This is a genomic window from Bacillus arachidis, from assembly GCF_030285945.1.
GTDB classification, from domain to species: domain Bacteria; phylum Bacillota; class Bacilli; order Bacillales; family Bacillaceae_G; genus Bacillus_A; species Bacillus_A arachidis.
Map to the genome: position 1 here is coordinate 1616441 of NZ_CP127376.1, position 461373 is coordinate 2077813.

Consider the following 461373-nt stretch of genomic DNA (forward strand, 5'->3'; position numbering starts at 1 on the left):
TGGTTGTTGGTTTAGTTTCAGCTATTGCATTAGTGGCACTGAGCCCAAATGTTTGGAGTCCTGAGGCTGGAAAAGCAATCTTTGTTGGAGAAGCGTTATTCCCTTACACAACACCTGGGATTATTTCTATTCCACTTGGATTTTTAGCAGCGTACTTAGGAACAATTTTCTCAAGCAAGAAAGAAGATGCAGCGAAGTTTGATGAAATCCTTGTCAAATCTAACACAGGTCATGGGGTTAGTGATGTGTCTATGCATTAAGAAGAAAGAGAGCTTTCCAGTTTCTTGGAGAGCTCTATTATTTTGGGGTTTTGCTTAAAAATATTACGCTGCAGTTGGTAGGATTTGTTTCGTTCATGTGGAATGAAAATAAATAGAGAAAACTTTATCTCATCATGGCACCAATACAGCTTGAAGAAATATAAGTTGTTTTGGAAGGTGGAATGTATGGTGAAAACAAAACAAACAGATATGTTATTAGCAAAGGATGAAAAGTATGTTTGGCATGGCATGCGCCCTTTTAGCCCAAATAGCACTATGGTTGGGGCAAAAGCCGAAGGATGTTGGGTGGAAGATATAGAGGGGAAACGATACTTAGATGGTATGAGTGGGCTTTGGTGTGTGAATAGTGGGTATGGAAGAAAAGAACTTGCTGATGCAGCGTATGAGCAATTGCAAACACTATCATATTTTCCAATGTCTCAATCACATGAACCCGCAATTCAGCTTGCTGAAAAGTTAAATGAGTGGCTTGGAGGAGAATATGTTATTTTTTTCTCTAATAGTGGATCAGAAGCTAATGAAACGGCCTTTAAAATTGCAAGGCAATATTGTGCACATAATGGGCAACCACATCGTTATAAATTTATGTCACGTTATCGCGGTTATCATGGCAATACAATGGCGACGATGGCAGCGACAGGACAAGCGCAGCGTAGATATCAATATGAGCCGTTTGCGTCAGGATTTTTACATGTGACGCCGCCAGATTGTTACCGAATGCCAGGGGTGGAATCGCAAAACATTTATGATATAGAGTGTGTGAAGGAAATTGACCGTGTTATGACGTGGGAGCTAAGTGAAACGATAGCTGGATTTATTATGGAACCAATTATTACAGGTGGTGGTATTTTGATGCCACCTCAGGATTATATGAAAGCTGTTCATACAATTTGTCAAAAACATGGAGCTCTACTTATTAGTGATGAAGTAATTTGTGGTTTTGGACGTACTGGAAAAGCGTTTGGTTTTATGAATTATGATGTAAAGCCTGACATTATTACAATGGCAAAAGGGATTACAAGTGCATACTTACCATTATCAGCAACAGCAGTGAAGAAAGAAATTTATGAAGCGTTTAAGGGGACTGGAGAATATGAATTTTTCCGGCATATTAATACGTTTGGCGGGAATCCAGCTGCTTGTGCATTAGCACTTAAAAACTTGGAAATTATGGAAAATGAAAATTTAATCGAGCGTTCTGCACAAATGGGATCGCTTTTATTAAAACAGTTAAAGGAAGAGATTGGAGATCATCCGTTTGTTGGAGACATTAGGGGAAAAGGGTTATTAGTTGGTATGGAGTTAGTAAATGATAAAGAGACAAAAGAACCAATTGATAATGATAAAATTGCAAGTGTAGTGAATGCTTGTAAAGAAAAAGGGTTAATCATTGGACGTAACGGAATGACAACAGCAGGTTATAATAACGTGTTAACATTAGCACCACCGCTTATTATTTCAAGTGAAGAAATTGCTTTTGTTGTCGGGACATTGAAGACAGCAATGGAACGTATTTCATAGTAAAAAGCAAGCCGTATAATGGCTTGCTTTTTCATTTTGCTACAACTGTCTTATGCACTTTGTTTTAATTGTCTATCTTTTACGCCAAATGAATATTTTAACATTGGCGGTGTAATCATTGTAGTTAAAATAACGACGATAACGATTGCTGTAAAGTAATCTTGTGCTAGTAGTCCAGAAGTAAGCCCCTGTCCTGCAATAATAAGAGCGACTTCACCACGTGAAACCATACCAGATCCGATAATTGTAGAAGATTGGAAATCAAATCCTGTTATACGTGCTCCGAATCCGCAACCAATTAGCTTTGTTAACACAGCAATGATTGTTAATACTAAGATAAACCACACTTTATCTCCAATCCCTACAAACGTAATGTTCATACCGATACTTACAAAGAAGATTGGGACGAACATTGCATAGGCAATTGGTTCTACTTTCTTTTCTACTTCATGTTTATAATCCGTTTGAGAAATTGCAATACCTGCTGCAAATGCTCCGATAATACCAGCGATTCCTAATAGTTCGCCAAAATATGCAAAAGCGAAACAAATGATAAGGGCTGCACTAATAATAGATTCTGATACGCGTAGTGGCGATAACCAGCGCATAATCATTGGAACACCTTTCCAACCAATTAAGATAATAGATGCGAAGAAGACCACTTTTTTCAAGATGATTATAGTTAAGCTTACATCAGCTGATCCTAGGAAACTCATAGCAAATGCTAGTAAAATAACAACAAGAATATCATCAAAAACAGCCGCACCTAGCATCGTTGTACTTTCACGCGTCTTCATTTTTCCTAAATCACGAAGTGTTTGTACAGAAATACTAACACTTGTTGCACATAGAAGTAATCCTAAAAAGACCGCATTTGCTTGTTCCATTCCCATCACAAGACCTGCAACGTAACCACCTACAAATGGGAGAACGATACCACCAACAGCAACAGCTAACGAAGAATTACGATTTTCATTTAGTTCTTTTAAATCTGTTTCTAGACCTGCCATAAACATAAGAAGAATAACTCCTACTTGACTTAACTGTGTGAGTAAGTCGGAGTTGTTAATTAAACCGAATACTGCTGGACCTATTACAATACCAACGATTAATTTTCCGAGTACGGAAGGTTGACCTAATCTGACACTAATGTCACCAGCAATTTTTGTACTTAATAAAATTAACGCAATTTGAAAGAAAAATTCCATCTCATCTCCCCTTTTCCTTTTAGTTTTTTTATTATACGATTTCTCGGGATTTGCTTAATGTAAAACAATATGTAACACACATTAAACAAGAGGTCTTTATACGAGTTCTTTTGAACTTGTAATTTGAACTCGTGATAAATATATAATAATTTTCAAGAAAAATCAATGCTAAATTGGCATATTTTAATTTGGATGATTTATTTTGAATAAGGAATATATGTCTATATAATGAAGGAGACGAAAAAGAAAAATAAATTTGTTTTTAAGAAATTAATTTATTTGATAGAAATGGAGTAAGAAATATGTTATTTAATCAGCGGTTTACAATTGGCGAAATGGCGAAAATGCATAATGTTGCAGAATCAACATTGCGATATTATGACGAAAAAGGGATTTTCCATCCATCGGTTGTTGATCCACAAACAAATTACAGATATTACACAATTGATCAATTTTCGCTCTTAGATACAATTAAATTTTTACGTCAGTTAAATATTTCTTTAAAGGAAATAAAGAAGTATATTGATGAAAGAAATCCATCTTATGCTTTAAATTTGCTGGAAAAACAACAAGAAATGATGTTGAAGAAACAAAGGGAAATTGAATATTCGTTAGCAAAAATAAATCATAAAATCGAAATGATGCAAGAAGCTACCGCATCAAAAGTGAATCATGTAACATTTAAGAAATTATCAAAAAGAAAAATTACTGCATTGTCAATTGCACCAAATGTAACGGACGATATGCTCGAGTATTATATACATTCGCTTCAAAAAAATATGAAGCAAATTGATGATAGTTTATTTTCAGGGGATATTGGCGTAACAGTGTCAAAAGAGGGCCTTTTTCAAAATAAATTTCAAGAATATAACAGCATTTTTATTTTGCTGGATTATATGCCATTTCAAGTGGATACTGCAGCTGCTATTCAAGAAGGAATGTTTGCCTGCTCCTACCATCATGGTCCATATGAAGAAACAGATGGGACTTATAGGGAGTTGTTAAAAACAATTGAAAGAAAAGGATATAAAGTATCAGGAGATGCAATTGAGCTTGCATTGATTGACTGGTCTGTGACGGAGAATCCAGAAGAGCAGGTTACAGAGATACAAATTCCAGTAATAAAGAGGAAGTAGCGGTTGTATAACAAAAATGTATTTTTATTCTCGCTTGACTTTCAAGTAACTTGAAGGTTTAAAATGTGAACAGAGAATTGTAAAGGAGCATTTTGTTATGGAAACAACTGAGAAATTAAGAGATAAACCAATAAAAAGTTTATTTCTATCATATTTAATACCAGCGGTTCTTGGAATGGTATTAATGTCCGTGAATATTGTAATCGATGCCGTTATGATTAGCAGGGGCGTCGGAGCGAATGCTTTAGCGGGAGTAAACGTTGCTATCCCGGCCTTTTCCATTTTCTTTTCTATATCATTGTGGATTGGAATGGGCGGAGCTACACTATACTCCATAGCGTTAGGTGAAAATAAAATTGAGCGAGCGAGATCAATTTTTACACAGTCTATGACAGTAGCTGTGGTAATTGTTGGTGCTTTAATGGTCATCTGTTTATGGAGAATAGAAGATTTAGCTTATTTATTTGGAGCTAATGAAGTAATTCTGCCGTACGCATTAGATTATCTAACTGTATTATTAACATTTGGAATGATATATGTACTAGAAAATATTTTAAGTACGTTTATACGAAACGATGGCAATCCAAATTTAGCGATGGCAGGACTTGTTGTAACAGCGTTATTAAATATTGTTTTTGACTATATTTTTATTTTCATATTTGGCTGGGGGGTAACTGGTGCAGCTGCAGCTACAATTTTATCTGCAGCAATTGGTTTTCTTGTTTTATTAAGCCATTTCTTTAGAAAAAACAGTATTTTAAAATGGACGAAATTTCATTTTGAATGGGATACAGTTAAGCAAATCATGGTGATTGGTTTTCCGAGTTTTACAACAGAGATAACAGTAGCAATTGTAACGATTGGCTTTAACATAGCTTTTATTCAATATGCTGGAGAACTAGGGGTCGCTTCTTATGCGATGGTAAATAGTATTCACTCAATGACTTTGTTATTGTTCTTTGGTGTTGGAGCGGCTTTGCAACCAATTGCAAGCTTTCATTATGGTGCAAATTTACCTGAGCGGTTAAAAGAAGGACTAAAATTTGCAGTGAAAACAGCTGTTGCACTTGGATGTGTAGCAATTGTGATAGGGTTATTCTTTGGGAAATATATCATCGGATTGTTTGATGTTCAGTCGACAGAATTACTTACGTTAACGGTAAACGGGATTAGTCTTTTCTTTATTCAATATGTATTTTTAGGCTATAACATCGTGTACGGAGAATATTTTCAGTCAGTAAGACAAACGACAAAATCAGTCTTAATTATTTTAAGTCGCGGATTATTATTTATTATTCCATTGCTTTGGATTATGCCAAAACTGTTTGGAGTGAACGGAATTTGGCTTGTAATGCCGGCTGCGGAATTATTAACAGCGATTATTGTATTTGGAATGAATCGTATTTATAATCCGGTATCAGTACGAAATATAGAAAGAAAACATGTGGCATGATAGAAATCCCCTTAGCGTATTTAAGGGGATTTCTTATTTTTTAGGCTAATTGCAAAAGAGCCTTCAGTTTCTTGTACAGAAGCAAATGCAATGTTTTTTATATCTTCAAATCCTTTTTCTAGTAACTCTTTCCGAAGCCATTTTTCATTTTTATGAATTAATTTTAAATTATCGTATTGAATTTGTGCATCAACGATAAGGGCAATTGGTAATCCTGCATATTTTACATCTATATGCATATCTTTTGGAGTGAGAGGGACAAGCTCTCTTTTTGGTAAAATACTAATGGCGCCATTGGCTTCTAAAATGGCATATTCGATTTCATGTACGCTAGGATATCCTGCTACGCGAAGATTGGAAAGTAATTCGGCAATGGGATATCTACTTTTTTTTAGATTTTCAAAAACAATATCGCCATGTTTAATTAAAATAATGGGGTGACCGAGAATAAAACGATTTAGTTTATTTAGCAAGCTTAATTTTGTAATAAAAAGATGGAGACATGTAATCACAATCATACCTACAATAGCTTGCAAAGCATTATCAACGGGAACAGCTCGAAAAGCTAAATAGGATAAAAAGATAATTGCCCCGAAATCGTGTGGTGTAAGCTGTGCGAGTGCTGATTTTCCTAGTAGTTTAAGCGAGATAAGAAATAATAAAAAGAATAATGTTACATTACATAAAAAAACAATCAATGTTTGCACCCCTTAATGCAAATTCACATTATAAATTGTGTATACCTTATCCAATATTCCCTTATTCATTATAAATATTACTTTTTGATACTGAATTAGGATATCTTTGGAAATTGAAACTATACAAATAATTGCGAGGATATTATGATGAAAACATAGAAAAAGTAGGGGTAAATATGAATGTACAAGAAGAAAAAGTTAATAAGGTATAGTTTAATTTTGATGATGATTATAGTAGGTTATATGGGTGTTTTACAATACAACATTTATAAACATGGCCATATGAAAGCGCCAGATGATGTAGACTACATGATTCTTTTAGGTGCGAAGGTGAAAGGAACGGAGCCTTCCTATTCTTTACAATACCGCATCGATAAAGCCGCGGAATATTTAAAGACACATGAACAGACGATTGTAATTGTATCTGGTGGGAAAGGAAAAGGAGAGGCTATTTCGGAAGCGCTAGCTATGAAACAAGGATTAATGAAGCAGAATATTGCAGAACAAAGAATTATTATGGAAGATCGTTCAACAAATACAGACGAGAATATTGAATTTTCAAAGGTACTTATTCCAGCAAATAAGAAAAAAGGGATGATTGTTACAAATGACTTTCATATGTTTCGAGCTAAAAAAATTGCTATAAAACAAGGGTTGAAGGTAGATGGACTTGCCGCTAAAACGCCAAAACCTATTATCATTCAGTCGAATGTTCGGGAATATTTTGCGATTACACAGTATTGGCTACTGAATCGCATATAGCGATAAATCTTACAAAAATGTAATCTGAGTGAAAGGTAAAGCGATAGTTCCTAAAGTAGTTGCATGACATAATAAAGGTAACAAAAACAACGAAACTTTAGGGGTGAATCGTATGAAAGGCAATAATATTTTATCTTCTCTTTGTTACTTTAGTCTTTTCTTTGCACCATTTCTATTTCCAATCATCGTCTACTTTATTGCAGAGGAAGATGTGAAATATCATGCGAAAAAAGCATTGTGGACACATATTTTCCCATATGCAATTTTGTTTGGCGGAATAGCACTTTCGGGTGTATTCGGTTTAAGTTTTGGAGAATCAGCAAGTGTTGGAATTGGCATGATTGTAACATATGTAACGTTTGCAATTGTAGGAATTTATTATTTCGTTTGGAATATTGTAAAGGGTGTTAGAGTATTGAAAGCAGCTTAAATAACTGATTATGTCAGGAACGAAAGAGGACGAATGGTTAACAATTCGTCCTCTTTGTGTATAGAATTGAAAGGTTACAATTTGGTTAATGCGAAAAAAGAACATAGTATATAGAAATTTTTAGCTGGGCATAAATGTTGAGAAAAATGAAACAAATATGTTAATTTTTCAGTAATAGGAAATAAGGAGGTTTTATGATGAGTGAAATTATAAATAAAATAGAACAGCATACATCAGTTCGTAAATATAAACAAGAACCGATTTCAAAGACTACAGTTGAGAGAATGGTAAAAGCAGCTCAGCATGCAGCATCATCACATTTTGTGCAAGCATATTCTGTTATATATGTAACAGATGAATCATTAAAAACACAATTAGCAGAGCTATCTGGAAATCGTCATGTAAAAGATTGTGCAGCATTTTTTGTTTGTTGTGCTGATTTAAAACGCTTAGAAAAAGCATGCGAGAAACATGGGACAGAGATTAAATATGATGGTGTAGAGGACTTTATTGTAGCTACAGTAGATGCATCATTGTTTGCGCAAAACCTAGCACTTGCTGCAGAGTCACTAGGATATGGTATTTGTTATATTGGTGGAATTCGTAATAATCCAGAAGAAATTAGTGATATACTTCATTTACCAGATAAAGTATATCCAGTGTTTGGAATGACAGTTGGAGTACCAGATGAAAAACATGTAGTGAAACCGCGCCTACCAGTTGAAGCAATTTTACATGAAAATGCATATGTCGAAAATAAATATGATGAATTACTAGAAGAATATGACCGAACAACGAATGAATATTATAAGGGAAGGTCTACCAATCAAAAGGATGTAACATGGACAGGGTCAATGAGTGCTTTTATGTCAAAAGAGAAGCGCATGCATATGAAGGGATTTTTGAATGGAAAAGGGTTTAATAAAAGATAAAGCTTGGAAAGCAAATCCGAAGAGTGAGGATTTGCTTTTTTATTTAAGCAGGGGAAGCCTTTTGGGTTTCGAATATGTATCAGTGTGTTGAAAGTAAAGGATTTGAAATTATTACAGCAGTTAGTTCGGCTTATGTCGAAATTGTAGCTGAAATCATCAAGCAACTTAATTTTGTTTGATGGGGGAGAGGAGAAAGAAACACTTCTATATTTTAAAAACATGAAAGAATTTAATGAGAAGAACTTTGCGTAAGCTTAGGTCTTTTTTTGTGAAAAATCACTAAATTTCCATTGACGTTTACATTACAAGTTGTTAATATACTGAATAATTTTGCAAAATTATAAAATTGATTCGATGGAAAACGAATCAAAGAGAGGGGGATTTATGTTGCAAGATACATCATGGTTTCAGCGACATGTCAAAGTTGTATATTCACCATTTCGCGAAATGCTAGTAAGTTTACATGTTTTATGTAATCCTGCTCATCATATGAAACGATTAGAGTGGGCGGAAGATGTGTTAAATCAAATGAAAGAAGAAGAAAGAGAAATTATGCACGCAATTAATAATGCGAGTGATGATTGGTTTCGTTTTATAGATTGGTGCTCTGAGTTTCAGCAAGAAGCTTATGTAGAAGAAGGAATTGAAAAATTACGAGTATCAGATAGAAAAAAGTTTCAGGAAATGTTCCCAAATATAGAAAAAGAGATCGTATGTGATTTTTTACTTCAGTATCATCAACGTTACTTTGCACGGGAGTTGTTTCGGATTGAACCATGGTTAGAACAATCTGTATACGATGTGAAAGAAATAATGAAACAAAATCCGATGTCTCTTTCTAGAAAATTGCATCCGAGATGTTTAATTGATGAAAAGGAGATAACTTTTTTAAAAGCTCGTACGTGGCAATATTGTTATGAGGATTTATCAGCAATTACGTTATATCCATCAACTTTTGTCGCGCCTCATTTATTAATAGATAACCTTATTTCAACACATATAAAAGTATATTATGAGGTGCAAATTACATCGTCATTTGCAGATGAGGTACCGAAGGATCTTTTAGGAATTTTACAAGCGATTTCAGATGAAACGAGATTAAAAATGTTAAGAGATTTATCCTTTCAATCTTTTTGTACACAGCAATTAACAGAGCGATATAGTCTTACAAAATCAACGGTTTCCGGTCATTTGAAAATGTTAGAGTCTACAGGGCTTATACAAAAGGAACGAAAAGGTTATTACGTATTTTATAAAACAAATCGAGAACGATTAGAACAAATTCGTGTTGATTTAGACCAATTTATGGATTTCCCAATTTTTCAAAAATCGGAGGAGGGAAGAACATGTGGCTAACGTTTAAGGCTACATTTCGTCGTGATTTCTATACGATGCGTAGAGCATATCCATGGTCATTTTTTCTAGGGCATATTTTAACTGGTGTATATATCGTATTGTTTGCTTATTTAACGTATCATTTTATGTTTCAAGGAAAACTAGATGTTAACTTTGCAAAGCTAGGGAAAACGGATGATTATCTTTCTTATGTTATATTAGGAGCTGTTTTTTATTCATTTTCTGTTTCTCTATTAATGATTGTGAGCAGGACACTAATAACCGAACTGCGTGAAGGGACACTTGATGTTTTATTATTAACGCCATCATCTCGGCAAGGATATTTTCTAGGAGCAGCTATACAAGGAATATTGCGTGTGGGGCTTGAATTCATCGCAATTTTTATTTTTGGTTTGTTTTTTGGATTACAGTTTCGAGAAATAAATATGATACCTGTGGTACTTTTGTTAGTTATTTTCTTCTTTGCAATATTCGCCCAAGCGTTAGTATTGGGTGCGTTTATGCTTTATTTTCGTGATACATATTTAACACAGAATACATTGTTTATTTTTATGAGTCTTGTGGGTGGAGTCTTTTTTCCAGTAGGATATCTTCCCGCATTCCTACAACCTATGAGTTTATTCATGCCGCTCTCACATGGTTTATCAGCATTTCGATTGTGCATGATTGAGGGAGGAAATATTGCTTCCATACAAAATGAACTTCTGTGGTTATTAGGATTAGGGATGGCGTATTTTATTGCAGGTGTATGCACGATGAAACGAATGGAGAAGTATGTGATTGAAAAACATTTTGCATAGGGGGATTCGTATGATACAAGCAAAACAACTTGTAAAGCGGTATGAGTTGAAAGAGAAAGTAGGTTTTTTTCGTAAAAAGAGAAGAGTAGTTGAAGCGGTAAATGGCTTAGATTTAACTATTCAAAAAGGAGAGATTGTAGGATTGCTAGGTGTGAATGGGGCTGGGAAGACGACAACGATAAAAATGCTAGCAACGCTTCTGGAACCAACTTCAGGTACGATTGAAATTGATGGTATAGATAGCACGAAGCAAGATTTATTTGTAAAGAAAAAAATTAATATGATTGCAGGTGGAGAACGCATGTTATATTGGCGTTTAACAGGGAAAGAAAACTTGCAGTATTTTGGAAGTTTGTATGGATTAAAAGGGGTTGAATTAGAAGAACGTATTCAGTTCCTCTTACAGCAAGTAGAGCTAAAGGAAGCAGCTAATATGCCTGTAGAACGATATTCAAAAGGAATGAAGCAACGTTTACAAATTGCAAGAGGCCTTATTAATGACCCAGACTATTTATTTCTTGATGAACCAACATTAGGACTAGACGCCCCTGTAGCGAAAAAGTTGAGAGAAATGGTAAATCGTTTGGCAAAGGAACAAAATAAAGGGATTTTGTTAACGAGTCATTATCTTGAAGAAGTAGAGGAACTTTGTGATCGGCTTTACATCATTGAAAAAGGTCGGCTTCTTTATGAAGGAACTCCTGAAAATATTATCCAATCGATTGTCCGTGAATATCACTTAGAAATTGTAATTCCAGAAATGCAGGATGAAATGATAGGACGATTAGAACATTCTTTAGGGATGAAAGAAATTCAACATGAAAAAGAACAGATGGATGAACATATACGTTATCAATTGAAAGCGTCTTTTGATATGACAACAACGGTTTTATCATTATTAACAAAATATCAAATTCGTATAGTACAGTTAGAAACACATAAAGCAAGGTTGGAAGACGCGATATTACAAATTGCAAATGAGGTGAGTGCATGAATATATTTTTGGCGGAATGGAAAAAGAGTCATCGCAATCATTTTCATAGTAAGATGGTTTATTTTTCTTTGTTCATTTGGCCGGTGTTACTTTTTGCAACTGCTTATTTTTCGGTGAAGCCATTTGATACCTCAAATAGTAGTCCACTTGCCAAATGGATGGATCCAAAGCAGATTAGTTTTTTTCTCCTTATAGGTTATATTGGATATGTTTTCTTTTGGAGCCTCGTTCAATCGGCATGGCAAATGTCATGGGAACGCCAAAATGGAACACTTGAACTTATCTTTTTAACACCAGCCTCGCGCGTATGGATGATGTATTGCCGGGCAGGTGCAAATTTAATAGAAGGAGTATGGATGTTTACGATGTTTTCGATTCTCATCGCATTGTTTCTGAATGACAGACCGATACCACCAGTTGAAAATATCGTATTTGCTTTTATGATTTTATGTATTTCAGCTGTTGTGTGGGGAGGTTGCTTAAATACGATTTTTTTATTTTCACGAGATGCTAGTATTCTATTTACAATATTAGAAGAACCGATGCAATTTTTTGCAGGTGTACGTATTCCAATTGTTGTATTACCACTATGGGGCAAAGTACTAGCAGCTTTGTTTCCATTAACGTATGTACTTCAAATTTTCCGTTCATTATTAATGGATGGTAAAAATATTATAAATGTACTTCCAGAGTTAGGGTTATTAGCTAGCTTATTAATTATTTTAGTTGGCATATCATACGTGCTTGTTCGGAAAGCTGAAAAGCATGCGAAACGAACAGGAAATATGGTTTTATTTTAAGGAACGGAGAGAGGAATATTTCTAGGTGCAGCGGCATTATGTAAAAATAATGATGGGAAATGAGATAAGCTAACCTTTGAGGAGTGTTGTATACGGGAAGTAAAAGAGGAAACAGGATAGGATGTTCATATTTTGTACTATGAGATCGAAATAATTGGAGGAAATAAAGAAAAATGTGATCCAGATGAGTTAATTTGTGAAGTTGATTGGAAAATAAGTGAAGAGATAGAAGGTATTACCATTTCCTTTCTAGAAGATAGAAAGTTATTGCAGAGATTCATAGATTGTACAGCAAGTGATGAAACCTAAGCTCTGATAAATAGGAAGGGAAAGAAAAAAGATGATATACGAATTGCAGAAAAACAAGTTTATGAATTGCAAACATCTTCTAGACAAGGAAAGGCAAATTGAAGTGCAAGCAATCATTGAAGGGAATAATTCGGGCCGCATATTTGTAGACAATGTAAGCGAACCACGGTCTGGTTTAGTTTGGCTTGGAAATTTAGACGGTTTTGTATTTATTGGTGATGCAAATAATACAATGTTTAACCTTGAAATAAAAAAAGTTTTAAGGGAACAAATTGCACAAGAAGCAGCCGGTTTGGACTTGAAGTGGTTTGAAGGATTTGGTTATCAAGTAGGATGGGATCGTACAATTAGAGAAATATTGTGTGAACAATCATATGAGGAATCCAATCAAAAAGTATACAAATTATATGAGAGTGCGTATAAAATATATAATGAACCAACGATTGATGAGACATATACAGTATTAAAAGTAACGAGGGAAAATCTTGCAACATACTCTTTGCTCGAACAATCATTTTTCGTTTCACAGATTACATCATTTTGGAATTCGGTGGAATTATTTTTTGAAAAAGGAATAGGGTATGTGATTTTGTATGAGAATCAAGTGGTGAGTCTTTGCTTTTCAGGATTTGTAAGTGAGAATACGCATACGGTGAATATTGAGACAATTCTAGAACATCGAGGGAAGAATCTTGCCAAGAAAGTCGCGCATGCATTTGTTCAAGAATGTTTCAAACAAGGCTATGTGCCTTATTGGGACTGTATGGAAGTGAATAAACCTTCAATTGCTATAGCGGAGAGCTTAGGGTTTACAAACCTTTTTGATTACATCGTATTTGAGTATCAATTTTAATTTGAATAAAGAAAATAAGAAATACCCCAAGGAAAAAAGAATGTATTTGTTCTTTTTCTGTTTGGGGTATTTTTGTTACGATATAATAGGATTTTTAACATGAATAAAAAAATTTGATGTAGAAAAGCGACTTATACAAGTCATTTTTCCTTATAAAATATGTAATGTCAAAAAGATGAAAGAAATACGATTAATGAAAAAGGTTTCATGCTAATGATTTGAGCAAGTATACTGCCCAGAGGGGTCTAGCTATAAAGCCATCTAATCATAAATAGAATTGTGAAAGCGTATTCCACTCTTCTAAAGAAAGTTTTTTTGTAGTATGTTTTAGTTCGTCTGGAACATCGACAAAACTAATAAACTCAATACTATTATCATCTGGGTCTTTAAAATAAATAGAAGCATTGCCCTGGTTAGGGCGAACGAAAGGTTCAGTGGTAATTCGATTTCCAAATGGAACGGGTTCAATGCTTCGGTCTTTCAGCCACTGAGTAGATGTATGAAGAAACTCGAAGTCTACTTGAAATGCAATATGTCGCAGTGACGGATGATAGGGAGTTGTATATTCTTCCCCCTCCCAAAGACCTAGCCAACTTTGTTCTTCTACAATCCAAAAGAAAGCAGTATTCTCATATCTATTATATAGTTTTAAACCCAATGATTCATAAAACGGTATGGATACTTCTAGATTACGAACGGGTAGATGTGCTTCATATAATCCTTTAATCATAAAATAATACCTTCTTTCTTATGTTTTTTAGTTTATTTTAATCCATATATTTCTAGAATGAATCGATAAAAAGGATGAGGGATAGCTCATACGAAAGTATGAAAAAACAGCTCATTAATCATGAGCTGTTACTGTTTACATGCCTCGACATCGATGCCGGCAGCAATTAATTTTTTTTCGCCTTCTAGTTCAATAATTTTTTGTAATTTAGATAAGAATGAGTCAAAATCTGTATGTTTTGCAACTTGGAATGTCATTTTATGTTCGATTGGAAGCCACGTATCGATGTCAGCTTCGTTATGCTGAATTTTAACTTCTAGTTTATCAAGAGCATTTGCAACTTTCGCTTCGTATGTTTCTTTTGCTTCAAACTCCATCCATAAATCATATAGTTCATCCCCAAGAGAACCCTTTAATGTATGTTTAATATTTAAAATAGCTTTCTGTTCATTTTCTTGTTTTTGCAATTGTAATTGTTCGCTGTTCATTGTATCAAAAGCAGGAATATCCCCAGCTTCTGCTTCCACAAGGTCATGGATAATAACCATTTTTAATAGTTTTTCCATGTTTACTTTCTCATCTAAATAAGGCTGAACTAAAACAGCCATAAGCGACATACGCCACGTATGTTCAGCAACACTCTCTTGTCGACCGTTAGATAGCCAACTGTGTCTCATTTCAAACTTTAGTTTTTCAGCTAGTGCAATGACTTTTAGAATATTATGTTCCATTTAGATCCCCCTCACATTACTATAAAATAATCTTAATATAAAAATAGAATGTGTCAATTCACACTTATTTGACGGACAATTCAGAAATATTATAAAATATTTTTATAATATTTTTTTATTTTTACAAAAGACAAAGAAGAAGTTGAAATTGCAAAAATGCTGAGTGGGAGTGAATATAAAATGTACCAACAGACAGCAATTCATGTACTAGATCTTTTGAAAAATATAGTGAGTGGAATGAAAAATGTTCAGAAAGTAGAAGAAGAGTGTAGGGAAATAGAAAGGAAATTCCATGTAACGTATGCAGAGTTAATGGACTTATATCATAAAATGGTAGCCTTTCAAAGGGATATTGAAAAAGTGGGCGGGGTATTTGCATACGAGCAATCCCAAATGATGTGGTTGAAATCAGAGCTGGAATTTTTATATGCTACGTATCAATTTTGTCAGCATTATAATTTAAATATTGCAGATACTTCAAAGGCGATTAGTAAAGAGAATCTACATTTATTTCCGAAAACGGAAAGTCAACTACAGAATACGTACTATAAATTAAAAAAACAAGAGTTACCGTTTGAAAATATAAAAAAGGGGAAACCTGGACGCAAGAAAAAACACGAACCAGAACAGCATATAAATGAGAAGTGGAATGAAGGGAAAAGTATAGTGCTCCAAAATGAAAAGACAGAAAATAATCTAGTTACTATATTATCAGGTATTGTCGATAATTTTGAAACAATTGGTGCGGAAGGGCAGAAAAAAGAACTGTATCAGTTTATGGAAGGAATTTATAAACTTTCAAGTATGGCAGCTAGGCATAGAAAAGAAGATAATACACAAGATATACAGAAAGAGCTTCAAAATCTTCGTGCTGAAAATGAGAGATTGAGGCATGAAAAAGAGGAGCTTATTTCTAGTATGAACGAAATGACAAATCAAATGAATCATTTCATTGAGAGCTCTGATATTGATCAAATTCGAACATTACCGTCTTTTGTGAATATATGCAAGCAATATTTGAAGAAAAATAAATTTCATCATAACAAAATAGACACGAGAGAACAAATGATGTCTATGAAACAATGAGAGCTGCTTTCTATTGGTTTTATGAAACTGATAGAGAGTAGCTCTATTATTTTTATGCTAAAATCAAGAAAACTTACAAATTAAGAGGAGAAGTTAATATGAGCCAACAATTACATCCACGCGTCGGTGTCGGGGCATTTATTTTAAATGGGCAGGGCGAGTTACTGCTTGTGCAGAGAAAGAAGGCACCGGAGCAAGGACACTGGAGTCTTCCTGGTGGGAAAGTAGAATGGATGGAAACAGTGGAAGATACAGTTATTAGGGAAATTGAAGAAGAGGTAGGACTAGAAATCGAACTCACGTCGCTATTATGTGTGACGAATCACATTTTACCTGATGAAGAAGCGCATTGGGTATGTCCGACGTATATTGCAAAAGTAAAAAACGGGATAGCAGAAAATCGAGAACAACACGCTATTAGTGAAATTGGGTGGTTTTCGTTAGAGCGTCTACCAAAACGATTAACTTTAACTTTACAAAATGCTTTGAAAGAATACGAGAAATTGAAATAAGCTTTTAGTAAGGAAGAAAACTTTCACTGAGGACTAAGTACTGTTATCATATAAATTCAAATTGAAAAAACGAAATAAAACCTTTCCTTTTAGGTGGAAGAGAGCATCCGGACATGCATAGAAGCGTGATATGTCGAAAAATCAAAATAGATTTATAGAGTGGTGAAATAGGTTATCTTCTTTAAAGATAGCTTATTTCCGTTAATTGAAATAAAATTCAGAATTTTGTTGACTATCCATTTTTTTCTTTTTATATTAGTAGGTATTATGGGAACAACAAGTAACTGAGTTTGAGTCATTGATTCGGAGAAAAGAGCAGGAGGGTGTACATATATTTTCTATTCTTTTTGGGGCACCTCAAACAAAAATTGGAACAACCTTTCATCATAATTATATGACGCCAGATGTTGTGAAAGAGCGAATGGGGGACCTTTAACAGTTGTTGCACGCGATGGGAAAGAGGTTTTGATTGCTAACTTTTCAGAGCATAGCACATCATGGGCTGTGACAACATATGATCCAGCACTAGTGCTTGTCGCAACAGAATATGTTCGTCATGATATTATGATCGAAGAAATTACACAAGAGTTCGGTCCGGTTAAACTAGATACACTATGGCGTGGTAATGCAGATCTAGTTCACGTTGTAACAGGGAAAAGACTCATGAAAAAATGAAGGGGGAAGAATAATGAACCGGGCTGAAGCACAGGTGACGCTGCATGGTAATGAAACATTTCGGCAAGGCGTGAAAGACTGTTTACCGACTGTACTCGGTTATTTAAGTATTGGTATTGCAGCAGGTGTAATTGAAAAAACAGCTGGATTTTCTTTAGTAGAAATTGCGCTTATGTCTACTTTGATTTATGCTGGTTCCTCACAATTTATACTCGCTGGTATGTTTGCAGCTGGAGCTCCTGCTTCTGCAATCATTTTCACCGTATTTTTTGTTAACTTACGTCATTTGTTAATGAGTGCTGCGCTCGCACCATATTTAATGAAAGTTCCTTTTTTGAAAAATATGATCATTGGTTCGCAAATTACAGACGAAACATTTGGTCTTGCGGTTCAGCAAGCTTCAAAAAAGCAATATTTAAGCGAAAGATGGATGCTTGGTTTAAATGTGACAGCATACTTAAACTGGATCATTGCGAATGTCATCGGTGGTATTTTTGGTGAATGGATACCAGACCCTCATACATATGGTATGGATTATGCTTTACCTGCTATGTTCATTGGATTATTTGTTTTGCAGTTAATGAGCAGTCATCCAAAAGTGGCAATTCATCTTAGCGTTGCGATTGCGGCAATTGTAATCGCATATAGCGTACATTTTTTTGTTCCAGCAAGCGTAGCTGTTATCATTGCAACACTTACAGCAGCAACGATAGGGGTGGTGATTGAAAAATGGAAGTAAGACTCGATGTGTTATTACTTTTAATGGGAGCAGGTGTAGTTACTTTAATCCCACGCCTATTACCGCTTATAGTATTTAGTAAAATACAAATTCCAGATTGGGGCTTAAAATGGTTAAGTTATATACCTATTGCTATATTGGCAGCGCTCCTTGCCGAAGTACTCTTTATGAATAAAACAATGCAATGGGATTATTTAATTGCAGCAATCCCGACATTCTTTGTTGCTATCTATACGCGAAGTTTATTAGGAACGGTATTGACAGGTGTGATTGTGATTATTTTGTTACGATTGTTCCTATAACAAGGATTTCGCTCATATTGTATCGAAAAGTGTAATAGCATGATTAACAAAGGGGTGGTGTTATGATTATTGTAACAATAGGTGTCATCTTGTTTACATTGTTTATTTGTTTTATCATTGGCCTTGCGACTTATACAATGCTTGTTCAAAAAGCAACCCCGCAAATTTATTACACACCGTGTGAATCCACCACAGTACAGTCCCGTAAAAGTGAAGATAAAAATAGAGGGAAGAAAAGTTAATAGTAGACTTTTCTTCCCTTTCATTTATTCATTTCTGTTTTGAGGAGCGTTCTGTAAACCAAACCTACATTTTAGAAATTCCTTGTAATAGTATGCCAAAGAGTAGACTAATAAAAGAGAAAGCACCGACGGATACAGAAATAACTCGGTTATTTTTCCATTCTTTTATGAAAACCATAAATCCTAAAATACAAAGAAAATACCAGATTGGTAGAAAAATAAAATCGCTAATATAGTTGGGGAGTAATGTATAGAAACTAGTCAAAACTAAAATCCAATGTCCAAGAAATAAAGTCATAACGATAAAGGAATGGCGATAAGGACGGTTTAAATATTTTTGATTTTTAAGAGTTATAAAAATGAAAGTTAATGTTATGGTAATGATTAGAAAAACGAAAGCGAGTAAAAGTAATGTAAATGGCATATCAAAACTCCTTCAATATACTTGTTGTGTTCCATTTTTTTGAAGAAATGAATCTATCATTTCGTATGCTTGTTTTGTAGATTCTTCGTTATATTTTGCAGTATAAGGATCCAAAAATCCATGATATCCTGGAAACTGGTGTATATGTAGAAATGGGTTGTTTTGTTCTTGCAATGTTGCAATAAGAGAGGAAACTGAACAGTTTAATTCTGTTTCCGGAAAAATTAAAAGAGTAGGACATGTAGGAATCATATAAGAATAGTCTCGTATGCGAGAGCCATAGCAGCTAATAACGAAATTAACTTTTGAATTTTTACTACATAGCCAAGAGATGGTTGCGCCAACGCTAAAGCCTATAAGTCCTATGCATGAATATTTTTTTGAAAGTGTCGTAATCATTTCCTCAACTTGTTCTTTTCCATGTTGGAACCCAACGTTTTTTATAAAATGAGAGTAAGCTTTTTGTTCGTCATTATAATGAAAATGAGAGTTTAATTGTAAAAGGTTTGGGCAGAAGACATCTACATGTTGAGAAGAGAATTTTGTAACGATATCCTGCATATGTTCATTTACTCCGTATATTTCGTGTATAGCAATAAGAGCTACTTTCTGATTCATCAATTAAAACTCCTTCCTATGAAAATCATATTCTTTTTCAACAAGACAAATCCGCACATGGAACTGTCCATACCATTGTTCACGACCTCTTTGTCTTGCTATAGTATGTGCTGCATTCTCTTTCCATTGTTTAATTGCTTCAAGCGATTCCCAATATGAAATTGTAATTCCAAAACCGGATGTATCCCGTACGCTTTCAACGTTTATAAATCCAGGTTGTTCTTTAGCGCGTTTTTCTATTTCTTCTGCAACATCGTCATAATCAGTAGTGTCTTGCGAAAGCTGGGAAGTGAATATAACTGCGTAATAAAAGGGCTTTTCAGAAAATAAATTTTCCATTTTACACCTCCAAATATAATAAAATATATTTTATCATAAAGTTATGAATTGAAAATAAATTCATATTGTGCAATGGGATTTATTTGTAATAAGATTTTTAAAAAGCATATAATGTTCGGGTTTGAAATATCACGTACTGTATTGGATGAATTATCGAAAAAGTAATGAATCTCACTTTAGTGGGTTTGTTGTTTGCATTTGTAACATTAGCATTATTTGTACCAGTGATGGTCAAAATATTGGGAAAAGAAAATTGATGGCCATTCATCGCATATACGCAAACACAAAAATAAGAAAAATCCCACTTCAAATAAAACTGAAGTGGGATTTCTTATAGTTCCTCCAGGCTATTAATCGGAACAGTTAATTCACGTTCTGGATTTGTTGCATCATATATTCGGGCGGTTTCATTGCTTTCATCAACGTGTTGGATCATAACAGGCAGGCCTTGAAAACTAACATGCGCTTGTTCTGATGACTCGGATAGCTCTTTTGCACGTTGTACATTCATTCTTACATTCCTCCCATCTTTACTATTGTTGCTTGAAGAGAGGAGGAATATACCATTTCAGAGTTGATTTAAGACTTTTGTATTATTTGTAACGTTTCTTTAATAAACACAGTAAATGTCGAATCAGGAAATTCTTGTATAGCATGAAAGGCTTCGGTTGCCTCTTGAAGCGCCTTCTCTTTGTTTTGGAGTTTCATATAACAAAGAGCACGATAAGCTCCTCCGGTTATAATCCATGCTTGGTCTAGTGGATGGAACATATAATCCGGAATTGTTGCTCGTTCTAATGCTTCTAAGGCCTCTTCGTATCGTTTGAGACCGTATAAAGATTTTCCTTTTTCTACGTAATACGCCCCGTCTTCTTGAAAGAGTTGTTCACCTTGGAGTTTTTCTCTAAACAGTTCTAGATGCTGTAGAGCTAACGTGTATTCAGTTGTGATTGTGTTATAGTAATAAGCTTTTAATATGTCTACAACAGCAAGGGATAAAGTGTTTTCTGTAAAAATAGCAAATTGCTCGGATTTCTTTATATAGTGTAAATATTTATTTTCATCAGCTACTATTACCTTTTGATAAGAGAGGATTCGATAAAATTCGTCTGTTTTATAATACACTTGATTTTCTTTTGAGAAGTCAAGGGCCTGTAAGATAATTATTTCGCACCCGTCATAATCACCATATGCAAGTAAAACAACTGCTTCACATAAGAATAGTTCTATTTGTATAATAAGGTCCATCTCTAATTGTCTTGCTTCATATTCTTTTCGAATAGAAGTAAGAAGTTCTAGGCATTCTTCATATTTTTTATGGACAAATAATACATAACAAAGCTTTAAACTGGTTTGTGTACTTTCACGGTATAAAGCATATTTTTGAAAAATTGCTACGGCTTTTTCGATATACGAATGTATGTCGTAATCTTTCATATTAAATGCAGCGCCTATATATTGTTTATATAAACGAGCTGTACTTAAAGTGGGCGGTAGTTCCTTTTGAACAATAGGTAGCAGTGTACGATACACTTCCTCAAATTGATTATTTTTTATTGCCTGTTCCATCTTTGGAATCAGTTTTTTCACTTCTTCGTTGTCGTCTTCTAGTAAAAAGCTTGCTTCACATTCAAGCTTACTAGCAAGATATTGTAATGTCTTCATGGAAGGTGTCGCTTTCCCATTCTCAATTTGACTCAGCATACTTTTTGTTAGCTCTGAGCCAGCCAATTGTGTTTGCGTAAAACGTTTTTCTTTTCGCAATGCTTTAATTTTTTCACCAAGAGTAGCCATATAGTTGCTCCTTTATTACAAAAAAGTTAAATACAATTAAACTTTTTGTTGTCAAAATTTGAAAAGTGGTTATATAATAAGTTTAACACAATTTAACTTTTTAAGGGAGAGTGACATGATGGAAGACGTAAGTATAAGGGGAAATGATCCAAGACTCAAAATTGCAACAAGAAATATTATTTTGATGATGATTGGAAAAATTACTTCTTTATTAGGTGCAGGAATTTATACGTTTGCAATGGGGTTATATGTTTTAAAAACAACAGGGTCAGGAGTAGGATTTGCAATGACACTTATTTGCGGATCTATACCAAGAGTGATATGTGGACCAATTGCTGGGGCAGTAGCAGATCGTGTAAATCGACGGTGGCTTATTATTGGAATGGACTTATTAAGTAGTTTAACAATGATTACAATGTTTATTCTTTCTACTATATTTGGGCCATCACTTCTATTTATTTATATTTCGGCCGCATTATTATCAATATGTGCGAGTTTCTATTCTGTTTCATTCACTTCATCAATTCCAAATTTAGTGGATGTGGAGCGTATTCAAAAAGCGAGTGCTTTAAATCAAACAGCGGATTCATTATCAAGAATTTTAGCGCCGATAATTGGCGGGATAATATTTGGGTTGTTTTCCATTACATCCTTTTTTCTCTTAAATGGTATTACATTTTTCTTGGCTGTTATTGTACAATTATTTATCAAATTTGATTTGTATAAAAAAGAAGTGGAGCAAGATAAGGCACATTTTTTAACAAGTATAAAGGATGGGTTTTTATATGTGAAACAGCAACAAGAAATATATGGACTCATGAAAATTGCTCTTTGGGTAAATTTTTTTTCTAGTGCACTTTTTGTTGCACTTCCGTATATTATTGTACAAAACTTACATTTAACTTCTAAGCAACTTGGTACTGTAGAAGGTATGTTAGCGGTTGGAATGCTAATTGGGGCATTTGTTTTATCTGTTCGTAAGGAAATGAATAACCCGTTTCGATCTATTTATATCAGCTTGTTGTTGTTTGCAGGCTTAAGTTTATGTACTGTTTTTCCGTTAATCGTTACGATTCCAAAGGCAGCAAGTTTTATTTATTATATTGTTTTTATGTTTCTGAGTGGTGTTTCAATGATAGCAGTGAATATACCAATGCAAGTACATATTCAAAAAACAACAGATCCAGGATATTTAGGCCGCGTTTTTGGACTTCTCGAAACAATTGCTACAGCAATTGCTCCGCTCGGAATGATTTTGTTTGGATTCTTATTAGATATGCTTCCTACTAGTATCGTAATGTTAACATTGGGAGTTGGGTTACTTTTAGTAGTACTATTAGGGATGAAGCAGTGGGGTATGAAAAAACAAGTGGATGTGTCAGCGTAAATAAAGAGAAACTTTTGTGAAAAAGCTCCAATTTATACATGTTTAAAAATGTGGATAAGTTGGCTTTTTTTATTTTGAAAGTATTTTTTATGTGTGATACATTTAATAAAGTGTGCATAGAATCAAGTTCAATGATATAAGATGTGTAACAAAGAAAGAGGAGAAAAACATCATGAGAAAAATAAGTTTTGTTATGCTTTTTTTGTTTTTCCTGATGACTGGATGCGGCAATACTTATGATATCCAAGTTGAAACAGGTATGCAGGCATTAAAAGATGAGAAATATAGTGACGCAATCATGTGGTTCGAAAAAGCAGGAAAAGAAAAATCTACGGATGAGACGAAATCATATACAGAAGTTGCCAAACTAATGGATCACGGGGCAACAGCGTTAAAAGATGGAAAATATTTAGAGGCGAGAGATGATGCCAATCAAGTATTGCAAAAGAAAAAGGACGCTACTCTTGAAAAATCTGTAAAGTCAAATGCAGAAAATATGCTTCAGAAAGCAAAAGACATTGAAGAAAAAGAAAAAGAAAGAGTTCAGAAGCAAAGAAAAGTGGATGAAGAAGGAATTGATAAAGTAATAAAGGCTGTAGATAGCATTGATGAAGCAAGGGAAAAACAGAAAAAAATCGGAGAAGCATTGGATAAGGCTGAAAATGCAAAAGAAAAAATAGAAGCAAAGAAAAATCAATAGAGTAATAATGTAATAGTTATGCATGAGGCTGTCGTTTGTTACGACGGCTTTTTTTAGGAGGGATCTTAATTTTTTTAGGGTTTCTCCTATTAAGGTGAATATTATTTGTATAATTAGAAAAATCAATTTTGTTACAATAACTTGAATTTCCACCATTTCATCAAAAAAAGGCATATAATGATTCTATAACCTATTACAAGGAAGTGTAACTTATGAATACTGTAACTGTTGTCTATGGTATTATTCTTTCTACTATTATTACTTTATTTGTTGTTGGAGTATCACGTTATATCCATAAATGGAAAGAAGGGATTGCAAAGTTAAATCATATCGAAGAAGAATTTGGTGATTTAATGTTACATCACGGTAAGTAAAGAGGTTTATTTTTTAATTAAACAATGTGAAGTGTATCACAAAACATGCTGGCATTTTGGGCATGTTTTTTTGTTATGTCAAAAAGGTATTAGATAGGCACATCAGTCTCATTTCTTCCATATGATACAACGTTAAGTATGAAATGTTGGGAATAGAAAAGAGGGATCGAATGGCTAATTCAGGATATGTTCCAGATAATAAAAACTTAAAGAAAAGTTCTGGGACACCAAATCTTTTCTTTGACTCACGGAAAAATGTATTTTTTAAACGGAATGATAAAAATATTGCTTATGAAGTGACTTCAACACAATTACCAGCAATGATTGGAGGAGCGTTTGTCGATCTTTTTATGACGAAAGGTCATATGAGAGAACCACATTGGCATCCAAATGCTTGGGAGTTAGATGTCATCGTTTCTGGAGAAGCAATTACTTCTATTTTAAATCCAGAAACGAATCAACTGCAAAATTATCGGGCAAAAGCTGGGCAAACAGTATTTATTCCAATGGGGTGGTGGCACTGGATTACAGCTGTATCAGAAGAAGTACATTTACATCTCTTTTTCAATAATGATCAATTTGAAACAGCTGAAGGATCAGACGTACTTAGAATGACCCCTCCAGAAGTATTCCAAGCCGCTTACGGTGTGAATGCTGAACATTTAGCTAAGGATCTTGCTCCAATTAAGGAGTCTGTTGTGATTGGGCCGCCTCATTTAAAGCGTTCTACGGATGAACAGCGGTCTGGTATAGTAGTTGTATTAAATGGAGAGGTGACTTCGTGTGAGATAGAGTAGCTCTTATTTGTTTTGGATAAGAGTTGCTCTATTTTGTATGGAATTTAAAATAGCACTTGATATATTTATTAATTTGTTTAGTATAATAAATAAATAGTATGTTGTTGGAGGGATAAATATAGTTAAAATATTAAAGATTATAGGGATAATACTTTGTATCATCCTAGCAATCATTATAGCTTTTTTTGTAATTATGGAATATTACTATTCAAAAGAAGATCCCAATTATGTACTAAATTACATAAAAGAACATAAAGATGATCAAACTTGTTCACTATTTATTAGAAGAAACGGTGAGGTACTAGTCTCTGTAAATGAGAATAAAAAATTACCGTTAGCAAGTATGGCAAAAATAGTAGTAGCAGTGGAATTTGCAAAACAAGTTTCAGAAGGAAAGATAAATTCACAGGAACAAGTTCCATTACAAGATTTAGAAAAATATTACGTACCAGACACAGATGCTGGAGCACATCCTGCATGGTTAGAGGATGCAAAAATAAGAAATGCAATAAAAAATGAAAAGCTTTCATTAGAAGAAGTAGCTAGAGGGATGATTCGCTTTAGTTCCAATGCAAATACAACTTACTTATTAGAAAGATTGGGACTGGAAAGAGTAAATGAAAGTTTAAAGGAACTAGAATTAAATAGTCATGATGCATTCTATCCATATACATCGGCATTGTATATGAGAGGATATGCAGAAAAAGAACTTCATATTTCTGAAGATCAATCATTAGAAGTATTACGTAAAATGTCCATGGATGAATATAGAAAGCACGCTTTACAAATACATGAATGGATGAAAGACGAAGAAGAATGGAAAAAGCGTAATATACCATTAAAAGCGGATATAGAATTTCAACGTATTTGGTCTGATAGATTAGTAAGCGCAACTGCTAAAGATTATATGAATTTAATAAGGAAAATCAATAATAGAAATGAGTTTCCAAAGGCAATGCAGGATGAAATCGAGCGGATTTTTAAGGGAACTGTTGAAGACAGGATATATGAACATGCTGGTAAAAAAGGAGGTTCAACAGCATTTGTATTAACAAATAGCTTTTACGGTACTGATAAAGAAGGAAACAGGGTTGAAATAGTCTTTATGTCCAACGATTTAGATAAGATAACGTATAAAAAACTTGAAAATAATGTAAATTACTTTATCCGAGATGTTGTGACGAGCGAAAAATTTAGAGGGAAATTATAATGATATAATTTTATTATGTAAACAAAAAGATGACTTATATAAGTCATCTTTTTGTTTGTTATGAAGGAACAGGATTTCGTTTATATTTTATTGAATATAAATTTTTACAACTAAAGAAAAAATGAAATTGTTAATGTTCAAATACCTTAACAAAAAAGGAGAGTAATTGATGACTACAATATATTTCGTTCGCCATGCTCATTCTATATATACACCGGAAGAAAGGGAACGGCCATTATCTGAAAAAGGACGGAATGATGCGCAAAGTGTAGCCGATTTATTAAAAGAAGAGAAAATTGATGTTGTCATTTCTAGTCCATATAAAAGAGCAATTCAAACTGTTCAAGGAGTTGCGGTTCAATTTGAATTACCGATACATATGGAAGAAGATTTGCGTGAGAGACTACTAAGTAAAGAACCGGTAGTAGATTTTGAGGAAACAATTACAAAAGTATGGGAAAATCCAACATTTTCTTTCGATGGTGGAGAATCAAATAATAGTGCACAACAGCGTGGTAGTGCATGTATCAAGAGAATTTTAAAAGACTACAAAGGGAAAAACATTGTCGTTGGAACGCATGGAAATATTATGGTACTCATTATGAATTATTTTGATTCTAAATATGATTTTAATTTTTGGAAAGCACTTGAAATGCCAGATATATATAAATTAACTTTTAATGAAGAAAAATTAATTTCTGCTGTAAGGATAGAAACCAGTCATCTGGTGAATAATTTGTAAAATTTTATCGAGAAAGCAGGAAAGAACAGAGTGGTTAGAGAAGTATGCTCTTGTACCATAAAAAAAGTATGATAAAGGAGGCTGTTTACATGTTTGAGAAAGAGAAGGAAGGGCTTATGGAAGTTCATAATGTATACGAAATTGCTCCATCAGATGGAACAATTATTGGTATGGCAACACCAGAAGAAATGGAAGTTGCTGCTGAACTAGAATTACAGCACTATGCCTATTCTCGTTTATTAGAAGCAAATGTTCAGTTAGACGGTTCCTCCTATAAAGATATACTTCAGGAGCTACAGGAGTATGAAAGAAAGTCAATGAGATTCTGGCGCGCATTACATAAACGTTTAGATGTACCATGGGCATGGGTACTTCGTGTTGATGTTGCAAATGGTCCTATATATGTGAATAATGGGAACTCGTATTATGATGGTGATGAAGACGAGGAAGATTATGCATAGATAAAAGAGGAAAGCAGCGAAGGCTGCTTTCCTTTTTTGTATGTTTATTTAGCTCTGGGATTTTCACTGTTTTTTACGTTATGTATATCATCTTCTTGTAGAGAATGAATTGCATGAATTATGATATCAGGGCGGTCACTTTCGATTCCGTGGCTAGCATTTTGGGCGAGGATGTATCGGCTATTTTGAGAGAGCATAAGTTGCTCTTGAATAAGCTCCTGCCAAACTTCTTCAAGCTTTGTAGCTTCTTCATTAGGCATTCCACCTTGAATCATCTCCCCGATGGAGTAATTCGGGTCCCTCCCGATGATAACAAGTGGAGTTTTTAATGTTACTTCAAGTTGTTTCATTCTTTTTGCGCAATTTTTCCATTCTGAAAGTTCAGAAGTAGTTGCTTTGTATAATAATGGTGAGGTAGAAAAATCCACATATTGTTTTTGTTTACGTGATGACAAGTGACTATATTGATTTACTAATATAGATTGTAGTTCTGCATAAAGTGAGTCTGAATCCATATTAGAATAACTTCTATATTTTTGTAGCCACATATCATCTGAATCCGTTTTATCTGAGACAGGTAAATCAAGATCGTCTAATCGATGTAAGTTCATAGACGTCGAATCAACAAGAATTATAGCATTTAATTGATTAGAATGTAACATTGCAAACTGCTGTGCACATAATCCTCCATAAGAATGACCAACTAAAATAATGGGTTGCCTAATAGCTAATATATGTAATAATTCGTGCAATTCTTTTGTTGCTTGTAGTGTCGTACGTGGTTCGTTACCAAGTTCACTTTTCCCATAACCAGGGCGATGAAATAGAACTACGGTATAATTTGAAGAAAGTTTTTCTGCAATTTGGAACCAATCATAAAAGGAACATCCTATCCCTGTTTGAATTACAACGGTCTGAGAGCCATCTCCCATTATACAAACTTCCATCTTCTTTCCGCGTACTTCTACAAAACGATTCATGGTAATATCCTCCACTAAGATTGAAATATTTTTTGACAAGCAAATACGATACACCAAATGCCTACACCGAATAGTACAGAGGTACTGAGTGAAAAAGAATTCTTTAATCCAATATAAACAATAAACAATAGTAGGGCTGATGCAGGAAATCCGTATAATACTCCTAATGCAAATTGACTTAAGTCTTGCTTACTCCCGCTTTCAACAGAAATCCAAAACAAGCTGAGTAAACTAATAAGTGGAAGGGCAGCTATGAAACCGCCAAGCGTACTATAATGTTTAGCGAATTCAGTTACACCGCCAATAATTAAAGCAGAGACGATTACCTTAACGAGGAAATGCATATCGAGACTCCTTTGCTAGTAATGAAAAAGCCTTTTCAAGTAATTGTTGTTCTTCTTCTGAAAATTGAGCTTCTAATATTTTTAATTTTTCTTCATCTAATAATGTATGTTTTGCTAAAGCTTCTTTACCTTCTGTGGTCAATGCGAGATTAACGACTCGTTCATCTCGTTTATTTCGCTCCTTTATAACGAATCCTTTTTGGATAAGGCGTTTCACATGCTCTGATGCTGTATTATGAGATAAGCCTAATTCAGATGCAACTTTCCCAATTGTAGTCTCCGTTTCTCGAGAAATGATTTGAAGAATCCGAATGGCTTGGTGAGAAAGATTGTCTTTATATTCATACCGTAAGTGATAATAAATGGTTTCCCAATTTTGATTGATGTTCTTCATGATAAAATCCTCCGTTTGTTATTTATATCGTACAATAAGATATATTCTTTTTGTGAGAAGTAAATTCCTTCTATTTCACATGAAAAAATTGAAAAAGTTTATTTTTCTTGAAATTTACGGTACTCTTAGTGTAAAGGCATACAAATAGCGAGAGAGAGGATGATTGAAGTGTATACATTTAAATGGATTAGTCATGAAAAGATGTATTTAGATCAAATACATGTTGAAAAATGTGGTCCTCTTTCAGTTGGTATATATGGTGGGAATCAAGAGAGTGATGCGTATGAAAGAGGAGATGCAGTACTAGCTTGGTGGGACCCGCAATTAGAATTTGAATTTGTTATGATCTTTGATGCTCATCATAAAACGAAAAAGATACATTATATAATAGAAGCAATTTCGGAAAGAAAAGAGAAGTTACAGGAATTGTTCTCATATCCAGTTCACCTCGCGTTTCATCATACACATATGTATTTATTAGCGTTATTTACAGATGAATCGTTTATTGAGAAAAGTGAACAAGAAAATGAAGAACTTGCGTGTTTAATTTGTTTGCGAAAAGGTGAGTTCCTATATTGGTTATCAGTAGGAGAGTGCTTTGCATATTTATTTCATTCAGAACAGTTACAGAATGGAAAAGGAAGATTAAATAAACGTAAATTCTACGAGTATATTGGAAGAAAAAATGTGTTTGCTGCTAATACGCCGTGTTTCACTTCAGGAGTTCGTGGATTAGAGAAGGGAATGAATCATATTGTTTTGGCAACAGACGGTATGTTAGAGTGTGATCAGCAAACGTTTCATGATGATCAGTCCTTACTTGAAGTGCTGCATAGGGGGGATTGTCTTCAGATTGAACCTGCATTAGCAAGCGTGCTTGAATGGAAGGGAAGAGATTGTGCGACCATAATTGGGTGGTCTATTGATACGGAAAATAGAGAATGTACAAATTAATATTTTTGAAAAAGTGAGCTTAGGATAGATACATTCTAAGCTTATTTTATTTTTCTTACATAGATGAGAATCGGCGTGGAATTTATATAATTTAATTCGAACGAGCCTTCGGTGGATTTCTCATATATTGAAGGTTTGCTGTATATGAAAAAATATAATTACCTTTTGAAATTAAGAAAATGATGATAAATGTGAGAGAAAAAATTTTCCTGTACGTTATATAGGGTGTAAAAGCTTTTACAACAAAATAAGGGGAATTGTGAGATGAAATCAAATGAGAAAAATTTTATAAAAAGGTTGCAGCGGCAAAAAGAAGATGCGTTAGAGTTTATTGTCGATATATATTTGCCATTAATAAAGGGCATAACGCATAAAGTTCTTGTTCCGCTTCAAAATGATGGATTGATAGATGAATGTATCAATGATATTTTTCTTTCGATTTGGAATAATGCTGAAAAGTTTCATGGAGATTCAGACGATTTTAAGAAGTGGATTGCAGCGATTGCTAAGTTTAAAGCGATTGATTATTACAGAAAAGCAAATAAGAAAATAGAAATTATTTCAGATGAATTCAATTTAAGCATGGAAAAATCGGTAGAAGATGAATTAATTATTATGGAAGATAGAGAAGAATTGATAAAGCTTATTAATCAATTAGATCCCGTAGACCAAAAGGTGTTCATGATGAAATATCTTCTCGGTTTAAAAACGGAGGAGATAGGAGAAAAATTAGGTTTAACGAGGGCTGCAATAGATAATCGAATTTATCGTGGGAAAAAGAAACTACAACAAAACGCTATGAATATTAGTCTGGGGGGTAGTGTGATATGAAAGATATTTATGAATTATTAAATGATGTTGATATAGATGAAAAAGACTTAGAGGAAATGAAGGTCTATGAATTTGAAAAAGAAAAAGTGAAACGAAATTTAAAACAGGTTATACATAAAAAGAAAAAAACGAGAAACTGGAAAAAGAGTGTCGCTGCTGCATCTGTTTTAGTAGGGTTATCAGTTGCAACGCTTGGAATTGGATTTCCTACTTACGCTGGGGGGCTTCCAATTGTAGGGGATATTTTTCGGTTTTTAGATAATGGTAGAACGGGACTTTATGAAAATTATAAAGAATTTTCTACTGAGTTAAATATGACGAGAGAAAATAATGGGATTAAAATTACGATTAATGATGTGATTTCTGATGGACGAAGTGTATCAATAACGTATTCAATGGAAAGTGAGCAAGATTTAGGGGATGACCCAATTATATTAGGTGGGTTAGAGATAATGGAGGCTGGTGGAGGAACAGGAAGTTCTCAAATTTCTAAAGTTGCAGATAAAAAGTATGTAGGTATGGCGACAACGACACATCATAGCAGTAATAAAAAAGACAAAATAAACCTTAGATGGAATATAGACAAAATAGAAATACCGGATAAAAAGAAAGAAATAAAAGGGAATTGGAATTTTGCTCTTACTGTAAAGGCAATGGATAGTAAAGAAAAAACAATTAGTGGAAGTTCCGAAAAAGAAGGCGTAAAAGTAAATATGGAAAAGGTAGCAGTGTCACCGATATCGTTTATTCTTTATTACAATCAAGAAGTTTCTAAAAATACAAGGAAGGAATGGGATGCTGTAGATGTTGAGTTGGAAGTTAAAGATGATTTAGGTAATCATTATTCTGGAGAAGGAAATGGTGGATCAGGTAAGGATTCCTATAATATTCATTGGAGTGACACATTTCAAAAGCTCAATGAAAATGCAACGAAACTTATTATCACTCCTCGTGTTAACTTACGAATTCATACCCCCGAAAATCATGGCGGGGTAGAAATGAGAGACGGAAAAGAGAAGAAGATTGAAGTACCTAAAAAAGAAGCAAAAAATAAAAAAATCGTTTTAGATGATATTGTGATTGATTTAAAGAAATAACAGAAATAAAAGGGCGTCTTATGAAAATAAGACAGCCCTTTTATTTCTGTTAGGAAGTAATCAGTAAAGCATGTGGATGTTGCGTTTTGTATTCTTCTTTCCAAGGAATGTTTAATTGCTCCCAAGTTTGCCCGCTATCTAAAGACTGAAATACACCATTATTATTTAAAGTATAAAATGTATGGGGTTCGGCAGGATTTGTTGCAAGCATAGAGATGACAGTTCCGATTGCTGAAGGTAGCCCGTGCTGCACTTTTTGGAAAGGAGTGTTTTTTGTTTTTCGATAAATATAAGATTCATAAGGTATACGATGGTGAGCTAGGTCAGCACTTGGTGCAGCAGAGACCAGTATCGTATCACAATCACCAGGATCGATAGCCATACTATATAAATAGTGATGTTCTAAGCCCTCGCTACAAGAAGTCCAATTGTTTCCGCTATTATGACTTTCAAGATATGCACGATCAGGTCCGCCCATAAACCCGTCGCCACATGATGCATACAGACGATTCGGGGCCTGTGGGTGCATAAGTAGTTGATGAGCATCAATAGGAGCGCCGAATTTTTTATCCTCCCAAGTTTGGCCATTATCCTTACTTCGAATGATAGCGCCTGCTTCAATTGATACATGTATTGTATCCTGTTTATTTGGATCGACTGTAATCCAGCGAACATGATGTGTAAAAGGACGAGGTGGAAATGCCCATGTGTATGAAGAAAGTAATGATTTCATGTTCTTACACTCACTCCATGTTGCACCACCATTTTCTGAATAAAACAACGCGCTAGGTTCCGTTCCTACATAAACAATGCCGTAGCCATTAACTTGTTTAATAGGACTAATAGCAATCGAAGTAATAGCAGAATGTAAAATACCATCTTCTTTAGGAAAGTCAAAATAGCGGTAAGAATCTCCAATTGGTCTCCAAGAATCACCTCGGTCATCGCTTACCCATAATCCTCGGCCAAAGGTGCCGCAATAGATACGATTTGGTTGAAATGGATCAACCGCGATACAAGTAGGTTGTATATTTTGTAAGTGATATTGAACTTGAAACTCTTCATTCCTTTTTTCTACAACAAGAAGTTCGCGTTCCATACAAAGAAATAATCGCTTCAATTTTATATCCTCCTTTACATTTCTTACAGTATTAAACAATATGAGAAAGAAAAAGAAATAGTCATATTTTTAGGTTGAGAAAAAGGAAATGATAAGAAGACACAAGGCGTACTAGCAGAAGCGACACGTTTATTGAAGGATAGGTTTTATGTAGGGCATATTACGAGACAAATAGAAATAGAGGATCTATACGTAAAGAACCACTTTGCAAAGTATGAAAGAAAAAAGATGATAAAAAGTGTCATAAACTCATTCTTGCAACATACATATATATAATGTGGCCACAAACAGTTGTAAGGTAAATATCTCATCATATTACTTTACTTCTAAAATATCATCTTTATAATCAAAGTGGTAATTGATAAGGGTTATCATTTTCAGTTATTGTAGAAAGGGGTTTTTAAAAAGATGAGTAGTCAACTCCGTTTTGCTATTGAAATTCGCAGGAGGCAGTTAATTGACCAGTTAATTGGAGCTGGTGTGTTTAAAATTCTTGATCGACAATTATACGAGCTTTCTTTAGAGGAACTAGAAAAAGAGTATAGGGACATTAAAAAATATGCCGAAGTTCGCGCATAGTCATATAGAATAGTAAATGAAGACCCCTTAAGTTGGAAAAAAACAAGGAGGGGTCTTTATTTATTTAGCAGAGATTATTTTTTGTATTTCTTTCATTGGCCGCAACCAATTTTTGGACATGATTTTTTCGATTTGTGCTGCATCTTGGTTTTTTAATGCTTCGATGATTAAATTGTGTTCTTCAATCGATTGACGCGCAGGAATGAAATTTTGGAAAAATAGGTATTCAAGACGTAATACATGAAGTTGGATGTTTGCTAAGAACGGTTCGATGTATGTATTTTTAGCGATTGATACGATTGTATTATGAAATTGGATATCTAAGTGTAATGCCTGTTTCGAATTTTTTTCATCTATGGCATTTATAAATGCTGAGTTTATTTCAGAAAGTCTTATCAGATCAGTCTCTATTATTTGATGCATCGCTTGTTTTCCAACAATCGTATGAAGGCCAGCGATCGTTTCATAAATGACAGATACATCTTCTAATTTTATAGGAGTAATTTTTGTTTTTTGTCCTGGAACCATTTCCACAAGACCCGAAAGTTCTAACACTTGCAATGCTTCTCTAACCGGTGTTCTACTCACACCTAAAGCCTCAGCTAACTCTCCGTCATTAATTTTTTCATTAGGTTGTAAAATACCTTCAATAATCCAATCCTGTAGTTGATTTAAAACGAGTGATTTAGCAGATACTCTTTCTTGCTTTCGATAGTTTTGAGGAATAGGCATGATTAAACATTCCCTTTCATTTTATATTTTGCTTTTTTGTCTCGACAAGTCGTAAATTAGGCTTTCCTTCATCTGGTTTTTGACTTAGTACAAGTACCATTACAATCACGCAAAGAGCACCTAATAATTGAAATGATTGAAACGGAACATGCAAAATGAGAATAGAAGAAATGATAGCTGCAAGAGGTTCTGTACAACCAAATAGTGTCGTCTCTTTCGGTGTAAGGTAGCGGATGCTATCCAAGTATAAGTAGAACGCAATAAGCGTTCCAAAAATAACAACGAATGCAATAAGAAAAAGATTGTTAGGCTGTAAATATTTCATGCCTGATAATAAGATAAACTCGTTTGTAGAAAAAAAGTGTAAGATGGTTACACCAACTCCTCCAATAATCATCCCCCACCCAACAATGACAGATGAAGACCATTTCTCTAATAATTCCTTTGAATAAAGGCTATAGAATGCTAGTGACAGACCAGATAAAATGCCCCAAATGATAGCTGGAGTTGAAACAGCTAAATTATCAATAGATCCATTCGTTAGTAAGAAAAAGGTTCCGATTAAAGAGAGTACGATCGAAATAAAATCGATTTTAGTGGGACGAATATTCCATTTGAAGATAAGGTAAACAGTAATAAATATTGGCGCTAAATATTGTAATAATGTTGCAACGGCAGCATTGCCTTCCTTAATAGATGCAAAATATGTATATTGCACCGCGAGCATACCTAACAATCCAAACAGAATCATTTTGTTTGCATCGGCCTTTTGTTTCCAAATGCCAAGCACTTCTGATTTTTTACTACCAAATGAGGAGAATAAGAGCAAAATACTACCGGATATAAGTAAGCGGATTGTAACCAACCATTCTGTAGAGACATTGTCTTGTTGAAAAAGTTGTTGTGCAGCGGTGCCAGATAATCCCCATAAGCTTGCCCCTGTAATGACCATAATAATGCCTTTCAACCGTCCTGAATCCATAGATAGGTCCTCCTTTCAGAAAGGAAATTTAATTGAAATATTAAATACAATATGTAATATATCATGAGTAATATTAAAAATAAACAGAATTTTTCGATGGTAAAAATAGACAAGCGATAGGTATAATGATATTAAAATAATGTAAAGGAGGGGTTTGATGATTGGTGGATTTATAATTTGTTTCCTTGTAGGCATGTTAATTATCATTTTGGGATACCAGATTCATATAAAAAAGAGATTATGTCTCTTAGCTGGGTACCAGGAAGAGACATTTGTAGGGGATAAAGAAAAGCTTGCAAAAGTATCAGGGATTTTTTCGTACGTAATAGGAAGTACTACAGTTCTGTTGCCATTTGGATTAGAAGCAATTGGCGACGCTGCGGGGATTGGTTATGGGATTTTTGTTGTTATAAGTACAATTGTACTTGTTATATGGAGTAATGTAATAAATAGGCCTAATAACTCTAAAGAATAAACAAAAACAAGATGGTAACCTTTTAAGGAAACTATCTTGTTTTTCTACTTTGTATTATGATACCACGGTAAAAGGTGGGATTGGATCAACAAAATTATCCCACTCCTGTCTCATTTCTTCATCAGTTAATAAGCATGTATCCAAAGAGCGTTCAATTTCATGTTGATTCATTTTAACTCCAATAAAGACAAGTTCTGTTATTCGATCCCCATACTGCTTATCCCAATTTTTTAAGACTTCTGGTTCTTCCGCAATGATTTGCTGCTGCTCGGCCTCAGGTAATGCTGCAATCCATTCACCAGCTCCTTGGATGGTAATGGAAGAGCCAGCTTGAGACAGAAGTCCCATCATATGGTTACGAGATGCGAGCCAGAAAAATCCTTTTGCTCTTACAACATCTAGTGGCCAGTTTTTTAACCAATTCATAAGTCGAACAGGATGAAATGGACGTTTGCGGCGATAAACAAACGAACTAATGCCGTATTCTTCTGTTTCTGGCGTATGGTGATCATTATTTAACTCTTGAATCCAACCAGCTGCTTGGCTAGCTTCATCATAGTTAAATAAATTCGTATTTAAAATTTCATTTAGTGGTACTGCGCTAAATGAAGATTCAATGATTTTTGCACTAGGATTTAACTTTTGTAATAGAAGATGGAGTTCGATAACATCTTCCTTTTCTAGTAAATCCACTTTGTTCAAAAGAATAACATTTGCAAATTCAATCTGATCAATTAGTAGATCGATAACTTCTCGTGTATCTGTTTCATCAATTGCTTGTTTTCGATCTAGTAAACTTTCCCCAGCGGCAAAGTCATCCCAAAATCGATTTGAGTCGACTACAGTAACCATCGTATCGAGACGACACTTGCTCGTTAAATCAATTCCTAGTGCTTCATCTATATACGTAAATGTTTGTGCAACAGGAATAGGTTCACTAATGCCGGAAGATTCAATCACAATGTAGTCAATATCTCCTGCCTCTACAAGACGGTTTACCTCAATGATTAAATCTTCTCGTAGGGTACAACAGATGCAGCCGTTTTGAATTTCTACTAATTTTTCTTCTGTACGAGAAAAGCCTCCTTGTTTCACAAGTGCGGCATCAATATTTACTTCGCTCATATCATTTACAATGACAGCTACTTTTAAGCCCTCTCTATTTGTCAAAATATGATTCAATAATGTTGTTTTTCCAGAACCTAAAAAACCACTTAAAACGGTAATGGGCACTTTTTTCATTGTATATACCTCCTGTTAAATCGTAATCATTACGTTTTATAATAAATGACTTTAGAAAGAAATGCAACAATAAATCATAATGATTACGATTTATGAATAGGAATGAAGTATGAAAAATGAAAAATGTTTGGGATTGTCATAGAAAAAGAGGACAAGCATACGATTAAATATGAATAAAACGGAGGCGAGGAAGTTGGTTTTTAATAGAATATCAAAAGAGTTAATTGGTACGCTTCTCATTGCAATCTTTCTTTTTTTATTATTTTTTGTAGATTTTACAAATCTAGCAAACTTGCACAAAAGTATTCCAAAAGAATGGCTAAATGTGAATGCAATTTTTTTAAGTATTTTCTTTGAAGCAGTACCATTTATTTTATTAGGTGTTATTGTTTCATCGGTTATTCAAGTATTCGTAACAGAGGAGATGATTCAAAAAATATTGCCGAGGTCAACAATTGTTGCAATGATTCCAGCAGCTTTGGTTGGTGTCATTTTTCCAATGTGTGAGTGCGTCATCATTCCTGTAGTAAGAAGGCTAATTCAGAAAGGGTTACCCTCCCATGTAGGAATGGTGATTTTAGTAAGTGCCCCAATTTTAAATCCAATTGTGTTTTTATCAACGTATTATGCATTTCGAACGAATCCAAATGTTGTATATGCTCGTTTTGGGTTAGCGTTATTTGTTGCATTATTGATAGGCTTAGTTGTGTATTATGTATACCGTAATAAAAGTATTTTAAAAGAACAAAAAGTGATTACTCATGATGAGAAGAAAAAAAGTTGGCGAGATGTAATAAGTCATGGAGTGGATGAATTTTTTGATACAGGCAGGTACTTATTAATTGGTGCGTTCTTAGCAAGTTTATTTCAAACATTTTTAGATCGTAACTTGCTTGTAGAAATTGCAAATAGCGAGGTAATTTCACCTTTTGTCACGATGGCTTTTGGCTATGTACTATCGCTTTGTTCAGAAGCAGATGCATTTATCGCAGCTTCATTTGGTCATATATTTTCAGTAAAAGCACTCGTTGCTTTCCTAGTATTTGGGCCGATGTTAGATTTGAAAAATACATTGATGTTATTTGCTTACTTTCAAAAAAGATTTGTTTTCTTCTTTATTGGAATTGTCACGATTACTGTATATATCGTTGTTCAGTTTGCAATGAGTTAGGAGATGACGATAATGAAAAAGCAAAGTAAACAAGAATTTCATACATATATTCGGGGGATTATTTTACTTGGATTTGCAATGCTTCTATTTAAACTATTGGTAACAGGGAATATTGATTATTTTGTTGCACCAAAAATGATAAAGTTTATCTATTTTGCGTTTTTTCTTTCGCTAATTTTAGGCTGCTTACAAGTATGGAATGGGAATGAGGAGAAAAAAAGAGGATGTAACTGCTGTAAAAATCATACAGTGCCAAAGTCAAAAATTGGAATTTGTATGCTATACGCAATTTTTTTAATTCCGATTGTGAGTGCATTTTTATTTTCTAATGTGACACTTGATGGTAGCGTAGCAGCAAAACGTGGCATGAATCAAAGTGCAGGAGCGAAGCAACAATCCAAAAGTTCCGATTGGAGGGAACTATTAGTGGATCAAGAAGAAGAACCTATTCAAAACCTTCCTACGCAAAAGCAGTCACAAAAAGAATTAGAAAAAAACATACTGAAGCAAAATACAATCCAAGTAGACAATCAAAATTATATTCAAACGATGGATGTAATCGGTCAAGATGTGCTTGGATTTAAAGGGAAAAAGATAACTTTTACGGGTTTTGTTTATCATGATAAAGAAGTAAAGGAAGATAAAGTAGTAGTCGCTCGCTATGGAATTACATGTTGTGTTGCAGATGCCGCTGTGTGGGGAATGATTGTTTCTGGAAATGAAATAAACACTCTTCCAGAAGAAACGTGGGTGAAAGTTACAGGGATATTAGATGAAACGACGTATAAAGGGGTACTGTTTCCACTTGTAAAAGTTAGTAAAGTAGAAAAAATGGAAAAGCCAAAAGATCCATATGTGTATGATGCTTTGCCGCAATGATGAAGTGAAGTAGCTAATCATATTATTTGGAGACGATGTTTTTAGAAGATACTTTTGAAAGTTATAAGTTGAATTTGAAATAGGAGAAATATATTAAATTATGACATTGTCCTTTTAGGAGTTGGTATATTATTGATATACTTTATACCTTTTCTCATATTAAGCCTGTATAATCTTAAAAATAAAGATCTCGTACATGAAGCAAAGAAAATCCTTCTTCACTCTAATGAGAAAAGAAGGATTTTTTGTTATTTATACAATGGATTGTCGACTTTTACATAAAAATAGGAGTGAGCTTCCCCCATCATTCGCATTAGCGTCAGGGCTTTATAGTCTACCTTTTCTGCAAAGAAGATATCATAATCAGTTGTTGCGTTTTTTGTATAGCGTGAGTCTTGTTGTAAATCTAAAAAGATATTTTTTGTGACTCGTTTTACAATATTCCAAAGCAATTGTTCGTCTATGTTATAGAAACGGCTTACATGAATAAATAACTCTCCAAAGTGATTTTGCATAACGGAGTAAAATACCTTGTTTCGTACGCTCTTTTCATCATCAACTAAAATGCGTGATTTGTGATGGAAGTTTGTACTGTCAATCCCTTCCTGTTGTAAACGACCACGGTGAACACGAATGCCTTCCCAATCACGAACAAGAAGTCGGTCTGGTGTGCCATCTTTTTTAAAGACAGGTACTGTATTTTGCAAGTGGCCTTCTAAGCCGATTCCGTACTTCACCATAAGTGGAATAAATCCAGTTAAAGCGTTATCTACATATTTTTCAATAAATGAAACGATTGCATCATGTAATGGTAGACAATTCTTTACTTTATATAGTTCGATAAGTTCAACAATAAGTGGTTGATTCGCTCCGTGTGCAGATGCAACAAGAGCAGAGCCGACAATAGCCCATTCATCTTTATTTATATAGGGGTACACATTATCACGAATGACACATGCAAGATTTTCACTTCTCAAAGTTTGCAAATCTATATTAGAGTCATTTGCACTGAGAAAATGTGCGCCAGCACATTCCATAATCGGAATAAATCTTCTTTCATCGATACTTGTATCTTCTTTTATAATTTTTTGTAATACATTACTCATCAGTGGACCGTTATGAATCGTTTGTTCTGATAAGGTTCGCACTTCTCCTGTTAAATGAACATTCGTTGTTAACTTATAATGAGGTTTTCTTGTATCATACTGTGCTGGGAAGATGGTACGAAATGACATACCAGCTACATAAGGCGCCTCATAATCAAAAATAATAATTTTTTTCTGTTCAATTTCTGTTTTGTATAACTCTTGCAATGTATGCATCGTTTGCCAAGGATGGATAGGTAATAGAAGATAATCATCTATTCTATCATCTAGCCTAATCTCTGCCTCGGCTTTCAGTACAGGTTCTAAAGAAAAGATGATAGGATTCCAATCTTGTGATTTCATAAACGCAGTACTTACTTCTTTGTTATGAACGGCTACAAATCGAAGTGGAATCGTATTTTTAAACTCTGCTGAATACGCAATTGTTTCTTCAGGGTTTAAGCCTTTTCGCATTTTTGCTCCAGGATGACAGGGGTGTCCTTCAATAACAAGTTGTTCAAAAAAAGCATAATGATTATCTGTTTGTGCAGCTGCTTCTAATGTTGATACCTCAGTAGACTGTTCATGAAATGTATAGGCAAGCGATAAATTAGCAGCACTATTAGCTAAATCCTCTTCGAACATATGAAAATAAGAAGACTGTCCTTTCCAACCTTCTTGAAAAATTAAAGCTAACACTTCATTTGGATGTGTAATTTCTTTTTGCTCAGATGGTGATATGAGCATGTATGGCCCGTTTACAATTGGACGTTCGAAAGCATACATTTGTTGAACTGGTACGAGTAAGTAGCAGTCTTGTTTCTTAAAATATAAAGCTTGTATTATGGAATATTTTTCAAAACTCTTCTGGTGTGTATGTATATAATCTAGTAAATAATCTGGACAACGGTACGCTGAAATAGAAACAAACGTCTTAGCTGACTTTTGAAATGTCACCACAGTATCCATTAGATTGCTTATATTTTCTCGGATGACAGAAGATAGTAGTCGTTCTAATATACCGTTCCGACCTTTATATAAATTTTGCTTATATATTTCATGTAGCGGTGGATGGTTTTGCTGTAAAAAAGAAAATAATGTTTGTTCTTCTACCTCAAATGAATGAATGCTGTGTAAGTGCATAGAAACCACCTTTCTCAATTTTAGCTCTTTACAAAAAAGAGAGAATATTTTATATTGTCCTTACAATGATTATGATAATCAATTTCAATTATAAAGAGTGGATTAAAAAATGCAACAAAAAATTTGAGGTGATTCGTATTCGAAAACTGTTTTTTGGTAGTTCATTTTTTTTGTTTATGGGGAATTGGCTCGGAATGACTGCTATTAATTGGTATGTCTATGATTTGTACCATAGCGCGACATATTTAGGATGGTTAAACTTTGTACGACTCATTCCAATCGTATTATTTAGTGTTTATGCAGGAAAGCTTTGTGATTTGTATCCACGTGTCAAATTAATGAAATCATATTCCTTATGGGGATTTGTATTGACAACTTTACTTGCGGTTTATGTTGCTTTAGTTACTCCTTCATATTTTATTTTTTTACTTTTTTCATTTATTCGTGGGGTCATTAGTGCATTAGAAACACCAAATCGAAATACACTTCTTTCAGATATTGATACAAATAATCAAATTAGCAAACTGATTTCCATGCATTCATTTGTCATGAATGTTTGTCGATCAACTGGCCCGGCATTAGCAGGATTTCTTATTGCAGCAGGGCATATCGAATTAACATTTATGATGCAGGCTGTTTGTGCACTTATTGCTTGGATTCTTGTGATACCAATGAAAGATCACCCAATGAAAAAGCGAAAAGAAAAGAAAAAAGCGAGTTGGGAACAAATTGCTGCATATTTTTCTAATGACAAAATGGGAAGAAATATCTTTGTGACATCACTTATTACAATGGCTTTTGGTTTTTCCTATACATCGGTTTTACCAGCGCTTGTTTCAAAGCAATTTACGGGAAAAGCAGAAGTGTTTGGAATCGCTATGTCATCAGCTGCAATTGGTGCGATCATAGCTACTGTGATTCTTCCAAAAGCATTGACATATATTTCAGAAGTACGTCTGTATTATGTTAGCTTAATTGCATTTTCAATTTCTTTAGCACTACTGATTGTTAGTAATATATATGTATTTTTTATTCTTTTATTTTCTATTGGTCTATTTGGTCAGTTATTACGATCAAGTAATCGTGTCTATTTTCAGCATCAAGTCCGTGAAGAAGAGAGGGGACTTATGCTTAGTGTAGTACTGATGGATCGAGGGATGATACCACTTGGTTCTATTTTAGTTAGTTATTCCATTGAATATGTTGGTATTGCTCAAACATTTATATTAATGGGAGTTATATGTATGATCCCGTCTTTATTTCAATTTATAAAACTGAAACAGCAAAAAGGAAAGGTGAAGGAATTTGTCCATGCAAAGAAAACAAGTTAATAGAGTAAAATCAGAACGAAGTATTTTAAATCGTTTTTGCAATGCATTGATTCGGGAGAAAGTGCTACAAGAGAACTGTGCAATATTGAAACATGAGCATAGCATAGAGATTGTAGATAGTATGAACGATGCGGAATTATTGTTAGAAGTAAAACAAGAAGGAGCGTTTGAACGATACGAGTTTATATTCCCAATTCGTTTTAAAGTTCGTGGACATATACGGTGGATTGATTCATTGTCAATGTTTTGGGAAGAAGTTGCCCCGTTCTTTCGTATTCATATTTCACAGTCTTTACAAGAAGAATTGGAAAACAGTGTAACCAATTTAGCACTAGCATACGAAGCATGGAATCGGAAACAAGAATGGGTGAAACAACAATTAGGGACAAACGTTTTGTTTGCAACAAAAACAAAGCCTAACAATTTATATCAATTTTTAAAAGCTTTACAAGCATGTATACCATTTGATGAGCTTACTTATACGGAATCACTTGTTATTGAGGGACATCCGCTTCATCCATCTACGAAAACGAAACTTGGTTTATCAAGAGAAGAAGTGAAATTGTATGCACCAGAATTTGAACATGTTGTTCCGTTACATGTTCTTCTCGTTCATAAAGAAGTAGCTGAAGTAACCGGAGATCATATGCAGAAACCACTTATATATGAAAATTCACCAGAGTTATATGAAGCAGTGCACACATTACTTGTAAATAAAGAAAAAAGAATGGAAGATTATTATCCATTTCTCATTCACCCATGGCAGTATGAACATGTATTACAAGAAGAATATGGTTCAGAGTTAGAAGAGGGATGGATTATTCCAGTGCCATATCAACTATCTTCACGTGCAACATTATCATTTCGAACAATGAATGTATTAAAATTACCATATCACGTGAAACTTCCAGTGCGAGCGCAAGCAACGAGTGCAGTTCGTACCGTGTCACCAGAAATAACAGTAAATGGCCCACTATTATCAAAAGTATTAGATGGCATCTATACAAAGGAACAAAATTTAGAGCAGTCTATTGTTGTTGTAAGGGAACGAGTAGGAGCCTATTTTTCTAAACCGAATACTAGGGATTTAGGACGTAATTTAGCATTTATTTTACGGGAAGATCCCAATCAGTATAGAAGAGAAGGAGAATTATTATGGGTTGGTGCAAGTTTAACAGCCGATAATCCATTAAAAGAAAACGAATCTGTCATTTTAGATATAATGCGTACATATTTTGACAAAGAGGAAATCGGTAAAAAAGAGATATTTTATTATATTGCTCATTATACTGAGAAAGTGATGTTGCCATTGTTAGAACTTGTTTTACGATATGGGATTGCCCTAGAAGGACATATGCAAAATTCTATTATTGTGACAAAAAATGGTGAAGTACAACGTATTCTCATTCGTGATCTTGGTGGAGTAAGAATTTATAAAGAGAAATTGGCGGAATTGATAGACCTCTCGATTATGAAAGAAGCAGCATTATTTACAGAGAATATGACTGAAGTATATAACAAGTTTATTCATTCTGTATTGCAAAATCATTTTGGGGATTTGCTATTTACATTGGCTCGAGCAGTTGATGATATACAGGAAAAAGAGTTGTGGAGAATTGTTGCAGCTGTGGTGGAAGATTTTATGGTAGGGGTAACAGAAGAGCAACGAGCAGCAATATTTGCACCTTTTATTGAGACTAAGGCATTATTTTCGATGAGAATACATGATCAAGCGAAATCGTATTTATATACAAATTTCCCCAATCCACTTTGTATGTAGGAGGAATAAAAATGCGGCCCATCATGAAAATAAACCTTTCAAAATTAAAGCATAATGCCATTATGATAAAACGATTATGTGAGCATGCAAATGTTTCATGTTTTCCAGTTACAAAAGGAGTAAGTGCTGCAACACAAGTAATCGGAATTTTGAAAGAAGCTGGATTTACAAGATTTGCAGATTCAAGATTACAGCATCTTCATAAAATCCGTAAAATGATGGGAAACAGTGCGGAACTTCTTTTAATTAGAACACCAGCTTTATCAGAAATAGAGGAGACAGTTCTAACTGCAGATATAAGTTTGAATTCTGAACTCTGCGTGATTGAGGCATTGGGAAGGGCTGCGACGAAATATGGGAAAATACATCAGATCATTTTAATGGTAGATTTAGGAGACCTTCGCGAAGGTATGTTGCCTATGCAAATGGTGGAGATCGCCCAAAGAGTAGTGGGGATACAGGGGATAGAGCTTGTTGGTATTGGAGCCAATTTTACTTGTTTTAGCGGTGTGATTCCAACTGAATCTTCTTTGCTAGAGTTAACACAATTGACTGAGCTAGTGGAAGAAACAATCGCGCAGCCACTTTCCATTATTTCGGGTGGAAACTCCAGTTCCTTACCGCTTATCTTACAAAGGAAAGAAATAGGGCGGGTCAATTCTCTTCGTATTGGTGAGGCTATTTTTCTTGGGAAAGAAACAGCATATGGGAAGAACATTCCTTTTATGTACCAAGATATATTTTCAGTAGAAGCTGAGATTATTGAGGTTAAAAGAAAGCCCTCGATGCCTAGAGGTGTGATTGGAAAAAACGCTTTCGGTCAAGTTCCATGTTTTGAAGAAAAAGGAGAACGATTGCGAGCCATTGTTGCGATTGGTCGACAAGATCTTGATATTAGTGGGTTATATCCACTTGATGGGCATATCGAGATTCTTGGCGGAAGTAGTGATCATTTAATCATTGATATAACAGATAGTGAGACATATCGAGTAGGCGATATAATTACGTTTCTTCCAGCATATAGAGGGATGCAAAGCGGTATGGTTTCTTCACTTGTACACAAACAATATGTATTAGATGATGTGTTACAAAAAGTGCTTGTTCTATAAAGTGAAATTTTGATTCGTGACCCCAATAATTACGAACTCTCATCAATCGAGCGCGTGTTATATATATTGAATTTGTAAAACAATATACGTATATATTAAATGTTTTAATTGAAGAAGAAAAAGAAGTGCATAATCAATAAGTAGGTCGTGAAGTGATAAAAAGAGAAACAGTTGAACAATTTTGCTCAACTGTTTCTTTTTTAGGGATTTTTTAATTGTTTTTGTTAATTGTAAATAAAAATACAATATTTTTTATAATTTTCATTGCGAAATATCAGCTCTACTTTTACAATAGAAAAGGTGTATATTTATTATACTAAAAAAACAAATCGGAATAATGTGAAAATTATAGTTTGTCTTTATGAATTGTATGTAAAAGTACATATTAGGCGACATATATCATATTATCGACTTGTAAGGAGAGAAGCAAATGAAAAGTGTAAGATTACCATCGATTCCAGAAATCATTATTCTTTTATTACTGTTTCTTGCAGTTGTCTTTTCCTTTCAAACGATCTTTAATTTGCCGATTCAATTAGCGCTATTTATTTCATGGTTTTTAGTAATTGCGCTTGGACTAAGGTTAGGGTTTCGTTATCAAGAATTGCAAGATGCAATTACGAAAGGAATTTCGAATGGATTAGAAGCTGTTCTTATTTTAGTTGCTGTAGGAGCACTAATTGGAACGTGGATTGCTGGCGGTGTTGTACCGACATTGATTTACTATGGCTTAGAATTTATCCATCCGAGTATATTCTTATTAGCAACCTTAATTATTTGTTCAATTACTTCTATTGCAACAGGTACATCGTGGGGAACAGTTGGTACAGCTGGTATTGCCATGATGGCAATCGGTGAAGGTCTTGGCTTACCGCTTCCACTAGTTGCTGGAGCGGTACTTTCAGGGGCATACTTTGGAGATAAGTTATCCCCACTTTCTGATAGTACAGTACTTGCTGCCTCAATGGCAAAAGTAGATGTTATTGCACACGTTCGTGCGATGTTTGTATTAGATATACCGGCATATATTATTACTGGTATTATGTTTACAGTTGCCGGATGGATGTATGGTGGAGATAATGTTGATTTAAATAAAGTGGAGTTTTTAAAAGAAGCTTTATTAAAGCAATTTGATATTAAAATATGGATGCTTGTTCCAGCGGTTATTGTTATTGTACTATTAGCAATGAAAAAACCATCAATGCCAACAATTGCAATGGGAGCGCTTCTCGGTGCAATTTGGGCAACGCTTTTCCAAGGTATGAATTTTGGAGATGCAATTGGAACAGCATATAACGGTTTCTCTATTGAATCAGGTGTGGACTTCATTGATAAGTTGCTAAATCGCGGTGGAATCAATGGTATGCTAAGTTCAGTAGCTGTTATTATTTTTGGATTAGGTTTCGGAGGATTACTTGAAAAACTTGGCGTTTTAAAAGTAATCGTATCAAAATTTGAGAAGAAACTAAACTCTGCAGGAAATGTAACGTTGTCCACATTAATCGTTGCTTTCTTGGCAAACGTATTCGGTTGTGCAATGTATGTATCACTTATTTTAACGCCAAAAATTATGCAAGACAGCTATGATAAATTAAAACTAGATCGCCGTATATTAGCGCGTAACTCAGAAGTAGGTGGAACATTAACTTCGGGTATGGTTCCATGGTCTGATAATGGTATCTTTATGGCTGGTATACTAGGTGTTTCCACATTATCATATGTTCCATTTATGTGGATGAGCTTTGTATCATTAGCATTAGCAGTTATATATGGATATACAGGGAAATTCATTTGGTATGTTGATGATGCTGAAAAAGGAAAACAAGCATCATAAGATAAAAAAAATCATCCTTTGCGTATAGCAGAGGATGATTTTTTTTATAAACTATATGATAGATAAACTACTAAAAATAAAATCTCTATAATTTGTAAAGTTAAATGAAAGCCAAATAAGATATGTTTTTTCAGCAAACTTTCATATGATGTATGATTGTAATTTGAACGGATGAATTTTTAGTTTTTATAGGTGTGATTATTGGTAAGTTATAAGGATTTTGCAGGGAAATTAGCGTTGTTTTATTTTCTATTCGACAAAATAAAACAAATTATTGTAACTTAGTTTGTTATGTTTATTGAGGAATTATGCAATTTTTCCATATTGGAGGGCGTATAGATTGAAAAAACGTACTGTTGAATTGGTAACAGGACTAGTTGCTTCTATAGTAGGAGCTTGTATATCATTTTTTCTTTTTATTGTGTATAGTTTTAGGTCAGTTATTGAGGATTCTTGGAAAGCTCAAGCCTATGGGGCGATCGTGGTTTTTCTTATACAGATTTTAGCTATTGTAATTTCTTGTTGTGTCAATAAAATGAACAATAGGTTATATGGAAGTGTAATGCTTACTATTGGTATCATCTCCATACTCTTTTCATATGATGCATTGTTGTTTCCAGGAGTTATATATATTGTTTCTGGATGTTTAGCGTTTAGATCACTAGAAAATACATCAGGTGAAAAATAGAGTGGAAATAAAGGAATTAGGATATGTATTATGTAAGAAGAGTGTGAAGACTGAACACTTCGGCAAAGTATAAAACTATTTCTTTCGTTGATTTGTTTGAAATTTTTATCCTATAGTACTAAGTTACCCCATAAGTTCAATGCGAACTTATGGGGTGTTTAGTTTCTGGTGATATTCGTATATTTCCCCTATCAAAAAGCAAAATATATAGTATCAAAAACAGGAGGAGAGAGATGACTGAATCGCTACTGCTGGAGTATGGAGGAGTTATATTAATTCTTATTGCATTAGAAGGAGTTTTATCTGCAGATAATGCTCTTGTACTTGCTATTATGGTTAGACATTTATCTGAAGATGATAGAAAAAAAGCTTTGTTTTATGGATTATTCGGTGCGTTTATATTTCGATTCGGCTCATTATTTTTAATTTCACTTCTTGTGAATGTATGGCAGATGCAGGCGATAGGGGCGATTTATTTATTGTTTCTTTCTGCTAGAAGTTTAGTTAAAATATATCGGCAAAAGAAGTGGCAAAGAGAAATGCACGGAGAGCAAGAAAAAGGGATGGAAGAAAATACGCCGAAAAAGAAAAGTAGTTTTTGGTTAACAGTTCTAAAAGTGGAGGTTACAGATACTGCATTTGCGATTGATTCAATTTTAGCTGCGGTGGCTCTTACATTAACCATTACACCACTAAATAAAGGAATGATAGGTGGTCTTGACGCGGGGAGATTCTGCGTTATTTTTACTGGTGGGATGATTGGTTTAATTATTATGAGATTCGCGGCTACTTACTTTGTGAAGTTATTGCGTGAAAGACCTGGCCTTGAAACGGCAGCTTTTATGATTGTTGGATGGGTCGGCGTAAAACTTATTGTTTCAACACTGGCGCACCCTATGGTTGGAATAATCGATAAGGATTTCCCTCAATCCGCTACGTGGAAAGCTATTTTTTATATCGTATTAATTACGATTGGCGTTTGTGGTTGGTTCTTATCTCCTGATGCATCTGAAACATAATTTAGTAAATATAGAATTATCAATAAATACAGGTGAGAATCCTTATCGTTTAAAGGGAAGTCTGTTACAATAAAAATGTATCTATTTTATTATCAAGGGGATGAAAACATGGAATACAGAATTGAAAGAGATACATTAGGAGAAATGAAAGTTCCAACTGATAAATTATGGGCCGCACAAACACAGCGTAGTAAAGAAAACTTTCCAATTGGAACAGAGCATATGCCGATTGAGATTGTACAAGCATTTGCAATTTTAAAGAAAAGTGCAGCCATTAGTAATCACAAATTAGGAAAGTTATCGGAAGAAAAAGCTCAGGCGATTGTAGAAGCAGCTGATGAAATCCTAGCAGGAAAATGGAATGAACATTTCCCGCTTGTTGTATGGCAAACAGGCAGCGGAACACAATCGAATATGAACGTGAATGAAGTAATCGCCAACCGTGGGAATCAAATTTTAGAAGAGAAAGGACTTGCTGTACATATTCATCCAAATGATGATGTGAACATGTCCCAAAGTTCAAATGATACATTCCCAACAGCGCTTCATGTTGCTTGTTTGATTGCAGTGGAAAACCAAGTGCTACCGGCAATTAAAAAGTTAAAAGCAACATTAGAGAAAAAAGTAAATGAGTTTCAAAATATTATTAAAATCGGTCGTACGCATTTGCAAGATGCAACACCTTTAACGTTAGGGCAAGAAATTAGTGGGTGGCACCGTATGCTTGAAAAAACAGAGCGTATGATTGCGGATAGCAATACATATATGAAAGAACTTGCAATTGGGGGTACTGCAGTTGGAACAGGCATTAATGCACATCCTAAATTTGGTGAGATGGTTGCAGAGGAAATTAATCAGTTTACAGGAAAGCAATTTGTATCAGCACCAAATAAGTTTCATGCATTAACAAGTCATGATGAGGTTGTGTTTGCACATGGTGCGTTAAAAGCATTGGCAGCGGATTTAATGAAGATTGCAAATGATGTACGTTGGCTTGCAAGCGGCCCACGTAGTGGTCTCGGTGAAATTATTATTCCTGCGAATGAGCCAGGAAGCTCTATTATGCCAGGGAAAGTAAATCCAACACAAAGTGAAGCATTAACAATGGTAGTGGCGCAAGTTATGGGAAATGACGCAACCATCGGATTTGCAGCGAGCCAAGGTAACTTTGAACTAAATGTATTTAAACCAGTAATCGCATATAACTTCTTACAATCTGCTCGTTTATTAGCCGATGCGACAGTTTCATTTAACGACAAATGTGCGGTTGGTATCGAAGCAAATGAAGAAGTGATTAACCAAAACGTAAATCGTTCTTTAATGCTTGTTACAGCATTAAATCCACATATCGGTTATGAAAATGCGGCGAAAATTGCAAAGCATGCTCATAAAGAGGGATTAACATTAAAAGAAGCAGCATTACAATCGGGGTTATTAACGGAAAAACAATTTGATGAGATTGTAGATCCAAAGAAAATGATTGCACCGAAGGAATAATTAGAATGGACAATAAAAAGCCAAGATTCTATTTGAATCTTGGCTTTTTTCTCGAATAGAATTTCTATTCTCTTAATTATTAATAGTATATGCAATTCTGAAGATGGAGAGTGGCATCATAATAGAAATACGATTCTATATTTCTATTGTGATCAAAAATGGTTTTCACTATAAATTTATTTATTATATTCAGGTTTGGGCATGTATCTTTTGATAAGGGAATGGACTTGTCTTCGTCTGGTGATACAAAGTTCATTTTCTTGTTAAAAAGTTAGTGAATAGGGTAAATAAGACTAGATTGAAGTTTTAGTTGATTAAGGGATATTACTTCTGCAGCTGTTTATAATACTTTAGAAATATTGGCTGCTATTAGGAAGGAGATGCCTATTTACTAAACGATTTTAAATTTGTTTGGTAAATAAGTAAGCGAAATGTTGAAAAGTTTATTTTGTTTGTGATAAGATGATTCAGTAAGGGTAAACGATATTGTGATTTGTTTGCGTTTTTAATAAACTGTTTGGAGGATTGTTTGGTATGAATGATATTTCTGAGAAGTTTTGGGATGCTTCCATTAAAGAACTAAAAAAAGGATATATATTTGAAGAGGATACAGAAGAATATACTTGTTTAGCATGCGGAGAAAGTTTTATAAAAGGTGTAATTTATCAAGATAATCAAGTTTTATATGAAGCCGAGAAGTTTGTACAATTACACATTCAAAATGAGCATACATCTATGTTTGACTATTTATTGAATCTGGATAAAAAATATACAGGTTTAACGGATTTGCAAAAGAAGATGGTTCAATTTTTTTACATGGGATTCAATGATAAAGAAATTGTGAAAGAGCTGGATGGGGGAAGCACGTCGACAATACGTAATCATCGATTCACATTGCGTGAGAGGATGAAGCAAGCGAAAGTATTTTTAGCATTGATGCAACTGTCCGAAGAAAAATCAAAAGTGCAATCTAAATTTGTACCCATTCATAGAACAGCTACGATGGTGGACGATCGGTACAATATTACGGAAGAAGAAAATGATGAAGTATTAAAGTTGCATTTTACAGAAGGATTAGACGGTCCACTGGTGAAATTTCCGAAAAAACAAAAACGTAAATTAATTATATTACGTCATTTAATAAAAAAATTTAATAGTAACGAAAAGTACACCGAAAAAGAAGTGAATGAAGTTTTGGAAAGTGTATATCCAGACTTTGTAACTTTAAGAAGGTATTTAATTGAATATGGTTTTCTAGATCGAACGCCTGATGGAAGTCAATATTGGGTGAAGTTATAAGAAAGGGGAAAGGAAAATGAATAGAAGAGCAGAATTAAAACAGCAATACAAAGAGATAGAGATTGAAGCGGGTATTTATCGTATTATAAATACAAAAAACGAGAAAATGTACGTTGAGAGTACGATGAATTTAAAGACGATAAGTGGGAGGCGATTTGAACTCAATGTAGGTTCTCATACAAATAGAGCATTGCAAGAGGACTGGAAGCAATACGGTGCAGATGCCTTTGAATTTGAAGTGCTAGAAGTCTTGAAAAAGAAAGAGACTGGTTATTTTAATGCTAAGGAAGAATTGAAAAAATTAGAAGAGAAGTGGCTACAGGAATTGCAGCCATATGGAGAGCGCGGGTACAACCGAGCAAGCTCTTAATAAAAAGGGGAAATGAAATTTGAAATCACCGACAGATAGCATTCAAGAAGATGCAGAATCACAGAGTCAGGAGAAGGAAGGGAAACCGATATGGAAATCGATGTCCATGTTCTTAGTTCCTTTGCTTTTAAGTAATGTATTACAATCAGTTGGACAATTGTTTGGGATGGTAGTGGTAGGAAGATGGCTTGGTGTAAATGATTTAGCTGCCATTTCTGCGTTTTTTCCGTTGTTCTTTCTACTTGTTTCATTTGTAATTGGAATTGGATCGGGTAGTTCTATTTTAATCGGGCAAGCATTTGGAGCTCGTAACGAAGATCGTGTAAAAGCAGTTGTTGGTACAACGCTTACCTTCACATTTATACTAGGAGCTATTTTAGCAGTAGTAGGCAGCATATTCACCATGGATATTCTGCGTTTTATGGGAACACCAGAAAACATTATTGGTATGAGTGTCCACTATGCACGTATTTTATTTATTTCAATGCCAGTTTTATTCTTATATTTTGCATATACAACATTTATGCGAGGTACAGGAGATTCCAAAACGCCATTTTACTTTTTAATTGTTAGTACAGTGTTGAACATGATATTATTGCCTGTTCTTATCTTTGGTTGGTTAGGAATGCCGAAACTTGATGTTTATGGAGCAGCTTATGCCTCTGTCATATCAACGATTATAACGTTTGTTGTCATGCTTATTTATTTGAAGAAGAAAAATCATCCATTACAATTGGATGAAACAGTACGGAAATATCTTCGTATGGATTGGGAACTATTAAAGTTATTACTACGCCTTGGTATTCCAGCAAGTATTAATATGATATTAGTTTCGTTATCTGAGATTGCAGTTATTGCATTTGTAAATCGATTCGGTTCTGACGCGACCGCAGCCTATGGAGTCGTGAATCAAGTTGCAAGTTATGTACAAATGCCAGCAGTCAGTCTTGGAATTACAGTATCCATTTTTGCTGCACAGTCCATTGGTGCGAATCAATTTGATCGATTACAGAAAGTTGTTCGAGCGGGAATTATAATGAACTATATTATTGGTGGTGTATTAATCGCTCTTATTTACTTGTTCTCAAGAGAGATTTTATCACTATTTTTAACAAGTCCGAATACAATTGAAATTGCACATAGCCTAATCATGATTACATTATGGAGTTATTTAATTTTCGGTCATGCACAAATTATTGGTGCGACAATGCGGGCAAGTGGAACGGTACTATGGCCTACTGTTATCAGTGTTGTATCAATTTGGCTTGTGGAAGTTCCTGTTGCCTACTACCTTTCGTATCACACAAGTCTTGGTATAAAAGGTATATGGGTTGGATATCCGGCAGCATTTATTGTGAGCTTACTGTTACAATACGGATACTATAAGCTTTCATGGCAAAAGAAACGGATTACGCGACTTGTTAGTTAAATGGAAGGTGAAAAATATCCCTAAGTTTTCAGCTTAGGGATACTTTGTATGAGTACAAATAACTTATAAATAACTTTTCAAAGTTACATCAAAATGATGTCGCATAAGTTTTCCATCAAACATATAGAACTCCCAAGCTTTCTCTGGATCTCCGATAATTTCAAAGGAGTTTTCGGTTATATACAAAGCGCAATTATCTTCTAAAGCGATTCCTTCTGTATTACGTGCACGGTTTTGTAAGAATAAATGAAAAGCGTTTGCTCGATCTGGTTGATTGTAATGTGGACAGAAGTGTTTGTTTATTAAATTCCAGCCATCGCTTTCCATATAGCCGTCTCCTTTATAATTAGAACGAAGCCCCGTTGTAAACCAGCACATAGCACCAGCGCTATATCCCGCAATGAATGTCCCGTTGTGTACGGCTTCTATCAACTTTTCGTCTATTTTGTTTTCCTTCCACTTTTCAAGCATATTGATATAATTTCCTCCACCTAGATAGATAAAATCAGCAAAATGTATCATTTCACTAATTTTATCTTCGCTAACGCTTTCTTTTATACAGCGTAGAATGTGAACATCACATTGTAACTGCTTCTCGAATGTTTTTCTAAATTCTTTTATATAACCTTCATCGTCATTGCTTGCTGTTGGGATAAATAATATTTTTGGAGATTGTTTCCCAGTTAATTCAATAAGTCGTTGATTTATAAGGAAATGATCCGTTTGTTCAAAGTAACCTCCGCCAATTACAGCTAACTTCATAATGAAGCACCACCTAATAGATTTTTGTTATTGATAAAGTTTCGCTATAGAGAAGTTTCTTTCCTTCTATAACAAAATATGAAAATGGGAATGTGTTCTAAAATAAAGAAGGGGTTTATTTCCATGTTCGTATCATTCTATATTTGACCTTTTATTCTCAGTGTACTACAATTTGTAGTGCAGAGGAGGATTAGCATGTTCACTCAAAATTATAAGTTAAATGAGCAAGGATTAAATCATTTCTTTGGGTCATTAGAAGCGAGGATTATGGAGATTATCTGGAGTACTCCGGATATTACGATTAAAGAAGTACAGCAAAAACTAAGTGAGGAATCTCCTGTGAATTTTAATACAGTGATGACTGTGATGAATCGGTTAGTTGAAAAAGGGCACTTGCAAAAACAAACGGTAAAAAGAAGCGGTGTATACCGTGCTGTACAAACGAAAGAATCCTTTTTATCAAATCAAACCAAAAAAATGACACAAGAATTAATGGGGGAATTTGGTGATTTCGTTGTGAATCACATGTTAGATGAACTAGACCAAGCTGATCCTGCTTTAATAAAGAAGTTAGAAGAAAAACTTAATCAACTGAAAAAAGAGGACTAGTATGATGAAGTGGCAAATACGAAAAATAATATTGTTAGCAAGCAGTATTGGTATTCTCTTTTTTGGGATGTTAGTGTACTACGTTACATATCCATTTTTCTTTGAAAATAAAGCTCTTTTTTTATCGCAGTTTTGTCTCTTTGAATTGCAAGAACATATGAAAGAATTATCAACCATTCGTGTCATAATGAGCGGATTATTGTTATTTACTATATTAGTTGTATGGAAAAGAGTGTGGAAACAGTTTTTCTATAGCCGAAAATTACAGAGAAATTTAGTTATGATTACTCGAAAAGGAAAACAATTGTATTTGCTACCATCATTAGAGGTTACAGCATTTACTATCGGAGTCACTCATCCGAAAATTGTTGTTTCGGAAGGTGTATTTCAATCTTTTACAGAAGAAGAAATTGATGCAATTGTATTACATGAAGAATATCATCAAAAAAATCGTGATCCGTTAAAATTGTTTCTTTTTACGGTGTTAGTTGAAGGAATGCTGTATATTCCGGTATTGAAAGATATGTTACAGCGTTATCATACGTATCAGGAGCTATTGGCGGACAAATATGCGATGGATCAAATGAAATCATCGTTTGAATTAGGTAGTGCATTGTTAAAATTAATTAAAATAAAAACAGTATCTAATCCGTTTATAACAGCTTCTTTTGCGAAAACGGCAATCAATTTGCGTATTGAGCAAATTGTTAGTCCGTCATCTATAAGGCTTAGTATGCCGTTACATACAAATTCAGTTTATGTGACAATAGGGCTATTTCTCATTTCGTTTGTACTTATTATTGGAGAGTGCATATAGCCTCTTTTTTTAACCCGAAACACTACTTTATGTAGTGTTTTGTGGGAGGAATAAAATGGACGCAGTAGGCGCGGGGATTCTTTCATTTGTATCTAATCAAATGATGAAAATTACAGCATTTTGTATTCAATTATTTGACGGATTTACTGGATTTTAAAAATAGGGGGAAAGAAAGTGAAAAAACTAATTACCATTATTCTTGCAGGAGCACTACTATGGGCAGGGTTTAATTTTTATAATTCAAAACAAGAAGAAAAAGAACGGAAAGCAAAACAAGAGGCACTACAAGAGAAAGAAGTATTACCGCAAGTAGGATTTAAAGCACCGAAAATTACACTTAAAGGACTAGATGGGAAGCTGTACTCATTAAATGATGCAAAAGGAAAACCGTATATTATTAATTTTTGGGCATCATGGTGTGGGCCATGTGAAATGGAAGCACCAGACTTAGTGCGTCTTTACGATAAATATAAAGGAAAAATCGAAATTTTTGCGGTGAATGCAACGGTTGGAGATCCAGTACAAGAAGCAAAGGCGTTTGCGGATCGTTTTGGATTTAAGTTCCCGGTTTTACTAGATATGGATGGAGAGGCAGGGATTGATTATAAAATTGTTTCATTGCCAACAACGTTTTTTGTTGATAAAGATGGGGTGATTGTAGATCAAGCGCGGGGGGTATTACCTCCAGATCAACTAGAAAAGAAATTTAAAGAATTAATTGAGAAGTAAAAGGGGACATCCTAATGATGATGGACTGGATGGTGAAAGTACAGCCTATTTCTCTTATAGTGGGAAGTTTATTTGGGCTTGTGCTCATGAAATTAAAAATGAAAAGTCAAGGTATCCCATATGAGGGAATAATGGATACAGTAACAAATGGACTTTTTATCATCGCACTAACATGGAAATTTATGCCGACAATTTTGAATCCAGGGTGGGCTTTTCAGTCACCATGGCAAGCGTTACTCGCTGTAGGAAGTACCCAACACATTATAATGGGTTGCTTGATTGCTAGTGGATATGTTGTATGGAGAAGTAAAAAGGCTAATTTTTCACTTTTGGTTTTACTAGATGCACTTCCTTTTGAGATTGGAAGTATGATTATTTCTTATTTTCTATTCCATCAGTATGTTGGTATAAACACAACAATGCCGTGGGGAATGAAAGTGTATGATTCGAAATTTTTCTATCATCCAATATATATGTATGAAATTATGATAGCAATCTGCCTAATGGGATGGCTGTGGCTAAAAAACGAGAAATTAGGAAGTAGAAAATACATGAGTTATTTTCTACTTGTAGAAGGGATTGCGCATATATTCATTTCACTTATAATTGAGCAAGTTCCATTATTATTTGGTCTGTCTGTGCAGCAGTTACTTATTTTTATTGCGATTAGTATAAGTATTGTATTGCTTCCGAAAAAATAAAAATAGCACTGTGCGAACGGTTGTTCATACAGTGCTATTTTTATAGATTGTATGAATCGATTTCTTTTTATTTTCTCTCTCTTTACAACCATCATTTAGAGGAGTATATTAACAATCAGAATAGCTCAATGTAGATTTTACAGCCAAATAATAAATCGCTTAATCCACTTCAGGAGCGGGGGAACCAAATTTGTGCATTTGTCACTAGGGGTGAATCCTTTTATAGGTAGGGCTACTCTCAAGGTCCGAATCCGACAGCTAACCTCGTCAGCGTTTTGAGAGGGGGGACTTGTGTGTAAAAAACACTAGGTGCAACCTGGTGTTTTCTTTTTATTCTCTTAGTGGAAAAATATTACATTTAATTATAGTGTAATGGGAACAGAAAGGGGAAAGAGGATGAACTGGCTTACAAGTCTAATTACAATTGGCCTATTCGTAATTGTTGCAAAACCAATGGGAGACTACGTATACAATGCTTTTCAGCGTAAGGAAGCATTTCAAAAGGTATTTGGTCCACTGGAAAAAATCTTATTTAAAGTTGCTGGGATTAAAGGGCATAGTCAGACTTGGAAACGGTATATGTTTTGTTTAATAGGAACAAATTTTTTCTTTATTTTGGTTGTATATTCAATATTTCGATTACAAGGAATTCTTCCGTTGAACCCTGATCATTTTTTAGGATTAGAACCAACATTAGCATTTCATACAGCAATTACATTTATGACAAATGCGAATTTACAACACTATGGGGGAGAAAGTAGTTTATCCTATTTCTCTCAAATGGTAGGTGTGACATTTATGATGTTTGCAGCACCTGCAACTTCATTGGCAATCGGCATTACGTTTATTCGTGTACTAGCGGGGAAAAGAATAGGAAATTTCTTTGTTGATTTTGTACAAGCTATTACGAGAATATTATTGCCAATTTCATTTGTCACATCGTTGATATTTGTGTTTTTAGGAACGCCGCAAACATTGGATCCAACAGTTGTTGTGAAAACGTTTGAAGGAACGACACAAGAGATTCCTCGTGGACCAGTAGCATCTTTACTTTCCATTAAAGAACTTGGTGACAATGGAGGGGGTTTTTTTGGAACAGTTTCTGCTCATCCTTTTGAAAATCCTAATATGATAAGTAATGTGTTACAAATGATGTTACAAATGTTAATCCCAATGGCCTTTCCATTTGTATACGGAAGAATGGTCGGTAATCAAAAGCAAGGTAGAATGTTTTTTATATCGATGTTCATTCTGTTTATTATTGGATTCTGTACGCTTGCTATATCTGAATTGAAGGGGAATGCATTGTTAAATCAATTAGGGATAGAAAGTTCACAAGGAAATATGGAAGGAAAAGAAACTCGTCTTGGCGTCATATCTTCTGCTTTATATGCAACCGTTACAAGCGCCTCTGGAACAGGCGGTGTTAATACAACGCATGATACTTTGACACCGATTGGTGGAATGGTCCCACTTATAAATATGCTTTTAGGTACCGTGTTTGGAGGAATTGGACTCGGGTTTATGAATGTCGTCATGTATGCAATGATTGCCGTGTTTCTAGCCGGATTAATGGTGGGGCGTACACCGGAGTTTCTTAACAAAAAAATAGAAGGAAAAGAAATGAAGTTAATAGCAATCACGATTGTGTCTCAGCCGCTACTTATTCTTGGAGCTGCAGCGATTGCATTTTCTACGAATCTAGGAACAGATGCGATTTCTAATCCAGGTTTTCATGGTTTAACACAAATTATATATGAATACACGTCGTCCGCTGTTAACAACGGATCTGGGTTTGAAGGATTAAGAGATAACACACCTTATTGGAATCTTTCAACGGGAATTGTTATGTATATTGGTAGATATTTAGGTGTAATTACAATGCTTGCCGTCGCGGTTAGACTCAAAAGGAAAAAGGTTGTACCTGAGACCATAGGAACCTTTCAGACGGATGATCGGTTATTTGGCGGAATTTTACTAGGTACTATATTAATAGTAGGTGTTCTAACATTTTTCCCAGTACTCGCACTTGGGCCGATTGCTGAATTTCTTGCAATACCATAAAGTGAAATTTTAATTAGTGTGGGGTGTTTCCAAAAGAATACCTTTGCTTTTGTTGAGGTTTTTAGTAGCATCATTCTTGAATAGCGGGATAGCGTAGTAAAAACATAGGTGAATATTTCTCTTGTTAATTTAAAATAAAGGAGAATACATATTAGGGATGTATTCTCCTTGTACTTTTTATTCAACAAACGAACTCGATTGTTGAGTAACGTTCTATATGCACCTACATTAAAATATAGGTAAGTAACTGAAAATAAAACAACTGCATTTTGACTACAAGTGTTTTCTCATTTATGTTGTAAATATGCTGGTATTTTTACACTATCACCAGCTTCTAATGAATACTCCCCACTTAACTTCGTTTGAAGTAGGGGTACTCTTTCGGTAAAATCTGATAAATATTCTTCTTCATCTAAATACAACTTAATTTTTCTGAACTTCTCAATTTTTTTACCGATGTCTAGCTTCTCTTTTATAGATTGTTAAATTTAATTTAAATAAAGTAAATTTAAATTAACGGAAAAGGGGTTTCGTGTTAAAATGTATTAAAATAAATTTAATTATAATTTATTTTTCAACTTGCTATAAGAATGTTGGGAGGATCAGGCAGATGAAGAAGATTGAAAGCAAAGACATACAAACATGGAAAGAGAAAGATCCTTTACTAAACAAGGTTATTTCGATGGAGGAAGTATTTTGGATCAATCCTAATATCGAAAAATTTCAAACAGGAATAAAAAAAACTACACTTACGCAAGAAGATGTAAAGGATGCAGAAGAAAGGTTGAAACGTTTTGCTCCATATATCGCCAAAGTTTTTCCTGAAACAAAAGAAATGAACGGTATCATAGAATCACCTTTAGTGAAAATCCCTTCTATGAAACAAGCTTTAGAGCAGGATTATCAACAATCTATACCAGGGGAATTATTGCTAAAGTGTGATAGCCACCTTCCTATATCAGGATCTATTAAAGCAAGGGGCGGGATTTATGAAGTTCTTAAACATGCCGAAGATCTAGCTATTAAACAAAACATATTAACTCAACAAGATGATTATTCCATTTTAGATAGTGATAAATTTCGTAAATTCTTTTCAAATTACTCCATTGCAGTAGGATCAACAGGAAATTTAGGGCTTAGCATTGGTATCATGAGTGCAAAGTTAGGTTTTAATGTGTCTGTTCATATGTCAGCTGATGCAAAACAATGGAAAAAAGACTTGCTTAGAAGCAAAAATGTCAAAGTTATTGAGTATGAAGCTGATTATAGCAAAGCAGTAGAGGAAGGCCGAATTCAAGCAGAGGGGGATCCTACTTGTTATTTTGTGGATGATGAAAATTCTCATGACCTATTTTTAGGATACGCAGTAGCGGCGTCCAGATTGAAAAAACAATTGGAAGAGTTAGAGATAACAATAGATGAAAATCAACCTTTGTTTGTTTATCTTCCGTGCGGAGTAGGTGGTGGCCCAGGGGGCGTAGCTTTTGGTTTGAAATTATTGTACGAAGATAATGTACACATTTTCTTCGCAGAACCTACTCATTCTCCTTGTATGCTACTCGGTTTAATGACTGGACTTCATGATAAAATCTCTGTACAAGATGTTGGTATTGATAATGTAACGGACGCGGATGGACTTGCTGTAGGAAGACCATCTGGATTTGTTGGTAAAACTATGGAGCCATTTTTAAGTGGTAATTATACGATTAGCGATGAACAGTTGTATAAACTGTTAAAGAAACTAGCCGATACAGTAGGGATTCATTTAGAACCGTCTGCACTAGCAGGGATGATAGGACCAATGAAATTATGTAAAGAAGGAACGGATTATTTACTGAAGCATAATTTAACAGAAAAAATGCATAAGGGTACACATATTGTTTGGGGAACAGGTGGAAGCATGGTTCCTAAAGATGAGATGTCAAAATACTATCAAAAAGGATTGAATTTAGAGCAAGAAAAGTAGAAGTCATTTAACACGAGGAGAGTTTCACCTCGTGTTTTTTATTTGAAATTTTTTTGTTATTTTTAGTGTAGTTCATTATAGTATAGATATAGGATTTTGTGCAGTCAGGATGTAACAATAGGAGCTTATTTCGAAATAGTAAGATTTAGCTTACATAACAAGAGGATGTGTATATACAATGTCATTACAATCAAAATATTTAGCGGGTATTTCACTTGGGGTGATGGGAATTGGCTTTGCAGCAACTATTCCATTCCAAGGCTCAATGATAGGTGCAATTGCACAGGGCGGATTTGAAGCGGGGTTAGTAGGGGGACTTGCCGACTGGTTTGCCGTTACAGCCCTGTTTCGCCATCCGATGGGTATTCCAATTCCGCATACAGCTTTATTGCCTAAAAATCGGAAACGAGTAACAAAAGGACTCATCTCTACTTTAGAAAATGAGTGGCTGACGAAGGACAGTATTACAAGTAAAGTGAAAGAAATGCAGCTAGCACAAATGGTGTTACAGATTGCAGAAAGAGAGCTGCAATCTGATAGCGTGAAAAAAGGGATTGTTACAATTGCTGAAAAAGCAATTCTTCAAATTGATACTGAAAAGTTAGCTAGTGTCATTGAGAAAGAATTAAAAACATATTTATATACGATTAATACAGGAAATATATTGCAAGTCCTTATTGATCAATTAGTCGTACAAGAATACGATGAAAAGACACTTGATTATATGTTAGTCAAAGCGAAAGAGTGGACGGCTCAAGATGAGGCTCGATATCAGCTTGGAAGCTTAGGAATGAAAGCGATGGAAAATATAAAAGTGGATGGCTTCTTGCAGTTTACACTTAAATCCTTCATGAATATTGTAGATGAAGAAAAAATCGGCAGCATTTTGCAGAAGTTTGTAATTAGCAATATTAGTAGTTTACAGGATCCTGATAATAGTACGAGACAACTTATATTAATGAAAATTCGCCAAGAACTTATTCGTGTTAAGGAAAATGAAGCGGTATTACAGGAGTTAGAGAATTGGAAAGAAAGTTGGATCACAAATTGGGATGCGGCTAACAAGATAAAAGAATTGTTAGGACAAGCGCAGGAAAGAGCAGTCATTTTTATTAAAAAAGAAGAGTTTGCAAATCAATATCTTCTTCCATTTTTAACAAAACAAATGAACAAGGTGAAAGAAGATCCAGTAACAGTTCGAAAAATGGAAAACTGGTTGCAAAAGCAGATTGTAAATCTTGTTGAAAAGAATCATTCCAAGATTGGAAAGCTTGTACAAGAAAATCTTGATAAATTAGATGATAAAACATTAATTGAAATGATTGAAAATAATGTTGGGAAAGATTTGCAGTGGATCCGTGTGAATGGTGCTGTTTGTGGTTTTATGATTGGATTGGTTTTGGAAGGAATAAAGGCGGTTTTATAGTTGTATATGTAGTATTGAAAAAGAGAACATCTTCGGTTTATCGTGAAGGTGTTTTTCTTATTTTGTATAATTCTTTTTAAGTAGAGCTATTTCATATATATGTAATACAATCTGTAAGGAAGTACAGAATGGGAAATGAAAGGATGTGAATGCTAGTAGAGGGGAAGGTATCTACTAACAAACATGAAAATAAAAATATTAGTAGCCGATGATAACTCGTTTATTAGAGAGGGCATGAAGATTATTTTAAGTACATACGAAGAGTTTGAAGTGTTAGAAACGGTAAATGATGGGCAAGAAGCTTTATCGTATTGTAAAAACCATGATGTAGATATTGCGCTTTTAGATGTTCGGATGCCAAATATGAATGGCGTGGAGGCGACAAAGTTAATTTGTGAGGAAACAAAAACGAAGCCGCTTATTTTAACGACATTTGATGATGATGAGTATATTTTGGAGGCAGTAAAGAACGGGGCGAAAGGCTATTTGTTAAAAAATAATGATCCAGAGCGCATTCGTGATGCGATAAAGGGAGTATATAACGGGCAAACTGTTATGCAAGACGTAGTACTAGATAAAATTAAGTCTAATTTACTGGAAAATAAAGAAGAGGCTTCAAAAATAGATAAGACTCTTTTCACAGAGAGGGAACTTAGCATTATTGCATTAATTGCAAAAGGGTTCTCTAATAAAGAAATTTCAAAGCGACTCTTCATATCAGAAGGAACAATTGCAAATTATATTACGTCTATTTTAGGGAAAACAGGTCTTGAGCACCGGACACAAATTGCGATTTACTATTTAACAGGGAAAGTAGACTGATTTTATGGAGTTTTGGTTAATTGTAAGTAAATTAATTGTCTTCTTATATATAGTGTTCAGTTATATTCACTCAAATGTTACGAATTTACCATGGGTTATATTTACTTTGCTTGCGTACTTTTGTGTAAACGTGACAATTTCTATTTTAAAAAAAGATGCTTATAAGAAAATATTAATAGGAATATCAATTGGCATTATAATTTTGTTTACATGGAGGATTCATCCGTATTTTATTTTGTTTTTACCCTTGAACTTATACGAAATTGTATCTTATTACATAGAAAAGAAATGGCCGCTCTTTTTCATTATGATCATCCCTATTGTTTTTACAGATGAAAGTGTTCGAATGACATATGGACTCATTGCTGCATTTTGTTTTCTTGTTTTAACGATGGCAGATCTTTACATAGCTCGTTTATTAAAGTTTGAGATGCAAAATGATAAGATGCGAAAAGATATGCAACGGCTCACAAAAAGTTTAAATGAAAATAAAGAATACATAAGGCAATCAGAATACACATTTAAGTTAGAAGAACGAAATCGATTATCACAAGAAATTCATGATAAGATTGGTCACTCCATGACAGGAGCTTTAATTCAAATGGAAGCAGCAAAGAGATTAATGGAAATTGATAAAGAAAAAGCTACCGAATTACTTCAAAATGCGATTCATATTTCTAAGGATGGAATTGAAAGTATTAGGATTACACTAAAGAACATGAAACCGCCAACTGAGCAGATTGGAATTCATCGCATGAAATTATTCATAGATGAATTTGCGAGTAAGCATGAAATAAAAATTCCATTTGTGTATAAAGGGAATTTAGATACGATTTCTCCAATTCAATGGAAGGTCATTGGAGAAAATGTAACAGAAGCATTAACAAATGCAATGAAATATGCAGAGGCAACGGTTATTTCAATAGATATTCATGTACTTAACAAGGTGGTAAAGGTGCAAGTGAAAGACAATGGAAAAGGAGCGCATCTTGTGAAGAAAGGCCTCGGTATTATTGGGATGGAGGAACGAACAGCATCCATAAACGGGAAGATTATTGTAGATGGTACAAGCGGATTTTCGGTAACAATGTTATTGCCGATTCAATAATGGCATGATTGAGATGAAGGATCTCATATGAAAAAAGTGAATATTCTCATGTGAAAAGAATGAACTTCTGCACTGAGCAGGTTCATTCTTTTTGTTTATAATAACAGCAGAGAAACTGAAATAGGGGTGAAATGATGAACGCATTAGAAATAAAAAATTTAACGAAAAAATTCGGTGATTTCATCGCAGTAGATAATATGTCTTTAGCTATTAAAGAAGGAGAGATATTTGGGTTTTTAGGATCAAACGGTGCTGGTAAAAGTACAACAATTAATATGATTGCTGGATTGTTAAGAAGTAATGAAGGTGAGATTAGTATACTAGGAAAAAGTATAGAGAAACATAATCGATTTGCAAAAATGAATATTGGAATTGTACCGCAAGATATAGCAATCTATGAGGAGTTAACCACCTATGAAAATGTGAAATTCTTTGCGGGCTTGTATGGGTTACGAGGGGCAGAATTAAAAGCGAGAGTAGAAGAAGCACTGCAGTTTGTAGGACTAAGTGATAAACATAAAAGTTATCCAAAGAACTTTTCGGGTGGGATGAAACGAAGACTTAACATTGCTTGTGCCATTGCGCATCATCCGAAGTTAATTATTATGGATGAGCCGACAGTTGGAATTGATCCGCAGTCAAGAAACTATATTCTTCAGTCTGTACGGAAATTAAATGAAATGGGTAGCACCATTATTTATACGAGTCACTACATGGAGGAAGTAGAAGAGATTTGTACGAAAATCGCAATTGTTGATCACGGGAAAATTATTGCAGAAGGTACGAAAGAACAATTGAAAGCTATTATTACAGATACAAAAGATGTTTGGGTTGAAGTAAAGTCAGTTGAAAATATAGATGTGAATCAATTAAAAGAAATTAGTGGTGTTAAGGCTATTCAAATAGAAGAAAACGTAATTAAAGTGAATTCGGATACAGGGGTCAACAACTTAAACAAAATCGTTCAGCATTTTATCAATAATGATATAGAAATACGTTCACTTGAAGAGCAAGCACCTAACTTAGAAACAGTATTCTTGACATTGACAGGAAGAAATCTACGGGATAAATAAGATTTATTAGCAAAAAAAGGGAGGTTCATCGATTGAACATCTTCAATATAGCCATAAAGGAAATCAAAAGTGACTTTCGAGATATAAAAACGTTAGTGTCTATGCTAGCATTCCCGGTTATGCTTATGCTCATTTTGGGTACTGCTTTAACCAATGCATTTAATAATGATAATCTTTCTGTTAAAAATATCCAGGTTTTATACAAAGATGAAGCAGGTGGTAAGTTCTCTCAGGCCTTTGAAACATTGATAAAGGAAACAGGAAAATCGGGCATTCACTTTAAAAAAGCAGCAAAGGATGTAGATGGAAAAGAAGAAGTGAAACAAAATAAATATGCTGGCTATGTAGAAATGAATCAAAACGGCGTGAAGTTATATGAGAGTGATCGGAATAGTATTGAAGGAAGTATCGTTGAAGGGATGCTTACTACATTCGTCGATAAGTACAACGTAGCGGTGGAAGTTGCGCAAGTAGACCCTGGGAAAGTTAGTACAGTTATTTCAAGTGGAAATCATGATGATTATATAAAAGAGACATCTTTACAAGCTGCTAAGAAGCCAAGTTCTATGGACTATTATGCAATTGCGATGACGACAATGATTGCCTTGTATGGAGCGATGGGAGCAAGCTATCTGATTCGCGGAGAGCGATTACGAAAAACGGGAGATCGTTTAATTGCTGCACCCGTTAGTAAAGCTGAAATTTTTATTGGAAAGATACTTGGTAGTCTTGTAGCAAATACACTCTGTCTGCTTCTCGTCGTTTTCTTTAGTAAATTTGTTTATGGGGCAAATTGGGGTGACCATCTTGGAGTAGTTTTTCTTATTTTACTAACAGAAGTATTCCTTGCGATTAGCTTTGGATTAGGGATTGGATATATTACGAAAACAGGTGAGGCATCTAAAGCGGTTATTATGATTGTTGTACAATTAGCTTCTATTTTTGGAGGAGCGTATTTCGTAGTTGAAGAAAATATGATTACAAATTTATCACCATTAACATGGGCGAATACAGCGATTATGAAAATTATTTATGCGAATGAAGTAGGAGCGGCACTTCCGGTAATCTTTTTAAACCTTGGAATTTCTGCACTGTTTTTATTGATTGCGATTATCGCATTACGCAGACGGGAGGGGCTATAACATGAAAGATATTTTATGGCTCATACAAAAAACGATATCTGTACTTTTGAAAAATAAAAAAGGGTTACTTCTTATTATTGGATTGCCAATAGTAGGAACATTAATGGCATTTTTAATATACGGAAATGCAGGGCAAGGTACACTGCGTATTGGGGTTGTAAATAATGAAAATCATTATATAGCAAATGATACTGTAAAGTTTTTAGAAGGGTTAAATCATGTGAAAGTGAGTAAGATTAAGGAATCAGAAGTAAAAGAAAAGCTTACTTCCAAAAAACTTGATGGAGTGATTACGTTAAATTCAGGTTTTTCGCAAAGTGTTCGAGATGGTAGGCCGAGTCATATTCAAATTTTCTCGATTAAAGGTGCTCAAGTAACAGAGTTTATAAAATCGTATTTGTATAATTATATTGATAATATAACTGCAATTAGTAAAGTAGCACAAAAGGATCAAAGTACGTTTGATAAGATGTATGCGGGTTATCAAAAAAGTTCATTTAAGGTAAAAGCTGAGACACTTCAAGACACTTCAAAAAATAAAGATATGACGAATCAAACAGTTGGTTATCTCATTATGTTTATGTTGGTTTCGGCAGTGGGTTTTTCAGAACGGATTTTGAAAGAAAAAGAGAATAGAACGTATTTCCGATTATTATCAACACCGATAGATGGGAAGAAATATATATTATCTAACATTGCTGTTAATATGGTTATCATGATGGTACAAATCATTGTAACGGTACTGTTTATGACTAATGTATTTCATATTGATACAAATATGCCGTTACTTGTTATGATTGGAGTACTGATGATATTTGGTTTAATTGCAATTGGTTTATCGTTAGCTGTTGTGTCATTTGCTAAGAATTCAGCTTCTGCTAATGCAATGCAAAATATCATTATTACACCAACATGTTTGTTAGCGGGATGCTTCTTTCCATTTGAAATTATGCCGGCATCTGTGCAAAAAATAGCTGATTTTCTTCCTCAGCGCTGGTTATTAGATACAATAGGAGAATTACAGCAAGGGACACCGTTTTCTGATTTGTATTTAAACATTTTAATTTTGTTCGCCTTTGCAATTGCGTTCTTCTTAATTGCCATTTATAAGTTTGGCCGAAATAATGATGCGAGAAATTTTATGTAATAAATGGGGATGTGGCATGATGCCACATCCTTTTTTGTAATTGTTCATAAAATATAATCTCTATTGAAATACTATCTGAAGACAATTATTTTGTGCGGAAGGAAAACAAAATGGTGAAAAAGATATTACGTATTATTTCTATTATCATTAGCATAGTAATTTTTCTAATTGTTTGGATGCATATTGATGTAACACTGGGAAGGAAAATGGAAGCTGATAAAAACCAACGGAAAGACTATGCTCCTCATTATAGTGATTTTCAATTATATGTAGAGGGGAGATCGCTATATCATCAGTTATTTTCCGATATAAAAGAAGCAAAGCATTCTATTTTTACTTATTTTTATATTATTTCGGATGATAAAAGTAGCCATACTTTCTTAAATTTATTAAAAGAAAAAGCTGAAGAAGGAGTACAAGTATACTTATCGGTCGATTGGATTAATGATTTATCGTTCCAAAGAAAGCTGAAGAAGGAATTACAAGCAAGTGGCGTACATTTTACATACAGTAGGAAACCGGAGTTCCCATTCTTTTTTTATTCACTCCATCACCGCAATCATCGCCGTATTACAACGATAGATGGAAAGATAGGGTATACAGGCGGCTTTAACATAGGTAATGAATATTTAGGAGAGGAAAAGCGCTTTGGATATTGGAGAGATTACCATATACGATTACAAGGAGAAGGAGTAACAGATTTAGAGGAACAGTTTGTGTTAGATTGGAAACGAGATACTCCGATAGAAATTAAGCGAACGATTCAGCCGGTTGTTACAGGGAAAACATTACATACTATGTCTAGTTATAATGGACATGGAGTTGTTGCAAAGTACATCGAATTAATAAAGAGGGCCAAACATTCTATTGTAATTGCCACCCCGTATTTTATCCCTCGAGATAAAGAACTCATGAACGCTTTAATCCAGGCGCGAAATCGTGGTGTCTCTGTAAAGGTACTATGGTCTTACAAACCGGATGTTCCACTTATAAAAGAAGCGGCATATCCGTATATTCGTAAATCGATAGAGAACGGAATTATTGTATATGGTTATAAAAAGGGGATGTTCCATGGGAAATTAATACTTATTGATAATGAAACGATGGTGATTGGAACAACAAACTTTACTTCACGCAGTTTTCATATAAATGATGAGGTGGATTTCTATATATATGATGGTCCGGTGATTCAACAAATGAATCGTGTGTTAGAGCGGGATTTTCAAGATTCAAAAGAAATGACTTCATCATTTTTTAATCATTTATCATTTTTAGAGAAGTGTAAAGAAAGAATAGCATGGCTGTTTAATTACTATTTATAATAAAGATGAATGTGGGATGTGTGTAAAATAGTTCTATTGTTGGGTGCGGAATTTAAATAGTAAATGAAATAATATTGTATTTCAAAGTTTGTGATTGTAGCAATGGTATTGATAGCGGTTATTAGAAGGGCGTTTCATGAATAGTGGATAATAGGATGCTGTTTATTATGTTGTTAAGGTAATACTTTTTAGAAAGAGTAAGGTGCGGCAAAGGCCGCACCTATTTTTAAAGTCAAAGTTTTGTTTATTCTAGAAAAAGTCATTTTTCGTCTACGAGTTCTGTTAATTCATGATTAATTAACGTGCCAATATGCTCACCTAAACATATTTTCCTCATCACTCCTGGTTCATCGAAATTAAAAACATGAGCAGGTAAGTGGTAGTCACGTGCAAGTAATAAGGCTGATTGGTCCATCACTTTTATATTATTCCGAACGACATCATTATAATTTAAATAGCGATACATTTTTGCTGACTTATTTCGTTTTGGGTCACTTGTGAAAACGCCATCTACACCTTGTTTTGCAACTAAAATCGCATCGCTATTCATTTCAATTGCGCGCTGGACGCTTGGGTAATCTGTTGTAACGAACGGTTGCCCGTTTCCGCCGCCAAAGATGACGATATATCCTTTTTCTAAATGGTGAACGGCCCGTAAACGAATATAGGGCTCTGCCACCGCTGTAAACGGGATAGATGTCATAACACGCACTTCTTTACCTGTTTTACTTGTGAGCACGCCACGTAACATTAAACTATTCATAATTGTCCCTAATGTCCCTATATTATCCGCTTCCACACGGTCAATCCCCCATTCCTCAGCTAAATTGCCTCTGAAAATGTTACCACCGCCAACGACAAGAGAAACTTCAATACCTAAATCGACAATTGATAAAATCTCAGTTGCGATATGTTCTAGACGTTTGGAACCAAAACTATTTCCATCTGGATCAGCTAGAGCGCCGCCGCTGAGTTTAATTAAAACGCGATTGTATGGTTTCATTATCGTCACTCCTTATTTAAAGCAAAGTTTTTTCAGTGAGTCCGGAACCATCACTGAGAATTCATCCTCATCATATGGGGTTCTTATAGGTAGTTTATTCCTAACCTAATTGTTTTGCTCATGTGGCACTATTCTGTATGTTAGAAGTGTATGAAGTTGTAATAAAAAAGGAGCAGAGGCGAATGCCTTTGCTCCTTTGCGAGAAAATGAAATAGAAAAGGAAGAGTTATAAGGAAACCTTTCGTATGGTTCTTCATAACATCCACTCCTTTTCACATTAGTTATGTTAAATAAACTTATCTTTTAGATTATATAAAGAAATCGGATGATTCAGTAATGTTATTTTCATTTTTATCTTCAAGGGATGTCAATGAAAAAATGAAGAAAAAAATTGAATTTTTTGTGACGAACCTGTAGGTTTTTGTCTGATTTTGTAGGTTTACTTATATCATGTGATTAAGCTTTTATAAATACAAATTGAAAGCGTTCGCATGAAGGGATGAAAATATATGAAAAAATTCGGATTAGCAACACAGATTTTTGTTGCGCTTGTTTTAGGGATTGTAGTAGGGGCAATCTTTTATGGCAATAAAACAGCAATTTCTTATATCACACCAATTGGAGATATATTTATTCATTTAATTAAAATGATTGTAGTACCAATCGTTATTTCTGCACTGATTGTTGCAGTAGCTGGTGTAGGGGATATGAAAAAGCTTGGGAAATTAGGCGGAAAGACAATTCTCTATTTTGAAATTATCACAACAATTGCAATCTTAATGGGATTAATTGCAGCGAACCTGTTCCATCCAGGAACGGGCGTTGATATGAATAACTTACAGCAAACTGATATTTCATCATACAAGCAGACGGCTGATGCAACAGAGAAAAAAGGTTTTGCAGAAACGATTGTTCACATTGTACCAAAGAATGTATTCGAATCAATTGCACAAGGAGATTTATTACCAATTATTTTCTTCTCTGTGTTGTTTGGTTTAGGAGTTGCAGCAATTGGAGAAAAAGGAAAACCGGTGTTTAATTTCTTTGAAGGTGTGCTCGAAGCGATGTTTTGGGTTACAAATCAAGTTATGAAGTTTGCACCATTCGGTGTATTTGCATTAATTGCTGTTACGGTTGCAAAATTCGGTGTGGCAACACTACTTCCTTTAGGAAAATTAGTGCTAGCTGTGTATGTAACTGTTATACTATTTGTTATTGTTGTATTAGGTATTAATGCACGTATGGTAGGAGTAAACATTTTCACATTAATGAAAGTTTTAAAAGAAGAACTTATTCTTTCGTTTACGACAGCAAGTTCAGAAGCTGTTTTACCTAATATAATGAGAAAAATGGAAGAATTCGGTTGTCCGAAGGCAGTTGCTTCTTTCGTTATTCCAACAGGTTATACATTTAACTTAACAGGATCAGCAATTTATCAAGCGTTGGCGGCATTATTCGTCGCACAAATGTATGGTGTACACATGTCGATAACGGAACAAATTACATTGTTATTTGTTTTAATGTTAACATCAAAAGGTATGGCAGGGGTACCAGGTGCTTCATTTGTTGTTGTACTTGCAACATTAGGATCCATGGGACTACCGCTTGAAGGTATCGCTTTAATTGCTGGTATCGACCGTATTTTAGATATGATTCGCTCATCCGTCAATGTGTTAGGGAATGCATTAGCAGCTATTGTATTGTCAAAATGGGAAGGCGAATTTGATCATGAGAAAGCAAAACAATATGTAGAAACTGTCAAACAAACAGAAGCAGCATAAGAAATGGATGAGGAGTGAGTTATGGTGGCAACATTAACTGAAACTACAAAAGATGTTCGAATTGAAAAAGATTTTTTAGGTGAAAAAGAAGTACCAATGCATGCTTATTATGGAGTTCAAACAATGCGTGCTGTAGAGAACTTTCCAATTACAGGTTATAAAATTCATGAAGGTTTAATTAAAGCCTTTGCGATTGTTAAAAAAGCAGCGGCACTTGCGAACACAGATGTAGGACGATTGGAATTAAACAAAGGCGGTGCTATTGCAGAAGCCGCACAAGAAATTTTGGATGGAAAATGGCATGAGCATTTTATTGTTGACCCAATCCAAGGCGGAGCAGGAACTTCTATGAATATGAATGCAAATGAAGTCATTGCTAATCGTGCCCTTGAATTATTAGAGATGGAAAAGGGAGACTATCATTATGTTAGTCCAAATAGTCACGTGAATATGGCGCAGTCAACGAATGATGCATTCCCAACAGCAATTCATATTGCGACATTAAATGCATTAGAAGAGTTATTACAAACAATCGGTTATATGCATGATGTATTTGAATTAAAAGCGGAGCAATTTGATCATGTGATTAAAATGGGACGTACGCATTTACAAGACGCTGTACCAATTCGTCTTGGACAGGAGTTTAAAGCATACGCTCGTGTAATCGAACGTGATATAAAGCGAATTCAGCAATCACGTCAACATTTATATGAAGTAAATATGGGAGCGACAGCAGTTGGTACAGGATTAAATGCAGATCCTGAATACATTGAATCAGTAGTGAAACATTTAGCATCAATCAGTGGATTACCTCTTGTTGGAGCGGAAGATTTAGTAGATGCAACGCAAAATACAGATGCATATACAGAAGTGTCAGCAGCGCTAAAAGTATGTATGATGAATATGTCTAAAATTGCGAATGACCTTCGTCTAATGGCATCAGGGCCACGTGTTGGGCTTGCAGAAATTATGCTTCCAGCTCGTCAACCAGGTTCATCTATTATGCCAGGAAAAGTAAACCCTGTTATGCCAGAAGTGATTAACCAAATCGCGTTCCAAGTAATCGGTAATGATCATACAATTTGCCTTGCTTCAGAAGCGGGTCAATTAGAACTAAATGTTATGGAGCCAGTACTTGTTTTTAACTTACTTCAATCGATTAGCATAATGAATAACGGTTTCCGTGCCTTCACAGATAATTGTCTAAAAGGTATTGAAGCAAATGAAGAACGCCTGAAAGAATATGTTGAGAAAAGTGTTGGAGTGATTACAGCTGTTAATCCGCATATTGGATATGAGGCAGCGGCTCGTGTTGCGAAAGAAGCAATTGCAACTGGACAGTCTGTCAGAGAACTTTGTGTGAAAAATGGTGTACTATCACAAGAAGAATTAGATTTAATTTTAGATCCATTTGAAATGACACATCCGGGGATTGCGGGAGCAACTCTTCTAAAGAAAAATTAAAAGAAGAGGGGACATTCCCCTCTTTTTTGTTTACAATATAGAAATGGTATATAGTGAAACTTTAATCAATAGAGGTTTTATTTGCCAGTGAATAGTGGGATAAAAGGTAGGGATTGTATGAGTAAATTTACAGTTTCCTCTAATGGGACATTAGAAACAACATTAAGAGGAGTAGAAGTATTAGCAACGCCAATTTTAAATAAAGGTGTCGCTTTCACGAAAGAAGAAAGAGAAGAACTAGGATTAAAAGGGTTATTACCACCTGCGGTATTAACATTGGATGAACAAGCACGCCGTGCGTATAAGCAGTTTTGTTCACAGCCAGACGATTTATTAAAAAACGTATATTTAACAGCATTACATGATCGTAATGAAGTGTTATTTTATCGCTTACTAACAGATCATTTACGTGAGATGCTTCCAATTGTGTATACGCCAACTGTTGGTGTAGCAATTCAAAGATATAGTCATGAGTATCGTAAACCACGTGGAGTGTATTTATCCATTAATGATCCTTCTGGCATAGAAGAAGCATTTTCTAATATTGGTGCAACAGCTGAAAATATCGACTTAGTCGTTGTAACTGATGGTGAAGGAATATTAGGAATTGGTGACTGGGGCGTTGGTGGTATTAATATTGCTATTGGGAAGTTAGCAGTTTATACAGCAGCAGTTGGAATCGATCCTAGTCGGGTATTACCTGTTATTTTAGATGTTGGAACGAACCGTGAGGATCTATTAAATAATCCGTTTTATATCGGAAATCGTCACCCTCGTGTAACTGGTGAAGCTTATGACGCATTTATCGATACATTTGTAAAGGCTGTATGTAATAAGTTTCCGAAAGCGTTACTACATTGGGAAGATTTTAGCTCACGTAATGCACGTCGAATTTTAGATAAATATCGTAATCATGTATGTACATTTAATGATGATATTCAAGGAACTGGTGCTGTTTCACTTGCAGCTGTATTATCAGCAGTGAAAGCTTCTAGTGTTCCTTTATGTGAACATCGCGTTGTAGTATTTGGTGCTGGAACAGCTGGAATTGGAATTGCAGATCAAGTACGAGATGCAATGATTCGTGCTGGTTTATCAGAGCAGGAAGCAAATGAGTGTTTCTGGTGTATTGACCGTAACGGCTTAATTACAGATAACATGGGAGATCTTCTTGATTTCCAGCGTCCATATGCGCGTAAGGAATCTGAAGTGAACGAGTGGGAACAAAGTGAGGTAGTTGGACTTGCAGAAGTTGTTAAACATGTAAAACCAACAATTTTAATTGGTACATCAACTGTTGCGGGTGCATTTACAGAGGAAATTGTAAAAGAAATGGCTTCGCATGTAGAAAGACCGATCATTTTACCAATGTCGAATCCAACACCACTTGCAGAAGCAAAGCCGGTCGATTTGATAAGTTGGACAGAAGGACGAGCACTTGTAGCAACAGGTAGTCCATTTGAGCCAGTGACATATGACGGTGTAACGTATGTAATCGGACAATCAAATAATGCGCTTATCTTCCCAGGTCTTGGTCTTGGAACAATTGTTGTTCGCGCAAGTGTAATGACAGATGGTATGTTTGCAGCAGCTGCAGAAGCAGTAGCAAGCATGGTAGATACAAGTCAGCCAGGAGCACCAATTCTTCCAGAAGTAGAAGAGTTGCGTAACATCTCAGAGATAGTAGCGGTTGAAGTAGCCAAAGCAGCGGTTGCTGAAGGGGTTGCTCGTGAGGAACTCAGTGATAACGATATCAGAAAAGCTGTGAAAGAAGCAATGTGGCAACCTGAATATCGCCAAGTAAAAGCAGTAGAAAAGGTAACAATATAGAAATAAAGCCCGTTTATATCATAAGCGGGCTTTCCTGTTTTAATTTTTGAATAAACATATTTCATAAATGGGAAGTGACATCTTTGAATTGGAATCAATTATGGAAAAAAGATATGTCCCTTTTAATTATTTTAATGGTCGTTGTTCCTATTGCTGGTGAGCTGAATTTTCACCCGTTTAATGATACATTTCGCGTGAGTTTTGGAACACCAATTTTTTTCTTTTTACTATTGTTTTTACGTAAAATACCGGCTGCTGTAGTCGGTCTACTTGTTGGAGTATCTGTAGTAGGATTTCGGGTTTGTATTGATTGGATGTTACAAGGTTCTTTTCAGGTAATGGATTCTTTTTATTTGCGTTATCCAGTCTTTTTTTATTATTTTGTTTATGGAAGTCTTTTTTCGTTATGTAGGGTAAATAAATTCCATCAAAGACCAATTGTAATTGGATGTCTTGGGATTACAATTGAGATTGTAGCAAGTATGTCAGAACTAGCTTTTTATCATGTTTTAGTACTTGGTACAACGATCATGATTTCCGAAATAAATAAATTGATTATTATCGCGGTTTTTCGAAGTTTCTTTGCCCTTGGTTTCTTAAATATGATGAGTTTATATGAAACGAAATTAAAAGAAGCGCAAGTTCGGAAAGAAAATGAAAAGATGTTGATGCATCTTTCTAATTTATATGTGGAATCTGTTCATTTAAAAAAGACACTTCAAAATGCAGAATTAATTACACAAGAAGCATATCAATTATATCGAAATTTACAAGCTAGTAATAGTTCTAGTGGTATAGAAGTGCAAAGTAAAAAAGCATTGAAAATTGCTGGGGAAGTACATGAAATAAAAAAAGATAACCAAAGAATTTTTGCGGGATTATCAAAGCTTTTATTAGATAAAAATCTTTCTGAATACATAGAAGGTCATGAGTTGACAGAAATGATTGTTAGGATAAATGAGAAATACGCTCAGTTATTAGGGAAAGAGATAACATTTTCTAAAAATATAGAAGGTGAGCATGGGGAATATCATGTTTATACTGTATTGTCGATTTTAAATAATTTAGTTGCCAATGCTGTTGAAGCAATAGAGGGTGTTGGTGCGATTGTAATAAACAGCTATAAACAAGAAGAAAATGTAATGTTTGAAGTAATAGATAATGGTCCTGGTATTGCACAAAAATATAAAGAGTTAGTATTTAAACCGGGATTTACTTCGAAGTATGATCAGACAGGTACACCATCAACGGGAATAGGTTTGTCATACATAAAAGAGATGGTTACAGAACTAGGCGGAGAAGTGACCCTTCAGGATGGAGAAGATGAAAGAGGATGTAAGTTTGTCGTATGGTTACCTGAGTCTAGTTTAACCAGGGAAGGGTGATTGGATGTTTTATTACATCGTAGATGATGATGAAGTATTTCGCTCTATGCTATCACAAATTATCGAAGATGAGGATCTTGGGGAAGTAGTAGGGGAAGCGGAAGATGGTGCTTTTGTTGAATTGGACCAGTTGAATTTTAAAAAGGTAGATATTTTATTTATTGATTTATTAATGCCAATTCGAGATGGCATTGAAACCGTTCGTCATATTGCACCATCATTTACAGGGAAAGTAATTATGATTTCTCAGGTTGAGTCGAAACAATTAATTGGAGAAGCGTATTCTCTTGGGGTTGAATATTATATTACAAAACCATTGAATAAAATTGAGGTTGTATCTGTTGTGCGAAAAGTGATGGAACGTATTCGATTAGAACGATCTATACAAGATATTCAAAAATCATTGAATAATGTATTTCAATGGGAACAACCACAAGTTCGAAATGAATTAGTGCAAGAAGAGAAAAAAATGGCGGACTCAGGTCGTTATTTATTATCGGAGCTCGGAATCGCTGGTGAGAATGGAAGTAAAGATTTACTTAGTATGCTCGAATATTTATTTGGTCAAGAAAAAGAAAAAACATTTGAATATGGATTTCCAGCACTGAAAGATATTTTTCACTATATTACGGTTAAAAAATTAGGGGGGACGGCCTCAGAAGCGGAAATTGATAAAGAAAGAAAAGCTTCGGAACAAAGGGTGCGCCGAGCGATTTATCAATCTCTGAACCATCTAGCTTCCCTTGGTTTAACAGATTTTTCGAATCCGAAATTTGAAAGTTATGCGCCGAAGTTTTTTGATTTTACAATTGTTCGTAAGCGTATGACAGAAATGACAAAGGAAGAACTAACAACATCTGGGCACACGAGAATTAATACGAAGAAGTTTATTCAAGTATTGTATTTTGAGGCGAAAAGATTTATGGAGATAGAATAGAGGATGCTTCTAAATGAGCATCTTCTTTTTGTGGTTGAAATTCTGAATTTTTTATTTTATGGAAATAAAAGGGTGTTAAGTGTTGCGTCGTTCATTTTATCATTTGTATCTTCCGCTATTCTAGGTGAATGCACTTTTTGTATTTTAGAGTGATCGACATATTCATTTGAAAACTCCATAGCATATTTATCACGATGATGTATGTTAGATGAAGAACGTAAATCTTCGTCTTCATGTAAATATAAAAAATATTTATTCGGCTATAAATCAGAATAATCTTTAGTTAGATGGGTTAATCATAAAAATAGAATTCCATATTACTTCGAATATATTTGAATGTTTTCCCAAAGGGGGATTAATTTTGAGCACAGTAGAAAATACACTATCCATTTTTGCTTTAGGTGGAGTAAATGAAATAGGAAAAAATATGTACGCCATACAATATGCAAATGATATTGTGGTAATTGATTGCGGTTCTAAGTTTCCAGATGAAAGTTTATTAGGTATTGATCTGATCATCCCGGATACTACATACTTGCAAGAAAATAAGGATAAAATTCGCGGTTTAGTTGTTACACATGGACACGAAGATCATATTGGAGGTATCCCGTATCTATTAAAACAATTGAATGTACCAATTTATGCAACAAAATTAACAATCGGTTTAATTGGAATTAAATTAAAAGAACATGGGCTTCAAAATTCAACGCAATTATTTGTTATTGATTCTGAATCGGTGATTGAATTTGGTTCAATAAGCCTAACATTTTTTAAAACGAATCACAGTATCCCTGACTGCCTTGGTATTGCTTTTCATACACCAGAGGGTACTGTCGTACATACAGGCGACTTCAAATTTGATTTGACTCCTGTAAATAATCAATACCCAGATATTCATAAAATGGCTAAAATCGGAAGCGGCGGTGTTTTAGCCTTGCTCTCTGAAAGTACGAATGCAGAACGCCCTGGATTTACTCCATCAGAACGATCTGTAGGTGAGCGCATTGAAGAAGCGTTCATTAAAGCTCATAGAAAAGTCATTATTTCTACATTTGCTTCGAATGTTAATCGTGTACAGCAAGTGGTAGATGCAGCTGTAAAAACGAATAGAAAGCTTGCTTTGCTTGGGAGGAGTATGGTTAATGTAGTGTCCGTTGCTCTAGAACAAGGTTATTTGAATATACCTGAGGGAATGTTAATAGAAGCGAATGAGATCAATCAAATGGAGCCAGAAAGGGTAGCTATTCTTTGTACTGGAAGTCAAGGTGAACCGATGGCTGCTTTATCTCGTTTAGCCAGTGGAAACTATCGGCAGGTAGATATCCTACCCGAAGATACTGTCATTTTAGCTGCAACTCCTATCCCAGGAAATGAACGTAATGTTTCACGTATTATAGATAATTTATTTTTATTGGGAGCCAATGTTATTTATGGATCGGGAAGTTCAACGGGAATGCATGTTTCTGGACATGCTTATCAAGAAGAATTAAAGTTAATGCTTACTTTAATGAAACCTAAATATTTCATTCCTATTCATGGTGAATTTAGAATGTTACATCATCATAGTCTATTAGCAGAGTCCGTTGGTGTTAAGAAAGAGAATATTTATGTTATTAGTAATGGTGATGTAGTTGATATAAAGAACCAAGTCGCTTGGAAATCCAGACGAATACCTGCAGGGAATATATATGTAGATGGTTTGGGTATTGGAGATGTTGGAAATGCTATCTTACGCGATCGTAAGCAGCTTTCAGAAGATGGTATGCTTGTTATAGTTATCACTCTTAGTAAAACAGAAAGGAAGATTATTTCTGGTCCGGATACGATTTCTCGTGGATTTGTATATGTTCGTGATTCGGAAGACTTTTTGCAGAGGATTAACCAATTGGTTGTAGCAACTATTAACAATTTACAAAAAGAAAATGTTAGTCAATGGAATGTTCTTAAAAAAGAAATAAAAGAAGTACTTGGACAGTTTGTATACTCACATACAAAAAGAAAACCAATGATTCTTCCTATAATAATTGAAGTTTAAACTGAATGTTTTAAGTAATTGCTGTTTGATATTACTGTGTATACATGTAAAATGTTGAATAAGAGTAGATAAAAAACATTAGAAATGTTTGTATTCTAATGTTTTTTTTATATAACGTTAAGAAAGATAAACTTTTATTTTTAGGGAAGGGTCAAAATAATGAGCTTTACATTAAATAAAACAATAATTAAACGAATATGTGGAGAAACCTCATATAAAAAGGGTGAGGCCTATTATAAGACAGACAAGGTTGATGTTACTAATTACGATACGCAGAGAAATATTTGTGAGGTAACAGTAAAGGGGAACGGAGATTTCTATGTCAAGATAGAAACCGCTCATAATGGTGATGTTGTTGGGGAATGCAGTTGTCCTTCACTTGCTTCTTTTCATACATACTGTCAACATATTGCAGCTGCATTACTATATATAAATAATTTTCAGCGAAGTGGCCAATCATTGACAGCCAATTCAAAAAAGGATGCCATAAACGCTAGAGATGCTCAACTAGCGAATGGTATGTTGGATTTATTTGATGAAAAGCCCCTGCGTCCGAAAAGTAAGCAGCATCGATTTGATACACGAAAAGTACTTGATGTGGAATTCATTTGTATTCCAGTGTCTTCTGAAAATGGGGGGGCGCTGTTTGGTATTCAAGTAAAGTTAGAGAAGTTATACACTGTTTATAACCTTAGAGAGTTTCTGAATAGAGTGGAACAAAGAGAGCCTTTCATATGTTCCAATGATTTTACTTATACGCCAGAGCTATACAGCTTTCAACAAGAAACAGATGCTGTTATTCAGCTGCTAATTCAAATGTACCGGAATGAAAAAATGTATGTAGAATCGTTGCAAATGGACTGTGAACAAAATGAAAGTATGATTTTAATTCCACCAGCTTCTTGGAAAGAGATGCTTTCTCTACTTTCTAATACTTCATTTGTAAGACTACAACATGATGGGGAATCATTTCATGGTGTACAGGTCTCGAAAGGGTTACTGCCTTTAGCTTTTGAGTTCAACAAAGGTGTAAACGGAGGATATACACTTCAGATTGATGGATTACAACAAGTTCAAGTAATGGATACATATGGTTATGCTCTTTTTGAAGGGAAATTATATCATTTAAACATGGAAGAGTGCAATCGACTCATTGAATTAAAAAGAATGATGAATCGCTCTGGCAGTAATCAATTTCATATTTCAGCTGAGAAAATGAGGCATTTTGTAGCGAAAGTAGTACCAGGTTTAATGAAGCTAGGAAATGTTCGAATTGACGAGGTTATATCGGAGCGTGTTGAAACACCTCCTTTGAAAGCGAAACTATTTTTAGACCGAGTTAAAAATCGATTATTAGCAGGACTAGAATTCCAATATGGAAATGTGGTTATCAATCCGTTAGAAGAGGATGGACAACCGTCCGTCTTCAATCGGGATGAGAAAAAAGAACGAGAAATTTTAGAAATCATGAATGCGAGTGCCTTTGCTAAAACGGAAGGCGGCTATTTTATGCATAATGAGGAAGCGGAATATAATTTCTTATACCATGTAGTTCCAAAGTTAAACAGTTTACTTGAAGTTTATGCAACTACGGCTATTAAATTGCGTATTCATCGAGGAAACAGTGGACCCCTTATAAGAGTAAGGCGGAAAGAACGAATTGATTGGTTATCATTTCGTTTTGATATAAAAGGAATTCCTGAAGCTGAGATTAAAGGTGTATTGGCAGCACTTGAGGAGAAACGTAAATATTATCGATTGGCAAACGGTTCCTTACTATCGCTCGAGAGCAAGGAATTTAATGAAGTTAACCAGTTTATAAAGGAATCGGGTATTCGAAAGGAAATTCTACAGGGAGAAGAAGTGAATGTACCTCTCGTGCGCAGTGTGAAATGGATGAGTTCACTTCGGGAAGGGAATGTTCTAAGTTTAGATCAGTCCGTTCGAGAATTAATGGAAAACATTCGAAATCCTAAAAATATGAAATTTACTGTGCCAGACAGTTTAATTCTAGTGCTTAGAGAGTATCAAAAAGATGGATTCGAGTGGATGAAAACACTGGCGCATTATCGATTTGGCGGTATTTTAGCAGATGATATGGGTCTTGGAAAAACGTTGCAAAGTATTACTTTTATAACTTCTGTTTTACCTGAAATTCGAGAGAAGAAACTACCTGTATTAGTTGTATCGCCTTCTTCTTTAGTTTATAACTGGCTGAGTGAGCTGGAAAAATTCACTCCCGATATACGAGCTGTTATTGTGGATGGAAATCAAACTGAACGTAGAAAGATTTTAAAAGATATCACAAAGTATGACGTCATTATCACGTCATATCCTTTATTACGAAGAGATATAAGGCTATATGCACAGCCGTTCCATACGTTGTTTCTTGATGAGGCGCAAGCGTTTAAAAATCATACGACGCAAACCGCAAAGGCAGTGAAAATGATTCAAGCAGAGTATCGTTTTGGATTGACCGGAACGCCTGTAGAAAATTCTTTAGAGGAACTTTGGTCTATTTTCAATGTAGTATTCCCGGAATTGTTACCAGGAAAAAAAGAATTTGGGGACTTGAAGCGTGAAAATATTGCAAAGCGGGTGAAACCGTTCGTATTACGTCGTTTAAAAGAAGATGTGCTAAAAGAATTGCCAGAGAAAATTGAGCATTTACAGTCTTCAGAACTGCTTCCAGAGCAGAAAAAAATATATGCAGCTTATTTGGCAAAATTGAGAGAAGAAACGCTAAAACATTTAGATAAAGATACATTGCGTAAAAATAAAATTAGAATTTTAGCCGGCTTGACGAGGCTTCGGCAAGTTTGTTGCCACCCAGGTTTGTTTGTAGACGATTACAAGGGAAGTTCAGCTAAGTTTGAACAGCTACTCGAAATTGTAGAGGAGTGCAGAAGTACCGGGAAAAGAATTCTTATCTTTTCGCAATTTACGAAGATGCTCTCCATTATTGGGCGTGAATTGAATCGTCAAGCTATATCTTATTTCTATTTAGATGGGAATACACCATCAGCTGAGCGTGTAGAACTATGCAATCGATTTAACGAGGGGGAAGGCGATTTATTCCTCATCTCTTTAAAGGCGGGCGGTACGGGGCTTAATTTAACTGGGGCTGATACGGTTATACTATACGATTTATGGTGGAATCCTGCGGTCGAACAGCAAGCGGCAGATCGTGCTTATCGAATGGGACAAAAGAATACTGTACAAGTAATCAAATTAGTAGCGCATGGCACGATTGAAGAAAAAATGAATGAGTTACAAGAGAGTAAGAAGCATTTAATTGCAGAAGTGATTGAATCAGGGCAAGAAAAATTTTCCTCCATTACAGAGGAAGAGATTAGAGAAATTCTTATGATTTGACAGAATAAAAAGCTATTCTTCCATAGATACGAAAGAATAGCTTTTTTCATTATGAACGTAATAATTACATTTTTTCGTTTAAAATAAGTGGACATGAATGCTAATTATAATGCTTTGGGTTACTTCTTGTTTCAGGTTTTTTTTAGTTATCTCGCATTAGCGGGCAGTAAGACCCCCACCTCAAGATTGAGAGAGCATCGAGGAAGATAGGTGGGGATAACTGCCCGTAAAGGCCCGATTGGTGAGGGCTAATAATCAGTGGAGAATGAAGAAAACCCTCATTGATTAAAGTTTCACTTTATTTTTTTGTACCTTTACTTTTATAAGGTTTCGCATTTTTCTTTTTCTTAGCGCTAGATTGCCAACGGTTCCAGCCCTTACTTCCTGTTCCTTGACCGGTACCTTTCTTAGCTTTTGCTTTCGTTTTACTCATATTATCACTCCGTTACTATTCTATAAAAAATCTACTTTGATAGCAGTCAATGTCTTTGAAATATAATCTCGATCTATGACTATGTTTGTTCCTATTCGTTATAGATCAGAACAAACAACTGAATGATATAGTATATCATAAAATCGGCGGTAATTTGATGTATTATGAAATCATTATCGAAATTTGCATAGATTTCTTTGAATTGTAGAACGTTATACATATGAAAAGAATTACAAAGGAAAAGAAAATGTTGAGAAATACAATGGATTCTGTTTTTCGGACGATCACACTTCTAGTTATATACATGATGGTTACATTAAGTAAATCATTTTTTAGATTGAAGCCACAAAAGAAGCGATAACTCTCATAAAGTTTTAAAGAATCGATAAAGAAATAAAATAAAGAATTGAAAAATATTTTTAAATTTTTGTTGACTTTCTCGTTTTTTTGTATAGAATAATCATTAATAAAATGTTTCAGAGATGTGACAACAAAACGACTGTGAAAGGACGAGTAGTAGTAGGACGTAGTCAAAGCGAGTCAGGGGTGGTGTGAGCCTGATACGAAGCCTGTTATGAAGAACCTCCTGGAGTCGCTAACCGAAATCCTTTAGAGGAAATTAGACTTAGCCGGGAACTTCGCCGTTACAAGAAGAACAGTATCGAGATTTCTCTAATCTCCGTACTGAATAAGTGAGCAACCTCTGTTGCTAATTTGGGTGGTACCGCGGAACCAAAGCCTTTCGTCCCAGTTTTTTGGGAAAGAAGGGCTTTTTTTGTTGGCTTCTTTTCACTACATCCAAACATTTTAGGAGGAAAAGGGCATGTATCAATCATTAATGACAGTAAGAGAGACACAAATCGCAATCAAGGAAGTTAAAACATTTTTTGAGGATCAATTAGCAAAACGTCTTGGACTATTCCGCGTATCTGCACCATTATTTGTAACGAAAAAATCAGGTTTAAACGATCACCTAAACGGTGTAGAACGTCCAATTGAATTTGACATGCTTCACTCAGGAGAAGAATTAGAAATTGTTCATTCACTAGCGAAATGGAAACGATCTGCACTGCATGAATATGGTTATGAAGCTGGTGAAGGTTTATATACGAATATGAACGCGATTCGCCGTGATGAGGAACTTGATGCAACACATTCGATTTACGTTGACCAATGGGATTGGGAAAAAATCATTCAAAAAGAGTGGCGTACAGTAGATTACTTACAAGAAATAGTACAAACAATTTATGGAATATTCAAAGATTTAGAAGATTATTTATTTGAAAAATACCCGTTCCTTGGGAAGTATTTACCAGAAGATATCGTATTTGTTACGTCTCAAGAATTAGAAGATAAATATCCAGAGTTAACACCGAAAGATCGTGAGCATGCGATTGCGAAAGAACACGGTGCAGTCTTCATCATTGGAATTGGTGATGCACTTCGATCTGGTGAAAAACATGATGGACGCGCAGCTGATTATGATGATTGGAAATTAAACGGAGACATCTTATTCTGGCATCCGGTACTGCAATCTTCATTTGAATTATCATCAATGGGAATCCGCGTTGATAGTAAATCACTTGATGAACAGTTAACGAAGACAGGAGAAGATTTCAAACGTGAGTACGATTTCCATAAAGGAATTTTAGAAGACGTACTACCGCTTACAATTGGTGGTGGCATTGGACAATCAAGAATGTGCATGTACTTCTTACGTAAAGCGCATATTGGTGAAGTTCAAACTTCTGTATGGCCTGATGACATGCGTGAAGCGTGTAAGAAGGAAAACATTCATTTATTTTAATCAGGAATGAATTGAATTATTTTTTAAACATGACGATTTATAATGTAAAATGACAATACAGTTAGTTAATTTTAAAAGCTCAAACAAGCATAACCCCGTTCTAAATTTAGGACGGGGTTAAAAATATAGTTGTTTAATCTTGATGTAAGATACTTCACTACACGAAAAAATATAACAATAAAGGCGTTTGAAAATCTAAGTTTTCTTCAATAATAGCACCCTTTAGCAGAATAACAAAACAATCCCTAATTCAGGGTTGTTTGAGTAAATATTTGCTTAATCCCCGTTTGTTAAGATTGCAAGCTCATCTATTGCGTATTTTATTTCATCTTTAATGTTATAGAAATGAGGGGCGATTCTTATTACATCCTTTCTTGCAGAAACAATAATTTTTTTGTCTCTTAGCATCCCCTCTACTTTTGATGCATTTTCAACATGAAAAGACATTAGACTTGTTCTATTATCAGTAGATAATGGTCCAATGAGATGCAATCCTTTTTCTTGTCCATAAAATATGATAAATTGGGTTAACTCTTTTAAATATGTTTCAATATTGCCTATCCCAACCTCAAGTAGCAATCTTAATGCCTCATAGGCTGCATAGATACTTATAAAAGAAGGCGTCCCCGTTTCAAAACGACGAGCCCCCATTGCAGAAACAGGGTTATAAATGTCAAATGAAGATGCTTGTTCTTGTCCAAACCATCCAGTAACTCTTGGTTTTAATTGCTCTGCCAGTTCTTTTTTTATATACAAAAAAGCTACGCCGGGAATTCCTAACATGTATTTACGAGTTCCCGTTGCTAATATATCAATCTTCATCTCTTTCACATCAATCGGAATATGTCCTGCTGATTGGTAAGCATCAACGAATAAAAGCGAGCCTTTTCTATGCACAATATCAGCAATCTCTCTAACGTTTTGCTTATAACCGTTGTAATAGTTCACATGTGGAATACATGTAATAAGCGTATCAGTTGTTATTTCTTTTTCATATTGTTCCAGAGGTATTTCCCCATTGGATGAACGAATTACCGAAATATTATCCTTAAATGGTTCTTGTGCAAACCATATATGACTGACAGTTGGAAAATCTATATCCGTAAACACGATTTTATTTTTCTCTTGCTGATAAGGGAGGGAAGTTGCAATTGCAGAAATAGCATCAGAAACAGAACATAATACAGCAACCTCATCTGTTTCAGCTCCAATAAGTTCAGCAAATTTCACCCTAGTCTCCTCCACTTTACTTATCGCTTCATTCCAATTACTACCTGACAGTAGTAGGCTATTCTGATATTCCTCAATAGCTCTTGAAACAGGTTTTGCCAATGCCCCTTGGGAACAACTAGCTAGATGTGTATGAGTAGCTAATATAGGAAATAATGTGCGATAAAAATCATGGTTCAATTCCTTTCCCCCCTTTTCTTCACAACAAATAATTCTGTATGTGAATTTTAAAATCCTTCTTCCACTATACGGCCCGATTGTTGAATAGAATGACCCGTCTTTTTTAAATGTAGTGTAGTGCATGGAGAAAAAAGACAAATCTTTTACGAAAAATAATGCCTGCTTTCTACATGAAGAGTAAGAACTTATTCGTTTTTAATAGACTTAGGGGGAATAAATCATGTTCGTTGCTTATTCAAGAAAAGACCCATTAGTTGAAAAGGTTTGGGATTCATTCACACAAAATCTAATATCCTAATATCTACCGAATCAATGTAGCCTATGTCTTCTCTTAGGTCCCAGAGTTTTACTTTGGATGTTTTTTTATGTTTCGTAAATTGGAATACTGTACATAATCAAAAAATAACAGCTAATTGTATGATAGACTGGAATTTGAAATAACATGTATGTGCTAATTATTCTATTAGGATACATATGTATTTGTTTTGTAGATGTCTCTAACAGAATGTAAAAGGAGAGAAAAGTATGTTACATAGTTTATATGCAATAGAAGAAGCACGAAATGGAAACATATATACGAAAGAAGCAAATATATGGTTAGGGTTTTTATTAGAAGAATTTGGAGCGGTAAGTATAGAAAGAAATTACCGGAGTGTATTAGAGTATGTGGAACGGACGCTAAGGCATTTAGAAAAAATGAATGTTTCATATGGTATTCGTGCGCGTGTAGAAACTGTATTGTGCTGGAGTGAAGTATCGAAGTGTGGTTCTGTAACGCAGCGCAAGAAGTGGAAGGAGTTAGGGGTATCATTTTTAGTACATAACGAAGATTCAGCGGATATTTATAGACGATATTTTCCATATGATGATGTAACATGTGCACTTATTCGTACACATGGATTAATAGGGCAAGTTTTACGAGGTGAAGTATCCATGACTTCTCATGAAGAATTGGTAAGGTTATGGCAGCAAGGAGCGATTCAAAAAGATGAACTGCGTGAAGTGCTTCGCGTTTTAAATGAGTGTATTATCACTGGGGTATCTGACAAGTTATGGAAAAGAGTACAAGGAGAGGTATATGAACGTATTGAACAAATACTTTGCGGAGAACTGATTGAATATAGTGTAAAAGATCGAATTCGGCGGTTACGTACGAATGCTTCACCTAATGATACATATTTTATCCAAGAGTATGAGTCAATTATGAATGATAGGTTAGAAGAAATGTTCACAGTACTATTTGATTATGACCTTTGGTATGTAGAAGCAGCATTAACTCATTTTAGCTTTGAAGAATTCGTAAAAGTATTTGTATTAGCCTATCAAAATATCATTCAAAACAATGTAGATCATATCAGTTTTCAGCCACTTATGGATGCATTGTATTACGAGAGAGAGGGAGAAAAATACTTAAATATTTATACGAAACGAGCAATCGAAAAAGTATTGCGAAGCGTATCCGTAGTAGAATTGCTAGATATGGGTCAAATTCCTCAATCCGAAATGTATCCTGAATTAAAGGAAATAGAAAATGTATTAACAATTGGTTTTGGAACAAGTGAAGTTGGAAAAACGCTCATCGAATTTTGTTTAGCTTGTAAAAAAGAAAATAATGTTCATTATGAGCAAGCTGTTATGATGTTATGTGAAATATTTGGTTTACGCCGTGATGCGTTTGATCGGTTGGAAAATGAGGACGAATATCTTTCACATATGAATGGGAGTGTAGATGATAAAGTCACGGTTCTTCCATATGTAGTAGGAGATATAATAGTAGAAATTGGTCCCGGTGGGGGCGCAATGATGAATAAATTTAAAGAAGTTTATCCGAATAAATCGGTTATTGGTGTAGATTTGTCACGAAATGTAATTGAAAAGTTAACAAATGATAAATACGAAAAAGGCTACGACTGGGAAGTTACACTAGGTGATGCTTTACACCTTGCTGATACATTTCATCCAGAAAGCATTTCTACAGTTCATTGTGGCTCGGTGAATCACGAGATCTTTTCTTATGGAGAAACAGAAGGTAAGAAGTTTAATGTTGCAACAATGGAACGTTTAGTGAAGAGTGTATTTCAAATATTGACCCCTGGTGGACGTTGGATTATTCGTGACGGAGTAAAAACAGAAAGTGAAGAATGGTGTGAATTGCAATTTCATGATGAAACGGCTATGCCTTTTTTAAAAAACTATCAACGTGATTTTAAAGGACGAGAAATTAAGGCCAATATATTAGGTGTGGATCGAGTAAGGATGCCAGTTAATGATGCAATGGAATTTTTATATACGTATACGTGGGGAGAAGAAGCATATCCACATGAGGTACAAGAACAATTTGGTGTATTTACACTTCAAGAATATATTGATTTTGTAGAGAGCGTTGTAGGTTCAGAGAATGTAAAAGTAATTGAGGCCAAGCAGTATCTTTTAGAAGGTTATATAGAACACCTATCGCAAAAAGTTACATTGTATGATGAACACGGTGAACAAACAGCATTGCCAAATAGTACATGTTTGATTGTGTTTGAGAAAAGATAAAAGAGAAGAAATTATGTTTTTTACTAAAGGATAGAAGATGGGGCTAGCAAAATTCGATTTCACCGCCTCTTTTCAGAAAAGATTCTGAAACGGATTTACATATAATCTGTTTCGGAATCTTTTTTTTATGAGCATGTATAAATTGAGCTTTAGAAATTATATGTACTAGTTTATATTTTAAACTAATTTTCTCTGGATTTTACTTAGATTTTACATTCACTACCTACAATAAAAAAGAAAACGCAAGTGATAAAAAATTGCACTTGATTTATTTTGCTATTCGCGGGCAGTAATACTCCTATCGCAAGGAGGAGATCTACTACCCGTAAAAGCCCGATTGGTGGGAGTTGATAATAAGTGAAGGATGAAGAAAAAATCACTTATTAAAGTTTCACTTTATAAGATGAGGAGGGAATGTGATGGAGTTAATAATTGATCACGTAACAAAGAAATACGGTGGGAAAGTAGCGTTGAATGATTGTAGTTTACATTTAAAGCCTGGGGTATTAGGACTTTTAGGACCAAACGGTGCGGGGAAGTCTACACTTATGCGGATTTTAGCAACAATTGAACAACCGACGAATGGCAGTGTGATATGGGATGGGGAAAATATTCAAAAGAAACCGAAATTGTTACGTTCACAACTCGGATATTTACCACAAGACTTTGGTGTATATCCAAATATGAACGCAATCGAGTTTTTAGAGTATATAGCAGCGATGAAAGGTTTATCAATGAGCTCTTCAAAAAAGCGTATCAATGAACTGCTTGAAGCGCTGAACTTAATGAATGACCGGAAACGACTATTAGGCGGCTATTCAGGTGGAATGCGGCAAAGGGTTGGAATTGCACAGGCGTTATTAAATGATCCGAAATTATTGATTGTAGATGAGCCAACAGTTGGATTGGATCCTGAAGAACGAATTCGGTTTAGAAATTTATTATCTACTCTTTCTACGGATAGAATCGTTATTTTATCGACGCATATTGTAACGGATATTGAATCGATTGCGAGTGATATAGCTTTATTATCAAAAGGGAATGTATTAGCCCATATGCGTCCTGAACAGCTATTAAAGCATGTGGAGGGGAAAGTATGGGAATGGGTTATACCAGCTTCCGAGTTACATAATGTTCAAAAGAAATATATAGTAAGCAGCGCAATTCACCGGAGTGATGGAATTCATGCGCGCATCGTTTCCAGCAATGCCCCTAGTGCTAAAGCACATATAATCGCATCCTCTCTTGAAGATGCTTACTTATATTATGTTTCTTCGAAAGGAGGGCATAAAATTGAACAATGTATATAATCTATTTTATTTCATTAAAAACAATTTAATTAGACAAATGAGAAGTTATCCATTTTTAATTGTAATTGGATTAACGATTTTTTTGGGGTATACTTGTGTGCCGGCAGCTTCAGCAGGCTATGAAATATTTTATCTTGGTGGAGTGAGAGGGATATATAATTCAAATTGGCTTGGCGGTATGGGAGCAATGACTTCTACTTTATTTATTTGGCTGCTTGGTTTTTATATGTTAAGAAGCCAAATTTCAGACGATCAACAGTTAGGAGTAGGGCAATTGATTGCAGCTTCACCTATAAGCAAATTCCAATATATTTTTAGAAAAACGATTTCTAATTTTATTGTTTTAGTGGTCATTGAGATGGTATTTATCATTGCTTTTATGGTAATGCAATTTATACGTGGGGAAGATCTTTTGTTTCAATTAGGTGGTTATTTATATCCACTCTTTTATATTGTATTTCCTTCGTTATTACTTCTAGCGGCATTCACAACTTTTTTTGATGTGTTTCCTGGTTTAAAAGGCGTAGTAGGTAATATTGTGTTCTTTTTCTTGTGGGTGTTATTAGCGATTATGTCGTTTGAAATGCCGAATCGTTATTTAGATGTATTTGGTTTAGGAATCATTCGTTCTGATATGATACATGATGCAATGAGAGAATATGAATTTTTAAGAGGAACAAATGGTGGAGGATTTGGGTATAACCCAGTAGAGGGAAAGATTAAAATATTTCACTGGGATGGATTGACTTGGGATGTAGAAATACTTGTAACAAGTTTAATTTGGATTGGAATAGCGATGTTATTAATTTGGCTAACGTCCTTTGTGTTTAATAGATTCTGTACATTTACTGAAGTGAAGGGAAAGGTAAGCGAGTTTGAGGAGAATAAGGAAACGATCGCTATGAATGAACAAAATCATAATTCTTTTACATTCACTTCTATAATGAAAACAAAGAACATTAGTATGTTTCGTTTAATTAAAGCAGAGCTATCGATTATGTTAAAAGGCTTTACGATTTGGTGGTATGTAATTGCGATTGGGCTTATAGCATTTGGATTAATATGTCCGGTAGATATATCAAAAGGATGGCTACCTATTATTATAATTTGGCCAATTGCAATTTGGTCACAAATGGCAACTAGAGAATGGTTTTATAGGACAAATCAAATTATTTATTCAAGTTGTTCTCCTTTGTATAAGTTTTTATCGACGTGGATTTCAGGGATTATAGTAGGGGTTATCATCTCTAGTGGTATTATCATTCAGTTAATATTAATTGAAGATATTTCATTTTTGCTTTCTTGGCTTATCGGTATAGTATTCATTCCAACAGTAGCATTGGCACTTGGGATATGGGCTAGGACACGTAAACTGTTTGAAGTATTGTATATAATTTTATGGTATGTAGGACCAGTAAATCATCTCCCCTATGTAGATTTCTTAGGAATATCAACATCATATGTGTTTTTGTATAGTACGTTATCTGTTTTATTACTATGTATCGCACTGATCGGACAGTTACAGCAAGTGGGAAGGTTACGGTTAATATTCAAATAAGTATGCAAGGGGAGTGAGGGAATGAGGATGAACAAAGGGGAAATCTATATGTTTTCCTTTATAAGTGTAATGATTCTATGTTTAGTAGCCTGCGATACAAAAGCGAATGAAGCGCCTGTATCCAAAAAATTTACTGCGAAAAATATAAATGAAATTTATATAAAAACAGTAGGAGAAAATATTAAACTTCATTCTACAACAGACAAAAATATTAAAGTTAATATAGGAGAGGTGAAAGATACAAAGGTAAAAGAAGAAGGAGAGAGATTAGAGATTATCACAGAGAATTCATCGGCTATTTTGAACTTGAAAACAGCTACTGTACATGTATATCTTCCTGAAAAAACATATAAAAAAATAAATGTTAAAACAGAATCAGGAGAAGTAGTAGGAGAGAATATAGCATCGAAACAATTGGATTTGTATAGTGATTCAAGTGATATAACAATAAAAAATTATAAAGATGGCAATATAAAAGGCGTTTCTAAATCAGGGGGGATTACGTTAAGGGGAGTAGAAGGAAAGTTTGATATTCAAAACGATACGGGAGTGGTGAATGTATCCGGTGCTTCAAATTTAAAAAATGAAAGTAAAATAAAAACCGAATCATCTAATATAAATATTGACTTTAAGAAAGAGCTGGAAAATCTAGAGATTGACCTGTCGACGCGTGCGGGTCAAATAAAAAATGAATTTTCACTCTCAACTGCTGAAAAAGGAGACAATCATAAAGTAAAAGGTCGTATAGGAACTGGAAAAGAGAATGATACAAAGTTAATAGTGCAGTCTATGACAGGAACGATTGAGTTAAAGCGTGATAAGTAGCGAGAGTATGAAACAGCTTTTAAAAAGTTTGATTATAAAAAATATATTCTGAATGAGGTCTTTCACTCTGCTTTAGAATATGTTTTTACTGTATAAATCTCTTTTTAGTTGTGTTTATTTCAGGATTTTCGCATTCTCATAGATTAACCGTCACCAGTGTGCGGTATACTCTCTTTTTCTTGACATGTATATCATATAGTATTAATATACCGGGGAGTATATTAATACTATATACATTGTAGAAACGTCTAATGAAAAGGAGTACAGGGTGTCATGGGAAGGAAAAAAGAATTAACAAATTCGAAACGACAGTTATCGGATATTTTAGCCCAAACGGTTAAAACCGGGATTATTAAATCAAATTTGGTCCCGATGTTTGCTGGGTTAACGTTGGCTTTATATAAATATAAAATGAGCCCGCTTGAAAAAATTCCGGAAATTATATTTGCTATGATTGGCTCGATTTTAATAATAGGAGCAGCAGGAGCTTTTAACAATTTGTATGATCGTGATATTGATTCGATTATGGAGCGAACTAAAAGTAGACCGACTGTAACGGGAGAAATTAGTCCTAAAGCGGTGTTATGGCTTGGGATATTAATGACGATTTCTGGTTTAGTATTTCTTGCGCTAACTACATATTTAGCAGCGTTATTAGGATTTTTAGGGTTATTTTTGTACGTCGTACCGTATACAATGTGGAGCAAAAGAAGAACAATTTATAACACGGAAATCGGAAGTGTTTCGGGAGCAATGCCGCCACTCATCGGCTGGGCCGCTATGTATCCGGATATCACACATCCAGCTATTATTGGTCTTTTTATCATTATGATTATTTGGCAAATGCCTCATTTTTATGCGATAGCAATTCGTAAACATGAGGAGTATAAAGCTGCAAATGTTCCAATGCTTCCAGTAGTAAAAGGGATTAAAAGAACATATATACAAACGAATGTGTATTTAATGATTTTAATTATTATCAGTGTTCTTTTAGGTTCGTTAAGCATTGGTCTAATGTTAGTGTCACTTCTTTTAAGTATTGTATGGCTTGCATTAAGTATTTACGGCTATAAAAAAATGGATTCAGAGAAGTGGGCAAAATCATTGTTTATTTTTTCGTTGTTCCATATGACGATTTTATTTTCAACCATTATTATTTATTCTCTAATAGGCGTCTTTTTCGGAAGTTGAGAGTAGGTTAATCTGCAAAGTGTAAAAAAACAATTTCTCCTGTATAAAAGGGGAAATTGTTTTTTGTTGTGTTTATATAGGATTGAAAACATTTCACTTTAATAATGCCCTTACAATAAGACTATCGGTTTGAGAGTATAATATGAATTTTTGAGCCTTTACCGATTTCACTCGTTACATGAATCGTTCCACTATGTGCTGTTATAATTTTATGAGCAATTGTCATTCCGAGACCTGTGCCCTCGCTTGAAACATTTGTGGTTGTTCCGCGATAATATTGTTTAAATAAGTTTTGAACGGTTAGTTCATCCATACCGGCACCTGTATCTTCTATTGTAATATGTATATCTTCTTGTAATAGAATAGAGGTATGGATTTTTGTTTCCGCAGGATTGTGTAAAATGGCGTTCATAAACAAGTTTTGTAAAGAACGGTGGAATAATTTTGTATCAATCGGAATTATTATGTTTGTTTCATCTGCTTGAAAACTAAAATGATAGTGCTGAGAGCGTGGGTCATTTGTTATGTCAGCTATTAATCTTCTGGTAAATTCAACAATATTTACTTCCTCTTTTTTTAAAGGAATCTGTGAATCTTGAAGACGGAAAGAGAGATTTAAGTCTTCAATTAATTCTTTCATATGATTTCCTTTTTGCTGAATTTCTTGCAAGAAATTCTCTTTTTCTTCTTGGCTCCAAGTATGATCTGGCGATAGCATAAGTGCACTGTATCCTGTAATATAGGTAAGCGGCGTTTTGAGATCATGAGAGATTCCTGCCATCCATTCCCGTTTCATTTTCTCAAGTTGTTCCCGTTCATTCTCTATTTCTCGTAATCTATTTGTTAAATGTTCTATATTTAGAAAGACGTCTTTATATAAGCGATAAGGTCCTTTTAACTTCCCTGTTTTTTTCTTGTACATTTGTTTTGTACTTTCTGGTATCACATAAGAACCTTCTGCTAGTTGGTTAATCCAAGAAATCATTCGAAATAAAGGTTTGCCGATATGCCATCCATACAAAATAGCGCCCAAAATAAGAGTACATACAAAGAGGCAAAAAACAATAAGAGCTTCCGTGTCTTTGTTATCTTTGTTTATTCCGATAAGAGGTAGTATGCCTTCCATAAAAATGGCCATAAAAATACCCATAAAAAAAGTACCGATACATAAACTACGAATAAAATGAAAGCCTAGCCTGAAACCAATTTTCATTTTTGTTGCTCCTTAGTATGCGGGATAAATTTATAGCCAATTCCTCTCAAATTTACAATGTATATAGGGGATTTAGGATCTGCTTCTATTTTTTTACGTAATTTGGAAATATGCATTACTACTGTTTTATCATCACCTATGGAAGTCAGTCCCCATACTTGTTCGTACAATTGTTCAGCAGTAAAAATTCGATTTGGATGTGTGCATAAGAATGTAAGTAATTCTAGTTCTTTAGCAGTGCAATGGACAGATTCACCGTTTACTGTTATCAGTCCCTCGCTTGGATATAGAGAAAAGGATTCAAAATGTAGGTTCAAATTTTCTTCATGGCGATGTTCTTGTATCATATTTTGTCTACGTAATTGGACATTGATTCGGGCAGCAACTTCTAAAGGATTAAATGGTTTTGTTATGTAATCATCCCCGCCAATTCCTAGTCCTGTTAATTTATCTAAATCGCTAGAGCGGGCTGTTACAAATAAAATAGGAGTATTTGTGTAATTGCGGATTTGTCTACATAGTTCAAATCCGTCTATATCGGGTAGCATCACATCGAGTAAGATGATATCAAATGGACGGCCTTTAATGAGGTTCAACGTTTCGGCTCCATTTATAGCTGTTGTTATATGCGTGAAGTTTTCTTTCTTTAGTGTAAGTACTAACATATCTAATATGCCTTGTTCATCATCAACTAAAAGGATTTTTTCTGTTCTCATTATGGATCCACCTTTACATGTTTTTCGAATCTGTTAGAAAGATATTTGGAAAATATTTCACATGTAATAGTGTAACATAATACTATTTTGCTAGATGAAAAAATAACAACAAAGAAATATTCCTTGTTGTTATTTTGATAATCAAATTAATTCATTTGTACCATAGGTGCAATTTTTGCCATAAATGATTGATGAAGTGCTTCTACACCATCTACTAAATTAAGGCGATCAATGACAACAGATACTTTAATTTCAGATGTACTTACCATTTTAATATGAATATTTTCATTCTTTAATGTAGAGAACATACTAGCAGCAACACCTGGATTAGATACCATACCAGATCCAACAATTGATACTTTAGCTAGATGATTTTCATATTCTACAGACTCATAGTGAAGTGCTTCTTGATTTTGTTCTAATACTTCTAATGTTTCTCGTAAGTCATTTGAGTGAATTGAGAAAGACAAATGAACAGTACCTTCATTTGTAATACTTTGAATAATAATATCAACATTAATATGGGCTTTAGCTAATGTAGAGAAAACAGTTGAAAGCGATCCTTGTTCTAATCCTTTAATTGTTACGCGTGTAATATTATCTTCAAATGCAATACCCTTAACGATCGATTGTTGTTCCATGTTACATTCTCCCCTTACAATTGTTCCGTTTTCTTGTTCCATACTTGAACGAACTTCTAAAATTACATTATGATTTTTTGCGAATTCAACAGCACGTGGGTGTAGTACACCAGCGCCGAGATTTGCGAGTTCTAACATTTCATCATAAGAAATTTCATCTAATTTATATGCGTCTTTTACAACTCGTGGATCAGTCGTGTATACACCTGTTACGTCTGTGTAAATGTCGCATTTTTTCGCTTTCAGCGCCGTTGCTAATGCAACAGCAGTTGTATCAGAACCACCGCGGCCAAGTGTTGTAATTTCGTTTTCTTCGCTTCGTCCTTGAAAACCAGCGACAATTACAATTGTTCCTTCTTGTAGATGTGATTGAATACGTTCTGTATTAATATCAGTAATCCGTGCGCTACTATGCACAGATTCTGTAGTAATACCAGCTTGCCAACCAGTTAGTGAAATAGCGTCGTACCCTTTTGCTTGCAGTGCAATTGTTAATAAAGAAATGGTAACTTGTTCACCAGTTGTTAAAAGCATATCCATTTCACGTTTACTCGGATTTTCGGTAATAGCGGTAGCAAGTGTAACGAGTTCATCTGTACTTTTTCCCATTGCAGAGACAACTGTAACAACACCGTGTCCTCGTTCATATTCTTCAATAATTAAATTTGCTACATGTTGAATGCGCTGAATACTTCCAACAGAAGTACCACCGAATTTTTGAACAATCGTTTCCATTACAAATTCCTTCTTTCATCCATTTTTATTAATTGATCAGGAAAGGTGTAAAAACATATAAAAGAGATGTATAAGTCCCTAAATATTCCTGTAGTTACCGGAAAGAAAAACAAAAAAACACCATCTCAAATAAGTGAGGATGGTGCTGTTACAGGAAAAGGGAAACAGAAAAAGGAGCTAATAAAAAAACCGCCAAAAAAGAATATCATATAAAGCATGATATCTCTTTTTTGTAGATAGCTCTTCATATATACACGTCTGTATATATGACAGTTCTGTTTCTATTCGAAAACAGCCCCAATTGATAAATGCAGAGAAACTTATCAATTTCGGCAATACTTCCTTTCTTCTAAACTCATTGACATCTCTGTGTCTCCTCTAGAATACTTATAAGCACTGCAACCTCTATCTCACGTTTTGGGCGAGAGTGTTTGGTTTATGAAGTTATTTGGTAACATTTGTTTTATAATAATTAAAATATTTTAGGAAATCAAGTGCTTTAATAATATTTTGAAAATTAAGTATATTCATTTTCGGTTATATGGTTTATGTATACTGGCATAATTGAATTGTTCGGTGTAAGTAGATGATTAGAAATATGTTGGAAACTATTGGGAGGTAAGGGGTGATAGTGGTTCTATATAGTTGTTTTATTGCCCCTATATCAATTATACAGTGTAGTTCTGTATAGTATATTTTATGAATTGAATTTAGTATAAATCGAAATATTAGTAGTTTACATATCTAAAGACTTAATTATTAGAAAAAAGAGAAAATTAAATGTATAATAAAAGGAAAAAGAAGGAAGATGTTTAAAGGAAGGGGATACATATGCAAGGAGAGGTGCAAACAGAAAATAAGGGGAGTTATGTAAGTAATTTATTGTTGCCTGTTACAAAATCACGCCATTTTACTTTCTTATGGATCGGGCAACTTCTTTCCGTTCTAGGAAGTTCTATTACAATGGTAATTCTTCCAGTAGTCGTATATACATTGACTGGATCAACAGTTGTTATGGGAACGACGATGGCTATGTATATGCTACCGAATATTCTTGTCTTACCGTTTTCGGGGTTAATCGTTGATCGTATAAATCGAGTTAAGCTAATGTTATTTACCGATATTGTTCGATGCATATTGATGATAACCCTTGCGGTGCTTATGTTTACAGATACTTTAACAATCACGATTTTATATGTGCTAGTGGCAATATATGGACTAATGGATGGGTTATTTCAACCGGCATATGCAGCAGTGAGAGCAAGGGTCTTTGTACCGGAAATTCGGAATGCGGCTAACGCATTAACACAAATGAGTAATCAAGGTGTTCGTTTAATAGGTCCAGCGCTTGGTGGTCTTATTGTTTCGGTTGCATCAGCGGGAATTGGGTTTGGTTTAGATGCATTGACTTATTTGTTGTCTTTTATTTGTTTATTGTTTTTAAAAGATGTAACAGCTAAAAAAGTACAGGAACAAACAAATCAAAAAATGAATTTCAAAAAAGATTTTACAGAAGGGATTGTTGTATTAAAAAGCCATCCATGGCTTTGGATTACAATTTTAGCATTTTCATTTATTAATATTTGCCACGCAGGAATTATCGTTGTATTAATCCCTTGGCTATTTAATGTACATCATCAGTTTGAACCGTTTGTCTATGGGATTGGAATGGCATGTTCTGGAGCGGGGGCTGTTGTGGCAGCTCTTATTTTTGGCGGGAGACAGAGGTGGCATAAACGAGGATTGCTTGCCTATGGGGGTGTCCTCATTAGCGGGATGTCACTTTTACTAATGTCTTTCGTTTCATGGGCGCCAGGATTAGTAGGGTTAATGGCATTAGAAGGGTTTGGGATTATGATTTTCGGTTTAATATGGGAAACGAGTTTGCAAGAACTTGTACCAGAAGAAGCATTCGGAAGGGTAGCAAGTCTGGATATGTTAGGGTCTTTTGCATTATTACCGTTAGGGTATGTAGTTGTCGGTTGGGTGGCGAATATAATTGGTGGTACGGTGACGATTACGATTTTAGCTATTGCAGCAATTGTCGTAGTGGTAATCGCACTACTTGTTCCGAGTATTCGTCAATTTGATTAATTTACGTTTACAAAAAATAAGTAAGCTCTGCCAAGCGGCAGAGCTTATTCTTCATGGAATACAAATGTTTGTGTAAATTGCTTTTCTGCTTTTTCTGGGTGACCGTTATAACTAAATTGATTTTCCTCCCAGCTAATCACTACGTCAAATGAGTTAGCGTCTTCATATAATGGGAATTTCATTTTTGTAAAACTAGTTTGGCTATATGACACGCTCATATCAGATTTGTTGAAAGGCTTGAAAGCAGCTTTTGATTTTGGGTTATTGTGACGTATTTCAACTGATACGTTAGATACGTCTTTTCCGACATTCTTTACAAGTAAGCTGTATGTATGAAACGTATCTTCTTTTGACTGAAGTGCTTGAGGATTCTTAGCCTTATCAACTTCAATATACCACTGCTTAGATTTTGATGTAACAGGGAGTTCTACAAAAGTGAAGGCACTTGTTTGAAGTGGAACTGCAAAACATATGAAAGTAAGTAAGAATAATATTTTTCTTTTCATGTATCATTCTCCAATTCGGTATAGCTGATTGTTTTGATTTTGTTAGCATTTGCTACTTGGAAAGGAGTTATGCACGCATATTTGATTGAACAATTATAGAAAAGTGGTGTTGCATTCTTTTTTCGTTTGTGAATGGAAATGTATATATCAGCGCCCAAAAGATTGTGTAGAATTTTTTTGCACAGTCTTTTAGTATTTAAACGTTTTAAAGAATATGAAATGAATTGGTTACATTTTAAAAATTTGAAGGGGATTCATGGGTTAGTAAAAGAAGAAAGGTTTTAATGAATAAAGGTTAGAAAGTAAGTTTAATTAGAGAAAAACATTCCGCAGCTGCACTAGTGGAATGTTTTTCTGTTTTTATATCAAGTAAATACTAGCTTAAAGTTCTTTCGAAAATATGCTTTGAACCAATTCTGTAAAGTTCTTTTCCTCTCTTGGTACAATTGATAAGTCTTCATGCCAAACCTCAATAATTTCCCAGTTATTGGTTATGCGAAAGCCTATAGCATCACCGGCAAAGTTATCACCAAATAGTAAAACATTTTTCAGTTCTGGATTGTCATCTACATCATATATTTCATCTGCTTCAATAAGTCCTCCGTAGAACATAAAATAGGAATTAGAAACAGATCCATAGCCCACTTCCTTTAAGAAGGAAATATAATCTTGGGGTACACCGTTAAGCATGGATTCTTCCTCAATAATGGAATCAGTTAATGTACTAAAATCATATTCAGTTGGTGCATCATGAATCTTTTTAATAATATCTTTGTATACCATATGTACACACTCCAAACGTATTTTGTGTAGCTAAATATTATAAATTTATCTGTATTGTTAACTTTGATCTTTCTTATAAACCAAAAATCTTATGTGACTCGCTTATTTATCTGTTATATTACTAGTTCTAGAGATAAACACAATGGAGTTGAGGCTATCATTAGCACAATACAAAATTTCTATGTAAATTAACTATATTGGATAAAAAAGAAAAATCAATACAATTTCATTTTGAAAATATAGAAAAAGTCTAGTACCACATTTTATCCCGTAAAGGCTCGATTCGTTTGGCTAACCATTAGTGAAGAAGTGAAGACTTCCACTGATGGAAGCTTCACTTTATTTTACGGAAGTAAGTTATACGATTAGAATTTTAATGGGGTTTATTGGAATAATACTAGGAGGTATATAATGTTTTTTGTTTAAAAGTGTCTCGATGATTGAGACACCAGTTCGCAATTGGTATGGATGGTGATTACAAATAGAACAACAATTACATTATCTCATTTCGCATTTTGGATATTTCGGGGTTATTATTGCTTTAGTTGGTGGAATTATCGGGTTACCAATACCAGATGAAACGATATTAACATTTGTAGGATACTATGTACATAAAGGAGAAATGAAATTTCTGCTTGCATTATTAAGTGCGTGTATCGGTTCGTCAATCGGTATTACTATTAGCTATTGGTTAGGAATAAAACTTGGGATTCCATTCTTAAAGAAATTTGGTCCGAAAATACATATTACAGAAAATAAAATAAATCGGACACAGATTTTATTTCAAAAAATAGGTCCTGCCTTATTATTTATAGGTTATTTTATTCCTGGAGTTCGCCATGTTACTGCTTATTTAGCTGGGATTTCTCGTTATCGATTTTCGACATTTTGCCTGTATGCGTATTCGGGAGCATTATTATGGAGTTTTACCTTTATCAAGCTAGGATTTGAGTTAGGAGAAAAATGGCGTCTGGTAGAGCATTATGTCCACCGTTATGGACTTATTCTTTTAATTGTGCTAGTTATTCTTGCGGGTTTGATTTTTGTATATTTTCGCTTCAAAAAAGATAAAAAGTAAGTTATCCCGCTATTCGCGGGCAGTCAAAGCTTGATAGGTGAGGGCTAATAATCAGTAGGGATGAAGAAAACTCCCTTTTTCATTCCCTTTATTTTCAACAATAGCTATTATAGGGTATTTTTGTAAAAGGTAATAATCCCCTGGTTTTTATCCCCCTATTTTTTCATATTTTGTTACAGTATAACGACCTGGATAAGATTCCAAAAGTTCACTAACCCATATTTGAATTTTATCTCCTGTTTTTAAAAACTTAACAGCATCTGAATCATTAAAACTTAGGATAGAAGCAGAAGGATGTTCTTCCCTCGATGATTGCTCTAAATATCCTATAATATTTGAGTCCTTTATCTCCTTTTCGTCAATAAAATAAACTTTTTTATCTTTAAAGACAACATATCCTTGCGCTTGATAAGAATCTTGATGAGTATTGATATCTTTGTTAACACTCATCAATGGATCACCATTCCTCCCTTTTAAAACTATGACAACTAAAAATACAAGTATTAACAAGAAAAGAAATTTCCTCAAAATGTCTACCTCCATACATTTAAGTATCAATCCCCAATAAAATTAAGAATTTATTAAAATCAAAAATAATTTCACATACTATAAAGGATGTAAAATAAAGATTTTTTGATAATAAAGAAAATTATAACAGATCCTATTGGTAGAAAAAACTAAATGATAACTTATTAAAACTGATGTGAATTTAAGCGTAATTGTTTACATTAAATCTTTTCCTATAAACACTTTACATAAGTTAGACTATTAAAACGAAAAAAAGAACCTTACAAAAATGTAATGTTAATGTCACAAAATAAGATAGTACATTGTTAGTAGTCTTATTAAAATTGAATAGATTATAATTTGTAGGTGGAGAACAATAAAGAATATAATAAGAATTTATTAGAACCCTATGAGAAATCATTTAATAAGGTAGAGTTTGTTAAAATGTAGCGTGAACTAAAGTATTAAAGGAGATTATGTAATGAATTTTAAAGATTTAGATTACGAATGGTTCAACTTTATAAATAGTAAAGTACAGGAATATCCATTAATAGATAATGTAATGATTATATTTGCAGAATATGTACAATATGCTTTCGTGTTATTACTCATCTTGTTATGGATAAAGAATAAACCTAACTTTCGAATAATGGCTTTTCAATCGATTGTTGCGTTTACTTTAGCGTATTCCATAAATAGATTTATTGAGTTATTTATTTATAGAGATCGTCCTTTTGTTTCACATAACATCACACAACTCGTAGAGCATGCTGCCAATTCTTCTTTTCCAAGTGATCATGCAACATCAGCTGTTGTAATTGCAGCTACACTATTGCTATCTGCTTATCGATTTAAATATACTTGTTTTTTCTTAGCGCTTGGTGTAGCTTTTTCGAGAGTATGGGTAGGAGTACATTATCCACTTGATGTAATTGCAGGAATTGTACATGGGGTATTGATAGCATTATTTACACAGTATGTTGTATTTAAAATACGTCCTATCGCTACATTAATCGCGAAACCTATTTTTCAAGGGAAAACTAGCTGAAAAGAGTCGAATCGGTTGGATGATTGCTAACATGTGCATAAGAGAATAGATAAAAACAGAAGCATAGTTACACGATTTTTTTACAAAGTGTGTTTTATAAGATTAAAAGACTGATAGCCCTCTAATTAAATAGGGGGCTTTTAGGTATGGATGAAAACTATAAAAAGCTAAACTTTTATAAATAAAAAATATTTGTGCATCAAAAAATAGCCCTCACTCAAGGCGTTGGGACACCTTTTTCCCTTTTAGAACTAAACGAACAGATAGAAATGTTATTGAATATGAAACATTAATCATAGTACATTTAAAAAAGAGAGAATTTTTCATAAAGAGGGTGAGAAGATGCTTGATACAGCTGAGAGTTCAATAAGGAATCAAATGTATACAGTAGAAGAACAACAAAAGCTATATAAAAGAACATTGGTAATCGTAAGTATTTCACAAATGTTTGGTGGCGCCGGATTAGCTGCTGGTATTACTGTAGGTGCACTTCTTGCGCAGCAAATGCTTGGAACCGATGCATTCGCAGGATTGCCAGCAGCCATGTTTACAATGGGATCTGCAGGAGCAGCGTTAATAGTAGGAAGGCTGTCTCAACGTTATGGGCGCCGGATCGGGCTTGCGACAGGATTTATGGTAGGTGGACTTGGGGCTATTGGTGTCGTGATTGCCGCTTTAACAAATAGTATTATTCTCTTACTTGCTTCCCTGCTCATATATGGTGCAGGTACAGCAACAAATTTACAAGCTCGTTATGCTGGTACGGATTTAGCGAATAAGAAGCAAAGGGCAACGGCTATTAGTATTACAATGGTTATGACAACATTTGGTGCAGTTGCGGGACCGAATTTAGTAGGTGTAATGGGGAGTTTCGCTCTTTCTCTTGGTATTCCTGAACTTGCTGGTCCGTTCATATTATCAGCAGCTGCATTTTTATTAGCAGGTCTCGTACTTTTCGTTATGCTTCGTCCAGATCCATTAATAATAGCGAACATGATAGAAACATATAAACAGGAACATACAAATAAAGGGCATGCGAGAGTTAACAAACCGATAGCAAATAAAAGGGGTGTTACAGTTGGGGCCCTCGTTATGATACTTACTCAAATTGTTATGGTTGCCATTATGACGATGACTCCTGTACATATGGAGCACCATGGGCATGGATTAAGTGAAGTGGGTCTTGTTATTGGATTTCACGTAGGAGCGATGTACCTTCCGTCACTTGTTACAGGAATCCTTGTTGACAAGATTGGTCGAATGGCAATGAGTATTGCTGCCGGAGTTATACTACTTAGTGCGGGTGTGGTAGCTGCCATTGCACCGAGCGATTCTTTAATACTTCTGATTATTGCTTTGTCTTTACTTGGATTAGGATGGAACCTTGGATTAATAAGTGGGACTGCTCAAATTGTTGATGCAACAGAACCTTTAATGCGTGCAAAGACACAAGGGAAAGTAGATGTTTTTATTGCGCTGGCAGGAGCCTCTGGGGGAGCGATGTCAGGCATGGTGGTAGCAAATTCAAGTTATGCAGCATTATCATTAGCTGGAGGAGGTTTAGCCTTGTTGCTCGTTCCTGTTGTGATTTGGTCTCGAAAAAATAAAGAACATGAAATGAAATAGAAGTCTTGAAAGTGTTGTTTATTTGTTTGTGATGACGGTGAAAAAGAGGTGGATAGATATTTACTAAAAGAACATAAAGAGATTATTACACAACATGAATCTTAAAAAATTGTAAGAAGTAAGTCTACTTTTTATAGCTTAGTAGGGGATGAAGCCCTCTTCTGATTAAAGTTGTATTTTATTGGAGGGCTTTTCCGCAATCATATTAGTAATGTAATGCAAAAACTAAGAGTCAAAGGATTTCACAAACAGTTATCATGTTTCTTCGTATAGCGTAATTTCAATTATAATAATTAGGCCAACTTTGTAGAAAAAGTTGGCTGTTTTTTCTACTGTCTTTCGTTTTATACGAATTACAGTATAGGAACAGAGGGCATATGTTGAAAATGCATGGTTAACAACATTGCAAAATCAACCATGTATTTTCAAAGTTTCTTTGCAATAAATCCTCTTTTTTGATCCAGAAATACAATAGACCAGTGTCTCCCCAATCCATTTCAGACTCATCGTTCGTATCAAGTTGTAACAGTAACATCCAATCTTGAGGACTACCGGATAAACGCTTTATTTCTTTATCTGAAGGGTATCCATTTCCTAAAGAGATTCCGTTTGTAACAAGATGACACTCTTCAGCCATTTCTTCTGATTGTATAGCTTGTGCGGAGCCGAGTAAATGATGCAATCCATCGATATACAATTCTTCTATTTCTTTATAAAGATCCCATTCATCATCATGTGATAAACCTGTTTCACCGACTTTTTCTTTTGCTAATGTCCACGTTTCTTGAAATGAAATGATTGAAGGAGGGAACACTTCTGTTTGAAGTTCTCGTCTTTTTAGCTTTTCTATATTTTCCGTGTACATAACGCGGTGTCCTCCGGTATCCCTTGGATCAAATCCCCACGGTTGTTCTTCTGCGTCATAAAAGAAATACAACATGCCTTTTGTAGGTAGTGGGTTTCCTTTGTGATAGGATTGTACTTCTTCTAAATTCAGTTGCCCAATAAAGTGTAGCGGTATGTCGTTATATGTTGGAATCTTTAATTCATCAGGTAAATCTGGAAAACCTCCTAATTTTGACGTTCCGATTGCTATTTGCTCATCAGATCCTTTACGTAGATGAATTTGAATTGCTCGGTCAAGAGAATTTAAAATATGCTTTTCTAGATGAATGGCATTATACTTTTTGAGCGCATTTTGTAGAGTTTGTTTCATTATGTATCACCTCATTCTTATTGTACAACAATTTGGTAATGTTTTCTGAATAAAGAAGAAAATTGTGAAAATTATGTTAAAATATCATTAGCATAGAAAAAGGAGGAATATTTTATGACAAAAGATCGTCTTGCCCAAGTAGATTTAACGAAAAAAATGGAATCAAAATCAAAGTATAATAAGAAACTTGAGAAGTATCAAAGGCGCTTATTAGCGCTGCAGCAAATTTTACAAAAAGAAAAAATAGCTGTTATCATGGCCATGGAAGGTTGGGATGCAGCCGGAAAAGGGGGAGCGATTAAACGAATTACTGAGCATCTTGATCCGCGTGGATTCCAAGTAAATCCAATTGGTGCGCCTGCTCCTCATGAACAACGTTACCACTATTTGCAACGCTTTTGGCGGAAAATTCCCCAGTATGGTCAAATTACTATTTTTGATCGCTCTTGGTACGGTCGTGTATTGGTTGAGCGTGTAGAGGGTTTTGCTACAAAAGAAGAATGGACGAGAGCATACGATGAAATCAATGATTTTGAAAAATTATTAACGGATGATCATTACATAGTAGCAAAATTCTTCTATCATATTAGTAAAGATGAACAACTGGCACGATTTAAGGATCGGGAGAAAAATCCTCTGAAGAGATGGAAAATTACAGATGAAGATTGGCGCAATCGTGAAAAGTGGGATGAATACGTCCGGGCAATGGAAGAGATGTTTGAGAAAACAGATAAACCGAATGCAAGCTGGAATATTATCGCTAGTAACGATAAATTATATGCACGTGTGAAAACATTGAAAGTGATCATTTCATTAATTGAAAATTATTTTATAGAGCATGGAATCGAATTACCATCATACTATCATGAAATGAAAAAGGAAATGCAAGAGGAAAGCGAACAAGTACAAAATTAAATTATGTCCTCTTCACCATAAGAAGTGTACGCAAAAAATGAAGAATATAATCGGAAATTGATGATTTTGTTTATGCCCATAAGTGAAGTTTATTCTTGTGAAAACTACATAATTATGCTAAGATTTATGTAACTTTTAATGAACGGAGGGGTCTCCTTTGATTTTAATCAGATTACGTCTCAATACTTTGTGCCAATAATTGAATAGCGCTCAAAGGCTCTGTCTGTGTACAGAGTGAACGGGATTGGTCTGCCTATTTTAAAGGAACCCTTTATTGAACAGATATGTGAAAAGAGGGAGGGACGAATACGCCCTCTTTTTGTTTTGCCTTTATAAATAGAATGATGTGATATATGTGTATGCTTCCTTGAATACGTATATCATTTGGGACTTATTGACCATGTAGCAATTTGAAAGCAATGCTTTCTTTTGTTTATTTGGTGTACTCTCATCCGTTTGCAAAAAGCACAGGCAGTGACCTGTGCTTTTTATTTTACGTAATCGAAATGGAGGAATTAATGTATGGAAGAACTAGTGCAAAAAGCGATATTAGTTGGAGTAAATTTAAATAATGAAAGTGATTTTGAATATTCGATGGAGGAGTTAACAAATCTTACGGAAGCGTGTGATGTGGAAGTTGTAGGGCGAGTTACACAAAATTTGCACCGCGTGAATCCATCACATTATATTGGAAAAGGGAAAATTGAAGAAGTTTCTGCTTTTGTGAAGGAAGCAGATGCGAACATGGTGATCTTTAATGATGAACTATCACCTTCGCAAATTCGAAATTTAGAAGCTGATTTAGATTGTAAAGTCATTGATCGTACAATTTTAATTTTAGATATTTTTGCGCAGCGTGCGAAGACAAAAGAAGCACAGTTGCAAGTTGAAGTAGCACACCTGCAATATATGATGCCACGTTTAATTGGTCTTCGTGAATCTTTAGGAAGACAGAGCGGCGGCGTTGGTACGAAAAACAAAGGTGTCGGTGAGAAGAAATTAGAATTAGACCGTCGTAAAATTGAGGAACAGATTGCAGCGTTAAATAAAGAGTTAGAAGCGCTTGTCGCACAGCGCCAAACGCAGCGCAAACAACGTAAGAAAAATGAAATTCCTGTTGTTTCCTTAGTAGGATATACAAATGCGGGTAAGTCAACGATAATGAATACGATGCTGGAGATCTTTAATGGTTCTACCGAGAAACAAGTATTTGAAAAGGATATGTTATTTGCGACGCTGGAAACGTCAGTGCGAAATATTGAACTTCCAGATAATAAATCATTTTTATTAACAGATACAGTTGGATTTGTAAGTAAATTACCGCACCACCTTGTGAAAGCATTCCGTTCTACATTAGAAGAAGTAGCGGAGGCAGATTTATTGATTCATGTAGTGGATTATGCAAATCCAAATTATGAACAATTGATTGAGATTACAAACCAAACTTTAAAACAAATTGGTGTTGAAAATATCCCAACGATCTATGCGTATAACAAATCAGATATGATGGATGTTGAAATCCCGAAAACTCAGGAGGATCGAGTGTATCTATCTGCAAAACAACAAATTGGGATTGAGGAACTTGTAGAAATGATTCGTTCGCACATATACAAAGAGTATACAAAGTGTGAAATGTTAATTCCGTATGATCAAGGGAAAATTGTCTCTTATTTCAATGATTATGCACATGTTACATCTACGAGTTATGAAAATGAAGGTACGAAAATTTCACTTGAATGTAAGACGAGTGATTTTGAAAAATATAAACATTTTGTCATTTAAAATGAAAAAGACATTGATTTTATTTGGAATTTTTAGTTATACTAAAAATAGCATGAATGAAATGAAAAGAACGGAAGGGTGACCCAATTACATGAAGTACTAATCCTATTTACGAAAGCAAACAATTGAAGGTTTTTTAGCATACAATAACGCTGTTATTTGTGATGCCTTCAATTTGCGTTTTTCAGAATAGGATGGGACTTCTATAGTTGGATCTAAAAGGGATAGTCTCTTTTGGTATGCACCTATAAATGATTGATGCCTCCTATTCTGAATGGATATAGGGGGCATTTTTTGTCTCCTACATTTGATAAAAGGAGATGTTACTATGTTTTTATTAGAAGCTAATTATATAAAGTATTATGTAAAGGATCGTTTATTATTAGATATAGATCAACTACAAATTCAGCAAAATGCTCGAATTGGGTTAGTAGGTAGAAATGGAAGCGGGAAAACAACGTTATTTCAAATGTTAGCTGGGGAAATTTCTCCAGAAGAAGGAAATGTTATTCAACGTACTAAATGTGAACTTTTACCGCAACTTAAACGGACGGATACAACGAAAAGTGGTGGTGAAGTGACGCAAGAATATATTCAAAAGGTTTTTGTGAAAGACCCAGAACTTTTACTAGCAGATGAGCCGACAACAAATTTAGATACAGAACATATCGAATGGTTGGAGAAGAAATTGAAAAAGTGGCAAGGGGCATTTGTTGTTATTTCACATGACCGTGCGTTTTTAGATGCTCTTTGTACAACTATATGGGAATTGAATGAAGGAAAGATAAAAGAGTATACAGGCAACTATAGTGATTATGTAAAACAAAAAGAAATAGAGCTTCATCAAGAACAATTAGCTTATGAAACATATGAAAAAAAGAAAAAGCAGCTAGAAGAAGCAATGAAACTAAAAGAGAAAAAAGCTGAAAGAGCAACAAAGACGCCAAAAAAAGTAAGTAAATCCGAAGCGAGAATTACAGGAGCAAAGCCATACTTTGCCAAAAAGCAAAAGAAGCTACAAAAAACAGCATCGGCCATTGAAACGAGGTTAGAAAAGCTTGAAAAGGTAGAAAAAATAAAAGAAATTCCACCGCTTAAGATGAACCTGCCGAATGCGGAAACGTTTAAAAATCGGATTATTCTTCGAGTAAAAGATTTAACAGGTAAAGTTGGTGAGCGTGTACTTTGGAGCAAAACGAGTTTTCATATTCGAGGTGGGGATAAATTAGCAATTATCGGCTCAAATGGAAGTGGAAAAACAACACTTGTAAAAATAATTATGAACCAGGGGTATGGCATTAGACTTTCACCAGCTATGAAAATTGGTTATTTTAGTCAAAATTTAAACATATTAGATACGGAAAAATCAATTATCGAAAATGTCCAGTCTTCTTCCAAGCAGGATGAAACACTGATTCGAACGGTTCTTGCGAGAATGCATTTTTTCAGAGATGATGTTTATAAGCCTGTAGGGGTTTTAAGTGGCGGTGAACGAGTGAAAGTAGCGCTGACGAAGTTATTTTTAAGTGATATTAATACTTTAGTGTTAGATGAACCGACGAACTTTCTCGATATGGAAGCTGTTGAAGCATTAGAGTCTCTTCTAAAAGAGTACGAAGGAAGTGTAATCTTTGTCTCACATGATCGCCGGTTTATTGAAAATATTGCTACACGAATTTTAGCAATTCATGATCAAGAGATTAAGTTATTTGATGGAACGTATCAGCAATATAAACTCAATCAAGTGGAAAAGACGCGAGATACGAAAGAAGATCAGCTTCTTTTACTTGAAACAAAAATATCGGAAGTACTAAGTCGCTTAAGTATCGAACCGTCTGAAGATTTAGAAATAGAATTCCAAAAACTTTTAAAAGAAAAAAGAGAATTATAATTAAATTTTATTTAGAAAATAAAAAGTACATTACGACTAATGGAGTGATGTACTTTTTTCTGAGCTAGATGTTGTTTTTTGTTTTTGCCACTATGCAGATAAAAATACTAATAATGTGAGTGAGAGTGCAACAATTTCTTTTGTCTTTTCTCCATAGTTTTTATGCTTTGCCTTCATTTCTGTCTAAGTATAAAAGAAGAAAAAATCACTATAATTAAAACTTATAATTACTATATAAATATAATAGGATAAATGATTTATATAAAATCGAAGTTGTGTTACTGGAAAAAGAGATAAAATCATTATAGAATAGGAAATGTTTCAAAAATCAGAAATTATTACAGTAAGTGTACGGTTAATAAGTTGTATTTTCTGTTTTTAGGGAAGGAGAGAGTGAACTATGCAGGCAGTGTCAAAGGAAAATACAGTGGATTCACCGACGATTTATCGTATTTTATTTGCGATTAGTTTCGGCCATTTTTTAAATGACTCGATGCAGGCTGTTGTACCAGCGCTATTTCCTATTCTGGAAAAGTCGATGAATTTATCTTATATGCAAGTAGGGTGGATTGCATTTGCATTAAATATGACGTCATCGATTATGCAACCTGTATTTGGGATGTATTCAGATAAGAAGCCGTCGCCATTTCTACTGCCACTTGGTATGTTTTCAAGTATGCTTGGGATGATTGGACTTGCGTTCGCGCCAAACTTTATTATCGTTATTATTTCTGTTTTATTTATTGGGTTAGGATCAGCGGTTTTTCATCCTGAGGGAGCACGGGTTGCTTATATGGCAGCAGGTACAAAGCGTGGTTTGGCGCAATCGATTTATCAAGTAGGAGGAAATACAGGGAATTCTCTTGCGCCCATTTTTACAGCGTTAATTTTTGTTCCGTTTGGGCAAATTGGATCACTGGGATTCACAGCTTTTGCAGCAGTAGGTATTGTGCTATTAATTTTTGTTTCAAACTGGTACAAAAATGAGTTAGTAAATGGTGCGGTGCGAAGAAAGAAACGAGCTGCACTTGATGCTGAGAATGCAATTGTAAGTACGCATATTAAATTTGTAATCGTTCTTCTTGTTTTCTTAACCTTTGTTCGTTCTTGGTATGGAGCTGGCATCGGGAATTTCTATCAATTCTATTTAATAGAGCATTACGGTTTGTCTATTAAAAATGCGCAGTACTTTGTATTTGCATTTATGATTGCTGGGGTGCTTGGTACATTCTTTGGTGGGCCTTTGGCCGATCGATTTGGTAAGAAAAATATTATCGTATTTTCAATGCTAGGTTCTGCACCACTCGCACTTTTATTACCATATGTTTCTCTCGCATGGGTTGTACCGTTATTTTTATGTATTGGTTTTATTAGTTCTAGTAGCTTTAGTGTTATCGTTGTATACGCACAAGAACTTGTTCCGGGAAAAGTTGGAATGGTGTCAGGCTTAATTGTAGGTCTTGCGTTTGGCCTTGGAGCGTTAGGGGCTGTTGTTCTTGGGAAGTTAGCAGACGTTTATAGTCTGCAATTTATTATGGTATTATGTAGTTGTTTACCGTTAATTGGTCTTACGTCATGGTTATTGCCAAGTGATCGAAAATCACGATAGAATAGGGGATGCGCTATGGAACTATGTCATAATGTTACAGAATTAATTGGAGATACACCAGTCGTACGATTATCACGATTTGTTCCAGAAGATGCAGCTGATGTATATGTGAAATTAGAAATGTTTAATCCGTCTCGTAGTGTGAAAGACCGCGCTGCGTACAATTTAATTCATATGGCGGAAGAACAAGGTCACATTAAGCCAGGTGATACGATCATTGAACCAACTAGTGGGAATACAGGAATTGGTTTAGCAATGAACGCAGCTGCGAAAGGATATAAAGCCATTTTAATTATGCCAGATAATATGTCAAAAGAACGGATTAATTTACTTAAAGCATATGGAGCTGAAGTTGTTTTGACGCCAGCAGAGCAAAGAATGCCAGGAGCAATTGCAAAAGCGATAGAATTACAAAAAGAAATACCAAATAGTTTTATTCCACAGCAATTTGAAAACCCAGCAAATCCGAATATCCATCGTTATACAACAGCACTTGAAATTTATGAGCAAATGGATGGAGAGTTAGATGCTTTTGTAGCAACTGCGGGAACAGGTGGAACGATTACAGGAACAGGAGAAACTTTGAAAGAGAAACTACCAAATATATATATTGCAGTAGTTGAACCACAAGGATCTCCTGTCTTATCCGGAGGTGTGCCCGGGCCTCATAAGTTAGTAGGAACAAGCCCAGGGTTTATTCCTAAAAATTTAAATACAGAAGTGTATGATGAAATTATTCAAATTGCAGATGAAGAAGCGTTAAGTACAATGCAAAATTTAGCAAGACAAGAAGGATTATTAGTAGGTCCATCTTCAGGAGCTTCCGTGTATGCTGCAATCATGATAGCGAAACGATTAGGTGCGGGTAAGAAAGTATTATGTATTGCACCTGATACGGGTGAGCGGTATTTAAGTATGGGATTATTTGAATAAGATATATTGAGAGAGTATGCATGGTGTATACTCTTTTTTATTATAAAAGGTAAATTAAGGTTTAATATAGAAATGAATGAATATAAGCAAAAGAGAAGGAAGTAGTTTTAGGGAGGAAATAGAATGCAATTAATAGATAAGGCAATAGAAATGACAGCAATTTATAAGCAAAATCCGAAAATAGAGGCAATTATTTTGGCAGGATCTGTAGCAAGGAAGTTACAGGATGAACATTCAGATATTGAATTACATATTTTATGGTCAGCATCGCCAGCGGATGCAGATCGTCAAAAACCTATTAAAAACATTGGTGGAACTATTTTGTCATATCATCCTTATGAAGAGGAAGAATGGTCAGAAACATATTTGACGACAGAAGGGATTAAGCTAGAAATTAGCAACTTTTTAACAACGACAGTTGAAAAGTTTATTTCCGATGTAGTAGATAAATATGAGATAGATTATGAGAAACAATGCATCGTATCATCGATTCATGATGGTGTGAGTTTATACGGAGAAATGAAAGTAAATCAGCTAAAGGACAGAGTTGCAGAATATCCAGAGGAACTAGCGAAACGAATGATTATGGAAAATCTTTGGTTAAGTAATCGCTGGCATAATCGCGAGGCGCTTTTGGCACGAAAAGATTGGCTTATGCTTTATGATGTCATTTGTGAAGTGCAAAGAGATTTATTTGGTGTTTTATTTGGCTTAAATAAACTGTATGTGCATCATCCAGCTTTTAAGTGGATGTCTTATAATATTGAACGCATGAAAGTGAGACCAGAAAATTTGTATGAGCGTCTAACGGATACGTTATTAGGAAATCCCGAATATAGTGTGAAAGAATTAGAATTGCTAATTCAGGAAGTGTTACATTTGGTTCATACATATACTCCAGAACTAAATATTGATGAACAACAAAAACTTATTCAGTATGTAAAGTAGAAAAAATAAGAGATGTAACGATAAGTGAAGTTACATCTCTTATTTTTTATTTTATTAATTTTCCTAGCACAGGTAAACGCTGAATACGATCACCGAGAATGTGTGAAGCCAGACCACTTTTTAATACGAAAGTAAGATAAACCAATCCTCCAACTGCGCCGCAGATGATAACGATGAGTAATGATTCGATATAAGGTTGTCCAGGGATTAGCCATCCGACAATCGCCTTTAATCCCATTACAACAGCAGACATCGCTGCTGAATAAATTGTAATAAGGAATACTGTTTTAGCCGTTTCTGCAATATCAAACTTTGCAAATTTGACAATGTAATATAGCATCATGATATCAGAAACGAGATATCCAAGAATCGTTCCAAGTACTGCTCCATGTCCACCTAATAAGTATATAAGTGGTGTGTTCGCGATGATTTTTACAAGAATACCAATGGAGAAAGCAATCATTGTTTTTCTCTGATAATCAATTCCTTGTAAAATAGCTGCTGAAACTGTGAAAATGGCACTTAATACGGCTGATGGTGCATAAGAGATTAAATATTGTGATCCGCCTAAAGCTGTATCAGGGCTCATATATACCATGCGGAATGAATCGTATGCAATGCTGGCGAGTCCAAAGGCCGCAGGGATTGTAAAGAATAATAACAATTGGAAAATTTTTGTGATCTGTTCTTGTAGTTCATCAAGTTTTCCACTTGTAAATGATTTTGTAATTGCTGGAATAATCGTAAGGGAAAATCCAGTTGCAAGTGAAGCGGGAATCATAATTAATTTTTGAGCATAGTTCGTTATATAAGCAAATATCGCATTTGCTGTTTCAAGCGGTGTTCCGATTGCTCTTAATGCATCGGCTACAGTATATTGATCCACTAATGTATAAAGTGGGATAGCAATCCCTACAAAAACAATTGGGATTGCATAACGAAGTAGCTCCATATAAATACTTCTTAACGAAATGTTTGAAGCTCGTGTTTTTAATTCGCCCGCAGGTGGTTTTAAGTGATTATATTTTTTCCAATACATAATTAAAATTGAAATACTAGCAATTGCTCCGATAACCGCTCCAAATGTAGCGACTGCAACAGAAGAAGCTACAGAACCGCCTAGTAATTTTGAAACGATAAAACTACCTACTAAAATGAAAACGACACGTGCAATTTGTTCTACAACTTGAGAAACAGCACTTGGTTTCATATGTTGAAATCCTTGGAAATATCCACGTGTGACACTCATTGCTGGAACAAGAATGAGCGCAAAGCTTAATGCTCGCATTGTAAGTGTTACATCAGCGATAAACTCCGGATCTGGTGTTTTAGAACGAATAATAAACTGAGATACATAAGGAGCTCCGATAAATAAGATTAAAAATCCGGCGAACCCCAGGAGTATCATCAGTTTTATACTGGAGTTATACAGTTTTTTACTCGTGTTATAGTCACCTAATGCATTATATTTAGCTACAAATTTCGATACGGCAATCGGAATGCCAGCCGTTGAAAAACTAAGTAAGATACCATACCAAGAATATGCATATGCGTATAGGGCAACCCCTTGTTCACCAACTAATAGTTGAAAGGGGAAGAAGTATATAAAGCCTAAAATACGCGAAATCATTGTGGCACCACTTAGTAAAGCAGTTCCTTTTAAAACTTTTGAAGTAGACAAAGTTTTTCCTCCTACTCGTGCTGCGTTACAATCATCTTATACTACTATAAACCTGTCGGTATATTTAATAAAGGATAAACCATAAGTGTTACAATAGTATTCATCGAAAAGTCATATTTTGAATTTTTATTATGAAAAAATAGGAATCTGATACATAAATATTCAAAAAATTAGTTGACACTATTTTTAATGTATGATAAAAATGGTAGTAATCAATTCGGAAAATAATATTTGAGCAATGAAAGGGTAAAGTAATGGAAATCTCCCTATATCAGAGAGCTGATGGTTGGTGTGAATCAGTATATAGATTATTCATGAAGTTCGTCCTGGAGCATCTTTCATAAATCTCACGTTGTGAAGAAATGAAAGACGGTAGTGTATACCGTTATCAAATAAAGTGGTGAAGAATTTTTCACAACTAGGGTGGTACCGCGATATATATCGTCCCTACGTTTTTACGTAGGGGCGTTTTTTATTTAGGGATTATTCTTGTTGTATCTTCATAACTAGGGTGGTACCGCGATATTTTATCGTCCCTACGTTTTCGTAGGGGCGTTTTTTATTTCGGGTGTTTCTTAGTGTTCTTCACAACTAGGGTGGTACCGCGATATTTTCATCGTCCCTACGTTTTTGTAGGGGCGTTTTTTTATTTTTGAAAGGAAGTGGTTGTATTAGAAAGGAAACAGGCTAGAACAATACGAGTAAGGACGAAATGTATGAAAGAATAGAAGAGAGAGGAGATAGAAATATGAATTCACAGCAATGGACATCGAAATTAGGTTTCGTTTTAGCTGCAGCAGGATCAGCGATTGGACTTGGAGCAATTTGGAAGTTCCCATATATGGCCGGTATTGGAGGAGGCGGTGCGTTCTTCCTTATTTTCATCGGTTTTACTTTACTGATTGGTTTACCTTTATTATTAGCAGAATTTGTAATTGGAAGAAGTACACAAAAAGAGGCTGTGGATGCATATAGAGAAATCGCTCCTAAAACGTTATGGCCATGGCTTGGTAAATTAGGGATTGTAACATGTTTCATATTACTTTCTTTCTACAGTGTTGTTGGAGGTTGGATTTTATTATATTTATGGAATGCAGTTACAGGTAGATTGTGGGAAGGGAATGGTACATACGAAGCAACATTTGGTGAAATCATTTCCAATCCGTATTTAGCAGTTGGCTCACAGCTATTATTTATTCTTATTACTATTTTTATCGTAAGTAAAGGCGTCCAAAACGGTGTTGAAAAAGTAAATAAATATTTTATGCCAGCACTATTTATTTTATTTTTCGTGTTAATTGTTCGTGCACTTACATTAGATGGAGCAGGAGAAGGTGTTCGCTTCTTCTTACAACCGGACTTCTCGCATGTAACATCTGAAATTGTTTTATATGCAATGGGACAATCATTCTTCTCTTTATCTGTCGGGGTAGCAGTAATGGTAACTTATAGTTCCTATTTACCAAAAGAAGAAAGTCTGCCGCGTTCAGCATTTTCTATTGTTGGTTTAACACTTGTTATTACATTGCTTGCTGGACTTGCGATTTTCCCAGTTGTATTCGCATTTGGAATGGAACCATCTCAAGGCCCAGGATTATTATTTATTGTACTACCAGCTATTTTCAGTAAAATGGCATTCGGAAAACTATTTTTCATTGTTTTCTTATTACTATTTTTCTTTGCCACTATAACATCAGCAATTTCTATGTTAGAAATTAGCGTTGCCTCGTTAACAACAAAAGGTAAAGGGAAACGTGAAAAGGTTGCATTGATTGTTGGGTTATTAATTTTCGTTGTTGGGATTCCATCGGCACTATCATATGGTGTGCTAAGCGATGTGAAGCTCTTTGGAAAAACAATATTTGATTTAGCAGACTTTGCAGTAAGTAATGTACTTATGCCGCTTGGTGTTTTATTAGTTGCAATCTTTGTTCCATTAAAAATGAAGAAAGACGTATTAATGAAAGAACTTGGTGTAAGTAAAAATAAAGGATATAAACTATTTGTTTTATGGCTATGTTTACTTCGCTATGTAGCACCAATTGCTATTATTATCGTATTTTTAGATGTGATTGGAATTATATAAAAAGAAATGGAAAAGGCTTTAATATATGTTAGGGCCTTTTTATTGAATGGATAATTTAAAATTATTTTTTCTGCAATTCATTTAATGTAACAAATTGATAACTTTTTTAAAATAAAGACTCTAAAATACCTTCAATAGTTTGTAAGGCATTACCTGAATCTACATAAACAGTATTCTAACAAAAGTTCCCTTCCTCAAGCATATATAGGGCAAGTTTAGATGGTAAGGAGGGACATTTACCAATCATTAGGATGCAAGAAAGAAAAAGTTGTCATATAATAAGAATCAAAAGGTATATTAGGAGGTGTTGATCTGGTGATTACAATACAATTGCCAAATACTGCAGCGTCTCATGCAAAGCCAAGTATGGAAATGGCGATACTTTGCGTGAGGTAGACAAGTAATATACAATCGCCAAAATGAGCTCGTATCATTTCTTTTATATTTGGCTTTGCACCTTATTGAAATGAATCATAAAAAATAAGGGGCGAGCAGAAATGAAATACGTAAAAGCAGCGGCTGTTTTACCAGAAAATTTAATTATAGAAATTCAAAAGTATGTGCAAGGTGAAACAATTTATATTCCAAAACAGGAAAATACACATTATAAATGGGGTACACGATCTGGAGGAAGAAAGCAACTTGATGAGCGAAATCGAGCGATTAAATATGCATTTAAAAACGGAGTATCTATTCATCAATTAGCTGAAGAATATTTTCTTTCGAATGAAACAATTAAGAAAATAGTGTATTCTAAATAAAAATGACGTAAGCACTGATTATTTTATATGAAATAATCAGTGCTTTTTATGTAAACTTTGTTTATAAATTATTTTCTGCATTTTATAAAATGAGTTTATTGTATAAAATAATAAGAGATCAACAATTTGTATGGAGTGATAACAATGGAAGCATTTATTAGAAGTGATCAATATAATTTTATAAAATCACAAACTCATATTCTAGTGCACGGACATGCAACAGCAAATGATAGAGGTGTTATTACTGCCCTGAAGTCACTTGCAATAGAAAAAGTATTACATGTTTTTGAAAATCTTACTGCTGAACAAAAAGAATTAATTGATACGATTTTAACAGTTGAAAATAGAGAGGATGCAGAAGCATTTTTACTCAAGTTAACCCCATATGTCATTCCTTTTCAGGAAGTTACACCGCAAGCGTTAAAAAAGTTATTTCCTAAAGCTAAAAAACTGAAGCTCCCTGAAATGGAAGAAATAAATATGAAAGAAATGTCATATCTAGGTTGGATCGATAAAGGAACTGGTAAAAAGTTTATTATAGCGAAAAACAAAAACAAGTTTGTTGGTTTGCAAGGAACGTTCCAAAGTTTAAATAAAAAAGGCATTTGTGCATTGTGCCACGGTCATGAAGAAGTAGGAATGTTTTTAGTTGAAATAAAAGGGGATATACCAGGTACTTTTGTTAAAAAAGGAAATTATATCTGTCAAGATAGTATTGCTTGTAATCAGAATATGAAATCGCTTGATAGGTTGAATGATTTTATTGAGAGATTGAGAAAATAAATTATAGCTGGAGTGATAAATATAGAAAACAAAAAGGACGAATATCTTTCGTCCTTTTTATGCGTTATGTCATGATTTATTCAATTTTGCATAGATAAAAAAGTACGGAGAGAAAGTAATGAATCACTTTTTAAATGGCACAATTTTTGCATTGTAATAAAAGAAAAAGGTATTTAAAGTAAGTTTCTTTTAAATGTAAAAATCATGTTTAAAAGGGGAAATGAGAAATGAAATATCCACTAACGCCAGATGTAAAACCAGAGTTTTGTACGACAGGTACATTTATGAGACTGCCATCAAGTAATGAGAAAGCAAAAGTTGCAATTTTAGGAATGCCGTTTGATACGGCTGCTTCCTTTCGCGTCGGTGCGCGTTTTGCTCCGCAAGCTATTCGTCAAGCATCTATGACGCTGTTTCCATATCATCCAATTCACCATGTATATCCGTTCGATGACACAAATGCAATTGATATTGGTGATGTGTCTGTTATTCCGCATAATATTCATCGCAGCTATGATTTAATTGAAGAAGCTGTTTTTGGTTTAATGAATCAAGGAATTATTCCAATCGGACTTGGTGGAGATCATTCAGTTACATTAGCAAGTCTTCGTGCAGCAGCTAAAGTTCATGGACCGGTAGCAATGATTCATTTCGACTCTCATACAGATACATGGGATACATATTATGAGGAAAAATATTGGCACGGTTCGCCGTTTATACGTGCACATGAGGAAGGGCTATTACAACCAGATAAAGTATTTCAAATTGGAATTCGAGGAACATTGAATCATCCTGGTGATATAGAAGCTAGTAGCGACTTGGGATATAACGTCATTACAACAGCGGAATTATGTAATCGTGGTTTTGAGAGCGTTCTTAAGCAAATGAGGGAAACGATTGGCGATACACCGTGTTTCTTAACATTTGATATTGATTTTGTAGATCCATCTTGTGCGCCTGGTACAGGTACGTTAGAGGTGGGGGGATTTAACAGCCGTGAGACATTAAATATGGTGCGCTCATTAAGTGGGTTTAATTATATTGGTTTCGATTTAGTAGAAGTATTACCGCCATATGATCAATCGCAAATTACGTCGCTTTTAGCTGCAACACTTGTGCATGATTTTGCTAGTTTAATTGCGTTGCAGTTGAAAAATGAAGGGAATAAGTAAGGAGTTAATTATTATACTGAAATGCAAAAAGGCCAATGAAACCATTTTTCATCGGCCTTAAAGATGTCCATTTATTATTTCTGTTGCCAATTTTCCTTAATAAAATCTTCACGACCAGATTCTTTACGCTCCTGAGCATATTTCTCAGGATTTTTTTTATAAAAATGTTGATGGTATTCTTCCGCTTCGTAAAAAGGAGCGGGTGGACGAATTTCTGTTACAATTGGGTCTTTAAACATACCACTTTTAGCTAGCGCGTGCTTTGATTTTTCAGCTAGCTCTTTTTGATTTTCATTATGATAAAAAATTGCTGTGCGATAGGATGGACCACGATCAAAAAATTGTCCACCGTCATCGGTTGGATCAATTTGTGGCCAATATAAATCTAGCAATTTTTGATAAGGAAAAATAGAAGGATCGAATGTAATTTGAACAACTTCTAAATGTCCAGATGTTCCAGCTTTTACTTGTTCGTATGTTGGATTTTCGATATGACCACCAGCATAGCCTGAAACAACTTTTTGAATACCTGGAAGCTCATCAAATGGTTTTACCATGCACCAAAAACAGCCACCTGCAAAGGTTGCGAGTTCGTATGTTTTTTCTGTCATTGCTGTAATCCTCCTAAATAGATATGTTTTATCTAGTATTATATAAATTGTTTTATTCCGCAATAAAAAAGATTTGCAAATATGTGTTTTTATAAGCAAGAGCCGCCACTCACATCGATCAATTGACCGGTAACCCAACGGTTGTCAGGGAAGCGAGAAATGTAGCCGTATCTGCAATGTACTCTATTGCACCTTGCTCACTTCTTAGATTACGTAAAGAAAGTTAAAGGGATCATAGACAGTGAGAACATGTTTGGTAAAGGTAAATACATATGATTCGTCTAACATTAACTCTCGGTGTCAGCAACCGGATAACTACTTAAGGCTGAAAAAGAATTTGCTAATTTTTTCGCAAAATGTAATGGGGGCTCCACTGATTGGAGATGAATGTACATGATTAATGGACTTGTATATAACCAATGGTTGTGTAAAGCACTAACAATAATTCCCTGTTGCACAATTGCGCGCATAAATGAAGGGATTTCTTCTTGTAAAACAGCAATTTCTCCTAAATTTAAAGCATTTCCACTTTGATCCAAAGATTCAAAACTTACTCCTACAGGTATTACATTGCGACTGAGCTTTCCTTGAACAAGCACATTAAAATTGCGACGTAAAGATACCGAACAACCATTTTGATTTATTTTACTTTTTCCTTTAAGAATTGTAGCAAATTGTCCGCAAAGACTATTTAAATCATTCATGGATCTACTCCCCTTTATCGTACAAAATGATTTGTCCTATATTCTCGTATAGTTCATGCGATAGGCTCATGCAGATTTTTTTAAACTTCTTTGAGCTTCAAAGAGGCGGTGTTGATCCGTATGTACAAATTAACTCATATGATTACTTATGCCTCCTTGCTCTAACACATTAAAAATAGGGCGAATCAAGGAATTGTACTTTAATAATTAAATACAATTCCTCTTCTACAGCAAAGAAAAACAGGTCACAATGTGTGAATTCTTAAAAATTTATGGCCTATCAATTTCAGAAAAAGTGGGAAATGAACATGAAACATATTTTCGTCAATTCAAAAAAATTTCAGCTTGAATAGGTATTAGTTCTATATGTTATACCATCATTGTTCCAATAATTCCTGTTATGGGAAGTTCGATTGCTTGCAAAGTATAGTCCTATGGATAATGGAAGGATAAAAAAATATAGAACCGGGCATGAATAGTAGGTATAAATTAAATTTACTTTTGTAGCTATTTTTATATAGAGTCATGTATTTAGGTTAAATACAACTTTTCATGAAGGTTCGATTTATTTTTGTATTGGTGAAATAATCAAGTTTCATGCTTGGTAACTGGATTGTCTGTCATTTAGAGTAAGTGTAGGGAATTTTATCTAATGTGATTTTTTGAAAAAAGGAGTTTGTATGAAAAAAAACATAGGTAAGAAAAAGACTGGACTACTAAAAGGAGTAATGCTGATAACAAAAATAGCTTTAGCTTCTGGTTTATCATGGGAATTAGCAAAAATGCTAGGATCAAAACATCCTTATTTGGCACCACTGACTGTTATTCTTTCTATACAAGAAACAGTCCAACATTCTGCCATGTATGCTTTTTACAGAATTATCGGCACTATTTTCGGGATTTCCGTTACCGTTTTTATTATCAATCATTTAGAAGTAAATGGGTGGACGATAGGATTATTATTGCTTGGAGGAATGTTGCTTCCAGTTGTACTAAGGGTACATAAAACAATAATACATCAAGTGGCTTTAACGATTTTATTAGTTTTTGTCTTTGTTCATAAAACAAATTATTATGTCATAGATCGAATCAGAGATACTATTATAGGAGCACTTATTTCCGTTATTATCCATATGATAATTTTCCCACCCAATTATGTGAAGGAAGCTTGTCAGACTTTAAGTCAGTTTGGATTTCATCTTGTACAGTTGTTTGAAAGAACAGCTGATTGGGTAAATACGAATTGTGGCTCTGTTAACGGGCAGCAGTTAAGAAAAGATGTGACGAATCTACTTCAGGAACTGCATCAAGTGCAAAAAGATTTTAAGCTGGCGGAAAAAAGTTTGAAATTGAATCCATTTGCTAAGAATAAAAAACAAATATTAAAACAAAACGAACAATTCCTTGTACAGTTAAAGGTAGGGTATATCTACCTTTCTAATATAATCAATACATTTAGTGACTGGTCTAACACAGACTGCATTTCAAAAACGGATCAACAACAATGGACGATTCAACTACAAATGCTAGGAAGGTACATAGAAAATCAACTCAATAAGAGTTCAGAGGATCGTCAAAATTTTAGGGTTTCTAAATTTCATCTGGATTTATTAGACTTATCTTCGATTTCTGTACAAATCAATATCTCACCAGAATTAGAGCACTATAGATATCAATTGGGTTTGTATAATGATACGCTTAAATTTATTCAAGAGTTAAGGAAGGATAATTATTAGTAGCTCGGTTCTTGTACAAGAGAATCTGTGGGGATGCTAGGTTAGCAAAAAAGCTTCTTCTTAACATACCAAAATCTATGTTTTAACAAAAAAGATCCACATTTAAATATTTTGATTATAATTTAAAATATAAATTTTCGGAAAATATATTGACAATGAAAAGATCAAAGTCCTATAATACGTGTAACAACTAAAGTTGAATTGAGAATTTTCTAACTTTTATATATTGTATATGCAAGGAAGAGGAAAAGTAGATGATTACGAAAGTTTCAGAGAGCTGCCCGGTGGCTGTGAGGGTGGTAACGATCGAATCATTGAAAATCACCTTGGAGCATCGCTTACGAAAGGAAAACTGAGTAGAGGGCGGCGGTTTCATCTCCGGTAAAAGGATGAAAGTCTGATAGGACTTACAAAGCTTATATTTTGTGAGAAATATAAGGAAGCTGAGTGGTAACGCGAAACTCTCGCCTCAGCAATCAAAGCTACTATGATGTAGTGATTGATTGCTGAGGCGAGAGTTTTATTTTAAAAAAGAGAATAGAGTAATGCAAAGAAGAGGAGAGTAAACGATATAGATTGTTTCAGAGAGCTACCCCGTGGCTGTGAGGGTGGTAACAATTGTATCAGTTGAAAATCACCTCAGAGCACTGCCCTCGAAAAAACTGAGTAGAGGGCAGCGGAGTTGTTCACGATAAAAGAACAAAAGTCTAATAGGACTTACAGAGCTTATATTTCGCGAGAAGTATAAGGAAGCTGAGTGGTACCACGATTCCCTCGTCTCAGCAATGGATTACTACACGTTTGTAGAAAATCGATTGTTGAGGCGAGGATATTTTTATAATCAATTTACAGAAGATTTAGAAAAATATATTCTTCTCAGCAATCGATACAAAGATGGATTGCACATAAAGAGATAAAAAAAAGAGGAGCGATGTAGGATGAAAAACCAGTATATCTATATGAATGGAGAATTAGTAGAGAAAGAAAAGGCTGTTGTATCTGTTTATGATCATGGATTTTTGTATGGAGACGGCGTATTTGAGGGGATTCGTAGTTACGGAGGAAATGTATTTTGTTTAAAAGAACACTTAAAGCGTTTATATGAATCTGCGAAATCGATTTTACTAACAATCCCAATGACAATCGAAGAGATGGAACAAGCAGTTTTACAGACACTACAAAAAAATGAATATGCAGATGCATATATTAGATTAATTGTTTCAAGAGGAAAAGGGGATTTAGGGCTGGATCCAAGAAGCTGTACGAAACCAAGTGTCATCATCATTGCGGAACAGTTAAAGTTGTTCCCGCAAGAGTTTTATGATAACGGGCTTAGCGTTGTATCGGTTGCGTCTCGTCGGAATATGCCAGATGCACTTGACCCACGTATTAAGTCGATGAATTATTTAAATAACGTATTAGTGAAGATTGAAGCAGCACAAGCAGGTGTGCTTGAAGCGCTTATGTTAAATCAACAAGGGTATGTTTGTGAAGGATCGGGGGATAACGTGTTCATTGTGAAAGATGGAAAAGTAGTAACGCCACCTGCCTATTTAGGAGCTCTTGAAGGGATTACAAGAAATAGTGTCATTGAACTTTGTGAACGGCTAAATATTCCTTGTGAAGAAAGACCATTTACTCGTCACGATGTATATGTAGCAGATGAAGTATTTTTAACAGGAACTGCAGCGGAATTAATTCCAGTTGTAAGAGTGGATTCAAGAGAAATTGGAAATGGAAATCCAGGGGAAGTAACAAAACAGTTAACGGAAGAATTTAAAAAGTTAACGAGAGAGCGAGGAGTGCGCGTTCCGGGACTAGCAGAAAGTTTAGCTTAACAAACAGGGGAAGGAGTTATTGAAATGGTGGAACAACATGCAGTGTGTGATGAAGTATATAGCGGAGAAGTAAAAAAAGTAACAGGTGCCGGACATGTAATTCACTGCTTAAAAAAATTAGGTGTAACAACCGTGTTTGGCTATCCGGGCGGAGCTATTTTACCAGTTTATGACGCGCTGTATGACAGTGGTTTGAAACATATTTTAACGCGTCATGAACAAGCTGCCATTCATGGTGCGGAAGGATATGCGAGAGCTTCTGGGAAGGTCGGGGTAGTATTTGCTACCTCCGGTCCAGGGGCTACAAACTTAGTTACTGGTTTAGCAGATGCATATATGGATTCGATTCCTTTAGTTGTTATTACCGGTCAGGTAGCGACACCTCTCATTGGAAAAGATGGATTTCAAGAAGCGGATGTTGTGGGAATTACAATGCCGGTTACAAAACATAATTATCAAGTACGGGATGTAAATCAGTTATCACGTATATTGCAAGAAGCATATTATATTGCCAAAAGTGGACGGCCGGGTCCGGTGTTAATTGATATTCCAAAGGATGTTCAAAATTCTATTGTAACGAATGTTTTTGAAGGAGAAGTTCAAATTCCTGGTTATAAGCCACGGATCGAACCAGACAAAATGCAGTTGGAGAGCGTGGCAGAGGCAATTTCAAAAGCAGATCGCCCGCTGCTGTATATCGGCGGCGGTGCCATTCATGCAGATGCATCTGAAGAGCTTCTAACATTTGCGGGGCGGAATCAAATTCCAGTCGTTTCAACTTTAATGGGACTTGGTGCTTATCCACCAGGAAATCCTCTGTTTTTAGGGATGCTTGGTATGCATGGGACGTATGCCGCAAATATGGCAGTAACGGAATGTGATTTGCTTCTTGCATTTGGAGTTCGTTTCGATGATCGAGTCACAGGAAAGTTAGAGTTATTTTCACCTCATTCGAAAAAGGTACATATCGATATTGATCCAGCGGAACTTCATAAAAATGTGACGGTAGAATATCCAGTCGTAGGGGATGTGAAACGAGCGTTGCAGATGTTAGTAGATATGCGAGTAGCGTGTCAAACTGATGCATGGGTAGAGAGAGTAAGAACATGGCAAGAAGAATACCCGCTGTCATATGAACAGAGTGAATCAAAATTAAAGCCGCAGCATGTGATTCATTTAGTAAGTGAACTAACAAATGGTGAAGCAATTGTGACCACAGAAGTCGGACAGCATCAAATGTGGGCAGCGCATTTTTATAAGGCGCAAAAACCGCGAACATTTCTAACATCTGGTGGACTAGGAACGATGGGGTTTGGATTCCCAGCAGCAATCGGTGCTCAGCTTGCATTTGAGGATAAGCCAGTTGTCTGTATTGTGGGAGATGCTTCATTTCAAATGAACATTCAAGAATTGCAAACAATTGCTGAAAATAATATTCCAGTGAAAGTTTTTATTATTAATAACAAGTTTTTAGGCATGGTCAGACAGTGGCAAGAGATGTTCTATGAAAATCGTTTATCAGAATCAGAGATTGGATCACCTGATTTTGTAAAAGTAGCAGAAGCATATGGAGTAAAAGGTTTGCGCGCTACAAATCCAATTGAAGCGAAACAAGTCATGTTAGAAGCATTTTGTCATCAAGGACCAGTTGTTGTTGATTTTTGTGTAGAAGAGGGCGAAAACGTATTTCCCATGGTCCCTCCTAATAAAGGGAATCATGAAATGATTATGAAGAGGTGGGAAGAATGAGTCATACTTTTTCACTCGTTGTCAATAACGATCCTGGAGTTTTACTAAGAGTAAGTGGGATTTTTGCTCGGCGTGGTTATAATATTTCTTCTTTAAATTTAGATGAAGGAGAAACAAGAGAGATTTCGGAAATGAAACTTACAACAGTTTGTACAGAAAATGAAGCGACATTGCTCGTAAATCAGTTGAAAAAGTTAATTGATGTTCTGCAAGTAAACAAATTATAAGGAGTGTATGTGAAAATGAAAACATATTATGAACAAGATGCGAATTTAGAGCTATTAGCAGGGAAAACAGTGGCGGTAGTTGGTTATGGTTCACAAGGTCATGCGCAAGCACAAAATTTACGTGATTCTGGAATTCGTGTTGTAGTCGGAGTTCGTCCAGGGAAATCATTTGAGGTAGCGAAAGCGGATGGCTTTGAAGTAATGCCAGTTTCAGAAGCGGTACGAACCGCAGACGTTGTACAAATATTATTGCCAGATGAACAGCAGGCGCATGTATATCGAAATGAAGTAGAAGAAAATCTTCGTGAAGGACAAATGTTACTTTTCTCACATGGATTTAATATTCACTTTGGACAAATTCAGCCACCAAGTTACGTAGATGTAGCGATGGTTGCGCCGAAAAGTCCAGGACATCTTGTTCGCCGTGTTTTCCAAGAAGGAAATGGGGTCCCTGCATTAGTTGCGGTTCATCAAAATGCAACTGGGAGAGCGTTTGATGTTGCTCTTGCATATGCAAAAGGAGTTGGTTGTACACGTGCTGGTGTAATTGAAACATCATTCCAAGAAGAAACAGAGACGGATTTATTTGGAGAACAAGCTGTATTATGCGGAGGGGTAACGGCACTTGTAAAAGCAGGTTTTGAAACGTTAACAGAAGGAGGATATCGTCCGGAAATTGCGTATTTTGAATGTTTACATGAGCTTAAATTAATTGTTGATTTAATGTACGAAGGCGGTTTAACGAATATGCGCCATTCTATTTCAGATACAGCAGAGTTTGGTGATTATGTAACAGGATCTAGAATTGTTACAGATGAAACGAAGAAAGAAATGAAACGAGTTCTTTCGGAGATTCAGCAAGGCGAATTTGCAAAGAAATGGATTCTAGAAAACCAAGCTGGGCGCCCGACTTATAATGCAATGAAAAAAGCAGAGCAAAATCATCAACTTGAAAAAGTAGGAGCGGAACTCCGTGAAATGATGAGTTGGATTCAGGGGTCAGAAGGAAAAAAGTTAGTAAAAAAATAGAGTGAAATTAGATGAATAAAAGTGAACAGGAAAGGATTTGGAAAAATGAGAAGCGATATGATTAAAAAGGGTTTTGACAAAGCACCACATCGAAGTTTATTAAAAGCAACTGGTTTAAAAGATGAGGATTTTGATAAGCCCTTTGTAGCCATTTGTAATTCTTTTATTGAAATTATTCCAGGGCATAAACATTTAAATGAATTTGGTCGCCTTGTAAAAGAAGCCGTACGTGCAGCAGGAATGGTTCCATTTGAGTTTAATACAATTGGGGTAGATGACGGGATTGCGATGGGACATATCGGTATGCGCTATTCGCTCCCAAGCCGTGAAATAATCGCGGATTCGGTTGAAACGGTAGTAAATGCTCACTGGTTTGATGGGATGATTTGTATTCCGAACTGTGACAAAATTACACCTGGTATGATGATGGCGGCATTACGTGTTAACATTCCGACTGTATTTGTTTCAGGTGGACCGATGGCAGCTGGGAAAACATCGAAAGGTGAAGTAGTCGACTTAAGCTCTGTTTTTGAAGGAGTAGGAGCTTATCAATCTGGAAAGATTTCAGAAGAAGAATTAAAGGATATTGAAGATCATGGTTGTCCATCTTGCGGTTCCTGTTCAGGTATGTTTACTGCAAACTCAATGAACTGCTTATGTGAAGTATTAGGACTTGCACTTCCTGGGAATGGGAGTATTTTAGCAACTGATCCAAGACGTGAGGAACTTATTAAACAAGCAGCTGAAAAATTAAAAGTATTAATTGAACGTGATATTAAACCTCGAGATATCGTGACAGAAGAGGCGATTGATGATGCATTTGCATTAGATATGGCGATGGGGGGATCAACAAATACGGTATTACATACGTTAGCACTCGCACAGGAAGCGGGACTTGAATATGATATGAGCCGAATTGATGTAGTTTCAAGACGCGTTCCACATTTATGTAAAGTGAGTCCGGCCTCTAATTGGCATATGGAAGATATTGATCGTGCGGGTGGCATCAGTGCTATTTTAAAAGAGTTAAGTAGAAAAGAGGGTGTACTCCATCTGGACCGTATTACAGCTACTGGTCAGACATTAAGAGAAAACATTGCTCATGCAGAAATTCATGATAAAGAAGTCATTCATTCTCTTGAAAATCCTCATAGTGAAGAAGGTGGCCTGCGTATATTAAAAGGAAACCTTGCAAAAGATGGGGCTGTTATTAAAAGTGGTGCAACAGAAGTGAAACGTTTTGAAGGACCATGCGTTATTTTTGAATCACAAGACGAGGCACTTGCAGGGATTATGCTAGGTAAAGTGAAAAAGGGAGATGTTGTTGTTATTCGTTATGAAGGACCAAGAGGTGGACCTGGGATGCCAGAAATGTTAGCCCCAACCTCGGCGATTGCTGGTATGGGATTAGGTGCAGATGTTGCACTGTTAACAGATGGTCGTTTTTCAGGGGCATCACGAGGTATTTCAGTAGGGCATATTTCACCTGAAGCTGCTGCCGGCGGGACAATTGCACTTCTTGAGCACGGTGATATCGTATGTATTGATGTAGAAGAACGTTTACTTGAAGTGAGAGTAAGTGATGAAGAATTAGAAAAACGTGGAAAAGAATGGAAAAAACCAGAGTTAAAAGTGAAAACAGGATGGCTTGGACGCTATGCACAAATGGTAACATCAGCAAATACAGGTGCAGTATTGAAAATACAAAATTTTGATTGAACCGATATAAAAAAGAGATAAGGAATGATACGAGATGGTGCAAAATGTAAAGGAGAGAGTGAAAATCGAAGATATCCTTGTGGCTCATAATCATATGAAGGATATCGTCAATAAAACGCCACTTCAACGGGATTCAGTTTTATCTGAGAAATATGAATGTGACGTATATGTAAAACGGGAAGATTTACAAGTGATTCGTTCGTTTAAAATTCGTGGTGCTTACAATGTCATTCAAAGTTTGTCGAAAGAACAATTGCAAAATGGTGTTGTATGTGCGAGTGCTGGGAATCATGCGCAAGGAGTTGCATATACGTGTAATTTATTGAAGATTCAGTCGAAAATTTTTATGCCAACAACAACACCGAAGCAGAAAGTATCACAAGTACAATTTTTTGGTGGTGCTTATGCGAAAATTGTATTAGTCGGGGATACATTTGATAGCTCTTTTCAAGAAGCGCAGCGCTATTGTGAAGAAAATCGTATGACGTTCGTTCATCCATTTGATGATCCGTATGTAATCGCAGGACAAGGGACAGTCGCTGTTGAAATCTTACACGATATGGAGAAACCTGTTGATTACATCTTTGCTGCAATTGGTGGAGGGGGCTTAGCATCAGGTATTGGTACATATGTAAAAGGTGTGAGTCCTGTTACAAAAGTAATCGGTGTAGAACCAAAGGGAGCAGCATCGATGAAAGAGGCTTTTTTACAAAATGAAAATGTAGCCCTAGAAAAAATTGATAGTTTCGTTGATGGAGCAGCGGTTAAAAAAGTAGGGAAATTGACTTTTGAAATTTGTAAAGAAGTGTTGGATAATATTGTGTTGGTTCCTGAGGGGAAAATTTGTACAACAATTTTAGAATTGTACAAGAAAAATGCAATCGTTGCGGAGCCAGCTGGTGCCCTTTCAATTGCAGCACTCGATTTTTACAAGGATGAAATTAAAGGGAAAACCGTTGTTTGTACGTTAAGTGGTGGCAATAATGATATTGATAGAATGCAAGAAATGAAAGAACGCTCTCTCATTTATGAAGGATTAAAACATTATTTTATTATTGAATTCCCGCAGCGTTCAGGAGCATTGCGAGAATTTCTTGATAAAGGTTTAGGACCAGAAGATGACATCACTCGTTTTGAGTATATTAAAAAACATAATAAAGAAAATGGGCCTGCGCTTGTTGGGATAGAGCTAAAACATAAAGAAGATTATGAGCCGTTAATTACCCGTTTTCAAGAAAATAAGATTCAATTTATGGAGTTAAATAAAAATCCTGTTTTGTTTGATTTGTTAATTTAATATACAAAGAGAAAGGAAGCTTTTTATGCAAAAGCTTCCTTTTTTCTAACTACGTTTGTTTTTAATTGTTCCATTTTCATCAATTTCTACATCAGTTGAAACAGTTTGTAAATATTGTAATGCTTTTTTCTTTTCCTCAGGAGTAGTTGGTGAAATTTGATTATTACGAATGATGTAAGGATTAAATGACATCTGTACGTCTTTTCCTTTAAAGGTAAGAGTTAATACACCCGTTTCAGCACTTTTTCCTTTTACATAGTTAGGGAACAAGAAGTTTCCTAACGAATAAGCGACAGGGACATTGTTGTAATATTCAAATCCTTGTAACCAATGTGGATGACTTCCAACAATCGCATCAGCACCAGCTTCGACTATTTTCGGTACATACTGTTTTTGATAGTCTACAGGTCTATTTGATTTTTCAACGCCCCAATGCATATACACAATCAGATAATCAGCGTCTTTCTTTTGTTCTTTGATCGTTTTTGTGACTTGATTAATATCATATCCATTTGCAACACCTGGCTTGTCTTTACCAGCTACCCAGGTAAAGTCAGGCATGAAACGAACGAAGGAAAGGAATTTGAATTTTTTCCCTTTCACTGTAATTTCTCTTGCTGTGTATGCATCATTCGCATTTTTTCCTGCTCCAATATAAGGAAGTTTTAGATTTTCTACGTGAGATATCGTATCCATTAAACCTTCTTGTCCATAGTCGAGTGTATGGTTGTTCCCGATATTGACAATGTCATAGCCGGTATTTTTAATAGTTTGTAAGGTGGCAGGGTCGCTTTTAATCCAGAATTGTTGACCCGGAATTTTTTTCTCACGTGTTGTAAATGTAGATTCCAAGTTTATAAAGGAAATATCAGCTTTTGCTATTTCATCTTTTACGTGTTGGAATGGATAATCAGCTCCGTTTTTTTGAATAACCGGTCGCAATTGCCAATCAAACATTGTATCACCAGAGAACGTAAGTGTAATTTCAGGATCTTCTTTTTTCTTTGTTTTTTCTTTTTTATTTTCGACTCCGGATGCATCTTTTGCTTTTGATGTAAAGGAGTTATTAATCAATAAAACAATTGGCGTAATAAGAATTACGATTAAAATAAATCGTTTAAATAAAGTTGTCATAGTTATCTTTCCTTTTTTCAATATTCTCCCGCTATTTCCGGGCTGCCCGTAAAATCTTGATTGGTGGGGGCTGATTAAAGTTTCCCTTTATATAATGACTGACCTATAGAAAATCTGCTGATAAGAGTTTTATATAATATGTAAGAAAATGAGTAAGTGCTTAATAGTTTATGTATGCTAGACATGATATGTAGGTTGAAAGATACGTCTGTTAGATTATAGGCATGTATTGAGAGCTCCTCTCATAGTGTATGCAATATTACGGTAACATGAAACGATGAAAGAATACAATACATAAGTCAATTTTACTTATAAGGTTTCGAAAATTCTGTTAAAAATTCCTGTATTTTGTTGTATGGTAGATATAAAAATTAGAAATATAATGGTTGAAGAGAATGGAGAAGGCACAATGGTTATATTAGGAGCAGTAGTGAACGGAATTTGTATCATAATTGGTACTATCTTAGGTAAACTATTAAGCAATATTCCGGAAAGTATGAAAGGGACAGTTATGCATACAATCGGTTTAGCTGTTACTGTACTTGGTCTTCAAATGGGATTGAAAAGTGAAAACTTTCTTGTTGTAATTATAAGTCTTGTTATTGGTGCAGTGGCTGGAGAATGGCTGGAGTTAGAAGAGAAATTAAAGAGTTTAGGAGATTGGCTAGAAAAAAAGGTTGGCTCAAAAGGAGAAGGTAGTATATCCCTTGGGTTTGTAACAGCTACATTAATCTTTGCTATCGGTGCAATGGGGATACTTGGAGCTTTAGATAGTGGTATTCGTGGAAATCATGATGTGCTATTTACAAAAGCAATAATTGATGGATTTATTTCTCTCATTTTAACGACAACGCTTGGAATAGGCGTACTATTTTCAGCGATACCAGTCGTTTTATATGAGGGAGGTATTGCGATTTTCGCGACGCAAATTAATAGCTTTGTACCAGAAAAGCTAATGAATCAGTTTATCGTAGAAATGACTGCAACTGGCGGAATTATGATTTTTGCAATCGGATTAAATTTACTTGGTTTTATTAAAATTAAAGTGGCAAACTTATTGCCAGGGATACTTGTAGTTGGAATAATTGTTTCTATTATGTATGGATATAATTTGTATGTTTAATTAAGCTAAATAGTCCACAACTGTTTTGGAACAGTTGTGGACTATTTGTATGTAAAAATTAATATGCTTTTTTCATGAAATGAATAAAGCCACCTATAAATAAAATCACAAAGCTCCCAATTACGACAAATACCAGTGTTTGAAAAGAGATATAAAACAGCCCAGATCCTTCTTTAGGAAGCATTGCAAGAAAAGGTTGGGACCATGGGTAAATGGGACCAAACCTTGCAGAATTTGCAATTACCATAGCGGGTATGGAAGCTATAACATTTAAAGCAATTGGTGCCGCAAAGCTAGACCAGATGGTTGAAACCCATAATTGTAAGGCGATTAAAGGCAGAGTAGCAATCCAACCGCCTATAATACTTTTAATTGTAGGAATGAGAGGGAATGGACTAGATATATGTAAAAGTTGTCCAACACTAACATAGCTTATAATGAAGAGAATTTGCATTGTACCTACAAATAAGAGAACAAAGAAAAATTTTGTTATATAGGTATGATACCTTGCTATCGGCTGCACCAAAAGTTGTTTCCATCCCCCGTTTGAATGTTCATATCGGCAAATAAATGCAGTGAAAATGCCTGTTAACAATGGAAGAAGCAACATACCATGTACCAGTATCATGATATTATAAATTAGCTCCCAATGTTTATAATCGGGATAGTTTGAGGCATTTGCATAAGCTATTACTCCTGCTAAAGTCGGGCTTAAAAATAGTAATGTCCATATTTTGGTTTTTTTTATTTTATAAAATTCAGCTTGTATGGTTTTAAGCCAAAGCATTATTTATGCACATCCCTTCTAGTAAAATCTGCTGTTTCAATACATAACATACATATACCAACGATTAGGCCTATTACTACACATAGAAGTGGAGATCCCCAGTCAATGCGTAGGCTTGGCCATCTCCATATAAACCAATTGGGAAGAGCTATTGAAAACATTGTGAAAATAGTTCCTAACAGTCCGATTGTAAATGCGATACTTTGGTTTTGAAATATGATGGCAATCCATAGTTGAAGAGCTACAATTGGCAGTGCCGACCAATAAGGATAGAAACTCATTTTAAATATAGAAAGCCATGGAATTGAAGCATCGAATTGTAATACTAAACCCAATCCAACTATGCCAATCAATAATAAAGAACAAGATACAGTAAGCAGGAAAAATACCAGTATGAATTTTACTAGAAAAATATGCCCCTTATTAATAGGTAAGGATAAGAGATGCTTCCATGAACTAGAATGATGCTCTATGTGTGCAATTAAAGAAGTAACGATCGTAATTCCTAATATAAGAGTTGTGAGAGCGAGCGGTTGAGCTTCAGAAATGAGTCCGCTCCATAAATCCTTCGCATATTTATTTGTCAAAAAATCATATCGAAGAAAAAAGTTACATGCTTGAAGAGAAATAACACCTATTGGTCCTAAAAAGATTAAAAACCAAATCCATTTCCTTTTTATTTTTAAAAGCTCAGATTGAAAGAGGCGTTTGTACATGTGTCTCTTCCTCCTTTATAAGCTGTAAGAATATCTCTTCGAGTGACTTTTTATTTTCTTCAATTCGGAATACAGAAATGTTATGTGTTACAAGTGTTTTTACAATTTCGCCAACAGTTTCATTTGATACATTTGATAGAATAATTTGATTTTCCTCTTGCATAGAAGGAATCCCTTTAGCGAGAATGAGCTTCCAAGCTACATCTGGTTTGTCTGTCCTAAGTGTAATAGAATGCTGAGCGTGCTGGCGCAATATCTCTATTTTATCTTGAAAAATAAGCTTTCCTTTTGCGATAATTCCAACATAAGTTGCCATTTGATCAATTTCACTTAATAAGTGACTAGAGATAAGGATGGTAATTCCTCTTTCTTTCGCCAGTTGTTTAATTAGCATACGAATTTCATGAATCCCTTCTGGATCGAGTCCATTTGTCGGCTCGTCTAAAATTAATAGCTGTGGATCACCAAGTAAGGCAATGGCAATTCCTAACCGTTGTTTCATTCCTAATGAATATTCTTTTACTTTTTGTTTGGCAGCATGTTGTAAACCGACAATTTGTAGCACTTCCTCAATTTTTTCTTTCGGAGCATTTCTTAAAATCCGGTAAACCTCTAAATTCTCAAGGGCATTTAGGTGGGCATAATAAGATGGATTTTCAACAAGAGCTCCAATTTTAGATAGTATCGATAAACGCTCTTTCATTAAATCTTGTTGAAATATAGTGACCCTTCCTTGCGTTGGTTTAATAAGGCCTAAAAGCATACGAATACTAGTTGTTTTACCAGCTCCGTTAGGCCCGAGAAATCCATAAATCTCTCCTTTTGGAATTTTTAAATCTACGTTATGTACTACATAATCATTTCGATATCTTTTTGTTAACCCTGTCGTTTCCAAAATATAATTCATATTCCTATCACCTCAAATCAAGTATAGGAAATAAAGGTTAATGATAATGTTATAAGAGTTTAAGATTTGTTTAAATTTATACAGTATTACCTAATTTTGGAGTGTGTTGGTTTTCAAATCGTGTTGTATTTCTTATGATGGAAGAGAAAGGTTAAATTTATATATGAGGGTGAAAAAATGACACACATTTTATATGTTGAGGATGATCTTGAGATTGGGGAATGGGTCAAAAGAGAACTGCAAAAACAAGAGTATGAAGTTGCATGGTTTACTTCAGAGAATGGTGCCAATGAAGTATGTGAAATAGCAGATGTTATTGTTTTAGATGTTATGTTGCCAGGTCTTGATGGTTTTACACTTGGTCAACGTTTTAAAAGGGAATATCCAGATACCCCTATTATTATGCTAACTGCAAGAACAACATTAGAAGATAAAATATATGGATTAACATTTGCTGATGATTATATTACAAAGCCATTCCATCCAAAAGAGTTAATGGCACGTATTGAAGTTTTATTAAGGCGGTACAATAAAGACGGAGCAGAAGTGCAACATGTGAAACATTTAAAAGTATTTATGAAAGAATACCGGATTGTTGATACAGACACGGGTGAAGAAATTGTTTTATCAGGAAAGCAGCATCGAATCTTTTTTTATTTGATGAAGAATATGAATCGTACATTAACGAAAGAACAAATTTTTGAAGCGGTATGGAATGAATCCTACATAGAAGGGGATAAATCATTGATGGTTCATATCCGTCATTTACGCGAAAAAATAGAAAGAAACCCTAGTAGCCCTCAAATAATAGAAACAATACGTGGGATAGGCTATCGGTGTAAAGTATGATAAAAAGTACATCATTATTAAGAAAGTACCTATTTATCATATTTATAGCGATTATAATGTTACCTCTCATTGTCCCACTTAGTTCGTTTCTCTTTATTAAATATATCGAGTGGATAGAAGATTTTAAAGTTGCGTATTCAAGTGTGCAAATAGAAGAGGAATGGAGAAATAAAGCGATAGATTTACACGAAAAAAATTCTGAAGGAATTGAGCGAACTTTTCGAGAGTTTCAAGAAAAATATCCAGAAGGATCAATGTTTTGGGTGGATAGTCAAGGGAAAACGAACCTTCAAATTCCTGAAAAACAAAATATTCCACAGGAGTGGAGTGCAAGTGATGCAGTTGCGTTTATGAAAAGGAGTTTTGAAGGGGATCCATTTACAGTTGTATCTTACATTGGAAAAGAGAAACAAGGGGCGTTTATGGTATTTCAAATTCCGAGGAAATATGTGAAAGCACCAATTGCTCAAATACGTGAAAGATATGAAATTGTTTTTGGAATGGTTATTATTGGATGTTTTACGACGTTTATCATTATCTCTATCATCTTTTTTCTTAAGATTAGAAAAAGATTATTAAAGCTACAAAAAGTAATGGAACTTCCTCATGACCAGACACTTCCGTCAAAAATTTCTATATCAAAGCAAGACGAGATCGGTTTATTAGAAGAGTCTTTTAATCGTATGGTAGAGGCTTTACTGCAAAGTCGATTGAAGGAGGAGGAAGAGGAACAATTTCGTAGAAAATTAATTGCCGATCTTTCTCATGATTTACGGACACCATTAACGATAATGCGTGCACAAATAGATTCATTGAAAGAAGAAGTGATTTCGGTAAAAGGGTATCAAACAATGATGTTAATGGACGAAAAAATAAATTATATGGCAGAATTAATTGAGAATTTATTATCTTATTCTTTAATAACGGCAAAGAAATATCCATATCATCCAGACCGATCGGATATGACACGTTTAATGAGAAAGCTTGTTGCATCATGGTATGACATATTAGATGAGAAAGGTTTTGAGGTTGATATTGTGATTCCAGAAAAGCAATTGTTTTGGAACATCGATGAAAATTGGTTTCAAAGAATTATAGATAATATAATTCAAAATGTAGTTAGGCATGCAGCTGATGGAAAATTTATAGGAGTATATGTAAACCATGAGGAAAAAACAATTACAGTTGTTGACCATGGGCCAGGTTTTCAAAATACTCATTCGCCAAATAAAGGTGCGGGAATTGGATTATCCATTATTGCAGTTATGACGAAAGAGATGGATATTGAATGGGATATAAAGTCTGATGATACGGGAGTTAAGTATATATTTAAACAGTTGCTGTAAAAGGGAGAATACATATGAGAGAATTCCAGTTCACAAAACGAGTAAACAGAATGTTTCAAATTGCAAGCAAAGAATCTAAATATAATGAATACATCATTCGTCCGTTAGATTTATTTATAGGAGCGTATAAAGAAGGAACAGGGGTTTGTAGTGAATTATATATGTATTTATTTCATAATATAGGGCTAGATTTTGTAACGAAATTTGTACAATTACAACAGGCGGGCTTTCAAGATAAAAGATATATAGAAGTACAAGGATACAAAGTTTCTTATAAAACAATGGAGATATTACAATTAGCTAAACATAAGATGGCGCGATTTAATCAATTATATCTGAATGAAGGACATATTTTAAGCGTGATCCTTCAGCAAGATGAGACAATTGCAAGTCTAATAGACGAAGATATGAAACAAAGTATTTTACAGATTGTTTCAGTACCAAGAGATATGACTGTAAATTTGAATAGTTATGAAATACCAACAAGTATGAAACATGCCTTTTGCAATGTTAGACGAGTTGTTCAATCTGATTTAGAAGAACTTCTTCAATTTGTTATGTTTGAATTTGGAGAAAGATGGATTGATGCAATTCATCATGGTTTTCAAATATATCAAGAAATTCCAATGTATATCGCAGTGCAAGAGAAAAAGATTATTGGTTTTGCTTGTTATGATGTTGTAAGAGGAAAGAAGGGGCTGTTTGGACCGATGGGAGTCGCTAAAAATAATCGTGTAAATGGTGTAGGAAGAGAACTATTACATAGATGCTTGGCTGAAATGAAGCAAATTGGTTATGGATATGCAGTGATTGGTCAGGCAGGTCCGATTGAGTTTTACGAGGAGAGTTGTGATGCGCAAGTAATACATATTATATAGAGATTACTTTGAGTAGAAATGTTACAGAAGCAATAGGAGGGTTGTTTATTGTTCTTACATGTTATTGCAGTTTTTGAATAAGATTTAATCAAAATCCTGTAGTAAAAATGCAGAATTTTTCTTATTAAGCTGAACTGCTAGTTTATTTCAATAACGTATATGTTCTTTTGAATCGTATTGCTAAACTTTTTCAGTAGAAAGGTGTAGAATGGGTATCTAAGAAAGAAGGTGCGAAAATGGCCAGCTGGAAAAGAAATTTAATGATTTGTTGGCTTGGTTGTTTTACTACGGCGGCAGGTATGAGCTTAGTGATACCATTCTTATCCTTTTATATTGAGGATCTAGGCGTAACGGGAACATCTGAAATTGCACAGTGGTCAGGTATTGCATTTGGTGTAACATTTTTAATGGGTGCAATTGTATCGCCGATATGGGGGAAACTCGGTGATATACATGGCCGGAAATTGATGCTTATTCGTGCGAGTCTTGGTATGGCGATGATTATGACGCTTATGGGATTTGTTACAAATGTATATCAATTAGTTGCACTTCGTTTTTTAATGGGGGCAGTGTCAGGATTTCTTTCGACTGCAATCACATTTATAGCAGCAGAAACACCGAAAGAGCATTCAGGGTGGGCAATTTCTACTATATCAACAGGTGGTGTAAGTGGTTCCTTACTTGGCCCGATGCTTGGTGGCTATTTGTCTGAATTAATCGGAATGCGTCATGTATTTTTAGTAACGGGTGCTTTTTTATTTCTTTCATTTTTAATTGTTTTTTTCTTTTTACATGAATCGAATCATTTTGTTCAAGTAAAAAAAGAGCAACCAAAAAAAGTATGGACGATGGTTCCGGCGAAACATTTTATTATCAGTTTATTTGTAGCAACTTTTATGATTCAACTTGCAAATATGTCCATACAACCTATTATTACGTTGTATGTGAAACATTTAGCGGGTCCTCATACGGATCATATTGAGATAATTGCGGGGGCGGTGATATCTGCAACAGGTCTAGCAGTCATTTTAGCAGCTCCTAAACTCGGAAGATTATCGGATCATATTGGCCCTCAAAAAACGTTAATTGTAGCATTGTGCGTCGCAGGAGTTGTTTTTATTCCACAAGCGTTTGTGACAGCTGCTTGGCAATTATTAATATTGCGTTTTCTATTAGGGATTGCACAAGCTGGATTGTTACCTTCCGTACAAACTCTACTTAAACAACATACACCACAACATGTGACTGGACGTATTTTTGGATATAATCAATCCTTTCAGTTTTTAGGAAATATGATTGGACCAGTACTCGGAGGACAGATTGCCGCACATGCTGGATTTCAATATGTATTCTTCTCTACAGCATCGCTTTTATTCTTGGCTTGCATTTGGGTATATTTTAACAGTAAAAGCGCAATGGAATCAGAAAAAGAGCATCTGGAAGCTAGTTAATAAGGTGAATTATAAAGGTTGTAAAGATTGAATAAAAAGGATGAAGTGAACGGTGCTTCATCCTTTTTGTTTTAAATTAATTAAAACTGAAAGCAAAGATAACTTAATGTTCCAAGTTCATAGCTACGATGAATCACTTTACCTTCAGTATTCCCACTTCCCATAGCAATGAAAAGTGGGACAAAGTGCTCTGCTCTTGGAACGGCTAAACGTGCGTGAGGAGCAGCGGTTTCCCAGTTGCACAATGAATCTTTATCGTTATTTTGCATATGTTTTATAATCCAGTCATCAAATTCAACAGCCCAACTTTCAGGTGTTGTTTGATCCCATTTGAGTGCACGTAAATTATGCACAGTAACACCGCTGCCGATTACTAAAATATCCTCTTGTCCAAGTCCTTGAATTGCCTGTCCAATTTCATATTGCTTTTTTGCGGGAAGGAATGGATTTACTGAAACTTGAACGACAGGTATATCAGCTTTTGGATACATACGATGTAATAGTGTCCATGAACCATGATCTAACCCTCGAGTTGTATCTTTGTGAACTGGAATCCCCTTATGTTTAAATTTTGTTTCGAGCATTGTTGCGATGGCTGAAGAACCTTTTGCTTTATATTGTATTTCATATAATTCGGGAGGGAATCCGCCGAAATCATAAATTGTTTCATATTCATCATCTGAAGATGAGATGGTTAATACTTCAGTTTCCCAGTGTGCTGTAAAAATAACAATTGCTTTTGGTTTATATGTTTCTCCAAGTGTTTTTAGAAAACGTGTATAGTCTGTATCTTGAATAGCAAGCATTGGTGAGCCGTGTGCTAAAAATAATGATGGTATCATAATGGTTCCCTCCTAAAAATATAATTATATAGTTACTTTATGTAAGTTACTATATAATTATATTTATTGTTCGTCAAGATAATAATTTGAGGATTCGTTTAGAAAATACAGTGTTTGTCATTACGAAAACAATTGCATATAATACATAGTAAGAATAATGAATACTCATTCATTTTATAAAAATATACATAATGGATTTGGAGGGTGTGAAAATGAACATACAGGAAAGCTTTGTTACGGTATTGGATGGATCGGAAATTTATTTACGTAAGTGGCTACCGGAAAGTGAAATTCGTGGAATTGTACAGATTGCACATGGTATGACGGAACATGCTGGTGTCTATACAGAGTATATTGATGCTTTATTGAAGGCTGGTTATGGTGTGTATGCTCATGATCACCGGGGACATGGAAAAACAGCAAAACAAGAAGAGGATTACGGCCATTTTGAACCGAATATTGGCTGGGATCAAGCTGTTTCTGACATAATCTTTTTATCGGAACTTATTCGTAATGAACATAATTGTCCGCTTTTTTTATTAGGACATAGTATGGGCTCTTTCTTATCTAGACGTGCTGTGCAACTTCGTGGTGAACTATATGATGGATTCCTTATTTCTGGGACAGGTGGAAATCCTGGGTTTTTAGGTGTAGTAGGTCATAAAGTGGCAACAGTTGAAATGAAGCTACGTGGTGCAAAAACAAAAAGTCCAATGTTAAACTTTTTATCATTTGGAAATTTTAATTCGAACTTTAAACCGAATCGTACAAAGTTTGATTGGCTTTCTTCAGATACAAATCAAGTTGATAGATACATAGAAGATCCATTATGTGGTTTTATTTGTTCAACAAGTTTTTATCGTGAATTATTTAACGGTGTGCTTGAAGTGAATAAACTAGAGGAATATAAAAAAACACCTAAAGACCTTCCGATACACATTTTTTCTGGAGATCGTGATCCGGTGGGCGACATGGGGAAAGGTGTAAGAGAGGTGTACGATATGTATAAAAAATGCGGTGTGAAAGATGTAACACTTCGTTTATATGAAAATGGAAGGCACGAAATGTTTCATGAAGTGAATAGGGATGAAGTATTTCAAGATTTGATAGCTTGGTTAAATGAACATAACGCATAAAATAAAAGTCTCACTTTTTGTAGAAGTGAGACTTTTATTTTAAGAAATTGGAGGGGAATCATGAGTGAGTTTATAAATGTAGAATATATAGAAAGAGATTTTCAAGACATAGCTACAAAAGGAGAGGGAGAAATGAAAGTAAGGGAAGCGTTATTAAACGAAGCAAATGAATTAAGTGAACTAGCACTAAATTCAAAAGCCACGTGGGATTACAGCGAAGAATTTATATTAGCATGTAAGGAAGATTTAACAATTACAGAAGCGTATATTGTCAATAACTACGTATATGTTTTAGAAAATCAAGGAGTAAAAATTGGTTTTTTCTCGTTTTTGCGTAAAGAAGAGGATGCTCTTGATTTCTTATATTTACATCCAAGTTATAAGGGGAAAGGTTATGGGAAACTTTTATGGCAAAGTGTTGTAGAAAGAGCAGCTAACTTGGGAATTAAGAGATTTACAATTGATAGTGATCCAAATGCAAAAGGGTATTATATGAAAATGGGTGCAAAATTAATCGGTGAGACACCTTCAACTGTTTTTAAAGATCGGATTTTGCCACTTTTACAATATGATGTATAGAATCGATATTACATAGGGGATGCTGAGAAAATGAATGAGTTAAAGTTTGCAGAGGTGTACGAAATCTTAAAAAAGTCGTGGTCAATTGAAACAAGCTCAAAGTGGACGATAGAAAATCCAGCAAAAGGGCAATGCGGTGTAACAGCACTTGTTATACACGATTTGTTTGGAGAAGAAATAAAGAAGACGCAAGTTGACGAAGTTTGGCATTTTTACAATATGATAAATGGCAAACGATATGATTTTACATCATCACAATTTTTTGAAGAGATAACTTATATGGACATTCCTTCTAATAGAGAAGAAGCATTTGCAGATACGAATGAAAGGCAATATTATACTTTAAAACAAAAAGTGCATATCTTTATGCAATAGAATTTGTCTGAAGTGAAATATCTTTTGACTCTCAATGTTTAATAAGTTACTATAATGGTGGTAACTTATTAAAGGGAACATACTTTATAGAGTTGAGAGGGGAAATGATTTTGAAAACAGCTTATGTAAGCGCTGCGATTGCAACGCTAAATGAACAGAATGAAGTGTTACGAAACGGATATATCATCGTAGAAGATGATAAGATTATAGAAGTACAAAATGGAGAATTTTCTAATCAGGATCAAGTGGATGAAGTAATCGATTTAAAAGGAAAGTGGTTATTGCCAGGTCTTGTGAATACGCATACACATGTTGTAATGACTCTTTTACGTGGCATTGGTGATGATATGTTGCTCCAGCCGTGGCTTGAAACAAGAATTTGGCCACTGGAAAGTCAATTTACTCCAGAACTTGCTGTTGCGAGTACAGAACTTGGTTTATTAGAAATGGTGAAGAGTGGGACAACAACATTCTCTGATATGTTTAATCCGATTGGTGTAGATCAAGATACTATTATGGAAACGGTCCGTAAGAGTGGGATGCGTGCTGCAGTTTCAAGAACTTTATTTAGCTTTGGAACGAAAGAGGATGAGAAGAAAGCAATTCAAGATGCGGAGAAATATGTAAAACAATATTATAGTGAAGGCGACATGTTAACAACAATGGTTGCTCCTCATAGTCCATATACATGTTCTACAGAAATGTTAGAAGAGTGTGCACGCATTGCGGTGGAAAATCAGACAATGGTTCACATCCATCTTTCAGAAACAGAGCGTGAAGTACGTGATATTGAAACGCAATATGGCAAACGTCCGGTAGAGTATGTGGCAAGTTGTGGTTTATTTCAGAGACCAACAGTTATTGCACACGGGGTTGTGCTAAATGAAAATGAGCGAGCTTTCTTAGCAGAACATGATGTTCGTGTTGCTCATAATCCTAATAGTAATTTGAAATTAGGATCTGGTATAGCAGATGTTAAGGCAATGTTAGAAGCAGGAATCAAAGTTGGTATTGCTACAGATAGTGTTGCATCTAACAATAACTTAGATATGTTTGAAGAGCTCCGCGTTGCAACTTTATTGCAAAAAGGTATCCATAAGGATGCAACTGCATTACCTGTTGAAACAGCTCTTTCATTAGCAACAAAAAGTGCGGCAGAAGTAATTGGAATGAAACAAACAGGCTCAATTGAGGTAGGGAAATGTGCCGACTTTATTACAATTGATCCATCTAATAAGCCACATTTGCAACCGGCGGAAGAAGTATTGTCACACCTTGTTTATGCCGCGAGTGGGAAAGATATATCGGATGTTGTAATTAACGGAAAGCACATTGTGTGGAACGGTGAATGTAAAACTTTAGATGAAGAGCGAATTATTTTTGAAGCGAGTCGTTATAAACGAGGGTTGAAGATGTAATTGAAATAGACAAATTGATAAAGAACGCTATCCTTTTTAATGAAATACAAGAGGAGAGCGTTTTTTGTGAATTTTATGTGAAACGAATAAATATTCAACAGAATAACACGACTTTATACTAGTCTTTCTGCTATAATGTATAACGTTTTATAATATTATTCGAATTTAAGGAGAAGAATTCATGAAGCAGAAAAAGAGCCGCTTACTAGCAATTACACTTGTCACATCTTTAATTTTATCGGCTTGTAGTAGTAAAGCGAATAAAGTTAATAAAGAGGCTCAAAAACAAGTGTTAAACGTAACAGTATCAGAAGAAATCCCTTCTTTTGATACAGCCAAAGCGATGGATGGTACATCATCACATGTGATGCAAAATATATTTGAAGGGTTATATGTACTAGATAATCAAGATAACCCCGTACCTGGTGTGGCGAAGTCATTTGAGAAAAGTGAAGATGGGAAAAGATATACATTCCATTTGCGTAAAGATGCAAAATGGTCAAATGGTGAATCAGTAACAGCACATGATTTTACTTTTGCTTGGAAACGGACATTGAGTCCTGAAACAGCCTCTCAATATGCGTACATGTTATTTTATATAAAAAACGCACAAGAAATAAATAAAGGTACATTGGCTACTGATAGACTAGGAGTAAAGGCATTAGATAATTATACGCTAGAAGTACAGTTAGAACAGCCTGTTCCGTATTTACTGCAATTATTAGCATTGCCTATTTATTTACCACAGCATGAATCATTTGTGAAAGAACAAGGAAATCGTTATGGATTAGAGCCTAATAACCTAATATATAATGGAGCGTTTGTGTTAGAAAAATGGAAGCATGAACAAGAATTTCAATTAAAGAAAAATAATACTTACTGGGATAAAGAGAAAGTGAAGCTAGATGAAATAAACTTCCATATTGTAAAAGATACAATGACGGCTGTAAATTTATATGAATCTGGTGCTCTTGACCGTGTGCCTATTAATTCTACATTTGTAGAAAGATACAAAAACAACAAGGAGCTACATGTGTCAAGTGAGTCAGCCATAGCGATGCTTCGACTTAATGAAAGAAATGCTTCACTAGCAAATAAAAAAGTTCGTCAATCTATTTCTTTAGCATTGAATAAAGAGGAATTTGTAAAGCACTTTATAAATAATGGTGCAACTCCTGCGCAAGGTCTGATCCCAAAAGGATATAAGAATGAAGCAACTGGAAAGGATTTTAGAAAGGAGAATGGGAATATTGCTAGCTATGATTTGCAAAAAGCAAAAAAACTTTGGGCAGAAGCTAAAAAAGAGCTTGGCACAGAAAGTATTACAGTTGAGCTCCTGACATTTGAACAAGACAATGCAAGGCGTATGGCAGAGTATATAAAAGGCGATTTGGAAAAGCAGTTACAAGGTTTAACAGTGCAGATTAAACAGCAACCATTTAAGCAAAAATTACAGCTAGAACAAACAGGGCAATATGATATATCTATGGTAGTGTGGGGGCCAGATTATAAAGACCCGATAAGTTACTTAGAATTATTTACGACAAATAATTCTAATAATAAGATGGAGTACTCGAATTCTTATTATGATGATCTTATAAAGAAAGCGAAATATGATATTGTACAAGATCAACAGAAAAGATGGGAGACCTTACAAGAGGCAGAGCGAGTAGTCTTGGAAGATGCTGCAATTGCCCCCCTTTATCATACTGGTTCAGCATATATACAGAAGGAATATGTCAAAGGTATTGAGAAGCATCAATTTGGTGGGGTGTATACGTATAAACATGCTTTTATAGCTGAAAAATAATAAGGTGGAAAAGAGCTAATTACTTGATGTATAAGTATTGGCTCTTTTTTTAATTTTAAAGTAAATAATTCGGAGTTTGTTCTTTCTCTGTGATGAACATTTTTTGTTATAAGAAATATATCTCTAATTTCAACGTTTTTTTGCACCGGTTACTCATTCATAACACATTTGTGCTAGTGTTAGCTACCTCCCTAAAACTACGTTGAATGACTTATTATAGTATCTTTAGCTCAGCACGGCGGATAACCTGTTTGATGAAAGGGAATTCTCAAAAAGAGTACTATAAAACAAGACAAGCCAAAGAAATGGATAAGGAGTGAGCAAGCGATGGACAACATAATAAATGCGGGCAGCTTTGGTTTGCAAAGCGGAACTGCTCAAAAAACGGTTGGCCAGTATTTGTTCGATTGCTTGAAACTGGAGGGCATTACCGAAATTTTCGGCGTCGCAGGGGACTATAATTTTACACTTCTTGATACCTTGGAGTGCTATAACGGTATCCGTTTTATAGAAGGGCGGAACGAATTAAACTCGGGCTATGCCGCAGATGGCTATGCAAGAATCAAAGGAATATCCGCTCTTATTACGACCTTTGGGGTCGGGGAGCTTAGCGCCTGCAATGCGATAGCGGGAGCCAACAGCGAGCATGTGCCAATCATTCACATTGTGGGTGCGCCTCCTGAGAAGGATCAAAAAGAGCACAAGCTGATGCACCACACCCTAATGGATGGAAATTTTGATGTCTTCCGCAAGGTGTATGAGCAGATTACGGCTTATACCGCAGTACTTACGCCGGAAAACGCCAAGATTGAAATTCCGGCTGCGATTCGCATTGCTAAGGAAAAGAAAAAACCGGTATACCTGGTTGTAGCCGATGATTTAGTGAACAAGGCGATCACGGTCCGGAAAGAGCCGGTACCACCACGTCCAACGTCCAACCTGAAAACCCTTCAGGCTGCGGTGAATCATGTCCATCGGCTGGTGGAGCGTGCAAAGCGTCCGGTTATCCTAGTGGATGTGAAAACAATGCGTTTCGGGCTTCAGACAGCAGCTCGGCAGCTGGCCGACGCCATGAACGTTCCTGTTGCAACGATGATGTATGGGAAGGGGGCATTCGACGAGAGCCATCCAAATTATATCGGAATGTACCTAGGCTCTTTCGGAGGTTCTGAAGTCCAAAGTAAGGTGGAAAGTGCTGATTGTATCATTGCTATTGGCATGGTATGGGCGGACACCAACACCGCGAATTTTACGGCAAAGCTGAACCCATTGGTGACTGTCAATATTCAACCGGACATGGTCAAGATCGCTGAGGCGGAATATCCGAATGTTCTTGCAGCTGACATGCTACTTGCCATGCAGAAGATAGGTTATACGGGCCGAGGTTTGGTGGGAAAATTGTCATTCCCTTACGATCAATTCACAACTAGTGCCGACGGGCCTCTAATGGCGGCCGGCTATTATCCCCGTTTTCAGCGCATGTTGAAAGAGGGTGATATTGTGATCGCCGAGACCGGAACGTTCTATAATGGGATGGCGGAGGTGAGACTTCCGAGCAATGTAACATATATTGGACAAGGAGGATGGCAATCAATCGGTTACGCAACCCCCTCGGCATTCGGTGCTATAATGGCCGCGCCGGAACGCCGAGTGTTGCTGTTTACAGGCGACGGAGCCCTGCAGCTAACAGCCCAGGAAATCAGTTCCATGCTCTATTATGGCTGCAAGCCCATAATCTTCATCTTGAACAACGATGGTTATACAATAGAGAAATATTTGAATGTCAAAACAGAGGGTCAAAAGTATAACCAAATCCCTCAATGGTCTTACACTAGGCTGGCCGAAGCCTTTGGAGGCAACGCATTTACCGTTACGGTCCGGACCTATGGAGAGCTTGAACAGGCTATAATCCAAGCTGAAAAGGAAAGTGCCGAAAGACTCTGTATCATTGAAATGATCGCTGGGAATCCGATGGACGCACCTAAATATATGCGACAGATGCGTAGTTATATGGAGAAGCAAGAAATGCAGCGTAGCCAGAAATAGTTCCAAATAACAAGAATGTTCCCGAATGATGGATATGACCTTTAATAGGTATCCTTGACAAATGGTTATGTAGAAAATTAGCATTTTTAATTCGTTTACTACAGTTGGGTTCCTGAAATTTGCTAAGAAATCCGTTCTATTACTCCCACAAGTTAAAAAACATTAAAATAATGTTTTTTAACTTGTGGGTCACTATACATCGCCATTAAGTAAAAAAGGTTGTATCCTAAAGCGAAAAAAGTGAACGTAATTCTCATAAATAAAAGTGGAAAGAAAAAAATTCGTTTTGATGTATTTCAAAATCTTAAGTTGATGGATGTGGGGGATCGCCACATGCCCGTCAAGCTAAGAAATCAAGTTCCCCCTAAAATAAAAAATCTCACTTCTTATCTGAAAAAAGATAAAAAGTGAGATTTTTTTGGATACTACCAATAATGAGACGTTATGTTAATCTAGCGTGTATATGGTATTCAAAATAGATTTCTGATTTTCCTTTTCCATCCATGATACAATTTATTAAATAATTTACTTGTTATACCTTGGAATATGGAAGGAGTTAAATCTGAATGAAAAAGGTTTTAGAACGTGAGGAGTTTGTTGATATAGGTGGTTTTCAATTATATACAAAAATATTTGGAAGTGATAAAGAAACTCCAACCGTAGTAATGGACGCGGGTTATGGTGATTACTCTAAAACTTGGAATGAAATAGTATCACAAATTGCGGAACTTACAAAAGTTCTGGTCTATGATAGAGCTGGTTTAGGAAAAAGTGATTCTAGTCCCAACAATAGAATTAGTTCTGAAATGGTAAAAGAGCTAAGAACATTACTAAAAAAATTACAATTAACGCCTCCTTATATTTTTGTGGGGCATTCCTTTGGTGGAGTAAATGTTCGTTTATACGCATCTTTATATCCAAGCGAGGTAGCAGGGCTAATACTTGTGGATTCAACCCCAGAGGACTACAGAGAACGATTTCTTCCCATCATGCCTTCAGATTTCCAAGAAGCTTATAATAAACAATTTATTTATGAAGGTACATACGATCAATTTATGAAGAGTCTAGAAGAAGTACGATTACACAGAAAAACACTTATAGATACAAACGTTATTATTCTTTCTGCAGGAAAAAAAGCTTTTTATTCTACTGATGCACAAAACTTATGGTTGCATATGCAAGAGGAATTATTGAATTTATCAACAAATAGTTCCTTAGTTATAGCACCTAACAGTGGACACTATATCCAAAAGGATGAGCCACAATATGTAATAAATGCAGTCAAAAAGGTCCTTCAGATTATATAATTAACTTCCGCTAACACTGATTATGTGAACGAAAAGTCCCTTCAGATTTTTTCTGAGGGGACTTTTCTAGATTTCTAGATGTATTGAGTTCTGATAAGTGGGATTATGTTAACTTGATGTATATAGGATATGTAATCTTTTAGTTATGATAAAGTACTAAATAAAAGGGGGAGATGTATGTGGATTATAAGGTAATTCAAAAGCATGAAAGTAATTATCCAAATCCTATTTCATTAAAAAAGGGAGAGATTATAAAAGTAGGAAACAAATATGAAGGTCCTGAAAACTGGGATAATTGGGTATATTGTTATACAAAAGAAACTGAGGGCTGGGTTCCAGAACAAATTATAAATAATGAGGGCAAATCGGCTTTTGTATTAGAAGATTATATAGCTAAAGAACTTAATGTTGAAGAAAGAGAAATCATTTCAGAAATTAAGGAACTAAATGGTTGGTTATGGTGTCAAAGAAAAACTAACGATGAAAAAGGTTGGCTACCTAAAAGTAAATTAAAGGTGTTAGATGAGTGACACAAACTCTTAATTTATGAATTTTTGAATGTATATGTAGCTTTGAAATAAAGTCACGGTGCTTATAAAAAAGACGCGATGTTTTGCCCCTTTGGATTTGTTTATCTAAAGGGGGGTTTTTATAGTGAAAAGTGAAAAGAAGATTTGAACTGAAAGGCAGATTAAGGAACCGTTGAGTAGCAATAAAGTTACTCTATTAAAGGGCTAGATTGTGGAATAAAAAGGGAGGAATTTCTAAGAGTAAAGAGAATACAGGGGATATGCTCTTAGCCAAGTGACATGGAAGTTAGGGAGTAAGCAGGCATAATCTCAAAAAGCATGGATTCCACTGCCGGCATTTGTCAGTAAAGTTACTTTACCATATTCAATGAAAGATGGAGGAGAAATTTTTGATGAAAAAACATCATGCAATACAGAGTACAAGAATGTGAGTGCAATAATCAAAAGCTTTGCGAGATCTTTCGCAAAGCTTTTATAATGATACATATTATAATAGTATTTTTTGTATTTCTTCTGTGCTTAGACTGGTAAATTTTGCGATATCTTCTAACGGCATTCCATTTTTATGCATACCACGAATTAATTGTGCACGCTCAGCTAATTTACCTTCTTCTTTACCTTCCTCATGAGCATGAGCTATTTTAGCTTGTTCATCTAGAAGTACTTTCTCACGAGCTTCATAAGCTGTTCGGAAAGAAGAATCATGACTCATATTTTCCCATTTATTCATTGCCTTTTGTAAAATTGGATCTTGATTCATCGCAATCTCCTCCAATGTCTGAGTTAAGTGTTCATCTTCATGGGCTGGTAACAATAACATCCAACGGACAAATGTATTTTCCCATGGATTTACTTTTTCTTCACGCCATTGTTTCACTAATTTTGGAATCTCTACAAAATGGATTTCCATATCGTCACTTAATACCTGTTGTGTTTTGACATTCCATAATTGTCCAATGGTGTGAAATGATTCGTCATAAGAAAATAATATGAAATCTAACAAGTTAATAGTGATTGTTTTTCGAAGAGAACGATACGGCATCCCTTCCTGCATTTGGGATGTATAGAGTTTACTCCAATAATATAAAGAGCGTTTTACCATGTCATGTGTATTTCGAAGCTGAATTTCTATATTCACTTGTGTTCCGTTGTTGAGTGTTGCTAATAAGTCTAGTATGGATAACTTATCATCTTCATAAGACTTATGGAGATGTGGGTCTTCCAATTGTAGTGATGAAATAGGTGTATCTAAAGATTCTTCTAAGATAGCGTTTAGAAATCCAATTAAGATTTCTTCATTCCCCTTTGTTCCAAATAACTGTTTAAAAGCAAAATCAATTCGTAAATTTACTAAATTTGTGGACATGGGTTTCCTTTTCCATGCCCATCAACTTAAGATATTATAATACCCCCATAACGAAAATTATTTGCATGGGGGTCCTTTTAGAGTAATTATCAGTTTAAAAAAATTAAATACTTTATTTATCAAGTTAATATAAATTGCATCCGCATAGGAAACAGTAGGGTTTCTAAATCTTTATTTTAATGTTAATCACTTCAATCGTATTCCTTCGAATGCGTTTATTACCAAGTCATGCACATAGGAATCATCCAACTTTTCACCGGTTACTAGTAACCGATAGAAAATTGGTCCGTAAATGAGATCGATGCTTAATTCAACATCGAGGTTTTCTTTCAATTCTCCTCTTTTAATTCCCTTCTCCAGAAGTTGCTTTGCTTGCAGTCGACGTGGCTGGAAATATCGAGTACGATATTCCTCTGCCAGTTTTGAATCAAATTGTCCTTCGCCAACTAACTCAGTAATAATGGTCCCTTCCCGACTTATCAAAAAACTAGCTAAACTTGTGGCGTGAATTAAGATATCATTCAATGCTGAACCTGTGTCAGGTACAGGCAATCTGGCTGCAGCAGCAGAAAGAAAACCATCCATTACCACAGCAGCCTTATTAGGCCACCATTTATAAATCGTAGCTTTGCTAACTTTAGCACGGTCTGCAATTTTATCGACTGTAACTGCTTTAAAGCCATTTTCCAGTAATAACTCATAAGATGCTGAAAGGATAGCCATTTGGGTTTCGATATTACGTGGTCGACCTCTTTTACCTTGCACATTAATCATTCCTTTCAAGAACATAAACTATACGTTTAGTATACTTAATATGAACAAAAAATAAAATAGCCTATTTACAAAACTGAACGTTTAGTATATTATTTATAATTAATAAACTAAACGTTCAGTTTGTTAATTATATAACATCTTGTAATGGCTGTAGCTAAGTCCAAAAATTCATAAAGTTAATTACTAAAAATACTTAGAAAAGGGGAATAAAAAAGTGGCAAAATTGAACCTTTTAAAAGACGAATGGAAGGTAGTTCAGGCTCAATTTAGTACAATGAACAATGATATCGTAGGAGTTTTTGCCAAGGTAACTCAGTAATTTTGAAATAAAAGTATGGGAGGAGTTCGTTATGTCTAATTTTAAAAATCAAGCAATTGATAAGGAAATTTCAGCAGGTTTAATCATTCTTCTAGCAACTGCATGTGGTATCATTGTGGCTAATCTTTATTATGCACAGCCTTTAATTGGTGTAATTAGTAATGTAATAGGGCTTTCTAATAGTAGCGCTGGGTTAATTGTAACGCTAACCCAGATTGGATATGTTGTTGGCTTACTATTTCTTGTACCTTTGGGGGATATTGTTGAGAATAGAAAATTGATAGTTATATTGTTATTTCTAAGTGCAGTTGCTCTAACTGCCACAGTTTTTGTAAAGAACGCAATCTTGTTGTTAGTAGCTTCATTCTTTATCGGGTTGGGGTCGGTCGCGGCACAAGTGCTCGTACCTTTTGTATCATACCTTTCATCGGAGGATGCACGCGGTCGCGTAGTTGGCAATGTCATGAGTGGTCTGTTACTAGGTATTATGCTTGCGCGCCCGATATCTAGTCTAGTAGCCGATATCTGGGGATGGAATGCAATATTTGCTTTATCTGCTACTGTAATTGTTGTCTTGGCGCTTGTATTATCGAAAGTACTCCCTACTAGGAAACCAACGGCAAGAACAAACTATACTGCCTTACTTAGTTCAATGCGGCAACTGCTACGAACTACTCCAATTTTACGACGTCGCGCAATTTATCATGCTTGTGTATTTGGGACTTTCAGCTTATTCTGGACCACTGTTCCGTTATTATTGTCTAGTCCTACTTTTCATTTTTCTCAGGCCGCTATAGCTCTATATGCACTTGTCGGAATTACGGGTGCAATAGCTGCTCCAATAGGTGGTCGTCTAGCCGATCTTGGATGGACACGACCCGCCACTGGGATAGCTCTCACAGTTGTCATTGTTTCTTTACTACTACCACTTATTATTCAAAGTAGCTCGCCCATTGGAATAGCTGTTTTAGTAATTGCAGCAATTCTGTTGGACATGGGAGTATCTGCAAACCTTGTGCTTAGCCAACGTTTAATTTTCTCGTTGGGGCCAGAAATTCGTAGTCGATTAAACGGGCTATTTATGGCTATTTTCTTTTTAGGGGGTGCTGTTGGATCCTCTATTGGAGGATGGGCATACGCCTTAGGTGGATGGAGTCTAGCATTATGGATAGGAATCGCTTTTCCGACCATAGCCCTGCTTTATTTTGCCACAGAGAAATAGTTCTATAATCAAATTTTAGCAGTCAGGATTCTGACTGCTTATTCATTGGTATATCTGAGATTTAAAGATTATTTGCTAATTGTATTGAGTTTTTGTATTAGAACCAAATTTTTAGTCTCTATCGCTGTAAGGGGACAAAACTCATCATGTAGAATGTGTCTGAATTCTAATAAAAAAAGAGCTTGTGTCAAAAAACAAACTCTTTTTAAAATAAAGATTTTGGTTCTGTTGCAAAGTTTGAAAAAGCATAAACAGGTTGGTAAATGAGGAACAATGTTTAGGAAGTAGCTAGTAATTGTTGAAGTTCATTGTACGTTGAAAAGGCGGAGTCTCTTTGAAGACTTCGCCTTTGTTTATATAGAGCATGAATGGTCTCGATACCTTTTATCGTACGTGAAGCATGACGAAGATTTTGAAATCCTGCGGATTTGGCAAAACGTCTCTTTACATGCCTATGATCCTGTTCAATAAGATTGTTTAAATGTTTGATTGTACAATGGATTGTCTTTTGATAAAATCCTTGTTTTCTTAATTTGTTAAATGCACAAAGTAATGCCGGCGCTTTGTCTGTAATGAGAACCGTTGGTTCTCCAAAATGTTTTACTAATCTTTTCATGAAGGCATAAGCAGCCTGATGATCCCGTTTTTTACGAAGTTGAATATCCAATATATGGACATCTTTATCAATTGCACGATAGAGATAACACCACTTGCCCTTAATTTTGATATAAGTCTCATCCAAATGCCAAGATAATCGTGCAGATTTATTTTTCACTTTCCAAATTTGATAGATGAGATTGCCATATTCATGAACCCATCGCATGATGGTTGTTGGGTGAACTGAAATACCACGTTCTTTCAGGATTTCAGAGACATCGCGATAACTTAAAGAAAAACGGCAGTAGTAGCCGACAGCTACTAAAATAATCTCTTTCTTGAATTGTTTTCCTTTAAAATATCTCATGTCTGATTCTCCTAGATCCTGTTTTCTAGAGTGTAGCTTCATGTAGAAAACTTTGCAACAGAACCTTTATCACTTCAAAGTATCCATTATTCTTTCTTATTACACTTTTATCGCAGAGAGTATTCAATGTTCGTAGTAAGTGCCTATAGCTTGTTCCTAATAATTCCGATGTTTCCGTTAAATTTCCATTAAATATAATTCTTTGTTTAGTATGTGTAGTACATTCTCGGTGAAATCAGTGGAGAATAAAGAATCTAAACAAGAATACGATCTAAGTAAAATATACGCATACAAAGAGTTCCCTGATAAAATTTAAATAGACTAAACTAATAAGAGGATAGTATGTTCAATATAAGAGCATGCTATCCTCTTTCTCGTATATATTAGAATTATTAACATGACATTGAAAATATAGTTTAATATGTTTATAAAGTTATTTAAAATTTGTATTTTGTTTTAATGGTTTCGATTTTTGCAAATAATAATGTTGTTTAATTTTGGAAGCGAATATTAAAGTTTTACTTTGTTATTTCTTTATAGCTTACAACTAAATCTTCGTAATCATATCTAGGGTCTTTATCAACTTTACCATCTTTTGTTTTGACGACTTTTAGTCCACCAAACCATTGTGCTTCGTTGTATGTTTCCTCTCTTACCCATACATTGTGTTCTTTACCGTCTACCCTTACTACTAATGTCGGGTGTGTAAAGATAAAACTCTTCTCTACATGTCTACCTACAATTTCTGCATTTAATGGTGTACCTTCTTCTACCAGTTTACTATTCTGATACCCTTCGATAATAGGTAAAACCACAAATACAATGAATAGTAGTCCAAAGACGATTACTTTCTTCTTTGGACTCCATTTATTCTTTTCTTTCAATTCTTTCTGTTTTGCCTTTTCTTCTTCTCGTTCTTGTGCTAACTCCTGCATAGCTTCTTCGTAGATTGCTAATTCTTCTTCAATTTCAGCTTCGATTCTTGCTAGTTTCTCTAGCTGTTCATCGGTTGCTACCATTTCATATGCGTTTTCTCCAACCATACGCAATTCAATGCCGGTTTCTCTTACTTCTTTTAATTCTTTTTCTGTACAATCAAACTCTCTAAGGACTTCCCCTCGTTTATCTACTAGATTAACGTGAATGTTTTTCTCCTGTTTCTTTCTAAACATTTAAACTACCCCTTTATTTGTTTCCTATCATAGATAATAATACCATTTTTGAAAACATCTATTTTATTTTTGAAATGACTTTATTATTTGTGAACACATAACATATTTTATATGACTAATATGTTATGTCCCTTTATTTATCTATCTTTTTTCAATTTAAGTCTTGATAACATTATTAGCGGTCGTTGCGATAATTGCGGCAATACCTCATTCAAGAGTTCCGTTAAAGATTTCATCTTTTTAAGAGAATGTCGTCAATGCGGTATGAAGAAAATCATATAGTCCTATCCGGGGCTTTTTTCTTTATAAAATAAAAAGAACCCAAATGGATGCTATAGTTTAATTAATCAACTTTAAATGAATACTTTTTTCGAGTAATACGTTTTTGTTTGTTTACTTTTTGTTATTGTATGAGAAATTATTTTCCTTTCCGTTACATTCGTTTAGATATAAATTATCTTTTGCTAATTTAGTTATTCTCCTTTGGGTTGTCTTCTAGCAATTCTAGTAACTCAATGTTTATTTCGTTGCGTTTTTCTTCATCTTTTATATATGGTAAGAGTTCAAATATACATATGTTTGTCATTTTATCGTTAATGTATTCTGGTTTTTCATGTCCTCTTAAATAGATAAAGACTAACTTTTCGCAATGGTCTTTGTATTTGTTATGTGTGTTTGATGTAAACCATGTCCAATAGGATAATTTTGAATCTATCCATAATTCTTGATTAGGTGATGACTTAAATAAGTTGTGTAAGTTATTGTCCATATTGGTTATTTTAAAGTCTGGTATAATCCAAAAATCATCACTTATATATGTTCTTTCTTGTGTTATATAGGTAACTGATAAACAATCAAAAACTTTTTCTATAATCTTTTCTAGTATCAGACCTTTGCTTCTTTCAAGTGGGTTGTCCATAATGATTGATGTATAATCTATACCAAATTCATTTAAAGCGTTATAGTATGAACCAAAATAATTCACACAAGATTTATATACTTCACTATGATTGTTAATTAAATACATAGGCGTTAAACTGATTCCTTCATTATGAAGGTCTAATAATTTATTTTTCACTTTTTCTTTAGACCATACTTTTCTTTTTGTAATATTGTAGTAGTCAATTCCAGCCTGTTTAACCCCTTCTTCATAAGAATTAAAATACCATTTACATGCGTGATCTAATTCATTGTATTTTTCGGAAACGTATTTGGAGGTTAAATCTTCACCTTTATCGTGTAGTGATTTAATTTCATTTAAAATTTTTTCTTTAGACCATGTTTTTGTTTTTCTAATATCATCATAGTTTAAATTTATTGATTCGATAGCAATTTTATAAGAACCAAAAACGCGCTGGCAACTTGCATGCAAATTTCTATATTTTTGTTGCATGTTTTGAGATGATATATCTTCACCCTTTTCATATAGATTTCTTAACTCGTTTTGTATGTCTAGGGGAGTGAGTTTTTTAACTTGTGATATATCGTTATAATTAATACCCAAATGTTCAATTGTATTTTTATATGAACCATCATATAAAACTGTGCAACGTTTAATGAAGAAACTTGTGGACCTGGACATGATCAAGCAGATAGCTATGAAACGAAAAAAAGATATGCTTCAAACTGCTAATGCAATTATTGTTCACCCTATTGTGGAAGAAGTGTCCGACCATTAAAACAACACCTGTTTCCTTAAAACAAAATATAAAAGATATAAACAAACGTAATAGTAATGAGAATAGCAATACCACTGAAGAGAATATTAAACAAGCTGATTTTGTTGCTCACTGGGTACCAGAACGTTTTGTTTCTTTAGTTAGCTCTTTTTATTCTGAATCAAAAACAATTCAAGAACTGTGGAAGGTCGTAAGACAGTGCAATAAAGTTACAAACTTCTCTACAGGTAATAAAGCATTTACTAAAGACCAGGAGCTTACTATTGGCTTAAAAGCTATCAAAGAGTTTGTTATGAAAATTAAATCTGGAACAAAAATGAAGAATGGTAAATTCGCTTATTTCAACGGGATTGTAAATAACTTAATGGACAAGTATTACTTTGATCGGGATTTTATTGGGAGCATAAAAAAACAAAATGCTAAACATTTGGAATTCAAAAAGTAAGGGGGAAATTCATATTATTTATTTGATTTATATTATGGTACAATATGTTAATTAATTACAATACTTTCTAAAAGGGGAATGCATAATGAAAGCAACGAAACTCGTATCATTAGCAATACCGATTCTATTATTAGTAGGTTGTAGTACAGAAAAACAAGAAATGAAACCGAATTCTATGAATGTATCTGATTTAAAGATAGAAAAAACTTCTACTACTAAAGGTGACTACGATGACGATTCTAGAGTACAAATATCTAGAGACGGTAAGGAGTTATTAGGTGAGTGGGGTAGTTACGTTGGTGACAAGTTCTTTGTGGGTTTAGACTTTAAAAGTGATGGTACATATGGTGCTTATGATAATAGTGGTAAAACTTCAAAAGAAGAAAACAACATGAAGGGTAAATGGAAGTACGATTATGACAATAAGCAAATCATCTTTACCATTGAAGAGACGGCTGGTGATGACAGACCAATAACTGATTATAGACCAGAAATAAAATATAAAGTTGACTTCTTTAGAGCAGGACAGTTAAAGATAATAGATGAAACAGGTAGTCCATTAAACGTAGAAAGAAAATCTAAATAATCAATATCAAAGGGGTATATGTTGATGAGAGCAAAGAAACTAATAACGTTAGCACTACCAATCATGTTATTAGGTGGTTGTGCAACAGACAAAGCAGAGAAGAAAGACTACAAAATGCAAATGGCTTATCAGATGAAAGACATTTCAGAAGAGTCAAAAGTTATTAATGACATCTTAACAAGTCAGAAACCAGTAGAAGAAAAAGCAAAAGAGTTTAAAGAGAAGTCGAAACCTCTTTTAAAAACAGCAGAGAAAGTTAAGAAGTTAGAACCAGGTGAAAAGTATAAAGACGTACAATCTCTTCTAAATGAATCTATGGATTTAATAAAAGAGTCTGTAAGTCAAACTCAAGACGGTTTAGATAAACAAGACCGAGTTCTTCTCAATCAAGGGTTACAGACTATGTCTAACTCATCTAAACGTATAGTTGAAGCACATAAGAAATTAAAGGAAATGGGTGAAGCAAATTAAGTAGAAAGGGGTATATAACAATGAAACACAAATTATTAGCAGTAGCAGTACCAATCATGTTAGTAGCAGGGGGTAGGTTTTTCTAAAGACAATGCAGAAAAAAAGAAGACTGATAGTTTACAAGTAGCAGTAGATTATAAAACTTCTATACTTGACTTAAGTAAAGCGTTAGAAAGCAAATTATCTACAGAAGAATTAAAAGAGTTACTTATGAATACTAAAGTTTAATACATAGTAAAAAAGTGCACCTTCACTTGTTAAGTGTGTCTAACAATTGGGGTGCACATCAAATTAAGAGCCGGCACTTTTTTATCGAATCCATCTAATATAAGACTCGTCGAAATAAATCCAACCTTTATCTTTAATGTAAATCCAATCTTTATTTTCTCTTAGTTCAACTTCCCATTGTCCAATGCAAATACGACTCCTAACACCACTGTCAGCAATGGAATAGTGGAAGCATTCTAATTCGTCTTTATTGTTCCAGATTACCCCTTTAGTTTTACCATCTTTTTCGATTACATAGATAAAACTACATGAAAATTAAAAACAAGTAAAAAAAAATGGAGATAATTTATCTAAAAATATAGAATTTTTAACAAAAATTCATAATTATGTTATATAATGATGTTAACAAACCATATTTTAGGCATTACCCCCGATTGTGTAGAATAAATAATTTGTTTTGATGAGCTAAAGTATTTAGCTAAAAGAACTTGTAGCAGGGCCTGCTGCAAGTTCTTTTATTTTTTCAGTAAAGGAAAATAAGAAAAAGGAGGGAATACAAGTATGACAAGAAATTTAAAGAAGGCAGCACTTAATTCGTTAGATGGTAAATGGGAGTTGGGTATTGGAGTATCAGCGTTAAACTATTTTGGATTCTGGTGCAAAAATCATTTGATAGAGACATAGAAACTTACTAGACTGTTCAATGGCAGATTATGATGCAATTCCCCAAACAATTTATGTATGAACCTAACTTCATTTTGGGCAGACTTCACCTGTAGGTGAAGTTGTCCTTTTTTCATCATAAGCATGGTTTCAACGCCACTCAATATAGAAGTGGCTGTTTCATATGACTTGAATCCTAGCATAGAACGCACACGTTTCTTAATGAAACGGTGATCCTATTCCACTATATTATTGAGATATTTAACTTTCCTTATTTTTATGCCTTCAGGCATACGTTTCTCTTCTTTTAATTCTTGAATTGCTACAGGATAGGCTGGGTTCTTATCTACTGTTATAACACGAGGTTTACAAATATGAGAAGAAGCCCAGGCTTTCTTGAAAAAGCGCTTAGCTGCTTGTTTATCTCTTGATTCACTGAGATAAAAATCAATGCTATTTCCTTCTGAATCACTCTTTCATCTAATTCAGGTCCATATTGATGCACCCAAAGCATAATGGTGGTGTGAGCAATAGACAAACCTCTTTCCTCCATCATTTTCACCAAATCACGAAAACTTAGGCTGTACCGTAGGTACCATCTTACCGTTAATAAGATAATATCAGGTTGATAGTGCTTCTATTTGAACAAATTTTCCTTTTTCATACCGATCACACACCTCTTTTAGAGTCATACTATCAGTATGCCCAAGTTTAGGAGTTTACTTGCAAGAGCTTTAGAATTTTTGCACCAGACCCCCCCATATAGATTAATTAATAAATAGGGCATTTTATCCAATTAAAATTATGTATAAATATGGTAAAGTCATATGAAGATATTCGCTGTTAGAAAGGAGGTGAATATGATGATAATGCAGATAATATTGTATTTCTTCTTCCCGGTAACATTGTTAGCTACTGTTTTTCTTTCTAAAAAGTCACATCTAAAATCAATCTTCAAATTTATTCCAGCTGCTGTTTCAGTAATATTAGCGGTTTTCTTCTATTCCTTGTTTTTATATAATAATGGAATAGGTGAGTTCATGTCCGCTCTCTTTTTATGCGGTATAGCATTAGCAAATCTATTTTTAATTTTAGTATTTAAATTATTCAATAATGCTGCTCCAAGTAATTAGAAAAAGGGCTGTTAGAAGGTAACAGAAGTAGAGCATTGATTCTAAAGCCCTACTCCATGTTCTTATTAACGGCAAGATTTTATTCTTAACCAAGCTAAGATAGCAGTTGCCATTGCGTATTTACCTTTATAAGGAGTAGCACCACACATCCATCAACTTAAGGATATTATAACGCTCCCAAAACAAAAAAATTGTACATTTTCACCCGGAGATGTTAATTTTCTCGTTTTGAGGGTATTTTGTTTTGTTAGCTGGATAGCGATGGGGTGGTACCCCCAGGAGGAAAAATATGTTTTTTTCAAAAAAAAGAAATATTATAATTCTAATAATTTTAGCTATTGCTGTTTTATTCGTAGGTTATACTATATCAAGTATCCAAAATGAAAAAAAAACAAAAGAAAAAGCCGCTGAAGTTGCAATACAGCACATGAAAAAAAAAGAGAATATAGATTTTATGGTAACTGATGTCAAAATCGAACACTTAGAACTCGAAGGTTTTATTACAGTTAAGGGATATGATAAAAACAATAAACAAAAAAGATTTTATGTTGAAATAAATAAAATTCAAAATTATACAGTGACTTCTTGGGGAGAAGAATAATTATTTTCCAACAGAAAACTCTCACCTTCAAATACTATCTTAATAGGACACCTTATAGATAAATATGGTAAAATGGTAATTGGATGGGAGTCCAATATATATTATTAAAATTAAGATGGTTCAAGTCGGAGGAAGGCACCTTAGGATGTCTTTTCTTTTTTCAAAAGGACCTGCTCATATATCATTTAAAAACATAAGGTAATGTAAACCGTGAAAACACATGAATGACCCAACGTTTCCCCCTCTTATCAAAAGGAGGAACTATTTTATGGGCTTTGGTGGTAGTTGTGGAGGCTGTGGCTTTGCTGGAGGTTTCGCTTTACTCGTCGTACTCTTTATATTATTAATCATAGTTGGAGCTGCTTGCTTCTGCTAAAAAACTATTAGGAAAGACACTATTATAAGTGTCTTTTCTTTATGAAAAAATCCCCACACAATGCGCAGGGATCCAATGTAAACCAATACTTTAAAGAAGCACCTTCAGAATAATGCATCTATACCTCGTTAGCAAAACAGTAAAATCGAATTTTGCTAAGAAAGATAAGAGAAAAATCCAATTTTCTTATATAAGTTTTATAATAATTTAACTACAAGTAATAAATTCATCAAAATTTACGTTTCTTTCTAATTCCATTGATTTTTGATGAATATAAGAATCAGCCACTAATTGTTTTAAATCAAAATTATCAGTTGTAGAAAGAAACGTTGGCAACTGAAGGCTTTTAATAAATTTATTAAAAAACATTTCGCCTAAAGGATGACTATGATTCAATAAATAGATATAAATTTTTTCGAACTCATAACCAATACACCTAACACTCAATACATTTATTCTATTAGGGGTACCGCCACATCGCCATCAAGCTAAAGAATCAAAATCTCCCCATAACGAAAATTTTCTTCATTATTGACTACTGATAATAGGACGTTATGTTAACCTCAAATGAATATGATATACACTGTTCTTTGTTCAAAGAATGAGAAAATGCAGTCGAAAAAGAAAAGATATATTTTTACAGTTACTAATTTATCAATTATACTTAATGTATTCTTTCAAATGAGGTGAATTGAATGTCGTTCCGTATTGTTCGAAGTAATTAGTTTTCGGGCTGGAAAAAACGCGTACCAGCTATCAAGGGGGGAGTCTGCCCTTTTTCTGAAAACTAAAACTTAGAACAGTGCAGGAAGTCATTTTTAGTTATGAAACCAAGGCCACTGTTATGCGACTTGTTTTTTTACATTTGAAAGGTGGATTTTAAAATGAATGAATTAGAATATAAAAACTTTTATGATAGAGTTGGAGAAATAAATGGTTGGGATTTCAGTAAAATAAAGAGCACTTCAATAGGAGTACAGTGGAATTTTTATGAAAAAGTGAAACAAGCTTGTAAACCAAATGGTATTTTGCTTGATATTGGTACAGGTGGCGGTGAGAATGTACTACGTATCTCATCTTCGGCATTGCTATTAATTGGAATAGATAATTCGAATGGTATGATAAAAACTGCCAAATCAAATTTAAAAAAATCTCGTGTTGAGAATGTTCGATTTATACAAATGACATCAGAAGATTTGCAATTCCCTAACGATTTTTTTGATGTAATTTCCAGTTGTCATGCTCCTTTTGTTGCATCAGAAGTAGCAAAGGTATTAAAAGAAGGCGGGACGTTTCTTACACAACAAGTAAGCGAAGCTGATAAATTAAATTTTAAAAAAGCATTTGGCCGCGGGCAATCTATTGGAGTAGATGATGGAACATTAAAAGAAAAATACATTCAAGAGTTAAAAGAAGCAGGTTTTGTTGAAGTTCACTCCTTTGATTACAACGCTATTGAGTATTATCAAAGACCTGAAGACCTCGTCTTCTTACTTAAATACACACCCACTATCCCTAATTTTGGTCAGGAAAAAAAGGACTTTGATATTTTAGACAATTTCATTGAAAATAATCGAACTAAAAGGGGAATTTGTACAAATTCTAAAAGATTCTTGATAATAGCTAATAAGTAATTTTTCTTGTGAAACGTTAAATAAACTGACTATACGCACTTCCGCTTTCGAATTTTATGTAAAAAAGAAAGGAAGCGAAACGATATATGAGTATTGCAGTTAATTCTCATGGTTATAGTTTATTAGAATTTCTAAACATAGAAGAGCATGCTATAAATCATTATTCACCTATAGGTAGTTCCTTTATAGTCGCAAATTATAATGATAAATATCTCTTATGTTTCAATACATATCGAAAGCAATGGGAATTACCAGCTGGTGGAAGAGAACAAAATGAGTCTTTACGAGAATGTGCAAAAAGAGAACTATACGAGGAAACCTCACAAAAAGCTCAAAGCTTGAAATTTAGAGGACTTATTAAGATTCAAAGACCTAATGAAAATATAAGTTACAGTGCAATTTATATAACTAATTTAAGTACATTACAGCCCTTTCAAGAAAATGAGGAAACAAATTCAATCAAATTATGGGATTTAAATAACCCAATCGATGGACTAGATCCCGTTGATAAAAAAATCCTTCATTGGTCTATACAAGCTAAATAGCTAACTTCCGCTAACAATAATTATGTGAACACAAAAGTCCTCCAGTTAAACAATCTGGAGGATTTTTAATAGTCTTCTAAATACATTTAATCCCGATAATGTTACGTTATGTTGACTTGTTATGTATAGAGTATACATAGAATATACATAGAAATAATTTGGTTTATTCAGTTGTTTTTTCCTCCCCAATAAGCAACTTTATAATTTTGAATCTTATTTACTACAACATAAAATTTTTGTTGCTTATTATTTTTATCATATCCTTTAACTGTAATAAAACCTTCGAGTTCTAAGTGTTCAATTTTCACATCCGTTACCACGAAATCTATATTTTTTTCTTTTTTCATAGTTTGTATGGCAGCTTCAGCAGCTTTTTCTTTTGCAGTATTTCTATTGTGAATAATTAATGAAGTAGAGCCTATGGCTAAAACTATAATTGCTAAAATGATAATATTTTTCTTTTTTAATTTATCCATATTTTCTCCCAAAAAATCTTTTGATTTTTTTGTATCATTGAAATCTATTGAAAATTAATTTTATGTATTTAGCTGTTGGGAGTTTATTATAAATTACAATTAGTTCATTTTTTACTTAGCATCTCCCCAGTAATCAACTGTGTAATTTTGAATCTTATTTATTACAACGTAATATCTTTTTTGTTTATTATTTTTATCATATCCTCCAACTGTAATAAAACCTTCACGTTCTAAGTGTTCAATTTTAACATTGGTTACCACAAGTTCTATATTGTTTTCTTTTTTCATGTACTGTATTACAACTTTAGTAGCTTTTTCTTTTGCAGTATTTCTATCATGAATAAATTTGGCTGTACATCCTATAGTTAAAGTTATAATTGCTAAAATGATTAAAATGATAATATTTTTCTTTTTTAAATTACCCATATTTCCCCTCATAGAATAAGAGAATGTAGTATATATTAGCATACAAGTATTCTCTTGCTATAATCATGTTATTTTATTGATTTGGTTGTTGAGAGTTTTCTATAAATTGTAATTAGTTTATTATTCACCAATCATCGCCCGAATAATCGACTTTATAATTTTGAATCTTATTTACTACAACATAATATCTTTTTTGTTTATTATTTTTATCATATCCTGAGACAGTAATAAAACCTTCGAGTTCTAAGTGTTCGATTGTGACATCGGTTATCACAAAATCTATATTTTTTTTCTTTTTCATGTACTGTATGGCAGCTTCAGCAGATTTTTCTTTTGTAATATTTCTATTGTGAATAATTAATGAAGTATAGCCTATTGCTAAAATTATAATGGCTAAAATGATTAAAAGTATAATATTTTTCTTTTTTAAATTACCCATATTTTTCCTCCTTAAATTGTTTTATAATTCATACTATAAATCTTTTTTAAGGAGAGGGAAACTATGAGTAGTTCTGTTAGTGATGAAGCTCTTGCTCGCTTATCAGGAGGTAGTTATAAATATTCCAACAGTATTTCAATTCTATAATGTGTGTGATAAGAAAGTTTTTTGTTAGATTCATTAATCCGTTATTGTTTTAATTAGATTCCTGTTTTAAAGTTCTAAATGCAAATGCACCTGAAATGATTTGTAAAACCACTGGAAGGAATAACATAAATAAACCTAAAAACAATGAAATTATACTTAATACAATCATGCAAATACCATAAGTTTTATTATTTATTTTATTAACACTTTGATACAAATACACCTCGAGGAAAACAAATTTTATTTTTTATCTGTCTACCTAATGGGGAGCATATCAAGATGAACTGTACCCCCAATCGTGGACACTAAAAAACATAATTCGGAGTACAGTTCAATTATCATGATTTTGAAGAAGATGAAGACTATGTAGTAAGTACAGCAATTTCTTGATCTTTCATACCAATAGTTATATACAAGTAAAAAAGACTGGGCATTGTTTTTTTATCCAGTCTTTTTTATCAAATACTAGCCTATTAATACTAAGTTTCCTATATCCTGTTCATAGATTTGTTAGTTGATTTTTTGTTTATCTTGACTATAAACTTCAATAGTATATAAATCATTTTCAATCCATTTTTGTGCTTGCGGTGTTTTAAGTAAATTATCGATTTCTTTCTCGATCTTCTTCCCAAACTCTTTAGCCCCTGAATCAGTACTATTTATAGGAGTATATATAGCAAACGGGATGGATTGGTTCAATTCTATATCAGCCCGCATTGAAAAACCTTTGTATCCTTTTTTATGGAATAATCCTTCCAAAATATAACTGTAAATATTGTCCCATCTGTTCTCTATTTTTACAATGTCCATATCTCTTTGACTAATATTTATAGTATAGGGTCTAATATCTTGATTCTTTAATTGAGTGTTAATCGCTTTTTTTAACTTACTTGTATTTACAGTATCAGCTATTTCTAAGTCTACTGTTCTTGGCGTATCGCTCATCGAGGCACTAAGGAAGTCCTTTTCATCTACCGTTTGCACAATAGTGTCCATAACTTTTTCTTCTTCGCTTTTTGCTTCTTCTTTATCGTTCTGTTCACATGCACCTAATAAAATAGCTAATACAAGAGAGAAGATTAATCCTTTTCTTTTTTTCATTTCAATCTCCTTTCTAATGATTGCTTTGTTATATATTGGAGTCCCAGATTCTAAAAAACATAATATAAGGGTAATCGATCTAATTTCTATTTTCATATTTGGTTAGGTATTCTTCAAAGCAAATGAAAAACCTTTACTTAATTTTTACAAGTACGAAAAATCAATGTACATAGCAATACTACACTTCCTAATTTGTATTGTGACTGTTTTTCATTTCATTTTAGAGGGGTATTTTCCAATCCTGTTTTTTCTTAGAAACAGTTGAAGGAATTTCTCTTTTTTGATTTTGCTTTTCTATATTTTTTTAGGATGTATGCATTTGCTCCACTTGCTCTTTTACTTCTTTTAATTCCAGTTTCATTTCCATGAGTAAGCGGAAAATAGCATCTAGGGGTCACCATATCATTCTGGGAAAATTGTACGCTAAGGGCTACAAAACCTTATCATTACAGCCTTTTTTAGAGATAACTACATGTTCAGAAAGATAAAAATCTAAGTTTAATTGAACATTGATTTGTTTACACACTTTATAAACAGGATTATAGCTAGAATACGTTGATATTATTGAGTTTTATCCTCTGTTCATAAACATACGAGTTTTGTAACAAATACTAAATGTGTACATTTTAAACTTTGTTCAGCAATCGGGCCATTTAATTGAGTAAGTCTTATGAAACGAACGGTTGCAGGATAATGAATTTCATGGAGTAAAATAAGGAATTAGAGTAGATAATTATTTAGAAAAGAACAAGGGATATGCCTTAGTTAAAATAACAGATTTATTTTTAGTAAAGAAAAATTAAGCTTAAAATAAAGATAGGTTAAAAAAAACGGTATGGACATGGCCAGCCGTTTTTTTGGGGGATTTATAAAACTTTTCAATGGAGTGCGTCGTCTAATATATGGGAAGGAGGAAATGATGTGGATGAATTAACAGCAGAGGCGTTTGAAATAGAAGATAAGGAGGACCTTATAGATGGGATAATGAACAAGTATGGACAGGAAATCTTACAGCTTGTTTATTCATATGTGAATAATAAAGAGGTCGCTGAGGACTTAACGCAAGATATATTTGTTAAATGTTATAAATCTCTTCATACATACAAAGGGAAATCAAATGTAAAAACATGGTTGTGGAGAATTGCCATTAATCATTGTAAGGACTATATAAAAAGTTGGTATAACAAAAAGGTAATCGTTACAGAGGATGAATCTACGTATATTGGGATTCAAAAAGAAAGTGTTGAACAAACTGTTATTCAAAATGCAGAGGACCGTAGGCTGGCTTCTGCAGTAATGAATTTGCCGATAAAATATCGAGAAGTGATTTATCTCTTTTATTATGAAGAATTGCCAATCAAAGATATTGCTATGGTAATAGAAGTGAAGGAAAACACGATAAAAACAAGACTGAAAAGAGCCAAGGAACTCTTGAAGAAAGGATTGGAGGAATAATCAAATGGAAGATCGATTAAAAGGCCTACGAAAATCAATGGAGAATACAACTTTTAAACATTTGAGTTTTTCTGATCAGCATCGAAAGCAGGTACACGAAAAAATTAATCAATCATACGAAAATGAAGAAGATATCCTTTTAGCAGTTTTGCAACTTCTCATAAATGAAAAAACAGGGTACGAATTGGCACAGCTATTACGTGGGAGAGGGATTCAAAAATTCGAAGGAAATGAAGGGTTTTTATACACCCTATTACATCGTCTGGAACAGAATCATTTTATCCAATCAAGTTGGGATCATTCAGGAGCTAAATATTATCAATTAAATGATAAGGGAAGAAAGATGCTACGAAAGGCAGAAAAAAATTCTACAAAGGCGCGATTTATATTAAAAGAATTAGTACAGGGGTGAGACAAATTTGAATCAAAAAGGGGAACGTTTTTTAAAAGAAGTTACCAATCATATTAAATCAAAAGAAGCGAAGAACCTTGTGGCAACTGAACTGGATTTTCACTTGAAACAGGCGAAGAATATGTGGATAGAGAAAGGGTTAAGTGAGGAAGTTGCTGAAGACAAGGCCGTTGAACAAATGGGAAGTCCAGTTAAACTTGGTCAAGAACTTAACAAACTTCATAAACCAAAGGTCGATTGGTTCATTATTATTTTATTAGTGACTGCTATGGGGCTAGGCTTTTTGCCAGTTGTAGCTTTTGGGCATACGAATGATTTACTAATAAATAAGGTGATATTTGTTATTCTCGGTGTTGTAACAGCTTTTGGGATGATGCTTATTGATTATCGGAAATTAGAGAGACTGGGATGGCTGTTTTACACAATTGGAGTACTTATCCTTTTAGTTCTATACTGTTTTCCAAACGCTTCAATGATTGGAGAACTGTTAATAGAAGTTGGTCCCATCGCAATTGGATATTTAATGGCAGTGCCGTTCTTTCTTCTAGCTTGGGCTTCTTTTTTCAATAACAGTAGGTTAAAGGTTATGCATCTTGTGATTTTGTATTTATTTTCTTTGTCTTTATTCTTAATTGTATCAACTCTTTCAACAATTTTTATCTATACCATGATGGTATTCATTATGCTTTGGTGGAGTAATCTAGGTAAGAAAAAGACATTGATCATTACAGTTGTACCAATTTGTTTATTTATTATGAGTGGTTTATTTTTCTTGTCCCCATTAAAAGGACCCCACTTGAATAGATTTTTAGGGTATTTAAATCCGGAACAAGATGCGGGTGGCGCAGGGTTTATGTATATACGTTTAAAAGAGGTAATGTCGTCAGCAGGTTGGTTTGGTACATCTGGAAATGTAAAGTCTATTCCTGCTGCATATACTGATTTTGTGTTTGCAAGTTTGACTTACTATTATGGATATTTGCTTGCGTTGATTCTTGTCTTAATTCTTTCTCTTTTTGTAGCAAGGATAATGGTCATATCTTATAAAATAAATGATCGTTACAGTAAATTGCTTCTTGTTGGTGGAATGACTCTTTTTGTAGTCCAGTTCATTTATAACGTTGGAATGATCCTAGGCTTATTACCGATTACTTCTATATCCTTGCCTTTTATTAGCTATGGATTGATGCCAACTCTGTTTAATGCGTTTTTAATGGGTATCGTGTTAAGTGTGTATCGACGTAAAAATTTGATATCAAGTAGTTTCATTTAGAATTGAATCTAAATTTTCTTTAAATTAATTTAACAAAGAGACTTTACATTGACATGGTTATTTAACTTATTCCAGAATAGGGAGCTTTTCCGAAGTAACGATAAAATCCCAATTTCTCAGCATTAAAACTGAGAAATTGGGATTTTTTATATTTATATATAGTGCAAAATAGCGCTTAAAATAGGTGCAAAATAACTTCTAAAGTGACACTTTCCCAAAAACCATCCCGAAAACTATGTACCTAATACGTACATTTATGATACAATAATTACATAAAGAAAGACTATTTCTATAAAGTGGGGAGGATGAAAAAAGATTATTTTACTTTTTAGCAACAGAGGTGTAGTAGACCATGAAAATAGGATACGCAAGAGTTAGTACTCAAGATCAGAACTTAGATATGCAAGTAGACGAATTACAAAAAAATGGATGTGAACGTATCTATCAAGAAAAAATATCCGGTGCCAAACAGAATCGGCATGAATTAAAAATAGCTTTAGATATGCTTCGTGAAGGAGACACTTTTGTTATTTATAAACTTGACCGTCTAGCCCGATCTGTTAAACAGCTATATGAGATTATGGATATCATCCGTGAAAAAAACGTCCATTTTATTTCCTTGAAAGATAACATTGATACTTCTACAGCTTCAGGAAGAGCTATGTTTGGTATGTTTGCTGTTTTTGCCGAGTTTGAACGGGATATTATTCGTGAAAGAACCGTTGCCGGATTAGATGCGGCAAGAGCGAGAGGAAGGAAAGGAGGGAGACCTAAAACCGATAAAAAGAAAACCTTACAAGCTATTGAATTATATAGGTCTAAAAAATTTACAGTTGAAGAAATCAAGGATATGACAGGTGTTTCCCGTTCTACCCTATATAGGGAAATGAAGAACGAAGAAGAATAACGAAAAAAGCCCTCTTCTCGCCAACCAAAGCTTAGAAAGAGGACTTTTCTCAGGTACACTATAAAAGAAAGGTTAATTCTAGATGGCAAATACCTATCTAAAAACTCCTAACAGCAAATATATTTTACCACACTTAACTAAAAAAGAGAAAATGAGCATCACCATAAAAAGTACTTTAAATAAGCGATACAAAGTCATTTGTGAATGGTTTGGTATAAATAATTGTATTGCTTCACAAATCTGGTTCTTTGGTACATTTGGACTATCTACTATCATAATTGTTGCTACATATGTGATTTCTGGAATTTGTTTTGGGTTTTAAGTTTCATATTTTTAACTTATCCATTATGAGGAGGAATTCTATTATGAAAAAACAATCTATCAACATAGGAATTGGTGATGTTGTACAATTCCGCTATCGTCATGATTCTTCAATAATACTTGTTGGAACTGTAGCAAATGTATTAACAAATACAATCGTTGTAGACGTTTCTGATATGTCTCATCAAATTCCTGGATTTGAAACTCGTCAACTCGTGAAACGAGGATGCTATAAAAAAATACAAAGCAAAAAAGAATTAATTGCACAATAACCCTTTTAGGAATCATTAGGAGGAATGAAAATGAGACCGAAACGAGAGAGTTTTTTCATTTTCAAGAAGATGGAATGATGTATTCAGTATTAGGTCTCACCATACATGTCCATCAACCTAAGAAAAGAAAATCACAACCGATAAAGAAAAAGAACCTGCTTGAATGCAGATTCCTTCCGATAATGATTTATGTAAGTAAGACACGAAAATATGATACAATGCATTAGAAATGAATTCAAGTATAAAAAGAACCCGTTGAAGTTCGGGTCCTTTCAGAAGTGATGATGTTTTCTCTGTTTCAGATAGAGAAAAAATACAAAAATATAATACATCTAAGTATAGAAAATTTCAATATGAATAAATGGATTTTTTAAGAGATACTAAAAAAATAAATCGCTCATTTTTATCAATTCACATAATTTTCGAAATCCAAATCTTCAATTGTTAATATTTGTTATATAATAGACCTATTAAGAAACATCCCTATGTTTTTCTAATATGCTTGTTAAGATAGTTTGTGTTACCCTTTTAGTCACCTTACCTTAAAAAGAGCTTGTAGCAATCCCTACAAGTTCTTTTGTTTTTCTAATCGTACATGGACAGAAGATAACGGTGTGACGGTACCCCATACCTATCAACTTAAGAATTTCATTGTTTTCCAAAACGAAAAAATAAGCTTTTTGTTACAAGTTAGCACAAAATTTCGTTCTGGGGGTACTATAAAATTTTAGCTTGATGGCTATGGGGTACCGCCACATCACCATCAAGCTAAGAAAAATCATTACCCCCATAACGAAAAAAACGGTTCTGGTGCAAAAAATTTATCAAACTTGGACATACTACTAATCTAAAAAGGATGTGGATGAAGTATGTCTAAACCAAGTGCATTCAAATGGAAATACTATCAACCAGAAGTTATTATGTTAATGGTGAGATGGTACCTACGGCACAATTTAAGCTTACGTGACCTTGTAGAAATGATGGAAGGGCGAGGACTATCTATCTCTCATACGACCATCATGCGTTGGGTTCATCAGTATGGTCCTAAATTGGACAAACGAATTCGACGTCATCTTAAACAAACAAATGATTCTTGGAGAGTCGATGAAACATATATCAAAGTAAAAGATCAATGGATGTACCTGTATCGTGCTGTTGATTCAAAAAGAAACACAATCGATTTTTGCCTAGGCAAAACAAGGGACCAGAAGGCTGCAAAGCGCTTTTTCAAGAAAGCTTTGCGGTCTTTTCATGTTTCAAAACCTCGTGTTATAACAGTCGATAAGAATCCGGTTTATCCTATAGCAATTGAACAGCTGAAAAAAGAAAAGCATACCTGATGGTATGCAACTTAGACAACAAAAGTACTTGAATAACATAGTAGAACAAGATCATCGCTTTATAAAGAAGTGAATCCGCTCTATTGCTAAGTTTCAAATGTTTTGACACAGCTACATCCACTCTTTCTGGAGTAGAAGCTATACATATGATTAAAAAAGAACAGATTGATTTATGGAACCAGTCTGTCCAAAACCAGAAAAAATTCATTCATCAATTGTTTGGACTTGCAGCATAAGGTACGATTCTGTTAGGAATATATGCATTTTATTCTCTTTTATTTTTGCACCAGAACCGATTCTAGGATATCCTTTTGAAACAAAAAAAGAACCCTTAATATAAAGGATTCTAAGAATTGTCTGAACTTGAATTTAGTATTTTAAAATCTATAGAAAACATTTCTTTTTTCGGTAAAATTAAATGACTCTCTTTCAAGTTTCCCTTTAAATCATGAGCATATAAAATATTCTCGCCGTTTTCAGTGAAACTTCCTGGTGATAAAGAGTATAGGTAATGACCTGTTAATTTAGTTCTAAATACCTTCGAATCCTTTGAGTTTTTATATTCTTTCAATAAGTTAAAATTTTTATCATATTCTACAATATGTCCTTCAACAAAAGTTACATAGTATTTATCTTCGTAAGCATGTACTCCAACTGTATTAGAATAAGGTAGCTCGATGTATCTTGTAGTTAGAGTACTCTTGTTGAAAATACTGAGTTTTTTTTCAGAACTAAAGATGATTTCATCACTAGTTTTAATAAAATTTTTAGGTGAACCAAAGGCATCAAAACTATATTCTTTTAATTCTCCCGTTTCAACATTAACTGTATAGAGAACACTTTTCTGCTCATGGGTAAAATCATTAAAAATGTAAGCTGTATGCTTTGATTGATCATAATCAATTTGTGTGATATAACCCACTAATTTAATCTGGTGATTAATCTTATTGCTTTTAATAAGTAGTGTTGAGTTTTTCAAATCATCATTTAATCCTTTAATTACTAAATTCTCATCTTCATAAATAGCAGAGACTCCAGATTTTTCTTTTTCCCGTGCCAATTCAACTTTATTTTTTGAATCAATAAAAGCACGATTACCATTGGTAACGGAAGATAAAACAAATTCTCCTTTATTTTTGATAGTGTCTTCAAAATAATAATCAGTACCAGTTATTTTCTTTGTAACAATTTCATCTTCCGGATCTTTTATAAATACAAATTCACTATTAGGTATCACGCCTGGTTTCATATAAAGAACTCCGATATCCTTAAATGCTGTTGATTTTTGACCTTGCACGGATACATGATTTTCATTGCTTTTTAAAAGAAAATAATATATAGCTGTTATAGAGGAAGCAATTATTACTATAGTTAATAGTATAATTTTTATTTTCTTCATTATTTGCTCCTTTAAATTAAAATGGCTTTAATATGATACTGTTTGGTTTGAATTTAATATATCTACCGGCCAAACTGTAGGGCCTCCATCTGCATCTATATCAAAACCTTCATTTTTCCAAGCCCGCCATACTAATTTAGAGCAATAGTAAGAAGATTCGTCCATTTTATTCATTGACAAACCATAAGGTTTTCCATTTCTCCATTGTTGCCATCCATAATGCTGTGCTCCTTGATATGAACTAGTACTTGCACCTTTTACATACAAAGCATATTTACTATTATAATAAGTGTTCCAGTAATTCGCTTTTCTTCGAACACCTTCGCCTGGATTTGCTTCGAATACATACGCATTATTATCTGCTACAATTCCTGCATGCCCCCCACCGAAAACTACTACTACCATTATCTAAAGAAACAAGAGCATCTCCCATTGTGCCCATACCAGAGCCAGTCCATCTACTCGATGCCTGCTGAGTTAAAGATTTACCGTTTTCATTATTTGCAAGATGTTTTTTAAATTCTTCTGTTTTTTTAGAAGCCTTATAGAATTCACTTAATATTTCTTTTTTTTGTTGAACGCTATAAGTATTGTACTCTTTTTGAAATTCAGGCCCTAATTCTTCTAACCATTTCGCTTCAATTCCCGGGTTACTAGGTTCCACTAAATGCCAATCTTTTTCTTTTTCAGCACTAGCGATCGTTGGTAACGTTAGGAACAAACTAGTTAGAAGTATCCCCATTCTTTTTTTCATAATTCCATCCCCTTTATAATATAAAATTCTATTATATTATATATTTTAAAGACATATTTTGGAATAAAAAGCAATTAATTGGAATATAATGTTGGAAGATGTTTTTTATTTCATTACAATTTTTGTTGATAAAAAGACAAGACAAAGTTTTTTGATATTAATTCATGATAAACTTATGCAAAAAGGATGTGTATTATGGAAGCTTTTATGGAATACTTTAAGTCAACCCAAGGTTTTTTTGAAATGCTAATTTTCTACATTCCTTTAACCTGTGTATTGTTAAGTATCGTAATCACAATTATTGTAAGGAAAGTCTTTGTTGCACCAATATTATTAGGAATTATATTAGCAATTTTCTTTATATACACCTATAAACAAATGAATGTTGTAGCAAATAATTTTGTTATAGCATATTTTATATATTTTTTTATGTCATATATAACTAGTAAATTAATAATAATTTTTTTTAACAGGAAATTTAAAGTGAAAAAGAAATCAATGTAAAGTGAAATACTAATAATGAACATCTTGCTTGCTAATTTTATTCTAGGGACTATATTATATCTAGGATACAAAAATAGGTATTATAGCCTTTTTTACACTGACTCCAGTACAACAAATTACACTCTTTCTATTTAATCATCAAATAAATTAGTTATTTATACCTAACAAAAGAAGACCCTATAAACGGATCCTCTCTTGTTAGGTTTGTAATATCTTGTTCTCGCTACATCACAATCAAGCTAAGAAAAGCAAATATCTCTAAACAAAAAAATGTACATATCCAGGAGAAAATGTACATTTTTTTGTTTAGAGTGTTATTAAATTCTTAAGTTAATGGATGTGTGGTGCTACCCCACCACCATCAAGCCAATGACAACAAAAATCCATAAATAAAAAAGATAAGACCAGGAACTCGGTCTTATCTTTGGCATAAGGAGAAACAAATAGGGTAATAACCATCACTTTTTCATCATATTACATTAACTGTTGAATTTGAATATTATAACTAAAAATGGTGCCGATATCCATATTGAGAAATTTATTACTAACTCTTAGAATTCCCAAAGATACACCTCTTGGTTCACTTTTCATTACTATGTATTCAAATATCTAGTAAGTCCTCAGTGTGTCTATAAAAGTATATTTTATCAATACAAATTTTTTACCTCATATATTAAAATGAAAATACCCTTTCAATGTATTGTAACTCCTTTCACCAATAGTGGAAGGATTTTTTTGCATTCGCAAAGGAATTCCAACAGGTATGAAAATAATTTTAGGTTTATACCGAAAACAAAACACACCTTTAGGTACAAATTAGCTTATTCAAGTAATTAGTGGGCGATATCATAGGCTAAAGATTGTTCCAAATATTCACCTGTAAATTTCTGATAAGTTAAAAAATATAACAACAAAACGTTTAAAATATGATAAAATACAATTATATTTGAAAAAGAGTAGTGGATTCAAGTTGTTACTTACATGAACTCCAAAGAAAAAGCCAAATTCTAGATAGATTTGGCTTTTTTCTTTTTACGCATTTTTAGCTAAAATAGCATGGTCTTTAAATCCTTGTTAGGGGCAAGAATTTAAAGAAGAGTTTAGCTTAATTATGATTTTACATAAATTGCATATTTTAGTAAATTGATATTATCTATACTAAATATTGTAAATGTTTAGAAATTTAATCCTTACATTAGTTATGCACAAAGTTAGAATTAGTGAGTCTTTAAAAAAGATACAAAATGTTAAACTCATAAAACCCAGTGATATCAGTACATGTCCATGATATCACTGGGTTTTTATTTGGATATTTAACGGTGGGGTTTACTTTTTAAATATGAACTGTCCTAAAAAGTGAACACTGTTTACAAAGGTATACCTTTAAGGACACGACTTTAATCCTTATAAAATCAAGGTTTATCACGTTTATAAACATGTCACAAAAGATTTATAAACGTTTATTAAATCTGGATCACCTTTATAAATCTCTTAGCGTACAATTTTCTTAAAATGATATGGTGACCCCTACTACTAACGTATCGCCTTCTCGTACATAATCAAGTGCTTCATCTAATCCAGAGCGAGATGAAGTAGCCCCACTCACTACATCAGTGAAAATTCGTTTGCACCCAGCTTGTTTAAGAGCATCTTTCTGTAAATCTAAATTTTGATCATTCGTAGATACACGAGCATATCCAATTAGCAAAGCATCACCTCCAATTTCTTACTAATTGTCTCATAACTCATTGAACAAAGAAATAATGAGATTTTGATTTTAAGACAAGTTTTGAGACTGATAATATAGTATTCTTCTCGAATCAAATGAGAAATAAAAAACAGTCTCAAAAACCTACGTTTTTGAGACTTATAACAAAAGAAACATGGCAAATTTTTATTGTATTAAAAATTCCTATTTATTTAGAGCCCAAATATTCCATAAAACACATATATAATTTAAATACAAAATTTCACAAATTGAAAATTATATATGTGTTTTGAGTTTGTATAGAAAGTCAAAAGCGAACTTTTCCTTTTCCTTGTATTTTTCAATATTTTCGGGTAAGTAACAATGATGTTTATTAAGTATATTTGTTTCCAGATATTCAATCGTTTCCAGTAAGGATTGTCCCCTAAGTGATCCAGTGATTAAAGATTTAACAATTAAAAATGTCTCTCCACCCTCAAGTAAATGTGCATCGTGGAGAATTTTAGCTTCTAGGCTTTCTGGTTTTCCATCCTTTTGAGAACCGTCTGCCACTTCTAGAATTCGTTTTATTTTTTCTCCACTAAACCCATTACCCTTAAGAAATTCTTCAATGCTTATTCTTATCTCTTCTTCATATATTACTCCGTGAAAATATGCACCATATTTAAGTAAATCCTCATCTACTTTATCTTTATATATTGTAGCCATTTCTAGAGATAAATTTAAAATTCGTTTTATATGTTCAACATTGTGCATTATATCTTTTTGAGCATAGTAAGGTAATATGAAATCTTCAATTAATTGAATAGTGTCCAATTTCAACGACTCCTTTTTTTCAATAAATGTATTGAATTTCCTCTCGCATTATAGACCCGTTTTCTTTAATTAAACTGTTTTTTAGTTGAATAAACAAAAAGCCGGCAATAGCATACCAATTTTCGTTGAACGTGTTATTCAAACAACGAGTTCCTTTAATGTTATAACATGATTATGGTTTTAAACCACTTAATTTTAAATTGAAAATCTTTATTTTAACTTATTAACTATCATTTTAAGATAACTTTTTATATTACTTATAAGCGGAAAATGGTAATTAAAATTGGTGCAAAATAACGTCTAAAGTGACAGGGCAAACAGAAAATAAGTTTTCTTAGAGTAAAAAATTCAGATCTTTTTATATCGAAATTTGCTTAGCGTATATTTTCGTTAAAATGTGGGTGGTACCCCATGCCCATCAACTTAAAAAATTTTATAAAACCCCCAAAACGAGAAAACGGACATTTTTACCTGAACATGTCCATTTTCTCGTTTTGGGATATTTGCTTTTCTTAGCTTGACGGTGATGTTAGAGATGTTATTAGTACATCATGAAACTCTTTAAACCAGTAAAGAAACTTTAGTTATATAGAGCTATGATGATTAAAAAGAACTGCAACATACAAATGGCGGTTCTTTTGTTTGGTTTTATATTCTATTTTATGTAAAATAAATCCATATGATATATAGATAAAAAGCAATACATATTAAAAAGTAAAGAGGGGAAAAAATGTCACGTAAATTATACTTTGCACTCATTATGTTAAGCCTTATTTGGGGAGGATCTTTCTATTTTTTCAAGATTTTAGTTGCAGATTTCAATCCTTTGGTAGTAGCATTTTTACGATCAACTTTTGGAGCTATAACACTTATTGTACTTATACCATTTTTCCGCAAGTCTTTTAAAGGGAAAATTCTTTTTATACCTTTGTTTGCTGTAGGAATACTAAATACTATAATTCCATGGACACTTATTTGTTTTAGTGAACAAAAAATGACTAGTAATTTAGCCTCTGTCTTAAATGCAACCCAACCATTATGGACAATGGTTTTAGGAATTTTATTATTTGGTATACGTTCCAATCGTAACCAAATTATAGGTCTATGTATTGGATTCATAGGTATTTTAATACTCTCAGATATACATCTATCAAATATTTTTTCAGTTGATTCATTAAATTTCGTCGCAATGTTGATAGCAACTTTTTGCTATGGTCTAGCAACTCATATAACAAAGCGTTATCTTAAAGAAATATCCATGTTCCAAATTTCTTTAGGTACATTATTAGTCGGTAGCATATGTAGTGGTGTCATAGTTCTATTTTTAGAAGAACCAATTCAAATTTTAACTAAAATATCATGGCATCATATAGGCGCGTTAATTGGAATAGGTACATTTGGATCAGGTATAGCCTATTTACTTTACTTTTACTTAATTCAAAAAGGGAGCCCAAACTTCGCTTCCATATCTACATACTTAGTGCCAGTATCAGCTATTTTCTGGGGATATATTCTTTTAAATGAAAATATAAGTTGGAGATTAATCATTGGGTTAGTTTTTATACTTATGGGAGTTTATATAACTAGTCGTAAAATCAAATTAAATATTCCTGTTAAAGGTATACAAAAAGAGTCCTAACTAGTTAGGGCTTTTTCTTATTTTCGAAAGTAAACTTTTGAATAGTAGCATTAGGGGCCACTATACATGCCCATCAATTCAGGAGATTTTAATACCCTCAAAGACCAAAAAACGTTATCCTTTCTAAGCAAGCTAAATTAGAAAGGACGACATTTTCTTATGAATCTCTCGATTCAAGATGAACTTTACAATTGTACCATGTCTGATAATCAAGCCGCTTAATTCAAAAAAGTGAAGTCCGTTAGGGTTTATTCTGTATGCAAATCTTTCAATCACCTACACTTGCTCCTTAGAAAAAAGAAACAATCTCGTCCCAATTTGACTTTGCATAAGCTTAACTTGATAGCGATGGGGTCCCGCCACATCGCTATCAACCTAAGTTTTTAATATCCCCCCTAAAAATACATTTTCTGTTTAATTAATATATTTATTGGAAAATACTTTGCATTTTCGGGCACAGATGCTCCCTCTATTCTATTATAGAAGTGATTTCGAACGTAAGGAATTTGTAAGAAATGGATAAGAAAAAAGAAGTTTTTATTGTGTAGGATATAAATATAGAGAAGAGTAAAAGAGGGGGATTAGATAAGATATATTTATGCGAAAAACAAACTAGTAATAAGAGTGTTCTAAGTAAAAAGGTGATTTATGGGATTAACATACATGTAAAAAAGGAAGGATTCACCGTTTGTTATGGCAGAATAGTGCTTGTAAAAACAATCAATATGAAGATGATTACGAATTCCATGTTGCCCTTGTATTATTGGTGGAGATGATATCTGTGTAGCTAGTACGAAATAACAAACAACTACCCATACAATATGAATAGAGGAGAAGAACGTCTTATGAAAATATATAGTCAAATTACATTTTCAAGTTTGGCACTTCTCATAGCTGGAAGTTCTTTGTTATACCTAACACCACCCTCAATTATAAAAGCAGATCCCACTCAAAATGTATCTAGTTCGTTACAAACAAATATTCAACGGGATCATACTTCGGTCAAACAAGCAATGCGGGATACATTGCAACTTGGATACCCAGGGATACTCGCTAAAACTTCTGAGAGTGGAAAAACGTGGAGTTATGCCGTTGGGATAGCGGATTTGAGAACCAAGAAACCAATGAAAACAGATTTTCGCTTTCGCATTGGCAGCGTGACGAAGACGTTCACCGCAACAATCCTACTTCAATTAGCTGGAGAGAACCGCTTAAATCTAGACGATTACATTGAAAAATGGTTGCCTGGTGTCATTCAAGGAAACAGATATGATGGTAACCAGATTACTATCCGGCAGATATTGAATCATACAAGTGGTATCGCTGAATACGCAAAGTCAAAAGACTTTAATCTTATGGATACAAAAAAATCGTATAGGGCTGAAGAACTAGTGAACATGGGGATTTCTCTGCCCCCAGATTTCCCGCCAGGAAAGGGCTGGTCTTATTCAAACACAGGATACGTATTACTGGGTATCCTTATTGAAAAGGTAACGGGAAACAGCTATGCGGAAGAGATCGAAAATCGGATTATTGAACCACTTGAATTGTCGAATACATTCCTACCTGGCAATTCAAGCGTTATTCCAGGTACCAACCATGCCCGTGGATATATCGAACTAGATGGAGTAAGTGAGCTAAAAGATGTTACGTATTATAACCCAAGTATGGGTCAATCGGCTGGAGAGATGATTTCTACCGCTGACGACTTAAACAAATTCTTCTCTTACTTGCTCGGTGGAAAATTACTGAAAGAACAGCAACTAAAACAAATGCTTACTACAGTTCCTACAGGAATAGAAGGAATCGATGGATATGGTCTTGGAATCTATAAAACTAAACTTCCAAACAGTGTCCTAATATGGGGACATACAGGTGGCATACCGGGATTTGATACTTTTGCTGGAGGTACAGACGGAGGTAGGCATACGTTGGCAATCAGTTTGAACAGCATGGGTAAAGTTAATAGTTCTGATCTTTTTAAAAATATTTTACTTGCTGAATTTAGCAAGTAGGCCAAAAGGAAGAACGGATAAAATTTTATCATATTTTCATAGTTAAACAATAAGGGATGAAATTGATTATTTATCTAAGGAGGCACCTCTCTTATGAAAAATAAACTATCTAGGATGTTAACCGCTACATTGGTTCTAATGATGACTCTACCTACAGGGGCGATAGCGTCTTCTAGTAATAAGACTCAGGTTGTAGCTAGCACAGAACTGGAGAAGATTGCGGCAGAGAAAGCTACGCTACTCACGAAATCCTATGAGACGACTAGCGTGCAGTATGCGTTAATAGATAATGGCAAGATTATTTTGTCGGGTCAGATAGGCAAGAACGATATGGAAGGGAAACAGCCGCTGACCAAAGATACTCTATATGGGATTGGTTCAACCAGTAAAGTATATACAGCTGCGGCTATCATGAAATTGGTCGACGAAGGAAAAGTCGATTTGGATGTCCCTGTTGTCCACTATGTTCCTGATTTTAAGATGAAAGATGAGCGGTACAAGCGCATTACACCGCGTATGTTGTTGAACCATTCCTCCGGTTTGCAAGGTACCACGCTCAATAAAGTATTGTTATTTAAAGATAATGATACCTATGCCCATGACAACTTGTTGCGGCAATTATCTACCCAAAGCTTAAAAGCGGCCCCTGGCGCGTTCTCGGTATACTGTAACGACGGCTTTACGCTAGCCGAGATTTTGGTAGAAAGAGTCAGTGGTATGAGTTTTACTGAATTTCTACATCAACAATTTACAGAACCTTTAAAACTGAATCATACAAAAACGCCACAGGACAAATGGGAGGACGAAAAGCGTGCTGGACTTTATTTTCCAGCATACCAAGGGCAGCAAGTTCTATCTCATTAACGAGAAATTTAGTTCTATGAACTATCTTGTACAATTAATACCTCTTACCACACAAATTATTACCAAGGAAGGCTATTGGGATGGCAAAAAAATTATAGGTCCGAATACGGCGACACATCAACTCCAGATTCCTGTGATGGATGGGCGTGATACGAAGGAAGCTCGTTTTTATACAGAGGATGGTAATGAATATATAGAGATGGCCAACTCCTTATACGTAAGTGAATCAAACGTAAAACCGCTTGATACAAGCCAATCATCGAAAGTTACACTTTCAGCAAACGGGCATGCAAAATGGTTTACGATCCCGCAAGTGGCAGCAGGGAAAACGATGACCGTGGAGTTGCCATCGAAGAGTTCGTTCGCGGTGTATGATGAAAAAGAAGTATGCGTCAATTTTACCATTGTGAGCAACAATAACAATGTAAAACTGCCGAAGAATGGAAAGGTTGTATTTACTGGCGCGCCGAACTCGGAATTTACAGTTACGTTGAACTAGCTACAATAACGTTAAGAGCATGCAAGATTTTATACAGTTTTTCGGATAATCCAGTAACAAACGAGAACCCGAAAACCCGCGCCAGGATAGGAATGTATAAAAAAATGCATAGATCCATAGAACAAAAAAAGGCGGATCCCTTGTGAGAGTAGGGATCCGTCTTGTCTTCGTTACCGATAATTGTGGCGTTATGTTAACCTTACATGTATGGAATATACATCCAATTTTTATGACAAATCACTTCTCCCGAATGATACAATCAAGGAAGAGGAGGGTTATTATGAAGAAACATCGTTTTAGAAATCTATTTTAATGTTTTACAGCTCTTTTAATGTTACCCGCTTGTCAAAAGTAAAACGGTAAGTTAGAACAGTGGGGTAGCACTGTTGACACTGTGTTGTACATAAGTAATGACATAAATCCCTTTCTAAACAGAAGAAGGGGTTTGCTGTAACATAAAAAGCAGGGAGGGATATAGTCATGGGAAATGTCAATCCAATCGGTATTGTTATACTGATAGGGTTTATTCTTCTGTTAGTTTTAGCCGTTAAACGAATCAAGAGCAAATGGTTTTCAAAATGATGTACAAGTCCCTCTATCTGAACAAATCAGTAACTTCCAATAACAAAAATTATGTGAACACGAAAGTCCTCCAGTTAAACAATCTGGAGGGCTTTTAATAGTCTTCTAAATACATTGAATCCCGATAATGAGACGTTATGTGAACTACATATGTATACGATATTCACCCAAAAATAAGATAGTTCAATAAGAAAAGGACTTTATGAATTAATGCTATATAAGGTGATTTGGATTTATTTCCGTATGAGCTAGTTAGAAAAAGGGGGATATTATATGAAAACAGCTTATGTAAATTGGGGAGAAGAAAAAGTAAAATTAACCTGGAAACAGGATAATCAACTACCGCCACAAGACCTAATAACAAGTGTTCATGGGCTTTGCTTTTATAATAGCAAGGTATTATTAGTCGATTTAAATCATAGAGGATGGGATTTTCCTGGTGGTCACATTGAATTAAATGAAACTCCTGAAGAGTGCTTTAAACGCGAAGCAATGGAAGAGGGCTATGTTGAAGGTAAATGTAATCTTCTCGGATACATAATAGTTGATCACAATGAGAATCTAAAATGGAATGAAAAAAGTAAATATCCTAAAGTTGGTTATCAGGTGCTCTACCGAATGGATATTAAAGAATTGCACAATTTTGAAGGTGAGCACGAATCAACCCATAGGAAATTAATTAATCCAAATGAAATCACAGTTCATCATCGTGAATGGAATAGCGTATATCAATCTATTTTAGACTATGCTCTTTATACAGAAGTCTAAATTGAAAAATTTGATTAAAAAGTTATCTTGAACAAGGGTATTACATTAACTTCCAATAACGAAAATTATGTAAATGAGCTGTCCATATGGACGGCTTATTGCTTTTTTTATTTAGCGTATTTTTTTGAAATGCTGGCGATACTCAATATCAAGGAAATCCTGGTAACTTTCATTTTGTAAGTTACCATTTTTGGAGGGTTGATTTCGAAGTCCTCGCCAAGTTTCGTGTATTATGCACATTTTTGCCAAAACAATTTTCTTTGCCAAGGGGATTCTCTTAACAAGAGTCGTTTATTATTTTAGCTTTTTAAAATAAACATTTGTTTGAATTTAATTTTAGAAAATATAATTTTGCGGAAATTAGGAAGGTTTAGCGAAACCATCACGACAACTTGTCGGAATGCTGTATACCAAGGGAAATCTAGTAACTTTCATTTTGCAAGTTACGGTTTAGAGTGTTGATTGGGAAGTTCTCAATATTTGGGTTACAGACCCACGCCCATCAACTTAAGAAAAATAAACACCACCTGTGAGCTGAATGCTCAAGGTCATCTCACAGGTGGTCAAGATTACTTTAAGATTAAGCTTGTTAATCGTGGCGGTGACAAAATCAATATAGATAGCGGACATCAATAGTGTGCATAAAAAGGCTGAATAAAAGTAAACAAACGAGTTCGGTTTTGAAGTACAAAATTAAAATAAATGGTTCTGTTGCAAAGTTTTCTACATAGAGCTACACTCTAGAAAACAGGATCTAGGAGAATCAGGCATGAGGTATTTTAAAGGAAAACAATTCAAGAAAGAGATTATTTTAGTAGCTGTCGGCTACTACTGTCGTTTTTCTTTAAGTTATCGCGATGTCTCTGAAATTCTGAAAGAACGTGGCATTTCAGTTCACTCAACAACCATCATGCGATGGGTTCATCAATATGGCAATCTCATCTATCAAATTTGGAAAATGAAAAATAAATCTGCACGATTATCTTGGCATTTGGATGAGACTTATATCAAAATTAAGGGAGAGTGGCGTTATCTCTATCGTGCAATTGATAAAGATGGACACACATTGGATATTCAACTTCGTAAAAAACGGGATCATCAGGCTGCCTATGCCTTCATGAAAAGATTGGTAAAACATCTTGGAGAACCAAAGGTTCTCACTACAGACAAAGCGCCGGCATTACTTTGTGCATTTAACAAATTAAGAAAACAAGGATTTTATCAAACTACAATCCATTGTACAATCAAACATTTAAACAATCTTATTGAACAGGATCATAGGCATATAAAGAGACGTTTTGCCAAATCCGCAGGATTTCAAAATCTTCGTCATGCTTCACGTACGATAAAAGGTATTGAAACCATTCATGCCCTATATAAACAAAGGCGAAGTCTTCAAAGAGACTCCGCCTTTTCAACGTACAATGAACTTCAACAATTACTAGCTACTTCCTAAACATTGTTCCTCATTTACCAACCTGTTTATGCTTTTTTCGAACTTTGCAGCAGAACCTTATAAAGTCTAGGGTTTTATCGTCCCTTTTTCTATAGCTAGGAATTCAAATTCAGCGGTAAATCCCTGTCCTTGTGGACTACAAGCATATACACCACATTGGAAAACTTTATCTTCTGCATCTTCCATTAATCTTGTAATACGTAATTGATTCCAAGTTTGTTCTTTTAATTCTTTTAAAGTGAACTCTTTATCATGTTTAACTTCTAGAAATTCAACGATATAGTCTTGGGACTCTCTACGAATGCGAAAATATAGATCCCATGGTCCTTTTTTGTAGTTTTGGGTAGACCAATCTGAGTAACCGTGATTAGTTACCACAGCTCCAAGTTTACACATACCATTTGGTTCATACTCTATAGACGTCTTTAACCAACAGTCTTTAGAAAATCGAACCATTAACCCAGCCTGATCATATTGATGTACAGGATATGACCGTACTCTAGTAGTGATAATTACATCCTCATTCATCTCTGAATATAGGAAATGCCCATTATCAACAGCAAATCCATAGTGCGTTTTTTGCCAATAGTCAGTCATTTTTTCGGGCTGAATAATAAGCCCGGTATCTTTTTTTTGGATATCCCATTTTTCTGGTTGACAATACCAATTTAGGTTCGGATGAAGAGTTTCATTTTGAAACTTTTCATACAATAATAATGAGCACATAAAATACATCTCCTTTTTTATTATAATTATTTCTTTATATGTAAATGATAGTATTTAAATAACAATTTATGCAAGCGTTCCCTTGAAAAAAATGTAATTTTTAAAGGGAAATACATTTTTTGTTCAAGAATGATTACTATGCTATTTGTTTGAATAGCTATATTTGTTATGCAAGCGTTTCCCTTTAAATATTGTATTTTTGAAATAGAATATCTTTCAAATTTACTACTTTTATCATAATAGCTAAGAAGACTCCTTCCTTAGAGAAAGATGAATTTAGATATGGAAAAGACTATATCCAATGTGACCAGTGAAGGTATAAATGACAAATTATATATATATTATTAAATTGGTTCTGGTGCAAAAACTTCAGTGCAATTGCAAGTAATCTCTAAATCTTGGACATACTGATACTATTACTCTAAAAAGGTGTGTGATTGGTATGGAAAAGAAAAATTTGTTCAAATGGAAGCACTATCAGCCTGATATTATTTTGTTAACTGTACGTTGGTACCTACGGTACAATTTAAGCTTTCATGATTTGGTAGAAATGATGGAGGAACGGGGTTTATCCATTTCTCATACAACCATTATGCGTTGGGTTCATCAGTATGGTCCTGAATTGGACAAACGAATCCGATGTTACCTCAAACAAATGACTCTTGGAGAGTCGATGAAACATATATCAAAGTAAAAGGTCAATGGATGTACCTGTATCGTGCTGTTGGTTCGAAAGGAAAAACAATCGATTTTCCCCTAAGCAAAACAAGAAATCATAAGGCCGCAAAACGCTTTTTCAAGAAAGGTTTGTGGTCTTTTCATGTTTCAAAGCCACGTGTTGTAACAGTCGATAAGAATCCAGCTTATCCTATAGCAATCGAACAGTTGAAAAAAGCATACCTGATGGTATGCAACTTAGACAACAAAAGTACTTGAATAACATAGTAGAACAAGATCATCGGTTTATTAAAAAGCGGGTTCGTTCGATGTTAGGATTGAAATCCTTTCGCACAGCTACATCCATTATTTCTGGAATAAAAGCTATGCATATGATAAAAAAAGGGCAACTTGTTTTACTGGACAAGTCTGTCAAAAATCAAGTGAAGTTCATCCATCAACTATTTGGAATTGTTGCTTAAGACTAGATTCCACTAGGAAACTTTTCACCTCTTTATACCTTTCCTAAGTATTTGCACCAGAACCAGATGACATATATCGTTGCAATTCTAAAGAAAACAATTGTAGCTCATCAGAAACCGAAATTTTCATACGAAAACGCCATCCTTTCTTTATATTTCTACTAAAAGAATAACGTTTTTTTCATTATTTAAATATGATTTCATCTAAATTTAATGAACATCCCCCTACAAAAGTAGTAGAATTTTCATTTGAATTTGCTACCTCAGTTTGATTTATCATATTTTAATTTCGATATAATAGTGAATAGATATACAGAACATGGAGGTACATTACAATGATTACACATATTTTAGATTTAGAATTATAGACACTTTCTTTAGAGGGGGTAAAGCAGATCTATCGAGATATACTATGTTTTCCAATAAAAAGTGAGACTAAATCATTTGTTCAATTCCCAATAACCCCTTATACAACAATTAGTTTTCAAGAGGTGTTAGAACCAATCACACCAGCCATTTTGTTTTTCAAGTTCCAATGTCTCTTTTTCAAAATATTGTTCCTTAGTTACTTCAATCGTTATACAAATTTTAAACAGTAAAAATGGAGATTATATCATTCATAATACTAAACAAAGTAGATCGTTATATTTTAAAGATGTTGATGGAAATATACTTGAAAGCATATCACATGATTATATTTAAGAGGGAGCTCTAAATCTAGTGGGAAAGTTACAAGTTATATATCTAAGAAAAAGTAAGGGTGTAAGTGAAAAATTATGAATCAGGGATTATTGAAAAAAAATCTAAATTTCCGTTATATTTGGTTTGCTCAATCGGGAAGTACTTTAGGGGATTGGTTCAATCAGGTAGCTATAACACAAACAGTATTAATGTTGACCAACTCTCTTACAGCAGTAGGTACCTTGTTACTTTGTCGCTCGTTACCCTATGTATTTTTAGGACCAATCTTAAGTCCCCTTGTTGATAAGTGGCCCCAAAAGGTAATTTTGATGGCTACTGATATCATTAGGGCCTTACTTGTTTTAAGTTTTATATTAGCTATTATTTATAATAATGTACATATTTTGTATGTTAATTCTTTTATATTTGGTGTGATAAGTGTTTTATTTAATCCGACAAAACAAGCATTGTTGCCTCTAATTGTTAATCGTAAGGATTTACCTGAGGCAAACGCTTTTATGTCCAGTACAGATGCGATAGTCAATATTATTGGAGCGGTTTTAGGTGGGATTGTATCCACAGTATTTAGTCCGATAACTTGTTTTCTTGTAAACTCCTTATCATTTCTTTGGTCAGCCTTTTACGTGTATAAGATAAAGTATAAGGAAAATAAAAAGCTTGATACACAAAAACAATCTTATATTCAGTTACTGAAAGAAGGTCTAGTAGAAACGAATCAGAACACCCTAATTCGCTATCTTATCTTAATCGGACTGACATGGGGGTTAGTTGGTGGCGGATATTATATTTTAATTCCTTTTTTAGGTAATAATGTTTACCATTTAGGTGCTGTAGGCATTGGGACATTATATGCCATAGATGGATTGGGTATCTTGTTAGGGACTTACTTTGTAAAAGCATTTATAAAAAACAATTTCAGGCGTTCATTAATTATGTTTGGAATAAGTTATGCTGTTCAATCATTGTTATTTGTATTGTTAACGCAATCCACAGTGTTTTATTTTGGAGGTTTATTCTTATTTTTAATGAGAGTTTGTGGTGGAATCATTATTCCTTTAAGTAATTATTTTGTGCAATTGGGTACGGCTGATGAAATTCGTGGGAGAGTTTTTGCATTGTACAACTCAACCTATATGGGTGTCATGCAAGTCTCTTATTTTGGAAGTGGATATGCCTTCGAAAAATACAGTATCCCGGTTGTGGGAGCAATTGGTGGCGTAATATCCATGGTCTGCGGATTAATATGGCTTTCACAAGTAATTAAAGGGAAGTTTAATTTGATTGAAAAAGTATGATATAAAAGTAAACGTCAAGTAACTCCAAAATATACAATAAAAGTTGATTTTGGAGTTATTTTTTGTTTGCTTCACTTTTTTTTGGTACTCTGCAACTAGATGGGATCACCATACATGCCCATTGACTCAAGAGATTTTAATACCACTCAAACACCAAAAACCGCCATCCTTTCTGTATATTTCTACAAAAAGAATAGTGTTTTTTTCGTTTTATGGATACACTTTTTTGGCTTGATGGCGATGTGGTGGGCCCCCAATTAAATTTGACAAGAATAGGAAAAGAATATAAAATTCAATTAATTGAACGTTCAATCAAAAAAATGAACGTTCAATTAAAAATAGCGAACAATTTATAAGGTGGTGATTCTTATGGAAGACAGGCAATCTTTTATAACAGAAGCAAGAAGAGAACAAATAATTAAGGCTGCTGTTGAAGTTTTAAGAGAAGTTGGGTATGTAAGTACAAGTTTGTCGAAAATAGCAAAAAAAGCAAACATAAGTACAGGGTTAATTTCTTATCATTTTTCTGGTAAAGAAGATTTGATGAACAATACTTTAATGTATTTAGTTGAACAAGAATGGTTATTTATTAATGCAAGAGTTAGTCAAAAACAAACGTCTGCAGAAAAATTAAAAGCATTTATCGAAGCAAGTTTAGCTTATCAGGTTATAAACCGAACAAATAATATCGCTTTAATTGAAATAGTTTTTAATGCACGAACACCAGATTATATTCCTTATTATTTACTAGAAGACGATGAAGAAGATTTAATAAAGGGTTTATTACAAGAAATTCTCTTACAGGGGCAGGAATCAAAAGAATTTCGAGATTGTAATATTCAAGTGACCGCAACAATTATTCAAGGTTCGATATCGGAATCATTGATATCTTCCCAAAGTAAAATGAGTTTAGAAGATTATAGTGAAGAATTGATAAAAAGCATATTGAAAATAGTTAAATAATGAAAACAAAAAATCATTTATATAAGTTAATAAAATGACATAAAAACCCCTTTCTTTTTAGGCGAGGACGAGGCGTCTGGGCGTGTCCACAGAAGCGATTAGGGCCTTTTCCTGACACATGTGAGGATTAAACCAAAGAGACTAAGCCAGTAGCGGCCATGTTGTATTCTGCATATCAACGACTTATATGTCGATAAATAATTCCGAAATTTTATTTATAACTAATTTAATAGAGAGGATAGGGATTATGATAGAAAACGAAACATTTCTTGGACATAGTAAGCCACAAAAAGCAATTATTGTTTTAGTACCCATGATATTAGGTGGTTTGGTTGGGTGGTTTGTTCCCATCATTGCCAATTGGATACTAAAACTTCCAGTAGTTCCAATGGAGAAGTTAATTTTACTCATTACATTCTTTAACAGCTTATGGGTTTCAAGTATTGCTACCGTTATTGGAACAATAGCAGGTTTATTTTTGGGTTTTATTATTTTAAATGAGAGTCTCGAAGTCACAATTTCCTACAATAATTTGCGGCTGAAATTTGGAGATAAAATAAATATCATTGAAAAAAAGGACATTTTAGCAATCTATATAGAAAATAAGCAATTAATTATTCTTGGGCAAAAAAGTAATGAATTATATAGAGAAGTTATTGAAGCGAAGAAGGAGACTGTACGAGAAGCTTTTAATAAGCATCAATATTCATGGAATGAAACGGATCCATTTGGTAGCGAATATGAGCGATGGGCTTTAGGAAATACCAATTTCCCCGAAAAAATTAATGTATTACTTTATGCTAGAGACCGTGCATTGAAAGAAAAGAAAAAAGCAGATGCTAAATATCTACGAGAAGATTTAGCTCAGTTAGGAGCTGTCATTAGAGATGAAAGAAATGGTCAGTACGTGAGACTTGCCCCAAATGCTCATTTTGATGTTTAGCATTTAACTCGATTTAGGTAAAACTATTTTTTATACTCCTTACCAATTCAAGTAGTAATTATGTGCTATTTTTAATCGAACTATATTTCAAAGCAGTTGATCTTCCATTGTATTAGTTAAAGGAGGCGGATTTACCGTCTTCTTTTTTGTAATTTGTTACTGTGTAAATAATCCTTAGCGTGGCTATTCTCCGAAATGCTGGCGATGCCCATGTCCATCAAGCCAAGGATTCGGAATCACCCAAAAATGAAAATTTCACCTTTTAACAGTTTTTTATAGATTTTGGCTCATTTTTTTCGTTTTGGGGAACAATTAATTTCTTAAGTTGATGGCGATGTGGCGGGACCCCAGCAATATGCACGGATGCTTTTTAAAATAAGATGACTCTACAGTTTTCTAATATAATTGACGTGAAATAAAAATTACATAAGTAGAAAAACTAATAAAGTAATAAGGTTTACTTCAGTAAAATAAGGTATATTATATTTGTTGAATAGATTCTCTTTAAAGACAAGAAAAGCAGGTGAACAAAGTGGGAAAATATCAATTGGATCACAAAGGTCAGGTAGCTGTGGCAAAGTTTCATGAAAAACAGAAGCCTGCCAAATTTGATAAAAAGCAGCAACTTGAAAAATTGCGTGCGGAGTATTTGAAAAAGAAGAAAAAACAAACAGATAAATAATATGTTACGTTTTTCCTAATTTTAAGTGTGAACAAACACAAAAAAAAGTGGATACTTACTCTCACAAGGAATCCACTTTTTCTTTTTCTACAACTTTATATTTATACGTTCCTACCCTGGTTGGTGGTACCCCTTCTTGCTCTTACCAAAACCTCCACCACTAGCTCGTTCACATAATTATAGAAAGCGGAAGTTAAAAATTCTTAGTTTCTTGCTCAATTAAAGCACTACATTAATCTAGAAATTCAAGTAATTTCAATTTTTCAATTATCATTGACTTATATTTGATAGCTTCATACTGTGAATTATCAATTTTTGTCTTTTTTATGTTTAACATATCAAATATTTCTCTTTCAATATCTCTTCTTGCTTCTAAAACTTTAATTATTCCGTCTAAACCGTGATAGCCTTTCATTTTCGCATACCCTTGATTTGTATAATACTCAATAAATCCAGCAGACCATTCTTTTGCTCTTTCATTAAATACCTTTCTGAATGAGAATTCCAAATCATCTTGTTCTATATAAAACAATACTGGATTTAATTTCTCTATGATTTTCGCTAATGCATTAATATAACTTATAACTTTCTCTTTTTTTTCACCATATTTAACCATTCCGATTGTTAATGGATTTTGTATGAAGCAACATTCAAAAATATAAGTTTTATTCTCGTTGTTGGCTATTTCAACAAAATCCCTCCATTTTTCAGTTATTAATTCAATATTCCTCTCTAGCGGTAATTCATATATATCATTTTTGAAAATGGTATTTAATAAACTTTCAGGAAAATTAGAGCTGTATTCATTTTTAATTTTTTTATATGGCAATAAATAATTGTTTCCTCGTTTCGTGACTCTATCACTAATTACTTCCCTAAAATTACCACTATTCACTAACAAACTTTCGAATTCACTTTTATCAAAACAAGATACCCCATCATAATCAGCAGGGTGGTCTGGATTCCCTTCAAGAAATAACTCAACGTCAATATTTTTTTCAATTAGAATATCGTAAAGCAAGTTTGCAGTGGTGGATTTCCCAAAGCCAGGAAGCCCTTCTACTATGATTAATTTTGTATTCAAAAAAATCTACACCTTTCTAAGACAAAATAAAAGTTTTAAATTAAAAATAAATTGTCCACTGAACTCACCCTCACCTCTTTTTCTAAATTTTACCATTCAAATGATGCGGTAGTAAAGAAGTTTTTCTTGTATATCGTATACATAATCGGTTGACATAACGTCTCATTATCAGTAGTCAATAATGAATAGAATTTTCGTTAGGGGGTAGTGGTATTTTCTTAGCTTGATGGCAATGGGGTACCGTCAGGAAAATGCGGATTTATAACGGCGAGCTTATTTTCAAGACGATTCCCCCGCTTTTAACAACTGTAGCCTTGGAATACAGTTTGATTAAAAATGTGATTTTAATTGAAATTGAATATCATATTTTCTTTTTATCCTATATGACAAAAGTGAGAATGTTACGATATTAACGCGAAAAAAAGGGCTGTTAATGGTAGGTGAAAGAAATGGAAATTGATGAAAATGCTAAAGGAATTTCTTTTAGGGCATTAAAATTAGAGGATTATGACGTTGTTTTAAATTGGAATAAAGATGAACGATTTTGTGAAGCAAATGGCTGGCAAAAAAATAGAGATAAAGATGAATTATTTCAATGGTGGAATCATTGTGTAGATAAGCAACGAAATGATTTTATTCGTTTTGGAATTGAATATAATAATAGACTTATTGGCTACGCAGATTTAGCAAAGATAAGAAATAATAGTGCTGAAATTGGTATTGCTATTGGGGATAGCAAACTCCGGGGCATGGGAATTGGTACTCAAACTGTTAATAGTCTAATTCATCATGCAGTCAAAGAATTAAGAATCACTATATTTTACGGTGAAACGCATGAAACAAATCTCCGTTCAAGGAAGATGATGGAGAAATTAGGTTTTACTGAGGTTAGTCGTATTGGTAGTGAAATTTATTTAGACAAAAAGGTTAAGTTGATACAGTATAAATTATGTTTGGAGAAATAAGGTACGGGAGGGCGAATCATAACTATTCGCTTACCGAAATCATTAAACTTTATTATAAAAATATATAGCTTGCAAAATTTTAGCCCACGCATTTTAATCAAAATACGAGGTTTTTTTTATGATGAAATCAAAGTTTTTAGCTACTTTTCACTCAAACTTTATTTCAATCCAACATCGGAATGATTAAGCTGTATGAATCATAAAGTTATTTTAAAAATAAGCTCTGAGATGAATGGTGGAAAATTAATTTTTCACCATTCACAGCATTGTATTTTCAGAATAGATAATTTTTTAATGGGCTATTATGTTAAACTAAAATATAGATTTTTAATATGGCAAAGGTGGTGAACAAATGGCAGAGAAAAACAGAAGAAATAAGCTGTATTATACAATCGCTTTTCTCGTTTCAACAAGTTACATCTGGGTTTTAATTATATCTGCATACAACATGGGTATCCCGCAATATAACAGTTTGATTTACGGTATTCTTCTCATGACAGCTTTTACATTTATAATTACAGTTCCATTACTTTATATAGGTTTACCCCTAATATGTATTGGCGCTGTACTTGCCATGTTTCGAATATTCTCTGTAAAGCGAATGTTAACTTATTATGCATTATCTTGGTTGATCCTATGGCTTGCTTTAGAGATCCCTTTAAGCATTTATGGTAATCATGAAGAAAAATACATATTTACAGAACAAGTAAAAGAGCAACACATCATAGAAAAGGTAAAAGAGGCAGTAGAAAAAAACAATGGTCCTATTAAGATTACGGATGAGTTTAAACAAAGTATGCTGGAATGGAATGAGGGTACAGGGAGTCCCGAATATCCTATTTTAGAGATTAGATATGAATTATTAAACTGCGATAAACAAAAAGACGAAAAAATAAATGGGTATTCCTGTACAGCTTCTATTGAAGCGCATTATAAACAGGAAAAATGGTTGATTGATTTTGATTCAAAAGAAAACGCAGGAGGAATGAATTTATCTAAAAATAACCAACAGGCTGAAGAGAAGGCGAAACAGGAAGCTCTTACTTCTGAAGAAGAAACGAACATTCGAAAAAATGCTGAATCTGAGGCAATTCAATTTTTAAAAGAGAAGTACAATTTAAATTTAACACTCGTTAAACAAACATTTGAAAAGAGTATAAACTCAAACAAGAAAGAAAATAGACCATCGAATCCAGTGCATGAAATAAAAATTAATGGTTATTTAAACGAAGATTCCAAAAAAGATGTCACAGTAAGGGTAGAATACGATCCTTTAACCAAGAAGTACTGGCCTCATATATATGCATTTGAAATGAGTGATGAAGCACAGAATGAAATACAAAAACAAATCGATTTAAAAAAGGAGAAAAATAATTAATATGGAATCCGATTTGGTATATTGTTTTAACCCCGCCTTAAAATTAGGGCGGGGTTATTGTTGATTTGAAATAAAGTCGTGATGTTTATAAAAAAATTGTGAACCTTTACCCTCATAGGTATTTTTTTTCAAAGATGTTCTTTTTGACTAGAACAAAAAGAACATCTGAATAAAAAGTGGATTAAGGAATTATTTAGTGACATAGAGTTGTTCCGTTAAAGGGCCATATTCTTGAGGGGAATCCCTGGTCCAAATTTGATACTAATAGAACAGTTCTAATCATATTCTTATGATAGAAAACATTAAAAAGGGGTGTAAAGTTAGTTGATAAAAGTTAAGGTTAGTTTACGGCCCATTGTAAGTAAGATAAATTTACCCACCGTTTTGAAAACAGCTATACTTCCGGGTGACTCAATTGAAAGATTATTTATTGCAACCCAGGTAGGAGAGATTTTTTACATAGGAAACGGAGTTATAGGGACTTTTTTAGATATTCGCCCGCGAGTCATAAAATTAGGTACTTCTGAGGAAGGTGTTTCTGGTAGTGGATATGATGAACGGGGATTGCTAGGGCTAGCATTTCACCCAGAATTTTATTATAACGGTCTGTTTTATCTTCATTATTCAGTAGCTGGAACACAAGGTCCAGGTGCCCTTTCTGAACATTTTAAGCCTAACCCATGTGATCCCAGTACTTTAAACCTAAGGTGGACAAATAGAGAAACGCAATATGATCATATTGATACAGTTGAAGAATGGATTTTACAATCGAATGGTCAACCTCAAAAACGACGGACATTACTTAACTTAAGAAGACCATTTTTTAATCATAATGGTGTCAATAGCTTAAACTTTTCACCTGAAACCGGAAAACTTGTTTTAACAACTGGAGATGGTGGGGCAGGCTATGATCCATTTAATTTAAGTCAGGATGATATGGAGATAGCTGGTAAAATAATTGAAATTGATGTAGTTAAGAATACATTTATTAATAATCCACCCGTAGTCACGCGCTTTAATGAACTTCCCTCATCTATCCAGGAAACGCTTACGGTAATTGCCAAAGGGGTTCGCAATATAACAGGCATTTCATTTCAAAGGTTTTATAATCAGTATATCAAATATGTGGGGATTGTCGGACAGGACCTGGTAGAGTCGGTTTTTTCATTCGTTCATTATAAACCAATACCGGTTACTCAGCTTATTCAAGCTTCTTTAACTGACCAAGAAGGATTTATTAACTTTGGCTGGCGAGGGTGGGAAGGTGCTTTTCCTACTTCGTTTATAAAGGGCTGTTCTGCAAATCCGACTTTGGTTGAGAAAACAATTGCTTATTACAATGAAGCAGTAAAAACTTTAGTAGGGCGTCTTCAGCCTTTAACTAGTTATTTTCATAAAGATCCCCGACCCGATAAGTTTGGAGGAACTGCACTTACAGGAGTCCAGCCATATATGGGGAATGAAATCCCAAATTTAAAGGGAAGCGTCGTGTTTACCGATCTTGCCAAGAATGAAGAATCTCGACCTCCGGTTAGAGGAGTTTTAGCTTATACCAGGGGAAGTACAAATTGTAAACTAAATGATTTTAGTGTTATTGAAACGGATTATAATTTTGGGTCTCAATCAGCTTATTATGTTAATTTGGGAACGAATCTGGATCAAACCAGACTATATTTAGGAGTTTATGGCTCTATGAAAGTAACTGATTTTAACCAAGGTACTGTTTTTGAAATTGTTCCATGATTTATAACTATAGGATTTGATAGATATTCCCCTTATAAAAAGTAACACCGGAAAGTGGCAGGAGAAATCCCTCAGCTATTACTTTTTTCAGGTTGGAGTAAGCACTAACACCTTACCATCAATTTGTAAACGTTAAGTTAATGGGAGTTATAAGTTTTTTGGAAAATACTTCTATTATGTATCCTAATGGAACTAAGATATCTTCTGGCTTTAAAATTCTTTTCATAGTATCCGCTCGATACATTGTACCCCTTTGAAAAAGATTCTATTTTTGAATATTCACGGAGGGACAGTCCTCATTCCAATTGATTACTAACAGGCAATACAGCATAAAGCGCAAGGGAATGAATAGTATAGAAAGTGACGAATTGGATGTTTTTAGGAGGTGTTTGAATCGATCAGTTTGTTCGTTATTGGTATCAATCGATGATAGAGACAGATGCAAACTATGTTCACGTAAGAAAGATGGCCCTTGCAACCAAGTTAGTTATTACAGCTGTATTGAGTACATTTGCCGCTATGTTTCAATCAGCGGGGGGCTTTATGCCTGGTATAGGCTTTCTGATTAGTATTCTAGCGACCTTACCAATTTTTTTAGCTACTTGCTTTTCTATCCGCCAGGGAATCCTTTCTTATACCCTTACGATTTCCCTTTTGTTTATTATTCAGCCGAGTGAACTAATTATCTTTCCCTTTACAACAGGTTTATTAGGTATAGCGATGGGGGCGGCCTTCTTACAATTTAAGAGGAGAGTTGTGGTTGTTTCCTTTTCATCAATATGTCTACTTACAGGTATTATAATACTTTTGTATGTATTTCGTTTTCCAGTGCTAGGCCCTACTGTTGATACAACTATGGATTCAAAAGTTATTGCAATAATATGTATATTGAGTTTTCTTTACTGCTGGATCCTCGCGGAGCTTTGTAGAATACTCATGAATAGATTGTGCCAGGTATTGTCTTAGCAGTTGAGTGAAATCTTTTTGAACGAATATAAGATGAAACCGAATACAAAAAAGAGAATATGTAACGTTACTGTTGAAATAAAAAAGAAGATCTCATCTACATTTGGATGAGATCTTCTTTTTTATTGACCAGTAAATGTCTGATACAGCAAGAAAATATTTAAAGCGATAACTAACGCAGCAATTAGCCAAGCAATTGCGTTTGTAATGCGATGATTCACTAGCACACCCATAATCTTTTTGTTACTTGTAAACATAATAAGAGGTACTAATGCAAATGCGATTCCAAATGATAATACAACTTGACTCATGACAAGGGCATGAGTTGGATTCACTCCTAACGCAATAATAACAAGAGGTGGAATCATTGTAATAAATCGTCTTAAATATAAAGGAATATGCATGCGGATAAATCCTTGCATAATAATATCACCAGACATTGTACCAACAGAAGAACTAGATAAACCAGCAGCTAACAATCCAATCCCAAAAAGGCTAGCTGATACAGGACCAACTAAATTGCTAAACTCATTAAAAGCGACATCTAAATCTTTAACATGTAATCCGTTTTTGAAGAACAAGGCAGCTGCTACAATTAGCATACTTGCATTAATCGCTCCAGCAATCACCATTGCAATAATGATATCAATGAATTCAAAGCGGAAAATCTTTTTGCGCTGTTCATCTGTTGTTCCGACTACGCGGCGTTGTGTTAAAGCAGAATGTAGATAAATCGCATGTGGCATTACTGTTGCGCCTAAAATTCCAGCTGCAAGTAAAATGCTATCTACACCTTGAAATTTAGGAATAAACAGTCCTGAAAGAAGAGGGCTTAGCTCTGGTTTCGCATAAAGCACTTGTACACCAAATGCAATAACAACGATAAAGACCATTCCTGTAATAACAGCTTCTAATGGACGGAAGCCCCTGCGTTGAAACTCCAGTATAATGAATGATCCAACTGCAGTAATTAAAGCAGCGGGTAACATTGGAATACCAAACAGTAAATATAACCCTAACGCAGCACCGATAAATTCAGCTAAATCAGTAGCTATAATAACGAGTTCTCCTTGTATCCATAAACCAATTGAAACGGGTTTTGGAAAATGTTCACGAGCAACTTCAGGCAGGTTCTTTCCGGTAGCAATTCCGAGCTTTGCTGATAGAGACTGAATTAATACGGCCATTAAATTGGAAGCTAGAATCACCCAAAGTAATAAATAACCATATTGTGAACCTGCCGCAATATTTGTAGCGAAGTTTCCTGGATCAATATAAGCTACGGATGCGATGAATGCAGGGCCAAGAAAAGGCAATAATTTTTTTAATCCTTTTGTCTCGCCACTTAAAGCTAGGTGGGCAGATTGAATTGTTGTACTTTGAGAAGGGACATGTTCATCTTTTGTTATATCTTTATTCATAGTAGTTTTCCCCTTTAGTTTCTTAACTTGATGCAATTATTGTATTTATTCTTTTGTTCTATTTCAATACATTTAGATATTTTAGATGATGTTTTTATTTGAACATAACTGTTTCCTTAATGCAAATTATATGACTGTATACAATAAATGTGTAATCGGAATAACTATGTAACAAAAATAAATAAAATAGCTCACATACAGTTATAACTTTAGGGATTGTAGGAGAATAAAGAGAGTGGACTTACAATATGGAGTGGAAAAAGGTGCTTTCAATTGTAAAATAGGATTCACAGCATATTAATTGCTGGAAACTAATTTGTATGTTATATAATATATTGGGATTACATTACAACCGTATTGGATTGTTATGTGATCTCGTTTTTCATTTGCGTTAACTTCTGGGAAAACATTGTAAATAGGAGAAAGTTATTTAAAAAATAGGTAACAAATCTTTTCTTATTCTTATATGTTCCGATATGATCGTTAACTTATACATGATTTTAAAATATCGAATTAGATAGGTGGTAAAAATAAAATGTTAAATGCAAAACCATACAGAGTACTGCTGTATTACATGTACACTACAATTGAGAATCCTGAAGAGTTTGCTGCTCAGCATTTAGAATTTTGTAATTCACTTGAGTTAAAAGGGAGAATTCTTGTAGCAGAAGAAGGGATTAACGGAACGGCTTCAGGTACTGTCGGGCAAACAGAGAAATATATGGAAGCAATGAAGAACGATCCACGATTTGCTGGAATCGTTTTTAAAGTGGATGAAGCGGATGAGCATGCGTTTAAAAAAATGCATGTGCGTCCTCGTCCAGAGCTTGTTACACTTCGTTTAGAAGATGATATCAATCCGAAAGAAACAACAGGAAAGTATTTAGAACCAAAAGAGTTTTATGAAGCAATGCGAGAAGAAAATACAGTTATCATTGATGCGAGAAATGATTATGAATTTGATCTAGGCCATTTTAGAGGCGCAATTAAACCTGATATTAAATCATTCCGCGAGTTACCAGATTGGATTGATGAAAATAAAGAAATGCTCGAAGGCAAAAAGATTTTAACGTATTGTACAGGTGGTATTCGTTGTGAAAAATTTTCAGGCTGGTTAGTCAGAGAAGGTTTTGAAGATGTAAGTCAGCTTCACGGCGGGATTGTAACGTACGGAAAAGACCCTGAAGTGCAAGGTGAACTATGGGATGGACAATGTTATGTATTCGATGAGCGTATTGGTGTACCAGTGAACCAAAAAGAACATGTTATTGTTGGAAAAGATCACTTTACAAAAGAACCATGTGAGCGTTATGTAAATTGTGCAAATCCAGAATGTAACAAACAAATCTTATGCTCAGAAGAAAATGAACAGAAATATTTACGTGCATGCTCACACGAGTGCCGTGTGCACCCACGTAACCGTTATGTGAAAGAACATGAATTAACAGAAGAGCAAGTAGCTACTGCATTAGAAAAAATTGAAGCAGAAAATCAAGTGAAATTAGGATAATAATTGACTTTAATAACAAATGGATCCCATCGTAAAAGAGAGGATCCATTTTTTATTTGTATTTAGATAATGAAAAAGATTACACATTGTTTGTTTGAAACAGCTTGTTTATATAAAGCCTTAATTTCTAAAAAATAACTATAAGTATATTCGAATATCTCATCAGAATCATCATCTTCAACGAGTGGATAAAGTTGTTCATCCATTAATTCTTGAAAGTTGTACATGCTGTTGAAATCAGATTCGCTTAAATCTTTTATTGCAGAATAGGTCTCTTCGACTTCGCTAGTTGTAAGATAAAAAGTACCGAGCGAATCGTTATCTATGATGGAATCATTAAGAGGTACGACATGTCCAAGTGGTGGCTCCCCTCCGCCAATCTCACCACATAAAGTAAAATGAAGTAACTGCCATGACTTATCGATATCTAAATCGGACTCTTTAAAATAAAGATCCAACTCTTTATTTTTGATTTTACTTAATTCCTCATCTGTAACTAATAGATACTGTCCAATCATCCCCATAATAGCCAGCTCCTCTATTGATTTTTAATTTAGTATATCATATTTTATGTAGGTGTTTTTTGGGGGATAGAAGAGGAATTTAAGTCATTTATAAGATGTGAGAAAGTATAGATTATTTCTGGTGAAGCAAAACAAGGGAAATGTTTAAAGAAAAGAGTAGGCCATAAAAATTTGTGGTCTACTCTTTTTATAAGGATCCATTTAGTTATTAAAACTAAATGTTATAAGGATGTTTCCGCGTGTTTTCTTCCTGAAATTTTGATTTTTATGGCGGAAGTAAAGCTTTCGTATTATTGATATTTGCTAAAAAGAAGAGCAGCTACTTACTCTTGTTATAATCAGATTTTGTTAAACCATAAACAACAGTATCTTCATACACTCCCCAGTATAAACAACTTTGTTTAAATGTTCCCTCATGCTTCAATCCTAATTTTTGCATGACTTTAGACGAGGCAGGATTTTTAGTGAAAGCATCAGCATAAATACGGTTTAGTTGCAATTCTTCAAATGCATATGTAACGATGACTTGGCCGGCTTCTGTGCAGTATCCTTTCCCCCAATATGATTTACCTATCCAGTATCCTAGCTCACCTTTATTATGTTTTTTATTAATAAAAAGGTATATGCAACCGATGAGCATATTTTGCTCATTAACCATTGCAAAGTGAAAACTGTCACCCTTATCCATAGCTGTATGAGTAGAGGTAATCCACTCTTCTGCCACGTCATCTGGATAAGGGTGAGGAATAATTGTAGTAGTCTTAGCAACCTCTTTATCTCCTGCTAATTCTTGAACTCTCGGAGCATCGTCTAATTCAAATGGGCGTATTGTTAATCTTTTAGATAAGAACATTGGATATTGCATTTTTTCTCATCCTTTCTAACCACACAATTCTTTACTATAATACATAATTTTAAAATAAAATTTTATCAAAAAGTTGAATCTTCTGTTAAATAAATAAGTCAGATGTATAATATAGTTATGCTACAAGGAAGTGAAATTTTCATAATTGGAAAAGGGGAGTTCTATATGCGTATTTTAGTATTAGGAGCTGGAGGAATCGGAGGATATTTTGGAGGCCGTTTAGTAGAAAAAGGGGAAGATGTTACGTTTCTCGTTCGTAGTGGACGAAAACAACAGCTTGAGAAAAATGGTCTTGTTATTCGGAGCATAAATGGAGATTTCTCCTTTATACCACAATTAATCACAAAAACTGAATCCGTAGATCCATTCGATTTAATTTTATTCTCAACAAAAACTTATCATTTAGAAGAAGCAATAAACGATTTGAAGCCATTTGTTGGTAAAAATACAATTATTATACCACTACTAAATGGTATAGCTCACCTATCTACATTGCAACAGGTATTTGGTGAGGATAAAGTTATTGGAGGTTTGTGTTTTATCGAAACAACATTAAACGGTGAGGGAGATGTTGTTCAAACTAGCTCTGCTAACCGACTTGTATTTGGGGAAATAAAACGTTTACATACAGAGCGAATACAGGGGATTGCCAACACATTAAAGGGTACAAAAGCAAGTTTTGTTTTAAGTAATCATATCGTGCAAGATATGTGGCATAAATATTTATTTATTACTGTTATGTCAGGCGTGACTACGCTAATGCGCGCACCAATAGGTCCGATCCGTGAAAGTGATGGGGGACGGGACTTGATTCGGAATTTATTTAAAGAAGCAGCACAGATTATGAAAGCATCTGGGGCCCCCATTCAGGATAATATTGTTGACGAACATATGAAGACGATTGAGAAGATTTCATATGATATGAAATCTTCTATGCAGCGGGATATGGAAAAAGGTTCATCTATCGAGGGGGAGTACTTACAAGGATATTTGTTGAAATTAGCAAAACAATTTCATGTAGATGCTCCATTGTTAAAAATTATTTATCAAAATTTAAAAGTTTACGAAAAGATGTTGTAAGGGAACATTCAATATTTTATTTAATTTAAAACGAAGGTGGTGTCACTGAAAATAATATAATTGCCATTTCGTTGAAATTATTTTCCCATTTATGTTTTAAATTTGCTGGTATTTTTACACTATCACCAGCGTCTAATACATATTGTTCTTCATTTAGATATAACAAAATTTTTCCTTCCAAAATGACTGCAACTTCCTCACCTCTATGTTCCAGAGGATTTTCTGACGAAGAGGTATTGGGAGGAACATTCATAATCGCTGTCGCCAAATTACCAGTGCAATCAGGTGACAATAACTCATAAGATAAATTATCAACAATCATTTTCTTACGTTTATTGGATCTTACGATTAAATCATCTGTGTTTGTTTCTTCAATGAAAAAACTAAATGTTGGAACATCAAGGGATTTAGCTAAGACCTTTATGGTTTGTATTGAAGGATTTGCTAATCCGCGTTCGATTTGGCTTAACATTGAAGGGGTAATTGCAGCTAATTTTGCTAACTCCTTACTGCTCAAGCCTTTAGCTTTTCTATATTTCTGTACTTTTTTTCCAATATCTATATTTTCCATGACTATACTCCTTAATATTTCGTTAAAATATATTTAAAATAATGAAATTTTTATTTAATGTTCTCAATGTTTTTATGTCAAACTATCTTAAATTATAATTTAACATTCACATCGCTACAAGAAAATAAGGAGAATCAGATAAATGAAGGAGATTGAAAAGCTTCGCTCCATATGCAACCAAAGTATTTCCTGAAAGGCACCATCAAGGCTCCTTTAATGGAGTTTCTTCCGTGAAATAGTCTTTAGAGCAGGAATATCAACGAAATATATCAGGATCTATTAAAGTAAGGGGAGGAGTTGTGTATATTAAATCTATCCATAATATTTAAAAGCAAAAAAGTTTCTTTATTCTAAACTATAGAAAAGAAACTTTTTTGCTTCTGAGATATTTTATTTTTAACTTCGCGTGATAGATTGTATCTAAAAAGATGAATAAGTGCTTTAATTTTCGAGAGTAGATATAGGAAGATTAATATTAACTGTCGTTCCTTTGCCTACTTCACTTTCAATAAGTATCTTTCCTTGGTGCTTTTCGATAATTTTATAACAGATCATTAATCCTAAACCGATACCATTTTCTTTGATACTATAAAATGGTTCTCCTAGATAAGGTATACGATCTTTTTCAATTCCACACCCGTAATCAGTAAATCGAATGTTTACCTGGTTTTTATCAGGTACATCTTCGATTTGAATCAAGATTTCCCTTCCCATCGGAGTTGCTTCAATCGCATTTTTTAAGATGTTTATAAAAACTTGCTTTAATTGATTCCCTTCACAAAGGATGAATGAAGTATCAGATGTAAACTCAGTTGTAATTTGTATGTTGTTCATCATTGCTTGAGGCTGAAGTATCATTACAACTTGTTTCATTAATACATTAAGATCATTTGTTTTAATTTCTAACGCCTGAGGTTTTGCTAGCGCCATAAATTCATTGGTAATACTGTCTATTCGCCCAATCTCTGATAACACGATATCTATATAATGCTCATTGTTCTTATTTTCTGTTGATTTTAGTAAATGCATGAATCCTTTCATTGCTGTTAAAGGATTATTAATTTCATGGGCAATAGCAGTGGCTAATTGACCCACTACAGCAAGTTTCTCCGATTTTCGTAATAACTCCTCAGTTTTTAACCGCTCAGTGATATCCCGAGAGATACTCAAGAAAACGTTTTTGCCATTCAAGTTAAAAACACGGACACCAAACTCAGTTGTTATTGTTTTTCCTGTTGGAAAAACAAATTCATCTTGCAAAGTGAAAGCAGTTTGCCCATCTCTAATTTTCTCTATCACTCTATTGACCATTGGAGAATCTGGCGGAACGGTACTAGGAAATGGCATCGAGAGAAGTTCTTCTCTACTATATCCAAATCTTTTGCACCCAACAGGATTTACCTCAATAAATCGAACTGGAAATTGATCCTCATTTAGCTCTACTACGTATACCGCATCCGTTGCTTGTTCGATAAGTGCACGGTATTTCATCTCACTGCCTTTTAATTGTTGATGTAGATGCTGTAGTTTTCTTTCTGCTTGTTTTCTTTCAGAAATGTCCCTACAAATTCCTGATAAAGCAATTACATTGCCCTGTAAATCTAAAATGGGTGAAACGGTCAAGCTTACATCAATGAGAGTTTTGTCCTTGCGTTGTCGCACTGTTTCTAATTTAGTAATAACAGGATCTTTTGCGGTAATGTTTTTAATAGTTTCTAAAGTTTGATCCATTAAAAAATCTGGTACGCAAGGTAATTTTTTTCCCAAGATTTCTTTTTCTGACCATCCAAATATCTTTTCGTAAGCTTTATTGGCTTGTATCATGTGTCCGTCTAAATCAAATATGGTGATAGCATCTACGTTATGATTAATAAATGATTCCAACCGTTCTTTCGTTACCTTTAGTTCATTTTCTGCATTTTTTCTTTTCGTTATATCAACAGTAGAACCAACCACTTCAATCACTGTTCCCTTTCTTTTAACTGGCCTAAGAGAGAATAGAATAATAGTTTCATCATTTGGCCAAGGTAATTCGAAAGTGACTTCATTACCATCCCATGCCTGTTGATAATATTTTAGTAGTCGAGGTACTAAATGGAATGGAACAATGGAAGAATCTATGGTAGGTAAACTTTTCCCTACCACTTGTTCAGAGTGAAAACCATGTTGATAAAATAACTGTCCATCACATAAAGTATGAATAAAATTCCCATCCACTTTTTTAAATTTAAAAATACCTCCTTGCAGTTCATGTACGGTATCCCTTAATTCTTGCTTTGATTCTTGTAATGTTTCATTCGCTTTAGTTAAATTTTGTGTTAAATAATATAATTTTTGATAGGACTCCATAAGAAAAATACTGATCAATAGTCCAGAAGATATAAATAATGTACCTTGAATGTCAAAAAGTATAAGTGGTATAGAAGGAAAAAAGTATCCAAATACCAAATGGATCATAGCTATGTAAACAGCTAGATAGAGAAAGACTCTCTTAAAGGGATGAAGCTTCTTGAGATATGTTTCAAAAATAGTATATATAGTAGCTATTCCTAAAGAAACAATCAAAGATGGTCCCCAATTACCACCAAGATAGAAAATGCGCATAATTATAATAAATGTTATTGTAATCCAACCAGCCGTACGACCAAAATAAATGTACGAAATTATAAGAGGAGCCATTCGGAGATCATAAAACAATCCCATGTGCTTAAAATTAAAGACCATCAAAATAGTAGCTATGATACCGGCAACTATTCCTCCATATAGCTGATTTAATTTAGAATGAATATTCAAAATCAACACTCGAATAAATATAGCTGAGCTAACTAGGAAAGCAAAAATAGATAGATTAATGAAGAATCCTTTGAAGATCATGTAATATTCCTCCTCTCATTGAACGTATTCGACAAAAAGCAAGGAAATCCTACAAATAAAACGGGTTTTCAGATTGAATGTTTTGAATATTGTTATTTGAAAAAGTGAAGTCAATTTATTAATAGATAGCGCATATAAATCATTTGGTAATGGTGCAAAAACTCTTGTTAGTTATCTCTTAAACTTGAACATATTGTGTAGACTTTATGTTTTTATGAAATGATTTTGCATCAGAACCATTATGTTTATTGATGAAGTAAAATCCTACAAAATCATTACAACTGTTCTATTTCTAAAAATTTAAGCCCTTATTTAAAAATTTGTATTTACTTTTTCTAAATAAGGGAGTATTATAATCGACAGTTTCAAATTTCTAAATCGCTGAAACCGCATGGTACGGGGGACCCGTTTTTATGGATTAGTGCATAATCCAAGGGGTGAATCCTTGAAAAAGGTAGGGCTACTCACAGGCCCGAATCCGACAGCTAACCTCGTAAGCGTTATATGAGAAGGAAGGTGGAGCTTGTGCGACAAAAAAATTGATGTCTACAAGTTTATTCGTCATGGACTTGTAGGCATTTTTTATTTTCTTAAAAGTCCGTTTTTTACTGAACTAACAGAGAGAAATGCATAAAATTATTGGAGAGTGAAGATCAGTGGTTTCTTCCATAAAAAGATTTTTAATTGGTCGACCGTTAAAATCAACTGAATTAGGAGAGCAAAAGCTTAATAAAACGAAAGCATTAGCGATTCTTTCTTCTGATGCTTTGTCATCAGTGGCATATGGTCCAGAGCAAATATTAATTGCTCTATCTGCAGTGGGTGCGTTAGCATTTTGGTATTCTATTCCAATCGCAATAGGAGTCTTAGTTTTGTTAACAGCTCTAATTTTGTCTTATAGACAAATTATTTTTGCGTATCCTCATGGGGGAGGAGCGTATGTAGTATCAAAAGAAAATTTGGGTGTGAATCCAGGGTTAATAGCTGGAGGTTCCTTATTAGTAGACTATATTTTAACGGTGGCAGTAAGTGTATCTGCAGGTACAGATGCGATTACATCTGCTTTTCCTAGTCTACATGCTCATAATGTGGTTATTGCAATCATATTTGTCATATTTATTACAATCTTGAACTTAAGAGGTGTAACGGAGTCAGCTTCTGTTTTAGCTTATCCCGTTTATTTATTTGTTTTAGCGCTATTTATATTAATCGGTGTAGGGATATACAACATTGTAACAGGTGAAGTCTCACCTAATTTGCATACACCAATCGGTACACCAGTAGCAGGGATTAGTTTGTTTTTACTTTTAAAAGCATTTGCATCAGGTAGTTCTGCTTTGACAGGTGTTGAAGCTATTTCCAATGCTATTCCGAACTTTAAAGATCCAGCTCCTAAAAATGCTGCGAAAACGTTACTTGCGATGGGCCTATTACTTGCAGTGTTATTCTCAGGAATCGTATTTTTAGCTTACTATTATGGTATTACTCCAAGTAAAGAGGTAACAGTTGTTTCACAAATTGCCGAAGAAACATTTGGACGGAACTTCATGTATTTCTTTATTCAAGGAACAACAGCGTTGATATTAATCCTTGCTGCTAATACTGGTTATTCTGCTTTTCCTTTACTAGCAGTTAATCTTGCAAAAGATAAGTTTATACCTAGAATGTTTACGGTTAGGGGAGACCGATTAGGATATTCAAATGGAATTATCATACTTGGAATTGCTTCAATTCTCTTAATTATTGCTTTCCAAGGGCAAACAGAACATCTTATTCCACTTTATGCAGTAGGTGTGTTTATTCCATTTACGTTGTCTCAGTCTGGGATGGTGGTAAAATGGATTCGAGAAAAGCCTGAAGGATGGATCTTAAAATTAACGATTAATTTAACTGGTGCTATTATTAGTTTTATAGTTATGAGTATGTTCTTTTTAACTAAGTTTGCACAAGTTTGGACAGTTTTAATTTTCTTACCTGTCATTATTATTGTTTTTCATCGAATTAGAAAGCATTATGAAGCGGTAGGAGATCAATTAAGTCTTAAAACCTGTGAACCAATTGTGCCGATTGAAGGGAATGTAATCATTGTTCCTGTTGCTGGTATGACTCATGTAGTAGAGAACTCATTAAATTATGCTAAATCCCTTTCACCAGATCAGGTCATAGCTGTTTACGTTTCTTTTGAAAGAGAAGATGAGAAGAAGTTTGAAGAAAAATGGAAGAAATGGCAGCCTGAAGTTAGACTGGTGACACTACACTCTCATTACAGAAGTATTATTCAGCCGCTAACCAAATTTATTGACACAGTTCAATATAAAGCTAGCGAATCAAATTATCGGGTTACTGTAGTAATACCGCAATTTATTCCTAAAAAAGGTTGGCACAATATTCTTCATAACCAGTCGAGCTTATTGATACGTGCATTCTTGCTTTATAAGAGAAATGTAGTAATTACGACTGTACCGTATCATTTGAAAAAATAAAGATTCGAAAATAAGTAATTTCTTAGGTAGCTTTACTGAGGTAGAGCTACCTTTTCTTGTTTGCTATCATTTTAAAGTCGATTACGAAAGTAGAGGGAATTATGGATCTTCGAGTTTTTATCATTTTAACTGAGAAGACCTCTTCTCTAAACGAAGTGAAGGTGGGGGTAGTTTAATAAAGAAGATCTGAATACAGCAAGAGATAGCTGGCAGGATGTCAAGAATTATACAGAAAAATTACATGAGGATGCAAAAGTAAAATAAATAGAGAGTAAAGAAAACGTATATGTTGTAGTAAGGAGAAAAAAGAGAGACTTATTCGTGGGAATTTTCACGCTATAAATCGGTCATTTTGAAGTGATTTATCTGTGGGAAGTTGGCAGATGGTCGAATTTTCTAGAATAAAGCGGTATAATGCTTGTAAGTACGATGCATATGAGTATAGAAAATGTAAGGAAGGACATATCGTTAGTATGGATAAAGAAAAACAACAACTAAGCGTTGAAGTTGCAAGATTATACTACCAATCTGATTATAGCCAACAAGAAATTGCAAATAAATTGAATATCTCCAGACCAACCATTTCAAGACTGTTAAAATATGCGAAAGAAAAAGGGTTTGTTCAAATTCATATAGCGGATCCATTTGCTGATCTAGATAATGTAGGTAACCTACTTAAAGAAAAATATAATTTATTAGAAGCGCACATCGTATTTTCCCCTGTACCAGAGTACACGGCGATTACGGAGTATATAAGTAAGTATGCTGCTGAATATATGGAGAAGACTGTTACAAATGGTGATATCGTCGGTGTGAGTTGGGGAACCACTATGTATGAAATCGCAAGGAAAATTGTGCCGCAACATGTAAAAGGGGTAGAGGTTGTTCAATTAAAAGGAGGTATTAGTCACTCAAGTGTTAATACGTATGCGAATGAAACGATTGCTTTATTTGCAGATGCCTTTCAAACAACACCTCGAAATTTGCCGCTTCCAGTTATATTTGATAACGCAGTTACAAAGGAATTAGTGGAACAGGATCGACATATTCACCATATTATTGAAATGGGAAAACAAGCGGACATTGCGATTTTTACAGTGGGAACTGTTAGAGATGAAGCTTTATTGTTTCGGTTAGGCTATTTAGATAAACAAGAAATGAGCCTATTGAAAGAACAAGCTGTTGGAGACATTTGTTCACGTTTCTTTGATGGAGATGGTAAAATTTGCAGCGAGGAAATTAATCAACGCACAATTGGAATTGATTTAGAAGAATTACGTCTAAAGAAACGTTCTGTTCTTGTTGCTGGAGGTTCTAGAAAAGTAAAGGCAATTGATGGTGCGTTAAGCGGAGGGTATGCGAATGTGTTGATTATCGATCAGCATACCGCGAAAGAGCTTTTAAATTATTAAAAAGGTTAAAAAAGAAGGTTTCTCAAAAGTATAAATTTGAGAAACCTTTTTTTCGTATGTGGCTGTGCAATATATGCGTTTTTCAATAAAAGTTTTATGATGAAATGAGGGTCTACATAAGAAATGTGTGAAATAGATTTTTTATTCGATATTAACGGGCAGTAAAAATCTCACCTCATAATTCAGCGAAAGCATTGTCCAGTTCCAGTGGCTAGAATGTTCGATGTCTTCGCTTCTCCCTGCGAGGTAAAAAACACCTCTACGTCAGAAGCTCCATCCCCCTCACATTCTGGACGAGCCATTTCCACTTTTCTTTAAGAAGGTAGGCAGGAGATCAACTGCCCGCAAAAGCCCGATTGATGATGGGATTTTCACTTTATGAATGAATAAATTTTGTGTTTTATGAGGGAGCTGTTAATATCGCAGCTCTCTTTTTGTGTCAATTTCAAAAACTTATTGCACTATCTCGAAAAATATTGAACAAAATTTCAAAAGTGTGTTTACATTTGTTCAAAGTGGAGTTAGAATGAAGTTGTTAAAAGATATGAGGAGTGAAGAAAATGAACATTGCAAAGTTAATTGATCATACAGTTTTGAAACCGGATACTAAAAAAGAAGACGTTATGAAAGTTTTAGAAGAAGCAAAAAAATACAATTTCGCTTCTGTTTGTATTAATCCAACATGGGTGAAATTAGCAGCTGAAGAATTAGCAGGACACGACGTGGATGTTTGCACAGTAATTGGTTTTCCTTTAGGTGCAAATACAACTGAAACAAAAGTATTTGAAACAAAAGATGTAATTGCAAAAGGTGCGACTGAAGTTGATATGGTAATCAACGTTGGCGCGTTAAAAGATGGCGATAATGAATTCGTTGAAAAAGATATTTACGAAGTTGTACAAGCTGCAAAAGGAAAAGCACTTGTAAAAGTTATTATTGAAACTTGCTTATTAACAGATGAAGAAAAAGTACGTGCTTGCGAATTGTCAGTAAAAGCTGGTGCTGATTTTGTAAAAACTTCAACTGGATTCTCAACTGGTGGAGCGACTGCTGAAGATATCGCATTAATGCGTAAAACAGTTGGAGCAAATGTTGGTGTGAAAGCATCTGGTGGTGTTCGTACAAGAGAAGATGCTGAGAAAATGATTGAAGCTGGAGCTTCTAGAATCGGTGCAAGTGCAAGTGTTGCAATTGTATTAAATGACACAGAAGGCGCTTCAGATAACTACTAATTTATAAAGATTTAGAAGTAATAGATACACATATTGCAGGGAGCATGGTGTATCTATTGCTTTAACAATTGAAAAATATGTAACCGGATCCGGAAAAGGAGGGAGAATGTTATGAAATATGTAATCGGTATCATAGGCTTGATCATTGTGTTAGGCATCGCCTGGCTTGCTAGTAATAATAGAAGAAAAGTGAAATATCGCCCTATTATCACGATGATTGTGCTTCAGTTTATATTAGGTTTCTTACTATTAAATACGAGCATCGGGAACATATTGATTGCTGGGATTGCAGATGGTTTTGGACAATTGTTAAAGTATGCTGGTGATGGTGTTAATTTCGTGTTTGGTGGGTTAGTAAATCAAAAAGAATTTTCATTCTTTTTAGGAGTATTAATGCCAATTGTTTTTATATCAGCTTTAATTGGTATCCTGCAGCACTTTAAGATATTGCCGATCATTGTAAAAGGGATTGGTTTAGCTTTAAGCAAAATAAATGGAATGGGGAAACTTGAATCGTATAATGCTGTAGCTTCAGCGATTCTAGGACAATCAGAAGTATTTATTTCGGTTAAGAAACAATTAGGTTTATTATCGGAAAGAAGATTATATACATTGTGCGCATCTGCAATGTCAACAGTTTCTATGTCGATTGTCGGATCATACATGGTTTTATTGAAACCACAGTATGTTGTAACCGCTTTAGTACTTAACTTGTTTGGTGGATTTATTATTGCTTCTATCATTAACCCTTACGAGGTTACTGAAGAAGAAGATATGTTAGAAGTACAAGAGGAAGAGAAAAAGACCTTTTTTGAAGTATTAGGGGAGTATATAATTGATGGATTTAAAGTTGCTATTACAGTGGCAGCTATGCTAATTGGTTTCGTTGCTTTAATCGCTTTCATCAATGCTATTTTTAAAGGAGCGATAGGTATTTCATTCCAAGAAATTCTTGGCTATGTATTTGCACCGTTTGCATTTATTATGGGAGTTCCTTGGCATGAAGCTGTTAACGCAGGTAATATTATGGCGACAAAACTTGTATCAAATGAATTTGTGGCAATGACAGATTTAGCACAAGGGAACTTTAATTTCTCTGGAAGAACAACAGCTATTATATCCGTGTTCCTTGTTTCATTTGCGAACTTCTCTTCAATTGGAATTATTGCAGGGGCCGTTAAGAGCTTAAATGAAAAACAAGGGAATGTAGTAGCGAAATTTGGTTTGAAATTACTTTTCGGTGCAACGTTAGTAAGTTTCTTATCAGCAACGATAGTTGGTTTAATATACTAAAAGTTTCATAGAATATAAAAAGGATTGGTGATTAAAATGAGAATGGTAGATATTATTGCGAAAAAACGTGATGGTAAAGAATTAACAACAGAGGAGATTCAATTTTTTATTAAAGGATATACAAATGGATCAATACCTGATTATCAAGTGAGTGCATTGGCAATGGCTATCTTTTTCAAAGACATGTCTGACCGTGAACGTGCTGATTTAACTATGGCTATGGTGAATTCTGGAGAAACAATTGATTTATCGGAAATTGAAGGGGTTAAAGTAGATAAACATTCAACTGGTGGTGTTGGTGATACAACAACATTAGTTTTAGGACCATTAGTAGCTGCTTTAGATGTACCGGTTGCAAAAATGTCTGGTCGAGGTTTAGGACATACAGGTGGTACGATTGATAAATTAGAAGCAGTAGAGGGCTTCCATGTTGAAATTACGAAAGAGCAGTTCATTGATTTAGTGAACCGTGATAAGGTTGCAGTTATTGGGCAAACAGGAAATTTAACACCTGCCGATAAAAAAATATACGCATTACGTGATGTTACTGGGACAGTGAATTCAATTCCGTTAATCGCAAGTTCAATTATGAGTAAAAAGATTGCAGCTGGTGCTGATGCGATTGTTCTTGATGTTAAGACAGGTGCTGGTGCATTCATGAAAACAGAAGAGGATGCGAAAGAACTAGCACATGCGATGGTACGAATCGGAAATAATGTTGGACGTCAAACGATGGCTGTTATTTCAGATATGTCACAACCTCTTGGTTTTGCAATTGGTAATGCTCTTGAAGTAAAAGAAGCAATTGACACATTAAAAGGGGAAGGTCCAGAAGATTTAACGGAATTAGTCCTTGTATTAGGTAGTCAAATGGTGGTACTTGGTAAAAAGGCTGATACATTAGAAGAAGCACGTGAAATGTTGAAAGAAGTTATGAAGAATGGAAAAGCGATTGAGAAATTCAAAGAGTTTTTAAGTAACCAAGGCGGAGATAGCTCGATTGTAGATCACCCAGAAAAATTACCACAAGCGAAATATGTAATTGATGTGCCAGCTAAAACTTCGGGTGTTGTCTCTAACATTGTGGCAGATGAAATCGGTATTGCTGCCATGCTTTTAGGAGCGGGCCGAGCAACTAAAGAGGACGAAATTGATTTAGCAGTTGGTTTAATGCTACGTAAAAAAGTGGGCGAAGTTGTAAAAGAAGGGGAATCACTTGTTACAATTTATGCAAATCGTGAAAATGTGGACGATGTAAAAGCTAAAATTTATGAAAACATTTCTGTATCAGAAAAGGCTGAAACTCCAAAATTAATTCATACAATTATTACTGATTAATGATTAGTAGCATGGAATTTACTTTGAGGAGGAAATAGTTATGGATAAAAAAAGATACATTGCAGAAGCATCAAAAATGTTGTCAAAAGCATATATTCCGTATTCTAAATTCCCTGTGGGAGCAGCGTTAGTTACGAAAGAAGGTAAAATTTATACTGGTTGCAACATTGAAAACGCTTCTTATGGTTTATGTAACTGTGCGGAAAGAACCGCTATATTCAAAGCAGTATCAGAAGGAGAACGCGATTTTAGCTATTTAGTAATCACAGGTGAAACAGATGGACCTATTTCACCATGCGGAGCTTGTAGACAAGTCATTGCAGAGTTTTGTGATCCTAAAATGCCAGTTTTATTAACAAATCAAAAAGGTGATGAAAAAGAAGTAACGGTGGAACAATTGCTTCCAGGTGCTTTTTCGATAGAGGATTTAATCTAATTTCAAATGAATAAGAGAAAGAAGCTGTCCTAAAATTCATATGTTGGGAGAGCTTCTTTTTTTGTGTGAAGAATAGGTTTTTAATTAAGCGTTGAGATTCTGTTTAGGAAAGACATTTTTCTATTTAAATGAGAATTTGCTGGGGTTGGATCGACCGTTTTGCAGGAGTACTCTTTCTGTCTGCTTCTTAGTTATTTCAACCTCGTAAACTGTCTACAAGGTTAGGTGAAGCTATAAAGAGTTTCGTACTAAACGAGGGGAGCTACGAATAGGCTGGTAGAAGAGTAGAAAGAAGGGAGGTCTAAAATGAAACCGTATCACATCATTGGAAAAAGTATTAAACGAAAAGAAGGTGCCGACAAAGTAACGGGAAGAGCAAAATATGTAGATGACGAGATTGAGATAGGTACTTTATATGCAAAACTCTTAACAAGTGTATATGCACATGCTGTTATTGAGAGTATTGATATAAGGAGAGCAAAGGAAATCCCGGGTGTTCATGCTGTGATAACAGGAGCAGATTATCCTATTCTTGTCGGTTCTAGTATTGTAGATCGTCCCCTGTTAGCCTATGAAAAAGTTCGGTATTTTGGTGAGCCTATAGCACTTGTTGTAGCGGATAGCGAGGCGATTGCTAAACATGCCTCAGCGCAAATACGTGTTACATATAAGAAACTTCCTGTGGTTCATGCCCCGCTACAAGCCTATTTAGAAAGAGATATACTCGTACATGAAAACGTAGAACAATATGAATTAGAAGAAGAAGTATATCCAGAAGCACATACAAATATTGCAAATCGGACGAAAATTCGTAAGGGAGATATTCGAGAAGGGTTTGCAAATAGCGAAGTTGTTGTAGAGGAAACGTTTTCTTTTCGGCAATCTGATCATACTGCAATGGAGACGCGATGTGCGAAAGCAGAAATTAAGCCAAATGGGGAGGTTATTATTCATTCTACTTCGCAAGCACCTTTTGAAATTAAAAGATTACTTAGTAAAGCGTTTCAAATTGATGAGGAAAAAATAATTGTACATGTGCCTTTAGTTGGAGGGGCGTATGGTGGGAAAACAACGGTACAACTTGAGTATTTAGTATATCTTGCTTCTAAAGCAGTGGATGGGAGGCGTGTTACTCTTCGGAATAGTAGAGAAGAAGATTTTGTAACGTCGCCTGTTCATATTGGTTTACAAGCAAAAGTAAAGCTTGGATGTACAAAGAATGGGAATTTACAAGCGGCAGAGATTTTATATTTATTTGATGGCGGTGCGTATGCTGATCGGGCAGTGACTATGAGTAAAGCGGCCGGATTAGATTGTACAGGTCCATACTCAATTCAGCATGTATCGTGTGATTCGCTTTGTATGTACACGAATCATACATATGCGACATCGTTTCGTGGATTTAGTCATGCTGAGTATACATTTGTAATTGAAAGAATGATAGATATATTGGCAAATAAAATAGATATGTGTCCGCTCGAGTTTCGTATGAAAAATGCAATTAAGCAAGGAGATACAACACCAACACAAGTAACGGTCACTAAAAGTAATACAGGGGATATTCAGGCGTGTATACAAAAGTTAAAGTCGCTTATTAATTGGGAAGAAGGGAATCGAATTATTTTATCAAATGGAAGGATACGAGCAAAAGGAATTAGTTGCTTTTGGAAAAATTCGACGACACCAAATAATGCTGGAGCGGGTGCGACTATAACTTTTAATGGTGATGGGAGTGTAAATGTTAATTGTGGTGCAGTTGAAATTGGGCAAGGAACGAAAACAACTTTAACACAAATGGTTGCAGAAAAAATGAATATGAAAGTTAAAGATGTATCTATTATGATGGAAGTCAACACACAAATAGCGCCAAAACATTGGAAAACAGCTGCTAGTCGAACGACACATCTCGTTGGAAATGCAGTTGTAAAAGCGACTGAAGATGCAATGAAGCAGTTACTAGATACAGCAGCTAATATACTTGGAATACCAGTGCATGAGTTAGCAATTAAGAATAAAGTTGTATATGTAAAAACAAACCCAGATATGTATGTATCATTTTCAAAGATTGTTTTTGGATATGCTGATTCGAGTGGAAATGTGTATGGTTCGCCGATAATTGGCAGAGGTGCTTATGTATTTGAAGGGATTACGAAGATTGATTATGAGACAGGAAAAGGACAAAGTGGACCTGAATGGGGAGTGGGCGCACAGGCAATCGAGGTAGAATTTGATCCACAAGTATATACATATAAATTAATAAAAGCAGTAACGGTTGCAGATGCAGGAAGGATTTTAAATAGAAAGGGAGCAGAAACACAAATTATAGGTGCTATGAGTATGGGATTAAGTTTTGCGACGAGAGAAACATTTCACTATGACTTGTATGGAAGAGTTCTTAATAATCAGTTTCGTTCTTATAAAGTGATGCATTATGGGCAACACCCAAAATACATTGCTGAATTTGTGGAAGTACCGCATGATCAAGCTGCATTTGGATCAAGAGGGCTTGGTGAGCATGGAATTATCGGTATGCCCGCTGCTTTAGCGAATGCGTTATCTATTGCAGCTAGTATTTCACTTCGTCAATTACCTATTAATCCTGAATTGATTTGGAAAGTAAAACAAACAAAGGAGAATGGTGTATATGATACCATTTGACTTTGAATATTATCGTCCAAATTCTATTGAAGAAGCAATCCGATTATTTCATCAGCTGGATAAAGAGGGAAAAAGGCCCATTTATTATGGAGGAGGCACTGAAATTATTACAATGGGGCGTCTGCAACAAATTGTCACGAAAGCGGTCATTGATTTAAAAGATATTCCCGAATGTAACATTTGTGAATGGAATGGCCAAAAGCTTATTCTAGGAGCTACATTAACATTAACAAAAGTTCAAGAGGAAAAAGTATTTCCTCTTCTTGGAGAAACTGCCGGAAGAGCTGCAGATCACACAGCAAGAAATAAAATTACGCTTGGTGGCAACATTGCAGGGAAATTTATATATAGAGAAGCGGTACTCCCATTTTTACTAGCGGATAGTACATTTGTTGTTGCAGGAAAAGAAGGTGTGAAATATATTAGGGCACAGGAGGCCTTTATTGAGAAGTTACAATTGCAAAAAGGAGAGTTTCTTGTACAAATTATTACTGATCAAAAATATATAGAATCTCCTTATTACAGTGTAAAAAAAAGACAATTAGAGAAAATTGATTACCCACTTGTAACGGTTGCTGCGTTAAAAAGTGATGGAAATATTCGAATCGCATTTAGTGGATTGTGCGCATTTCCATTTCGGTCGCTCGCGGTAGAATCGGTGTTAAATGATGGAAGTATACCAGTTAAGAAGAGAATTGAGCGCGTCCTTTTTCATATTCCTGCACCTATATTAGATGATATACGGGGTTCGCGTGCTTATCGTATATTTATTTTGCAACATGTGCTTTATGATGTGCTGATGAAGCTTGAAGGGGTGAAGTAATGGGAAAGGGACAATTTATTCTTCATGTGAATGAGGAAGATAGAGAAGTGATTGTCAGAATGGCAGATACGTTATTATATACATTACGACATAACCTCGGTCTAACTGGAGCTAAACCAGGATGTGAAAACGGTGATTGTGGTGCTTGTACCGTTCTTGTTGAGGGGCTACCAATTAAGTCTTGTATTATGTTAGCCGTAGAAGCTATTGGTAAGCGGATTACAACGATTGAAGGCTTACGGGAAACGCCTATTCAGCAAGCTTTTGAAGACAAATGGGCTTTTCAGTGTGGGTATTGTACGCCTGGATTTATTATAAATTGTCATGCGCTCGTTACAAAAAAAATGGACATGGATGATTCAATTATTGAAGAATGGTTAAGTTCTAATATTTGCCGGTGCACAAGTTATCAAGAAATTGAAGAAGCTGTGAAATCTGTCTTACAAAAGAAACGGGAGAATCAATAATGACTTCTATTTATACTGTACTAGAAGCCCTACTATCATGTGAACAACGGTGTGCCGTAGCAACTATTATTCATGTGGAAGGTTCTGCATATTGTAAAGAGGGAACTATCATGCTTTTTTGTGAAGATGGAACAAAAGTCGGATTGTTAAGTGCAGGTTGTTTAGAAGAAGAGGTTTCTATTTATGCAGCCGAAGTAATGGAGAATCAAACATGGTCTATTCATCAATTTAATACGAGGGCAGAAGATGATTTATCTTGGGGAATGGGATGTAATGGCATCATTCATATATTAGTTGAGTATATAGATGAAGAGTACAAAGTTTTTTTGCAAACACTATATGAATACCTTAAGAAGGGCATTTCAGTTCGAATGATAAAAAATATTTCTTTAATACAAACATTATTTATTAGTGAGAATGGTAACATGTTTGGGAATGAGGAAGCTTTGTTTCCAATTCATTCCTTACATGGTTTACACGGTAAATGGTTTTATCAACACTTTACACCAAAGCCAAGGCTTTGTATTTTTGGAGCAGGCGAGGATGCAAAACCGCTTGTTCGGTTTGCAAAAGAAGTAAACTTTTTTGTAACAGTCTGTGATTGGAGAGAATCGTTATGTAATGCTGCACGTTTTCCGAGTGCAGATGTTTGTATAAGTGGATTTCCGAAAGAGGTTGTACCACAACTTCTATTAAGAAAAGAAGATTTTGTTGTGATTATGACTCACCATTTTCAGCGTGATCAACAATTGATCGAACTTTTATTGGAACAATGTGTTCGCTATATCGGTATTCTAGGTCCACGTCATCGCACTGCTCGTCTGTTAGAAGGAAAGGCGATACCTAAAAACGTTCATTCTCCGGTAGGGCTTGCGATTGGTGGAAAAGGACCAACTGAAATTGCGATTAGTATTATAGCTGAAATTGTTCAAGAATTAAGGGGGAAGTAAAATTAAGATTGCTGGTATATATTTAGCTGCTGGAAACAGTCGAAGGATGGGACCCGGAATACACAAGTTACATCTTCCATTACAAGGGGAACCACTTGGGAGCCTAGCGTTACAAGCAGCAATTTCTTCAAGGCTCTCACATATTATTGTTGTTACGAATGAGCCTGCTTGGATGTTAAAAAGAATGCACCGTGAAAATGTGCACATTCTTACTTGTCCAAATGCTTGTAGAGGACAGTCGTACTCTCTTCAATGCGGTATTGAGAAGGCGAAACGAATGAATGTTGATGGAGTGATGGTCCTTCTGGCTGATCAACCATTTGTGACAGCTGAATTTATTAATAAGATAATAGGTTGCTATGAGCAAAATAAAAACATTCATTTTGTAGCAGCGAGTTATAGGGGAATAAGGCAACCGCCTGTTTTATTTACAAAGAAAGTATTTCCACTTTTTCAAACGTTGAAAGGGGATGAAGGAGCACGCGCGATTTTTATGAAGCCTACGATAAATGGAATTTCATTGTTGTCGGAAAGTGAGAGAATGTTTTTTGATGTAGATACATGGGGGAATTATCAACAGGTGAGACAAGAATATGAGGATTGATATGGTGTTTAAATCGCAATGTAGTACGTATGAAACTATGTCTATACTATAAAAAGAGCCAAAATTTCTCAATTTAGAAATTGGGCTCTTTTTATGTTGATACGATTTTGTAAAATTGGTCGTTTGAATCGATCTTAGATCTCATTTTTTAACGTTCATACGATTTTGTGCATGCTGTAAAGCAAGTGGAGTAACATTTTCTCCGTTAGGATCTACAATCGTTGTATTTAATAAAATGGAATCTAAACTCCCGCGAAATTCTTTCATGTAGCTTTGTCTTAACATTTGCTGTTCTTGTTTTTCAATTTCTTGAAGTCCTGAAATTCTTTCTTTTTTTGCCAATTCATTAATACGAAATAATATATTTTTCATTTTCTTCACCTCTGTTATTTAACTATAAATTAGAAACTTACTAATTTATAGTTATCTTAATATTTCTTTTTGATTATGTCAATAGTTGTAAATGAAAAAGACATTCTTTTCTTCAAGAAGAGTGTCTAACTATGCTACATTAGATTCATCCATCATTTTTATAAATGATTTCTATTAAAATAATTCATTTTATTTATTTGTATTCTAAATATATAATAGCGATTAGGTGAGTGCAAAGAAGCGGCTTTTTCATGAGTATAGGAATTAATGCTTTTTTTAGAGCATTGATTAAGTTGAAAATATAATGAGGTTGTTACTAAAACCAACTAATTTCATGAGAATTATTATTTTTATTGGTGTTTTGGTGAATACTGGACTACATTTCCGCTTTAGAAGAAAACCATATAATTTACATATTATCTTTTTTATTATTATGGAAATATGAATATAACAAGAAAAATATCAGGGATTTATATTTTAGCTTTATATAACACAAAAGAATGATCGTACAACAGGAGGAGTAAGTATGGAGCTGCGCCATTTGAAAACTTTTATTATTGTAGCGGAAAGCGGTGGCTTTACACGGGCTGGTGAACAACTGGGATATACGCAATCGACAATCACCAATCATATTAGATCATTAGAAGAAGAGATAGGAAGTCCATTATTTGATCGTCTTGGTAAAAAGGTAATTTTAACTGAGGTAGGAGAGCATATGCTTTCTTATGCACATAAAATATTGGAATTATCGAATGAAGCATTGGAATCATCTCAAATGAACGGCAAATCGTCAGGAACAATACGTATTGGAGCAAATGAATCTTTAATGATTTATCGATTACCTGCTGTTTTATATGAATTTAAAAGGAAGTATCCACAAGTTCATATCATTTTACAACCATCAGAGAGTCAAGAGTTGCATAATGAATTAAAATCAGGGAAATTTGATTTCGCGTTATTTACACATCCGGAACAACTTGGGGCAGACATCGTTACTCATTCTCTTGTTCAAGAGAAGATTGTACTTATTGCTCCGCCGAGGCATCCCTTAACGAAAAAAATGAACGTTGATCCTGCTGATTTAGAAGGGGAAATGTTGTTACTTACAGAGCCAGGGAGTTATCGAGATTTGTTAGAAAGACGAATTAAAGAAGATGGTATTAATTGTTCTCATATTCATTTTTGGAGTATTGAAGCGATTAAGCAAACTGTTATGTGTGGGCTAGGGATATCTTATTTACCGTTTATAACGGTAAAAGAAGAAATCGAGCAGGGTAAGCTAAGTGTATTACCATGGAAGTATAGTGAAGATTTCGTTACTACTGAATTGGCATATCATAAAAGTAAATGGTTAACTCCTGCAATGAAGAAGTTAATTGAAATGATAGAAAAGCATGCAGAGAAATGGAAAAAATTCTCTTGATTCTCTGAGATGAAATTAGGCTGAAAAATATATGTATTGGATAGGTAGGGGGAAAAGTAATGAACGAAAGAGTAAAAGAAATAGCGCTTGTCGTAATTGGATCATTATTGTTTGCGATTGGAATTAACTTTTTTGCTATTCCAAATCGATTATCTGAAGGTGGAATTATCGGACTGACAGTTATTACATATTATCTGTTCGATTGGTCACCAGGTACTGTAAACCTTATAATAAATGCAGTATTACTTGCAATTGGGTATAAATTTTTTGATAAGAAAACAATGGTATATACAATACTTGGTATTGTATCTTCATCTTTCTTTTTATATATCACAGAAGATATTGCAACTCCAGTAAACCATGATACATTATTAGCAGCTCTCTTTGCTGGTGTTTTTGTTGGAATCGGTTTAGGGTTTATGTTCCGTGCAGGTGGTACATCAGGTGGATCTGCAATCATCGCACAACTAGCAAACCAATATTTAGGCTGGAGCGTTGCGAAAGGTGTATTAATTATTGATATCGTAGTTATTGCGGGTTCAGTATTTATTATCGGACAGGAAAAGGCTATGTATACGCTGGTAGCAGTATTTATAGGTGCAAAGGTTATTGATTTTATTGTAGAAGGATTGAATACAAAGACTGCTGTAACAATTATTTCAAACTATCCAGACATGATCAAAGAATCAATTATGAAGAATATGACACGAGGTGTCACAGTATTAGATGGAAAGGGCGGTTACACAGGAAATAACAAAGAAGTATTATATATTGTCATTAATAAACAAGAACTTATGCAATTAAAGAAAGTCGTGAGCCAAAAAGATGAAAATGCGTTCGTTGTTATTCATGATGTACGTGATGTATTAGGTGGTGGCTTTAAAGCGAGTTAAAAGAGCTGGTCTTCAATTTTTGAGGACCAGCTTTTTTGTTCGAGTAGGTAAGTAGATTGATTAGTGTAGCCATCTATTGTGCTTTAATAAGAATCACTAAGTAATATGTAAAACTAACAAAATTTGAATAATTGCTTGAAGATAAACCGCTAAACAGCTTGTGCATAGTATCATGTATTTCTGGATTTTGATTTGTTGTACTGATACTTTTTCATCAATGATGAAGGAGAAAATGTAACGGCTGAAAATACTTGCAGTGGAAGTATTTCACTTTTTTCTAAATTTTTTGTACTGATTAAACTGTAATGAGTTGTTAATATCTGTATTTTTGTACCTGCATAATTTCTCGATAATCTCTCTTTATAATTACTGTGAATCAGCAGAAGGAGGGAGTGCTTTATGAAAAAAAGTGTATTAGCAGCAGTTACAGTCTCCTCAATATTTTTAATAGCTGCATGTTCTGCAACCACAAATACAACAAGTAATCATAAAAATATGAACGATAAAAAGGTAATACATACTGAAACTGCAACAAAGCCACTAAAAGTTGTAAAAGGACCTGAAGTTACGTTAGTAGCAAAAGAAGCGAAACAAAAATTAAGTAATGGTGTTGTGGTTCCAGTATGGACATTTAATGGTTCGTCTCCTGGACCAGAGATTCGTGTAAAACAAGGGGAAAGAGTTAAGATTACATTAAAAAATGAACTATCTGCACCAGTATCTATTCATTGGCATGGGTATCCAGTTCCAAATAACATGGACGGAATTCCGGGGGTGACACAAGATGCGATTGAACCAGAAAAAAGTTTCACCTATGAATTTGAAGCTAATGTGCCGGGAACATATTGGTATCATTCACATCAAGACTCCGTTAATCAACTAGATCGAGGATTATATGGTACGCTTGTTGTAGAAGATACAAATGAAAAATATGATAAAGATTATACATTAATGTTAGATGAATGGGTAACGGATGAAAAAGAAATCGATAAACAAATCAAAGAAATGACAAAAGGGAAAACAGAAAAATCAGATGGTGATAAATCTGATATGGATCATGGAGATATGAAAAGTATGGACCATTCTGATATGAATATGGAAAGCGACATGGAAGGTCATGATATGAGCATGTATGACTTATTCACAATCAATGGTAAAAGTGGAGATTTAGTAGAGCCATTGAAAGTGAAAAAGGGAGATAAAGTTCGACTTCGATTGGTCAATGCTGGTTATTTATCACATAATATCCATGTTCATGGTCATGACGTCAAAGTAATTGCGACGGATGGACAGCCAATAAATGATCCAAAAGTTGTAAAAGATGAAGTGATTTCGATTGCACCGGGGGAACGTTATGATGTTGAGTTTACAGCTAACAACCCTGGAAAATGGTATGTTGAGGACCATGGTGAAGGAAAAGATATAAAAGGAATGAAAGCGATTATTGAATATGATGGCAGCAAAGAGATGAAGGATAAAGCAAATGAAAAAGAAAAACTTCCAACATTAGATATAGCGAAATATGGTACTAAGAAAGTAGGGGATTTCAAATTAGACCAACAGTATAATGCGAAATATACAATGGATTTGAATACAGAAATGAATGGTAATGAAATGGTATATACAATTAACGAAAAAACCTTCCCTAATATTGATCCAATTCAAGTGAAAAAAGGCGATTTGGTAAAAGTGAAATTGGTAAACCGTTCAAAAATGGATGATCACCCAATGCATTTACACGGTCACTTCTTTCAAGTATTAAGTAAGAATGGCCAACAGATAGAAGGTTCTCCAATTGTGAAAGATACATTAAACTTAAAACCAGGCGAAGAATATGAAGTAGCTTTTGTAGCAGATAATCCAGGCGAGTGGATGTTCCACTGTCATGATTTACATCATGCTTCAGCAGGTATGGTAACAGAAGTGGAATATAAAGATTACAAATCTGATTATGTTCCAAATCCTAATATCCCTAATATGCCAGAGTAGTGTTAAATCAATACAACGTATAAGCAAACAACATAAAGCAGCTATCCATAAGATAGCTGCTTTATGTTGTTTGCTATTTAAAAAATATATTTGTTTTTAAGAACATGAAAATGAAGTTTTCTATCTGATCCTTACATACGGTTACTATTCCATAAGAGAGAGAGAAAACATGGTAATACTAAAAGAGACGTGGTTTAGGCCACACATACGATCATTTACAATGAATTTTCTAGGCTTGAAACATTATGAAATTAGTAGAACACTTTGAAAAGTGAGTAACACCTAATAGCAATATATAGTAGTCATTGCTATCAAACCTAAAGTTTGAAGTATCTCCAAAATGAAAAAATGATATACTTTCTATCAATTTTGTAGAAAGTATATCATTTTTTGTATTATTAGGTAGGGGATAATCTAAATAGTATTAATGTTTGTAGTAGAATGATCGCCTTACTTTTGAAGCATTGAATGTTTAACTACAAAAACACTTGAGAGGAACAATATATGTTTCCATGAAACTCCTCTTTGTAAAGAGTGATTTCCATAGAGCGTTATAGCACTAATATTTCCTGTTAGTTGGCAAGGTGCAAGGGTACCTACAAGTCCCAAAAAGAACGCAAATAAAATAGGTATTGATCTAGTAGAATTTGCTATATTCATAAAGGGAGACATGAATTGATAGCTCCATTCACTGATTGTTGAAAACACGTTTTATTCTCCTTTCTAAATTATACTTGAGAAGTAAAAGTGTTATCTCATTTAATTTTAGTATCATAGATTAGTTAAATTCTAAAGTTCCATTTTTAGTGATTTGTTTCCACGTTTTACCGTCATCAGTAGTAAGAAATACATTTGCTTTAGTCGTAGCAAAAACTATTTCAGATGGATTTTGGGGATTTTGTGAAATATACATGATCTGGTCTTTAGAGTCTAAAGCTGGAATTTGTAAGTTTGTATTTTGATTAGTAGCAAGTGATTGTTTGGTCAATGCTTGTTGTTTTTGTTCAGTAATATAGGAATATATAATATCCTCATTTCCAAATGTTAATGCAGTTGATTCTAGTGATCTAGAAAATAATTTAAATGTATTTCCATAATCTGTAGATAAGTAAACCCCGTTTTTTGAGCTCATAGCGATAACACTTGATTTATCAGGATGTACAGCAAATGAACTAATTGCACTGGAGAGTCCATCTAGCTTACTATTCTTCCACTCATTCCCTTTATTCGTACTATAATATACTCCGTTTTTCAGCTTGGAATTTGGTCGTTCATTATACACAAAGACAGTTTCGTTATTATATCCTACAGCAAGATTATGAAAATCAGATTCTCCATAAAACGCTAGTGTTTCAAGATTTTTTCCACCATCAGTACTTTTAGTTAAGCCTAAAGGATTTTTTAAGTCTGATCCTTGTTCAGGATGACCACTTGCAAAGAATCCATTCTTTGTAGCTTGAAAGCCCATATAATCATGCTTTTGCTCCCTTGTTTCTAGCCATTTTCCATATTGATATACTTTTATTCCATTGTGGGTTGCGATTGAAATTCCGGATAGGTTTCCAGGATATCCAATACCATGAATATGTTCAATTTTCCCAGATGAAATTTCTTTATAAAAATCTTGAGGAACAGCATTTGATGTTCCTTTATTATTTTGATTAGTAGTTTGCTTAGATTGGGAAACTTCCTCTTTCTTTGGTGATGTTTCTTGTCCATTGGAACAGGCTGTGAATGTAAAGATAGATGTAATAGCTAAAGTGCTGATTAGAATTTTTCGCAAATGGATAGTCTCCTTTTTAATTATAAATTGATTTCCTAAGTATAATAAAGAATTGTCAAGAAATTATGGAGTGCAAAAGGAAGAGTTAGAAGGATCAATACATATGTATAAGGATAAAATTTGGAAAACGATAAAATAATACTTAAAATTTCAAATGAAATAGGATAAACACCCTCAATAGTATAAAACATTGAGGGTGTTTATTGATTATAGGTGCTAGTGGTTATGTATATGTTTTTCATGTTTAGTTGGGAGTGAGGGAATATATTCTGGGAATGTTACAAATACAGTAAGAACAATTACCATGCCAATGGAAAGCAATAATAGGAACCAGCGGTGAATATAGGGATAAAAAGCTTCTGATAAGAATTGAATGATACATGATGTAGTAATAGTTACCGTGAGCAAGATACTAATAAGAAGTATACTGTGTGCTTGTTGAACGCTTAACATTTCTGTAATCATAGCCCCCATCATACCAGCCATCAATCCAGAGAACATCCCTTCTAAAGCAGAGTATAGATGAAAACGCAGCCCAACTAAAAGCCCAATTGAGCTACTAATCAAAATAGAAAACAAAGTAGAATATAACAAGTCACCTTTAAAGATAATCCCAAAATAGAATCCAATACTTAACCCTATGCTCATACTGAAAGACATAATAAATACCATATACTCCATTAGGGTACCTTTGGATTTAGAAATATAAGAAGCGACAAGAACTAAGATAAAACAAAGTGTTAAGGTAGTTAATGTATACGTAAATATAGTAATACCTCCCTGTCCTTTTGTTTACTTCATCATATGAGTGAGTATAGAATACTTATACCCATATATATCTGCAAATTATCTGCATAATCTAAGAAAGATAATTTCTATATAATGGGTAATGAAAGAACCTGCTGGTAATCGTGGATTCTTTTTGTTACCCGGAATGCTTCTAAAGAAACGTTACATTTGAATATCTATATTGTTATTTTGAAACAAGCAAGTCTGAAAAAAATTAAAAAATAGGATTATATCCAGTTGCATTTTATACCCCTTACCCGTATAATGTATTTAAAGAACGGTGATTACTATAACTGAGGTGGTATGGATGGGGCATTGTGAAGGTAATGAAACAAATTCAAAAATGGTTCCTCGAACAGAAGAGGAAATTCAAAATGTTATAAAACGTTTAAAGCGTATTGAAGGTCAAGTACGTGGTGTTCAAAAAATGGTTGAAGATAATCGCTATTGCGTTGATATTTTAATCCAAATTTCAGCGATTACTGCAGCTTTAAATAAGGTGGGTTTTTCATTATTAGAACGTCATACAAAACATTGTGTAGCAAAGGCAATTCATGAAGGGAATGGAGATGAATCTATTCAAGAATTAATGAGTGTCATTAAACAGTTTTCAAAATAGGAGGGGTATACAATGGATAAACAAAAACATGTTACGCTTGGAGTTACAGGAATGACATGTGCAGCTTGTGCAACCCGGATTGAAAAAGTACTAAATAAAATGGAGGGGGTAGAAGCTAACGTAAATTTAGCTATGGAAAAAGCAAGTATTAAATATGATTCATCAAAACAAGAAATCTCAAATATAAAAAATAAAATTGAAAAACTAGGCTATAACGTAGCGGAGGAAAAAGTTACTTTAGATATTGAAGGAATGACATGTGCAGCTTGTGCAACCCGAATTGAAAAGGTGCTAAACAAAATGGAAGGAGTTTCGAATGCAACTGTTAATTTAGCTACAAACAGTGCGGTTGTAGAATATAATGAAGGTTTAATTTCTACAGAAAATATTTTAGAAAAAATAAAGAAGACGGGGTATAAGGGGCAAATACGTAGTGAAGATGTAGATCGTTCAGAGAGAAAAGAGGAGGTAATTAAGGAGAAGAAGCGTCAACTTATTATTTCTATTATTTTGTCTTTACCTTTACTCTATACAATGCTTGGGCATATGCCATTTGATACAGGTCTACCAATGCCGCATATTTTAATGAATCCATGGTTTCAACTTCTACTAGCAACACCGGTTCAATTTTATATTGGTGGCCATTTCTATTTAGGTGCTTATCGTGCTCTTAGAAACAAAAGTGCGAATATGGATGTACTAGTTGCCTTAGGAACATCAGCAGCTTACTTTTATAGCTTATATGAAGCATTGAAAACATTGAGTAATTCTGCATATGTTCCTGACCTTTATTTTGAAACAAGTGCAGTTTTAATTACATTAATTCTAGTTGGGAAATATTTTGAAACATTAGCAAAAGGACGTACAACAGAAGCAATTTCTAAATTATTGAGTTTACAGGCTAAAGATGCACTTGTTGTACATGATGGTCAAGAAATACGAATACCACTTGAAGAAGTAGTTATTGGAGATACGATTATTGTAAAACCAGGTGAAAAAATACCCGTAGATGGTATTGTAACCTCGGGGATATCTTCTGTTGATGAGTCTATGATTACTGGAGAATCTATTCCAGTTGATAAAAAAGAGGGAGACGCTGTTATCGGCGCGACTATTAATGCAAATGGTGTTCTGACTATTAGAGCTGACAAGGTTGGGAAAGATACAGCTTTAGCAGGCATTATTAAAATTGTTGAAGAAGCTCAAGGCTCTAAAGCACCTATTCAGAGATTAGCAGACATCATTTCAGGTATTTTTGTTCCAATTGTTGTAGCTATTGCTTTAATTGCTTTTATTGTATGGTATTTCTTTATCACACCAGGGGATTTACCAAAAGCATTGGAAGTTGGAATTGCGATCCTTGTCATCGCTTGTCCGTGTGCGTTAGGTCTGGCTACACCAACTTCTATTATGGTTGGCACAGGAAAGGGAGCAGAGAAAGGAATTCTATTTAAAGGAGGTGAATTTTTAGAAGGGACGCACAAAATCAATGCTGTGTTACTTGATAAAACAGGAACAGTAACAAAAGGGAAACCGGAAGTTACTGATGTATTAGAATTTGAAGAAGGTATGCTCGATTATGCTATTTCAGCTGAAAGTGCTTCTGAACATCCATTAGCACATGCTATTGTTGAATATGGAAAGAAAAATGAAATTAGATTGAAAGATTTAAAACAGTTTTCAGCAATTCCAGGTCATGGTATTGAAGCAAATATTGAAGACAAAAAGGTTCTTGTTGGAACACGTAAATTAATGAATGAACAATTAGTGGAAATATCACAACATGAAGAAGTCATGAAAGAATTAGAGTATCAAGGTAAAACAGCAATGCTTGTCGCAATTGATGGGAAACTTGCTGGAATTATCGCTGTAGCTGATACAGTAAAAGAAAGCTCAAAGTATGCGATTCAAACATTAAAAGAAATAGGAATTGAAGTATACATGGTGACGGGGGATAATAAACGTACAGCTGAAGCGATTGCGAAGCTAGTTGATGTTGATCATGTATACGCAGAGGTATTACCAGAAGATAAAGCTAAAATTGTAGATGATTTACAAAAGCAAGGAAAAAGAGTGGCAATGGTGGGAGACGGTATTAATGATGCACCAGCTCTTGCGAAAGCTGATATCGGTATGGCCATTGGAACTGGTGCAGATGTAGCGATTGAAGCAGCAGATGTTACTCTAGTTGGTGGGGATTTATCTCATATATCAAAAGCAATTGAGTTAAGTCGTAAGACAATGAAAAATATTCGTCAAAATTTATTTTGGGCTTTATTTTATAATGCAATTGGAATTCCTGTAGCTGCGGCTGGATTGTTAGAACCTTGGGTAGCAGGGGCAGCGATGGCATTTAGCTCAGTATCTGTTGTGACTAATGCGCTTCGCTTGAAACGCGTTAAAATATAAATTAAATGGAGGAATTTATTATGACAATCACATTAAACGTACAAGGAATGACATGTAATCACTGTAAAATGTCAGTAACAAATGCACTTACAGAGTTAGAAGGAGTACAAAATGTTGAAGTGGATTTACAAGAGGGAACTGTAAATGTAGAGTATAATGATACAAAAGTAGATGTAGAAAAAATGAAAGAAGTTATTGAAGATCAAGGATATGATGTGGAGTAAAAGGTAATTTCAATCGTTTTTTACAAAAAGGTCACTTTATGAAAAAGTGGCCTTTTAATTTGTGATTGGTATTGTATTATTATTTCATTTAAGAAGTGCAATATATTTTTAAGTATTAGGCTATGAAAAACAGTCTTGTGTCATCATTTATCTCGACCTGTTCGAGTCTATCGATAGGTATTGAATTGACGGAAAATTATAACGATAATACAATTAAATAAACTGGATAGACAGTTTTAAGGAGATTCATAGAACTTAAGGGGGATTGTTATGAAGCAATCATTTTTTATTGAAAATCGAAAAAGGTTAGCAGAAACATTACCGGATGAATCTGTTACGATTCTATTTGCCGGACAGGCACCTTATAAGTCGGCCGACGAACATTATAAATTTGTGCCAAACCGAAACTTCTATTATATGACCGGTATTGATGGGGCGAACGTTATTTTTGTGTTGAAAAAAGTAGGCGAAACAGTAGAAGAAATGCTTTTTATTGAGAAGGCAGATCCAGTTCTTGAAAAATGGGTAGGCAAAACAATTTCAAAAGAAGAAGCAGAAGCTATTTCAGGTATAAAAACGATTGTGTACTTAGACAGTTTTGAATCATCAATTGCGCGAACGTTTTTTACAGAACATGTGAAGCATGTGTATTTAGATTTGGAGCGCCGTGAGTGGGCAGGAACGCAGACACGGACGTTGGCGTTCGCTAAGCATGTAAGAGAACATTATCCGCACATTACAATCGGTAATGCCTATCCGAATATTTGTGAACTACGAGTATTCAAAACCGATGAAGAAATTGAAAAAATAAAGGAAGCTATTATGGTTACAAAAGAGGGTATTTATAATGTGCTTAAGCATGCCAAAGAGGGCATAATGGAATATGAATTGGAAGCTCATTTTGATTTTACGTTGAAATCATCCGGTATTAAGCATCATGCATTTAATACGATTTTAGCGAGTGGTAAAAATGCAACCGTGCTGCATTATGAGGACAATGATTCCGAAATTAATAAAGGCGATCTTGTGCTGCTTGACCTTGGAGCTCAGAAAGATTACTACAACGCTGATATCAGCTATACGTTCCCTGCAAGTGGAACATTTTCAGATCGCCAAAAACAGATTTATAATATTGTGTTAAAAGCACTGAGGGAAACAATTGAGATCGTGAGGCCGGGATTAAAATTCGCTGCACTAAATGAACATACAAAAAAGGTGCTCGCCGAAGAGTGCAAGAAAATTGGTTTAATCCAAGAAGACTCGGAACTCTCCAACTATTATTATCATGGGGTGAGCCATTTCCTCGGTTTAGATACTCATGATGTAGGTTCGTACAAAGACCGAGTGCTCGAAGCTGGTATGGTCATTACAGTGGAACCCGGCTTGTATATTGAGGAAGAAACGATTGGAGTTCGTATTGAAGATGATATTTTAGTTACTGAAAATGGATATGAAAACTTGTCAAAAGATATAATAAGAACTGTTGAAGAGATTGAGGATTTCATGAGGGTACACAATCCAAATGTGAAGGATAGACAGATTGTTGCAAAATAAGAAGAACGAAGGCGCCTAATTTGTGGCGCCTTTTTCATGTTGTTTTAGAATTTTTAGTAATATGTTATATAATGAGTTCCTATTGTGAAGGTACTAAAATTAAGCGTATAATATTAGAAGTCTATAGTAGAGTATACAAAGTTGTAGGTTATACTTATATGTGAAAATTTGTGAAGGTTTTAAAGAGTTTATATGAAAATTGAAGAGATATTATTGAAGCAACACTGGAATTTAGATAGGGAGTTATAAAATGAAATTAATTATTGCCGAGAAACCAGATCAAGGTTTGGCCCTTGTTTCCCAATTTAAATATCGCCGAAAAGATGGTTATTTAGAAGTGGAAGCAAATGAGTTATTTCCAAATGGAGCTTACTGTACATGGGCAATTGGTCATTTGACGCAGTTATGTAATCCGGAACATTATCACGCTGAGTGGAAAAAATGGTCACTTGATACATTACCAATGATTCCGGAACGCTTTCAATTTGAAGTTACAAAATCAAAGTATAAGCAATTTAATGTTGTAAAACAGCTGTTACATAATCCTCAAGTGACAGAAATTATTCATGCAGGCGATGCAGGGCGCGAGGGGGAATTAATTGTACGAAATATTATCAATCTTTGTAACGTGCAAAAACCGATGAAGCGTTTATGGATTTCCTCCTTAACGAAGCAAGCGATTTACCAGGGATTTAAAAATTTACTTGATGAAGCAGATACAATCAATACGTACTATGAAGCATACACACGATCATGTGCCGACTGGGTGGTTGGGATGAATGCATCGCGTGTCTTTAGTATTTTGTTAAAGAAAAAAGGAATGAATGATGTGTTTTCGGCTGGTCGTGTACAGACGCCGACATTAGCTTTAATTGTGAAACGTGAAAAAGAAATAGAGAACTTTAAATCAGAGCCGTTTTGGGAAGTGTTTGCAACTTTTAATATAGAGGGAAAGAAATATGAAGGAAAATGGGAGCAAGATAATGAGTCCCGTTTAAAAGATCCTGATATGGCGAATAAAATCGCAGCATTTTGCCAAAATAAACCGGCCGAAGTAAAGGAAATGAAAACAGAGCGGAAAGAGTTTCAGCCCCCATTTCTATTTAACTTATCATCACTGCAAGCAACAGCGAATAAAGCATTTAAATTTTCGCCGAAAAAGACGCTTGATATAACGCAAGCTTTATACCAAAAAGGAATTGTGTCTTATCCACGTTCTGATTCTAACTATGTAACGCAAGGTGAAGCAGCGACGTTTCCTGATATCTTACAAAAGTTAAGCCAGTTTGATGAATATAAAGAGTTATTACCAGCGCCGATTGAATCCATTATGAATAATAAGCGATATGTGAATGAGAAGAAGGTTACAGATCACTATGCAATTATTCCAACAGAACAAGTGACAAATCCAAGTAAACTATCTGGCGATGAAAAGAAAATTTACGATATGATTGTAAGGCGTCTCATTGCGGCTCATTATGAGGTTGCGATCTTTGACTATACAACAATTACAACACTTGTTGATGGCCGTGCTGAATTTATTTCAAAAGGGAAACAACAAATTCAAGAAGGCTGGCGCAAAGTTATTTTCCAAGATGATAAGGATGATGAAACCATTCTTCCAATCGTAGCAGAAGGTGAGCAAGGAAAAGTTGTAAAGGTGAAGGTGAAAGAAGGAAAAACGCAGCCGCCAAAGCGTTACACAGAAGGACAACTCATTACATTAATGAAGACGGCTGGAAAGTACTTAGATAATGAAGAGCTTGAGAAAGTATTAAAGAAGACGGAAGGTTTAGGTACAGAAGCAACTCGTGCTGGCATCATCACAATGCTAAAAGATCGTAAGTATATTGATGTTAAGAAAAACCAAGTATACGCAATGGATAAAGGGAAAGTATTAATTACCGCAATTGGGGATAAAATTTTAGCTTCTCCAGAAATGACGGCAAAGTGGGAACAGCGTCTAGCTGAAATTGGAGAAGGTACAGCTTCACCAGCAACCTTTATGGAACAAACGAAAAAATTATCGGCGAAAATTATTGAAGATGCGATTGAAATGTCTGAGAAATGGGATTTTACTGGATTGAATGTAGAGTCAATTGAACGAAAAGGATCGAAATTTACAATAGGTAAAAAAGTAGGGAGATGTAAAAAATGCGATGGGGATGTAATTGATAAATCGACTTTTTACGGTTGTTCAAATTATAATACAACTCAATGTGATTTCACTATCTCCAAAAAAATATTAGGAAAAACAATTTCACAAAAAAATATGACGAAACTATTAAAAGGTGAACAAACAGATTTAATTAAAGGGTTTAAGAAAAACGATAAAGCATTCGATGCGAAGCTAGAGTGGAAAGAGAATAAAATTAACTTTGTGTTTGAAAAGTGAAAAAAGGTGTTACGACAATATCGTAACACCTTTTTTCTAAGTATTTGTGTGTAAAGGGTCTAGTAGATATTCCCTCGTTTCTTGCATAGTTTACATAATTTTCATCCCGCTATTCGCGGGCAGTAAGACCCTTACCTCAAAACTGAGCGAAAGCATTGTCCAGTTCCAGTGGCTTCGCTTCTTCCTGCGAGGTAAAAAACACCTCTACGTCAGAAGCTCCATCCTCCTCACATTCTGGACGAGCCACTTCCACTTTTCTTTAAGAAGTTAGGTGGGAATCAACAGCCTGTAAAAGTCCGATTGGTGATGGCTAATAATCAGTGGGGATGAAGATCCCCATTAATTAAAGTTTCATTTTATATGTAAAGGTGTCATGTATCTTCTGTATTCATTTACCATACAAAAAGCCCCACAAGCATAGCGCTTAATAAGGAAACAGCCATTCCACTAACAAGAAGCTTCCAAACATTCTTACCGATAATTACTGATTTTTCTGCACCAAATAATGAATTGTAAGTCCCATAAATCATACCAACTGTACTAAAGTTAGCAAAAGAGGCTAGAAATGTTGTTGCAACTGCAATAGTATGCGGATGTAAAGAGTGTAAGCGTGATTTTAAATCCATCATCGCAACAAATTCATTAGTTGTAATTTTTATCCCCATTAATTCAGCGACATACATAGCATCAGTTCCTGATAAACCGAGTAAAAATGCAAAGGGACTAAAGATAATAGAGAAGATTTTTTGAATTGTTAAACCTGTTACAAAAAAACTTAAAATACCATTCAAACATGCTGTTAATGCTACATATCCAATAACCATGGCTAGAATAACAATAACCATATTCATCCCCACTAACATACTGTTTGAAATGGTAGAGAAAAAATCTTTTTTTTCTTCTTTTGATGGTGAATAAACAATATCTTCTTCTTTAGTGATTGCTATAGGATTTAAAACATTTGCTAAAATTAATGCATTTATACAGTTTAAAGGAATTGCACTGAAAATATATGTTGCTGGAACCATTGATAGATAGGCACCAAGAATAGATCCGCTGACGCTACTCATACTCATAATTCCAAAAGTCAACAAACGATTTTCTTTTAAAACAGATAATTGGTCACGAACTACAGCAAGAGCTTCCGTGTTTCCTAAAAACATCATTTGAATGGAAAAAAAACTTTCTAACTTTGGTAAACGAGAAATTTTTGAAATGATTGCACCTACTTTATCAATAATCCAAGTTAAGATTCCAAAGTAAGAAAGAATATCGAAAAAAGTGATAACAAAAATGATAGGAAGTAATGCGCTAAAGAAGAAGTCAACTGTTTGATTTTCCATAGCTGATGGAAACGCAAATCGAATACCTTCATTCGCACATGAAATGAGCCAAGTGAAAAATGATGCAATTTTATTAATTATGATACTTCCCAATTTGGTGCCTAACATAAACCATGTAATAAAAAGTTCAAGGATTATCAGAATAATGATTGGTTTCCACTTTATGTTTCTTTTATTAGGTGAACATAAGAAAACTACTAATAATACAATGAAAATCCCTATAATATTTAATATCAAATTCATGTCAACAACTCCTTGAGGTTTATTATTTGTATATAAAAAAGCTCTTATTCTCCACACTTAGGCTAATGAAGGAGAAATTATGAAAAACAAGAGGGAAATGTAAAAAATATGAAGGGGATCTATTTTAGGAAAAGTCATTATTTTTTAGGTGTTTTTAATTCGTGGAAAATATTATTAAATTAGAAATAATTATGAAAGAAGCTGAAAGTGTGAATGAAATTTTATCACATGAAGAAAGATGAGATAGATATGCACTTACAAGTAAAGTAGTTTAGTATAACTTTGTAATGCGAATGAAATTTGTAGTATTTCTCCAATTTTTTATACTGAAAGCGAATTTAATTAAAAAATTCAAAAAATAGTATTGAAATATATTATTCTTAAGACTATAATAAGTGATAATAAAATATATACTAGTTAAATATTCAGAATCTTCAATTAGTTAAAAATGGAAATGAAATAATTGATTTTGTAATGGAGGTTGTATCATGTCGAATAAAGTACCTTTTTCGTTCATAGTAGTTATCGGATTAATGTTATTTGCTCTCTTTTTTGGAGCAGGAAATTTAATTTTCCCTGTAATGTTAGGTCAATCAGCTGGAACAAATATTTGGTCAGCGAATGCGGGATTTTTAGTAACTGGGGTTGGACTACCATTACTTGGTGTATTAGCATTTGGAATTTCAGGAAAAGAGGATTTACAATCACTGGCAAGTCGTGTTCACCCTGTTTTTGGAATTGTATTTACAACAGTTCTATATTTAGCAATTGGTCCATTATTTGCAATACCGAGAACGGGTAATGTTTCCTTTGAAATTGGTCTTAAGCCTTTTGTACCAGAAAGTTTAAGTTCTATGGCTTTAGTTATTTTTACAATAATATTTTTTAGTATTACTTGTTTTTTTTCGCTCAATCCTGCGAAAATTGTCGATATTGTTGGAAAAATCTTGACGCCAATTAAGTTAACGTTCATTGGAATTTTAGTAATTGTTGCTTTCATTCATCCGATAGGGGATATGCAAGCACCTGTTGAAGCATATACATCTAATGCATTCTTCAAAGGGTTTCAAGAAGGATATTTAACAATGGATACACTTGCATCTTTCGTATTTGGTATTATTATCATTAACGCTATTAAAGAAAAAGGGGCAAAAACGAAAAAGCAAATTATGGTTGTTTGTGCAAAAGCAACGATGATTGCAGCGACAGTATTAGCAATTCTTTATACGGCGCTTTCTTATATGGGAGCTTCAAGCGTAGCAAAACTGGGGCACTTAGAAAATGGTGGGGTAGTTTTAGCGAAAGTGTCAAACTACTACTTTGGTTCATATGGTGGAATTCTATTAGGATTAATGATTACAGTAGCTTGTTTAACGACTAGTGTAGGACTTGTTTCAGCATGTTCTTCATTTTTCCATAAACTATTTCCAAAGGTATCTTACAAAAAAATTGTTATTATTTTATCTGTTTTTAGTGCAATTGTTGCGAATGTAGGATTAACACAACTGATTGCAGTTTCTGTTCCGGTATTAACAGCGATTTATCCATTAGCGATTGTACTAATCTTTTTAACATTCTTCCATTCATTATTTAAAGGGAGAACGGAAGTGTATCAAGTAAGCTTACTAGTAACGTTTATTATAAGTTTATTTGATGGATTAAATGCAGCTGGAGTGAATATCCAAGTAGTGAATCATGTATTTACTAAATTTCTTCCAATGCAAGAAGTAGGCCTAGGATGGATCTTCCCAGCTATTATTGGTGGATTTATTGGATACGGTATTAGTCATTTAAGAGTGAAAAATGAAATTCATTCTAGCGTAGCAAAAGCTAATAAGTAGTGATATGCATGAAAAAAGTTGTAGAATTCGTTTAGGAAGAGTAATGAAAGGTATTACGCATTGGCGTAATACCTTTTTGGTTTGGATTACTTATCATGAAAGTAATGAATAGACATGTATATGGTCTAAAGTATAAAGAGATTGCTGTAACTATGGAATTTAAACATTTATTTGCAGCTTCGCTATGGATTGGAGGATTTTCTGCAAGTATACCTCTTTTATCTAAAGATCATAAGAATGGGAAATGGACGTTATATTGGGATGCCATTAAAAGATTTTCACCATGGGCAATATGTGCGGTTATTATTATTGTCGTAACCGGTTTATTTAATAGTAGATTCTTTATTCCGACAATCGATTCTTTCTATTATAGTATCGCTCGGTACATGTATATTTGTATTGCGTCTTAAAAAGTAATAAAGAAAGAGCTTACCATCTTATAGGTCCTTTCTTCTTTATATTTGATTAACATCTTTTAGGCTCAGCCGCTTCTTTTGTTAGGAGTGATTTTGGCTTTATATTTACAAAGCAAATGCTTATGACAATAAACAATAGTCCGATAAATAAGCTAATTGTAATCGCTTCGTGTAGGAAAATAGAACTAACAATAATTGCGATGAGCGGAATAAGAAATGTGTAGGCTCCAACTTTACTCGCTTCGCCAGCTCCGACAAGTGTAAAGTAAGAAAGCCAACCCAGTGCAATTACAAAGATTGAAATGAATAGTAGTACGATTGCAAATGGTACGCTCCAAGCGATACTAGACCAACTTTCAAATTCTGAACCGAGCCCAATTAAGCAGAAGCCACCGATAATGAGTTGAAGGGTTACCATCCAAATAGCGTTTACACGGTTCCCGGTTCTTTTTATAAAAACGGTCCCTAGCGCCCAGCCTATTGCACATCCTAAAGCAAGAAAAATACCGATGATAGAAATATGTCCAGTTAAGCCACTAGAACTAATAACAGCAACGCCTGTAAATCCAAGAATAAGACCAAAGATTTTTAAGCCATACATTACTTCTTCAAGCCAAATCCAAGAGAAAATTCCAAGTAAGACAGGCTGGAGAAATACAATAGCGGAAAAAAGTCCTGCAGGCATATATTGAAGTCCTACAGTTTGTAGACCATAAAATAAAATAATATTGAGTAAAGCTGAAATAAAGTACAAATGCCAAGTTTCTTTTAAATGTAATTGTTTGTACTTAGGCAATGCGAAAATAAGTAGAATGAATCCTCCAATTACTGTTCTAAGTCCTGCAAATAATACGGGTGGTGTATAATGCAGGGCGAATTTAGATAAGGGCCAATTAATCCCCCACATAAGAACGAGAAATGAAAGGAGCATGACCGTTTTTGTTCGTGAAAGCTGTGTCATGATAATACCCCCTTGTTGTATTTCATTTCATTATGATATGATATTGAACACGATAAATAAAATGAATCTTTTTTATAAGGAGTATAAGTAATTTGTTATGACCATCACACAACTTCAAGTTTTTGTAAAGGTAGTTGAACTAGGAAGTTTTACGAAGGCAGCTCGGGTTTTGAATATGACACAACCAGCTGTGAGCCATGCTATTTCTAGTGTTGAATCAGAACTCGGTGTAACGCTTATTATACGTGATAAAAGAAAAGGTCTAATTCTGACTGACGTAGGAACTCGGATTCTTGTTCATTTTCGGGAAATTTTAAGTGGCGTTGAAAAAATAGAACAAGAGGTTGCGATGGAGAAAGGGCATGAAGTCGGGACAATTCGAATCGGAAGCTTTCCAAGTGCATCAGCATATTTCTTGCCTAAAATGATTAATATCTTTCGCGAAAAATATCCGAATTTAGAGCTGGTTCTCTATGAAGGAACTCTTAAAGAAGTGGAAGAGTGGCTATTATCACGTGTAATTGATGTAGGAATTGTTATTTTGCCCAATAAAGAAATGGAGATTGTACCGTTAACAAAAGGAGAAATGGTTGTTGTCTTGCGGGATGATCATCCTCTTTGTGAGAAAGAGGCTATTACAATAAATGATTTAGAAGGTGAACCAATTATTTTATTTAAGGGAGGATACGAACCACCAATTATTGATATGTTTAAACAAGCAGGTGTACCACTTCGAGTTGAGTATGCGGTGTCTACCGTTACAACATCTTTAAATATGATTCAAGAGGGGTTAGGTTTAGCGATATTAGCTGAATTATCATTAATGAATTTACCTCCAAATGTCAAAACGAAAGAATTAGCACCTCAAGTGTGGAGGGAAATTGCTTTGGCTGTTCCTTCATTAAGGGAATCTTCACTAGCTGTTCAACTATTTATTGAAGAGTTCCAGGGGCTATTCGCAGAATGATAAAGAGCGTCTCATATATGATAATGAGACGCCTGTTTGTTTTTCACTATAATAACGCCAAAAAAAAGTCTATAAAAAGGATTGACGTACCTCTTAGTTGTAACTATAATGATTACATCAAGGTGGTGATCATAATGAAAATTAGTAGCCGCTTTTCTATAGCTGTTCATATTTTATCTATTTTGGAAAACAATTCATCCCCCATTTGTACTTCTGAATTCATGGCCAAGAGTATAAATACAAATCCGGTTGTAATTCGAAGAATAATGTCTGACTTAAAACGGGCTGAGTTTGTTTATGTAAATCGAGGGCCAGGTGAGGCTGAACTATTAAAGGATTTAACTGAGGTTACATTATTAGATGTGTACCATGCAGTAAATGTAATTGCGGAAGATAAGTTATTTCATATTCATGAACAACCAAATTCAGATTGTCCAATTGGGGCAAATATTCAAGCTGTTTTAGAGGTTATTTTAGTTTAGGCACAATCTGCAATGGAAGAGGTCTTGAAAAGTATTACTATGGGGCAGTTATTTCAATCTTTACAAGAAAAAATAAATGCTTGAAATAAGAATTGAGGAATGCAGAGCTCTATAAAAAGGAGAATGCATATTTTTTTCTTCTAAATGTAACCAATTCCGTTACATTTAGAAATAATAAAAGAAGGTAAGGTGTAATCATATGTCTGTAAAAATGAAAGTATACTCTGATTTTATTTGTCCATTTTGTTTTTTGGCAAAAGGTCCATTGGATGAGGTAGCTAAGGAGAGAGATGTAGAAATCGAATGGATGCCATTTGAATTACGTCCAAGCCCGTATTCAAAAATCGATCCATGGCAAGAACCAGATAAATTAAGTTCTTGGGATTCTTTTATTCTTCCTACTGCGAAAAAATTAGGAATTGAAATGCATTTACCTCGTGTTTCTCCGCATCCATATACACATTTAGCTTTTGAAGGATGTCAATTTGCGAAGGAGTATGGATTTGGAAACGAGTATCATCACCGAGTATTTACTGCGTTTTTCCAAGAAGAACAAAACATTGAAGATATTGATGTATTAACAAAGCTAGCGGTAGAAGTAGGGCTTCCTGAAGCGGAATTTAAAGATGCTTTAGTAACTCGTAAATATAAAGAGAAACATCAAAAAGCAATCCAACATGCATATGATGAGGCGAATATTATGGCTGTTCCAACAGTAATGATTGGAGACGAAGTCATTCAAGGGCTTGCTAGTAAAGAAATGTTAGAAAGAGTAATTGATAAAGAAATACAAAAGGAAAGAACAAATTCATTTGATGGCATGCAATGTACGACTGATGGATATTGCTAAGTCTGATATTTAATTAAAGAGTCAAATCTGTTTGTTTAAATAAACTATAAAACTTATATACCTAGAGGCTTTAATATGTCAGTAACTACAACAAATTTTGGGGCCTTGAAACGTGAAAAGACTGCAAAGATTTCTAAAAAAAATCGCTTTGCAGTCTTTTAATCTCTTGTTTCGTTTAAATAAAAATCAATCGTATTTCCTTCTGAATCAACGGTACGATATAGATACACCTAGATAGCACGATTTGCAATATAACCCAGTAAATTAACTTTTTCGCCTTGTTCGTGATAATCAAGAAAAATACCAGGGTTATCTGTTGAGCCAATGATTGTCCTTTGCTGAATCTTTAATCCCTCTTTCCCTAAGTTAGACTCAAGATAATTTGGGTATAAGACATGTGGGTGTGAATTAGGGTATAGGGTGCGAAAATTAAGTAAAGAGGTTGCACCTTCATGATAATACAGGTAATTTCCAATGACCTTAGATCTGTCGTTCATATAAGTCTGTAACAAGGTAATTGGGAAGACGTTTTTATGCGAACAAACATCGTTAGTAGTAATACTGTCTATCACGACATCTATTGATCCAGGTTTTAGAGGGAGAAGATAGTCAGTATTTTGGATATACACAATACGAAGTTTTGAGTTGACTTTTTCAATTAAACACTTCAATTTTTTAATCATAGTCAAAGAGAAACCACAAAAAATATAGAAGGTATCCGAGTCAAGTGATGATATGTACTTTGGTAAGGAGACAGATATATCAATATTTGTTTCAATTACGACTTTATTTGATAAATCTTGTTCCTTCAATACCTTAATCATCCATTGGTCCCCTTTTTCTCTTAAGCTGACAAAACTTGGGGTAAATTCCTTCATTGTTTCTTCATTGAGGATACAGTAGGGAGATTCCTCTAGGTTTGAAGTCACTACTATCCCATCTTGTATTGAGGAAAAGTAACCACATGAACAGGTTAATTTTGCTTCAGAAATATTACTGTCCTGTATAGATGCATCACTAATGTTTAATTGGACTTTGCAATACGGACAATAAAAAAGTGGAATGAAGGATATTGGTACACCGGTATAGCTGCATGAAATAGCGGGTTGCTCGAAGGATTGCAACTTATCATCTATGAGTTTAATAAATCGGTTCAATTCCTTTTTTTCTTCTACAAACGTATTTTTCTTCTCCGATAAGAGATTTTGATAATAACTAATGTCGATATTAATGGTCAAACGTTTGTATGAAAGAAATTTTTGAATTTCTTTCAAAGAGAACTGTAGATGTTTTAGTTCTAATATTAACTCCATGTCATCGAGACAGGATTGATTCAATTGGAACTGAGCCCTCTTTTTTTCTGGAACTAATAACCCTAGTTCAATATAGTAACGAATTGTATCCACAGAAACATTATAAAGTTTAGCAAAAGACCCGATTTTCAACTATATCCCCCCGATCTACAAAAAAGTGGTTATGAACTCCATGTTTTCAAGAAATAATGTGAAAATACTTGTATTGACATGAAGTTCAACCCGACAGTTATTATAAATATACATATAATTTACAGAATAATCAAAAAATATAGGGTGTTATTTGATTTATTCGCAAACTATTATGAAAAATAATGTTGTAGTAATTAATAAGTACAACTTTTCGAAAATTTCGTCAAGGGGGAATTCAGGTGAACGCTGATTTTATATTCATAAATGGTGAGGTTATAACGGTAAATCATGAAAATGATGTTGAGCAAGCTATTGCTATTAAGGGGAATCTAATTATCGCCGTAGGTACAAACGAGGATGTAAAACCTTATATTACTGAGAATACAAAAGTTATTGATTTGCAGGGGAAAAGTCTTCTTCCAGGATTTATCGATTCACATCTACATATGCTGCATGGAACAAATAAATTAGGGGTTGATTGTAAGGAGTTGCATATTAAGTCTATAAAAGATCTTATAGAAGCTCTCAAGGCAAAAAAAATAGAAACACCAAAAGGGCAATGGATTCGTGCTTCTGGATTTAACGAAATGGCAATTTTGGAGGGAAGATATCCTACAATCGATGAATTGGATGATGTTTCTCAGGAGCATCCCATTTATATTTCGAGAACATGCAACCATATATGCGTGGTAAATAGCAAAGCTCTTGAAATAGCGGGTATTGATGAAGATACACCAAATTTGGATCATACTCAAATTGAACGAGACGACACTGGTAAATTAACTGGGCGATTAATTGAGAGTGCCAATATGAAGATGTTTGAGGTCGCCAAATATACGGAGGAAGAATTACTCAAGGCTTTTAAACTAGCATCTGATGACTTTCTCTCTTATGGAATTACAAGTGTTCACGATGCGGGTGGGCACGGTCCTGATCATTTCAGAAACATTTTTAAGGCAGTGCAAGCTGGCGATGTTCGCGTTCGTGTATATGCAATGATATGTGCACTACATAATTCGGAAGAGTTCGTTGATAAAATGATCGATGCAGGAATTGTCACAGGTATAGGAGACGATAAGTTTAGAGTTGGGCCCGCCAAAATATTTACCGATGGAAGCAGTAGTGGTCCAACTATCGCAACTAGAAAACCATATACGAGTAACTCTACTGATTATGGCATTCTTTATTATACTCAGGAAGAGATTGATAGGATTTTAACAAGAGCACATCAAAAAGGATTTCAAATTACGGCACATGCCCAAGGGGATAAAGCGATTGAAATGGTTCTGAATTGTATTGAAAGTGCACAGCAAAAGTATCCTAGAGCAAACAGTCGACATCGAATTGAACATGCTGGTATTGCCGAGCCCGACTTACAAGAACGTATGAAAAAGCTTGGTGTGATTCCGATACCAAATCCGCCATTTTTCTATGAATTTGGTGAAGGTTATATGAAGAATTATGGTGAGCGTGTAAACCATATGTATCCTCTCCGTGATTATTTGAATCATGATATTATCGCTGCCGCCGGTTCTGATTGTCCCGTAACCTCCTGCGATCCTTTATTAGGAATACATGTTGCGGTAAATAGAAAAAGTAAAAATGGTATTGATGTAGGTGGAAATCAAAGGGTTAGCGTTTTGGAAGCGATTCGTCTGTACACATGGAATGGTGCCTATGCAAGTTTTGAAGAAGATCGTAAAGGAAGTCTTGACGCTGGGAAGTTTGCGGATTTGATAGTACTAGATAAAAGTATTTTGAATACAGAAGAGCAGAATATTAAAGATTTAGTAGTAAATATGACAATGGTCGATGGAGAAATTGTATTCCAGAGGGAAGGAGTCCTTTCAAAAGGATAGGAGTAGGGAATATAGTTCATCGGAGGAGCTATTATTCCAAATCGGGATGATAGTGCATACGATGAGGTTTATGACGCATAGATGGTAGTTTTGAAAGCGGTTTCCTTGTTAAACCCACAATCTTTATCAATACTAGGCCAGAGATGAGAAATGTGCAGGAAGAAATCTTTGGCCCAGTTTTAGTTGTTCAAAAGTTTAGAGATGAAGAAGAAGCGATTACTTTGGCGAATCATACAGTATTTGGGTTGGGTGGCTATAAACAAAGTGGAATTGGTAGAGGGCAGGGGAACATACGGACTCGATGAATTTTCAGAAGTAAAGCAAATTAATCTAAGCTATAAGGCACAACGGGTTGGATGGTTTTCTAATCAATAAATATAGTTTAGGGAGGTAATGTATGGATCATACAAACTTGGAGATTCCAAAAATAGAAAATATTAAACCGAAAGCACTTGTGGAGAGAGAATTAGGAACAAAAAAAATAACGTATTTGTTTTACCGTTATATTTTGCTTGCTATATTAGGGAACATATTTTTGGCAGTTACTTCATTTGTAGATGGGAATATTTTGGGGAATATAGGGGCAACAGAACTAGCGGGTGTGGGGATTGGTTTTACTATTATGGTTCTCTCTCGTGCGATAGGTACGCTAGTTGGAGTTGGAGCGGGAGCGGTGGCTGCTCTTAGATTAGGAGCTGGAAAAATCGATGAAGCAAGAAATGTTGTTGGTCAATCGATTTGGTTTGGGATCATCCTGTCAACAATGATTGGTGTCGCTGGTTATATTTATAATGAGCCTCTTATGCGTTTTTTTGGTGCGGATGATCAGGCATTACCGTATGCAATTCAGTTTGGAAATTACATGTGGCTTTCGTTTCCTTTTACAGTATTAGCAGTTATTCTTAGTATTCTTGCTATTCTTGACGAACGCCCGGGACTTAGCGTGTGGAGTTGGTTTGTTGGAGCCATTTTAGCAGCTGCTGTGGAACTACTATTATTTCATAAATTTCAATATGGAATAATAGCTTCCGCTTGGGCTAATATTATTTCTCAATCGACCCCATGTCTTCTTATTTTTTATTTTCTATTTAGCAAAACTTTGCTCAAACCTAAGCTGAAGGACTTGAAAATGAAGTTAAGAGATATTTGGGAAGTAAATGCAACCGGATTTGCCGCATTTTCAATTTCACTTACTATGTTTATCTCCGTCATTATTATTAATAATTTGTTAGCTTCATTAGGGGGAGAATTACATATATCCGCCTTTGCCATACAAAATGGATATATAACTAACTTTCTTATTTTAATCGCAATGGGGGTAGTAACTGGTATTCAACCGATTATTAGTTATAATTATGGTGCTAGGCTGTATGAGCGGGTAAGGGAAGTTACTCGGTTAGGAATTATATTTACATTCATAACTAGTGCTTTCTTGACAGTATTATTGTTTTTCTTTGTCGATCCGATAGTTGGTTTCTTTACAGGAGGAGATGCAGCTTTACAAGATATTAGTATATGGTCGACAAGAGTGTTTAACTTGTCTTTTCCATTTGTCGCAATTGTAGTGCTCATATCGGGCTATTTTGAGGCGATAGAGCAAAACGCTAAGGCGACGTTTATAGGAATAGGGCGATCTTTTCTTTTTTCGTTACCGTTATTTTATCTTCTCCCTAAGATGTATGGAGTTGAAGGTGTATGGTATTCTATTCCAGTTGCGGATATACTTGCATTTTTGATAGCTCTTCTCTTTATGTATAAAGAGTTTCAAAGATTAAAGGATATGAACAAAAACGAGAGATATAGAGGTCAAAAAAGATAGTCTAATTGAATTTGTATGTAAGATTAAAATTGTGCATTTCATTTAGTAATCGTATCATCTGAAAATAAATCAGATGATAGATGAGAGAGGAATTAGTAATAAGTAGTAGTGAATGAAGAAAATATTTTATTGATGCAAGAGTTACTGAAGGGGGGAGAATTGTGGCGTTTATCGTTAAAAAAATTTCATCACAAGAATATGAGAAATTAGAAGTTGCTACATGGCATGTTTCACTCTAGGTTATGATGAATTATAAACAACTTATATATTTAATTTCATTTTGGACAGATTTCATCAACGTGGTGAAGCTGTCTTTTTTCATCGTAAATATGTCAATACCATTAAAGATAAGAAGAGTAGGATCGGTACTTTTCCTTATAGAGTTTAAAAGAAGTGAAGCTGTAAAGATAGTCCACTGCAAATAGTGGAATAAATAAGAAAATAATGAACATGAGAGGGGGGCATATTTATGAAATTAACTGAGCGGGAAAAACTCACAAAAAAAATTGAGAATCATCTTCGTATTACAGCACGTCAACTTGTAAAGTTTGATACGGAAGAGGAGACGTTACAATATTTAATTGAATCATTTCGTTCTAAGTTAGCTTGTGATTTAGTTTGTATTATTTTAAAAGAAGGTGAGAACTTAATTCCTAAAGTATGGAGCGGCGGTTCAGATACGTTTGGAGACTCATTCCCAATAAAAATAGATGAATGCTCGCCAAAACTTCTCATTCAGGGTTTAACAATTGAGAAGTCTAATTGGGAAACGAAATGCGAATTGGTTAAATTATTGCAAGCAGAAAAAATACAAACATGGTTTACTGTCCCTTTAAAAGACGAGGAAAATAGTTTTGGATTCTGTATTATCGGTTTTATGAATGCAGTTCCGTTATTTATGGAAATGGACAAGCCATTTGTAGACTTTGGAAAAGATATAGCAGTAGCAATAGCTCTGGCAAAAAGAAAAGAAACTCAAAAAAAGACCATGTTAGATGTAGAATGGATTAGTAAAAATCTCTTTTCAGATTCATCTATAGAAGAAGTGGTCGAAAAAATAGTAGAGCGTGCAGGGAAAGAGACTAACGCGATGGGTGCATGCATCTATTTGTATCATGAAAAAGAAAATTATTTTTCTTTTCAACCGCCTTCATACGGAGAAATAAATCAATCTAAAAAAATTATTACTGAAAATAATTATATGCTAAAAGAATATTTTCCGTTTTTGGAAGTTACCGGTGGATCTCAACTAACGGTTCCGTTAGTTGTAAATCTTAAAACAATTGGTGTGTTACATGTCGAAACGAAAAGTAAAGGTGTATTCACAAATGAGGATTTAGAAGTCCTTGAATTATTATCTAGTCATGTTGCTGCTATGCTTGAAAACGTTCGTTTATATATGAATGAAAAAGAGCATAAACAGCGGCTACATTCACTATTGGATTTTCAACAGGCACTTGTCAAAGAAACTGTAGATCAAGATGATTTCAATGGCATTACGACAACTTTAAGTAAAACTTTATCAAAATCAGTGGTTGTATTAGATCGATTTTTACGTCCAATTTCGTATTACCTATCTTCTGGAAAGCAAACGGGTATTGAAGAGATAGTTGAATGTGCAATATATCAAATTATTCAAGAGAAAAATAGAGACGCAGAGTTTTCTCTTAAAAATATAAATGAAACGAAAATCGTTTTTTGGCGGATTAGGGGTGGAGGTGATCTATTAGGTTATCTTGTTATTGAACTGTCGAACGATGAAGTTGATGAGTTTCAGCGGATTAGTATTGATTCCGCCTTAAACGTATTTTCAATTCAATTTATAAAGCAAAAACTGGTCTTAGATACAAAAGAACAGGTCAAGGATAGTTTCATCCACAAACTATTAGTTGAAAAAATAGAGGATCGAGAAACCATTTTTCAACATGCTAATGTATTTAACTGGGATTTATTTGATCAGCATCGCATCTCAGCACTTTCTATTACGTTTAATGAAACGGACATAAAACATAGTGATATTCTAAAACAACAAGCGCAAAAATCATTACTGTGGGAACAATTAAAAATGCAGATTTCTATCGTGGACAAAGATATTCTTCTTGCAAATAAAGGAGACGAATATATAATGTTTGTTCCCATAGAAAAAGAAAAAAATAATCCCAAAAATTATTGGTCCAATCTTTATGGAAATATTAAGAGATGGATGGAAATGGAGAAAATGTCCGTTCAAGTTTTCCTAGGTGTAGGTGGGGAAACAAAAGAGTTACAAGATTACTATACTTGTTATCGTCAGGCGATACAAGCTCTTCATGTTGTATCTAATTGTTTTGATAGAGGAGGGGTTGCATTGTTTGATGAACTAGGCGTTTATACCGTATTGCATTATTTAAAAGATTCTTCAGTAGCAACTCTATTTATAAAAAAGCATCTTGGACCGTTATTATATGATTCAGAAGGGAAAAACGCAGATTTGTTTCAAACATTGCGAGTATATCTTCATCATAATGGGAGTCTTAAAGATACGTCTGAGGAGCTTTATATTCATAGGAGTACACTTCAATATCGAATCGAGAAAATAAAAAATTTACTAGAAGTGGATCTTGATTATTCTGAACACAGATTGAATTTAATGATGGCTTTTAAGTTATATGATTTATATTATAAGGATTCCTCCAAAAAGCTGAAAATGTAAATCTTCTTTCCTACTTTGTGTAGGAATTATTTTAAATTATTCTATTTTATAATAAAAATACAGAAAAATTAAAAAATAAGGAGGTAAGTTGATGAGTATATTAACAGTTGGCATAGTCGGTGCTGGCACAATGGGAAGTGGGGTTGCCAATTTGGCAGCTATGTCAGGGTTTAACGTCATATTACGAGATGTTGAAGAGAAATATCTTCAACACGCTATAGCTAAAATAGAAAAGTTTATAGACAGAAGTATTTCTAAAGGGAAGATGACAGTAGAGCAAAAGGAAGAAGTAATGGAACGAATTACAGTAACAACAGATCTCGAAGATATGAAAGAAGTTGATATTGTTATTGAGGCTATCATTGAAGATTTAGAACTGAAAAAGGAAGTTTTCTCAAAGTTAGATGAAATTGTTCCTGAAAACGTAATTCTTGCCACTAATACTTCATCGATGTCCATCACAGCAATTGCTGAAGCGACAAAGAGACCAGAACGTGTTGCTGGTATGCATTTTTTTAATCCAGCACAAATTATGAAACTAGTGGAAGTGGTTCGTGGTTATAAAACAAGCAATGAAACAGTAGAAGAAATTAAAGCATTTTCGAAGAAACTGAACAAGGAAACTGTAGAAGTAAAAAAAGATACACCAGGATTTATTGTAAACCGAATTATGATTCCGCAATTTATTGAAGCGATTAAACTTTTAGAAGAGGGAGTTGCATCTCCAGAAGATATTGATAAAGCGGTTACATTAGGCTTGAATTATCCAATGGGTCCATTTGCTTTACAAGATTACGCAGGTGTAGATATCGGTCTCCACGTAATGGATTATTTTTATGAGGAATTCAAAGATAATCGCTTTGCACCCCCTGTACTACTTAAATCGCTTGTAAGGGCTGGAAGATTAGGGAGAAAGACTGGGGCTGGTTTCTACGACTACGACAAATGAATAATTGGGGGGAGTAAAAATGAATTGTGAGTTTTTACAATATGAAATTGAAAATAAAGTAGCGATTGTATATATAAATCGCCCGCCATTCAATCCATTAAACACACACGTATTTAATGAATTGAACTCTTTGATGCATGATCTTGAAGTCAATACCGAAGTACATGCAATCGTACTTACAGGTAGCGGTGAAAAAGCATTTGTGGCAGGTGCGGATATTCATCAAATGTTAGACTTGGATTTAGTTGGAATGATGGAAATGAATACAATTTCAAGAGCGGCTTTTTCTAGTATTGAAAACTTATCAAAACCCGTTATCGCTGCTATTAATGGGTTAGCACTTGGTGGAGGGCTTGAATTGGCTTTAACGTGTGATTTACGTATAAGCTCGGACAAAGCTAAATTTGCATTCCCTGAAGTAAACCTTGGCATTATCCCTGGAGGTGGGGGTACGCAGCGTTTACAAAGGTTAGTAGGTCAAGGAGTTGCAAAAGAGTTGTTGTATTTCGGAGAGATGTTTGATGCACAAAGAGCATTAGCAATTCAATTAGTCAACAAAGTTGTACCAGCAGAAGAATTACTATCAACTGCTAGAGAATGGGCTGAAAAGCTGGCACAGAAACCAATTGTTGGTATGCGTATGCTAAAGACCGCTGTTAATACAGGTAGCAACGTTGATCTTGAATCTGCACTAACAATTGAGAGCGCATGTTTTGGAACTGCATTTGTCACAGAAGATCGAAAAGAAGGGATGACAGCCTTTACAGAAAAAAGAAAACCAATCTTTGTAGGGAGATGATTCTTCATGAGTAAGACAGATGTGGTTTTAGTAGAAGGTGCTCGTACACCTTTGGCAGAATTTTGCGGATCGTTTCGAGATGTTTCTGCCATTGATTTGGGAGCGATAGCTTCAAAGGAAGCGATAAAAAAGGCGAATGTCAATCCTGAGGAAATCGACCAAGTAGTGTTCGGAAATGTCCAACAATCCAGCCGTGATGCGCACTATTTGGCTCGACATGTAGGGTTAAAAGCGGGACTCCCTATTCATGTTCCAGCCTTAACTGTCAATCGCTTGTGTGGAAGCGGTCTAGAATCTATTTTAACCGCCGCGCGATATATTCTTACAGGAGAAGCGAACATGGTCTTAGCCGGAGGGGCTGAGAACATGAGTCAAGTTCCCCATGTCATTAGAGGAATGCGATGGGGGAGTCCGTTAGGCTCACCTACTATGGAAGATTGGGTGTGGGACGGTCTTTATGATACTTATGGAGATTGCACTATGGCTGTGACTGCAGAAAATTTAGCGAAAAAATATAAACTTTCTCGTGAAGAAATTGATGAATATGCTTTTTTAAGTCATCAAAAGGCCCTAGCCGCCATGGAGAAGGGATATTTTAAGGAAGAAATCATTCCAGTTACTGTGAAGGATAAAAAGGGATCTAAGGTTATTGATACGGATGAACATCCGAGAAACACGAGCATAGAGCAACTGAGCAAATTGAAGGCTAGATTTATTGAAGGAGGGGTTATTACACCGGGGAATGCTAGTGGAATGAATGATGCCGGAGCAGCAGTTGTTTTAGCTTCTGAAGAATATGCAATCAAAAAAGGGTTGAAGCCTCTTGCACGATTGGTTTCTTGGGATGTAGTCGGAGTGGAACCAGAGCTCATGGGGATCGGTCCAGCACCGGCCATCCGACGCGCCCTGCGGAAGACCAGTCTAAAATTGGAAGATTTGGACTTGATTGAAATCAATGAAGCCTTTTCTGCGCAATATTTGGCCTGTCAAAAGGAATTAGGATTTAATCCGGAAATTGGAAATGTGAATGGTGGGGCCGTTGCCTTAGGTCATCCTTTGGCAGTTTCGGGAACAAGAATTTCTTTATCTTTAATCTACGAACTTGATCGCAGGGGAAAGAAATATGGAGCATCATCTGTCTGTATCGGTGGAGGTCAAGGGATTGCTGCTATTTGGGAGCGACTGTAAGAAGGGAGGGTGAAAAATGAGCTACAATTTATCATTACCAGAGGTACTTAACCATTCGTCTCAAAAATTCCTAGAGAAAGAGGCGTTATATGATGGATATAGTCGTGTTACGTATGGAGAGTTGAAAAATCATGTTGAATATATAGCGTCAGCATTGTCCCAGCAGGGAATTGCAAAAGGCGACAGAGTGATTGTCTGCTTACCAAATTGGAATGAATTTGTAACGATATATTTTGCTATAGCACGATTAGGGGCTATTCTCATTCCATGTAATACACGTTATCGTACTACAGAGCTAGAATATATAGTAGAGAATTCTCAAGCAAAAGCAGTTTTTCTTATGGAGGATTTTCATCATATTGACCTCTTCAAACCATATTTGAATGGAATAAAAAAGTCTCACGCACTGGAATGCATTTTCACAGTGCGTTTTAAGCAAGATGGATATTATTCTTTTAATGAATTAATTGAGTTAGGACAAAAAACTCCAGCCCCGAAAGTTGTAATTGACCCAAAGGAAGATGTTTTCGCCATTTTATATACATCAGGTACAACCGGTAGACCAAAAGGAACGATGCTCACACATGAAAATGTGGTCTTTACAGCTAAACTATCAGCAGAATGGCTGCGGTGTAGTAGCTGTGATGTATTTTTAATAGCTGTTCCTGTTTTCCATATATTTGGAATGGTACCTGGCATTTTATCAGCTATTTCGTCAGCAGCCAAAATTGTATTTATGGAGAAATACAATGCAGAAAAAGCGTTAAAAATTATAGAACTAGAAAAAATCACAATTCATCATGGTGTTCCTACCATGTTTATTCTCGAGTTAAATCATCCTACCTTTACAAAAGTAGATTTAACATCATTACGTACAGGGATTATTGCATCCGCACCCTGTCCGGAAGAAATAGTCACCAAGATTCGAAGGGTCATGGGATGCGACATTGTCGTATCATATGGGTTAACCGAAACGTCTGCTGGTTTAACCTTTACTAGTTTTGATGATGATGATTCGATTCGTTCAGAAACGGTCGGGAAGGCAGCGCCTGGTGCAGAAATAAAGATTGTAGATGCAAAGCGAGAGGAAGTAGCATCTGGAGAAGTCGGCGAATTAGTATGCAGAGGCTTTGGGGTTATGAAAGGTTATTACCAAATGCCTGATCAAACAAGAGAAGCTGTTGATAAAGATGGATGGTTTTACACGGGTGATTTAGCGACAAAAGACGAAAGGGGTTACATACGGATAGTTGGGCGAAAAAAGGAGATGATCATTCGTGGAGGATATAATATTTATCCTAGAGAAATCGAGGAAGTTTTTTATAAGCACCCTAGTGTGCTCGAAGTAGCTATTATTGGATTACCTGATTCTGTTTTAGGCGAAATTTCTTGCGCCGTGATTAAACTAAAGCCTAATTATGTTGAAGATGAAGGTTCCATGAAGGATTACGTGAAAGATAAAATCGCAAATTATAAAATCCCTGATAGAATCGTCTTTATGGAAGAGTTGCCGATGACAGCAAGTGGAAAAATTAAGAAACTAGTATTACAGGATGTTATTAAAGAGAAGTTATATTCCTCTCTTCAGTAAATCTTGAATATTTTTCTAATTATTAATGAAATGTTTTAATCTGATAGGCTATTTCGTTTATATAAATCTAAGGTTTGAATTCTGAATATTCTGCAATTTACGGAAGTTAGAATCTATATGAATCAAGTAAAGCCGGCTTAGATTATATTAAACTTTAAAATCATGCCCGCCGGCTATTTTATGTAGAACTAGGATATTCAAGCTGAAAAACGGTATTGAATCGTTCATGATAACTTCGAAATGTTAAGGAGAGATATATATGAACAGTTATGATGATTAACATTATAAGAGACAAGTATTAGTTATTGGGGCTGGTCCAGTTGGTTTGACAGCGGCTTTGGCCCTTCGAAGCTTAGGGTTAGTTGATGATCAATTCTATGTACTGTAATCGGTACATTCTTTTTTAGATGACTAATGTCAGTGTGTTCAAGTTTCATCGTTTTTTAACACCTGTAATTTTCGAAAAATATTAAATTGATTTCGGAGGTGTACGTATTGAACGCAATCAACGCAACTCAAATTATTGACCGTAGTCGTTTTAGTTCGTTCCATATTTCTTTAGTTTTTTGGTGCTTTCTAATCATTCTTATTGATGGATATGATGCAGTAATATATGGTTCGGTCGTTCCAATTTTAATAGAAGAATGGGCAATGACACCCGTTACAGCAGGTACAATCGGCAGTTATACTGCTGCAGGGACAGCCCTTGGTGCTATATTGTTTGGGTTTTTAGCTGATAAAGTAGGAAGGAAAAAAGTAATTTTATTTTGTACTGCGCTCTTTAGTCTTTTTACGGCTTTAGCAGGGTTTGCCGAAGGACCTTTAGCTTTTACGGTATTACGTATTATAGCCGGATTAGGACTTGGAGGTGTTATGCCTAATGTTATCTCATTAACAACAGAATATGCTCCTAAACGAATAAGGACCGCTATAGTTTCATTTGTCTTTTGTGGTTATTCAGTTGGAGGCATTATAGCAGCGCTATTAAGTAAATCGATGCTACCTACAATGGGATGGAAGCCGATATTTTGGGTTGCAAGCTTGCCTTTACTGTTACTTCCATTGATAGCTAAAGCAATACCTGAATCTGTAGGCTTTCTTTTGGATAAAAGTAAAGATAAAGAAATAAGTAATATACTTAGTAAATTAGATTCGGAGTACAAAATGAGTGAAAATGTTAAATTTGAAAGACCGCAAGTGAAGGAAAAAGGATCACCTATTGTTAAATTATTTGAAAAAAAGAGGGCTCTTAGTACCATCATGTTCTGGATTTCTTGCTTTAGTTGTTTTGTGCTGATCTATACGATGAGTACATGGCTGCCAAAGTTAATGATTCAAGCCGGGTATGATTTAAGTTCAAGTTTAACATTTACGGCAATGCTGAATGTCGGTGCCATAATAGGAACTATAATTTTTGGACGGTTAACTGATAAATGGGGATTCAAAAAGGTTATGATACCGCTTTATATTTGCGGGGCACTAGCTCTTTCTGCTATTGGCCTTACAAAGAGCTCATTGGTTGCATATATATTGATCGGTGTTATCGGTGCTGCATCAGTTGGTGTTCAAAATATAGGAAATGCTTTTGTTTCTCAATATTATCCGCCTTCAATGCGCTCAACTGGTATCGGAGCTACTATGGCATTCGGGAGAATTGGAGGTATTGTAGCACCTACATTTGTAGGAGTATTATTAACGATGAATTTACCGGCGAATATGAATTTTATAGTTATTGGAATAGCTGCAATAGTGGGAGCGATAGCTATACTATTTGTTCAAGAACGATACTCCGACTATAAAACTGAAGGTAAGAATGTAGATGTGTCGCAAAAAGATTTAGGAGAAAAAATGTAAAGATGATGGAAGAGTAATAAACATATGAGTTCGCGTAAATCATTTATAAAAATATAGGCTATGTAGGATGATATAGTAAACAATTTCGTTCTCCCCAAAAGCTACACTAAATTTAATAAATACACCAGTGATTATCTACTTTACATTATGTTGTCCCAATAGTGTTACCTCTATTGGGACATTTTATTTTTGTGAAAATGCAATAACGCGAGCAAATGATATGAAGTATTATCAAAAAGGGGGCCTATGTGCAGGCTGTATTTTTCTCGTATTAACAGGCTGCTCGTAAAAGCTCAATCGGTTTAACTAATAATCAGTGGGGAATCAAGACCCCTCCACTGATTAGAGTCTCACTTTACCACGCCGTAACAGAATGAAATAACCTTTTTTACTTAATTTGTTATGATATGAGTATGAACTTTTTATTTAGGGAAGAAATATAACAAATAATAAGTACTCGACTCAGTGAGTTAAACAAAAGGATGTGTCGTGATGAATAAAGAGAAGAAATATACAGTTGTAGGTACTGATATTGATGAAGTGAAACGTTTAAATAAAAATTCCGGACTAACGTATAATCAAGTAAAAGAATTATTAGCAAAGCGAATGAACCGGAGATAAAAAGATTAAATAGAGCCATAAACAATTACGTTTATGGTTTGTTTATGTGTTTTAGAATATCGCCGATGACTAAAAGGATATGCTGATATAAATGTACACCTATAAATAAGAAAATCAGACAATTAAGAAGAAAAAAGTGGATTCTTTCAAACTAGTAAGAAAGAATGTCTTTAGGAGTTCATAAAATGTTATAAGATAGTAATGAATAAACGGTCAATATTTTCATAAATATATTGAATTTCTATCTATTGAAGGGGGCGATTAATTCTTAATGATTCAAATGAAAAATTTCTTTCAAAGCAGAGGGTTTCAGAGGCTCCTTGTATTAGTCATTTTAGCCCTTATATTATACGGGCTAAAAAGCATGATTAATTTAATATTGATTACCTTTATCCTTACGTTTCTAATGGATCATTTTCAAAGATTTATTTCTGAAAAGCTTAATCGGTATGTGAAGATAAATAGGAAAGTGATAATCGCTTTTTTATACATTGTTTTAGTAGCGTTTATTATTACTATTGTATATAAATATTTACCTGTATTGACAATACAGATTTCACAATTGATTCACCAGTTTAAGTTGTTTTTTAAAAATCCTCCTGATAATGAAATGATAAGATATGTGTTTACTGCAATTAATCAAATGGAAGTATCGAAGTATATTGAACAAGGTGTGGATGTGATTTATCAATCGTTAGCGAATATCGGAAAGGTAAGTTTACAAATTTTACTTTCGCTTATTTTAAGTTTATTTTTCTTGTTAGAAAAGGAGCGTATTATTGTTTTTACCTCTAAATTTAAAGGGAGTAAGCTGAGTATTTTCTACGAGGAAATTGCATACTTCGGTCAGAAATTTGCTCGTTCATTTGGAAAGGTTATTGAAGCGCAGTTTTTAATAGCTATTGTAAATTGTATTTTATCTGTTATTGCACTTTGGTTTTTAGGATTTCCACAGCTTCTTGTATTAGCAGTTATGATTTTTTTGCTGGGGCTCATTCCTGTTGCAGGTGTTATTATTTCACTATTTCCACTTTGTATCATTGCGTATAATATTGGGGGAATTGCATATGTCGTATACATATTAATTTTTATTACAGTTATTCATGCAATTGAAAGCTACATCTTAAATCCGAAGTTTATGTCTGCGAAAACAAATTTACCTATTTTTTATACATTTATGGTTCTTATCTTTTCGGAGCATTTTTTAGGAATATGGGGGCTTATTATTGGGATTCCAATCTTTATCTTTTTACTTGATGTGCTTGAAGTATATGATGGAGAGAAAGTTCATCCACATACAGAATGAATTTTTAAACTATGCAAAAAGCAATTCAAAATAATTGGATTGCTTTTTGCAAGGTCATAATCAACGTGTATTTTATAGTATAGGAGCCATAGTTTCTTTTAATACTTGAACAGAGTGATCGAACTTTAACTCTTCGTCTTCACTCAAATCAACTTCTAAAATTTCACGAACACCTTGACGATTTAAGACCGCAGGAACACCGATATAAACATCTTTTTGTCCATATTGCCCTTCAAGATATGCAGATACAGTTAATACGCTATTTTCATCATTTAAAATTGCTTTTGTTACGCGTAAAAGTGACATACCGATTCCATAATATGTAGCACCTTTTCGTTCAATGATGTGATAGGCTGCATCGCGAACGTTTATAAAGATTTCATCTAAATCTTTTTGGCTAACTTCATTATCTTTTTCAAGAATCGTTTGTAGTTTTTGGATTCCAATTGATACGTGACTCCAAACAGGAAGCTCTGTATCGCCATGCTCACCAATAATATAAGCATGAATATTGTGAGATCCAATATTAAAATATTCTCCTAGCATATAGCGGAAACGAGCAGAATCTAGAGTTGTACCCGAGCCAATTACTCGTTCTTTCGGTAAGCCAGATTCCTTCCAAGTTACGTAAGTTAGAATATCTACAGGGTTTGTAGCGATTAAGAAAATACCATCAAATCCGCTATCCATAATACTACGAACAATTTGTTTGAAAATTTTAGTGTTTTTTTCAACTAAATCTAAACGTGTTTCACCTGGTTTTTGTGGTAAACCAGCAGTAATTACAACAAGATCTGCATCTTTACAATCTTCATAGCTTCCTTTCCAAACTCTTGTTGGTGCTGGAGCAAAGGGAACTGCATGACTTAAGTCCATTGCTTCTCCTTCTGCTTTCGCTTCGTTTACATCAACGAGAACAAATTCTTCTGCAACCCCTTGGTTAATCATACAGTAAGCGTAGCTACATCCTACTGCCCCAGTTCCGACTAATACAACACGGTTAATCCCTTTTTTCATATGACAATTCCTCGCAATTTCAATAATTTTTTTATATGTAAAAAAAATAGGTATTACTATTATAGATTCAAATCTAGTTTATTACATTTCATGAAATATATACAATTATTTCAAAATCTGTTCATATCGGTATTAATTATAAGGAGTGAAACATAAGTATCTTTTAGCTGGGGTCAAAATCCATACTTTTGCGGAGGATTTATAGCTCTTGAACTAAGACTAGACATCGACTTATAAATCGCAGTGGCTTGCGTACATTTTATAGGAGAACATACGACGTTAACACACGGTTAAATACCAAGAGCAAGTGGGTTACTTATGAAGTGAATCAACATAATGAGCTTGTTTTGTTTACAAATAGCAGCTGTTTTAATAAAATAATGAATATAAATCGTAATAATTACGCTTTGAAAAATAGAAACGCAGAAATGGATGGTCGGTAATATGAGTAAAGTAGAAATTCATATATTGGGTGGCTTTTTAGGTAGCGGAAAATCAACACTGTTACAAAATTTATTATTAGCAGAAAAAAAGAAAAATCGAAAAGTCGCTGTTTTAATGAATGAAATAGGAGAATACTCGGTAGATACAGATATTATAGGGAAGGAGAATGTTTTAAGAGAACTTCTAAAAGGATGTATTTGTTGTACATTAAAAGATGAGCTTGAGATTCAGTTGCATTCTTTATACCAACAAGAAAGGCCGGATGTAATCTATATAGAAACAACAGGAGTTGCTCACCCAATTGAAGTGTTAGATGCATGTCTTTCACCTATTTTAGCTCCTTATCTTGACGTGAAATCCATTGTTGTTGTATTGGATGCACTGAGATGGTTAAAGCGTGATACACTAAGTAAAAATATTCAACAACTTTTACATGAACAAATCAAATACGGAAGTCATATCCTCATTAATAAATTAGATTTATTAAAAGATGAGGAGAAGAAAAAAGTTTTAGAAGAAGTAGCAGCAATAAATAAACATGCGAAATTGTATGAAACGCAGTATTGTAATATATCTTTAGAGGATATAGAGGGTGTGGAACTTACAGAAGATAAAGAACATGAAACATTACATATGAAGCAGCATTTACATATACAAACGATGACATATCAATTTACGAAATTAATTAATCAAGATCAATTATATGAATGGCTTTCCAATTTACCGCAGGAGATTTATCGTGTAAAAGGATTTGTGAAATTTCATGGAGAGAAATATCCGCACTTATTACAATACTCATTTGGTGTACCGATTTTATTGGAACAGGACTTTGGGTTTCCTACAAACTTGGTGATTATTGGTGAGAGTTTAGATAAGAAACAATTGGCAGAAGAATTAGGTGGATTAGAGAGTAACTCGATTTCATAATTTTTGTTGATATAGAAAAGCAGCGTAGAATTATAGATTCTACGCTGCTTTTGTATGTATAAAAATGATAGTGATTGGAAAGTTAATATTATTTAAAGAAAGCGTAACCTTCATATGCTATAACAACTCTACCATTTGGAAGTTAGTTTTTTGTAGGGCTAAAATATTAGAAGAAGAGAACAGTTATTTTAATTTATTTGTTCCAGGAATGATATGTATAATTCATATAATTGTATGAACATTTACAAATGTATTGGAAGGGATTTGGAAATGTCTGGCGAATGTAGAGGTACTTCGAGAAATTTCTATTGACAACATAGTCTACATTATTAATAGCAAAAAGTCATGATTACGGATGGTTACTTTGGCGGATTTGATTCTATCAGAAAGTAAAGTATGGGGAGGATCACAATGTCAGCAAAAAAACGTAAGTGGCTAAAAATGGTGTTTACGGGATGTATTCTTGGTTCATTGTTAGTAACAGCAGGGTGTTCAGGGAAAAAAGTAAGTACAGATGATGAGAAGACGATTAAGGTAGGTGTACTAGCTTCGTTAACAGGACCGCTTGAATCATATGGGAAACAAACGGTAAACGGGTTTGAACTAGGACTAGATTATGCAACAGGCGGGACAGGGAAAGTTGAAGGGAAGAAGATTAAGTTTGTTGTAGAAGATACGGAAACAAAAGCGGATGTAGCAGTTAAAAAAGCTACGAAACTATTAGAAGAAGAAAAGGTCGATTTTCTTGTTGGATCTTCGAGTTCAAGTGATACATTAGCAGTGTTACCATTAGCGGAGGAATATGAAAAAATAATGGTTGTTGAACCTGCGGTTGCAGATAGTATTACGGGGAAGAACTGGAATAAATATATTTTTAGAACAGGCAGAAATTCATCTCAAGATGCAATTGCTGGTGCTGCATCCATCGCTAAAAAAGATGTAAAGATTGCAACGTTTGCTCCAGATAACGCGTTTGGTCGTGAAGGAATTGCTGCGTTTAAAGCGGGAGCGAAGAAACTAGGGGCGAATATTGTAAATGAACAATATGCTGATACGAATTCTACTGATTTTACTGCAAATATTCAAAACATCATTAGTTCAAAACCAGATTATTTATTTGTTGTTTGGGCTGGTGCGAATTCACCATGGAAGCAATTAAAAGATATGAATGTAGAAGCACAAGGGATCAAGATTTCAACGGGCGCACCGGATATACCAGCATTAAAGACGATGGACGCATTAGTAGGCATGCAAGGATTTTCAGTGTATTATCATACACTTCCGAAAAATAAAGTAAACGATTGGCTAGTGGAAGAACATAAGAAGCGTTTCAATGGAACGGTTCCAGATTTGTTTACAGCTGGAGGAATGTCAGCTGCAATTTCCATCGTTGAAGGGTTAAAGAAAACAAAAGGAGATACAGATGTTGCTGCGCTTATTAAGAAAATGGAAGGAATGGAATTTGAAACACCAAAAGGAAAAATGAAATTTAGAGAGAAAGACCACCAAGCTTTGCAAACGCTTTATTCTATAACGTTACAAAAACAAGAGGGTGTGGATTATCCAGTGCCTGTTCTAGAGCGAGAATTAACAATGAAAGAAACCGAACCACCAATGCAAAATAAATAGACTGAATATTTAAAAAGATGTAAAGGGAGGAGGAAATCTCTCTTTACATCAACTTCTCTTTTTTATCCTGAAATATGAATTTTTTGAGGAGGGTATAGAGTGAAGAACTTGTTAGAGACTAGAAATCTTTGTGTCTCATTTGGAGAACATCATGTTATTAAAGACGTAAATTTGATGATACCAAAAGGAAAACTTATTTCTATTATTGGACCTAACGGAGCAGGGAAGACAACTCTATTTAACTTGTTAAGTGGACAAATTTCCCCAACAAAAGGTCAGATTTATTTTAAAGAACGTGACATTACAAAGTTATCGATTCCAGAGCGAACCCGCCTTGGTATGGGACGCTCTTTCCAGCTTACAAATATTTTTCCGGAATTAACAGTGATTGAAAATGTACGCTTAAGTGTACAATCGTTCGTTCAAGATTATTATAGTTTTTTTCCAAACTTCTCACGATTCAAGCAGCAGACAGGAGAGGCGAGGCGTCTTCTGAAGACAGTATTGCTTCACGAAAAAGAAGAAGTGCTAGCGAAAGATTTAGCACATGGGGAAAAGAGAAAATTAGAATTGGCCATGCTGCTAGCGCTCAGAACAGATGTATTACTACTTGATGAACCAACAGCGGGTATCTCTGTTGAGGAAGTCCCAGCTATTCTTCAAGTGATAGAGAATATAAAGAAAAATCGTGAGAATACAATTGTACTTATTGAACACAAAATGGATATGGTTTTACATGTATCTGATCATTTAATTGTATTATTTCATGGCGAGTTATTGGCCGAAGGGTTACCCGAAGAGATTATGAAGGATGAACGTGTACAAACGGCGTACTTAGGGGGATTATATGGTGACACTATTAAAAGTGGATAATATAGAAACGCATTTGGATCAGTTTCATATTTTGCAAGGTGTTTCTTTTATGGTTGAGAAAGGAACAATTACCGTATTGTTTGGAAGAAATGGCGCTGGAAAAACAACAACTTTACGTTCAATTATGGGGTTTCATCGGATTTCTAATGGAGAAATTTATTATTGTGATGAGAAAGTAAATGGTTTATCTACCCATCTGATTTCGCGAAAAGGAATGGGCTATGTGCCAGAAAATCAAGGGATCTTTCATGATTTAACGGTAGAAGAAACATTTGCCCTTGCGGGAGCGAAGAAAGGGTTAGAGGTCGCAGGGAAAGTAGAATGGATGCTCGATTTATTTCCAGATTTAAAGCGATATTGGAATAAAAAAAGTGGGTTGTTGAGCGGAGGACAAAAGCAAATGCTGGCGATTTCAAGAGCATTCATTAATAGTGATGGATTGCTATTAATTGATGAGCCAAGTAAAGGATTAGCACCGATTATGATTGAAAAGTTAATGTCGGCAATTTTGAAAATGAAAGAGAAAACAACTGTTTTACTTGTGGAACAAAATTTTATGATGGCAAGCCAGATCGGTGATTATTTTTACATTATGGATAACGGGAGAATTGTTCATAACGGTCCGATGCATGAATTGAAGGAAGATAAGGAAACGTGTCATAAGTATTTAGGGATTTCTTAACATTGATACGGAGGAGGTATAGAACGTGGATGTGTTAGTGAACTTGTTTGTAAACGGCATTTCAACAGGTATGCTTATTTTCTTATTAGCATCTGGACTTTCACTTATTTTTGGTTTAATGAGTGTACTCAATTTTGCTCATGGTGGATTGTTTGCATGGGGAGCTTTTACAGGTGTGTGGTTATTTAATATGACAGATAGTTATGTAATTGCATTAATAGGGGCGATTTTGATGGGAATGTTTCTCGGTTTCGTTTTAGAAAGATTTCTTATTCGTCCTGTTTATGGAAATCATGTTCGTCAGCTTCTCGTTACACTTGGTGGAATGCTCGTACTTAGTGAATGTATAAAAGTATTTTGGGGACCGAATCCAATTAGTGCTAAATTACCAACATGGTTACAAGGAAGCTATACATTTGATGGAGTTATATTAATTAAGTATCGTTTATTTGTGATTGTTATTGGAGTCATGATTTACATCGGATTGATGTTGTTATTACGTAAAACAAAAATAGGTCTTATGATTCGTGCAGGTGTAATGGATAAGGAAATGGTTCAAGCACTTGGTATAAATGTAAAAGCTATATTTTCATTTGTCTTTTTATTAGGGGCTGGAATGGCGGCATTAGGCGGTTTTCTTCTTGCGCCATATTCAGGAGTTATTTTTGCTGAAATGGGTATGCAGTATGCTATTTTAGCATTTATTGTTGTCATTATTGGAGGGTTAGGCAGCGTACAAGGTTCAGCGATCGCGTCTTTAATTGTAGGGTTGACTGGAGCGTTTACGGCTTATTATATACCTGATTTATCACTTGCAATTAATATGTTAATGTTGTTGTTTTTCTTAATAGTCAAGCCGACAGGACTCGTTGATGAAAAGGGGTGAAATGGTGAAAAGCACATTTAATCGGGCTGGGGTATATTTTGGGATAGCTGTATTGGTTTGTTTAAGCGTGTTCCCTTTTGTAAATGATTCGCGAAGTTTACTCATTTTGTTTACACAAATTTTCATCTTTGCTATATTTGCGATGAGTTTTGATCTTCTCCTTGGTTATACAGGAATTGTTTCATTCGGTCATTGTATGTTTTTTGGAATAGGAGCCTATTGTGTGGCGCTTTTATTTGATCGATATGAGGTTTCGGTGCTTAGCTTTTTTATTGGCATTGCGATCGCGATTGTACTATCAGCGATAATTAGTTATATAGTTGGCTTACTCTCTTTACGGTTAAAAAGCCACTTCTATGCAATGCTAACACTGGCTATTTCCCAATTATTCTTTGTACTTGCTGAAAAGTGGCGAGCTGTCACGCATGGGGGAGATGGCTTTACATTCGGTGTACCTGATATGTTTCGTGACCGGTTCATATTTTACTACATTACACTCGTATGTCTACTTGTGATTTTTTTATTGCTTCGTCTATTTACTCAATCTTCTATCGGAAAAGTTTTGAAGGCAATTTCGCAAAATGAGCAACGAGTAGAAGCACTTGGATATAAGGTTCTTCACTATAAAATTATTGCGAGCATCGTTGCGGGAGTAGTAGCAGCGATTAGCGGTGGTTTGTTTGTTATTACATTACGATTTATAAATACATCTGTTTTTTCAATTGAAATGACTTTGAATGCTTTATTGATGGCAATGATAGGGGGAGTTGGGACACTAATCGGGGCGATTGCAGGCGCAGGGATTATTGAATCTCTAAAGTATTATTTATCAGAACTGGCGGCGCAGTATCCAATCTTTGAGCGATGGACGATTTTCCTTGGGTTATTATATATTATTGTGTTATTAGGTTTTCCAACAGGATTGATTGGAGCGATTAAAAAAATAAGAAATATAACCAAGAAGAAGAGGATAGAGAAAGGTAAGAAAGTTGAGCATAGTGCATGAAACCTGTCCTCAATATTCAAAGAGAAATGCAGAAAGTAGCAGCGAGTTAGCAATCATCGAGGAGAAGCACCTATCTCATAAAGTTTTACTTTATGAGATTTTTTGCTTGCATTTCAATCATCATTTTTTGATGATGTATTAAATGAAGAAGAACAAAAAATTATATACGTTTATGACCCGTGTTCTTAAGTATAGCGAAAAAAAGAATTACCAGCAGAGTAATTCTTTTTATGTATAATTTATGGAGATTTAACAGTTGAAGAGCTTGGGACAAAGTTAGATTTACCTCTGTTTTTAGAAGAAAGAAGAAAAGAAATAGAATAAAAACTAGTGCGATTTTAGTAAATGGTATGGAAAAAGCCGACACGAATTCTTTTCGTATCAGCTCATTCAAAACGGTACATCTTTTTTAAAAACATCGTAACTATATTTTAAATTCACATCCACTCAAACTTCTTTATTACTCAATTTAAAAAGCATATACAACCTCTTGGCGAGAAATTGCGGTGTATATGGCATGTCCCTATGTAACCACTTTACAATCGTTCCAATTAAAGCTGAGGAACCGTACCAAAACGCGGATATCGTACGTTATCAAGACCTAAATTGTAAAAAATCATAAAAATTAAGGGATGATACATATTACACATGACTAATATGTATCATCCCTTTTACTTTTTGTTCCATAATCGGGCCAGATTGTGGAGGAGCGTTTTAAAAGAAAATTGGGCAGGTTAGTTGAAAAAAGGTTGTGAATAGGTATGGTTATTTTACGAAAATTGGATAGTAGCAAATTTAAAATATTGCTATAGACTTCATCAAACGGTATATAGTAAGGATGATTTGAATTTTCTTATTTGTAATTATATAAGACATACAGATTCGAGTCTTTAGATAGTCGCTTAAAGAGCTATCTTTAAGCCGTTCTAAAGGCTTTTTTGTTGTTCCCGTAAGTTTGAACGCTAGTAAAAATCATTAAATTATTGGAGGTGATGGAATGAAACTTGCCTTGCAAAGGCAGCGAAGGGATGTGTTGTGGTGCTGTCCTAACTCAAATGAACGAAAGAATATTCTGTTTAGAAAGGAGAGAGTATTATCCGCTTTATAAGTGGGTTTAGAACAAAGCGGATAAAGGCAATACTGAGCCATAGTAGGAATGTATGTGAAAGGATGAGTATATGTTTGAAGAAGATGGAATAGTGTTACTTATGGAACCTGTAGATGAAAGAAATCTTAGGAAATTCATTTTGACTATACCTCAGTCAATTTATAAGAGGAAAGAAATTTCTTTACAGTATGGAGCGGCTATAGGAGAAGGATACACAAGTATTATTGAGGAAATCATCAGTGTACATATAGCACCTGAAGTTATAACAGCTATAGGATATGTAAGAGAGGAAACGGCATGAAAAAGGAATTGACATACTTGAGTGAGTCTTAAGTATGTCTTTTTTAGATGTATTTGTAGGTGATATATGAGGAAAAAATAAAAAATGATTGGGATCAACGTTTTGTAAGGTCTCTATACGATATGACGTGAAGATTCATATTCGTGCTTTTTCCTTTTTTTAACCATGAAAAGCACATATGTTTTCCAAAATTGATTATGAAAAGGAAAATGCAAAGTTTTGCTAGAATATATAATTTGAGGTAAGGAAAATGAAAACTAAATAGCTAACATTTTTAGACGATAGTATAACGAAAGGAATATGTGTTTATGAATACTCCCCCACTTAACTTCGTATGAAGTAGGGGTACTCTTTCGGTAAAATCTGATAGATGTTTAGAAGAAACAATAGGTTAGTATTCATTTAGGAGGTAAAATATGAAATTAAAAAAGACTATATTACTTGTGTTTTTAATTACAATTGGTTTAATGGGATGTTCTGTCATTGAAGAAGGTAAGAATTCAATTGATTACGCTCAAAAGGCAACAGACTATGCGAATGAAGTAAGTACGTTTGCAAATGAAGCGCCGGGATTAGTAGAAAAAGCAATCAATGATAGTACTGCTCGCAAAGAATTAGAAACTAAACTCAGAGAAATTCAAAAGGATATTCCAGCTTTTAATGAATTGACACCTCCTGATGTAGCAAAGGACATTCATCAGCAAATTGTTGGATATAATGAAAAGTTAAATGAATTAATTGATACAACTATGAAAAAGATAGAAGAAGGAAAATTAGATGTAGAACAATTCAAAAACTCGGAACTTATGCAGACAGTTCAACAACTTAAAGATTTAAAAGATAAGATTCAAAATTTAGGGCAGTAAATATAGCTTGAAAAAAGTCCGTTATGTATAAATGGGCTTTTTTAATTTGAAGGTATAACAATAAGGTACATACTAATTATTTATAAAAAACGATACCTTTCTCCTGTAAATACTTTTTAGCCGATTAAACTCTTTTTGGGAGATGTATACGTTGCTGGTGAAGAATGGGGGAGAGATTGATTGTATCTTCTTTTTGTAAAGTGTTAAGTAGAATCATTGTATCAACCATTTTATGCCCAATTGAAAAAATTGCGGGAATAAAATTTGAAAATTCCTATTATTGGATATTTTATAGTGTAACATATCTTTAGCCAATAATCTTAAAAGAATATGTATAGTAGATTATTAATCTACTGTTTGCCCTTGACGATTTAAAGCCATTGTTGTTATGGTTAAATTTGAAATTATAATAGGTTGAGTAAAAGGAGTTTTCGTGATGAAAAGGTTAGGGTGGAGAAGAGTAACGATACTATGTGTTGTTCTTTTAGGTATATGTTGGTTCTTTTTCCATGGAAGTATATTAGAAAAGAGCGGTACGAATGTTTCAAAAGCAAAAGAAAAGACGGCGATAGATGGTTCGCTTTTGCAGGTAGCAGAGCTTCCAAAGACAGGACTAACTGAAAAAGAAATCCCACAAAAGTATGTCCCGGAAGTAGAAGCAAAAGCAGCAATAATCATTGATGCAAATGATGGACAAATTATGTATAAAAAGCATGAAGAGGATGTGCTTGCTCCAGCGAGCATGTCAAAGATGATGACAGCTTATATTCTTTTAGAAAATATACATAAAGGAAAGATTCATTGGGATGATCAAGTGAAAATAAGTGCGAAATCAGCACAAACAGAAGGTGCCAGAATTCCAGTACAAGCAGGGGATGTAGTGACAGTTAGAGATTTATACCATGCACTAATGCTTGAGTCTGCAAATAATTCTGCGGTGGCTTTAGCAGAACATATAGCGAAGACAGAGCAAGAGTTTGCACAACTTATGAATAAAACAGCCGAACAATTGGAGTTATCAGAAGCGACTAAATTTGCAAATGCTTCTGGGCTACAGGAAGCAGACGGCAGTGAAACAAAGATGACTGTAGCTGATGTAGCGAAGTTAGCGTATCATCTTGTGAAAGATTATCCAGAGATAGTAGAGGTCACACATTTACGTCAAAGTCAGTTAGCATTTAAAAGTACGACTGTTACAAGTACAAATGAAATGTTGAATCCATCTAACCAAGAACTTTATATAGAAGGAATGGATGGGCTGAAAACAGGATTCACTGATAGTGCAGGTTATTGTTTTACAGGGACTGCGAAACAAGGTGATAAACGAATCATAACAGTTGTTATGGGTACGGAAAGTAAAATGAAACGTTTTACAGAAACGCATAAACTAATGTCTTATGGCTTCCAGATTGTTAAGTAAGTGAGGAATCTAATTTGAAGGAAAACAGCTTGTTTGAAACTCGAATTGAGTGGAAAATAAGCTGTTTTTTTATTTAATGGGGAATATAAAAAGTGTTAACAACACAAAATGAAGAAGTATGAGTGAGAAAGTTTGAATTTGTTTTTGTTTGCTGATATTATAAAGTTATAAACTTATTATTGATAAGTTAGAGGTATATATAACATTATACATATTAGTAAGCCTCAAAATAAAATTGGAGGGAATTAGTATGGCAAAAGATTTTTATTCAGCAATTGAAGACAGAAGATCCATTTATGCAATTAGTAAAGAGCAAGTTGTTTCTGATGAAAAAATTCAAGAAGTAGTAAATCATGCCGTAAAGTATACACCTTCATCTTTTAATTCTCAAAGTGCAAGGGTTGTTGTTTTATTAGGTGAGCAACATGACAAACTATGGGATATTACGAAAGAAACCTTACGAAAAATTGTACCAGAAAATAATTTTGCACCAACCGAAGAAAAAATGCATGCATTTAGAAGTGGTTATGGAACAGTTTTGTACTTTGAAGATAGTAAAGTAATAGAAGAACTTCAAGAAAAGTTTACGTTATATAAAGAAAATTTCCCGACTTGGTCCCAGCAATCATCAGGAATGCTGCAATTTGCGATTTGGACAGCATTAGAAATTGAAGGATTTGGTGCAACGCTACAACATTATAATCCATTAATTGATGAAGAAGTGAGAAAAGAATGGGATATTCCAGACACTTGGAAGCTGATTGCACAAATGCCATTTGGTAAACCAGTTGCACCAGCAGGGGAAAAAGAATTTCAGCCGTTAGAAACTCGAGTGAAAATTTATAAATAAAGTAGAAAAGGATTATCAATTTTGATAATCCTTTTTCTGTGCCTGTTATAGAATATCTTTATAATTTATAAGGGTTTTCTTTTGCTAATTCATGTCTTTGTTGTTTTATAGCCATTTTTAATGTATTCTTTTTTCTTTCAATGGTTTCTACTTTTTTGAATGTTAGTAAGGATAGTAAGTATACGAGTGCATAATGAAATTCGGTATAATGTTTTGAACTATTATCAATAATGTGCTCCATAGATAAAAATGAACCTCCTAATATTTAAATATGCAGTAGTCAATTTATCCCGCATTAATGGGCAGTAAGAACCGGATTGGTGAGGGTTGATTAAAGATTCATTTTATCATTTTCAGGTTAAATATTCCATTTTAGATTTTAAGGTTTATAAAATCCCTAAATAATCCCCTATATTTTTTTCAATGAGAAGTACCGTTACGATGATAAATAAAATTCAGATGATCCCGTACATATAGATTTATTAGAGAATTATATATGGCACGATATATTAGTCAATCGTTTGGTGAAAGATTGTGATCAAAATATGGATTCTTGGATTGCTCCAGAGCGAGATAAATTCTTTTTTATATAAATTTCATTTTTTAGAATAATATATGGTTGATAAATGTTTAAATTTTTGTAATGATAAGAAGGTGGCTCATGGAAAGAACTTCTTTGTATGGAAATAGTTAATGCTATTTTGAAAGAGCAGTAGAAAAATAAATTCGTCACAGAGGTATTATGCTTTTATTAGTGCTGTATGTGAAGAAAGAATACTACTGGAAATTTTGGTTCGATTTATAATAAATAGGAAGTGTATTATTGCGAAGCTGTATTTGAAGATGAAGTTCACATGAAGTTCACACAAAATTCACGTCAATCATTTAAAATGATTAACGTATGAAAAATAAAACTCTTGTTAAAAAATGGAACTTGATGAATATTTTGCTTTTATAATATTGTAAAGTATTAAGTTTGTATTTTTTTAAGAGGATAGTAGGGAAAGGAAGTAAATACAACTTATGAAGAAAGTAATAGCAGGTTTAGCAGCAGCGTCTGTAGCTGGTATGGCAGTTCCTGGAATGGATTCGGCTCATGCACAAGTATCAGAAGATGCATTAAAAGAAATCAATGGAAAAACACAAACACAAACACAAACACAAACTCAAACAACAGTAGCTGAAACACCAAAAGTGAATTCTGAGCTAAAATACACAGTGACAGCTGATGTGTTGAATGTACGTACAGGTGCTAGTACAGGACATGATATTATTGCTAAAGTACAAGAAGGTCAAGTGTTACAAGTAATCGGTCAAGAAAATGGCTGGTTTAAAGTAAACGTAAATGGTCAAACAGGCTATGTAAGCGGTGACTTTGTAACAACTGGTGAGAAAAAAGGAACTGCTGTTCAACAAGGAACAGGTAACTATACAGTGAAGGTTTCTTCACTTAATGTACGTACAGGCCCTAGCGCTTCTCATACAGTTCTAGGTACTGTAAGCAAAGGACAAACTGTACAAGTTGTCGGTGAAGTACAAGACTGGTTCAAAATTAACTACAATGGCGAAACAGGCTATGTAAGTAAAAACTTTGTATCAAAAGGCGGTACAACTACAAATGTAGGTACAGAAACGCAACAACCAAGCAACAATGAAATGACAATTCGAAAAGATGGTTCATATGTTGTTGATACTGGGGCGTTACGTGTACGTACAGGTCCAGCTACATATAATGCTGTAATTGGTGGCGTATTAAAAGGCCAAACATTACAAGTTATTGGTGGAGAAAACGGTTGGTATAAAATTAACCACCAAGGAAAAACAGGTTATGTTAGTGCAGATCATGTTAAGTTTGTAAAAGGTGGTACAGCAAATGTAACTACGCCTTCTCGTCCAACAACTGGCGGTGAGCAAGGAAATACACAAACAGAAAAACCGCAAACAGAAAAACCAACAACACCATCTGCTAATGGCTCATCAATTGTGTCTATTGCACAATCATTAAATGGTTCACCATATAAATGGGGAGGCACAACACCTGCTGGTTTTGACTGCAGTGGTTACATTTACTATGTATTAAAACAAGCAGGCCATTCTGGTGCACGTCAAACTGTTTCTGGCTACTGGAGTAGCAAGCAACATACTAGCAATCCACAACCAGGTGATTTAGTATACTTTAGCAATACTACTGGTTCTGGTGGTATGACTCATATGGGTATTTACTTAGGAAATGGTCAGTTCATCAGTGCAGAAACTGAAAAAACTGGTGTAAGAATTAGCTCAGTAAATAACCCTTACTGGAGCAAACATCTAGCAGGTTACACAAAAGCGTAATAAGAGAATCTTATTCTTAAATATCATAAGGAAAAGCTTTCTAGGAAACTAGAAAGCTTTTTTTCTATTTTATATGTTTACTTTAATGATTGTATTTACGAATCAAGTAAAAATTTAGAATACAAATCGTGAAAATAGTTAGGACGAAATAAGTTTGCAGCGTGACCTGCTAACGGAATTTCTTTATACAAAACGTTTGGAAGAATGGATTTTAAATCAAATAAACAGGATTTATATAGATGATCGTGTTCTCCCATTACCCAAAGAATAGGTTGTGATAGTTCTCTTAGTCGAGATTTCAAATCGAATTCTAGACGGTGTTTGAGTGATTGGGCAATAATAGATGAGTGCAATTGCAATCCAAAGCGATAATAAATGTTTTTTGAAATGACAGCAAAAGGATTAGCTTTTAATACACCACTTGGGAAAATTGTATTTGCATATTGATAAAGCCAAGTGGAATATTCATTTTCACGTTTGTCCCAAAACTTTCGAAAGACGTTATACAAAAGGGATGGATTATTGTAATGACCACCAATATGACAAAGGCTTAATACCTTCTCTGGATACGTGTGAGCAAATATAGTAGCGATATAACAACCATAGCTTAGGGCGCAAATATGAGCCTCTTGAATACCTTCTTTTTCATAAAGGTCTGATAATTGCTGTACTAGTCTGTCTAAAGAAAAGTCTATTGCTTGTCCTTTGTCTTCACCATGACCTAGTAAATCATACGTTATAATATTGTAAGAAGGAGAAAATCGTTTATATTCTTTTTTGAAGGCACGACGATTTCCGACTAATCCGTGAATGAATATAATGGTTTTCTTTTCAGAATTCTTTTTTGCTTGCACGGTATAGGTATACCCCTTTCGATGAATGAAGATTAGATAGATGTGTATGCTATGAAAATATATATATTTTCCATAGTTATATATGAGTAATCATTCTATAGTTTTTTGTAGACTATAGAGTGTTCATTTTATATTAAGTACCAGGTAATAATATCAGATGATTACATCTGTTGTAAAGATAAGGTTTGATGTGTTTTATTACCAAAAATCAGATTAATTGTTTACATTCATATCTTATTCTGATTTTAGAAATAAGCGTTGAGTTTGAAATAAGGAGATGAATAGAGATGGAAACACAAAATAAAGAGAAGGAAAAGGGGAGTTGGTGGCAGTTTCTACGTCTTATTCAAGATACAAATCCTCCGAAAGGTATTCTTATTTTTGCATTAGTAATGAGTTTGTTTTCAACAGGGGCGAGTTTGTTTATTCCAATGCTTACAAAAGGGTTAGTTGATAATTTTTCAATTTCTTCAATAAATACAATTCAGATTGTTAGTTTAGTCGCGTTCTTCGTTGTTCAAACAATCGCAGCAGGATTATCAATTTATTTGCTCAATTACATTGGGCAAATAATTGTAGCTGGAATTAGAGAAAGACTATGGAAAAAAGTTCTTGTTTTACCAGTTTTTTATTATGATCAAAATAAGACTGGTGATACGATTAGTCGCATGACGAATGATACAGGTGTAGTAAAAACATTAATTTCAGAGCACTTGTCCAATTTGTTAACGGGTGGTATTTCAATTGTTGGATCATTAATTGTATTGTTTGTTTTAGACTGGAAAATGACAGTTCTATTGTTAACTGTTATTCCGTTATCTGTTTTGATTTTAGTTCCACTTGGAAGAAAAATGTATAAAATCTCTAAAATATTGCAAGATGAGACAGCCTCTTTTACAAGCGTTTTAAATCAAGTATTATCAGAAATCCGTTTGGTGAAATCTTCAAATACGGAATCAAGAGAATATGAAAATGGTAACAAAGGAATTCAAAAGTTACTACAATTTGGTTTGAAAGAAGGAAAAGTTGAAGCATTCATTACACCAATTATGTCATTTGTTTTAATGGCGCTACTTGTTATTATTGTAGGATATGGTGGAATGCGAGTTTCTAGCGGGGTGCTAACAACAGGAGAGCTTGTGGCATTTATTTTATATTTAGTGCAAATTGTTATGCCAATGAGTCAGCTATCTATGTTCTTTACACAATTTCAAAAGGCAATTGGTGCAACAGAACGTATTAATACAATTTTAGAGTATGAGGTTGAAAATCATACAGTGGGCATTAATGTGACAAATGCAAAACAATCAATTTTGATTGAAAATGTAGATTTTGAGTATAACGAAGGTGAGAAAGTACTACAAAATATTCAGTTTACAATTGAATCAGGAAAAGTGACTGCGATTGTAGGCCCAAGTGGTAGTGGGAAAACGACATTGTTTTCTTTATTAGAACGCTTCTATGAACCAACTAGTGGTGTAATAAAATTAGGTAAAAACCCTATTTCAACATATTCATTACAATCGTGGCGACGTCAAATTGGATATGTTTCACAGGATAGCCCATTAATTGATGGAACGATTCGAGATAACATTTGTTACGGAGTTGAAGAAAAGATAAGTGAAGAGGAAATAGAACGAGTATCGGCGATGGCTTATGTTGATGCATTTATTCATGATTTACCGAAAGGGTTCGATACAGAAGTTGGCGAACGTGGTGTGAAATTATCTGGGGGACAAAGACAACGAATTGCGATTGCTCGTGCATTACTCCGAAATCCGCAAATCTTAATGTTAGATGAAGCGACTTCTAGTCTTGATAGTAAATCGGAATCTGTTGTTCAAAAAGCTTTAAATAATTTAATGAAGGGCAGAACAACTTTAGTGATTGCACACAGACTTTCTACAGTTGTAGATGCAGACAAAATTATTTTTATTGAGAAAGGGAAATTTACGGGAAGTGGTTCGCATGATGAATTGTTACGTTCTCATGATATGTACCGGGAATTTGCAACACAGCAACTGAAAATTAAAGAGGGAGCACTATAAAAAGCGATTGTAGTATTGGATTTTGAAGCAGTGGATAGTTTCTTTAACTTCACTGCTTATTCATTATAATGAATGAGAGGATAATAGAGGAGTGGAAGGCAAATAAAAATGTCATTCATTCTTCTATTTATTTAATAAGAAATAAAAAAGTTTTTTTATAGGTTACCTTTAAGTAACCTACGCACATCAAAGTGCATAATTGCATTTCGGATTAGATGCAGATAGAATTCATAGTATAAAAAATAACATAGAATGATTGAGGAGTGTTATATTTGGCAGAATTATTACAAGGGAAAAATGCATTAATTACAGGTGCGGGAAGAGGAATTGGTCGTGCTGTGGCAATTGCTTTAGCGAAAGAAGGCGTAAATGTTGGTCTTTTAGCGCGCTCTGAAGAGAACTTAAAAGCAGTTGCGAAAGAAGTGGAAGCTGAAGGCGTGAAAGCTGTTATTGCTACTGCTGATGTATCTTCATATGAAGAAGTTACGACTGCTATTGAAACATTAAAAAGTGGATTAGGTTCTATTGATATTTTAATTAATAATGCGGGTATTTCTAAGTTCGGAAAATTTTTAGAACTAGATGTTGCTGATTGGGAAAAAATTATACAAGTCAACTTATTGGGTGTATACTATGCAACTCGTGCAGCGTTGCCAAGTATGATTGAACAACAGTCGGGTGACATCATTAATATCTCATCTACAGCAGGACAAAAAGGTGCGCCAGTAACGAGTGCATACAGTGCTTCTAAATTTGGTGTTCTTGGTTTAACAGAATCATTAGCGATGGAAGTGCGCAAACACAATATTCGTGTAACAGCTTTAACACCAAGTACAGTTGCAACAGATATGGCAGTAGACTTAGGATTAACAGACGGTAATCCAGATAAAGTTATGCAAGCAGAAGATATTGCAGAGTTTATCGTGGCGCAGCTTAAATTAAATAAACGTACATTTATTAAATCTGCTGGGCTTTGGTCTACTAATCCGTAAGATGTTATAAATAAAAAAAGATTTAGCTTAGGGCTAAATCTTTTTTTTATTTGTTTTTTTATTCTGAATTTTCACTTATAATAAATTTGAAGGGGATGGTGTTGACATATATCATTTTGATAAATGGAAGGCTGTTGATGAGTACATTACGGACCTGCTTGTGCCAACTGATCCGATTCTGGAAGAGGTACTTCAAATGAATGTTGAAGCTGAGCTGCCGGCGCACGATGTTTCACCAACTCAAGGAAAGTTCTTGAAATTACTTGTACAAATTCAAGGAGCTCGTAATATTTTAGAAATTGGTACTTTGGGTGGATATAGTACAATATGGCTTGCAAGGGCATTACCAACAGGTGGTCGTCTTATTACGCTTGAAGCAAGTGAAAAGTACGCTGCAATTGCTCGTGCTAATATTGAAAGAGCTAAATTGAGTGATGTAGCTCATGTGCGAATAGGAATGGCAATAGACTCGTTACAGCAAATAGCTACTGAAGGTTATGGGCCATTTGATCTTATTTTCATTGATGCGGATAAACAAAACAATCCAGTGTATTTTGAGTGGGCTCTTAAACTCTCAAAGCCAGGCAGTTTAATTATTGGCGATAATGTAGTACGCGAAGGAGAAGTAATTGATGCTTCTAGTGATGACCTACGTGTGCGGGGAATACGTCGTTTCTATGAATTAATTGCTAATGAACCGCGTGTCACTGCTACAGCGATTCAAACAGTAGGGAGTAAGGGATATGATGGGTTTTTAATGGCACTTGTAACAGAGTGATAAAATTGAAATAGTGGCTATAGATCTATAGGTTAGGAGGAGAAAAAATGAAGAAAATGTTTGATATGTTATAACGTGTATGTAAGACAGAGAATTCTTCTCGTGCCCCTCCAAATTGAATAGAGTACAGTGGATTAATAAAATTTGGAGGTTATAAAAAGATGAGAAGCGAAAAAGAAATGATGGATTTCATATTAAATACAGCGAGAGAAGATGGACGTATTCGTGCAGTTATTATGAATGGATCTCGTGTGAATCCAAATGTGAAGAAAGATTTTTTTCAAGATTATGATATTGTATACGTTGTGAAAGATATACAGTCATTCATATCTGATCATAGCTGGATAAATAGATTTGGAGAAAGAATGATTGTACAAATGCCAGAAGAAAGCACTTTAGTTCCACCCGCGGAGGATGGAAGATTTCCTTATTTGATGCAGTTTATAGACGGGAACCGAATCGATTTGACTTTAGTTCCAGTAGAATTAGTAAATGAGCTTCTTGATAGAGATAGCCTAAGTGTACTTCTTCTAGATAAAGATGGATGTATTGAGCCGTTTCCACCAGCAAGTGATTCAGATTATCTTATAAAAAGACCAAGTGAAAATGAATTTGCGGATTGCTGTAATGAGTTTTGGTGGTGTAGCACGAATGTCGCAAAGGGATTGTGGAGAGAAGAGTTATCCTATGTGAAAGGGATGCTTGAAGGTCCCGTGAGAAATATGCTGATACAAATGCTAGAATGGCATATTGGGATGAAAACAAATTTTACAGTAAGCGCAGGAAAGTTTGGGAAGTTTTTTGAACAATATCTTGAGAATAACATATGGAAACAATATATGGATACATTCTCAAATGCAGACTATGAAAAGATTTGGAATTCCGTCTTTGTAATGGGAGATTTATTTAGGGAAATTGCAATCGGAATTGCTAGCTATTGTGGTTACGAATATCCACAGGGTGATGATGATAGAGTGACAAGTTATTTAAAGCATGTGAAGTCTTTACCGCAAGATAGCAAAACTATTTATTAAGTTTTTTAGATAGGAAGGAATGAGATCGTTCCAATGATGGAGCGGTCTTATTTTGGTTTGTAAATATGTATCCTTCTAACAAAATCTGAATGAACGGCATATAAAATGTAAGGGAGGTTTTTATTATGTATTATTTTTATCCATCAGAAATGCTTATTCCTTTTCAATGGACTCCAGAACGTAATAGCCCTTTCTATAATGTGTATTCTTATGTGCCGCATTCAAATGTACTTTATTATCAAAATCCTTCTCATTTGAATTTTGAATTGGTAAATATCGGTATGGAGAATGAGGTTCAAGGTGCTGAAGAAGAGAGGGGTTCTTGGACTCCGTTTTCATGGGTTGAAAAATATGCTTATGCATTTTCAGGTCCGTATAATAAAGCTGAAGTTGCTCTTACATTTGATGATGGGCCAGACCCTGTATTTACCCCGCAAATATTAGATAAGTTAAAAAGTTATGGTGTGAAAGGTACTTTTTTTCTTCTAGGTGAAAATGCAGAAAGGTATCCTAATGTAGTAAAACGAATTGCGGGTGAGGGACATATTATCGGGAATCATACGTACAATCACCCCAATTTAGCTAAAGTGAGTGATGAAGAATACCGAAATCAAATTGTAAAAACAGAAGAGATATTGAAGAAATTGGTGGGATATGCGCCAAAGTTTATACGGCCACCTTATGGTGAAATACGTGAAAAACAGCTGGGATGGGCTACAGAGCAAAACTTTATGATTGTGCAGTGGAGTGTAGATACAGTTGACTGGAAAGGTGTAAGTGCAGAAAAGATTACAAATACTGTATTAGGTAATGCGTTTCCAGGAAGTGTTGTATTACAACATTCGACGCCAGGAGCGAACTTGCAGGGATCCGTAGACTCATTAGATCGAATTATTCCTGAACTGAAAGCGAAAGGATCAAGATTTGTGACGCTTCCTAGCATGTTTCAAACGTCGAAACAGAGAAAGTAAATATAAAACAATAAGTTTGAGCTATGAATATAAAATACTGTATTCAGCTTATACATCATTTAAGCAAGAGTGGTGTATTTTTTGTTATGGAAAATATAGATTTGTAATTACTTTTTGTTGTATTATAAAGGGATAAACTGGAAAAAGTTTAGGGGGATGTGAGGTGATAAGATGATATATGTACTTATAAATATAGGAATGAGCATATTAATCGGTATTATATTTATACTAGCTGCACTCATATTGCAAAAAAATCCACCAACAGATATAAACGCAGTATACGGATATCGAACAAAGCGATCAATGAAAAATAAAGATTTATGGGATGTTGGAAATCAATATAGTGCGGAAGTGATGAAACAAAATGGACTTTTAATGATATTAATAGGAAGTTTAATAGGGATGCTATTTAGGTATCCGCATACAATGATTGCTATTTTAGGTCTTATGATCGTATTAATCATTTGCTTATTTATACGGGTGGAGAATAGATTAAAAGCGCTGGAGAAATAATGGGAACATTCCGTATATCTTGTTATTAAAAAATACTGACTCCCATGCTATATAAGCTAGGAGTCAATCAGAATTTATAAATTATTGTTATGTAATATGTCTCGACTTTTTCCTATGACAAATTCATAATATTCAAGTTCATATGGATAGATATCTGCAAATGTTATTGTAATAGGTTTAGCATTTTTGTTTGAAATGGAAATTCCTGTTGCAGATGTGACTTCTCTTTTTAAAAGCTGTAAAAAAGAAGTCGCAGTTATTTTCATTACATCTTCTACTTCATCACCTGGTGCGAACGGAAGTGATTTTGTAACAGCGTGAAAATACATATGACACATTTCACGGTCAATGAAGTGCGGAATTTCATGATTGATTTTAAAAATGCCTTTGTATTCTAAGTCAGTAGCTTGAAAGGATAAGCCTAATTCCTCTTCTATTTCACGAAGACCACCTATTCGTACATCTTCATTATGCATAATATGTCCAGCAGATGTAATATCCCATTTTCCTGGGAAATCTTTCTTGTTTTTAGCTCGTAATTGGAAGTATAAAGAAATGTCTTCGTTTTCTCTTTCCACAAACCAGCAATGGAATGTTTCGTGCCAATCACCGTCACGATGTACGTCATCACGTAGTTTTTTTCCAATTTTGTTTCCTGATGGATCAAATATCGTTAACCATTCTGTCATTTATATTCCCCTTTCTGTATAGTTTAGTATACAATAATTATATGTAATTTTGGGAAAATAAAGAAAAACAAGGAGTGTATATTGAATGGGATTGGGGGAAACAAAAATAAATTCTTTCATTTCAACGGAAGAAGAATTACGTCATATTTTAGGGTATCCAAGTGAGCGTGCGGTAAAGAAAGTGATTCCATCACTTGATCATCATTGTTATGATTTTCTATCTAAATCTCCATTTCTTGTAATATCTACTTCAGATAAGTTTGGACATTGTGATGCTTCGCCAAGAGGAGATGCACCTGGATTTGTATATGTTTTAAATGAAAATCAAATTGTAATTCCAGAAAGGCCGGGGAATCGGCGATTGGATTCTATTCTTAATATTTTATCTAATCCAAAGGTGGGTCTTATTTTTTTCATTCCAGGGCTTGGAGAATCATTACGAATAAATGGGCGTGCAGCTATTACAAACGATGAAGAGATTTTAGAAAAGATGCAGGTAAATGGACGCAATCCACTCCTTGGAATTGTTGTAGAAATAGAAGAGTGTTTCATCCATTGTGCTAAAGCGTTTATACGTTCTGAATTATGGAATCCAGATTCTTGGTTAGAAAAAGAAGTATTACCATCAGCGGCAAAAATGCTGGTTGATCATGCTAAAGTGAACGCAAATGAAGAAGAAGTTGCACGCTCATTAGAAGAAAGTTATACAAAAAGGTTGTATTGAAAAATCGCATAGTATATCGTTTGATAAAGTATGTAAATATAATTAATGTAAAGGCATTTTTTTCAAGGATATTCAGTATGGCTTGAGCGCCAGAATATATTTCTATAGGTTATTATCATGTAATATACACTTTTTTATGGGGAATCTTTTAATAGGTTCATTCATTGCCAGAATTATTATTTTAAGATATAAAGTAAAGCTATAATTATGTTATGTAGTAAAGAATGTATAAATAGTAAAATGAATGTTTTTTCAAAATGAACTTGCTTTTTTGAATTGTCGTAATTATAATAATTTAACAAATAGACATGAACGAAAAGTAACGATAAGGACACGAGATTATTTTTACGGTTTGCAGAGAGGGAGGCCATAGGCTGCGAGCTTCCTAACACGGAAAATAATCTTACCACCTTTGAACTCTGGTAGTGAACGAGAAATCTAGTAATTATTGGCGGTCTCAGCCGTTATCTGAACTTGAGCAATTCAAAATGAATGTATATTTGGATTGGAACAAGGGTGGAACCACGAAAACACACTCGTCCCTTTTTTAGGGATGAGTGTGTTTTTTTATAAAATTTATTGCTGAATTGAAAGGAGGTGCAGTTGAATGAAAAAATTGATCCGAACGAGAATCCCCATTGACTGCGTAAATGGGGAGAAGTTAATCATCAAGTATTTTGAAAAATAGGAGGAGATTTAAAAATGAGAAATGTAGTACACGTTGGAGTGTTAGGACTTGGAACTGTAGGGAGTGGTGTCGTTCATATTTTGGAAGATCACAAGGAGAAAATCAGTCTTGATACAGGGTATGAAGTAAAGGTAAAAGCGGTGGCAGTACGTGATGTGGAAAAAGAACGTGATGTTTCAATGGATGGAATTAAGATAACAAGTGATGCAAATGAAATTTTAGAAGACCCTAACATTGACATCGTAGTAGAGGTAATGGGGGGAATTCAAGAAGCAAAACAGTCTATTGAAAGGGCGTTACGTAATAAAAAACATGTTGTAACTGCAAATAAAGATTTAATGGCCGTATACGGCAATGAATTATTAAAATTAGCAAATGAAAATGGCTGTCAGTTATATTATGAAGCAAGTGTAGCTGGAGGAATTCCAATTTTGAGGGGATTAGTAGACGGCTTAGCTTCTGATCATATTGAAAAGATTATGGGGATTGTAAATGGCACAACAAATTATATATTAACAAAAATGAGTCAAAATGGTTGGTCATATGAGCAGGCATTGCAAGAAGCACAAAAATTAGGCTTTGCAGAATCAGACCCGTCAGCAGATGTAGATGGACTAGATGCTGCGCGAAAGGTGGCTATTCTTGCAAACTTAGGATTTTCGGTGAATGTTTCTTTAGATGATGTACATGTTCGAGGTATTCGAAATGTAGAGAAAGAAGATTTAGAAATGGCTAGGAAACTAGGTTTTACTATGAAACTGGTTGGGAAAGCAGAGAAGCAAGGTTCAGCTATTAACTTAAGTGTAGCGCCTACTTTATTACCGAGCCATCATCCACTATCTAATGTGAATAACGAATTTAACGCTGTATATGTACACGGTCATGCGGTTGGGGAAGTTATGTTTTATGGGCCAGGGGCTGGAAAATTACCAACAGGATCTGCTGTAGTGAGTGATATTATTTCAATCGTTAAAAATATGAATCAAGTAATGAAAAGTCAAGATATGCTAAAAGAGTCAGTGCCTTATAAATTAAAACAGGATGAAGAAATTGTTTCGAAATACTTTTTACGTATTTTATTACGAGATGAACCAGGAATGTTTCGAAAAATCACAGAATGTTTCGTCAATGAATTGATTAGTTTAGAAGAGATTATGCAACTTCCATTTAATCAAGAGCTTGCGGAAATTGTAATTGTGACGCATCAAACTTCAAAATATCAGTTTGAAAAAGTTTTAGCATTAATAGATGGTGTAGCGAATGAAATAAAAAGTTATTACGCTATTGAGGAGGAGAAACAATATGTATAAAGGATTATTAAAGCAATATGCTTCTTATTTACCGGTGAATGATCATACACCAGATGTAAGCTTGATGGAAGGAAATACACCACTCATTCCACTACTGAATATTTCTAAAGAATTAGGGATTCATTTATATGGAAAATATGAAGGTGCTAATCCAACAGGATCTTTTAAAGACAGGGGAATGGTGATGGCGGTTGCGAAAGCAAAAGAAGAAGGATCACAGGCAATTATTTGTGCTTCAACAGGTAATACATCAGCATCGGCAGCAGCATATGCTGCTCGCCTTGGGATGAAGTGTATTATTGTTATACCTGAAGGGAAAATTGCTCAGGGAAAGTTAGCACAAGCAATCGCATACGGAGCGGAGATTATTTCAATAGAAGGAAACTTTGATGATGCGCTTCGAGCTGTACGCCAAATCGCAGCAGAAGAACCGATTACATTAGTAAACTCGGTGAATCCATATCGAATTGAAGGTCAAAAAACAGCTGCGTTTGAAATTTGTGATCAGTTGCAAAAAGCGCCAGATGTTCTTGCTATTCCAGTTGGAAATGCAGGGAATATTACAGCATATTGGAAAGGTTTCTGTGAGTATGAAAAAGAAAAGGGATTTAAAAAACCAAGAATTCATGGTTTTGAAGCAGAAGGAGCAGCTGCAATTGTTAAAGGGCATGTCATTGATTCACCAGAAACAGTTGCAACTGCGATTCGCATTGGGAATCCAGCAAGTTGGTCCTATGCTGTAGAAGCGGCGGAACAATCAAATGGTGAAATTGATATGGTATCAGATGAAGAAATTTTAAATGCGTATCAGTTGTTAGCGAAAACAGAGGGAGTTTTTGCAGAGCCAGGGTCAAATGCTTCCTTAGCAGGTGTAATCAAACATGTTCAAGCTGGAAAAATCCATAAGGGAGAGACAGTTGTCGCTGTATTAACAGGAAATGGTTTGAAAGATCCTGATATTGCAATTTCCTCTAACCACTTAGAGATTGCAAGTGTTTCAAACGATATGGAAAAAATTAAAGAACATATTAAAGGAGTGATTGTTTCGTGATTCCATTTAAAATTTGTGTTCCAGCTAGTACAGCAAATTTGGGACCTGGTTTTGATTCTGTAGGAATGGCATTATCATTGTATTTAGAAATGACTGTTAGGGAAAGGTCCACACATTGGCATGTTCTTCATTCCTTTGATTCGTCTATTCCAAATGATGAAAGAAATTTAATCATAAGTACGGCACGCAAGGTATGCCCGTCTTTAGATCCCCATATAATAGAAGTTACTAGTAATATCCCGCTTACAAGAGGATTAGGGAGCAGTGCCTCAGCGATTGTAGCAGGAATAGAACTTGCTAATCAACTTGGAGAATTACATTTAACAACGGATGAAAAAGTACACCTTGCTACAAGCTTTGAGGGGCATCCTGATAATGTAGCAGCTTCTATTTTAGGTGGTACAGTCATCGGGGCAATGGATGGAAATTATGTATCTGTTGTAAGGATAGAGAGTAAAGAACTGGGAGTCATCTCACTTATTCCAAATGAGGAATTAGATACAAATAAAAGTCGATCTGTATTACCCGAAACATTGCCATTTCATGATGCTGTGCGTGCAAGTGCAATAAGTAACGTGTTAGTAGGAGCATTATGTCAAAAAAAGTGGAATGTTGTTGGTGAAATGATGGAAAGAGATCGATTTCATGAACCATATCGTTCGCAGCTTGTTCCACTCTTGTCTTCGATTCGTGAGTATGCAAAAAAGTTTGGAGCATACGGAACAGCACTTAGTGGCGCAGGACCTTCTGTTTTTATTTTAACTCCATATGAAAAACGTCGGGAAATTGCTGAACAGTTAGGGAAAGTATTTCCGGTATTTAAGGTTTGTGAACTGGATATTGATCATGAGGGAGTAGTTGTCAAAAGTGAAGCGGATATTTGTATAGAAAAATTGTAACATGTATCAGAAAGTCTAGAATTTCTTGGGGCTTATATTGTGTATGGCGCAAATTGCTTGTGATTATAGATATCATATTAATAGATAAAAAATGACTACAGCACGTGTACAAAAGTGCTGTAGTCATTTTTAGGTTAAGGATTTGTTGAGTATGTAGTAGTAAAAATAAATTATACGGTTTTCAACTGTACGTGACTGATAATGATGCGATGAATATTGCGAAATTGTATCAGAACAATATTGTAGAGAAGGGTGAATTTAAAACATTACAAGAGAAAGCAAAACAAGTGCCAGTCAAAGAAGAATATGAGCAAGTATATTTAAATCCTGTGTATTCAATCCCTTTATATAAATTCGTGTACAACGATTCTGTAATTACAACACATCATTGGGAATGGGGGAGTATGAAGGTAAAAGATGAGGTCGGAGTATTACTGCCCGTTGATGCGGGATAAAATTACGCATCATTTGAAAACATGGGAATCATTTCATAAGAAAGCAGTGACAGAAGAGATGACGAATTTTGCATATCTTTCAAAAGATAAACTTGTGCAAACAGAAGATACAAAAGTACTAGCAAAATCAGCTGTTATTTTTGAAGAAGGAAAGAAAATGATTTACAAACCAAAAATGACCGAAAAGTAAAAATATTATTTTAGAAAGATTCTGTTAGTTATGAAATGAAAGTACTAACTGGCAGTCTTTTGTACGAGTATTGAAAAACAGAATTGTAAATTTTTTGAAAATGTCATTTGGCGTCTTGTTAAAATAAAATCCGAGAGTATAATGTGAAATGAAATACATATTGATTTTACTTCTTTAGAATGAAACCTTACAAAAATGTAAGGTGAATGAAATGAAATTCAATATGAAGATTAATAAACATGAAGTATACTAGGATAAGAGAAAGAGAGGAGAATAGACATGAGTTCTGAATTAGAACAAAATACAAGAAGTAAAAAGAAACGTTCTAAAAGAAAATCTGTGAAATGGTTCATTTTGATTCCATTTTTACTACTCATTTTTGGTGGAGTAGGATATGGTTCGTTTTTATATAATAAAGCAAAAGCGGTTGTCAGTGATGCATATGCACAAATTGAAAAATCGACTAAGCGCGATAAAGAGGTTGAGCCATTAAAAGATAACATTTCTATTTTAATCATGGGTGTTGATGGAAGTGATATTCGAAAAGGACAATACGGAGAAGCTGTTCGTACGGATGCACTACTATTGGCAACAATTAATAAAGATGATAAATCAGTAAAATTAGTAAGTATTCCACGTGATTCCCGCGTATATATTCCATCAAAAAAGAAAATGGATAAAATTACGCATGCACATGTATTTGGTGGAGTTGAAAGTACAAGGGATACAGTAGAGAAATTTTTAAATGTTCCAGTTGACTATTATGTGAAATTTAACTTTGATTCCTTCGTAAAAATTGTAGATTCACTTGGCGGTATTGATGTGGATGTTCCAGTTGCATTTACAGAACAAGATAGTAAAGATCAAGCAGGTATGATTCACTTAGAAAAAGGTTATCAACATTTAAATGGAGAGCAGGCTCTAGCATTGGCGAGAACACGTAAAATTGATAGTGATGCAATGCGTGGTCAAAGACAACAACTCGTTATTGAAGCGATTGCGAAAAAAGCAATGTCTGTTCAATCAATTAGTAAATTAGGTTCCCTTTTGGATGCTATTGATAGCAATATGAAAACGAACTTAACATTTGATGATATGCTGTCTATTGCTAGAAATATGGCAGGAAATGATTTGCAAATGGAGAAAATGCAAATAGAAGGTACTGATAAACGTATGGGTGGTATTTATTACTACATTCCAAACGAAAAAAATGTGCAAGACATCTCTAAAAAATTGAATGAACATCTGGGTGTTACGCCAAAAGCAGTACAAAAATAAAAAAGGTTGGCACCTAGCCAATCTTTTTTATTTATAATATATGTATAATGGGAAAAATACCATTGGAGTTATTTCAAAATGTTTACATATATAATAAAATGTATATATAGTTATTTAATGATTAAAGAGTATAATAATTAGGGTAATACTTCCTTTATATAATTTGATAATGTTCATTTTTGAAGGTTAAAAAGAAATTGAATATATATTAATATGAATGGAAGAATTATATAAATTAATAGAAAGAAAGGGATTTCATAGAATGGGAAATGTATTTAATGTAAAAAGCATTATAGTTACAATAGTGGCTATTATTGCGATCGCAGTTGGGTATTTTGTGTTTCAATCAATCACTTCACCGGCTAGGGCAGTGGCAAATCAAGTAAATTCAGTACAACTTGCAAGTGAGCAGTCAAAAGTGGAAATGAATAAAACGGCACCAGCTCAATTTAATGGTCAAGTAAGAAAAGTTGCGTATCTTACATTCGATGATGGACCAGGAAAATATACAGCTGAACTACTAAATATATTAAAACAAAATGATGCGAAAGCAACATTCTTCTTGATTGGTGCAAATGTAAAACAGTTTTCAGATTTAGTAAAGCGTGAGAAAGCAGAAGGTCATTATGTGGGTATGCATAGTATGACACACAATTTCAAGAGGCTATATACAAGTGGCGAGTATGTGAATGAAATGAAAGAAGATCAAGGTTTAATAGCTAATATTATTGGAGAATCTCCAAAATTAACACGTCCTCCATATGGTTCTATGCCTGGTTTAAATGAAGCGCTCCGTAACAAAGTAGTAGAAGGTGATCTTAAAGTTTGGGATTGGACGATTGACTCTTTAGATTGGAGATATAACAAAATGCCAGTCGATGTTGGTTCGGCCAAAATTGCTGAAAATGTAATTGCAAGTGCAAAGAATCCCAAAGAAGTTATTTTATTGCATGATATTCATCCACAATCTGTTGCAGCAGTACCAGCAATTATAAAAGGGTTAAAAGAAAAAGGATATGAATTTGAAGCATATAATGAAGCCGATCACTTCTCATTGAACTTTTGGCATGACAAACGTATGTAACATAGGAGGAAAAGAAGTTGAGTTATAGAAAAGTAGCATTAGTTGGAGTACTATCAGTAGGATTATTATCAGGTTGTTTTGGTGAAAAACCAGAAGAAAATCTATTTGTTGCATTTGAAAATGCAGCTAAACAAGAGAAGTCGTTGTTTGAAGATGCGAAAAAATTAGAGACCCTAGAAAAACAAGGACAAGAATTATATACTCAAGTTTTAAATGAAGGAAAAGAGCATAATGAGGCTGTTGCACAAAAACTAGATCAAGCAGTTTCAAATGTAGAAGAGCGTGAAAAAATATTAAAAAGTGAAAAAGATGCATTAGAGAAAGCACAAAAAGAAACGAAGGCAGTTCAAAGTAATGTAGAGAAAATTAAAGATAAACAAATACAAAAACAAGCGAAAAAAGTAGAAGAAGCTTATAAAAAACGTTACGATGCTTTTCAAAAAATGAATGAAAACTATGTGAAATCAATGGCGATTGAAAAAGAGCTGTATGCAAAGTTAAAAGTAAAAGAAACAAAGTTAAAAGAAATCAGCGAGAAAGTGAACGAGTTAAATAAATTAACGGAAGAAATGCAAAAAGAAAAAGAGAAGTTTAATGGATATACAAAAGAGTATAACGAAGGAAAACTAGCATTCTATAAAGAAGCGAAAATCAAGATTAAGGAACAATAATAAAATATATAAATTCAAATTTAAAAATGATATAAACCTTTTCTTCGTAGCAGTGATTTATATGTCGAAAAATCATACAGTACCTAAATTGAATCATACAGACAAAAAAGCCGAGAGAACATTTAAATTATGATGTTTTTTTCGGCTTTTTTAACTTGTAGAGCAGAAAAGAATGGAAATAAAATTCTAAAAGAGTTATAGTTTTATATTTAAGGGAGAAAATGATGTTTAAGAAACGAAATGATGAACATCATATAAGTAAGGAGAATGAAAAATGACATATGAATTTTTACTCAAATTAGGTTTAGCGCTCTTTTTAGGTTTATTTATAGGGATTGACAGGCAGTTAAAGAATAAGCCACTTGGTGTGAAAACAAGTATGGTCATTTCTGTAGCAAGTTGTTTAATTACAATAGTTTCGATTGAATCTGTGAATGTTTACTCTTCACCAGGCCATACAAATATGGATCCAATGCGTTTAGCAGCTCAAATTGTGAGTGGCGTCGGCTTTTTAGGAGCTGGAGTTATTTTAAGAAGAAATAATGATGTTATTTCAGGGCTAACAACGGCATCAATGGTTTGGGCAGCATCTGCTTTAGGAATTGCAATTGGGGCAGGTTTTTATATACAAGCAACAGTTGCGATGATTTTAATTATATTAGCTATAAATGTATTGCCTCATCTTGTTAAAATAGCAGGTCCTTATTCTTTAAGACAAAAGGATGTAGCTATTAAAATTATCGTAAATGAGCACCGGGAACTAGATGGTATTTTTAAACAAATTAATAACTTAAACATGCAAGTAAAACGCGTGAAAATTAAAGATATTGATAGTGAATCTCAGCAATTAGAAATGGTTATATTGGCACCTGAAGATTTATATACAACTGAATTATACAGCTCTCTAAAAGAAATTGATCATATTATTTCGGTTGAGGTGGAGAGTAGGTAGTTAGAAAAGTTGAAAAGGTGATATGGGATAAAAAGGATGATGAGATTCATCCTTTTTATTTTAGATTCATTTTTGTTATTCGGCTATTTGCGGACAGTATCATTTTTATTTAAACATTCAGTGAAAGTAAAGAGTTTAGATGAGGAATAATAAGCAGGAGATGAAAAACGCTTTTACTGATTCAAGTTGCACTTTATCAAGCCTGATTTGTCGTCTATTTTTTTCTATTGTAATCGTAGAAGTAAGATGAAGATTTAAGGAGGGTTTTAATTTATTTTGTTTATCTATATAGATATTGTGTTTCTTTTTGATACAATGAGGAACAAAAGGGGGAGAAGAAATGGACATAAAAATCAGAAAGGCAACAGAAAAGGATATAAAGGGAATCGTGAAAGTACATGTTGATAGTTGGAAAACAACATATAAAGGAATATTACCTGATAAAATTATAGATAATATAACATATGAGAGTCGGGAAAAACAATGGAAAAGTATTTTTAAACAAGCGGTAGGAAATCAATATAGGTATGTAGCAGAAACGTTAGATAAGAAAATTATAGGATTTATTGATGGTGGGCCCGAAAGAACAGGAAAATATGATTGTGATGGAGAATTATATGCAATTTATCTTTTGGAAGAATACCAAGGATATAAAGTAGGGAAGCGATTATTTCAAACACTTATGTCAGAATTTATAAAAAATGATATTGATTCTGTATTAGTCTGGGTTATATCGAATAACCCTTCAATAGGTTTTTATGAAAAGTTTTCTCCAGAGCGAGTTGATACAAAGTTTTTAGAGAGAGTAAATGTTCAAGAAACGGCGTATTGTTGGAGAGATATAAATTACCTTCATAGAGTAATATCAGATTGAAAGAAAGCATAACAATAATATAATTATGTAAACAAAAAATCGGTTTCAAAAGGAGATGTACAAAATACTATGTATGTCTCTTTTTTATGTACGGGATCTATAATCCATTGAGAAATGAGATTGTAATTAAGTTTAAAATTATAGAAAAAATATGACTAAAAAACCAAAAATTTAATTATGATAAAAAAATTCTGAAATATACACTTGAATTGATAATGATAATCAATTAGAATTTTATTTGATAATGATAATCATTTATTGGTTGTTATTGTGAAAAATAAAAATTTCGATAGCAACATTTTTAAGAGGAGGACAAATATGCAGCATGCGAAACAAATCGCGGAACATGCAACAATGCAAAGCTTTTTAAATTGTTATTTACGTGAGACAGGATGTGGAGAATGGGTTACAGAAGATGAAAATATTAGTAACATCTTTAGTAGTACAAAGGATACCAGTCCTGATTCAACATATTTATGCTGTCGGTTATCGGCACAAAACATTACTTTATATACAGAAGTTATATATAAATCACTAACAGGCCGTCATCTGTTTGGAAAGCACTTCTATTATCAAATTGGAGCAGGTTGTCATGTTGTGAAAGCAGATTATGTAACGGTTATTACATTACTAATAAAGGAAATGTCCATGAATTATGGGGAGGGGACAAACCCAGACGAACTTTTACTTCGAGTTATTCGGAGTTGTCAAAATATTAAGGAGTTTATTGGGAATCGAGAACAAGACACTGCAAAATTATACGGTTTACATACGACCTTTATAGAGGCAGAGCAATCTTTACTTTTTGGGCATTTAAACCATCCTACACCAAAGAGTAGACAAGGAATACTAAATTGGAAAAGCTCAATGTATTCACCTGAATTACAAGGAGCATGTCAGCTACACTATTTTCGAGCACATAAAAATTTAGTAAGAGAAAAATCAGCTCTTATGGAACAAGCAACAGAAATCATAAAAGGGGAGTTAAGGAAAGACTCGTTTGTGAGTATGGAATTTATTGAACTTTATTGTGAAGAAGATGACTACTCTTTAATTCCAATTCATCCACTTCAGGCGGAATGGTTATTACATCAGCCTTATGTGAAAAGCTGGATAGATCAAGGTGTTCTTGAGTATCTCGGATCAGTTGGAAAACCATATATGGCAACATCTTCGCTCAGAACAATGTATCATCCAGAATCAAATTATATGTTTAAATTTTCTTTTCCTGTGAAGGTCACAAATTCAATGCGTATTAATAAATTGAAAGAGCTTGAAAGTGGAATAGAAGGGAAAAATATACTAAAAACAAAAATCGGAGAAGTACGAGAAAAGTTTCCAGGATTTGATTTTATATGTGATCCTGCTTATATCACGTTAGGAATTGAAGGGCAAGAATCAGGGTTCGAAGTCATCATTCGCGAAAATACTTTTTACGGTGAAAATGCTAATAATGCAACACTCTTAGCTGCGCTTGTTCAAGATGCACTCCCAGGTGAGCGAACGAGATTAGCAAATATTATTTATCATCTTGCGGAAGAAGAAGGGAGAAGTTGTGAAGAGGTAAGTTTAGATTGGTTCAGGAGGTATCTGAACATTTCTCTGAAACCAATGGTATGGATGTATTTAAAATATGGAGTTGCATTAGAGGCACATCAACAAAACAGCGTGATTCATCTGAAAGATGGTTATCCAGTAAAATTTTATTTCCGTGATAATCAAGGGTTTTATTTCTGTAACTCAATGAAACATATTTTAGATGCCGAATTAGCTGGTATTGGTGAAAAGAGTGGTAATTTATATGATGATAGTATTGCAGATGAAAGGTTCCGTTACTATTTAATTTTTAATCATATGTTTGGATTAATAAATGGATTTGGTACAGCGGGGTTAATAGACGAAGAAATTCTCCTTTCCGAATTAAGGATTACACTTGAATCGCTTCTTACGTATAATCGTGAACCATCTACATTTTTAGAAAGGTTATTGAAAGATAAACAATTACCGTGTAAAGCAAATTTATTAACAAGATTTTTTGATGTTGATGAATTAACAAGTCCTCTTGAGCAAGCTATCTATGTCCAAGTTGATAATCCTCTCTTTCAAGAAGAGACAGGAAAGCATGCGGAAAGAGAAAGCGTTGTTCGTGTGTAGATAATTTTGAAATTTAAAGAAATATACCAATGGTATTTTTATTAATTTCTATCATGGAGGAGACTATGAAGGAAGAGTTTTATCATACAAGAGTAATGAAAGCGGTTCAATCAGAGCGTTATATTGCTGTTAGGCGAAGAGTTTTTCGTCAATTAATAGAGTCGTTAATTTACGAGGAAATTATTTCTCCCATTCAGATACAAGGGGAAGAAGATATAATTTTTATAATTTCAGGGTTTGATGAAAGTGGGAACAGTGTCATATATAAATGCTGGGGTCAAGAACGAATGACATTTGGTCGTATTCGCTTAACTGAAAAATCAATTGTAAGAATACAAAATGATAGAGAAGAAGAAGTAACATCCATTGCACAATTTTTAAATGAAGTTTTTAAAGGGGTTCAGATAGATGAAGTGAAATTACGTTCCTTTATTCAGGAGTTAGAACAAACAATCTTTAAAGATACAATCGCTCAATATGAAAGACACGAAACAAAAGAGAAGCTTGTAGAGAGTACATACGATGAGCTGGAAAATCATTTAATAGATGGACATCCTTATCACCCAAGCTATAAAGCACGCATTGGCTTTCAGTATCTTGATAATTACCAATATGGTTTCGAATTTAAACAATCGATAAAACTTATTTGGATTGCTGTCCATGATAAACATACTCATGTAGGTACTATGTCTAAAGATGATGTCAATCATATTGTGAGAGAAGAAGTAGGAGAGAGCAAACTGATTGAATTTTGTTCTACTGTTCAAAATATAGGATGCAACCCAAATGATTATACGTTCATGCCTGTTCATCCATGGCAATGGGAAAATTATATCATTCCGAATTATGCTGAACATATACATAATAGGCACATTATTTTTATAGAACAATCCCAAGATGAATATTTTGCACAACAATCGATGCGTACTTTACAAAATGCTACCAATTGTATGAAACCTTATGTGAAGCTTTCTATGAACCTATTAAATACATCAACTGTTCGGATATTAAAGCCACATTCAGTTGTTAGTGCTCCTACTATTTCAAAATGGTTAACAGATTTGGTAAGAGGTGACTCATATTTACGAGATGAGGCACGTGTTGTTTTATTACAAGAATTTGCAGGTGTAACGTATGATCCACCAGGTCAATCTACATATGGTTCATTAGGGTGCATTTGGCGTGAAAGTATTCACACACATTTAGAAGAAGTGGAGGAGGCTATTCCGTTTAATGCATTATATGCAAAAGAGAAAGATGGAACACCTTTCATTGAGCCGTGGCTAAAGCAAAATGGAATTGAAAATTGGCTCCGTGAGCTTATTCAAAAAGCAGTTTTGCCAGTTGTGCACTTATTAGTAGAACATGGTATTGCGCTAGAATCACATGGACAAAATATGATTTTGATTCATAAACAAGGTGTGCCAGTTCGGGTTGCGCTAAAGGATTTTCATGAAGGACTTGAGTTTTATCGTCCATATTTAAAAGATCTAGAAAAATGCCCTGATTTTACAAAAGTACATAATATGTATGCGAATGGACAGCTCAATGAATTTTTTGAAATGGATAGTATGAGATGTCTACAAGAAATGGTATTAGATGCGCTCTTTTTATTCAATTTAGGCGAGCTAGCGTTACTATTTGCGGATGAATATGAATTTAATGAAGAGAGATTTTGGATACTTGTTGTAGAAGAATTAGAGAGCCACTTTACAAGTTCTCAGCACTTATATGAACGCTTTGAAGAGTTACAGTTATATACACCTACATTTCGAGCGGAACAATTAACAAAACGCCGTTTATATAAAGATATTGAATCACTTGTACATGAAGTGCCGAATCCATTATATAACGCACTGCAACTTATAAAAAGTAAGATTGTTATTATGGAGGAGAATTATGTTAATCGTAAACAAACAAGAATATAGTAAAAATGATTTTGAATTAAGACTACAAATGTATGAAAACATGGAACAGTTTCATGATGCGACTGGAAATAGATTTGCCCTTTGTATAACAGATCCGTTTGATATGATTACGCTTGTCTTCTTTTTAAAGAAAAAAGGAGCATCTGTATTACTTATTCATGGAGAGACACCGAGAGATACAGCTGTTGAAATAGCAAAAGGTGCAGCATGCTTTGGACTTTTATATGGAGATTCCAAGCATTTTATAAAACTGAATAGTGAAGATCAAATAAAAAATGAACCGTCCTTATTGCAATATAGTTCAGGAACAACTGGTGAACCGAAACTAATTCAAAGATCCTGGAAAGAAATTGAAAGAGAGATAGATGCTTACAATGAAGCATTGCAGTGCGAAGGTGACGAAGTACCCATTGTATTGGCTCCTGTTTCTCATTCATATGGTTTAATTTGTGGGACACTTTCTGCAATCATGCGAGGGAGTAAGCCGATTGTTATTACAAATAAAAATCCGAAATTCGCATTAAATATTATTCGTAATACACCAAAACATATCGTATATGCAGTACCGCTTATGCTACATATTATGGGAAGTTTTCCACAAGGTACTTTTCAGTTTCATAAAGTGATGACGTCGGGTTCACCATTGCCAGAATCATTATTTTGTAAACTCAAAGGGGTAACAAAGTATATGATGCAGCAGTACGGATGTTCGGAAGCGGGTTGCATTAGCATCTGTCACAATATGAACACACATTTAGATTTAGGAGAACCACTTCCCCATACGTCTGTGCGTATTAGTAATGACCAAAACCAGCCTGAAGAAATAGTGGTAACAATTGGAGAGAAAGTGATTTATACAAAAGATTTGGGATATAGATCAGAACGTGGGATACATTTTGTTGGGCGTATGGATGATGTAATTAACGTGGCTGGTTTGAAAGTATTCCCAATAGAAGTAGAGGAAACGATGCTTCGTCTAGAGGGAATTCGAGAGGCGATTGTGTATCGCGGAAAACATCCTGTAATGGGTGAGATTGTAAAAGCGAAAGTGATTTCTAGTATTGATCCTGTTCAAATAAGAAAATGGTGTATACAACATTTGCCCTCTTATAAGGTGCCGCATGAAATAGAAAATGTAACGGACATTCCTAAAAATGCAACTGGAAAAGTGAGTCGTAAGCTGTTAGAGATGGGGGAATAACAGAATGAATCGTGAAATGTTAAGGATGGGTGTATTGAAAATTATGGTAGAAAAAATGGAATTGAAAAATGTTACAGATTTAAAAGATACAATGCGTTTAAATCAAGATTTATATATTGATTCTGTCATGATGCTGCAACTTATTGTTTATATCGAAATGGATTTACAATTATGTGTACCAGAGGATGAAGTAGATCCAAAAGCTTTTTCTACTATAGGTTCATTACTAGATTTTATGGAAGAGTTACAACCGTTACAAGTGGATATAAATAACTAATATTTTAGAAAACGGGTGAAAACATGACTTCAATTAAAGTTCATTGTTTAGTGAGTTGTTTTTGTGAAATTATTAAAAGGCGTAGTGATATAGATTTTCGACCTTTTTACTTTGGGTTATGGGATGGGGATTTTGATATAACAGAGGAAGGAGTCATTTCTTATCATTCTGAGAACATTAGCCATAAAGGTTACTTATATTGGTATGAAAAACTATATGGAATCAAAGTAAACGAATGGTATGATCATTCAAAAGAGAAACAAACAAATTTAGAGACTTTTTTAGATTTAGTAGAGAAAAAACCAGAAAATCGATATGTCATTGTAATGGTAGATATGTCACTATTGCCAGAGAGAGAAAATAAATTTCATCAAAAACCATTTCCGCATTACTTAATGATAGCGAAAACAAATCTGGAAGACGAATGGTTTATGTTTGATCCTGATTTTCGTTGGGAAGGTAATATGGCAAAGGATAAAGTCATTCATTCTATTGAAAATAATCCGTTTGGTGGGGGATATTTCATTGATGTACAGACAGTTCAGGAACCCTCTCAGGAAACGGTAGAAAGTTATTTTGTTGAAACATTCAAAAGGGATTACAATGAATTAACGATGAAAGTAAAAGACTTGGTCATAAGAATGGTAAATGGTGAAGCGGAACTTTCTAAACTAATACCAGCAGTGAAGCAAATCCCTGTATTGGCCATCCGTAAATATAGTTATGAACATGCATTCGCATATTTTCGTGACACATTACAATACTCTGAAACAGAATTTGATTATTGGTGTGACCGCGTAGAAGATATCGTGCAAGGTTTTACAAATGTACAGTATAAAGCATTCAAAATGGCAATGACAAACAATAAAGAGATGTTATCATCCATTGTTGAAAAATTAAATGAGATGAATGAAATTGAATTTACGATTAAACAGGAGCTAGAGAGGCAGTTTGTAGCATGGAAAAACATAAGAACAAATCAGTCTGTTATTGTATAAACAATCATTATTGAATTTGAAATAAAGGGGCTTGAATTTATGAAGTATTCGTTATGTACTATTTCGTTTCGCCATCAGCTAATTTCATTTACTGATATAGTTCAATTTGCATATGAGAACGGGTTTGAAGGAATTGAATTATGGGGGATTCATGCACAAAATTTATATGAACAAGAACGTAAAGTGACAGAAGAACAACTAGATTTTTTGAAAAATAAAAATCTGAAAATTACGATGATAAGTGATTATTTAGATATTTCATTGTCAGCAGATTTTGAGAAAACAATGAACAAATCAGAGCAATTAGCATCGCTAGCAAATTGGTGTAATACAAATAAGATTCGTACGTTTGCTGGACAAAAACGAAGCGACAGCTTTACAAAAGAAGAACGTCAGAAATATGTAAAGCGCATTCGCACTATCTGTGATTTATTTGCGCAACACAATATGTACGTGTTATTAGAAACACATCCGAATACATTAACAGATTGCTTAGACTCAACTCTAAATTTATTAGAAGAGGTAAATCATCCATATTTAAAAATTAATCTTGATTTTCTCCATATGTGGGAATCTGGTGCCGATCCAGTAGAAAGCTATCGCAAATTAAAGCCGTGGGTACAGCATTACCATATGAAGAATATATCTGCAGCTGCTCATTTAGATGTCTTTGAGCCTAATAATGTATATGCTTCAGCTGGTAGTCGAAAAGGAATGGTTCCGTTATTTGAAGGTGTTGTGAATTATGAAGAAATTATTAGAGAAATTCAAGATACGGAACATTTTGCTTCACTAGAATGGTTTGGACATGGTGCGAAAGATGTTTTGCGAGAGGAAATCATTCGTTTAAGGAGAAAACAAATGACAGTATTAACTTCATAAAGTACACAATATGTACGACTGTGATAATAACAAAATGTAAATTTTCGTTTTTTCAGCAAATGTAATACTAGATTGAATAAAAAAGAAACTCTTTTTTGTAAGGGCGTTGAAGAAGCGATTATTTCGAAAAAAACATGTATTTTCTCCATATATAGAAAATAAAAAGAAGTTCACATTCTATACATAATAGTTAGTGAACTTCTTTTTTTCATTAGATGGACTTTTTCAGGGAGATCCGCTTTGTGAGATTCGTTCTTTATGGATGTAAAGTTTAAAATCATAAGAAAACCATAATTTACCATGTATTTCATTTGAAAATCTATCCATTTTAATATGTAAAGGAGGTGAACGGAAATGGCTAGAAATCGTAGTTCTAATCAGTTAGTATCAAATGGAGCACAAGCAGCTCTTGATCAAATGAAATATGAAATCGCGCAAGAGTTTGGTGTGCAACTTGGTGCTGATACTTCTTCTCGTGCAAATGGTTCTGTTGGTGGTGAAATCACGAAACGTCTTGTAGCTATGGCAGAACAACAGCTTGGTGGCGGATATACTCGTTAATGTAAAGCTGTATAAAAGAAGGGAAGAGTTCTTCCTTTCTTTTTTTGTATCATTTTTCAAGAGTAAAAGAAGTTTTCCATTTAATAGCATGAATGTGCTGTTAAATGGATTGGAAAAATAGAAGTAATGCTATGTTATACTCCAATTTCTTTTGTTATATAAGTTAAAAAGCAGATGACATATAGTAGCCCTGATGAAATTTATAATCGAATTTTATCAGGGCTACTACATGGAAGAAATAAATGTGAAAGGTTTCGAAATTAACATGTTAAAAAAAGAAAACAGTTGTTTAATTGCACTTGCATCTGTTCCACTTGTTATGACATTAGGAAATTCAATGCTCATTCCAATCCTTCCAACAATCGAAAAGAAATTGCATATTTCTTCTTTTCAAGTATCTATGATCATTACAATATATTCTATTTTAGCGATCTTATTAATTCCTATAGCTGGTTATTTATCAGACCGGTGGGGACGTAAAATGGTCATGGTCCCGAGTTTATTAATTGCAGCTATTGGAGGCGGTATAACGGGGTGGGTATCATGGAAGGTGGAAAATCCGTATGTTTGGATTCTAATTGGAAGAGCGATTCAAGGAATAGGTGCTGCTGGAGCAATGCCAGTTGTAATCCCATGTGTTGGCGATTTATATAAAGATGAAAAACAAGTAAGTACCGGATTAGGTATTATTGAAACGTCAAACACATTTGGCAAAGTCCTTAGTCCAATATTAGGATCAGCTCTTGCAGCAATCGTATGGTTTTTACCATTTTGGTCCATCCCAGTTTTATGTACTGTTTCTATCGTTTTATTATTATTGTTAGTAAAAGCAAAGAAACAAGCAAATGAGGCCCCGCCTTTTAAAGAATTTATTCAATCAATTGGTTCAACTTTTCGAGAAAAGGGAAGATGGTTAGTCGCGATTTTTGCATTAGGTGCTATCGTTATGCTCATATTATTTGGAATTCTTTTTTATTTGTCTACGACATTGGAAGAGAAGTACAACATTCATGGAATTTGGAAAGGGTGTATACTTGCAATTCCATTGCTAGTATTATCTATAAGTTCATACATGGCTGGAAAGAAAATTGGTGATGACCAAGGCGTTATGAAAAAATTTATATATACCGGATTCATACTAGCAGGAGTGTCTGTTATGCTTCCATTATTTTTAAAAGGAATTTACTTATTAATTATTTGTCTTGTTATTATGGGGATTGGCATTGGGATCGCTTTACCGTGTTTAGATGCTCTTATTACTCAAGGAATTGAAAAAGAACAGAGAGGGACGGTTACTTCTTTCTATAGTTCGATGCGTTTTATCGGTGTAGCTGCAGGACCGCCACTCTATTCTTTTTTTATGAAGGGAGCAGATCATGAAGTTTTTTATTTAACAAGTATCTTTGCGATAATTGGAGCAGTGGTTACAATTGTTTGGATTAAACCAGAGAAAGACCAATCTATTCTGAAGCAGCAGCCGAAACCAATTTCTTAATTTGTCCTGTTATTCAATATGCATGCTAGCTATAGATTTATTGTGTTTGCGAGTATGGATGAGAGTCACATATTTACAACATATAATATGTGACTCTGATTATTTACTTGTTAAGTAATAAGTTGTTTCAGCATATAAAGAGCAACTCCCCAAATAATAACCCCTGAAACTTTATTTAGAATTGTAATTGTATTTCCTGATGAATCTATTTTTCCAATCATGCGCCCTGCAAATGCTAAGCCGATAAACCAAAGCCAAGAAACCGTAATTGTTGTGAAAGTAAAAGCCCATTTTTCGCTGCCTACATATTGGATAGAGTTTGTGCCAATCACGCCAATCGTATCTAAGATTGCATGTGGATTCAATAAAGAAACAGAGGCGGCAAAGATAATTTGCTTTTTGATAGTCATTGATTTTGCCTCAATCGTCTCTTTTGTAGACTCACTTTTCCAAACCATCCAACCCATATAAACTAAAAAGAAAAATCCAATTACATAAAGTGTGGTTGTTAGCCACGAAAAGGTAAGAAGCATAAGTGATACACCTTGTACCGCAATTAATATTAAAATTGTATCGCAGATAGATGCGGTTAGGATAACTGGTGTAGCCCGCAAAATACTTGGCTGACTAGCACCTTGGTTAAAGACAAAGACGTTTTGTACACCTAATGGAATAATGAGTCCAAACGCCAGAATCATTCCGTGCATGATCGCTTCAATCATTTTATTTCCTCCTATATAAATTGCTGAAATATGATAGTGTATATTTTATAAAAGAAAATTGAAATTGTATCCATCCATATGGTTGGATAACAAACCAACCAAAAAAGCGAGGCGACAGCATGGAACGATTTGACTGGAAGCCAAATGGATCTTCTCCAGTTCCCTTATATAAACAAATTGAGGAGTATATAAAAGAGAAAATTATAAATGGAGAATGGACGGTTGGTACAAGATTACCGTCGCAACGAGCTTTCTCCCATGCATTTGAAGTGAATCGAAGTACAATTGTAATGGCTTTAGATGAATTGGCAGCGCAAGGGTTGATTGAAGGAAAAGGTAGAAGGGGAACAATTGTGAAAAATGATGCATGGAGTATATCAACTTTGAAGTCTCACTCTAACTGGAATTCCTATGTAGAAACAGGTATTCATTATCCGAATCTCCCTACCATTCAAGAAATTAATCAAGTTGAATTTTATCCACATATCATTCGATTAGGTACTGGAGAACTTTCACCAGAGCTTTTGCCTGAGAAAAAAACGAAACAAATCATGAAAGAGCTTTCTCATGGGCAAATTCCTTTAGGATACGCGGAGCCAAGAGGGGATTTCAAATTGAGAGAGCAAATAGCAAAGTACCTAAAAAAATTTGATATTCTTACATCTCCAGCATCTATATTAATTGTTTCGGGAGCAATTCAAGCACTGCAGCTTATTTCGATGGGACTTCTATGCAAAGGCTCGTCCATTTTACTTGAAAAACCATCATATTTATATTCTCTCAATGTTTTTCAGTCTGCTGGAATGCGTTTGTTTGGTATTCCAATGGATGAGCATGGGATTCAACCATCGCTTATTTCAAAATACAAAAGACAATTCAATGGTTCAATTTTATACACCATTCCGTCTTTTCATAATCCAACAAGTCTTGTTATGAATGAGCAAAGAAGGCAAGAAGTTATGAAAGTATGTAATGAAATTGGATTACCTATAATTGAAGATGCTGTCTATCAAGATTTATGGTTTGATTCATCTCCACCAAACCCATTGAAGACAAATGATACAAATGGGATTGTATTACATATTGGAAGTATGTCAAAAGTCATTAGTCCTGGTTTAAGGATCGGCTGGATTGTTGGACCAGAACCAGTCATTAAAAGATTGGCAGATATAAAGATGCAAATGGATTACGGTTCGAGTTCGTTATCACAACGAGCTGCTGCAGAATGGTTTGCAAGTGGGTTATATGAAAAACATATACAGCAAATGCGAGTTGAGTTGAAAAAACGGAGAGACTTTATGCTCAAAATGCTAGAGAAATATTGTAGAGATATAGCAACTTGGCAAATACCAACTGGTGGATTTTATATTTGGCTACAAATCGAACCAAACATTTCAATACGAGAGTTGTTTGAAAAGGCATTACAAGAAAAAATTCTACTCAATCCTGGAAATGTGTATGATAGAAATGCAAGCCAATATTTACGTCTCTCTTATTCATATGCTTCAATGCATGAAATAGAAAAAGGTGTTAAAACGGTTGCGAGATTGATAAAGAATCTCTCAATATAATGACTATATTTTTTGGGAAGTAAAAAATGATATTATAGATGCTAGTAACTGAAAAAGGGGAAGAAATATGAAACACTATGTTATTTGTCAAGTTATTGATGGAATAAAATATTTAGCTGCCTATGCAGAAACAAGACAAGAAGCAATTGAAAAAGCTGAATTATTAGGGCTAAGAACAGGAGGACGCTACGTTGTTGTTACTGCTGAAGAAGCGGAAGGATTACAGTATCCTTAATTGTTAAGCTACTAATATAGAGAAAAAGAGTGAATCTAAGATTCGCTCTTTTTTCATATTTGTATAAAATTAACTTCAAATATCGTTTCTTTGTTGCTAAGACAGTATTATAATTATTTCTGTATATTATGATATTTTATTTGAGAGTGGTTATAAGAATGCTGTATGAGCGTATAAGTAATATTTTAACCATAGAAAGTACATTGGTGATAGAGGAGAGTAAAAAATGAATGAAGTAAACATACGGCCTAAAAAAAGGTCTAAGTATCGTATTATGTTAGGAACGTGGTATTACTCTGTAAAAAGAAATATTCAATGGTTAACGGATGGGAAAAAGTATGCTAAAACTTTTCAACAAGAAAAGTTATCTTGTACGGTTATACAGCATCGAACGATACTGCTTCGTAAACTTAAAGATGTAGATATGTGGTATCAAGAGAATAAAATTATTAATTTAAAAATCGCCATTAAACAGTTAAACGGTGTTGTGATTAAGCCGGGAGAAACATTTTCTTATTGGCGTTTAATAGGTAAGACTACAAGGAGAAAAGGGTATGTAGAAGGAATGGTGTTGCATTATGGTACTTTTAAACCAGGAGTTGGAGGTGGGCTTTGTCAACTTTCAAATTTAATATACTGGATGACTCTACATACAACACTAACCGTAACAGAACGATATCGTCATAGCTATGATGTATTTCCGGATTCAAAGCGTACACAGCCGTTTGGAAGTGGTGCGACTTGCTCCTACAACTATCTTGATTTACAAATAAAAAATGAAACAGATCAAGCTTATCAACTTTATCTTTACGTGACAGACGAACACTTAGTGGGGGAATGGAGAACAGCCTATCCTCAGCTTTACCAATATGAAGTATACGAAAAAGAACATGCAATTAAGCCAGCTTATTGGGGTGGCTATATCCGACGTAATGTCATACATCGAAGGGTGTTTAATCAACAAAAACAGTTTGTTGAGGATCAATATGTAACGGAAAATCATGCAATAATGATGTATGAGCCACTTCTGTCTTATAGTAGTGATAAAAGTGAGGAGTAGTACTTTATGAATAAGCCTAATAAAATGAAACTTTAATTTTACGGATAGTGAATCTTATCTCTAACACATATACTTACGTCGAATTTTGAGTTGGCGGTATAATTGTTCGTAAGTAGTAGGATAAAACATTTAGTTTATTAGGCTTATTTCTTTTTTTATGATGTAGTGTTTTTACAATATCCATGTGAAAATGATGAGAAAAGTAAATGAATACAGTAAGAGGTATTATTCTATGGATAATGAAACTAATTTAAAAAAAATTCAATTTCCGTTTCTAAATCGATTAATATATGTTTTGAAATTCCAAGACTGTAAAAAATTTTCGGCAGCGTTAAAGCCAGACTGATAGAGCCATTCTTTTTCATCGGTAGTTAATTGGAATTTTGTACTTGTAATTGTTCCAGTTGGAATTGTAATGGTTCTTGCTTTTGATTCTTTATCTAGATGGCGTAAGTCGTGTGCTTGCATCATCGTTTTGAATAAGCCTTTAAACATAGAGAGGGGATCTTTATAAGGAACAGGTTCAGCTTGTATTTCATTTTTTACAAAATGAAAACCAAAAGTTGGCCAACGGGGTAAATTAGGGGAGTCAAAAATCCAAATTGGATAATTGCTAAGAAGACCTCCATCAACCATATAGCAAGGTTGTTTCCATTTTGGTGTTTTCCACTTTACTGGTTCGAAATAGAAAGGAATGGTGCTGCTCATTCTAACTGCTTTTGCAATAGAGAAATCTTGATTTGTAAAGCCATAGTTAGGTAAATCATCAGGGAAAATAATCATCTTTCCATTACTAATATCTGAGGCAATAATTTTTAAGTTTTGTGGATTAGGTAAGTCACTAAAACTATGGATCCCTTTTTTGTGCAAGAGGTCTTCTAACCAGCTTTCTAAATAGTTGTTTGAATAAATGCCTAATTTAGTCCATGCGCTTAATCCCTTTCCTATAAAAGGGACTTTATCAAGTAAACTTTTTTTTATAAATTGATGATAGTTAACGTTATTTATAATTATTTTTAATTCTGTACAAGAATAACCAGCTGCTAGAAGAGCTGCAATAATAGCCCCAGCAGATGTTCCCGCTACACGCTCCCACTCATAGCCATGATTTGCTAATGCACAAATTGCTCCAACATGCGCAATTCCGCGCACGCCGCCACCTTCAAAAACACCATCAATTTTCATAGGAATAGTTCCTTTCAAAGGTTGGATTTGCCGTATAGTAAAAAAGCACGTGATTCACGTGCTTTTTTTACAATAGTTTTTAAAGCTACTTAGCAACCTATGAAACCGCCCCAGCAGCTAGCTCCAATGATGATTAAAAGGATGAATAAAACGATTAGTAAAGCGAAACCGCCGTAACCGCAACCACCGCCACAACTGTAGCCGTAGCCGTAACCACCGCCACAACTATAGCCGTAACCGCCACCATAACCAAAACCCATATGGAATGCCTCCTTATAATAAAAGTTGAAATAAAGAAAAATGAACAATTTGAGGATCTGCTATAAGGAATTATGAAGGATCGTATTTGTAGGAACACTGTATACTATGCTGTATTAAAGTTATTCGCGTACTAGGGATAAGCCCGTTTTTTTTGAATAAATTATTTTGATTTTTCAGGATGAAGGATATGCCGTGTTTATGCTATGATACGGATAAGTACATTTATGTAAGGAGAATATATGAGAAACCAGATTGATTTACTAATTGATAAATATGATTTAACACATATAAAAAGAGAACTACTAGCTACTATATTTCCATGTATAAAAGTTGTTCCGGGACAAGAAGAGTCACTTCCCATTGGCTGTTCAAAAATGGGGGGGCTTCCTGATGTCCCATCTACATTTGAATATCCAACTCACGAAGGAAAGGCATTGGATTTTATTGCACAATTTAATTTAGCTGATTTGCAAGATATGGGCGTGGGTCATGATTTACCTGAAACAGGTATGTTGTATTTCTTCTATGATAGTAATTATCAACATGCTGGTAATGGATGTGTTTTATATCATAACGTTCCGTTAGAACAATTACAGAGGGTAAATGATAAACAATCAAAGTATACACAATGCACATTAACATTTAAATTAACCTATAAACTTCCTGAGCTATTTATTGAGGATGAAGCTGATTCGGATCGTTTTTTACAACTATTAGAGGAATTAATGCCAGATCATTATGATAATCATCAAGTATTTGGTCAACCATTCTCAGTTCAAAGAGAAGTGTTTGAAGAAGCTGGAGAATCTGTTGGTATTCATGATCACGATATGACATTGTTATTCCAAATTGACTCTGATTATACAAATTGTAATATGATGTGGGGAGATTTAGGTATGCTGTATTTTTGTATTGGAAATGAGGATTTAAAGCAACGTCGTTTTGAAAATACATGCTGTGTATTGCAATCTTGTTAGAAAGAAAAGCAGTAGTTTAATTCTTATTAAGAACCTACTGCTTTTCTATTTTAGTATATGTATCTATTATAGTATAAATATCCTATTATAGATACATATATATTATAAGATATGCATAATCGCATATTTTCTTTTTGAAAAAATATTGTATACTTTAAAAATATATGGAGTTTTTTCGTATATTTTTAGAATAGAAGGATGTGGCGAGATGAAGAAAACAAACAAGTATGTAACAGCTGTCGCGCTTTGTTCAACAATCATGATAGGTGGTTTACAAGTGCCTGCTGTATCATATGCAGCTACAAATACAAAAGTGGTAGCTACGCAACCAGACGCAAAAATACTAGGGGATTTCCGAAAAGAATTAAAAAAACATATTGATAATCGCGAAGAGAATATTACAATTACGTATAAAACAAAAGCTAAGAATGCTAGAGAAGTAATGGATACGCTTTATAAAGAGTATACTAAAATAGTAGATGCAGATGAGTATTTAAAATATAATGTAGCAAGTACACAATATTCAATTCGTGGTATACCAGGGAACTATACTTTTACATTAAAAATTTCATATCGTGAATCAAAAGAACAAACACAATACGTGAAGGCGCAAGCAAAATCAATTGTAAGTTCTATTTTGAAGGCGGGCATGGATGAGCATGAAAAAGTGAAAGCAATTCATGATTATGTTGTGAAACATGTTTCTTATGATACTTCTTACAAGGCTTATACAGCATATGAAGCATTGGCAAACCGCTCTGCTGTGTGTCAAGGATATACACTATTAACATATCAATTACTAAAAGAAGCAGGGATTCAATCCCATATTGTAACAGGAAAAGGGAATGGACAAGCTCATGCTTGGAATCTAGTGAAGATCGAGAATAAGTGGTATCATCTTGATACTACATTCGATGATCCAGTTCCAGATAAAGCAGGTCGTGTGACATATTCTTATTATAATATGTCTGATGAGCAGTTAGGAAAAGACCATGAATGGGATCGTAATAAATACCCAAAAGCATCAACTAATTATTATAATGAATTAACAAATAAGATAAAAACAGGTAGTCCTAAAGCGGTAGTATACCAAAAAATGCTAAAGGATACGAACTTAATTTATCTATCCGCACAATACGGGGCTGAAAATTACAATGAATTTAAAGCGAAATTACAGAAGCAATTCACTGCAAAGCCTAAAAAGGTAGAAGTGCGTTATAAACAGTCGATGGATGGAACAATGCAAGATATAAAAAAAGTATTAAATGAACTTTCTTGGCCAACAGGGGCGAAAAGAGTTTCATACCAAGTTGCACCGTATAGTGCGATGGCAGGTTATTCATTAGCGACAATCACATTCACATATTAATGAAAAGGGGCATCTGTAACAGGTGCTCTTTTTGTATTTGTGAGTGATACCTTTCCGTGACGGTTAGAAAGGTATCAGTTATAGTTAGAATAACTACAATGTTAATGTTCATAATACGTTAGATCTATCTTTTGTAGCGTGGGTGGCGATTTTTAAAGGGGTAGCTCTATTGATGAGACATTAATGCTTAAAAAATCTAGAAAAAGAAGCCAATATAAACTGGCTTCTTTTGTCTTTTTATGTCTATTTCCACCAATCATCAAACATCGATGCAGGTACTTGTCTTTTATGTTCACTTACTGTATAACGTTTTTCAATTTTTTCTGCTACATCTGCAGAAACTGTCTTTCCCTCTAAGTAATCATCTAGTTGATCATATGTAATACCTAATTCCGTTTCATCTGCTTGACCTGGTTTTTCATCTAATAAATCTGCTGTGGGCATTTTTAAGTAAAGACGTTCTTCAGCACCTAATTCTTGTAATAAAGCACGGCCTTGGCGCTTTGTTAAGCCTGTAAGTGGTAAAAGATCGGCACCACCATCTCCGAATTTTGTGAAGAATCCTGTTACAGCTTCAGCAGCGTGGTCTGTTCCGATAACAAGTAGACCTTGTTGGCCGCCAATTGCATATTGTGTGACCATGCGAATGCGAGCTTTGACGTTTCCTTTATTAAAATCTGTTAATGAATCACCTAATAAGTCACTATATTGGTTAGAAAATGTATCAACTGTTGAGGCAATATCAAAAGCAACAGATTGGTCAGGTCGAATAAATTGTAGTGCTAACTGTGCATCATCTTCATCTTTTTGTACGTGATATGGAAGGCGTACAGCGAAAAATGTTGCATTGCCTCCTTCATTACGAACTTCTTCAACTGCAAGCTGTGCTAAGCGACCAGCAAGTGTAGAATCTTGTCCGCCGCTAATTCCGAGCACAAATCCTTTTGCACCTGTTGTTTTTAAATAGTCTTTTAAAAAATCAATTCGTTTACGGATTTCTGTTTTTGGATCGATTACAGGTTGAACATGTAGTGCTTTCATAATTTGTTCTTGTAATGTCATTATGGTTTCCTCCTATTCATTTAGAACGAGCAATAAGTATATATGTACTGATTCATAAATCTCCATTCATATTATTTCGCAAAATTAACGAATATACAATAGGTTGCAGATATGAATGTAGTTATTATAATGAAACGGATTCGTTTAATCAATTTTTCTGTAACCTTTCAAAAGTGTAAGGTTTTTGTCATTTGAATCGATGGAAGATATTTCCGCGCTTTATTATGATAGCGATATAGTTATTGAAAGGGCGGAGGATACAACATGAACATTAGAGAATTAGCGTTCCGTAATGTAACACGGAATCGACGAACATATTCAGCTTATTTTTTGAGTAGTGCATTTGCAATTATGGCTTTTTTTGTTTATTCGTTTTTTGCTTTTCATCCTTCATTAAGTGCAGGTCAGTTAGGTCAATATGTATTTGTAAGCATGTCTTTTGCACAATTTATTATTTATCTTTTTACGTTTTTCTTCATTCTATATTCAATGGGAATGTTTTTAAAAACAAGAAAGCGTGAATTAGGAATTTTAATGATGTTAGGTATGACGAATTTTCAATTAAGACGTCTTATCTTTTTTGAAAATGTAATGATTGGTATTGCTGCAATCATTACAGGAATTATTTGTGGGATGTTGTTTTCAGGTGTATTAATTTGGATTGCTCCACTTCTATTAAAATTGGATATATCGTTGCCATATTATGTTCCAACACCTGCAATTGGTATAACATGTGCTATGTTTTTCATTCTATTTATCATTATTTCATTCTTTAGTGCAGGGATGATTCAGAAAAACCAAATTATGAAACTGTTTAGAGGTTCAGCGAAAGCAAAGCCAGAACCAAAAGCTTCTATTATTTTTTCAATACTAGCTGTATTATTGCTTGGCGTGGGATATATAGGTGCGTTAACTTCGCATGGTGCCATGGTGTTCATTATGTTGATTCCAGTAACGACTGTTGTCATTATTGGCACATACTTACTATATAAGCAGTTCAGTGTATTTATTATTCGAGCATGCAAGAAGAGTAAACGGTTCTACTGGACAAGAACAAATATTATTACACTTTCAGATTTAGCGTATCGGATGAGAGATAATGCACGAATGTTCTTTATTGTAACAATAATTTCGACCGTTGCTTTCTCAGCAATTGGTACATTAGTGGGCTTTGCTTCTATGACAAAGGGGATTATGGAACAACCAATTACATTTCATTACCACTCTCAACAAGGGAATGGAAATGAATCACAGCACTTACAATTTATTGGACAAACATTGAAGAAGCATCATATATCCGCTGAAGAAATAGAGATTGTATCAAAGAAGACAGAAGATAAAGCATTAAGAGATGCGACCTTTGTGAGAGAATCTGATTATAAAAAGTATGCAAAGTTAACGGGGGAGCCAGTTGAGTTATGGAATGAAAATGAAGTACTATTTCTATCGATAGAAATCCCGGGTCCACCGAGAAAAGAGAGAACAACAATTGAATTACCGCATGATAAAAAAACGTTGCAGGTGAAAAAAGTTAACACCTCTTCTCTTGGTAAAGTGCTTACTGGAAATATATATATAGTTTCAGAATCTCAATATGATTTACTACAAGATGGGTTTAAAGAAGTAAAAGATTACATGTATAAAACAAAGGAGACAAAAAATGAAATTGAAGTCGGAAAAGAACTCACAAACCAAATAAAATCTTATCAAGAATATTCAAGGTTTAGTGCTGCAGCATATGATCAAAACCAGGCTTTACAATTTGCTGGACCTATTTTGTTTGTAGGATTTTTTATTGGCATTGTATTCTTTGTTTGTGCAGGTAGTTTTCTATACTTCCGCCTATTCTCTGACTTAGAAGACGATTATCGTTTATTTGATTCCATTCGAAAAGTGGGGTTAACAAGCGGTGAGTTAGCAAAAGTAGTGACAATTCGATTGGCATTATTGTTCTTTGTTCCAATTGGAGTCGCGACATTCCATGGTGCGGTTGCGTTAACGGCGTTAGGGCAAATGTTTGAGTATTCGCTTTTAAAAGAAAATGCCATTGTATTAAGTATCTTTGTGGGGGTTCAAATCGTATACTTCATTGTGATACGATCCCGTTATTTAAAGCAATTGAAAGAAAGATTACGAATGAGCTAACTTATAGTAGCTAAAAAAAACCTCTTAACACATGGTGGTAAGAGTTTTTTTTATGTGAATAACCTTGTTTTTCACATATATTTGTCTTACGCTGGATTTTTTTGCAAGAAAGTAATATACATATATTGTAAAGTTATTAGTTGCTTTATTAACAGAAGATTTTACAAACGTCTGTTTCGTCAGCATATCTGATGAAAGAGATGTTTTTGTATTGAGAAAAATCTTGAAGCAGGAAAATAAGAGTGAGAAAACGAATGTTATCATTAAATGTAAGCGCGTTCAATTTAGGGAGATAATATATTTTTAGGAGGGATCACGATGAACAGTAGTACAGTAAGTAGGCAAAAGGGTATTCAATTAATTCCGTTTACGGTAAATAAAGTAGTGGAGCAAGTGAATGAAATTCCACCAGGTGTACAACTGATTCATGCTCCTGAAGTTTGGGAAAAGAGTGCAAAAGGGAAAGATATTATAGTTGCGGTATTAGATACAGGTTGTGATATAAATCATGTTGATTTAAAAGATCGTATTATTGGTGGAAGAAATTTCACTGAGGATTATGAAGGTGATCCGAAAATTTATCTTGATAATAATGGTCACGGTACGCATGTTGCAGGAACAATTGCAGCAGCAGAAAATGGTGTTGGAGTCCTAGGAGTTGCGCCACTTGCCAAGTTATTAGTGCTAAAAGTATTATCAGGAGATGGCTCGGGAAGCTATCAACAAATTATTGAAGCGATTGATTATGCTGTACGTTGGAGAGGACCGAATCAAGAACGAGTACGGATTATTTCTATGTCACTTGGTGGACCACAAGATGTACCAGAGCTACATGAAGTCATTCAACATGCTGTAAAACAGGACGTACTTGTCGTATGTGCTGCAGGAAATAATGGAGATTGCAGTGATAAAACGGAAGAATTAGATTTTCCGGGTGCATATTCAGAAGTAATTGAGGTAGGGGCTGTTAATTTAGAAAGGAAACTCGCTTGCTTTAGTAATTCAAATCAAGAAATTGATTTAGTTGCACCAGGGGAGAAAATCCTCTCCACTTATCCAGAAGGAAAGTATGCGGTATTAAGTGGGACTTCAATGGCAACACCGCATATTGCAGGAGTATTAGCGCTTCTGATTAAGCAATGCGAAAGAGAATATGGAAGAAAGTTATCAGAGCCAGAAATTTACGCACAGCTTATTAAACGTACTGTACCATTAGGATATGAGCGAACATCAGAAGGAAATGGATTAATAGATTTGTTAAAAGAATAATTGTTACTAAAAAACATCTCATTTGAATATGAGATGTTTTTTAGTATGGTTCCGTCCCATGTAAGAGTGTATCAAGTAATCCTTGGAATCTAGGGTTTAAATTTTTTGTTCGAATTGAAATCTTGTGTTTAGAAGAAGTGATCGGCATATAGAAAAAGAAGACAGTGAAAAGTAGAGCGTTATTTCATAATTGAATAACTATAAAATGATACTTCCATCAGTAGAAGATTCGCCATTGATGATGATTTGAATGAATCAAGTTTTGACTTTCTGTTAGTATAAGATAAAATAATTATGTAAACAAAATGACGAAAAGCACTGTTTTAGTAATATTACTAAAACAGTGCTTTTCGTTTAGATTGAATAGTTGCAGCATTTTCATCTTCTATTCCTGCTTCTTCGATAATTCGTTTTTTTGCTTTATCCAATAGGTGATTGACTGCTTCACCAAAATAGTTAGCTTCGCGCTTTGTGCGGGCTGCTCGTAAACATTTATAGTTTTCTATCAGTTCCTCTTTTTCAGAGTCTGTTAAGAAATCTTCTATTTTTTGTTTTGTCATACGAAACACCCTTTCTTCTGACAGACGACGCAATTCAGAAATATTTATTCCCCATTATAACAGTAAATTTCAAATGAAGTATAGCTTAACGTCGCAATAATTTGTCAATTTCTTGGATTTTTTCATCAGCTTTACCAATCTGTGTGTTTTTTGCTTGTTCACCACCGAGAGCTTGATGAAGTAAAAATGTTTGCCCTGAAATGGCAGTGACAATGGACACTTTAATAATTTCTTTTATAGTATTCACATCAAATAAGACGAGTCCCAGAAGTGCCGCAAGACTACCAGTTAAAATATCAGTGAAAAACCCGAGGTGAAAAAATGTTTTTAAACGGCGTGGAAGCAATAACTTGCCTTGGTTATTGATAAGATGGGAAACGAAACCAGTAACGCCACCAATGAGAACAGCAGTTAGCCATTGATACATCTCCATCAAATCCACTCCTTTTAGTGAATAAGATTCGTTTTTTGTATTTGTATTCCTTTTTAAATTTTATATCAGCATATTGAGAAAATTTGGTCTGGCTACGTGCTTGTTCGTTTTTATTATAACAGAAAATTTAGATATACTTCAGTCTATTATATGATATCACTTTTCATTATTACGAGTTTAGAAAAGGGGGCAAGAAAATGAATATGAATACTCCCCCACTTAACTTCGTTTGAAGTAGGGGTACTCTTTCGGTAAAATCTGTTAGATTATCGAAAAAAGGATGTAGAGGGCTATATGAAAAATGTTGGACAACTTGTTAATATGCTTGAGCATGCAAGAGCGGTCACATTGCAAGAAATAAAAGATTAAAAAAGATGATGATTGGTTAATGTCAGAAGGACGATGGGAAAACGGCATCGTATATAATCAGTACTATTTGTGGTTTCATGTACTAGAAGATGAAATCAGCCATCGTGGGCAAATAAGAACAATAAAAGAAATATATCTGAAAAATCAGTTAAATAAAGTAGCTTTTCAAAATTCTATCACATATAATGAAATTAACTAAAGTAAGAACGGAGTGATGTGTTATGGCGATGATTATTGATATGAATGTTAAAGCGAATACAAAGGTGGACGGAAAGAGCGGTACTTTGTAAGAATCGCGTATTCCTTCCACTGAGTTCAAAATAGGGAGGATAAAAATTTGAATCAAAATCGTTTAGAATCATTTGGATGGGATTCTTTTTTTGAGGATCAATCTATAGAAAAATATGAAGTAGGTCGTATTTTACTTGAACATAAGCACATGTATCGTATTATTTGTGATGATGGTGAGTATATAGCTGAGTTATCCGGGAAATTTCGTCATGAAGCATTAGATAAAGGGGATTATCCAGCAGTTGGTGATTGGGTGCATATAAAGAAAATAGAAGAGGAAGGCAAGGCTATTATTCATCATGTTTTCCCAAGAAGAAGCTCCTTTTCTAGGCAAGCAGCTGGCGAGAGAACGGCTGAACAGATTGTGGCAGCAAATGTTGATTATCTTTTCTTAGTCAATGCGCTTAATCATGATTTTAACGTAAGAAGAATCGAACGTTATTTATTATTAGCTTATGAAAGTGGATCAATGCCTATTATTGTTTTGACGAAAAGTGACCTATGTGAAGAAATGGAGCAAAAGATATTGGAAACAGAAGCGGTAGCCATGGGTGTTCCGATCTTTGCGGTTGATAGTTTGCAGCAAACAGGAATTGAATCATTGAAACAATTTGTTGCTTCTGGCAAAACGATTGCCCTTGTCGGTTCATCTGGTGCGGGTAAATCTACTTTGTTAAATGCATTAATGGGAAGTGAAGTTGCAAAAACAGGTGGTATTCGAGAAGAGGATAGTAAGGGAAGACATACTACGACTCATCGTGAGTTGTTCCAATTACCAAGCGGTGGCCTAGTGATTGACACACCAGGAATGCGAGAGCTTCAACTATGGGAGGGAAGCGAAGCAATTCATGCAGCGTTTTCTGATATTGAGAAACTTGCGGAAGGATGTCGTTTCCGTGATTGTGAGCATGAAAATGAACCTGGGTGTGCCGTTCGCAAGGCTATTGATGAAGGTGTTTTAGCAGAAAACCGTTTGCGAAATTATAAAAAATTGCAAAGAGAGATTGCATACGCGATGAGAAAACAAGATCCAGTGCTCGCTCGTGCTGAACGAGGGAAGTGGAGAAAAATAACAAAGCAGAATCGGAAAAAGTAGAATAAATTAAAAAACCAAAAGCAAATAGAGTGCTTTTGGTTTTTTGTCATTTATTCTATAAAAAACAGAAAATTATAGTCGGAAAATAAAGGATTTTGTTATATACGTGTATAATTATTGTAAAATAGACTATTTATAAAGGAGAAGAGTATGGGAGTGTACTGGGGAACTAAAAGACATTCTTGGCTTAGCTATGCCTCATTTTGGTTAAGTATTTCATTTTTTCTTATCTTTTTAATTGAGGTGTTTGTATTTAAAACACTTTTAAATAGTTCGAGTGGTGTCGTACAAATTATTAAATATTTTTATTTCATATTTGTACCACTAAATATCTTTATTAGTTTAAGACTATTGTTTAAAAAGACTGAAAAGAAAACATTACCGATTTTTAGTTTTATTGTCTCGTTACTATTCGCAAGTTTTATAGCAGTATTAGCTTTAGCTGCTACAGGAAAAGTATTTTGATGAAAAACAGGAATGATAAAAGTCATTCCTGTTTTTTTTCATAATTTATATAAAAATGATGACGTAGAACAGGCAGATGAATATAGCAAGTCAATTGATATATGGTACAATAAAATTGATAGTGATAGAGAAAAAGGGTATATAAAATACTCATTGTTTTTTAGTAAGAGAGGGGTTATCTTATGCTATACGGGGATTTGATGTCATTATTTCAAGTTGCTCCAATGGAAGATAAGAAAAATGGCTGGAAATATATAATCCAAGAAGAAGATGGTCAATATTCAATTGTTAATAGTGTATCAACGGAACATATGAGTGTAGAATTGTTTTTTAATGAATATGACGAGTTGCGAATTACTTTATATAAAGAGGGTCGGCAGATTACAACTATACAACGAATAGCAATCTTAAAAACCGAGTTAGAAGAGGATGAAGAAGCGGTTCAATTTGTTTTAGAGCGTATGCCAAGCAGAATGATTCGGTTACAATTAAAACCATTTCTCGCAGTAGAAATGGGTCTATATTGGGAAGTCTGTGAAGATTGTGAGTAAAAAAGCATCCGTACATAGCGGATGCTTTTTTACTATGTTTTTTCTAACTGTTTATATGCGATAATTGGCAAAAGAATGATGCTAACCCATCCGATGATAGGATATAAGATATGAAGAAGTTCACTGTAACCAATATAACTAAAACAATAACTAATAAGTAAAATAAAATAAATAATATGGTTGCTCTTCCAGCCAGTAATAGACTGCATTTGTTTTGTCATCCCAAATACGTTTCCAACTAATGTTGTAAATACTTCCCCAAAAATAATAAGGACAAAGAAAAAATGGAAAGTAGCATTAAATCTTCTTACTACTTCAGCCATAGGAATATTATATTGGTAAAATTGATCAATAGATAAAATGGCTAGATGACTACATAATAGAATAAAACACAGCCCAGCTCCTCCTAAAATTCCGCCCCATAGAATCGCTTTTTGATCTTTTACTTCGCTTGCTAGCGGTACCAGAACACTTTGGGCGAGAGAAAGATTTAAGGCGACATATGTAAGGGGACTTGTTACCCATTTCATATTCCAACTCTCTGTCGGAACTGTGTTAAGGATAGGGATCGCACCATGAATAAAAGTTGTAATAGCAAGTCCGATAATAAAAATCATCATAATTGGTACGACAAGTGTATTTACTTCAAATACACCTTGTAAGCCGCGGCTCCCAATGATAATACACGCGATAACTGTAATGAGAATACCGAGTTGTCGTGGTAGACGTAGTTGTTCCTCGAATACAGCACCAGCACCTGATAGCATGACACTTGTTACACCAAAAAGTACGAGTAATAACAAAGTGTTTATCACATTTCCAAATACATCACCAAACAAATATCTGTTAAATTCCTGAGCGGAAAATGCACCGATTTGTGAAGAAAGTAACATCATTTTTGTACCCAGCCAAATGAAAAGAATTCCACTTATGCATATTCCAATTGTTCCGTATAATCCGTTAATCGTAAAAAATTCAACAATTTCTCGCCCGGTTGCAAATCCAGCCCCAACGACAGTCCCAATATAAGTAGCAGCAACTTTTTTAGCTACTTTCCACTGCTGATTATCCATGTAATCCCTCTTTCTACTATGATGAACGTGACCTATTATTATGCATATGTGTGAGCTTGGACAATTAGACATATGAAGTGAAAGAAAGGGTACATAGATTTTTCAACATTAGTAAATGATTAAAGTTGTTGCAACTTTGTGACATATAGGTGGATGATTTGGATGAGTAGGGAATTTATGGTACAATAAGAATATGTTCTTAAAAGAGAATAATTATAAGATAATAAGAGGAGTGGATTGAATGAGTACAAAAACAAATGTTGTTGAAGTATTAAACAAACAGGTAGCAAACTGGAGTGTGTTATATGTAAAACTTCATAACTATCACTGGTATGTAACAGGCCCACACTTCTTTACATTACATGAAAAATTTGAAGAGTTTTATACAGAAGCAGCAACGTATATTGATGAATTAGCAGAGCGTATTTTAGCGTTAGAAGGAAAACCATTAGCAACAATGAAAGAGTATTTAGAAACATCTACTGTACATGAAGGAACGAGTAAAGAATCGGCTGAAGAAATGGTACAAATATTAGTAAAGGATTTCTCAGCAATCATTCAAGAATTAAAAGAGGGTATGGAAGTAGCGGACGAGGCTGGAGACGAAACATCAGCAGATATGCTATTAGCGATTCATACAACATTAGAACAACATGTTTGGATGTTAAGTGCATTCTTAAAATAAGATATTGAAAACCTATTGAAAATTCTTTCGATGGGTTTTTTTATGATTTTTAAGCTTTCTTTTTATGGTATAATATAGTAAAAAGGAGGCGATACAATGTTTCGCTTTTTCAAAAGTGGAAAAGAGGAGAGGCAAATTACGAAAGATGAATTAGAACAAGCAATGGCTAAATTTCTAGAAAAGAATGCCAATATTGTTTATACAGTATTAGTTAATGAAGATTATACAGTGAATTATGACTTATTAAAACCATATCTACCAGCATTTCCTACAAATACGTTCATTATAACGAAGGAAACACTTGAGGTATTTGAACATACAGAAGAAAATTTAGAACTTGTAAAAGAAATTGATATTGTACAAAAAGCGGTAGACCAATATGTTACCGAAAAAGAAATGTTTCCTATTGTAGAAAACGATGAGGATCGCCTTATATGTGGAATGAAACTAGCACCGTATTTAGATCGTATATTAAAGCGAAAATTATATATTTCAGAGAAACATTATTTAGTCTCAAGTAAACCAGATAAAAGTAAAAAAAATATTGTTTAACAAAAAACAACAATGATATATTGTTGTTTTTTTGTTAAAAGAAATGTGAAACTATAGTATATTTTGTTTTATAAATTGACTTTTCTGTTAATTTTGTATTTAATTATATAAGAGATAGAAAGGAGTGATGTATTATGAAAAATTGTAAGTTATTTTGTAAACGTTATCCTAAGAGTGGGAGTAGTTACTGTTAATCTAATATTTAAAATTTGACAGTATGTATTACCGGAACCTTAGGGTGACTGAAAGCATGTTAAAGAAATATATATTCCTAAAAGGTTACGGGAGGTAAGTGTAGATGAATAAGGTTACTTACATTGGTTTACTAAATGAGACGTTAGAATGTTACGCGAAAGATGGTAGTTTAGAAGCATATTATTATATTACTAAAAATGCAGACAAGGTAACTGGTGGTAATAAGGCGCAAATATTTAATTTTAGATATGCATTGGCAAGTGCATCTGGGCTTGAGAAAGAAGCTTTACATATAATGAAAGAAGCGATTGTCGAAAATGAGTTTTGGTATGGATATGAATATTTGATTACGGACGAAGATTTAAAACCGCTTCATAAATATGAAGAATTTAATCAGATGATTCAGTTATGTAAAGAAAGAGAAGAAGCAGCAAAGAAATCTGAACAAGTTCATTTGAAAACGCTACAAGGGAAGAGCGGTATTCATAACAATTTATTAATTGCATTGCATGGTAATCAAGAAAATATAAAAATAGCAGAACCGTATTGGAAACCGGTTGTGAATCAAGGTTATTTGTTAGCATTACCGCAGTCCTCTCAAATTCAATTTTCAGAAGGTTATGTTTGGGATCATGTCGAAAAGGGATCCCGTGAGTTAAAGGAGCATTATGAAAGTATTATAGCGTACAATCGTGGTGAGCTAAATCATACAATTATCGGAGGCTTTTCTGCTGGTGCAAGGGTGGCGCTACATGCAATATTAAACGAAGATATAGCGGTACAAGGTTTTGTTTTTGTAGCACCGTGGGTTCCTGAGATTGAAGAATGGGAAGACTTGTTGAATAAATTGAAAGATAAAGGTATTAAGGGATATATTATTTGTGGGGATCAGGATGAAGATTGCTTTGAATGTACACAGAGGTTTGTGAAGCTATTGGAAACGAAAAACATACAATATAAGTATAAAGTTATATCTAACGTAAACCATGATTACCCTGAACAATTTGAAGACGTATTGAAAGAAGCTGTTGAATATATTACGAAAACAGAAGTATAAAAAAGAGATGCATTGGTCATATCCCCGTCAAGTAGACAATAATAAAAAGAGTTTTATGCCACGGCCTTTTCCCGATATTCTATCGGGGAAAGGCCGTGAAGTTTTTCTTGGAATCGCTCTTGATTGTAAAATGTGATATATTCTTGGATTGCTCGATAAGCTGTTTCATATGTTTTTGGACGCACTAAATACAACTTCTCTGTTTTTAAATGAGAGAAGAACGATTCAATACATGCATTGTCAAAACAGTTCCCTCGTCTAGAATGACTTCCCTTTATCTTTAATCGTTCTAACTGTTTTGCGTAACTTTTTGATGTATATTGAAATCCTTGATCAGAATGTAGAAGGGTTTTAGTAGTACGCTTGATTCCTTCTAACTGTTCTAATGTAGATAGTACAAGCGCTAAATCGTTTCGATGTGATAACTTCCATGCCACGATTTCATTGTTATACAAATCTAAGACAGCTGACAAATAAGCAAATTCTTCTCCAATTCTTATGTATGTAATATCTGTTACTAATTTTACATGTCTCTTATCCGCATAAAATTCTCGATTCAGATGGTTTTGAAACACAATCGATGCTTTCCTTCCGTAAAAAGGACGTTTTTTCCGAATCATAGAACGGATTCCTAATTCATGCATCAAACGTCTAACGCGTTTGTGATTCATATACATTCCTTCACGAATCAAAGCGCGGGTCATACGTTTGTATCCATAATACGGGTGTTTCCGATGGATAGATAAAATATGCTCTTTATGCCATGTATCTTTTTGACGGCGCAACGCTACATGGGAGCGGTTTTTTCGCCATTTGTAGTAGCCAGCTTTCGATACCTCGGCAATTTGTAATAACCAACGAAGAGGATATAATGTGCGTAGTCTATCGATAATCGAAAAACGTTCTTTCTTTAAGACCATTCCTTCCCGTGTAGATTTGGATTGCGCTTTTTTAAATATTCCACCTGTGCTTTCAAATAAGCATTTTCTTCTTCTATACTATTAAAATGCTTTCGCTTCCATATGCCACGTTGATCTTCAAACGATTGTCCTTTTTCGTAACGTTTCACCCATTCAACAATTTGAGCGTCACTTTTAATTCCTAACTGTGCTCGAATGAATTGTAATGTTTTTCCTTCCTCTAATCGAAGTCGAACGGCTTCTTGTTTTACTTCTTCTGTATATGTTTGAAATGATTGTCCTTTTTTCGCCATAAAAAAATCCCCTCCAGATAAACAGTATTGAGTCCATCATACCAGATGGACTCTTTTTTACTGTCTACCTAAATGGGATAATACCACATCACTCTATGTGATGCATCTCTTTTTTATGCTTCTGCTAGCAACCGATATGACTTTAATTTATCCTCAAATAAACAAGCGAATGTTTTTACATCCGCTTGTTATGAGAAATGCCACGTTCATAATGATTCATCTCCACTAAAGTTAAAATATATTCGTAGTTATCGATCTCCATCTTAATTTGATTTCGATCTTCTTCAGTTAAATTTACATTTAATAATTTTTTGCATAATAGTTGTTTTTTTAATTCTAAATGTTTTTTTGTTTCAGGATAGTCGTAAGTGCGTTTCATTTTTATCAATCCTTTCCTTACATTTCCTATCTGCATCTTTATTATATGATAAGGAATGGCGAATGAGAGTAAATCTCTGTGAATTATTAATGAATATTCTGAAATATATTGTGTTGTTCTACTATACTTATGAATACAATTCAAAGAATCACTGTTTTGTATTTTTTAAAGCAAGGGGTGGAATGATGCAAGTGCATACACAATCCCGTGTTACAACTGATGAAATGTTGAAAATTATTGATAAAGGATTACCGAAAACAGTAGAGCCAAAACAAATCATTATAGTTGGTGCTGGAATGGCTGGTTTAGTATCAGCATCGTTACTTAAAAACGCAGGGCATTCTGTGAAAATTTTAGAAGCGAATAACCGTATAGGAGGCCGAATTGAGACTGTTAGAATGGAGGACACTGGATTATATTTAGATGTTGGAGCGATGCGTATACCATATATACATACACTAACGATGGCTTATATAAGAAAGTTCGGGCTGCAAGTAACTCCTTTTATTAATCGAAATGAGACAGATATTATTTATGTGAATGGTAAAAAAACGACGTTGCAGCAATATGAAAATAATCCGAGTATTTTAAAGTATCCAGTTGCAGTGAATGAGGTGGGAAAGACCTCTGAGGAGTTATTATTATTAGCAGTACAGCCAATTATTGATTTTATTAAAAGAGACCCAGATAAAAACTGGAAGATTGTTGAACAAGACTTCGGAAAGTATTCAACAGCACAGTTTTTAAAATATCATCCGTATCAATATAAAACGTATTTTTCACCAGTAACGATTGAGATGATTGGTGTACTTTTGGACTTAGAAGGTTTTTTAGAAAAATCATTTGTTGAAACGTTACGATTTATATATATTTTGCAGCAAGAAAGTGGTTTTTGTGAAATTAAAGGGGGCAATGATCAGCTTCCAAAATCTTTTTTACCGCAGTTACAAGATGATATTATATACAATCAAAAATTGATGAAACTTCATCAACATCAAAAAGGAATAACAGCTTATTGTAGACATGAAGAAACGTTTGAATATAGTAGCATAACCGGTGATTTAGTTATTATTACAATTCCGTTTTCTACAATGCGCTTTGTGGAAATTGATCCTTTCGATTCTGTATCACATGAAAAGTGGAGAGCGATTCGTGAATTACATTATATGGCTGCTACGAAAATAGGAATTCAGTTTAAAAGTCGCTTTTGGGAAGAACAGGGTCAATTAGGGGGAAGGATTATAACGGATTTACCAATCCGTTATGCATATTATCCGAGTCATGGGATTGGTTCAAAAGGACCCGCTATTATGCTTGGAAGTTATACATGGTCTTTTGATGCATTATTATGGGATGGATTATCGAAAGGTGATCGCATTTATTATACATTACAAAATTTAGCGACTATATTAGGTGGTCAAGTGTATGATGAATTTATGTCAGGAATATCCAAAAGTTGGACGTTAGATCCGTATGCATTAGGAGGATTTGCTATTTTTCAAGCTGGTCAAGAAGTAGAATTGCAACCAGCAATTGTAAAACCTGAAGGGAAAATTTATTTTGCAGGAGATCATACAACGCTTTATCATGGATGGATACAAGGAGCGATTGAGTCTGGAATACGTACAGCGGTAGAGGTGAATCAGTTGATTGTATGAGTTTAATAGTAGAGAAAGTGTGCATATAAATCGAGTGAGCGTGTTGTTTGAGTTTTAAAATAAGTAAAATTCAGAAAAGTATTTACTATATAGTTTAAATTTAATATTATTATATACAAAAGAAAGATGGGGAGTGTTTGGAATGAATCCATTATTACTTGATTTTCCTTCTGAATTTTACACAGACAGGCTTTTTATTCGAATGCCGAAACCAGGGGATGGAAAAGCAGTATATGAAGCTATCAATGCATCGGTAGAAGAACTAAAGCCGTGGATGGTTTTCGCTCAAAAAGAGCAAACAGAAGAAGAAATCGAAGCGAGTATAAGAAGGTCGCATATTCAATTTTTACAGCGTGAAGATTTGAGATTACTAGTATTTTTAAAAGAAACAGGCGAATTTGTAGCATCTGCTGGATTGCATCGTATCGATTGGGAAATACCAAGATTTGAAATTGGATATTGGATAGATTCTCGCTTCGGTGGAAAAGGCTATATGACAGAAGCGGCGCAAGGTATTATGAATTATGCTTTTACTGAGTTAAAGGCAAATCGGATAGAGATTCGCTGTGATTCACGAAATGTAAAAAGTAGAGCGATACCAGAGAGGTTGGGTTTCAACTTAGAAGGGGTTTTAGAAAGCGGTAGTGTAGCAGTAGATGGTAATGGATTAAGGGATACATGTGTGTTTGCGATGACAAGAAATAGGTATGAGAAAGCAGAGCTATAATGTATTAGCTTTGCTTTTTGAATTGTATTATTATTTAAGTTTCAGTCATTATAAGAATTGTTTAATGATTTTTACCCAACCTAAATAGGAAACTCCTAAAATAATAGCCCATAAGAATGCAAGTCTTGCACTTCTTGGAATAGATAACCAAATTTTGAGTAATTTCCAGGAGTAATCTTTATTCGAGTTATTCATAAATCCAACTCCTTTTTATGGTAATTATAACATAAAAAGGAGTTGGATATTCAATACCTACTATAATGTGTTAGCACATTAAGGTACGGGATGTCCATTCGAACTTTCAAAGATTGTAAACCATTGCTGACGATCTAATGTAAGTTTTGTAGCTTCGATTGCCGTCTTCACGCGCTCTAATTTACCAGAACCAACGATTGGCATCATGTTTGCTGGGTGAGCAAGTAGCCATGCATACATGACAATATCGATGCTATCAACATTTAATTCATTTGCAATCTTTTGTAAAGTTTCTCGTAAGCGTATAGCACGTTCATTTTGTCCTGTAAAGATTTCTCCACCAGCAAGAGGAGACCAAATCATGGGATTAATTCTTTTCTCTTGGCATAAGTCAATTGTACCTTTTTCAAAATGTTCAAGCTGCATCGCAGATACTTCAATTTGGTTTGTAATGAGCGGGAAATCTAAATATGAGCTAAGCATATTAAACTGAGACGGTAAAAAGTTAGATACGCCAAAATGACGTACTTTTCCATCTTGCTGTAAACGTGTGAAAGCTTCTGCCACTTCACTTGGATCCATAAATGGGTCAGGTCGATGAATGAGTAGCAAATCAATATAATCGGTATGTAAGTTTTGTAGCGACTGTTCTACACTTTTCACGATATGTTCAGCACTAGTATTATAGTGAGCAACATATCGTTCTGGGAATTTTGGTGATAGGGGAGCGATTCCACATTTTGTGACAATTTGCATACTTTCACGTAAAGAAGTCTTTAATTGTAATGATTCCCCAAATAACGATTCGCACGTATATCCCCCGTAAATATCAGCGTGATCAAAAGTTGTAATTCCCATATCCATACAATTTTCGATGAAAGAAAGTAATTCTTGTTTTGACATATTCCATTCTGCTAAACGCCAAAATCCTTGAATGATACGAGAAAATTCAAGGTTATTAGCCATCTGAATTCGTTTCATTTTGAGTAGACCTCCTTGATGAATAATGATATTTTTGAAAAGGCTTTCTTGTTTGGTAATATTATATAGCTAGCAAGAGATGCTTACAATAAATATGTCTTTTCTGTATGATATAATGTATATAGATATAGGCATAAGGAGCTGTAAAAATGATTCCAGTAACAATTTTAACTGGTTTTCTTGGATCTGGGAAAACTACATTATTAAATCGTATTTTATCGGAAGAACATGGTAAAAAACTAGCGGTTATTGTAAATGAAATAGGTCAAATTGGCATTGATAATCAATTAATTATGAATGTTGAAGAAGAAATTATGGAAATGACAAATGGCTGTTTATGCTGTACAGTGCGTGAAGACTTACTTGTTGCTTTAAAACAATTACTTGACGTAAAAGCAGAAGGGAAAATGGATTTTGATGGTCTGGTGATTGAAACAACAGGTCTTGCAAACCCAGGACCGATTATCCAAACGTTCTTTTTGGATCCAGTTATTCAATCAGCATACAAAATTAATGGTGTTGTGACAGTGGTAGATAGTTATCATATACATAAACATTTTGAAAAAGGATTAGAAGCAAAAGAGCAGATTGCCTTTGCTGATATGATTTTAGTAAATAAAGTAGATTTAATTGAAGAAGTGGATAAGGAAAAACTTCTTACTGAGTTACAAGGGATTAATCCGATGGCAAAATTAATACCAACGACAAATTGTGAAGTAGATATTCCTGCTTTATTAGAAATTCAAACGTTTAAAACACGTGATACATTAGAAATTTATCCGCATAAAGAGCACCATCATTTAGAAGGTGTGAAATCGTTTGTATTACGTGAAGAGCGACCATTAGATTTACAAAAGTTGAATGAATGGATGTCAGCTGTCGTTCAAGAATTAGGAGAGTATTTATATCGATATAAGGGCATCCTTTCGATTGATGGAGTGGATCGCCGTGTTGTTTTTCAAGGTGTTCATACTTTGTTTGCTGCTTCTTATGATAGAGAGTGGAAAGAAGGGGAAGAACGCGTAAGTGAAGTGGTTTTCATCGGGAAAGATATTAATAAAGAATGGTTCCAAGAACATTTTAAAGAGTGCGTAAAATAAGCCTGTTTTCACAGGCTTATACTTTCATTTATTTGTAATTCCATTATAACACCAACAACGGGTCCTTCATCATCAATATCACCAGTTAAGTGAAAGCCGAAAGACTCATATAGTTTCATTGCTAGTGTGTTGTCTGGATGAAGACTTAAATAAATTTTTCTACATTGAAATTTTTGTTGTAAATACTGGATTAGCAGATGCAGAAACCGTTTTGCATACCCGTTTCCTTGGAAATGATAATCAATCATAAAACGATCTAACCATACGCTATCATCTTTTGCTGAATACCAACCATACATCGCATATCCAATAAGTGTCTCTCCATCATATAAGCCTACTGACGTTCCGTTTCCTTCAAATAAAGACTCTGCTAAAGAAAATGCATTACTCTCAATAAATTGTTGCTGCCCCTTTGTTACTTGTAAAGCAGCGACTGAACGCCAATTGTTTGCTGTTACTTCACGAATGTGAAGATTCATAGTTCCAACTCGCTTTCTGAAGTGTTATAAAGCTAATATGGATAATTTTACTTGCTCTTTCGTTTAAGTCAAGTTGATGTATTGAAAAAAGACAGCTGAATATGTCCAGCTGTCTTAGAGGAAAGATACATTTAGCTTGTAGCTTCTTTTAAAGCATTCACGTTTTCTTCCATTAATGTGAAGTAATCTTTGTTTTTCTTTGCATCATCTTCAGAAATAGTAGCGAGGTGATTTAAACGTAAAATTTTCGTTCCTGTTTCTTTTTGAATAACTTCTGCTACTTTTGGAGTAGAGAATGTTTCAAAAAGAATATATTTCAAGCCATGATCTTTTACTGTTTTTGTAATGTTAGCCAGTTCTTTTTGTGACGGTTCATCGGAAGCAGAGATTCCAGCAACTGGTATTTGTTTTAATCCATAGCGTTTTTCCCAGTACCCATATGCAGCGTGAGAAACTAGAATATCTTTCGTTTTTGCACCTGAAACAACAGATTTAAAATGATCATCTAAGTCAGTAAACTTTGTTTGCAGAGCAGCGAAGTTTTTCTCGAATTCTTTTTTATGATCTGGTTGCAATGCTACAAGTGCATCTTTAATTTTTTCAGCCTGTTTCATTGCGAGTGTAGGATCCAGCCATACGTGTGGATCTTTGTCGTGATGGTGATGTTCTTCTTCTTTATGACCTTCTTCGTGTTCATGATGTTCTTCTTCTGATGAAGCGATAAGATCGAAGCCTTTAGATGCATTAACAATTTTTACATTTTCTTTTTTTAATGTTTTTTCCATTTTTTCTGCAAACGGTTCTAATTCTGCGCCGTTGTATACGAATAGATCTGCCTTTGCAACTTGCACCGTTTGTTTTTGACTTGGCTCATATGTATGAGAGTCAGCACCAGGTGGATAAATTGTTTCAACAGTTACATAGTCACCACCGATTTTTTTAGCGAAATCAGCAAGTGGAAAAATGGTTGTATACACAGAAAGTTTGCCATCTTTTTTTGCTAATCCTTCTTTTTTGCTGGAACATCCAGCGAAAATTAATGTGAAAATAAGTATAAAAGAAAATACCATTAATCTTTTCTTCATATAATTCTCCTCTTTTCTTTCTTCTCCAAGTTTATTTTCTCCCAAAATAAGAGAAAAAACATTTTTATCACAAAACGTAATAATTACGTTTTAAGTTGCGAACTTAGTATAATACATCTTTACGAAAGTTGCAATAAAGTGAAACATTAATTGTTGTGGGATAAAGTCCCGTACCAATTATTAGCCTTCACCAATCAGGCTTTTACGGGCAGTTGATCCCCATAAAACATCTTTATTGTGCTGGATTTTGAGGCGGGGATATTTCTGCACGTTAATGCGGAGTAAATAATAATCATTTCGATTTGATTTTGTTATAAAGTTGTCAAAAAGAGCAGTATTAATTTTTATGAATGTCGCATAAGTGGCAACATTGCTTTCATATATTGAGGTAGAGGGGATGAAAAGGGGATGAGCGAGTGGATTACTTGATGGAGGCAATTTTATTGATATTAGTGGTTGTTTTACCATTAACATGTGTTTTGATTTTCCTTAAAACATTAATAAGTAATCTGGGTGACTCTACAATCATAACAAAGTTACCAATAGAGAAAACAAGAGAGAAGAGTGAGTAAAGCGCTTGCGTCACGCATAGTGCTTTACTTATGATAGAATAAGTAAAAAGGAAACTCCTAGAAATAGGATTGGTACTGCCTAATTGGACGGTATAAAATTAGATAAAGAGGTATAGGGATAGATGAATAAACGAACAGCGCTAGTACTCGGTGCAAGTGGTTTAGTTGGACAAGAAGTGACGCAGCTATTACTTGATTCAGATTACTATGATTCGGTAATGGTTTTTGTAAGAAAACCATTACAATGGGAGCATGAAAAGTTACAACAGAAACAAGTGGACTTTTCTATATTAGAAGAGTATAAAGAGTTATTTGCTGTTGATGATGTCTTTAGCTGTCTTGGGACAACAATTAAGAAAGCAAAAACGAAAGCGAATTTTAAGAAGGTAGACTATGAATATACATTACGAGCAGCTTGTTTAGCAGAAAAACAAGGTGTGCAAAATTTTCTTGTTATTTCTTCTATGGGTGCCAATCCGAAATCTCTATTCTTTTATTCACAAGTAAAAGGGAAGATGGAGGAAGAACTTCAAAAGTTGGTGATTGGTGGGGTTCATATATTTAGACCATCATTACTACTTGGGGATCGAGAAGAATTTCGTTTTGGAGAAAGAATGGCTGAGAAGATATTTGGTATCGTACCATTTGTATTTAATGGTACTTTAAAAAAGTATAAGCCAATTACAGCTGAGCAGGTTGCAAAAGGGATGTATCTAGCAGCGCTACGTGAAGAATCTGGTGTTCATATTTATAATTCTACAGAGATTACAATGATGAAATAATGAAAGAGGAGAAGGGACGTCCTTCTCCTTTTTGTTTTATCTCATTTTAGCGGCGAGTCGGGGTTGTTTTACCACGAGCACGTTGATATTGGTGTGGTTCTTGTAATTCAAATCCAAGTTCGTTGGCTGCTGTTCTTGGAAAATATGGATTGCGAAGTAGCTCGCGACCAATAAAGATCAAGTCTGCTTCATTATTTGCTAAAATTTCTTCTGCTTGTATACCACTTGTAATTAGTCCTACTGCGCCTGTCGCGATGCGCGCTTGTTTTTTTATATGATTTGCATATTTTACTTGATAGCCAGGGTAAACATCAATTTGTGCAGGTACAACTGCACCAGAACTACAATCAATTACATCTACCCCTTGTTCTTTCATCCATTTTGCAAATTGAACATAGTCATGTTCTGTTAATCCTTCAGGGTGATAATCATTAGCAGAAATACGCACAAATAAAGGACCATTCCAAACAGCATTTACAGCATTAATGATTTCTCTTAAGAAACGGTAACGATTTTCAGGTGATCCACCATACTCATCAGTCCGTTTGTTTGATAATGGAGAAAGAAATTCATTAATGAGATAGCCATGAGCCGCATGTAATTCAATAATATCAAATCCTACTTGTTTGGAGCGGTATGCAGCATCTTGAAAAGCGGAAATTGTTTCTTGGATTAGCTGTTTATTCATTTCTAACGGAATTTTCATAGCATCATTAAATGCAACAGCCGAGGGTGCTACAGCATCTGTATGTAATTCAGCTTTTCGTCCAGCGTGTGCTAATTGAATAGCTGCTTTGGCACCATTTTCATGGATGAGTGAAACCGTTTGTTGTAAACCTGGAATATGATCATTATTCCAAATACCTAAATCTTTATTAGAAATACGTCCTTCAGGTACAACAGCTGTAGCTTCAAGCATTACAAGACCTACTTGACCAGCTGCTCGAGATGCATAATGGATAGGATGGAAATTTGTAACCTTTCCATCCTCGTGTTCTGAAGAGTACATACACATCGGTGACATAACAATACGATTTTTTAATGTGATATCTTTCATCGTATAAGGTGAAAAAAGATGATAGCCCATAGTTATTCCCCCTTATTACAGTTTTCTTAATTGTATCATCATCATTTTTGTTTCCATAATAAAACGCTTATTCTCGAAAGATTGCACATTTGTGTTACAATTATTGAAATGAATCAAATTGGAGGGTAGGAGCATGTACCGAGCGTATTATGAAAGCGAAATAGGTTTGCTTGAAATTACTGCAAATGATGAAGGAATTACGTCTGTTATTTTTGTAGAGAAACGGAAAGAAGAGAATACAAGTCAAATTGTAGAACAGTGTCTCACTGAATTAGATGAATATTTTCATCAAAAGCGAACTGAATTTACAGTACCACTATCAGCAGTCGGAACACCATTTCAAAAGAATGTTTGGGATGCACTTTATACGATTCCGTATGGAGTGAGTGCTTCCTATCTAGATATTGCAGAAAAGGTTGGTAACACAAAGGCAGTACGTGCGATTGGCGGAGCAAATAGTCGCAACCCGATTTCTATTATTGTTCCATGTCATCGTGTAATTGGAAAAAGTGGAAAGTTAGTTGGCTATGCAGGTGGACTATGGCGAAAAGAATGGTTATTACAACATGAGGGGATTTTAAAATAAGACGAAAAAATGTTCGGATGGAAATAGTAGTTTTCATCGATTAAAGGAAAACGAATTCTATATTACGATCTAATCTGAATGGTTTCGCCTATTATTTGTGGGTGTACGATCCTGTAAAAGCCTCTTTCTTCAAATCATTAAGTTTTTAGTATGTTGGACAATAGAAGTATCAGTAGCGGACAAATCACGGAAAGAGGGATTATTTTGCATTGTATAAATTGTGGGAATCCTTGTCCTGACAGTCAGTTCAATTGTAAAGATTGTCAGCAAGTTTTACATAATAGAACAAAAGAGGAAACCTCACCAATAGAAAAAGATATGGAACAATATGTGGGAGCGCATTATCCATATTATAAAGGGAAATGGGAGAAAGAAAAAAAACGAATAGCAGGGTGGAGTTGGAATGGATGGGCGGCTATTTTCAATGTTGGATGGTTTGGCTATCGAAAGTATTACTTACCTGCTTGTTTATTTGTAATCTTATTAGTAGCTTGTAATGCATTCTCCTATTATATGGGTTTCAATGTTGCACTTCCAATCATAAATATGGTGCCGCTTACTTTTTTATTACTCATTTTAATGATGATAGGAATTGGGATATTTGCTAATGGGCTATATTATCGATTTGCTGAGCGGAAAATATATCGAATAAAGGCAAGGGGGGTAAAGGACGAAGCTGTTGAAAGTTATCTTATTCGTGATAATGGTGGAACAAGTAAAATTGGAGCGGCTATTGTTACAATTTTGACAGCGGCTAGTATATTTATGAGTCACTTTTTCTTTCCCACAGATCAAGATGTCATTCAAAAAGTACGAGCAAGTTCTCTTTATGAGTATCCCTTCTTATCTATTGGAGAATCGTTTGAACACTATTTTAAGCAACCAACCTGGGTTTATTACCGCGGGGGAGATGGATTAGAATTAGTAGAATTTCATGGATATAATAATGGTATGGCAAGACAAAAAATTGTCATTCAATTTGTTGTCGATTACAGGTTGAATGAAATTGAACCCTATTCTCTTACGATTAACGATGAGCCACAAGATGAAAAAGAATTCTTGATAATGATGGAAGATGTGTTTCGTACGCAAGATCTTTTTGAGTTTGATGATGGATTACAAAAAGATGAAATAAAAGAGATGTTATAAGAAATGAATGTAAAAGCGGATAAAGTAGCTTTTACATTCATTTCTTTTTATTTCAGTAAAGAAAAATATTTGAAATAATCTGAATGTTTTGTATAATATTATCATATAGGCCTTATTGTATACATAAAGATTGGGGGAAGAAAGAATGAAGAAAAAAGTTTCAACGCTTGCTGCACTTGCACTATCAACAAGTATGTTTGTTGCAGGTTGCGGGAATGGGGAGAAAGCATCGACAACGAAGAAAGAAACAGGTAAGGGGATGGCCGATAAACAAGTGTTAAACTTACTAGAAACAGCAGAAATTCCTTCGATGGATACGTCAAAATCAACAGATTCCGTATCGTTCCGAGTATTCGTAAATGCAATGGAAGGTTTATATCGATTAGATAAAGATAATAAACGAACTCCAGGTATGGCAAAAGATGTGAAAATTAGTGAAGATAAGAAAACATATACTTTTGAATTACGAGATGCAAAGTGGTCGAATGGTGAGCCGGTTCGTGCGCAAGATTTTGTATATGGTTGGCAACGCGCGCTTGATAAAGAAACAGCATCTGAATATGCATTTATTTTATTTGATGTAAAAAATGCTCAAAAAGTTAATAAGGGAGAGTTGCCTCTTGATCAGCTTGGTGTAAAAGCAAAAGATGATAAAACACTAGTGGTAGAACTTGAACAACCCGCTCCATATTTTCTTGATCTTACATCATTTCCAACATTCTTCCCTTTAAATGAGAAGTTTGTAAAAAAACAAGGAGATAAATATGCACTAGAAGCTGATAAAATTTTATACAATGGACCATTTACGTTAAGTGAATGGAAACATGAGCAAAGCTATAAATTAAAGAAAAATCCAAATTACTGGGATAAAGGTACTGTAAAACTAGAAGAAATTAATGTCGGTATCGTAAAAGAAACGAGCACAGGTGTGAACTTGTATGATAGTGATGAAGTAGATCGCGTCATTTTAACCTCAGAGTTTGTTGATAAATATAAAAAGAATAAGCCAGATGAATTCAAAACGAAACTAGATCCGCGCATGTATTTCTTACGTTTTAATCAACAAAACTCAACATTTAAAAATCAAAAAGTGCGAGAAGCGATTGATTTAGCTTATGATAAAAAAGGTATTGCAAATGTCATTTTAAATGATGGATCATTACCAGCATATTTCTTAGTACCGGAAAAATTTACAACGGGTCCGGATGGAAAAGATTTTCGTACTGTAAATAAAAATTTCCGAGATAGTAACGATAATGCGGCAAAAGCGAAAAAGTTATGGGAAGAAGCGAAAAAAGAATTGGGTCAAGATACAATTACGGTAGAATTACTAAACGATGATAATGGTAGCCGCAAAAAAGTTGGTGACTTTATTAAAGAAGAACTTGAGAAAAATTTACCTGGAATTAAAGTGAATTTGAAACAACAACCATATAAACAAAAATTAGATTTAGAGAAGAAATTACAATATGAGTTTTCGCTATCAGCATGGAGCCCTGATTATCCAGATCCAATGACATACATTGATATGTTTATTACAGGAAGTACATTTAATGAAATGGCTTATTCAAATCCAAAGTATGATGATTTAGTTGCTAAGTCAAAAGGTGAATTGTTAAAAGACGATGCAGCACGTTGGAAAGCACTTGCAGAAGCGGAAAAAATCTTAATTGGAGAAGATGCCGCAATTTCACCTGCTTATCAGCAAAGTACAGCATATTTAGAAAAAACATATGTAAAAGGAATTGCAAATCATACATTCGGTGGCGATTTTAGTTATAAATGGGCATATGTTACAAAAAAATAGTATAATAAGAGATGTGCGAATTTTTGCGCATCTCTTATTTTGTAAGGAGGTTCTATGTTGATAAACGGATTTAATCATCTTTGTTTTTCAGTTTCAAATTTAGAAAGATCAATTCAATTTTATGAAACAGTATTAGAGGGAAGGTTATTAGTAAAAGGAAAAAAACTCGCATATTTTGATGTATGTGGAATGTGGGTCGCACTCAATGAAGAAGCAGATATTGCAAGAAATGAAATTCATCAGTCATATACACACATTGCATTTTCTGTTCAACAAGAGGAATTTGATCAGCTATTAAAGCGATTAGAGGAGAATAAAGTTCATATTTTACAAGGAAGAGAACGTGATGTAAGAGATTGTCAGTCTATTTATTTTATTGATCCAGATGGACATAAGTTTGAGTTTCATTCAGGTACATTGCAGGATCGCTTACATTATTATAAGGAAGCAAAACCACATATGAAATTTTATTGTTGAAATAAAGGGGGCAGGGAAGAGCATGCATGCGCTCGTTATTGGAGGAACAGGAATGCTAAAGAAAGTGTCCGTTTGGCTTTGTAATCAAGGCTTTTATGTTTCTGTTATTGGACGAGATAGGGATAGGTTAGAAGGTGTGAAACATGCATGTAATGCTCCCGAAAATGTTACATGTATTTCTCTTGATTACCACGATAGCGACATCTTAAAACAATCTATTAAAGGTACTATTAAACAAAATGGCCCTATCACATTAGTAATAGCTTGGATACATACAACTGCTAAAAAGGCGCTTCAAGTAATTTGTGAAGAAATTGAGTTACATTCTAAATCCTATGGTTTGTTTCATATATTAGGGAGTAGTGCCTCTCGATTGGAACGGCAAAAAATAGGAAGTTCTTCATGTGATTATCATAGAATTTTATTAGGGTTTATTTTACAAGGTGAACATTCAAGGTGGTTGACTCATGAAGAAATTGCAGAAGGGGTTATAGCAGGAATTCAGAGTAAACAAAGTGATTGTATTATAGGAACATTAGAGCCATGGGAATTACGACCAATTCATTGAGGGGGAAGGAAACGAATGAAGACGACTTTATATGTAACACGTCACGGAGAAACAGAATGGAATATAGCAAAGCGTATGCAAGGAAGAAAGAATTCGAATTTAACCGAAAAAGGAATGCTACAAGCAAAACAATTAGGGGAACGAATAAAGGATATACCACTTCATGCAATATATAGTAGTCCAAGTGGGAGAACAATGCATACGGCAGAGCTGATAAAAGGAGAGCGGAATATTCCAATTATAGCTGACGAACACTTTTATGAGATTAATATGGGAATCTGGGAAGGGCAAATGCTTGCGGATTTGGAAGCGCAGTATCCAGAGGACGTACATACGTTTTGGAATGAGCCGCATCGTTTTTGTTCGACATCAGGAGAAAATTTTAATGATGTATATAAACGGGTGATAGAAGGGGTCAACATTCTTTTAGAAAAACATAAAGGAGAAAGTATTTTAATTGTATCACACGCAGCGGCAGCAAAATTACTAGTGGGGCACTTTGCTGGTCTTTCGGTTGAAAAAGTATGGGATGATCCATTTATGCATAGTGCTAGCTTAAGTATCATTGAATTTGAAGAAAAAAAGCTAGTGTTACACAGTTTGCCGATATCAGTCATTTTCAGCAAGTGTAAAAAGACCGCAATAGAGCGGTCTTTTTACATTTACTATTAACAATCGGGGATAAAGAATTAGCAATCGCGTTTTCTAAACCAGAAGTGATCATTTTTTTTTCTCTTTTTGCAGGATGAACGTTTGTGGTGATCGCAATCATGGCAGCTTGAATGACTGTCATCATCCCATGAGTGATCGCAAGATTTTTTATCATGCTCACGGATGAATTCACATTTTTTACAGAAACATCGTTTTGTCCAGAAACATTTCTTTTCAAAACGAACGCATTTTGTAACGAACGTACATTTTCTTACACGCGTACATTTTGTAACATGAGTGCACTTTTTCACACGTGTCCGTTTTGTAACGAACGTACATTTTTTCACGCGTGTAACTTTCGTAACAAAAGTCCACTTTTGCACACGTACACGAGTACGCTTTGTAATGAACGTACATTTTTTCACACGTGTACATTTTGTAACACAAGTACATTTCTTCACACGCGTACATTTTGTAACGAACGTACATTTTTTCACACGTGTACATTTTGTTCGAGGACATTTACCACCCGTTGTATGTTTACAGTGTGTTGTACGCTTATGATGCGAAAATTTATCATCGTCGCACTCAAAAGTACTTGGGTCTTGATGTAAAAATTCCTCCATCCCTGCACTTTTGATTTCTTCAACAGCTTTTTGAATATCGCGTTTCATAGAAACCCTCCTTATCGCTAATTAAAATGAAAAGGTAACCTTTTACATTAATCATGATATGAAGAGAGAATCTCTTCTGCATGAGACAGGAGTTTAATTTTCAATGGAAATTGGCATATGACGGATATATGGACACATGGACAAAGTAATGAGCATACATTAAAGGGAGAAAAAAAGAAGGGGTGAAGAACAATGTTGCCTTCTTATGATTTTTTTATTCATCCAATGTATGTTGTTGAATTAAAGAAAGATATTTGGTCTGATAGTCCTGTTCCAGCAAAATTAACATATGAGAAAAGAAAATATGATATTGATATTGTTTACCGAGGGGCTCATATTCGGGAGCTTGAAAAAAAATCATATCATGTTATGTTTTACAAACCAAAACGATTTCAAGGTGTGAAAGAGTTTCATCTAAATTCTGAGTTTAAAGATCCGTCACTGATCCGAAATAAATTATCACTTGATTTTTTTAGCGATATTGGTGTACTTTCACCAAAATCTCAGCATGTTTTTATTAAAATTAACGGTCAAATTCAAGGTGTATATCTACAATTAGAATCTGTTGATGAAAATTTTTTGAAAAGCAGAAAATTACCGAGCGGTTCAATTTATTATGCAATTGACGATGATGCAAATTTTTCTTTAATGAGCGAGCGAGATCAGGATGTTAAGACAAATTTATCTGCAGGGTATGAGTTTAAATGTGCAAATGAACATAGTGAAGAGCAACTTAGCGAATTTGTTTATCAAGCGAATGCATTATCGCGAGAAAAATATGAAAAAGAAATTGTGAATTATCTTGATGTTGAAAAATACTTGCGATGGTTAGCAGGTGTTATTTTAACGCAAAACTTTGATGGCTTTGTTCATAATTATGCATTGTATCATAATGATGAAACGCATTTGTTTGAAGTAATACCATGGGATTATGATGCAACATGGGGGCGTGATGTAGAGGGAAGGCCACTTAACCATGAATACATTCGAATTCAAGGGTATAATACATTGAGTGCCAGAATTCTTGATATACCGGTATTTCGAAAACAGTACCGCAGTATTCTTGAAGAAATTTTGGAAGAAAAATTCACGGTTTCTTTTATAAAACCGAAAGTAGAGGGAATGTGTGAAGCGATCCGTCCGTACCTGGTTCAAGATCCCTATATGAAAGATAAAATAGACATTTTTGACCAAGAACCCGATATTATCTTTCAATATATAAACAATAGGCGTCAATATATACACGAGTATTTACATGAACTATCATAAATGAAAAAGAGATTGATACATAGTCAATCTCTTTTTCATTTATGATAAATATAATCTTTCATTTTAGATAAAAAGTATGAACGCTTAAGTCTTTATGAAAATAATTGATTCCTTTTAAATTTTATGTGAATAAGCTACGATTTGTTTAGGTGCTGTAAATAAAGTTGAAACAGTATAGTATATTTTTAAGGTGGAGGGAATATGGAAGCGAAATGGATCGATTGGGTAAAACAAATACAAGCTATTGCTCAGGCTGGTTTAACGTATTCAAAAGATGTGTATGATATTGAACGTTTCGAGCAGTTACGTGACCTCACAGTTACTATGATGTCTCATTATACGAAGACAGATTGGGAAGTGGTAGAGAAATTATTTGCCAATGAAACAGGTTATCAAACACCAAAAGTAGATATTAGGGCTGTCGTGTATCAGGATGATAAATTATTATTTGTAAAAGAAAAAAGCGATGGGAAATGGGCTTTACCAGGTGGCTGGGCAGATGTTGGCTATACGCCAACAGAAGTGGCAGCAAAAGAAGTATGGGAAGAAACGGGTTATAAAGTTGACCATTTTCGATTATTAGCAGTATTCGATAAAGAAAAACATCATTCATCACCATCCGCAACACATGTATATAAAATATTTATTGGTTGTGAAATCGTTGGGGGAGAAAAACAAACAAGTATTGAAACGGAAGCAGTGAACTTTTTTGGTGAAAAGGAAATTCCAGAGTTATCGATTGCTAGAAATACAGAGGGGCAAATTAGAGAGATGTTTGCATGTATGAAAGACAGTAATAAGCAATCCTTACTTGATTAAGAAAAAATGTGTAAAGATAAAAAATAAGAAATTTTACATGTATAACCCTCTCTTTTTTTTCTATTTGTGCCTGGTATATTTACAATGAATGGTACATATTTTGGGTAGAAGAACTAGGAACTTATTGGCATGCATAAATCTTTGTGAGATAATAGGAAGGCATGTAAGCAGAAAAGGAGACAGAAAAGAAAATGTTATCGAATTTAATAGAGCAGTTATTGCAATTTTTTGCAAGTTTAGGATACTTTGGAGTAGCCTTAGGGTTAATGATTGAAATCATTCCCAGTGAGATTGTTCTCTCTTATGCTGGATTTTTAGTAGCAGACGGTAAAATCAGTTTTATTGGAGCGGTGATTGCTGGTACAATCGGTGGTACTTTAGCACAAATCTTCTTGTATTGGTTAGGGTATTATGGAGGACGTCCTGTCGTTGAAAAATATGGAAAATATTTATTGATTAACAAGCATCATTTAGATGTGGCGGAAGGCTGGTTTAATCGATATGGGGCGGGAGTAATTTTCTCAGCACGCTTTATACCGGTTGTGCGTCATGCAATTTCGATTCCAGCAGGATTAGCGAAAATGCCTTTGAAAAATTTTACACTATACACAGTAATCGCGATTATCCCATGGTCAATTTTGTTTATTTATTTAGGAGAAAAACTAGGTGGGAATTGGCGTCATATTAAAGAATATGCAGCTGACTATACGCATTACATAATTATTGGGGCAGTGTTCTTTATTGCTCTTTATTTCGGTTTAAAAATATTGAAAAAAAGAAAAACAGTTCGTTAAAGCCAATGATTTCATTGGCTTTTTTCATACCTTTCAGTTCTAAAATAAAGAAGTTGTCCATAATGTGTAGTAATAAAGCGTAGCGGGGGAATGAAATGAAGGGATCACCGTTTTTACGTGGAACATTATTTTTAACGATGGCAACGATGATATCTAAAATGCTCGGATTTATATATGTTATTCCATTTACAGCAATGGTTGGTACTAGCGGATATGTATTATATACGTATGCATATCGGCCATATACAATTATGTTAAGCATTGCAACGATGGGATTACCACTTGCTGTTTCAAAAATGGTCTCGAAATATGATCAGTTAAATGACTATCATACAGTAAAACGGGTGTTGAAAAGTGGAATATTTTTTATGATTTTTATGGGGCTAGCTTCATTTCTAGTTCTTTATATGTTAGCTCCATATCTTGCAAATCTAGTGATCGATGGAAGTGATCAAACTGGTAATAGTATGAATGCTGTTACATATAATATTCAAATTGTTAGTTTTGCACTACTGATTGTACCAGTAATGAGTTTATTACGCGGTTTTTTTCAAGGATTTCAATCTATGGGACCATCGGCTTCTAGTGTAGTTGTAGAACAGTTCTTTCGTGTATTAACAATCTTAATAGGAAGCTTTGTTGTGTTGCATATTTTGAAAGCATCTGTTTCGTTAGCGGTTGGAGTTTCAACTTTTGGTGCATTTATGGGCGCGGCAGCTGGACTAACTGTTTTGATTGGATTTTATATGAAAAGGCGGAAATACTTAAAACGGAAAGAGAAAGCCAGTATCCCGCAGACAACGAAGTCTTTTTTTGCTTTATATAAAGAGCTATTTACGTATTCAATCCCATTTGTTGCGGTTGGACTAGCGATTCCGTTGTATCAAACAATTGATACATTTACAATCAATAAACTTTTAATAGAGATAGGTTACGTGCAAATCGAAGCAGAAAAAATAAATGCGATAATTGGGCTTGTTCAAATGGTTGTACTTATTCCAGTGTCGGTTGCAACAGCCTTTAGTATGTCTCTCGTTCCTGAGATGACGAAAGCTTATATAGCTGGAAATGTACAATTATTATATAAGCATTTCACGAAAACGAATTTACTTGTTGTAGCGATTACAATTCCAGCAGCAATTGGAATGATGATATTAGCTAAACCTATATATACTTTTTTATTTGGAGTAGGAAATGATCCGAGTTTAGGAAGCGCTATTTTACAGTACTATGCACCGGCATGTATATTATTTTCATTGTTCACAGTTACTGCTGCGATGTTACAAGGCATTAATCAGCAACAAAAAACAGTTCTGGGTTTAACCCTAGGGATTATCATTAAAGTCGCATTAAATATTGTATTATTACCGTACTTTGACTACACTAGTTTTATTATCTCAACATATGCAGGCTATACTGTTTTGGTTTCATTTAACTTGTGGATGCTTTCTAAATATGTTATAAAGGCAACATAAGCTTTTGGAAAGACAGAGCAATCTCTGTCTTTTTCTATTTTAAAAGAATTTATGAAGAAAAGCGTTTTCAAATTAATTTTCTATTGAAATTTGAACGTTTGTTTCATATGCTGAAAATAGCGGTTCAAAAACTGTTGTTTAAGTGAGGTAGATTCCCACATGTAAAAAGAATCGGGGTGATAGTATGTTAAATATTTATTTAACAGACCGAAACGGAAAACTACAAGAAATAGAGGAAATTGAAAAAGGTTGCTGGATTAATGTACTTCATCCAACAGAAGAAGAAATTCAATTTTTAGTGCAAACATTGAATGTAGAATTGGATTTTATTAAAGACCCATTGGATGATGAAGAACGATCTCGTATTGAAAAAGAAGATGATAATGCATTAATTATCGTTGACATTCCTACAGTGAGGCATGATGAAGAAGGAAATTCAATATATGACACGATTCCGATTGGTATGATTGTAATGCCGGAATGTTTCGTTACAATCTGTTTGGAAGAAAATCCGATTTTCGAGCGATTTATTAATCAACGTATTAAAGAATTTTATACATTTAAAAAGACGCGTTTTGCACTGCAGCTCTTATATACGATTTCTACTTATTATTTACGATACTTAAAGCAAATTAACAGAAAAACAATTGACTTAGAACATGAATTAAATAAGTCAATGAAAAATAAAGAAATCTTCACATTATTAGGTCTTGAAAAAAGTTTAGTGTATTTTACGACATCTTTAAAAGCAAACAAAATTGTTATTCAGAAGTTAATGCGTAATAATAACTTTCTTAAAATGTATGAAGATGATCAAGATTTATTAGAAGATGTATTAATTGAAAATAAACAGGCCATTGAAATGGCCGAAATATATAGTCATATTTTAAGTGGTATGATGAATACGTTTAGCTCAGTTATTTCAAATAACTTAAACAGTGTAATGAAACTGTTGACGTCAATTACAATTATTTTATCATTACCAACAATGGTTTCGAGCTTTTTTGGAATGAATGTAGAAATTCCACTTGGTCATAGCCCACATGGTTTTATAATTGTAATGATTATATGTGCAACATTATCTTGCACTTTAGCGTTTATTTTTTGGAAGAAACGTTATTTTTAAAGATAAAGAAAGCTGCTATAGCATAGTTATTAAACTACGCTATAGCAGCTTTTTTGTCGTAATATAACGTTTCTTATATACGATACATATATTGATGGAAAACTTTTTTTCCATGATTTGCAGATTTGAAAAGGGCTTGTTCAAATAATAAATTGAGGTTAAAATTACATATTGTTAATGAAAAAATGGAGGAAATACATCATGGAATTGTTTCAGTTACCGAAAGCATTCCTGCAAATGAATACAATCTTTATCTCAATTTTAATTGAAGCACTACCATTTGTGCTAATTGGTGTATTTATTTCAGGATTCATTCAAATGTTTGTGACAGAAGATATGGTGGCAAAATGGATGCCAAAAAATCGATTTCTGTCTGTGTTATTAGCCACTTTTCTTGGCATGATGTTTCCAGGGTGTGAGTGTGGGATCGTTCCGATTGTAAGACGTCTAATTGGTAAAGGTGTTCCACCATACGCTGGAATCGCATTTATGTTAACGGGTCCGATTATTAATCCGGTCGTATTATTTGCAACGTATGTTGCATTCGGAAGTAGCATGCATATGGTATGGTACCGTTCGATTGTAGCTATTGTTGTAGCAATTATTGTTGGAATTATATTATCATTTATGTTTAAAGATCATCAATTACGTGATGAGCATTTCCCAGAGGTAGATCATAAGCGTCCACTGCGTAAAAAAATGTGGGATGTTTGTACACATGCGGTTGAAGAGTTTTTCTCAATGGGAAAATACTTAGTAATGGGGGCATTAATTGCCGCTGCTGTTCAAACGTTTGTACAAACTTCAACGCTACTTTCTATAGGACAAGGACCGTTCTCTTCATCAGCTGTTATGATGGGCCTTGCGTATATTTTATCACTATGTTCAGAGGCGGATGCTTTTATTGCATCTTCGTTCCAAAGTACATTTTCAACAGCATCACTTGTCGCGTTCCTCGTATATGGACCGATGGTGGATATTAAAAATATGTTTATGATGCTTGCGACATTTAAAACGAAATTTGTAATTGTTGTGATAGCTACAGTTACACTCGTGGTTTATGCAAGCTCACTACTCATTTATGCGATGGGGTGGTAGGTTATGTTTCGAGCTTATATTTTACTCGGGTTTACAATCTTAATTACGCAGCTTCATATTTCAGGTAATATAACAAAGTATATAAATATGAAGTACGCCTATTTATCAAAAACAGCAGCAATTATTTTAGGGTTTTTAACACTTATTCAAATCATTGTTGTTTTCCAAAAGGAACACCAAAAGGAGAAAGATCAGCACAATTGTGGTTGTAATCATAGTCATTGTGGACATGATCATTCAAAAGATGAAAATACATGGTGGAAACGGACTTTTGCGTATACATTATTTTGTTTTCCTATTATTTCAGGACTATTCTTTCCAATTGCGACATTAGATTCGGATATAGTTAAAACAAAAGGTTTTCATTTTCCTGTTGCGCAGGCAGAAAGCACAGATCCATTTATGACAAGGCAGTTTTTAAGACCCGATACGAGTATTTATTATGGAAAAGAAGGATATCGCGGTGTAATGGAAAAAGGGAAAAAAGAATATGTAACAAAAGATAGTATCGCTTTAAAGGATGAAGATTTCTTAAAAGGAATGGAGACAATCTATAATTATCCTGGTGAGTTTACAGGGAAGAAACTTTCTTTTAAAGGATTTGTCTTCCGCGATGATTCTGCAAAAAAAGAGCAATATTTCTTATTCCGCTTTGGTATTATTCACTGTGTAGCCGATTCAGGTGTATACGGAATGTTAGTGAAAAAGCCAGATGGGGTAGAGTGGAATAATGATGATTGGATTCAAGTAGAAGGGGAAATTTCAACTGAGTTTTATCAACCATTCCACGCAAATATTCCTGTTTTAGAAGTGGAAAAGTGGAATAAAGTTGAACAGCCGAAGGAACAATATGTATTTAGAGGAGCCGATTGATTATAATTGGTTCTTTTTTACATCCAGTTCGTTTATGTTAGCTATGAATCGTTTGTGTTTGGACAGGATTGCTGTTTTACGTGCAGAGCAACGTCAGATTCAAAAAAAGAAAGTAAGAAAATTGCAACGGTATTAGCTTTATAAGTAAACTAGAATGAAAAGCGGACACCTAAATTTAGGTGTCCGCTTTTATAGTTTTTTCATCTACATATCGCTCTTAAGGGTAGCTAACTAGCAAAAGCAAGCAGCACCGACGATAATTAAGAGGATAAATAAGACGACAAGTAACGCGAATCCATTCCCATGTGCGAAGCCCATTGTTATTTCCTCCTTTTATTGTAAGATACAACATACAATATGCAAATGCACTTTTGTTTGACAGGGACATATATCACGAAACTGTGGATTTTTCTTGTATGTTAACGTGAAAAAAAGGAAACATATAGGAATAACAGCTTTTGAAGAAAGGGTTTTATCCATGAAAAAATGTATAGCTATTTTGTTATGCATCATAGGGATATCTATATGGATGACCATTGATCTAGAAATGGGGAAGAAAATGAATAGTGGACTTGAAATATCAAAATTTCGATATGGGAATTTTCAATTGTATACGAACGGGGAAGATTTGAATCGAAACTTGTTTGAAGATATAAATCGTGCTGAAAAATTTGTTTATCTTCATTTTTATATTGTAGGTAAAGATAAAGTAAGTCGTGATTTCTTACAGCTATTAGAGAAGAAAGCATCGAGTGGTGTAGATGTGAAATTATCAGTTGACCGCATTGGTGGCTATAAAATTAAGAAAAAAGTGATTCAGCAGTTAAAAGAAAAGGGTGTTAAATTTACTTTTAGTAAAAAGCCTAAATTTAAAAATCTGTTTTATTCACTACATCAACGTAATCATCGCCGTATTGCAGTGATTGATGGGAAAATTTCTTATGTCGGCGGTTTTAATATTGGAGAGGAGTATCTTGGAAAGGATCCTAAATTCGGAAGATGGCGTGATTATCAACTGCGTATTCAAGGAGAGGGAGCAGTTGATATGGAACGAAAATTTGTAGAAGATTGGTACGAGGATACTGAAGAAAAGCTTTCTTTGTACGAAGGACCACCTCAGCAAGGGAAAGCAAAGTATCAATATGTATTTTCGAATGGGAAAGGGTTATGGCAGGAATACGGTGCATTCATAAAAGAGGCTAAAAAATCATTAATTATTGCAACGCCGTATTTTGTACCAAGTAAGGAAATGATGGATGGTTTACAAGAAGCATTGCAGCGCGGAGTGACTGTAAAGATTCTAGTTCCCTTTAAAAGCGATGCCCTATTACTAAAACAAGCTGCTTACCCCCATTTAAAAAAGATGTTAGATGCTGGTGCAGAAATCTATCAATACCACAATGGCTTTTTTCATGGAAAGGTGACAATAATTGATGGTACAAGCGCTGATGTAGGAACAGCTAATTTTGATAATCGTAGCTTTTATATTAACATGGAGTCGGATTGTTTTATATATGATAAAGCAGTTGTAGCTGAAGTGTGGGGACGATTACAAGAGGATTTTCATGACTCTAAGCGTTTGACGGATAAAGATTTTGACAAAATTAGTAGCTGGGACTGGTTTTTAGCAAAGATAGCAAATGTTCTGGCTTTCTATTTATAGGCATATATTAAAAGGAAGGGGGAGCTATAATATGAGATGTATGGAAGAATTACTACAGTGTAGTTATGAAATGATTCATATGATGGGTGAGTATATGAACAAAGTGGAAGATGAAGAGCTAGGAGATATATTAAAACAGCATTTGCCCTATATTTTGCAAGCTTACAATGAACAAGTGAACTTTCAAGAAGGTGAAAATGTACAGCATATGATTTGCGAACAACTGAGGTCTCCCCTTATACAAAATGGTATACCGATGACTAATACAAGTAAGGGTGATACCGAAATTGCTATTTCCTATATCTCGAATTTAAAAAGATTAGCACTCAGATTTGCTCAAGTTGCTGTAGAAGTTGCAAATCCGGAATTTCGATCATTTTTGGAAAACTGTTTTGTTAAAATGAATCGTTATGCTTATAGCATATGGCAATATGTTGTGAAAAAAGAATATACAATAGAAAATATATATGCAGCCGAAAGGTTTGCATGGAATGAAAAACAAGACAGTGTATGAACTGTCTTGTTTTTTTGAAAAGAATTATAAGCTTTTTACCATTCCACCATCAACAAGGAAAGATTGCCCGGTCATATATGTATTTGCATCGGATGCAAGGAATGCAGCGAACGCTGCGAACTCGCTAGGGCGACCGTATCTTCCGAGAGGGATAATTGATTCATATTGTTTTTGAACGTCTTCTACTGTAATTCCGTGCTTTTCGGCAGCTGTTTCATCGAGAGAAGCGATGCGGTCTGTAGCGATACGTCCTGGGGCAATGGTATTAATTAGAATGTTATATGGGGCAAGCTCAGATGCTAACGTTTTTGCTAAGCCTGTAATGCCGACGCGGAACGTATTCGATAATAGTAATCCGGGAATTGGCTCTTTAATAGAAGACGAAGCGATGTTAATAATTTTTCCGCCTTGTTCCTTCATATATGGGAGTACTTCACGAATCATACGTACGTAACTTAATAAATTGAGTTCAAATGAATTGTACCAATCTTCATCTGTTAATTGTTCAAATGTACCAGGCTTAGGACCGCCGGCATTGTTTACTAAAATATCAATTGTGCCAAAGTTTTGTACAGTATATTCTACCGCTTGTTTAATGCTTTCTTTATTTGTAACATCACAAACTGTATACATGGCAGTACCTTTATTAAGGGCGATCAATTCTTTTTGTAAAGATGCTAGCTTTTCTTCATTACGACTCAGTAGCATAACATTTGTACCTTCTTTTATAAGTTCTGTAGCAATCGCTTTTCCTAAACCTTGACTAGATGCGACAACTAGAGCAGTTTTTCCAGCTAATCCAAGTTTCATATATATCAACCTTTCTCTGTTATATTATTTTTATTATAAGCGAAAATGATTCAAAATAAAAAATAAACGCCTCCCTTGTCAGAAAATTTACAGAAATTTACCGTATCTTTACTTACTTCTCATATTTCCTTCAAAAAAGAGAAGTAATATGAGATTGTACATATTCTATCAAAAGGGGGAAAAGCAAATGAATAAATGGGTTAAATCTTTAACTGTAATGGCACTTGCGAGCTCTTTATTTCTGGTAGGCTGTAATAATAGTGAGGATAAGAAAAAAGAAGAAGATACAACAACACAGCAAGATAAAAAGAAAGATCAAGAAACGAGCAAGGATAGTACTTCTTCAGATTCAAAGGAAAAAAAATAATATTTTGAATGATAGGGCTTCCTCATGTGTTGAGGAAGCTTTTTTAGTTGTATTTTTTCCACTTTTGAGAAAAAATAGAGAGAAATAATAAGTAAGGAGTACGAGGATGAAAATATGTATATTTGGGGCAACTGGAAGAGTTGGCTCACAGTTAATGAAACTAGCATTACAAGATTTACATGATGTCACAGTATTAGTTCGTGACCAAGATAAGGTTGTGGAAAAACATAACAATCTATATATAGTAGAAGGAAATGTATTACAGGAAAATGATGTGAAAAAGGCGTTAAAGGGGGCGGATATCGTGTTAAGTGCTCTTGGGACTGATGGAAATAGAACATTATCGCATAGCATATCTACTATTATAAAACATATGGATAAAGAGGGAATAAACAGGATTATCACGATAGGAACAGCAGGTATTTTACAAGCTCGAACAAATCAGAAGATATATCGATTTCAATCGGAAGAATCAAAGAGAAAAACTACAACAGCTGCAGAAGATCATCTATCTGCTTATGTAGCTTTAAAAAATAGCAAGTTATGCTGGACAATTGTTTGTCCTACACATTTAATTGATGGAGAAGAAACGGGTATGTACCGCACGGAGGGGGAAATGTTACCACTGGACGGATCAAAAATTACGGTAGGAGATACGGCTTGTTTTACGTGGTCTTTAATAAATAAAAAAGTATATGAAAACACTCGTGTAGGTATTGCGTATTAAAAAACCATCCCTGAAAAGGGATGGTTAAAAAAGAATGTAACATACAAAAATGATAATCATAATAATTTGTAAAATCGCTTTTGCCACTGTACTGCTTAAAAAGCCGACGACTGTAGCAATTCCCACCATAAAAGCTTCTTTCGGTGTCTTTTTATGCAATATTTCTGTCATGAAAACAGACAGAAATGGAATGATAATGAGACCAAATGGCGGGAAGAAAAAGGAACCGACAATAATAGAGAGCATTCCCACACGTTCGCCCCATTTGGTACTTCCATATTTCTTTAAGAAATATCCATTTGCGATAAAATCAGCAACAAAAATAAAGATGGTAAAAATGATTTGAAGGATCCAAAAGCTTGTTGATAGCTCCCCGCTATTTATACCAAAATGATAAATGAGATATCCAGCCCATAGTGCGAGTATGCCAGGGATAATTGGATAAATAAAAGCAATAAATGATACGATGAAACAAGCAATTATACAAAGTGTAAGAAAAATAGTCACTTTATATCTCCTTTTTACTATCTAGTTTATGTACAGCAACTTTCTTAATTTGATGCCCATCAATCTCTAATGCTTTGAATTGGAAACCAGCATATTCAATTGAATATCCAGCTTCAATATTTAAATCAATAGCTTGGGATAGAAGCCAGCCGCCAATTGTATCTAAATCACTTTCATCAATATGTAAACCAAACATATCATTTACTTCTGAAATGAGCACTTTTCCATCAAATACAGTAAGTTTTGGTGTGCGTTTTTCAATCATTGGTGGTTCATCTGCATCAAACTCATCTTGAATTTCGCCAATAATTTCTTCAATAATATCTTCCATTGTTAATAGTCCAGCTGTCCCACCATATTCATCCACTACAATCGCCATTTGAACACGGTTTTTTTGGAGGTGGATTAATGTTTGACGAATTGGAACTGTTTCAAAGACAGTTAAGACGGGATGTATGTATGCTTCTAAAGGTTTGTGAATTCCCTTCGTTTGATCGTGAAAAATTTCTTTTGTATTTAGCATACCAATAATATCATCTTTATCTTTTTCTATTATCGGATAGCGTGTATATTTTTCAGATGCGACAATTTCCATATTTTCAGATAATGTATTTTCTGTAGATAAACAAATCATTTCTGTACGAGGTACCATAATTTCTTTGGCAACACGGTCATCAAACTCAAAAATATTGTTTACATATTTATATTCGGTTTGGTTAATTTCACCACTCTTAAAGCTTTCACCTAAAATAAGTCGTAATTCTTCTTCTGAGTGCGCAAGTTCATTTTCTTTTGCTGGTTCGAGGCCGAATAGTTTTGTAAAGGATACGGCTGTACTATTTAGTAACCAAATGAAAGGATACATGATTTTATCAAACCAGATGAGTGGTTTGGCAAATTTTAATGTAATTGCTTCAGCTTTTTGAATCGCAAAAGATTTTGGAACAAGTTCACCTAATACAACATGAAAAAAAGTAATAACACTAAAAGCGATGATGAAAGATAGCGTATTAGCCATCGCTCCAGTAATATTTATTTTTTCAAATAGTGGTCGTAGTAAGTGTTCAACAGTTGGTTCACCAAGCCAACCAAGCCCTAAAGACGTGATGGTAATACCAAGCTGACAAGCTGATAAGTATACATCTAAGTTAGAAACAACGCTTCTGGCAGCTAGTGCTTGCTTATTTCCTTCATTTGCAAGCTGATCAATTCGGCTTTTTCGTACTTTTACAACTGCAAATTCAGATGCAACGAAAAAGCCAGAAATGAGGATAAGTACAAAAATGAGAAAAATATTTAATATGTCCAAGTGTGTTCTCTACTCCGAAGTTGGAATAAAGATGTCACCTCCTGCAAGTATGTTATACTTTTATAATAAATCGAAACGAAAATAATAGTCAAAGGAAATGAGTAAATATTGGGATGTTTTTCTAATCATTCATGAATTTGTTGGTATTTTACCCTGAATGAAAGAGGAATAACCCTCCATTTTAAGGAGGGGGATGGCTTATATCTTAATTATTTAATCATTGTTTTTGCAATAGCGTAAGTTTGATGTTTAGACTGGTTTGTTGTCCATACGGATTGAAGGAAGGAAAGAATGATATACGGAATATAAAGGAGTAACAGTCCAATTGTAACAACAGTTGGTGAACTTCCTCCAAATTGAATAATAAATTGTAGTAATCCTTTCGTATGAAAAATACATTCCATATAACAGAATGACAAAATAATGGAACTTAAAATAGATTTATGATTTGAAACGATTGCTATAAATAATGTATTAATGAGAAAAGATGAATCGCGTATAACATGTTCTTCCGTTTTATTTAAAAACGGGATCCATTTTTTAATTGCCTGTATAATGATAATCATTGATGCACTACATATGATGATGAGGGAAGAAAGGAATGGAATTGTTATGTACTTTGTGATGTGTAAAGAAATTAATACAATAGAACATTGTAATAAAACGGTACTGAATGAGTATGGAATCCAGCGCAATATAACAGTATACTTTTTTAATTGTTTTGGTACTTTTAAGAATAAATGTCCAATTGCTAGGCTAATGGAAAAACCAATTACGAGTGTGAATGTAAAGCGAACGATCGATAAAAAGTATACTTCCCATATATAAGGGAATAGAAGTGTAGATTGTCCAGAAACATGTAACATTCTAGTTGAGTTTATAATAGGTTGAGATGAGAAAAGAATAGATTCATGCATCCAATCAATCATGGGGATTGAAATGTGCGGAAAATGAGTGAAATTATAAAAAATCCCAAGTAAACCTTTTAAATAAGAAGGCTCATGCGCTAATAATATAGCAGGAATCGGGCTTATGATAAGAATGATTAGAAGTCCAGCTAAAAAACGATACGTATAAGAACGAAATAATGAAGACATAATTGCTCACCTACTCTTTGAAAATTCAGAAAATTCTTATTCTTATTCTAGCGTTTTTTTGAATAAGTTACAATATCTTTTTCTTTCCATATAGGTTCGGTGTAATAATTTGTGAATATTGCTTTTGTACAGAATAATAATCTACTAAATTTCTCAAAAAATGAATCATTCATGAACAAATAATGACAGTAGTATGAATAGTTTTCAGAAAAGTAAAATAAAATATTTATTTTTTTCTAAAAATATAATATAGTTAGGGCACAGAAAGTATTTTAACATAAGGAGGCTTTTTATGAGGATTAAAGGGAATTATGTACCAAAAAGAGAAGTTTTATATTGCTCCATATCATTAACAATAGGTGAAGCATTGGATCATTTAAATAAAACGGGTTATCGCTGTGTGCCCGTTTTAGATGAAAAGAAAGAGAAATTTTTAGGAAATGTATATAAAGTAGATGTTTTAGAATATAAAGGTTCATTAGAGGATAATCTATCAGAATTATTAAATGATAAAGAGGGCTATGTGAGAGAAGACTCTTCTTTCTTTAAAGTGTTCTTTACAATTAAGAAGCTACCATATTTGTCGGTTGTCGATGAGAAAGGAACATTTCTTGGAATCTTAACTCATAAAAAGGTATTTGAGCTATTAGAGGATGCATGGGGTGTTCATTCTAGTAAGTATTCTGTTATGGTGGGAACCCAAGATTATAATGGAGCGATTCAAAAACTATCTACGGTTTTGAAAAAGTATAGTGGTATCCAAAGTCTAATGACATTTGATAATGATGCATTGTTAATACGCAGAATTATGTTTACATTGGGTGAAGAGTTTAAAGTAGAAGAGTTAGAGACTTTATTAAAGGATTTAGAGGATCACGGATTTCGTGTTGTATATGTAGAAGAAATGAATAATCCACGTGAAGTGGAGACAATAGAATAGAAATGAAAAGCCATCTGTATAATTTGGATGGCTTTTCGTTATACATAAGAAAAGAAATGTTAATGTTATTTTAAAATAAAAAAATGAATGCGTACGTATTTATTTTTAAAATATTTTTCTAAAAGAATAATAGATGAAAAAGGTGTGCATACTATTTAACTTTCGGAAAATTCTATATAAAAAATATGTTTTTATTTTTCAACTAAATGTGTTACTATATTTGTGATAAAAGCAAAGAGGTCTGACAAGTTTTACTTCACGGTATAATACTCTGATGATTTAAATATTCAAAAAAATCAAAATATAAATCGGAGTAAAGAAGAAGGGGAAGTGGAGAAATTATGGAGAAAGACATTGCTTTTTTAGGGGCATACATAATCAACAGGAATAGAAAGGAGGATGCATAGCATATTGTGAAAGAGACAAAAACAATAGAGACATGCTATGCAAAAGAGAGATGAAGGGACGATTAAGGCCAGGAGACACGATAGCGATTGGTTTAATGTTGTTTGCATTATTTTTAGGAGCTGGAAATTTAATTTTCCCACCAGTATTAGGACAACAAGCTGGAGAAAATGTTTGGATTGCCACCATTGGATTCCTTGTAACAGGAGTCGGACTCCCCCTATTAGCTGTAACTGCTGTCGCTTTTGTAGAAGGGGACTTGAAAGCGTTATCCTCTAGAGTACACCCTATATTTGCGTTTATTTTCCCACTGGTTAGTTATTTAGCGATTGGACCATTCTTTGCAATCCCGCGAACAGGAGCGGTTTCTTTTGAAATGGGAATGAAGCCATTTCTACCAGAAGCGTTTGTGTCAGAGTGGTATATGCTGTTTCTTTACACGGTAGTTTTCTTTGGGGTAACTTGGTATTTATCACTAAACCCATCAAAATTAATTGACTGGTTTGGAAAGTTTCTTACTCCGTTATTAGTATTAATTGTTGCTATAATTGTTGGGAAAGCGATTATCGATCCAATTGGGGCACCTGCTGCACCATTAGATGCATATAAAGATAATGCGTTTTTTGGCGGATTTATTCAAGGATATTTAACAATGGATGCTATTAGTGCACTTGTATTTGGAATCGTTGTGGTACAAGTTATTCGTTCAAAAGGAATAAAAGAGAGCAGACAAATTGCAAAAACGACAATTGTATCAGGAATTATTGCTGTAATAGGTTTAACGTTAATTTATTTATCACTCGCGTATCTCGGCTCAACAAGTACATCACTTGGCGTTTCTGATAATGGAGGTCTTATTTTAACGAAAGTTGTAAACGAGCTATATGGCACGAGTGGCAAAATATTATTAGGCCTTGTTATTACACTTGCTTGTTTAACAACGTCAGTTGGGCTCGCATCAGCATGTGCGGGATTTTTTACAAACTTATTCCCAAAAGTATCACATAAAATGGTTGTAACATTGGTATGTGTGTTTAGTTTAGTTGTATCCAACCTAGGGTTAACACAGCTTATTGCTGTAACATTACCAGTATTGATGATTATTTATCCTGTTGCAATCGTATTAATTGTATTGTCTTATTTCCATAAATGGATCGGACAGCGAAATACAATATATATCGGTGCGATTTTAGGTGCACTAGTTATTAGTTTATTTAACGGTTTAGAAAGTGCAAATATTAAGTTTGATGTAATAACAAATGTCCTGCAAATGCTTCCTTTATATAAGGAAGGAATTGGTTGGTTACTGCCATCATGTGTTGGCGGAGTTATCGGTTATTTTCTATATAGACCAAAAGAATCAGGTGAGTTGCAAAAGAAAGGTGCTTAGGCATCTTTCTTTTTTTAGAGGGAATTTGTATGTTTTGTCTAAATGGTAATTTGGGAGGGAGAATATAATGGCTAATTTTGAAGACTTTTTACAGTTAGATTTACGTATTGGCACGATACAAAAGGCAGAAGAGTTTAAAGAAGCGCGCGTACCTGCAATTAAGCTTGAAATCGACTTTGGTGAACTTGGTATGAAACAATCCAGTGCTCAAATAACAAAGAGGTATATACCAGAAGAGCTAATTGGGAAACAGGTTGTAGCTGTCGTGAACTTTCCGCCTAAGCGTGTTGCAGGCTATAAATCAGAAGTACTTGTGCTAGGTGGAGTTCCAGAACAAGGGGATGTAATCTTATTGCAGCCTGATATAGAAGTTCCAAATGGAACATCTATTAGTTAAATAGGAGGGGACAGGGATGGAAGTTGGAAAAGCTTATTTAGAATGTGCTGTTTCAAACTTTAAGGCGATTCAAAAACAAGGGGAACGGACACTTTCACAGTTATCATACGAACAAATCAGTTGGATACCTCATGAAGAAGCAAACAGTATTGCTATTATAGTCAAACATTTGCAGGGGAATATGCGATCGAGATGGACAGATTTTTTAACGACAGATGGTGAAAAATTAGATCGGAACCGTGATGGTGAATTTGAAAGCGGTTATGCTTCAAAAGAAGAGATGTTAGTAGCGTGGAGGGATGGTTGGGGTTATGTTTTTCAAGCGCTGCAATCATTAACTCCGCAAGATCTTTTAAAAAGCGTTCATATACGAGGAGAAGCACAAAGTGTTATGCAAGCAATTGAAAGGCAAATCACTCATTATGCATCACATATCGGACAAATTATTTATGTTGGAAAATTGCTGAAGGGAAAAGAGTGGGAATGTTTAAGTATTCCCAAAGGGCAGTCTAATCGTTATCTTCAAAAGTGACGTTCAATATAATAATAAGAAATAAAACGATATAGAACGGGTACTAAAAAAATAATCCAAATGACTGATGGTTCTGTTATTGTTAAAATAGTGCCTATAGCGAGAGTATACCAAATGAAATATATTCCAAATAGCGTATTAATAGGAATAAAGTTAGAAAAGAAAAATTGTTGATTAAAACAAGCATTGTGAAATAAGTAGATGCGTACGTAAAGCATTGTAGTAATAAGATCTTGCTTTCTGACAATTTTTTTCTGACATTTATGACATATAAAAGTTATTTTCATTCATACACTCCATTTAAAAATAAGATTATGACCTTCTTAAATTTGTTATTAGTTTATAAATAAGGAGATATAAAGAATATACTCCTACATAAGCTCCGGTAATGAGAAATAATGGGTTCAATAAAATACCGTGAATCGTTGTCATAAATACTAAGCCGTGCAGTACAACATCATATATGTTAAAAGCAATTAGTATACCCAGTATATATAATGAAAGGTACGCGCAAATATCTAAGAAAGCATGGATTTTAGGGTGTACTGCAAATAATAAAAAAACACATGATAAAACAATAGGCATGATACCTATAATTAGCTTCAATTCATTTCACCTCTAAGACAATATTGCCCAAATTTAGGCGGTCTATTCTCGATAGCTTGTACATAAGTTGGAACAGAGAGGGTGATGTTATGAATCGAGGCTTTTTTTATGTGAAATTAACAAGTGTACGAAAGCTTATTTTATTTGTTGTCATTATGATGTTAGTAACCTTTTTCCTTATTAGTATGATGGTGACTTCATTGAAAGAAACAAAGTCAGCATATTTATATAATTGGTTGAATGAGTTATCAATGAATGGTTATATGTATGTGATTGGAAAGGAAAATCATTATTTTACACAAGAATATCGGAATTTAAATCAAGATTTTTCGATTTCATCTTTTCTTTTTTCAACAGCAACAAATATTCGATTTGATGATGTACGCAGTTTCGTTGGGAAAGAACTTCCTGGATTCGGAAGATATGATACAGAAATTGTCATTGCTGGTGAAGGAACAAATTATTCTAACTTACCTATTGAGTCGAGCGTTCCACTTGAAGAAGTGGTGAAAGAGCGTACAGGAGAAACAGGACAAGTTCCGAAAACGGATCCGAACAAAGAGAAAAAAGAGCCTGCGCAAACAACAGGGAAAAGACAAATTGCATTTATTTATCATTCTCACAGTTGGGAATCATATTTACCTTTATTAAATTTAACAAATGATCCAGATCCGAATAAGGCAACAAGTTCTGTGACGAATATTTCTATACTTGGAGAACGGTTCCGTGACCAATTAGCAAATGAAGGAATAGGAGCAGTTAATGACAAAACAGATGTTGGGAAAAAGTTGATAAGTAAGGGGTTAAATAGTAATAGTTCTTATAAAATGTCTCGAGAAATTGTACAGGAGGCAATGGGAGGAAATAAAGAGTTACAATATTTTTTTGACTTACACCGAGATAGTGCCCGCAAAAATGTCACGACAAAAGCAATTGGAGATAAATCGTATGCGAAGCTTGCCTTTGTCATTGGAAAAGGAAATAAAAATTACACAAAAAACTTACAATTAGCAACTGCCCTGCATGAAGCGATTAATAAAAAATATCCAGGGGTAAGTCGAGGAGTTATACAAAAGGGGTTTCAAACAGGGAATGGTGTTTATAATCAGGATTTGTCAGGGCAAGCGATTTTAATTGAGGTAGGAGGTGTAGATAATACATCTGAAGAACTAAATCGCTCCATTGATGTATTGGCAAAAGCATTTAGTGAATATTTTTGGCAAGCAGAAAAGGTGAATGGGTGAACGTAAGCGAATTGCTTACGTTTTTTTGTATTCAATAAGAAGAAAAAGATAAGAGCTAATGCTTTTCTAAATAAAGTTTCATCTTCATTATACTAATATCGAAATTTGTCTATTTATCCTATGAAAAATAGAGAGGTATTTCATAAAAAAATGGCGAAATCCTCTTTACGGATAAAGTTTTTCACATTATAAAGTTGACAGGGTGATAGAGATGATACGAGAAATTCAAATAGAGGACGCAGTAGCATTTTTGCAACTAGGAAAACAATTGGATGAAGAAACTTCCTATATGTTATTGGAACCAGGTGAGCGGGATACAACAGTGGAGCAACAAAAAAATATGATCAAACGCTTTATCGAAACTTATAATTCTACAATATTTGTAGCAGTAGAAAAGGAACAATTAGTCGGATTTATTTTAGCTAATGGTGGTAATGCACAAAGAAACAAGCATGCAGTAGCGATTATAATTGGAATTTTACAAGAATATAGCGGAAAAGGAATTGGGGCGGCTTTGTTTAAAGAGGTAGAAAGATGGGCAAGATTACATGATGTATGGCGTTTAGAGTTAACAGTAATGGCCCATAATACACGAGCACAAACACTATATAAAAAAGCAGGATTTGAACAAGAAGGTATGAAAAAATCTTCTCTTATCGTTGATGGGAGAAATATTGATGAGTATTATATGGCCAAATTATTAAAATAAGAGGTCGTTTTATGAAAAAAAGATGGAGACTACTGGTTCTCGTAGTAGTTGTGATTATTATTGGAGTGGCAGGCATTAATTATAAAATGTATAAAGATAAACGGGCACAAGAAGTGAATGGTAGCGCTGTATTTCCAAAAGCGCAAGACACGATTGCTAAAATGGAAGGGGATCTCGCGGTTGTGAATAATCCAGATTCTGTACTCGTACTTGTAAATAAAAGCAGACGGCTACCAGATCGTTATAAGCCGCAAGATTTAGTTATTCCTAGAGTACGTTATTCCAGTGAAGGTGATCAAGAGAAAAAAAAGATGAGGAAAGAAGCGGCGCAAGCACTTGAAAAAATGTTTGAGCAAGGTGATCAAGAGAGAATTTTTCTCTTTGCAGTCTCAGGTTTCAGATCTTTTGATCGGCAAAAAGCGTTAAATACAATGTATAAGATTCAAGATGGGGAAGCGAAAACAGCGATGTCGAGTGCAGTACCAGGAACGAGTGAACATCAAACGGGACTTGCAATGGATATTACGTCACAATCAGCTAAATTCCAATTAGAGTCTGTTTTTGGAGATACCAAGGAAGGAAGATGGCTTGCTCAAAATGCGCATAAATTTGGTTTTGTCATTCGGTACACAGAAGAGAAAGAGACTATTACAGGTTATCGATACGAGCCGTGGCACGTACGTTATGTAGGGAATCCGCAAGCGACATATTTATATGAAAATCAATTCACATTAGAGGAAGCAATGCAGTAATCAATTTAAGGGGAGATGGTTCAGGTGACAATGTTATATAAGAAAAAAGTATATGCATACATTACAAGGGAGAAAGCAGGAGTTATACAGTTACTGGTTTTTACTCATCGTGATATACCAGAAGCAGGTGTACAGGTCCCAGGCGGCACGGTTGAAGAAGGAGAAAAATTAGAAGAAGCAGCAATACGTGAAGTGTTAGAAGAGTCGGGTTTACGTCATTTATGTATAGAACGTTACATTGATGATTATATCATCCATGTAAAAGAAAAACAGGAATATCAAAAATGCCATTTTTTCCATATTTCGTTGTTAACAGATGTAAAGGATACGTGGGAACATACAGTAAGTGCCGGGGATGAAGATCGAGGTTTAGTATTTTGTTACGAATGGATCGATATCGCAAAGTGTCCTGTATTAGCAGGAAATCAAGGCGAATTTATTCATTTATTAGAAGAGATGTATGTGAAGTAGAAAGTTTGTTCATATACTAAAAAACGTTTTAGACAGCTTTTGTTCGTCTAAAACGTTTTTTTATTCTCTTTGAAATGGAAGGTTTTTGAAAGTGGAAGTTGAAATTCTTGGTAGAGGATTTATTTGTTGAAATGGGGAGAAATCAAAATGATTAAAATTGATAAGTAATAAGATTTGAAATGAGGAAAGAACGAATAGGGAGAGATTTTAGGTGGAGATCCAATTCAATAAACTACTAAGAAAAGAATTAACAATTCAAGATATACAAACAGCGATGGAGAATGGGGAATTTACTTCGAAAGAGTTAGTTATGTATTATCTTCATAGGATAGCGAAGTATGACCAGGACGGTCCGAATATAAATTCTATTTTAGAAATAAATCCAGATGCGATTTTTATCGCAGAAGGATTAGATCATGAAAGAAAAATAAAGGGTGTCAGAGGTCCTTTACACGGTATTCCTGTTCTCTTAAAAGATAATATTGAAACAAATGATTCAATGCATACAAGTGCAGGGACAATCGCTCTTGAAAACTATATAAGTAGTAGTGATGCATTTCTTGTGAAAAAGCTTTGTGAAGCAGGTGTTGTCATATTAGGTAAGACGAATATGACGGAATTAGCGAATGGGATGTCTTTTGAGATGTGGGCTGGATATAGTTCAAGAGGAGGACAAGTCATTAATCCATATCGTTCAGGTGATGATGATTTTTTTGTTGGTGGTTCGAGTACAGGATCAGCTATAGCAGTTACTGCAAACTTTACTGTTTTATCTGTTGGAACAGAAACGGATGCCTCTATTTTAAGTCCGGCAGTTCAAAATTCTGTAGTTGGTATTAAACCGACTGTTGGTTTGATTAGTCGCAGAGGGATTATCCCTTTCACATATTCGCAAGATACAGCGGGACCTTTTGCTAGAACAGTAACTGACGCGGCAATTTTATTAGGGAGTTTAACAGGAATAGACCAACTTGATCCTGCAACCTATAAAAGCGAAGGGAGAGCTCAACAAGATTATACGGTTTATTTAGATTCTAATGGTTTAAGGAGCGCTAAAATTGGAGTATTTAACAAAGCATCTGAAGACTATTACGAATCTGGAGAGTATGATGAGGAACTATTTCAGAATGCTGTACAAGTACTGCGTAATGAAGGAGCGACAGTATTAGAAGATATCGAAATCCCATCTTTTCTTAGGGAGTGGAGTTGGAGAGTCTCGTCGTATGAATTAAAACATAGTCTAGATAATTATCTTTCTAAGTTACCTTCAAATATTCCAGTTCATTCTATCTCTGAATTAATTGCATTTAATAAAGGCATAGAAGAAAAGGCATTAAAATATGGACAAAAAAGGTTAGAAATGGGAAAAGATTTTCCTAATACCCTAAGAAATCCTGAATACTTAAATGCAAAGTTAGAAGATTTATATTTTTCCCAGGAGCAAGGAATTGATTTTGCCTTGAAGAAATATGGTCTTGATGCAATTCTCTTTCCTTCATATATAGGATCAACAATATGCGCTAAAGCTGGCTATCCTTCCATAGCGATACCGGCCGGATATAGGAACAGCGGCAGGCCTTTTGGAATCACTTTAGCAAGTACTGCATTTAGCGAAGGTACGTTAATTAGGCTTGCATATGCATTTGAACAAGCTACAAAATATAGACGAATTCCAAATCTATCATAAATACAGCGTAAAAAGGATAGGGTGACCTATCCTTTTTACACTCTGTGAACTTAAAGAGAAAGGTCCTTTTCTTGCCGCTTCGTATGTTTTAGTAAAATAAAAGATAAACAAGCAGAACATAAAATTAGAAAAGCAGCAATGATATAGATAGTACGGACACCGAACATATCGGTAATAATACCAACGCTTAGCATAGAAATTCCTGAAACAGCCGAAGTAAGTGTGCCATGAGCGGTATACACTTTTGATAATAGAGGCGGTGGTACGCTTGATTGTAAAGCGGTTGTTTGGGAAATATCTCGAATTTGATAGGAAGGCCCCATTAGAACACAAAGAAACAGTGCAATAAATCCGTTGCTTGTTATGCCATATAGGAAAGTGAGCACGCTGAATAGAAGAGATCCTAAAGCCATTGAGCGTATTAAGTTATTTTGAATATATGTACTTATTCGCCATGCTAATAGTCCACCAATTAATGTTCCGATATAATAGCTTGTGTTAATATACCCCCACCACTCTTCTCCTTTATGAAGAGCGGTCGTTACGTAAGCCATTGTAATACCGCCAATCCATATCGTGCCAGCAAAAGTTTCAATTAAGTCCATATATGTAACGGTACGGAGGGAGGGGTGCTGAAATAAAAGTTTCCATCCTTCTATTAATGTAGCTGATTTGGAAGATGATTTCTCTATTGTTTGTTCAGATTGTATAGTGTGCAATGAAACATATAATGTAGTACATCCAAAAATCATTAATACGTTGTTTATCATAAGTGTAGGAGTAGCACCAATTAATAATACCACTACACTTGTAAATGAATAAGCAGTTGCTTGAACAATTTGTGTTGAAAAGGAAAAGACACTATTTACTTTTACTAATTTTTCTTGTGGTGTTAGGCGTGGAATAACAGCATATAATAAAGGGGAACTCCAACCTTCGCATAATGAAATGAGAATAATAAAAGCAAGAAGGGCAACGATGTTAGAAGAGAGTAAGGGAAATAGTACGGTTAATAGAATCAAAAGGGAAGTCTTAATCCCCTGTAATGTAATGAGTAATGAATAAGATGGAAAACGATTCATTAGAAGTGGTGCGGATGTACTCGCAATAAAACTTGTAATAACTCGTAATAATGGAAAAAAAGCTGTGATAGTAGCTGATTTAGTTGTTATATAAATATGAGTAGTAAGAATCATTATGTACACAACTTCAACAAGAGTGATGCATATTTTAGAAACCCAATAAAAGGATAATGGTCGTTGAGGCAATAGGAATACCACCTTTTTATAAGTAATTATTTTTTCTTTATATTCATATTAATCTGCGGAAAAGTTTTTTGAAAGAATTTTATTTTTTGTAACTTTTAGACAGGAATTTTCATGTATAATAAAGAATATATTAATATACTATTTTAGTGATATTCATCGTAACAGTGAATATGTATAATGCTTCCGTTGAAACGTCTCCTATTTAATTAGGAGGACGTGATAAACAATTCTTTTTTTCATATACATATAGAAAATAAAAAAGAAAGTGAGGGTTGCATATGGCTGGATGGGTAGTTTGGTTTATTATAGCCGGTATTTTATTTATTGCAGAAATGTTATCAATTACCTTTTACATGCTATGGCTTGGCATTGGAGCAGTTGTCGGAGGTCTTATTGCATTGTTTGCTCCAGATGCATTATTTCTACAAGTTGTTGTAGGGGCAATAGTGAGTTTAACATTGACTTTCTTTACGAAACGAATCTCTAAAAATTTTCGAGAGGCAAAAGGATTTACGGATACTGTCGATAAACTGGCTGGTAAAAAAGGAATTATCCTGCAAGCGATTACAAGTGAAGAAAATGGGATTGTGAAGGTGGATGGCGATACTTGGACTGCGATTTCAGATGTTCCCATTTCTACTGGGGAAAGAGTCATTGTTATAAAGAGGAGCAGCACTGTTTTACATGTGAAAAGGGAGAGTGAATAAAAATGGTAGCATTAACATTAACGATTATTTTTGCATTAATTGTCATTGTATTCATCGCGTTAACAATTAAAATCATGCCCCAACAAAAGGTAGGTGTGGTTGAAAGGTTTGGTAAATTCCAACGCATCATGCAGCCGGGGTTAAATCTAATAATCCCAATTGTAGATCGTATACGTGTATATCATGATTTACGTATTCAACAAACAAATGTACCACCACAAAAAGTTATTACGAAAGATAATGTACAAGTAGAAATTGATACGATTATTTTCTATCAAATTGTTGAGCCTGAACTGGCGACATATGGTATTTCTAACTATGAATATGGTGTTCGTAATATTACATCCGCAACAATGCGTCAAATTATTGGTAAAATGGAACTGGATGAAACATTATCAGGGCGTGAAAAAATTTCGACAGAAATTCGTCTAGCGCTTGATGAAGCAACCGAAAAATGGGGCGTTCGGATTGAACGTGTAGAAGTAGTAGACATTAATCCGCCAAAAGATGTGCAAGCGGCAATGGAAAAACAAATGAAAGCAGAGCGTAATAAGCGTGCTATTATTCTAGAAGCAGAAGCGGCGAAACAAGATAAGGTCCTTCGTGCAGAAGGGGAAAAACAAAGTAAAATCTTGATGGCTGAAGGGGATAAAGAAGCGCGTATTCGTGAAGCAGAAGGTATAAGGGAAGCAAAAGAATTAGAAGCGCAAGGGGAAGCGAGAGCGATTGAAACGATTGCAAAAGCGGAACAAAACAGAATTGAACTACTACGTGCAGCGGACTTAGATGAACGCGTTCTTGCTTATAAATCATTTGAGTCATTGGCTGAGGTTGCAAAAGGACCAGCTAACAAAGTCTTCATTCCGTCTAATGCGATTGAAACACTTGGTACACTCGGTGCAATTGGTGAAATTTTCAAAGAAAAACAAGAGAAGAAATTGCCTTCTTCTGATACACCGAAAGAACAATAGAAACGAAAAGGAGAAATGGGCTACCATTTCTCTTTTTTTATCATTCTAACTGAGAAGACTTCCTACGCTAAACGAAGTAAGAGTTATATTACATAAGGCTTGCATATATTCGTATATAAAGATGGTGATACATTAAAAAAATATGCAGCTCACATACACGGAAAGAAAGTGTTATTTTTTATTTTCTCATATACATTTGTAATTAATACTTTGGAAGAGTTATATAATACAATCAATGTCTTAACGGAAGCATTTAGTAAATATTATTGGGATGCAGAGAAGGTGAATGGATGATGCAACGCTGCTTGAACAAATATTGTAATTCTCCCCATATCCGTATATAATAGTGTCTTAGGAGTATTATATAATACTCAAAATTCCGAAAATTCTAGTAGTTTGACTAGAAAATTGAAAAGTATTATATTGTAAAAGGTCATATTAAACGAGAAATAGAATGGAAAGCAATTATTGAGTTAGGAGTTTAGACCGATGAGTTTGAGATATGGAAGAGATACAATTGTTGAAGTGAACTTAGATGCTGTAAAACATAATGTGAGAGAATTTAAAAAACGTGTAAACGATAAAAATATTGCAATGATGGCAGCTGTAAAAGCGAATGCATATGGACACGGGGCGGTTGAAGTCGCAAAAGCAGCAATTGAGGCAGGAGTGAATCAACTTGCTGTTGCATTTGTAGATGAAGGAATTGAACTGCGCGAGGCGGGAATTTCTGAGCCGATATTAATTTTGGGTTATACACCAGTAGAAGCGGCAATAGATGCTATTGAATATGATATCATGATGACAGTATATAGAATAGAAGACTTAAAAGGTATTGATAAAGTAGCGCAGCAGTTAGAAAAGAAAGCACGTGTTCAAGTGAAAATTGATACAGGAATGAGCCGTATTGGTTTGCAAGAAGAAGAAGTTTCGCCATTTTTGGAAGAACTAAAAAAAATGAAGCATGTAGAAGTAGAAGGTATGTTTACACATTACTCTACAGCTGATGAAATTGATAAAACATATACAAATATGCAAACGAATTTATTTGAGAAAGCTGTCAATACAGCGAAGGAAATAGGGATTCACCTTCCGTATATTCACAGTTCAAACAGTGCTGGATCAATGGAGCTAAGCAACACATTTCAAAACTTGGTTCGTGTTGGGATTGGGATTTACGGCATGTATCCTTCACAAGAAGTAGATCGTACCGTTGTTTCATTGCAGCCGGTATTGTCATTAAAATCGAAAGTAGCACATATTAAGCACGCACAAAAAAATCGTGGTGTAAGTTATGGGAATACGTATGTAACAACTGGTGAAGAATGGATTGCGACTGTTCCGATTGGTTATGCAGATGGATATAATCGTCAGCTATCAAATAAAGGGCATGCGTTAATTAACGGAATTCGTGTACCAGTTCTTGGGCGAGTTTGTATGGACCAGTTAATGTTAGATGTTACAAAAGCAATGCCTGTACAAGTAGGGGATGAAGTGGTTTTCTACGGTAAACAAGGTGAGGAAGAAATTCCAGTAGAAGAAATCGCAGATATGCTTGGGACAATTAACTATGAAGTAACTTGTATGCTAGACCGAAGAATCCCGCGCGTATATAAAGAAAATGATGAAATGACTGCTGTTGTGAATATATTAAGAAAAAAATAATTGAGAAAAGGGCTGAATCGCTAAGGTTCAGTCCTTTTTTATTTTCAATTGAGCAAGCGATGTTTTTACCCGCAATTCTCTATATTGTTACGAAGGAGTTAGAACTTTTTGTTACGTATCTACATGGAGAAGGTGTTTTTTTAGGAGAACACCAGAGAAGCACCTACTGTATTACAAAACGTTTTATTTATCCAAAGATGAAAGATCTCGTCCTCTCTGTAGATTTAAGTGCCATCATTGAAGCTTCTTATTCAAAAGAAACAACTGGTGTGAAACGTCCAGGAATGTCGTCGTGTTCAGTGCGAGCATCAAATGATCAGATGTGAGAAAAACAGCTCCTTGCAATTATTTTTGCAAGGGACCGTTTTTTTTAGCAAACCAAGCTTCTTTTAGTAATGTTACAACGGTTTCGATTGTATTAATCGGTATCCCACCAAAACCTAATAATACATAAGCTTCTTTTTGTAAATTATTTACTGAATCGTAAATGGATAGAGGATAAAGTTTTACATGTTTTACAGCAGCTGATTGAATAAGTTCTTGTTCATTCATGCCGTTATGAACATGTAGTACAATGTGAAGTCCAGATTGATCCCCAAGGATATCAACATTAGTACCCATTTGGCTCGAAATTGATTTGACTAATGTATGATGCTTTTTCTTATATAATGTACGAACACGATTTAAGTGTCGATCCCAATCTCCTTTTTGAATGAAGTTAGCAAAAGCAAGCTGTTGTATTTTAGATACAGTTTGTTTGAAAATGCCACCTAAGTTTGTATAGATTTCCAAAAGGTGATTAGGAAGAACGATATAGCCCATTCTTAAGGAAGGTAAAAATGATTTTGAAAAAGTCCCCATGTAAATAACACGTTCATTTGTATCAAGTCCTTGCAAGGAGGGAATCGGTTTTCCAACGTAGCGAAATTCCCCATCATAATCGTCTTCAATAATATAACCAGATCGATCATTGGCCCATTTTAATAATTCAAGTCGCCTTGATAATGGCATAATCATGCCATATGGAAATTGATGAGAAGGCGTAACATAAGCAACATTAGCATCGCAATTACTGAGAGATGAAATGTTCATTCCTTTTTCATCTAATGGAACAGGATGAATAGGAAGTCCGCAGCTTTGGATAATGGTTTTTATGCGATGAAACCCAGGGTTTTCTATGGCGTATGATTTTTGCATTCCAAGCAATTGTAAGAGTAACCAAAGAAGGGGCTGTGTACCGGCACCAATAATAATTTGATTAGGTGTGCAATGAACCCCGCGAGCATGATACAAATACTTTGCAATGTGAGTGCGAAGTATAAGTTCTCCTTGTGGGTCTTCTTTTGTAAATAAGTCATTTTCATATTGGAGTAAGCTTTCATGTAGCGCTCTTTTCCAATTTGAGAGTGGAAAGGCTGTTTGATCGATATTTCCTTGGCTACAATCAAAATAGAGCGGTTCTGTTTGTGTTTTTTGAGATTGGTAAGGGGTAGATGGAGCTTGGTGTTTATTCGGTATAACATCCACATCTACTTCCGTTACAAATATACCACGCTTTGGTTTACTTTCCACATAACCTTCCGCGGATAACTGCTGATAAGCTGATTCGACTGTAATACGGCTGACACCAAGTTGTAATGCTAAATTTCGATGAGAAGGGAGACGTGTTCCAGCAGGTAGTGTTCCCTTTAAGATTTCTTGTTTTATGTAGTTGTAAATTTGTATATAGATAGGTGTTTGACTTTCTAATTGTAGAGGAATAATTAAATCCATTGTATACGCCCTCCCTTAAAACTGTCCTTATAAAAAAGAATTAAACTGCCACTTAAGGAAAGGGCAGTTTCTATTTATAGTAATGATATAACATTTAGAAAATTTTATAAATAGTTAGGGGAGATTACGGATGAATGTTAAGGAAATAAAAACAAAGGAGCAATTAGAAGGGGTATTACCCGTTTTACAACAATTACGAACTGCACTTACAAAAGAGGAAGTGCAATCTTTATTTCATCAGATGAAAGAGGAACGTTATCAATTATTTTCTTTGTATAATAAAGAAAATGAGGTGGTGAGCCTTGCTGGGGTAGCGATATGTACGAATTTTTATAATAAGAAACATGTTTTTGTATATGATCTTGTAACGGCAGAGGCTCATCGCTCCAAAGGATATGGTAAAGCATTATTATCATATATAGAGGAGTGGGGAGCAGAAAAGGAATGTAGTTCGGTTGTTTTGACGTCAGCGTTTCCAAGAATTAATGCACATAGATTTTATGAAAGAGAAGGATATGATAAGGTAAGTTATGCTTTTTGTAAAGAGCTACAATAGTGAAGAAAAATAGTAGATTCTAAATGTGATAGGATATAGAATCTGCTATTTTTTTGTTATAACAGAAATAAGTGAAAAAAAGGTGTAATAGGGTATTTTGTCGAATTATTTTTATGAAATGATGAAAAAACATTTAAATATGTAGAAAGCTGTAAATGAAAAAAGGGGCGTCTATATTGGATAAAATAAAAAAATTATCAATTCCAAACGACGGAAGAGTTATTGTTATTTCTGATATTCATGGAGAGCTAGAGCTTTTTAAGAAACTATTAAGCAAAGTTAATTTTAGTGCAGAAGATTATTTAATAATTAATGGTGATCTTTGTGAAAAAGGAAGAAATAGTAATGGTGTTGTAAACTATGTCATGGAACTTTCAGCACAGAATCAAAAGGTACATGTTGTTGAGGGGAATTGTGAAGCTTTAGTTGAGGCTCTTTTAAATGAAAATCCTGGGTTAATAAACTATTTATGTACGAGAAAGTATTCTATCTTTAATGAATGGCTTTCCCAATTAGATTTTCATATTAATGAAGAGACGGATATTGGTGAGGTAAAAGATATATTAATGAGCTGTTTTTCAAAAGAGATTAATTGGCTCACGGAATTACCAACTGCTATTGAAACAGAGGACTATATTTTTGTGCATGCAGGACTTGAGGATATAGAAGATTGGAAGAAGACCGAACGGAAAAATGCGTTTGCAATGCCGGAGTTTTTTACTAAGTCACATCGCGCAAATAAGTATGCAATAGTTGGACATTGGCCTGTTGTTAATTATTCTGAAGAGGCACCATCTAATAATCCAGTTATCGATGAAAATAAAAAAATAATTGCGATTGATGGCGGGAATACTATTAAAGAAGCGGGACAATTAAATGCATTTATCATTCATAGATCAATTTCTAGAGATGCGTTTTCATCTACATATGTAGATCATTTTTCACAATATGAAATTTTAGCGGATTTTAATGCGGAACCAATGATGCAAGGTGGAGTCATGTATCCGTATTATCATATTGTACCAGTTGAAGGAAATGATGATTTTACAGTATGCAAACAAATAGAAACAAATAAACGATTATATGTTAAAAATGAATATATAAAGCAAGATGAAGCAGGTAATTATACTGTTAAAACCGATATTTCTTGTGCGCAAATAAGTGTAAGGAAAGGTGATATTGTTTCACTTATTGATGATAGCTGTACGGGATATGATTTAATAAAAAAAGATGGTGTGGAAGGCTGGATAGAGAAAGGGATTTTACTTAGGTTAAGTGAGAAAAAGATTAAGACAGTTAGCTAATGAGAGAAAATAGGGGGAACTTATCCCCCTATTTTCTATGTTGTAGGCTTTGAGAGCGAATTTGCATTAATATAAAAAGTATAGATTAACAAATAGTTTTTCTTTTGTATAAGTTCAATCATTTTTTACAAATGTAATGAAGACCGTTTTCTTTTCTCTAAAGAAGCAAATGAAAAAGAATCTTTATTTTTCACATATATTTTTTGATCTTGAACAGGTTGTACTATTATTGCTTGTGAACTCCTTGTTTTTAGGGCATCTTGAATTCCAATAGTCATAAGTTTAATGAAAAGTATAGTAATAAAGAATGTGATGAGTGTATAAAAGATAATCCATAATGAAAGACTCATTTCATAACGATTTAATCCAATAAGGCCTGCCCAATCATTCGAGAGTGAAACAGGTTTGAACTCACCTTGGTCCATTTCTTTCAGTTGTATCCCACCGATTATAATGTTAAGTAATGCTAGATGGATCATAAGTATGAGTGTTTGGACAATATGCTCCATAAATAAAACAAATGCTCGGTCTAATAATAAGACACGCAAGTGTTTTTTAATAATATGAAAACGGCTTGCCCCCATTAATTGTGAGCTCAATATATAATCTTGTTTCATAAACTCATCAACTTCTGATGAAATATAAAAAGAAATTGTAGGGAGAGCGATGAAAATGAGTATGATAGCTTGATAAAGTGCAAATGGGATATTTGGACTTAGTCGATCTGCATTTGATGTGATTTCAATATTAACTGGTGTAATGAGCATAAATGCGATAAATACAGTTGGGATATAATAAAATACCTCTGAACATGCCTGGAAAAATCTTTTACATTTTGCAGCGTATAAGCTTAATAGGATACCTAAACATGTCCCAAATAAAATACGTAATAAACTAATTGCAACAGCAAATGAAATTGTAAATTTAGCTCCGTCTAAAATTTGTAAGAAGATCGATTCTCCAAAACGGTCAGAGCCAAAAGGTGGCATTAAAGATGGTGAAAAGGGTGCCTTTCCAAGTAACTCATTCTTGTCATTATAAAGCAATAGAGGTGCCTCTGGTATACTATCTTTAAAGAACAAACTATAAATACAACTAGCTGTAACTAATGCAAAAAGATAAATGAATCCGACTAAAAAGCGTTTTGATTTCCAAATAGATTTCATAGAGTTTCTCCTTTCATTTGTTTTTGCCACCTATTCATAATTAAAGAGATTATTTGAAAGATAATATAAAACGGTAAAATAATCATGATAAGTATGATAAATGTAGCAGAAGGTGAAACAAACGCCTTGCTAAATAAAAATTGAATAATGCCCTTCATATTAAAAATAAATTCTAAAATGAACAAGTTAGAAAGTAAGAAAACAAAAATTGTTTTTAAATGGTGGAAGAAGTGAATAGATATATTTTTAAATAAGTGGATACATAGTATATAACTTGATGAAAGACCTTTTCCATATGCAACCTCTACATATTGTTTTCCATGTTCTTCTTTTATATATAAAATCATCATCCGAAACATTTGTAATGTAGGTAAAACCGCTAAAGATAAAATCGGAAGTAAATAAGCTCGATTTTCATTAAAAGAAATAATTGTGACTGGAGATTCCCCGAACTTCCTAAGAAACCAAATGAAAAACATTTGTAAGCAAATCATCATCATCATGTCAGGGACAGCCTCTAATATAAAAACAAGTCGGTTTATCCACCTTTTGATAGAATCTTTTGCTAAAAAATAAAAAAATGCCATGCTAGATGAAAGAAAGAGTGCAAGAACAAAAGCTGTGAACAAAACAGTAAATGAATATATATAAGGTTCTAATACGGTTGGAAACAACGGAGTTTTTTTTAGATTGCCGAACTTCGCTTCTGATGATAGAACGATAAGGGATTCCGGTGATAAAACTTCTTGTAACATAGTAAAAATCTGTTTGAAAAATTGAAGCGGCTGAAAGGTGAATCCGCCTTGAGTAACAAATAAATAAGGTAAATTTAACAATAGTAAGAGTGATAAAACAATCGATGAAAGTTTTATTGTGAATTGAGATATTTTATGTAACATTAAATCCCTCCGACATCTTTTTACAATATTATACAATAAAATTATTGTTATTGTTTGATTTTTCTAAAAAATAAATATAATATTAGTAGTATGTTAAATTCTAATATTTGATTTAATAGCATGGGAGGAAAGTATGGAACATATATATTTACAAGGTAAAAAAGTGATCGTAAGAAAAATAGAAGAGAAAGATATACATTCTTTATATTCACAAATATATAAGGAAGAAAACCCTGAGTGGAAAAAGTGGGATGCACCATACTTTCCGTTTTCTATTCAGAAATATCCGGTGTATATGGAAAGTTTACAATCTAAGCTAAAAGAGGAGCCCCTGTCGCAATTTATTATTGAAACGGATAACAAAATAATTGGGACAGTTGGCTTCTATTGGGAATATAAGGCGTCACGCTGGTTAGAAATAGGGATTACGATTTATGACCCAGCGTATTGGAATGGTGGCTATGGAACAGAAGCCTTGCGATTATATAGGGATTTGCTATTTGAAAACATGGAGATTGGTAGGGTGGGACTAACAACCTGGTCTGGAAATGAAAGAATGATGAAAGTCGCAGAAAAAATCGGTATGAAATTAGAAGGTAGAATGCGAAAATGTCGTTACTATAATGGAATATATTATGATTCTATTCGAATGGGAATGATTCGAGAAGAGTGGGAAGAGTTAAGAGAAGCAAAGGAGTGAAGAAAGATGTACGCCGTTATTGCTACATTTGATGAGGAGTTTTTGAAGTATATGAAAGTGATTAGAGAAGGGCTAACGGACATTGTACATAATAAAGACCTAGAGCCTCATATTACATTGGCTGATTATCATACTTTGGATTTGAAAGCATATGGAGAGAAATTAGAAGAGTTTACAGAGGATATAGGGTGCTTTCCAGTTGAATTTTCTTCTGTCGGTACTTTCCCTACAAATGGAACCATCTTTTTGGCACCAACGATAACGAGAAGGTTACTAGAGTTACATCAATTGTTTCATAATCATTTTATGGACTTTCATGATTACCCGCAGTCGTATTATGTACCAGAGAAGTGGGTGCCACATTGTACGATTGCAAATCGTTTAGAGCGAGAGCAATTCGTTTGTGTAATGGATTTTGTATATAAGAATTTTAGTACACAAAAGGCAATTGTAGAAGGTTTAAAGTTAATTAAAGTGAACTATGAAAATAACAATCCAATTTCTTATAGTGTGCTAGCACACTGCAACTTAAAAAAAATGGGGGCATTAATATGACGTATGTAGTTAGAGATATGAATGCACGAGATATTATTGCTGTACAAGAAGTGGCGAAAGTGGCTTGGCATGATACATATAGAGGACTTATTCCACAGGAGATTCAAGATAAATTCTTAGGACAAGCATATTCATTTGAAATGATGAAACGACGTTTGGAACATTCACACTTATTCGTAGTAGAAGTGGATGATCAAGTTGTTGGATTTGCTAACTTTTCACCTATAAAATATCAAAATGAAGCAGAATTAGGGGCTATGTATTTATTGCCGGAGCATCAAGGAAAAGGAATTGGGACAGCTTTATTACAAAGAGGTATTACCTATTTAGAAGGGGTTAGAAAGATTTATATTCATGTAGAAGCAGCGAATGAAAAAGGGAAACGGTTTTATGAAGCAAAGGGCTTTGCAGCTTTAGAGCAATTTGAAGAAGACTTTGAGGGACACATGATGCAAACGGTAAGAATGGTGTTACATGTGTAGGGGATGATTTAGGAGGAGATAAGATGAAGATATTCGATTTCAGTGAAAAGGTAGGGAATCACATAGCAGTGTTTCATTCTAATTTTATTATGTCAAACATAGTAAAACATGAGGGAGAGGTACATATTGGTTGTATGCATTTACAACCAAAAGGAATAATTGGGTATCATGAAGCAGTTGTTCCCCAGCTGCTTCTTATTGTGCAAGGGGAAGGACTTGTCTGTGGCGCAGATAAAATGAAAAAGAAAGTGCAACCCGGTCAAGCTGTCTTCTGGAATAAAGGGGAATTCCATGAAACGAGTTCAGAAACGGGACTTATGGCGATTGTAATTGAGTCTGAGAATCTAGAAAATAATATCCGAATGCCAATTGTAGAAATAGGATGAGAAGATAATAGGAGGGTGAAAAGGTGATTTAAAAGGCAAATGAAAAGGAAGTATAGCAAGGATCTCTTTAGCCCCCTAATGAACTTGGACTCTTACTAAGAGTGGTTTTATACTCGAGGTAGCCAATTAAGGGGGTATTTAACATTCTATTGAATTTAAACAACAAGTGGTACAAGAAGTGGTAGAAACTAGAAATAAAGCATTAGTAGCTAGAAAACATGATCTTAGTCCAAACTTAGTACACAAATGGGCAAAAGCTTTTCAAGATCATGATTGACAAGTAGCTGGGCGTCATGAAGCGGTTTCACCGGCTGAGGTCAAACAACTAGAGGCGGAAAATGATCAACCGAAAAAGATTTAGAAATTGCCATCTTGTGTGATGTGTTAAAAAGGTAAGCGCTTGTTCATGATCACGCTTTGTTAATTTTCGTATCATCATAATCTCTTTTTTTGTTCTATTTTTTCTCAATATTCAAACTTATGATTTTTGAAATCAATATAAAATTTTATGTTTAGTTCACAAAGTTTAGGAAAAACTAGGAAAGATATGACAAAGGAGGTTATGAACGGTGGATCATCCAATTCAAGGATTAATGAAAGCAGCAATGGAAAATTTAAAGGAAATGGTCGATGTTAATACGATTGTTGGAGAGCCTGTTCAGACGGCTGACGGCGGTGTGGTGTTAACTGTTTCCAAAGTAGCGTTTGGATTTGGAGCAGGGGGATCGGATTTTCAAACAAATGATGGTCAAAGAGCACAAGGTAATCCAGCATTCGGCGGTGGAAGTGCGGGCGGTGTTTCCATTACCCCGGTAGCTTTTCTTGTAGTGAATAAAGATGGCGTGAATATTCTTCACTTACAAAATGCTACACATCTAGCTGAAAAAATGATTGAGTTAGCGCCACAAACGATTGATAAGATTCAATCCATATTTCAAAAAAATGAAAAGCATACTGAAAATCATCATCCGCAAAATCCGGACGAAATCGCGTAAAAAAGCCTATTTTTCAATAGGCTTTTTTTCTTGTAATCAGTATGTAATAAAACTAATGAAATTGTAAATAGTTTTTGAAGTTTTTTCTATGTTTCTAAAATTTTTCATGTTAAAATATGCTATAGAATTGAAACATTTAAAACGAAGGTGGCTAGGTGCTTTGTCTGGAGGATCTGACCAAGTAAAGAATATGATATATATTAATGGTAATCGTCGGGGTCATTGTTTTATTACAGCTGGAATTACATTTGAAGAGTTTGCAAGTAATATCCCTTCACCGCTTCATCAAGTGTTGCTTTTAAAACATAATTTTGAGTGGACTGATTTTCACTATCATACTTTATTCGAATATGTCGAAGAAGAGAACATACATAAATTAATAAAAGCAGAGATTGATGAATTTGATGAGTTCTGTTGGGTGGACTTTGATGATGCAAGCGATTTAGATGAATTGGAGCCAAAGGAAATTGCAGAATTGTTATATTTGGCTCACAAAAAAGAACCACTTGGGAGAGCGTTTTTCCCACTTTTGAAAAATAGATTTGTCTATTTTTCACATGATGATGGTTGGTACAACAAAGTGTATTACCGTAGAATTGCTGATTTTGTAGGAATGCTTAGCAAAGTAATTCCGTACAAACTCGGTTCATTTGGAAAAAAACGATTTTCTTTCTTTCAAAAATCGAAAATATTCCCAGCAATTTCAAAAGAAGTTATTCTTGGGCTTGTTCCCTTAATGGAAGACGGACTGTACATTGATTTAGCGGGAAAAATTGAGTCAAGAAGAGGCTTAGAGATTCCTGTGTATGTAATTGGTTCGTATGAAAGTACGGATGAAGTACTAGATAACATAGAGGAATTAAAAGAAGATGCAACCGAAACAGGCTGGCTTATTTTTGATAAGAAAGAACAAGAGTGGCAATGGGTTGTGGACTAAGAGAACTTGGCAATTTAGGTCAAGTTTTCTTGTTTTTTGAAAGGAGAAACAATGAAGAAATATTATACAGCGGTAGGTATTGTCAGCATTATTCTTGTTGCAGTACTACTTTTAACTTGTCCGAAAGAATCTGATTTCAGGTCTTATTTAGAGGATAAGTATGCATTAATTTGTAATCAAGATAGCTTTGAATGCACACAAAATGTAGGTGAGAAAGAACAAAAAATGAAGTTTGTAAGCACAGATACACGAAACGGTGTATTTTTTATAACAGTGAAACAAACTTTTGAAACAGAAGCTGGTAAAAAGAAAGAGTATAGCGGAGTAGGTATGTTTAATACATTTCTTTTTGTTACGGAAAAGACTTTCTAATGATAGAAGGTCTTTTTTTTATGCGTATGTTCATATAAATGAAGTAAGACAAGCGTAGGGGGGATGAGAATGAAAAAAATATGTGTAGTTTGTGGTGGAGAAGAGTTCTTTTCATCTACATTATATGCACGTACGAAACAAGACTGGGCATACGCCCAAAACATGTATCGTTTTGAAAAGGTATTCATTGAACATAGGGATGAAGAAAACTATCCAGTGTTTCAAGAAATTACAGCAAAGCATTGCTGCGCATGTGGACATATTATGTTGTATCACGAGTGAACACACCAAGTAATACTTGGTGTGTTTTATAATGCTGATAAAGCAAGTGGATACAATAACGTAAATAAAACAGAAAAACTACCAAATCCAATGGCTGTATATCCAAGTGTTTTTGCTCCAAAATTAACGGCTAATAGGCCAATTAAAATGGAAAGAGAACCAAGGGTAACTGGATAAAAAGCAATTGAGAATAAAGAAAGAAATAGTGCTACATAACCGATAACTGTACCAGTGTTTGTACCTTCTATTTCATGTGCAATTTCTTTGCGTCTATGTCGAATTGGAAGATGCCCTGGTGAGATTTCAGCTGCATATTCTTCGTTTTTTTCACCACTTTTAAAATGATGTGTTCGTTTTTTTGGCATGTACATCCCTCTCTTTCAATTGGGTGTATCTTTATTATTTTTCAAATAGACGAGAACATGAGTATGAGTTATATCCAAGTAATACAAAATTTGGAGAATGCATAAGTCTGTTGCTATCTTATCCATCTCTCCGCAAGAATAAACAGGAATATTGGAAAATGATGTAGAATGGAATGAGTGAAAACAAGTGAAAGTAGGGGGAAACATGACAAAGTTTAATTGGCATAAATCCGCAGAAAAAAAGTGGGACGATAATGCGGAATCTTGGAATCAAAATAGTCAAGAGATGTGGGATTATGGAAGTCGAAGTACGATCATCCCATTTTTTGAAAAGTATGTAGAAAATGGTGTGGCAGTTCTAGATGTTGGCTGCGGTGATGGGTATGGTACATATAAATTAAGTCTAGCAGGATATAAAGCGTGCGGTATAGATTTATCTGAGCAAATGATTCAAAAAGGAAAGGAACGCGGAGAAGGGCCGAATTTGTCATTTGTGAAAGGAGATCTTTCTTCATTGCCCTTTGAGACTGAACAATTTCCAGCGATATTAGCGGTGAACTCGTTAGAATGGACAGAGCAGCCCTTACAGGCGTTACATGAGATAAAACGTGTTTTGAGACCTGATGGATATGCGTGTATTGCAATTTTAGGACCAACAGCAAAACCACGTGAAAATAGCTATCCTCGTTTATATGGAAAAGATGTTGTTTGTAATACAATGATGCCTTGGGAATTTGAAAAGCTTGCTGAGGAGCAAGGATTTCAAATAGTAGATGGTATAGGTGTATATAAACGAGGGGTAAACGAAAAAATGCTTGGGCAATTATCAGTAGAACTGCAGCAAGCTCTAACATTTTTGTGGGTATTTATGTTGAAAAAATAATGCTTGAAGAAATGAGAAAAAATTAGGAGGTAAATAAGTGCAGAAAATACAAAAAACTGATACAATATGGGCAGAACCAATTAAAGGGGGACTAGGGAATATGACAACTACTACAACAGTTAAATCCGATATTGAAATAGCACAAGAAGCAAGTATGAAGAAAATTCAAGAGGTTGCAGCTGAGTTAAATATTTTAGAAGAAGAACTAGAGCCTTATGGTCATTATAAAGGGAAATTATCTCTTGATATTTTTAAGCGCTTACAAACTGAGAAGGACGGAAAAGTTGTTTTAGTAACAGCGATTAACCCGACTCCAGCAGGAGAAGGTAAATCAACAGTAACAGTTGGTTTAGGTCAAGCATTTAATAAAATTGGTAAAAAAGCAGTAATTGCACTTCGTGAGCCATCACTAGGACCGACAATGGGACTAAAGGGTGGTGCAGCAGGTGGAGGTTATTCACAAGTTGTACCAATGGAAGATATCAACCTTCACTTTACTGGTGATATTCATGCCATTACAACTGCAAATAACGCATTAGCTGCGTTTATCGATAATCATATTCAACAAGGAAATGTACTTAAGATTGATACACGAAAAATTGTATGGAAGCGTTGTGTAGATTTAAATGACCGTGCACTGCGTAATGTAGTAATTGGTCTTGGTGGACCAGTTCAAGGTGTACCGCGTGAAGACGGTTTTGATATTACAGTAGCATCTGAAATTATGGCAGTGTTCTGCCTTGCGACAGATATTCAAGATTTAAAAGCACGCTTATCTCGTATTGTAGTTGCTTATAATATGGATAATGAGCCTGTAACAGTTAAAGATTTAGGCGTAGAAGGAGCGTTAACACTTCTATTAAAAGATGCATTAAAACCAAACTTAGTACAAACATTAGAAAATACACCAGCAATTATTCACGGCGGGCCATTTGCTAACATCGCTCACGGTTGTAACAGTGTTATCGCTACAACAATGGCAGCGAAATTAGGTGATTATGTGATTACAGAAGCTGGTTTCGGTGCGGACTTAGGTGCTGAGAAATTCTTAGATATTAAAGCGCGTGCAGCAGGCATTAAACCAGAAGCAGTCGTTATTGTTGCAACAATCCGTGCGCTTAAAATGCACGGCGGCGTGGCGAAAGATCAGTTAAAAGAAGAAAATGTAGATGCGCTAGCAAAAGGAATGGAAAACTTACAAAAACACGTTGAGACAATTCAAGCGTTTGGTGTTCCATTCGTAATCGCAATTAACAAATTCATTACAGATACGGATGCAGAAGTTACATACTTACAAGAATGGTGTAACGAGCGTGGCTACGAAGTCTCCTTAACAGAAGTTTGGGAAAAAGGTGGTCAAGGCGGTGTGGACCTTGCTGAGAAAGTATTAAAAGTAATTGAAAAAGGTGACAATAAATACGCACCACTTTATGATTTAGAATTGCCATTAGAAGAAAAAATTCGTACAATTGCTCAAAAAGTATACGGTGCAAAAGATATTGAATTTGCTCCAAAAGCACGTAAGCAATTGGCTCAATTTACAGGAGAAGGTTGGAGTAACTTGCCAGTATGTATGGCGAAAACACAATATTCTCTTTCTGACGATGCAACAAAGTTAGGACGACCATCTGACTTTATCGTTACAATTCGTGAATTGAAACCATCTATCGGTGCAGGCTTTATTGTAGCGTTAACTGGTACAATGTTAACAATGCCAGGTCTTCCAAAACAACCAGCTGCACTTCAAATGGACGTAAATGAAGATGGAAAAGCAGTAGGTTTATTCTAAAAGGTTGTAATTCATCTCGTTTATCTGTAAACTATATATACATCAAGTGGCGCCTTTCCATCGAAAGGCGCCTGTTTTTTGGAGGAAATTATGTTTGATCCAACTGCTTTTGACAACTTAAAAGTAATCGTTGAAGGAGCTGTCTATGATTTTGATTTACATGGTGATATTCTTGTAACTGATCGAAAAGATATGATGGACCTTGCATCGCTAAGCCGCATATATAATATTTCATTTCAATTAACTGAACAATTTGAACCGCTAGTAGAAGCGACGTTTTCACTGTCTGTAGATGCGAAGAACCTATCAGGTGAGATATTAGAGGTGCCACAGTTTATACCAGGATGTGAAATGAAACTACGCTTCACGTTCCCTATGCAGCACCCAGAAACAGACTGCCAAAAAATCGAAAGTTTGTTACAATCTATCTGGGGAAAAGAGCGAATGATTACGCAACAAATTTCATACGAATATAATAAGCAAGCGATTTCATATCATAATAAGGTAGAAGTTCTATTTCAAAAAGCGATTACAGAAGACCATGTTGATGATTTAATAGCTGTTATTTCTCACATGATAGAAACAGTGCGAGCAATACAACATTTTCTTCAAAAATAGAGATAAAGGAGAAAAACAAATGATAAAAGATATGCAACCATTTTTGCAACAAGCTTGGGAGAAGGCTGGTTTTAAAGAGTTTACTGAAATTCAAAAGCAAGCAATTCCAACCATTTTAGAAGGACAAGACGTTATAGCTGAATCTCCAACTGGAACCGGAAAAACATTAGCGTACTTACTACCACTTTTACATAAAATTAATCCTGAAGTGAAACAACCACAAGTTGTCGTTTTAGCACCAACACGTGAACTTGTTATGCAAATTCATGAAGAAGTTCAAAAGTTTACAGCAGGAACTGATATTTCAGGTGCATCTTTAATTGGTGGTGCGGACATTAAGCGCCAAGTAGAGAAGTTAAAGAAACACCCAAAAGTAATTGTTGGTTCACCAGGACGTATTTTAGAATTAATTCGCATGAAAAAATTAAAAATGCATGAAGTAAAGACAATTGTATTTGATGAGTTTGATCAAATTGTAAAACAAAAGATGATGGAATCGGTATTAGATGTCATTAAATCAACAATGCGTGATCGTCAATTAGTATTCTTCTCTGCAACAATGACAAAAGATGCAGAAGAAGCAGCACGTGATTTTGCAGTAGAACCACAATTAGTTCGCATTAAACGCACGGAAACAAAAAGTTTAGTGGAACATACGTATGTCGTTTGTGAGCGTCGTGAGAAAAATGATTATGTAAGAAGAATTATGCATACGGGTAATGTAAAAGCAGTTGCTTTTCTAAACGATCCATATCGTTTAGATGAAATTGCTGAAAAATTAAAGTATCGCAAAATGAAAGCAGCCGCTCTTCATGCAGAAGCAAGCAAACAAGAACGTGAAGCGACGATGCGCGCATTCCGTCAAGGGAAATTAGAAATTCTACTTGCAACTGATATTGCAGCGCGCGGATTAGATATTGATGATTTAACACACGTAATTCACTTAGAATTACCAGATACATTAGATCAATACATTCACCGTTCAGGTCGTACAGGACGTATGGGAAAAGAGGGGACAGTTGTTTCTCTTGTTACTCCGCAAGAAGAGCGTAAACTACTCCAATTTGCGAAAAAGTTAGGCATTCAATTTAAAAAGCAAGAAATGTTTAAAGGTACTTTTGTAGAGTCAAAACCGAAAGCACCAAAGAAAAAGAAACCTGCATTTACTGGGAAGAAGAAGCCTAGATAATAAGAGACTTCTCTTAATGGGAGAATGATGAAAGTAAGAAGGCGTGTCTACATGTATAAAGTAGTCACGTCTTTTTTGTGTTTAAAAGGTTAAATAATTATGTTAGAGCCTTTCTAAGAAAGAAAACACCTTTCTCAATAGCAGTTTCTACATAACCGACAATTTGGTCAAACGTAAATACTTGTAATTCGGCATACAGATCTTGCTGTGGAAATACCATATCATCAAAAATAAGCTTTTTAAAAGCTAGAACGTTTTCTTCTGTTACTTCCTTAATCTTTGGTATGCTTGCTTTTTGATTCAGAATAGAAAGGAATTGTTGCTCTTTATCGTAATGATGTAATAGTTTTGCGTTCAACAATTTAAAATCATGATGATACAGGGATAAAATTGCTTGATCATGCTCGATTCTATTTTGGAGCCAAGGAAGAAAAAAACCGTTTAGCCAATTATCATCGGCAATAAGGTGTGTGTAATATCCTAAAATAAAAGGGGAGTCTATGAATGATTCATATTTATAAAAAAATGAATCAAAATCGACTCTTCTCGTATAGTTCTTTGTAGTACCAGCGTAGAAATGAGAGACTTCTTTTTCTACTTTTGAATGAACTGCATCAGGAGCGATTCCGCCTAGTAAGAAGGAAGTTTTATCTTGAATGGATAATCTCTCTGCAATACCATTTGCAATAATTAAATGCATAATGCGTGATCCCATAAATGACACCTCTATTTGACCTTCAAAATAATTTTCCCAGTACTTTTTCTACTTTCGACCCATTCATGTGCTTTCCCTGCATCTTGAAGTGTAAACCGTTTACCAATTTCAATTTGCAGGCTTCCATCACGTAAATAATGAAAAACTTGATCAGCGGTATGACGGAGTAATTGAGGACGTTTCTTTCGAGTTGTTCCAAAGCTAAAGCCAAGAATAGAACGACAGCTTGCATGTAAATCTTTTGTACGGAATGTGCCAATTTCACCGCTCGCATTTCCAAAATGGACGAGGCGGCCGTAGTAAGCGAGACATTCTAAACTTTTTTCTGATATCGTACCAGAAATGGAATCTAATATAACATTTGCACCTTCTCCATTAGTCAGTTCATTTACCTTCTTTACAAAATCTTCATTTTGATAACAAATAACATGATCAGCCCCAGCTTCTAAAGCGATTTTCTTTTTTGCTTCACTTCCGACTGTTCCAATGATTTTTCCAGCTCCTAATATTTTTGCTAATTGAATGGCTGTTGTTCCAATTCCGCCGGCAGCTGCATGAATGAGGACCGATTCACCTTGCTGTAATCTTGCGACACTTGCAAGTAAGTTGTAGCTCGTAAAAGATACAACAGGACAAGCAGCGGCAGTGGTGAAGTCAACTTCATCGGGTAACACAAACGTAAGGTTTTCATTGGCGACAACATATTCAGCATACGAACCAGTAAGAGGAAAGGTGATTACACGCTGTCCTACGCGGATGTTTTTTACATCCGAACCTACTTGTTCTACAATTCCTGCTGCATCTATACCAGGAATAAATGGTAGTTTTCCATTTCCTTTTTTCCCATGGCGGGATTTAATATCAGCAAAATTGACGCTTGTTGCGATAACGCGAATTAACACTTGCTTTTCATTAAAAATCGGCATATCTACTTCTGTATACTTCATCGTTTCAGGTCCACCGAATGCAGTTACAACAATAGCTTTCATTTAGACGTCCCCCTCAAAATATATTATATATATCATTTTAAACACCTATCATAAACTGGAAAATTATATAATTGTTATAAGAGGCCATAAGCAAACGTTATAAAGTAGTAAATATTAAATCCTAATATTGATTTATATTGAAAAATTTTTTAAAAAAATCGAACGAAATGTTTTTTACTTGCCAATATATAGTGTAAGACAAAGGAGGGAAGGTAAATGGAAGGAGAAACAGACTATCAGCGTCTTATTCAATTAACTCTATCAGGAAATCAAGAAGCATACAGTGAGCTATATGATATAACGATTCAAGATGTTTATAAGACAGCACATTTTTTGATAGAGGAAAAAACAGATGTAGATGATGTAGTCCAGGAAATATACATACAGTTATATCAATCACTTAGTAAATATAATCGAGAAAAGCCCTTTCGACCGTGGTTAATAGGGCTTGCAATCAGACAAATTCACTCATATCGGAGAACAAGGTGGATGCGTTTACGCATTGTCAAGAAAGCTGAAGAACAGAGAAAACCGATTGAATTTGATTTTTCTAATGATGTTGTGAACAAGATTTCGAATCAAAAGCTCATTGCACTTATTCATAAATTACCTTACAAATTGAAGCAAGTCATTATACTACGTTATTTACATGATTATTCACAAGAAGAAATAGCGAATATTTTACATATTCCAGTAGGGACAGTTAAATCAAGAATTTATGCGGCATTAAAGAAATTACGTCAAAAAGAGCAAGTGGAGGCGATCTTTTTAGGAGAGGTAGGGGACGTGAAATGAGTTTAGATAATCGGGTAAGGGAATCTATACAAGAAGAAGCGACGGGAATTAAACCATCGCCGGAGTTAAAAGAAAAAATAATGGTTCAAGTAAAAATGAAGCGCGGAGGGAAAACGATGAAAAAGCGTATTATCACAGGAGTGCTTGCAGCGGCACTGTTAATTCCAACGACAGGATTTGCATATCAATCGATTAAGGCGGATGGCATATACGGATCATTTGAAAACTTGAAAAAACATGCAGGAAGTGCAACCTTAGAAGGTTATATGCGCTTAAATGCGAAATTGTCTCAGGCAAAAGATGAAATTGGAGAAAAGGAATACGAAGATTTTACAAAGTATTTAAAAAAACTTGCAAATGCAAAACTTGAATATGGTGATTCAAACGGTAATATTGATTATGATCAATTATCGCCGGCGAAAAAAGAAGAAATGAAAAAGGTATCAATGGAACTCCAGCCGTATTTTGATAAATTAAATGGATATAAATCTAGTAAAGAAGTATTAACTTCTGAAGAGTACGAGCAATATATAGAAGCGTTAATGACGTATGAGAAAGTACAGGTGAAAATTAAATCGAGTGGACATGTGACGGTAGAAGAAGTTCCTGAAGCGTATAAGAAGGATTTTGTAAAAGCAGATAAGTTTATGGAGTATGTAAATGGAAAGGTACAACAAATAAATTAAGCCTTATAAAAAGAAGAGCCTTTGTTTGATTAAAGGCTCTTCTTTCTATAAGTAGGAAAATTATTACTTAAATTTCCTTACCGCATATATAGCCACTCTCACAAGGAGAATCGCACTATTGAACTACCCCCACCTCAAGATTCAGAGAGAAACAAGGAAGATAGGTGGGGGATCAACTGCCCGTAAAAGCCCGATTAGTGAGGGGTAATAATCAGTGTGGGATGAAGAATCCCACTGATTAAAGTTTCACTTTATGCGGGACTATGATAATTTTCTTGTCGTATAAAACTATCTAATAATGAGTAACCAGCTATTATATTTATTATTACGGGAAATGTTGTATTTAAAAGAGTTAGGGTAGCTAAGTAAGCTAAGTAAGGGGGAAATTGTCCGATAGGTGAGAATAATAGAATAGGTGAAAAGCCAATCAATGTTGAAGGTAACGCAATGCCTATAAATTTATCTAGTTGAAATTTCCATACATGTTGGTTCTTTTTGTTACTGATAAGTTGAAAGAAACGTAATACACCACCGATGAAAAAGGGGAAAAACATAAAGAAAAATATTCGATGATACATATGAAAGGATAGCTCAGCTTGTTTATCTAAATGAAATTGAATTTTTCCTCCACAAAATAGCAATATAACAATGAATAAAGTGAAGCATAAGTATTGAGTAACTTTTTTCATTGTGTCACTCCTTTTGTATGCATAGTATTAAAAAAGCATATTCAAAAAAAGAGGATATATGCTTGAAACAAAGCGTTATATCCTCGGATGTTTTTTCATTTAGTTAGTAGTTGTTTTGGCCTTTTCTTGCTTTGTAAGATAATCAATAATTCCCATCGCACTGATTTCCATATCTAGCTTTATCACATCATAAATAGAGTGAGTGGATGGTACGCCTTTCTGGGAAAGGTGAGAGGATACCTTGTCAAGTAGCAAAACATACAGTTCATGACTTGCCGCTTCAAAATCCTGATTTTGTTCAAATACTTGCTTTCCAGCTTCAACAAAGATAGGGAGCCAGTATTCAAGCTGTTTATATACTTCAGAAACATGGGAAGATGCACCGTAATGCCCAAAGTAGATCGAGTCAACTTTCATATTTCGAATACGATCTTTTGCTGCTATCATCGCATCCGGTTGAAATTGTGAAGGAGATGTGGTCGGTAAATATAGTTCCACGTCAAGTTCAGCTAGTTCTCGATAATAAATCCCAATTGTGTCACCTGTAAAAATGCCATTTGTTAAGGAATCATGGATGCTTATGTGATGTTTGGCGTGCCCTGGTGTATCGTAAAAAGTTAGTATCCGATTTTCTGATATTTGTAGTGTCTCACCATCTTTCACAATATGGACTCGCTTTTCTGGAATGGGAAGAATCGGATTGAAGAGCTTATCAAAAGCATCGCCATATACAGCTTTAGCACCTTGAATTAATTTTGTAGGGTCAATCATATGACGAGCACCACGCGAATGGACAAATAAAGTCGCATTTGGACATTTTTCCATCATTAATCCGGCTGCACCAGCATGATCAAGATGAACATGCGTAACAATGATATTTTTAACATCAGCTAAGTTAATTTGTAATTGTTGTAAACCATTTAAAAGATAAGGAAGAGAAGGGGCAGCACACGTTTCAATTAAAGTAATATCATCACCAACTAAAACGTATGTACCTGTACGCTCGTCTTGTTGTAAATCATGATCGTCAATCAAGTATAGTTGTGAAGAGAGTTGCTCTACTTTTTTCACATATATCACTCCTTGTAATGTAGAATTCTTTTTATTATAAAAGAAAAAGCAGAAAACGAAAAATCGTTTTCTGCCTTTATGTAATGCTATTATTTAGTTTGATCTTTAGTAATTGACATAATAAAGAATCCGACAAGTCCGCCAACTAGTGGAAGAGAAATCATTCCTGCAAGTGTAAAGTACTTACTTAGAAATAGCCCATTTACGTCCATAAGCCAACCGGTAACAAATAGTAACATCATGTATAATACGAAGTAAAACTCGCGATTTGAAATCATTTCACGTTGTGCAGTTTTCATTATCAACACCATCCTTGATTTATTATAATGGAATTGAAAATGTCACAATTTAGAAGGTAAACTGTCACATTTTGTTCACAATTCAATTGTAAAACTTTCCAAGCTATTTGTCTAGTAGTTTGTGTCGAATTTTTGAACAGAAATAAAGCGCTCTCATTAGACGAGAAAGTTAAATACATATATGATAATAAGTATGAAATGATAGAGAGGGGCAAATATATATGACAGTTTATGATTTTTCTGCAAAAACAATTACAGGGGAAGAAAAATCGTTGCGAGAGTATGAAGGTAAAGTTCTTCTCATTGTAAATGTTGCAAGTAAATGTGGATTTACACCGCAATATAAAGGATTACAAGCGATTTATGAAAAGTATAAAGAGCAAGGGTTTGAAATATTAGGTTTCCCATGTAACCAATTTGGAGGACAAGAACCAGGTACAGAAGAGGAGATTACAAGTTTCTGTGAATTAAATTACGGTGTGTCCTTTCCAATGTTCGCTAAAGTTGATGTGAAAGGTGATAACGCGCACTCCCTATATACATATATGACGGAGCAGGCTCCGGGCATACTAGGTATGAAGGCAGTGAAGTGGAATTTTACGAAGTTTTTAATAGGACGCGACGGAAAAGTGATAGATCGTTTTGCACCGCAGACGAAGCCGGAAGAGTTGGGGAAGGAGATTGAAAAACTTCTCCATTAAAAATTATGAGTCACTATTTTGGTCACTTACGTTAAACAGCTCGTTCAACTTTTCCGCTACTGATTTTTGCATACTTGGTAGTACGTGACTATACGTATTTAGTGTAGTATCAATATCCGTATGACCTAATCGCTCAGATATCAATTTGACGTTGATATTCTGTTGTATCAACATCGTAGCGTGAGTATGCCGTAAATCGTGTATACGTATCTGAGGGAGCTCTAAGTGCTTCGTGAGTGAATAGAACGCTCTACGGAAACTCCGTGGTTCTAAAGGCCTACCGTGAATTGTAGGAAGGACTAGGTCTAAATCTATGTAATCTTCACCATAGATAAGTTTTTCCTGTCGGATTAACTTTTTATGTGACGCTAGTTCTTCTATAAGCACAGTAGGGATGTGTAATGATCTTACGCTTGCCTCGTTTTTTGCTCCGACCTTCAACGCTCTACCCACAGTTAAGGTCTGTCTGATATAGATAATACCGTTTTCCAAATCAATGTCTTTCTAACGTAGGCCTAATATTTCACCTTGTCTCATGCCAGTAAGCACGGCCATTAAATATCCGATATAATAACGTGTTGGATACTTCACACGTCTTCCCTCATTGATGAATTTAGTAACCTGTTCTATTGACCATACTTTCATCTCTTTACGAGTCACTTTAGGTAAGGTGACTCCGATAGTTGGGTTTGTCTTTATCAATCGTACTAGAAATGCCTTCTTGAACGAAGCGCTGATAATGCGAAAAATTAATACGATTGTATCTTCCACATAATGTGACTCTTCTACTAGATCGTTTACAAACTTCTGTAAATGCCTAGCAGTTTGAACTCTACGTTTTTGACAAAATAAAACACCTCAGAATTTCATCCCAAGGTGTTTAAAGTATCTATTTTTTAAATGGTTAGCTATATTTCTTATTAATTATTACATCCATTTTTGTTTTTTCAGAATCCTTTAGAGAATTAGTTAGTAAAGTGAGAAATTCTGTTCCTCTTTCTGTAGTATGATATTCTGCTAGGTTAGTTATATTAGCAGGGATTTTATCTCCATAAGGTGGTCTTTTGGTTATGTCCTCAATGTCCCATATTACTTCTGATGGGGGTATTTTACTTAATGTTTCCCTAATCTCTTCTACATTTTTAAGAGCCTTACTAGCATTCTCCCACTTTAAATTCTCAAAGTATAAATCTTTCATTAATAGAGGATATTTTGTGCCCCATCCATCAGGCTCACAATGGTATGAGATAGTTGAGAAAAAGCTGTGTACAAAGTCAGGGTGTCCTGCTTGATAGAAAAATATATCTACTTTAAATCCTACAATTGACATTTAGTATCAATCCCTTTTATAAATTCTACTTCAGGTAATGTATTAGCTTTCTTGCTTATTCCTGCTACAATCTCCCTTAAATGTTCATCAGGAATAGTTTGTCCCCTTGTATCAATAATAACAGTTTGTTTTGTACCTTTAGGTAAATGAATATCCCTGTCATTTACTTGCTTGACAATTACATTCACTAGATTAGTTCTTTTTGATTTGGTGGACAAGTCATAATTTTTAAGCTCTACACTATGACATTCTACATGAAAATCAGGTCTAGTACTCCCTTTTGTATACCTAGATACTTCCTGTCCATCTTTAAAAGCCACTTGGTCATTATATTGAGGGTGCATCTCACCAAACTCATTTTCAGAAGCTTTCCATGAAGGTCTAGCGAACATAAGATAACCACTTAAATAATTACCCCAGTGTCCTGATGGTGGAAGCGTACTAAGTATTCCTTCACCAGTTAGGCCACCACCTGCAAAAGCAGACTGTAAGCGTGGTGGAAAGGCTTCGATGACCCTATGAAGGAAAAAAGAATCCTATATTTCAAGGAATCTTTTTGGTGATTTACTCTAACAATTGTGGTCATACTCATGATAATATTCATCACAAGAATCATTTCGATCATTACAGCAAATGCAGAAAGTTTTTTTGATAAAAACACTAAAAAAACCAGGATTAGGACTAGCTGTTGAGGCAGTTAGGCTTTCGAAATCTTCTACTTGAAAAATCCTTGTAACTCCAGTAGGAATGGTTGCAGTAATTGGTCTGTTAGTTCTTCTTGATTGAATAGTTACAGTTATAGGAAGCTCTTTTAAAGGAACTGTTAACTGAAGTAAGGTTTTATTATGATTATCAGTAAAATCTTCGAAAATAGTTTGAGGAGCTCCGGGTAATATAGTAATGGTTAAGGGGATATTTCCAGATAGATTTTCTCCCACACCGGCAATTGTATGAGTTTCAACAAAACATTTACTTTTTTTTCGATTTGAATACGAGTGGTGCTGATTTTTATAATACTTCTTATCATGGGAATAAAAAGAATCCGCCATCGGTATGTCACTCTCCTTATTTTTAATGGTCTATATTATACTATTTGAGAAGTAGAAATTGTGTTTGGACAAAATGCAAAAAACTTTACGGATTTAATTTTCTTCTAAAAAGTTAGTTACAGAAGGATGAGAGAAAGTATTTAGATAGATAAATTGAACAAAAATACTGTTTAGTAGAAAAGGAAAATGATATGAGATATTCGATGGTGTTTATTGATTTCAAAAATAGAGCACATAAGATGGAACTCGTAACAGATGACATAATGAAAATTTTAAACCAACCTGTTGATGGGGATCATCCGTATGGTCATGGAAAAGCTGAAGTCATTTCCTCAGGAATTGTAGTATTTATTTTAAATTTATAGGGCATTATAATTCTTCTAAAATTTTGTCTTTATTGATGATAACGTATAGTAGCGTATCGATTGGTAATTCAAATCTTGTCAATTTTGTATCTTTTGAATGTTCCTCTGATATTGCATCAATAATTATTGCTTGCTTTCCTTCTTTTTTTATTAAATATTGATTTCCATCAAGTATGACTCCAGCATATTTGTCGCCATGATACAAATCTTCCTTTAATATTTCATGTTCTTTTCCAATTTCACATTTTAAAAATGTAATAGTATCTTCTAATGTATCTTTCTCAATTTCTGATATCAAAAAATCTTTTAATTTGTTTTTAGAAAACTCACCATTCTTTTCTAAAAAATTTTGTTTGTTAAATTCTTTTTTCAAATTTATCATTCCTTATTTTATGGATAAGTAATAAGTAGTCCATATACTTTTAAATTCATCATAAACTATTTTTTCTTTTGTTCCTACGAATAGTTGTGCAACAGCCAATATAGTAGGACCAGTTGCTCTTCCATACCATTTAGCTCTCCTATACAAGTCACCATTGGGAACTTCTGTGAATGAAATTATGGTGTGTCCTTTCTGATGTTTGCGAAAATTGATGTAAGGTGTGATAGCGCGCAACAAATCAGGCACCGGGCATACTTGGCATGAAGGCGGTTAAGTGGAACTTTACGAAGTTTTTAATAGGCGCGACGGAAAAGTGATAGATCGTTTTGCACCGCAGACGAAGCAGGAAGAGTTGGGGAAGGAGATTGAAAAAATATTGTAAACTAATATTTTCTAGGAAGAGCATGGAAGGTTTTGTTCGAAAGTAGAATGCAAAACGAAGGATTTCATGTTGTAGAAAAAAATGTACCTATAATAAAGCAGAATTTAGGTTCAAATTAGTAAACAAGTAGTATGTTTTGTTTTCTATCTCTCTAGAAAGGGATATTTGAAATAAAAGAAAAACGTTGGATGGCAGATAGGAATGATGCTGTCATCCAACGTTTTTTATATGGAGAAAACTCATTGCAACCATGCAACGAATTGTTGTTTAGCTTGAAAGCAGTTAGGGCAGATTCGAAAATATACGTTTCAAATTTTTGAAATAGGAATTTCAAGATTTAAAATTCAATAATCCAAGGTCTATTTTTTCGATTTTACATAACCAGCTGCCTTGGCATCAGTTTCTGAACAGAACCAAACTATATTATCTTTTGTAGAATCGTAATATTGACCGCCGGGAACATGATACTTTTTAGAATTAGCATTTCCTTTAATTTGTCCTTTACAAGAAGTGTTTGTTTCTTTATCATCACTAGGATTATTCTGGAAAGGTTGTCCATTAGCCCCCCCTTGATTGCTAGTAGTTGCGGACGCTACAGTACTTTTCTTTTGTGAAGCTTGCTCAGCAGCTTGACGTTGTTGCTCTTCCTGCTGTTTGCGAGCCTGTTCTTCAACCTGACGCTTTTGCTCTTCTTGTTGTTTGCGAGCCTGTTCTTCAGCTTGACGTTTTTGCTCTTCTTGTTGTTTTTGAGCCTGTTCTTCAGCCTGACGTTTTTGCTCTTCTTGTTGTTTGCGAGCCTGTTCTTCAGCCTGACGTTTTTGCTCTTCTTGTTGTTTTTGAGCTTGTTCTTCAGCTTGACGCTTTTGCTCTTCTTGTTGTTTTTGAGCTTGTTCTTCAGCTTGACGTTTTTGCTCTTCTTCTAGTTTTTGAGTTTTTTCGTCTGCTTCTTTCTTTGCTAGTTCTTTTTTCTTGTCTACATCTTTTTTATCTTCTTGTTCAGTTGCAAGTTTTTTATCTTTTACTGAGACTTTTTCAGTAGAAGGGGTTGCGATAGTAGCTAATACAACAAAAGCCATAAGCAAACCACCTGTAATTAAAAATTGTTTTTTTGCCATGCCAGTTTTTTTAATAATAGATAAAATTGCTAGAACGAGGAAAAAGAAAAATAGGATTAAACATAAATTAGCGAAAAAGCCAACAACTGGGTGATTCGTTTGTGTGGTGATTGTTGCTGATACTAAAAGTGAAATAATCAAACAAATAACTGCCGGTCTACCATATTTCATTGCTTTCCCATTTTTCTTAAAAAGTGAAATGATACATAAGATTAGTAGAATAAGAGTCACTAAAAATAAAATCGCACTAATATTACTCCAAAAAGCCATTTTAATACCTCCATTTGTAAGATTTACTCTGTTGATTATATAGGAATATATTAGAAATTACATGCTTTCAGTATAAAATAAGAAAATTGTCTTTTTTAGTTAAATTCAAACTCTTTACCGTATATAAAGAAAAGAAGATATAAATTTTATTGTTTTTTCAACGAAATCATAGATTGATAATTAACTGTCTGAAAGGAGGGGGCTAATGGGCTTGCAATTGTCGGTGACTTGTATTTTATAAGAAAACGGAGCTTTGTTTTTAGTAGCAAAAGTAGGTGATGTTATCATGTTAAAAATATCAATTACAGCAAACTTAGCAGCTTTATTTTTAGCATTAGGAGTTTCAAGATGCGAGTAATATTGTAGTCTATCTACTGGAAAACGGTAATTTTATTATGTAAATAAAAGTGACTTTCGTGAAAATTACAATCTTAAGCTCATGGAAAGAGATTCAGCATTTCTTTCGTTATAAATTAAAAAAGCCAATGCTCCTATATGATAGGGGCATTGGCTTTTTATGTTTTACAAAATAAATAGCGGGATATTCAGCTTTAATTAAGAGGTAATGTTAATTATTATGTACTTCACATGAAAATACGTATTGAGAATGATGCAACTCCTATAGGGACTAAGGAAAAACGAAAAGGCATGTACCGGTATAATACCGGGCCACATGCCCAAGAAGTTGCCTAATAAAATAATCTGTCTCATTTTCGTTAGACGTTTTTTATATTTTAAATCAGAAGCTTTTCTGACTTGGGGTGTAAACCTTTTCGTTAGACACTTTCAAGTTTGATTTAAAGCTAGGAGCTACCTTACCTACAATATATGGGCCGAGTTTAAATTTATTTAAAAGATATATTATAGGAATTGGAATGAGTAGAGCAACGAAAAAATCCGTAAACAATGCACCAAGAATTGTACTTAGCTGAGGGATTTTTGTTTGTATAGTACTACTTATCGTGTCAAGTAAAAAAGGATGTAGTAAATAAATTCCAAAAGAATATCGACTTACAAATATAAGGAATCTAGGTACATGCTTTATTTTTGAAGCGATATAGAAAAATAGTAGTATTGTAGATATTGTGAATAAGAAAATATCAATTCTTTTAGAACTAATATCAGTTATAATGTTGAATTTTTGAAAAAGGATTATCATCATGCCAGTTAAAACCCATGAATAAAATATCTGTTTGGAATACTTCATTAACCAAGATTTAAAATATTCGTAGTGAGTACCTGCATAATACCCTATAAAAAAGTATGCAATCCAGCCTGGAAATGGAATCCAAGAATATCGATACCAAATATAGTCGGCACTTGGTATATCAAATGGTTCAATAAAATTAAAGAAACCGAGATATATAAAGTTTATAAATAAAGAGGAAAGAATAACGGTTTTAGGAGAAAAGTGATTTTCTACTTTTTTAAAGATCATATGTAGAAAATAAAATTGAAATATGATTAAAATAAAATAACCATGGTAATCTCCTAATACAACATTTCTAGTAGCTTGAACTAAAATTGAATGTAGCCCATCTTCGTAATTTGACGTTATTGCATAAAAAATCCCCATAAATATAAAAGGTAGTAATATAAACTTTACTCTTTTTAACATGAAGTTATTTGGTAGCTTATTTTGATAATTATAAGCTATTACAAATTCAGATATAAAAACAAACATTGGTGTACCATACATAAGTAATAATTGAAAATAAGCTAGGAATAGTTCTAGTATACTTTCCGACTCAAAATTTGCAGGGTTTTTTGTTATAGAATGTATAAGTAACACACTTAGACACGCTATACTTCTTAAAATCGTAATTTCTGGAGCTCTATTCTTCATACATACCACCTTTAACATAAATTATAAAACAAATAGATGTTTAAAATTATTGTAGAAAAATTGTGCATGCAGACACAATTTGTTCCCTTTGTAAAAACCGATTATAAACAAGGAGTGATGAGTATTACCATAAAACGATATTGCATTAAATTTACCTTATAATAAGATATTAATCAAGTTAAGTATATTTAGGACATAGATTTATTTTCCTGTCAAAGCAATAATCACCAAATTTTAGCAGTATGACCAATATGAAAATTACATAATGCGAGAGGGGAAAACCAGCATATAATTAAATAAATAGTGGGATTATGCTCGTAATCGAGAAATTCAAACGCAGCTATGATAAATATGTGAGGTTATTGAAGGTTACAATGTTAATCTTCGCAAAGGACCAAATGGAAGTTACCCTGTTATTCGTCGGTTAAATAAACCAGAGTCATATAAAGTGTGGGGCGAAAAAGATGGATGGCTAAATCTTGGTGGAAATCAGTGGGTATATAACAATCCTTCTTACATCAAATTCGAAAAGAAAGAGCCAGTTAATCTGATTGCAGGAAAACGTGTTGTGTCTAAAGTGGGCAACCTACGTTTCTATGACTCACCATCTTGGCATGATAAAGATGGTGCTGGTTCTTTAGATACAGGATTAGGATTTACAATCGATGCGAAGGTTATTGTCAATGCTTCATCACAATACAAAGTACACAACAGGAAGGGTAAGACATACTATGTAACAACAAATGAAACTTATACATTTTTTATTTCATTATACTCCATATTCCATTTCTTCCAAGAATTCTCCACCACTCTTGATACATTGCATTATTCTGCTACATGCACAATAAAAGTAATGTTCACTTGTTGCAGTTGATTTTACCGGAACTGGATCTATTTCATGAAACATTTGATCTTTTTTATGAAAATACATTTTTCCAACTTTATCTGGATATTCTGAGGGGTAAAATTGATATACAACTATTTCCTCGTCTTCAAATTCTTTATTCATTGTAATATGAATTGCCATAATTTATCTCCTTTACTTTCGTATTTTAAATCCGTTTTCTATCCCCCTAAATGTTTAAAGGTATAGGTACCAATAAATTATAAAAACCTTGAGGGGCATCTTGCCCATCAAGGTTATCAAAAAATTATTCAAAGTCTTCAAACTAACAAGTGAAAAATCGTACTTTGTCATTAAAAAACACTGTACCATCATTATTGATAGTAGAACTAGCAGAAATTTTCCCCTTATCCCACAACCATTTATTTGATATCTTTTCAAGTATTTTTTCTGCTTCCTCAACGTCAAGAGTACTTCTTGACGTTTCTATATTACATACAACCTTAAACCAACCGTCAAACTTCCAATAAGGTTCAGTTGAGCTTACATCATGTGAAGTAATCATGGTGTCTATTTTTTTTAATAACTCATGCAATATTGTCAATGCTTTGTCCTTATTCTGACATTCTACAAATAAACTCAGTTGGAACATAATAATCCTCCTAAAATATGTTAGTGTGAAATTGTGTCATCTGGAGCAACGTTAATATATTTTTTCTCATTCTTTGTATATTTCCCCCATTCCTTCATTCCTTTTTTGGAGAGTTGTACATCCCATTCGAATTCAAAATTCTTTTTAGGGTCACCGTGATAAGAGCCTTTTGTCCATACATTTTCAAATTTATCAACGTAACTATTAAGTTGCTTATTAAACTTAACTTCCTTTCCTGGTATAAATCTGAAATGTCCTTTATTCGGTAATTCAGTAATTCAGTCTTTGTCATCGAATTGATTATATTATTTTGATACTCTTCTCCTCGTTGTTCTTTTCGTCTGTAATAACCTCCATAAGCATCAAACATGAGGTAACCACTTAAATAACTCCCCCAATGTCCCGATGGTGGAAGTGTACTAAATATTGAATCAGCAGTAAGACCACGATCTGAGAAAGCGTCTGCTACTTTATATACATTTGCTCATAAATGATATAAAAACAGGTGGAAAAATATGAAAATCAATTTAATAATAAAATATAATGTAACAAATAAAAAGAGCTATAAATACTTGTTTGATAGGCATTCACGGCTCTCTTTTATTTTTTATATTATACCAAATGAACAATCTTAAAACTGTTCATTTTTCTCCCAAGATTCAACGAGGTAGTATGAAAAACCTTATTATATCAAGGTTTATAAGTGTTGGCTTTCCTCGATGCTCACATTTTGCTCATATTAAATCTTTTCATTTTTTATCAGGTGTTTTCATTAGATTTTATTATGCTCTCGAAGTTTTCAGCTGCTTGTTGCTGCATGTTCTGTGTGATGTGACTATACTTGTCTAAAGTCATTTGAATAGATGAATGCCCTAAGCGATCTTGTACGATTTTAGGGTGTTCCCCGATCTGAAGCATGAGTGTAGCGTGAGTATGTCGTAAGTCGTGTATACGAATCCGAGGAACACCAGCTTTTTTATAGTGATCATTCAAAAAGCGATGAGGAGCATCTATATGTAAGGGCGAGTGTACCGTATTGCCGGTGAAAATAAAGGCATCTTCATTTAAGTGCATACCCCAGCGGAAAAATTCTTTCTTTTTATAGGAGTAGTAGGATTGCAACTTCCCTATAACAAAAGAAGAGATACTAATACTTCTATTTGAAGACTTAGTTTTGGTAGCGGCTTTAAATAGTCCTTTTTCTGTTTTTACAAGCGATTTATTAACTAGGATACGTTTATTATCAAAATCAATATCTTTCCACGTTAGTGCAAGTAATTCTCCGCGTCTCATACCTGTATAGATTGCAAGTAAGAAGAACATATGGTACTTAATATTTTTTTCTTTTAGATACTGGAGGAATCGATTACATTCCCCGCTAGACCATGTTTTCATCTCACCTTGCTCTTCACGTGGTTTTTTAACCTTATTCATTATATTATCATGTATGATTTCCCATTCTACAGCGTGTTTGAAAATACATCTTAGGCAGCGATGGATATTGCTAATTGTACCATTTGATAGTCCTTTTTCTTTAAGTTCAGCATAGTAGCTTTGAACCATTACAGGTTTAATGCTTTTAATTTTTTTATAACTAAATGGAGGTAGGATATAGAGCCTAACTAAGCTCATGTCTTTTTCATAAGGTGTAATTTTTAATTCAGCTTTACGAAGAGGCTTTAACTTTTCCCATACATCTAAAACAGTTAATTGTTTGTCATCAAAATATATTCCTTTCTCTATTTCTGTAATCATTGTTGCAGCAGCATTTTGAGCTTCTTTTTTAGTTCTAAATCCACTTTTACTTTTTTGTTTTCTTTTCTTTTGCCTGTCATTGGATCTATACCAACATCTATTGTAAAAGACCACGTATTTCCACGTTTACGAAAACTTCCTTTCATATTCAATACCTCCTGTAGCGTTAGTTTTGAAAATTGCAGTATGTTGATATTTGATTCTGTAATTTACTTGCTAATAATTGATTTTCATAATGTAAAAGTCTTTTTTCAGCAAATTGTGTTGTTACATTGAATTTTTCTGAGATTATATATGCTTTTAACTGTAGGGTAGGAAGCTTTCGTAACATAAAAGTAGGTACACAAAATTGTTGTGCGAAGTTTTTAGCCTATGCTTCTTGATAATCTAGAAACATTTGATGCATTAATAATTGATTACCAGAATGAAATAGAATGTGACAGGTCTCATGGCCAAAATCCTCCTATTGTTCTTGCTGAGAGATACGATTATCAATTTTAGGTACGGATGGGGGAAGTGGATGATGTCTATAGGAAAAGAAGTTGCTATGGCACGTAAACGAAAGGGAATCACCCAAGAACAACTTTCCTTAGAAATCCCTGTGAGTCGTGAGTCACTAGCAAAATATGAAACTGAAAAACGACGGTTACCAGAAGACTTACGAAAATGTATTACTAAAGGAATTGATGATCCACAGTTGTTTTTTAAATGTGGAATGAAGTAACAGGTCATGTAAGTATTCCATTCTTTAATGGAGAATACATTGATCTTCATCCTACAAGTATGAGGTACATGGTTCAGCAAGAAACAAATGAAGCTTTGAAACAGCTTGATACATTATGTTGGTTTAAACCTTCACAAGCATGGTCTGAACAGGAGAAAGAATCTATGAAAAAGGCTATGCATGAAATTTTAGATGCCACGGGTTCGATGATGAGCCTTGTAGCGGTCTTATGTATCAGTATGGTTTTTCGATGACAGATATATTTAAGTATTGGAAAGTGTCACTACGAGCAAGGAAATATAAAGATGGTTAATTTGATTATTACTAGGGAGGTTAAAGTAATGACAATTGATTATGTGAGTCCAACTTTAAAGCAATATAAAGAACTGATAAGAAAAGACGCAAATTTATATGGTGATATTCGAATTGCATCAGTTTGTGGGGATTAAATAAAAGCAAAAAATTTAAAGAAAGAGAAGAAATTAATGGAGATAAGAATTCGAATTATAGAAGCAGGTTATTTAGAGGATTTTAACTTAAGAGAAATACTAGTAGATTTATATAAAAAAATGCAAATTGATGTTGGAGATTTAACAGGTATCAACACCGGGTACAACGATTTGAATCGAATGACAGCTGGTTTACAAGCAGGGGATTTAATCATCGTGGGAGCTCGTCCTTCAATGGGGAAAACAGCGTTTTTATTAAACATCGCTTATCATGCAGCAAGCTCAGATACAGCAACAGGGATTTTTTCATTGGAGATGGGACGAGAACAATTGATTAAGCGAATGATTTCAAGTACTGGAAATGTAGATGCTACGAAATTAAAGAATCCTAAAAAGTTATGCAACCTTAAAGATTGGGAAAAGATTAGCCAGGCAATGGGATTGATAAATAATTTACCACTAGAAATATATGATAAAGCAAATGTGACGATGCAAGAAATTTACGCAAAGACTAGGAAGTTAAAGCGTAAATATCCAGATAAAAAAGTATTAATAGCAGTCGATTATTTACAGCTTATTGTCGGTGATCCAAAGCATAGAGGGAATCGTATGCAAGAGATTGGTGAGATTAGTCGGAAATTAAAACTGATGGCTAGAGAATTGAATGTATGTGTAATTGCTTTATAACAGTTGAGTCGTGCTGTTGAGAGTCGGCAAGATAAACGACCGATGTTATCGGATTTACGTGAAAATGAACAAATTGAGCAATATGCGGACTTAATTGCGTTCTTATATCGTGAAGATTATTACGATGCTGAGACAGCGAATAAGAACGTGATTGAAATCATTTTAGCAAAGCAAAGAAATGGCCCTGTGGGTACAGTAGAGCTGGCGTTCATTAAAGAGTTTAGTAAGTTTGTTAACTTAGAGCGTAAATTTAATGAGCAACAGGAGGCCAGATGATGTTATTACGACAGGAAGTTGAACGAAGAAAATTGCTTATTATTCGTAAATTACTAGGTTTAGGATTATCTCAAATAAACGGACAAACATTAGACCAATTAACGTTAACGCAGCTTGAAGGGATTTTAGCAGCAAGCTTGCAAGTGTTGGAGGGAACAAAAAAATGATTCTAACAAGAAATTGGCGTAATGGAGATATGATTCATCTTAAACGTAAAAAATTTAAAGATATCCTACATGCTGTACAAGATTTAGAAAAACGAGGATATTCATGTATTCATCCAATTAGATCGTTAGTACAGCGGCAAAGAGAATTCATTCATAAGCGAACGAACGGAAAGATTAGCACAGCTAATTATAGCTTTAAACAAACAGATGCTGATATTTGTTATGTTGTGATGATGAGAAGAGAAAAGAAAAGAGTGAAGAACATGCCGAAGCAATTAACAATCTTTGATGTTGAGCCTGTTGTTTCATTTGATTCTAAAAAAGCGAATGTTCATCGATTGAATTCAAAATTACGTTTTACTGATGTAGTTGTACAAAGACCTCGTCAAGCCAAAGCGATTGATGGATTGAAAGCAACGACAGCACCAGATAATCGTTATGAGTTATTTGAAGAGTACGCAATTGGGATTTGGCGTTATAAACAAGCGGAGGATAGACAATTTGAATGGGAAGAAGCAGAAGAAATGTGTAAGCGAGCAAGAGATAATAAAGAGCCAATTTCGATACGGCTTCATTTATCACTTGAACAACCATTCATTCCAAAGAATGTTGTGCAATATTTATAGGCAAATAAAAAAGCCGGGATCACTCCCGACATAATTATTCGACAAAGTAATTATAACACAAATAGGAGTAGTTCCGGTGGCAATTATCAAGGAGAACATTGCAGAAATGAAGGCTGAAATTTCATTAGCGGAAAATATGATTTATGTTGTGAAAGATGGACAAGTTCATCCAATAGAGCCACCAACAAGTGGTCATGGGGAACAGTCCTTTGTATATAAAGGTGGAAAAGTAACTCGTATGGATGAACGAAAAACACATTTGCTTTAATAAAATTTGAATTTTGTAGAAAAAGGGGAATGAGAGATGGAATACATTGAAAAAGCAATTAAAGATATTAAAGAAAATTGGTTTGAAAAGCATGTAGCTGAAATTCAAGGTGAAGAGGAATTACAAGTTATTTATTGGGGTAAACCTGGGACGGGAATGTATCGTACTAAATATGTGCTTTCAGGATATAACGTGTTTATTTCGGGTAATATTGGTGAAGCGGTGTATAACCTTACATGTCCAGCGACATTGGAAAACATCAAAGGATTCAATTTAGGGTATTTTACTGAAAAGTTAACGGCATTTTGTGAAGAGCGTTGGAATTTCGATGAAGAAAAGGCTAAAAAGGAACTTGATGAATATTGGGAAGAATACGATATGAATGAAACGGAAGACGGACAAGAAATATATGATGGCATTATTTCAGCAATTGGTGAGAGTTCATCTATGGAAAGTTACCACTTTTAGTTAAGTGATGTTTACCATAATAGCTTATTAGATTCCGACACAATGGAAGATATTTGGGGTTTCGGTAAAAGGTTACCACGTCGTTTAATTGGTTACTGGTTAGGATTACAAATGGCAATTGAACAATTAGAGAAAAGTAAACTTGTAGAAGAAGCAGTAACTTTATAACAAAAGCGTTATTTTAAAATTACAGAGCGCCCAAGGGAGCGCTCTTCGATCAAGACAATATTGAAAAATACTCGGTAATATATGTAATCTTTTTAGCTTTGTGAGATTAATCAAAAGTTTTTCGACTTGTTTTTGGATGGTATTACATTTTGTTCTATTTTTTCGTAAAGATTAAGTAATTGTTTGATGAATGTAATTTTCGGTGTTAACCAATACGAAAATAGTGCTGAAATAATTCCTATTAAAGCACCTGTTATGACATCGAAAGGATAATGAACTCCTACCCAGATACGAGAAATAGCTACACAAAATGCAAGTACAAGCCATAACCACCCAGTCTTTTTACGAACAAGCCAAAATGAAAAACAAATTGAAAAAAATAGAATCGTATGGTCGCTAGGAAATGAATTATCTACTGCATGATCGACAAGTTTATTAACATTAGGTAATACTGCAAATGGTTGATAATTCAAATGCAAATTCCCTGCTAATTTTCCAATTATTTCAGCAGTTACGAAAGCAACCATTGCTTGAATAATCATCATTTTGTTTTTTCTAGATTGAGTAAACCAATAAGCCATAATGATTAAACCTAAAAAATACACCATATATTCCGCCAAAAATACCATAGTTGAGTTTAGGGATGAATATTGCTTCCCTAAATCATTGATAGCTCGAAAAGCATCAATATTTAATTGAGAAAAAGACATTTTTAAATCGCTCCTTATTGTGTGTCTATAACTTTATTATGTGAAAAAATTTTTAACTGAGGCCTAACGGTTTCTTAATTAATGCTTAGTTATTTCTTAACAATTCTTGTTTGTGTATAAGGAAAATTATAGTAAAGAGTTTATAGTGAAAAAATTGATTTTAGTGACATTAGTATTACAAAACTGTAAGGATTAGCTCATTAAAGATTTTTAATAAAATAGTTATTTTGAATGGAGTGAAATAAATGAATAAGCGATTAAAAGAAGTAAAAGAGAATATCACCAACATTGCAGATCATGCGATTTGCATGACAAAGTTCGATTATGATTGGCTAATTGAGCAAGTGGAAGAAAAAGAAGTGAAAAACTTTCAAGTTGAAGATATAGATGGATGCGAGTTTGTAAAAGTAAAAGGTTTGGGTAATGCGTTGATTTCATACAATCATGATTTTGATGGATTCATGACCGGAAAGATTCAAGTTGTTTATTCAGACGGTTCTGGTAGTGCAATCAGCATGGAAGAAGCTCAGCAACGTATCGATTCAAAGGAATGGACAGTTATTAAACCATAATTGAACAAAAACGCTATTTTGCACAACAAAGCAGCTAGCTCAATTAGCTAACTACTTGTTGTACAAAAGAAGCGCTACGCTTACAGCAATGAATTGTAACCTAAAGTTACAGCTATAGTTTAAACGGAATTTGAAATATTATACGGAATTGAAAGAACCTAATAAAACTTAACTTGAGAACAAAAACTTTGTCCCACTAAATAGAGGAGAACAGCTTTTAAAGCTATTCTCCTAAACAGAAGTGGGGAAAACCAGAGAGAGCCTTTCAGATGACAATTAATCAAGCCCTACAAAGGTAGTATGTACTTACATTGAAAATCTATACAACAAGCAGCTGGCTCAATAAACCAACTGCTCGGTTGTCACAACTGTCTCTTAAGGAGTTAAAGTTTAACGCAATTTCACGGGAATATAATTATGGCTGGTGGCCTATTTATAATTTGCACGATATTTGAACAAGTATTCATGAATGTTAGGGAAATTAATAAAAATTTCATTTTGTACAGAAATGAGGTGTTACAAATGGAGTTTAAAGAGAAAGATTTGGTAATGGTAAATCACCCGGATTACCCAGAATTACGAGGACTAGCAAAGGTAACACACGCAAAGCCGGGACGAAAACTTGTGTGGATTTCCCTTTATAAAGATAAGAATGAAAGAATTGCTCATATTGATTATCTGAAGTTAGTTGGCAGAAAAAGAGCAGCTAGCAAAAGCTAACTGCTCAGCCCTCGGGGAAAGGGAGAAAGAAAATTATGGAATTCACTGTTAATTCAAGCTGTATCGGCTCATTTATAGTATTGGACAACATTTAGAATTTTATTCGGAAAAATTCAAAAAGAGCAGCTAGCAAAAGCTAACTGCTTAAGTCAAGGAACTACTGATAGAGGTTCAGCTAAATAAGTTATGGCGTATAGCCTGTATACATTATATGCGGAATATTGAGACTTATACAGGGAGGTAGAGGGAAATGAAACGCTGCAGTAATTGTTTGGAAGAAACGGATTGGATAGATGAAGTATCAGAAATGTGTGATGCTTGTATCCATGAATACGATGAAAAGTCAACAAAATAATCCTTTTACAAATTACTAAAGAAGAAAATGGTATAATAAACACAATTGAATTATTAGTCCTACTGGAAGAACCAGCGGACACTGAACTATTAAGAGCATTAGCGATATTGCTCTGTAGTTTGGTGTCCGCTTTTTTATATTTCATTAGAAAAATAGACAAGGAGTGTTTTATATATGACGCAATTAACTTTTTTATCTAAAATTGATCGCGCAGCAACACAGGAAAAATTAGAAAGTCTTCTTGAAGAAGTACGTATTTATAGACAGTTCGGAATGGTTCGAGAAGAAATGAAAGTCACTCCTTCGTATGAAGTGAGATATCATGGTTCTACAAATGTAGTAGGAAATCCTTTAGAAGATGTAGCTTTAGAAAATATAAAGCGCAGTGAGCGTGAACAATACCTTAAAAATATGTCATTCCGCATTGATCAATTTTTAAGCCGTTTGGGTAATGGACGTGCAGGGAGAATTCAGAGGGACATCATTAATAAGCGTTATTTAGAAGAAGACGTATGTGATTATATGATTTATAACAAGATTGTAATGGCTGAACGTACTTATCGTCGTTGGAAGTCCAGAGCTTTTTATAATTTAGCTTTTGCTTTGAGATTAGAAGTATATGAGGTAGAAAATCATTAAGGAGGGGATGATCTGTGAATTTTGTATAACCTATTCGAGATCCGGAGCAGATACAACAAATCAAGGAATACCTGAAAGAAAAGAATGAACGAAATTACATCTTATTTGTAATTGGAATTAATACAGGCTTACGTATAAGCGATATTTTAAAACTGAGGGTTGGAGATTTAAAGGGAAGTCATATCTCAATGCGTGAAATGAAGACAGGTAAGCAGAAACGCATTCAGATTACTACAGCATTAAGAAGAGAGTTAAAGTGGTACATTGAAGATATGGAAGATTATGAGTATCTAATCAAGAGTAGGCAAGGAAAGAATCGACCAATCGGAAGAAGCATGGCATATAAAATACTCAGTACCACAGCAGCAGAGTTTGGATTAGATGAGATTGGAACACATACACTACGTAAGACGTTCGGATATCATATGTATATGCAGACAAAGAATATAGCCATTGCTAATGGAGATATTCAATCATTCATCCGAAAGAGTAACATTAAGATACATAGGTGTGAACCAAGATACAATGGATAAAGCAATGACTAGGTTCAAAATCTAATTATTTCTTTTTTCATTTCTGGGTTTTCAATGCTTTCCTATCAAGTTGATAATAAGAAATACCGCATAACAAAAAATTAAAAAAAGTTCTTGTTCTAATTGTTTTGGGCGAATTTATTTTTTTATATCTCATTATTTAACTGAAGTGCTAATTATCAAAAGTATTTTATTAGCCAATAAATTGTATTAATAGTTGGTTAAATTTATCACGTTCTTCCCAGAAGGGGCCATGACCACTGAATTGAAATGGTACAAGTTGTGAATTTGCTATTAAATTTTTTGTTTCTTTCCCTTTGGAAAATGGAACAATTTTATCATGGATACCATGAATAATTAACGTAGGTACAACTATTTTGCTAAGGTCATTGTAGACATTTTCATCTCTTAATGATGTCATAATCGCAGCGGTTGACCAACTAGCTGCCTGTAATCCTAGCTGAAAGAACCATTCTGAGAATGGTTTAGTGATTTTCTGAAAGAAAAAAAGATCCGTGACGCCCTCAAGCATTTTAGGACGATCATTTAGTGTTTCTGTAATGAACTTATTTGCAAATTCTTTTTCAACACTAGTTGGAGATGCAGCGTCTATAAGGACTAGTTTAGATACTCCAAACCCTTCATACCTAGCGATATAACGAATTGAAATAGCTCCTCCAGTGGAGTGTCCTGCTAATGTGACCCCCTTTAACTGCAACGCCTTTATTACTACATGTATATCATCTGCTAATCTGTCAAAATTGTAACCACTGAATGGTCTATCGGAATTACCATAGCCTCTCCAGTCAATGCCTATACATCGATATCCCATCGCCGGAAGAATATTGAATTGATATTCAAATTGTTTATGGTTTAAAGGCCATCCATGTATAAATAAAATTGTTTTATTACCCTGTGGATTTACATCTTCGACATATATTCTTACACCCGGTTCTACAGTAATAAAGTATCCCATGTGGATTCCTCCATATAATTAAGGCTGCCTTTACAATAAAATATTCAACTAGGTAAATAAATATGTTTAGTCTCTGCTTTTGTGCAATGTTACTCATTTTTATTGTGTTGTGTAACTCAAAAAAGAAAGTGTTATGAAGCTATGAATATCAAGGGCTGTATTGTTTGGGTTAGTTACACAAAATATAAGATATGGGTAAGTGAAGCAACAGCATAAAAAAGAAGTGTAGTTCGTCAAATGGACGTACCGTTCCATTATTACCATCAAGTTAAGAAATGCATTGTTTCCGATTAATGGTATCCGTTTTTATATAATTATTATAGATTTTGAAAAAATAAAAAATCGCCTTATAAAAGGCGATTCATAGTTTATTCGTTTTGCATTCTTTTGATAAATAAGTATCTTTTAAAGTTAAATGCGATGTTCTATATTAACGTCTTTCAGGTTCTTTTTCTTTTTTTCTAAGACCGAATAAACCTAATAGTCCTAATAAACCAAGCCACGCCCAATTATTATTATCATCACGATCATTATTTAAATCATTTGTTGTATTCACATTTCGAGTTCTAGTATCATAATTAACTCTATTCATGTTATTGTCATTAACTCGAGTTGTAATATCATTATTGTTAACTCTATTCATATTATTCCCATCGTATTCAGCGTGGACACTTGTACCAAAAAACATAATAGTTAGTAATAGAGCACTTAAAATAGATGACAATTTTTTCTTCATAGTTTTCCCTCCTTTCGTGTTTAGTAATATCTCCAGTTCCTTTAGGTAATATTCGTTTAAGAATATATAAGTCCATTTGAGTTGAAATTATGATGATCATCTTTAATTTCTAATTATTAAAAGTACTAATAATAATGGATTAGGTTAATTGCTATATATTTATAAGAATAAATTTTTTATAACAGTATATCCTATGGGAGGTAATTACTATATTTGGGTAAGGTGTTCCTTATGAGTTATAAGAACTTATTTTCTTTAATCTGGAACATGGTTGGGAAAATTTTTTCTATAGTAAGCATTGTTGTTAAAAGATTAATTTCTTTAAGGAGGAATATTTTAATGGGTATTTTAAGTGGAAATCCACAAAATGAACCAATGCACTACGGTGAAGTCTTTGGGATTTGGAGTTATCTTGCAGCGGCACAAGGTGCAATTGCTGGATATCAAGTTCTTATTAACCACACAGGAGACGAGGATTTGAAGAAATTTTTAGAAAATCTCGTAGAGAATGATATCCAATCAGAAGTTGAAGAATTAAAAAATTTATTAAAATTAAATGGTGTTGCATTACCGCCAGCACCTCCAGAAAGACCAGTTGCATCTATTGAAACTATTCCACCTGGCGCTCGTATAAATGACGCAGAAATTGCGGCAACGGTTTCTGCAGGTCTTGCTGCTGGTTTAGTAGCATGTAGCCAAGCTATGGGACAATCTCTTCGAGAAGATGTTGGAATGATGTTTGGTCAATTTCATATGAAAAAAGCACAAGCTGGAGCTATATTGCTTCGTCTGAATAAGAAAAAAGGTTGGATTATTCCACCTCCATTACATGTTCTACAATCAGATCAGGCATAAAAACTGAATGAAAACTCAATTTATTATTTATGACTGTTGCAGTGAGGCAGTCTAGGAAAATAAAGGTAATTAGCGAATTAAAATAAGTGGCAGAGTCATGACCGCTTTTTGGCAGTAAATGTGCCGGTTGTTTTGGAATTAGCATGTTATATTTTTATTGTGAGTAGTGGCGGAAAACAATGCTCACAAGATTCCTGATAACTGAAAATGGATCGTCATGACCGGTGGCGGTGGTTGTAGATTGGATGAACAGTTGTTTCTTGTTTTCACATTCAATTGCAATTCACGTTGTGTAGACGGAGAAGGGCTTTTGCTCTCTTTCAGTTAACAACATTCTAGGTAGATGGAATGAGGACGGTCTGATAAGTCGACCAAGAGTGTCTGTCGCGGTTGTTAGATGAAAGAGGCGTGAAAACACCTTCACCAAACTAAATGAAATATGCGATATACAAACACGACTTGTTTATTTGGGGAAACTGTTATTCTAGTGAATGGCAGCTTTCTACTTTTTAAAAGTAAAACTTCATTTACCGTATTTATAGTAATAACATAAGATTTTGACGAAAGGGCAACTGGTACATGGTTGCTCTTATATTAGTTACGATAAGTTACTTCGAGAAGTTGAATTTACACAAATCATGGAGAATCTTCTTTCAGTATTGACATTTACGGATTCGATAAAAAAACAATATCAAAATACAATTAATCAGTTTGAAACAGAACTAACTAAATATGAAAACTTATAATAAAAAGCATTCCTTATGGAGTGCTTTTTATTATGTAGGATATTCTTCTTTTCTGTCGAATAGATAGGGGAAAGGGGATGATCGTATGAGGGTATTTTTTAGAAATAAATCTGGAGAAATGATTCTTGATGCGAAGAATGAGGATGTAGCTAGTTTAATGGCTGTTTTGAAAGAAACTAAAAGTATTAAGATTGGCCTCTTTAATTATGATGTAAAGAAATATAAATTAGAGTATTATCGACATCCAAAAAATGAGGAACCAGAAAGAGAATTAAACATTATATTGGAACGTAACTATAATGATAATAATTGACAGCATCCAAAAACGGGTGCTTTCTTCTTTGTTATATAGAAATTAAATAATAATGAGGAATGTGAACAAGTATATAACTATACAATGTATAGAAAGGTTTCTGACATGTTACCCCATGTCTGTGGAGGGCACTTACTTAAGGAAGGGAAGTGCTCTCTTTCACATTTTGAGAAGGACAAGCATATATTATAGGATAGGACAAGCTCAATCGCTTATCCTATCCTATTGACTCCTTTCACAAATTTTAGCATCTGCTAACGCGGATGCTCTTTTTATTGAACAAAATTGACATTTGAATAGGAGTGCAAAAACATTTTATATTCAAATAAAAGGATGTTTATGTTAAAAAATAGAATTTTTACCTTTAGTGGGTAATTTAAACTAAGGGGTATAAATTCGATGCGAAAAGAAAAGGTTTTGTTAAAGCGATGGAAGGCGGATTTACAAGCTGTTCAAGAAGAGAAGCGGTTGAAGAAGAAGACTAAGAAAAAGACTAAGAAAAAGACTAAGAAATATAGCATTCCTGGCAATACAACTGACTTTATGAATGGTAAGAACACTTATCGTAAAGAGAATGGGGTATGGAAACAGAGAAATAAATAATGTGAGGATAAATGAGTTTGATTAAGTTTATAGCAATTATCCTAGGCGCTACCTTTATAGGTTTAGCGTCTTATTTTATTTTGCGAAGGAAGTGATGGAATGGAGCAATGTGGATGGTTTATTGCTGGGTTCATACTTTGCTTAGTGATTATGATTCAATTCATTAAAGCAAAGGAAGTAAAGGAATTAGATTAATAAGGGAGTGAGAATAATGTGTGAGCATAAGTATCAAATGTTAGATAGTGAGACTACTGCCTTTTATGCTAACAATAAACAATTCGGTATGGATGTCTCTGCTATTTTCTATTGCGAGAAGTGTCTTGATATCCAATATCATGAGAAGAGGATTGAAGGGTGAGGATAGATGGAATGTAACGGTAAATTGTTAACAGAAGAACAAATAGATCGGTTGCAATTCATGCTTAATAACTATTATAAGAAGAGCATGGACATTTGTTCCTGTGATGTGGAACGAGTCTTGAACAAAAAAGAAGTGGAACTAACTAAAGTTGAGAAGGCAATTGTTATTGCTACAATTCTTCATGCTATTGATGAGGAAGAACTTGAAGAATATGTGGAGTTAGAAAAGTTACTACCATTAATTAAAGTGCTTGATGGATTATATGAGAACACAACACCGAAAGTGAAGAAAGAAGCTACAGTTAGTTTAATTAATAAACTGATTGATGATTTCTTAAAAGGAAACAAAGCGGTGGATACCAATGAAACAATACAAAACAACAGAAGCGTAAGTTCTATGACAGCGGTGAGTGGAAGAGTATACGTGAACAAGTAAATCAAAATACATTGCTTATGGTGCAGGTCCAGGTGCAAGCTACTCTAAAATTCGTCAGTTAAACAAACCAGAATCATATGTTGTGTGGGCTGAAAAAGACGGATGGTTAAACCTTGGTGGAGAGCAATGGATTAAATACGATTCTTCTTATGTGAAATTCGATAAGAAAAGCACAGTTGATTCATCGGTAGGTAAACGTGTTGTGTCCAAGGTGGACAACCTACGTTTCTATGATTCTCCATCTTGGCAGGATAAAGATGGAGCTGGCACAGTTGATGCAGGATTAGGATTTACTATCGATGCAAAAGTAACTGTCAATGGATCACCACAATACAGAGTACACAATAGTCGAGGGAAAACTTTCTATATTACAGCTAATAATGCATTGGTATATATGAAGTAACAAATAAGACCGCTCTTAATAGAGGCGGTCTTATTTACTTTCGTATTTTAAACTGTTGTTATTCCCCACATGCTAAATTCGTAATGATATTCTGTAGTCTCAATACATACTCCGAATTCTAAATCGTCACCAACTAATACAAAATCTGCATACCCAGTTAGAAATCTTGATATAGCTGATAACTCTTCTAAATTATTAAATACTTCAGTGATGTTTAGCTTAACTGCTTCAATTTTACCCCCTCTAGAGAAAAATAGTCTTCCTTGATTAACTGGAAATTTAATAGTTTTAACTGTTTCTTTCAATAATTCTATTGAAATCTTGATATTTTCTTTATAATTTGTGTCACCTAAAATTTTTATGTCTGAATTTTTTTCTAGCTTACTATATAATTCTTTACAAAATAAATCATTAGATTCTGCATCCATAAATGATTCCATAGAAATCGTAACAATACTAGAAAGTTCGTTTATAAGTTCTTTTCTATTAGCGTTTCTTTTAGCTTTTCTTTTAAGAATCTCCATTCGACTTTTATCCACATTACTCAAAATTTTTCACACCTTTTTTTTATTTTTTACCTGTTTTCTTGTAACCCTCAAAATCCTCAGGATAATGTCCATCTTCCTGACTGTATCTCCCTTTCTTCCAAGGATTTCTACTTGTATTATCTGCAGTATGGAAATGGGGCCATCTTCCCATTTTATCTTCTTTATGTTCGATAATATACTTTGTTTCACCTTTAAAATTAGTGTACTCCTCTACCCATCTATGTTCAGTAGTCCCATCAAATACTTGAACAGGTTTTTTGCGCGGAGTAGAGTTAGGAATTCCAGCGGCTCGTCTTGCTTTCCGATATGCACTATTATTAGTTAATAATTTATCTTGTCTCTCAAGATGATCCTTATAATTTTCAGTGGCTTTAGCAGCTTTTTTAGCAGCTTGGGCTGCATCTGCAGTCATTTTCACACCTTTCACCATTTTAGCAAGCTTCCCAACTGGTGTAACACCCAGAACCATCATTCCGCCAGCTGAACCTCGATCCAACCATGAAAGTTTATCGCCTGTTGATGGATCTATACCTTATAGTTAATAGGAGATGTAAGCGATGGAAATGCAAGTTTTCGACGTTAACGAATCTGTATCATGTATCATCAAAGTACCAGTAGATGCAAGTGAGTATACATTTCTATTCCACAAGGATTCAATACTTGGCGAATCGTTATTTTTATTAGAAGATGAGAGGCGGTATAGTTTGATGAATGAAGAGATAGTTAATAAAATAGGTGCAATCACATCGGAGCAACTCAAGAGGGGTTTTTTCGGAGATTTAAAAGGTTGGGTATGGATTGAGGTTGATGACATTGGTTTATACAGAAGAAAGGCAACAAATCAAGAGGTAGAAATGTATAAGTATGTAAAAGGAAATATAAAAGAGAATTTAGCCGATAAAGTGAAAGTCCCCCTCGAGTGAGACGGGCTTTTTCGTTAATTTAGGGTAGGAGCAGACCAATTGGACTTGAAAATCATTTTATCTCCAGATCTTTCAAGGTTTGCTTTTACTATATTATTATCTTCTTGATGGTATGGGATTTCCTAGAAGATCATTAATTCTTCTACATGCTAATCATTTCTTTTGTAGTTTTACATCAAAAGAAAGGTGAAGTAAGGCAATATAATCATCTGGGATATCATTTCCGAAATACTCGTCTACTTCAATTTTTTGCTCACATTTTGCTCACAAATGATATAAAAACGCGTGGAAAAATATGGAATTCATTTTAATATTAAAATATGATATAACAAATAAAAAGAGCTATAAATGCTTGTTTAATAGGCATTCACGGCTCTTTTGTATTTTTTATATTATACCAAATGAACAATCTTAAAACTGTTCATTTTTCTCCCAAGATTCAACGATATAATGAGCAATTGTCGGATTGAATCCTTTTCCAACCAAGAACATAATCGCAGCAACTTCTGTCATAGCATGTTCTGCGGATGTGTGTTTTGCCTCATTCATTCCGTACTCTACCCATGGTTTTACGAAGTCCAACACGGGTTTCTTTAATGATAAAAATTGTGTACCAACAACTTGTTGAATTTGTTGTTGTGTAGGTTCAGCTGGAATTGAAGGTGTAGGCGGCCCCGGTGGTAAGATTTGTATTTGTGCTGGGTCTAATGATGGTGTTGGTGGTGAAACACGTGGATCCTGGTATGATTGATACATTTGTGGTTGCTGATATAGAGGTTGTTGAGCTACATATGGATTCTGCTGGTACTGAGTTTCATGAGGTTGCTGAGTTACGTATGGATTCTGCTGGTACTGAGTTTCATGAGGTTGCTGAGTTACGTATGGATTTTGCTGGTACTGAGTTTCATGAGGTTGTTGAGTTACGTATGAATTTTGCTGGTACTGAGTTTCATAAGGTTGTTGAGCTAAGTATGAATTCTGTTGATATTGAAATTCTTGTTCTTGTACTTCTTGCTCCCGGGTTTCAAACTGCTGCTCTTGAGATTGTTGTTCTTGATCTTGAGGATAGTATGGTTGCCCTGGATAAGGTTGTTGATTATTATAGAACATTTTTATTTCCTCCTTCATGATCGTACGTACAAAACAGTCTATGGGCGGACAAGAAAATATGTGATGAAAAAATGAGAGCGTGTTACAATAAGAAATTGGGTGAAGATAAATGAAAAAACAAGAACAAATACAAAAAACAGTTGCTTTTGTAAAGAATATTTTAGAAACAGATGCCAGTGGACATGATTGGTATCACATTGAGCGTGTACATAAATTAGCGATTTCTTTGTCTGAAAAAGAAGGTGGAGATCGTTTTGTAATTGAGATGGCAGCTTTACTTCACGATGTAGCAGATGAGAAGTTAAATGAAAGTGAAGAAGCTGGTATGAAAAAGGTTTCTGATTGGTTAGAAGGATTGGATGTTACTGAAGAAGAAAAGAAGCAGATCATTCATATTATTGCGAATATGTCATATAAAGGCGGACATGGCGGTAATGTAGAAACATTGGAAGGAAAGGTTGTTCAAGATGCGGACCGACTAGATGCACTTGGTGCAATTGGTATTGCCCGTACGTTTGCTTATGGCGGTGCGAAAGGTCGTTTAATGTATGACCCAAATATTCCACCCCGTGAAGGAATGACGAAAGAAGAGTATCGAAAAAATAATGATCCATCGTTAAATCATTTCTATGAAAAGCTTTTGAAGTTGAAAGATTTAATGAATACAGAAGCTGCAAAAAAAGAGGCTGAAGTTCGTCATCGCTATATGGAAGAGTTTATCGAACAATTTATGAAAGAGTGGAATGCACAAATATGAAAATGCTAACAGTAGAAAACGTATCAAAATCATATGGGGATAAACCATTATTTGATGGATTATCATTTAGTATTGCAGAGGGACAACGTGCAGGGATTATTGGTGTAAACGGTACAGGGAAATCTACATTATTAAAAATTATTGCAGGGATAGAGATTCCTGATACAGGTGATATGACGCATACGCGTGGTTATACAATTAGTTATTTATCACAGCAACCGGATTTTAATGAGAATTTAACAGTGCTTGAACAAGTGTTTCACGGTGATACACCGTTAATTCGCCTTCTTCGTGAATACGAACAAGCCTTATTAAACATAGAAAAAGACCCAAGTAATGAAAAAGTGCAAGAACAATTATTTGCAGTGCAGCAACGTATGGATGCGATGAATGCATGGGAAGCAAATGCGAATGCAAAATCACTTTTAACGAAGCTAGGCATTACAGATTTCACAGCAACTGTGGGGAACTTATCTGGTGGACAAAAGAAACGTATTGCAATGGCGCAGTGCTTTATTGAAACACCGGATTTGTTAATATTAGATGAGCCAACCAACCATCTTGATCATGAAACGGTAGAATGGCTAGAAGAGTACTTAGCACGTTATACAGGAGCGGTTTTACTTGTAACACATGATCGTTATTTCTTAGACCGTGTTACCAATCGTATTTTTGAACTAGATGGCGGTAAGCTGTATAGCTATGAAGGAAACTACAGTACATTTTTAGAAGCAAAGGCACTTCGTGAAGAGCAAGAATTAGCGCAAGAATCAAAGCGTCAAAACTTATATCGCCGCGAACTTGCTTGGATTCGTCGTGGTGCGAAAGCTCGTTCTACAAAACAAAAAGCACGTATTCAGCGCTTCGAAGAATTGAAAGAACAAGAAGGTCCAGCAGCGAAGCAATCTGTGGATATTTCACTCAGCGGGAGCCGATTAGGAAAGAAAGTGCTCGAATTAAAAGATGTGACGAAAAAGTTTGGTGATAAAACGGTCCTTCATAACTTTAATCATATTGTGAAACCAGGCGATCGAATTGGTATTATTGGGGCTAATGGTAGCGGGAAATCATCTTTATTAAATATGCTTGCAGGCAAATTATCACCTGACAGTGGTGAAATTGAAGTTGGACAAACTGTGAAAGTTGCTTATTATACGCAAGAAAATGAAGAGATGAATTTAAATCAACGGATGATTGAATATATTAAAGAAATTGCAGAAGTCATTCATACAACGGATGGTAAAGTCATTGGAGTATCCCAAATGCTTGAGCGTTTCTTATTCCCACCGCATTCACATGGAACACCACTTGGTAAACTATCAGGTGGTGAAAGAAGACGTCTATATTTATTACGTCTTTTAATGGGAGAGCCAAATGTACTTCTATTAGATGAGCCGACCAACGATCTAGATACACAAACGTTAACAGTACTAGAAGACTATTTAGAAGATTTCCCAGGTGTCGTTCTTACTGTATCGCATGATCGCTATTTCTTAGATAAAGTAGTAGATGAATTATTTATCTTTACTGGTGGCGGAGAAGTTCGTGAATTCCTAGGAAGCTATAGTGATTACCTGGATATACAAAAGGCGCAAGAACTATTAGAAAAAGTAGAAGTACAGAAAGAAAAGAAAGTGGAAGAGGCTCCAAAGCAACAACGTAAGCGTAAACTTTCATATCACGAACAACGTGAATGGGAAACGATTGAAGATACGATTGCGGGGCTTGAAGAGAAGCTTGAAACGATTGGAGAAGAACTTGCAAATGTGGGTTCTGATTTCACAAAGGCACAAGAGCTTTCTGAAGCGCAGGAGCAAACAGAAGAAGAGCTAGAAAAAGCGATGGAACGTTGGAGCGAACTATCTGACATCGTTGAAGGTTTAAAATAAAAACAAGCTGCATATATTGAAATGTAAAGAGAAAAACTTTACACTAGTGGTAGAACTTATTTTAGGAGGGAAAAAATGAGAACATCTAATCCAATGTTGAAAAAAGAAACCTTTCGTAAACAAGGAGCAAGTGCGTCTGCGATGACAATTGGTGGAGCTGTAGGCAAAACATTTATTATGCTTGTTTTGCTTCTTGCAACGTCTGTCTATTCATACATACAGATGTATACTGGGAAAATGCAAATGCCTGTTTTAATTGGAGCATTAATTGTGGCTGCAATTATCGCATTTGCGGCTATCTTCTTCCCAAAAATGGCGCCTATTACGGCACCTATTTATGCAGCTGTTGAAGGGGTTGTCCTAGGGAGTATTTCAGCGGTATATGCGATTCGTTTTGACAATTCTATTATCTTAAATGCTGTATTACTAACAATTTCAATTTTATTTGCAATGTTAGTTTTATATGCAACTCGTGCAGTGAAGGTTACAGATAAATTCCGTACAGGTGTGATGGCTGCAACGTTTGGGATTTTGATTATGTATTTAATTGTTTTTCTATTAAATATGTTTGGTGTTACTGTTCCATATATTCACCAAGGTGGAACAATTGGTATCATCATCAGTGCAGTTGTGATTATAGTAGCTGCATTAAATTTATTACTAGACTTCGATTTAATTGAAAATGGCGCACGTAGTGGAGCTCCAAAATATATGGAGTGGTACAGTGCGATGGGACTAATGATGACATTAGTATGGTTGTACTTAGAAATTCTTCGTTTCGTTTCTTACTTTGCGAAAAATGACTAATTGAAAGAAACCCTGTATGTTTCAAACATGCAGGGTTTCTTTTTGTGTTTCTTAAACTCAAAATTGATATTTTAAAATCAAGAATAATTTGTTTTATATGGTGTAATATGGATAGTGAGAGTGATAAGAATTATTAATTTATAGCAGAGGGAAGAGATTATGATGAAAGAAAGGACTATTAATAAACTACTAGGAAAGAGCTTTTTTATTGAATGAGATGACGCTTTGACTTATCTATCTGCTGCATCTAAGAAAAAACTTAAATGTGAAAGTAAAGTTAAACCGAATATTTTTTATCTGGAAAAAATACTGTATCAAGTGACATACGGATGGCTCAAGGAGGAAATTACATATCTTGTAGCGAGGTATAAGTGAAAAAATTAAGTGTAAACATTTTAAGAAATTTTGCATGATTGAAACATGCAGAATTTCTTTTTTTTATTTTATTAGATTCAAAGTGGGTTTTTCCTTTTAGAAATATATCATTTTACATTTTTTACCTAACTTCTATTTTTTTCTACAATAAAGAAAAAAATGTGAGGTGGTATCAATATGATGAATCGAGTTGTATTAATTGGAAGATTGACAAAAGATCCAGAACTATACTACACAAAGCAAGGGATTGCTTATGCACGTATATGCGTTGCGGTAAATAGAGGGTTTCGAAATAGCCTAGGAGAGCAGCAAGCAGATTACATTTACTGTGTTGTCTGGAGAAAATCGGCTGAAAATGTATCAGAGTATTGCCAAAAAGGTTCGCTAGTTGGGATTACAGGGCGGATTCATACGAGTAACTATGATAATGAGCAGGGAAAGAGGCTGTATAAAACAGAAGTTGTGATTGAAAGGATTACATTTTTGGAGCGGAAGAGAGAGGGCGCATCACAGTAAAACAAGAAAATATAAGTAAAAAGAACTGCATTTATAATACAGTTCTTTTTACTTATGCTGATCATTTAGAACATAAATGTAAATTTTATAACAGGGTAAAATCACCAGATATATATTATTTTTTATTAATTCCTTCCCATACGACATCCAATTGCTTGTTAAGCATATCTTTAATATCAGTTTCCTTCGGATGTAATAACGATTGAGACATGAGTGTATAAAAATAGACACTCATAATTGAGGAAGTAATGGTACTTGTATTCCAGTTGCTTTTTAGTTTCTCCGTCTGCTTTGCTTGCTCGATAATGGAATGCAAACTTTCTTGTAGTTTTTGAATACTTTTCAGTTCATTTACTGTAGGTCAAAAGATATTGGTTCAAAAAATCTACTGAAACGTGTCCCAGTATTGTTCGAGTGTTCTCATCTTCAGATAAGGAAAGTCTTAGTTGCCGTTTTGAATGTCTGACTGTTTCAGAGACTATACAGTCACAGAAAGTAAATTAACATGGGGCTGAACGATAAGAGATATATCACTAAATGGTTTTTCGTTTCTTATAACTAAAGTTTTGCTGTTTAAAGCCAGTTTTTTTTGCTTATTTATAAAATAGAACTTGTAATTAGAGCTTTGAATTGAAGAAGTATGGCCACAGACATGACTTATACAGAATTAAGTATTACAGGCATAATCAATAATTCTTATATATATATCAATTTGAAAAATAATAGATTTTATATAGTTTGGAAACTGTTTTTATTAATTTTAAGATGAGGAAATAGTTATTCTTCTTATTTATCTAGAATTAATAGTATAATTTTCATCATTAGATATTGCAAGATCACTTTCTGTTTCTGCAGGTTTTTTACTGAGTACAATGACGACTACAATAATACATATTGCTCCAATTATTTGGAAAAATAAGAAAGGGATATGCAAAATTATTACAGATGAAAGAATAGAGGCAAGAGGTTCTGTACATCCCAGTAAAGTAGTTTCCTTAGGAGAAATGTATCTTATACTATCTAAAAATAGATAGAACGAGATTAATGTTCCGAATATTACTACAAATGCGATTAACAACAATGTATAAACATCTAAATTTGGGATGTTTGCTAAAAAAACTACCTCTCTTTTTGTAGCAAACTGTAATATAGTTACTCCCAATCCCCCGATAATCATCCCCCAACCGACTAATACTGCAGAGGACCAATTTTCCAATAGCCCCTTTGAATAAAGGGTATAGAATGCTAAAGATAGCCCAGATAATACACCCCATATAATAGCTGGGATAGATACAGTTAAGTTATTAATTGATCCATTGGTTAGTAATAAAAAAGTACCAAGGATAGCTAAAGTTATGGCTAAGACCTCGCCTTTAGTAGGCAACGATTTATACTTCATAATGAGATAGATAGTAATAAAAAGAGGTGCTAAATACTGCAAAATGGTTGCTACAGCAGCATTCCCTTCATTTATAGATGCAAAGTATGTGTATTGTACACCTAACATGCCTATTGTTCCAAAAATCACCAGTTTTATTGCTTCAGTTTTGTTTTTCCAAATACCTAGAATTTCTCTTTTATTTTGACCAAATATTGAAATGGTTATAAGGGTTATTCCTGATAGCAGAAGACGAATTGTAACCAACCATTCAGTTGAAATTCCTTCTTTTTGAAAAAGTTGTTGTGCAACAGTTCCTGATAGCCCCCATAGACTAGCACCAATCACAACCATAATCATCCCTTTAATTCGATTCTTTTTATTAATGTTCAAACGAAGCACCTCACATTATTTTTAGAATATTACAGTCATTAGAATATATTATGCAATATATCACGAATGACAAAAAAGTTGAATTGAAATATTTTGAATTTTTTATATAAAGGGTACTAAGATTAACTACTAAAATAACCTCACATTATTTATGGTGATGTTATTTTAGTAGTTTTAATTAATATGTACAATGCTAGTATTTTTAGATATAAAATTTTTTGTAGCATCATAGTTGAAAAGGATTTTACAAATGTGTATTTCTGAAAAATCACACTTAGATTAAAATGTTTAATAAACTTTAAATCACATAACAGAAAGAATTCTTTGGATATCCCTCATTGGTCTTAACCAATTTATTGACATAGCGTGTTCTAGTAACATAGGATCACCACTTTCTAATGCCGTAATAATGTCTATATGCTCATTAATGGAATGTTCAGCAGGAACAAAGTTTTGGAAGAAAAGGTATTCAAGGCGTAATGCATGGAGGTGTAAATTGTCTAATAAGGGCTCTATATATTTATTATTAGCTAGCGAAACTATCATATTGTGAAATTCAAAATCTAAGCTCATTGCTTTTTCTGAATCTTTCATAGTAATTGCGTGTTTAAAGTTTTCATTTATTCGTTTAAGTCGTTTTATGTCTTTTTGTTTAATATTGTTAATTGCTTGTTTACCTACAATGACGTGCATACCGGCTATTGTTTCATAAATTACAGGTACATCTTCCAATTTCACAGGGGAAATTTTTGTTTTCTGTCCCCTAACCATTTCTACAAGACCAGAGAGTTCAAGAACTTGAAGTGCTTCTCTTACTGGAGTTCTACTAACACCTAAAGCATCGGCAAGATCATTATCATTAATTTTTTCATCAGGCTTCAAAACACCTTTAATAATCCAATCTTGCAACTGATTAAGAACAATTGTTTTTGCAGAAAATCGTTCTTGTTTAGTATAGTTTTCAGGGATTGGCATGATTTAATACTCCCTTTCATTCACTTTTCTATAGGTAATATATTATATACAGAATAACAAAGCTATAACGATAAAGTAAAGAAGATTTTTAAAATTTAAATTTATCACAAAAAACGACCGTTCGTTCTGTAATTGGCACATAGTTTTTCGAAAATTTAAAAAACTATTTCTAAAGTGATATTAATTTCAAAGTATTGTAAAAAATTGAAGTATCCGTTAGCATCTAGGCATGGAGGTGAATGGAGAAAAAAGATTTTTTTGGTAATTCATATTTTTGGGGAGTTGAAAAATAAAAGTATTAAATTTTATTACTTATTTCTTTTTTATTTTAGAATAGTATCCGCTCTATAAATGTTGCTGGAGGTATCAAAAAAAGGATGAACATTAATTATTCATTTTTATAATAAATTATAATAGTTATATTAAAATTTATTTATATATTAGTATATTTTTGTTAAAGAAGCTTACTCTTATTAATTCGAATTTGAGAAATCCCCAAAAGTGTTTAGTGTTATTACTAAAAATGCTTTCCTGTATTCAAGATGAAAGTGATGGCAGATTTTTGTGCCTTATTTAGATCGACAGGTGGGAGAAAACATTAGGTGGCTTATGAAACATAAAGGGGATTTTTTATTGCTAATTATTTTTCCTGTGTAATCCGATGAAAAAAAGATAAAAAATAAGGGTATTTATCGTATATATTTTGGAAATATTTCATTTCTTAATTTCAGTTATCTTTATGTGCTCGAATAAAAAATAAATATTTTTTAAAGTATGGAAGATGTATTTAGAACGATCGTTTAAAGTTCCAAATATAAGTATCATTCTCTTGAATGTGTATTTTATTTTTAAAAATATGTAGGTATTAATATGTGTTGAATTCAGAATATAATGTTATGCAAAATATGAAACTTATGTTATTCAAATTTTAGGGAGGAAGACGCATGTTATCTGAATTAAGAGTGGTGCCAACAGATCAAGTATTTTTACACGAAGAATATGAAATAGAAAGGTTATACAAGCTAAGTCATAAAATTAAGAGTGAACAAAAATTAAAAAACCCTCCTATTGCTTTGCAACTTGATAACAATAAATATTTAATTCTGGATGGTGCTCATCGTACTTTATCTTTACAAAAATTGAACTGTAAAAGAATGGTGGTTCAGGTGGTTACGGCAGAGTATTTATCAATTAATGCTTGGGCACATCACATTCTAAATGGAAAAAAACTAATAGAAGAATTGAAAGTTAACCAGAAGATATGCTTGAGTGATGAGCGACAAAATGATATACCAATGGCAACATTATATTATGAGGGAAAGGAGCAATATTTATATATTGTACCGGAGCATCAACTAACTTTAGAAAACAAAGTTAATGTTTGGAAGGAAGTTGTTAATTCCTATACAAACAAATATGAATTTAATAGAATTATGAGCAATCAAACAATACAAGATGCTGGATTAGTGTTTAACTATACAACTCTAGATTTATATCAAATAAAACAAATAGTAGATTCAAATTTATTACTTCCAGCGGGTGTGACGAAATTCACCCTGAATTGTGGCCGCATATTAAATTTAAATATTCCATTGAGTTTTCTAATTAGAGAGGATTTTGTGCAAGAAGATTGGGAAGAATTATTAGAAATATGGGAATCTTCAATTAGATTATATACTGATCCAGTCCTATTATGCGAAATATAGTGTTTGAGGAGATAATAGCTACTTATTAAAAAATGAACTTACTAATGAGTAATGTGCACCTTTCTTATATTACGGTTTCACAATTAAATTGCTAGTACTAGTATATTAACTCTAATTGAAAAGGAGAAAGACTATGATACATGATAGCGTTCTTTCACTAATAGGTAATACCCCAGTAGTTAAAATTAATAATTTAGTACAAAATGATGATGCTGAACTATATGTGAAATTAGAAGGTTTCAATCCTGGTGGAAGTTCAAAAGATAGAGTAGCAAAACGAGTGATAGAATATGCTGAAAAACATGGGAAATTAAAACCAGGGGGAACAATTGTAGAATCATCTTCTGGAAATCTTGCTATAGGTCTTTCAATTGTAGCGCAAATGAAGGGATACAAGATGATCTGTGTAGTAGATCCTAAAATAAGTAAGGTAAATTTAAACATTATTAAAGCATTTGGTGCACAGATTCATATGGTAGATGAGGCTGATGAATATGGAAATTATTTAAAAACAAGGTTAGCTACAGCACAAAACTTAGCAAAATCTATTAAAGGTGCCTACTGGCCGAATCAGTATAATAATCCTGAAAATCCTGAGGCTTACATCCGGTCTTTAGTTCGTGAAATTTATGAGGATTTTGGTGATGCCCTAGATTGGATTGTATGCCCAGTCGGAACAGCAGGTCTGATAACGGGGGTCGCAAAAGAAATGAAAATATTAAATCCAGCTGTGAAAATTATGGCTGTTGATGCTGTAGGTTCCGTTATATTTGGAGGAGCACCAGGGACACGCAGACTACTTGGAATCGGAAATGCAATTGTTCCAGGAAATTTAAATACTAGTTTATATGATGATTTGAGTTATGTAAATGATGCAGATGGATTTTTTATAACGAGACAGCTTGCTTTAAAAGAAGGGCTCTTAGTAGGAGGCTCTTCTGGGGCAACAGTTTGTGCAGCTTTAAGATTATTAGAAAAATTACCAAAAGACAAAAAAGTATTAGCTGTATTACCAGATAGAGGCGATCGATATTACAGTACAATTTTTTCAGACGATTGGCTGAATCAGAATGAAATTCAGTTGCCTGAGGGTAATAATGAATCTGTTTTAATTTAATTAAAAATTAACTTTCAATTAAAAGGAGTGCTATTTATGTTATTAGAAACTAAACCAGAATTAATTTACCTTAGCAAACAGGATATTATTAACCTAGGTGGTTATGAATCAGAAATCTATGTGAAAGCTATAAAACAAGCTTTGACTATACATTCTAAAAAGAATTTTAGTCAACCTTTAAAACCATATTTAAAGACAAATAAAGAAGGAGAGCATATTGCTGATAGAATTATTGCTATGCCAGCATACTTGGGTGAACCTAATATTTCTGGGATTAAATGGATAGGTAGTAAGTTTGATAATCCTATAAAAAAGAATATGGAAAGAGCAAGTGCATTAATTATTTTAAACGATCCTGAAACTAATTTTCCAATTGCTATTTTAGAAGGTAGTGTTATTAGTTCAATGAGAACTGCGGCGGTGACAGTAGTAGCAACTGAATATCTAGCTAAGAATGGATTTGAAAGAGTTTCTATCATGGGTTGTGGATTGATTTCTAGAATGCATATAAATTCTTTATTAGAACAGTTTAATAGTATCAAACAAATTAATTTGTTCGATTTAGATAATGAAAAAGCACAAGTATTGGCTCAGGATATGAAGAAACGTTTTAATAATGTAGAGTTTCAAATTCATAGTTCAGCTCAAAGAGCAGTGGAAGTAGCTGAAGTACTTGTAACATGCACGGTAGCAGATAAACCTTATATTAAGTCAGAATGGATTCAAAAGGGAACTTTTGTAAGTAACATCTCAATTATGGATATAGAAAAAGATGCATTTTTAAAAGCAGATAAAGTGATTGTTGATGATTGGGATCAAGCAAACAGAGAAAAGAAAATAATAAATCAACTCGTATTAGAAGGGAAATTTTCAAAAGATATGCTACATGCAGAACTGGGAGATATTATTACTGGTAAGTGTGCAGGAAGAACAACAGATGAAGAAATTATAATATTAAATCCTATGGGAATGGCAATAGAGGATATTTCATGTGCACATGAAATATATGAGAAAGCCCGAGAGAATGGAGCTGGAACGGTATTAAGTTTATATTAATGAATAATTGATTTAAACAAAGAAACTGTATAATTTACAGTTTCTTTGTTTAAAAAAGGACATTCTTATTAAAATATTTAAAAATATCCTTTTTTATTTAATGAAATAGTAGAAAAGATTTTAATAATTGATGTGCATACTCTAATGTATTTAACTGGTATTTACACTTATCATTAACTATACTTCTTGAAGGGAAATGGATAAATTATAAAAAGTTATTTGTGAAGTTAAAAGAGAAGGAATACAGATATGATAGAGAATGTCCAATTGATTCCCTTTAATCAAGTGATTTTTTATAAACAATATGATAAAGAAAGAGTAACTATGATTGAAAATAGTATTGCAGATGAGAAAATTCTTATAGATTTACCAGCTGCACTGAAAACCAGTTCAAATCAATGGATGGTACACATCGTACTTTAGCTTTAAGGAATGAATATTCCAACTCAAATAGTGGATGAAAATAGCCTGCAGGTTAGTTCTTGGATCCATCAAATTTCTAAGAGTGGGGATTTACTAAAGAGAATTTTCGATAATTCTCATATTTACTGTTCAGAAAAAATCTTAGACGGAAACAGGTATGTAACTAATATGTGTATGGATGATAAAATGTATTATTTATATAGCAGTAATACGTGTAATAACCCAATAGAATATGTTACTAATATGTTAAATTCGATCATAACAATGTATACAAATAATTCTAGCTTTAAAAGGTTAAAAAAGAAGAATATAACCCAACTTTTTCTAGTATTACATTTGAGTTTCCGATATTTTCAATACAAGAAATATTAAAGATTATTAGTAATAAAGATTTATTTCTACAAAATGTAGTAAGATTTGTTATTGCATTTGGAAAGTTAAGGGATTGGAAAGAGCTTCTAAAAATAAACTAAAAATCTTATTCTAGCAAGAGTATAGGATAAGATTGGAGGATACGGATTTTTAAAGTAATCTAACGTATATGTGATCATTTCAAATGATTAATGGTTAAAATTCACTTAAGTTAAGACAGCTTATTCTGTTAAAAAAGCTGTTTTTTTTATGGTATGCGAGGATTATATCTCGGTAATAACGTGATTTATTTAAGGAGGAGCTAAATTGAGTGATACTACATATGCAACATGGGCAGAAATACATTTAGATTCACTGGCGCATAATTATCAATGGTTTCGTAAAAATATTTCGCCTAACACAAAAATTTTTGCGGTGGTAAAAGCAAATGCATATGGACATGGTCTAGTTCCTATTGCAAATTGCTTAATGAAAGAGGGAGTTGATGGTTTTACTGTTGTTTTCCCATATGAAGGAATTGAATTAAGAAGAAAGGGAATTGATTTACCTATTATTATTTTGTCACCTTTTTTTTCGGAGCAAGCTAAAGAAATTGTAAGGTGGAATTTAACACCTAGTATAACACATAAAAAACAATTGCTTGATTTAGCTAAGTGGACAAAACTATTTAACGTAAATATTAAAGTCCATATAAAAGTAGATACAGGTCTTGCACGTAGTGGATCTCGTAATCGAAATGAACTTTTAGAATTGTTAAAAATGGCGAATGAATTACCGGGTATAGAGATAGAGGGAGTATTCACTCATTTTGCATCAGCAGATCATCCCAATGCTTTATATTTAAAAGAAGAAAATGAGCGGTTTCTAAAAATGATACACAATATTACAGATCATTACGATATCCCATTAGTTCATGCTGCAGCTACAGCAGCGACAATCAGATCTATAGATACGCATTTTGATATGGTTAGGATAGGGCTAGGGTTGTATGGATATGACCCATTGCCGGATTATTTAGAACGAAATTGCCCACTTAGGCCAGTAATGACCCTGAATACCAGGATTGCATATCTAAAATGGATTGAGGAGGGTGAAAGTATTGGATACAATCGGAAATATACAGCAGATAAACCTATGCATATTGCAACTGTTCCAATTGGATATGCAGATGGAATGAATCGAAGAATAGCTAATCGTTATTCTTTTCATGTAGATGACCAGTGTTGTAAAATACGTGGGAATTTATGTATGGATCAAATTATGATTGATGTTACCAAAGTCGAAAATGTTGGTATAGGACAAAAAGTTACCGTTATGGGAAGGGATCAACTTACAGCTAGATCATTGGCAGAATGTTTAGGTACAGCAATTGATGAGGTTTTATGTTCAATATCTACAAGAGTTCCTCGTTTATACCTAAAACAAGAGGAATTCTTATTAACACTATAAAAAAGGAAAAACATCGTTTTTTATGCTTGTCTAATTTTAAGATGTCATTTTGAAAGAGTAAAATAAATAAGGTTTCTTATGTGATAGTGAGAGAATAGGAACTGTAAAAGGAAAGTGTTTTAATAGAGTTAAAATGGTGAAGATGATGAATTTGAAATATTGGAGAAATAATAAAGTGAAAATTCCATCAATGAGTCTTCATCCCCACTGATGGAAAGCCCTCACCAACCAGGCTTTTACTGCATGCGAATAGCTGGATAAAAAACATAATAGTGTAAGGTTTAAAAAGGAGTTTTTAAAAAGCAGAAAAAAGATTGAGAAGTTAAAGAATATAATTTAAGTAAATTCTATATTAAGCATATCAGCAATGAATAGTAATTTACATCTTTTAAGGGGGACATAGAATACAATTGAGATTTATAAAAGCAAGCGTCTCAGTAGGAGTATAGCGATAGAACATGTTACAATACAGCTAAGAACAAGCAATAAAGGAGAGTTTATTTACGTGAAGATTAAAGCAATTGAACCGACGCCAAGTCCGAATACGATGAAAGTCATCTTAAATGAAGTGTTACCATCAGGAGCACGTAATAATTACACAAATGAGAATGTAGAACAAGCACCAGAGCAAGTACAGCAAATTTTAAAAATTGAAGGTATTAAAGGTGTATACCATGTTGCTGACTTTTTAGCAGTAGAGAGAAATGCGAAGTATGACTGGAAAGTACTTTTACAACAAGTTCGTGCTATGTTTGGAGAAGAAGTAACTGAAGAAGATGAGAGGGAGCAACTTTCGCATTTTGGCGAAGTGAAAGTATTCATTCAAATGTTCTTTACAATTCCGATGCAAGTGAAATTAACAGATGGAACAACGGAAGAACGAGTGGGTTTACCAGATCGTTTTAAAGAAGCGATTATGAAAGTACAAATGTCTGCACCTAATGTTGTCAAAGAGCGTAAATGGGTGGAACAAAGTACACGTTATGGCAATTTTGAAGAAATCGGAAAGGAAGTTGTGGAAGAAATTATAGCTGCTTATCCAGAGGGGCGCGTTGAAAAACATGTAAAAGAATTATTAGATCAAGCAGGTGCTAAAGAAGTAACGATTGCGAAGCGTGAACCATATAAAGTAACAGAGGAAATGATGGCGGATCTTGATTGGAAAAGTCGTTATGCAGCGCTTGAACAAATGGATCCTACAGAAGAAGATATTCCTGTATTGAAGAAAGCACTAGAAGATGAGAAAGTATCTATCCGCCGCCTAGCAACAGCGTACTTAGGTATGGTAAAAGGTGATGAAGTCTTGCCATTATTGTATAAGGCTTTACTAGATCGCTCTGTAAGTGTACGCCGTACTGCGGGCGATTGCTTATCAGATGTAGGAGATCCAGCAGCGATGTTTGTTATGATTAAAGCACTTAAAGATCCAAGTAAATTGGTGCGCTGGCGCGCGGCAATGTTCTTATTTGAACTTGGTGATGAAAGTGCAATTCCAGCGCTACGTATAGCGCAAGATGATCCAGAGTTCGAAGTAGCAATGCAAGCTCGTTTAGCATTAGAACGTATTGAAGGCGGAGAAGAAGCGAAAGGATCAGTTTGGAAACAAATGACGGAGTCTCGCAAAGGAGAATAATCATATGCTCGTTTTCTACGATAGTTGGTGTCCGATGTGCAGGGCAGTGGCAGAGCGTACGAAGAAGCTTGATAAAAAAGGCGCAGTGAAGTTTGTTTCTTTTCGTGATAAAGATGTAGTGGAACAGTATCAGCTTTCTTTAGCATTACAAAGTAAGATGGAACAAAGACTTTACATTTTAAAAAATAATAAATGGTATGACGGCATTGGTAGTGTATATGTATTAGCCAAGGCTGTGCCATCATACTGGTTTGCAGTACCATTTATTAAGTTATCTATTTTACTTGGATTTGGAAATAAAGTGTATGATTATATTGCCAATAATAGAAAGCTTGTTCCAATTGGCCATTGCCGCGTGGGGGTTTGTGAAATTCCCTCAAAAAAATGAAAGCATTACTATCTTTCTTTTGCACCTAGTATAAGAGCGTGATATGATGAATTTGGAATGAAAGTTGAAGGAGAGATTACAAGATGTCAAATGCATACGAAGAATACATGCGTCAAATGGTAATTCCGATGCGCCAAGAGTTAGTGCGTGCGGGATTCGAAGAATTAACTACTGAAGAAACTGTAAAAGAATATATGGAAAATGCGACAGGTACAACATTAGTTGTCGTAAACTCTGTTTGTGGATGTGCAGCTGGTTTAGCTCGTCCATCAGCTGGGCAAGCGGTTGTACGTTCTGAAAAACAACCAGACCATCTTGTAACTGTATTTGCAGGGCAAGATAAAGACGCAACAGCTACAATGCGTGAATACTTCGGAGATATTCCACCGTCTTCACCATCTATGGCGTTATTAAAAGGAAAAGAAGTTGTTCACTTCATTCATCGTCATGAAATTGAAGGAGCAACAATGGAAGAAATCATTAATAATTTAGAACAGGCTTTTGAAAAGCATTGCTAAAAAGGGGGAGAATGATTCTCCCTTTTTTCTTTATATATGAGGTGAAAAGATGATTGTAACAACAGCAGGACGAACGAATAAGGAAATGACAACTTATGCAAAAGAGGTAGCGGAAGAATTACAAAGCTCTTTTGTCATGCGGAATGATATATCTGTATCCAAGCTACATGAGCAGTTTAAGCAAGATATACTCGTTGTAGGCAAAAATCGATTAGCGATTTATCCAAAAGGTACAGAAGAATCGTTCTTTTTCCATCCTAACTCTGCAATGTTTCGTGTGAAAAGATTAATGCGTGGAGAACATGATCCATTTGTACAGGCTGCAAAATTAGAAAAAGGAATGACGGTGTTAGATTGTACGCTCGGTATGGCATCAGATAGTATTGTTGCAAGCTATGTTGTAGGAGAAGAAGGGGCTATTACGGGACTTGAGGGGAATCGTTACATGGCTTATATAATGAATAAAGGTTTAAAGCAGTGGTGTGCAGGTATTTCAGAAATCGATAAAGCAATGCGTAGAATTAGAGTGAAGAGAAATGAGCATTTTGATTTCTTAAAGCGCTGCGAAGACAACAGTTATGATGTTGTATATCTGGATCCAATGTTTGAAGAAACTGTAATTGAATCAGATGGGATTCGTGGCTTAAAACACTTTGCTTTGTATAACGATGTCACAGATGAAACCATTGCAGAGGCAAAGCGTGTTGCTAGGAAACGTGTTGTCTTAAAAGATCATTTCCGTAGTACACGATTTGAGAGACATAACTTTTTAGTATATAAGCGGAAAAGTGCGAAATTTCATTTTGGTGTAATTGAACCTTGCTAATTGTTTGAAAAGATGTATAATAAGCAATAATCAATTATATATGATGTCGTAGATGAAGAGAGTAGTCTGGTTCAGAAGTAAAGCGAGCTAGGGATGGTGAGAGCCTAGTACGGAGAAATGGATGAAGCGCACTTCGGAGACGCTGCTTGAAATGAATAGTAGAGTAAGCCGGGGCCCCCTGTCCTCGTTATAAACGGGAAAGTGGTTCGTAGTGAACAACAAGGGTGGTACCACGGGTGATAACTCGTCTCTTTTTTAGAGACGAGTTTTTTGTGTTTAAAAAATAAGGAGGGAGCAACATGGAATATAAAATTAAATTTGCAAAAAGTTTATTTGAAGTAATTGAATCAGAATTATCATTGGAACAGATTACAGATCTAATTGAAACGCCGAAGCAAGATGAATTCGGAGACGCAGCATTCCCTTGCTTCATGCTCGCTAAACAATATAAAAAAGCACCAGCAATTATCGCGAAAGAAATCGCTGAGAACTTAAATGATTCATTTTTTACAAAAGTGGAGGCAGTTGGACCATATGTGAACGTGTTTTTCAACCGTCATATAGTAAGTGGTGATGTATTAAAAACGATTTTAGTTGAAAAAGAAGAATATGGACAGGGGTATTTTGGGCGAGAAAAAACAGTAGTAATCGATTACTCTTCACCAAATATCGCGAAACCGTTCTCCATGGGACATTTACGTTCAACGATGATCGGGAATTCTTTAAAACATATCGCTGAAAAGTGTGGATATGAGGTTGTAGGAATTAATTATATTGGCGATTGGGGAACACAGTTCGGGAAATTAATTACCGCATATAAAAAATGGGGAAATGAAGAACTTGTAAAAGAAGATCCAATTCGTGAATTATTCAAATTATATGTTCAATTCCACGAAGAAGTCAAAGAGAAGCCAGAGCTAGAAGAAGAAGGGCGTGCATGGTTTAAGAAATTAGAAGATGGTGATGAAGAAGCAGTCTTTTTATGGAACTGGTTCCGTCATGAATCTTTAAAAGAGTTCTCCCGTATTTATGAATTGCTTGGTGTTGAATTTACGAACTTCCAAGGAGAAGCTTTTTATAATGATAAAATGGATGATTTTGTTGAGATTTTAGAAGAAAAAGGGCTATTAGAAGAATCCGATGGTGCGCAAGTTGTCAATTTAGAAAAAGAAAATATGCCACCATGTTTAATTAAAAAATCAGATGGAGCGACACTTTATGCAACGCGCGATTTAACAGCAGCACTATATCGTCAAAACACATATGCATTTGATAAAGCACTGTATGTAGTAGGAGCAGAACAAAGTTTGCACTTTACACAATTTTTCACGGTATTAAAGAAATTAGATTATAACTGGGTAGATGGGATGGCTCATGTACCATTTGGACTCATTTTAAAAGATGGTAAAAAGATGTCCACACGTAAGGGGAAAGTAGTATTACTAGAGGAAGTATTAGAAGAAGCGATTACGCTTGCAGAGCAAAATATTGAAGAGAAAAATCCAAACCTAAAGCAAAAAGAGGAGGTTGCTAAGCAAGTTGGTGTCGGAGCAGTCATTTTCCATGATTTAAAAAATGAACGTATGCACAATATTGAGTTCTCCTTAGAAAAAATGCTGAAATTCGAAGGAGAAACAGGACCGTATGTTCAATATACACATGCACGTGCTTGCTCTATTTTAAGAAAAGAAAATGCTGAATTTGAAATAGAGTCATTTGAGTTAAGCGATGATTATAGTTGGAGTACGATAAAATTATTAAATAGATTTCCTGAGGTCATTGAAACAGCTTTTTCTAAAAATGAACCTTCGCATATTGCGAAATATTTGTTAGATGTAGCGCAGGCATTTAATAAATACTATGGAAATGTTCGAATTTTAGAAGATAATGAAGAGAAAGAAAGTAGACTTGCACTTGCTTATACTGTAACGATTGTATTAAAAGAAGGATTACGTTTACTTGGCATGGGCGCTCCAGAAGAGATGTAGGTAAAGCAATTTTATGATTCAAAATATCTCCGCACATTAATACAATATAAGTATTGAATTTTTATTAGGGAAATACTGTGGAGCTGCCTGTAAGCACAGGCAGCTTTTTTATATATAAGTAAGCGTTAAATATTTCCCATCTACTATTTGTAAATAACTCATGAGAGAATCTCCTTACATACTACATGTGGAGGTTTTTTTATAAAAAAACCGGATGCCCTCAAATACACCGCGAAGTACTAGAGAAAGTGCCATCATGTATAGTGTGGTTGAAACTGCAAAAGAGAACAATTTAAGTCTTTATCATCATCTTCGTTATTTGTTTGAAACGCAAACCATATCAATTTAAACAATAAAGGGGAGATTGATATAGTCTTGCCGTGGTCAATGGATTTACAGTCTAGTTGCAGAGTGCCGAAAAAAAGCGAAGGAAACAAAAAATAACTCCAAAATCAACTTGTATTGTATATTTTAGAGTTACTTTAGTTTAGAACATGTTAAAATAACCATGTATGCAAACTATAAAAAGAGAATAAGGGAGTCATGAGTTTGAAGAAGGCAGTGAAAGGTTTATTATGGGGTACAGGCTCGATATTTGGTGCTGTCGCGGCATTTATTACGTATGTGGTAATTACGGATGTGAAGCATAAGGATGTTGAGAAGTTGAAGGTGGCAAATAATAACGAGCGCGTTCTTAAAGTCGGGGAAGAGTTTAAGGCGACAACGTTTAATATTGGCTACGGCGGTTTAGATAAGGATCAAGATTTCTTCTTAGACGGAGGAACGGGTTCGCGCTCTAGTAGTAAAGAGCAAACAAAAAAGAATGTCAGCAATATGCTGTCTTTCTTACAAAATGAAGATTCTGATTTTATTTTAGTGCAAGAGATGGATGAGAAGTCACTTCGTTCATTTGATGTGAATCAGTATAAGGCGTTTCAAGATGGATTGAAAGATCATGCGTCTACGTTTGGTTATAACTTTAATGCGCAGTGGGTGCCGGTGCCAATTAAGAAGCCGCACGGATATACGAACAGTGGCCTTGGTTCGTTCTCAAAATATAAAGTAGAAGAAGTGACGAGATATCAGCTTCCTGGAAGAGAAATGTGGCTTCGTCAATTATTCGAATTAGATCGAGCGATTGTTGAGCATAAGGTTCCAGTTGATAACGGGAAATATTTACGAATGGTGAACGTTCATTTATCTGCATATGATAAGGGCGGAAACATTCGAAAGCAACAAGTTGAGTTTTTGAAAGAGTATATGAATAAGCATTACAAAAATGGCGATTATATTGTGCTTGGCGGAGACTGGAATCAGCTATTATCTGATGTGCAGTTAAAAGATCCGAAGTTTAAAGAAGAATGGCCAGAGTGGTTAGTACAGCTGCCAGAAGATTTCACTGATGGTGGGTTCCAGTGGGCTGTTGATGATACTGTTTGGACAGTTCGTGATAATGCGAAGAGCTATGTCGAAGATGAGAACTTCGTTACGATTATCGATGGATTTTTAGTGTCTCCCAATGTGGAGATTGTGAGCGTACAAGGGCATGATTTGAAGTTTGAAAACAGTGATCATAACCCGGTAAGCGCAGTGTTGAAGTTAAAATAGTAGGGGAATGGCTCTATTGAAACGTTTGATACTTCAAGCAGTTAGAGGGAATTTTAAGAAAGTAAAAGTGAAATGCTATCCTTTAAAAAAGGTAGCATTTTTTTGTGTTTTTTGACTTTTAAAGTTTCGTTCCATCTTTTCTTGATTAGGTATGAATTTAAAATAGAGTCAGGATATTTCGGGGGGGGATTTCATATGTTTTACCTGACTGTAATCGGTCAATGAATGGCTCCATATCAAATGGGATGTGCTCAGAGTGCTTTTTTATTGTTCTACTTTGAAAATATTCAGGTTCTTTATTCTACTGATATATACGCATATCAAGCTTTAATCTTGAAATAAAATAAGCATTATTCTCTTCTATAGTATGAAAGTCTTTTAAGTTAAAATATCTTAAATCACGTATACATACATCGTTCGGTTGAAGGGACGTTAAACAATTTGTGTGATTTATAAAAATGAAGGTGGAATGTATATATTTTGTAAATGTAGAATATGAAAGGAATTACTTATGGTTGCTGAAGAAGTATGGACCAGAACAAGACAAAAATCCTAAATAAAAAGCAGTTGACCTGAACTGCACCCCAATTGTTAGACACATAATCTAACAATTGGAGGTGCAGTTTTTCTATGGCTAAATTTACGGTTGATGAAAAAATACACATCGTTCTACGTTATTTGAACGGAAATGAAAGTTATCGAGAAATTGGTAAAGCGATCGGCATAAGAGACACAGTAATTTTGAATTGGGTAAACCAATATAAGCAGAATGGTGTGGAAGCTTTCCTAAAACGGTATACAAATTACACACAACAATTTAAACTAGACGTACTAAATTTTATGATTGAAAACGGTACGTCCTTAATTGAAACGGCAGCTATCTTTAACATTCCTGCCCCTTCAACGATTATTGTTTGGAAAAAACAACTCGAAACACAAGGAATTGGTGCCCTTCAATCAAAGAAAAAGGGGCGTCCATCCATGAAAAAAGTGTCGAATAAACAATCAAGACAAGCACCAGTTGAAGGATCAGTCGAAGCACTTGAAGCACGTATTAAACAGCTTGAAATGGAAAATGAGTACTTAAAAAAGTTGAATGCCTTAGTTCAAAACAAGGAAAAGTCACTAAACAGGACAAAGCGCAAGTAGTCTATGAATTAAGGCATAAATATTCGGTGAAGGCACTCGTGGAGCTAGCTGATATTCCACGAAGCACGTATTATGATTTAGTGAAGAAAATGAATCGTCCGGATCTAGATACCGATTTGAAAGCTGAGATTAAAGCGATTTATGAGGAAAATGAAGGGCTTTATGGCTACCGTCGCATTCGTGATGAGTTAACGAATCGTGGTCAGAAAGTGAATCACAAGAAGGTTCAGCGCATTATGAAAGAGCTTGGATTAAAGTGTGTTGTGCGTATGAAAAAATATAAGTCTTATAAGGGGAAATCCGGTAAAATTGCACCAAATATTTTAGAGCGCAATTTTAATGCAAATGCCCCGAATCAAAAATGGGTAACAGACATCACAGAGTTTAAATTGTTTGGAGAGAAACTTTATTTATCACCTGTATTAGACTTGTATAACAGTGAAATTATTACATATACAATTGGCTCTAGACCGACGTATTCACTTGTTTCAGAAATGTTAGAGAAAGCATTAGAACGTTTACCTGAAAATCACCAGCTACTGATGCATTCAGATCAAGGGTGGCATTATCAAATGAAACAATATGTCCGTACACTTGAATCAAGAGGTATTGTGCAGAGTATGTCTCGAAAAGGAAACTGTTACGACAACGCAGTAATGGAGAATTTCTTTGGGATCATGAAGTCGGAATTCCTCTACATAAAAGAGTTTGAAAGTGTAGAGCATTTTAAAATAGAATTAGAAAAATATATAGATTACTATAATACGAAACGGATAAAGGCAAAATTAAAAATGAGCCCGGTGCAATACCGGACTCACTTTTATCAAGCTGCCTAATGAAATAACCGTGTCTAACTTTTAGGGGTCACTTCAACCATATATATGAGGCAACTGCTTTTTATTTAGGGGTACCGTCAGTCCTCTTTATAAATTCTATATCTACCAGACAGGTCTTACTCCCGATGAAAATTTACCTTCTCTAGCTTTATAAACTAATTTTGTTAAATCTTCTCTGATCATTTTCATTCGTTCAGCACCTATGTTTTCACTCCAGCGCTGTTCTATCTCAGCTATTATTTCCTCCTTTGCTTTCACTACTAACCAACCTCGTTTAGTCAAAACAATAATTTTTCCTCTTTTATTAGTGCGATGATTTTGGCGCATTACATAACCACTATTCTCAAGATAATCCACCATTTTACTCACAGCTTGCTTTGTAATTCCTAAATATTCGGCTAGTTCTATACCAGTTGCTCCATCAAGGCTGATACATTTAAGAATAAAACCATGTGCAGGTTTAATATCGCCAAATCCTAATTCACTCAATCTGTCATGTAGTTCATTAATCGATGCACTAAAAGATAATGACAAAAGAGATGTAAGATCTAATTCACTAAAAACTTGATGATCCATACATAAAGCCTCCTCAAAAGAAGTCAATAAAATTTACTTTACTAATATTGTACTACACCAATAATAGTCAATCAAATCAACTTAAATTTAATCTTGTTTTACTGAAAAAATATAGTCAATTTAGTTGACTATATTTTATCTTATTGTACATGTGAATCTCGGTCAATTTAGTTGACTTGAGTTTTATCCTATTGTAACATGTGAATCGTAGTCAATTTAATTGACTTGATTATTTATGTCATGAAAGGAGATTCGCTAAAAAAATCAAAATTGTTACGGTTCAAAGCTTATGTTGGAAAGGATGAATGATGGAAGTGAATAAAGTGGATTACGATGTACATAATCCTGTAAAAGTAAACAGGTTATGGATAATTCTTGTATTAGGGACACTTACGGCAATTGGACCATTGGCCATTGATTTGTACTTGCCTTCTTTACCAAAAATAACAGAGGATTTACAAACGAGTACCTCTCTTACTCAGCTTACGTTAACAGCTTTTTTGCTTGGGCTTGCGGTGGGACAATTATTCGTTGGTTCTATTAGTGATATTTATGGGCGGCGTAAGCCTTTAATTATCGCTCTTATTATTTTTATTGGATCTTCTTTACTTTGCGCGGTAGCACCATCTATTTGGAGTTTAATTCTATTACGATTTTTACAAGGGGCTTCAGGATCAGCGGGTATTGTTATATCACGTGCTATGGTACGCGATATGTACTCAGGTCCTGAAATGACAAAGTTTTTCTCACTTCTAATGTTAGTAAACGGAGCAGCGCCAATTTTGGGTCCCATTATTGGAGGGCAATTGTTACAGATTACATCATGGCATGGTGTCTTCGTTGTCCTTGGAGCAATATGTGTCTTTATGTTAGTATGTGTTATTTTTATCTTACCTGAGACATTACCTCCAGCAGAGAGAGCGACAGGTGGTTTAATAGGAACATTATCAACATACAAGAAATTACTGAAAGATCGCTTGTTTATGGGATATGCTTTGTCCCAGGGATTAGTAATAGCAGCGATGTTTGCTTATATTTCGGGATCACCGTTTGTGCTGCAAAATATATATGGAGCATCACCTCAAGAATTTAGTTTGTTTTTTGCTCTTAATGGTATTGGGATTATCATTGCCACTCACTTTACCGGCCGTTTAGCAGGGAAGCTAAGTGAGAAAACATTATTTGTAGCCGGTATTGGGATTGCAGTTGTCGGTGGTATTTCTTTACTTCTTACGATTGTATTAGGAATCGGGTTAATTGGTGTTTTATGTTCATTATTCCTTATTGGATCAAGTGTTGGGGTTGTATCAACACCAGGTTTTTCTCTAGCAATGAGAAATCAAAAACAAGCTGCCGGAACAGCATCAGCGTTGCTAGGGTTGTTTCAGTATATTTCTGGAGCGCTTGTTGCGCCTTTAGTTGGGATTGGAGGTAGTAACACAGCACTTCCTATGGGAATTGTGATTGCCTTATGTGAAGTGGGAGCAGTTTTATGTTACATATTTATGGCGCATCGTAGTGAAAAACAAATTGCACTGCGAGAAAAACAAGATATATCGGCATAAAACTATTAAAAAAGAGCTGATTCAAACTACACTTTGAATCAGCTCTTTTTATTATATTTTTGAAATGATTCATACATATTACTCATACTAGGGGTACAATTCAAATATAAGCGAGCGGTTTTATTCCATCTTTTTTAGTATGTTGCTAGAAATGTACTCGACTATTTTTCACAGGTTCATACGTCCTATCTAGTAGTAAATTATAAGTAAGCCCAAGTAATACTAAAAAACCACCAATAATTTTACCAATAGATACATCTCCCGAGTTGAAAAAATCAATCAAAACTCCCATAAACAATTGCCCTACAAAAATCAATAACGTTAAATAGAAAGATGATATCTTAGGAGTAATATAGTTTGATAATACAATTACAATAACACCTACTAACCCACCTAAATACACTACAAATGGTATAGATTGCAATGTTGGAGTTGATACGTGAAGAGATTCATTGCTAAAGATTAAAAATAAAAATGAAAAAAACAGTCCCGTAATATAATTAACAAATGTCCCTTGGAAAATTCCAATTTTTGTTGCTAAGTTAGCATTAATAATTCTTGCAACTACAATGGAAATTCCAGCTAAAATGGCAATACAGACATATAACATGGTTCCACCCTCCATTAAAAAATAGTCATTACAACGATTCCTGAAGAAATCAGTAGTAATCCAAACATTTTTTTCTTTTCAAATTTCACAACCCTCATACCCAATAAGCCGAAATGATCGATAATAATAGATGAAACAGATTGCCCAAGTAGACTTAAAGCGATAGTAATAGAGACACCAAGTGCTGAGAAGCTAATATTACTAAACAATACAGTAAATACACCGATAGCTCCTGCGCTATAGAGGTAAAGTGGTATCCCTTTTTGCATGTGAAATTTGGACTTGCTAACAAGCAAAACAATGACAATGGCAACTAATCCAACGATATGAATCATTACACTAGACGTATAGTTACCTGTCATTTCAGATAAGACTCCATTTAAAGGAATCATAATGGCGATGAAAGCACCTATAATAATTGAGAGTAAATTGTACAATGATGTTCCCCCTTTATAAATTTACATGTAATGTATCACGATTAAATCGTGAGCTACTATGACATATGTCATAGTGAAAGAAAGAAATTTTCTTTATAATGATAATGAGTTACAAAGGTGGGGGATGTATGAAGAAAATATGTAATTCTCATAAGTTAGACGATTATGTGAAAAAGAATAAAATTGCATCATTTTTCAGCAATGACATGAAATCATATATGGAACTATTACTCTTTAAAAAGAATGAGTATATTTGTAAGGAGAATGAAGATATTCACTATCTGTATTTCTTTGTTGAAGGAAAAGCAAAGGCCTATAACACATTAAGTAATGGGAAATCTGTATTATTATGTTTTTATGATACCTTACAAATGTTAGGGGATATTGAATTAATCCACTCTCAAAAAATTACTTCTAATGTACAAGTGATAGCGGATTCATATTGTATTGGTCTACCTTTAGAAAAAGTTAGAGAACAATTGCTGAGTGATGCAACTTTTTTAAGGTGTATCTGCGGTTCTTTAGCTCATAAGTTAAATAGACTTTCAAAAAATAGCACAATTAATTTACTGTATCCTCTTGAAAATAGATTAGCGAGTTACATTCTTGCGACAGGAGAATGTACTACACATACTAAACAAAGAATTATATTTAATGGAAATTTAACGGAAACATCGGAATTATTAGGAACAAGCTATAGGCACTTACTACGAACATTGAATACTCTCTGCGATAAAAGTGTAATAAGAAAGAATAATGGATACTTTGAAGTGATAAACATAGGTCTTTTAAAACAGCTCGCGGCAGATGTTTATAAATAAACAGAGTCTAAGTGTAGACATTTATAGAGTTTCGAAAGATTAGAATTTTGGAATGGCAGGTGCCCTTATGAAACAAAAAATAGCTATTATTTCAGATATTCATGGAAATAGTTTTGCGCTAGAAGCGGTGTTAAAAGATATCTCACATCGTAATGTGGATTTGATTTTTAATTTAGGAGATAGTATATATGGTCCTTTAGATCCTGTAGGAACAATCAAGATTTTAAAGGAGCATAAGATGAATCACGTTAGAGGTAACTGTGATCGAATGTTGTGGGAGCCTGTGCAAGATTCATCATCCACTCTATATGAAGTGAAAAGGTTATTAACAAATGAGCATTTAAATTGGCTAAAGGAGCATCCTTCTCAATATATTATGGAAGATATCTTTTTCTGTCATGGAACACCAGATTCGGATGAAATATATTTACTAGAAAAAATGACAGAAGATGGAGGGGTATTGAAGACTACAGATGAAATTATGAAACACCTTCAAAACATAGAGCAACAAATAATTGTATGTGGACATACTCATATTCCTAGAGTTGTATATTTACCAGATGGGAAAATCGTTGTAAATCCAGGGAGTATAGGTCTTCCAGCGTACAAAGATGACTTGCCGATTTCTCATAAAATGGAATCAGGATCACCGCTCGCTAATTATGCAGTACTGGAAAAGGAATCAACACGGTGGATTATCGAACAAATTTCAGTACCGTATGATTGGGAGAAAGCTGCAGAGAGTGCAGAGAAGAACGGACGAGAGGATTGGGCGGTGGCATTACGAACTGGTCGCGTGGAAATATAGTGCTGGAAATCTTTATAGTCCATAGGTTCAGAAAGTAAAGTGAGTTTATAAGTATGAAAGGAATTTGGGCGGCATGGTTGAAAAGAAATGGATAACAATCATAAGATTAAAACAAACCGAAGATCAGAAGTAGTGTCAGTGTTTTCTAACATAAAGTTTGTGGATGTTGTAGCATAGACTGCTTATCTTTTAAATTTCAAAAGCGCCAACTTAGTGATAAGAAACTTTCCCTTATCACTAAGTTAGTGCTTTTTTATGTTTACTTTAAAACTCCATCTACTAAAAAGAATAGGATTGAAAAAAGTGTGATTACGACTGTGAAAATAAAAATTCTGGAAATTCATCTGAATTTCTAGCATGTTTTTGTATAGAACCAACTGCTTTAAGAAAATAGTAATCTGCGCTTTCAACTTTAGCTGGTTCTAGCTCCACAGATCTTTTTTCTAGTTTATTAAATTGAATTTTTCCTGATTTTTCTTCCTCTTCACAAGGAAAAAAACGATAAACAACTTCCTCTTCATTTTCATATTCTTTAAACAAATCTACACATAATCCCATATTTATTACTTCCTTTCTAAATAAGGAATGTTACCTTGATTTTACATGTATATCAACTTGAAAGTCTTCAAAATGCAAAAAAGAAAGATGTGTTATTAGACAAAGAAGCGCTGAAAAATATGAATGCTGTAATTACATTAAAATATAAAAATGGAGATAAACAAGATTTCTTTGTACAGTTAGAAGGAAACCTTGTAGAGAGTACCAGTGAACAGCACGGAGTGGGTTATGAAGTAAACGGTACATACGCCAAAAATATCATTAAGTTGTTTAAATAAAGGCCGAATTTTGATATCGGAGGAATCAAGAAAGTGGCACAAATATTTAGTAATCCGATGCTCTTAGTTTTGATTCTTTTTTCAGTTCTTACGATTATGTTAGGTGCAATTGTTTATTTGAAACTCAAAAAATTATGAGTTATACCAATAATCGTTTGCATACTCTTCTTATTACTTGTGTTGAAATATGCAAATGAGACTTTTCTTTCTTGGGTCTTATCATTTCCCGACAGAAAACTCCACCTCAAGGAATGGGTAGGACATGGTCCAATGAGTAGGTGGGAGATGAATGGCGGTTAGGTAAAATCCTAACATTTCTCCTTGTGGAAGAGTTAGGATGAGGTATCGGGATTCGTTCGTTCCTATAGAAGGGAATTGATGCAGGAAGAAGTATTCTTACATAGAAGGAATTGTTCCATTATAAAAGTCTTCCATATGTATACATTTTTGAAGGGTGGCAGAGGATTTTCGACAAAAAAGAAGAAATGATACGAGAGAAGTATTTTTGAGTATATTCCGATATCGTTCTCATACATATGGTGAAAAAAGCATGTAGAAAAACTAAAATAGAAAGTGAGGTGGAAAGTGGTGCTCGTCCATAAAGCGTATAAGTTCCGGATCTACCCTAATGCAGAACAAAAAATAAGTATCGCGAAAACAATGGGTTGTTCTCGTTTTGTATTCAATTATTTTTTAGCAAAATGGAATGATAGATATAAAGAAACAGGGAAAGGATTCACCTATGGAACTTGTTCTTCGCAACTACCTGCCCTCAAAAAAAGAATTTGTATGGCTCAAAGAAGTGGACAGCATGGCTCTTCAATCTTCTCTTCACAACTTCGCTGACTCGTATTCACGATTCTTCAACAAACAAAACAAAGCACCTCGGTTTAAGTCAAAAAACAATAAAGTCCAATCCTATACAACGAAGCACACAAATGGGAACATCGCGATTGTAGGGAATAAAATAAAGTTACCGAAACTGGGCCTTGTCACGTTTACCAAAAGTCGTGAGGTAGAAGGACGTATTTTGAGCGCTACTGTCAGAAGGAATCCAAGTGGAACATATTTTGTCTCGATTCTTGCTGAAGTAGAAGTGCAAGAATTGCCAAAGACAGGTTCCGCTGTTGGTGTGGATGTTGGCGTGAAAAACGTTGCGATTCTTTCAACGGGAGAAGTATTTGGCAATCCGAAATGGTTTCGGATATTAGAGAAAAAGCTCGCTCATGCTCAGCGCATTTTGTCTCGTCGTACAAAAGGTGGAGCGAACTGGCATAAACAGCGAATCAAAGTGGCTTGTATATATGAACGAATCACAAATGCAAGAACTGATTACTTACAAAAACTATCTACGATGATCATCAAAAACCACGATGTGATTGGGATAGAAGATTTGCAAGTATCCAATATGTTACAGAATCACAAGCTCGCGAAAGCGATTCAAGAAGTATCTTGGTCACAATTCAGAGCGATGCTTGTGTATAAAGCAGAGTGGTATGGAAAACAAGTTATCGTGGTATCCAAAACATTCGCCAGCTCTCAACTTTGTTCGCATTGTGGCAACAAAAACAAAGACGTGAAAGATCTAGAGTTGCGTGAATGGAAGTGTCGTTCTTGTGGTATGCATCATGATAGAGATGTCAACGCAGGACAAAATTTGAGAAAAGAGGCCTTAAGGCTTCTAACCGTAGGGACTACGGGGATTGCCTACTAATAAAGCCGAGGGATACTTTGGTGTTCGTAGGAATCCCCCACTTCAAATAGTTTGTTAGACTGTTAAGTGGGGGTAGTTCAAATATACACTGGTATCTCTATTAGTTGGACTTTTCATTAAATCCATTTTGTCTAAATGAGGTTACCAGATTTCTAGATACATTAAATACTTATGGATATGCAAAAATGTTTATATATCTATAAAATATTTTATCATCTGCTCAAAGAAGCAAATGGAATCAATGCTTTCAATATAAATAAAAGGGGATGATTGAATTGAAAGAGTATGAATGGGATAATCAGTTAGAATATTTGAGAAATACAAGAGATCTATATTACAACGATGATTATATAAGTTTTTTGGTAAATGCAGTTTGGAAAATTTCTAAACCAGTTCATATAGTTGACTACGGTTGTGGATATGGATATTTAGGGCTGACCCTATTGCCTCTGTTACCAATAGGGTCTAGATATACAGGAGTTGATAAGGGTAAGAAACTAATTAATGAAGCAAGAGAGTTATTCCGAAGTCTTCCATATGAAGTAGAGTTTATTGAAGCAGATGCTACTGAAATTGAATTAGAAAGAAATTATGATATAGCAGTTTGTCATGCTTTTTTACTACATATGAACGATTCGAAGACAATGTTACAAAAAATGATAGATTCAGTTGTTAATGGAGGCAGTATCATATGTTTTGAACCACACTGGATTTCTAATATGTCTTCGTATTACCTGAATAATCTGGAGCAAGCTGAAATGATTCAGCTTGGTGTTCTGCAAAAATTGTTTGAAAAAGATGCAAAGCGAAATGGCGCGGATGGTAACATTGGAATGAAATTACCGATATATTTAAGTGAACTAGGTGTAGAAAAGATTGAGTGCAGGGTTAGCGATAAGGTGAATTTTCTTAATACGAATGAGATGCAAAGAGAGAAACAACAATTGTATCACGCACTTAAGGAAGAGGGAATCGGTAATACACCTGCTGAAAAGGATGGTTTTATTGAACGTTTAATAAGCCGAGGACTGACGTATAATGAAGCGATAGCACAGTACCAGGCAGAATTAAACTTCTCTAAAGAATTTACTTTAGAATCTTCTTTCGTCTATGCCCCAAGTATGAAAATCACTTTTGGAATCGTGAAGAATAAGTAAATATGTCGAAATAGTGTACGAATTTGGATAGAATCGATATTAATTTTGAAAACTTTGCTCAAATCATCCATATCCTATAGAAAAACAGAGATAGTCTTGTTATGATAACAAACATAGTCCTTTTCATAACTCAAATAGATAGAATAGTGAGGTAATTTTTAGGGAAGGATGTATACAAGGGAGGAACAGCATGAAGCGAGTTGCTTGGTTTACTGATAGTACAACTGCAAGCTGTACAACAAGTGAAGATAATTTTGTTATACCAATTGAAATTGTTATTAATGGAACTGCCTATAAAGACTGTGAAGAAGGTGTTCGTGAACGTGTCTACGATGCGTTAAAAGAAGGTGTAACCGTAACTACATCACAACCGAATTTAGGCGAGATGGTTGCTCTTTTCTCGAAGTGTAAAGAGGAATATGAAGAAGGATTTGCTTTCACAATTAGCGGGAAGGTAAGTGGTACCTATCAAAATATGATACTCGCAGCAGAAATGGCAGGATTTCCTCTAATCGTAATAGATAGTGAAACAGCAAGTTATCCAATGGATGAACTTTTAACAAAAGCACAAACGTTATACCGTGAAGGTATGACTTTACAAGATATACAAAAAACAATACAACACATTGAACGTAGTCCTTATTATGTATTTCCGAAAGATCTAAAAGGTTTATATGCAAGTGGACGTGTGAAGGGAGTGCAGTTTATACTAGGTAGCCTACTAAGCGTGAATCCAATTTTAGAAGTACAAAACGGAGAAGTTGTGATGACAAAAAAAGTTCGTAAAATACAAAAGTGTAAAGAGTATATGCGAACTGAACTTGAAAAAGACACTCCGAAAGTGGTACATGTTTTCCACGCTAATGATGAAGCAGGGGCGAAAGAATGGATTGCCGATTTTAGAGAAGTATTTCCTGAAATGAAGTTTCAAATTTACCCACTTCCTATATCTTTTGCTGTTCATGCTGGCGCTGGAACAATTGCGATTAGCTTTTCGAAAGGGGAAAACCGTGAATAATTCACGGTTTTTTTATGTTTTTGTTCTCAGTTTTATGTAAATGGAAATAATTCAGAAATTTAGTAATAAGTATAGGACAAATTTGTATTCATATAACGAAAAAATACGCTATTCTTTTTATGGAAGTATACAGAAAAAATGATGTTTTATGAATCTATCAAATTTTGATAAGCTACAATTATTTTCTAAAGAATTATAGCAACATATGTCACCATCTAAAGGAGAATAGGAACTTGCAAAAAATCGAAAGAATATCAAATCGAATTTTATACTTACCACCGTATCAAGAAACGGATCGACCAATTTTAGCAGCAGTTACAGGAGAAAAAAAGACATTATTAATTGATGCTGGAAATTCACCTAAACATGCTAATTTATTTCTTAAACAATTAGAAGAAGTACATATTAAAGGCGACTTTCTTGTTCTCACTCACTCAGATTGGGATCATGTTTTCGGGATGAGCGCAATAGATATACCAGTAATTGCTCATTATAAAACTCACGAAAAAATTAAAAGGCTTCAGAATTTATCATGGGAAGATAAATACTTAGATCAGCGCGTTAAAGAAGGAATAGAAATTCCATTTTGTGCGGAAGCAATAAAGAAAGAGTTGGGTCATCAGAGAGAAGTGTTTCTTCCAATACCTGATATTACATTTGATAAGCAAATGTCTATTAATTTAGGGGAAGTAACGGTTGTAATTGAACATGTGGGTGGCGATCACGCTGATGATTGTACGGTTATTTATATTCCGGAAGAAAAAATTCTTTTTCTGGGGGATTGTATGTACGCAAATCTCTACTCAAAAAAATGGAGTTATACCATTAAAAATACTTTGCAACTAGTTAAACAGCTTGAAAAATATGACGCAGACATTTTTTTCTTATCTCATCACGATAAGCCCGTTTATAAAGAGGAATTTCAATTGAAAATTAATTTTTTAAAAGAAACAGCATTTTTGACGGGAAAATATAAGGGGAATGAAAAAGCCATTATTAAAGAGCTTGAAAAGGGACTGCAAAGAAAATTAAATGCTGAAGAAATTGAAACTATCAATTTTTTCGTCAATGGATACTGTCTAGAAAGAGTTTAATATTAAACTCAGAGAAAAGTATACGATTTCTTTTACTAGAAAGCATGTTAAAAAGCCTAGGAATTTTGTTTCTGGGTCTTTTAACATGTTTGTTTATTAAAGCGTTGTACCTTTTCATGGCTATAATCTAATTTTGTGTTTTCCACAAAAACAAGAAAAGATAACATAAAAGAAGAACACTAAATATGTAGAGAAAGCATTTGTTAATCTGAATTTTATTTCGATTCTTCAGATTTGTTAGTTCGATACAACAGAACATGCTATTTAGCTGTTTTAAATCGAAACGAAGAGGCAAAGGCAGAACTTGAAACAGTTCTTCATGAAGATAAAACTGGATTTTTTGCAGAACTTGGAGAAGAAGATGAAGGTTTAGAGGAAGTATGGGGCACGATAAAGTAATAGAAACTTTTCACGATGTATAAAATACGAAAATTAGGATGAAAATGAAAATATATTTTTGAATTGATTGACAATTATCTGTTTCATGGAATAAAATAACTTTTAATAAAAGTATACAAATCTGAAGACGAGAAAGAGTAAAATATCGTACTGTTCCCCAGAGAGCCGGTGTCTTGCTGAAAGCCGGTGTACAGACTTTATTTGAAAATCATCTCCGAGGAGCCGTGGCTGAATAGAGTAAGCTCGGACGGATGTCTACCGTTACAAAGAACGCGTATGCTAGTACGTTGCTAAGTGCTATTGGTTAAATACTAATAGAATTAGGGTGGTAACGCGGGTAAACCCGTCCCTACTTATAGGGACGGTTTTTTTGTGTGCTTTTACAAAATTTCAAAGGAGTGATTGTAAATGGAGAAGGTAGATGTAAAAGAATTAGCTGTAGGAAGAGAAACACGAATTCGTAAGCAGTGGAACAAGCAGAATATCTTTGAGCAATCCATTCGGAATCGTGAAGGCGCACAATCTTTCGTTTTTTATGAAGGACCACCAACTGCAAATGGATTACCGCACGTTGGGCATGCGCTTGGGCGGACGATTAAAGATGTAGTAGCAAGATATAAAACAATGACTGGATACAAAGTACTGCGAAAAGCTGGCTGGGATACACATGGATTACCGGTAGAACTAGGAGTGGAAAAGCAGCTTGGTATTTCTGGTAAACATGAAATTGAAGAATACGGAATTGAACCATTTATCCAAAAGTGTAAAGAAAGTGTATTTACGTATGAAAAGCAGTGGCGTGAATTTACTGAGAGCATTGGATATTGGGTTGATATGGATGATCCGTACGTAACTTTGCAGAACCCTTATATTGAGAGTGTATGGCATATTCTTGGAACAATTCATGAAAAAGGGCTGCTATATAAAGGGCATCGAGTTTCACCGTACTGTCCAAGTTGTCAAATATCACTTAGTTCGCATGAAGTAGCGCAAGGTTATAAAACAGTAAAAGATTTAAGTGCGACTGTGAAATTTAAAGTATTGAATAGTGAAAATGAATATTTTCTTGGGTGGACAACAACCCCGTGGACATTGCCTGCCAATGTAGCTCTTGCTGTACATCTGGATATGGAATATGTGAAAGCAGAGAAAGATGGAACCGTTTATATTGTTGCAAAAGAGCGTGCAAATGATGTGTTAAAAGAAGGCTATCAAGTATTATCTACTCATAAAGGAGCAGAATTAGTAGGTATTTCATATACAGCGCCATTTCCTATGGACGAAGTTACGAATGGATACCGTGTTATTTCAGCAGACTTTGTTACGGGAGATAGCGGGACGGGACTTGTTCATATCGCACCAGCTTATGGAGAAGATGATTATAAAGTGGTGCAACATGAAGGATTATCGTTCCTTCATGTTGTGGATGAGCAAGGTAAATATACAGAAGTTGTTCCGTTTTTAAAAGGGAAGTTTGTGAAAGAGTGTGATGTGGATATTGTTCGTTATTTAGCTGGGGAAGGATTGCTCTATCATAAAGAGAAATATGAACATAGTTATCCGCATTGCTGGCGCTGTGATTCACCACTTCTCTATTATGCTGGAGAGAGCTGGTTTATTCGGACAACTGAAATTAAAGAGACGTTCTTACAGAATAATGATGCAGTTACATGGTATCCAGACCATATGAAGCATGGGCGATTTGGAAAGTTTTTAGAGAATATGGTGGACTGGAATATTAGCCGGAAACGCTACTGGGGAACACCGTTAAATGTATGGGAATGTGAAAACTGTGATCATCAATTTGCGCCGAAGAGCATCGAGGGATTAAGAAAGCATAGCAGAGGGCAGGTAGAAGAAAATTTAGAACTGCATAAACCGTATGTAGATGAAGTGAAGGTATGCTGTGAAAAATGCGGTGGCTTAATGACTCGTACGCCAGAAGTAATTGATGTTTGGTTTGATAGTGGTTCGATGCCATTTGCACAGTATCATTATCCATTTGAAAATAAAGAGCTTTTTGAGGAACAATTCCCAGCGGATGTAATCGCTGAAGGTGTCGATCAAACGCGCGGTTGGTTTTATAGTTTATTAGCAGTAGCGGCTTTATACACTGGAAAAGTACCATACAAACGTGTATTATCTCTTGGGCATGTGCTAGATGAACAAGGACAGAAAATGTCTAAAAGTAAAGGAAATGCATTAGATCCAGTAGACTTAATTGAAAAATTTGGTGCAGACGCATTAAGATGGGCTCTTCTTGTTGATAGTGCACCTTGGAATGCAAAACGATTTTCTGAAAGAACTGTCCAAGAGGCGAAGTCGAAACTTGTAGATACACTTGTAAATGTATATAGTTTTTATGTTTTATATGCAAACTTAGATGAATATGATCCAAAAGAGAAGTATGAGGTAAAGCGAACGAAATTAGATGAGTGGGTATTATCACGTCTTCATAGTACAACGAAAAAAGTAAGAAGTGCATTAGATGAGTATCAATTTACAAATGTAGCTCGTGAAATTGCGACTCTTGTAGATGAGGTAAGTAACTGGTATGTAAGACGTTCACGCAGTCGTTTTTGGGAGTCTGGCATGAATCCTGAAAAGACCGCGGCGTATGAAACACTTCATGAGGTACTTGTTACACTTAGCAAGTTACTTGCTCCATTTACTCCTTTTGTAGCAGAAGATATTCATCTTAACTTGGAAGGAAGAAGTGTTCATTTGACGGATTATCCAGTAGCAGATGAAACACTTATTCAATCAAAGCTAGAACAAGAAATGGATGCTGTTTTACAAGTTGTAGAACTCGGACGTAGCAATCGAAATCAATATGCATTAAAAGTGAAACAGCCATTAGCAGAGCTTGTATTACTAGAGCATCATGAGCAGAAAGTAGACTGGAAATCCTACCGTGATATTGTTATGGAGGAATTGAACGTAAAAGCATTTCATGTAGAATTAGATGAAACAAAGTATACATCGTATCAATTAAAGCTGAATTTTAAGACGGCAGGACCGAAATTCGGGAAGAACGTCAATGTTGTAAATCAATGGTTAAAACAATTACCGCAAGAAGAAGTACAAAAATTTGTTGTAGAGGAAAAGGCAATGTTTAAGCTTATCTCAGGAGAAGAAATTACAGTATCAGTTGAAGATGTATTGGTAGAACAAGTGCCAAAAGCAGGATTTTCTAATACGACAAACGGACAATATACGGTAATGTTAGATACAAATGTTACAGAGGAATTGTTACAAGAAGGAGTGGCACGTGAATTTATTCGCGCTGTTCAAGAGTATCGAAAACAGTTAAATTTACCCGTTAACTTGCGAGTAGATGTAATCCTTGATACAGAAGATGAATTACAGAGAACATTAATGAAACATCAAGGTTTATTAGAAGAAAACTTGCTAGTAAAGCAATTTACATTCCAAACGTTAACACAAGAGGAAGATGAAATTTCTTTAGGTGAGAAAACGGTTCGAATCAAGTTGAGTCCAGCTAGCTAAATCACAAAAAGTAGTATGTAATTGAAGGCACAGTTACAAAATCCTGTATGAATCATGCAGGATTTTGTTTTTATTCTGCGAAACAGACAGGGATTATTACCTGTTTGTAGTTGGAAATGCTAGAGAAACATAATTTATCTCGCATTAACGGGCAGTAAGACCCCCACCTCAAGATTCAGAGAGAAACAAGAAAGGGAGGTGGGGGGGATCACCTGCCCGTAAAAGTTCGATTGGTGAGGGCTGATTAAAGTTTCACTTTATATCAAAACATCAGTATTCTTTTTGTTTAGCATACATGCAGGAGAGATAATTATGATAGATATTTCACAAAAATTAAAGATTGAAACTTTACAGAACAAAATTTATGATCAGTTTGATCGAGATATATTGAATATTTTAAATGGACAGGTAATGTATGAGCAATTTCAAACACATCAATTAATGGGGAAAAGTGATTATGTTCCTTTTAATGAAGCTATGTGTTCACATGAGACAAGTGAGACAATATTTAGTGATGAATTTAAAAAACTAAGAGCTTTAGGACATCAGGTATCTTTGCAAGAATATGAGAGTATTACCATTTCTCCTTTGAAACCAATGTTTGAAAAACGATACAGATGCATTGTTTTATGGTTTGGTGATGACATGTTCTGTCAGATGAACTTGCTGACGGTGCTGGCATATTTAGAGCAAGTGGGATATAAAGGGGTAGTATTCCTCCATATGGTGAATGAAATGACTTACGAGGTGGAAGAAATTAAGATATCTCTAAAAGGTTATAAAGAAATTTATCAACAAGTACTAATCCGGCAGCGTCTTCCTAAGGTGCAGTTAATGTCAGTCATGTCTCAGGGAATCAGACTATACTTGGAATGCTTAAAGAAAGATAATGAAATCACAGCTTATATTAAAAAACATCTAGATAAACCCCAGGATGAATTACTGAAAGATTTATTTCAGTTGTTTCCTGAGTATGGTTTAGGGGATGTGCAATATTTCAAAATTATTGAAACCATAGCTAAATCCTAGTGTCGTTAGCTATGGTTTTTTTAAACAAAAAATAGATTGATAAATTAATAACTCACCCAGTAATCTTTCTCATAATCCACTCTATAGGTCCTTTAGGAAATTTATTTCTCCATAAAACACTAAATACTATACTAAAAATGAAGAAGCAAATAGCGAATATTAACACAAAAGATAAAGATTGATGTTCAAGTCTGTTTAAAAGAATCAATGTTCCAATTCCTAAAATGACGTGACCTACATAATGAGTTAAAGTTAATTGTCCGGTGTTAACGATGATTCCAATAAACCAATTTTTTTCATACCTTTCAGTAATATATAAGCAAAGAATTAAGATTATTAAAGCAGATCCTGTGGCTGATACGATGTATAAAACGTTGGGTAATATAGGTCCTGTATTAAATAAAAAAGTAGAAGATTCTTCTCCGATATAGGGGATAAAAAAATGAGTTAATGCTTCTGATGACAGTTCAGCAACTGTTGTAATGATTAGGCTAATTATGAATAGTTTTTTTCTAATTTTATTATTAAGAAGATCCATTCGTCCAATCAACATACCAATTAAGAAGAACGAGAACCATGGAAAGATAGGATGGTAGCCATTAAAGAATAAATTACGGAGGAAACCTGTTACTGACCAAAAATCTATATAGTTTATAAAAGGAATAGGGCCTGCCCAGCCTTCAAAGGCATTAAAGGTTAATTGAAGGGATTGTGCAACGAGTAAAATGAGTATTGATAACCAAAGTAATATTTTTTTATTTATTGTAATGAAGAAGGCTGCAATAAAGAGATACACGCCGTAGTAGTGTAATATATCACCTGTCCAGTCGATTGTGTATAACAATAAGCCTAATACGAATAAGAACAAAGATCGCTTCCATATCATTGTTCGACTGGCCATAATCTTGATTTGATTACCACTAGTAACAGAGGATTGTGCCATAAGGGAAATACCGATACCTGCAAGGATGACAAATAAAGCAGAAGCGCGGCCTTCAAAGAGGGACATAAAAGTGATTAACCACGGGGGACCGTTACCTTCAGCCCTTGTTATCACCATAAAATTAACAATGAGCATTCCAAACATAGCCCATGCTCTGGCAAAATCTAATCCAATAATTCTTCTTTTAATTTCCATGGGGAACACGTCCTTTAAATATGCTATGCACAGCTTCGACCCATATTTGCTTATAGTCCATATTTGTATCAAACATCATGAAATTCCCTATATTATCAAGTACCAATGCAAGCATATGAGCTTTGGCTGTCAAGTTATCATCTTCAATAAGTTCTAATGAGCTAGCTTTAGCAAGAAGTACTTCAAATCCCTTTAAATATTCTCTTTGTATGGAGAGTAGTCGTTCGTTGTAAGTGTTATTTCTAGATGCTAGTAACATGTATTCTTGTAGAACACGGTTAAAATAAGGGTCCTTATCTTGTTCATCGATTATATTTACTCCAATTTCAATACATTTTTCAATGAAATTATTCTTTGTAAATTCATCCGTCTTAAAAAAGGTTGAAAATTGAATTGCTTGACATAGCTCATTAAATAAACCTTCAATTAAGGCATCTTTAGATTTGAAGTAATAATAAATAGAGGGTTTTGCGATCCCGACTTCCTCGGCAATCATTGTATATGATGTCTTATTGATCCCGTACTCTGCGAATAAACGATAACTTGCCTCGATTATTGCAGCAAGAGTCTCCTCACTTTTACTCATCTTTGAGCCTCCTAACATGTAAGATTATAGTTAGAATAGCATTGATTAGAATTTCTTTTCAACCTATCGTTAGGTAAAAAACAACCTATTTTTTATTTCACCTTATGTATTACGATTGGTTATGGTCAATAACTAACTATCATAAATCCCTACTTAATAATCCTAGTGAATTATATCTTTCGAAAGTATTTATTACTTTGATACACAAATATTGAGAAAATATTACTTTATATTTAATGAGAAAAAGAGAAAGGTAATATAATTGTTTTTATAGAATTACTCGTACATTCAAAATTTATGAAGAGAGTGGAGAGTGGTTCTAATGTTCAAAAAAAGAGTAGTGGCAATTGCTACAGCAATACCGTTAGTACTAGGTACAGTATCTACTGCTTCAGCGGTAGAAGAGAAACAAGTAAAGATAGACAGATATTCTCCTCAGGAAAAAGCAGCCGAATATTTAAAAGCGAATGCTTCGCAATATGCATTAAAGTCAGATTTATCAGACTTACAGTATATTTCAACAACGGATACACAGGTAGCTTCGTATGTTAGATTTCAACAAGTAGTAAATGGTGCACCTGTATTTTCAAGACAAATAACGGTGACTCTTAATGGAAAAGGTCAAGGATTACTTGCAGTTTCCGATTATCAGCCTGTTCAGAGTGTGAAAGAAATTAAGCAAAAAATCAGTCAAAAAGATGCGGAGCAAAAATCAAAGGCATATGTTGGGGGAGAAAGTGAACAAAATTTGTGGGCGCCAACAATGAATGAATTTGGCTATGTCATTGAAGAAGGTGTTGCTATTCCGGTATACCGAGTTGTAGTCCACTCCAATCAACCATTTGGTGCGTGGGAAACACTCATTGATGCTGAGAGTGGAAAGTTAATTAAAAAGGTTGATATAAACCGGAAAGCGGAAGGGACAGGGAAAGTGTTTATGCCTAATCCCGTCGTATCAAGTGGCAGTTTAACGGGATTAAAGGATAATAATGATGCAGATTCCACAGCATTAAATAATCAATTAAAAACAGTTGCTTTAAAAGGTTTAAATGGGACGGGATTTTTAGTTGGAGATTACGTCACTATTTCTTCAAAGGCAAAAACAAAATCTTCAACCCTTCAATTTAATTACACACGTTCAAATGATAGTTTTGAAGATGTAATGGCGTATTATCATATCGATACTTTACAACGTTACATCCAACAAATAGGTTTTAATAATATTAATAATCGTTCAATTAAAGTAAATGTGAACGGAACGAGAGATGATAATTCTTTCTACTCTCCGTCAACAAAAGCTTTAACATTCGGAACTGGTGGGGTAGATGATGCAGAGGATGCAGGAATTATTGCACATGAGTATGGGCATTCGATTCAAGATAATCAAGTTCCAGGATTCGGAAGTTCTGCAGAAGGCGGGGCAATGGGAGAAGGATTTGGAGATTTCTTAGGTGCAACTTATGAGGATGCCACATCAACTACAGGATATGGAAAAGCATGTGTAGGAGAATGGGATGGGACTTCTTATTCCAGCTCTAATCCAACATGTTTACGACGGTTAGACAATAATAAAGTGTATCCAAGGGATATTGAGAACGAAGTACATGCGGATGGAGAAATTTGGGCACAAGGTGAATATGAAATGGCGCAAGCTTTTGGTCGTGATGTAACAACAAAAATCATTTTGCAGTCCCATTGGTCACTTACTCCAAATGCGACATTCCGTGATGGTGCCAAAGCAATAAAGCAAGCAGATGCACTACTTTACGGAGGACAACATGCAGCGGAAATTGATCGGATTTGGGCAGCGCGAGGAATTAGTACGAATTAAGAATATGAATGAATAATAAAGAACCCCTGACATAACACCGATTATGCCGGGGTTTCTTTATTACTTGTATTTACTATCAAAAATTACCTATCTATTCATCTAGGAGTTTTCCAGATTTATTGATTTACTGATACAAAGGCTGTCTGAGAGAAATTAGGTATAATCTGATTTAATACTTTATCTAATGATTGACCATAGGCGAGTAAAAGTTCATCAAGGAAGCGTTTCCCTTCGTTAGATGAAGTGAGAATGGTCTTAACTAGTTGTGGATCAAATATAGTACACGGTGAGACTGCTAATGAGTTTACTGCCCAATACATTCCGTATAGTTTGAAATCACGCTTCGTTGTTGCATATTTAAGAAATAAATCCATATATTTTTGGCCAAAAGAAATGCCTTTCAATTGCTGTGAACTCACATATTCGACACCTTTCCACTGTAAATCAGTAGCACAATTGAGCCACCAAGCTGGTTCGATTACATCTTGCATTTTTTTGAGAACTCTTTGTTCGAAATGAGGGGTAGGGTTATGTTGTTGTTCTTGCAAGCAAGACTCGAGCACTTCTACTTCAATTGCAGCAACGGTCATGCCTTGGCCAAAAATAGGATCGTAAATACAGAATGCGTCACCTAAGACTAACAATCCAGAGGGCCATCGCTCCATTTGTTCAAAGTGATGACGAAACAGTTCTGGAACACGATAACTCCGAGGGGAGCATATTGGTTCAAACTCGTACAAAATCTCGCCGATTATCGGACTTGGGAGCTGGGTAATAGTCTGTTCAAATTCTCCAGCATTTGTAGGAGGATAATGTCCACCAGGACGATAGATTAGCACCTCGGCTATATTATTTTCAATAAAGGAAAAGACACCTGTAAAAGTTTCTTTAGTGGGCTGCCCTGCAATGTTAATTGTGTCCCATTTTTCTGTGAGATGTTGGAGATGGGAAGGAACCTTATAGCGGCGGGTACTATATCCAAGAGAGACTTTCAAACGATCTGATTCCGGTACATCATAGCCGTAATTTTGAAGCCAATTCACGAGTTTAGAGGAGCGACCACTCGTGTCAATTATCAAATCAGCATGCAGTGAACGTTCTTGTTCAGATTTTCCACGTTCTGAGACTTTGACTCCTGTAACAACTGTTCGATCAATTGTCATTAATAAATCCATTACGTTATGATTTGTGAGAAAACTAACATTAGAAATTTTTTGTACTTGTTTACGAAGCGTCCATTCAAGCAAAGCCCTACTGAATTTAACATCATTTCGTGGATATTGCATTTCTATCGTGCCATATTGGTTCATGTTGTGGATGGTTTTGTTTAGTACTGAGGGTGCACCTTGTGCTGCTAAGTCATTTTCATATCCTGGGAAGAGTCGGTCAGTAATTAATTTACCACGCTGGGTAAAACGATGTGGATGAAAGGCTTGTGGAGTACCAGAACGGTTGTCAGGTCTTTCTGGAAAAGTATCTTTATCGACTATAAGCACTTTTTTATAGTAGGTCGAAAGTACTCTTGCAGTTAGTAGCCCTCCAATACCACCCCCAATGATAATCGCTCGTTCTGTTTTGCCTGTTGTTAGTGCATAGTTGGTATGAGTCATAATTTTCAACCTCCATTTATTAGGTGAATTTTAATCAGTATTTTTCATTCCACACTGGTTATTAGAGATTGGCTGAGTTTTGTCCTGCTTGCTAAATTGAATATTCTGTATTAAGGCCAGTTGAAGAAGCTAGAATGGTAGCTGAAAGATAGGTAAAGTTTTTGAAAGGAAAAAGAATGAAATAAAAAAAGCGTTATTCGCTCCTAATATTGTTTAGAAAGAACAACGCAATGTATTTTAAAGATTATTACAAAGAATTTTTCTATTCTTATAGAGGAATTTCATTTTTGAGATTCCTTAAAAACAAAATGCTCTTTAAACTTTCTCCCTTCCACTTTCTGACCACTTCGCATTGTACGGAAAGGATGCTCTTGCCATGTAATCATGACATCTACTTTATCTGCTTTTATGGAAACAGGAAAATTCGCATGTTCAAATCCTGTTTTCCCACTTGCTAATCGAGCTTCTTTTAAAGAAAACAGTTCATATTTTGTCTCTGTTTTTGGTTCATTTCGAAATACTTCTACTCGAACGTTATAAACTTCAGTTTTTCCGATGTTTTGTACGGAGAAGTGATAGGTGTGAAAAACACCTTTTTTAGATTGTAACATGCCTTTGTCGGTGTTCTTTACTTCATCAATATTGACTTTCCATTGTTTTGAATTCTGTGAGCTGGGTAGTGATTGTGGGGAATAGGCGTACACTTGATTTGTAGTAATCATGCATAATAGCAAGAGTAAGGAGCTGACTGTTTTTTTCATGTATAGACCTCCAGGAGAAATTTACTAATAATATGTGTGAAAAACAAATTGTTATGTAATGAAATAAGAGTTTTTTGAGAAGAATGGGATTCATGATCTAAAAAAATTACAAGAATTTGAATGAATGTATCCAAAAGATCAAATACGGATGTTTTTTCATAAAAGGGAATATAATAAAAGGATCACGGGGAATGAATTTAGAATTAAATTCAGAAAATAACGAAAAAACACCTTGCATTTTCTCTTCTAAAGGAATAGAATACTCTGTAAATATAAAAAGCGATGAACAGGAAAAGTACATGATGCAAGGGTCTCCAGAGAGCAATCGATTGCTGGGAAGATTGCGATACCGCATGATGGAAAGACACCTGTGAGCGTTGTTTTGAACGTGATGATTAGTAAAAACAAACGGTACCTACCGTTATCAGGTTTAAGATGGTCAGTATGACAATTTGGGTGGTACCGCGGAAAAATCCGTCCCTATTTATAGGGGCGGATTTTTGTATTTTTTGAAAGGAGGTGAGTGGCTGTGGATGATGACGATGACAACAATAATGTAAATAAATATGAGAATATAGGAGGGGAAAGTAATGGGTCAAACAATGAAGCGGTCACTCGTTCGTGAATGCAAAACATGTAGTAAAAAGGTAGTTTTACTACAAGGTTGGGTGAAAAAAATTCGTCATTTAGGGAATATCAGTTTTTTATTGTTACGTGATCGAACAGGTGTTATTCAATGTGTATTAGAAAAAGACTTGGCCGGATATAAAGTAGATGTAGAAAGTGTTGTTCAAATTATTGGCGAACTTGTGGAAACCACAAAAACAGAATTAGGTGTCGAATTGCTTGTAGAAGAAGTAACGGTGTTAAATACTTCTGAACCACTTCCTTTTGAAGTGAATAAAAGAAAACTGCAAGTTGGTTTAGATCAAATGTTGAATGAGCGCGTTATATCCCTTCGGCATGAACGGATACAGGCTATTTTTACGATTCAATCTACGCTCGTACAGGCATTTAGTGAATTTTTAATAGAGAACGATTTCACACGTATATTTACGCCGAAAATCGTTTCACAAGGAGCGGAAGGGGGAGCGAATGTTTTTAAACTCCCTTATTTTCAAAAAGAAGCGTATTTAGCGCAATCTCCACAGTTTTATAAACAAATGATGGTAGTAGGTGGTTTGGAACGTGTTTTTGAAATCGCTCCTGTTTATCGGGCGGAGCATCACAACTCTTCCCGTCATTTGAATGAATATATTTCTTTAGACGTAGAACTTGGGTTTATTCATGATTTTCATGAGGTAATGGCATTAGAGGCAGATGTTTTACGTTATATGTTTGAACAAGTAGGGCGGAAATGTGAAAAGGAATTAGCGCGCGTGCAAGTTACGGTTCCAATCATTACAGAGATTCCAAAGATTACACTAACAGAAGCGCAGCGTATGTTAAAAACAAAGTATCGAAAAGACTCACCAGCAGGCGATTTAGATACAGAAGGGGAAAAATTACTTGGAAAATATGTGAAAGAAACGTACGGAAGTGATTTTGTCTTTATTACACATTATCCGAAAGAAGCGAGACCGATGTACACGATGCCGAATAAAGAAAATCAGGCTGTTACGGATTCCTTTGACTTATTGTATAAAGGATTAGAAATTACATCAGGTGCGCAGCGAATTCATGAGTATGATATGTTACTTGCTTCATTTAAAGAAAAAGGATTACATCATGAAAAATTCCAGTCATATATCGATACATTCCGGTATGGCTGTCCGCCGCATGGTGGATTTGGAATTGGATTAGAAAGGCTTGTATATAAATTTTTAGAATTATCGAATGTGCGAGAAGCGAGTGCATTCCCGAGAGATTGTACGCGTCTTGTGCCATAACCATAATAAAAACTCTTCATAATAATGGAGAGTTTTTATTGTATTTGAGAAAGAAGTTGAGAATGAAAAATAACATTTGTCTATTGAAGATGTATTCTTTTAATCATAAATTATTATATTGATAAATAATAGGAAAAAAATTCTATTATGCATTGAGAAATAGAAAATTCATACGTTATAATAAACTATGAATATAGAGAATACTTGTATAATTTTTGTGAGAAAGGGTATGGAAAATGTTATATCAAACACAAGCAACACAGCAAACACCAGCGTATATTATTTACCTACTTGATGTGAGTGCATCAATGAATCAGATGATGGATGCAGGAGGAGAGGAGAAGCGACGTATTGATATTGTGACAGATGCTCTTTCTTTAGCAATTCGCCAAATGGTGTTTCGTTCTACGAAAGGTAGTCGTTTGTTACCGAGATATCGTCTATCTATTTTAGCGTATAGTGATCATGTCTTTGATTTATTAGGAGGCGTAAAAACAATTGATGAAGTCGCGAGATTACGTCCGTTAGAAAAAATCCAAACGCATCGTTTAACAGATACAGCAAAAGCTTTTTCAGTAGTAGAAAAATTATTGCAAAATGAATTGCCAAACTTGCAAGAAGGACCAGCTCCTGTTGTTTGTCATATGACAGATGGAGCATCAACAGGTGAAGATCCAGAATCAATCGTACAACGTATTATGAATATGTCAGTACCAGATGGGAAGGTACTCGTTGAAAATATATTTATTTCAGATGAAATGATACAAGAGCCGATTTCAAATATTAAACAATGGAAAGGCATTATGCCAGATACAAACATTTCGGACGAATATGGTGCAAAGCTCCAGCGTCTTTCCTCACCTATTCCTGAAAGTTATCGTGAAATGATGATTGAACATGGATTTCATATTGCGGATGGAGCACTTATGATGCTACCTGGTACGAATGCTGATTTAGTATCACTTGGCTTTCAAATGTCCGCTGCTACGCCAGTTCGATAGGAGGTGGAAGGGAAGGTGATACATACTTTGCCGCAAGTGAAAGAAACGCTGTTGCAGAAGCAGAGCACGGAATATTTTACATATTGTTATAGCTATTTTAGAGCGAAGGAAACACAAGAATTAAATGAAACCGGACAGGATTTTTTAGCGTTCCAAGTAAGTGGAAATCGTTTTATATTTGTACTATGTGACGGTGTTGGAATGTCTTTTCATGGAGAAATCGCAGCCGAATTTCTTGGGACAAGATTATTAGAGTTATTTGAAACTTGTTTGGATAAGAAACAAGATTTTTCCACTATTTTGGACAAGAGTTTACAAGAGTGGGAGAAAGAAGCGATAGAAAAAGTGGAAGCGTTTCAGTTGCCACAAGATACCCCTTGGTTACTCCGGGATGTATTGGAAGAAAAACGAAACCACGGCAGTGAATCCATGTTTATTGGTGGAACAATTGAAGTAATTCCAAATCGAAATGAAGTGAATATCATGGTAGTTGCGCATGGGGATTCATTCTTGCAGTTATTTCAAGAGGATAAGAAGTGTCTTGATTCGATAGAGTATGAGAGAAATACAGAAAATAGATGGTCTACTCATCGCGGAATACTTGGTGGAGAGTTGAAAGTTATTTCGAAAACCTTAGCCAGAAAAGAAGCAAATCGGCTTGTCATACATTCAGATGGTTTGATGCCACTCCTTCATTATAATTTTGAAGAAGTAACAGAGGAAATCAAACGGGCACAGAGCTCTCCGACAAGTGATGATATTTCATTCCTTGATATTTCTTGGTAAGAACATGAGGAAAAAGGTGAATAAAGTTGGAAGAAATTATTGTGACGTACATAAAGCAGTCAAATGAAGAAATAGATATTGCGATTCCCAATGATGTAAAGGCGGAACAAATTATTGAAGCGATTTTACATCATGAAAAGATAGATGAAACATTAAGTGGAATCTATGAAATTCGAGCAGCAAAGGATAAAGAAGAGTGGCATTCTATTCGTAATGATGAGACTTTGCGAGATAATGATGTCTGGGATGGTCAATATATTATGTTGCATAAAAAAGGAGCAATCATTCCTTCTTTTGAGATGTTACCAGCAAAAGAGCAACATAACGAATCTGTCATACCTGATGTGCCTTCTGATGAAGATGAAGGTTATGTATGGAAAATGATTGAATAGAATGTTTTGTGAAAGAGGAAGGAGAAATGTTTTGTGCAGAAATCACCATATTTTCAGCGCTCTCCGCGTATGAAAGTAGATATACCAACTGGAAATATCGTCATTCATGATCCGCCAAATATACCGGAAGAACCGAAGTTTTCAATTGAAACGATCATATTGCCAGCGGCGATGACACTTTTAACATTTATATTATACTTTGTGATGATGAAAGTGATGAAAATGAATTCAAGCTACTTGCCGCTTATGTTGGTTTCTAGTATCCCGATGTTAGGGTCCTATATATTTACAGGGATGGGGTATATACGCAATAGGAAAGAACATCGTCAAATGGTTGAACAATTGAAAACAAGATACTTAGAACAAATTCAAAAACACCGAGTAGAGTTAGATACATTAAAGGTTGAACAAGCGAAGTATTTGATTACTCAAAATCCAAGTCCGTTAAAAAGTGTGCAACGAATTGAAAATCGAGAAAGTAATTTATGGGAAAGAACCCCGGAAAGTCCTGACTTTTTAGATATTCGTATTGGAACAGGATCAAGACCATTTTTAGTTGAATTAAAAGTTCCCGAACAAAGGGGTTATGAAGAAAATACATTAGTTACAGAAGCTCAAAATGTGAAAAGGGACTTTACAACAATTCCTAATGGGCATATTTCAATCTCTCTGAAGAAAAATGATGTAATTGGTGTAGTTGGGAATAAAGAAGATAGATTGAACTTTATTCGAACTGTAACAACACAAATTATGACGCATCATGCTCCAAATGAAGTGAAAATAGCAGCTTTTTATCATGAGAGAGAGAAAAAACAATGGGATTGGATGAGGTGGCTTCCGCATGTATGGGACGAGCAACGAAGCATGCGTTTTTTAGCGGAAAATGAACAGAATGCTCAAAAGTTAGCAGAATCATTGTTTACACCGCTTAATATGCGTCGAATCTATAATTCTTCAGCACAAGCAGACGAGAAAGTACCATTAATTCCAATGTATATTTTCTTCTTATCTGCAAGAGAATTTTTAGAAGATGATCCTCTTATTCCTATGTTGCTCAGAGAAGGAAAAAGTGTGGGCGCTTCTACATTCGTATTTGCAGAACAAAAAGAACGATTGCCAATGGAATGTGATATTGTTATTAGTTTAAATGGAGAAAACGGTGAATTAGTTGAAACATTTTCGAACTCGGCTGAAAATAGTGGAACGACACGTGCTAGTTTTAAAGTAGATCGTCTTTCGTTTGAACGTTGTGAATTAGGCGCTCGTAGTATCGCACCGATTCGAATGAAAAGCTCTACAGCAGCTAACATACCGAAAGTATTAACGTTTTTAGATTTATTCCAAGTGAAAAAAATGGAAGAATTACAAGTTTTAGATCGATGGAATGAAAATCGCTATCCAACTTCATTGCCGGTACCAATTGGAGTAAGGGAAGGAAGTAAACCTGTATTTTTAAATATCCATGACAAAATTGAGAAAAAAGGACACGGACCACATGGACTAATGGCTGGTACGACAGGATCAGGGAAAAGTGAAGTTATTCAGTCTATCATCGCAGCCTTAGCTGTTACTTATCACCCTCATGAAATGGCATTTATGCTAATTGACTATAAAGGTGGAGGAATGTCCAATACATTTTCGGGGTTACCGCATATCATTGCATCGATTACAAACTTAGAAGATCCAAATTTAATAGAGCGTGCAAGGATTTCATTGAAAGCGGAGTTAGAAAGAAGACAAAAACTGTTCATTCAAGCTGGAAATGTCCAACATCTTGACGAATACTATGAAACAACTTGGCGTGAGAAAGAGCCATTGCCGCATTTATTTATTGTTATTGATGAGTTTGCCCAAATGAAAAAGGAACAACCAGAATTTATGGATGAACTGATTAG

428 protein-coding genes, 42 pseudogenes, 3 riboswitches and 7 other annotated features (2 of these 480 only partly in view) are annotated in these 461373 nt (G+C 34.4%); of the genes and pseudogenes, 332 read left to right on the forward strand and 138 right to left on the reverse strand.

All coding sequences use genetic code 11. The features are described from left to right. Positions 1-260, forward strand: the 3' end of a protein-coding gene (locus QRY57_RS09790; protein WP_286017291.1) for a solute symporter family protein. 1291 nt of this gene lie to the left of the window's left edge; the window shows 260 of its 1551 coding nt (coding positions 1292-1551); its start codon lies off the left edge, out of view; the stop codon is at positions 258-260. A 186-nt stretch (positions 261-446) separates the two neighbouring features. Next, the gene (locus tag QRY57_RS09795) at positions 447-1802 is read left to right on the forward strand and encodes an aspartate aminotransferase family protein (RefSeq protein WP_098301739.1); all 1356 of its coding nucleotides are present in this window, start codon (positions 447-449) and stop codon (positions 1800-1802) included. A gap of 50 nt (positions 1803-1852) precedes the next feature. Here the strand turns inward: QRY57_RS09795 and QRY57_RS09800 are convergent, their stop codons facing one another. Then, the gene (locus tag QRY57_RS09800) at positions 1853-3010 is read right to left on the reverse strand and encodes a cation:proton antiporter (RefSeq protein ID WP_286017292.1); all 1158 of its coding nucleotides are present in this window, start codon (positions 3008-3010) and stop codon (positions 1853-1855) included. Positions 3011-3312: 302 nt separating this feature from the next. On the opposite strand from QRY57_RS09800, the gene QRY57_RS09805 reads away from it, so the two are divergent. Next, positions 3313-4146: a MerR family transcriptional regulator gene (locus QRY57_RS09805; protein WP_286017293.1), complete on the forward strand. Its 834-nt coding sequence runs from the start codon at positions 3313-3315 to the stop codon at positions 4144-4146. Positions 4147-4243: 97 nt separating this feature from the next. Next, on the forward strand, positions 4244-5599 hold the full coding sequence (locus tag QRY57_RS09810; protein ID WP_208016874.1) for an MATE family efflux transporter: 1356 nt from the start codon (positions 4244-4246) through the stop codon (positions 5597-5599). Positions 5600-5619: 20 nt separating this feature from the next. On the opposite strand, the gene QRY57_RS09815 is transcribed toward QRY57_RS09810, so the two are convergent. Then, a complete protein-coding gene (locus QRY57_RS09815) occupies positions 5620-6297 on the reverse strand; it encodes a DUF421 domain-containing protein (RefSeq protein WP_286017294.1) in 678 nt (225 codons plus the stop codon). Positions 6298-6477: 180 nt separating this feature from the next. Between QRY57_RS09815 and QRY57_RS09820 the strand changes: the two genes are divergently transcribed. The 9 genes from QRY57_RS09820 (at position 6478) to QRY57_RS09860 (ending at position 13533) form a co-directional block, all read left to right on the forward strand. Continuing rightward, positions 6478-7059 (forward strand): YdcF family protein, encoded by a 582-nt coding sequence (locus QRY57_RS09820; RefSeq protein ID WP_286017295.1) that lies wholly within the window; start codon positions 6478-6480, stop codon positions 7057-7059. Between the two features lie 112 nt (positions 7060-7171). After that, positions 7172-7489 (forward strand): magnetosome magnetite crystal formation protein family, encoded by a 318-nt coding sequence (locus tag QRY57_RS09825; RefSeq protein WP_026591779.1) that lies wholly within the window; start codon positions 7172-7174, stop codon positions 7487-7489. A gap of 197 nt (positions 7490-7686) precedes the next feature. Next, positions 7687-8421 carry an oxygen-insensitive NADPH nitroreductase gene (gene nfsA / locus QRY57_RS09830; RefSeq protein WP_286017832.1) on the forward strand — a complete coding sequence of 245 codons (735 nt, stop codon included), beginning with the start codon at positions 7687-7689 and terminating at the stop codon, positions 8419-8421. A gap of 384 nt (positions 8422-8805) precedes the next feature. Beyond that, positions 8806-9777 carry an ArsR/SmtB family transcription factor gene (locus tag QRY57_RS09835; protein WP_286017296.1) on the forward strand — a complete coding sequence of 324 codons (972 nt, stop codon included), beginning with the start codon at positions 8806-8808 and terminating at the stop codon, positions 9775-9777. Beyond that, positions 9768-10577, forward strand: a complete 810-nt coding sequence (locus QRY57_RS09840) for an ABC transporter permease (RefSeq protein ID WP_286017297.1) — start codon at positions 9768-9770, stop codon at positions 10575-10577. The genes QRY57_RS09835 and QRY57_RS09840 overlap by 10 nt, the downstream gene beginning before the upstream one ends. A 10-nt stretch (positions 10578-10587) precedes the next feature. Continuing rightward, the gene (locus QRY57_RS09845) at positions 10588-11571 is read left to right on the forward strand and encodes an ABC transporter ATP-binding protein (protein ID WP_286017298.1); all 984 of its coding nucleotides are present in this window, start codon (positions 10588-10590) and stop codon (positions 11569-11571) included. Further along, positions 11568-12371, forward strand: coding sequence for an ABC transporter permease (locus tag QRY57_RS09850; RefSeq protein WP_286017299.1), 804 nt, complete (start codon positions 11568-11570; stop codon positions 12369-12371). Before QRY57_RS09845 ends, QRY57_RS09850 begins: the two co-directional genes overlap by 4 nt. A gap of 132 nt (positions 12372-12503) precedes the next feature. Continuing rightward, positions 12504-12680, forward strand: coding sequence for a hypothetical protein (locus QRY57_RS09855; RefSeq protein ID WP_286017300.1), 177 nt, complete (start codon positions 12504-12506; stop codon positions 12678-12680). A gap of 31 nt (positions 12681-12711) precedes the next feature. Further along, complete coding sequence (locus QRY57_RS09860; RefSeq protein WP_286017301.1) at positions 12712-13533, forward strand: GNAT family N-acetyltransferase; 822 nt, start codon at positions 12712-12714, stop codon at positions 13531-13533. 265 nt (positions 13534-13798) lie between these two features. Here QRY57_RS09860 and QRY57_RS09865 read toward each other — a convergent pair whose 3' ends face one another. Together QRY57_RS09865 and QRY57_RS09870 are read right to left on the reverse strand one after the other, a co-directional pair. Continuing rightward, positions 13799-14263, reverse strand: a complete 465-nt coding sequence (locus tag QRY57_RS09865; RefSeq protein ID WP_286017302.1) for a VOC family protein — start codon at positions 14261-14263, stop codon at positions 13799-13801. 128 nt (positions 14264-14391) lie between these two features. Further along, complete coding sequence (locus tag QRY57_RS09870) at positions 14392-14994, reverse strand: HD domain-containing protein (RefSeq protein ID WP_026591771.1); 603 nt, start codon at positions 14992-14994, stop codon at positions 14392-14394. A gap of 180 nt (positions 14995-15174) precedes the next feature. Here QRY57_RS09870 and QRY57_RS09875 point away from each other — a divergent pair, with 180 nt between their 5' ends. The 6 genes and pseudogenes from QRY57_RS09875 to QRY57_RS09900 all read left to right on the forward strand — a co-directional run bounded on the left by QRY57_RS09875 (position 15175) and on the right by QRY57_RS09900 (position 18550). Beyond that, the gene (locus tag QRY57_RS09875; RefSeq protein ID WP_286017303.1) at positions 15175-16080 is read left to right on the forward strand and encodes a DNA-binding domain-containing protein; all 906 of its coding nucleotides are present in this window, start codon (positions 15175-15177) and stop codon (positions 16078-16080) included. Between the two features lie 98 nt (positions 16081-16178). Then, positions 16179-16592 (forward strand): NUDIX domain-containing protein, encoded by a 414-nt coding sequence (locus QRY57_RS09880; protein ID WP_286017304.1) that lies wholly within the window; start codon positions 16179-16181, stop codon positions 16590-16592. Between the two features lie 265 nt (positions 16593-16857). Then, positions 16858-17267: pseudogene (locus tag QRY57_RS09885) on the forward strand (TrmB family transcriptional regulator); the annotation flags it as partial. A gap of 13 nt (positions 17268-17280) precedes the next feature. Next, positions 17281-18006, forward strand: a complete 726-nt coding sequence (locus QRY57_RS09890; RefSeq protein WP_286017305.1) for an AzlC family ABC transporter permease — start codon at positions 17281-17283, stop codon at positions 18004-18006. Continuing rightward, positions 17997-18308: an AzlD domain-containing protein gene (locus QRY57_RS09895; RefSeq protein ID WP_026591766.1), complete on the forward strand. Its 312-nt coding sequence runs from the start codon at positions 17997-17999 to the stop codon at positions 18306-18308. Before QRY57_RS09890 ends, QRY57_RS09895 begins: the two co-directional genes overlap by 10 nt. Before the next feature lie 62 nt (positions 18309-18370). Then, a complete protein-coding gene (locus QRY57_RS09900) occupies positions 18371-18550 on the forward strand; it encodes a DUF3951 domain-containing protein (RefSeq protein WP_286017306.1) in 180 nt (59 codons plus the stop codon). A 64-nt stretch (positions 18551-18614) separates the two neighbouring features. On the opposite strand, the gene QRY57_RS09905 is transcribed toward QRY57_RS09900, so the two are convergent. The 5 genes from QRY57_RS09905 to QRY57_RS09925 form a co-directional block, all read right to left on the reverse strand. Continuing rightward, positions 18615-18974, reverse strand: coding sequence for a hypothetical protein (locus tag QRY57_RS09905; RefSeq protein ID WP_026591764.1), 360 nt, complete (start codon positions 18972-18974; stop codon positions 18615-18617). Between the two features lie 12 nt (positions 18975-18986). After that, the gene (locus QRY57_RS09910; protein WP_286017307.1) at positions 18987-19592 is read right to left on the reverse strand and encodes a dienelactone hydrolase family protein; all 606 of its coding nucleotides are present in this window, start codon (positions 19590-19592) and stop codon (positions 18987-18989) included. A 3-nt stretch (positions 19593-19595) separates the two neighbouring features. Continuing rightward, positions 19596-19931: an antibiotic biosynthesis monooxygenase family protein gene (locus QRY57_RS09915; protein WP_286017308.1), complete on the reverse strand. Its 336-nt coding sequence runs from the start codon at positions 19929-19931 to the stop codon at positions 19596-19598. A gap of 331 nt (positions 19932-20262) precedes the next feature. Then, positions 20263-20442: an H-type small acid-soluble spore protein gene (locus tag QRY57_RS09920; RefSeq protein WP_001102752.1), complete on the reverse strand. Its 180-nt coding sequence runs from the start codon at positions 20440-20442 to the stop codon at positions 20263-20265. 68 nt (positions 20443-20510) lie between these two features. Next, positions 20511-21725: a helix-turn-helix domain-containing protein gene (locus tag QRY57_RS09925; RefSeq protein ID WP_090692305.1), complete on the reverse strand. Its 1215-nt coding sequence runs from the start codon at positions 21723-21725 to the stop codon at positions 20511-20513. A gap of 118 nt (positions 21726-21843) precedes the next feature. On the opposite strand from QRY57_RS09925, the gene QRY57_RS09930 reads away from it, so the two are divergent. The 7 genes from QRY57_RS09930 (at position 21844) to QRY57_RS09960 (ending at position 27396) form a co-directional block, all read left to right on the forward strand. After that, a complete protein-coding gene (locus QRY57_RS09930; RefSeq protein ID WP_286017833.1) occupies positions 21844-23112 on the forward strand; it encodes an MFS transporter in 1269 nt (422 codons plus the stop codon). Between the two features lie 172 nt (positions 23113-23284). Beyond that, positions 23285-23812: an outer membrane protein assembly factor BamD gene (locus QRY57_RS09935; protein ID WP_208016888.1), complete on the forward strand. Its 528-nt coding sequence runs from the start codon at positions 23285-23287 to the stop codon at positions 23810-23812. A gap of 212 nt (positions 23813-24024) precedes the next feature. Beyond that, a complete protein-coding gene (locus tag QRY57_RS09940) occupies positions 24025-24186 on the forward strand; it encodes a hypothetical protein (protein WP_026591757.1) in 162 nt (53 codons plus the stop codon). A 170-nt stretch (positions 24187-24356) separates the two neighbouring features. Then, complete coding sequence (locus QRY57_RS09945; RefSeq protein WP_286017309.1) at positions 24357-24983, forward strand: cupin domain-containing protein; 627 nt, start codon at positions 24357-24359, stop codon at positions 24981-24983. A 118-nt stretch (positions 24984-25101) separates the two neighbouring features. After that, positions 25102-26193, forward strand: a complete 1092-nt coding sequence (locus tag QRY57_RS09950; protein ID WP_286017834.1) for a serine hydrolase — start codon at positions 25102-25104, stop codon at positions 26191-26193. A gap of 169 nt (positions 26194-26362) precedes the next feature. After that, positions 26363-26935: a histidine phosphatase family protein gene (locus tag QRY57_RS09955; RefSeq protein WP_286017310.1), complete on the forward strand. Its 573-nt coding sequence runs from the start codon at positions 26363-26365 to the stop codon at positions 26933-26935. Between the two features lie 68 nt (positions 26936-27003). Then, entirely contained in the window at positions 27004-27396 is a 393-nt protein-coding gene (locus QRY57_RS09960; protein ID WP_026591753.1) for a hypothetical protein, read from the forward strand. A gap of 44 nt (positions 27397-27440) precedes the next feature. On the opposite strand, the gene QRY57_RS09965 is transcribed toward QRY57_RS09960, so the two are convergent. Genes QRY57_RS09965 through QRY57_RS09975 form a run of 3 tightly spaced genes read right to left on the reverse strand, consistent with a single transcriptional unit; the run spans position 27441 to position 29114 of the window. Next, positions 27441-28376 (reverse strand): alpha/beta fold hydrolase, encoded by a 936-nt coding sequence (locus QRY57_RS09965; protein WP_286017311.1) that lies wholly within the window; start codon positions 28374-28376, stop codon positions 27441-27443. 14 nt (positions 28377-28390) lie between these two features. Further along, positions 28391-28720, reverse strand: a complete 330-nt coding sequence (locus QRY57_RS09970) for a DUF3147 family protein (RefSeq protein ID WP_286017312.1) — start codon at positions 28718-28720, stop codon at positions 28391-28393. After that, complete coding sequence (locus QRY57_RS09975; RefSeq protein WP_208016899.1) at positions 28704-29114, reverse strand: MarR family winged helix-turn-helix transcriptional regulator; 411 nt, start codon at positions 29112-29114, stop codon at positions 28704-28706. The genes QRY57_RS09970 and QRY57_RS09975 overlap by 17 nt, the downstream gene beginning before the upstream one ends. A gap of 159 nt (positions 29115-29273) precedes the next feature. Here QRY57_RS09975 and QRY57_RS09980 point away from each other — a divergent pair, with 159 nt between their 5' ends. The 3 genes from QRY57_RS09980 (at position 29274) to QRY57_RS09990 (ending at position 31996) form a co-directional block, all read left to right on the forward strand. Then, positions 29274-30068, forward strand: coding sequence for a PP2C family serine/threonine-protein phosphatase (locus QRY57_RS09980; RefSeq protein WP_090692287.1), 795 nt, complete (start codon positions 29274-29276; stop codon positions 30066-30068). A 264-nt stretch (positions 30069-30332) separates the two neighbouring features. After that, positions 30333-30899, forward strand: a complete 567-nt coding sequence (locus tag QRY57_RS09985; RefSeq protein WP_208016901.1) for a sigma-70 family RNA polymerase sigma factor — start codon at positions 30333-30335, stop codon at positions 30897-30899. Beyond that, on the forward strand, positions 30896-31996 hold the full coding sequence (locus QRY57_RS09990) for a DUF4179 domain-containing protein (RefSeq protein ID WP_286017313.1): 1101 nt from the start codon (positions 30896-30898) through the stop codon (positions 31994-31996). Before QRY57_RS09985 ends, QRY57_RS09990 begins: the two co-directional genes overlap by 4 nt. Before the next feature lie 49 nt (positions 31997-32045). Here the strand turns inward: QRY57_RS09990 and QRY57_RS09995 are convergent, their stop codons facing one another. Continuing rightward, complete coding sequence (locus QRY57_RS09995; RefSeq protein WP_286017314.1) at positions 32046-33116, reverse strand: WD40/YVTN/BNR-like repeat-containing protein; 1071 nt, start codon at positions 33114-33116, stop codon at positions 32046-32048. Positions 33117-33524: 408 nt separating this feature from the next. Between QRY57_RS09995 and fbpA the strand changes: the two genes are divergently transcribed. Continuing rightward, on the forward strand, positions 33525-33695 hold the full coding sequence (gene fbpA, locus QRY57_RS10000) for a Fur-regulated basic protein FbpA (protein WP_026591745.1): 171 nt from the start codon (positions 33525-33527) through the stop codon (positions 33693-33695). Positions 33696-33755: 60 nt separating this feature from the next. On the opposite strand, the gene QRY57_RS10005 is transcribed toward fbpA, so the two are convergent. Together QRY57_RS10005 and QRY57_RS10010 are read right to left on the reverse strand one after the other, a co-directional pair. Next, on the reverse strand, positions 33756-34427 hold the full coding sequence (locus QRY57_RS10005) for a GntR family transcriptional regulator (protein WP_286017315.1): 672 nt from the start codon (positions 34425-34427) through the stop codon (positions 33756-33758). Positions 34428-34443: 16 nt separating this feature from the next. Next, on the reverse strand, positions 34444-35409 hold the full coding sequence (locus QRY57_RS10010; protein WP_286017316.1) for a DMT family transporter: 966 nt from the start codon (positions 35407-35409) through the stop codon (positions 34444-34446). Positions 35410-35566: 157 nt separating this feature from the next. Here QRY57_RS10010 and QRY57_RS10015 point away from each other — a divergent pair, with 157 nt between their 5' ends. After that, positions 35567-35884, forward strand: a complete 318-nt coding sequence (locus QRY57_RS10015) for a DUF3784 domain-containing protein (protein ID WP_286017317.1) — start codon at positions 35567-35569, stop codon at positions 35882-35884. Between the two features lie 54 nt (positions 35885-35938). On the opposite strand, the gene QRY57_RS10020 is transcribed toward QRY57_RS10015, so the two are convergent. Continuing rightward, a complete protein-coding gene (locus tag QRY57_RS10020; protein ID WP_286017318.1) occupies positions 35939-37126 on the reverse strand; it encodes a GTP-binding protein in 1188 nt (395 codons plus the stop codon). A 193-nt stretch (positions 37127-37319) separates the two neighbouring features. On the opposite strand from QRY57_RS10020, the gene QRY57_RS10025 reads away from it, so the two are divergent. Then, positions 37320-38297, forward strand: coding sequence for a permease (locus QRY57_RS10025; protein WP_286017319.1), 978 nt, complete (start codon positions 37320-37322; stop codon positions 38295-38297). A gap of 12 nt (positions 38298-38309) precedes the next feature. Continuing rightward, entirely contained in the window at positions 38310-39176 is an 867-nt protein-coding gene (locus QRY57_RS10030; RefSeq protein WP_286017320.1) for a TIGR03943 family putative permease subunit, read from the forward strand. A gap of 248 nt (positions 39177-39424) precedes the next feature. Here QRY57_RS10030 and QRY57_RS10035 read toward each other — a convergent pair whose 3' ends face one another. Continuing rightward, complete coding sequence (locus QRY57_RS10035; RefSeq protein ID WP_286017321.1) at positions 39425-41404, reverse strand: IucA/IucC family protein; 1980 nt, start codon at positions 41402-41404, stop codon at positions 39425-39427. A 71-nt stretch (positions 41405-41475) separates the two neighbouring features. Between QRY57_RS10035 and QRY57_RS10040 the strand changes: the two genes are divergently transcribed. The 10 genes from QRY57_RS10040 (at position 41476) to QRY57_RS10085 (ending at position 53760) form a co-directional block, all read left to right on the forward strand. Further along, positions 41476-42735, forward strand: coding sequence for an MFS transporter (locus QRY57_RS10040; RefSeq protein ID WP_286017835.1), 1260 nt, complete (start codon positions 41476-41478; stop codon positions 42733-42735). Next, entirely contained in the window at positions 42716-44515 is a 1800-nt protein-coding gene (locus QRY57_RS10045) for an IucA/IucC family protein (protein WP_286017836.1), read from the forward strand. The genes QRY57_RS10040 and QRY57_RS10045 overlap by 20 nt, the downstream gene beginning before the upstream one ends. Before the next feature lie 11 nt (positions 44516-44526). Then, entirely contained in the window at positions 44527-45624 is a 1098-nt protein-coding gene (locus QRY57_RS10050) for an alanine racemase (RefSeq protein ID WP_286017322.1), read from the forward strand. 430 nt (positions 45625-46054) lie between these two features. After that, positions 46055-47458, forward strand: coding sequence for a Na+/H+ antiporter NhaC (gene nhaC / locus QRY57_RS10055; RefSeq protein WP_208016909.1), 1404 nt, complete (start codon positions 46055-46057; stop codon positions 47456-47458). 340 nt (positions 47459-47798) lie between these two features. Continuing rightward, positions 47799-48146, forward strand: a complete 348-nt coding sequence (locus tag QRY57_RS10060; RefSeq protein WP_286017323.1) for a hypothetical protein — start codon at positions 47799-47801, stop codon at positions 48144-48146. 233 nt (positions 48147-48379) lie between these two features. Continuing rightward, on the forward strand, positions 48380-49165 hold the full coding sequence (locus tag QRY57_RS10065) for a TerC family protein (RefSeq protein WP_286017324.1): 786 nt from the start codon (positions 48380-48382) through the stop codon (positions 49163-49165). Between the two features lie 108 nt (positions 49166-49273). Further along, positions 49274-50662, forward strand: coding sequence for a class II fumarate hydratase (gene fumC / locus QRY57_RS10070; protein ID WP_286017325.1), 1389 nt, complete (start codon positions 49274-49276; stop codon positions 50660-50662). 534 nt (positions 50663-51196) lie between these two features. After that, positions 51197-51961, forward strand: coding sequence for a DUF2087 domain-containing protein (locus QRY57_RS10075; protein ID WP_026591731.1), 765 nt, complete (start codon positions 51197-51199; stop codon positions 51959-51961). 16 nt (positions 51962-51977) lie between these two features. Then, positions 51978-52331 carry a GIY-YIG nuclease family protein gene (locus QRY57_RS10080; RefSeq protein ID WP_286017326.1) on the forward strand — a complete coding sequence of 118 codons (354 nt, stop codon included), beginning with the start codon at positions 51978-51980 and terminating at the stop codon, positions 52329-52331. Between the two features lie 19 nt (positions 52332-52350). Then, positions 52351-53760 (forward strand): MATE family efflux transporter, encoded by a 1410-nt coding sequence (locus tag QRY57_RS10085; RefSeq protein WP_090692252.1) that lies wholly within the window; start codon positions 52351-52353, stop codon positions 53758-53760. A 63-nt stretch (positions 53761-53823) separates the two neighbouring features. Here the strand turns inward: QRY57_RS10085 and QRY57_RS10090 are convergent, their stop codons facing one another. After that, complete coding sequence (locus tag QRY57_RS10090) at positions 53824-54522, reverse strand: peptidase E (RefSeq protein ID WP_286017327.1); 699 nt, start codon at positions 54520-54522, stop codon at positions 53824-53826. A 195-nt stretch (positions 54523-54717) separates the two neighbouring features. Here QRY57_RS10090 and QRY57_RS10095 point away from each other — a divergent pair, with 195 nt between their 5' ends. The 13 genes from QRY57_RS10095 to QRY57_RS10155 all read left to right on the forward strand — a co-directional run bounded on the left by QRY57_RS10095 (position 54718) and on the right by QRY57_RS10155 (position 69448). Next, entirely contained in the window at positions 54718-55131 is a 414-nt protein-coding gene (locus QRY57_RS10095; RefSeq protein ID WP_026591727.1) for a BlaI/MecI/CopY family transcriptional regulator, read from the forward strand. Positions 55132-55135: 4 nt separating this feature from the next. Next, complete coding sequence (locus QRY57_RS10100) at positions 55136-55948, forward strand: M56 family metallopeptidase (RefSeq protein WP_286017837.1); 813 nt, start codon at positions 55136-55138, stop codon at positions 55946-55948. 174 nt (positions 55949-56122) lie between these two features. Continuing rightward, complete coding sequence (locus QRY57_RS10105; RefSeq protein WP_286017328.1) at positions 56123-56677, forward strand: TlpA family protein disulfide reductase; 555 nt, start codon at positions 56123-56125, stop codon at positions 56675-56677. A 17-nt stretch (positions 56678-56694) separates the two neighbouring features. Next, a complete protein-coding gene (locus QRY57_RS10110; RefSeq protein ID WP_286017838.1) occupies positions 56695-57378 on the forward strand; it encodes a diacylglyceryl transferase in 684 nt (227 codons plus the stop codon). A 146-nt stretch (positions 57379-57524) separates the two neighbouring features. Further along, a riboswitch (cyclic di-AMP (ydaO/yuaA leader) is annotated at positions 57525-57667 on the forward strand. Between the two features lie 107 nt (positions 57668-57774). Next, the gene (kdpA, locus tag QRY57_RS10115; RefSeq protein ID WP_286017329.1) at positions 57775-59442 is read left to right on the forward strand and encodes a potassium-transporting ATPase subunit KdpA; all 1668 of its coding nucleotides are present in this window, start codon (positions 57775-57777) and stop codon (positions 59440-59442) included. Between the two features lie 610 nt (positions 59443-60052). Continuing rightward, entirely contained in the window at positions 60053-61408 is a 1356-nt protein-coding gene (dsdA, locus tag QRY57_RS10120) for a D-serine ammonia-lyase (RefSeq protein ID WP_286017330.1), read from the forward strand. A 178-nt stretch (positions 61409-61586) separates the two neighbouring features. Continuing rightward, positions 61587-62834, forward strand: coding sequence for a DUF445 domain-containing protein (locus QRY57_RS10125; RefSeq protein ID WP_286017331.1), 1248 nt, complete (start codon positions 61587-61589; stop codon positions 62832-62834). Positions 62835-63017: 183 nt separating this feature from the next. Continuing rightward, positions 63018-63656 carry a response regulator transcription factor gene (locus tag QRY57_RS10130; protein ID WP_286017332.1) on the forward strand — a complete coding sequence of 213 codons (639 nt, stop codon included), beginning with the start codon at positions 63018-63020 and terminating at the stop codon, positions 63654-63656. A 4-nt stretch (positions 63657-63660) separates the two neighbouring features. Continuing rightward, complete coding sequence (locus tag QRY57_RS10135; RefSeq protein ID WP_286017333.1) at positions 63661-64764, forward strand: sensor histidine kinase; 1104 nt, start codon at positions 63661-63663, stop codon at positions 64762-64764. 134 nt (positions 64765-64898) lie between these two features. Beyond that, on the forward strand, positions 64899-65837 hold the full coding sequence (locus QRY57_RS10140; RefSeq protein WP_026591718.1) for an ABC transporter ATP-binding protein: 939 nt from the start codon (positions 64899-64901) through the stop codon (positions 65835-65837). A 32-nt stretch (positions 65838-65869) separates the two neighbouring features. Then, complete coding sequence (locus tag QRY57_RS10145; RefSeq protein WP_090692227.1) at positions 65870-66979, forward strand: ABC transporter permease; 1110 nt, start codon at positions 65870-65872, stop codon at positions 66977-66979. A gap of 1 nt (position 66980) precedes the next feature. Beyond that, entirely contained in the window at positions 66981-68126 is a 1146-nt protein-coding gene (locus tag QRY57_RS10150) for an ABC transporter permease (protein WP_286017334.1), read from the forward strand. A gap of 110 nt (positions 68127-68236) precedes the next feature. After that, a complete protein-coding gene (locus tag QRY57_RS10155; RefSeq protein WP_286017335.1) occupies positions 68237-69448 on the forward strand; it encodes a phospholipase D-like domain-containing protein in 1212 nt (403 codons plus the stop codon). Between the two features lie 259 nt (positions 69449-69707). Here QRY57_RS10155 and pyrH read toward each other — a convergent pair whose 3' ends face one another. Further along, positions 69708-70451: a UMP kinase gene (pyrH, locus tag QRY57_RS10160; protein WP_090692217.1), complete on the reverse strand. Its 744-nt coding sequence runs from the start codon at positions 70449-70451 to the stop codon at positions 69708-69710. 509 nt (positions 70452-70960) lie between these two features. On the opposite strand from pyrH, the gene QRY57_RS10165 reads away from it, so the two are divergent. The 7 genes from QRY57_RS10165 to QRY57_RS10195 all read left to right on the forward strand — a co-directional run bounded on the left by QRY57_RS10165 (position 70961) and on the right by QRY57_RS10195 (position 83258). Then, the gene (locus QRY57_RS10165; RefSeq protein WP_098301725.1) at positions 70961-72232 is read left to right on the forward strand and encodes a cation:dicarboxylate symporter family transporter; all 1272 of its coding nucleotides are present in this window, start codon (positions 70961-70963) and stop codon (positions 72230-72232) included. Between the two features lie 21 nt (positions 72233-72253). Then, entirely contained in the window at positions 72254-73696 is a 1443-nt protein-coding gene (gene aspA / locus QRY57_RS10170) for an aspartate ammonia-lyase (protein ID WP_286017336.1), read from the forward strand. 117 nt (positions 73697-73813) lie between these two features. Then, positions 73814-75526 carry an oxaloacetate-decarboxylating malate dehydrogenase gene (gene malS / locus QRY57_RS10175; RefSeq protein ID WP_286017337.1) on the forward strand — a complete coding sequence of 571 codons (1713 nt, stop codon included), beginning with the start codon at positions 73814-73816 and terminating at the stop codon, positions 75524-75526. Positions 75527-75600: 74 nt separating this feature from the next. Continuing rightward, positions 75601-76911 carry an ATP-binding protein gene (locus tag QRY57_RS10180; protein WP_286017338.1) on the forward strand — a complete coding sequence of 437 codons (1311 nt, stop codon included), beginning with the start codon at positions 75601-75603 and terminating at the stop codon, positions 76909-76911. A 4-nt stretch (positions 76912-76915) separates the two neighbouring features. Continuing rightward, positions 76916-77848 carry a response regulator gene (locus tag QRY57_RS10185; RefSeq protein ID WP_286017339.1) on the forward strand — a complete coding sequence of 311 codons (933 nt, stop codon included), beginning with the start codon at positions 76916-76918 and terminating at the stop codon, positions 77846-77848. Positions 77849-78209: 361 nt separating this feature from the next. After that, complete coding sequence (locus QRY57_RS10190; RefSeq protein ID WP_286017340.1) at positions 78210-79883, forward strand: ribonuclease J; 1674 nt, start codon at positions 78210-78212, stop codon at positions 79881-79883. 159 nt (positions 79884-80042) lie between these two features. After that, the gene (locus QRY57_RS10195; RefSeq protein WP_286017341.1) at positions 80043-83258 is read left to right on the forward strand and encodes a DEAD/DEAH box helicase; all 3216 of its coding nucleotides are present in this window, start codon (positions 80043-80045) and stop codon (positions 83256-83258) included. 298 nt (positions 83259-83556) lie between these two features. Here the strand turns inward: QRY57_RS10195 and QRY57_RS10200 are convergent, their stop codons facing one another. After that, positions 83557-83691, reverse strand: a complete 135-nt coding sequence (locus QRY57_RS10200) for a DUF3934 family protein (protein WP_017152329.1) — start codon at positions 83689-83691, stop codon at positions 83557-83559. 492 nt (positions 83692-84183) lie between these two features. Then, positions 84184-84444: a binding site (T-box leader), on the forward strand. Between the two features lie 70 nt (positions 84445-84514). On the opposite strand from QRY57_RS10200, the gene asnA reads away from it, so the two are divergent. Beyond that, on the forward strand, positions 84515-85498 hold the full coding sequence (gene asnA, locus QRY57_RS10205) for an aspartate--ammonia ligase (protein ID WP_286017342.1): 984 nt from the start codon (positions 84515-84517) through the stop codon (positions 85496-85498). A gap of 276 nt (positions 85499-85774) precedes the next feature. Here asnA and QRY57_RS10210 read toward each other — a convergent pair whose 3' ends face one another. Further along, the gene (locus QRY57_RS10210; RefSeq protein ID WP_208016928.1) at positions 85775-86908 is read right to left on the reverse strand and encodes an aminotransferase class V-fold PLP-dependent enzyme; all 1134 of its coding nucleotides are present in this window, start codon (positions 86906-86908) and stop codon (positions 85775-85777) included. Between the two features lie 525 nt (positions 86909-87433). On the opposite strand from QRY57_RS10210, the gene QRY57_RS10215 reads away from it, so the two are divergent. The 5 genes from QRY57_RS10215 to cyoE all read left to right on the forward strand — a co-directional run bounded on the left by QRY57_RS10215 (position 87434) and on the right by cyoE (position 94333). Then, positions 87434-89449, forward strand: coding sequence for a class I SAM-dependent methyltransferase (locus QRY57_RS10215; RefSeq protein ID WP_286017343.1), 2016 nt, complete (start codon positions 87434-87436; stop codon positions 89447-89449). 419 nt (positions 89450-89868) lie between these two features. Further along, positions 89869-90759, forward strand: coding sequence for an ABC transporter ATP-binding protein (locus QRY57_RS10220; protein WP_286017344.1), 891 nt, complete (start codon positions 89869-89871; stop codon positions 90757-90759). A gap of 37 nt (positions 90760-90796) precedes the next feature. Then, entirely contained in the window at positions 90797-92317 is a 1521-nt protein-coding gene (locus QRY57_RS10225; protein ID WP_349775677.1) for a hypothetical protein, read from the forward strand. A gap of 27 nt (positions 92318-92344) precedes the next feature. After that, positions 92345-93142 (forward strand): DUF4097 family beta strand repeat-containing protein, encoded by a 798-nt coding sequence (locus tag QRY57_RS10230; RefSeq protein WP_432804081.1) that lies wholly within the window; start codon positions 92345-92347, stop codon positions 93140-93142. Positions 93143-93415: 273 nt separating this feature from the next. Continuing rightward, positions 93416-94333: a heme o synthase gene (gene cyoE, locus QRY57_RS10235; RefSeq protein WP_026591701.1), complete on the forward strand. Its 918-nt coding sequence runs from the start codon at positions 93416-93418 to the stop codon at positions 94331-94333. A 121-nt stretch (positions 94334-94454) separates the two neighbouring features. On the opposite strand, the gene QRY57_RS10240 is transcribed toward cyoE, so the two are convergent. The 3 genes from QRY57_RS10240 to QRY57_RS10250 all read right to left on the reverse strand — a co-directional run bounded on the left by QRY57_RS10240 (position 94455) and on the right by QRY57_RS10250 (position 97638). Then, positions 94455-95546, reverse strand: a complete 1092-nt coding sequence (locus QRY57_RS10240; RefSeq protein WP_286017346.1) for a sensor histidine kinase — start codon at positions 95544-95546, stop codon at positions 94455-94457. Beyond that, a complete protein-coding gene (locus QRY57_RS10245) occupies positions 95543-96262 on the reverse strand; it encodes a response regulator transcription factor (protein WP_286017347.1) in 720 nt (239 codons plus the stop codon). The genes QRY57_RS10240 and QRY57_RS10245 overlap by 4 nt, the downstream gene beginning before the upstream one ends. A gap of 146 nt (positions 96263-96408) precedes the next feature. Then, positions 96409-97638, reverse strand: coding sequence for an aspartate kinase (locus tag QRY57_RS10250; protein WP_286017348.1), 1230 nt, complete (start codon positions 97636-97638; stop codon positions 96409-96411). A gap of 229 nt (positions 97639-97867) precedes the next feature. Continuing rightward, positions 97868-98054, reverse strand: a riboswitch (Lysine riboswitch). A gap of 415 nt (positions 98055-98469) precedes the next feature. Between QRY57_RS10250 and QRY57_RS10255 the strand changes: the two genes are divergently transcribed. Further along, a complete protein-coding gene (locus QRY57_RS10255) occupies positions 98470-99732 on the forward strand; it encodes an MFS transporter (protein WP_286017349.1) in 1263 nt (420 codons plus the stop codon). A gap of 44 nt (positions 99733-99776) precedes the next feature. Here the strand turns inward: QRY57_RS10255 and QRY57_RS10260 are convergent, their stop codons facing one another. Both QRY57_RS10260 and QRY57_RS10265 read right to left on the reverse strand, forming a co-directional pair. After that, entirely contained in the window at positions 99777-100238 is a 462-nt protein-coding gene (locus QRY57_RS10260; protein WP_286017350.1) for a YozF family protein, read from the reverse strand. 381 nt (positions 100239-100619) lie between these two features. Continuing rightward, positions 100620-101021, reverse strand: coding sequence for an SMI1/KNR4 family protein (locus QRY57_RS10265; protein WP_286017351.1), 402 nt, complete (start codon positions 101019-101021; stop codon positions 100620-100622). A gap of 481 nt (positions 101022-101502) precedes the next feature. Between QRY57_RS10265 and QRY57_RS10270 the strand changes: the two genes are divergently transcribed. Then, positions 101503-102099 (forward strand): DedA family protein, encoded by a 597-nt coding sequence (locus QRY57_RS10270; protein WP_286017839.1) that lies wholly within the window; start codon positions 101503-101505, stop codon positions 102097-102099. Between the two features lie 147 nt (positions 102100-102246). On the opposite strand, the gene QRY57_RS10275 is transcribed toward QRY57_RS10270, so the two are convergent. After that, a complete protein-coding gene (locus QRY57_RS10275) occupies positions 102247-102627 on the reverse strand; it encodes a DUF3221 domain-containing protein (protein ID WP_286017352.1) in 381 nt (126 codons plus the stop codon). 460 nt (positions 102628-103087) lie between these two features. Here QRY57_RS10275 and QRY57_RS10280 point away from each other — a divergent pair, with 460 nt between their 5' ends. Continuing rightward, entirely contained in the window at positions 103088-103654 is a 567-nt protein-coding gene (locus QRY57_RS10280; RefSeq protein WP_026591693.1) for an undecaprenyl-diphosphatase, read from the forward strand. A gap of 342 nt (positions 103655-103996) precedes the next feature. Then, positions 103997-105280: an MFS transporter gene (locus tag QRY57_RS10285; protein WP_286017353.1), complete on the forward strand. Its 1284-nt coding sequence runs from the start codon at positions 103997-103999 to the stop codon at positions 105278-105280. 394 nt (positions 105281-105674) lie between these two features. On the opposite strand, the gene QRY57_RS10290 is transcribed toward QRY57_RS10285, so the two are convergent. Beyond that, positions 105675-106496: a YwqG family protein gene (locus tag QRY57_RS10290; RefSeq protein ID WP_286017354.1), complete on the reverse strand. Its 822-nt coding sequence runs from the start codon at positions 106494-106496 to the stop codon at positions 105675-105677. Between the two features lie 114 nt (positions 106497-106610). On the opposite strand from QRY57_RS10290, the gene QRY57_RS10295 reads away from it, so the two are divergent. The 6 genes from QRY57_RS10295 (at position 106611) to QRY57_RS10320 (ending at position 114574) form a co-directional block, all read left to right on the forward strand. Further along, on the forward strand, positions 106611-107411 hold the full coding sequence (locus QRY57_RS10295; protein WP_026592052.1) for a polyphosphate kinase 2 family protein: 801 nt from the start codon (positions 106611-106613) through the stop codon (positions 107409-107411). 522 nt (positions 107412-107933) lie between these two features. Further along, positions 107934-109193: a GTPase HflX gene (gene hflX, locus QRY57_RS10300; RefSeq protein WP_286017355.1), complete on the forward strand. Its 1260-nt coding sequence runs from the start codon at positions 107934-107936 to the stop codon at positions 109191-109193. Positions 109194-109521: 328 nt separating this feature from the next. Further along, a complete protein-coding gene (locus tag QRY57_RS10305) occupies positions 109522-111084 on the forward strand; it encodes a Vga family ABC-F type ribosomal protection protein (protein WP_286017356.1) in 1563 nt (520 codons plus the stop codon). 400 nt (positions 111085-111484) lie between these two features. Further along, on the forward strand, positions 111485-112693 hold the full coding sequence (locus tag QRY57_RS10310; RefSeq protein WP_208016943.1) for an MFS transporter: 1209 nt from the start codon (positions 111485-111487) through the stop codon (positions 112691-112693). Positions 112694-112708: 15 nt separating this feature from the next. Continuing rightward, positions 112709-113626, forward strand: coding sequence for a cysteine synthase A (gene cysK, locus QRY57_RS10315; protein ID WP_286017357.1), 918 nt, complete (start codon positions 112709-112711; stop codon positions 113624-113626). A 123-nt stretch (positions 113627-113749) separates the two neighbouring features. Then, positions 113750-114574: a DUF4037 domain-containing protein gene (locus QRY57_RS10320; RefSeq protein ID WP_286017358.1), complete on the forward strand. Its 825-nt coding sequence runs from the start codon at positions 113750-113752 to the stop codon at positions 114572-114574. A 46-nt stretch (positions 114575-114620) separates the two neighbouring features. Here the strand turns inward: QRY57_RS10320 and QRY57_RS10325 are convergent, their stop codons facing one another. Further along, positions 114621-116255, reverse strand: coding sequence for a putative polysaccharide biosynthesis protein (locus QRY57_RS10325; protein WP_286017359.1), 1635 nt, complete (start codon positions 116253-116255; stop codon positions 114621-114623). A gap of 229 nt (positions 116256-116484) precedes the next feature. Continuing rightward, positions 116485-116707, forward strand: a binding site (T-box leader). A gap of 296 nt (positions 116708-117003) precedes the next feature. On the opposite strand from QRY57_RS10325, the gene QRY57_RS10330 reads away from it, so the two are divergent. The 4 genes from QRY57_RS10330 to speB all read left to right on the forward strand — a co-directional run bounded on the left by QRY57_RS10330 (position 117004) and on the right by speB (position 121057). Beyond that, complete coding sequence (locus QRY57_RS10330) at positions 117004-118341, forward strand: sodium-dependent transporter (protein ID WP_286017360.1); 1338 nt, start codon at positions 117004-117006, stop codon at positions 118339-118341. 497 nt (positions 118342-118838) lie between these two features. Continuing rightward, a complete protein-coding gene (locus QRY57_RS10335; RefSeq protein ID WP_286017361.1) occupies positions 118839-119102 on the forward strand; it encodes a CD3324 family protein in 264 nt (87 codons plus the stop codon). Between the two features lie 144 nt (positions 119103-119246). Then, positions 119247-119885: a FusB/FusC family EF-G-binding protein gene (locus tag QRY57_RS10340; RefSeq protein WP_286017362.1), complete on the forward strand. Its 639-nt coding sequence runs from the start codon at positions 119247-119249 to the stop codon at positions 119883-119885. A 227-nt stretch (positions 119886-120112) separates the two neighbouring features. Beyond that, positions 120113-121057, forward strand: coding sequence for an agmatinase (gene speB / locus QRY57_RS10345; RefSeq protein ID WP_286017363.1), 945 nt, complete (start codon positions 120113-120115; stop codon positions 121055-121057). A 74-nt stretch (positions 121058-121131) separates the two neighbouring features. Here speB and msrA read toward each other — a convergent pair whose 3' ends face one another. The 3 genes and pseudogenes from msrA to QRY57_RS10360 form a co-directional block, all read right to left on the reverse strand. Further along, on the reverse strand, positions 121132-121668 hold the full coding sequence (gene msrA / locus QRY57_RS10350; protein ID WP_026592039.1) for a peptide-methionine (S)-S-oxide reductase MsrA: 537 nt from the start codon (positions 121666-121668) through the stop codon (positions 121132-121134). An 89-nt stretch (positions 121669-121757) separates the two neighbouring features. Further along, a pseudogene (locus QRY57_RS10355) lies at positions 121758-121861 on the reverse strand (SDR family oxidoreductase); the annotation flags it as partial. 94 nt (positions 121862-121955) lie between these two features. Further along, on the reverse strand, positions 121956-122372 hold the full coding sequence (locus QRY57_RS10360) for a DUF1259 domain-containing protein (RefSeq protein WP_286017364.1): 417 nt from the start codon (positions 122370-122372) through the stop codon (positions 121956-121958). Between the two features lie 680 nt (positions 122373-123052). Between QRY57_RS10360 and QRY57_RS10365 the strand changes: the two genes are divergently transcribed. The 7 genes from QRY57_RS10365 to ilvA all read left to right on the forward strand — a co-directional run bounded on the left by QRY57_RS10365 (position 123053) and on the right by ilvA (position 131967). Further along, positions 123053-124108 (forward strand): FUSC family protein, encoded by a 1056-nt coding sequence (locus QRY57_RS10365; protein WP_286017365.1) that lies wholly within the window; start codon positions 123053-123055, stop codon positions 124106-124108. A 228-nt stretch (positions 124109-124336) separates the two neighbouring features. Further along, positions 124337-124583: a binding site (T-box leader), on the forward strand. A gap of 66 nt (positions 124584-124649) precedes the next feature. Further along, positions 124650-124893: a binding site (T-box leader), on the forward strand. 153 nt (positions 124894-125046) lie between these two features. Beyond that, complete coding sequence (gene ilvE / locus QRY57_RS10370; protein WP_026592036.1) at positions 125047-125946, forward strand: branched-chain-amino-acid transaminase; 900 nt, start codon at positions 125047-125049, stop codon at positions 125944-125946. A gap of 24 nt (positions 125947-125970) precedes the next feature. Next, the gene (gene ilvB / locus QRY57_RS10375) at positions 125971-127695 is read left to right on the forward strand and encodes an acetolactate synthase large subunit (RefSeq protein WP_286017366.1); all 1725 of its coding nucleotides are present in this window, start codon (positions 125971-125973) and stop codon (positions 127693-127695) included. Beyond that, positions 127692-127922 carry an ACT domain-containing protein gene (locus QRY57_RS10380; protein ID WP_286017367.1) on the forward strand — a complete coding sequence of 77 codons (231 nt, stop codon included), beginning with the start codon at positions 127692-127694 and terminating at the stop codon, positions 127920-127922. Before ilvB ends, QRY57_RS10380 begins: the two co-directional genes overlap by 4 nt. Before the next feature lie 15 nt (positions 127923-127937). Further along, positions 127938-128951, forward strand: a complete 1014-nt coding sequence (locus QRY57_RS10385; protein WP_208016954.1) for a ketol-acid reductoisomerase — start codon at positions 127938-127940, stop codon at positions 128949-128951. Positions 128952-128996: 45 nt separating this feature from the next. Next, entirely contained in the window at positions 128997-130670 is a 1674-nt protein-coding gene (ilvD, locus tag QRY57_RS10390) for a dihydroxy-acid dehydratase (protein ID WP_286017368.1), read from the forward strand. A gap of 34 nt (positions 130671-130704) precedes the next feature. Next, entirely contained in the window at positions 130705-131967 is a 1263-nt protein-coding gene (gene ilvA / locus QRY57_RS10395) for a threonine ammonia-lyase IlvA (protein ID WP_286017369.1), read from the forward strand. 45 nt (positions 131968-132012) lie between these two features. On the opposite strand, the gene QRY57_RS10400 is transcribed toward ilvA, so the two are convergent. After that, positions 132013-133101, reverse strand: a complete 1089-nt coding sequence (locus QRY57_RS10400) for a CapA family protein (protein ID WP_026592030.1) — start codon at positions 133099-133101, stop codon at positions 132013-132015. A 409-nt stretch (positions 133102-133510) separates the two neighbouring features. Between QRY57_RS10400 and QRY57_RS10405 the strand changes: the two genes are divergently transcribed. Then, the gene (locus tag QRY57_RS10405; RefSeq protein WP_286017370.1) at positions 133511-134224 is read left to right on the forward strand and encodes a DUF554 domain-containing protein; all 714 of its coding nucleotides are present in this window, start codon (positions 133511-133513) and stop codon (positions 134222-134224) included. 58 nt (positions 134225-134282) lie between these two features. Here QRY57_RS10405 and QRY57_RS10410 read toward each other — a convergent pair whose 3' ends face one another. Genes QRY57_RS10410 through QRY57_RS10420 form a run of 3 tightly spaced genes read right to left on the reverse strand, consistent with a single transcriptional unit; the run spans position 134283 to position 136634 of the window. Next, positions 134283-135011 carry an ABC transporter permease gene (locus QRY57_RS10410; protein WP_026592029.1) on the reverse strand — a complete coding sequence of 243 codons (729 nt, stop codon included), beginning with the start codon at positions 135009-135011 and terminating at the stop codon, positions 134283-134285. After that, a complete protein-coding gene (locus QRY57_RS10415; protein ID WP_090688387.1) occupies positions 135011-135727 on the reverse strand; it encodes an ABC transporter permease in 717 nt (238 codons plus the stop codon). The genes QRY57_RS10410 and QRY57_RS10415 overlap by 1 nt, the downstream gene beginning before the upstream one ends. Then, positions 135702-136634, reverse strand: a complete 933-nt coding sequence (locus tag QRY57_RS10420) for an ABC transporter ATP-binding protein (protein WP_286017371.1) — start codon at positions 136632-136634, stop codon at positions 135702-135704. The genes QRY57_RS10415 and QRY57_RS10420 overlap by 26 nt, the downstream gene beginning before the upstream one ends. 177 nt (positions 136635-136811) lie before the next feature. Here QRY57_RS10420 and QRY57_RS10425 point away from each other — a divergent pair, with 177 nt between their 5' ends. The 4 genes from QRY57_RS10425 (at position 136812) to QRY57_RS10440 (ending at position 141158) form a co-directional block, all read left to right on the forward strand. Next, the gene (locus QRY57_RS10425) at positions 136812-137483 is read left to right on the forward strand and encodes a response regulator transcription factor (RefSeq protein WP_286017372.1); all 672 of its coding nucleotides are present in this window, start codon (positions 136812-136814) and stop codon (positions 137481-137483) included. Next, positions 137480-138829 carry a HAMP domain-containing sensor histidine kinase gene (locus QRY57_RS10430; RefSeq protein WP_286017373.1) on the forward strand — a complete coding sequence of 450 codons (1350 nt, stop codon included), beginning with the start codon at positions 137480-137482 and terminating at the stop codon, positions 138827-138829. The genes QRY57_RS10425 and QRY57_RS10430 overlap by 4 nt, the downstream gene beginning before the upstream one ends. A 14-nt stretch (positions 138830-138843) precedes the next feature. Continuing rightward, complete coding sequence (locus QRY57_RS10435; RefSeq protein WP_286017374.1) at positions 138844-139707, forward strand: GNAT family N-acetyltransferase; 864 nt, start codon at positions 138844-138846, stop codon at positions 139705-139707. 236 nt (positions 139708-139943) lie between these two features. Continuing rightward, a complete protein-coding gene (locus QRY57_RS10440) occupies positions 139944-141158 on the forward strand; it encodes a multidrug efflux MFS transporter (protein WP_286017375.1) in 1215 nt (404 codons plus the stop codon). A gap of 80 nt (positions 141159-141238) precedes the next feature. Here the strand turns inward: QRY57_RS10440 and QRY57_RS10445 are convergent, their stop codons facing one another. Next, on the reverse strand, positions 141239-142000 hold the full coding sequence (locus QRY57_RS10445; RefSeq protein WP_286017376.1) for a DODA-type extradiol aromatic ring-opening family dioxygenase: 762 nt from the start codon (positions 141998-142000) through the stop codon (positions 141239-141241). Positions 142001-142212: 212 nt separating this feature from the next. Here QRY57_RS10445 and QRY57_RS10450 point away from each other — a divergent pair, with 212 nt between their 5' ends. From QRY57_RS10450 to QRY57_RS10485, 8 genes are all read left to right on the forward strand, one after another. Beyond that, positions 142213-143136, forward strand: a complete 924-nt coding sequence (locus QRY57_RS10450) for an alpha/beta hydrolase (protein WP_026592021.1) — start codon at positions 142213-142215, stop codon at positions 143134-143136. A 132-nt stretch (positions 143137-143268) separates the two neighbouring features. Beyond that, positions 143269-143715, forward strand: a complete 447-nt coding sequence (locus QRY57_RS10455; RefSeq protein WP_286017840.1) for a GNAT family N-acetyltransferase — start codon at positions 143269-143271, stop codon at positions 143713-143715. A gap of 30 nt (positions 143716-143745) precedes the next feature. Next, positions 143746-144090, forward strand: a complete 345-nt coding sequence (locus tag QRY57_RS10460) for a YunG family protein (protein WP_026592019.1) — start codon at positions 143746-143748, stop codon at positions 144088-144090. Positions 144091-144182: 92 nt separating this feature from the next. Then, positions 144183-145508 (forward strand): bifunctional S-methyl-5'-thioadenosine deaminase/S-adenosylhomocysteine deaminase, encoded by a 1326-nt coding sequence (locus QRY57_RS10465; protein WP_286017377.1) that lies wholly within the window; start codon positions 144183-144185, stop codon positions 145506-145508. A 181-nt stretch (positions 145509-145689) separates the two neighbouring features. Beyond that, on the forward strand, positions 145690-147318 hold the full coding sequence (locus QRY57_RS10470) for a peptide ABC transporter substrate-binding protein (RefSeq protein ID WP_286017378.1): 1629 nt from the start codon (positions 145690-145692) through the stop codon (positions 147316-147318). A 327-nt stretch (positions 147319-147645) separates the two neighbouring features. Next, a complete protein-coding gene (locus QRY57_RS10475; protein WP_286017379.1) occupies positions 147646-149364 on the forward strand; it encodes an alpha-keto acid decarboxylase family protein in 1719 nt (572 codons plus the stop codon). Between the two features lie 566 nt (positions 149365-149930). Further along, positions 149931-150671 carry an alpha/beta fold hydrolase gene (locus QRY57_RS10480; protein WP_026591690.1) on the forward strand — a complete coding sequence of 247 codons (741 nt, stop codon included), beginning with the start codon at positions 149931-149933 and terminating at the stop codon, positions 150669-150671. A 179-nt stretch (positions 150672-150850) separates the two neighbouring features. Further along, positions 150851-151201: an SH3 domain-containing protein gene (locus QRY57_RS10485; protein WP_432804070.1), complete on the forward strand. Its 351-nt coding sequence runs from the start codon at positions 150851-150853 to the stop codon at positions 151199-151201. Between the two features lie 487 nt (positions 151202-151688). Here the strand turns inward: QRY57_RS10485 and QRY57_RS10490 are convergent, their stop codons facing one another. Then, a complete protein-coding gene (locus QRY57_RS10490) occupies positions 151689-152567 on the reverse strand; it encodes an Rpn family recombination-promoting nuclease/putative transposase (RefSeq protein WP_286017381.1) in 879 nt (292 codons plus the stop codon). 186 nt (positions 152568-152753) lie between these two features. After that, positions 152754-153341 carry a TetR/AcrR family transcriptional regulator gene (locus QRY57_RS10495; RefSeq protein WP_286017382.1) on the reverse strand — a complete coding sequence of 196 codons (588 nt, stop codon included), beginning with the start codon at positions 153339-153341 and terminating at the stop codon, positions 152754-152756. 350 nt (positions 153342-153691) lie between these two features. Here QRY57_RS10495 and QRY57_RS10500 point away from each other — a divergent pair, with 350 nt between their 5' ends. Next, complete coding sequence (locus tag QRY57_RS10500; RefSeq protein WP_286017383.1) at positions 153692-154882, forward strand: MFS transporter; 1191 nt, start codon at positions 153692-153694, stop codon at positions 154880-154882. A gap of 277 nt (positions 154883-155159) precedes the next feature. Here QRY57_RS10500 and QRY57_RS10505 read toward each other — a convergent pair whose 3' ends face one another. From QRY57_RS10505 to QRY57_RS10515, 3 genes and pseudogenes are all read right to left on the reverse strand, one after another. Continuing rightward, a complete protein-coding gene (locus QRY57_RS10505) occupies positions 155160-155846 on the reverse strand; it encodes an IS6 family transposase (protein ID WP_286017384.1) in 687 nt (228 codons plus the stop codon). 25 nt (positions 155847-155871) lie between these two features. Then, positions 155872-156054 (reverse strand): annotated as a pseudogene (locus QRY57_RS10510) (hypothetical protein); the annotation flags it as partial. Positions 156055-156364: 310 nt separating this feature from the next. Beyond that, on the reverse strand, positions 156365-157018 hold the full coding sequence (locus QRY57_RS10515; protein WP_026592353.1) for a hypothetical protein: 654 nt from the start codon (positions 157016-157018) through the stop codon (positions 156365-156367). 180 nt (positions 157019-157198) lie between these two features. Here QRY57_RS10515 and QRY57_RS10520 point away from each other — a divergent pair. After that, positions 157199-157300: pseudogene (locus tag QRY57_RS10520) on the forward strand (DUF8096 family protein); the annotation flags it as partial. 187 nt (positions 157301-157487) lie between these two features. Here the strand turns inward: QRY57_RS10520 and QRY57_RS10525 are convergent. After that, positions 157488-158522: a hypothetical protein gene (locus QRY57_RS10525; RefSeq protein WP_286017385.1), complete on the reverse strand. Its 1035-nt coding sequence runs from the start codon at positions 158520-158522 to the stop codon at positions 157488-157490. Between the two features lie 22 nt (positions 158523-158544). On the opposite strand from QRY57_RS10525, the pseudogene QRY57_RS10530 reads away from it, so the two are divergent. From QRY57_RS10530 to QRY57_RS10545, 4 genes and pseudogenes are all read left to right on the forward strand, one after another. Then, positions 158545-159142 (forward strand): annotated as a pseudogene (locus tag QRY57_RS10530) (helix-turn-helix domain-containing protein); the annotation flags it as partial. 85 nt (positions 159143-159227) lie between these two features. Then, positions 159228-159728: a DUF3994 domain-containing protein gene (locus QRY57_RS10535; protein ID WP_090695440.1), complete on the forward strand. Its 501-nt coding sequence runs from the start codon at positions 159228-159230 to the stop codon at positions 159726-159728. Between the two features lie 24 nt (positions 159729-159752). Beyond that, positions 159753-160199, forward strand: coding sequence for a tungsten formylmethanofuran dehydrogenase (locus QRY57_RS10540; RefSeq protein WP_286017386.1), 447 nt, complete (start codon positions 159753-159755; stop codon positions 160197-160199). Between the two features lie 789 nt (positions 160200-160988). Continuing rightward, positions 160989-161075: pseudogene (locus tag QRY57_RS10545) on the forward strand (DUF975 family protein); the annotation flags it as partial. Positions 161076-161092: 17 nt separating this feature from the next. Here the strand turns inward: QRY57_RS10545 and QRY57_RS10550 are convergent. Continuing rightward, positions 161093-161709: pseudogene (locus tag QRY57_RS10550) on the reverse strand (IS6 family transposase). A 241-nt stretch (positions 161710-161950) separates the two neighbouring features. Here QRY57_RS10550 and QRY57_RS10555 point away from each other — a divergent pair. From QRY57_RS10555 to QRY57_RS10565, 3 genes are all read left to right on the forward strand, one after another. After that, positions 161951-162223 (forward strand): hypothetical protein, encoded by a 273-nt coding sequence (locus tag QRY57_RS10555; protein ID WP_286015614.1) that lies wholly within the window; start codon positions 161951-161953, stop codon positions 162221-162223. A gap of 289 nt (positions 162224-162512) precedes the next feature. Next, positions 162513-162824: a hypothetical protein gene (locus tag QRY57_RS10560; protein ID WP_286017387.1), complete on the forward strand. Its 312-nt coding sequence runs from the start codon at positions 162513-162515 to the stop codon at positions 162822-162824. 268 nt (positions 162825-163092) lie between these two features. Further along, positions 163093-163200: a YjcZ family sporulation protein gene (locus QRY57_RS10565; RefSeq protein WP_000505670.1), complete on the forward strand. Its 108-nt coding sequence runs from the start codon at positions 163093-163095 to the stop codon at positions 163198-163200. 207 nt (positions 163201-163407) lie between these two features. Here QRY57_RS10565 and QRY57_RS10570 read toward each other — a convergent pair whose 3' ends face one another. After that, positions 163408-163647, reverse strand: a complete 240-nt coding sequence (locus tag QRY57_RS10570; RefSeq protein WP_286017388.1) for a hypothetical protein — start codon at positions 163645-163647, stop codon at positions 163408-163410. A gap of 437 nt (positions 163648-164084) precedes the next feature. Between QRY57_RS10570 and QRY57_RS10575 the strand changes: the two genes are divergently transcribed. Together QRY57_RS10575 and QRY57_RS10580 are read left to right on the forward strand one after the other, a co-directional pair. After that, positions 164085-164834: a class I SAM-dependent methyltransferase gene (locus QRY57_RS10575; protein WP_286017389.1), complete on the forward strand. Its 750-nt coding sequence runs from the start codon at positions 164085-164087 to the stop codon at positions 164832-164834. Positions 164835-164920: 86 nt separating this feature from the next. Further along, positions 164921-165379, forward strand: coding sequence for an NUDIX domain-containing protein (locus tag QRY57_RS10580; RefSeq protein ID WP_286017390.1), 459 nt, complete (start codon positions 164921-164923; stop codon positions 165377-165379). A gap of 167 nt (positions 165380-165546) precedes the next feature. Here QRY57_RS10580 and QRY57_RS10585 read toward each other — a convergent pair whose 3' ends face one another. From QRY57_RS10585 to QRY57_RS10600, 4 genes are all read right to left on the reverse strand, one after another. After that, positions 165547-165855, reverse strand: coding sequence for a hypothetical protein (locus QRY57_RS10585; RefSeq protein ID WP_286017391.1), 309 nt, complete (start codon positions 165853-165855; stop codon positions 165547-165549). Positions 165856-165966: 111 nt separating this feature from the next. Further along, a complete protein-coding gene (locus QRY57_RS10590; protein WP_098303234.1) occupies positions 165967-166281 on the reverse strand; it encodes a hypothetical protein in 315 nt (104 codons plus the stop codon). Between the two features lie 124 nt (positions 166282-166405). Further along, positions 166406-166720, reverse strand: a complete 315-nt coding sequence (locus tag QRY57_RS10595; RefSeq protein WP_286017392.1) for a hypothetical protein — start codon at positions 166718-166720, stop codon at positions 166406-166408. A gap of 657 nt (positions 166721-167377) precedes the next feature. Beyond that, entirely contained in the window at positions 167378-167968 is a 591-nt protein-coding gene (locus tag QRY57_RS10600) for a DUF4030 domain-containing protein (RefSeq protein WP_286017393.1), read from the reverse strand. Positions 167969-168889: 921 nt separating this feature from the next. Here QRY57_RS10600 and QRY57_RS10605 point away from each other — a divergent pair. The 6 genes and pseudogenes from QRY57_RS10605 (at position 168890) to QRY57_RS10630 (ending at position 174184) form a co-directional block, all read left to right on the forward strand. Then, positions 168890-169423 carry a sigma-70 family RNA polymerase sigma factor gene (locus QRY57_RS10605; RefSeq protein ID WP_286017394.1) on the forward strand — a complete coding sequence of 178 codons (534 nt, stop codon included), beginning with the start codon at positions 168890-168892 and terminating at the stop codon, positions 169421-169423. 4 nt (positions 169424-169427) lie between these two features. Next, positions 169428-169835 carry a PadR family transcriptional regulator gene (locus QRY57_RS10610; RefSeq protein ID WP_286017395.1) on the forward strand — a complete coding sequence of 136 codons (408 nt, stop codon included), beginning with the start codon at positions 169428-169430 and terminating at the stop codon, positions 169833-169835. Positions 169836-169842: 7 nt separating this feature from the next. Beyond that, positions 169843-171108: an FtsW/RodA/SpoVE family cell cycle protein gene (locus QRY57_RS10615; protein ID WP_286017396.1), complete on the forward strand. Its 1266-nt coding sequence runs from the start codon at positions 169843-169845 to the stop codon at positions 171106-171108. Positions 171109-171460: 352 nt separating this feature from the next. Then, the gene (locus tag QRY57_RS10620) at positions 171461-172015 is read left to right on the forward strand and encodes a recombinase family protein (protein ID WP_286017397.1); all 555 of its coding nucleotides are present in this window, start codon (positions 171461-171463) and stop codon (positions 172013-172015) included. 365 nt (positions 172016-172380) lie between these two features. Beyond that, positions 172381-172608: a methyltransferase gene (locus QRY57_RS10625; protein ID WP_286017398.1), complete on the forward strand. Its 228-nt coding sequence runs from the start codon at positions 172381-172383 to the stop codon at positions 172606-172608. An 869-nt stretch (positions 172609-173477) separates the two neighbouring features. Then, positions 173478-174184: pseudogene (locus QRY57_RS10630) on the forward strand (IS6 family transposase). A gap of 110 nt (positions 174185-174294) precedes the next feature. Here QRY57_RS10630 and QRY57_RS10635 read toward each other — a convergent pair. From QRY57_RS10635 to QRY57_RS10655, 5 genes and pseudogenes are all read right to left on the reverse strand, one after another. Beyond that, entirely contained in the window at positions 174295-175347 is a 1053-nt protein-coding gene (locus QRY57_RS10635) for a hypothetical protein (protein ID WP_286017399.1), read from the reverse strand. Positions 175348-175374: 27 nt separating this feature from the next. Continuing rightward, complete coding sequence (locus tag QRY57_RS10640; protein WP_286017400.1) at positions 175375-175752, reverse strand: YiiX/YebB-like N1pC/P60 family cysteine hydrolase; 378 nt, start codon at positions 175750-175752, stop codon at positions 175375-175377. Beyond that, the gene (locus tag QRY57_RS10645; protein ID WP_286017401.1) at positions 175703-176101 is read right to left on the reverse strand and encodes a hypothetical protein; all 399 of its coding nucleotides are present in this window, start codon (positions 176099-176101) and stop codon (positions 175703-175705) included. Before QRY57_RS10645 ends, QRY57_RS10640 begins: the two co-directional genes overlap by 50 nt. 2032 nt (positions 176102-178133) lie before the next feature. Further along, a pseudogene (locus tag QRY57_RS10650) lies at positions 178134-178313 on the reverse strand (recombinase family protein); the annotation flags it as partial. Between the two features lie 276 nt (positions 178314-178589). Further along, positions 178590-179129 (reverse strand): HD domain-containing protein, encoded by a 540-nt coding sequence (locus tag QRY57_RS10655; RefSeq protein ID WP_286017402.1) that lies wholly within the window; start codon positions 179127-179129, stop codon positions 178590-178592. A 730-nt stretch (positions 179130-179859) separates the two neighbouring features. On the opposite strand from QRY57_RS10655, the gene QRY57_RS10660 reads away from it, so the two are divergent. The 5 genes and pseudogenes from QRY57_RS10660 (at position 179860) to QRY57_RS10680 (ending at position 186952) form a co-directional block, all read left to right on the forward strand. After that, complete coding sequence (locus tag QRY57_RS10660) at positions 179860-180768, forward strand: DMT family transporter (RefSeq protein WP_286017403.1); 909 nt, start codon at positions 179860-179862, stop codon at positions 180766-180768. An 845-nt stretch (positions 180769-181613) separates the two neighbouring features. Continuing rightward, positions 181614-182783, forward strand: coding sequence for a serine hydrolase domain-containing protein (locus QRY57_RS10665; protein WP_286017404.1), 1170 nt, complete (start codon positions 181614-181616; stop codon positions 182781-182783). Positions 182784-182876: 93 nt separating this feature from the next. After that, a pseudogene (locus tag QRY57_RS10670) lies at positions 182877-184146 on the forward strand (serine hydrolase domain-containing protein). A gap of 855 nt (positions 184147-185001) precedes the next feature. Beyond that, on the forward strand, positions 185002-185496 hold the full coding sequence (locus QRY57_RS10675) for an NUDIX hydrolase (protein WP_286017405.1): 495 nt from the start codon (positions 185002-185004) through the stop codon (positions 185494-185496). A 769-nt stretch (positions 185497-186265) separates the two neighbouring features. Continuing rightward, entirely contained in the window at positions 186266-186952 is a 687-nt protein-coding gene (locus tag QRY57_RS10680; protein WP_286017406.1) for an IS6 family transposase, read from the forward strand. A gap of 66 nt (positions 186953-187018) precedes the next feature. Here the strand turns inward: QRY57_RS10680 and QRY57_RS10685 are convergent, their stop codons facing one another. Then, on the reverse strand, positions 187019-187678 hold the full coding sequence (locus QRY57_RS10685) for a DUF1349 domain-containing protein (protein ID WP_286017407.1): 660 nt from the start codon (positions 187676-187678) through the stop codon (positions 187019-187021). 442 nt (positions 187679-188120) lie between these two features. On the opposite strand from QRY57_RS10685, the pseudogene QRY57_RS10690 reads away from it, so the two are divergent. The 6 genes and pseudogenes from QRY57_RS10690 to QRY57_RS10710 all read left to right on the forward strand — a co-directional run bounded on the left by QRY57_RS10690 (position 188121) and on the right by QRY57_RS10710 (position 193402). After that, positions 188121-188817, forward strand: a pseudogene (locus QRY57_RS10690) (IS6 family transposase). Between the two features lie 395 nt (positions 188818-189212). After that, positions 189213-189364: pseudogene (locus tag QRY57_RS27120) on the forward strand (VOC family protein); the annotation flags it as partial. A 229-nt stretch (positions 189365-189593) separates the two neighbouring features. After that, positions 189594-190814 carry an MFS transporter gene (locus QRY57_RS10695; protein WP_286017408.1) on the forward strand — a complete coding sequence of 407 codons (1221 nt, stop codon included), beginning with the start codon at positions 189594-189596 and terminating at the stop codon, positions 190812-190814. A 369-nt stretch (positions 190815-191183) separates the two neighbouring features. Then, the gene (locus QRY57_RS10700; protein WP_286017409.1) at positions 191184-191777 is read left to right on the forward strand and encodes a TetR/AcrR family transcriptional regulator; all 594 of its coding nucleotides are present in this window, start codon (positions 191184-191186) and stop codon (positions 191775-191777) included. Positions 191778-192024: 247 nt separating this feature from the next. After that, positions 192025-192720 carry a YqeB family protein gene (locus QRY57_RS10705; RefSeq protein ID WP_286017410.1) on the forward strand — a complete coding sequence of 232 codons (696 nt, stop codon included), beginning with the start codon at positions 192025-192027 and terminating at the stop codon, positions 192718-192720. Positions 192721-193252: 532 nt separating this feature from the next. Beyond that, the gene (locus QRY57_RS10710) at positions 193253-193402 is read left to right on the forward strand and encodes a hypothetical protein (RefSeq protein WP_286015772.1); all 150 of its coding nucleotides are present in this window, start codon (positions 193253-193255) and stop codon (positions 193400-193402) included. A gap of 232 nt (positions 193403-193634) precedes the next feature. Here the strand turns inward: QRY57_RS10710 and QRY57_RS10715 are convergent, their stop codons facing one another. Then, on the reverse strand, positions 193635-194486 hold the full coding sequence (locus QRY57_RS10715; RefSeq protein WP_286017411.1) for a P-loop NTPase family protein: 852 nt from the start codon (positions 194484-194486) through the stop codon (positions 193635-193637). A gap of 449 nt (positions 194487-194935) precedes the next feature. Here QRY57_RS10715 and QRY57_RS10720 point away from each other — a divergent pair, with 449 nt between their 5' ends. The 4 genes from QRY57_RS10720 (at position 194936) to QRY57_RS10735 (ending at position 199538) form a co-directional block, all read left to right on the forward strand. Next, positions 194936-195451: a GNAT family N-acetyltransferase gene (locus QRY57_RS10720; RefSeq protein ID WP_286017412.1), complete on the forward strand. Its 516-nt coding sequence runs from the start codon at positions 194936-194938 to the stop codon at positions 195449-195451. 352 nt (positions 195452-195803) lie between these two features. Then, positions 195804-196829: a hypothetical protein gene (locus QRY57_RS10725; RefSeq protein ID WP_286017413.1), complete on the forward strand. Its 1026-nt coding sequence runs from the start codon at positions 195804-195806 to the stop codon at positions 196827-196829. A 324-nt stretch (positions 196830-197153) separates the two neighbouring features. Then, on the forward strand, positions 197154-198572 hold the full coding sequence (locus QRY57_RS10730; RefSeq protein ID WP_286017414.1) for a PQQ-dependent sugar dehydrogenase: 1419 nt from the start codon (positions 197154-197156) through the stop codon (positions 198570-198572). A 426-nt stretch (positions 198573-198998) separates the two neighbouring features. Further along, on the forward strand, positions 198999-199538 hold the full coding sequence (locus QRY57_RS10735) for a hypothetical protein (RefSeq protein WP_432804071.1): 540 nt from the start codon (positions 198999-199001) through the stop codon (positions 199536-199538). Between the two features lie 122 nt (positions 199539-199660). Here QRY57_RS10735 and QRY57_RS10740 read toward each other — a convergent pair whose 3' ends face one another. Then, positions 199661-200959: an Nramp family divalent metal transporter gene (locus QRY57_RS10740; protein ID WP_286017415.1), complete on the reverse strand. Its 1299-nt coding sequence runs from the start codon at positions 200957-200959 to the stop codon at positions 199661-199663. Positions 200960-201494: 535 nt separating this feature from the next. Between QRY57_RS10740 and trhO the strand changes: the two genes are divergently transcribed. Continuing rightward, on the forward strand, positions 201495-202469 hold the full coding sequence (trhO, locus tag QRY57_RS10745) for an oxygen-dependent tRNA uridine(34) hydroxylase TrhO (protein WP_286017416.1): 975 nt from the start codon (positions 201495-201497) through the stop codon (positions 202467-202469). Positions 202470-202531: 62 nt separating this feature from the next. Here the strand turns inward: trhO and QRY57_RS10750 are convergent, their stop codons facing one another. Continuing rightward, positions 202532-202993 (reverse strand): YfbM family protein, encoded by a 462-nt coding sequence (locus QRY57_RS10750; RefSeq protein WP_286017417.1) that lies wholly within the window; start codon positions 202991-202993, stop codon positions 202532-202534. Positions 202994-203312: 319 nt separating this feature from the next. After that, positions 203313-203858, reverse strand: coding sequence for a GNAT family N-acetyltransferase (locus tag QRY57_RS10755; RefSeq protein WP_286017418.1), 546 nt, complete (start codon positions 203856-203858; stop codon positions 203313-203315). A 165-nt stretch (positions 203859-204023) separates the two neighbouring features. Here QRY57_RS10755 and panE point away from each other — a divergent pair, with 165 nt between their 5' ends. Next, positions 204024-204938: a 2-dehydropantoate 2-reductase gene (panE, locus tag QRY57_RS10760; protein WP_286017419.1), complete on the forward strand. Its 915-nt coding sequence runs from the start codon at positions 204024-204026 to the stop codon at positions 204936-204938. Positions 204939-204963: 25 nt separating this feature from the next. Here the strand turns inward: panE and QRY57_RS10765 are convergent, their stop codons facing one another. Both QRY57_RS10765 and QRY57_RS10770 read right to left on the reverse strand, forming a co-directional pair. After that, complete coding sequence (locus QRY57_RS10765) at positions 204964-205509, reverse strand: cupin domain-containing protein (RefSeq protein WP_286017420.1); 546 nt, start codon at positions 205507-205509, stop codon at positions 204964-204966. A gap of 441 nt (positions 205510-205950) precedes the next feature. Beyond that, on the reverse strand, positions 205951-208383 hold the full coding sequence (locus tag QRY57_RS10770; RefSeq protein WP_286017421.1) for a PAS domain S-box protein: 2433 nt from the start codon (positions 208381-208383) through the stop codon (positions 205951-205953). A gap of 369 nt (positions 208384-208752) precedes the next feature. Then, a riboswitch (cyclic di-AMP (ydaO/yuaA leader) is annotated at positions 208753-208899 on the forward strand. A gap of 140 nt (positions 208900-209039) precedes the next feature. Between QRY57_RS10770 and QRY57_RS10775 the strand changes: the two genes are divergently transcribed. From QRY57_RS10775 to QRY57_RS10825, 11 genes are all read left to right on the forward strand, one after another. Beyond that, positions 209040-210866: an APC family permease gene (locus tag QRY57_RS10775; RefSeq protein WP_208018230.1), complete on the forward strand. Its 1827-nt coding sequence runs from the start codon at positions 209040-209042 to the stop codon at positions 210864-210866. A 473-nt stretch (positions 210867-211339) separates the two neighbouring features. Beyond that, the gene (gene deoR, locus QRY57_RS10780) at positions 211340-212278 is read left to right on the forward strand and encodes a DNA-binding transcriptional repressor DeoR (RefSeq protein ID WP_090688474.1); all 939 of its coding nucleotides are present in this window, start codon (positions 211340-211342) and stop codon (positions 212276-212278) included. A 560-nt stretch (positions 212279-212838) separates the two neighbouring features. Beyond that, positions 212839-213510, forward strand: coding sequence for a deoxyribose-phosphate aldolase (deoC, locus tag QRY57_RS10785; protein WP_026592002.1), 672 nt, complete (start codon positions 212839-212841; stop codon positions 213508-213510). 111 nt (positions 213511-213621) lie between these two features. Next, the gene (locus QRY57_RS10790) at positions 213622-214803 is read left to right on the forward strand and encodes a NupC/NupG family nucleoside CNT transporter (protein WP_026592001.1); all 1182 of its coding nucleotides are present in this window, start codon (positions 213622-213624) and stop codon (positions 214801-214803) included. 36 nt (positions 214804-214839) lie between these two features. After that, on the forward strand, positions 214840-216141 hold the full coding sequence (locus tag QRY57_RS10795; protein WP_286017422.1) for a pyrimidine-nucleoside phosphorylase: 1302 nt from the start codon (positions 214840-214842) through the stop codon (positions 216139-216141). Positions 216142-216181: 40 nt separating this feature from the next. Continuing rightward, the gene (locus QRY57_RS10800) at positions 216182-216577 is read left to right on the forward strand and encodes a cytidine deaminase (protein ID WP_026591999.1); all 396 of its coding nucleotides are present in this window, start codon (positions 216182-216184) and stop codon (positions 216575-216577) included. Positions 216578-216883: 306 nt separating this feature from the next. After that, the gene (locus QRY57_RS10805) at positions 216884-219235 is read left to right on the forward strand and encodes a xanthine dehydrogenase family protein molybdopterin-binding subunit (RefSeq protein WP_286017423.1); all 2352 of its coding nucleotides are present in this window, start codon (positions 216884-216886) and stop codon (positions 219233-219235) included. Then, positions 219222-220058: an FAD binding domain-containing protein gene (locus QRY57_RS10810; RefSeq protein WP_286017424.1), complete on the forward strand. Its 837-nt coding sequence runs from the start codon at positions 219222-219224 to the stop codon at positions 220056-220058. The genes QRY57_RS10805 and QRY57_RS10810 overlap by 14 nt, the downstream gene beginning before the upstream one ends. After that, the gene (locus tag QRY57_RS10815) at positions 220058-220525 is read left to right on the forward strand and encodes a (2Fe-2S)-binding protein (RefSeq protein ID WP_208018235.1); all 468 of its coding nucleotides are present in this window, start codon (positions 220058-220060) and stop codon (positions 220523-220525) included. The genes QRY57_RS10810 and QRY57_RS10815 overlap by 1 nt, the downstream gene beginning before the upstream one ends. Continuing rightward, positions 220525-221475: an XdhC family protein gene (locus QRY57_RS10820; RefSeq protein WP_286017425.1), complete on the forward strand. Its 951-nt coding sequence runs from the start codon at positions 220525-220527 to the stop codon at positions 221473-221475. The genes QRY57_RS10815 and QRY57_RS10820 overlap by 1 nt, the downstream gene beginning before the upstream one ends. 1 nt (position 221476) lies before the next feature. Continuing rightward, on the forward strand, positions 221477-222079 hold the full coding sequence (locus QRY57_RS10825; protein ID WP_286017842.1) for a nucleotidyltransferase family protein: 603 nt from the start codon (positions 221477-221479) through the stop codon (positions 222077-222079). A gap of 141 nt (positions 222080-222220) precedes the next feature. Here QRY57_RS10825 and QRY57_RS10830 read toward each other — a convergent pair whose 3' ends face one another. After that, on the reverse strand, positions 222221-222451 hold the full coding sequence (locus tag QRY57_RS10830; RefSeq protein WP_090688504.1) for a DUF896 domain-containing protein: 231 nt from the start codon (positions 222449-222451) through the stop codon (positions 222221-222223). Between the two features lie 526 nt (positions 222452-222977). Between QRY57_RS10830 and QRY57_RS10835 the strand changes: the two genes are divergently transcribed. From QRY57_RS10835 to QRY57_RS10845, 3 genes are all read left to right on the forward strand, one after another. After that, on the forward strand, positions 222978-223874 hold the full coding sequence (locus tag QRY57_RS10835) for a LysR family transcriptional regulator (protein ID WP_208018237.1): 897 nt from the start codon (positions 222978-222980) through the stop codon (positions 223872-223874). A 59-nt stretch (positions 223875-223933) separates the two neighbouring features. Continuing rightward, a complete protein-coding gene (locus QRY57_RS10840; protein WP_026591991.1) occupies positions 223934-224767 on the forward strand; it encodes a YitT family protein in 834 nt (277 codons plus the stop codon). Positions 224768-225166: 399 nt separating this feature from the next. Beyond that, complete coding sequence (locus tag QRY57_RS10845) at positions 225167-226756, forward strand: multicopper oxidase family protein (protein ID WP_286017426.1); 1590 nt, start codon at positions 225167-225169, stop codon at positions 226754-226756. Positions 226757-227534: 778 nt separating this feature from the next. Here QRY57_RS10845 and QRY57_RS10850 read toward each other — a convergent pair. Both QRY57_RS10850 and QRY57_RS10855 read right to left on the reverse strand, forming a co-directional pair. Beyond that, positions 227535-228539, reverse strand: coding sequence for a F510_1955 family glycosylhydrolase (locus tag QRY57_RS10850; RefSeq protein WP_286017427.1), 1005 nt, complete (start codon positions 228537-228539; stop codon positions 227535-227537). Between the two features lie 216 nt (positions 228540-228755). Continuing rightward, complete coding sequence (locus QRY57_RS10855) at positions 228756-229307, reverse strand: hypothetical protein (RefSeq protein ID WP_286017843.1); 552 nt, start codon at positions 229305-229307, stop codon at positions 228756-228758. Between the two features lie 328 nt (positions 229308-229635). Here QRY57_RS10855 and QRY57_RS10860 point away from each other — a divergent pair, with 328 nt between their 5' ends. The 5 genes from QRY57_RS10860 to topB all read left to right on the forward strand — a co-directional run bounded on the left by QRY57_RS10860 (position 229636) and on the right by topB (position 236529). Continuing rightward, positions 229636-229947, forward strand: a complete 312-nt coding sequence (locus tag QRY57_RS10860; RefSeq protein ID WP_286017428.1) for a metal-sensing transcriptional repressor — start codon at positions 229636-229638, stop codon at positions 229945-229947. A gap of 12 nt (positions 229948-229959) precedes the next feature. Continuing rightward, on the forward strand, positions 229960-232356 hold the full coding sequence (locus QRY57_RS10865; RefSeq protein ID WP_286017429.1) for a heavy metal translocating P-type ATPase: 2397 nt from the start codon (positions 229960-229962) through the stop codon (positions 232354-232356). A gap of 20 nt (positions 232357-232376) precedes the next feature. After that, positions 232377-232580: a copper chaperone CopZ gene (copZ, locus tag QRY57_RS10870; RefSeq protein WP_026591988.1), complete on the forward strand. Its 204-nt coding sequence runs from the start codon at positions 232377-232379 to the stop codon at positions 232578-232580. A 270-nt stretch (positions 232581-232850) separates the two neighbouring features. Continuing rightward, complete coding sequence (locus QRY57_RS10875) at positions 232851-234134, forward strand: aminopeptidase P family protein (RefSeq protein WP_286017430.1); 1284 nt, start codon at positions 232851-232853, stop codon at positions 234132-234134. Between the two features lie 250 nt (positions 234135-234384). Next, the gene (gene topB / locus QRY57_RS10880; RefSeq protein WP_286017431.1) at positions 234385-236529 is read left to right on the forward strand and encodes a DNA topoisomerase III; all 2145 of its coding nucleotides are present in this window, start codon (positions 234385-234387) and stop codon (positions 236527-236529) included. A 392-nt stretch (positions 236530-236921) separates the two neighbouring features. Here the strand turns inward: topB and QRY57_RS10885 are convergent, their stop codons facing one another. Continuing rightward, entirely contained in the window at positions 236922-238115 is a 1194-nt protein-coding gene (locus tag QRY57_RS10885) for a nucleoside transporter C-terminal domain-containing protein (RefSeq protein WP_026591984.1), read from the reverse strand. A gap of 488 nt (positions 238116-238603) precedes the next feature. Here QRY57_RS10885 and brnQ point away from each other — a divergent pair, with 488 nt between their 5' ends. Both brnQ and QRY57_RS10895 read left to right on the forward strand, forming a co-directional pair. Continuing rightward, positions 238604-239956 (forward strand): branched-chain amino acid transport system II carrier protein, encoded by a 1353-nt coding sequence (brnQ, locus tag QRY57_RS10890; protein WP_286017432.1) that lies wholly within the window; start codon positions 238604-238606, stop codon positions 239954-239956. Between the two features lie 47 nt (positions 239957-240003). After that, positions 240004-240324 (forward strand): annotated as a pseudogene (locus QRY57_RS10895) (copper resistance protein); the annotation flags it as partial. A gap of 97 nt (positions 240325-240421) precedes the next feature. Here the strand turns inward: QRY57_RS10895 and QRY57_RS10900 are convergent. Then, positions 240422-241333, reverse strand: coding sequence for a DMT family transporter (locus QRY57_RS10900; RefSeq protein WP_026591981.1), 912 nt, complete (start codon positions 241331-241333; stop codon positions 240422-240424). Between the two features lie 97 nt (positions 241334-241430). Between QRY57_RS10900 and QRY57_RS10905 the strand changes: the two genes are divergently transcribed. From QRY57_RS10905 to QRY57_RS10915, 3 genes and pseudogenes are all read left to right on the forward strand, one after another. Then, positions 241431-242300 carry a LysR family transcriptional regulator gene (locus QRY57_RS10905; protein ID WP_208018245.1) on the forward strand — a complete coding sequence of 290 codons (870 nt, stop codon included), beginning with the start codon at positions 241431-241433 and terminating at the stop codon, positions 242298-242300. A gap of 134 nt (positions 242301-242434) precedes the next feature. Further along, positions 242435-242866, forward strand: a pseudogene (locus tag QRY57_RS10910) (Rrf2 family transcriptional regulator). Between the two features lie 115 nt (positions 242867-242981). Further along, complete coding sequence (locus tag QRY57_RS10915) at positions 242982-243632, forward strand: DsbA family oxidoreductase (protein WP_286017433.1); 651 nt, start codon at positions 242982-242984, stop codon at positions 243630-243632. A gap of 97 nt (positions 243633-243729) precedes the next feature. Here the strand turns inward: QRY57_RS10915 and QRY57_RS27125 are convergent. Together QRY57_RS27125 and QRY57_RS10925 are read right to left on the reverse strand one after the other, a co-directional pair. Then, positions 243730-243862, reverse strand: a pseudogene (locus QRY57_RS27125) (DDE-type integrase/transposase/recombinase); the annotation flags it as partial. Beyond that, on the reverse strand, positions 243863-245077 hold the full coding sequence (locus tag QRY57_RS10925) for a MerR family transcriptional regulator (RefSeq protein WP_286017434.1): 1215 nt from the start codon (positions 245075-245077) through the stop codon (positions 243863-243865). Between the two features lie 239 nt (positions 245078-245316). Here QRY57_RS10925 and QRY57_RS10930 point away from each other — a divergent pair, with 239 nt between their 5' ends. From QRY57_RS10930 to QRY57_RS10985, 12 genes and pseudogenes are all read left to right on the forward strand, one after another. After that, complete coding sequence (locus QRY57_RS10930) at positions 245317-246936, forward strand: amidohydrolase (RefSeq protein ID WP_286017435.1); 1620 nt, start codon at positions 245317-245319, stop codon at positions 246934-246936. Between the two features lie 98 nt (positions 246937-247034). Then, a pseudogene (locus tag QRY57_RS10935) lies at positions 247035-247311 on the forward strand (aldehyde dehydrogenase family protein); the annotation flags it as partial. Between the two features lie 22 nt (positions 247312-247333). Further along, a complete protein-coding gene (locus QRY57_RS10940; protein WP_286017436.1) occupies positions 247334-248755 on the forward strand; it encodes an MATE family efflux transporter in 1422 nt (473 codons plus the stop codon). Between the two features lie 469 nt (positions 248756-249224). Beyond that, positions 249225-251447 carry a helix-turn-helix domain-containing protein gene (locus tag QRY57_RS10945; protein ID WP_286017437.1) on the forward strand — a complete coding sequence of 741 codons (2223 nt, stop codon included), beginning with the start codon at positions 249225-249227 and terminating at the stop codon, positions 251445-251447. 91 nt (positions 251448-251538) lie between these two features. Beyond that, entirely contained in the window at positions 251539-252396 is an 858-nt protein-coding gene (locus QRY57_RS10950; RefSeq protein WP_286017438.1) for a 3-hydroxyacyl-CoA dehydrogenase family protein, read from the forward strand. A gap of 19 nt (positions 252397-252415) precedes the next feature. After that, on the forward strand, positions 252416-253195 hold the full coding sequence (locus QRY57_RS10955) for an enoyl-CoA hydratase-related protein (RefSeq protein WP_026591973.1): 780 nt from the start codon (positions 252416-252418) through the stop codon (positions 253193-253195). A 6-nt stretch (positions 253196-253201) separates the two neighbouring features. Then, the gene (locus QRY57_RS10960; RefSeq protein ID WP_286017439.1) at positions 253202-254383 is read left to right on the forward strand and encodes an acetyl-CoA C-acetyltransferase; all 1182 of its coding nucleotides are present in this window, start codon (positions 253202-253204) and stop codon (positions 254381-254383) included. Positions 254384-254399: 16 nt separating this feature from the next. Next, the gene (locus tag QRY57_RS10965) at positions 254400-255974 is read left to right on the forward strand and encodes an AMP-binding protein (protein ID WP_286017440.1); all 1575 of its coding nucleotides are present in this window, start codon (positions 254400-254402) and stop codon (positions 255972-255974) included. A gap of 298 nt (positions 255975-256272) precedes the next feature. Beyond that, positions 256273-256362 (forward strand): annotated as a pseudogene (locus QRY57_RS10970) (hypothetical protein); the annotation flags it as partial. 107 nt (positions 256363-256469) lie between these two features. Then, on the forward strand, positions 256470-257828 hold the full coding sequence (locus QRY57_RS10975) for an MFS transporter (protein WP_286017441.1): 1359 nt from the start codon (positions 256470-256472) through the stop codon (positions 257826-257828). A gap of 492 nt (positions 257829-258320) precedes the next feature. After that, positions 258321-258449, forward strand: a complete 129-nt coding sequence (locus tag QRY57_RS10980; RefSeq protein WP_026591969.1) for a hypothetical protein — start codon at positions 258321-258323, stop codon at positions 258447-258449. A 271-nt stretch (positions 258450-258720) separates the two neighbouring features. Beyond that, the gene (locus tag QRY57_RS10985; protein WP_286017442.1) at positions 258721-259755 is read left to right on the forward strand and encodes an AI-2E family transporter; all 1035 of its coding nucleotides are present in this window, start codon (positions 258721-258723) and stop codon (positions 259753-259755) included. Between the two features lie 72 nt (positions 259756-259827). Here the strand turns inward: QRY57_RS10985 and QRY57_RS10990 are convergent, their stop codons facing one another. Further along, a complete protein-coding gene (locus tag QRY57_RS10990; RefSeq protein WP_208018262.1) occupies positions 259828-260772 on the reverse strand; it encodes an L-lactate dehydrogenase in 945 nt (314 codons plus the stop codon). A 444-nt stretch (positions 260773-261216) separates the two neighbouring features. Between QRY57_RS10990 and QRY57_RS10995 the strand changes: the two genes are divergently transcribed. From QRY57_RS10995 to QRY57_RS11025, 7 genes and pseudogenes are all read left to right on the forward strand, one after another. Next, positions 261217-262143 carry a CobW family GTP-binding protein gene (locus QRY57_RS10995; RefSeq protein ID WP_208018263.1) on the forward strand — a complete coding sequence of 309 codons (927 nt, stop codon included), beginning with the start codon at positions 261217-261219 and terminating at the stop codon, positions 262141-262143. 411 nt (positions 262144-262554) lie between these two features. Continuing rightward, a complete protein-coding gene (locus QRY57_RS11000) occupies positions 262555-263772 on the forward strand; it encodes a substrate-binding domain-containing protein (protein WP_286017443.1) in 1218 nt (405 codons plus the stop codon). Between the two features lie 99 nt (positions 263773-263871). Beyond that, entirely contained in the window at positions 263872-264645 is a 774-nt protein-coding gene (locus tag QRY57_RS11005; protein ID WP_208018265.1) for an ABC transporter ATP-binding protein, read from the forward strand. Then, positions 264623-265327: a branched-chain amino acid ABC transporter ATP-binding protein gene (locus QRY57_RS11010; RefSeq protein WP_286017844.1), complete on the forward strand. Its 705-nt coding sequence runs from the start codon at positions 264623-264625 to the stop codon at positions 265325-265327. The genes QRY57_RS11005 and QRY57_RS11010 overlap by 23 nt, the downstream gene beginning before the upstream one ends. 25 nt (positions 265328-265352) lie before the next feature. Continuing rightward, positions 265353-266213, forward strand: coding sequence for a branched-chain amino acid ABC transporter permease (locus tag QRY57_RS11015; protein ID WP_286017444.1), 861 nt, complete (start codon positions 265353-265355; stop codon positions 266211-266213). A 1-nt stretch (position 266214) separates the two neighbouring features. Continuing rightward, the gene (locus tag QRY57_RS11020) at positions 266215-267219 is read left to right on the forward strand and encodes a branched-chain amino acid ABC transporter permease (RefSeq protein ID WP_090688569.1); all 1005 of its coding nucleotides are present in this window, start codon (positions 266215-266217) and stop codon (positions 267217-267219) included. A gap of 105 nt (positions 267220-267324) precedes the next feature. After that, positions 267325-267457 (forward strand): annotated as a pseudogene (locus QRY57_RS11025) (transcriptional regulator); the annotation flags it as partial. 209 nt (positions 267458-267666) lie between these two features. Here the strand turns inward: QRY57_RS11025 and QRY57_RS11030 are convergent. Next, complete coding sequence (locus tag QRY57_RS11030) at positions 267667-267804, reverse strand: TetR-like C-terminal domain-containing protein (protein WP_432804082.1); 138 nt, start codon at positions 267802-267804, stop codon at positions 267667-267669. A gap of 593 nt (positions 267805-268397) precedes the next feature. Here QRY57_RS11030 and QRY57_RS11035 point away from each other — a divergent pair. The 4 genes from QRY57_RS11035 to QRY57_RS11050 all read left to right on the forward strand — a co-directional run bounded on the left by QRY57_RS11035 (position 268398) and on the right by QRY57_RS11050 (position 271764). Beyond that, positions 268398-268628 (forward strand): hypothetical protein, encoded by a 231-nt coding sequence (locus tag QRY57_RS11035; protein ID WP_026591958.1) that lies wholly within the window; start codon positions 268398-268400, stop codon positions 268626-268628. Positions 268629-269044: 416 nt separating this feature from the next. Further along, entirely contained in the window at positions 269045-269494 is a 450-nt protein-coding gene (locus QRY57_RS11040; RefSeq protein WP_286017445.1) for a DUF6376 family protein, read from the forward strand. A 436-nt stretch (positions 269495-269930) separates the two neighbouring features. Next, entirely contained in the window at positions 269931-270914 is a 984-nt protein-coding gene (locus QRY57_RS11045; RefSeq protein WP_090688582.1) for a D-alanyl-D-alanine carboxypeptidase family protein, read from the forward strand. Positions 270915-271164: 250 nt separating this feature from the next. Then, the gene (locus QRY57_RS11050; RefSeq protein WP_026591955.1) at positions 271165-271764 is read left to right on the forward strand and encodes a nitroreductase family protein; all 600 of its coding nucleotides are present in this window, start codon (positions 271165-271167) and stop codon (positions 271762-271764) included. Positions 271765-271822: 58 nt separating this feature from the next. Here the strand turns inward: QRY57_RS11050 and QRY57_RS11055 are convergent, their stop codons facing one another. Then, complete coding sequence (locus QRY57_RS11055; RefSeq protein WP_286017446.1) at positions 271823-272005, reverse strand: hypothetical protein; 183 nt, start codon at positions 272003-272005, stop codon at positions 271823-271825. A gap of 214 nt (positions 272006-272219) precedes the next feature. Between QRY57_RS11055 and QRY57_RS11060 the strand changes: the two are divergent. Together QRY57_RS11060 and entFM are read left to right on the forward strand one after the other, a co-directional pair. After that, positions 272220-272357, forward strand: a pseudogene (locus QRY57_RS11060) (TrmB family transcriptional regulator); the annotation flags it as partial. Positions 272358-272787: 430 nt separating this feature from the next. Beyond that, positions 272788-274098, forward strand: coding sequence for an enterotoxin EntFM (entFM, locus tag QRY57_RS11065; protein ID WP_286017447.1), 1311 nt, complete (start codon positions 272788-272790; stop codon positions 274096-274098). 95 nt (positions 274099-274193) lie between these two features. Here the strand turns inward: entFM and QRY57_RS11070 are convergent, their stop codons facing one another. Next, complete coding sequence (locus QRY57_RS11070; RefSeq protein ID WP_090688586.1) at positions 274194-274952, reverse strand: alpha/beta fold hydrolase; 759 nt, start codon at positions 274950-274952, stop codon at positions 274194-274196. A 287-nt stretch (positions 274953-275239) separates the two neighbouring features. Between QRY57_RS11070 and QRY57_RS11075 the strand changes: the two genes are divergently transcribed. The 6 genes from QRY57_RS11075 (at position 275240) to QRY57_RS11100 (ending at position 281288) form a co-directional block, all read left to right on the forward strand. Beyond that, the gene (locus tag QRY57_RS11075) at positions 275240-277000 is read left to right on the forward strand and encodes an ABC transporter ATP-binding protein (protein WP_286017448.1); all 1761 of its coding nucleotides are present in this window, start codon (positions 275240-275242) and stop codon (positions 276998-277000) included. Positions 277001-277272: 272 nt separating this feature from the next. After that, positions 277273-277992 (forward strand): 3-ketoacyl-ACP reductase, encoded by a 720-nt coding sequence (locus QRY57_RS11080; protein ID WP_286017449.1) that lies wholly within the window; start codon positions 277273-277275, stop codon positions 277990-277992. Between the two features lie 106 nt (positions 277993-278098). Further along, a complete protein-coding gene (locus tag QRY57_RS11085) occupies positions 278099-278770 on the forward strand; it encodes an O-methyltransferase (RefSeq protein ID WP_286017845.1) in 672 nt (223 codons plus the stop codon). Positions 278771-278931: 161 nt separating this feature from the next. Beyond that, positions 278932-279804 carry an aminoglycoside 6-adenylyltransferase gene (locus QRY57_RS11090; protein ID WP_208018277.1) on the forward strand — a complete coding sequence of 291 codons (873 nt, stop codon included), beginning with the start codon at positions 278932-278934 and terminating at the stop codon, positions 279802-279804. A gap of 125 nt (positions 279805-279929) precedes the next feature. Beyond that, positions 279930-280775 (forward strand): peptidoglycan-N-acetylglucosamine deacetylase, encoded by an 846-nt coding sequence (locus QRY57_RS11095; RefSeq protein ID WP_286017450.1) that lies wholly within the window; start codon positions 279930-279932, stop codon positions 280773-280775. Positions 280776-280946: 171 nt separating this feature from the next. Beyond that, positions 280947-281288 (forward strand): SdpI family protein, encoded by a 342-nt coding sequence (locus QRY57_RS11100; RefSeq protein WP_026591943.1) that lies wholly within the window; start codon positions 280947-280949, stop codon positions 281286-281288. Positions 281289-281362: 74 nt separating this feature from the next. Here the strand turns inward: QRY57_RS11100 and QRY57_RS11105 are convergent, their stop codons facing one another. Continuing rightward, positions 281363-281977 carry an NUDIX hydrolase gene (locus tag QRY57_RS11105; protein WP_286017451.1) on the reverse strand — a complete coding sequence of 205 codons (615 nt, stop codon included), beginning with the start codon at positions 281975-281977 and terminating at the stop codon, positions 281363-281365. Positions 281978-282062: 85 nt separating this feature from the next. Between QRY57_RS11105 and QRY57_RS11110 the strand changes: the two genes are divergently transcribed. The 18 genes and pseudogenes from QRY57_RS11110 to bcbE all read left to right on the forward strand — a co-directional run bounded on the left by QRY57_RS11110 (position 282063) and on the right by bcbE (position 301649). Further along, positions 282063-282701 (forward strand): pyridoxamine 5'-phosphate oxidase family protein, encoded by a 639-nt coding sequence (locus QRY57_RS11110; RefSeq protein WP_286017452.1) that lies wholly within the window; start codon positions 282063-282065, stop codon positions 282699-282701. Positions 282702-283403: 702 nt separating this feature from the next. Beyond that, complete coding sequence (locus tag QRY57_RS11115; protein WP_286017453.1) at positions 283404-284699, forward strand: homoserine dehydrogenase; 1296 nt, start codon at positions 283404-283406, stop codon at positions 284697-284699. Further along, positions 284692-285750, forward strand: a complete 1059-nt coding sequence (gene thrC, locus QRY57_RS11120; RefSeq protein ID WP_286017454.1) for a threonine synthase — start codon at positions 284692-284694, stop codon at positions 285748-285750. The genes QRY57_RS11115 and thrC overlap by 8 nt, the downstream gene beginning before the upstream one ends. Next, on the forward strand, positions 285747-286649 hold the full coding sequence (gene thrB, locus QRY57_RS11125) for a homoserine kinase (RefSeq protein ID WP_286017455.1): 903 nt from the start codon (positions 285747-285749) through the stop codon (positions 286647-286649). The genes thrC and thrB overlap by 4 nt, the downstream gene beginning before the upstream one ends. Before the next feature lie 269 nt (positions 286650-286918). Beyond that, positions 286919-287294 (forward strand): annotated as a pseudogene (locus QRY57_RS11130) (glycoside hydrolase); the annotation flags it as partial. 279 nt (positions 287295-287573) lie between these two features. Then, positions 287574-288572 carry an LCP family protein gene (locus QRY57_RS11135; RefSeq protein ID WP_286017456.1) on the forward strand — a complete coding sequence of 333 codons (999 nt, stop codon included), beginning with the start codon at positions 287574-287576 and terminating at the stop codon, positions 288570-288572. Between the two features lie 262 nt (positions 288573-288834). After that, positions 288835-289656 carry a peptidoglycan-N-acetylglucosamine deacetylase gene (locus QRY57_RS11140; RefSeq protein WP_098302570.1) on the forward strand — a complete coding sequence of 274 codons (822 nt, stop codon included), beginning with the start codon at positions 288835-288837 and terminating at the stop codon, positions 289654-289656. A gap of 17 nt (positions 289657-289673) precedes the next feature. Next, positions 289674-290327 (forward strand): YkyA family protein, encoded by a 654-nt coding sequence (locus tag QRY57_RS11145; protein WP_026592287.1) that lies wholly within the window; start codon positions 289674-289676, stop codon positions 290325-290327. 274 nt (positions 290328-290601) lie between these two features. Next, entirely contained in the window at positions 290602-291279 is a 678-nt protein-coding gene (locus QRY57_RS11150) for an MgtC/SapB family protein (protein WP_026592286.1), read from the forward strand. A gap of 340 nt (positions 291280-291619) precedes the next feature. Next, a complete protein-coding gene (locus tag QRY57_RS11155; protein WP_208018285.1) occupies positions 291620-292153 on the forward strand; it encodes a GNAT family N-acetyltransferase in 534 nt (177 codons plus the stop codon). A gap of 318 nt (positions 292154-292471) precedes the next feature. Beyond that, a complete protein-coding gene (locus tag QRY57_RS11160; protein ID WP_286017457.1) occupies positions 292472-294307 on the forward strand; it encodes an IucA/IucC family protein in 1836 nt (611 codons plus the stop codon). Between the two features lie 65 nt (positions 294308-294372). Next, a complete protein-coding gene (locus QRY57_RS11165; protein WP_286017458.1) occupies positions 294373-296235 on the forward strand; it encodes an IucA/IucC family protein in 1863 nt (620 codons plus the stop codon). Next, positions 296207-297436 carry an AMP-binding protein gene (locus tag QRY57_RS11170; protein ID WP_090688609.1) on the forward strand — a complete coding sequence of 410 codons (1230 nt, stop codon included), beginning with the start codon at positions 296207-296209 and terminating at the stop codon, positions 297434-297436. Before QRY57_RS11165 ends, QRY57_RS11170 begins: the two co-directional genes overlap by 29 nt. Before the next feature lie 4 nt (positions 297437-297440). After that, the gene (asbD, locus tag QRY57_RS11175; protein WP_286017459.1) at positions 297441-297713 is read left to right on the forward strand and encodes a petrobactin biosynthesis protein AsbD; all 273 of its coding nucleotides are present in this window, start codon (positions 297441-297443) and stop codon (positions 297711-297713) included. Positions 297714-297736: 23 nt separating this feature from the next. Beyond that, entirely contained in the window at positions 297737-298711 is a 975-nt protein-coding gene (locus QRY57_RS11180; RefSeq protein WP_286017460.1) for a DUF6005 family protein, read from the forward strand. Positions 298712-298750: 39 nt separating this feature from the next. Continuing rightward, entirely contained in the window at positions 298751-299593 is an 843-nt protein-coding gene (locus QRY57_RS11185; RefSeq protein ID WP_286017461.1) for a sugar phosphate isomerase/epimerase family protein, read from the forward strand. Between the two features lie 354 nt (positions 299594-299947). Beyond that, on the forward strand, positions 299948-300154 hold the full coding sequence (locus tag QRY57_RS11190; RefSeq protein WP_026592278.1) for an alpha/beta-type small acid-soluble spore protein: 207 nt from the start codon (positions 299948-299950) through the stop codon (positions 300152-300154). A 229-nt stretch (positions 300155-300383) separates the two neighbouring features. After that, a complete protein-coding gene (gene bcbE, locus QRY57_RS11195) occupies positions 300384-301649 on the forward strand; it encodes a bacillibactin exporter BcbE (protein ID WP_286017462.1) in 1266 nt (421 codons plus the stop codon). Positions 301650-301759: 110 nt separating this feature from the next. Here bcbE and QRY57_RS11200 read toward each other — a convergent pair whose 3' ends face one another. Continuing rightward, the gene (locus QRY57_RS11200) at positions 301760-302371 is read right to left on the reverse strand and encodes a LysE/ArgO family amino acid transporter (protein WP_026592276.1); all 612 of its coding nucleotides are present in this window, start codon (positions 302369-302371) and stop codon (positions 301760-301762) included. Between the two features lie 119 nt (positions 302372-302490). On the opposite strand from QRY57_RS11200, the gene QRY57_RS11205 reads away from it, so the two are divergent. The 3 genes from QRY57_RS11205 (at position 302491) to QRY57_RS11215 (ending at position 305237) form a co-directional block, all read left to right on the forward strand. Further along, complete coding sequence (locus QRY57_RS11205) at positions 302491-303942, forward strand: aminotransferase-like domain-containing protein (RefSeq protein WP_286017463.1); 1452 nt, start codon at positions 302491-302493, stop codon at positions 303940-303942. 67 nt (positions 303943-304009) lie between these two features. Continuing rightward, positions 304010-304177 carry a DUF3933 family protein gene (locus tag QRY57_RS11210; protein ID WP_081811034.1) on the forward strand — a complete coding sequence of 56 codons (168 nt, stop codon included), beginning with the start codon at positions 304010-304012 and terminating at the stop codon, positions 304175-304177. A gap of 226 nt (positions 304178-304403) precedes the next feature. After that, positions 304404-305237: a VanW family protein gene (locus QRY57_RS11215; protein ID WP_026592274.1), complete on the forward strand. Its 834-nt coding sequence runs from the start codon at positions 304404-304406 to the stop codon at positions 305235-305237. A 261-nt stretch (positions 305238-305498) separates the two neighbouring features. Here QRY57_RS11215 and QRY57_RS11220 read toward each other — a convergent pair whose 3' ends face one another. Both QRY57_RS11220 and QRY57_RS11225 read right to left on the reverse strand, forming a co-directional pair. Further along, on the reverse strand, positions 305499-306422 hold the full coding sequence (locus QRY57_RS11220; RefSeq protein WP_098302577.1) for a patatin-like phospholipase family protein: 924 nt from the start codon (positions 306420-306422) through the stop codon (positions 305499-305501). An 89-nt stretch (positions 306423-306511) separates the two neighbouring features. Continuing rightward, a complete protein-coding gene (locus tag QRY57_RS11225; RefSeq protein WP_090688631.1) occupies positions 306512-306682 on the reverse strand; it encodes a YjcZ family sporulation protein in 171 nt (56 codons plus the stop codon). A 240-nt stretch (positions 306683-306922) separates the two neighbouring features. Here QRY57_RS11225 and QRY57_RS11230 point away from each other — a divergent pair, with 240 nt between their 5' ends. Both QRY57_RS11230 and QRY57_RS11235 read left to right on the forward strand, forming a co-directional pair. Continuing rightward, positions 306923-307660, forward strand: coding sequence for a YwqG family protein (locus tag QRY57_RS11230; RefSeq protein ID WP_098302578.1), 738 nt, complete (start codon positions 306923-306925; stop codon positions 307658-307660). Between the two features lie 208 nt (positions 307661-307868). Continuing rightward, positions 307869-309029 carry a transglutaminase domain-containing protein gene (locus tag QRY57_RS11235; RefSeq protein WP_208018297.1) on the forward strand — a complete coding sequence of 387 codons (1161 nt, stop codon included), beginning with the start codon at positions 307869-307871 and terminating at the stop codon, positions 309027-309029. A gap of 243 nt (positions 309030-309272) precedes the next feature. Here the strand turns inward: QRY57_RS11235 and nadE are convergent, their stop codons facing one another. Then, a complete protein-coding gene (gene nadE, locus QRY57_RS11240; RefSeq protein ID WP_026592269.1) occupies positions 309273-310091 on the reverse strand; it encodes an NAD(+) synthase in 819 nt (272 codons plus the stop codon). 264 nt (positions 310092-310355) lie between these two features. Here nadE and QRY57_RS11245 point away from each other — a divergent pair, with 264 nt between their 5' ends. Both QRY57_RS11245 and QRY57_RS11250 read left to right on the forward strand, forming a co-directional pair. Beyond that, positions 310356-312236: an FtsX-like permease family protein gene (locus QRY57_RS11245; RefSeq protein ID WP_286017464.1), complete on the forward strand. Its 1881-nt coding sequence runs from the start codon at positions 310356-310358 to the stop codon at positions 312234-312236. A 318-nt stretch (positions 312237-312554) separates the two neighbouring features. Then, positions 312555-313505, forward strand: coding sequence for a S8 family peptidase (locus tag QRY57_RS11250; protein ID WP_026592267.1), 951 nt, complete (start codon positions 312555-312557; stop codon positions 313503-313505). A gap of 335 nt (positions 313506-313840) precedes the next feature. On the opposite strand, the gene QRY57_RS11255 is transcribed toward QRY57_RS11250, so the two are convergent. Both QRY57_RS11255 and QRY57_RS11260 read right to left on the reverse strand, forming a co-directional pair. After that, positions 313841-314065 (reverse strand): hypothetical protein, encoded by a 225-nt coding sequence (locus tag QRY57_RS11255; protein ID WP_026592266.1) that lies wholly within the window; start codon positions 314063-314065, stop codon positions 313841-313843. 85 nt (positions 314066-314150) lie between these two features. Continuing rightward, positions 314151-314498: a DUF4257 domain-containing protein gene (locus QRY57_RS11260; protein ID WP_208018300.1), complete on the reverse strand. Its 348-nt coding sequence runs from the start codon at positions 314496-314498 to the stop codon at positions 314151-314153. Positions 314499-314865: 367 nt separating this feature from the next. On the opposite strand from QRY57_RS11260, the pseudogene QRY57_RS11265 reads away from it, so the two are divergent. The 4 genes and pseudogenes from QRY57_RS11265 to QRY57_RS11280 form a co-directional block, all read left to right on the forward strand. Then, a pseudogene (locus tag QRY57_RS11265) lies at positions 314866-315066 on the forward strand (hypothetical protein); the annotation flags it as partial. Positions 315067-315204: 138 nt separating this feature from the next. Continuing rightward, positions 315205-316254, forward strand: a complete 1050-nt coding sequence (gene rsgA / locus QRY57_RS11270) for a ribosome small subunit-dependent GTPase A (protein WP_026592263.1) — start codon at positions 315205-315207, stop codon at positions 316252-316254. A 150-nt stretch (positions 316255-316404) separates the two neighbouring features. Then, a complete protein-coding gene (locus QRY57_RS11275; protein WP_286017465.1) occupies positions 316405-316719 on the forward strand; it encodes a hypothetical protein in 315 nt (104 codons plus the stop codon). 182 nt (positions 316720-316901) lie between these two features. Beyond that, a complete protein-coding gene (locus QRY57_RS11280; RefSeq protein WP_026592261.1) occupies positions 316902-317270 on the forward strand; it encodes a DUF3979 family protein in 369 nt (122 codons plus the stop codon). A gap of 32 nt (positions 317271-317302) precedes the next feature. On the opposite strand, the gene QRY57_RS11285 is transcribed toward QRY57_RS11280, so the two are convergent. After that, positions 317303-318343 (reverse strand): YkvI family membrane protein, encoded by a 1041-nt coding sequence (locus QRY57_RS11285; RefSeq protein ID WP_026592260.1) that lies wholly within the window; start codon positions 318341-318343, stop codon positions 317303-317305. A 241-nt stretch (positions 318344-318584) separates the two neighbouring features. On the opposite strand from QRY57_RS11285, the gene QRY57_RS11290 reads away from it, so the two are divergent. The 3 genes from QRY57_RS11290 (at position 318585) to QRY57_RS11300 (ending at position 320832) form a co-directional block, all read left to right on the forward strand. Continuing rightward, a complete protein-coding gene (locus QRY57_RS11290; RefSeq protein WP_026592259.1) occupies positions 318585-319028 on the forward strand; it encodes a Dps family protein in 444 nt (147 codons plus the stop codon). Between the two features lie 96 nt (positions 319029-319124). Then, positions 319125-319580: a DUF3939 domain-containing protein gene (locus tag QRY57_RS11295; protein WP_026592258.1), complete on the forward strand. Its 456-nt coding sequence runs from the start codon at positions 319125-319127 to the stop codon at positions 319578-319580. A gap of 298 nt (positions 319581-319878) precedes the next feature. Further along, positions 319879-320832, forward strand: a complete 954-nt coding sequence (locus tag QRY57_RS11300; protein ID WP_286017466.1) for an alpha/beta hydrolase — start codon at positions 319879-319881, stop codon at positions 320830-320832. A 53-nt stretch (positions 320833-320885) separates the two neighbouring features. On the opposite strand, the gene QRY57_RS11305 is transcribed toward QRY57_RS11300, so the two are convergent. Both QRY57_RS11305 and QRY57_RS11310 read right to left on the reverse strand, forming a co-directional pair. Next, positions 320886-322045 (reverse strand): IS3 family transposase gene (locus QRY57_RS11305; protein WP_286015426.1). Its coding sequence is split into 2 segments (ribosomal slippage): positions 320886-321787 and positions 321787-322045, totalling 1161 coding nucleotides; the frame shifts between segments, so codons are not numbered across the junction. A gap of 175 nt (positions 322046-322220) precedes the next feature. Further along, entirely contained in the window at positions 322221-322424 is a 204-nt protein-coding gene (locus QRY57_RS11310; RefSeq protein ID WP_286017467.1) for a DUF3896 family protein, read from the reverse strand. A 185-nt stretch (positions 322425-322609) separates the two neighbouring features. Between QRY57_RS11310 and QRY57_RS11315 the strand changes: the two genes are divergently transcribed. Next, on the forward strand, positions 322610-324082 hold the full coding sequence (locus tag QRY57_RS11315; protein WP_026592255.1) for a flavin monoamine oxidase family protein: 1473 nt from the start codon (positions 322610-322612) through the stop codon (positions 324080-324082). A gap of 142 nt (positions 324083-324224) precedes the next feature. Then, positions 324225-324809 carry a GNAT family N-acetyltransferase gene (locus QRY57_RS11320; RefSeq protein ID WP_286017468.1) on the forward strand — a complete coding sequence of 195 codons (585 nt, stop codon included), beginning with the start codon at positions 324225-324227 and terminating at the stop codon, positions 324807-324809. 48 nt (positions 324810-324857) lie between these two features. Here QRY57_RS11320 and QRY57_RS11325 read toward each other — a convergent pair whose 3' ends face one another. Both QRY57_RS11325 and QRY57_RS11330 read right to left on the reverse strand, forming a co-directional pair. After that, entirely contained in the window at positions 324858-325004 is a 147-nt protein-coding gene (locus QRY57_RS11325) for a hypothetical protein (protein WP_165770726.1), read from the reverse strand. 78 nt (positions 325005-325082) lie between these two features. Next, positions 325083-325985 (reverse strand): aldo/keto reductase, encoded by a 903-nt coding sequence (locus QRY57_RS11330; protein ID WP_208018305.1) that lies wholly within the window; start codon positions 325983-325985, stop codon positions 325083-325085. A 149-nt stretch (positions 325986-326134) separates the two neighbouring features. On the opposite strand from QRY57_RS11330, the gene QRY57_RS11335 reads away from it, so the two are divergent. After that, positions 326135-327085 (forward strand): CobW family GTP-binding protein, encoded by a 951-nt coding sequence (locus tag QRY57_RS11335; RefSeq protein WP_026592252.1) that lies wholly within the window; start codon positions 326135-326137, stop codon positions 327083-327085. Positions 327086-327093: 8 nt separating this feature from the next. On the opposite strand, the gene QRY57_RS11340 is transcribed toward QRY57_RS11335, so the two are convergent. From QRY57_RS11340 to QRY57_RS11350, 3 genes are all read right to left on the reverse strand, one after another. Further along, a complete protein-coding gene (locus QRY57_RS11340; protein WP_286017469.1) occupies positions 327094-327564 on the reverse strand; it encodes a GNAT family N-acetyltransferase in 471 nt (156 codons plus the stop codon). 131 nt (positions 327565-327695) lie between these two features. Then, positions 327696-328649: a metal ABC transporter substrate-binding protein gene (locus tag QRY57_RS11345; protein ID WP_026592250.1), complete on the reverse strand. Its 954-nt coding sequence runs from the start codon at positions 328647-328649 to the stop codon at positions 327696-327698. 180 nt (positions 328650-328829) lie between these two features. Further along, complete coding sequence (locus QRY57_RS11350; protein ID WP_286017470.1) at positions 328830-329123, reverse strand: hypothetical protein; 294 nt, start codon at positions 329121-329123, stop codon at positions 328830-328832. Positions 329124-329343: 220 nt separating this feature from the next. On the opposite strand from QRY57_RS11350, the gene QRY57_RS11355 reads away from it, so the two are divergent. After that, a complete protein-coding gene (locus QRY57_RS11355) occupies positions 329344-330003 on the forward strand; it encodes an oxidoreductase (protein ID WP_026592248.1) in 660 nt (219 codons plus the stop codon). Between the two features lie 46 nt (positions 330004-330049). Here the strand turns inward: QRY57_RS11355 and namA are convergent, their stop codons facing one another. After that, positions 330050-331090 carry an NADPH dehydrogenase NamA gene (namA, locus tag QRY57_RS11360; protein ID WP_090688677.1) on the reverse strand — a complete coding sequence of 347 codons (1041 nt, stop codon included), beginning with the start codon at positions 331088-331090 and terminating at the stop codon, positions 330050-330052. A gap of 133 nt (positions 331091-331223) precedes the next feature. Between namA and QRY57_RS11365 the strand changes: the two genes are divergently transcribed. The 6 genes and pseudogenes from QRY57_RS11365 to QRY57_RS11390 all read left to right on the forward strand — a co-directional run bounded on the left by QRY57_RS11365 (position 331224) and on the right by QRY57_RS11390 (position 336309). Further along, complete coding sequence (locus QRY57_RS11365) at positions 331224-331676, forward strand: methylated-DNA--[protein]-cysteine S-methyltransferase (RefSeq protein WP_090688679.1); 453 nt, start codon at positions 331224-331226, stop codon at positions 331674-331676. Between the two features lie 204 nt (positions 331677-331880). Further along, entirely contained in the window at positions 331881-332825 is a 945-nt protein-coding gene (locus QRY57_RS11370; protein ID WP_286017471.1) for a DUF2628 domain-containing protein, read from the forward strand. Between the two features lie 145 nt (positions 332826-332970). Beyond that, entirely contained in the window at positions 332971-334632 is a 1662-nt protein-coding gene (locus QRY57_RS11375; RefSeq protein WP_286017472.1) for a peptide ABC transporter substrate-binding protein, read from the forward strand. A gap of 57 nt (positions 334633-334689) precedes the next feature. After that, positions 334690-335109, forward strand: a complete 420-nt coding sequence (gene fosB, locus QRY57_RS11380) for a FosB/FosD family fosfomycin resistance bacillithiol transferase (protein WP_026592243.1) — start codon at positions 334690-334692, stop codon at positions 335107-335109. 22 nt (positions 335110-335131) lie between these two features. Next, entirely contained in the window at positions 335132-335677 is a 546-nt protein-coding gene (locus tag QRY57_RS11385; RefSeq protein WP_208018314.1) for a short-chain dehydrogenase, read from the forward strand. Between the two features lie 15 nt (positions 335678-335692). Further along, positions 335693-336309 (forward strand): annotated as a pseudogene (locus QRY57_RS11390) (phosphoserine phosphatase 1). Positions 336310-336366: 57 nt separating this feature from the next. On the opposite strand, the gene QRY57_RS11395 reads toward QRY57_RS11390, so the two are convergent. After that, a complete protein-coding gene (locus QRY57_RS11395) occupies positions 336367-337002 on the reverse strand; it encodes a CotG/ExsB N-terminal domain-containing protein (protein WP_026592240.1) in 636 nt (211 codons plus the stop codon). Positions 337003-337194: 192 nt separating this feature from the next. On the opposite strand from QRY57_RS11395, the gene cotH reads away from it, so the two are divergent. From cotH to QRY57_RS11430, 7 genes are all read left to right on the forward strand, one after another. Further along, positions 337195-338271, forward strand: a complete 1077-nt coding sequence (gene cotH, locus QRY57_RS11400; protein WP_026592239.1) for a spore coat protein CotH — start codon at positions 337195-337197, stop codon at positions 338269-338271. 201 nt (positions 338272-338472) lie between these two features. Next, positions 338473-339090 carry an NUDIX hydrolase gene (locus tag QRY57_RS11405; protein ID WP_026592238.1) on the forward strand — a complete coding sequence of 206 codons (618 nt, stop codon included), beginning with the start codon at positions 338473-338475 and terminating at the stop codon, positions 339088-339090. A 191-nt stretch (positions 339091-339281) separates the two neighbouring features. Further along, positions 339282-339884, forward strand: coding sequence for an undecaprenyl phosphate transporter UptA (uptA, locus tag QRY57_RS11410; protein ID WP_026592237.1), 603 nt, complete (start codon positions 339282-339284; stop codon positions 339882-339884). Between the two features lie 95 nt (positions 339885-339979). Beyond that, complete coding sequence (locus QRY57_RS11415; RefSeq protein ID WP_286017473.1) at positions 339980-341359, forward strand: putative polysaccharide biosynthesis protein; 1380 nt, start codon at positions 339980-339982, stop codon at positions 341357-341359. 184 nt (positions 341360-341543) lie between these two features. Further along, positions 341544-342485, forward strand: a complete 942-nt coding sequence (locus QRY57_RS11420) for a magnesium transporter CorA family protein (protein WP_026592235.1) — start codon at positions 341544-341546, stop codon at positions 342483-342485. 201 nt (positions 342486-342686) lie between these two features. Beyond that, positions 342687-343583 carry a permease gene (locus tag QRY57_RS11425; RefSeq protein ID WP_026592234.1) on the forward strand — a complete coding sequence of 299 codons (897 nt, stop codon included), beginning with the start codon at positions 342687-342689 and terminating at the stop codon, positions 343581-343583. Between the two features lie 3 nt (positions 343584-343586). Continuing rightward, positions 343587-344456: a TIGR03943 family putative permease subunit gene (locus QRY57_RS11430; RefSeq protein WP_026592233.1), complete on the forward strand. Its 870-nt coding sequence runs from the start codon at positions 343587-343589 to the stop codon at positions 344454-344456. 231 nt (positions 344457-344687) lie between these two features. Here the strand turns inward: QRY57_RS11430 and QRY57_RS11435 are convergent, their stop codons facing one another. Continuing rightward, entirely contained in the window at positions 344688-344774 is an 87-nt protein-coding gene (locus QRY57_RS11435) for a YjcZ family sporulation protein (protein ID WP_000505094.1), read from the reverse strand. 160 nt (positions 344775-344934) lie between these two features. Here QRY57_RS11435 and cls point away from each other — a divergent pair, with 160 nt between their 5' ends. Beyond that, positions 344935-346119, forward strand: a complete 1185-nt coding sequence (gene cls, locus QRY57_RS11440) for a cardiolipin synthase (protein ID WP_286017474.1) — start codon at positions 344935-344937, stop codon at positions 346117-346119. A gap of 31 nt (positions 346120-346150) precedes the next feature. Beyond that, the gene (locus QRY57_RS11445; RefSeq protein ID WP_026592231.1) at positions 346151-346633 is read left to right on the forward strand and encodes a spore coat protein; all 483 of its coding nucleotides are present in this window, start codon (positions 346151-346153) and stop codon (positions 346631-346633) included. Positions 346634-346657: 24 nt separating this feature from the next. On the opposite strand, the gene QRY57_RS11450 is transcribed toward QRY57_RS11445, so the two are convergent. Continuing rightward, positions 346658-347443: an SDR family oxidoreductase gene (locus QRY57_RS11450; RefSeq protein WP_286017475.1), complete on the reverse strand. Its 786-nt coding sequence runs from the start codon at positions 347441-347443 to the stop codon at positions 346658-346660. Positions 347444-347630: 187 nt separating this feature from the next. Between QRY57_RS11450 and QRY57_RS11455 the strand changes: the two genes are divergently transcribed. Continuing rightward, on the forward strand, positions 347631-347810 hold the full coding sequence (locus QRY57_RS11455; protein ID WP_026592229.1) for a hypothetical protein: 180 nt from the start codon (positions 347631-347633) through the stop codon (positions 347808-347810). Positions 347811-347916: 106 nt separating this feature from the next. After that, positions 347917-348537, forward strand: coding sequence for an NAD(P)-dependent oxidoreductase (locus QRY57_RS11460; protein ID WP_286017476.1), 621 nt, complete (start codon positions 347917-347919; stop codon positions 348535-348537). Positions 348538-348561: 24 nt separating this feature from the next. On the opposite strand, the gene QRY57_RS11465 is transcribed toward QRY57_RS11460, so the two are convergent. From QRY57_RS11465 to QRY57_RS11475, 3 genes are all read right to left on the reverse strand, one after another. Then, on the reverse strand, positions 348562-349044 hold the full coding sequence (locus tag QRY57_RS11465; protein ID WP_026592227.1) for a DUF456 domain-containing protein: 483 nt from the start codon (positions 349042-349044) through the stop codon (positions 348562-348564). Between the two features lies 1 nt (position 349045). Beyond that, positions 349046-350353: a hemolysin family protein gene (locus QRY57_RS11470; protein ID WP_208018320.1), complete on the reverse strand. Its 1308-nt coding sequence runs from the start codon at positions 350351-350353 to the stop codon at positions 349046-349048. Positions 350354-350562: 209 nt separating this feature from the next. Further along, positions 350563-351450 (reverse strand): hypothetical protein, encoded by an 888-nt coding sequence (locus QRY57_RS11475; RefSeq protein ID WP_286017477.1) that lies wholly within the window; start codon positions 351448-351450, stop codon positions 350563-350565. 292 nt (positions 351451-351742) lie between these two features. Between QRY57_RS11475 and cbpA the strand changes: the two genes are divergently transcribed. The 4 genes from cbpA (at position 351743) to QRY57_RS11495 (ending at position 355114) form a co-directional block, all read left to right on the forward strand. Beyond that, positions 351743-352390: a cyclic di-AMP binding protein CbpA gene (gene cbpA / locus QRY57_RS11480; protein WP_286017478.1), complete on the forward strand. Its 648-nt coding sequence runs from the start codon at positions 351743-351745 to the stop codon at positions 352388-352390. A gap of 457 nt (positions 352391-352847) precedes the next feature. Beyond that, entirely contained in the window at positions 352848-354185 is a 1338-nt protein-coding gene (gene brnQ4, locus QRY57_RS11485) for a branched-chain amino acid transport system II carrier protein BrnQ4 (RefSeq protein WP_286017479.1), read from the forward strand. 67 nt (positions 354186-354252) lie between these two features. Further along, the gene (gene csaA, locus QRY57_RS11490) at positions 354253-354582 is read left to right on the forward strand and encodes a chaperone CsaA (RefSeq protein ID WP_026592222.1); all 330 of its coding nucleotides are present in this window, start codon (positions 354253-354255) and stop codon (positions 354580-354582) included. A gap of 16 nt (positions 354583-354598) precedes the next feature. After that, positions 354599-355114, forward strand: coding sequence for a DUF1572 family protein (locus QRY57_RS11495; protein ID WP_286017480.1), 516 nt, complete (start codon positions 354599-354601; stop codon positions 355112-355114). On the opposite strand, the gene QRY57_RS11500 is transcribed toward QRY57_RS11495, so the two are convergent. Next, positions 355105-355401, reverse strand: coding sequence for a hypothetical protein (locus QRY57_RS11500; RefSeq protein ID WP_026592220.1), 297 nt, complete (start codon positions 355399-355401; stop codon positions 355105-355107). The two genes, QRY57_RS11495 and QRY57_RS11500, sit on opposite strands and share 10 nt — an antisense overlap. Before the next feature lie 25 nt (positions 355402-355426). Continuing rightward, positions 355427-355720, reverse strand: coding sequence for a hypothetical protein (locus QRY57_RS11505; RefSeq protein ID WP_208018323.1), 294 nt, complete (start codon positions 355718-355720; stop codon positions 355427-355429). Between the two features lie 89 nt (positions 355721-355809). Here QRY57_RS11505 and QRY57_RS11510 point away from each other — a divergent pair, with 89 nt between their 5' ends. The 5 genes from QRY57_RS11510 to QRY57_RS11530 all read left to right on the forward strand — a co-directional run bounded on the left by QRY57_RS11510 (position 355810) and on the right by QRY57_RS11530 (position 360583). Further along, on the forward strand, positions 355810-356964 hold the full coding sequence (locus tag QRY57_RS11510; protein ID WP_208018324.1) for a stage II sporulation protein P: 1155 nt from the start codon (positions 355810-355812) through the stop codon (positions 356962-356964). 211 nt (positions 356965-357175) lie between these two features. After that, positions 357176-357673, forward strand: coding sequence for a GNAT family N-acetyltransferase (locus QRY57_RS11515; RefSeq protein ID WP_286017481.1), 498 nt, complete (start codon positions 357176-357178; stop codon positions 357671-357673). Between the two features lie 11 nt (positions 357674-357684). Continuing rightward, positions 357685-358425, forward strand: coding sequence for a M15 family metallopeptidase (locus QRY57_RS11520; RefSeq protein ID WP_286017482.1), 741 nt, complete (start codon positions 357685-357687; stop codon positions 358423-358425). 24 nt (positions 358426-358449) lie between these two features. Next, entirely contained in the window at positions 358450-358896 is a 447-nt protein-coding gene (locus QRY57_RS11525) for an NUDIX hydrolase (protein ID WP_286017483.1), read from the forward strand. Positions 358897-359107: 211 nt separating this feature from the next. Further along, positions 359108-360583 carry an amidase family protein gene (locus tag QRY57_RS11530; RefSeq protein ID WP_286017484.1) on the forward strand — a complete coding sequence of 492 codons (1476 nt, stop codon included), beginning with the start codon at positions 359108-359110 and terminating at the stop codon, positions 360581-360583. A gap of 50 nt (positions 360584-360633) precedes the next feature. Here QRY57_RS11530 and QRY57_RS11535 read toward each other — a convergent pair whose 3' ends face one another. Further along, positions 360634-361851, reverse strand: coding sequence for an MFS transporter (locus QRY57_RS11535; protein WP_286017485.1), 1218 nt, complete (start codon positions 361849-361851; stop codon positions 360634-360636). Between the two features lie 278 nt (positions 361852-362129). On the opposite strand from QRY57_RS11535, the gene QRY57_RS11540 reads away from it, so the two are divergent. From QRY57_RS11540 to QRY57_RS11555, 4 genes and pseudogenes are all read left to right on the forward strand, one after another. After that, complete coding sequence (locus QRY57_RS11540) at positions 362130-362558, forward strand: NfeD family protein (RefSeq protein WP_090688714.1); 429 nt, start codon at positions 362130-362132, stop codon at positions 362556-362558. Between the two features lie 2 nt (positions 362559-362560). Further along, entirely contained in the window at positions 362561-363529 is a 969-nt protein-coding gene (locus QRY57_RS11545) for an SPFH domain-containing protein (RefSeq protein ID WP_090688717.1), read from the forward strand. 489 nt (positions 363530-364018) lie between these two features. Then, entirely contained in the window at positions 364019-365194 is a 1176-nt protein-coding gene (gene alr, locus QRY57_RS11550) for an alanine racemase (RefSeq protein ID WP_286017486.1), read from the forward strand. 26 nt (positions 365195-365220) lie between these two features. After that, positions 365221-365520: pseudogene (locus QRY57_RS11555) on the forward strand (DUF2179 domain-containing protein); the annotation flags it as partial. Between the two features lie 19 nt (positions 365521-365539). Here QRY57_RS11555 and pdxR read toward each other — a convergent pair. Continuing rightward, the gene (gene pdxR, locus QRY57_RS11560) at positions 365540-366967 is read right to left on the reverse strand and encodes a MocR-like pyridoxine biosynthesis transcription factor PdxR (RefSeq protein WP_286017487.1); all 1428 of its coding nucleotides are present in this window, start codon (positions 366965-366967) and stop codon (positions 365540-365542) included. Between the two features lie 130 nt (positions 366968-367097). On the opposite strand from pdxR, the gene QRY57_RS11565 reads away from it, so the two are divergent. After that, positions 367098-367523 carry a GNAT family N-acetyltransferase gene (locus QRY57_RS11565; RefSeq protein WP_286017488.1) on the forward strand — a complete coding sequence of 142 codons (426 nt, stop codon included), beginning with the start codon at positions 367098-367100 and terminating at the stop codon, positions 367521-367523. A 176-nt stretch (positions 367524-367699) separates the two neighbouring features. Next, positions 367700-368827, forward strand: a complete 1128-nt coding sequence (locus QRY57_RS11570; RefSeq protein WP_286017489.1) for a metallophosphoesterase — start codon at positions 367700-367702, stop codon at positions 368825-368827. 125 nt (positions 368828-368952) lie between these two features. On the opposite strand, the gene QRY57_RS11575 is transcribed toward QRY57_RS11570, so the two are convergent. After that, positions 368953-369993: an ABC transporter permease gene (locus tag QRY57_RS11575; RefSeq protein ID WP_286017490.1), complete on the reverse strand. Its 1041-nt coding sequence runs from the start codon at positions 369991-369993 to the stop codon at positions 368953-368955. Continuing rightward, on the reverse strand, positions 369990-370892 hold the full coding sequence (locus QRY57_RS11580) for an ABC transporter permease subunit (RefSeq protein ID WP_286017491.1): 903 nt from the start codon (positions 370890-370892) through the stop codon (positions 369990-369992). Before QRY57_RS11580 ends, QRY57_RS11575 begins: the two co-directional genes overlap by 4 nt. Positions 370893-371025: 133 nt before the next feature. On the opposite strand from QRY57_RS11580, the gene QRY57_RS11585 reads away from it, so the two are divergent. The 9 genes from QRY57_RS11585 (at position 371026) to QRY57_RS11620 (ending at position 375601) form a co-directional block, all read left to right on the forward strand. Next, positions 371026-371592 carry a GNAT family N-acetyltransferase gene (locus tag QRY57_RS11585; RefSeq protein WP_286017492.1) on the forward strand — a complete coding sequence of 189 codons (567 nt, stop codon included), beginning with the start codon at positions 371026-371028 and terminating at the stop codon, positions 371590-371592. 6 nt (positions 371593-371598) lie between these two features. Further along, positions 371599-372147: a 2'-5' RNA ligase family protein gene (locus tag QRY57_RS11590; RefSeq protein ID WP_286017493.1), complete on the forward strand. Its 549-nt coding sequence runs from the start codon at positions 371599-371601 to the stop codon at positions 372145-372147. After that, positions 372144-372629, forward strand: a complete 486-nt coding sequence (locus QRY57_RS11595; RefSeq protein ID WP_286017494.1) for a GNAT family N-acetyltransferase — start codon at positions 372144-372146, stop codon at positions 372627-372629. The genes QRY57_RS11590 and QRY57_RS11595 overlap by 4 nt, the downstream gene beginning before the upstream one ends. Before the next feature lie 23 nt (positions 372630-372652). Then, the gene (locus QRY57_RS11600) at positions 372653-373015 is read left to right on the forward strand and encodes a cupin (RefSeq protein WP_026592200.1); all 363 of its coding nucleotides are present in this window, start codon (positions 372653-372655) and stop codon (positions 373013-373015) included. A 148-nt stretch (positions 373016-373163) separates the two neighbouring features. Continuing rightward, positions 373164-373292, forward strand: coding sequence for a transposase (locus QRY57_RS27130; protein WP_432804083.1), 129 nt, complete (start codon positions 373164-373166; stop codon positions 373290-373292). 292 nt (positions 373293-373584) lie between these two features. Continuing rightward, positions 373585-374010 carry a GerW family sporulation protein gene (gene ytfJ / locus QRY57_RS11605; RefSeq protein WP_000349994.1) on the forward strand — a complete coding sequence of 142 codons (426 nt, stop codon included), beginning with the start codon at positions 373585-373587 and terminating at the stop codon, positions 374008-374010. Positions 374011-374170: 160 nt separating this feature from the next. Continuing rightward, positions 374171-374947, forward strand: coding sequence for an oxalate:formate antiporter (locus tag QRY57_RS11610; protein ID WP_286017495.1), 777 nt, complete (start codon positions 374171-374173; stop codon positions 374945-374947). Between the two features lie 51 nt (positions 374948-374998). After that, complete coding sequence (locus QRY57_RS11615; protein ID WP_286017496.1) at positions 374999-375319, forward strand: hypothetical protein; 321 nt, start codon at positions 374999-375001, stop codon at positions 375317-375319. Between the two features lie 69 nt (positions 375320-375388). Beyond that, a complete protein-coding gene (locus tag QRY57_RS11620) occupies positions 375389-375601 on the forward strand; it encodes a hypothetical protein (RefSeq protein WP_026592196.1) in 213 nt (70 codons plus the stop codon). 26 nt (positions 375602-375627) lie between these two features. On the opposite strand, the gene QRY57_RS11625 is transcribed toward QRY57_RS11620, so the two are convergent. Continuing rightward, positions 375628-375966 (reverse strand): hypothetical protein, encoded by a 339-nt coding sequence (locus QRY57_RS11625; RefSeq protein ID WP_026592195.1) that lies wholly within the window; start codon positions 375964-375966, stop codon positions 375628-375630. A 205-nt stretch (positions 375967-376171) separates the two neighbouring features. Here QRY57_RS11625 and QRY57_RS11630 point away from each other — a divergent pair, with 205 nt between their 5' ends. The 4 genes from QRY57_RS11630 to QRY57_RS11645 all read left to right on the forward strand — a co-directional run bounded on the left by QRY57_RS11630 (position 376172) and on the right by QRY57_RS11645 (position 380445). Beyond that, the gene (locus QRY57_RS11630) at positions 376172-376849 is read left to right on the forward strand and encodes a class I SAM-dependent methyltransferase (RefSeq protein ID WP_208018344.1); all 678 of its coding nucleotides are present in this window, start codon (positions 376172-376174) and stop codon (positions 376847-376849) included. A gap of 100 nt (positions 376850-376949) precedes the next feature. Then, positions 376950-378638 carry a formate--tetrahydrofolate ligase gene (locus tag QRY57_RS11635; protein ID WP_098302598.1) on the forward strand — a complete coding sequence of 563 codons (1689 nt, stop codon included), beginning with the start codon at positions 376950-376952 and terminating at the stop codon, positions 378636-378638. 90 nt (positions 378639-378728) lie between these two features. Further along, positions 378729-379256 (forward strand): hypothetical protein, encoded by a 528-nt coding sequence (locus QRY57_RS11640; protein ID WP_139265504.1) that lies wholly within the window; start codon positions 378729-378731, stop codon positions 379254-379256. Positions 379257-379275: 19 nt separating this feature from the next. After that, positions 379276-380445, forward strand: a complete 1170-nt coding sequence (locus QRY57_RS11645) for a DEAD/DEAH box helicase (RefSeq protein WP_026592191.1) — start codon at positions 379276-379278, stop codon at positions 380443-380445. A 97-nt stretch (positions 380446-380542) separates the two neighbouring features. On the opposite strand, the gene QRY57_RS11650 is transcribed toward QRY57_RS11645, so the two are convergent. Together QRY57_RS11650 and QRY57_RS11655 are read right to left on the reverse strand one after the other, a co-directional pair. Continuing rightward, positions 380543-381160 (reverse strand): hydrolase, encoded by a 618-nt coding sequence (locus QRY57_RS11650; RefSeq protein WP_286017497.1) that lies wholly within the window; start codon positions 381158-381160, stop codon positions 380543-380545. Positions 381161-381171: 11 nt separating this feature from the next. Continuing rightward, positions 381172-382149, reverse strand: coding sequence for a quinone oxidoreductase family protein (locus QRY57_RS11655; RefSeq protein ID WP_286017498.1), 978 nt, complete (start codon positions 382147-382149; stop codon positions 381172-381174). Positions 382150-382365: 216 nt separating this feature from the next. On the opposite strand from QRY57_RS11655, the gene QRY57_RS11660 reads away from it, so the two are divergent. Next, positions 382366-382944: a sigma-70 family RNA polymerase sigma factor gene (locus tag QRY57_RS11660; protein ID WP_286017499.1), complete on the forward strand. Its 579-nt coding sequence runs from the start codon at positions 382366-382368 to the stop codon at positions 382942-382944. Beyond that, complete coding sequence (locus tag QRY57_RS11665) at positions 382941-383630, forward strand: DUF3600 domain-containing protein (protein WP_286017500.1); 690 nt, start codon at positions 382941-382943, stop codon at positions 383628-383630. Before QRY57_RS11660 ends, QRY57_RS11665 begins: the two co-directional genes overlap by 4 nt. 251 nt (positions 383631-383881) lie before the next feature. Here QRY57_RS11665 and QRY57_RS11670 read toward each other — a convergent pair whose 3' ends face one another. The 3 genes from QRY57_RS11670 to QRY57_RS11680 all read right to left on the reverse strand — a co-directional run bounded on the left by QRY57_RS11670 (position 383882) and on the right by QRY57_RS11680 (position 385701). Then, the gene (locus QRY57_RS11670) at positions 383882-384319 is read right to left on the reverse strand and encodes a hypothetical protein (RefSeq protein ID WP_286017501.1); all 438 of its coding nucleotides are present in this window, start codon (positions 384317-384319) and stop codon (positions 383882-383884) included. A gap of 99 nt (positions 384320-384418) precedes the next feature. Beyond that, complete coding sequence (locus QRY57_RS11675) at positions 384419-385390, reverse strand: MBL fold metallo-hydrolase (RefSeq protein WP_286017502.1); 972 nt, start codon at positions 385388-385390, stop codon at positions 384419-384421. Between the two features lie 89 nt (positions 385391-385479). Further along, on the reverse strand, positions 385480-385701 hold the full coding sequence (locus QRY57_RS11680) for a DUF3925 family protein (protein ID WP_170833621.1): 222 nt from the start codon (positions 385699-385701) through the stop codon (positions 385480-385482). A gap of 209 nt (positions 385702-385910) precedes the next feature. On the opposite strand from QRY57_RS11680, the gene QRY57_RS11685 reads away from it, so the two are divergent. Next, on the forward strand, positions 385911-386390 hold the full coding sequence (locus QRY57_RS11685) for a glutathione peroxidase (RefSeq protein ID WP_286017503.1): 480 nt from the start codon (positions 385911-385913) through the stop codon (positions 386388-386390). Positions 386391-386393: 3 nt separating this feature from the next. Here QRY57_RS11685 and QRY57_RS11690 read toward each other — a convergent pair whose 3' ends face one another. The 5 genes from QRY57_RS11690 to QRY57_RS11710 all read right to left on the reverse strand — a co-directional run bounded on the left by QRY57_RS11690 (position 386394) and on the right by QRY57_RS11710 (position 388769). Next, positions 386394-386882, reverse strand: coding sequence for a site-specific integrase (locus QRY57_RS11690; protein ID WP_286017504.1), 489 nt, complete (start codon positions 386880-386882; stop codon positions 386394-386396). 12 nt (positions 386883-386894) lie between these two features. Then, on the reverse strand, positions 386895-387092 hold the full coding sequence (locus QRY57_RS11695; RefSeq protein ID WP_286017505.1) for a site-specific integrase: 198 nt from the start codon (positions 387090-387092) through the stop codon (positions 386895-386897). A 202-nt stretch (positions 387093-387294) separates the two neighbouring features. Further along, positions 387295-387720 (reverse strand): Imm70 family immunity protein, encoded by a 426-nt coding sequence (locus QRY57_RS11700; RefSeq protein ID WP_286017506.1) that lies wholly within the window; start codon positions 387718-387720, stop codon positions 387295-387297. Beyond that, positions 387708-388112, reverse strand: a complete 405-nt coding sequence (locus tag QRY57_RS11705; protein ID WP_432804072.1) for a hypothetical protein — start codon at positions 388110-388112, stop codon at positions 387708-387710. Before QRY57_RS11705 ends, QRY57_RS11700 begins: the two co-directional genes overlap by 13 nt. A gap of 177 nt (positions 388113-388289) precedes the next feature. Further along, positions 388290-388769, reverse strand: a complete 480-nt coding sequence (locus tag QRY57_RS11710) for a hypothetical protein (protein WP_026592983.1) — start codon at positions 388767-388769, stop codon at positions 388290-388292. A 263-nt stretch (positions 388770-389032) separates the two neighbouring features. Here QRY57_RS11710 and QRY57_RS11715 point away from each other — a divergent pair. Beyond that, positions 389033-389131, forward strand: a pseudogene (locus QRY57_RS11715) (cation-efflux pump); the annotation flags it as partial. Positions 389132-389138: 7 nt separating this feature from the next. On the opposite strand, the gene QRY57_RS11720 reads toward QRY57_RS11715, so the two are convergent. Both QRY57_RS11720 and QRY57_RS27135 read right to left on the reverse strand, forming a co-directional pair. After that, positions 389139-389507 (reverse strand): hypothetical protein, encoded by a 369-nt coding sequence (locus QRY57_RS11720; RefSeq protein WP_286017507.1) that lies wholly within the window; start codon positions 389505-389507, stop codon positions 389139-389141. A gap of 75 nt (positions 389508-389582) precedes the next feature. Further along, a pseudogene (locus QRY57_RS27135) lies at positions 389583-389681 on the reverse strand (RNase A-like domain-containing protein); the annotation flags it as partial. Between QRY57_RS27135 and QRY57_RS11725 the strand changes: the two are divergent. After that, positions 389661-389898 (forward strand): annotated as a pseudogene (locus QRY57_RS11725) (glutathione peroxidase); the annotation flags it as partial. The pseudogenes QRY57_RS27135 and QRY57_RS11725 overlap by 21 nt on opposite strands. Positions 389899-390257: 359 nt before the next feature. Here the strand turns inward: QRY57_RS11725 and QRY57_RS11730 are convergent. Next, entirely contained in the window at positions 390258-391283 is a 1026-nt protein-coding gene (locus tag QRY57_RS11730) for a sunset domain-containing protein (RefSeq protein WP_286017508.1), read from the reverse strand. Between the two features lie 739 nt (positions 391284-392022). Next, positions 392023-393129 (reverse strand): acyltransferase family protein, encoded by a 1107-nt coding sequence (locus tag QRY57_RS11735; RefSeq protein WP_286017509.1) that lies wholly within the window; start codon positions 393127-393129, stop codon positions 392023-392025. Between the two features lie 361 nt (positions 393130-393490). Here QRY57_RS11735 and QRY57_RS11740 point away from each other — a divergent pair. Then, positions 393491-393889 (forward strand): annotated as a pseudogene (locus tag QRY57_RS11740) (SH3 domain-containing protein); the annotation flags it as partial. 9 nt (positions 393890-393898) lie between these two features. Here QRY57_RS11740 and QRY57_RS11745 read toward each other — a convergent pair. The 5 genes and pseudogenes from QRY57_RS11745 to QRY57_RS11765 form a co-directional block, all read right to left on the reverse strand. Next, positions 393899-394156 (reverse strand): hypothetical protein, encoded by a 258-nt coding sequence (locus QRY57_RS11745; RefSeq protein WP_098768174.1) that lies wholly within the window; start codon positions 394154-394156, stop codon positions 393899-393901. A 142-nt stretch (positions 394157-394298) separates the two neighbouring features. Continuing rightward, positions 394299-394625 (reverse strand): hypothetical protein, encoded by a 327-nt coding sequence (locus QRY57_RS11750; RefSeq protein ID WP_286017510.1) that lies wholly within the window; start codon positions 394623-394625, stop codon positions 394299-394301. Positions 394626-394645: 20 nt separating this feature from the next. After that, positions 394646-394903: a polymorphic toxin type 17 domain-containing protein gene (locus QRY57_RS11755; RefSeq protein WP_349775678.1), complete on the reverse strand. Its 258-nt coding sequence runs from the start codon at positions 394901-394903 to the stop codon at positions 394646-394648. A 481-nt stretch (positions 394904-395384) separates the two neighbouring features. After that, positions 395385-396526, reverse strand: a pseudogene (locus tag QRY57_RS11760) (site-specific integrase). A 20-nt stretch (positions 396527-396546) separates the two neighbouring features. Next, positions 396547-396876 (reverse strand): annotated as a pseudogene (locus tag QRY57_RS11765) (ImmA/IrrE family metallo-endopeptidase); the annotation flags it as partial. 27 nt (positions 396877-396903) lie between these two features. Between QRY57_RS11765 and QRY57_RS11770 the strand changes: the two are divergent. The 7 genes and pseudogenes from QRY57_RS11770 (at position 396904) to QRY57_RS11800 (ending at position 400213) form a co-directional block, all read left to right on the forward strand. Then, positions 396904-397417, forward strand: a pseudogene (locus QRY57_RS11770) (helix-turn-helix transcriptional regulator). A gap of 28 nt (positions 397418-397445) precedes the next feature. After that, positions 397446-397628 (forward strand): annotated as a pseudogene (locus tag QRY57_RS11775) (RNA polymerase subunit sigma); the annotation flags it as partial. Continuing rightward, positions 397608-398516 (forward strand): annotated as a pseudogene (locus QRY57_RS11780) (DnaB-like helicase C-terminal domain-containing protein); the annotation flags it as partial. The pseudogenes QRY57_RS11775 and QRY57_RS11780, both read left to right, overlap by 21 nt. After that, a complete protein-coding gene (locus tag QRY57_RS11785) occupies positions 398513-398683 on the forward strand; it encodes a hypothetical protein (RefSeq protein WP_286017949.1) in 171 nt (56 codons plus the stop codon). The pseudogene QRY57_RS11780 and the gene QRY57_RS11785, both read left to right, overlap by 4 nt. 263 nt (positions 398684-398946) lie before the next feature. Then, positions 398947-399309 (forward strand): cell division protein SepF, encoded by a 363-nt coding sequence (locus tag QRY57_RS11790; protein ID WP_286017847.1) that lies wholly within the window; start codon positions 398947-398949, stop codon positions 399307-399309. Between the two features lie 76 nt (positions 399310-399385). Beyond that, positions 399386-399577: a DUF3954 domain-containing protein gene (locus tag QRY57_RS11795; protein WP_208019467.1), complete on the forward strand. Its 192-nt coding sequence runs from the start codon at positions 399386-399388 to the stop codon at positions 399575-399577. Positions 399578-399613: 36 nt separating this feature from the next. Beyond that, a pseudogene (locus tag QRY57_RS11800) lies at positions 399614-400213 on the forward strand (hypothetical protein). Positions 400214-400323: 110 nt separating this feature from the next. Here QRY57_RS11800 and QRY57_RS11805 read toward each other — a convergent pair. Next, the gene (locus QRY57_RS11805) at positions 400324-400923 is read right to left on the reverse strand and encodes an undecaprenyl-diphosphatase (RefSeq protein ID WP_286017511.1); all 600 of its coding nucleotides are present in this window, start codon (positions 400921-400923) and stop codon (positions 400324-400326) included. 245 nt (positions 400924-401168) lie between these two features. Here QRY57_RS11805 and QRY57_RS11810 point away from each other — a divergent pair, with 245 nt between their 5' ends. From QRY57_RS11810 to QRY57_RS11825, 4 genes and pseudogenes are all read left to right on the forward strand, one after another. Then, positions 401169-401495, forward strand: a complete 327-nt coding sequence (locus QRY57_RS11810; protein WP_208019610.1) for a hypothetical protein — start codon at positions 401169-401171, stop codon at positions 401493-401495. Positions 401496-402017: 522 nt separating this feature from the next. Further along, on the forward strand, positions 402018-402215 hold the full coding sequence (locus QRY57_RS11815; protein WP_026592381.1) for a hypothetical protein: 198 nt from the start codon (positions 402018-402020) through the stop codon (positions 402213-402215). Positions 402216-402744: 529 nt separating this feature from the next. Continuing rightward, positions 402745-403209 (forward strand): ArpU family phage packaging/lysis transcriptional regulator, encoded by a 465-nt coding sequence (locus QRY57_RS11820; RefSeq protein ID WP_286017512.1) that lies wholly within the window; start codon positions 402745-402747, stop codon positions 403207-403209. Between the two features lie 32 nt (positions 403210-403241). After that, positions 403242-403767, forward strand: a pseudogene (locus tag QRY57_RS11825) (site-specific integrase). A gap of 168 nt (positions 403768-403935) precedes the next feature. Here QRY57_RS11825 and QRY57_RS11830 read toward each other — a convergent pair. After that, positions 403936-404718, reverse strand: coding sequence for an alpha/beta fold hydrolase (locus QRY57_RS11830; RefSeq protein WP_286017513.1), 783 nt, complete (start codon positions 404716-404718; stop codon positions 403936-403938). Positions 404719-405148: 430 nt separating this feature from the next. After that, positions 405149-405454 (reverse strand): WGxxGxxG family protein, encoded by a 306-nt coding sequence (locus QRY57_RS11835; protein ID WP_026592379.1) that lies wholly within the window; start codon positions 405452-405454, stop codon positions 405149-405151. Between the two features lie 339 nt (positions 405455-405793). Between QRY57_RS11835 and QRY57_RS11840 the strand changes: the two genes are divergently transcribed. The 6 genes and pseudogenes from QRY57_RS11840 to QRY57_RS11865 form a co-directional block, all read left to right on the forward strand. Next, positions 405794-406309 (forward strand): DUF3231 family protein, encoded by a 516-nt coding sequence (locus QRY57_RS11840; RefSeq protein WP_286017514.1) that lies wholly within the window; start codon positions 405794-405796, stop codon positions 406307-406309. 831 nt (positions 406310-407140) lie between these two features. Then, on the forward strand, positions 407141-407368 hold the full coding sequence (locus QRY57_RS11845; protein ID WP_098302966.1) for a hypothetical protein: 228 nt from the start codon (positions 407141-407143) through the stop codon (positions 407366-407368). Positions 407369-407767: 399 nt separating this feature from the next. Continuing rightward, on the forward strand, positions 407768-407971 hold the full coding sequence (locus QRY57_RS11850; RefSeq protein ID WP_286017515.1) for a hypothetical protein: 204 nt from the start codon (positions 407768-407770) through the stop codon (positions 407969-407971). Between the two features lie 211 nt (positions 407972-408182). Further along, positions 408183-408329, forward strand: coding sequence for a hypothetical protein (locus QRY57_RS11855; RefSeq protein ID WP_286017516.1), 147 nt, complete (start codon positions 408183-408185; stop codon positions 408327-408329). Positions 408330-408703: 374 nt separating this feature from the next. Beyond that, positions 408704-408772, forward strand: a pseudogene (locus QRY57_RS11860) (HNH endonuclease); the annotation flags it as partial. Positions 408773-408789: 17 nt separating this feature from the next. Continuing rightward, positions 408790-409170, forward strand: a pseudogene (locus QRY57_RS11865) (N-acetylmuramoyl-L-alanine amidase); the annotation flags it as partial. A 47-nt stretch (positions 409171-409217) separates the two neighbouring features. Here the strand turns inward: QRY57_RS11865 and QRY57_RS11870 are convergent. Together QRY57_RS11870 and QRY57_RS11875 are read right to left on the reverse strand one after the other, a co-directional pair. Beyond that, entirely contained in the window at positions 409218-409718 is a 501-nt protein-coding gene (locus tag QRY57_RS11870) for a YxiF family protein (RefSeq protein ID WP_286017517.1), read from the reverse strand. Between the two features lie 19 nt (positions 409719-409737). Further along, positions 409738-410250 (reverse strand): annotated as a pseudogene (locus QRY57_RS11875) (HNH/endonuclease VII fold putative polymorphic toxin); the annotation flags it as partial. Positions 410251-410275: 25 nt separating this feature from the next. Here QRY57_RS11875 and QRY57_RS11880 point away from each other — a divergent pair. Next, a complete protein-coding gene (locus QRY57_RS11880) occupies positions 410276-410641 on the forward strand; it encodes a hypothetical protein (protein ID WP_286017518.1) in 366 nt (121 codons plus the stop codon). A 411-nt stretch (positions 410642-411052) separates the two neighbouring features. Here QRY57_RS11880 and QRY57_RS11885 read toward each other — a convergent pair whose 3' ends face one another. After that, positions 411053-411751, reverse strand: a complete 699-nt coding sequence (locus QRY57_RS11885; protein WP_286017519.1) for a hypothetical protein — start codon at positions 411749-411751, stop codon at positions 411053-411055. Between the two features lie 109 nt (positions 411752-411860). Here QRY57_RS11885 and QRY57_RS11890 point away from each other — a divergent pair, with 109 nt between their 5' ends. From QRY57_RS11890 to QRY57_RS11905, 5 genes and pseudogenes are all read left to right on the forward strand, one after another. Continuing rightward, the gene (locus QRY57_RS11890; RefSeq protein WP_026592370.1) at positions 411861-412508 is read left to right on the forward strand and encodes an HD domain-containing protein; all 648 of its coding nucleotides are present in this window, start codon (positions 411861-411863) and stop codon (positions 412506-412508) included. Continuing rightward, entirely contained in the window at positions 412505-414397 is a 1893-nt protein-coding gene (locus QRY57_RS11895; protein ID WP_286017520.1) for an ABC-F family ATP-binding cassette domain-containing protein, read from the forward strand. The genes QRY57_RS11890 and QRY57_RS11895 overlap by 4 nt, the downstream gene beginning before the upstream one ends. Before the next feature lie 75 nt (positions 414398-414472). Next, positions 414473-415204 carry a Bax inhibitor-1/YccA family protein gene (locus QRY57_RS11900; RefSeq protein ID WP_286017521.1) on the forward strand — a complete coding sequence of 244 codons (732 nt, stop codon included), beginning with the start codon at positions 414473-414475 and terminating at the stop codon, positions 415202-415204. A 225-nt stretch (positions 415205-415429) separates the two neighbouring features. Continuing rightward, positions 415430-415575 (forward strand): annotated as a pseudogene (locus QRY57_RS27295) (DUF4318 domain-containing protein). A 181-nt stretch (positions 415576-415756) separates the two neighbouring features. Beyond that, positions 415757-416095, forward strand: coding sequence for a single-stranded DNA-binding protein (locus tag QRY57_RS11905; protein WP_026592367.1), 339 nt, complete (start codon positions 415757-415759; stop codon positions 416093-416095). 115 nt (positions 416096-416210) lie between these two features. Here the strand turns inward: QRY57_RS11905 and QRY57_RS11910 are convergent. The 3 genes and pseudogenes from QRY57_RS11910 to QRY57_RS11920 all read right to left on the reverse strand — a co-directional run. Further along, positions 416211-416447: pseudogene (locus QRY57_RS11910) on the reverse strand (TetR/AcrR family transcriptional regulator); the annotation flags it as partial. A 438-nt stretch (positions 416448-416885) separates the two neighbouring features. Continuing rightward, positions 416886-417860 (reverse strand): DMT family transporter, encoded by a 975-nt coding sequence (locus QRY57_RS11915; RefSeq protein WP_208019380.1) that lies wholly within the window; start codon positions 417858-417860, stop codon positions 416886-416888. 309 nt (positions 417861-418169) lie between these two features. After that, positions 418170-418841 (reverse strand): GntR family transcriptional regulator, encoded by a 672-nt coding sequence (locus QRY57_RS11920; RefSeq protein ID WP_018767289.1) that lies wholly within the window; start codon positions 418839-418841, stop codon positions 418170-418172. 944 nt (positions 418842-419785) lie between these two features. Here QRY57_RS11920 and QRY57_RS11925 point away from each other — a divergent pair. The 12 genes and pseudogenes from QRY57_RS11925 to QRY57_RS11975 all read left to right on the forward strand — a co-directional run bounded on the left by QRY57_RS11925 (position 419786) and on the right by QRY57_RS11975 (position 431925). After that, entirely contained in the window at positions 419786-420547 is a 762-nt protein-coding gene (locus QRY57_RS11925; protein ID WP_286017522.1) for a ParB N-terminal domain-containing protein, read from the forward strand. A gap of 133 nt (positions 420548-420680) precedes the next feature. Beyond that, complete coding sequence (gene sbnA / locus QRY57_RS11930; protein WP_018767291.1) at positions 420681-421664, forward strand: 2,3-diaminopropionate biosynthesis protein SbnA; 984 nt, start codon at positions 420681-420683, stop codon at positions 421662-421664. Between the two features lie 36 nt (positions 421665-421700). After that, the gene (sbnB, locus tag QRY57_RS11935) at positions 421701-422720 is read left to right on the forward strand and encodes a 2,3-diaminopropionate biosynthesis protein SbnB (RefSeq protein ID WP_090688897.1); all 1020 of its coding nucleotides are present in this window, start codon (positions 421701-421703) and stop codon (positions 422718-422720) included. 249 nt (positions 422721-422969) lie between these two features. Further along, on the forward strand, positions 422970-423143 hold the full coding sequence (locus QRY57_RS11940; protein ID WP_286017523.1) for a ParB N-terminal domain-containing protein: 174 nt from the start codon (positions 422970-422972) through the stop codon (positions 423141-423143). 678 nt (positions 423144-423821) lie between these two features. After that, positions 423822-424964, forward strand: a complete 1143-nt coding sequence (gene alr, locus QRY57_RS11945) for an alanine racemase (protein ID WP_286017524.1) — start codon at positions 423822-423824, stop codon at positions 424962-424964. Between the two features lie 505 nt (positions 424965-425469). Then, a complete protein-coding gene (locus QRY57_RS11950) occupies positions 425470-426597 on the forward strand; it encodes a conserved virulence factor C family protein (protein WP_286017525.1) in 1128 nt (375 codons plus the stop codon). A 4-nt stretch (positions 426598-426601) separates the two neighbouring features. Beyond that, positions 426602-426985, forward strand: coding sequence for a thiol-disulfide oxidoreductase DCC family protein (locus QRY57_RS11955; RefSeq protein WP_286017526.1), 384 nt, complete (start codon positions 426602-426604; stop codon positions 426983-426985). 83 nt (positions 426986-427068) lie between these two features. Next, a complete protein-coding gene (locus tag QRY57_RS11960; RefSeq protein ID WP_090688914.1) occupies positions 427069-427503 on the forward strand; it encodes a BrxA/BrxB family bacilliredoxin in 435 nt (144 codons plus the stop codon). A 49-nt stretch (positions 427504-427552) separates the two neighbouring features. Then, a complete protein-coding gene (locus QRY57_RS11965) occupies positions 427553-428329 on the forward strand; it encodes a class I SAM-dependent methyltransferase (protein ID WP_286017527.1) in 777 nt (258 codons plus the stop codon). A gap of 40 nt (positions 428330-428369) precedes the next feature. Further along, positions 428370-428584, forward strand: a binding site (T-box leader). A gap of 44 nt (positions 428585-428628) precedes the next feature. Further along, entirely contained in the window at positions 428629-430317 is a 1689-nt protein-coding gene (gene argS / locus QRY57_RS11970) for an arginine--tRNA ligase (protein WP_286017528.1), read from the forward strand. A 205-nt stretch (positions 430318-430522) separates the two neighbouring features. Further along, a pseudogene (locus tag QRY57_RS27140) lies at positions 430523-430761 on the forward strand (IS66 family transposase); the annotation flags it as partial. A gap of 99 nt (positions 430762-430860) precedes the next feature. Then, positions 430861-431925 carry an endonuclease/exonuclease/phosphatase family protein gene (locus tag QRY57_RS11975; protein ID WP_432804073.1) on the forward strand — a complete coding sequence of 355 codons (1065 nt, stop codon included), beginning with the start codon at positions 430861-430863 and terminating at the stop codon, positions 431923-431925. Between the two features lie 184 nt (positions 431926-432109). On the opposite strand, the pseudogene QRY57_RS11980 reads toward QRY57_RS11975, so the two are convergent. After that, a pseudogene (locus tag QRY57_RS11980) lies at positions 432110-432370 on the reverse strand (IS4 family transposase); the annotation flags it as partial. A 185-nt stretch (positions 432371-432555) separates the two neighbouring features. Between QRY57_RS11980 and QRY57_RS11985 the strand changes: the two are divergent. Continuing rightward, positions 432556-433910 (forward strand): IS3 family transposase gene (locus QRY57_RS11985; RefSeq protein ID WP_286015944.1). Its coding sequence is split into 2 segments (ribosomal slippage): positions 432556-433009 and positions 433009-433910, totalling 1356 coding nucleotides; the frame shifts between segments, so codons are not numbered across the junction. 102 nt (positions 433911-434012) lie between these two features. On the opposite strand, the gene QRY57_RS11990 is transcribed toward QRY57_RS11985, so the two are convergent. Next, complete coding sequence (locus QRY57_RS11990; RefSeq protein ID WP_208019371.1) at positions 434013-434486, reverse strand: MarR family winged helix-turn-helix transcriptional regulator; 474 nt, start codon at positions 434484-434486, stop codon at positions 434013-434015. 305 nt (positions 434487-434791) lie between these two features. Here QRY57_RS11990 and QRY57_RS11995 point away from each other — a divergent pair, with 305 nt between their 5' ends. Next, positions 434792-436051 carry a multidrug effflux MFS transporter gene (locus tag QRY57_RS11995; protein ID WP_286017530.1) on the forward strand — a complete coding sequence of 420 codons (1260 nt, stop codon included), beginning with the start codon at positions 434792-434794 and terminating at the stop codon, positions 436049-436051. Between the two features lie 145 nt (positions 436052-436196). Here QRY57_RS11995 and QRY57_RS12000 read toward each other — a convergent pair whose 3' ends face one another. Beyond that, positions 436197-436661, reverse strand: a complete 465-nt coding sequence (locus tag QRY57_RS12000; RefSeq protein ID WP_286017531.1) for a DMT family transporter — start codon at positions 436659-436661, stop codon at positions 436197-436199. 14 nt (positions 436662-436675) lie between these two features. Beyond that, positions 436676-437098 carry a DMT family transporter gene (locus QRY57_RS12005; protein WP_286017532.1) on the reverse strand — a complete coding sequence of 141 codons (423 nt, stop codon included), beginning with the start codon at positions 437096-437098 and terminating at the stop codon, positions 436676-436678. Between the two features lie 128 nt (positions 437099-437226). On the opposite strand from QRY57_RS12005, the gene yeiL reads away from it, so the two are divergent. Both yeiL and QRY57_RS12015 read left to right on the forward strand, forming a co-directional pair. Continuing rightward, positions 437227-437919, forward strand: coding sequence for a transcriptional regulator YeiL (gene yeiL / locus QRY57_RS12010; protein ID WP_286017533.1), 693 nt, complete (start codon positions 437227-437229; stop codon positions 437917-437919). Positions 437920-437986: 67 nt separating this feature from the next. Further along, positions 437987-438727: a metallophosphoesterase family protein gene (locus QRY57_RS12015; protein WP_286017534.1), complete on the forward strand. Its 741-nt coding sequence runs from the start codon at positions 437987-437989 to the stop codon at positions 438725-438727. Positions 438728-439036: 309 nt separating this feature from the next. Here the strand turns inward: QRY57_RS12015 and QRY57_RS12020 are convergent, their stop codons facing one another. Further along, a complete protein-coding gene (locus tag QRY57_RS12020; RefSeq protein ID WP_026593093.1) occupies positions 439037-439285 on the reverse strand; it encodes a hypothetical protein in 249 nt (82 codons plus the stop codon). Positions 439286-439320: 35 nt separating this feature from the next. Between QRY57_RS12020 and QRY57_RS12025 the strand changes: the two genes are divergently transcribed. The 8 genes and pseudogenes from QRY57_RS12025 (at position 439321) to QRY57_RS12060 (ending at position 449484) form a co-directional block, all read left to right on the forward strand. Further along, a complete protein-coding gene (locus QRY57_RS12025) occupies positions 439321-439563 on the forward strand; it encodes a hypothetical protein (protein WP_286017535.1) in 243 nt (80 codons plus the stop codon). A gap of 588 nt (positions 439564-440151) precedes the next feature. Next, positions 440152-441277: pseudogene (gene tnpB / locus QRY57_RS12030) on the forward strand (IS200/IS605 family element RNA-guided endonuclease TnpB). A 275-nt stretch (positions 441278-441552) separates the two neighbouring features. Continuing rightward, entirely contained in the window at positions 441553-442434 is an 882-nt protein-coding gene (locus QRY57_RS12035; RefSeq protein WP_286017536.1) for a class I SAM-dependent methyltransferase, read from the forward strand. A gap of 190 nt (positions 442435-442624) precedes the next feature. Beyond that, the gene (locus QRY57_RS12040) at positions 442625-443452 is read left to right on the forward strand and encodes a DegV family protein (protein WP_098303482.1); all 828 of its coding nucleotides are present in this window, start codon (positions 442625-442627) and stop codon (positions 443450-443452) included. Positions 443453-443685: 233 nt separating this feature from the next. Then, the gene (locus tag QRY57_RS12045; protein WP_286017537.1) at positions 443686-444546 is read left to right on the forward strand and encodes an MBL fold metallo-hydrolase; all 861 of its coding nucleotides are present in this window, start codon (positions 443686-443688) and stop codon (positions 444544-444546) included. A 234-nt stretch (positions 444547-444780) separates the two neighbouring features. Next, the gene (locus QRY57_RS12050) at positions 444781-444945 is read left to right on the forward strand and encodes a hypothetical protein (RefSeq protein ID WP_286017538.1); all 165 of its coding nucleotides are present in this window, start codon (positions 444781-444783) and stop codon (positions 444943-444945) included. A 115-nt stretch (positions 444946-445060) separates the two neighbouring features. Beyond that, positions 445061-445299, forward strand: a binding site (T-box leader). Positions 445300-445353: 54 nt separating this feature from the next. Further along, positions 445354-448455 (forward strand): isoleucine--tRNA ligase, encoded by a 3102-nt coding sequence (gene ileS / locus QRY57_RS12055; RefSeq protein ID WP_286017539.1) that lies wholly within the window; start codon positions 445354-445356, stop codon positions 448453-448455. A 312-nt stretch (positions 448456-448767) separates the two neighbouring features. After that, positions 448768-449484, forward strand: a complete 717-nt coding sequence (locus QRY57_RS12060; RefSeq protein WP_286017540.1) for an AraC family transcriptional regulator — start codon at positions 448768-448770, stop codon at positions 449482-449484. A 52-nt stretch (positions 449485-449536) separates the two neighbouring features. On the opposite strand, the gene QRY57_RS12065 is transcribed toward QRY57_RS12060, so the two are convergent. Both QRY57_RS12065 and QRY57_RS12070 read right to left on the reverse strand, forming a co-directional pair. Beyond that, positions 449537-450622 carry a DUF418 domain-containing protein gene (locus tag QRY57_RS12065; protein WP_286017541.1) on the reverse strand — a complete coding sequence of 362 codons (1086 nt, stop codon included), beginning with the start codon at positions 450620-450622 and terminating at the stop codon, positions 449537-449539. Further along, the gene (locus QRY57_RS12070; RefSeq protein ID WP_286017542.1) at positions 450612-451208 is read right to left on the reverse strand and encodes a TetR/AcrR family transcriptional regulator; all 597 of its coding nucleotides are present in this window, start codon (positions 451206-451208) and stop codon (positions 450612-450614) included. The genes QRY57_RS12065 and QRY57_RS12070 overlap by 11 nt, the downstream gene beginning before the upstream one ends. A gap of 322 nt (positions 451209-451530) precedes the next feature. On the opposite strand from QRY57_RS12070, the gene QRY57_RS12075 reads away from it, so the two are divergent. Continuing rightward, entirely contained in the window at positions 451531-453039 is a 1509-nt protein-coding gene (locus QRY57_RS12075; protein ID WP_286017543.1) for a M36 family metallopeptidase, read from the forward strand. Between the two features lie 116 nt (positions 453040-453155). Here the strand turns inward: QRY57_RS12075 and QRY57_RS12080 are convergent, their stop codons facing one another. Continuing rightward, entirely contained in the window at positions 453156-454649 is a 1494-nt protein-coding gene (locus QRY57_RS12080; protein ID WP_286017544.1) for an NAD(P)/FAD-dependent oxidoreductase, read from the reverse strand. 281 nt (positions 454650-454930) lie between these two features. Next, on the reverse strand, positions 454931-455410 hold the full coding sequence (locus QRY57_RS12085) for a YozF family protein (RefSeq protein WP_286017545.1): 480 nt from the start codon (positions 455408-455410) through the stop codon (positions 454931-454933). A 273-nt stretch (positions 455411-455683) separates the two neighbouring features. Beyond that, positions 455684-455895 (forward strand) — a binding site (T-box leader). A 105-nt stretch (positions 455896-456000) separates the two neighbouring features. Between QRY57_RS12085 and aspS the strand changes: the two genes are divergently transcribed. The 5 genes from aspS to essC form a co-directional block, all read left to right on the forward strand. Beyond that, positions 456001-457299: an aspartate--tRNA(Asn) ligase gene (gene aspS / locus QRY57_RS12090; protein WP_286017546.1), complete on the forward strand. Its 1299-nt coding sequence runs from the start codon at positions 456001-456003 to the stop codon at positions 457297-457299. Positions 457300-457535: 236 nt separating this feature from the next. Continuing rightward, positions 457536-458300, forward strand: a complete 765-nt coding sequence (locus QRY57_RS12095; protein ID WP_026593082.1) for a vWA domain-containing protein — start codon at positions 457536-457538, stop codon at positions 458298-458300. A 15-nt stretch (positions 458301-458315) separates the two neighbouring features. Further along, on the forward strand, positions 458316-459086 hold the full coding sequence (locus QRY57_RS12100) for a protein phosphatase 2C domain-containing protein (RefSeq protein WP_286017547.1): 771 nt from the start codon (positions 458316-458318) through the stop codon (positions 459084-459086). 26 nt (positions 459087-459112) lie between these two features. Beyond that, positions 459113-459478, forward strand: a complete 366-nt coding sequence (locus tag QRY57_RS12105) for an EsaB/YukD family protein (protein WP_208019349.1) — start codon at positions 459113-459115, stop codon at positions 459476-459478. Between the two features lie 33 nt (positions 459479-459511). Then, a protein-coding gene (gene essC, locus QRY57_RS12110) for a type VII secretion protein EssC (protein ID WP_286017548.1) crosses the window boundary here: on the forward strand, positions 459512-461373 show its 5' portion. It continues 2149 nt past the right edge of the window; the window shows 1862 of its 4011 coding nt (coding positions 1-1862); the start codon lies at positions 459512-459514; the stop codon falls past the right edge of the window.

What these genes read in the sequence shown, in the direction of transcription:
- bcbE (WP_286017462.1), top strand. Translation starts at nt 300,384, where the DNA reads ATGGAAGAAATAAATGTGAAAGGTTTCGAAATTAACATGTTAAAAAAA.
- QRY57_RS10305 (WP_286017356.1), top strand. Translation starts at nt 109,522, where the DNA reads ATGTTTTTATTAGAAGCTAATTATATAAAGTATTATGTAAAGGATCGT.
- csaA (WP_026592222.1), top strand. Translation starts at nt 354,253, where the DNA reads ATGGCTAATTTTGAAGACTTTTTACAGTTAGATTTACGTATTGGCACG.
- QRY57_RS11365 (WP_090688679.1), top strand. Translation starts at nt 331,224, where the DNA reads ATGTACCGAGCGTATTATGAAAGCGAAATAGGTTTGCTTGAAATTACT.
- QRY57_RS09915 (WP_286017308.1), bottom strand. Translation starts at nt 19,931, where the DNA reads ATGGAAAATTTATTTTCTGAAAAGCCCTTTTATTACGCAGTTATATTC.
- QRY57_RS09980 (WP_090692287.1), top strand. Translation starts at nt 29,274, where the DNA reads ATGATTGAAGTGTATACATTTAAATGGATTAGTCATGAAAAGATGTAT.
- QRY57_RS11220 (WP_098302577.1), bottom strand. Translation starts at nt 306,422, where the DNA reads ATGAAAATTGATGGTGTTTTTGAAGGTGGCGGCGTGCGCGGAATTGCG.
- QRY57_RS11250 (WP_026592267.1), top strand. Translation starts at nt 312,555, where the DNA reads ATGAACAGTAGTACAGTAAGTAGGCAAAAGGGTATTCAATTAATTCCG.
- cyoE (WP_026591701.1), top strand. Translation starts at nt 93,416, where the DNA reads ATGGGAAGGAAAAAAGAATTAACAAATTCGAAACGACAGTTATCGGAT.
- QRY57_RS11170 (WP_090688609.1), top strand. Translation starts at nt 296,207, where the DNA reads ATGTTAATCGTAAACAAACAAGAATATAGTAAAAATGATTTTGAATTA.
- QRY57_RS10130 (WP_286017332.1), top strand. Translation starts at nt 63,018, where the DNA reads ATGAAAATAAAAATATTAGTAGCCGATGATAACTCGTTTATTAGAGAG.
- cbpA (WP_286017478.1), top strand. Translation starts at nt 351,743, where the DNA reads ATGAGGATTAAAGGGAATTATGTACCAAAAAGAGAAGTTTTATATTGC.
- QRY57_RS10695 (WP_286017408.1), top strand. Translation starts at nt 189,594, where the DNA reads ATGAATCAGGGATTATTGAAAAAAAATCTAAATTTCCGTTATATTTGG.
- QRY57_RS11425 (WP_026592234.1), top strand. Translation starts at nt 342,687, where the DNA reads ATGGAATTGTTTCAGTTACCGAAAGCATTCCTGCAAATGAATACAATC.
- QRY57_RS10770 (WP_286017421.1), bottom strand. Translation starts at nt 208,383, where the DNA reads ATGATCTTCAAAGGATTCTTCATTAATCTATCTATTTTTGCTTTCCTA.
- QRY57_RS11510 (WP_208018324.1), top strand. Translation starts at nt 355,810, where the DNA reads ATGAATCGAGGCTTTTTTTATGTGAAATTAACAAGTGTACGAAAGCTT.
- QRY57_RS11660 (WP_286017499.1), top strand. Translation starts at nt 382,366, where the DNA reads ATGGAAGGAGAAACAGACTATCAGCGTCTTATTCAATTAACTCTATCA.
- QRY57_RS11405 (WP_026592238.1), top strand. Translation starts at nt 338,473, where the DNA reads ATGGAAGCGAAATGGATCGATTGGGTAAAACAAATACAAGCTATTGCT.
- QRY57_RS10460 (WP_026592019.1), top strand. Translation starts at nt 143,746, where the DNA reads ATGAATGAGTTAAAGTTTGCAGAGGTGTACGAAATCTTAAAAAAGTCG.
- QRY57_RS10900 (WP_026591981.1), bottom strand. Translation starts at nt 241,333, where the DNA reads ATGACACAGCTTTCACGAACAAAAACGGTCATGCTCCTTTCATTTCTC.
- nadE (WP_026592269.1), bottom strand. Translation starts at nt 310,091, where the DNA reads ATGACATTACAAGAACAAATTATGAAAGCACTACATGTTCAACCTGTA.
- QRY57_RS09900 (WP_286017306.1), top strand. Translation starts at nt 18,371, where the DNA reads ATGATTATTGTAACAATAGGTGTCATCTTGTTTACATTGTTTATTTGT.
- QRY57_RS11645 (WP_026592191.1), top strand. Translation starts at nt 379,276, where the DNA reads ATGATAAAAGATATGCAACCATTTTTGCAACAAGCTTGGGAGAAGGCT.
- QRY57_RS10030 (WP_286017320.1), top strand. Translation starts at nt 38,310, where the DNA reads ATGAAAAAGCAAAGTAAACAAGAATTTCATACATATATTCGGGGGATT.
- QRY57_RS11880 (WP_286017518.1), top strand. Translation starts at nt 410,276, where the DNA reads ATGGAAATGCAAGTTTTCGACGTTAACGAATCTGTATCATGTATCATC.
- QRY57_RS11940 (WP_286017523.1), top strand. Translation starts at nt 422,970, where the DNA reads ATGATAGAGAATGTCCAATTGATTCCCTTTAATCAAGTGATTTTTTAT.
- QRY57_RS10410 (WP_026592029.1), bottom strand. Translation starts at nt 135,011, where the DNA reads ATGCTTTGGCTTAAAACCATACAAGCTGAATTTTATAAAATAAAAAAA.
- QRY57_RS11670 (WP_286017501.1), bottom strand. Translation starts at nt 384,319, where the DNA reads ATGAAAAAAGTTACTCAATACTTATGCTTCACTTTATTCATTGTTATA.
- QRY57_RS10075 (WP_026591731.1), top strand. Translation starts at nt 51,197, where the DNA reads ATGAATGATATTTCTGAGAAGTTTTGGGATGCTTCCATTAAAGAACTA.
- QRY57_RS09985 (WP_208016901.1), top strand. Translation starts at nt 30,333, where the DNA reads ATGAAATCAAATGAGAAAAATTTTATAAAAAGGTTGCAGCGGCAAAAA.
- QRY57_RS10250 (WP_286017348.1), bottom strand. Translation starts at nt 97,638, where the DNA reads ATGGAAACGATTGTTCAAAAATTCGGTGGTACTTCTGTTGGAAGTATT.
- QRY57_RS11565 (WP_286017488.1), top strand. Translation starts at nt 367,098, where the DNA reads ATGAATGTTAAGGAAATAAAAACAAAGGAGCAATTAGAAGGGGTATTA.
- QRY57_RS11290 (WP_026592259.1), top strand. Translation starts at nt 318,585, where the DNA reads ATGAGTACAAAAACAAATGTTGTTGAAGTATTAAACAAACAGGTAGCA.
- QRY57_RS12070 (WP_286017542.1), bottom strand. Translation starts at nt 451,208, where the DNA reads ATGAGTAAAAGTGAGGAGACTCTTGCTGCAATAATCGAGGCAAGTTAT.
- QRY57_RS10640 (WP_286017400.1), bottom strand. Translation starts at nt 175,752, where the DNA reads ATGGTAGTAGTAGTTTTCGGTGGGGGGCATGCAGGAATTGTAGCAGAT.
- QRY57_RS10095 (WP_026591727.1), top strand. Translation starts at nt 54,718, where the DNA reads ATGTTCACTCAAAATTATAAGTTAAATGAGCAAGGATTAAATCATTTC.
- QRY57_RS11375 (WP_286017472.1), top strand. Translation starts at nt 332,971, where the DNA reads ATGAAGAAAAAAGTTTCAACGCTTGCTGCACTTGCACTATCAACAAGT.
- QRY57_RS10245 (WP_286017347.1), bottom strand. Translation starts at nt 96,262, where the DNA reads ATGAGAACAGAAAAAATCCTTTTAGTTGATGATGAACAAGGCATATTA.
- fumC (WP_286017325.1), top strand. Translation starts at nt 49,274, where the DNA reads ATGGAATACAGAATTGAAAGAGATACATTAGGAGAAATGAAAGTTCCA.
- QRY57_RS11920 (WP_018767289.1), bottom strand. Translation starts at nt 418,841, where the DNA reads ATGCCAATCCCTGAAAACTATACTAAACAAGAACGATTTTCTGCAAAA.
- QRY57_RS09870 (WP_026591771.1), bottom strand. Translation starts at nt 14,994, where the DNA reads ATGGAACATAATATTCTAAAAGTCATTGCACTAGCTGAAAAACTAAAG.
- QRY57_RS10720 (WP_286017412.1), top strand. Translation starts at nt 194,936, where the DNA reads ATGGAAATTGATGAAAATGCTAAAGGAATTTCTTTTAGGGCATTAAAA.
- QRY57_RS11580 (WP_286017491.1), bottom strand. Translation starts at nt 370,892, where the DNA reads ATGTTACATAAAATATCTCAATTCACAATAAAACTTTCATCGATTGTT.
- pyrH (WP_090692217.1), bottom strand. Translation starts at nt 70,451, where the DNA reads ATGAAACCATACAATCGCGTTTTAATTAAACTCAGCGGCGGCGCTCTA.
- QRY57_RS10765 (WP_286017420.1), bottom strand. Translation starts at nt 205,509, where the DNA reads ATGGAAAATATAGATATTGGAAAAAAAGTACAGAAATATAGAAAAGCT.
- QRY57_RS09910 (WP_286017307.1), bottom strand. Translation starts at nt 19,592, where the DNA reads ATGAATCAGAAAGTAGCTCTTATTGCTATACACGAAATATACGGAGTA.
- QRY57_RS10225 (WP_349775677.1), top strand. Translation starts at nt 90,797, where the DNA reads ATGAGAAGTTATCCATTTTTAATTGTAATTGGATTAACGATTTTTTTG.
- QRY57_RS11790 (WP_286017847.1), top strand. Translation starts at nt 398,947, where the DNA reads ATGCCGAAGCAATTAACAATCTTTGATGTTGAGCCTGTTGTTTCATTT.
- QRY57_RS10090 (WP_286017327.1), bottom strand. Translation starts at nt 54,522, where the DNA reads ATGAAGTTAGCTGTAATTGGCGGAGGTTACTTTGAACAAACGGATCAT.
- QRY57_RS10445 (WP_286017376.1), bottom strand. Translation starts at nt 142,000, where the DNA reads ATGATACCATCATTATTTTTAGCACACGGCTCACCAATGCTTGCTATT.
- QRY57_RS10150 (WP_286017334.1), top strand. Translation starts at nt 66,981, where the DNA reads ATGAAAGATATTTTATGGCTCATACAAAAAACGATATCTGTACTTTTG.
- QRY57_RS09805 (WP_286017293.1), top strand. Translation starts at nt 3,313, where the DNA reads ATGTTATTTAATCAGCGGTTTACAATTGGCGAAATGGCGAAAATGCAT.
- QRY57_RS10860 (WP_286017428.1), top strand. Translation starts at nt 229,636, where the DNA reads ATGGGGCATTGTGAAGGTAATGAAACAAATTCAAAAATGGTTCCTCGA.
- argS (WP_286017528.1), top strand. Translation starts at nt 428,629, where the DNA reads ATGGAATATAAAATTAAATTTGCAAAAAGTTTATTTGAAGTAATTGAA.
- QRY57_RS10015 (WP_286017317.1), top strand. Translation starts at nt 35,567, where the DNA reads ATGATTGGTGGATTTATAATTTGTTTCCTTGTAGGCATGTTAATTATC.
- copZ (WP_026591988.1), top strand. Translation starts at nt 232,377, where the DNA reads ATGACAATCACATTAAACGTACAAGGAATGACATGTAATCACTGTAAA.
- QRY57_RS11455 (WP_026592229.1), top strand. Translation starts at nt 347,631, where the DNA reads ATGAATAAATGGGTTAAATCTTTAACTGTAATGGCACTTGCGAGCTCT.
- ilvE (WP_026592036.1), top strand. Translation starts at nt 125,047, where the DNA reads ATGAAAAACCAGTATATCTATATGAATGGAGAATTAGTAGAGAAAGAA.
- QRY57_RS11495 (WP_286017480.1), top strand. Translation starts at nt 354,599, where the DNA reads ATGGAAGTTGGAAAAGCTTATTTAGAATGTGCTGTTTCAAACTTTAAG.
- QRY57_RS11225 (WP_090688631.1), bottom strand. Translation starts at nt 306,682, where the DNA reads ATGGGTTTTGGTTATGGTGGCGGTTACGGCTATAGTTGTGGCGGTGGT.
- QRY57_RS10430 (WP_286017373.1), top strand. Translation starts at nt 137,480, where the DNA reads ATGATAAAAAGTACATCATTATTAAGAAAGTACCTATTTATCATATTT.
- QRY57_RS11895 (WP_286017520.1), top strand. Translation starts at nt 412,505, where the DNA reads ATGAAAATGCTAACAGTAGAAAACGTATCAAAATCATATGGGGATAAA.
- QRY57_RS11245 (WP_286017464.1), top strand. Translation starts at nt 310,356, where the DNA reads ATGAACATTAGAGAATTAGCGTTCCGTAATGTAACACGGAATCGACGA.
- ilvD (WP_286017368.1), top strand. Translation starts at nt 128,997, where the DNA reads ATGAGAAGCGATATGATTAAAAAGGGTTTTGACAAAGCACCACATCGA.
- QRY57_RS11815 (WP_026592381.1), top strand. Translation starts at nt 402,018, where the DNA reads ATGGAGTTTAAAGAGAAAGATTTGGTAATGGTAAATCACCCGGATTAC.
- thrC (WP_286017454.1), top strand. Translation starts at nt 284,692, where the DNA reads ATGTATAAAGGATTATTAAAGCAATATGCTTCTTATTTACCGGTGAAT.
- dsdA (WP_286017330.1), top strand. Translation starts at nt 60,053, where the DNA reads ATGAAGAAGATTGAAAGCAAAGACATACAAACATGGAAAGAGAAAGAT.
- QRY57_RS09925 (WP_090692305.1), bottom strand. Translation starts at nt 21,725, where the DNA reads ATGGCTACTCTTGGTGAAAAAATTAAAGCATTGCGAAAAGAAAAACGT.
- nhaC (WP_208016909.1), top strand. Translation starts at nt 46,055, where the DNA reads ATGAAAAGTGTAAGATTACCATCGATTCCAGAAATCATTATTCTTTTA.
- QRY57_RS10535 (WP_090695440.1), top strand. Translation starts at nt 159,228, where the DNA reads ATGAAAGCAACGAAACTCGTATCATTAGCAATACCGATTCTATTATTA.
- QRY57_RS10995 (WP_208018263.1), top strand. Translation starts at nt 261,217, where the DNA reads ATGAGTAAAGTAGAAATTCATATATTGGGTGGCTTTTTAGGTAGCGGA.
- QRY57_RS10680 (WP_286017406.1), top strand. Translation starts at nt 186,266, where the DNA reads ATGAGGTATTTTAAAGGAAAACAATTCAAGAAAGAGATTATTTTAGTA.
- QRY57_RS11905 (WP_026592367.1), top strand. Translation starts at nt 415,757, where the DNA reads ATGATGAATCGAGTTGTATTAATTGGAAGATTGACAAAAGATCCAGAA.
- QRY57_RS11210 (WP_081811034.1), top strand. Translation starts at nt 304,010, where the DNA reads ATGAAACACTATGTTATTTGTCAAGTTATTGATGGAATAAAATATTTA.
- QRY57_RS11135 (WP_286017456.1), top strand. Translation starts at nt 287,574, where the DNA reads ATGAGTTCTGAATTAGAACAAAATACAAGAAGTAAAAAGAAACGTTCT.
- QRY57_RS10295 (WP_026592052.1), top strand. Translation starts at nt 106,611, where the DNA reads ATGACAAAAGATCGTCTTGCCCAAGTAGATTTAACGAAAAAAATGGAA.
- QRY57_RS11640 (WP_139265504.1), top strand. Translation starts at nt 378,729, where the DNA reads ATGTTTGATCCAACTGCTTTTGACAACTTAAAAGTAATCGTTGAAGGA.
- QRY57_RS11260 (WP_208018300.1), bottom strand. Translation starts at nt 314,498, where the DNA reads ATGGAGATGTATCAATGGCTAACTGCTGTTCTCATTGGTGGCGTTACT.
- QRY57_RS11655 (WP_286017498.1), bottom strand. Translation starts at nt 382,149, where the DNA reads ATGAAAGCTATTGTTGTAACTGCATTCGGTGGACCTGAAACGATGAAG.
- QRY57_RS11200 (WP_026592276.1), bottom strand. Translation starts at nt 302,371, where the DNA reads ATGATTGAAGCGATCATGCACGGAATGATTCTGGCGTTTGGACTCATT.
- QRY57_RS10540 (WP_286017386.1), top strand. Translation starts at nt 159,753, where the DNA reads ATGAGAGCAAAGAAACTAATAACGTTAGCACTACCAATCATGTTATTA.
- QRY57_RS10255 (WP_286017349.1), top strand. Translation starts at nt 98,470, where the DNA reads ATGCAAGGAGAGGTGCAAACAGAAAATAAGGGGAGTTATGTAAGTAAT.
- QRY57_RS10110 (WP_286017838.1), top strand. Translation starts at nt 56,695, where the DNA reads ATGATGGACTGGATGGTGAAAGTACAGCCTATTTCTCTTATAGTGGGA.
- aspA (WP_286017336.1), top strand. Translation starts at nt 72,254, where the DNA reads ATGGTGGCAACATTAACTGAAACTACAAAAGATGTTCGAATTGAAAAA.
- QRY57_RS10265 (WP_286017351.1), bottom strand. Translation starts at nt 101,021, where the DNA reads ATGGTATACAAAGATATTATTAAAAAGATTCATGATGCACCAACTGAA.
- QRY57_RS11300 (WP_286017466.1), top strand. Translation starts at nt 319,879, where the DNA reads ATGAATAAGGTTACTTACATTGGTTTACTAAATGAGACGTTAGAATGT.
- QRY57_RS11820 (WP_286017512.1), top strand. Translation starts at nt 402,745, where the DNA reads ATGACGCAATTAACTTTTTTATCTAAAATTGATCGCGCAGCAACACAG.
- QRY57_RS10365 (WP_286017365.1), top strand. Translation starts at nt 123,053, where the DNA reads ATGAAAAAAAACATAGGTAAGAAAAAGACTGGACTACTAAAAGGAGTA.
- QRY57_RS09880 (WP_286017304.1), top strand. Translation starts at nt 16,179, where the DNA reads ATGAGCCAACAATTACATCCACGCGTCGGTGTCGGGGCATTTATTTTA.
- QRY57_RS10580 (WP_286017390.1), top strand. Translation starts at nt 164,921, where the DNA reads ATGAGTATTGCAGTTAATTCTCATGGTTATAGTTTATTAGAATTTCTA.
- QRY57_RS11635 (WP_098302598.1), top strand. Translation starts at nt 376,950, where the DNA reads ATGACAACTACTACAACAGTTAAATCCGATATTGAAATAGCACAAGAA.
- QRY57_RS11810 (WP_208019610.1), top strand. Translation starts at nt 401,169, where the DNA reads ATGAATAAGCGATTAAAAGAAGTAAAAGAGAATATCACCAACATTGCA.
- QRY57_RS11275 (WP_286017465.1), top strand. Translation starts at nt 316,405, where the DNA reads ATGGGAGTGTACTGGGGAACTAAAAGACATTCTTGGCTTAGCTATGCC.
- QRY57_RS10620 (WP_286017397.1), top strand. Translation starts at nt 171,461, where the DNA reads ATGAAAATAGGATACGCAAGAGTTAGTACTCAAGATCAGAACTTAGAT.
- QRY57_RS10980 (WP_026591969.1), top strand. Translation starts at nt 258,321, where the DNA reads ATGAATAAAGAGAAGAAATATACAGTTGTAGGTACTGATATTGATGAA.
- QRY57_RS09890 (WP_286017305.1), top strand. Translation starts at nt 17,281, where the DNA reads ATGAACCGGGCTGAAGCACAGGTGACGCTGCATGGTAATGAAACATTT.
- QRY57_RS10590 (WP_098303234.1), bottom strand. Translation starts at nt 166,281, where the DNA reads ATGGGTAATTTAAAAAAGAAAAATATTATCATTTTAATCATTTTAGCA.
- QRY57_RS10830 (WP_090688504.1), bottom strand. Translation starts at nt 222,451, where the DNA reads ATGAAAAATATATTATTTCGTATTAATGAATTGGCAAAAAAAGAAAGA.
- QRY57_RS11320 (WP_286017468.1), top strand. Translation starts at nt 324,225, where the DNA reads ATGAATCCATTATTACTTGATTTTCCTTCTGAATTTTACACAGACAGG.
- QRY57_RS12065 (WP_286017541.1), bottom strand. Translation starts at nt 450,622, where the DNA reads ATGGAAATTAAAAGAAGAATTATTGGATTAGATTTTGCCAGAGCATGG.
- QRY57_RS10080 (WP_286017326.1), top strand. Translation starts at nt 51,978, where the DNA reads ATGAATAGAAGAGCAGAATTAAAACAGCAATACAAAGAGATAGAGATT.
- QRY57_RS11850 (WP_286017515.1), top strand. Translation starts at nt 407,768, where the DNA reads ATGCGAAAAGAAAAGGTTTTGTTAAAGCGATGGAAGGCGGATTTACAA.
- QRY57_RS10735 (WP_432804071.1), top strand. Translation starts at nt 198,999, where the DNA reads ATGATAGAGACAGATGCAAACTATGTTCACGTAAGAAAGATGGCCCTT.
- QRY57_RS12075 (WP_286017543.1), top strand. Translation starts at nt 451,531, where the DNA reads ATGTTCAAAAAAAGAGTAGTGGCAATTGCTACAGCAATACCGTTAGTA.
- QRY57_RS12015 (WP_286017534.1), top strand. Translation starts at nt 437,987, where the DNA reads ATGAAACAAAAAATAGCTATTATTTCAGATATTCATGGAAATAGTTTT.
- QRY57_RS10815 (WP_208018235.1), top strand. Translation starts at nt 220,058, where the DNA reads ATGGGAAAGGGACAATTTATTCTTCATGTGAATGAGGAAGATAGAGAA.
- QRY57_RS10965 (WP_286017440.1), top strand. Translation starts at nt 254,400, where the DNA reads ATGAGCTACAATTTATCATTACCAGAGGTACTTAACCATTCGTCTCAA.
- QRY57_RS10665 (WP_286017404.1), top strand. Translation starts at nt 181,614, where the DNA reads ATGAAAATATATAGTCAAATTACATTTTCAAGTTTGGCACTTCTCATA.
- msrA (WP_026592039.1), bottom strand. Translation starts at nt 121,668, where the DNA reads ATGACAGAAAAAACATACGAACTCGCAACCTTTGCAGGTGGCTGTTTT.
- QRY57_RS10470 (WP_286017378.1), top strand. Translation starts at nt 145,690, where the DNA reads ATGAAGCAGAAAAAGAGCCGCTTACTAGCAATTACACTTGTCACATCT.
- QRY57_RS10020 (WP_286017318.1), bottom strand. Translation starts at nt 37,126, where the DNA reads ATGAAAAAAGTGCCCATTACCGTTTTAAGTGGTTTTTTAGGTTCTGGA.
- fbpA (WP_026591745.1), top strand. Translation starts at nt 33,525, where the DNA reads ATGAGTAGTCAACTCCGTTTTGCTATTGAAATTCGCAGGAGGCAGTTA.
- QRY57_RS11040 (WP_286017445.1), top strand. Translation starts at nt 269,045, where the DNA reads ATGAAATTAAAAAAGACTATATTACTTGTGTTTTTAATTACAATTGGT.
- QRY57_RS11415 (WP_286017473.1), top strand. Translation starts at nt 339,980, where the DNA reads ATGAAGGGATCACCGTTTTTACGTGGAACATTATTTTTAACGATGGCA.
- QRY57_RS10135 (WP_286017333.1), top strand. Translation starts at nt 63,661, where the DNA reads ATGGAGTTTTGGTTAATTGTAAGTAAATTAATTGTCTTCTTATATATA.
- QRY57_RS09795 (WP_098301739.1), top strand. Translation starts at nt 447, where the DNA reads ATGGTGAAAACAAAACAAACAGATATGTTATTAGCAAAGGATGAAAAG.
- QRY57_RS10310 (WP_208016943.1), top strand. Translation starts at nt 111,485, where the DNA reads ATGCAGGCAGTGTCAAAGGAAAATACAGTGGATTCACCGACGATTTAT.
- QRY57_RS11590 (WP_286017493.1), top strand. Translation starts at nt 371,599, where the DNA reads ATGTACGCCGTTATTGCTACATTTGATGAGGAGTTTTTGAAGTATATG.
- QRY57_RS10560 (WP_286017387.1), top strand. Translation starts at nt 162,513, where the DNA reads ATGTTTTTTTCAAAAAAAAGAAATATTATAATTCTAATAATTTTAGCT.
- QRY57_RS12095 (WP_026593082.1), top strand. Translation starts at nt 457,536, where the DNA reads ATGTTATATCAAACACAAGCAACACAGCAAACACCAGCGTATATTATT.
- QRY57_RS11855 (WP_286017516.1), top strand. Translation starts at nt 408,183, where the DNA reads ATGTGTGAGCATAAGTATCAAATGTTAGATAGTGAGACTACTGCCTTT.
- QRY57_RS10215 (WP_286017343.1), top strand. Translation starts at nt 87,434, where the DNA reads ATGTTACATAGTTTATATGCAATAGAAGAAGCACGAAATGGAAACATA.
- QRY57_RS10750 (WP_286017417.1), bottom strand. Translation starts at nt 202,993, where the DNA reads ATGGGGATGATTGGACAGTATCTATTAGTTACAGATGAGGAATTAAGT.
- alr (WP_286017486.1), top strand. Translation starts at nt 364,019, where the DNA reads ATGAGTTTGAGATATGGAAGAGATACAATTGTTGAAGTGAACTTAGAT.
- QRY57_RS10685 (WP_286017407.1), bottom strand. Translation starts at nt 187,678, where the DNA reads ATGTGCTCATTATTATTGTATGAAAAGTTTCAAAATGAAACTCTTCAT.
- QRY57_RS10435 (WP_286017374.1), top strand. Translation starts at nt 138,844, where the DNA reads ATGAGAGAATTCCAGTTCACAAAACGAGTAAACAGAATGTTTCAAATT.
- QRY57_RS11115 (WP_286017453.1), top strand. Translation starts at nt 283,404, where the DNA reads ATGAGAAATGTAGTACACGTTGGAGTGTTAGGACTTGGAACTGTAGGG.
- QRY57_RS11215 (WP_026592274.1), top strand. Translation starts at nt 304,404, where the DNA reads ATGAATGAAGTAAACATACGGCCTAAAAAAAGGTCTAAGTATCGTATT.
- QRY57_RS10010 (WP_286017316.1), bottom strand. Translation starts at nt 35,409, where the DNA reads ATGGATTCAGGACGGTTGAAAGGCATTATTATGGTCATTACAGGGGCA.
- QRY57_RS10865 (WP_286017429.1), top strand. Translation starts at nt 229,960, where the DNA reads ATGGATAAACAAAAACATGTTACGCTTGGAGTTACAGGAATGACATGT.
- QRY57_RS11845 (WP_098302966.1), top strand. Translation starts at nt 407,141, where the DNA reads ATGAGGGTATTTTTTAGAAATAAATCTGGAGAAATGATTCTTGATGCG.
- QRY57_RS12080 (WP_286017544.1), bottom strand. Translation starts at nt 454,649, where the DNA reads ATGACTCATACCAACTATGCACTAACAACAGGCAAAACAGAACGAGCG.
- QRY57_RS10845 (WP_286017426.1), top strand. Translation starts at nt 225,167, where the DNA reads ATGAAAAAAAGTGTATTAGCAGCAGTTACAGTCTCCTCAATATTTTTA.
- QRY57_RS11680 (WP_170833621.1), bottom strand. Translation starts at nt 385,701, where the DNA reads ATGGTGTTGATAATGAAAACTGCACAACGTGAAATGATTTCAAATCGC.
- QRY57_RS10645 (WP_286017401.1), bottom strand. Translation starts at nt 176,101, where the DNA reads ATGAAAAAAAGAATGGGGATACTTCTAACTAGTTTGTTCCTAACGTTA.
- QRY57_RS11310 (WP_286017467.1), bottom strand. Translation starts at nt 322,424, where the DNA reads ATGAAACGCACTTACGACTATCCTGAAACAAAAAAACATTTAGAATTA.
- QRY57_RS11835 (WP_026592379.1), bottom strand. Translation starts at nt 405,454, where the DNA reads ATGAAGAAAAAATTGTCATCTATTTTAAGTGCTCTATTACTAACTATT.
- QRY57_RS10635 (WP_286017399.1), bottom strand. Translation starts at nt 175,347, where the DNA reads ATGAAGAAAATAAAAATTATACTATTAACTATAGTAATAATTGCTTCC.
- QRY57_RS11420 (WP_026592235.1), top strand. Translation starts at nt 341,544, where the DNA reads ATGTTAAATATTTATTTAACAGACCGAAACGGAAAACTACAAGAAATA.
- QRY57_RS11045 (WP_090688582.1), top strand. Translation starts at nt 269,931, where the DNA reads ATGAAAAGGTTAGGGTGGAGAAGAGTAACGATACTATGTGTTGTTCTT.
- QRY57_RS10755 (WP_286017418.1), bottom strand. Translation starts at nt 203,858, where the DNA reads ATGCAATATCCAATGTTCTTATCTAAAAGATTAACAATACGCCCATTT.
- QRY57_RS09920 (WP_001102752.1), bottom strand. Translation starts at nt 20,442, where the DNA reads ATGAATGTACAACGTGCAAAAGAGCTATCCGAGTCATCAGAACAAGCG.
- QRY57_RS09975 (WP_208016899.1), bottom strand. Translation starts at nt 29,114, where the DNA reads ATGAAGAACATCAATCAAAATTGGGAAACCATTTATTATCACTTACGG.
- QRY57_RS10220 (WP_286017344.1), top strand. Translation starts at nt 89,869, where the DNA reads ATGGAGTTAATAATTGATCACGTAACAAAGAAATACGGTGGGAAAGTA.
- QRY57_RS10280 (WP_026591693.1), top strand. Translation starts at nt 103,088, where the DNA reads ATGAATTTTAAAGATTTAGATTACGAATGGTTCAACTTTATAAATAGT.
- namA (WP_090688677.1), bottom strand. Translation starts at nt 331,090, where the DNA reads ATGGGCTATCATCTTTTTTCACCTTATACGATGAAAGATATCACATTA.
- cysK (WP_286017357.1), top strand. Translation starts at nt 112,709, where the DNA reads ATGGAACTATGTCATAATGTTACAGAATTAATTGGAGATACACCAGTC.
- QRY57_RS11315 (WP_026592255.1), top strand. Translation starts at nt 322,610, where the DNA reads ATGCAAGTGCATACACAATCCCGTGTTACAACTGATGAAATGTTGAAA.
- QRY57_RS09990 (WP_286017313.1), top strand. Translation starts at nt 30,896, where the DNA reads ATGAAAGATATTTATGAATTATTAAATGATGTTGATATAGATGAAAAA.
- QRY57_RS11155 (WP_208018285.1), top strand. Translation starts at nt 291,620, where the DNA reads ATGGACATAAAAATCAGAAAGGCAACAGAAAAGGATATAAAGGGAATC.
- kdpA (WP_286017329.1), top strand. Translation starts at nt 57,775, where the DNA reads ATGAACTGGCTTACAAGTCTAATTACAATTGGCCTATTCGTAATTGTT.
- QRY57_RS10795 (WP_286017422.1), top strand. Translation starts at nt 214,840, where the DNA reads ATGAGAATGGTAGATATTATTGCGAAAAAACGTGATGGTAAAGAATTA.
- QRY57_RS10840 (WP_026591991.1), top strand. Translation starts at nt 223,934, where the DNA reads ATGAACGAAAGAGTAAAAGAAATAGCGCTTGTCGTAATTGGATCATTA.
- QRY57_RS10625 (WP_286017398.1), top strand. Translation starts at nt 172,381, where the DNA reads ATGAAAAAACAATCTATCAACATAGGAATTGGTGATGTTGTACAATTC.
- QRY57_RS11840 (WP_286017514.1), top strand. Translation starts at nt 405,794, where the DNA reads ATGGGTATTTTAAGTGGAAATCCACAAAATGAACCAATGCACTACGGT.
- QRY57_RS12000 (WP_286017531.1), bottom strand. Translation starts at nt 436,661, where the DNA reads ATGTTATATGTCTGTATTGCCATTTTAGCTGGAATTTCCATTGTAGTT.
- QRY57_RS10040 (WP_286017835.1), top strand. Translation starts at nt 41,476, where the DNA reads ATGATAATCAATTTCAATTATAAAGAGTGGATTAAAAAATGCAACAAA.
- QRY57_RS11345 (WP_026592250.1), bottom strand. Translation starts at nt 328,649, where the DNA reads ATGAAGAAAAGATTAATGGTATTTTCTTTTATACTTATTTTCACATTA.
- QRY57_RS10940 (WP_286017436.1), top strand. Translation starts at nt 247,334, where the DNA reads ATGGATCATACAAACTTGGAGATTCCAAAAATAGAAAATATTAAACCG.
- QRY57_RS10595 (WP_286017392.1), bottom strand. Translation starts at nt 166,720, where the DNA reads ATGGGTAATTTAAAAAAGAAAAATATTATACTTTTAATCATTTTAGCC.
- QRY57_RS11180 (WP_286017460.1), top strand. Translation starts at nt 297,737, where the DNA reads ATGACTTCAATTAAAGTTCATTGTTTAGTGAGTTGTTTTTGTGAAATT.
- QRY57_RS11475 (WP_286017477.1), bottom strand. Translation starts at nt 351,450, where the DNA reads ATGTCTTCATTATTTCGTTCTTATACGTATCGTTTTTTAGCTGGACTT.
- QRY57_RS09905 (WP_026591764.1), bottom strand. Translation starts at nt 18,974, where the DNA reads ATGCCATTTACATTACTTTTACTCGCTTTCGTTTTTCTAATCATTACC.
- QRY57_RS11600 (WP_026592200.1), top strand. Translation starts at nt 372,653, where the DNA reads ATGAAGATATTCGATTTCAGTGAAAAGGTAGGGAATCACATAGCAGTG.
- QRY57_RS10450 (WP_026592021.1), top strand. Translation starts at nt 142,213, where the DNA reads ATGAACATACAGGAAAGCTTTGTTACGGTATTGGATGGATCGGAAATT.
- QRY57_RS10505 (WP_286017384.1), bottom strand. Translation starts at nt 155,846, where the DNA reads ATGAGATATTTTAAAGGAAAACAATTCAAGAAAGAGATTATTTTAGTA.
- QRY57_RS09840 (WP_286017297.1), top strand. Translation starts at nt 9,768, where the DNA reads ATGTGGCTAACGTTTAAGGCTACATTTCGTCGTGATTTCTATACGATG.
- QRY57_RS10260 (WP_286017350.1), bottom strand. Translation starts at nt 100,238, where the DNA reads ATGAAAAGAAAAATATTATTCTTACTTACTTTCATATGTTTTGCAGTT.
- brnQ (WP_286017432.1), top strand. Translation starts at nt 238,604, where the DNA reads ATGTCGAATAAAGTACCTTTTTCGTTCATAGTAGTTATCGGATTAATG.
- QRY57_RS10480 (WP_026591690.1), top strand. Translation starts at nt 149,931, where the DNA reads ATGAAAAAGGTTTTAGAACGTGAGGAGTTTGTTGATATAGGTGGTTTT.
- QRY57_RS09970 (WP_286017312.1), bottom strand. Translation starts at nt 28,720, where the DNA reads ATGCATTTCCTCGTTAAGGTAATCGTCTCTGCTTTAATTATTGGCGGT.
- QRY57_RS10800 (WP_026591999.1), top strand. Translation starts at nt 216,182, where the DNA reads ATGGATAAAAAAAGATACATTGCAGAAGCATCAAAAATGTTGTCAAAA.
- QRY57_RS10835 (WP_208018237.1), top strand. Translation starts at nt 222,978, where the DNA reads ATGGAGCTGCGCCATTTGAAAACTTTTATTATTGTAGCGGAAAGCGGT.
- sbnB (WP_090688897.1), top strand. Translation starts at nt 421,701, where the DNA reads ATGTTATTAGAAACTAAACCAGAATTAATTTACCTTAGCAAACAGGAT.
- QRY57_RS10945 (WP_286017437.1), top strand. Translation starts at nt 249,225, where the DNA reads ATGAAATTAACTGAGCGGGAAAAACTCACAAAAAAAATTGAGAATCAT.
- QRY57_RS11900 (WP_286017521.1), top strand. Translation starts at nt 414,473, where the DNA reads ATGAGAACATCTAATCCAATGTTGAAAAAAGAAACCTTTCGTAAACAA.
- QRY57_RS11095 (WP_286017450.1), top strand. Translation starts at nt 279,930, where the DNA reads ATGTATTATTTTTATCCATCAGAAATGCTTATTCCTTTTCAATGGACT.
- QRY57_RS10285 (WP_286017353.1), top strand. Translation starts at nt 103,997, where the DNA reads ATGCTTGATACAGCTGAGAGTTCAATAAGGAATCAAATGTATACAGTA.
- brnQ4 (WP_286017479.1), top strand. Translation starts at nt 352,848, where the DNA reads ATGAAGGGACGATTAAGGCCAGGAGACACGATAGCGATTGGTTTAATG.
- QRY57_RS10475 (WP_286017379.1), top strand. Translation starts at nt 147,646, where the DNA reads ATGGACAACATAATAAATGCGGGCAGCTTTGGTTTGCAAAGCGGAACT.
- QRY57_RS11730 (WP_286017508.1), bottom strand. Translation starts at nt 391,283, where the DNA reads ATGGCTTTTTGGAGTAATATTAGTGCGATTTTATTTTTAGTGACTCTT.
- QRY57_RS11165 (WP_286017458.1), top strand. Translation starts at nt 294,373, where the DNA reads ATGAAGGAAGAGTTTTATCATACAAGAGTAATGAAAGCGGTTCAATCA.
- QRY57_RS12020 (WP_026593093.1), bottom strand. Translation starts at nt 439,285, where the DNA reads ATGGGATTATGTGTAGATTTGTTTAAAGAATATGAAAATGAAGAGGAA.
- QRY57_RS11055 (WP_286017446.1), bottom strand. Translation starts at nt 272,005, where the DNA reads ATGGAGCACATTATTGATAATAGTTCAAAACATTATACCGAATTTCAT.
- QRY57_RS09800 (WP_286017292.1), bottom strand. Translation starts at nt 3,010, where the DNA reads ATGGAATTTTTCTTTCAAATTGCGTTAATTTTATTAAGTACAAAAATT.
- QRY57_RS11295 (WP_026592258.1), top strand. Translation starts at nt 319,125, where the DNA reads ATGTTTCGCTTTTTCAAAAGTGGAAAAGAGGAGAGGCAAATTACGAAA.
- QRY57_RS10335 (WP_286017361.1), top strand. Translation starts at nt 118,839, where the DNA reads ATGAAATACGTAAAAGCAGCGGCTGTTTTACCAGAAAATTTAATTATA.
- QRY57_RS11665 (WP_286017500.1), top strand. Translation starts at nt 382,941, where the DNA reads ATGAGTTTAGATAATCGGGTAAGGGAATCTATACAAGAAGAAGCGACG.
- QRY57_RS10555 (WP_286015614.1), top strand. Translation starts at nt 161,951, where the DNA reads ATGATGATAATGCAGATAATATTGTATTTCTTCTTCCCGGTAACATTG.
- QRY57_RS11500 (WP_026592220.1), bottom strand. Translation starts at nt 355,401, where the DNA reads ATGAAAATAACTTTTATATGTCATAAATGTCAGAAAAAAATTGTCAGA.
- trhO (WP_286017416.1), top strand. Translation starts at nt 201,495, where the DNA reads ATGTTAAATGCAAAACCATACAGAGTACTGCTGTATTACATGTACACT.
- QRY57_RS11965 (WP_286017527.1), top strand. Translation starts at nt 427,553, where the DNA reads ATGATTGTAACAACAGCAGGACGAACGAATAAGGAAATGACAACTTAT.
- hflX (WP_286017355.1), top strand. Translation starts at nt 107,934, where the DNA reads ATGGAAGAACTAGTGCAAAAAGCGATATTAGTTGGAGTAAATTTAAAT.
- QRY57_RS11975 (WP_432804073.1), top strand. Translation starts at nt 430,861, where the DNA reads ATGAGTTTGAAGAAGGCAGTGAAAGGTTTATTATGGGGTACAGGCTCG.
- QRY57_RS11650 (WP_286017497.1), bottom strand. Translation starts at nt 381,160, where the DNA reads ATGGGATCACGCATTATGCATTTAATTATTGCAAATGGTATTGCAGAG.
- QRY57_RS11035 (WP_026591958.1), top strand. Translation starts at nt 268,398, where the DNA reads ATGTTTGAAGAAGATGGAATAGTGTTACTTATGGAACCTGTAGATGAA.
- QRY57_RS10565 (WP_000505670.1), top strand. Translation starts at nt 163,093, where the DNA reads ATGGGCTTTGGTGGTAGTTGTGGAGGCTGTGGCTTTGCTGGAGGTTTC.
- QRY57_RS10125 (WP_286017331.1), top strand. Translation starts at nt 61,587, where the DNA reads ATGTCATTACAATCAAAATATTTAGCGGGTATTTCACTTGGGGTGATG.
- QRY57_RS11075 (WP_286017448.1), top strand. Translation starts at nt 275,240, where the DNA reads ATGGAAACACAAAATAAAGAGAAGGAAAAGGGGAGTTGGTGGCAGTTT.
- QRY57_RS10420 (WP_286017371.1), bottom strand. Translation starts at nt 136,634, where the DNA reads ATGAATTATATTTTGGAAACGACAGGGTTAACAAAAAGATATCGAAAT.
- QRY57_RS09945 (WP_286017309.1), top strand. Translation starts at nt 24,357, where the DNA reads ATGGCTAATTCAGGATATGTTCCAGATAATAAAAACTTAAAGAAAAGT.
- QRY57_RS10360 (WP_286017364.1), bottom strand. Translation starts at nt 122,372, where the DNA reads ATGAATGATTTAAATAGTCTTTGCGGACAATTTGCTACAATTCTTAAA.
- QRY57_RS09965 (WP_286017311.1), bottom strand. Translation starts at nt 28,376, where the DNA reads ATGAATCGTTTTGTAGAAGTACGCGGAAAGAAGATGGAAGTTTGTATA.
- QRY57_RS10455 (WP_286017840.1), top strand. Translation starts at nt 143,269, where the DNA reads ATGAAAGTAAGGGAAGCGTTATTAAACGAAGCAAATGAATTAAGTGAA.
- QRY57_RS11515 (WP_286017481.1), top strand. Translation starts at nt 357,176, where the DNA reads ATGATACGAGAAATTCAAATAGAGGACGCAGTAGCATTTTTGCAACTA.
- QRY57_RS10805 (WP_286017423.1), top strand. Translation starts at nt 216,884, where the DNA reads ATGAAACCGTATCACATCATTGGAAAAAGTATTAAACGAAAAGAAGGT.
- QRY57_RS11090 (WP_208018277.1), top strand. Translation starts at nt 278,932, where the DNA reads ATGAGAAGCGAAAAAGAAATGATGGATTTCATATTAAATACAGCGAGA.
- QRY57_RS10600 (WP_286017393.1), bottom strand. Translation starts at nt 167,968, where the DNA reads ATGAAAAAAAGAAAAGGATTAATCTTCTCTCTTGTATTAGCTATTTTA.
- QRY57_RS10385 (WP_208016954.1), top strand. Translation starts at nt 127,938, where the DNA reads ATGAAAACATATTATGAACAAGATGCGAATTTAGAGCTATTAGCAGGG.
- QRY57_RS10340 (WP_286017362.1), top strand. Translation starts at nt 119,247, where the DNA reads ATGGAAGCATTTATTAGAAGTGATCAATATAATTTTATAAAATCACAA.
- QRY57_RS11710 (WP_026592983.1), bottom strand. Translation starts at nt 388,769, where the DNA reads ATGGCGGATTCTTTTTATTCCCATGATAAGAAGTATTATAAAAATCAG.
- QRY57_RS09825 (WP_026591779.1), top strand. Translation starts at nt 7,172, where the DNA reads ATGAAAGGCAATAATATTTTATCTTCTCTTTGTTACTTTAGTCTTTTC.
- QRY57_RS10875 (WP_286017430.1), top strand. Translation starts at nt 232,851, where the DNA reads ATGAAGCAATCATTTTTTATTGAAAATCGAAAAAGGTTAGCAGAAACA.
- QRY57_RS11520 (WP_286017482.1), top strand. Translation starts at nt 357,685, where the DNA reads ATGAAAAAAAGATGGAGACTACTGGTTCTCGTAGTAGTTGTGATTATT.
- QRY57_RS10240 (WP_286017346.1), bottom strand. Translation starts at nt 95,546, where the DNA reads ATGAAAATTGGTTTCAGGCTAGGCTTTCATTTTATTCGTAGTTTATGT.
- QRY57_RS09820 (WP_286017295.1), top strand. Translation starts at nt 6,478, where the DNA reads ATGTACAAGAAGAAAAAGTTAATAAGGTATAGTTTAATTTTGATGATG.
- QRY57_RS10960 (WP_286017439.1), top strand. Translation starts at nt 253,202, where the DNA reads ATGAGTAAGACAGATGTGGTTTTAGTAGAAGGTGCTCGTACACCTTTG.
- entFM (WP_286017447.1), top strand. Translation starts at nt 272,788, where the DNA reads ATGAAGAAAGTAATAGCAGGTTTAGCAGCAGCGTCTGTAGCTGGTATG.
- QRY57_RS11785 (WP_286017949.1), top strand. Translation starts at nt 398,513, where the DNA reads ATGATGTTATTACGACAGGAAGTTGAACGAAGAAAATTGCTTATTATT.
- QRY57_RS10065 (WP_286017324.1), top strand. Translation starts at nt 48,380, where the DNA reads ATGACTGAATCGCTACTGCTGGAGTATGGAGGAGTTATATTAATTCTT.
- QRY57_RS11745 (WP_098768174.1), bottom strand. Translation starts at nt 394,156, where the DNA reads ATGGCAATTCATATTACAATGAATAAAGAATTTGAAGACGAGGAAATA.
- QRY57_RS10955 (WP_026591973.1), top strand. Translation starts at nt 252,416, where the DNA reads ATGAATTGTGAGTTTTTACAATATGAAATTGAAAATAAAGTAGCGATT.
- QRY57_RS11150 (WP_026592286.1), top strand. Translation starts at nt 290,602, where the DNA reads ATGACATATGAATTTTTACTCAAATTAGGTTTAGCGCTCTTTTTAGGT.
- QRY57_RS11735 (WP_286017509.1), bottom strand. Translation starts at nt 393,129, where the DNA reads ATGAAGAATAGAGCTCCAGAAATTACGATTTTAAGAAGTATAGCGTGT.
- uptA (WP_026592237.1), top strand. Translation starts at nt 339,282, where the DNA reads ATGTTATCGAATTTAATAGAGCAGTTATTGCAATTTTTTGCAAGTTTA.
- QRY57_RS10320 (WP_286017358.1), top strand. Translation starts at nt 113,750, where the DNA reads ATGCAATTAATAGATAAGGCAATAGAAATGACAGCAATTTATAAGCAA.
- QRY57_RS11435 (WP_000505094.1), bottom strand. Translation starts at nt 344,774, where the DNA reads ATGGGCTTCGCACATGGGAATGGATTCGCGTTACTTGTCGTCTTATTT.
- QRY57_RS11105 (WP_286017451.1), bottom strand. Translation starts at nt 281,977, where the DNA reads ATGACAGAATGGTTAACGATATTTGATCCATCAGGAAACAAAATTGGA.
- QRY57_RS10290 (WP_286017354.1), bottom strand. Translation starts at nt 106,496, where the DNA reads ATGAAACAAACTCTACAAAATGCGCTCAAAAAGTATAATGCCATTCAT.
- QRY57_RS10005 (WP_286017315.1), bottom strand. Translation starts at nt 34,427, where the DNA reads ATGCCTATTCCTCAAAACTATCGAAAGCAAGAAAGAGTATCTGCTAAA.
- QRY57_RS10515 (WP_026592353.1), bottom strand. Translation starts at nt 157,018, where the DNA reads ATGTTTAGAAAGAAACAGGAGAAAAACATTCACGTTAATCTAGTAGAT.
- QRY57_RS11445 (WP_026592231.1), top strand. Translation starts at nt 346,151, where the DNA reads ATGAGATGTATGGAAGAATTACTACAGTGTAGTTATGAAATGATTCAT.
- cotH (WP_026592239.1), top strand. Translation starts at nt 337,195, where the DNA reads ATGTTGCCTTCTTATGATTTTTTTATTCATCCAATGTATGTTGTTGAA.
- QRY57_RS10585 (WP_286017391.1), bottom strand. Translation starts at nt 165,855, where the DNA reads ATGGATAAATTAAAAAAGAAAAATATTATCATTTTAGCAATTATAGTT.
- QRY57_RS09810 (WP_208016874.1), top strand. Translation starts at nt 4,244, where the DNA reads ATGGAAACAACTGAGAAATTAAGAGATAAACCAATAAAAAGTTTATTT.
- QRY57_RS11355 (WP_026592248.1), top strand. Translation starts at nt 329,344, where the DNA reads ATGAATAAACGAACAGCGCTAGTACTCGGTGCAAGTGGTTTAGTTGGA.
- QRY57_RS11830 (WP_286017513.1), bottom strand. Translation starts at nt 404,718, where the DNA reads ATGGGATACTTTATTACTGTAGAACCGGGTGTAAGAATATATGTCGAA.
- QRY57_RS10660 (WP_286017403.1), top strand. Translation starts at nt 179,860, where the DNA reads ATGTCACGTAAATTATACTTTGCACTCATTATGTTAAGCCTTATTTGG.
- QRY57_RS11955 (WP_286017526.1), top strand. Translation starts at nt 426,602, where the DNA reads ATGCTCGTTTTCTACGATAGTTGGTGTCCGATGTGCAGGGCAGTGGCA.
- QRY57_RS10165 (WP_098301725.1), top strand. Translation starts at nt 70,961, where the DNA reads ATGAAAAAATTCGGATTAGCAACACAGATTTTTGTTGCGCTTGTTTTA.
- QRY57_RS11185 (WP_286017461.1), top strand. Translation starts at nt 298,751, where the DNA reads ATGAAGTATTCGTTATGTACTATTTCGTTTCGCCATCAGCTAATTTCA.
- QRY57_RS11960 (WP_090688914.1), top strand. Translation starts at nt 427,069, where the DNA reads ATGTCAAATGCATACGAAGAATACATGCGTCAAATGGTAATTCCGATG.
- deoR (WP_090688474.1), top strand. Translation starts at nt 211,340, where the DNA reads ATGGATAAAGAAAAACAACAACTAAGCGTTGAAGTTGCAAGATTATAC.
- QRY57_RS10195 (WP_286017341.1), top strand. Translation starts at nt 80,043, where the DNA reads ATGAGCTTTACATTAAATAAAACAATAATTAAACGAATATGTGGAGAA.
- QRY57_RS10700 (WP_286017409.1), top strand. Translation starts at nt 191,184, where the DNA reads ATGGAAGACAGGCAATCTTTTATAACAGAAGCAAGAAGAGAACAAATA.
- QRY57_RS10915 (WP_286017433.1), top strand. Translation starts at nt 242,982, where the DNA reads ATGTCTGTAAAAATGAAAGTATACTCTGATTTTATTTGTCCATTTTGT.
- QRY57_RS10495 (WP_286017382.1), bottom strand. Translation starts at nt 153,341, where the DNA reads ATGATTAATGTGCAAGGTAAAAGAGGTCGACCACGTAATATCGAAACC.
- QRY57_RS11620 (WP_026592196.1), top strand. Translation starts at nt 375,389, where the DNA reads ATGAAAAAAATATGTGTAGTTTGTGGTGGAGAAGAGTTCTTTTCATCT.
- QRY57_RS10820 (WP_286017425.1), top strand. Translation starts at nt 220,525, where the DNA reads ATGACTTCTATTTATACTGTACTAGAAGCCCTACTATCATGTGAACAA.
- QRY57_RS12040 (WP_098303482.1), top strand. Translation starts at nt 442,625, where the DNA reads ATGAAGCGAGTTGCTTGGTTTACTGATAGTACAACTGCAAGCTGTACA.
- QRY57_RS11585 (WP_286017492.1), top strand. Translation starts at nt 371,026, where the DNA reads ATGGAACATATATATTTACAAGGTAAAAAAGTGATCGTAAGAAAAATA.
- QRY57_RS11110 (WP_286017452.1), top strand. Translation starts at nt 282,063, where the DNA reads ATGGGATTGGGGGAAACAAAAATAAATTCTTTCATTTCAACGGAAGAA.
- QRY57_RS11020 (WP_090688569.1), top strand. Translation starts at nt 266,215, where the DNA reads ATGGTGAAAAGCACATTTAATCGGGCTGGGGTATATTTTGGGATAGCT.
- QRY57_RS11630 (WP_208018344.1), top strand. Translation starts at nt 376,172, where the DNA reads ATGACAAAGTTTAATTGGCATAAATCCGCAGAAAAAAAGTGGGACGAT.
- ilvB (WP_286017366.1), top strand. Translation starts at nt 125,971, where the DNA reads ATGGTGGAACAACATGCAGTGTGTGATGAAGTATATAGCGGAGAAGTA.
- QRY57_RS11340 (WP_286017469.1), bottom strand. Translation starts at nt 327,564, where the DNA reads ATGAATCTTCACATTCGTGAAGTAACAGCAAACAATTGGCGTTCAGTC.
- QRY57_RS11750 (WP_286017510.1), bottom strand. Translation starts at nt 394,625, where the DNA reads ATGTTCCAACTGAGTTTATTTGTAGAATGTCAGAATAAGGACAAAGCA.
- QRY57_RS10230 (WP_432804081.1), top strand. Translation starts at nt 92,345, where the DNA reads ATGAACAAAGGGGAAATCTATATGTTTTCCTTTATAAGTGTAATGATT.
- QRY57_RS09835 (WP_286017296.1), top strand. Translation starts at nt 8,806, where the DNA reads ATGTTGCAAGATACATCATGGTTTCAGCGACATGTCAAAGTTGTATAT.
- sbnA (WP_018767291.1), top strand. Translation starts at nt 420,681, where the DNA reads ATGATACATGATAGCGTTCTTTCACTAATAGGTAATACCCCAGTAGTT.
- QRY57_RS10100 (WP_286017837.1), top strand. Translation starts at nt 55,136, where the DNA reads ATGAAGTGGCAAATACGAAAAATAATATTGTTAGCAAGCAGTATTGGT.
- QRY57_RS10725 (WP_286017413.1), top strand. Translation starts at nt 195,804, where the DNA reads ATGGCAGAGAAAAACAGAAGAAATAAGCTGTATTATACAATCGCTTTT.
- asnA (WP_286017342.1), top strand. Translation starts at nt 84,515, where the DNA reads ATGTATCAATCATTAATGACAGTAAGAGAGACACAAATCGCAATCAAG.
- QRY57_RS11995 (WP_286017530.1), top strand. Translation starts at nt 434,792, where the DNA reads ATGATGGAAGTGAATAAAGTGGATTACGATGTACATAATCCTGTAAAA.
- QRY57_RS11235 (WP_208018297.1), top strand. Translation starts at nt 307,869, where the DNA reads ATGAAGAAAACAAACAAGTATGTAACAGCTGTCGCGCTTTGTTCAACA.
- QRY57_RS11460 (WP_286017476.1), top strand. Translation starts at nt 347,917, where the DNA reads ATGAAAATATGTATATTTGGGGCAACTGGAAGAGTTGGCTCACAGTTA.
- QRY57_RS11285 (WP_026592260.1), bottom strand. Translation starts at nt 318,343, where the DNA reads ATGGATAATCAGCAGTGGAAAGTAGCTAAAAAAGTTGCTGCTACTTAT.
- QRY57_RS09860 (WP_286017301.1), top strand. Translation starts at nt 12,712, where the DNA reads ATGATATACGAATTGCAGAAAAACAAGTTTATGAATTGCAAACATCTT.
- QRY57_RS10575 (WP_286017389.1), top strand. Translation starts at nt 164,085, where the DNA reads ATGAATGAATTAGAATATAAAAACTTTTATGATAGAGTTGGAGAAATA.
- QRY57_RS09865 (WP_286017302.1), bottom strand. Translation starts at nt 14,263, where the DNA reads ATGATTAAAGGATTATATGAAGCACATCTACCCGTTCGTAATCTAGAA.
- QRY57_RS10185 (WP_286017339.1), top strand. Translation starts at nt 76,916, where the DNA reads ATGTTTTATTACATCGTAGATGATGATGAAGTATTTCGCTCTATGCTA.
- QRY57_RS11160 (WP_286017457.1), top strand. Translation starts at nt 292,472, where the DNA reads ATGCAGCATGCGAAACAAATCGCGGAACATGCAACAATGCAAAGCTTT.
- QRY57_RS09940 (WP_026591757.1), top strand. Translation starts at nt 24,025, where the DNA reads ATGAATACTGTAACTGTTGTCTATGGTATTATTCTTTCTACTATTATT.
- QRY57_RS10380 (WP_286017367.1), top strand. Translation starts at nt 127,692, where the DNA reads ATGAGTCATACTTTTTCACTCGTTGTCAATAACGATCCTGGAGTTTTA.
- deoC (WP_026592002.1), top strand. Translation starts at nt 212,839, where the DNA reads ATGAACATTGCAAAGTTAATTGATCATACAGTTTTGAAACCGGATACT.
- cls (WP_286017474.1), top strand. Translation starts at nt 344,935, where the DNA reads ATGAAAAAATGTATAGCTATTTTGTTATGCATCATAGGGATATCTATA.
- ilvA (WP_286017369.1), top strand. Translation starts at nt 130,705, where the DNA reads ATGGTGCAAAATGTAAAGGAGAGAGTGAAAATCGAAGATATCCTTGTG.
- QRY57_RS10950 (WP_286017438.1), top strand. Translation starts at nt 251,539, where the DNA reads ATGAGTATATTAACAGTTGGCATAGTCGGTGCTGGCACAATGGGAAGT.
- pdxR (WP_286017487.1), bottom strand. Translation starts at nt 366,967, where the DNA reads ATGGATTTAATTATTCCTCTACAATTAGAAAGTCAAACACCTATCTAT.
- QRY57_RS10045 (WP_286017836.1), top strand. Translation starts at nt 42,716, where the DNA reads ATGCAAAGAAAACAAGTTAATAGAGTAAAATCAGAACGAAGTATTTTA.
- asbD (WP_286017459.1), top strand. Translation starts at nt 297,441, where the DNA reads ATGAATCGTGAAATGTTAAGGATGGGTGTATTGAAAATTATGGTAGAA.
- QRY57_RS10440 (WP_286017375.1), top strand. Translation starts at nt 139,944, where the DNA reads ATGGCCAGCTGGAAAAGAAATTTAATGATTTGTTGGCTTGGTTGTTTT.
- QRY57_RS10500 (WP_286017383.1), top strand. Translation starts at nt 153,692, where the DNA reads ATGTCTAATTTTAAAAATCAAGCAATTGATAAGGAAATTTCAGCAGGT.
- QRY57_RS11430 (WP_026592233.1), top strand. Translation starts at nt 343,587, where the DNA reads ATGTTTCGAGCTTATATTTTACTCGGGTTTACAATCTTAATTACGCAG.
- QRY57_RS11575 (WP_286017490.1), bottom strand. Translation starts at nt 369,993, where the DNA reads ATGAAATCTATTTGGAAATCAAAACGCTTTTTAGTCGGATTCATTTAT.
- QRY57_RS10140 (WP_026591718.1), top strand. Translation starts at nt 64,899, where the DNA reads ATGAACGCATTAGAAATAAAAAATTTAACGAAAAAATTCGGTGATTTC.
- QRY57_RS11205 (WP_286017463.1), top strand. Translation starts at nt 302,491, where the DNA reads ATGGAACGATTTGACTGGAAGCCAAATGGATCTTCTCCAGTTCCCTTA.
- aspS (WP_286017546.1), top strand. Translation starts at nt 456,001, where the DNA reads ATGGGTCAAACAATGAAGCGGTCACTCGTTCGTGAATGCAAAACATGT.
- QRY57_RS11230 (WP_098302578.1), top strand. Translation starts at nt 306,923, where the DNA reads ATGAGAAACCAGATTGATTTACTAATTGATAAATATGATTTAACACAT.
- QRY57_RS10405 (WP_286017370.1), top strand. Translation starts at nt 133,511, where the DNA reads ATGGTTATATTAGGAGCAGTAGTGAACGGAATTTGTATCATAATTGGT.
- QRY57_RS11595 (WP_286017494.1), top strand. Translation starts at nt 372,144, where the DNA reads ATGACGTATGTAGTTAGAGATATGAATGCACGAGATATTATTGCTGTA.
- QRY57_RS09935 (WP_208016888.1), top strand. Translation starts at nt 23,285, where the DNA reads ATGAGAAAAATAAGTTTTGTTATGCTTTTTTTGTTTTTCCTGATGACT.
- nfsA (WP_286017832.1), top strand. Translation starts at nt 7,687, where the DNA reads ATGAGTGAAATTATAAATAAAATAGAACAGCATACATCAGTTCGTAAA.
- QRY57_RS10490 (WP_286017381.1), bottom strand. Translation starts at nt 152,567, where the DNA reads ATGTCCACAAATTTAGTAAATTTACGAATTGATTTTGCTTTTAAACAG.
- QRY57_RS09895 (WP_026591766.1), top strand. Translation starts at nt 17,997, where the DNA reads ATGGAAGTAAGACTCGATGTGTTATTACTTTTAATGGGAGCAGGTGTA.
- QRY57_RS09850 (WP_286017299.1), top strand. Translation starts at nt 11,568, where the DNA reads ATGAATATATTTTTGGCGGAATGGAAAAAGAGTCATCGCAATCATTTT.
- QRY57_RS10790 (WP_026592001.1), top strand. Translation starts at nt 213,622, where the DNA reads ATGAAATATGTAATCGGTATCATAGGCTTGATCATTGTGTTAGGCATC.
- QRY57_RS09955 (WP_286017310.1), top strand. Translation starts at nt 26,363, where the DNA reads ATGACTACAATATATTTCGTTCGCCATGCTCATTCTATATATACACCG.
- QRY57_RS11100 (WP_026591943.1), top strand. Translation starts at nt 280,947, where the DNA reads ATGATATATGTACTTATAAATATAGGAATGAGCATATTAATCGGTATT.
- QRY57_RS10415 (WP_090688387.1), bottom strand. Translation starts at nt 135,727, where the DNA reads ATGTACAAACGCCTCTTTCAATCTGAGCTTTTAAAAATAAAAAGGAAA.
- topB (WP_286017431.1), top strand. Translation starts at nt 234,385, where the DNA reads ATGAAATTAATTATTGCCGAGAAACCAGATCAAGGTTTGGCCCTTGTT.
- QRY57_RS09875 (WP_286017303.1), top strand. Translation starts at nt 15,175, where the DNA reads ATGTACCAACAGACAGCAATTCATGTACTAGATCTTTTGAAAAATATA.
- QRY57_RS11890 (WP_026592370.1), top strand. Translation starts at nt 411,861, where the DNA reads ATGAAAAAACAAGAACAAATACAAAAAACAGTTGCTTTTGTAAAGAAT.
- QRY57_RS11705 (WP_432804072.1), bottom strand. Translation starts at nt 388,112, where the DNA reads ATGTTCGCTAGACCTTCATGGAAAGCTTCTGAAAATGAGTTTGGTGAG.
- QRY57_RS11925 (WP_286017522.1), top strand. Translation starts at nt 419,786, where the DNA reads ATGTTATCTGAATTAAGAGTGGTGCCAACAGATCAAGTATTTTTACAC.
- QRY57_RS11540 (WP_090688714.1), top strand. Translation starts at nt 362,130, where the DNA reads ATGGCTGGATGGGTAGTTTGGTTTATTATAGCCGGTATTTTATTTATT.
- QRY57_RS10885 (WP_026591984.1), bottom strand. Translation starts at nt 238,115, where the DNA reads ATGAATTTGATATTAAATATTATAGGGATTTTCATTGTATTATTAGTA.
- QRY57_RS11395 (WP_026592240.1), bottom strand. Translation starts at nt 337,002, where the DNA reads ATGAAACGCGATATTCAAAAAGCTGTTGAAGAAATCAAAAGTGCAGGG.
- ileS (WP_286017539.1), top strand. Translation starts at nt 445,354, where the DNA reads ATGGAGAAGGTAGATGTAAAAGAATTAGCTGTAGGAAGAGAAACACGA.
- QRY57_RS10810 (WP_286017424.1), top strand. Translation starts at nt 219,222, where the DNA reads ATGATACCATTTGACTTTGAATATTATCGTCCAAATTCTATTGAAGAA.
- QRY57_RS09930 (WP_286017833.1), top strand. Translation starts at nt 21,844, where the DNA reads ATGGAAGACGTAAGTATAAGGGGAAATGATCCAAGACTCAAAATTGCA.
- QRY57_RS12060 (WP_286017540.1), top strand. Translation starts at nt 448,768, where the DNA reads ATGATAGATATTTCACAAAAATTAAAGATTGAAACTTTACAGAACAAA.
- QRY57_RS11685 (WP_286017503.1), top strand. Translation starts at nt 385,911, where the DNA reads ATGACAGTTTATGATTTTTCTGCAAAAACAATTACAGGGGAAGAAAAA.
- QRY57_RS09845 (WP_286017298.1), top strand. Translation starts at nt 10,588, where the DNA reads ATGATACAAGCAAAACAACTTGTAAAGCGGTATGAGTTGAAAGAGAAA.
- QRY57_RS11280 (WP_026592261.1), top strand. Translation starts at nt 316,902, where the DNA reads ATGCTATACGGGGATTTGATGTCATTATTTCAAGTTGCTCCAATGGAA.
- QRY57_RS10740 (WP_286017415.1), bottom strand. Translation starts at nt 200,959, where the DNA reads ATGAATAAAGATATAACAAAAGATGAACATGTCCCTTCTCAAAGTACA.
- QRY57_RS11990 (WP_208019371.1), bottom strand. Translation starts at nt 434,486, where the DNA reads ATGGATCATCAAGTTTTTAGTGAATTAGATCTTACATCTCTTTTGTCA.
- QRY57_RS12085 (WP_286017545.1), bottom strand. Translation starts at nt 455,410, where the DNA reads ATGAAAAAAACAGTCAGCTCCTTACTCTTGCTATTATGCATGATTACT.
- QRY57_RS10400 (WP_026592030.1), bottom strand. Translation starts at nt 133,101, where the DNA reads ATGACAACTTTATTTAAACGATTTATTTTAATCGTAATTCTTATTACG.
- QRY57_RS11700 (WP_286017506.1), bottom strand. Translation starts at nt 387,720, where the DNA reads ATGTCAATTGTAGGATTTAAAGTAGATATATTTTTCTATCAAGCAGGA.
- QRY57_RS10705 (WP_286017410.1), top strand. Translation starts at nt 192,025, where the DNA reads ATGATAGAAAACGAAACATTTCTTGGACATAGTAAGCCACAAAAAGCA.
- QRY57_RS11545 (WP_090688717.1), top strand. Translation starts at nt 362,561, where the DNA reads ATGGTAGCATTAACATTAACGATTATTTTTGCATTAATTGTCATTGTA.
- yeiL (WP_286017533.1), top strand. Translation starts at nt 437,227, where the DNA reads ATGAAGAAAATATGTAATTCTCATAAGTTAGACGATTATGTGAAAAAG.
- QRY57_RS11885 (WP_286017519.1), bottom strand. Translation starts at nt 411,751, where the DNA reads ATGTTCTATAATAATCAACAACCTTATCCAGGGCAACCATACTATCCT.
- QRY57_RS11615 (WP_286017496.1), top strand. Translation starts at nt 374,999, where the DNA reads ATGAAGAAATATTATACAGCGGTAGGTATTGTCAGCATTATTCTTGTT.
- QRY57_RS11325 (WP_165770726.1), bottom strand. Translation starts at nt 325,004, where the DNA reads ATGAATAACTCGAATAAAGATTACTCCTGGAAATTACTCAAAATTTGG.
- QRY57_RS11140 (WP_098302570.1), top strand. Translation starts at nt 288,835, where the DNA reads ATGGGAAATGTATTTAATGTAAAAAGCATTATAGTTACAATAGTGGCT.
- QRY57_RS10985 (WP_286017442.1), top strand. Translation starts at nt 258,721, where the DNA reads ATGATTCAAATGAAAAATTTCTTTCAAAGCAGAGGGTTTCAGAGGCTC.
- QRY57_RS10050 (WP_286017322.1), top strand. Translation starts at nt 44,527, where the DNA reads ATGCGGCCCATCATGAAAATAAACCTTTCAAAATTAAAGCATAATGCC.
- QRY57_RS11000 (WP_286017443.1), top strand. Translation starts at nt 262,555, where the DNA reads ATGTCAGCAAAAAAACGTAAGTGGCTAAAAATGGTGTTTACGGGATGT.
- QRY57_RS11805 (WP_286017511.1), bottom strand. Translation starts at nt 400,923, where the DNA reads ATGTCTTTTTCTCAATTAAATATTGATGCTTTTCGAGCTATCAATGAT.
- QRY57_RS11625 (WP_026592195.1), bottom strand. Translation starts at nt 375,966, where the DNA reads ATGCCAAAAAAACGAACACATCATTTTAAAAGTGGTGAAAAAAACGAA.
- QRY57_RS10155 (WP_286017335.1), top strand. Translation starts at nt 68,237, where the DNA reads ATGGTGAAAAAGATATTACGTATTATTTCTATTATCATTAGCATAGTA.
- malS (WP_286017337.1), top strand. Translation starts at nt 73,814, where the DNA reads ATGAGTAAATTTACAGTTTCCTCTAATGGGACATTAGAAACAACATTA.
- QRY57_RS11385 (WP_208018314.1), top strand. Translation starts at nt 335,132, where the DNA reads ATGCATGCGCTCGTTATTGGAGGAACAGGAATGCTAAAGAAAGTGTCC.
- QRY57_RS09960 (WP_026591753.1), top strand. Translation starts at nt 27,004, where the DNA reads ATGATAAAGGAGGCTGTTTACATGTTTGAGAAAGAGAAGGAAGGGCTT.
- QRY57_RS11050 (WP_026591955.1), top strand. Translation starts at nt 271,165, where the DNA reads ATGGCAAAAGATTTTTATTCAGCAATTGAAGACAGAAGATCCATTTAT.
- QRY57_RS11190 (WP_026592278.1), top strand. Translation starts at nt 299,948, where the DNA reads ATGGCTAGAAATCGTAGTTCTAATCAGTTAGTATCAAATGGAGCACAA.
- QRY57_RS11350 (WP_286017470.1), bottom strand. Translation starts at nt 329,123, where the DNA reads ATGTTAATGGTAAAACAACCACTAATATCAATAAAATTGCCTCCATCA.
- panE (WP_286017419.1), top strand. Translation starts at nt 204,024, where the DNA reads ATGCGTATTTTAGTATTAGGAGCTGGAGGAATCGGAGGATATTTTGGA.
- speB (WP_286017363.1), top strand. Translation starts at nt 120,113, where the DNA reads ATGAAATATCCACTAACGCCAGATGTAAAACCAGAGTTTTGTACGACA.
- QRY57_RS11450 (WP_286017475.1), bottom strand. Translation starts at nt 347,443, where the DNA reads ATGAAACTTGGATTAGCTGGAAAAACTGCTCTAGTTGTCGCATCTAGT.
- QRY57_RS10610 (WP_286017395.1), top strand. Translation starts at nt 169,428, where the DNA reads ATGGAAGATCGATTAAAAGGCCTACGAAAATCAATGGAGAATACAACT.
- QRY57_RS11335 (WP_026592252.1), top strand. Translation starts at nt 326,135, where the DNA reads ATGATTCCAGTAACAATTTTAACTGGTTTTCTTGGATCTGGGAAAACT.
- QRY57_RS10675 (WP_286017405.1), top strand. Translation starts at nt 185,002, where the DNA reads ATGAAAACAGCTTATGTAAATTGGGGAGAAGAAAAAGTAAAATTAACC.
- QRY57_RS11330 (WP_208018305.1), bottom strand. Translation starts at nt 325,985, where the DNA reads ATGAAACGAATTCAGATGGCTAATAACCTTGAATTTTCTCGTATCATT.
- QRY57_RS10330 (WP_286017360.1), top strand. Translation starts at nt 117,004, where the DNA reads ATGAATTCACAGCAATGGACATCGAAATTAGGTTTCGTTTTAGCTGCA.
- QRY57_RS10425 (WP_286017372.1), top strand. Translation starts at nt 136,812, where the DNA reads ATGACACACATTTTATATGTTGAGGATGATCTTGAGATTGGGGAATGG.
- QRY57_RS11255 (WP_026592266.1), bottom strand. Translation starts at nt 314,065, where the DNA reads ATGACAAAACAAAAAATAGAAGATTTCTTAACAGACTCTGAAAAAGAG.
- QRY57_RS10905 (WP_208018245.1), top strand. Translation starts at nt 241,431, where the DNA reads ATGACCATCACACAACTTCAAGTTTTTGTAAAGGTAGTTGAACTAGGA.
- QRY57_RS10035 (WP_286017321.1), bottom strand. Translation starts at nt 41,404, where the DNA reads ATGCACTTACACAGCATTCATTCATTTGAGGTAGAAGAACAAACATTA.
- QRY57_RS10200 (WP_017152329.1), bottom strand. Translation starts at nt 83,691, where the DNA reads ATGAGTAAAACGAAAGCAAAAGCTAAGAAAGGTACCGGTCAAGGAACA.
- QRY57_RS10990 (WP_208018262.1), bottom strand. Translation starts at nt 260,772, where the DNA reads ATGAAAAAAGGGATTAACCGTGTTGTATTAGTCGGAACTGGGGCAGTA.